Raw genomic sequence first — 454,304 nt, 5'->3', positions numbered from 1 at the left:
GCACCTGGCCGGCAACGCGCTCGCCGACCGCCTCAAGGCCGCCGCCACGGCGCTGCCGGTGCTGGTCGTCGCCGGCCTGATGAACAGCTCCGACATGGCCAAGTCGTTCACCGTCGCCACCTGCCTGGCGGCCCTGCTGCTGGCTGCCGGGGCCCACCGCCTGGCCCCCGCGGTGCCCACGGCCATGCCGCGTCGACTGTGGCTCGCCTGGTACCCGGGCCACTTCGCGGCGATGGCGCTGTGGCTGTGGCTTGCCGGCCAGCTCGGCTGATGGGCCGCGGGGAACCAGCCGGCGCCCGTCAGCGGAGCACCCGCCTGACCAGCAGCGGCCCGAGGATCTCGAAGACCACGGTCGAGGCCACCACCGCCGAGAGCAGCACCGGGCCATGCTCGGGAAAGCGTTCGGCGGCAAGCAGCGCCATGCCCATCGCCACCCCGGCCTGGGGGGTCAGCGCCAGGCCGAGGTTTGCCGGCAGTTCGGCCTGGCGCTGCCGGGCGAGTCGCACGCCGAGCATGCCGCCCAGGTAGCGCCCCGCCAGGCGCAGCAGGATGTAGGCCAGGGTCAGGCCGAGCGCCTCGTCCAGGCGGTAGAGGTCGATGCTCGCGCCCGAGAGCACGAAGAAGAACACCAGGAAGGGCCACTCGATGTGCTCGATCTCGTTGAACGAGCGGGTGTGGTGGCGGGAGAGGTTGGCCACCAGGGTCCCGGCGAGCATGGCCGCCAGCAGTGACGAGACCCCCAGCCAGGCCGAGGTCCCGGCCAGCAGCAGGATCAGCGCGACGGCCTCGACCTGGGTCGGCTCCCCCCGGCGCAGCCGGCCGGTCAGCCAGGCGGCCGGCAGCCCGATCGCGGTGCCCAGCAGTATCGCCCCGCCCAGCTCCCAGACCGCATGCAGCAGGGCCATGCCGCCATCTCCCGAGAGCCACCAGCCGAGCAGCGCCATGGCCAGGCCGAAGGCCAGGACGCCCCAGCCATCGTCGATGGCGACGATCCCCAGCAGCAGCCGGGCGCGCAGCCGGCTGTCACCACTCTCATGGATCGTCTCGCTGACCGCCGCCGGGTCGGTGGCCACGGAGATGGCCGCCAGCGACACCGCCACCGCCAGCGGGAATCCCAGTGCCAGCAGGCCGAGGCCGACGGACAGCACCCCGGCCAGGATCACCGACATGGAGACCATCAGGATCAGCGGACCGGTGCTGCGCAGCCGATCCAGGGTCAGCTCGCCGCCGAGCAGGAAGGCCACCATCACCAGTGCCACTTGGATCAGCGGTTCGGCCAGGCCATCCAGCGGCCGGGCACCGGGCTGGTCCAGGCCCCACTGCTGGATGAACGCCACCCCCACGCCCACCATCACCAGCAGCGAGATACGCGGCAGGCAGGTCCGGCTGGCCACCACGTCAGCCAGGATGCTGGTGGAGAGGATCACCCCCAGCAGCATCAGGCTGTTCGCGGCAAAGCTCGGGGCGACGGGCAGCCAGGCGAGTGTGTCAGGGAGCGTCACGGTGTCGTTTCCTTGATCGCGCGGGGCAGGTTGTCGAGCGTCCAGCCTAGCATGGCGACGCAACCGCCTAGTCGACCAGCCGGCCGATCCGGAAGCGCTCCAGCATGCCCTCGGCAAAGCTGCTGTGGGGCCGACCGGGGCGCTTGTTCTCCCAGGCCTCGCTGGCATCGCGGCCGCACCACTCGAGCATCACCGCCGCGGGGGTCGGATGGTCGGGAATGAAGCCGGTGACGTCATAGACCGTGCCATGGATGGCCTTCCAGCAGCTCTCGGCGCTGTCGTGGTGGGCCAGCTCCTCGCGGGTGATGGCGTCCGGGTCGCCGGGCACCGTCGCGTCCGGCGAGGAGAGCGCATGGATCGAGACCAGGGTCAGCACGCTGGAGAGAAAGGCGACGAAGGCAGTGTAGGCGACGGTGTTCACAGGAAATCGAGGACCTCGCTATGGATGCGTGAGCGTGGCACCCCCTGGCCGGCGAGCAGCCGCCTCAGGTGGGCGTTCATGGCCGGCGGGCCACAGAGGTGGATCTCCCGCTCGGCGACGTCGGGGCAGTGCGCGGCGAGGAAGGCCGCATCCAGGGCACCCCGCTCGAGGTAGTAGTGCGCCACCACCGAGAAGCCCGCCAGCCGCTCGGCAATTGCCTCGAGCTCCTCCAGGTAATAGGCCCGCTCCGGGCGGTTGGCCAGGTAGATCAGCAGCACCTGCCCCTCCACCGCCCCACGGGCCAGCAGGTCGCGGGCCCCGCCGATGAAGGGCGTGATGCCGATGCCCCCGCCGAGCCAGAGCCGGTGGCGCCCTGTGGGGTGGCGGCCGAAGAAGTCACCGTAGGGGCCCTCGACCTGCACCAGCGAGCCCGGCGTCACCGACTGCAGGGCATGGCTGGCATCGCCCAGGTCCTTGATGCCGATGCGCAGGCGCTCATCGGCCGGGGCCGAGGCAAGGGTATAGGGATGCTCCTCGCCGCGGCCGGCCGCCAGGGTCTCGTCCAGCGGGGCCAGGTAGACGAACTGCCCTGGCTCGTGAACCAGCCGCCGCCCCTCAGGGGCGAGCACCAGCTCCACCACCCCGCGGGCGAGGGGCTCCACCGACTCGATGCGATAGGCCAGCCGCGCCCGATGCGAGCCCAGCTTGCGCCAGGCGATGGCCGCCAGGCCGGCCAGCCCCAGCAGCCACCAGGGCCAGGCCTCCCCCGCCAGCGGCAGGGCGTGGGCCAGGGCCAGCAGCAGGGCCGCGGCCGACACCAGGTGAAGACGCTTCCAGGTCTGGTAGCGGGGCCGGCCGAAGAAGCCGAAGGTGGGGGCGAGGAACAGCAGCATCGCCAGCCAGGCCAGCCAGCCGAACCAGACGGGGCCTCGGGACAAGGGCGGGAAGAGCACGTCCACCGCCACCGGCACTCCCAGCGGCACCGCCGCCAGTGCCAGCGCCAGGGCGTGGGCCATCAGCAGCACGAAGGCGCCGAAGCCCAGGGCGTGGTGCAGGCGCCAGAGGCGGGCCAGTCCTCCGAAGGGACGGTCCCAGCCCGGCACCCGGATGCTGGTCGCCCCCGCCAGCAGCAGCATCGCGAGCCCAAGGATCCCCGTGGCATGGCCGGCCCAGGCCAGCCAGTCGCCGGCACCGGTGGCCGGCCAGCCCAACCGCGGCAGGGCCACCCCCAGCGGCAGCAGCACGGCCACCGCCAGGGCGAGATCGCCCGCTCTTGGATGGTGTCGCATCTTCCCTCCCCTGCCCCGGTGTCGTCCTCCCATTGTTCTCCTGACGGTGCCGGGATCAATGGAAAGCCTCTCAAGTCGACGCTTCCTTGATCCTGGTCAGCCGGGGCAGGCCAGATACGCCGAAGGCCCCGCCATCCACGGATGTGGCGCCTTGTCGCACCCGGCTTGACCTGTGTCACACGAAGTCACGAGCCAGGGTCCACACTGAAGGTCCGACACATCACCTTACTCCCTGATCCAGGAGATCACATGGCACGTCAAGACAAGGGCATCACCCCCTGGCTGGTCCTGGGGCTACCTGTCGCGCTGGGCCTCGCCTGGGTCACCCAGGGAACCGGGGTGGTCGAGGACGCCCCGGAGCGCAATATCTCGATCCCCGATGAGCTGACCATGCCGCTGCAGGTCCAGGCCGCCTATAACGCGGAGCAGATCTACTTCCGCTACCGCTGGCCCGCCGAGCAGGCCCATGTCTACCACGACATGCTGCGCTACACGGATGGGGAGTGGGTCCGCCACGGCAGCTCCCGGCCGGGTCCCGACCCTGACGGCACCTATGAGGACAGGGTCGCCATGCTGGTGGACGACGGCGGCGTCCCGGAGTTCGGGCGTTACGGCGGTTACATCACCGTGGGTGACCGGATGCGCTTCTTCAGCGACTCGGCCAGCCCGGCCGAGGTCTCGGAGCACCCCCACCTCGGGCAGCAGTTGGGGCAAAGCGATGTCCGCAAGTACCTGCCCGCCACCCGCACCGACCAGAATGACTGGCGCAGCGTCGCGGATGCCGACGTCCTCGCCGCCCAGCGCGAGGCCGGCTATTTCCTCGACCTCTGGCACTGGCGTGCCGGGCGCTCCAACCCCATCGGCGCCTCGGACGACCAGTGGGTCGGTGAATACCGCAACAGCGATGCCGGCTCCGGGCCCTATACCACCAACTGGGATGGCGACAACGACCAGCCTCTCTGGATGCTCGACCCCGAGCAGACCGGCCAGCGCGCCCTGCGCTGGGAGGACGTGGTATCCGGCGACGTCGACTTCGACGGCCTCTACTACCTGTCGGAACAGAACCGGACCGACTTCGACCCCGACCACGACTGGCAGGAGGGCGACGTCATCCCTCGCCGCCTGCTGCGCCAGCCCGAGGGGTCGCGGGGCAGCATCGCCGTGCACGGCCAGGCACGCTGGGAGGACGGCCACTGGGACGTGACCCTGGTCCGCGACCTGGACACCGGCAACCCGCTGGATGACAAGATCCTCGCCGAGCAGGGAATCTACGACATCGGCATCGCCGTCTACCGCAACGCTACCGGCAGCCGTTGGCACTATGTCTCCCATCCCTACTCCCTGGGGCTGGGGCGGGAGGCCGACCTCCAGGCCACGCGCTTCTCCGGCAGTTCGCCCACCTGGAGCGATGACTGGTTCGACATGACCCTCTTCTACCCCGGTCAGGTGGACTGGCCGCTGCTGATCAGCCGCGCCCACGCCGGTGCCGAGGACATCGCCGAGGGCACCCCGGTACGCGCGCGCCACAGCGAGGAGCAGCTGGCGCTCTACGGCGTGGAGATGGAGTTCAACGACGCCATCACCTCGCGCTGGTGGATGACCCTCATAGCGGGCCTGATCGCCATGCTCGGCGTGACCCTTGCCCTGCTGCCCGCCTTCCGCATGACTCGCCAAGGAGATCGCTCATGACCGGCATGCACCATATGCTCGTCCACTTCCCGTTGGGCTTCTGGGCACTCGCCACCCTGATGATCCTGGTCGGCGCCCTGCTGCCCGGCCGGATGGCCGAGCTCAGCCGCGCTGCCCTGCTGCCGGTGCTGGTGCTCAGCCTGCTCGGCGCGCTGGCCGCGATCGTCACGGGGTTCCTTATCTGGCCACTGGAGGCCAGCACCCACAGCCCCCTGGCGCGCAACCACATCCTGATGGCGTTCTGGTCGCTGGGTATCTTCGCCATGCTGACCGTGCTGGTCTGGCGGGCCGGCAGTGCGACCTTCGACGGCGCACGGCGCTGGGTACTGGTGCTCCTCGCGTTGATCGGCGGGCTCTTCTTCGCCGCCGCCGGCACCCTGGGGGGCCACCTCGTCGGTGCCCCGACGCTGTTCTCCGATGTCCTCGGCCTGATGGGCTGGGAGGTCTATACCACCTTCTACAGCCCCTTCTGGGTCAGCGCCGTGATGGTGCTGATCGGGGTCGCGTGTGCCCTGGTGGGACTCAGGGGGCGCCGCACGGCCAGCTGATCCCCCACCCTGCCTTGCCCCTTGTTTCATGCAGGCACGATGAAGAAGGCCCCGCATTGGCGGGGCCTTCTTCATGATGGGCGGGAGTTGAGCCCGGCCTACTCGAAGCTGAAGGCGGGCTCGGGGGCCTCGGGCAGCAGGGCGGCGCAGGCCCGCACCCGCTCCAGCAGTGCCTCGTGGGTGGGCGCCAGCAGGTTGACGTGGGCCAGCTTGCGGCCGGGGCGCTCGCTCTTGTCGTAGCGATGCAGGTGGGCATCCGGCAGGGCGAGGATCGCCGCCGGGTCGCCCTCTCGGCCGATCACGTTGACCATGCAGGTGGGCATCCGCGCCGAGGTATCGCCCAGGGGCAGACCCTGGATGGCGCGCAGGTGGTTCTCGAACTGGCTGGTCACCGCGCCGTCGATCGACCAGTGGCCGGAGTTGTGCACCCGGGGCGCCATCTCGTTGGCCAGCAGGCTGCCATCGGCGCACTGGAAGAGCTCCAGGGTCAGCACGCCCACGTAGTCGAGCTCATCGAGCAGGGCGCGGATGTAGCCATCGGCGATCTGCTCGACTCCCTCGTCCAGGTCCGGCAGGGGCGCGATGGAGTAGCGCAGGATGCCGTCCACATGCTGGTTCTCGGCCATGGGATAGAAGGCCACCTCGCCGTCACGACCGCGCACGGCGATGATCGACACCTCGCGCACGAAGTCGACGAAGGCCTCCACGACCAGCCGCGGATGGTTGATCGCGCGCCAGGCGTCATGGGCCTCGCTGGGGTCCTTGAGCACCGCCTGGCCCTTGCCGTCGTAGCCCTCGGTGACCGACTTGGCCACCACCGGACAGCCCAGCTCGCGGGCCGCGGCCTCCAGCTCGTCGGCGTGTTCCACCAGGCGGTAGGCCGGGGTGGGAATGCCCAGGCGGTCGAACAGCGCCTTCTCCTCGGCGCGGTTCTGGCAGACGCGGATCGCCTCGCTGGAGGGATAGACCGGCCGGACCTCCTCGATCGCCTGCACCAGCGAGACCGGCAGGTGCTCGAACTCGTAGGTGACCAGGTCGACCTTCTCCAGGAAGGCCTCGAGGTGCTTGCGGTCGGTATCGATGACCACCTCGCCGATGCCGGCGCTGGGGTGGCCGGTGGTGTCGAGGAAGGTGAAGCGGTTGGCCAGCGGGTAGCCGGCGAGGGCCAGCATGCGGCCGAGCTGGCCGGCACCCAGGACGCCGATATTCATGGTTCTCTCCTCACTCGTCGGGCCGGGGGTCGGGATGGTCGAGCACCGTCCGGGTCTGCTCGGCACGGAACGCCTCCACGGCGGAGCGCACCGTCGCATCCTGCAGGCCGACGATCTGCGCGGCCAGAAGGCCCGCATTGGTGGCGCCGGCCTTGCCGATGGCGAGCGTGCCCACGGCGATGCCGCCGGGCATCTGCACGATGGAGAGCAGGGAGTCCAGGCCCTTGAGCGCCTTGGACTCCACCGGCACGCCGAGCACCGGCAGTGCCGTCTGGGAAGCCACCATGCCCGGCAGGTGGGCCGCCCCGCCGGCACCGGCGATGATCACCGACAGGCCCCGCTCGGCCGCGCCCTTGGCGTAGTCGAAGAGCAGGTCCGGGGTGCGGTGGGCGGAGACCACCCGGGTCTCGCAGGGCACGCCAAGCCGCTCGAGCATCGCCACGGCATGCTCCATCACCGGCCAGTCGGACTTCGACCCCATGATCACGCCGACCTTCGGCGCCTGTGTATCGGACTGCATGGCCTGCTCCTCGGCGACTGCCTACCTGCGGAAAGGAAAGCCGGACATTCTAGCGCTGCGGGCCTGCACCGTCACCTTGACCATTCGGACAATCACTTGCTCCCTCCCTGCTGTCGCCGCATCGAGACACTCGCTTGCATGCTGGATGCGACTTTGCTTGCTAGGGTCATGGTGAGGGGGCAGCAAGGACAAGCCCACCTGGAAACCCTCAAGGAGACTGACCATGAAGCGTTCACTGATCTTCACCACGGCACTGGCCGGCTCGCTGCTGCTCGTCGGCTGCGACTCCGACAGCGAACCGGCCGACCAGGCCACGCAGCAGGAAGAGACGGTCGAACAGGAGGCCCAGCAGGCCGCCGAGTCGGCTGAAGAGACCGCCGAGGAAGCTGCCGAGGCCACCGGCGAGGCCGCCGATGCTGCGGAAGCGGAGGCCGAACAGGCCGCCGACGAGGCCGGCGACGCCCTGGACGAGGCCGCCACCGAGACGGAACAGGCGGCGGAGGAAGCCGGCGACAACCTGGAGGCCGCAGGTGACGAAGCCGTTCAGGAAACCAGCGAGGCCGCCGCGGAAGCTGGCGAGGCCCTGGACGAGGCCGCCGACGAGACGGAACAGGCGATGGAGGAAGCCGACGACGCCCTGGAGGCCGCGGATGACGAGGCTGCCGCAGAGGCCGAAGCCGAGGCCGATGTCGACGCCGAGACCGAAACGTCCACTTCCCAGTAAGCCGACAGGCCGAAATGCGCAGGACCCGCCCGGATAACCCGGGCGGGTCCTGCGCGTCTGGCCGCAACCCTCAGCCGGCTGTTGCCCCTGCCTCGCGGCGGCTGGCCAGCCAGTTGCCGGCCAGCCCCAACACCATCACCGCCACCCCGGCGACTTCCACCATCAGGTTGGGATAGAAGGCCGCGACGATCGCCGGCAGCAGCACCACGCGCACCGGCCAGGACATCCAGGTGAACAGGAACCCCTCCAGGGCCGCGGCGAAGGCCCCCAGGGCCAGGAAGCCGATGAACGCGGTCCATACCAGCAAGGGCAGCGGCCCGCCCATGATGATCTCCGGGTTGTAGACCATGAACAGCGGGATCAGGTAGAGCCCCTTGGCAAACTTCCAGGCCTGGAAGCCAGTGTCCATGGGCTTGGCCCCGGCGATCGCCGCGCCGGCGAAGCCTGCGAGCGCGATGGGCGGCGTGACGTTGGAATCCTGGGAGTACCAGAACACCACCAGGTGGGCGATCAGCAGCGGCACCCCGAACTCGGCGGTCAGTGCCGGACCCACCAGCACGATCAGCACGATGTAGCTGGCGGTGACCGGCAGCCCCATGCCCAGCACCAGGCTGGCCAGCAGCACCATCACCAGCGCCAGCAGCAGGTTGCCACCGGAGAAGGCCATCATCATCGAGGAGAACTTCAGCCCCAGCCCGGTCAGGCCCACCACGCCGACGATCACGCCGGCCACGGCGCAGGCCATGGAGACGGCCACGGCATTGCGCGCGCCCAGCTCCAGGCCGCCGACCAGCTTGACCAGCCCGGCCTTGAGCGCCTCGCGCAGCGTCTCCCCGGTCACCTTCTGTCCCTCACGCGGCGCGATGAACAGGAACCACACCGCGAAACGCAGCACCGCCACGGCCAGCATGGTGAGGATGGCGTAGTAGCCCACGCGCATCGGCGACATGTTCATCACCAGCAGCCACACCAGCACCAGCAGCGGCAGCAGGAAGTGCCAGCCGGCCCCCATCACGTCGCGCATCTGGGGCAGTTCCGAACGCGCCATGCCCTGCATGCCCTGCTTGATGGCGATGATGTGCACGAACAGGTAGACGGTGGCGAAGTACATGATCGCCGGCAGGATGCTGACCTTGACCACCTCGAGGTAGGGCATCCGGGTGTACTCGGCGATCAGGAAGGCCCCGGCGCCCATCAGCGGCGGCATGATCTGCCCGCCGGTGGAGGCCGCCGCCTCGATGCCGCCGGCCTGGTGGGGCTTGTAGCCCAGGCGCTTCATCAGCGGGATGGTGAAGGCCCCGGTGGTCACCACGTTGGCGATGGCGCTGCCGGAGATCGAGCCCATGCCCGCCGAGGCGATCACCGCCGCCTTGGCCGGGCCGCCGCGCTGGCGGCCGGTGGCGGCATAGGCCAGGTCGATGAAGAACTTGCCCGCGCCGGTGATCTCCAGGAAGGCACCGAACAGCACGAAGATGAAGATGTAGGTGGCCGCCACGCCCATGGGCAGGCCGAAGATGCCCTCCTGGCCCAGGTAGAGCTGGCCCACCAGGCGGTCCAGGTTGTAGCCGCGGTGCTCGAGGATGCCGGGCAGGAACTGGCCGAGCCATGGCAGCTCGCCGCGCGGGCCGGCGAAGGCGTAGAGGATCGCGACCACGCCGATGATGGTCATGCCCAGGCCTACCGCCCGGCGCGCCGCCTCGAGGACGGTGACGGTGGCGATGCAGCCGACCACGATGTCGGTCTGGCTCCAGAAGCCGGCGCGGTTGATGATCTCGTCGAGGTAGAGCACCAGGTAGCCACCGGTGACCAGCGCCCCGCCGAGGAAGACTGCGTCGATCAGGCCACTGATCGGGCCCCGATCATGCTTCGGCCCCAGCAGCGGGAACATCAGGAAGGCCAGCATCATGATCAGCATCAGGTGGATGCTGCGCTGGTAGAAGAGGCCCAGCGGCTGGATGCCGGCGGAGTAGAGCTGGAACAGTGACAGTCCCACCGCCACCAGGGAGATCAGCCACAGCACCGGGCGGGAATGGTTCGCCTGGCTGCCGGGAATGATGGGGGAGGTACCCGAATCGCTCATCGTGGTTCTCTCGAAGGGTTGTCGTTCAGTCAGGGGAAGCGGCAGCCGAGGTCAGGCGGATCGTCACTCGCCGGTTCGCGGCCAGTCCGCTCAGGCTGATGCGCTCGCCGTCCACCACCAGGCGGTGGTCGACGCGCATGGCGCCCACCCGCAGCCGATAGGCATTGCCGGGTACCGGCTCGTCGATCGCCTCGATCCAGTAGCCGCCCTCGCCGTCGGAAACCTGGCGACCGCGCCCGGGGATATGGTCGAGCCCCGCCGCGAAGTCGGGCAGGTGGCTGCGCTCAAGCACCATGCGCCCCTCACGGTGGCGATAGCAGTCCAGCACCGGGAACCCCTCGACCGAGTGGTTCCACTCCAGGCACCAGCCCTCCCCTTCGGGCATCGGCAGGCTCACCAGGCGCTCGCCCTCGGCGTCCAGCACCTCCAGCCGGACCAGGTCGGCCGCGACTGCCGGGCTACCGGCCGCCAGGCCCACACAAAGCAGCAGGGCGGGCAGCCAGGCCCGCCCTGCTTTCAGGCGCGAATCACGCATCGCCTCAGCGGCGCTGGTGGTCCTGGATCTCGGCGCCCACCTCCTCGTAGTAGCGCAGCGCCCCCGGATGGAAGGCAATCGGGGTCGACTCCACGCTGAACTCCACGGTGGTGTCGTTGGCCGCCGGGTGGATGGCGATCAGCTCGTCGGTCTGCTCGAAGAGCACCTTGGTGATCTGGTAGGCCAGTTCCTCGTCCATCTCGCTGCTCACCGCCAGCACGTTGGGGATGCCGATGCTCTGCACCGCCTCGTCCATGCCCTCGTAGAGGCCGGCCTTCAGCTTGTAGGCGGCGAAGACGGGCTCGGCCTCCTTGGCCTTGGCGATCTCCTCCTGGCTCAGGCCGACCAGGCGGATGTCGCGGGTGGTGGCCAGGTTCATGATCGAGCTGGTGGGCGGGCCCACGCTCCAGAAGCCGGCATCGATGTCGCCATCGCGGATGGCGTCGGCGGTCTCGTTGAAGTTCAGGCGCCGCGGGTCGAAGTCGTCGTAGCTGATGCCGTTGGCCTCGAGCAGTGCCTGGGCATTGACCTCGGTACCGCTGCCCGGCGCGCCCACGGAGACCGTCTTGCCCTCGAGGTCGGAAAGCGACTCGATGCCGGAATCGGCCAGGGTGACGATCTGCACGGCGTTGGGATAGATGGAGGCCAGCGCACGGATATTCTCCAGCTGGCGGCCCTCGAAGTCGCCGGTACCGTTGTAGGCCTGGTAGACGGTGTCGGCCAGCGCCAGGGCGAGGTCGGAGTCACCGCGCCACACCAGCCCCATGTTCTCCACGGAGGCGCCAGTGACCTCGGCAACGGCCTCGGCCCCCTCGATGTGGTTGCCGATCAGCTCGGCCAGGCCACCCCCGTAGGGATAGTAGGTACCGCCGGTACCGCCGGTGGCGATGGAGAGCTGCTGGGCGGCAGCCAGGGGGGCCGTGGCCAGCAGCGTGGCGGCGGCGGCGTACTTGAAGAAACGCATGGCAATCCTCCGGTCCTGGAACCAGGTTTATTGTGGAGTGTCTCGGCGCCGGCATCTCGTGGCGCCCCACCTCACGCTAGCACGGTCGCTGCGTGAGAACCCAATACCACTATTTCTACGTTCCTCGGGATTTTCGGCAATTCCCCCAAGGTCGAATCCTCGCCTCACGCCTCGACCAGCGCCTTCACCTTGTCGACGATATGGGCGCCGATAGGGATCGCCGAGGTGGCCGCCGGCGAGGGCGCATTGCCCACGTTGACGGTGCGCGGCGTGTTGACGAACAGGAAGTCGTCCACCAGCTTGCCGTCGCGGGACACCGCCTGGGCCCGCACCCCGGCCGGGTAGGGCCCCAGGTCCTCCAGGCCGAGGCTCGGGCAGTACTTGCGCACCAGCTCAAGGTAACCTCGCCTGTGCAGCGAGTTCTTCATTTCCGTGAGGCCCGGTTTCAGGTTGCGTCCCAGCACCTTGAGGATGCCCGGGTCGCTGAACATCCTCGCCATGTCACCGAGGGACACGTCGCGCCGGCGATAGCCCTCGCGCTTGAAGGCCAGCACCGCATTGGGGCCCACGGTGACCGAGCCGTCGATCATCCGCGTCAGGTGCACGCCCAGGAAGGGCATGGAGGGATCGGGGATCGGGTAGATCAGGTGGTTGACGATGTCGTTGTGCTTTTCCGGCAGCCGATAGTACTCGCCGCGGAAGGGACAGATGGTGAAGCCGGGATCCTGGCCCAGCATGCGCACCACCCGGTCGGCCATCAGCCCCGAGCAGGTCACGAGATAGCGCCCGGTGAACTCGCCGGCGCCGGTGGTCACCACCACTTCCTGGCGCCGCTCCTCCAGGGCGGTCACCTTCGCCCCGTAGCGGACCTCGCCGCCCATCCGCTCGAACTCGGCGGCCATGGCCCGGGTCACCGCGGCGTAGTCGACGATGCCGCTGGAGGGCACGAAGATGCCGCCGACCCCGGTGATGTTGGGCTCTCGCTCGGCGAGCGCCTCGGGGCCCAGCCACTCGCGCGTGAGGCCGTTGGCCTCGGTGCGCTCCCACAGCGCCTGCATGCGCTGCATCTCCAGGTCGTTGGTGGCCACCAGCAGCTTGCCGCAGCTGTCGTAGGGGATGGCGTGGGCCTCGCAGAAGGCCTTGGTGGCGCGGTTGCCCTCCAGGCAGAAGCGCGCCTTGAGACTGCCTGGCGTGTAGTAGACCCCGGCGTGGATCACGCCGCTGTTGTGGCCGGTCTGGTGGCACGCCGCCTCGCGCTCCTTCTCCACCACCAGCATGCGGCGATCCGGATAGGCCTGCTTGAGCTGCATGGCGGTGGACATGCCCAGGATGCCGCCGCCGATGATGATGAAATCGTACATGCCGTCCTCGCTCCTCCCATGAGACGGCCACGCCGTGGTCACGGCGTGGCCTCGTCAGTCTAACCCGTCGGTCGGGTCGCGGCGCCTCGGCTCGCTCTGCTCAAGCCTGGCGCGGGTTGCGCAGGGTCTTGGCATGGGTGAAGTAGCCCCGCTGGCGCATCAGCTCGCGGCGCAGCTCCGGGTGGGGCGTGAAGCGATCCCGGCCGTGTAGCCAGAAGTGGTTGTTGATCAGCAGGAAGCTGCCCACCGGGTTCGGCACCGAGAGGATCGCCGGGCTGTTCTCGAGCGAGTCGGAGAGGTCGGTCAGCCAGTTGCCCTCCTCGAAGTCCTTGGGCTGCACGAACTGGTCGATGTAGGACATGATCGGCAGGCCGCTGGCGTCCACGTCGAAGACCGCATGGTAGATGTCCTTGGCGACGTTCTTGCTGGGCGGCGCGGTCCAGCGCATCGCCCGACGCGCCAGCGGATGGTGGTAGAAGCGCTCCAGCCCCTCCCAGTCGTCCAGGTGCAGCAGCAGGGAGTTGCCGCCCTCCATGTGCTGCTCGTCGATCTTCATCATCAGCACGTAGTCGGTGTCCTGCTCGACGAAGGTGCCGTCGTTGTGCAGTTCCATCACGCGGTGTGGCTGGCGCAGGTAGGAGTCGGAGTCATCGACGTTCCTGACCACGAAGCGGGCATAGTACTGGCCGCTCATAGCGTCGTAGTTGGAACGCCCCATCAGGTGCGCCACGGCGGTGGCGAACTTGACCATCTCGTCGGCCTGCTCGACGGAGTCGAGCCCTTCGGGAACCACCTGGAAGCCACCGGTGGCGCGATCCACGAGGGTGTTGACCAGCACCGGCTGCAGGGTGTTGTCGCACAGGTCGTCGAGGATCTTCGCCACGCGGAAGCGCAGCATGGACTTGTACTCCAGGGCCTGCACCGGCCACTCGGCGACGGCCTCGAGGAAGGCCTCGACGACCTCGCGGCTGACGGTCAGCTGCAGCAGGCGCGGCGACTGGGCGGAGGGGGACAGCGTGAAGCCGCGGATGTCGGCAGGCAGGGGCATGGCGGTCTCGGGAAGCTGGGTCAGTACGGTCATGTCAGGGGCTCCATGGCGTTACGTGGACACAATCTAAAAATATCTATATTTTTTGTTTTTGTCAAAAATAAAGGACGGCCAGTGGCCATCCTTTACGTCCTGTCGTCGATGGCCGCCCCGGGACTCCCGGGGCGGCCGTCTGTCGCACCAGGGATCAGCGACCGGGATAGGGATCCGCGCCGGCCAGCTCGCGCTTCATCATGGTGTCGCTGTAGGCGACGCCATAGCGGTTACGCGACCAGGCATAGAGGACCAGGCCGATCGCCATCCAGCCGGCGAACATGAACCACTCGATGGTGGAGAGCGCCGAGGGGCTGCCCGGCAGGTACATGCCGATCAGCACCACCGACAGGATCACCGACAGGGCCCCCACGGTCTTGCCACGGCGGACCCGGAAGGGGCGCGTCATCTCCGGCTCGCGCCGGCGCAGCACCACGAAGGAGAGCGCCACGAAGAGGTAGGCGATGACGATGCCCAGGCCACCGGCCACCACCAGCCAGACCAGCGCCTGGCGGCCGAAGAAGGGCGCGAGGGAGGAGAGCGCCCCCATCACCAGGATGGCGTTGGTCGGGGTGCGATGCTTCGGGTGCAGCTTGGCCAGGAAGGCCGGCAGCATGCCGGAGTGCGCCAGGGCGTAGATGGCCCGCGAGCCGCCGATGTAGAAGGCGTTCCAGCTGGTGATGATGCCCGCGATACCGGCCAGGATCATCAGGTTGCCGGCCCAGGGCGCCTGGAAGGCCGCCTGCATGGCATCCGGCACCGCCAGGGAGCTCGCGCCCAGCGCCTCGGGATCGAGCATCAGCGCGGTGCCCAGGATGATGAAGGAGTACCAGAACACCGCCAGGATCACCGAGATCATCAGCACCCGGCCGATCTCGCGGAACGGCAGGTTGATCTCCTCGGCGGCCTGGGGGATGACGTCGAAGCCGACGAACATGAAGGGCACCATGATGATCACCATCATGATGCCGCCCATCACGCCCTCCTCGACGCTGAACAGCGGCTGCATGGTCTCGGTACTGCCCTGGAACAGGGCCCCGGTGATGAACAGGATGCCCACCGCCAGGATCAGCAGGGTCACCACCTTCTGCACCAGGGCGGCGGTACGCACGCCGATGTAGTTGATCCACATCATCAGCACCGACCCCGCCACGCCGACGGCGACCCAGGTGGCCTTCACGTCCCAGCCGGCGATGTTCCACATCTGGCCCACGGCGTAGTTCGGGAAGAGGTGCTCCACCACGGTGGGCAGCGCCACGGCCTCGAAGGCCACCACGCTCACGTAGCCCAGGGTGATGGCCCAGGTGCAGAGGAAGGAGGCGAAGTGCCCCATGGCCCGGTAGCTGTAGACGTGCTCGCCCCCGACCTGGGGCATCGCCGAGGCCAGCTCGGCATAGGTCAGGCCCACCAGCACGATGATCAGCCCGCCGATCAGGAAGGCGGTGATCGCCCCCAGGCTGCCGGCCGACTGGATCCAGCTGCCGGTCAGCACGATCCAGCCCCAGCCGATCATGGCGCCGAAGGCCAGGGCCAGCACGTCCTTGCGGGCAAGGACTCGCGTCAGGTGCGTCTCCGTGGACGTCTCGTTGTTCATGTCTGCCTCTTCTCGTCGGTTGTCGATTGTGATGATGTAAGATTTTTCCTAAAAACATCGACAAAAATAGTAAACGAAGGACAAACGTTCAAGGAATATTGAACACCCGGAGCCTAGACATTTGTCGCAACTGGCCCATGACAGTCGAGGAATCCCCGTCAGGTCAGGACGATGCAAGCCCCTTAATATGAGGATATGTGCATCAAGAATCTGCCGCTGGCGCCATATGCCGGCCCTCGGCCGGACCGCCCGGAAGGTTCGATATTCTGCACACCCTGCCCCGGGCAGCAACCCCGCGACAGTGCCTCTTCTCACACCAAAGAATCACCGAATCGATACTGGCAAAATCGTCGGATAGACCCCATAGTGTGGCTGTCGAAACCGCCCACTGGAGCATCATGAGCACGGCACGTCACACCGCCCACGCGGAACTCACCGACCCCCCGCGAAGCTGCCCTGACCTCGATGTCAGGGACCTGGAAAAACGTACACGCCTCATGCGCATCATCACGCGGCTGATCGCCGTGTCAGACCTGGGCAGCAAGGAAATCGCCCGCCGCGCAGGCCTGCCGATGCAGAAGATCAGCGACCTTCTCTCGGGGAAGCTGGAGCATCTCTCCGTGGACGAGCTCCGCCTCGTCTATCGCACCATCGACCCGAGCGGCTCACCGCCCTGATCGCCCCCTCCCGCGGGAGGCCGACACGATGACGAACAGCGAACGCTCCGCCTTCCCGGCGGGGCGTTTTTTCTTGCCTGCCAGGACGTCAGAAAGTCCCTTTTCCTCAATGACTTGAATGAACATTATGCCAGGATTAAGAGCTTGCTAACGATCTCTTGATCGGCGTCAAGTGCCTAGACCTTGGTAGCAGGTAGCCTTCCGGTATCAACCCTTGTCCCTCGGGCGGAGACTCCGCCCCACCCAGGCCACCGGAGGCGCCATGGACCCCATTCGCCGCACCCTGCTCGGCCAGCTGGCCCGCCTCAGCGCGGGCGCCGCGATGGTGCCGCTCTCGAGCATCGCCAGCGCCGGCATCAACCAGCAGCCGCCCCGTCGCGAAGGCGACCCCAGCAAGCGCTACGGGATGCTCATCGACCTGCGCCAGTGCATCGGCTGCCAGGCCTGCACCGTGTCGTGCCATATCGAGAACGCCGCCCCGCTGGGCAGTTTCCGCACCACCGTCTCCCAGTACGAGGTGGCGCACCAGGAGACCGGCGAGGTCGCCACCTTCATGCTGCCGCGACTGTGCAACCACTGCGAGAACCCGCCCTGCGTGCCGGTATGCCCGGTGGAGGCCACCTTCCAGCGCCAGGACGGCATCGTGGTGGTGGACAGCGACCGCTGCGTGGGTTGCGCCTACTGCGTCAACGCCTGCCCCTACGATGCCCGCTTCATCAACGAGCGCACCCAGACCGCCGACAAGTGCACCTTCTGCGCCCACCGCCTGGAGGCGGGCCTGCTGCCGGCCTGCGTGGAGAGCTGCGTGGGCGGCGCGCGGATCATCGGCGACATGCGCGACCCCGAGAGCCAGATCAGCCGCATGATCGACGAGCACCGGGACGAGCTGATGGTGCTGCAGCCCGAGAAGAACACCCTGCCCCAGGTCTTCTACCTCGGCATGGACGAGCGCTTCGTCACTCGCCCCGACGCCGAGCCGGTCGCCCTGGACGTCCTCGATCCCCACGGCAAGGAGATGGGCTATGAATTCCGCCATTGAGCTGCTCGCCCCGCGCTACGACATCGCCTGGTACCCCTGGGCGGTGCAGTACTTCTTCATGATTGCCCTCTCCTACGCCACCCTGTGGCTGGCCGCCCCGGCGCTGGTGTTCGGCAAGAAGGCCTGGTTGCCCACCGCGCGCCTGGCCCTGCTCGCCTGCCTCACCACCACCCTGGTGGCGCCGGTGGCGCTGCTCGCCGACCTGCACCAGCCGCTGCGCTTCTGGCACTTCTACGCCTACGCCAACAGCCACTCCTGGATGTCCGTCGGCAGCCTGGTGCTGCCCCTCTACGTGGTCGGCGTCATCGTGCTGGCCTGGCTCGCCTGGCGCCCGGCGCTGCAGGCCCATCGCCAGGCCCCCGGCATTGCCGGTTTCGTGGCCCGCTGGCTGTCGCTGGGCGACGCCCCCACGCCGCGCGCCCTGCTGGTGCTGGTGGGCCTCGGTACCCTCGCCCTCTCCACCGGTATCATGCTCTACACCGGCGCCGAGGTGGCCATCGTCAAGGCCCGCCCGCTTTGGCACACCGTGTGGCTGCCGCCGATGTTTGTGGCCACCGGCTTCATCGCCGCCACCGGCCTCATCCTGGTGCTCAACCGCGTGGCCGGTGAGCGCAGCACGGCGGTCAATCGGCAGATGCTCAAGGTGATGCTGGGCGCCTGCCTGGTCGCGGGACTCGTCGCCGGCAGCTGGTTCCTCGACGGCATCAACGCCAACGTCGGCTCGGTGGCCGCCGCCATGGAATCCGTGCGCGACAGCGCCGAGTGGCGCAGCACCGCGATCTGGGGCGGCCTCACCGGCCTGGTGCTGTTCGGCGCGGTGCTCACCCTGCTCACCCGCCCCGCCTCACGCCGCCCGGCGCTCCATGCCTGGGCCTGGGTGCTCGGCCTGGTGGCCCTGCACGTGGGCTGGATGTTCCGCTGGGTGGTGCTGATGGACGTGCAGACCGTGGCCCGCCACAGCGCCGGCTTCCACCACTACGGCATTCCCGCCGGCTCTTCCGGCATCCTCGGCATCGTCGGCACCTTCGGCCTGTGGCTCGCCGCCCTCCTGCTGATCGACCTCTTCGTGCCGTGGCGCCAGGCCATCCAGGGCGGCAGCGCCGCCGACGCCTCCCCTGCCGCACCCGACCACACTGACGTCGAAGGAGCCCTCCGTCATGGCTAAGTCACCCGACACCTCACGTCGCCGCTTCCTCAAGGGCGCCGTCGCTGCCGGCGGCGCCGCCACCTTCGCCGCCGGCTACTCCGACCCGCTGATCAAGATGGGCAAGGGCGTCACCGGCAGCGCCGGCGAGACGCCCGAGCACCGCATCCACGGCAACTCCCTGGCGCCGGAATACACCGTCGACCCCGCGAGCGGCGAGCTGACCCTCAACCCGGACCAGCGCGTGGCCTTCACCGTCTGCTACGGCTGCACCACCAAGTGCGGCGTGCGGGTACGCGTCGACAACGATACCGACCAGGTGCTGCGCGTGGCCGGCAACCCCTACCACCCGCTCTCCGCCGACGAGCACCTCCCCATGCGCACCCCGGTGGTCGAGGCGCTGCGCAGCGTCAGCGCCTTCGGCGACCAGGGCCAGCAGAACCGCTCCACCGCCTGCGCCCGGGGCAACGCCATGATGGCGCAGATCGACAGCCCCTTCCGCGTCACCCACTGCCTCAAGCGGGTGGGCAGGCGCGGCAGCCGTGAATGGGAGAAGGTACCCTTCGAGCAGGTCATCGAGGAGATCTGCGAGGGCGGCGACCTGTTCGGCGAGGGCCACGTGGACGGGCTGCGCGCCATCCACGACCTCGACACCCCCATCGACCCGGAGAACCCCGAGTACGGCCCAAAGGCCAACCAGCTGATGGTGATGGAGGCCACCGACTACGGCCGCTCGGCACTGCTCAAGCGCTTCGCCTTCAACGCCTTCGGCACCCGCAACTACGGCCACCATGGCTCCTACTGCGGCCTGGCCTATCGCATGGGTTCCGGCGCGGTGATGGATGACCTGGCCAAGAACGCCCACACCAAGCCGGACATCCAGAACGCCCACTTCATCCTCTACGTGGGCACCGCCCCCAGCCAGGCCGGCAACCCCTTCAAGCGCCAGGGGCGGCTGATCGCCCAGGCGCGCGCAGAGGGCAGCCTGGATTACGTGGTGGTGGATCCGGGCCTCAACGCCTCGGCCTCCCATGCCGCCGACCACAACCGCTGGGTGCCGATCCGCCCGGGCACCGACAGCGCCCTGGCCATGGCCATGATCCAGTGGCTGCTCGACCACGAGGGTTACGCGAAGGAGTTCCTGGCGCTGCCCGGCCAGCCCGCCGCGGACGCCGCCAATGAAGCGACCCACACCAACGCCACCCACCTGGTGATCACCGCCGAGGACCATCCGCGCCGCGGCCGCTTCCTGCGCGCCAGCGACCTGGGCCTGGCCGAGGCGGAAAGCGATGCCGACGTGCCCATGGTGGTGGCCGACGGCGAGCTGGCGAAGAGTACCGACGCCATGGCCGCAGAGCTTTTCGTCGACCGCGACGTCGAACTCGCTGGTCTTGAGGAAGGGCCTGGCGAGAACGTGCGGGTCAAGAGCAGCATGGTGCTGCTGCGAGAGTCCGCCAACGAGTACACCCTGGCCGAGTATGCCGAGCACTGCGGCATCCCCGAGGCCACCATCGTCGACCTGGCCACTCGCTTCGCCAGCCACGGCCGTCGCGCGGTGACCAACTCCCATGGCGGGATGATGTCCGGCAACGGCTTCTACGCCGCCTTCGGCATGCAGATGCTCAACGTGCTGGCCGGCAACCACAACCGCAAGGGCGGCAGCGCCCCGGGCGGCGGCCAGTTCAACGGCGTGGGCGAAGGCCCCCGCTATGACCTGGCGAACTTCCCGGGCAAGCGCGGCCCCCAGGGGGTCTTCCTCTCCCGCTCGCGCTTCCCCTACGAGAAGTCCTCTGAGTACCAGCGCAAGGTGGCAGCCGGGGAGAACCCCTACCCCGCCCGCGCCCCCTGGCGCTCGCTGGCACCGCCGACGCTGACCGAGCACCTGCCCTCGGCGCTGGATGGCTACCCCTACCCGATCAAGGCGGTGATCGGCTGCATGGCCAACCCCATCTACGGCCAGGCGGGCCTGGAGGCGCTGATCGCCGACAAGCTCAAGGACCCGAAGCGCCTGGGGCTCTACGTGGCCGTCGACGGCTTCCTCAACGAGACCAACCGCTACGCCGACTACATCGTGCCGGACTCGGTGATGTACGAGGTGTGGGGCTTCACCGGCGCCTGGAAGGGCGCCCTGGGCAGGATGACCACCGCCTGCTGGCCGGTGGTGGAGCCGCGCCAGCAGAAGACCGAGGAAGGCGAGCCGGTCTCCATGGAGAGCTTCTTCATCGCCACCGCCAAGCGCCTGGGGCTGCCCGGCTTCGGCGAGGGCGCGATCCCCGACGCCGACGGCAACCTGCACCCGCTGAACCGCGCCGAGGACTTCTTCCTGCGCGCCGCCGCCAACGTCGCCATGCAGGGCGAGCCGCTGCCCGACGCCGACGAGAGCGATATCGCCCATGGGGGGATCGCGCCCCTGCTGCCACGCCTCGAGCGCACCCTCAAGCCCGAGGAGCGCGGCCCGGTGGCCTACCTCTACGCCCGCGGCGGGCGCTTCGAGGACTTCAAGGACCACTTCAAGGGCGAGAACCTCACCAGCGCCTGGAAGCGCACCCTGTGCGTCTACAACGAGCAGGTGGGCACCAGCATCAACACCCAGACCGGCGAGCCCAACCGCGGCGTGCCCCGCCACGGCCTGCCGCCGCTGGCCGACGGCCGCGCCATGCGCGAGGTGTTCACCGAGGAGGAGTGGCCGCTGCTGGCGTTCTCGTTCAAGTCCAACCTGATGAACTCCTACGCCATCGGCCTCGAGCGGCTGCGCATGATCAAGCCCTACAACCCGGTGATGATGCACCGCCAGGACGCCGAGCGCTTCGGCATCACTCACGGTGATACCATCCGCATCGAGAGCCCCGGCGGCAGTGTGGTGGCCCTGGCACTGGTCGGCGAGGGGGTGATGCCGGGGGCCCTGGGCATCGAGCACGGCTATGGCCACCGCGACCTGGGGGCCACCCCCCACGTGATCGACGGCGAGTCCCAGCCCGACCTCGAGTGGCTGCGCGCCGGCATCAACATCAACGACCTGGGCTTCAAGGACCCGACTCGCAGCGTGGACGGCACCTGGCTCGAGCCCATCAGCGGCGCCGCCGTGCGCCAGGGCATGCCGATCCGGGTGACCCGGCTCGAGGCCTGACGGGCAGCGCTGCCCGGCCCAGCGAGCGGCCGGTCGCGCGACAGCTAGTTGCTCGAGGGCTGGTCGCTCGAGAGCTAGTCGCTTGAGAGATAGTGCACGCTGAACAGCGCCGCGTCATCGCACCACGCGGCGCGTGACCGGTAACCGGCACGCGCCGCCAGGGCCTGGAACCCCGCCACGCTGTACTTGCAGGAATTCTCGGTATGCAGCGTCTCGCCTTCCTCGAAGGCGAAGCGCTGCCCATCGAGGGTGATGGCCTGGCGCTGCTCGCTGACCAGGTGCATCTCGATGCGCGAGGCCGGCGCATTGAAGAAGGCGCGGTGGCGGAAGGCATCCATCTCGACCGCGGCCCCCAGCTCGCGGCGCATGCGCGCCAGCAGGTTGAGGTTGAAGGCCGCGGTGACACCCGCGGCATCGTTGTAGGCCGCCTCCAGGATGTCGTGGTCCTTGACCAGGTCGACCCCGATCAGCACCCCGCTGCCCGGCGGCATCGCCCGTCGCAGGCGGACCAGGAAGGCCTCGGCCTCGCGCGGCGTGAAGTTGCCGATGCTCGAGCCGGGAAAGAACGCCACCACCCGGCGGCCCTCGACGCCCGGGGGCAGCTCGAGGCGGCGCGAGAAATCCCCCCAGGCGGCATGCACCTCCAGCCAGGGGTAGTCCGCCGCCAGGCGACGGGTGCTCTGCAGCAGGAAGTCACGGGAGATGTCCATGCCGAGGTATCGGCGGGGGCGCATCGCCTCCAGCAGCAGCCGGACCTTGCGGCTGGCGCCGCTGCCCAGCTCGACCATCAGCGAGTCCGGGCCGACCCGCGCCGCGATCTCGTCGGCGGCCCGGGAGAGGATGCCCTCCTCGGTGCGGGTCAGGTAATACTCGGGCAGCTCGCAGATCGCCTCGAAGAGCCGCGAGCCCCGCTCGTCATAGAAGTGCTTGGGCGAGAGGGCCTTCGGCGTGGCGCCGAGCCCCTGGATCACCTCGTCGCGAAACGAGGGCCCCGCCTCGCCGGGATGCTGGTCATGGAACTGCACGGCAGTGGACATCAGGGCCCCTCGCTGGCGAACGGTTCTGGCGACTGGCTGCGGCATCACGGAGACCGCCGGGATGGCGTCGCCTCACCGATTTGCCTTTAGACTGTGGCGGCAGCACCTCACCAATCTAGAGCGAGCCTGACCATGCAGCAACCGCAGCAGCCCCCGGGGTTACCAGCATTACGGGATATCGTCCTCGTCGGCGGCGGGCACACCCACGTGGGGGTGCTGAAGCGCTTCGCCATGAAGCCCGAGCCGGGCGTCAGGCTCACCCTGATCTGCCGCGACACCCACACCCCCTACTCGGGCATGCTGCCGGGCTACGTCGCCGGGCACTACGGCTACGACGATGTGCATATCGACCTGCGCCGGCTGGCCGAATACGCCGGGGCACGCTTCTTCGCCGACGAGGCCGTGGGCATCGACCACGACGCGCGCAGGGTGCTCTGCCGCTCGCGCCCCCCGGTGCCCTATGACTGGCTGTCGATCAATATCGGTTCGACGCCGCGCGTGGATGCGCTCGGTGGTGCCGCCGGGCACGCCGTCCCGGTCAAGCCGATCCACCAGTTCAACGACCGCTGGCAGACGCTGCTCCGGCGCATCGAGGCGCATCCGGGCCGGACCCGCGTCGCGGTGGTCGGCGGCGGCGCCGGCGGCGTCGAGCTGCTGCTGGCCATGCAGTACCGGCTGGGCAGGGAGCTGGCCGCCCGCGGGCGCGACCCGGCCGAGCTCTCCTTTGCCCTCTTCACCCGCGGCGAGAGCATCCTGCCCACCCACAATGCCCGGGTACGGGCGCAGTTCCGCGACACCCTGGCCCGCCGCGGCATCGAGGTGCATACCGCCACCGAGGTCGTCGACGTCGAGGCGGGCCGCCTGCAGGCCGCCGACGGCACCTGGCATGGCGCCGACGAGATCGTCTGGGTGACCAACGCCGGCGGTGCCGAGTGGCTCAAGGACACCCGGCTCGAGCTCGATGACGACGGCTTCATCCAGGTCGACGACACCCTGCGCTCGCCGTCGGACCCGCGCGTCTTCGCCGCCGGCGACATCGCCCGCCAGGTCAACCATCCCCGCGAGAAGGCCGGGGTCTTCGCCGTGCGCCAGGGCCGACCGCTGGCCGACAACCTGCGCGCCGTCGTGACCGGCCGCCCCCTCACCCCCTACCGCCCCCAGGCGAGATGGCTGGCCCTGATCAGCACCGGCGACCGCCACGCCGTGGCCTCCCGGGGGCGCCTGTGCCTGGCCGGCGACTGGGTATGGCGCTGGAAGGACTTCATCGACCGGCGCTTCATGGCCCGCTTCAACGACCTGCCGCCCATGACGCAGGACACCATGAAGGCCACAGCCCCCAGCCGGGTGGTACTGGACGAGGAGGAGCACGACCAGGCGATCTCGGCCGTCGCCATGCGCTGCGGCGGCTGCGGGGCCAAGGTGGGCGCCTCGGTGCTCTCCCGGGCCCTCTCGACCCTGGAGCCGGTGGCACGCGAGGAGGTCCTGGTCGGCCTGCATGCCCCGGACGACGCCGCCGTGGTGCGGGTACCGCCGGGCAAGGACATGGTGCATACCATCGACTTCTTCCGCGCCTTCATCGACGACCCCTATGTCTTCGGCAGGATCGCCGCCAACCACGCCCTGGGCGACATCTTCGCCATGGGCGCCGAGGCGCAGACCGCCACCGCCGTGGCCACGGTGCCCCAGGGACTCGAGGCCAAGGTGGAGGACACCGTCTACCAGATGATGGCCGGCGCCGTGGAGGTGCTCAACGAGGCGGGCTGCGCCCTGGTCGGCGGGCACACCGGCGAGGGCAGCGAGCTGGCCCTGGGCTTTGCCGTCAATGGCCTGATCGATGCCGGCGGCGACAGCGCCCTGACGAAGGGCGGCCTGCGTCCCGGCCAGGCGCTGATCCTGACCAAGCCCATCGGCACCGGCACCCTGTTCGCCGCCCATGCGCGGCTCGCCGCCCGCGGGCGCTGGATCGATGCGGCACTCACGAGCATGGGCCAGTCCAGCCGCCAGGCGGCGAACTGCCTGCGCGAGCACGGCGCCACCGCCTGCACCGACCTCACCGGATTCGGCCTGCTGGGGCACCTGGTGGAGATGACCCGTCCCTCGGGCGTGGATGCCGAGCTCGACCTGGCCGCCCTGCCGCTGCTCGAGGGCGCGGAGGAGACCGTCGCCGCCGGGATCCTGAGCTCCCTGCAGCCCGCCAACGTGCGCCTGCGCCGCGCCATCCGCAACCAGGCCGCGTGGGTCGAGCATCCCCGCTACCCGCTGCTCTTCGACCCCCAGACCGCCGGTGGGCTGCTGGCCAGCGTGCCCGCCGAGCGTGCCGAGGCCTGCCTGGACGCCCTGCATGCCCTGGGCTACGCCCGGGCCGCCCTCATCGGCCGGGTCCTCGACCCCGGCGAGGCGCTGGAGCCCATCCATCTGACGGGCTGAGGATCGATGATAGTGTGCGGAGGGTGGCGAAGGCGGGACGGCATCAGGGGGTGAGCCCGCAGGCGGTGAGCACCCGCGCCAGCCCCTCGCGCTCGGCCTTGGGCCGGAACAGGGGCGCCCGCGCCAGCACCTGGCGGCGCATCCGGTCGATGAAGGCCGGCTCGGTCTCGGCGCGGCGCAGCAGGTCGCGCAGCACCGCGGTATCGGCCACCGGGAAGTAGCCGACATAGTCCTCGCCCAGCAGGCCGCGGTTGCCCGGGATATCGGAGGCCAGCACCGGCAGGCCGGCCACGCAGGCCTCGCTGACCACGTTGGCGCCCCCCTCCATGCGCGAGCTGATCACCATCAGCCGGGCCCGGGCCATCCACCGTCGCACCCGCCAGCGGGGCTGGTCACCCAGCCAGCGGTAGCGGGGGTTACCCGCCATCTCGTCACGGGCCGCCCTGGCCCAGGCCTCGTCCAGGGCGGCGCCCAGCTGGATGACCCGCAGCCGCGAGTCCGCCGGCAGGTCGCGCACCGCAAGCGCCGCGCGCAGCGGGTCCTTCTCCTCGCGCAGGTGGCCGGCGACCAGGACCTCGACATATCGCCCGCCCGGCCCCGGGGCATGCGGCGGCAAGGGTCGCGCCGACTGGTGGACGACCTGCAGCCGCGGCAGGAAACGCGGGGGAAGGTCCTCGGCCAGGCGGTCATGCAGGCCGACCAGGGCATCCGCCGCCGCCAGGCTCTCCTCGAACGCCTCGGGATGGCTGTGCTGGAAGCGATAGACATCGGTGCCCGTCAGCACCACCACCAGGGGGCAGCCCGGGAAGGCCTGGCGACAGGCGCGGATGGCCCCCTGGCTGCGCCAGGCATGCAGCGCCATCACCAGGTCGGGCGGCCGGCCGGCGATATGCCACTGGCCCGTGTCGTCCTCGGAACCGGCGATCCGCACCCGGCAGCCCAGTGCCCGCAGCAGCCCCGCCCAGCGGGTCGCCGTGGCACGGTTGCCGGCGCGGGAGCCTCGACCCGCCGGGCTGATCAGGGCTACCTTCAATGCCATGGTCTCTCCTCGAGGAAGTCAGCATGCCCTCTTCACCTCTCGGCACACCGCCGACGCCGCCGCGGGCCGCCGATGAGCTGGCGGCGATGCTCGTCGATGCCCGCACCCGCAGCCTGGCGCTGATGCAGGACATCCTCGAGGCCCGCGAGCTGGGCCCACGCCTGGCGATCGTCAACCCGCCGCTGTGGGAGCTCGGCCACCTGGGCTTCTTCCACGACCATTTCGCCCTGCGCGGCCTGTATGGCCTGCCCGACTACCGGCTCGCCGGCGCCGACCGGCTGTTCGATTCGAGCAGCATCGCCCACGACGACCGTTGGGCGCTACCGCTGCCCTCCCGCGACGAGACCCTGGACTACCTGTCGCGGGTACAGCAGGCGATGCTCGAGCGCCTGCCCGACGGCACCGCGAGCGCCGCCCAGAGCTATGTCTACCAGCTCACCACCCTGCACGAGGACATGCACGGCGAGGCCTTCCTCTATACCCGCCAGACGCTGGGCGACCCGGCCCCGGACCTGGGCACCCCACCGCCGGGCCAGCGCCCCGCTCCCGCCTCGCACGGGCCCCTGCCCGGCGATGTCGCCATCCCCGGCGGGCGCCACCGGCTAGGCTCCGACAAGGACGTGCCCTTCCGCTTCGACAACGAGAAGCCGCCCCTGGAGGTCGAGGTGGCGCCCTTCTCGATCGCCCGGGCGCCGGTCACCAACGCAGAGTACGCCGCCTTCATCGAAGATGGCGGCTACGCGCGGCGCGAGCTGTGGAGCGAGGCGGGCTGGCAGTGGCGCGAGCACCAGGCGCTGCAGGGGCCGATCTACTGGCGCCGCGACACCGATGGCCACTGGGAGGCGCGCTGCTTCGACCGCTGGCTGCCGCTGGCTCTCCACCAGCCGGTGGTGCACGTCGGCTGGCACGAGGCCGAGGCCTGGTGCCGCTGGGCCGGGCGACGCCTGCCGAGCGAGGCGGAGTGGGAAGTCGCCGCCAGCCGGGCGCCGTCGGCCGACGGGAGCGCACTCGCCCCCGGCAAGCGACGCTTCCCCTGGGGCGAGACGCCGCCGGATGCCGGTCGGGCCAACCTGGACGGCTGGCGCCTGTGCCGGCTCGACGTGGCGGCGCTGCCCGAGGGCGACAGCGCCTTCGGCTGCCGGCAGATGCTGGGCAACGTCTGGGAGTGGACGGCCTCGCCCTTCGCGCCCTTCCCGGGCTTCGAACCCGAGCTCTACCGCGACTACTCGGCCCCCTGGTTCCGGGAGGGGCGCTACGTGCTGCGCGGCGGCGCCTGGGCCACCCGCTCGCGGCTGGCCCACAACAGCTACCGCAACTTCTTCACGCCGGACCGCCAGGACATCCTGGCCGGCTTTCGCACCTGCGCCCGCTGAGCGCTGCAATTCTTGAACACCGCCCCCTGGGCTCAGGTCCCGCGGGACGCCCTGCGAGGAACGTCGCGAGAAGAGCTGCGAGAAGAGTTGCGCAGCGCCTCGAAGCCGATGATGACGTCCAGCAGCTCGGTGGTAATGTCATCCTGGCGCACCGATCTCAGCTGCCCCTTCACCTCGTCCAGGCGCTCGTCCACCGACTTCTCGGCCTGCTGCATCAGGGCAAGGCGTGCAGCATTCTCGGTGACCATGGCCTCCGCCGAGGCACGGAAGACGCTGGCGAAGATATGGCTGCGCAACAGGGCGGCAAACAGCTCGGCGCTGGGCATCGAATAGTCGGGCAGCGAGCGGGATTGCCATGGCCGGCCGGCGAGCTCCGAGAGCAACGCCTGCCCCAGGGGCAGCAGCGGCATCAGCACCGGCTCGTGCTGCCCGCGCCCGGCGCGCTGGGTGAAGGCCAGCGTGACCTTGCGATGGTGAGGCTCGCCGCCGCCGATGTCGTCCAGCCGGGTGACGATGCTGCCCGCCAGGCGCCCGATACCCTCCGCCGAGGCCGGGGGCAGCAGCACGCTCTCGGGGCTGAGGCCCTGCCCCGCCAGGGCGTCATGCATCTGGGCGCCGACACACAGCACCCGAAGGGCGGCGTGTCCGGCCGTCGCCGGCACGAGTTCCGCCGCTACCTTCTCGGCGAGCAGTTCGTTGTAGTTGCCGCACAGGCCATGGTCGGAGCCGAAGACCACCACGACGCTGTCGGCCAGCTCCACGGACGGCATGGCGATAGGGCCGGTTCTGGCGACGAACGCGTGCAGTCCGCTGCGCACGGTGCGGTGATAGGCCTCGATGGAGCGGGCGGCACGCTCATAGGGTACGGCATTGATGGCCGAGATCGTCTTCATGGTGTGCACGATCCCGCGGATGCTGGTCAGCGTATCAAAGCGGCGGGAGAGGGCTTCAAGTGTCTGCGTCACGGCCGTCCTCCTGCTTGCCGAGGGCGGACCGCGCCACCGAGAGGATGGCGGCGCGGTCCTCCTCCTCCAGGGGCTCGTTGCGGGCGATGCGCGCGGCGACCCCCGTCAGGGCGTCCCCCACCGAGGCCCGGATGGTCTCCATGGCGGCCACCACCTCGGTCTCCGACAGCCCGTCGAACAGGCCCTCCATCGCCGCCAGCAGCACCAGCAGCTGCTCCACGGCCGGTACCGGGTCCCGCTCGGGCTGGCGCAATGCCGCCCGGACCGCCGCGCCCCGGCTCAGGCGGGCCCGGGTGGCGTCATCCAGCCGGGTACCGAAGCGGGCAAAGTCCTCCAGCTCCTCGAACTGGGAGAGGGTGACGCGCAGGTTGCCGGCGACGTCCCGGAAGGCGCGGTGCTGGGCCTTGCCGCCCACCCGCGACACCGACACCCCGAGGTCCACGGCCGGGAACTGGTTCTTGCGCACCAGCCGCGGCGACAGGTAGATCTGGCCGTCGGTGATCGAGATGAGGTTGGTCGGGATGTAGGCCGAGAGGTTTTCTGCCTGGGTCTCCACCACGGGCAGGGCGGTGATGGAACCGCCCCCGGCCTCCTCGGTGAACTGGCCGGCCCGCTCGAGCAGCCTGGCATGCACGTAGAAGATGTCCCCGGGGAACGCCTCGCGCCCCGGCGGTCTCCGCAGCAGCAGCGAGAGCTCGCGATAGGAGCGGGCGTGGTGGGTGAGGTCATCGAAGACGACCAGCACGTCCCGGGCCTGGTCGGCGAAGTATTCCGCCATCGTCATCGCCGCATAGGGCGCGATATAGGCCAGTCCCGGCGCGTCCTCGTCGCCGGCGACGACCACGATGGTGTTGGCCAGCTGCCCGCTCTCCCGGAGCGCCTCGATGACCCTGGCCACCGCGTCCCCGCGCTGACCGATGGCGCAATAGATGCTCAGGACCTCCGAGCGGGCCTGGTTGAGGATGGTATCCAGGGCGATGGAGGTCTTGCCGGTCTGGCGGTCGCCGATGATCAGTTCCCGCTGCCCCAGGCCGACCGGCACCGCGGCATCGACCGCCTTGAGGCCCGTCGCCAGGGGGCGCTTGACGGCCCCGCGGCTGAGGATGTCCGGCGCCCGGGCCTCCACCGGCCGTTCGGCCACGGCGGTCACCCTGCCCTTGCCGTCCCGGGGCTGGCCGGTAGCGTCGACCACCCGACCGACCAGGCCCGGCCCGACCGGCACGCTGATCACCTTGTGGGTGCGCCAGACATCCTCACCGGCCCTCACTCGCTCCGAGGGGCCCAGCAGCACGACGCCCAGCCGGTCCGGCTCAAGGTCCAGCACCACGCCGCGAACCCCCGAGGCGAAGACCAGCAGCTCATCCGACAGGGCCCGCCCGAGCCCCGAGACCACGGCGATCCCGTCGCCCACCGTGGCGACCGTCCCCACCTCGGCCAGCACCGGCGAGGGAGCGGGGCTGTCCAGCAGGAGGTCGATGAAGTCCTGCACGTCGGGCCGGTGCGTTTCATCCGCCATGCGCGTTCACCCTGCCCGACTCGCCGCTGGCCAGGCGCTCCTTGAGCAGCTCGACCAGCTCGTCGGTGTAGCTCTCGACCGTCCAGGCGAGCTCGAGGCTGCCGATGCGCAGGACCAGGCCGGGGGACTGGCTGTCATCGGTGGCGAAGCGCAGGGGAAGGCCGGGCACCCGGGCCGCCAGGGCGGCCTCGACCTCGTGGCAGGCCCCCTCCGGCAACGGCGCATGGGTGGTGGCCACCGCCTCCTCGGCATGCTCGGCGGCCGAGGCCAGCTCGTCCGACAGCGGCGCCAGCTTGCCGATCACGTGCAGGGCGATGTGCTCATCCAGGCGCTCGTCGGCCAGGTCCTGCAGCGCCCGGCCGGCCAGCTGGTAGAGCGTCTCGGCACTCGCCTGATAGAGCTCCGACGTGAAGCGCTCCCGTTCGCGGGCCAGGTGCGCCAGGCTATCCTGGCGTTCCTGCTCCATCTTCTCGTGAGCCTCGGCCAGCAGGGCGTCCCGCTGCTGCTTCGCCTGCTCGCGCACCCGCTCCGCCAGGGCGTCCTGGTCGGCCTGCAGCTTCTGCTGGCGTGCCACGAAGTCCGCCTCCGCGGCAGCCGCCTTCTCCTTGGCCCGTTTGGCCTCCCCCATCCGTTCGGCAATCTCGGCCTCGCGGGAATCGATGCCCTTGAGGATCGGCTTGTAGAGGAAGCGCTTCAGCAGCCAGACCAGCACCAGGAAGTTGGCGATCTGGGCGAGGACCGTGACCCAGTCGATCGACATGGCTCAGCCTGCCGCCGGTTGGGTGGCTTGCAGGAAGGCATCCATGAACGGGTTGGCGAACAGCACGATCATCGCCACCACGAAGCAGTAGATCGCCGTGGACTCGATCATGGCCAGGCTCACGAACAGGGTGCGCGACAGGGTGGAGGCCGAGTCCGGCTGCTGGGCGATGGCGGCCAGGGCGGCAGCCGCGGCGCGCCCCTCCCCCAGCGCCGGGCCCAGCGCACCGAAAGCCACCGTCAGTCCCGCGGTGAAGATGGAGATGGCCGCAATCATGGCTGCATCAGTCATCGATCTTGCTCCTTATGTTCACGTTCGCTGTCGAGATCGTGGTCGGGCTTGTTGACGGTGGCCGTGGCCGACGAGATGTAGACGGTCGCCAGGATGGCGAAGATGTAGGCCTGGATCAGGCCGGTCAGCAGGCCCAGCACGTCCATCACCACGGGAAAGAAGAACGGCGCCACGCCCAGCAGGATGCCGGCGATGACCGCCCCGCTCATCACGTTGCCGTAGAGGCGAATGGCCAGCGAGATCCCCCGGGAGAACTCGCTGATGATGTTGAAGGGCAGCATGACGATGGAGGGCTGGATGTAGGTCTTCAGGTAGCCGACGATGCCCTGTCGGGTGATGCCGAACAGCGGGACGGCGATCAGCACCGACAGGGCCAGGGCCGCCGTGGTCGACAGCGAGGCCGTGGGCGGCGTGAAGCCCGGCACGACCAGCAGCAGGTTGGACAGCGCGATGAACAGGAACAGCGTCCCCGAGAAGTAGAGGACGTGGCGCGACGACTGCGGCGAGATGTCCTCGACCTGCCGCTGGATCCCGGTGACGATCACCTCCAGGGTCGTTCGCCAGCGATTCGGCGGCACGTCCGGCCGCAGCTTCCGGGTCACGAGCATCGAGGCAACGGTCAGCAGGGCCATGACGATCCAGGTATTGACCACGGTCTCGTTGATGCCGAGGCCCCAGAGGGTGAAGACCGTCGTCTCGTCGGGTGTCAGTTGCATCCGGCCTCCTTCACCCGGGGTAGCCGGGCCATCAGGGTGGCGATGAAGCGCACCAGGAAGAAGGCGAGTACATAGCCCACGAAGGCCCCGCCCAGGGTGCCCCCGTCGGTCACCCACCAGCCGGCTGCCAGCAGCCCCCCGATCCGCAGCGCGGCACTGGGCAGCAGGACCGGGACGGGCCGAGTCAGGCGCAGCGCCAGGCGGACGCTCAGCGCCAGGCCCAGGAAGTACAGGATACTGACGGCGACACCGGCGCCGAAGCCGGTGATCACGGCGTGCCAGTCAATCGTCATCATGCTCGCTCCCCTTGTCGTTGGCTTCCTTGCTGACCCAGGCCCAGGCAATGAAGCTGCCCAGCGCCACGCCCCCCAGGATCAGGGCAATGGTCCACTGAAACGCCTGCGGCATGTGGCGGTCGAGCCACAGCCCGAGAAAGGCGCCGCCCACGGTGGGCACCGCGATCGACCAGCCGATCATGCCGAAGACCCCGAGCCCCCGCAGCGGGCTCGAGCCCGGGTCGTTCCGGGCCCTCTCCCGGCGCCGGGCGCGACGGCCGATGTCCTCCACCGGAGACTTGCGCTTCCGGGTCATGGTGTCCTGGGCCGCTGCAGGTCGGCAAACCGCCGCACGATGCCCGCCTCCAGGCGAGACAGGGCGGAGCGGGCCACGCGCTCCTCTTCATCCACCTCGACGAAGCTCTCCTGCACGGTCTCCCTCAGCGAGGCCAGGTCGCTGCCCTGGACGCCGCGCCGAATGGCGATATCCACGTCGTGTCCCTTCTTCACCAGGATCCCCTCGTCGATGCCGAAGATCCGTTCCTCGCCGTCCGCCAGGGTCAGGATCAGCACGGAGGGCACCAGCGCGGTGACGAAGTCGATATGGTTCGGCAGCATCCCGAAGGCCCCGTTTTCCGCCTCCGCAAACAGCCGGGTCGCCGGGCCCTCGAACAGGGTCCGGGTCGGCAGCCGCAGGGTCACCTGCATCTCGGCTGACAGGCTCATGCCTCCTCCTCCAGGTCGGAAAGGGCCCCGATCATGTAGTAGTCGCCCTCGTCATGCGCGAAACGGGTCTGGTTCAGGATGGTGTCGCACCCCTCGAGGGTATCGTCGATGGACACGCGCTTGCCCTCGGTCCCGGTGAACGAGCCCGTGGTAAAGAAGGGCTGGGTCAGGAAGCGCTCCAGCCGGCGTGCGCGGGCCACGGTGGCCCGGTCGGCGGCCGACAGTTCCTCGATGCCCAGCATGGCGATGATATCGCGCAGTTCCTCGTATTCGGCCAGGGTGCGGCGCACCGCGCGGGCGATGTCGTAATGACGCTGCCCCACCACCGAGGGCGTGAGCATGACCGAGGAGGAGGCCAGGGGGTCGATGGCCGGGTACAGGCCCTCGCTGGCCCGCTTGCGCGACAGCACGACCGAGCCCGACAGGTGCGAGAAGATATGCGCGGCCGCGGGGTCGGTGAAGTCGTCGGCCGGCACGTAGACGGCCTGGACCGAGGTGATGGCGGCCTGGCGGGTGGAGGTGATGCGCTCCTCCAGCTCCGCCAGCTCGGTCGCCAGCGTCGGCTGGTAGCCCACCCGCGAGGGCATGCGGCCCAGCAGCCCGGAGACCTCCGAGCCGGCCTGCACGAAGCGGAAGATGTTGTCGATCAGCAGCAGCACATCGCGGTGCTGCTCGTCGCGGAAATGCTCGGCCATGGTCAGGGCGGTCTTGCCGACCAGGAAGCGCACACCGGGCGCTTCGTTCATCTGGCCGAACAGCATCACGGTGTTGTCGCGCACGCCGGCCTCGCCCATTTCCCGGTAGAGCTCTTCCGCCTCGCGTGAGCGCTCGCCGATGCCACAGAAGAGGCTCACGCCCTTGAGCTGCTGCACCGTGTTGTTGATCAGTTCGGTGATCAACACGGTCTTGCCCACGCCGGCGCCACCGAACAGGCCGGTCTTGCCGCCTCGCTCGATGGGCGACAGCAGGTCGATGGCCTTGATGCCGGTCTCCAGGATCCTGCTGCGCACGACACGGTCTTCCAGCCGGGGAGGCGCCTGGTGGATGGCGCGCCGTTCCGCGGTCACCGGCGCAGGCTTGCGGTCGATCGGCGCACCGAACATGTTCAGCATGCGGCCCAGCACGGCGTCGCCGACCGGCACGCTGATCGGCGCGCCGGTGGCCCGCACCGGCATGCCGAGCCCCAGCCCCCTGACCGGCCCCAGCGCCATGCAGCGCACCACCCCATCATCCGCCAGGCCGGCCACCTCCAGGCCGACCTTCCCGGCATGGAGCAGCTCCCGGATGCCGGGGACCTGCCCGGCAAACCTGACGTCCACGACGCCGCCGCGAATGGCGACGATGTAACCGGTGGCCTCCTCGGCCTCCAACTGGGCTTCATGCTGCGTCATCAGCGCATCCTATGCGTCGGCCGACACCCGCGTGCCCGCCGTTCCCTCCAGTATGGCGAGGGCATCGACCAGCCGGCCGATGCCGCTGATGCCCCCATCCTCCGCAAAGTCACAGGCGGCCGCCAGCTTCGGTCCCATGGAACCGGCCGGCAGGGCCATCTCCCGGGCCCTGGCCACCGTCAGGGCGCTTACCGGGGAAGCGGCGTCCGTGCCGTAATCCCGGTACACCGCCTCCACATCGGTCAGCAGCAGCAGGGCGTCGGCGCCCAGCTGGCGCGCCAGCAGCGCGCTGGCAGCGTCCTTGTCAATGACCGCCTCCACGCCGATCATGCTGCCATCCTCCCGGCGCAGGACCGGGATCCCGCCGCCCCCGGTGCAGACCACCTCCACGCCCTGGGCGAGCAGCAGCTGCAAGACCCGCAGGTCCGGAATCTCCAGCGGCGTCGGCGACGGCACGACCCGACGCCACTTGTCGCCGTCCCGGGCGATACGCCAGCCAGCCGCCGACGCCCGACGTTCCGCTTCGGCCTGCTCGTAGACCGGCCCGACAAACTTGGTGGGATGGGCAAAGGCGGGATCCCGGGGATCCACCACCACCTGGGTCAACAGGGTGGCCACCGGCCGATCATGGTCGAGCGCGTTCTCCAGTTCCTGCTCGATCATGTAGCCGATCATGCCCTCGGTCTCGGCACCCAGCACGTCCAGCGGATAGGCCTCGTCCGGCCGATAGGCCGCGCCCTGCAGCGCCAGCAGGCCCACCTGGGGGCCGTTGCCATGGGTGATCACCAAGCGATGCCCGGCCCGCACGATCTCGGCCAGCGCGCGGACCGCCACCTGCACGTTACCGCGTTGCGCCGCGGCCGTCAGCGGCTCGCCGCGCTTGAGGAGGGCGTTGCCGCCCAGTGCCGCCACCACCAGCATGTCAGCTTCTCCAGGTCGCGACGAGGATCACACCGGGGGCCGGATGCCGGCTCTCGAGACCATATGTCATGCGGCTTCCCTCCCCTCTCAGACAGGATCACGACGGGTCGGGCAGCTCATGCAGCGCCCCCCGCCGCGTCCCCTTCCCAGCTCGGCGCCGGGAATGGCCAGCACCTCGATACCCGCCGCCTCCAGAGCCGCATTGGTGTCATCGTTGCGGTCATAGCCGACGACGACGCCGGGGCTCAAGGCCAGCACGTTGTTGCCGTCGTTCCACTGCTCGCGCTCCCGTTCCTCCGGGCTGTCGCCGCCGGTGGGTACCACCTCCAGCGCCGGGTAGCCCAGGACGTCCGCGACCAGCTCGAACAGGGAGCGCGGATCCCGCCGGAACGCCAGGGGCCTCTCGCCCTCGCCGGGATGCAGGTCATAGCAGACCACCGCCTCCGCGACCTCCTTGAAGGCGGTCACCACGTTGCCGCCACAGAAGGTGAAGACCGTATCCAGGTGCATGGCCGAGCGGGACCGGGGGAGCTGACAGGCCACCACCCGCTCGGCCGTGCCGCCGTCGAACAGCGCCTTGGCCAGCTGGCCGATGGCCTGGGGCGAGGAGCGCTCGCCCATGCCCACCAGGACCGTGCCGTTTCCCACCGGCATGATGTCCCCGCCCTCGAGGGTTGCGAGGTTATGGTCGGCCAGGGGATCACCCCAGTGCACCTTCACCCGGCCGGCAAAGGCCGGATGGAAGCGATAGACCGCCGCCATCAGCAGGGTTTCCGGCTGGCGGGCGGCCCAGCGCATGGGATTGAGGGTGACGCCGCCATGGATCCAGGCGCTGCTGTCGCGGGTGAAGAGGAAGTTGGGCAGGGGCGGAAGCACGAAGCCGGAATGCCCCAGGTGGTTGCCGAACAGCCCCGCCGGCTCGAACGGCAGGTCCCTCACCCCCAGCCCGCCGACCAGGAACCGGGCCAGGGCCTCGCCCGGCAGCTCGTCCATCCAGGCGCGCAGGTCGGACACCATCCCCACCCCGATGTGGTTCCAGGTGATCCGCCGGTCCAGCACCCAGGCGCGGGCTTCCGTGATATCGAGGGTCTCGGCCAGCAGGTCGTTGAGGTCGAGCACCTCCACGCCCCTGTCCCGCATCACGCACGCAAGGACGTCATGGTCCTGCTGGGCCTGCTTGACCCAGAAGACGTCGTCGAACAGCAGGGCATGGCAGTTGGAGGGCGTCAGCCGCCGATGGGCGAGGCCCGGACGGCAGACGATCACCTGCCGCAGGGTGCCGGTCTCGGAATGCACGCCCAGTTCGGGCAGGACCCCGCGGATGGGCTCTGGCATGGTGGCCTCCTTGTCGCCTGGCATCGCGACAGGCACCGGTACCGGCCGGCGCCTGCCATGACGAAGGATAGCCCATGCCGCCGGGCGCGATGCCGGCGGTCGGGAAGGGTCACTCCGGCAGGTCGGTCACCGCCCCGGTGGAGGCCGAGCTCACCGTGCGCGCGTACTTCGACAGCACCCCGCGTGCGTAGCGCGGTTCGGGCTGGCGCCAGGCGGCGCGGCGGCGCATCAGCTCCTCGGCGGAGAGGTCGACGTCGATGGTATCGGCCTCGGCATCGATGGTGATCTGGTCGCCATCCTCCACCAGCGCCAGGGGGCCGCCGTCGAAGGCCTCGGGCGTCACGTGGCCCACCACGAAGCCGTGGCTGCCGCCGGAGAAGCGCCCGTCGGTGATCAGCGCCACCTCGCTGCCGAGCCCCCGGCCCATGATGGCCGAGGTCGGCGTGAGCATCTCGCGCATGCCGGGCCCGCCCCGGGGCCCCTCGTAGCGGATCACCACCACGTCGCCGGCCACCACGGTGCCGTCGTTGATGCGCGCCTGGGCCTCCTCCTCGGAGCCGAACACCCGCGCGGAGCCTGCGAAGCGCGTGCCCTCCTTGCCGGTGATCTTGGCCACCGCCCCTTCCGGCGCCAGGTTGCCGTGCAGGATGCGCAGGTGGCTCTCGGCCTTCACGGGACGATCCAGCGGCGCAATGATCTGCTGGTCATCGGGATAGGGGGCGACGTCGGCCAGGTTCTCGGCAAGCGTCTGGCCGGTCACCGTCAGGCAGTCGCCGTGGAGCAGGCCGGCCTCGAGCAGGGTCTTCATCAGCGGCTGGATGCCGCCGATCGCCACCAGCTCGCTCATCATGTAGTGGCCGCTGGGGCGCAGGTCGGCGACCACCGGCACGCGGCGGCCGATCTCGGTGAAGTCGGCGAGCGAGAGCTCCACGCCGATGGTGCTGGCCATGGCGACCAGGTGCAGCACCGCATTGGTGGAGCCACCCAGGGCGATCACCACGGTGATGGCGTTCTCGAAGGCCTGGCGGGTCATGATGTCGGAGGGCTTGATGTCGCGCTCGAGCAGCTCGAGCACCGCCGCGCCGGCTGCCTTGCAGTCGTCGCGTTTCGCCTGGGATACCGCGTTCTGCGCCGAGCTGCCGGGCAGGCTCATGCCCAGCGCCTCGATGGCCGAGGCCATGGTGTTGGCGGTGTACATGCCGCCGCAGGAGCCGGGGCCGGGGATCGCCGTCTCCTCGATCTGCTTCACCTCGATCAGGTCCAGGTCGCCGCGGCTGTAGGCGCCCATGGCCTCGAACACCGAGACGATGTCGGTATGGCCGGTGCCGGGCAGAATGGTCCCGCCGTAGACGAAGACGCTCGGCCGGTCGAGGCGCGCCAGCCCCATCAGGCAGCCCGGCATGTTCTTGTCGCAGCCGCCGATGGCCACCAGGCCGTCGAAGCCCTCGCAGCCGGCCACCGTCTCGATGGAGTCGGCGATCACCTCCCGCGACACCAGCGAGTACTTCATGCCCTCGGTGCCGTTGGCGATGCCGTCGGAGATGGTGATGGTGTTGAAGATCACCCCCTTGCCGCCAGCCCCGTCAGCCCCGTCGCTGGCCCGGCGGGCCAGCTCGTCGATATGGCTGTTGCAGGGGGTGAGGTTGCTCCAGGTGGAGGCGATGCCCACCTGGGGCTTGGCGAAGTCCTCGTCGGTGAAGCCCACCGCTCGCAGCATGGCACGGCTGGCGGACTTGCCGACCCCGTCCACTACCTCGGCGGAATGGCGGCGGCGGGGATCGTCAGGTGTGTCACTCATGGTCGGGCGTCCTCTTGCGGTGTCGGGGATTCCCCCGGAGGGTGGTCGTCAGGGTACGGCATCTTGGCTTGTCGCTGCGAGAGCGGAGGCCGGCCGCTCGAAGGCTGCCTCGAACAGCCGGGGGTCGTCGAAGTGGCGCCGGCCGACGAAAACCGTGGCATGGGTCCCCCACTGACGCATGGCGCCGGGGCTCAGGATGCCCGATGGCCACAGCAGGAAGCGCTCGAGGCGCTCGGTATGCGGTACCAGGCCATCGGGGCCATAGAGGCTGCGCCGTCCGCCACCGGGCAGCGCCAGGGAACGCCGGCCATGGTCAGGTGGCACCGACACCGCCTCGAGCGCGTAGCGGCGCGTCTCGGCCACGTCGACGTGGGAATCCGCAACGCCGAGGTTCTCCACATAATGGCTGACCGCGGCGAGGCGTACCGCGAGCCGCTGTCCCGCCACCAGGCGTGGTGCCTCGCTGGGCGTCAGCGGCGCCTCGCGCAGGTCCGCATCCGCGGCCACCTCGACGCGTTCGAGGGGCGGTACCGGAAAGAAGAGGTGGTAGCAGCCACAGGGATGGATGCTGTCGTGGATCAAAGGCCGTCCCCGCTCGTCGAGGGTGACCCGCCATACCAGGCCATCGAGGCGCCCGCCGAGCAGGTCCAGCGCACCCTGCCTGGAGCGGGCCGGGAACCACAGGGTATAGACCAGCTGCGGCAACAGCTCGCCCTCGAAGCGGGTATGGCTCAACCGCACGTCGGCTACCGGACGGGTGGTGTCCACCCGCGGCAGCGGGCCTTCGGGGCCAGCAAACCAGTAGGGGGCGCCGAAACGGTCGTCGTGACTGCGGGTCTCGACGAGAAACACCGGGGCATGGTGCGCCGCCAGGCGCAACAGCGCCTCGCGCTCGAGCTCGACGAAGCCGAGCGGGCTGCGCGGCGCCTCGCGAAGCCACCGAGCGGCGGCTTCGGCATCCCGAGGCTGGCCGCCGGGCGGCGCATAGCGAACCAGGGGGGCCTCGGCCGGCATCGTCGCGAAAGGTGCCTCGAAGGTGTCAAGGTGGCTTTCCTTCCAGCGGTTGTAGCCGATCGCCAGGCCGAGGCGGGTCAGGGGATAGAGCCCCAGCGCCCGGCGCCAGGTCCGGTAGTGGTCGGGAGCCTCGACCGCCGCCCGCAACTGCTCGCGGGCCGGCCCGGTTCCCACCCCGGCCAGCAGCTCACGCTGCATCAGGCGCTCGGCGCAGGCATGGACGACCTCGGCCTGCTCGGCGCCGGAAGGCGCCGGGAGCGCGTCCCGTCCGGCAGCCGGCAGGTTGGCGGCCTCGATGGCGCGTGCCTCGGCATCCAGCTCGCGCATCCGGGTCACCCAGTCGGCGAAGGCCGCGGTGCTGTCCAGTTCGTCACCCAGGCTCGCGAGCAGGCGGTCGGTCCGCAGGTAGGGAAAGCCCGCCACCCGGGACGCCCCGGCATCGGTCACCCCGGCGTCTGCCACCGCCGCGTCGAACGCGGCCAGCCGCTCCAGGCAGCGGGCGTCCCGCGGGTCGCGGTCGGCAACATCCGAGCGCCAGTCGGGACTGGCAGCACAGCCCGCCAGCAGCCCGAGCAGGACAAGCACCCCGGGGCGCACCGGTGACCAGACCTGCATGGGGCGATTCCTCGAGAACACGGATGGACCCTCTCAGCGTGGCCGCCCGCCACCGAACTGGCAACGTCTCAGGCCGGACGCGCCCTCCCCGCCGGCCGGAGCCCGGCCACCAGCAGGCTGACCAGGGTGGAGGCGAGAAGCGCGCCCAGGAACGGCGGCAGGGTCGGGATGCTGCCGGGGAAGCTCGCCGCCAGCACGCCCGCCGCGAGGCTGCCCTGGGCCACCCAGCCCGGCAGGATGGCGCCGACCATGCCTGCCACGCCGCCGGCCACCGCGGCCAGGGGGCTCATCCGCGACCAGAGGCCCAGCAGCACCGGCACCACGATGGCCGCACAGAGCAGGTCGGCGATCAGGAAAAGCCGCAGCACCGAGAGCCCCTGCAGCGCTATGCCCACCACCGGCACCATCAGCGCCACCGTGACCCAGCGTGCCGCGCCGAGGGAGAGCCCGCGCCGGCCGGAACCTGCCACCACCAGCGAGGCGAGGCCGTTCTGCAGGGTATCCACGCTGGAGGCGACCAGGGTCACCGCCAGCACCAGCGCCGGCAGGGCCAGCCAGCCCGGCGCCTCGGCGAGCAGCGCGAAGAAGGGGATCGGCGGCTCGCCCAGCGCCACGCCGGCCATGGCCGCCAGCATGCCGAGGCCGCCGACCACCATGACCACCAGCACGGTGATGCCGCCGCCCAGCCAGGCGCCGCGACCCAGGGCGCGGTCGTCGCGCGCCGCCCAGACGCGCTGCCAGTAGCCCTGATGGAAGAGGTTGGCCGCGGTGACCGCGATCACCAGGGTCAGCGCCACGGCGAGGGCGCTGCCGGTGGGGATCGACGGCAGTGCGGCGTCCACCGGCATCGCGGGCAGGCGCATCAGCGCCACGCTACCGACCAGGGCCAGCAGCGCGATCAGTAGCCAGGCCTGCCAGCGGTCGGTGGCGAGGCTCGCCCTCAGGCCGCCCACCGCCGTGTAGAGCAGCGTGGAGACCGCCACGCCGATGACCACCAGCGCCGGCGGCACCTCCGAGAGCAGCGCGGTGATGGCACCGATGGCCGTCAACTCCGCCGCCAGGAAGCAGGCCATATACAGCACCGAGACCAGCGACACCCAGCGCCGTACCCCGGCGCCATAGCAGGCCTCGGCGAACTCGCCGATGCTGCGCCCTCGGGCAGGTGGCGGCGGATCGCCGGGCCATAGAGCCCGAGCACGATGAACGGCAGCGCCGAGCCGATGGCATAGCCGGCCAGCGCCAGCGGGCCGACGAAGGCCCCGATCTCGGGGGGCGCGAAGAGGATCCAGGCCCCCATCCCGGAGGCCAGGAAGGAGAGGCCCAGCGACTGGGCCCCCTGGGAGTTGCGCGCGGTGACATAGTCGTCGAGGGGGCCATCGGCCCGGCGGGCCCGGAGGCCCAGGAAGGCAAAGCACAGCAGCGCCGCGCCGAGCACGGCAGACGTCAGGTAGGGCATGTCGCACTTCCTCCGCCGGTATGAACCGGATCAGGTTCCAGGGTCAGCGCCATGCGCTCTCTCAGCCTCGGCCGACGCTCTCGGCAACGGGACTCCCCTGGCGACAAGTGAATGGATTGTGGGATCGCGCCTCGCATCGTGGCCTGGCGGGCCGATAGCGGCGGGATCGAGGGACATCATAGCGCCGCCCTCCCCTGGCGACCACCCGGGCCCGATTCCCGTGGGCATGCCGGCGGCACCGGGCAAGCGGCCCCGGAGGTCTCGCGCGAGGGACGCCTCTCGGCGATGACGGAACTCCGTTTCCTCGATGACGGTCGCAGGGCGAGTCCATGGATCATGGACGCATTGCCATTCGCATCACCGACATCATCCACGTGTAGTCAGGGAGGAAACGCATGCACAGATCGATCCGAGGAACACTGCTGGCCTTGCTCGGCGCCGGGCTGCTGGGGAGTGCCGCCCAGGCAGCCGAACCCGACACCTATGGCTGGGTCGAGAAGGGCACCATCGAGCCCTGGGGCACGGAGGTCAAGGTGAAGCTGGACACCGGTGCCCTGACGTCGTCGATGCAGGCCGAGGAGATCGAGGCCTTCGAGCGCGACGGCGAGGACTGGGTGCGATTCACTACCGAGCTGGAGGACGAGGCGACGAACGAAGTCGTCTCGAAGACCTTCGAGCGGCCGGTGTTTCGCGACCTGCGGGTGAGAGGTGCCGGCGGGGTGGAGAGCCGGCCCGTGGTGCTGATGACGCTCTGCATGGGGGAGACGCTTCGCGAGGAGCAGTTCAGCCTGGAGGATCGCGACGACATGAATTACCCGGTATTGCTCGGGCGACGCACGATCCAGGACCTGGGCAGTGTCGAGACGACCGGCACCTTCATGCATGAGCCCGAATGCAACGATGATTCGCCCCTCAAGTCACACTCCGGGAAGGAATATGACGAGGATATCGGCGTATGACGGGCCCCGCCGGGGCTATCGCCGCCGATCATGACGCCAGACACCCGATGCCACACAGGAGCCCATCGTGAAAGTCAAGACACGCACGCTTTCCTGGCTAATGCTGCTGGGACTTCTCCTTGTCGCTTCACAGCCCGCGCTGGCGCAACAGCGCCTGCCGGACTTCACCCAACTGGTGGAGGACGCCGCCCCGTCGGTGGTCAATATCTCGACATCCCGGACGGTCGAGCGACAGGCACCCCCCACCGGCCAGTTCGGTGGCCAGGAGATACCCGAGATCTTTCGGCACTTCTTCGGTGACCGCATCCCCATGCCCCCCGGCGGCGGCCGTGGCCAGGGCAACCAGGAGCGCCGCTCGCTGGGCTCGGGGTTCATCTTCGATGAAGACGGCTACATCATGACCAATGCCCATGTGGTCAAGGAGGCCGACGAGATCCTGGTGCGCCTCAACGACCGGCGCGAACTCGAGGCCGAACTGGTGGGTAGCGATGACAAGACCGATGTCGCCGTGCTCAAGGTCGATGCCGACGACCTTCCCACCCTCGACATGGGCGAATCGGGAGACCTTGAAGTGGGCCAGTGGGTCGCCGCCATCGGCTCCCCCTTCGGCTTCGATCACTCCGTGACGGCCGGCATCATCAGTGCCATCAACCGCACCCTGCCCCAGGACGTGTATGTGCCCTTCATCCAGACCGACGTGGCCATCAACCCGGGCAACTCCGGTGGGCCGCTGTTCAACCTGGAAGGGGAGGTGATCGGCGTCAACTCCCAGATCCTGACGCGCAGCGGCGGGTACATGGGGCTCTCCTTCGCCATCCCGATCGATGTGGCCATGGATGTCGCCGACCAACTGCGCAACGAGGGGTACGTCAGCCGCGGCTGGCTCGGCGTCCGGATCCAGCCGGTTTCCCGAGACCTGGCAAGCTCCTTCGGACTGGAACAGGCCGAAGGCGCCCTGATCGCGGACCTGGCCCCCGACGGCCCGGCGGCCGAAGGCGGGCTCCAGGCGGGCGACATCATCCTGGAAGCCAATGGCCAGGAGGTCGACCACTCCACCACGCTGCCCAGGCTGATCGGCGGCGTGGCCCCCGGCGAGGAGGTCGAGCTGCTGGTGCTGCGTGAAGGCGAGCGGCAATCGATCACCGTGGCGGTTGGCGAGTGGCCGGACGCGGGTGCCGACCAGGCCGGCAACGAGAGCGAACCGGCACGCCTCGGCATTGCGGCACAGCCCTTGAGCGACGCCGAGCGCCAACAGCTCGGACTCGACCATGGCGTGCGCATCGCCGATATCGATCCCGCCGGACGCGCGGCAGCCGCCGGGATCCGCCCGGGCGATGTGCTGGTGAGCATCGGGCAGCAGCAGGTGGAAAGCCCGGAACAGCTGGCCGATATCGTCGCCGAGCTGCCGGAAGGCCAGGCCATCCCGGTGCGGCTCTACCGTGACGGCAACTCCTACTTCGTGGCCTTGAGTCTCGGGGGTAACTGACCCCAGAGCTCACTCATCGCCATGACTCAGCGCCCCGGTGGTAATGCCGCCGGGGCGCTTTACTGTGCAAGTCGAGTACGACATGCGCATGTCTTCCACGGATCCACCCGGGCCAGGAGTCCGTGGATCTGGCAGGTCTTCTGCATCAACAGATGGGCCAGTGCTTCCCTTTGGCAGGCATCGGCGAACTCGCTAATGCTACCCCCGGCCAGGTGGCGGCGGATCATAGACCCCCAGCACGATGAAAGGCAGCGCCGAGTCGATGCCACAGCCGGCCAGCGCCAGCGGGACTCCCCTGGCAACAAGTGAATGAATTGAGGGATCGCGCCTCAATCCTGGGCTGGAATGGCCGATAGAGATGAGATCAAGGGGCATCAGAGCGTCGCCCCATCCCGAGGAACACCGCCGAGCCGGAGCGCCCCATGCCCTTCACCGAAGCCAAGGAACACGCCCCCGGTCGACTTCACGAGATCTTCGTCGACCCCTACAGCGCCTTCGACAACGCCGCCACCGAGCGCCTGCTCCACCTGCGCGTGGGCATCGAGGCGCTGGTAATGGCGCCGATGCGGGAAGGCCAGCTGCGGCTGAGGGTCATCCACGGCTGGGAGAACGGCGGCTTCGAGCCCGCTGACCTGAAACACAGCGAACATGCTCTCGCCTCGCCCGAGGACCTGGAGCGAGTCGTCGAGGTCTACCGGCGCGCAATGCAGGCGCTCGAGCCCCTGCCCTCGGCCGACGCCTCGCTGCTCGCCGAGCCCCTGGCGCAGGCCATCGCCGCCGCCGAGGCCAGTGGCCAGGCGCTCGATGAGGAGACCCGCACCATCCCCGCCCGGTGGCCTGCCTTCCCTCGCGGCCTCGAGCTCTACACCTTCTTCAAGGTCTACCACCGCCTCGTCTACGGCGAGGACGACCCCTACCGCTCGATCCGCTGCAGTACCCCGCAGGGCAAGTGCGAGATCCACGAGTTCCATCTGGAGGAGGCCGAATTCGCCGTCATCGCCCCCGCCGGGGGCGAGCCGGGAGACAGCCTCCTCGTGCTGCACGAGAGCCAGTTGGAGCCGATGCTCAAGTTGCTGGAAGACAGCGGCGACGGTTAACGGCGGAAACACTCCCGATAGTGCCAGGCAAGATACTCGCGATTCGGAAAGGCAAGCTCACCCAGGCTCAAGCGCTGGCCGTTGAGGTCATGAAGCTGCGACTTGAGCTGGCCGTTGGGAGCCACATCAGCCAACTCAGGCGAGATGCGTATCCGATCCCTGGCATCGATCGCCAGCAACCCCTTATCGAAGGCACGATCATGTAGCGCATTGAGGCAGAGCCCATTGGCAGGGTCGAGCCGGGCATCTGGGCACGCCTGCCAGGGCACAATATGGCTAGCGATCAGCAGGTCTTCATGACGAAGCCCAGTGATTACGCAGCGTGTGTCGTAGCGAACCATCACCGCCTTGCGGAATAGCGACTGCCCGATTCGCCGCTTCTGCCAGCCCACTGAGTCATGACCGGTGAAGTCGTCGGTTTCTTCGTCTTGCTCACCCCTTTGGCCGAGTAGCGACCAAGCCGACTCACACTCTTGCGCCACAACTTCCGGCTCATCGATGAAGCGCTCCCAAAGCAAGCGGTCTTGACGGGACGCCCCAGATAGCCCCTTTTTTCCCAGCGCCAGCACTTCGGGGTCGAGACTTGCATAGTTGGAAAGCTTCATGGCCACCGAATTGGCAGACCGCCCCATATGCTCGGCGAGACGAATGACTTCCGGGCGATGCCTGTGTAGCTGGCCGAATGTCAGGCGGCAGTACAGGGCGAGCGCCTGCAATCGATCCTGGTCCGTCCACAGCTTTCTTTCGGCTGCCATGTCGCCTCCTCCTTGCGCCTAACTCGAGCCTACGCTTGAGCGGTCACAGAGGCCAACGTGATTCATTTCTCCCGCGGCACACGCCCCATCAGGTAGAACTCCTCGTTGGGGGGCGTGCCGGTCAGGGTGACCAGGCGGTTGGAGAGGCCGAAGAAGGCGGCGATGGCACCGATGTCCCAGATGTCGTCGTGGGTGAAGCCTGCCGTCTTCAGGCGGGCCTCCCACTCGTCGGTGAGCTCACCCACCTCCAGGCCGCAGTAGAGGGCGAAGTCGAGCATCACGCGGTGGCGCTCGCTGATCGGCGCGGTGCGATGGTTGGTCGCCACCTGGTCGGCGAGCAGCGGGTCCTTGCTGTAGATCCGCACCAGGGCGCCGTGGGCCACCACGCAGTAGAGGCAGCGGTTGCGGGCGCTGGTGACCACCACGATCATCTCCTTCTCGGCCTTGGTGAGCGTATCGGACTCTCGCTCCATCAAGGCATCGTGGTAGGCGAAGAAGGCGCGGAACTCGGCCGGGCGGTGGGCCAGCATCAGGAAGACGTTGGGCACGAAGCCGGCCTTCTCCTGCACCGCCAGCATGGCGTCGCGGGCGTCGTCGGGCAGGTCGTGGATCGATTCGGGAACGGGGAAGCGGCTGATCGGGGCGGACATGATAGCTCCTTGGCTTATGGTTATTCTCACGACAACCAAGATAGCAGTTAACGTTAACGTCAACATACCTGCGATGGTCGAACATCCCGATCCCGCGAAACAGTCGCGGGCGAGTACCGCAGAGGCATCCTTGGCCTTTGGAAACGCAGACGGCCCCGCCTCTCTCGAGACGGGGCCGCCGATAGCCTCGCAACGGGCCGGGGTCAGCTCAGCGAGATAGTGCTGTTGATGCCGCTGGAAACGTTCTCCGGCTCGAACCAGCGCGCGGTGACGGTCTTGGTCTGGGTCCAGAAGGCGATGGCCTGCTTGCCGTTGGGGCCCAGGTCACCGAGCTTGGAGGCGCGGGAGCCGGTGAAGCTGAAGTAGGCGACCGGCACCGGGATCGGCACGTTGATGCCCACCTGGCCGACGTCGATGTCGCTCTCGAAGCGGCGCGCCACCCAGCCGGAGTTGGTGAAGATCGAGGTGCCGTTGCCGTTGGGGTTGGCGTTGATGAAGGCGATCGCCTCGTCCAGGGTCTCGACGCTCACCACGCAGAGCACCGGGCCGAAGATCTCCTCGCGGTAGATGGTCATCTCGGGGGTCACGTCGGCGAACAGGGTCGGGCCGACGAAGTTGCCGTCCGGGTAGCCCTCCACCTGGCAGCCGCGGCCGTCGACCAGCAGCTTCGCGCCCTCCTTCTCGCCGGCGGCGATCAGCCGCTCCACGCGCTCCTTGGCCTGGGGAGAGACCAGCGGGCCGAGGTCGGCGTCGGTCTGGGTGCCGGGGCCGACCTTCATGCTGCGGGTGCCCTCGACGATGTCGTCCAGCCACTCGCGGGCCTCACCCACCAGCACCACCACGGAGTTGGCCATGCAGCGCTGGCCGGCGGCACCGTAGGCGGAGCCCAGCAGGTTGTTGATCGCCTGGCTGCGGTTGGCGTCGGGCATGACCACGCAGTGGTTCTTGGCGCCCATCATCGACTGCATGCGCTTGCCGGCGGCCGCGGCGCGGTTGTAGAGCAGCGAGCCCACATGGGTGGAGCCGATGAAGGAGAGCGCCTTGATGTCGGTATGGTCGGCGATCTGGTTGGCCACGTCCGGGCCGCCGTGGACCACGTTGAGCACGCCAGCCGGGACGCCCGCCTCGTGGGCCAGCTCGACCAGGCGCATGGTGGAGCTCGGGTCCTGCTCGGAGGGCTTGAGCACGAAGGTGTTGCCGGTGGCGATGGCCAGCGGGAACATGAAGCAGGGCAGCATGATCGGGAAGTTGAAGGCGGTGATGCCGGCGCCCACGCCCAGCGGCTGGTTGAGGGTGTAGACGTCCACCTCGCTGGCGGCGTTCTCGGCCAGCTCGCCCAGCTGCAGGGAGGTGATCGAGCAGGCGTGCTCCACCACCTCCAGGCCGCGGCCCACCTCGCCGGCGGCGTCGGGCAGGGTCTTGCCGTGCTCCTCGGTGATCAGCGCGGCCAGCTCGTCGGTGTTGTCGCGGATCAGCGCCTGCAGCTTGAGCATGATGCGCATGCGCTTGGCCAGCGGCACCTTGCGCCACGTCTTGAAGGCCTCCTTGGCGCTGGCCACGGCCTGCTCGACCTCCTCGGCGGTGCAGAACGGCACCCGCGCCACCACTTCCTGGGTGGCCGGGTTGACCACGTCGCGCCACTCCTGGCTCTGGGACTGGACGGGCTGGCCGTCGATGTACATGGGAATTTCGCGAACGGACATGGTGGCATGCTCCTCTGTGCTGTTCCTGCCCCGGCCGCGCCCTGGCTTGTCGTTGTTCGGCCATCGTCAGGCACCGCGGCGGCGGGGATATTAGACTTTATGTGTATCTATACACGAACCGTGGTGACATCGAGTCTATACAGACGTCGGATGGCGTGACAACGGGCACTCGGGCACATTGCTTGTGCACCCATGCACAACCACACGGCCGCGGGAGACGCTCATGCTCGACTGGCAGGATATCCAGATCTTCCTCGAGGTGGCGCGCAGCGAGCGGCTCACCGACGCCGCCCGCCGGCTGGGGCTGGACCACTCCACCCTGTCGCGGCGCACCCGGCGCTTCGAGCAGGCGCTCAACACCCAGCTGTTCGAGCGCAGCACCCATGGCTACCACCTCACCGAGGCCGGCCAGCAGCTGCTCGCCCACGCCGAGGAGATGGCCCGCCACGCCTTCGAGGCCGGCGAGAGCCTCACCGACAAGAACCACCAGATCAGCGGCCAGATCCGCCTCGGCGTGACCGAGGGCTTCGGCACCTGGGTGATCGCCCCGCTGCTCTCGGCCTTCTGCGAACGCCATCCGGGGGTCACCCTGGACCTGCTCGCCCTGCCCCGGGTGGTCAACCTGAGCCGCCACGAGGCGGACCTGGCCATCACCGTGGAGCGCCCGGTGAGCCCGGGCCTGGTGATCTCCCGGCTCTGCGACTACCGGCTGCGCCTCTACGGCAGCGAGGGCTACCTCGCCCGCCACGGCAGCCCACAGCGGCTCACCGAGCTGGGCGCGCACCGCCTGGTGGGCTACGTGGACGACCTGATCTTCAGCGAGCAGCTCAGCTACCTGGAGCCGCTGCTCGACCCCGCGGTGGTGGGCCATCCCGGGCCACACTTCGCCATGCGCAGTACCAGCGTCACCACCCAGCACGCCGCCTGCCTGCATGGGGCGGGCCTGGCCGTGCTGCCCTGCTTCATGGCCAGCGCCTCGCCGGCGCTGGTGAACGTGCTGGAAGACGAGGTGGCGATCGACCGCCAGTTCTGGATCACCGCCCGCCAGGAGCAGCGCCGCCTGGCCCGGGTGCGCCTGCTGTGGGACTTCCTGCGCGAGGCGCTGGAGACCAACCGCGCCTTCCTGATGGGCGAGGCGAAGGCGATGGTGCTCCCCGAGGTCGGCCCCTCCTGAGGGCACGCCTCCGGGACTCCGACGCACGAACGATCGAAGGCTCTCGACACGAGGTCCCGGCGGCTTGCCTCAGGGCGAGTCCGCCTGGACGGGACTATAGTGAAGGATGCCGGTGGGGAGCGCCTGGTCGGCAGTCGTCAGTCGTCCCCGACCATGGCTCCCTGTGACGGCACCCCCGTATCCGACTACCACCCCAGGTGGAAGGAGGACATCATGAATCCACACCGGACAGCCATAGGTACCGCCTCGGCCCTGGTTGCCGCCCTGGCCTTCATGCCCCTGTTCGCCACCGGCGAGACGACCTCGATCCTGAAATCGACCCTCGAGGGCCAGGAAGAGATGGAGGCCAACATCGTGCGCTTCGATGTGGGCGAGGAGTGGGTGACGGACCGCCATATCCATCCGGGACACGTCTTCGTCTACGTGATCGAGGGGACCATCGAGGTCGATGTCGAGGGAGAGGGCCCCAGGCGCATCGCCGCCGGCGAGGGCTTCCAGGAACCCCCCGATCGCCCGATGGTCGCCAGGACCATGAGCAGCGATGGCGCCAGCTTCGTCGTCTTCCAGGTGGGCCCCAAGGGCGAGCCCATCATGGTATCCCAGCCCGAATGAGCTGACGCCCTGGCATCGCGACGACAGAGGGACCGATCGGGGCAGGCCTCGATCGGTCCCTTTCTTCCGCCACCCCGGACCGAGTGCCCTTGTCAGGCGAGACAGCGCCGGAGGGACGGCACGATAAAGATTCGCTATCGCCATGGTCGGCAATGTCACATTGAGCTAATGGACTGCCGGGGCGTAACTTGAACTCACAGGACAAGGAGACCCGTCCATCAGGCCTGCTGGAGGCCGATGGTTGACCGGCCTCATTGTCCCGCAGGACTGCCATCGTCTATACACAGGTAGCAGTTCACACAACGAAGCCAGATTGGAGAGCGACATGGGTGATCAGCAGAACGCAGGCAAGTGTCCGGTGATGCACGGAGGCCAGACCGCCAGCGGTCATTCCAACACCGACTGGTGGCCGGAGTCCCTGAACCTGGACATCCTTCACCAGCACGATCGCAAGACCGATCCGATGGGCGAGGACTTCGACTATCGCGAGGAGGTCAGGAAGCTCGACTTCGATGCGCTGATGAAGGACATGCACGCCCTGATGACCGACAGCCAGGAGTGGTGGCCGGCCGACTGGGGGCACTACGGCGGCCTGATGATCCGGATGGCCTGGCACGCGGCTGGCACCTACCGCATCGCCGACGGACGCGGCGGCGGTGGCACGGGCAACCAGCGCTTCGCGCCCATCAACTCCTGGCCGGACAACGCCAGCCTCGACAAGGCGCGCCGCCTGCTGTGGCCGATCAAGAAGAAGTACGGCAACAAGATCAGCTGGGCCGACCTGATCATCCTGGCCGGCAACGTCGCCTACGAGTCCATGGGCTTCAAGACCTTCGGCTTCTCCTTCGGCCGCGAAGACATCTGGCACCCCGAGAAGGACATCTACTGGGGGGCCGAGAAGGAGTGGCTGGCCCCCTCAGACGAGCGCTACGGCAACGTCGAGAAGCCCGACACCATGGAGAATCCGCTGGCCGCGGTGCAGATGGGCCTCATCTACGTGAACCCGGAGGGCGTCAACGGCCAGCCGGATCCCATGAAGACCGCCGAGCAGGTCCGCGAGACCTTCGCCCGGATGGCCATGAACGACGAGGAGACCGCGGCACTGACCGTCGGCGGGCATACCGTCGGCAAGTGTCACGGCAACGGTGACGCCGAAGCACTCGGCCCGGAGCCCGAGGCCGCGGACGTCGAGGCCCAGGGCTTCGGCTGGCACAACCCCAACATGGGCGGCAAGGCCGCCAACGCCGTGACCTCCGGCATCGAGGGCGCCTGGACCAAGAACCCCCTCGAGTTCGACATGGGCTACTTCGACGCCCTGCTCGACCACGAGTGGGAGCTCAGGAAGAGTCCGGCCGGCGCCAACCAGTGGGAGCCGGTGGACATGAAGGAGGAGGACAAGCCGGTCGACGCCAGCGACCCGTCCATCCGCCACAACCCCATCATGACCGACGCGGACATGGGCATGAAGGTCCATCCTGACTACCGCAGGATCCTTGAGGACTTCCGCAAGGATCCCGAGTACTTCAAGGACTGCTTTGCCCGCGCCTGGTTCAAGCTGATCCACCGCGACATGGGGCCCAAGTCTCGCTATATCGGTCCGGACGCACCGGAAGAGGACCTGATCTGGCAGGATCCGGTTCCGGCCGGCAGCACCGACTACTCCATCGAGGCGGTCAAGAAGCAGATCGCCGAGAGCGGGCTCTCCATCGGCGAGATGGTCAGCACCGCCTGGGACAGCGCCCGTACCTTCCGCGGCTCCGACATGCGCGGTGGCGCCAACGGTGCGCGCATCCGCCTGGCCCCGCAGAAGGACTGGGAAGGCAACGAGCCGGACCGCCTGGCCAAGGTGCTGAAGGTCTACGAGAAGATCGCCGCCGACAGCGGTGCCAGCGTGGCCGACGTCATCGTGCTGGGCGGCAGCGTGGGCATCGAGCAGGCGGCGAAGGCCGCCGGCCACGACATCCTGGTGCCCTTCGCGCCGGGTCGCGGCGACGCCAGCGACGAGATGACCGACGTCGATTCGTTCGAGCCGCTGGAGCCGCTGGCCGATGGCTTCCGCAACTGGCAGAAGAAGGACTATGTGGTCAAGCCGGAGGAGATGCTGCTCGACCGGGCCCAACTGATGGGGCTGACCGGCCCGGAGATGACCGTGCTGGTCGGCGGCATGCGCATGCTCGGCACCAACCACGGCGGCACCAAGCATGGCGTGTTCACCGACCGCGAAGGTCAGCTGACCAATGACTTCTTCGTCAACCTGACCGACATGGCCAACGCCTGGAAGCCGACCGGCAACGGCGCCTACGAGATCCGCGACCGCAAGAGCGACCAGGTGAAGTGGACCGCCAGCCGCATCGACCTGGTGTTCGGCTCCAACTCCATCCTGCGCTCCTACGCCGAGGTCTACGCCCAGGACGACAACCAGGAGAAGTTCGTCAAGGACTTCGTCAAGGCCTGGACCAAGGTGATGAACGCCGACCGCTTCGACCTGGAGAAGCTCCAGGCCTGATAGTGGGCCAAGCCGGGCACGCAGCCCGGCCTATACTGAGACGCCCGGGTGCTGCACCCGGGCGTCTTCTTTTTGGTTCATCTCACTTTGCTCCTCTGCGTGACCTCTCGCCCGGCCAGCAAGATCGCTCGGATAGCCCGGGAGTGTCAGTGGGTTGTCACCCCGGGCACAAAGGTGCGTCGCTCCAGGAGCCCCAGCAGGCTCGCCACCGTGGAGGTGAGCACCAGGTAGATCAGCCCTGCCCACAGGAAGACCAGGAAGAAGTCCAGGGTGCGCGACCCGATATCCGAGGCAATGGACGTGATCTCCACCACGCCGATGGTGTAGGCGATGGAGGTGAACTTGAGCTCGATGATCGCCTCGTTGGACCACTGGGGGATCACCCGGCGAAGCGCCTGGGGCAGCATGATATGGCGGATCGCCTGCCATTGGCTCATCCCGCATGCCCTGGCCGCCACAAGCTGTCCCTTGGGCACCGACAGCACCGAGCCGCGGAAGTACTCGGCCTGGTACGCCGCACTGTTGAGGGTGATCGCGATCACCGCGGCGGTGAAGGCGTCGAAGACAATCCCCACGTGGGGCAGCCCCAGGTAGATGAAGAACATCTGTACCAGCATCGGCGTGCCGCGAAACAGCTCCACGTAGACGGTGCTGATCCAGTAGAAGAGCCGGTTGCCGTAGACCCTGGCCCAGCACAGCACCAACCCCAGGAAAAAGCCCAGGGTGATGGCGATCACCCACAGCGACAGGGTGACCGGTACACCCTTGAGAAGCTCAGGCAGCCACTCGATGCCAAACTCGATGAATTCCCGCATGGCTCACCCGTGCTCCGCGATGACGTTGAGGAAGGCCCGGGTCCGCTCGTGGGTGGAGTTGTTGAACATGGTCTCGGGTGGCCCCTGCTCGACGATGACGCCGTTCTCCATGAAGATGATCTCGTCGGCGGCCTGCCGTGCGAAACTCATCTCGTGGGTGACCACCACCATGGTCATGCCCTCGATGGCCAACTGCTGCATCACCCTCACCACCTCGCCGGTCAACTCCGGGTCCAGCGCCGAGGTAGGCTCGTCGAACAGCAACACGTCGGGGTCCATCGCCAGGGCCCGGGCAATGGAGACGCGCTGCTGCTGGCCACCGGAGAGCTCGGCCGGATAGGCGGCGGCCTTGTCACCCAGGCCGACCCGCTCCAGTTCACGATGCGCCCGCTGGGTAGCGGTTTCCTTGTCCGTACCATTGACCTTGATCTGGCAGATGCGCACGTTGTCGAGCACCGTCAGGTGAGAGAAGAGGTTGAAGTCCTGGAAGACGAACCCCATCCGTGCCCGCATGGCGTCGATATTGGAATCCAGCACCTCATCGCCATTGAGGTAGATGCGCCCGGCATCCGGCACCGTGAGATGATTGATACAGCGCAGCAGGGTGCTCTTGCCAGAGCCGGAGGGGCCGATCAGCACCTTGGTCTCACCCTTTTTCAGACTGAAGCCGATGCCCTTGAGCACCTCGAGGCCGTCGTAAGCCTTCTTCACATCCTGCACGTCCAGAATCAGATCGTCGGCCATTATCGGCGTTCCTCTCGCATCATTTTTCGAAGCCCGGCACGGCCAGCTTGCGTTCAAGGGCATACAGCAGGCTGTTGCCTGTCCGATTGAGGATGAAATACAGCAACGCCACCACGGCAAATACCGTCAACACGTTGCCCTGGGTACTGGTAATGATGTAATGCGCCTGCCGGGTCAGCTCGACCACCCCGATGACATAGGCCAGAGAGGTCTCCTTGATCTCCGAGGAGAACTCGTTGGTCCAGGGACCGATGGCATGCCGCGCCGCCTGGGGAAAGACGATGTGGCGAATCGCCTTGATCTTGGACATGCCCATGGCTCGGGCGGCCATCATCTGCCCGGCTGGCACCGACTGGAAGGCACTGCGGAATATCTGCGACTGGTAGGCCGCCGAACGTAGCCCCATGGCCAGTATGGCGGCGCCGAAGGCCGAGATGTCGATAACACCCGAGATGCCATAGAAGAAGATGAACAGCATGATGATGATCGGCACCCCCCTGAACACACGTTCATAAAGGGTCAATGGCCACTGTACCAGCCGGGTCCTTGGGCCATAGAGCTGAACAAGGCAGATAGCCATGCCCAGCACGAAGCCGATCGTCAACAGGGCGGCCAACAGCACGATGGCCACCCCCAGCCCCTTCAACAGGAAGGGGAAATCTCGTAGCAGTACGTCGTAGATATCCATGCCGACTTCCCATACGTGACGGGCGCCCTTCCTGGTGGGAGGGCGCCCATGTCACGGCGACTTATTCGTTACCCAGCTCGGGAAGACCGGCCACCGGTTTCTGGTAGGTGTCGACGAAATCGGGCATGTGCCCCGGAATGGCAGGAACGGTGACACCGGGGATGTACTCGTCGACGATCTCGCCCCACTCGCCGGACTCATAGATGGCCAGGATCCCCTGGTTCAGATCACCGAGTATCTCCTGGGGGTCGTCCTTGGATACCGCCAGCGCCAGCGGTGCGCGGATATAGATCTTGCCCGCCATCTTCACCGGCTTACCGGAATTGATGTACTCCTGAGCAGAAGTGTCATCAACGATGACCGAAGAGATACGACCGATCGCCATGTCATCCACGGCGGTGACATAGTTATCGTACTTGGCCAGCTCGACGTCGATATCGCTGGAATTCACCACGTTCTCTTCCATCCAGGCCTGCTGGGAAGAGCCGCCCTGCACACCGACACGGGCCCCACAGCATACGGCGGTAAAGACGTTCAGGTCGGAGTCTTCGGGCACCAGTACCACGTCGTTGGTTTCCCACCAGGGAATGGTGAAGTCGATGTTTTCGCTACGCTCTTCGGTGACGGTGAGGCCGGTGGCGAGGATATCGATCTTCTCCGCCGCCAGTGCCGGAATCAGAGACGGGAAAGGCATGTCCTGGAACTCGATCTCGATGCCGACTTCCTCGGCAATCGCCTCCATGGCGTCGATGGCAATGCCCTTGAATTCTCCCCCCTCGACATAGGCCCAGGGCGGGAAGGAGGCCTCCACACCAACCGTGTAGGGATCCTGCGCAGAGGCGGTCGTGGCCAGTCCGCTGCCGATGACCATGGTTCCCATCAGGGCGGCAGGCAGAAGCGATGCTTTTATTCCTTTCATGACATTCTCGCGTGTTGGTGAGTTTTATTATTCCGCCACGTCAATATGAGTGCGCCGTTTCACGACTGTCAAATCACCAAAGGGATGCCCCTGCGCAGCAATCCAGCATGACGACTGCTCCCGCCACGTCCAGAGCCCCACCGGGGATGGTAATCGGACGGCCCATACAGAGACGCCCGGGTGCTGAACCCGGGCGTCTTGTTGCCTGCCAGCCGAATGGCGGCATTCAGGTTCCGCAGAAGGTCCGGAAGACGGCCTCCGTGGGCGGCGCCGGCTGGGCGTACGCCTCGCGGCCGGGCTGTTCGGTGAAGGGGTCGGCCAGCACCTCGCGCAGGGTCTCGAAGGGCGCGAAGTCGTCTTCGGCGGCGGCGGCCAGGGCCTCCTCCACCCGGTGGTTGCGGGGGATGTAGAGCGGGTTGACCGCGCGCATCCGCTCGGCGATCGCCGCCGGGCCGGCATCCTCCCGGGCCAGCCGCTCGCGCCAGCGCGGCAGCCAGGCGCGCAGCCCCTCGTCGCTCTCGAACCGTTCGAGCAGCGCGGGAGCGTCCTCCTCCACCGCCTCGCCCAGGCGGCGGAACGCCAGGGTGAAGTCGGCACGACCGGCCTGCATGGCCTCGAGGAAGGCGTCCACCAGGGCGCGGTCGCCCTCCTCTTCCGTCGCCAGCCCCAGCTTCTCGCGCATCACCGCCAGCCACTCGGCCTCGTAGAGCGGCTCATAGCGCTTGATCAGCTCGGTGGCGCGCGCCACCGCACGCTCCTGGTCGTCATCGATCAGCGGGATCAGCGTCTCGGCAAGGCGCGCCAGGTTCCACTGGGCGATCCACGGCTGGTTGCGATAGGCATAGCGGCCGCCCTCGTCGATGGAACTGAACACCGTGGCCGGGTCATAGGCCTCCATGAAGGCGCAGGGGCCGTAGTCGATGGTCTCGCCGGCGATGCTGCAGTTGTCGGTGTTCATCACCCCGTGGATGAAGCCCAGTCCCATCCACCTGGCCACCAGCCTCGCCTGGCGCGCGGCCACCGCCTCCACCAGGGCCAGGTAACGCTCGCCCTCGTCCACCTCGGCGAGCTCGGGATAGTGGCGCTCGATGGCCATCTCGGCCAGGGTGCGCACCGCCTCCACGTCGTCCCGGGCGGCAAAGTACTGGAAGGTGCCCACGCGAAGGTGGCTGGTGGCGACGCGGGTCAGCACGGCGCCGGGTTCCGGCACGCGCCGGAACACGCGCTCGCCGGTGGTCACCGCGGCCAGGGCCCGGGTGGTAGGCACCCCCATCACATGCATCGCCTCGCTGACCAGGTACTCGCGCAGCACCGGGCCCAGGGGCGCGCGGCCATCGGCGCCCCGGGAGAAGGGGGTCATGCCGGCCCCCTTGAGCTGGATATCGCGCAGCCGACCCGCGCGGTCGACCACCTCGCCGAGCAGCACCGCGCGACCGTCGCCGAGGCGCGGGTTGAAGTGGCCGAACTGGTGGCCGGCATAGGCCTGGGCAACGGGCTCGGCGCCTTGTGGCACGGCGTTGCCGGAGAACCACTCGGCGGCCTGGTCCGCGTCGAAGGCATCCAGGTCGAAGCCCAGCTCCTCGGCCAGCGGCCGATTGAAGGCCACCAGCCGGGGGGCCTTCACCGGCACGGGATCGAAGCGCAGGAAGAAGTGCTCGGGCAGGCGCGCGTAGCGAAGGGTGAACTCGGGAAACATGGCGACTCCGGTCGACGGCCGAGGCGGGGCCTGGGATTTAATACCCGAGTATAACGCTCGGGATTGTGGCTTTCGACCTATCGTGCCCATAGCCGGCCGGAGCGCTCAATCCGCGTTTTCCACCGGCGAGAGCTGCTCGCGGATCAGCTCGGCCAGGCGCCGGGCCGGCTCGGTGGGCCGCCGTGCGGCCCGGTGCAGGGCCAGCTCCACGGCGGGTAGCGGCGGCAGGCCGCTCGACTCGTCCAGGGCACGCAGCTGCGGCGTCAGCATGCTGCGGGTCACCACCACGATGGCCAGCCCCGCCTGCACCACCGGCCCCAGGCCGACCATGGACTGGCTCATATAGGCCACCCGCCAGTCGCGACCGGCGGCGGCCAGGGCGTCCTCGGCCACCTCGCGGAAGAGGTCGGCCCCGGGGGAGTAGAGCCCCAGGGGCAGCGGGTCGGAGAGCGCGGGCTGACGTTCCAGCCCCACCGCCCAGACCAGCGGCTCGCGGCGGATCATCTCGCCACCGGGCGAATTTCGCTGGCGGGTGACCAGCGCCAGGTCCAGCTCGTCGGCGCGCACCCGCTCCATCAGGTGGGCGCTGGTGCCGCAGGTCACCTGGAGGCGCACCTCGGGGTAGAGCTGGTGGAACCAGGAGAACACCGAGGTGAGCAGGCTGGCGTAGTCCTCGGGAATCCCCAGGTTCAGCTCGCCGGTGACGCGCCGCGCCCGCATGTCGGCCAGCGCCTCGTCATTGAGCGCCAGCAGGCGGCGGGCGTGGCCCAGCAGGCGGTCCCCCTCGGCGGTGAAGCGCAGGCGGCGACCCTCCCGCTCGTGCAGGGCGACGCCCAGCGCGCTCTCGAGCCGCTGCAGCTGCATGCTGACGGTGGACTGGGTATAGGCCAGGCGCCGCGCGGCAGCGGTGACGCTGCCGGTGTCGGCGACGGCCACCAGGGTACGCAGCAGGCCGAGGTCGAGGGTCGGGGCACGCATCGATACATCACCAGGCTTGATGAATTGGATCAACAAAGATCGTTATCGTGATGAATATGGCATGGATAGCATGGCGACACCATCCACCGCACCTGTCCACACGATAACGGAGGCCACGACCATGCAGCTCCATGCCTCACGGCTCATTCGCTCCCCCTGGCTCGGTGGCAGCGCCGCGGCGCTGGCGGTGGTGCTCTGGGCACTGGTGCCGCTGCTGGTTGCCGGGGCGGGAGAGCTTCCGCCGCTGCGCCTCGCGGCACTGGCGCTGCTCGCCGGGGCGCTGGGCACCCTGCCCATGGCGCGTGGCGGGAAGCGCCGCGGCGCGAGGCTCCCCAGGGGCCATGGCGTGATGGTCCATGCCGGGGTGCCGCTGCTGATGGCCGGCGCCGTGGGCGCCTGCTTCGCCAGCTTCTCCCTGGCGCCCCCTGCCGAGGCCGCGCTGATCACCTACACCTGGCCGGTGCTCTTCCTGCTGGCGAGCCGCTGGCGGGTGCTGGGACGCCTGCCGCTGGACACCCTCGGCGGGGCCCTGCTGGCGTTCTCGGGCGCCGCGCTGCTGGTCGCGCCCCAGGCCCTGGCGGGCGGCTTCTCCGGCGCCTGGGTTGGCTACGGCCTGGCGCTGGTGGCGGCGCTGTGCTGGGCGCTCTACTCCCTGGCCTGCCAGGTCCCGGGCTGGCGCCTCGGCGAGCGCATGCCGCACCTGCTGCTCACCGCCAGCATCATGACCGGCATCGCCAGCCTGCTGCTGGAGGGGGTCAGCGAACTGCCCTCGCCCCCGGCGCTGCTGGCCACCGCAGCCCTGGGCCTGGGCCCCTACGGCATCGCCATGCTCGCCTGGGACCGCGCCATGCGCGACCCGCAGGCCCAGCGGGTCGGCAACCTGGCCCACGCCGTGCCGGTACTCGCCACGCTGTTCCTGGTGCTGGCCGGGGTCACCGCGCCGGACTGGCGGCTGCCGGTGGCGGCGGTGCTGGTGCTCGCCGGCAGCATGACCGCTTCCCGCTGACAGCGCCGCAGGTTGCGATACACTCAAGGGAGAGCCGTTCTGCAAGCCCTGTCTGAGGCAGGGCCTTGCTCGCCACCCTGGAGGCCAGACCATGAGCCGCAATGTCTCTTCCGATCACTATCTGGACCACTACCACCCGCCGGGCAGCGACGCCCTGGGCCTGGTGCGCATCCATGCCAGCGCCAACGGCATCACCGGGATCGAGTTCGTCGAGAGGGCGGACGTCCCCGCCCGGCCGAACGCGTTGACCGAACGCGCCCGGGAGCAACTGGCCGACTACTTCGCCGGGGCCCGCCATGACTTCGACCTGCCGCTCTCGCCGACCGGCACCGACTTCCAGCAGCGGGTCTGGGCGGCACTCGCCACCATCCCCTTCGGCGAGACGCGCAACTACGCCGAGATCGCCGAGCAGCTGCGCTGCAAGGGCGGCCAGCGCGCGGTGGGCGCCGCCAACGCGAAGAACCCCCTCGCCATCGTGGTGCCCTGCCACCGGGTGATCGGCAGCGACGGCCGCCTGACCGGCTATGCCGGCGGCATCGGGCGCAAGCAGTGGCTGCTCGCCCACGAGGCGGGCGAGGTCCCGATGGGACTGCTCTGAAGGGAAGGAGTGCGTCCGCCCGGGGCGAACGACGCCGTCAGACGGCGTCGAGCTGGGCCCCGAAACGGCGCACGCTGGAGACGAAGTCGCTGAAGCGCTCGCCCTGGATCACCACGTGCTCGCGCAGCAGGCGCTCCGCCCGCTCGGCATCGCCGTGCTCGATGGCGGCGAAGATCTCGCGGTGCTCGTCCAGGGAGCGCCCCATGCGCTTGCGGACCTGCAGCTGCAGGCGCCGGTAGGGCTTGAGGCGCTGCTTGAGCTGGCTCGCCTCCTCGGCCAGGAAGCCGTTGTGGCTGGCCGCGTAGATGGCGTGGTGGAAGCCCTCGTTCTCGTAGTAGTACTCGTCGGTATCGCCGGCCTTGGCCGCGGCCTCGCAGCGCACCAGGGCCTCGCGCAGGGCACCGAGTTCCTCCTCGGTGATGCGCCGCGCGGCGAGGCGTCCGCACATGCCCTCCAGTTCCGCCATCACCTCGAACATCTCGACAAGCTGGTCGAGGCCCACCCGGGCCACGAAGGTGCCCTTCTTCGGCGTCACCGTGACCAGGCCGCTGGCCACCAGCTGCTGGATGGCCTCGCGCACCGGGGTGCGCGACACCTCGAAGTCGCGGCACAGGGCCTCGGGGTCGAGGCGCTCGCCGGGCGCCCGCCGGCCATTGATGATGTCGTCCTCCAGGGCATCACGGAGCCGCTGGACGTTGGAGCGTTTCATGCGGTTTCCCCCTCCTTCCCTGCGCCGTCTCGACGCTGAACGCGGCAGGGCTTCCACCTTTGTCTAGCCCGACCAAATTGACACTAGTATAGCCAGGGGTCTATTGATGTATACATCAGCGATGCTGATGGACATTTCATTTCACAACAACTCAATCCACAACAACTCAATCCACAACAACAATGTCTCTGGAGATGCCATGAAACCCTCACTCACCCCCGTCGTGGCCGGCGTGGCCCTGGCCGCCCTCGCCGCAAGCTCCGTCGCTTCCGCCCAGACCGTGCTGCGCGCCTCCCATCAGTTCCCCGGCGGACAAGGGGATGTACGCGACGAGATGGTGCAGATGATGGCCGAGAAGGTCGCCGAGGCCGACGTCGGCCTGGAGATCGAGGTCTATCCCGGTCAGTCGCTGTTCAAGGCCGACGAGCAGTGGGGCGCTCTGGTTCGCGGTCGCCTGGACATCACCGCCCTGCCGCTCGACTACGCCAGCGGCCGCCATCCCGAGTTCTCTGCCACCCTGATGCCTGGCCTGGTTCGCAACCACGAGCACGCCCAGCGCCTCAACGACTCCGAGTTCATGGGCATGATCAAGGACGTGATCAACGAGGGCGGCGCGCGGGTGCTGGCCGATGCCTGGCTCTCGGGGGCCTTTGCCTCCAGTGAGAACTGCATCACCTCGCCGGACACCGTGGAAGGACAGAACTTCCGCGCCGCCGGGCCCGCCTTCGAGCAGATGCTGGAGGCCGCCGGGGCCTCGATCGCCTCCATGCCCTCCTCGGAGATCTACACCGCCATGCAGACCGGGGTGCTGGATGCCGCCAACACCTCCTCCATGTCCTTCGTCTCCTACCGCCTCTACGAGCAGGTGGAGTGCCTCACCGAACCCGGCGAGCACGCCCTCTGGTTCATGTACGAGCCGATCCTGATCTCCGAGCAGGTCTGGCAAGATCTCGACGAGGCGCAGCAGGAGGCACTGACGGCCGCAGCAGACGAGGCCGAGGAATTCTTCGCCGCCGAGGCCGCTGCCATCGACCAGCAGATGGTCGACGTGTTCGAGGAGAACGGCGTCGAGGTGGTCAGCATGAGCGAGGAGGACTACAACGCCTGGCTGGAGATCGCCAAGCAGAGTTCCTACAAGAACTTCGCCGATAATGTCGAGAACGGCCAGGCCCTGATCGACGCCGCCCTCGCGGTGGAATGACGCCAACGCTCCGATCCACTCGGACCCGACCGGCCGCCCCAGCGAGGGCGGCCATCCCGTCATATCGGAGGGCCTCATGGAACACTCCCGCACCGACGCCACGACGCCTGGCGGCCTCGTCGGCGGCTATATACGCCTGATGGACAGGCTCTCTGGTGCCACTGCCTATCTCGCCGCGGCGCTATTCATCGCCGGGGTTGTTGTCGTGTGCCAGATGGTGTTCGTCCGCTACATCCTCGAACAGAGCACCAGCTGGCAGACCGAGTTCACCGTCTTCTCCGTCACCGCAGCCATGCTGCTGGGCAGCCCCTATGTGCTGATGACCGGCGGCCAAGTCGCCGTCACCGTGCTGCCCGACATGCTGTCAGGCTGGCCGCGCCGCCTCATGCGACTGACCGCCTCCCTGGTCGGCCTCGGCTTCTGTGCCGCCCTGGCCTACGCCTCCTGGGTCTATGTCGCCGAGGCCTGGCATGGCGAATGGACCACCGGCTCCGTATGGAACCCGCCCCTGTGGCCGGCCCTGCTGCCCATGGCCGTCGGCATCACCCTGCTGACACTGCAGTACGTCGCCGAAATCCTGCGTGGGGAGGAGTAAGCATGGATCCCGTAACTGCCGGCATTCTCGTCGCCATTGGCCTGATCGTGCTGATGGCCATCGGCACGCCGATCGCCTTCGCCCTCGGCGCCATCTCCTTGATCGCCCTGGTCGCCGACCGCGGCATGGCGGAACTGACCTATTTCGGCGAGACCTTCTTCGATCGCATTGCCGAGTTCGGCTTCGTCGCCATCCCGATGTTCATCATGATGGGCGCCGCGGTGGCATCGTCGCCCACCGGACGCGACCTCTATCGCTCGCTGGACCTCTGGCTCGGCAAGCTGCCCGGCGGCCTGGCGATCTCCAACATCGGCGCCTGCTCGATCTTCGCCGCCCTCTCCGGCTCGTCGCCCGCCACCTGCGCGGCCATCGGCAAGATGGGCATTCCCGAGATGCGCAAGCGTGGCTATCCCGACGGCGTCGCCGCCGGCTGTATCGCCGCGGGCGGCACCCTGGGCATCCTGATTCCGCCCTCGGTGACCATGATCATCTATGGCATCTCCACCGAGACCTCCATCGGCCGCCTGTTCATCGCCGGCGTGGTTCCCGGTTTCATGCTGGCCGGGCTGTTCATGGTCTGGACGCTGATCGCCTGCAAGCTGGCCGGGGGCTACGGCACTCCCATGGTCACGGCCACCGAGAGCATCAAGCGCAGCGTGCGCGAGAACGTTGACGCCAACCTCAAGGCGCTGGTGCGCGTGCTGCCCTTCCTGGCGGTGGTGATCGGCATCCTCTTCGCCCTCTACGGCGGGGTGGCCACGCCCTCGGAAGCCGCCGGCGTCGGCGCCTTCCTGTGCCTGGCGCTGGCCATCATCATCTACCGCATGTGGCAGGTGAAGCCCATCAAGCTGATCATGCGCGATTCGCTACGCGAGAGCGTGATGATCATGCTGATCATCGCCGCCGCTGAGGTCTTTGCCTATGCGCTGTCGTCGCTGTTCATCACCCAGACCGTGGCCGGTGCCATCGCCGATCTCGAGGTCAATCGCTGGGTGCTGATGGGGGTGATCAACGTCTTCCTGCTGGTGGCCGGCTTCTTCCTGCCGCCGGTGGCGGTAATCGTGATGACCGCGCCGATCCTGCTGCCGATCATCCTGTCGGCCAACTTCGATCCCTACTGGTTCGCGGTGATCCTGACCATCAACCTGGAGATCGGCCTGATCACGCCACCGGTGGGCCTCAACCTGTTCATCATCAACAGCATCGCGCCGGACATCTCGCTGCGTAACGTGCTGATGGGTAGCCTGCCCTATGCACTGTGCATGGTGCTGGGGATCCTGCTGCTCTGTCTGTTCCCGGGACTGGCCCTGTGGCTGCCCGACCTGCTCATGGGCTGAAGGAGTCGCCATCATGAACATGACCTTCCTCCAGGAGATGTTCCAGTCGATCACCCAGCGCGACGCCCTGCTGCGTCGCCGCCAGGGCGACGGGACGCCGCCGGACCATCGCCGCCTGGTGGAGGCCTGCCAGCGCCTGCTGGAAAGCGATGGCGAGGCCTCGAGCATCGCCCTGGCCAGCCGTGCCCTGGGCATGTACCAGCGCCTCGCGCCGGAGGAGCGGCAGCGCTTCTTCGAGCGGCTGGCCAGCGACTTCGCCGCCGAGCCGGAACAGATCGACGCGGCCTACGCGCGCTATGCCGAGCAGCGCGACAACGCGAGCCTGGAGGCGCTTTTCGAGGCCTGCGAGCCGCGCCGCCAGGAGCTGATCCGCCGCCTCAACCTGACCAGCGGCGGTACCGTCGAGCTGGTGCGGATGCGCGAGGACCTGCTCGGCCTGCTGCGTGAGCAGCCCGAGCTCTCGGCCATCGACGCCGACTTCGCCCACCTCTTCGGCTCCTGGTTCAACCGCGGCTTCCTGATGCTCAAGCGCATCGACTGGGACACCCCGGCCTCGATACTCGAGAAGATCATCCGCTACGAGGCGGTGCACGAGATCCGCGACTGGGATGACCTGCGCCGCCGGCTGGATGCCCGCGACCGGCGCTGCTTCGCCTTCTTCCACCCGGCGATCGGCGACGACCCGCTGATCTTCGTGGAGGTGGCCCTGCACAAGGGGCTGCCGGCCCGCATCCAGCCGATCCTGGCCGGCGAGGACGTCGGCATCGACGATCCCGAACTCGCCGACACCGCCGCCTTCTTCGGCATCAGCAACTGCCAGACCGGCCTGCGCGGCATCTCCTTCGGCAACTTCCTGATCAAGCAGGTGGTCCAGGAGCTCAAGCAGGAGCTGCCCCAGCTCAAGCACTTCGTCACCCTCTCGCCGGTGCCCGGCTTTGCCCAGTGGCTGGCCGAGCGGCGCGACGACGAGACCCTGCCCGAGGCGGTGCGCGAGTCCCTGGCCGAGCTGGAGGCGCCGGCCTGGCACGAGGACGCCGAGCAGGCAGAGCGCCTGAGGGCGGTGGTCAAGCCGCTGGCCGCCCGCTACCTGGTCGAGGAGAAGAACGCCCGCGGCCTGCCGCTCAACCCGGTGGCCCGCTTCCACCTGGGCAACGGCGCCGAGCTGCACCGCATCAACTGGCTGGGCGACGTCTCGGCCAAGGGCCTCAGGCAGGCCGCCGGCCTGATGGTCAACTACCTCTACGTGCTCGACGACATCGAGCGCAACCACGAGAACTACACGGCCAACGCCACCGTGGCCCGGTCGAGCGAGGTCAAGGACCTCGTCCGCAAGGCCAGGAAGCTGGTCAAGGGAGAAACCGCCAAATGAACCAGAACCTCTTCGCCACCTTCGCCCGGCGCATGCGCGAGCGCGGCGACGCCGACTTCATCACCACCCGCGAGGGCCGCGGCTACAGCCACGCCGAGGCACTGACCGCCACCGAGCGCCTGGCCGGCGCCCTGGTCGAGCTGGGCGTGACGCCGGGCGACCGGGTGGCGGTGCAGGTGGACAAGAGCCCCGAGGCGATACTGCTCTACCTGGCCACCCTGCGCGTGGGCGGGGTCTACCTGCCGCTCAACACCGGCTACACCGGGGAGGAGATCCACTACTTCCTCGCCGATGCCGAGCCGGCGCTGTTCGTCTGTCGCCCGCAGGATGCCGAGAACGCCCGCAGCATCGCCGCCGACACCGGCTGCCCGCAGGTCGCGACTCTCGGCACGGCGGCCGACGGCAGCCTGATGGAGGCGACCGAGAAGGCCTCGCCCCATGACGCCATCGTCGAGCGCGACGACAACGACCTGGCGGCGATCCTCTACACCTCGGGCACCACCGGCCGCTCCAAGGGGGCCATGCTTACCCACCGCAACCTGGGCTCCAACGCCGCCACCCTGGTCGAGACCTGGCACTTCAGCGAGGAGGACCGGCTGATCCATGCCCTGCCGATCTTCCACACCCACGGCCTCTTCGTGGCCTGCAACGTCACCCTGATGGCCGGCTCCAGCATGCTCTTCCTGCCGAAGTTCGATGCCGACGTGATATTCGAGGAGATGCCCCGCGGCACGGTGCTGATGGGCGTGCCCACCTTCTATACCCGCCTGGTGGCCGACGCGCGCCTGACGCCGGAGGTCACCGCCAACATGCGCCTGTTCGTCTCCGGCTCGGCGCCGCTGACCGCCGAGACCCACCAGGCGTTCGAGCAGAAGACCGGCCATGCCATCCTCGAGCGCTACGGCATGACCGAGACCAACATGAACATCTCCAACCCCTACGACGGCGAGCGCCGCGCCGGCACCGTGGGCATGCCGCTGCCCGGCGTGGAGTACCGCATCACCGACCGCGAGACCCACGAGCCGGTGCCGAAGGGCGAGATCGGCATGCTGGAGATCCGCGGGCCCAACGTCTTCGTCGGCTACTGGCGGATGCCCGAGAAGACCCGCGAGGAGCTCCTCGAGGACGGCTTCTTCGTTACCGGCGACCTGGCAATGGTCGACGAGCGCGGCTACGTGCACATCGTCGGCCGCGACAAGGACCTGGTGATCTCCGGCGGCTACAACGTCTATCCCAAGGAGGTGGAGCAGGTGATCGACGAGCTCGAGGGCGTCCACGAGTCCGCGGTGATCGGCCTGCCCCACCCCGACCTGGGCGAGGGGGTGACCGCCGTGGTGGTGCCCGAACCGGGGACAAGCCTCGACGAGGCGCGGGTGCTCGACCACCTGCAGGGCCAGCTGGCCAAGTACAAGCAGCCCAAGCGGGTCTTCTTCGCCGACAGCCTGCCGCGCAACACCATGGGCAAGGTACAGAAGAACCAGCTGCGCGAGCAGTACCAGGACACCTACCGTTGAGGGGCGCCCGTGCCGACCACGATCCGCTACTACTACACCCACGTCTCGCCGTGGAGCTACCTGGGCCACGCGCGCCTCGGCGAGATCGCCGCCCGCCACGGGGCCAGCATCGACTACGTGCCGATCACCCTCGGGGCGATCTTCCCCAGGACCGGCGGGCTGCCGCTGGCCAAGCGCGCCCCGGAGCGCCAGGCCTACCGCATGGCCGAGCTCAGGCGCTGGCCACAGCGGCTGGGCATTCCCCTCAACCGGGAGCCGGCGCATTTCCCGACGGATGACCGCCCGGCGGCCCGGCTGGCGCTGGCGGCCAAGGCCCGGGGGCATGACATCGCCGAGCTGTCGCTGGCACTGATGCGCGCCTGCTGGGCCGAGGAGCGGGATATCGCCGACCCCGGGACCCTGCGCGAGATCGCCGAGGCCTGCGGGCTGGACGGCGCGGCCCTGCTGGAGGACGCCGAGAGCGAGGCGGGCCAGCGCCGCCTGGACGAGGCCTGCCAGGCGGCGCTTGCCGATGGCTGCTTCGGGGCGCCCTGGTACCTGCTCGACGGCGAACCCTTCTGGGGCCAGGACCGCCTGGAACTGCTCGAGGAGGCCCTGGAGAACAGATGATGCCGCAACCGCCTGCCGCCCTGGCCGATGTCAGGGCCCTGACCTTCGATGTCTTCGGTACCGTGGTGGACTGGCGCAGCAGCGTCATCCGCGAGGGCGAGGCGCTGGGCGAACGCCTGGGCCTGACGGTGGACTGGGCGGCCTTCGCCGACGCCTGGCGCGGCGGCTATGCGCCGGCCATGGACCGGGTGCGCCACGGCGATCTGCCCTGGACGCGCCTGGATGACCTGCACCGCATGACGCTGGACCGCCTGCTGGAGGAGTTCGGCATCAGTGATGCCCTCGACGAGGCCGAGCGGGAGCACTTCAACCGGGTCTGGCACCGCCTGGATCCCTGGCCGGACAGCGTCGCCGGGCTGGCCCGCCTGCGCGAGCGCTACGTGCTGGCCACCCTCTCCAACGGCAACGTCTCGCTGCTGGTGAACATGGCGAAGCGCGCCGGCCTGCCCTGGGACTGCGTGCTCTCGGCGGAAATCGCCGGCCACTACAAGCGCGACCCCGAGGTCTACCAGATGGCCGCCCGCCTGCTCGACCAGCCACCCAAGCGGGTCCTGATGGTCGCCGCCCACCAGGACGACCTCCAGGCCGCCCACCGCGAGGGCTTTCGCACCGCCTTCGTCCGGCGCCCCCTGGAGCACGGCCCCAATGCCACGCCCGACCTCTCGGTGGATCCGATCTTCGACCTGGTGGCCGACGACTTCCACGACCTGGTCGACCGGCTCGGCCTCCCAGCCTCCCTCGATCCTTGAGGATCGCCCCTGACCTCGCCGCGCCGGTCAGCCGCCGCGCTGCTGGCGACTCATGGCGCTGCCCGAGGCGGGGCGCTCCACCTCGAAGAGGTCGGTGCAGCGGGCGTAGTCATTGCCGGCCATGCGCCCGATGGGCCTGAGCCCCTCGGCATCCACGTGGCGGCCGTCCCACAGGGCGTCGTCGACGTGGATCGAGACCACCTCGGCGAGTACCAGGTTGCCGGCCAGTGGCTGGTCGCCGAAGCGGATGATCTCGCGCAGCCGGCAGCCAAAGGCCACCGGGGCACCGGCCACCCGCGGCACCGAGACACCGGGCATGGCGACCTTCTCCAGGCCGGCGTGAACGAACTCGTCGTCGCCGTGCTCGAGCCCCGCGCTGGTGGCGTTCATCTCCTCGACCAGCCCCTCGCCGCTGATATGCACCACGCACTCGCCTATCTCGTCGAGGTTGCGGATGGTGTCCTTGGGACTGGCGTCGCCGTCGAGCAGCGGCGAGAAGCCCAGCACCGGCGGATTGACGCTCACCACGTTGAAGAACGAGAAGGGCGCCAGGTTGGTGTTGCCCGCCGCGTCCCGGGTCGAGACCCAGGCGATGGGTCGCGGGCAGATGCTGCCCGACAGCAGGCGGTAGATCTTGCCCGGGCTCAGCCCGTGCTCCTCCAGCAGGTAGTCGCTCATGGTGTGGTCTCGCGTCAGGGGTCGGGCCCGAGAGTGTCGCCCCCTCGGGGCTCGGTTGTCCAAGGGGGCGACGTCGAGGCCTCCTTTACTCGAAGCTGGTGCAGACGGGCGCCTGCTGGGCGGGGTCGTGGGCCACCTCGAGGCTGACCGCTTCGCTGACGTTGGTGAGGGGCGCGCGCCACTGGTGGTCGACGTTCACCGGGTCGCAGCTCCCTTCGCTGCCGCCGCCGAAGTTGGAGTCGATCCAGTAGTGGACGTCGTAGAGCCGGCCCTCCTCCAGTGCACCGGGGAAGGTGAAGGAGAAGGCCGGCGGCTCCTCCGCCGCCACGGTGCCCTGTTCGGTGGCCACGACCTCGCCGGCCGCCACGTCGTAGAGCGCCACCCGGATGGCCTGGCCGCCATGGGGCGCGATGAAGGTGCCGTCGCCGCTGAAGGTGAGGTCGTGGCCCTCACTGGCCAGGGCGGGCGCCGCCGCGAGCAGCAGGCCGATGGCCAGCGGGCACGAGACTGCCTTGGCGAGGGGGGTGAAGAGAGACGTGAAGCTTGTCATGACATGCCTCCTTTCGGGACTTCTGGGTTCGACCGGCGCATGCTCCGGCCCTCTTTCCAGCATAGTCCACGGCGCCATGGCCACGGGAGGCGCCGCCCACTGCCAGCCACCAGGCACTCATGAGGGGGTATCGTCCTGCCATGTCAGGAAGGTGCGATAGTCCTGGCGCACGCAGTCGGCATAGCTGACCGCCAGGGTGGTCACCATGTCCACGCAGCGCTCGAGCCGTCCCTCGACGCAGGCACCGACGGCGCGGGCGAAACATCCGGGATCGTCGGGGCTCAGGGCGTGGGCGCCGCGCAGGTGTTCCCGGGCGAGGATGCGCCCCCACTGCCTGACCAGCTGGCGATAGGGCTTGGCGCCGTCGAGCTTGTGGGTCGGGAAGTCCTCCTTGTAGGGCGAGCGTTCGCGCACCGAGAACACCGTGTCGCCCAGGTGCAGCCAGCCCAGGTAGGGGTCGGGGTGCTCGGCGATGGCGGTGAAGGCGGCCGCGTGGCGCAGCCCCTCGTGGGGAAAGGCGCGACGCCAGGCACGCTTCTCGGCGCTGTCCATCAGCCGCCACCCCTCCGGCGGGGTCTGCTGCTTGATATCGAGGATGACGTCGTCGTGCTCGTGGTCCTGCCCGCCCTCGATCAGCACATAGAAGCGCTCGAGGCCCAGCGAGCCGGTGCCGGCATCGAGGCGCCGCGCCATGTCCTTGACGCGGAAGTGCCCCTCCTCGGCCTCACGCCAGGCACCGCCCAGGGTCTGGCGGTACTCCTCCTCGACCGCCTTGCGCAGCTGGCTGGCCAGGTGCGCCGGCAGGGTCGCCAGTTTCTCGGGGCGCTCGGCGAAGTGCCGCCCGTCATCGCTCAGCACGGTCCACTTCTCGAGCATCTTCGCCCGGCTCTTCTTCCTGCCCACCTTCTTCATGAAGGGCCCGAGCGGCCCCCTGGCGGTGGCCAGGGTCACTGCGCCGGGCACCTCACCCTCCACGTGGCCGGCCAGCTCGTCGTGGTAGCTGGTGACCAGCGCCTTCAGCGCCTTGCGAACGGCCTTGCCGGACAGGCCCGTATTCTCCCGGGCATCCAGCACCAGGCTGATGGCCAGGCGCCACAGGTCGTACTGGTAGTCGGCGATCATGGCGTCGTCGAAGTCGTCCATGCCGTAGCGCACGGCGTCGTCATGGTGGCCATAGGCGCCGAAGTTGTAGGCATGGGCGTCGCCCTGCAGCCAGGTCTGGGTCTCCGGCAGGCCGCCGAACAGCGCGAAGCGCCAGTCGTGCCAGACGTCCCGCCAGTAGAGGTGGTTGGTGCCGCGGAAGAAGCGATAGGGCGACTCGGCGAGCTTGGCGTACTTGGCGGCCCGGTCCTGGTCGGTGAGCGAGGCATTGGCCGCACGGATCTCGTCGAGGACCTGGCGGGCGCGATGGTGGCGGGTCAGCGGTTGGGTCATGTCGGGATTCCCTTCGTCAGCGGGCGCGAGGGCCAGTCAAACAGGCCCCCGGGAAAGTGACAAGGACGCAGGGCAACCCGCGCCCCGCGAATATGGCACCATTGAGAAGACCGCTCCGGCACCCAGCGAAGGAACCGCGCCATGCCCGCCCTCGACGACGACGCCTCCCTGCAGCCCGGCTTCATGGTGATCCATGGCAATCGCCTGGAGGCCCTGCGCGGCCTGGCGGTGGAGTGGATGCGCCGCCACCCGCTGGGGCCGCTGGAGAACGAGACGATCCTGGTGCAGAGCAACGGCATCAGCCAGTGGCTCAAGCTGGCGCTGGCCGAGGACCGCGCCCACGGCGGTGCCGGCATCGCCGCCGCCCTGGACGTGACCCTGCCGGCGCGCTTCCTGTGGCAGGCCTACCGGGCCGTGCTCGGGGAGGCGCAGGTGCCGCCGGTCTCGCCCTTCGACAAGCCGCGCCTGGTGTGGCGACTGATGCGCCTGCTGCCCGCCCTGCTCGGCTCGCCGACCTTCGCGCCCCTGGCACGCTTCCTGGAAGACGACGACGACCTGCGCAAGCGCCACCAGCTGGCCGAGCGGCTGGCCGACCTCCTCGACCAGTACCAGGTCTACCGCGCCGACTGGCTGGCGGCCTGGGCGGCGGGCGAGGACGTGATCCTGACCGCCCGCGGCGAGGCGCGTCCGCTGGCCGAGGAGCAGCGCTGGCAGGCCGAGCTGTGGCGTGCACTGCGCGATGACATCGGCCCCGAAGGCCTGGCCTCCAGCCGTGCGGCGGTGCACGAGCGCTTCCTCGAGGCATGCCAGGCGCTGTCCCCAGAACGCCGGCCCCCGGGCCTGCCGCGCCGGGTGATCGTGTTCGGCATCTCCTCGCTGCCCGCCCAGACCCTGGAGGCGCTGGCCGCCATGGCGCGGGTCAGCCAGGTGCTGCTCTGCGTGCACAACCCCTGCCGCCACTACTGGGCGGACATCATCGAGCACAAGGAGCTTCTACGGGCCGAGCGTCGGCGCCAGCAGCGCCGACCCGGCATGCCGGCGGACCTCGCCGAGACCGAGCTGCACCTGCACGCCCAGCCGCTGCTGGCCGCCTGGGGCAAGCAGGGCCGCGACTACCTGCGCCTGCTGGACGGGTTCGACGAGCAGCAGGCCTACCGTGGCCTGTTCGAGGGCGAGGCGCTGCGCATCGATCTCTTCGACTCCCCACTCGGGGAAGCTCCACAAGAGGCCGAGCCCAGCCTGCTGCGCCAGCTGCAGGACGACATCCTGGAGCTGCGCCCGCTCGCCGAGACCCGCGAGGCCTGGCCCGCCGTGGACCCGGCCCGCGACCGCTCGCTGCGCTTCCAGGTCGCCCACAGCGCCCTGCGTGAGGTGGAGATCCTCCACGACCAGCTGCTCGACGCCTTCAGCGAGGACCCGACCCTCAAGCCCCGCGACATCCTGGTGATGGTGCCCGACGTCGACCAGTACGCCGCGGCGGTGCAGGCGGTGTTCGGTCGCCTCGATGCCGACGACCCGCGCCATATCCCCTTCACCCTCTCCGACCAGGCCAGCCGCCACCGCCTGCCGCTGCTGATCGCCCTGGAATCGCTGCTGCGCCTGCCGGAGCTGCGCCTCTCGGTGAGCGACCTGCTCGACCTGCTGGAGGTGCCGGCCATCCGCGCCCGCTTCGGCATCCCCGAGGGCGGCCTGCCCACCCTGCGCCGCTGGATCGAGGGCGCCGGCATCCGCTGGGGCCTCGACGCCCGCCAGCGCCAGAGCCTCGACCTGCCGGAAGGCCTCACCGCCAACACCTGGGCCTTCGGCCTGCGCCGGCTGCTGCTCGGCTATGCGGTGGGCGATGCCGCCGAGGGCCACTGGCAGGGCATCGAGCCCTATGACGACATCGGCGGTCTGGAGGCGGCGCTGGCCGGCCCCCTGGTGTCACTCATCGACACCCTGGAGGCCCAGTGGCGGCGGCTGGCCGAGCCCTGCGACGTGGCCAGCTGGGGCGAGCGGCTGCGCGAGATGCTTGCGGCCTGCTTCCTGGCCGAGGCCGACCAGGACCTGATGGCGCTGACCCGCCTGGAGCAGGCGCTGGAGGCCTGGCAGGAGAGTGCCGAGGAGGCCGGGCTCAGCGAGCCCCTGCCGCTCTCGGTGGTACGCGAGCACTGGCTTGCCCAGGTGGACGAGGCGAGCCTCTCCCAGCGCTTCCTGGCCGGGGCGGTGAATATCGCCACCCTGATGCCGATGCGGGCCATCCCCTTCCGCCATGTCTGCCTGCTGGGCATGAACGACGCCGACTACCCCAGGGTGCAGCGCCCGCTGGACATCGACCTGATGGCCCAGGATTACCGCCCCGGCGACCGCTCGCGCCGCGAGGACGACCGCTACCTCTTCCTCGAGGCGCTGCTCTCGGCCCGCGACCGGCTGAGCATCAGCTGGGTGGGGCGCAGCATCATCGACAACAGCGAGCAGCCGCCCTCGGTGCTGCTCGGCCAGCTGCGTGACCACCTGGCCCGGGGCTGGCGGCTGGCCGGAAAGGCAGACGATACCGACGGCAAGGCGCTGCTGGCGGCGCTGACCACCGAGCACCCGCTGCAGCCGTTCAGCGTCGAGTACTTCCGCGAAGGATCCCACCTTGCCACCTATGCCCACGAGTGGCGCGAGCTGCACCGCCCCGGTGCCGAGCCTGCGAAGGCCCCGGCGGCGGAGCCGCCGATGGCCCCCTTCCGGCAGGAGAGCCCGCTGACCCTGGCCCAGCTGGGCAACTTCCTCAAGGCCCCAGTGCAGGCCTTCTATACCACCCGGCTCAAAGTCTTCCTGGAGATTGATGCCATGGAGCGCCTCGACCATGAGCCCTTCACCCTGGACGGCCTCGACCACTGGCAGCTGCAGCATGCGCTGATCGAGGCGAGCCGCGCGGCGGTGGAGGCCGGCGAGCCCCATGAGCCCGCCATGCTGGCCACCCTGGAGCGCCTCGAGCGCCAGGGGCGGCTGGCCATGGGCGGCTTCGCCGAGCAGATGCGCGACAAGCTCGTCGAGCCCATGGACACCCTCTTCACCGACTACCGTCAGGTGCTCGAGGCGTGGCCCCACGCCATGGACGAGCCGCTCGGCGTCTCGCTGGACCTGCCGGGAGCGCTGGGCGAGGGCCTGGCCCTGGAGGACTGGCTGGGCGAGCTGCGCGTCAACGACGCCATGGAACGCTGCCGGGTGCTGCTCACCACCAGCAGCCTGGTCAAGAAGAGCAAGTACCAGTGGCGGCACTGGCTTACCCCCTGGGTGGCCCACCTGGCCGGCCAGCTGGAGGGGCCCATGACCACGCGGCTGCTCTCCCGCGCCGGCGGCGGCACCTTGGCCCCGCTCCCCGCCGAGCAGGCCCGCGCGCACCTGGCCGATATCGCCGCGGCCTGGCAGCACGGTATGGCCGCGCCCCTGCCGCTGGCCCGGGACACCGCCTTTGCCTGGCTGGAGAAGGGCGGCACGCCCCAGGCCATGCAACGCTGCCTCGCCGGCAAGGCCAGCGAGGAGGACGCCAAGGCCTGGAAGGCGCTGGACACCGCCTTCCACGGCAGCGGCTTCAATGGCGACCATGGCGAGCGCGGCCGCGACGCCTACCTGATGCGCCAGTGGCCGGAGCTCGAGGCGCTGGTCCAGTCGCCGGAAGGTGGCGGCTTAGCGGAGCTGGCCGAGCGGCTCTACGCCCCGCTATTGCAGGCGGTACGCAAGCCGAAGGAGAAGAAGGGCAATAGCGGCAAGGGCAAGGGAGGCAAGGCATGAGCGCACAGGACCGGACGCCCCCGACCCTCGACCCGATCCACATGCCGCTCACCGGCAGCCGGCTGATCGAGGCCAGCGCCGGCACCGGCAAGACCTTCACCATCGCCCTGCTCTACGTGCGACTGGTGCTGGGCCCGCGGGACGAGGCCGACGCCGAGAGCTTCCCCCGCGCCCTCACCCCGCCGGAGATCCTGGTGGTGACCTTCACCAACGCCGCCACCCGCGAGCTGCGCGACCGCATCCGCGCCCGGCTGGTGGAGGCTGCGGATGCCTTTCTGGCGGAAGAGAGCAAAGACGAAGCGCCGGGAAAAGGCCCATCCATGGGAGCCACATCAGAAGGCGAGATCGACGACCTCTTCGCCGAACCGCCAGTGGATAACTCAACGACGGTGGACAAGTCGGGCGGCGATCCGCCGGGCGGCGACCCGCTGCTCGCCCTGCGCGACAGCTACCCCCGCGAGCGCTGGCCCGCCTGCGCCCGCCGCCTGCAACTCGCCGCCGAGTGGATGGACGAGGCCGCGGTCTCCACTATCCACTCCTGGTGCCACCGCATGCTGCGCGAGCATGCCTTCGAGAGCGGCAGCCTCTTCTCCCTGGAGATGAACCTCGACCAGTCGGAGCTCGAGCTCGAGGTCGCCCGGGACTACTGGCGCAGCTTCTACTACGCCCTGGACGCCGAGGCCCTGGCGGTGGTCACCCGCTACTGGGAGACCCCGGACGCCCTGGCCGAGGACGTGCGCCGCCTGCAGGGCGATGCCGACCTGCTGCCCGATGCCCCGCCCCCTGCCGGGGCACTTGCCACCATGCAGGCCGAGCGCGCGCAGGTGCTCGCCGAGCTCAAGGCGCCCTGGCCCGCCTGGCTGGATGAGCTCGCCGAGCGGCTGGAGACGGCCGCCGCCGCCAAGGCCTTCGACCAGCGCAAGCTCAACAGCCGCAGCCGTGCCGACTGGCTGGCGAAGCTGCGCGATTGGGCCCAGGACCCCGAGCTCGCCACCCCGGCGCTGACCGATACCGCCTGGAAGCGCCTGACGCCGGAGGGCATGGCCGAGATCTGGCAGCAGGGCGAGCCGCTGGACCACCCGGCCCTGCATGCCCTGGCCGAGCTGCCGGCACGGCTCGAGGCCCTGCCCGACGCCCACGCCGACCTGCTGGCCCACGCCGTGCACTGGATGGCCGAGCGCCGTGAGCGCATGCAGCAGCGCCGCGCCGAGCTCGGCCCCGACGACCTGCTCGAGCGCCTCGACCGCGCCTTCGAGGGCCCCGCCGGCAAGGCGCTGGCGGCCCACGTGCGCCGCCAGTTCCCGGTGGCCCTGGTGGACGAGTTCCAGGACACCGACCCGGTGCAGTACCGGCTCTTCGACCACGTCTACCGGCTGGCCCAGGCGCCGGATCCCGAGGACCCCAGCGCCGTGCTGCTGATCGGCGATCCCAAGCAGGCGATCTACGCCTTCCGCGGCGCCGACATCCACACCTACCTGCAGGCGCGACGCGACACCGCCGGGCGCCACGTCACCCTGGGCACCAACTTCCGCTCGGCCACCGCCATGGTCGAGGCCGTCAACCGGGTGTTCCGCTTCGCCGAGGCCCACCCCGCCGGCCGCGGCGCCTTCCTGTTCCGCTCATCCGAGGGGGACAACCCGGTGCCCTTCCTGCCGGTGGCCGCGAAAGGGAGAAAGGACACCCTGACCCGCGACGGCGAGCCGCTGCCGGCCATGACGCTGTGGCACTTGACGGGCGGGCACCTTGAGTCCGGGAGCGACGCGGCTGAAGGCATGAGCAAGGGCGCCTACTTCAAGGAGATGGCCGCACGCTGCGCCACCCGGATGGCCGAGCTGCTGCGCGAGGGCCAGGCCGGGCGAACCGGCTTCGGCGAGCCTGGCGAGCCTTTCCGGCCCCTCAAGCCGTCTGATCTCGCCGTGCTGGTCAACAACGCGAACGAGGCCAGGGCGATCCGCGGCGCGCTGCTCGAGCGCGGCATCAAGAGCGTCTACCTCTCCGACAAGGAGGGGGTGTTCGAGACCCCGGCGGCCCTGGAGCTGGAAGTGTGGCTGGCCGCCTGCGCCGAGCCCGACAGCGAGCGGCGCCTGCATGCGGCGCTGGCCATGCCGAGCCTCGGCATGGGCCTCCACGACCTTGACGCCCTGCAGCACGACGAGCTGGCCTGGGAGGAGCGGGTGCTGCAGTTCCGGGCTTACCACCGCCAGTGGCAGCGCCAGGGCGTGCTGCCCATGCTGCACCGGCTGCTGGCCGACTTCGCCGTGCCCACCCGGCTGCTCAGGAGCGCCAGCGGGGAGCGTCACCTCACCGACCTGCTGCACCTGGGCGAGCTGCTGCAGCAGGCCAGCGCCGAGCTGGACGGCGAGCACGCCCTGCTGCGCCACCTCAGCGAGGCGCGCAGCCAACCGCCGGCGCAGGCCGATACCCACCGCCTGCGCCTGGAGAGCGATGCCGACCTGGTGCAGGTGATCACCATCCACAAGTCCAAGGGGCTGGAGTACCCGCTGGTCTTCCTACCCTTCATCTGCGCCTTCCGCGAGAAGAAGGCCACCGACCTGCCGCTCACCTGGCACGATGCGGCGGGCCGGCGCCACCTCTCGCTGGAGGCCGACGAGACGGTGCTGGCCCGCGCCGACGACGAGCGCCTCGGCGAGGACCTGCGCAAGCTCTATGTGGCCCTGACCCGCGCCCGCCACGCCACCTGGCTGGGCATCGCCCCGCTCAAGGGGCTGGAGCGCAGCGCCATCGGTCAGGTGCTCACCGCGGGCGCGCCGCTCACACCGGATGGCCTGCTGGATGCGCTCTTCCCCCTCGTCCAGGGGGCAGAAGAGACGGAGCTGGCGGTGGCGCCAGCGCCCGAGCCCGACGATCGGGTGGTGCCCATCGAGGCCAACGACGAGGCCCTACGCGAGGCGCTCACCCCCGCCCGCCGCGCCCGGGAGCACTGGTGGATCGCCAGCTACTCGGCGCTGCGGCCGGGCGTCGAGCGCATCGGCGGGGAGGAAGCGCCAGGAACGGCTCAATTGAGAGAGCCCGAGTCCGCGCTCTCCATGGACGAGCCCGGAACGGCGCTCTTGATGGAGCCCGAGACCGCGCTTTCCATGGAAGAGCCCCCCCTTCTGGAAGAACCTGAAAGCGCTCTTGAAGCCACCGCGCGGGAGATGCGCGACGAGCCCCAGGACCCGGCACAGCCTGTCCAGCAGGCGAGTGATGGTTCACTCCACCGCTTCCCCCGCGGCCCGGCGGCCGGCACCTTCCTGCACGGCCTGCTGGAATGGGCCGGGCACGAGGGCTTCGCGCGGCTGGCCGCCGAGCCCGAGCGCCTGGATGACACCCTGGCGCGGCGCGCCAACCTGCGCGGTTGGCGCGAGCGCATCCCGGCGCTGCAGGCCTGGCTGCGTGGCCTGCTGGAAAGCGAGCTGCCGGTGCCGAACGCCCCGGAAGGACCAGTGGCACCGCTGCGCCTCGACCGGCTGGAGAGCGCTCACTACCAGGTGGAGCTGGAGTTCTGGTTCGCCGCCCACCGGGTCGACACCGGCCGCCTGGACGCCCTCGTGAGCGCTCACACACTGGGCGGCGCCGCCCGCCCGGCGCTGGAGCGCGACCGGCTCAATGGCATGCTCAAGGGCTTCATCGACCTGGTGGTGGAGCACGAGGGGCGCTTCTACGTGCTCGACTGGAAGTCCAATCACCTGGGCCGCGACGACGAGGCCTACTCCGAGGCGGCCATGGCGGAGGGGGTCCGCGAGAAGCGCTACGACCTGCAGTACTGCCTCTACCTGCTGGCCCTGCACCGCCTGCTCCAGGCGCGGCTGCCGGACTACGACATCGACCGCCACCTGGGCGGCGCGCTCTACGTCTTCCTGCGCGGCCAGCACGCGCCCTCCCGTGGCGTGCACCGCGAGCGCCCACCCCGCCAACTGATCGAAGCACTGGACGCCCTGTTCCGCGACGCCCAGCACGTCACGACAAAGGAGCCCAGCCATGAGTGACCACCCACACACCGATGAGGCCGCCACCGCCGAGGCCCTGCACAAGACCGAGGCGCTGTTCACCCTGCTCGACCGCTGGGTGGCCCGCGGCTGGCTGCGCGCCCTGGACCGCGCCTTCGCCGCCTTCCTGGCCCGCGAGGTGCCGGACGCCCCCGCCCCGCTGCTGCTGGCCGCGGCGCTGGCCAGCCACCAGCTCGGCCGCGGCCATGTCTGCCTGGACCTCGAACGGACCCTGGCCGAGCCCGACCTGGCGCTCTCGCTGCCGCCGGAGGGTGACAGCCTGGAGGACCCGCCACCGCGGCCCAGCCAGCTGCTCGGCGAGCTGGCGCTGGCCGACTGGCAGGAAGCACTCACTCACCCGCTTGTCATCGGCCACGGCCCCGGCAATACCCCGCTGGTGCTAGACGGCACCCGGCTCTACCTGCGCCGCTACTGGCACCACGAGCGCTCGATCCAGCAGCATATCGCCGCCCGGCTGGAAAGCGGTTCCTACAGTAGGAACAAGGCTGAGTCAGGCGAAGGCGCCGACAGGCAGGCAATGGACCTCGACGCTCTCTCCCAGGCCCTGGCTGCCCTCTTCCCCTCGAGCGAGACCCTGGACTGGCAGAAGGCCGCCTGCGCACTGGCCGCCCGCTCGCCTTTCGCGGTGATCACCGGCGGTCCCGGCACCGGCAAGACCACCACCGTGGTCAAGCTGCTCGCCCTGCTGCAGACCCTGGCGCTGGGCAGCGGACATCGAGCGCTGCGCATCCGCCTGGCCGCCCCCACCGGCAAGGCCGCCGCGCGCCTCAACGAATCCATCGCCGGACAGGTCAGCTCCCTGCAACTGGATGGCCTGGCCACCCTGTGGGAGCGATGTTCACATCGCGATAGCGGTGTCGAGGCACTTCGCCAGGCGATTCCGACGGAAGTCACCACCTTGCACCGGCTGCTGGGCTCGCGCCCCGACACTCGCCACTTCCGCCACAACGCCCGCCACCCGCTGCCGCTGGACGTGCTGGTGGTGGACGAGGCCTCCATGGTCGACGTGGAGATGATGGCCGCCCTGCTCGATGCCCTGCCTCCCCGTGGGCGCCTGGTGCTGCTGGGCGACAAGGACCAGCTCGCCTCGGTGGAGGCCGGTTCCGTGCTGGGCGACCTGTGCGCGCGCGCCGAGGGCGGCCACTACACGCCCGAGACCGCCGACTGGCTCGCCGCGGCCACCGGCCAGGCGCTGCCCGCGGAGATGCTCGACGCCGAGGGTGCCCCGCTGGACCAGGCCATCGCCATGCTGCGCGTGAGCCACCGCTTCGATGCCGAGAGCGGCATCGGCCAACTGGCCGGCGCCGTCAACCGCGAGGCCCCGGGCAGGGAGAAGCGCGCCGCCATTCGGGAGGTGCTCGGCCACGGCTATGCCGACCTCTCGCACCTCAAGCTCGAGACCGACCACGACCGGAAGCTGGAGCGGCTGGTGGTCTCGGGCCACGCCGCGGGCTTCCCTGATCGAGGAAAGAGCCGCGGCGAGGGCCGCACGCTGCGCGGCCGGCCGCTGCCGCCACCGGTGGGCTATCGCCACTACCTGGAGGTCATGAAGGCCGCCGCGCCGCAGGCGGGAGCGGATGGCGAGATCGACCGCGAGGCCCTGGATGACTGGGCCCGCGCGGTGCTCGCCGCCCACGGCCAGTTCCAGCTGCTCTGCGCGCTGCGCCGCGGCCCCTGGGGCGTGGAGGGGCTCAACGAGCGCATCCGCGTCGCGCTGGAGAAGGAAGGACTGATCGACACCGGCGAGGGCCGCCGGCTCTGGTACCCCGGCCGCCCGGTGCTGGTGACGAGCAACGACTACGGGCTGGGGCTGATGAACGGCGATATCGGCATCACCCTGGCGCTGCCGCAGCCGGCAAGCCCAAGCGGTGACGCAAGACGCGGCCCCGCGCTGCGCGTGGCCTTCCCCGCCGGCGATGGCAGCGGCCAGATCAAGTGGGTGCTGCCCAGCCGCCTGCAGGCGGTGGAGACGGTCTACGCCATGACGGTACACAAGTCCCAGGGCTCGGAGTTCACCCACACCGCCCTGCTGCTCCCCGACGCCCCCAACCCGATCCTCACGCGGGAGCTGGTCTACACCGGCATCACCCGCGCCAGGCACTGGCTCACCCTGGTGGAGACCGGGCGCGGCCAACTGCTGGATGCCGTGGAGCGGCAAGTCATGCGGGTAAGCGGGCTCGGGGGGTCGTCAGCGCGGTGACCTCAGCCAGCGGCCGGTAGAGATCCGTGATGAAGCACTGATGCATCATCGCCAGGCGCTGCGGCACACCTGACCCGCGTTTGGAAAACGGGGTTGTCTCTGCCAGCATGATCCGCCCATACATCCTGTGCTCGGATGACGGCGCTGCCTTCCTGGCGCACCCTGCTGCACTGACGCTCTCGGCGGCGCGGTCATCCTTCTTGCAGCGAGCTGAACCACAGGAGGCCCGCATGAAACCCCGTCAATCGACGCTACCCCCCCTGGATCCGTCACGCGTTGCCACGATCGAGGCATTCGGTGGAACCATCACCCCGCTGGATCCCCTGGGGGCGCAGGTAGAGGGCATCGACTTGTCATCCAGGGACGCGCCGCCGCCCGAGGTTCTCAAAGCACTGGAGCACGAGATGGCGAACCGCGGGTTTCTTGTTTTCAAGAACGAGAAGCCATTGGATGCCGACGATTTTCTCCGGGCCAGCTGTTGGTGGGGCGGCAGGGAATTGCACAGCACTCATGGCGTCCATCCGGCGACGCCTGGCGGCAATCAACATATCTTCCGCCTGTCGAACGATCAGCGTCACGGCATCCCGGGTGTGGGACCGCAATGGCACAATGATGGCAGCTTCAACGCGGACACCTTTTCGCACTCGGGCTACCACATCATTCGACCGGCCGAAAAAGGCGGAGGGACCTACTTCGCCCATCAGGGTGCCGCCCATGATGCGCTCCCGGAGGATCGAAAGGAGTACTGGAGCCGTCTTTCCTCGGTGAACTCCGCGTCGGGCGTCGTTCACCCCGTGGTGCATGAGCATCCCATCTCCGGTCGCAAGTGCATCTGGTTGCATCTGGGCATGACAGGGGCGGTGATTGAAAAGCTGCCCGATGAAGATGCCTTTCGCCTGTTGAATGCCGACGAAATGAAACGGCTCTGTCATGAATACAACGACATCCTGAATGCCGGGCTGGAGGACGGATACGCCACCGCCTACGAGTACCAGGAAAACGACTGCGTATTCATCGACAACCTCGCCGTTGCGCATCGGGCGGCGCCCGAGGCCCATTTTCCCGTCGAGGAGCAGGGCTTGCGGATCATGCACCGCAGCACCGTTCGCGGCATGCAAGACCTGGCGCCGGGATTCGGGCTGCCGCAACACGTCGATATTCAGGGGCCCAATCCATTGGGCGAAGGGGTCTGGAAAGGCGGTGGTATCGGCTTTCGATGGGAAGATGGCATTCCCATGCAGAACTGAGCGACGCGGTGGCGCAACGGGTCGGCGGACCGGGAGCCGGATGAGCGTTGGCACCCGCCCATTTTACCGCCACCTTGTATCACTTATATTACATCAGGCCGGCAGGAGGGATGCTCACCCCAAACGCCAGAACGGTGAAGTCTTCTATAACTACTGGACGGGGAGAGTCGGCCTTTGTCGTCACCCATGACAAGCCAACGTTTGAACCGGCTGACCGGTCAGTTTCTCGAGCCAGGCAGGGAAGCGATATATCGCCAGGACATCGCGCCCAGGGTGCGGCTCGAGTCCGGCCTGGCGATCTGCGTGGCGGCCCTGGTCTTCGGCATGTTTGCCATTTCCGACTACCACTACACCGGCGTGAGCACGGAGCTCACCCTGCTGCTCGCCATGCGCCTGGTGGTGGTGGTCTCCTGCCTGGTGCTGGCGTTCCTGATCGGTCGCGCCGGCGACTATAGCCGCCGGGGGTGGCTGCACGCCCTGCCGCTCTGGATACTGGCGACGGGCATCATCCTGATCATTCCCTTGCGCCCCGAGAGCCTCTCCACCCAGGTCACCGCTGTGGTAGTCGCCACCATGGCCTTCTACCTGCTGATCCCCAACCTGCTGCCCGTGGTGGCCACCGCCAGCCTCTACCTGAGCCTGGGCTTCCTGGCCGCGGCGGTGGTGGTGGCGGACATTCCCGCCGTGGTGGCCCTGCGCATCTCGCTGCTGCTGATCATGACCAATGCCGTGGGCTTCTTCGCCCTGCTGCGCCTGGAAAAGCTACAGCGAAAGCAGTTCGCGCTGCTGCAGGAAGAGCGTGTCCAGAACCAGCAGATGGCCGAGGAAATCTCTCACCGCAAGTCGCTGGAAGCCCAGCTGCGCCGGGTCGCCGAACGGGATGGTCTGACGGGCCTGGACAGTCGCGGTCATTTCATGACGCGAGCCGAGGCGCTGCTGCGGCGCGCGCGGCATGAAAAGGCGCCCTTCAGCCTGTTCATGATCGACGTGGATCACTTCAAGGCCATCAACGATACCTGGGGGCACAGCCAGGGCGATCGGGTGCTGGCCGCGATCGCGGAGACCTGCAAGCGATCCCTCCGCCCCCAGGACGTGATCGGGCGTTTCGGCGGCGAGGAGTTCATCGTGGCCCTGCCGGAGACCCACCTGAAGGACGCACAAATGGTGGCGGAACGCCTGCAGCGGAAGGTCGCCGAGCTGCCGGCGAGGGAGGAGATGCCCGACCACCGACTCACCGTCACCATCGGCATCGCCGGGGTCCTCGACGAGCAAGCCGGCCTGGACGCCCTGATCAACCAGGCGGACCAGGCCCTCTATGCCGGCAAGCACGGCGGAAGGAACCGGGTCGTGATGAGTCACGAAGGGAGAACCGAGGCTTGATGGGGGAAGATGCTGCTCCTCGACGCCACCAACCTGATCCTCACACGGGAGCTGATCGTAACCGGCATCACTCACGCCCGCCACTGACTCACCTTTGTCGAAACAGGCCGAGGCCAGCTGCTGGATTAGGTGGAGAGAAAAATGATATAGATGAGTGAATTGGGGAGTGCATTGATAAATACTCAGGATTACATCTACTCTATAAAAGGACCTGAAGGAAGTGATGACTTTCCCTTCCTTGTTATAGGTAAGACTCCACAATCACCAGAGAAGAACCCTAAAAAACGGCGAAAAGCACTATTTAATCATAGGGACCCAAGGAGAGAGATATGTCAGCCAATCGCCATCCGCGAACGGACAAAATGTTACTGAAAAATTATTAAGCTATTGGCCTCTTTCCTTTCGTAACGGGAGACTTCACTTTCTCAAGGTATTGCACAAACTCGTCAATGCACGGATATATAGCAGCACCCCCTATTGCTTTCCTGAAATTTTTCAGTAAATATATATCCTTTTCTGGCGAAACAAGATCTCGAAATTGCTCTTCAAGCATTTCTTTATCAGCAATATTATTGTTCCATGCGCTTAAAATAACCTCAAGGGAATTTAAATAGTTTATCACCTCCCACCTTAATGCAGACGACTGCTCGACTGTTAGCTCATAATCTTTACTCTCATTATCAAAATCACCATTAAGCGCCGCTTTCAATAACGGAACATACTTACTTTTAACCGGGAATGGCTCTTGGGAAAACAACTGCTTAGCTTGCTCTTCAGTAAACTCATCAACCAGTTTCCTAGCAGCAGTTGAGTGCTGAGTTAAATTTTGAACCCAGCTTTCCAACAGAGTAATTGAAAGCTGCCTGCGTGAGCGCTCATGATCTCCTCTAAACTGCAAGTAACCCATAACAATCGTTCCAGCAGCAACTACGCTAGAAATCGCCACAACCCAATTTAAAAAAAGTGTCATCACGCCCCCTTAATATCAAAATTATAATTGGGAAAAGCCCTAGAGAAATCCCCACAAATGTAGGCCATCGGTAGCTTTATCCCTGCCCCCTGACTTCCTCCCAAAGGGTTAATTGAGGCTATTTCCAAGAAGAACAAGGGGCAGCCCTGGCACGATGAGACGAAGCCATTTCAGGCCCAAACGCCTACCCATAGCTCACTCCAGAGTCGAGAAATACTGCTCTGAGGTAAAAATCTTAAAAGCCTGGATCCAGCACCTCAATTTCCAGACTCCACATTATTTTTAGCAATTATGTCGAGAGACGATGCAATGCTAGCCAAGTTTCCATCCACCTTATGCAATGTTGTCACATTAACACCTCCCAAAGCATCGACAATAGCTTGCCCAGCGCTAGTTCTAGTCGGCATCTTCCCAAGATGAGAAACACTCAAGACACTTAACTCCTTGCGCCTCCTAACAAAACCAAATGGATTCGTGTAGGAATAACGAACTTCTACTTCTAATTTTTCTCCAACACGGCTAGACAACCCGCCGTATTGGCCTCCATCAAAAACGAACACCTGACCCGCAGCAATAGCAGGAAGGCCATCTCCTAACACCTCATCCCCATCATCATCGGCCTTTCCGATTCCGAAACACTTTATCGGCAATGGCTGAGAAAAAACCACATTCTTAGCCATACCGCCACCAACGTTCTCAACAACTAAATCAATAAAAGTCTGCAAGTCTTTGTTAGGGCGGTAGTAGACGAGAATATGCGGCCGCATTTGCCTCACAAGAGAAATATACGCAACAGAAACTGCCATTAAAGTAACTAGCGGACTAAGCACATAGAACAAAGTTTGAATCATCACCACTACCTCACTACTCACAAGCACCACCTAAACCAGCAATCAAAAAGACAAATTTGAGAATTTTGCCTAAGCCAACGGAAATTGGGTACAGTCCCTCAATAGTCGCCATAGAACACTACCCTCCTCTCGATCGCCTCAATCCCCTCCATCGGCCGCTGATAACTCCACGCCACATCTTCCCGTTCACCAAACGAGAAGTACGAGGCATCGCCCTTGAAGGGGCAGTGGGTCACGGTCTCGGAGGGGATCATCAGATCCATGCGCACATCGTCGCGGGGGAGGTACTGGCGCGGCGGGTAGCCGCGTTCGCGGAGCTCGAGGGCGCGGGTGGTGTCGGCGAGCAGGGTGCCGTCGATGACGACCCGCACCCGGCGTGAATGCGGGTGCAGCGTGACGCGCGCCGCAGGGGCATCAATCATGGTGGTTCCCTGTATGCTTTTTCTAATGTTTCGAGCAGGGTAGCAGCCAGCCTCTCCGCAGCCGATGGCCAATCGCTTACATCGAAGGTCTCGGTGGAGGTTCTGCGGCCTCACAGCGGCCTTGCGAGGCCCCCCGGCCGGTATGCCACCCTGAAAGCACTGCCCTCTCGGCCCGAGGACAGGCTATCTTCAAGGTTCCATGAACCGGAAAACGGAAAGGAGCGCCCCATGAGCAACAGGGAAGCCTACGAACAGAAGCTGCGCGCCAAGCTCGATGAGCTGCAGGCCGAGGTGGACAAGCTGAAGGCCCGCGCCCGAAGTGCCGAGGCCGATGCACGCATCGACCGGGAGGAGGAGATCGACCGGCTCGAGGCGCGGCGCGAGGAGATGCGCAAGAAGCTCGAGGAGCTGCGCCACTCCAGCGACGATGCCTGGGACGACATCCGGGCCGGCGCAGAGCGCGCCTGGGACTCGCTGAGCGAAGCGATCAAGTCCGCCCGCAATCGCTTCAAGTGACCGGGCACGCGCCGCGATGCCCAGGCCCCCTGCCCGTGACACCCGGGCCGATGCGTTCGGCGCGTCCAGGCTGACGACCCTGGGTGGCCGCGACGTCCTCTTCGTGATGGCGGCCGAGGCCGAATACGGCCCGCATCTCGAGGCGCGGTTCGCCCCCTTCATGACCGGCGTGGGCCCCGTCGAGGCGGCGGTCGAGCTCACGGCGGCGCTTTCCGCCCTCGCCCGGCACCGGCACCTGCCGCACCTGGTGGTGTCGCTGGGCTCGGCCGGCAGCCGGGTTCTCGAACAGACGGAGGTCTACCAGGCGACCTCCGTGACCTACCGCGACATGGACGCCACCCCGCTGGGCTTCGCCCGAGGCGCCACGCCCTTTCTCGACCTGCCGGCGAGCGTCCCGCTGCCCCTGCGCATTCCCGGCATTCGCGAGGCGTCGCTCTCGACCGGCGCCAATGTCGTCTCGGGCGCGGCCTATGACGCCATCGCCGCCGACATGGTGGACATGGAGAGCTATGCCTGCCTGCGCGCCTGCATGCGCTTCGCGATGCCGCTGGTCGTCCTGCGCGGCATCTCGGACGGCAGGTCGGAACTGCGCCACATCGACGACTGGACCGAGACGCTCCACGTCATCGACGAGAAGCTGGCCGCCGCCGTCGACCGCCTCGGCGAGGCCATCGCCGAAGGCCAGGTGACGCCCTGAGGCGTCGAGCCGTGGCAGGCCGGTGGAAAGCGTTCGGCGGGACGGCTTGCGCTGGCCTTGCCCAGCCTCGGTGAAGGTGCCATCGTCACCCCACCCTTCCCTGCCTGACGACAAGGAGCGAGCACCGTGTACATCGCCATGAACCGTTTCCGGGTCAATCCCGAGAGAACGCAGGAGTTCGAGCAGATCTGGCTGGAGCGGGAAACGCACCTGCAGGGCCTGCCCGGCTTCGTCGAGTTCCACATGCTGCGCGGCCCCGAGAAGGAGGACCACGTGCTCTACGCCTCCCACACGATCTGGCGCTCGCGCGAGGACTTCGAGGCCTGGACGCACTCCGAGGCCTTCCGCAAGGCGCACGCCAATGCCGGCCAGAGCAAGCGCGAAGGGCTCTATCTGGGCCCGCCGAGCTTCGAGGGCTTCGAGGTCATCCAGACCGTCGACAACCAGCAGAAAGACGCATGAGCCATCAAGTGGGCGCGCTCGCGCTTAAAGTGGCCCTGGCGGGAAGGGGCACGGCAGATAGGGTCCGGCTGACCGGCTGAGCGAGCGCCATGCTCATCCGCCTGTCGGCCGGACCGTCAGCCTCAGGGGGCCTCGGCTTCCACCGCCAGCCATTCAGCGACCAGGTCCCCATGGTTATCGATCCACTGCTGGGCGCCCTCGACGGGATCGCCGACTTCCTCGATGGTCGCCATCAGACCTCCGAGGCTGTCGTCGTCCATGTGCCAGGTGTTCAGTACCTCGGTCAGCCAGGGGTCATCGTTGGCGAAGCCGCCACGTGAGAACCAGTAGATGGTCTCGTTTTCGCCGTAGACGCCCTCGGGATCCTCGAGATACTTGAGGTCGTATTCGGCAAAGGCCCAATGCGGGCTCCACAGGGTCACGACAAGCGGTTCTTCACTGGCATAGGCACCATCCAGCGCCGCCATCATCGCGGGACCGGAGCTGTTGACCTGGGACAGCGGCAGGTCGTACGCCTCGATGGCATCATCGGTCAGGCCGGCGATCGCGGAGCCACTGTCGATGCCCAGGATCGAGGGGCTGCCCTGGTATTCGAACTCGTCCGCACGTGCCTTGAGTTCCGGAATGGTATCGATATCGACATAGCTGGGAACGACCAGCCCCAGCCCCGTGCCCTCGTACCAGGCGTCATGCACCTCAAGGTCGTCCTCGTAGGGCTCGAGAAAGGGCTTGTCGGTGATCGGCAGCCAGATCTCCAGGGAGAGGTCGATATCGTTCTGGGACATGGCCGCGTAGAGCGCATTCTTGCTGACATTGGAGAGATCGACATCGTAGCCGTACTCATCCTCCAGCAGAATCTTCCACATGTTGGCAACGGCAATGTTCTCGGCCCAGTTGTTGGTGCCAATCGTCAGGTTCTTGTCCTGGGCGACGAGGGTCTGGCTCGCCGGAATGAGGGTGAAAGCCAGTAGTGCAGATGACAGTTTCTTCATTGGGAAGGTCTCTCCGTTATCGCGTTATTTTGTCGGTGCTTGATAGTAACAAGGTCGTCGCCACCCCCCTCCCTTGGATTGAGAATACCTGTCATGAGAAAAGGGAATGGCAATGAGGTTAGCGCCTAGCCGATCAACCTGGTATCGAAGGGATAATCCGACAGCAGCTCGACCCGGCCATCGTCGCGAATGTAAAGTTGTTCTTCGAGCTTGACGCCCTCGCCGCCATCTTCGTGGCCGATATAGCTCTCCACGCATAGTGTCATGCCCGGGGCAAAGACGCCGTCGTAGCCTTTGTCGTCGATATCCTCGCGGTGAACGATGTAGGGGTACTCCCCGTTCATGCCCACCCCGTGCGCCAGGGCGAAATAGCGCCTTGCCCGGTAGGCGGGCGGAATGCGCCAGGCGCGCTCGGCGTATTCCTTGAAGCTGACCCCGGGCTTGAGGTTTTCCATGTTGGTACGGATCTGCTCGTAGGCCAGCGCGTAGAGATCCCGCTGGGCCGGGCTGGCCTCGCCATCACCACAAAGAAAGGTGCGCGAAAAGTCGGCGTAGTAGCCGTACCGCCCCACCACGTCGGTATCCAGGGCGACCAGCTCGCCGTCGCGAATGAGGCGGTCGGAACACTCCTGGAACCAGGGGTTGGTGCGCGGCCCGGAGTTCATCAGCCGTGTCTCGACGAAGTCGGCATCGGTGGCGATGATGTGCTCATGCAGCTTGGCCCAGACGGCATTCTCGCTGATGCCCGGCACGATGGCGGCCTCCAGCTTCCGTACGCCGTCTTCCACGGCGCGCAGCGATGAACGGATCATCTTGATCTCGTTGGGCACCTTGTAGGCACGCGCCTGCTCCAGGGGCTCCTGGGCGTCCAGCACCCGATAGCCGCGACGCTGCAATTCGAAGGCCGCCTGCGGCGTGGCACTCTCGATGGCGATACGCTCACCTCCGCCGCACTGGCGCACCAGCTCGGCGATCTCGTCGGCCCAGGCGCGGGTCACCGCCTCGGTGTTCTTCTCATTGAAGTAGTAGGAGATCGCCTTGGCCGGCCGGATCTCGTCCACCGTGGGCAGGTGGCTGGCCAGGTGCTCGCAGCCGGAGAACTCGAAGAGCACCACCGGGCCCTGGGCCGGCACGAAGGCATAGCGCGCGGGATTGCGCGAGCTATAGACCTGCATGTTGCGCGAGCCGGTAGCGTAGCGCACATGAGCGGGGTCGAACAGCACCGCGGCGGTGATGTCGCGCCTGGCCAACTCGGCGCGCACCCGCCCGAGCCGGTCCAGCAGGATGCGCGGAATCTCGTCGGCGGAGGGCTCGCATTCCGCCGGATCGTGAGTGGGCGGCAGGATGCCCATGGACGCCAGGTCCATTCTCATCGGTGTCTCCTCGTCATGGGGGCGTTATCGTTGGGGGCGGCTCAGTCGATCAGGCCATCGGCACGCTCCTCGCGGCGCTCCTCGGCCAGCATGTGCTGCTCCGAGACCCGGCCGTAGAGCTGGCGGGTGCGCTCCAGACGCCCCACCACGTCGGGCGCCTGGGAATAGGCAAAGATCGCCGTCAAGCGTGGCGTGTCGCCTTCCACGCGGGTCACTCGATGCAGGCTGAAGCGTCCCTTGAACAGCTGCAGATCGCCCGGGCGCAGGTCGAGCCGCTGGATGCGCTCCGTTCGCTCGCCACGAATCACCGCGCCGACCTCGTCGTAGTTCTCATCCCGGGGGTTGCGGATGTTGGGGCAGTATTCGAACACCCCGCCGCTCTGGGGCTGCTGGGTCATCATGGTGACGATGAATTCGTTGGTGTCGTAATGCCACGGTTGCTCGGTGCCGTCCGGCAGGACGTTGAGCACCAGCCCGGCATAGGGGTCGGCGTACTCGTAGATATGCGGCTCGCCCAGGCAGCGCTGCACCAGCGACTTCATGGCGCCGGAGACATAGAGGCGATGCATCAGGGTGTCGGCGGTGATCATGTCGCGAGTCACGAAGCCGCTGGTGCGGGTCATGAACAGCCGCCGGGGGTCCCCCTCGGGCAGCTCGGGGTCGTCGGCGGTGAAGTAGGCGTTGACCTCGCGGGTGTTGTAGAAGCTCTTCTCGGCCATCCGCGCACTCTCCTCGCGGATGCGTTCGAGGCGGTCGTGGCGCAGGAAGCCGCGCAACACGACGCAGCCCTCACGATCCAGATGGGTGCGGGCCGTCTCGATGGCCTCGAGCAGCGCCGGGTCATCGGGCCGGTGCAGGGGGTATCGCTCGGTGTCGACGATATCGGAGAGATCCAGGGCCTCGGCGTTGGCCAGGCCATGGTCGGTGGCGCTCATCGGTAGCCTCCTGGGTGTCGGTTGTCCTTGGCTGGCCTTATGCTGGACGCCCCACAGCCATTCATAAAACGAGTCATTCCGATGGATTCAATCGGCGATTCCGATCGATCGCGACTGCCCGCCCTCGACAGCGACCTGCTGCTGGCCTTCGTCACGGTAGCCGACAGCGGAGGCTTTACCGCGGCCGCGCGCTATCTGCACAGGACACAGTCGACCATTAGCCTGCGGGTGAGCACCCTGGAAGATCGCCTGGGCACGCGGCTGCTGAACCGAACCAGCCGCCATCTGGCACTGACGCCGGACGGCCAGACCTTCCTGGTCTACGCACGGCGCCTGCTGCAGCTCCAGCGCGAGGCGCTGGGGGCCTTGAGCGTCTCGCGCGAGCCGATCACGCTGCGCTTCGGCTTGCCCGAGGATTATGCCGATACCTGGCTGCCTGCCCTGCTCGAGCGTTTCTCGGCGGCTCATCCGGAAGTGCGTGTCCATATCCACTGCCGCATGTCCACCGAACTGCTCGACCAGCTCGATGGCGGCTCGCTGGACCTGGTGCTGGCGGTGCGCCACGCCGCCGACAGTGGCGGCGAGGTGGTCGGCGAGGAGGCCGTGGTGTGGGCCGCGCATCGCGACTTCCGTCACGACCCGGGGCGCCCGCTGCCGCTGGCGCTGTTCCCCGAGCAGTGCATCTATCGGCGTCGGGCTCTTCAGGCCCTCACCGATCGGGGATTGGCCTGGCAGATTGACTCGACCAGCCAGAGCCCCAGTGGCCTGCGCGTCATTGTCGATCAGGCCCGCGCGGTGACGCTCTGCGACCGGCGCTCGATTCCCGCGCACTGGCAGGTGCTTGGCGAAGCCGAAGGCCTGCCGCCCCTACCCGCCGCCGAACTGGAAATCCATCGCTCGCCCAGCCTGACGCACTCGGCCTTCGAGACCTTCGTGCAACGTCTCAAGGAGGTTATTGCAGAGGCGACGCCTGCAGCCCGCTGACACATGCCTGGTGACAGAGGCTGTCAGTCGCCATCGCTGGCCACGGCACCCAGCAACCAGTCGCGCAGCAGCCTCAAGGTCGGCTCCCCGCCCTGCCCCGGTCGGGTGACGAACCAGTAGGATTGATGCCCCGGCATCGCCGCCGCCAGCGGTTGCACCAGTGCCCCCTTGGCCAGCTCCCGGGTGACCATGGCGCGGTCGGCGATGGTGATGCCCAGTCCCTCCAGGGCGGCGCGAATCGCCAGGTCCAGCAGGTCGAACTCCAGCCCGCCCTCGGTATCGATGCCCTCGATCCCCGCCGCATCCAGCCAGTGCCGCCAGGTGGGAAAGCGATCCTCGTTGGTTCTCATCACGTGCAGCAGGGTCTGCTCGCGAAGGTCCAGCGGCTGGCCATCGCGTATCAGGCGAGGCGCACAGACCGCAATGTGGTGCTCCTGCATCAGGAAGTGCGGCTCGACGTCGTTCCAGTCGCCGTCGCCGAAGCGGATGGCGGCATCCAGGGCGCTGTCGGCGGCCAGGTCGTCGTCCTCGCGGGTGGTCAGGGTCAGCGACAGGAAGGGATAGCGCCGCCGCAGGTCGTCCAGGCGCGGCACCAGCCAGCGGCTGGCCAGGGTCGGCGGCACGTTGAGGCGCAACCGGGTGAGATCCGTCGGCGAGGCGAGATCGCGCACCGTGAGCGCGATGCGATCAAAGGAGGTACTCAGGGCCGGCAGCAGTCGCCGCCCCGCCTCGGTCAGCCGCAACTGTCCCGGCCGTCGCTCGAAGAGGCTCACCCCCAACTGCTCCTCCAGATGACGTACCTGGCGGCTGATCGCGCTCTGCGTCACATGCAGCCGCTGTGCCGCCAGGGTGAAGTTCTGGCATTGCGCGGCAGCCTCGAAGGCCTTGAGGGCATTCAGCGGTGGCAGGTAACGACTCATGGGCGACGGCCCCTTATGCGTTCTTGTCGGGAGGAGGCGTTCCGGTGCGCGAGGATTCCCGGCACGCCATGCGTTTTACTCATGCCGAGGGTACCAAATCCTCGTTTGTCGCCCCATTCGACGATGCCCAGACTGGCCCCGGAATCTTCATCCTTCAGCTCCGGAAACCGATCACCATGGCCGACGACACCGAGATCCTGACGCCCCGTAGCCGCGACCTGGAAGGCTGGCGCGAGCTGGCCGAGCGCCTGCCGCTGCCCCGCCAAGCCTATGTGGGGGGCGAGTGGCGCAATGCCGAGTCCGGGCGCACCTTCACCGCCCGCAATCCGGCCACCGGCGAGCCCCTCACCGAGGTGGCTGCCTGCGATGCCACCGATGTCGACGGGGCAGTGGCAATCGCCCGGCGTACCTTCGAAGGCGGCGAGTGGCGCGACCTGCCGCCCGCCGAGCGCAAGACACGCATGCTCGCCTGGGCCGATGCCATCACCGACCACGCCGACGAGGTCGCCCTGCTCGAGACCCTGGAGACCGGCAAGCCGATCGGCCAGACCACCAGCGTGGACGTGCCCGGCCTGGTCGGCGGCCTGCGCTGGTATGCCGAGGCACTCGACAAGCTGTATGGCGAGACCGCACCCAACGGTGCCTCCAGCGTCTGCCTGGTCGATCGCGAACCAGTCGGCGTGGTCGCTGCGGTGGTGCCCTGGAACTACCCGCTGATCATCGCCGGCTGGAAGCTCGGGCCGGCACTGGGTGCCGGCAACTCGGTGATTCTCAAGCCCGCGGAGCAATCGACGCTGGCCACCCTGCGTGTCACCGCACTGGCAGAGGAGGCCGGCATCCCCAGCGGCGCCCTCCAGGTGGTCACCGGTCTGGGCCACGAGGCCGGCCAGGCGCTCGGCCTGCACAACGATGTCGACGCCATCGGTTTCACCGGTTCCACCGAGGTCGGCAAGAAATTCCTGGCGTATTCGGCGCGCTCCAACATGAAGCGCATCGGCCTGGAGTGCGGCGGCAAGAGTCCGCACATCGTCACCCGCGACGTCGACGACCTCGACCGCATCGCCATGTATGTCGCCTACGGCGTCTGGTACAACCAGGGCGAGACCTGCCACGCCGGCACCCGGCTGATCGTCGACCGCACCATCAAGGACGAGCTGCTCGCCAAGGTGCGCCGATGGGCCGACGAACTCCAGCCCGGCGACCCTCTCGACCCCGACACCCAGATGGGCGCGATGATCGAGCCCCAGCACGCCGACAAGGTCATGGGCTATCTCCAGCAGGGCCGCGATGAGGGTGCCCGCCTGCTGTTCGGCGGCGAGCGCGTGCGCCGGGACAGCGGCGGCGACTTCATCACGCCGGCGATCTTCGACGAGGTCACCAACGACATGCGCATCGCCCGCGAGGAGATCTTCGGGCCGGTGCTGGTGGTGATCGGCGTCGATGGCCTCGACGAGGCCCTGTCAGTGGCCAACGACACCGACTATGGCCTGGGCGCGGCGATCTGGACCAACCGCCTGAGCGACGGCCACCGCGCCGCCCGGGCCCTGCGCGCCGGCACCGTCTGGGTCAACTGCTACGACCACACCTCCATCAATGCCCCCTTCGGCGGCTTCAAGCAGTCCGGACAGGGGCGCGACAAGTCGCTTCACGCCTTCGACAAGTACACCGAACTCAAGACCACCTGGATCGAGCTGGATGCCTGACATGCCGACGAACTTCATGACCGGCCGGCAGGTGCCCCTGGTGGTCGGTGCCGGCGCACTATCGCGACTGCCCGAGCTGTGCCGGGCCCATGGCGCCAGCAGCGCGCTGGTCGTCACCGACGCTGGTATCGCCGCCACCGGGCTGGTCGACCGCCTCGCCACGCTGCTGGGCGATACGCTGCCCGTGACGCGCTTCACCGCGCCTACCGGCGAACCGACCCTGGCCACGGTCGACGCCGGCGCCAAGGCCGCGCGCGAGCTCGCATCGCCGCTGGTCATCGGCCTGGGGGGCGGCACTGCCCTGGACATCGCCAAGCTGGTGGCCGCCCTGGCCGAGAGCCCCGGCGCCATGGCCGACTACCTGCTCGCCCGCAGCCCCTGGACGGGGCGCGCCCCCGCGGTGATGATCCCCACCACCTCGGGCACCGGCTCGGAGGTGACCCGCACCTCGATCGTCGCCGACGACCGCGGGCGCAAGCAGTGGGCCTGGGGCGACGAGCTGCTGCCCGAGGCGGTCCTGCTCGATCCCGAACTGACGCGCACCCTGCCGACGCCGCTGACTGCGGCCACCGGCCTGGACGCCTTCGTGCACGCCCTCGAGGCGACCAGTGGCCAGGGACGCCACGTCTTCATCGAGGCGAGCGCCCTGCAGGCGATGCGGCTGATCGGGCAGGCGCTGCCCCGAACCGTGTCCGTGCCCGACGACCTGGAGGCGCGCCAGCAGATGCAGGTCGCCGCCTGCCTCGCCGGTCAGGCGATCGACAACGGCGGCACGGGGCTGGGCCACAACATCGGCCATGCCCTCGGCTCGCTCTACCACCTGCCGCATGGCGTCGCCGTCACCCTCGGCGTGGAGGCTACCCTGGCCTGGACGATCGAGGGGCGCGAGGCGGTCTTCGCCCCGGCGGCCGAGGCCCTGGCGAAAGGCGACACGGCGCACGACCTGCCCGCGCGCTTCAGCGCCCTGGCGGATGCCGCCCGCTTCGATACGGCGCTGGCGCCTTTCGCCGATCTCGAGATGGATGCCGAGGCCCTTGCCGCGACCATGCAGGCCGAGGAGAACGCGCCCATGGCCGACAACGCCGCGCGTCGCCCGGGCCCAGACGACTGGCATGCGCTCGCCGAGGCCACGGTAGCGCTGTTCGAGCGCCGCCTGTCCTGCCGCGACGTCGTCCAGGAGGAGTCCTCATGAGTGTCATCGAACGCATCGAGATCACCCACCACCAGCAACCGCTCGAGCCGCCCTTCCCGGCGGCCTGGGATAGTCAGCCACGCCGGCTGTTTCCGGCCACCCTGGTCAGGGTCCTCGACAGCGAGGGGCGAGAAGGCATCGGCTCCGGTGACGCGATGTACGGCTTCGAGGACTTTCGCTCGTTGTTCGTCGGCCACGACCCGCTGGCGCTGGAACGGCATAGCGGCGTGATCGACAACATCGGTTTCCATGCCGGGCGATGCTGGCCGCTGGAGGTCGCGCTCTGGGATCTCGCCGGCAAGATCCGCGGCGAGCCGGTGTGGCGAATGCTCGGGGGCACTTCGAATCGTCTGCGCGCCTATGCGTCCAGCGGTACCCATCGCCCGATCGAGCAGCTGGTCGCCCTGGCCGAACAGGTACGCGATGCCGGCTTTCCGGCCATGAAGCTGCGCTTCGGCCGCCCCCGGCTCGATGACGATCTGGCGGCCCTGGCGGCGGTGCGCCAGGCGCTTGGCGAGGCATTCACCCTGATGGTGGACTGCAACCAGGGCTGGCGCATGCCCTGGGACATCCAGGCTCCCTGGGACCTGGCCAAGGCCACCGAGGTCGCCGAGGAGCTGATCCGCCATGACGTGCTGTGGATGGAGGAACCGCTCTACCGGGGCGACTATCCCGGCATGGCGGCGCTCAACGCCCACACCGGCAACCGGCTGAAGATCGCCGGCGGCGAGATGACCCGCGAGCCCTACGAGTTCCAGGAGATGCTGCGGCGCGACTGCCTGGACGTCTACCAGCCCGACGCGGTCTGCTCGATCGGCATGCTGGGGCTCTCCCGGCTGGCGCAGGAGGTGACCGCGCACGGCAAGTGGTTCACTCCGCATACCTGGGGCAACGGCATCGGCCTGATGGCCAACCTGCACCTGACCGCCGGCAGCGTGGGGCCCGAGGGCTGCCCCTACCTGGAATTCCCCTTCGACCCGCCGGAGTGGACACCCGAGGCCCGCGACTATCCGCTGGCCACCCCACTGACCACCGACGACGCAGGCTGGCTGACTCTCTCGGAAGCCCCCGGTCTGGGCATCACCCTCGACGAGCAGCGCCTGCGCAACACACGGGCCGATAAGGCCACCTACAGCTGATAGGCCCCCTCTTCCTTCCAGCTGAACCAGCTTCCGGCTTGACCGACACGCCCCCCGGTAGTGTGATGGCCCCTGGCGCAGTGGCGCCAGCCCCTGTATCCGGTGCCAGCCAAGAGGCCTCCATGAGAAAGATCCTGCTCGTCGACAACGGCTCCCTGCGCCCCCAGGCCACGCTCAACCTGCGCCGCCTGGCGCGGGCCTTGAGCCGGACCACCGGCCACGAGGTCGAGGCCGCCTCCCTGCTGCACTCCTACAAGATCCCCGCGGAGGAACTCGAGGGCCAGAAGGCCGTCTCGCTGGGGCCGCTGGCCGAGCAGCTGGCGGCAGGGGGCGCGACCGAGCTGGTGATCCTGCCCTTCTTCTTCGGCCCCAGCCAGGCGCTGACCCGCTACCTGCCGGAGCGGCTGGCCGAGGTGCAGGCCCGTTACCCCAAGCTCGGCATCAAGGTGGCGCTGCCGCTGGTCGACAGCCTGGCGCCGCCGGACCTGCGCCTGGCACAGCTGCTGGCCGACAACGTGCGCGAGCAGATGGATAGCCTTTCGCAGCCAAAGGTGGTGCTGGTCGACCACGGCAGCCCGATTCCCGAGGTCACGGCGGTGCGCAACTACCTGGCCGGCCAGCTCAGCGTGCTGCTCAGCGACGAGGCCAGCTGCGTGACCTTCGCCTCCATGGAGCGCCGCGAGGGCGAGGCCTACCGCTTCAACGAGCCGCTGCTGGTCGACCTGCTGGCCTCACCGGCCATGGCCGAGAGCGAGGTGATACTCGCCATGCTGTTCCTCTCGCCGGGGCGCCACGCCGGCGAGGGCGGCGACATCGCGGAGATCTGCGCGCAGGCGATGGCGAATTCGCCGGGCCTGCGCGTCACCACCACGCGCCTGGCGGGGGAGCATGATGGCATCCTGGAGGTGCTCACCACCCGCCTCTCCGAGGGCCTGGTCGGCTCGCCGCTGCTGCTCTCGCTGCCGGCGAGCGCGTGACCCGGCCGCTGACAACAGCGCTGTCCCCTATACCGCTCGGGGTTCCCGGTACGTCGCCGCCACATCACCGCAGGCACTCGATGGACTCGGGGAGCGGACCAACCTGACCGCCGGGCCGGCTGCCTTGCAAGGCGTGGGGCGTTCAACCATGATCCTGTCTCTGTTGGCTTCCCCCTTGTCCCCGGGCTACTCATCGAGGCTCCATGCTACTACTGGCTGCATTCGCCATTCTCTCCATCGGCGTGTCCTTCATCTGCTCGCTGCTCGAAGCGGCATTGCTCTCGATGACGCCGAGCTATGTCGCTCAGGTGCGCGACACGCGGCCGGCGCTCCACGAACGGCTCACGCGCCTGAAGCAGAACATCGACCAGCCTCTTGCCGCCATCCTGACCCTGAACACCATTGCCCATACCGTGGGGGCTACAGGGGTCGGGGCCCAGGTGACGGTGGTCTTCGGCGAGGCCTGGCTCGGCATCGCCTCGGCGGTGATGACCCTGCTGATCCTCTTCGTGTCGGAGATCATTCCCAAGACGATCGGGGCAACCTACTGGCGGCAACTCTCCTCGGTGATGGCCACCACGCTCGACGGCATGATCTGGATACTGAAGCCCTTCATCTGGATGTCCGAACGCATCACCAGGCGCATCGGCAAGGGTGCCCATGAGACGGACATGCGGGGCGAGATAAAGGCACTGGCGCAGATCGGCCTCGAGGAGAAGGCGCTGGACGCCGACGAGACACGGGTCATCACCAACATCCTCAACCTGCACGACATCCAGGTGAAGAGCGTGATGACGCCGCGCACCGTGGCGCTGACGGTGAAGCCGCAGATGACGGTGGACGAGTTCGACCAGGCCCTGGGCCGCTCGCCCTTCACCCGCTTTCCGGTGATGGACGGTGGCGAGCAGGCGCTGGGCTATGTCCACAAGGCCGACACCTACCATGCCGATGGGGAGGCGGACCTCAAGTCGCTGATGCATCCCGTCAAGTCGCTGTCGGCCGAGGAGAACGTCGAGCAGGTCTTCACGATGATGGTCCTGGATCGACAGCACCTCTGCGTGGTGTATGACGACCTCGGCACCTGGGTCGGGCTTGTCACCCTGGAAGACGTCATCGAGACCATCCTGGGACAGGACATCGTCGACGAGACCGACAACGTGGCCAACCTTCGCAAGTATGCCCGGCAGCGCTGGACCAAGACGCTCAAGAAGGAGCGGGGCTGAGGCTCGGCGATGCTCGTCCCGGGCCCGAGCGAGTGTCTGCCCGGGATACGCGACGGGCCCAGGCTCTCCCAGCAGCGCTTATAGTGACCCTTGACGGGGCACGTGATTGCGCAGTGCCCCACCGCCATTGCCGTGAGAGTTCGCCATGTCACGCCTCCCCCCCCTGATCGCCCTCTCCTATTTCGAGGTCGCCGCGCGCACCAGGAGTTTCGCCGCGGCCGCCAAAGAGCTCAATGTCACGCCGGCGGCGATCAGCCACCAGATAAAGTCGCTCGAGGAGTATCTCGGCGTCGACCTCTTCGTCCGCCACCACCGGCGGGTCAGCCTGACCCCGGCCGCGCGCGTGGCCCTGCCGGAGCTGCATGAGGGGTTTGATGCCCTGGGGCGTGCGGTGGACAAGATCCGCGCCTATGGCGAAGAGCGCCTGATCGTCACCGTGTGCGCCGAACCCCTGTTCGCCACCAAGTGGATCGTGCCACGCCTGCACCGTTTCTACGCCCGTTGCCCGGACGCCGAAGTGCGGCTGCAGGCAAGCCTGCATACGGTGGATCGCCGACGTGACAGCGACTTCGGTCCGGCCGATCTCAAGCGCGCGGGCATCGACGTTTCCGTGCGCCTCGGCTACGGCAACTACGCGGACCTGGCGCCCCAGCGGCTGATGAGCCTGGACCTGGTGCCGATCTGCGCACCGGAACTGGCTGCCACCTTGGAGGGTGTCGACGCACTGCGCGGAGTACCGTTGCTGTGTGACAGTACCCTCACCCGCATCAACGAGCCCTATGGTTGGAGAGAATGGTTCAAGCAGCAGGGATGTGACACCGGCACGCTACGGGAGCTGCGATTCGGCAACGGGCTGCTGGCGCTGGAGGCGGCCATCGCCGGCCAGGGCGTGCTGCTCGGCAGCCGGGAGCTCCTCCAGGCGGAACTGAGTGCCGGAAAGCTGGTGGTGCTGGCCGATGCTCCCCTGAACTCCGACCAGGCGTACTACGTGGTCAGTGCGGGCGAAGGCCTGGAACGGCCGATCGCCGGACAGTTTCGTGAATGGTTGCTGGAGGAGGCCGATATCCCCTCACCCGGTACCGCCGGTGACGCCGCGCAGGCCTAGGGAGGTGTAGTCCGGCGCCGTCCCGGCGCCGGTATCACGATCCATCAGGCTAGAGCGACAAGGCTTCCGGGGATTCGGGGTTGAGCGCCTTCGGGTCGTCGCGCCCCGGGTACCAGGGCACGCGGCCTTCGAGCACCCCCGTCTCCTCGATGATCTCCGCCACACTGTGCTCCTGGCGGTAGGCCATGATGTGCGCGCCGCTGACGCCCGGAATCTCGCGGATCTCGTTAAGCAGGTCCATGCAGAGCCGCTTGCCCTCCTCCTTCTGGTTCTTGGCCCCCTCGAGCCGCTCGATCACCGCGTCGGGGATATGCACCCCGGGGACATTCTCGCGGATCCAGCGGGCGCTGCGTGCCGACGCCAGGGGCCCGATCCCGGGCAGGATGAAGACGCGGTCGGGGCCTTCCAGCAGGCCGAGGTCGTTCACCTTGAGCATGAAGTCGCGCAACCGCTCGATATCGAAGCAGTACTGGGTCTGGATGAACTGGGCACCGGCCGCCACCTTCTTGGCCAGGCGAAGCGGCCGCCAGTCCAGCGGCGGCACGAAGGGGTTCTCGGCCGCACCCAGAAAGATCCGTGGGGGCGTCTCGATGCGTCGCCCGCTCTCGAAGCGCTGCTCGTCGCGCATGTTGCGGGCGACCTGCAGCAGCGAGATGGAGTCGAGATCGAAGACCGGCTTGGCCTGGGGATGGTCACCGGCCTGCACACCGTCACCGGTCAGACACAGCAGGTTGCAGGCGCCCATGGCCGCGCCACCGAGGATCTCGCCCTGCATGGCGATGCGGTTACGGTCACGGCACGATATCTGCAGGATGGTGGCATAGCCGACCCGGGTCAGCAGCGAGCAGACGCTGACGCTGGACATGTGGCAGTTGGCGCCGGAGCCATCCGTGGCGTTGATGGCATCGACATAGCCATCGAAGATGGCCGCCCGCTTGAGCACCTCGGCCGGGTCGGCAGAGTCCGGCGGGTCGATCTCGCTGGTGATGGCAAACTTGCCCGCCCGCAGCACCCTCTCCAGCCGCCCGGGGGAGACATGGCCGGGCAGGATCGGCAGGGAGTAGCCCGGAACGGGCTCGTCATCGAACTTCATCTTGTTGTCTCTCTGTTGGCGGTTGAAGAGGAGGTAGCTTCCTGCTGGCGAACCACGCGAAGCCAGGACGAGCTTCCCGTGAGGCGATGGTCGACCGGCAACTGGACCGCGTGGATGAGATCGCCCTGTTTCATCTGACGACTTCCTTCCCAGGCATCGACCCAGACACACATCATCTCTGGCTTCACCTCGCAATGCCCATCGGCACGCACTCCGCCACAGGGGCCGTTGCGCAGTGTCTTGGGGCAGTTCATGGGACAGGACATGCCGGTGGCAGAGAGAATGCACTGACCGCACATCTGACAATCGAAAAGCGCCCCCTTGGCGGCCTTTTCTACCACCCTCACCGGCGCCTCGACACGCTCGTGACCCAGTCGCCTCCACACGGGGGCGAGCTTGACCAGTACCGGCTCGAAACGCCGGTAGATCATCTCGAAGACTCTGGCATGGCGAACTACCCAGCGACGCACCTTGTACATGATATGTTCCTTCTCTCGTCGAGGAGCCGTGTCGTCGTTCCGCCAGCGCCGCTGCTCCAACCCTTCATCCTCGCCCAACTCAGGCTGACGGGCCGGTCTCGAGCTGCTTGCGCAACTGGAACTTCTGGATCTTCCCCGTGGGGGTGGTCGGCAAGGGTCCGAAGATCACCTTCTTGGGCGCCTTGAAGCGGCTGATATTCTCCCTGCAGAAGCGGATCAGCGCGTCTTCGCTGAGCTCGCTACCGGGGCGCAACTGGACGAAGGCCGCGGGGACTTCGCCCCACTTGGCATCCGCCATCGCCACGACCGCCGCGAGCTCGACATCTTCATGCCGCTGGATGATCTCCTCCACCTCCATCGAGGAGATGTTTTCCCCACCGGAGATGATCACGTCCTTCAGTCGGTCGCGAATCTTGATGTAGCCATCCGATTCCACCACACCCAAGTCACCAGAGTGAAACCAGCCGCCGGCAAAGGCTTCGCTGGTCGCGGCCTCGTTGCGCAGATACCCCTTCATGACGATGTTGCCCCGGAACATGATCTCGCCTACCGTCTCGCCGTCGGCGGGGACGGGCTCCAGCGTGGCCGGGTCGAGTACCGCGATGCCCTCCTGCAGGGGATAGGTGACCCCCTGACGTCCATTGAGCCGGACCCGCTCCTCCAGGGGGCGCTGGTCCCAGCCATCCTGCTTGGCGCACACAGAGGCGGGGCCGTAGGTCTCGGTGAGCCCGTAGACGTGGGTGAGCTCGACACCGAGCTTCTCCATCCGCTCCAGCACCGACGCCGGCGGTGCCGCACCGGCGATCAGCCCCGACACCTTGTGGTCGATCGCTTCCTGCTCGGCACCGGCAGCATCGGCGATCATCGAGTGGACGATGGGCGCACCGCAGTAGTGGCTGACCCGATGCTGCCTGATCAGGCGCAGGATCTCCTGCGGGTCGACCCGGCGCAGGCAGACGCTGGTCCCGCCGATCGCCGCCAGCGTCCAAGGGAAGCACCAGCCGTTGCAGTGAAACATCGGCAGGGTCCACAGGTAGACCACGCGGGAGGGCAGGGTCCAGGAGAGCACGTTGCTGACCGCATTCAGGTAGGCGCCCCGATGGTGGGTGACGACTCCCTTGGGGTTGCCGGTGGTACCGGAGGTGTACCCTAGGGCGATCGCATCCCACTCGTCGGCCGGCAGCTGCCAGTCGTCCCGTGCCGGCTGCTCGGCCAGCAGCGCCTCGTACTCCAGGTCGCCGATCAGACGCTCTTCGCCCTGGCTCGGGTCGGATACGTTGATCACCCTGGGCGCCGGCCCTTCCAGGCGGGCCAGGGCCTTCTCGACCACCTCCACGTACTCGGGGTCCACCAGCAGCAGGCGCGAGCGGCTATGTTCGAGGATAAAGGCCACCGCCTCCGGGTCCAGGCGAATGTTGATCGCGTTCAACACCGCGCCCACCATGGGAACCCCGAAATGGGCCTCGTACATGGCCGGGACGTTCGGCAACATGACGGCCACCGTATCACCCCTCTCGATGCCGAAATGCTTCAACAGGGAAGCCAGTCGACAACAGCGGTCATAGGTCTGCTGCCAGCTGTAACGCGTCTCGTGGTAGATCAGCGCCGTCCTGTCAGGATAAACGGCAGCAGCCCGCTTGATGAAGCTCAAGGGGGACAGCGGTACATGATTTGCCGCCGTTTTCTCGAGAGCCTCATTGAACTGGCAGACATCACTCATGGTGTAACCCCTGTTATTGTAAGGGAGGGTTCAAGACTCGGCGTTTCACCGGCCATGCCACTCTCGAATCCGCGGCCTGATCGGCATCAGGGTTTTCTGGCATACAGCGGCGCTAGCGGCCTGGCTGCTCCCAGACGGGTTTGCGCTTGGCGAGAAAGGCATCGATCCCCTCGCCTGCGTCAGGGCTCAACATGTTCTCGGCCATCACATCGCCGGCAAAGTCGTAGGCGTCTTCCAGGGCCATCTGACGCTGGTGGTGGAACATGGACTTTCCGAAACGCACCGCCGCAGGGCTCTTGCCCAGGATCTGTGCCACCTTTTCGTCAACGGCCGCGTCCAGGTCGGCATCGTCGGTGACGCCACTCAACAGCCCCCACTCCAGTGCCGTCTCCGCATCGATGAAGTGGCCTGATACCAGCATGTCGAACGCCCGCTTGGGGGGGATGTTGCGTGACAGCGCCACGGCGGGGGTCGAGCAGAACAGGCCCACGTTGATGCCCGATACCGCGAAGCTGGCCGATCGGGCAGCGATGGCCAGGTCACAGCTGGCCACCAGCTGGCACCCCGCTGCCGTGGCCATGCCCTGGACGTTGGCGATGACCGGCACCGGCAGCGCGACGATACTCTGCATCACTCGGCTGCAGCGACGGAACAGCGCCTGATAATAGGAGTGATCAGGATTGGCACGCATCTCCCGCAGGTCGTGACCGGCGCAAAAGCCCCGTCCCCTGGCACCGATCACCACACAGCGAACGGCAGGGTCGGCGGCAATCGCGTCCAGCTCCCGCTGCAACTCGGCCAGCATCGCCTCGGAAAGGGTGTTGAACTTGTCCGGCCGATTCAACGTGAGGGTGACAGCCCCGTCCCTATCCTCTCTGAGCAGGATACTTTCCGAAGTTTGGCTGTTATGCATATTTGACTCCCGCCAGGAATGGCTGACTAGCTATGGTTGATCGACACCTCGGCGGTGATCGAATTACGGATGAAACAGTTACGATGGGCGCCGGCGTGGATTCTGGATATTGCTTCCTGATTCGGCATGTTATCGCCGCCGAAGGTGATGCGCGGTGACAGCACGATACGCGTCACCTCCATCCCTTTCTTGTCGTTGCGTTCCAGATGGCCGACGGGATCGTCGTGATAGGATTCGACCTGATACCCCTGGAAATCGGCGATCGCCAGCAAGAACAGCATATGACAGCTGGACACCGCACTGACCAGCATCTGTTCCGGGTCGGCGCAGCTTGAATCACCCTTGAACTCAGCCGACGCGGAAACATTGAGCTGCTGGCCACCATTCAATGTAACCTGATGGTTGCGCGAGTAGGTGTTGGCATCGGCTTCATGAGGGTTTCGCTGCCAACGGATGGCGGACTGGTGGACTGACATGGTTAGGCTTCCTTTCTGCGAATCTCTGCGAATCGTATGTGATCCGGGAAACGCCCGGAAAGCGACGATTTCTAAGTAGTTGGATTAGCCTGGCTAACGTGAGGCCTTGCCAGCCCTGGGGAGGGGGCCCAGGTGCGCCACCATACCTCACCAAGGGCAGCTCTGGCCCACCAGGCCATCACCCTTGGGTTAGAAAAAATAAGCCAAACAGTGAGAATCTATCGCTTTACCGCCTGAAAGGCCCCGGATAGCCTGCCCTGGGCTGACGATATTTACTCTCTATCCCTTATAACAACACAAGCTTTTGAATATTACTTCGCCAGCCTTTCATCATTCAGCCGGGACTGAAGCCAATCGCTGAAACCCTCCACCTCCAAGTTCCGCCTTGAACAATAAGACACCCTGTACGATGAGGCGCCGCATGAGCGAACCTGCCATGAAGACCATGAATGTTGAATACGCCATCATCGGCGCCGGCACCGCCGGGCTGGGCGCCTACTCGAGGATCAGCCGCAAGACCGACAGCCTGGTGATGATCCAGGATGGTCCCTACGGCACCACCTGTGCGCGAGTCGGCTGCATGCCCAGCAAGCTGATGATCACCGCTGCCGATTATGCGCACCACTTGAATACCAGCGAGTTTTTCGGGGTGACAGCGACGGGTCGCGTGGATGGCCGCAAGGTCTTCGAACGGTTGCGCCGCGAGCGAGATAATCGCTTCGTCGCCAACAACCTCCGCTACGTCGACAAGATTCCGGCCCACCACAAGCTTGAGGGGCGCGCCAGGTTTATCGGACCGGGCCGGCTCAGGGTGGATGAATCGGTCGAGGTCAATGCGAAGAAGTTCATCCTCGCCTGCGGCTCCAGGCCGGCGGTCAGCGAGGTGTTCGAGCCCGTCATGGCCCGCGTGCTCACCAGCGACACGGTCTTCGAGCTGGAGGACCTGCCCCGCTCGATCGCCGTGATCGGTACGGGAGTGATTGCGCTGGAACTGGGGCAGGCACTCCATCGGCTGGGCGTCGAGACGACCATCTACGGCCGCTCCGGAAGGATCAACGCCCTCACCCATCCGGCCATGCAGCAGCAAGCGCTCGATCTGCTCGGCACCGAACTGGATATCTACCCCGTCGGCCAGGTGGTGAGCACCCGGGAGGACGCGGAAGGCGCCTGGCTCGAGTACGAGCAAGCGAACGGACAGCGGATCACCAGGGTGTTCGACAGGGTACTGGTGGCCACGGGGAGGATCCCCAACGTGGACCGACTGGGCATGGAGCATACGGGCGTGGAAATCACCGAGTCGGGCGCGGTGACATTCGACCCGCAGACGATGCGCTGCTCGGACCTTCCTATCTTTATCGCCGGCGACGTGACCGACCACCTGCCGTTGTGGCACGAGGCCTTCGATGAGGGACGTATCGCCGCCGATAATGCCTTGAACTACCCGACCCTGGTGCCTGCAAAGCGCCGACCGCCGCTGATGGTGGCCTTCACCGATCCGCAGATCGCCACCATCGGCCAGAGCTTCCGGCAACTCGAGGGCCAGGAGATCGTCATGGGCGACCTGCCGTTTACCAGCCCTCGCCATGTCGTGTGGAACAAGGTCGAAGGGCGCATCCAGGTCTACCTGGACGCGAAAACCGGTGTGATACTGGGCGCCGAGCTGCTCGGGTACAAGGCGGAACACCTGGCGCACCTGCTTGCCCTGGCCATCACGCACGGCATGACGGCAGAGCAGGTCCTGGAGATGCCGGTCTACCATCCCAGCGCCGAAGAGCTGTTGCGTGACGTCTTGATCAACGCTCGGGACAAGTGCCGGCGCTACGCCGCCGAGAGCATGAGCCATTGACCCGACTCCTTCATGGTGGCGTGGAATACGCAGCATCTCGATCAGTCCATGTGTCTACCGTAACGGGGCCAATGTCATCGCGACGATCTAGACTGTGAACTCAGGCCAGATCCACATGAAACGACGACGGCCCCGCCTGCGGCAATCAAACAGAGGCTGAGAGCACATGAGGAAAGTTACTCTTGATGCTGCCGACATGCGCATCCTGTCCGCCGTGCAGCAGCACGGGCAGCTCAGCAAGATCAGGCTATCGGAGCTGGTCAATCTTTCCCCGACGCCGTGCTGGATTCGTTTCAACCGATTGAAGGAAGCTGGCCTGATACGTGGGTATCATGCGGACATCTCGCTGGACAAGATCGTGGATGTCTCGAAAGTCATCGTGACCGTTTCGCTGAAGGGGCATCAAAAATCGGCTTTCGAGCGCTTCGAGGCCTATATCCGCCAGGTGGACGAGGTCGTCGAATGCATAGCGACGGGTGGCGGCATGGATTACGTCCTGAAGGTCGTCGCGCCCAGCCTTTCCGCCTTTCAGCAGGTCATGGACAGGCTTCTTTCAGAGGAGCTGGGAATCGAACGCTACATGACCTACATCGCAACCCGAGACATCAAATCGGCTCACCCCAAACTTTCCTGCTTGATGGCTGATTCAGGAAACTGAACCGGAAGCGCAGGCGTTCGGCAACTGGCTCCAATATCCGTTCGGCACTACTCCCCTACGGGGACCGACCTCTGGCAGATCGCCGATACGAGGTCCGAGCAGTCGCCGATACACTGTGTGATCGACAGGGGAAATGAGCCGGGTATCGGTCACCGGCTCATTTGTGCCCGGGCACCGCCTCAGGTGCCCGGATACCCCAGGGCCGCCGTCATGGGTTGACGGCGGGCTTTTCAGCGTCATCCGCATTTTCAGCCTCATCCACAACGGGCTCCAGTGGCTCGCCCTCCTCATTCTGGAGTTGGTGATCGTACGCCGCCTGGAGGCCGGAGTCCTCCTCGTCCTCCTCGGCCTGGGCGATGTGGCCCGGGTAGAAGGGCGACAGGATCGCCACCAGGATGCCGAGCGCGGCGAACATGGCAAAGGCATCGGCGTAGCCGAATGCATCCACCAGCCCACCAACGACAGGCGAGCCGGACGCCTGACCCAGCGATACCGCCATGAAGGGCAGTACCGGCCCCACCGAAAGTCTGCCCGGCAACAGGCGGATGCCGGTCATGAGGTAGAGCCCCGTCAGGCTCATGTAGGCCAGGCCGAAGACCAGTGCAGAGAAGGCCGCCAGCCATGACTGACCGGGGCTAGCGGCAAGCAGTGCCAGGCTCGCGGCCAGCATCATCAGCATCAGGGCCTGCGTGATGGGTGGGTTGTTGCGATCGGCCAGGTCGGCCACCACCGCCCCGCCGAGGCCGGCGATGCCCACCGAGAGCCAGAGCCATCCGGTGGCGCCGGGCGGCAGGCCGCCGAGGGTGACCACCAGGTCAGGCGCGAAGATCCAGTACGCGGAGGAGATGAAGCCCATCAGGAAGGCAAAGAGCGAGAGCCTGACAAGCCGTGACCAGGGCAGTTCACTGATCGGGGGCGGCGGCGCGGCGTTCCCCGGCGTGATCCGCGACACCGAGGGCAGGAAGAGCCAGGCGGCAATGACGCCGATGCCTGCCAGGACGGCAAAGGAGAGGTACGCCAAGCGCCAGGCACCGGCCAGGAACAGCACCGTCGGCACGGCCACGATCACGCCGATGCTGGTCCCCGCGTTCATGACCGAGCTGACGCGCCCATGCATCGAGCGTTTGACCACCGCCTGCATGGCGGCCGTGAGCGCCGGCATCATCAGGCCCGTGCAGATGCCGCATGCGAACACCCCCATGCCCAGCATCAGCGCGTCGGGGGGGGGGGGGGGGAGCGCCCCCCCCCCCCCCCCCCCCCCCCCCCCCCCCCCCCCCCCGGGGGGGGGGGGGGGGGGGGCTCCCCCCCCCCCCCCCCCCGACGCCGAACGTCCCGGAGAGCATCGCCGTGTTGCGGGCCCCGAAATAAGCGGTGATTAACGGGGCGATCGCCGTGGCCAACAGGAAACTGATGAGCGGCAGCGCGCCGATGATGCCGATCACATACGGCGTGAGTCCCAGTTCGTCCCGGATAGGGGGCACGAAAAGCCCGAAAGCGAAGCGCGCGAGCCCGTAACTGATCGCGACCAGCGCTGCGCCAAAGATCGCAAACCCTGTGCTTGATAGCGTCTTCATGGTGCCTCCACGAGACAGGCATCGACGATTCCGGCCCAAGCCGGTGCCAGACGCTCCCCCTGCCGCGGGATGCCTACCCGTTGATGCTCGATATCACGATGTTCCTTGCTCACCATGCATCCCCCCACAATCCGGACTCATAGAAGAACCGCCGCCTCCTGGAGCAGCAGGTAGAGGCGAGAGCACCAGCGCCGTGCCTTCTCGGCTCTGCAACGACAGTGCAGCAGGGCAGGCGATACCGACAGCAGCCCTAGCCTCAACGGTATCAGACTCACCCCTGCTTTGACTTCGGCATGAGCCAACGACGGATCGCCCGGCAGCTGGGGAAGGTGGTAAAGCCCACGCCCAGCGACGACAAGGCCCTTCACGGGCAAGCCAGACCAAATGGACTGCGCTACGTAAAAAACTGGTCTGTTCGAATCCAATTCGCAGTGATTTTAGACCGCTTCACACCGCCATGTGAGCCTATATTGAGCTGTGCCGAATCAGCCAGTTCGCGCTGCCCCTTGAACTTTATATCAGGAAAGGTAACTACAATGACAAATCTTACGTCAGCCAACATAGAAAAAGCCGATGACTTTGGATTCGGAACACAGATCCGGAAGTCTCCCTACTTTGACGCAACAGTCCGCTGGGGGGCAAAGGGTTTTTCAGTATACAACCACATGTATATCCCGCGTGACTTCGGGGATCCGGAACAGAATTTCTGGAACCTCGTGAATGAGGCCATCCTTTGTGACGTTGCCGGCGAGCGGCAGGTGGAAATCACCGGTCCGGATGCGGCGAAATTCGTGCAGAGCCTGACCCCGCGTGATCTCTCGGAAATGGCTGTCGGTCAGTGCAAGTATATCCTCATCACCAATGCGGACGGTGGCATTCTGAACGACCCGATCCTGCTACGGCTCGCAGAGAATCACTTCTGGATCTCTCTGGCTGACAGCGACATCCTCCTGTGGGCGCAAGGTGTTGCGGTTCATGCCGGGCTCGATGTCAGCATCCGCGAACCCGACGTTTCGCCTCTGCAACTCCAAGGCCCGAACTCGGGAGAGGTGATGAAGAGTCTCTTTGGCGAGAGCATCATGGACCTGCGCTACTACTGGTTGCGCGAGATCGAGCTTGATGGCATCCCGCTGATTGTCTCGCGCACGGGCTGGTCGAGCGAGCTGGGCTATGAACTCTATCTACGTGACGGTACGCGAGGTGACGAACTCTGGGAAAAGATCATGGCCGCAGGTGCGCCCTTTGGGCTGAAGCCTGGTCATACCTCCACGATTCGCCGCATCGAAGGTGGAATGCTCTCCTATCACGCTGATGCGGACAGTAACACCAATCCTTACGAACTCGGGATGGACCGTCTGGTGAACCCGGACATGGAGGCGGAGTTTATCGGCAAGGCCGCGTTGCAGCGCATCCGTAAGAAGGGCGTGAGTCGCAAGCAGGTCGGGCTGCGTATCGATATGTCGCCCCTCAAGAGACCCAACACCAGGTACTGGCCACTCAGCAAGGATGGCGAGACCGTCGGAAAGGTGACGTCTGCGGTCTACTCCCCGCGCCTTGAGCAGAACATTGCGCTGGCCATGGTGGCCGCTGAACATGCCGCGCCCGGCACTGAACTGGAAATTCCAACCGCCTCCGGCCCCGTGAAGGCTGTTGTGGTCGAAAAGCCCTTCTTCGACCCCAAGAAGAAGATCGCCACATCCGCTTGAAAAGCCGGTCTAGCGGTTGACTTGAAAATCCCCTGCATCCGTGAGTGCCATGAAACCTTGTAATACCAACCTCTTCGCCAGGAAAGGATTTACCTGGCAAGGCGAGAAGTTTCTTGTTGGTTATAAAGGGATCAAGCAGGCGTCTCACGGATCCAGGGATCCATGATCAGCTTCACAGTGGCGTTGCCGTTAAAGGAGAGACACATGTATCCAATTCGTCTTTGGGCCGTGCGGCACGCAAGATTCCTTGAGGGTGTATACCGAATATTCGAACCGGTCGTCGTCAAGTTGCAGCCGCTTTGGAACTCGGTAGGCTACCAGCGCGCAGAAAAGCCGGTGAGCAAGCTGGAAAAGATCAGCAAGGGATTACTGTTCGACTGCAAGATGTGTGGTCAGTGCATCCTCAGCTCTACCGGGATGTCATGTCCCATGAATTGCCCTAAGTCCTTGCGCAACGGTCCTTGTGGCGGGGTACGCGCCAACGGCAACTGTGAGGTCAATCCGGAGATGCGATGTGTCTGGGTCGAAGCCTGGGATGGAAGTCAGAAGATGAAAGGCGGCGACAAGATCCATGTGGTGCAACTGCCAGTTGATCATAGCCAGAAGGGAAGCTCGTCCTGGCTGCGTGTAGCACGTAACGCGTCGAACCCAGCAGAAGACCATGACGAGGCTTCAAGGTGAGCTTTAATGACATGAAGCTTGATCGCAACAACTAGCCACTCGCCAAGCAATCCACCCTGATGCCTGAATATTAAAATCTCAATACATCAAGTTGCTGCCAGCGAATCAACCAACAAACATCAATATATAAAGGTTTTCTGTCATGAGACAAGTCACGGACTACTCCAACCAGTACATCCTCACTGTCAGCTGCAGGACTGCGCCTGGAATCGTTGCCGGGATCGCATCGTATATCACAGAGCGCGGCGGCTATATCGCTGAACTATCTCAATTCGATGACAAGATCAGTGGTCAGTTCTTCTTGCGGACGCTATTCAACATTAGCCCGGATTCCCGCTACACCTTCGAAGACATCCGTACTGGATTCAATGCCTTGGCAGACAAGCATGGCATAGCCTGGGCGATGCATGAGGTCAGCCACCCGACCAAAGTCATGATCATGGTATCCAAGTTTGACCATTGCCTGGTCGACCTTCTTTATCGCTATCACAAGGGCGAACTGAACATCGATATCACCGCGGTCGTATCCAATCACCTGGATCTTCAACCGCTGGTCGAGCGTGAGGGCTTTCGCTTTGTTCACCTGCCAGTGACAGCGGAAACCAAGCTTGAGAAGGAAGCCGAGCTACTCGACATCATCAACGCGACAGGAACCGAGCTGGTGGTACTGGCGCGTTACATGCAGGTCCTGTCCGATAGCCTATGCAAGCAGCTGCATGGCCGTGCCATCAATATCCATCACTCCTTCCTGCCCGGCTTCAAGGGTGCCAAGCCTTATCACCAGGCATTCGAGCGGGGCGTCAAGCTGATCGGTGCCACAGCGCACTACGTGACCGCAGACCTGGATGAAGGCCCGATCATCGAACAGTCCGTGCTACCCGTCAATCATGCCTACTACCCGGAAGAACTCGTTGCGCTTGGCCGCGATACCGAAACGAAGGCACTGGCAAGCGCCGTCAAGCTGCACACCGAGAGCCGCGTTTTCCTTTCGGGCAACAAGACCGTCATTTTCAAATAGAAGCAGAGGGCATGATGACTCAACTCATAGACGGAAAGCAGCTCTCGGACCGGGTCATGCAAGAAGTCGCCGCTGAGGTCGAGCTACTCAAGGGCGAACATGACATGGTGCCGACGCTGGCTGTCGTGCTTGTGGGGGAGGATCCCGCTAGCCAGGTGTATGTGAGAAACAAGGTGAAGCGGGCGACAGAGGCGGGAATGGGTTCTATCGAGCACCGCCTTGATGCCGAAACTTCCCAGCACACCCTGAATGCGCTGATCGATGATCTGAACAATGATCCTGAGGTGCACGGCATTCTGGTGCAACTGCCACTCCCGTCACATCTCGATGAGGATGTGGTGATAGCGTCCATCCATCCGGCCAAGGATGTTGATGGCTTTCATCCACTGAACGTCGGGGCACTCGCTTCCGGGCGCCCATCGCTAGTCCCGTGCACGCCACAGGGTTGCATGATCATGCTGCGTCAGGTCCATCCGGATCTTAGCGGCAAGAATGTCGTGGTGGTGGGGCGCTCCAATATCGTGGGAAAGCCGATGGCTGCACTGCTCTTGCAGGCAAACTGTACGGTCACCATTGCCCATTCACGAACGAGGAACATCGAATCACTGTGCCGCAATGCCGATATCTTGGTAGCGGCGGTCGGCCGGGCGGAATTCATCAATGCTGACTGGATCAAGCCGGGTGCAACGGTCATCGATGTCGGCATCAACGCCATTGATGTCGATGGCAAGCGAAAGCTCGTGGGTGACGTGGATTTCGACTCGGTTGCCCAGGTCGCTGGCGCAATTACGCCGGTGCCCGGTGGCGTGGGCCCGATGACGATTGCCTGCCTGCTGTTGAATACGACACGTGCAGCAAGGCATCAGTTGGCCTGACCGTTAGATCTTCCGCCACTCGCACCCAGAATGTCCCGCGTCGCCCCAGGCGACGCAATAATAACAACCTGAGGAGCACGCATGAACTACAACGACGACCCCACCCTGGTCCCAGGCCATGATAACACGCTGATCAAGACGGTCGGGGACGTGGGCGCCGATCCAGTCGCCATGCCAACCCATCCACCTACTCACGCGAATGTCGTGATGCCTTCTCTCGGGGGTAAGGTGGCGACCCACACCCATGCCTCGACCTTTCTGGTCAGGCCCCGGTGCTAACTAATGCACGCACCCTCAACTACCGACAAACTGAAAGGGAAATAAAAAGTGTATATAAATCCCAACGAAGCGAGCGCCCCGCAACCGAAACACGCCGGCTCCCGGGGCATCCCGGCACCGGATGGGCCGGCGAACCTCATCGAAACCGATCACGTGATCGGACAGGACAACTTCGCGGCCTCCAAGTTCGGGATTTCAGTGGACCTGCACGGCAAGGTCTTCACCATCTCCTCACTGACGGTCCTGTTCTTCGTGATCATCACGCTGGCCCTGCAAGACCAGGTGGAACCGGTCTTCAATACCGCCTTCAACTTCCTGACCGTTAACCTGTCCTCGTTCTTCCTGCTGGCGGCCAACATCTTCCTGGTGCTCGCGTTCGTGCTGATCTTCACACCCATGGCTAGGGTCAGGATAGGCGGTGCCAATGCCCAGCCGGAATTCAGTTTTATCGGCTGGTTTTCCATGCTGTTCGCCGCGGGCATGGGCATCGGCCTGATGTTCTATGGGCTCTCCGAGCCACTGACCCACTACGGCAGCGCCATGGGGGGCATCACCGTGGAAAACGGGGTGCGCACCGACTGGGCACCTCTGGGCGCCGCCGCGGGTGACCCGGCCGCCGCCGCCTCGCTAAGCATATCCACCACCATCTTCCACTGGGGCCTGCATGCCTGGGGGACCTATGCCGTGGTAGCCCTGGCCCTGGCGCTGTTCGCCTACAACAAGGGCCTGCCGCTGACCATGCGCTCGGTTTTCTACCCGGTCCTTGGGGAGCGCATCTGGGGCTGGCCAGGCCACGCCATCGATATCCTGGCGGTGTTCGCCACGCTGTTCGGCCTGGCCACGTCACTCGGCCTCGGCGCCACTCAGGCCGCCGCAGGCTTGAATTACCTGTTCGGCATCCCCAACACCAACATCACCATGGTGGTGCTGATCATCAGCATCTCCCTGATCGCGTTGGTGTCGGTCGTCCTCGGCGTCGATAAGGGCGTGCAGCGACTCTCCCAGCTCAATATGGTGTTGGCCTTCCTGCTGGTGGTCTTCGTGATGGCCGTGGGCCCGACCCTGCTGATCGTCACCGGCTTCTTCGAGAACTTGGTCGCCTACCTGGTCAACCTGCCTGCGCTCTCCATGCCCTTCGGCCGTGAGGATGCCAATTTCAGCCAGGGCTGGACCACCTTCTACTGGGCCTGGTGGGTCTCCTGGGCACCGTTTGTCAGCATGTTCATCGCCCGGGTCAGCCGAGGTCGCACTGTTCGTGAATTCCTGATCGCCGTGCTGCTGGTGCCGTCGACTATCACGGTGCTGTGGGTGAGTACCTTAGGTGGCACAGCCGTCGACCAGGTGATCACCGACAACTTCCAGGGCGCCATGGACTCGGCCCTCGAACTGCAGATGTTCGTGGTGTTCAGCCAACTGCCGCTGTCCCAGATCACCTCCTTGATCGGCATCGTGCTGGTGGTCGTGTTCTTCATCACGTCCTCCGACTCCGGCTCGCTGGTGATCGACTCCATCACGGCCGGCGGCAAGGTCGATGCGCCCAAACCGCAGCGGATCTTCTGGGCCCTCATCCAGGGTGCCATCGCCATCGCCCTGCTGCTGGGTGGCGGCCTGAAAGCGCTGGCGGCGGCAGTGATCGTTACCGCCCTGCCCTTCACCTTCGTCTTGCTGGTGGCGTGCTATGGCATGGTCAATGGACTGATAAGCGAGCCTCGAGGTCCCAAAGGCTGAGGCGCTTCACACTATGCATGACCGAACAGGGCAGCCTACGGGCTGCCCTTATTACGCCTTAATTACGCCTTATTCACCGGATTGACGCAGAAAGGAAGATGCTGAGCCCGAGTTCGACACTTCCAACCCGATTTTGGCCTGATTTCGACACCTGTGGTCCGAGAATTCAGTTAGTTAGCCTATTCTGGCCGAATTCTTTGGAGTGACACGTTTTTCTCTTGGCTAGTTGCCGTCTATAGAATGGCCGGACTAGTGTGGTGACATGTTCGTCAACGTCACCAAATCCGGCCCGCGTCGCTACGTGAAGCTCGTCGAGTCTTTCCGCGACTAGGCCGGCAAGTCGCGCCAATGCGTAGTCGCGACGCGGGGCTGCCGACCAGAGCACCCTGTGAGCTCACCTCACTCTCTTCGCTTCATTCTGATCGCTCCGCCAGCACCTGCCGGAGCTCCTGCCGATAGGCCGCCGCGTGGCCTGCCGCGTCGGCGGGGAAGCGGCCGAGCGATACCGCCAGCTCGAAGAACCCCTGCCGGGGCAGGTCGCCGCGGCGGCTGACCACCAGGGCGGCGATCATCGGCCGGCCGGCGGCGACGTCCTCGCGCATCAGCGCCTCCAGCGCCAGGGCGACACGCTGGATGGTTCGTGGGGGCGCGAGGCCCAGCGCCTCAGCGGCCTGCTGGTAGGTGATCGGCAGCCGCTCGTCGGGCAGGCCCCTCAGCAGCTCGCGCAGGCGCAGGGCCAGATCGGGATCGGCTTGGCTCTCCATTCGGTCGACCTCCACGGGTTAGCGGAAAGACTCCGGTGCGCAGCCCGGATGCGTGGTGCCGAGTCTCCGCCGTGGCATACTCCCGAGCAAGTCCGCCGCCAGCCTATGGAGCGAGGAGACCGCCATGTTCACCGGCCTGAGTGCCTTTCCGTTGACGCCCATGAACGAGAACGCCATCGACGAGGCGGCCTTCGTCCGATTGGTCGAGAGGCTGGCCGCTGCGGGCGTGGACTCCATCGGGGCGCTCGGCTCGACGGGGAACTATGCCTACCTCACCCGCGCCGAGCGCGCCCGCATAGCCCGGCTGGCCGTGGAGCACGCCGGCGACGTGCCGGTGATCGTGGGCATCAGCGCCCTGCGCACCCGCGACGTCCTTGCCCTGGCCGAGGACGCCGAGGCCGCGGGCGCCAGCGCGGTGCTGCTGGCGCCGATGTCGTACCAGCCGCTGTCCGAGGAGGAGGCCTTCGGGCTCTATGAGGCCGTGACCGCTCGACTTTCGTTGCCGCTCTGCGTCTACGACAACCCCGGCACGACACACTTCACCTTCAGCGACGCGCTGCATGGGCGCATCGCGGCGCTGCCCAGGGTGGCCTCCATCAAGATTCCCGGGGTGCCCGCCGAGCCAGCGGCCGCCCGGGAGCGTGTCGCGCGGCTGCGCGGCCTGATCCCGCCGGATGTGACGATCGGGGGCAGCGGCGATGCCATGGCCGCCACGGGGCTGAATGCCGGCTGCGAGGCCTGGTATTCGGTGATCGGCGGCCTGTTCCCCGAGACCGCCCTGGCCATTACCCACGCGGCCCGGGCCGGCAAGGGGGACGAGGCCCTGCGGCTGAGCCAGCGTCTCGAGCCGCTATGGGCCCTGTTCCGCCGGCATGGAGGAAGCCTGCGCGTGGTGGCCACCGCGGCGGAGCTGCTGGGGCTCACCGAACCGCCCAGCCTGCCGCTGCCCCTGAAGACATTGGAGGGCCAGGACCGGCAGGCACTGGCCGCTTTGCTGCAGGAGCTGGAACTCTCCTGAGCGCCCCGGCGTGATGCCATCGGCTACCACAGATGTGCGGCGGGCCGGCATGCTAGCATTGCGCGGTTTTCCTCCTTCTCCACCCCGACAGCGGATATTCCATGGACGAGATCGGCCTGAGATGGCTGCTGGGCCAGGGCGTCAGCCTGGTGGCCCTGGCGCTCTGCCTCGTGGCATTCGCCAGCAAGCGGGACGACAGGCTGTTCGTGCTGCTGCTGTTCGCCAACGTCGCCTTCGCCGCACAGTTCGCGCTGTTCGAGAGCTGGGTGGCGGCCGGGATCTCGGCGCTGATCGTGCTGCGCATCGCCCTGGTGCGCCGCTTCCCGCGCCACCGCCTGCTCATGCTGGTGATGCTGGCCGCCACCCTGGCGGTGGCGGCGCTGACCTGGAGCGGCCCGCGGGACATCCCCGCCCTGGCGGCGGGCCTGCTCGGCACCTGGGGCATGTTCATGCTGCGCGGGATCGCCATGCGCGCCGCCCTGGCCGTGGCGGCGCTGTGCTGGGTGATCAGCAACCTGCTGGCCGGCTCGATCGGCGGCACCATCGCCGAGAGCCTGATCTTCCTGACCAACGTGATCACCATGCTGCGCCTGCGCCGCGATGCCCGCCTGCGCTACATCCACGGCTGAGCTACGGCTCACTTCATCTCGAAGCCGCGCTTGACCAGGAACTCGCGCATGTGGGGACGCAGCTTGGTATCGAACAGCGGGGTCAGGTTCTGGGACCAGGTGGAGTCCTTGGGGCCGCCCTTCCGCGACTGGTAGTAGGCGTGCATGGCGTCGTCGTAGGCCGCCACCTGCTCGCGGTCATCGGTGTAGGTGTCCTCCTTGAGGATCGCCGCCACCGGCAGGCGCGGCTTCTTGTCCGGGTCGTGGGCCGGGTAGCCGAGGCACATGCCGAACACCGGGAAGACGTGGTCCGGGATGCCCACCAGGTCGCTGATCTGCTGGGGGTTGTTGCGGATGCCGCCGATATAGCAGATGCCCAGCCCTTCCGATTCCGCTGCGATGGCCACATTCTGGGCCATCAAGGCGGTATCCACGCTGGCCACCAGCAGCTGCTCGGTCATGCCGCGAACCACCCGGGCGCCGGTGCGCTCGGCGGCCTCGGTGGGGCGCTTCATGTCGGCGCAGAACAGCAGGAAGGCGCCGCAGGTGGCCACGTAGGACTGGCCGCCGGCTAGCTCGGCGATCGCTTCGCGGTTCGCCGGATTCGTCACGTGGATCACAGAGTAGGCCTGGACGTGGCTGGAGGTGGCCGCGGCCTGGCCGGCCTCGATCAGCGTCTCCAGCAGCTCGCGGGAGACCGGCTGGTCGGTGAACTTGCGGATGGAGCGGTGGGACTTGAGCAGTTCGATGGTGGGGTTCATGGGGCCTCGTTGCATGGTGTCGGACAGCGTCGCCAGGGCGCGCGGCAACCATCAGGTAACGGCACATTCTCCATCACTCGGCGAGGCTTTGCATCGTCCAGGGGCCATGGCATCAGCAGCAAGATGGCGGGAGCAATGGAGGCATGGCAACACCGTACCTGATGAGTCTGGCGCCGCATTGGGCCATTGAGACCGTCGCCTGTCGCCCGACACAGGATGGTTTATAGTTACTACGCATTTGCTCTGGCGTGCCGCGGCACGATGGTCACCGGGACGGCAAGTACCAGCGTGAAGGCGAGCAGGAGCCCCACAGACGGGCTCCCCGAGGCAGAAGGATACTTGAAGAGGTTGAAGCAAGTACGACCGAGGCTACGCCGGTGACCGGTGTCGCCTGATGAATGAGGTGCCATGGCTGCAACGCTTCTTCTCTGGTCTATCCGAGTGCTGGCACTGCTGTTGCTGGCGGTAAGCTTGCTGCCGATGATCCCCAGCGGACAGTGGTGGGTGCAGTTGTGGGAGTTCCCACGGCTTCAGTTGAGTTTCGCGGCGATCGTGCCACTTGTGCTGCTGGCAGTTCACGCCTGGTGGAATCGGCCACGCTCTGAGCACGCCGTGTGGGCGGCAGTGATTGTCGCGACGGGCGCATGGCAGCTGTCACATATCCTGCCGTTCACGCCTGTCTGGCCGACCGAGGTTCCCATCGCCGAGACTCATGCCGACGGCGATCGCACGGCCCTGAAAGTCTTGACGGCGAATGTCACCTATACCAACGACAGATACGACGAATTTGTGGCAGTGGTCCAGCGTGAAAATCCCGACCTCCTGCTACTGATCGAGGTCGATCGCGCCTGGGCCGAGGGGGTGGCGTCCCTGAATGAGCATTATGCGCATCGGGTCGGGGAGGTTCGTGGCGAGGGGCTGGGAATCATGCTCTGGTCGCGGTTTCCTTTGCTGGAGCAGGAGATCAAGCACCTGATCTCTGATCGTCGGCCATCGATCTTCGTGACCCTGGATGTGCCGGATATCGAGCCGGTACGCTACATCGGCACTCACCCCGTCCCGCCAGGGCTGCGGGACCAGATCAGCCACAACGACGAGACGAGCGAGCGTCGGGACAGTCGGGTCCGCGATGCTGAGCTGATGCTCGTTGCCCGCCACGTTCAAGAGGACTCGGACAATCGCTGGATCGTCACCGGCGACTTCAATGATGTCGCATGGTCCGACACCACCCGGCTGTTCGCAGACCTGAGCGACCTGAAGGACCCGCGCCGTGGCCGACGGCTGCTGAGCTCCTACCCCGCGGAGCGACCCTTATTGCGATACCCGATCGACCACCTGTTCGTCTCAGACGGCTTCCACCTGATCGGCCTCGACCGGGTAAGGGTCCCCGGCTCCGACCATTTCGCCGTCACCGCGACCCTGGCCGTCGCGAACAAGGACCACGCGAAGCCGGGGGCCTCTGAGGAGGAGGAGAAGAAGGCCCAGGAGATGGTCGAGGAAGGTGCCGAAGATGCCGCCGAGCACGATGTCAGCTCGTCTCAGGCGGATTGAAGAAGGCCAGAATCAAGGGGGACGACTCCCTGGTTGCGACCGAAACTAGTGCCGACCGAAAACACCGGGTCAGAGAACAAGTGCCGCTACTGCGGTCAACGCCGACGGTACAGACGTCAGGAACCGCTTGGGATGAACCGTTGGATATTCGCACGCCACCGTTCTTCGCCCCCTTGTTGACCCAAGGGCGGCACGGGCCGTCCTTGTTCGCTACCGAACAGAGTGTCTCCATGCATCGCTTCCTTCGCCTCAACCTGAGCTGTACCGTGGAGATCATCGAATCGCAATCACAGGGATAAACGCCCCCATGCTGACGAGACACACCGCGCTTCCCGACCCTCGCGTCTGGCGATTTACCCTTGTGCTGATCATGGCGTTGCTGTTGACGGGCTGCGGCGTCAACAACATCCCCACCTATGACGAGCAGGTGAAGTCGGCCTGGGGCCAGGTGGAGAACCAGTATCAGCGCCGTGCGGACCTGGTGCCCAACCTGGTCGAGACGGTCAAGGGGTTTGCCCGGCAGGAGCAGGAGACCCTGACCGCCGTGGTCGAGGCGCGGGCCAAGGCCACCTCCATCCAGATCGATGCCGAGTCGCTGGACGACCCGGAAAAGATGCGCCAGTTCGAGCAGGCCCAGCAGCAGCTCACCGGGGCACTGAGCCGCCTGATGGCGGTGTCCGAGCGCTACCCCGACCTGAAGTCGAACCAGAACTTCCTGACCCTGCAATCGCAGCTCGAGGGCACCGAGAACCGCATCGCCGTGGCACGACGCGACTACATCACCGCGGTCGAGCGCTACAACACCGAGATCCGCACCTTCCCCGGTCGCCTGTGGCACAGCGTCCTCTACAGCGACATGCCGCTTCGCGAGACCTTCGAGGCCACGACCGAGAACGCGGACCAGGCCCCCCAGGTGGAGTTTGAATGAGCGACCTTCTGCGCATTCCGCTACTGGCATTGCTGCTCTCGACGGCCCTCGGCCTTCAGGCCCAGGAAAGTGAAGGCCAGGAACTCGACTTTCCCGAGCTGACCGGCCGCGTGGTGGACCAGGCCGAGCTGCTGGACCCGGCCACCGAATCACGCCTGAGCGAGCGGCTCGCGGCCCACGAGGAGGCCACCACCGAGCAACTGGTGGTGGCGACCCTGCCGGACCTGCAGGGCGTCCCCATCGAGCAGTATGGCTATCAGCTGGGGCGCCACTGGGGCATCGGCCAGGCAGAGGAGGACAACGGCGCCCTGCTGATCGTCGCGCCGAATGAGCGCAAGGTGCGCATCGAGGTCGGCTACGGCCTCGAGGGCCGACTGACCGACGCCCAGTCCTCGGTGATCATCAACCAGACCCTGACGCCGGCCTTCCGCGAGGGTGACTACGCCCGCGGCATCACCGAGGGCGTGGAGGCGATGATCCGGGTGCTGGGCGGCGAACCCATGGACACCAGCGCCACCTCCAACGCCCCGGCCGGAGAGCAGGGCCCCAGGGGACCGGCATCGATTCTCTTCTTCGTGATGTTCGTGATCGTCATGACCCTGGTACGGGGCGGTCGCGGCGGCCTGCTGGCCGGCATGCTGCTGGGCGGTGCGCTTGGCGGCAGGTCGCGCGGTGGCGGCGGCCTCGGCGGCGGGGGTGGTTTCGGCGGAGGTGGCGGCGGCTTCGGTGGCGGCGGCGCGTCCGGCGGCTGGTAACCCGGCCCTACGGCCGGTGGCGACACCGACATGACAATCAGGATTCGGAGATCACGACCCCCATGGCCTTATTGAGTGAAGACGAGCAGCGACAGGTAGCCGAGGCGATTCATCGGGTCGAGCGCGATACCGATGCCGAGCTGGTCACCGTGCTGGCGCCGCAAGCGGACAACTATGCCTATATCCCGCTGCTCTGGGCGGGCCTGCTGGCCCTGGTGGTGCCCGGTGCGGTCAATTACTTTCCCGGCTGGCTGACGGCCTGGGAGCTGACGCTGGCGCAGTGGGCGACCTTCATCGTGCTGGGACTGCTGTTCCGCCTTCCCGCCGTCACCACCCGGCTGATCCCGCGCTCGGTTCGCCACTGGCGAGCGGCCAACCTCGCCCGGCGGCAGTTCCTGGAACAGGAGTTGCACCATACCGAGGGGGGGACGGGGATGCTGATCTTCGTCTCCGAGGCCGAGCGCTATGTCGAGATCCTGGTCGACCGTGGCATCTCGGCGCGCATCAGCGACGAGACCTGGGAGTCCATCGTGGCGGCGTTCACCCGCCAGGTGAGGGCCGGCGAGACCCTGCGGGGTTTCCTGGAGTGCATCGAGGCCTGCGGCGAACACCTCAAGGAGCAGGTACCGGCCACCCACGAGCGCAACGAGCTGCCCAATCACCTGATCGTGCTGGATTGATCCCCTTCTGCCCATGCCTCGGGGCATGACGGGCGCTTATCCCCGACCGAGGGGCTACCCTTCGACATGGGCCGACCGACGCGAGGAAGCGGCATGACACCTGACCCCAAGACATCGGGACACCGAGGCACGGGCGTGGCCTTCAAGGTGGCACTGGCGGGGGGCATCCTGGCCATCCTGGCAGCCCTCTCCATGGCCCTCGCGGGGCCGGCCTATCGCACCGGGCTGCTCGCGCTGGGGGATGCCTTCAGCATGCTGCGCTACGGCGCCTTCGTCGCCCTCGGCGCCGCCGGGCTGGGCCTGGTGGGGTTGGTCATGGCCGCCTTCACCCGCCGCGCCCTGCCGGCGCTGCTCGGTGGGCTGGTGATCCTGGCCGGCCTGGTGCTGGTCGCGGTGCCCTGGATGCAGCTGCAGCAGGCCCAGAGGGTGCCGCCCATCCACGACATCACCACCGACCTGCAGGACCCGCCCGCCTTCGAGGCCCTGGTCGCGGCCCGGGAGGCCGCTCCCAACGCCGTGGACTACCCCGGCGAGGCGACCGCCCGCCAGCAGCGCGAGGCCTACCCGGAGATCCAGCCGCGGATCCTCGACGCCCCCCTCGACGCGGTGCTGGCCGCCGTCGAGGCCGAGGCGCGCGACGCCGGCTGGGAGATCGCCACGGTGGGCGACGCCCGGCTGGAAGCCACCGCCACCACCACCTGGTTCGGCTTCAAGGACGACGTGGTGATCCGCCTGACCGAGACGCCGGATGGCGTGCGGGTCGACATGCGCTCGGCCTCGCGACTCGGCGCCAGCGACGTGGGCACCAACGCGGCGCGCATCCGGGCCTTCCTGGCAGACCTGGAGCAACACCTGGAGTAAGGGGACTGGTCGGATCAGCCGGCCGCTGGCCGCGCTATGCCAGCGCCTCGCCGATCTCCCGCTCGCCGTCGAGCAGCACGAACTCGCGATCGACCAGTTCCCGGGCCTTGAGCAGGTGCAGCAGGGCATGGGCGACATTGGCCCGCGAGACCCGGTTCTCGCCGCCGGTCTCGTCGAGGGAGGTGGCCACGCGCTCGGTGGCGGGCTCGTCGGTGAGCCGGCCAGGCTTCAGGATCACGTGGGGCACCCCGGCCAGGCGCAGGTGGGCATCGGCGGCGAACTTGGCGGCCATGTAGGGACGCAGCTTCTCCGGCGCCTCCTGGGGATTCTCGGCGCGCATCGCGCTGACCATCAGGAAGCGCCCGATGCCCTGCTCGCGGGCGATATCCACGGCGCGGATGGCCCCGTAGAGGTCGATCAGCAGGGTCTTGTCGGGGCCGGTGTGCGGGCCCGAGCCGGCGGTGAAGACCACCTGGTCGCAGCCGTCGAAGGCGGCGCGGAAGTCGCCCTCCAGGTCGGCGATCACCGTCTCGATGCCGCGCTCCTCGAACCAGGGCTGCTGGGCCGCGTCGCGGATCATCGCCTTGATGGGCTCGCCGGCGGCCTGCGCCAGCGCGCAGAACTGGCGGCCGATCTGGCCGTTGGCACCGATCACCAGGGTCGTCATGGGCTCTCCTCGGGTTGGGTCGGAAGGTTCACCCCTCCTGCATGCGGGCGGGGGGGGCGCCGGATCAAGGCGTGGCGCGTCACAGCGGCAGGTGAAGAATCGCCCCGCGCAGGCCGCGCGCGTCCGCCCACAGCTTGCCCAGGGTGATGGGCAGCCGGAAGCGACGCTTGCCGGCGGCGCCCGGGTTGAACAGCAGCCGTTCGCCCCGCCATTCGTTGCGCGGCTTGTGGGAGTGGCCGTGGAGCACGGCGTCGCAGGCGATGCTCGCGTCGAGGTCGGCGATGTCGTGCACCAGGTGCAGCCGCCAGCCGTTGACCCGCAGGTCCAGGGTGTGCGGCAGCCCCTCGGCCCAGGCCGCGGTGTCGATATTGCCGCGCACGGCATGCAGCGGCGCCAGCTCGGCGAGGCGCTCGAGGAGGGCGGCGTCCTCGTCCTTGCTGCCGACGTCGCCGAGATGCAGGATCAGCCCGCAGCCCTCGAGCATCGCCAGCGCCTCGGGGCGCAGCAGCCCGTGGGTATCGGCGATCACCCCGATGGGCCCTTCGAGCGTCACACCCGGCATGGTAAGGTCGCCTCTGTCCGTCATGGAGCCAGCATAGTGAATCCCGAAGACCTTGAGAAACTGGTCACCCTGCGCATGCCCTTCGGCAAGCACGCGGGCTGCCTGATCGCCGACCTGCCCGGCCCCTACCTCAACTGGTTCGCCCGCGAGGGCTTTCCCGAGGGGCAGATCGGACGGCTGCTGCACCTGATGCACGAGATCGACCACAACGGCCTGAGCGAGCTGCTCGACCCGCTGCGCACCAACGCCGGGAGCAGAGGGTGAAACGGCCCGTCGGCCTGGCCCTGGAACGCCTGCACATCGCCTGGGACCTGCTGATCCTGGTCCTGGTGGTGGCCAACCTGGCGCTGCTGCTGTTCGACTCCCTCTACCTGCTGCCACCGCTCAACGCGGCCTTCGAGGCCGTGGCCCCGGGCTGGCACGCCGCCTACGACCGACACGTCCATGCCAACTTCATTGCCATCGACCTGGCCTTCGTCAGTCTCTTCCTGCTCGATGTGCTGCTGGGCTGGGCCGTGGCCATCGCCGAGCGGCGCTACCATCGCTGGTTCTTCTACCCGTTCGTGCACTGGTACGACGTGCTGGGCTGCATTCCCCTGGGCGGCTTCCGCCTGCTGCGGGTGCTGCGCGTCATCTCGCTGCTGCATCGCCTGCAGCGGGTGGGCATGATCGATATCCGCCGCTGGCGCCTGTACGGCGTCTATGCCAAGTACTATGACATCCTGCTGGAGGAGCTCTCCGACCGCATCGCCATCCGCCTGCTCGACAATGTGCAGCAGCAGGTGCGCGCCAGCGACTCGCTCTCCCGCCGCATCGTCGGCGACGTGATCCAGCCGCGCAAGCACCAGCTGATCGCCGAGGTGTCCCGGCGCCTGGAGGAGATGGCCGACACCGCCTATGTCGCGAACCGCGACGAGCTGATGCGCTACGTCGGCGCCCTGGTGGGCCGCACCCTGGCCGAGAGCCCGGAGATTCGCCGCCTGAAGCGCCTGCCCATGGGCAGCCAGGTGGCCATGGGGCTGGACGAGACGCTCCGCGACCTGGCCTGCCGGCTGCTCGACGAGGCCGTGAGGGGCATGCGCTCGCCGGAGTTCGGCCATCTGGTAGAGCACATGACGGAGAGCGGCTTCGATGCCTGGCTGCAGGTCGACAAGCACACCGATCAGGTAACCGAGCAGGTGCTGATCGACATGCTCGAGATGCTCAAGGAACAGGTCGCCGTCCAGCAGTGGCGGGAGCGCTATGAGTGATGCATTCGTAGCTCGCCGCTCCCCCTGCGTGAAGCGCTGCCGCCTCACGCAGGAAGGCACGCACTGCGAGGGGTGCGGGCGCACCCTGGACGAAATCACCGGCTGGAGCCGAATGAGCGAGCCCGAGCGCGTGGCCGTCTGGCAGCGGCTGGCACGCGAGGGCAAGGCCGAGCCCACCCAGGCCTGACCGGCAGCGAGGCGCGGCCGACTGCAGAAGGCGCAGGCCGGCAGCCGATGCCGCGACAGAGGCAGGGAGGAGTCACCGGGGCGGGAAAGATGGCACAATCGCGCCCTTTGCCGCCTGCCAAGGAGGGGACATGCCGGCCTCGACGCCCCATGCCCGCCGGGTCACCCACCGCTACTTCCTGGTCATGCTGGCCGTGGGCATGAGCGGCGGCCTGCTCGGTCCCGCGCTGCCGCACCTGGCGGCGATGACCGGCTCGACCATGGGCCAGATCTCGGTGCTGTTCACCGCCCGGGCACTGGGCAACATGCTCGGCTCGCTGCTCTCGGGGCGGCTGGTGGACCGCTTCCCGGGCCACCGGGTAGTGGCCGCCATGCTGCTGCTGATGGCGGCGGGGCTCATGCTGGTGCCCTTCAGCCAGGGGCTGGCGATGCTGACCGGTGTCGTCTTCCTGCTGGGCCTGGCCGAGGTCTCGGCCAACGCCGGCTCCAATACCCTGCTGCTGTGGGCCCACGGCAAGGATTCGCCGCCCTGGATCAGCGCCCTGCACTTCTGCTTCGGCCTGGGCAACACCCTGGTGCCGCTGGTGCTGGTGGCGGTGCTGGCACTGACCGGCCACTTCGCCTGGGCCTTCTGGGCGGTGGCGCTCTATGCGCTGCTGCTGCTCTGGCCGCTGGTCCGCCTGGAGAGCCCCCGGGCACCAGTCGCCCGCGAGGACGACGCTCCCGTGCCGCCCGCCGATGCCTGGCGGCTGGGGCTGTTCCTGTTCATGTTCGGCCTCTATGTGGGCATGGAGATCACCTTCGCCGGCTGGGTCACCGCCTACGCCACCCTGCGTGGCATGCCCGGCGAGGAGGCCGCCATGCTGGCCACCCTGTTCTGGCTGGCGCTCTCGGTGGGACGCCTGCTGGCGATCCCGCTGCTGCGCCGCTTCTCGCCCTGGTGGGTGCTGCGCGGCTGCCTGGCCCTGGGGCTCGCCAGCGCCCTGGGGCTGCAGCTGGACTGGCTGCCGCTGGGGGCCGTCTCGTTGCTCTTCGGGCTGTCCGCCTCGGCGATCTTTCCCACCCTGTTCGGGCTGAGCAACCAGCTGATGGCGATGAGCGGACGCACCACCGGAATGATCTTTCTGGCCGCCGGCAGCGGCGCCATGGCGGTGCCCTCGCTGGCCGGCCCGCTGCTCGAAGGGCTCGGGACGCGCAGCTTCCCGCTGCTGCTGATGGCGCTGGTGGGCCTGCTGGCCATGGCGCTGTTCGCCCTGCGAGCCAGGGTGGCACGCAGCTCGGGCGGAAGCGCCGCGTCGAGTCCGGCAGGCTCCTAGCCTCCCTCCAGGCGCCGGGCCATCAGCAGCCAGTCGCCGCCATGCGGGCCGCCTGGCCAGGGAACCACCGGGAGGGACGCCACCTCGCGATAGCCCAGCCGACGGTAGAACGCGCGGGCAACGCCATTCTCCGAGGCCACGATCAGGCTGATCTCGTCGCAGCCGGCGGCAATCGCCGAGGCCTCGGCCTGTGCCATCAGCAGGCGGCCGATGCCCTTGCGGCGTGCCGACGGCAGAGTGGCGATGGCGTTGATATACCAGCTCCCCGGGACCCTGGCCTCGAGACGCAACAGCGGCTCGACCACGGCGGGACAGTCGTCCAGTTCCTCGGGATCGCCGGCATCCGACAGCCGATAGGCAAGGATCATCCCCACCAGCCGCCCCCGGTCGATGCACACCCTGGCGTGGCGGTAGCTGAAGCCGCCCTCCTGCCTGGCAGCGCGTTGCATGCCGACCTCCAGCGGGGATTCGCCGCCCTCTGCCATCAGCCCCCAGAGGTACTCTGGCAACCCCTCCCCCGCCAGATTGATCAGGTAGGCCAGGTCCCGGGCATCGGCCCGGACCGCATCACGTAGCCGCATGGTCACCTCCCGAAGGGGTGCAGGTGAGGGACAGGCCCGGAGGGGCCTGTCCTCAGCATAGCGCCAACCTCCTGCCCCTGCCGGGATCGAGCCCCCTCTCGTCAGTGATTCTTGACGCGCTGGATCCGCCAGGCCAGCAGGCCGATGATCCCCAACCCCAACGGCCCCAGCACGGCGGCGGCAACGCTGGGCTCGATCGCCACGCCCAGGGCGCCGAGGCTCTGCAGCCCCAGCTTGAACAGGCTGAAGAGGTAGTAGCTGATGACGATGATCGACAGCCCCTCGACGGCCTTCTGGATCTTCAGCTGGCTGCTGGTGCGCTCGTTGAGGCTCTGCAGGATCTCGGAGTTCTGCTCCTCGATCTCCACCTGGGCACGGGTCCTGAGCAGGTCATTGAGCCGTGCCACGCTCTCCGCCAGGCTCTCCTGGCGCTGGTTGATCGCGGCGCAGTAGTGCACCGTCGGCCGGAAGCGGCGCAGGATGAAGGTCCCCAGCCGGGGGCGGTCGCCGAGGCGCTCCTCGCGCAACTCCTCGATGCGGTTGAAGACGATCCGCGCATAGGCCTCGGTGGCACTGAAGCGCTGGCGCGAGCGGGCACCGGAGCGCTCGAGCCGGGCCGAGAGCGCGGAAATGGCCGCCAGCAGCGGCCGGGAGCTCTCCTCCTCGTCCTCGGTATTGCGCTCCGAGAGCTCGCCGAGCTCGAGCTCGTGGTCGCGCAGCTCGAGGCTCATCTCCTTGGCCACCGGCAGCGCCAGCGAGGCCATCATGCGGTAGGTCTCGATCTCCAGCAGCCGCCGGGTCATGCGGCCCAGGCGAAAGGCGTTGAGGCCACGGTTGACCAGCAGCAGGCGATTGACGCCGGCCGCCGTGAGCCGGAAGTCGCTCCACACGGTGGCGTCGCCATCGCCCACGCTGGAACCGGCGGGGTCGCGAAAGCCGTAGGCCTCGGCGTCGCCGCCCCAGGCGGTTTCGGCCTCCACCAGGATCAGGCTGGCATTGATCAGCGCCCGGCTGTGTTCGGCGGCGATCTCCGCCAGCAGCGGCGGGGGCGAGGGCCAGGGCTCGCCCTGCGCGGGCTTCGGTACCAGCAGGGTCAGGGTGAAGAACTCGGTGTGGCGCTCCCACTTCAAGGTCTGGTCGCCGAGGTCGAGGATCTCCTGGGCCGCCTCGATGTCGGGTGTCTTGCCGACCACCTCGGCGACCCGGCCGAGGATGTCCGCGGCGATGTCGTCGCCGTCGAGGAAGGCGTAGTGGTGGAGGTGCGCCGGCTCCTCGAAGTAGATCGAGGGCCGGGCGTGGAGCTCGTTGTGCAGACGGGCGCGTTGTGGGTGCATGTCAGGGCCAGGCAAGGGGGAAAGACCCTCGAGACTAGAGGCTGGCCCCCTCCGGGCCAAGTGCGCCGCGTCAACGTGCCGCGACGGTGGCCGGGCTCACAGCCAATTCCTGCGCCGGAACAGCCACAGCAGGCCGAGGCCGATGGCGAGCATCACCCCCAGTACCACGAAGTAGCCCCAGCGATAGGCGAGTTCCGGCATGTGTGCGAAGTTCATGCCGTAGATGCCGGCGATGAAGGTGAGCGGCACGAAGATCGCGGTGATCACCGTGAGCACCCGCATGGTGATGTTGAGCTGGTGCGAGGAGAGCGAGATATAGCCATCGATCAGGTCGCCGCAGATGTCGTAGTACATCTGGGTCAGGCTGTGCAGGCGCTCGAAGCGCTCGTGGACGTCGTTGATGGCGTGCAGGGTGTCCTCGTTGTCACGGGGCAGGTGCTCGTAGTCGTAGGCGGTGAGCTCCTGGGTGATGCCGACGTGGTAGCGGAACACCCGACGCATCTTCACCAGCCGCGAGCGGTAGGCGATGACCCGGCGCATCAGGGCATCGCTGCCGTCCTCCATCAGCTCGTCCTCCAGGTCGCTGAGGGCATTCTCGAACTCGAGCAGGCTGTCCAGGTAGTAACCGGCGGAGACGTACATGACCCGCAGCGCCACATGCTCGGGGGAGCGGCGCAGCAGTGTCTCGCCCTCGTGGGCCAGCAGGCGGTCGATGCTCAGCGCCAGGCCGGGGTGCAGGCTGATCAGGAAGCGCTCGCCGAGGAAGAAGGCGATCTGCTGGGGCACGAAGTTGAGCTCGGCGTCGAAGGAGGAGATGCCGCGATAGAGGACCAGGGTATGGGTCTCGAACTCCTCGATCTTGGGCGGGTGGCGCTCGCGATGGGCGTCGTCGATGGCCAGGGGGTGGCAGTCGAAGGCCTCGAGCAGCTCTCGCTCGCGCGCCTGTCCCTCGCCCTGCAGGTCGATCCAGATACGGCTTCCAGCCTCGTCGTGCCAGCGTGCAATCAGCTCCTCCCCGCCCCTCGTCACACGGCCATCGGCCTCCAGCAGCAGCGTACGCATCATCGGGTCGTCATCCTTCGGCGAAACAGTTCCTGAACCTTAGGGTACGGCCTCCCCCCTTGCCCAGCAGGGGGCCGAGATGATGGCACTCTACCGACAACTGCCTGGCGGGCCTACCGCTGGGTACCGGCAGTCGATTACAGTGCCAGCATGTCCGGCGTTCAGGTAACGGGGAGGAGATGTCGATGGACGAGCAGATCTCGCTGGTGATCGTGCCCGTGGATGGGTCCCCATCGGCGCAGGCAGCGGTGCGCCACGCCAGCCTGCTGGCCAGGCTGCTGGAGACACCGCTGCAGCTGTTGCACGTGATGCCGCTCAACCCGGCCGAGCTCAGCGATATCCCCGCCAACCGCCAGGTGGAGGCCGACCACGACAGGGCACGACGCCAGGACATCGCCGCCGAGGCCTTTGCCCGGGCGCGGCAGGCGCTCGATCCTGGCCTGGTGCAGGCGCCCAGCGAGGTGCTGCTCGAGGGTGCCAGCTTCATCCGCCATCCCGACCGCACCATCCTCGAGCATGCGGCCCGGCATGACGGATGCCTGCTGGTGCTGGGGGCCCGCCAGCTGAGCGATGTCGGCAAGTTCATGCAGGGCAGCATCAGCAACGAGGTGGTTCACCGGGCCCGCTGCCCGGTCACCATCGTGCATGCCGCGGCCGGCCTGTCCGACGCGGCACGCCTGGGGCAGGTGCTGGTGCCGGTGGATGGCTCCGCCCACTGCCTGAAGGCGACCGCCCTGGCAGGTGAGCTGGCCCGCCGGGCCGATGTGCCGGTGGAACTGGTCTTCTGCCGGCCGGATGGCCGCGCGGCAGTCGCCGGGAGCACGGACGACGGCCCGTCCGAGGAGGCCTTCCGGCGGGCGAGGGAAGCCCTGGGCGAGGTGCCGCGTGGCATCGAGGCGGTGGTGAGCGAGGGGAAGCGCGTCCCCGAGGCCATCGTCGCCCGGGCCCGGCACCACGCCAAGGCGGCGCCGATGGTCATCATGGGCCGCCGCGGCCTGGGCAAGTGGCAGTCATCCCTGCTCGGCAGCGTCAGTCACCGGGTCATCGACCTGGCGCCCTGCCCGGTCACCGTGGTGGCCTGAGCCCCGGGCTGGACGCGCACCGGCGGTGGCGTCTCAGGCCTCGGCCTCGTGGGCGGCCTTGAGGCGGTAGAACTCGGCGACCACCTCGTCCATGGCCTCGGCGTCGTAGTCGCAGAGCCCGCTGACCACCAGCTTCTTGGAGCCGGTGCCGATCGCCTCGCCGCCGGCCAGGATGCGGAACTCCAGCAGCGCATCGCCGCGCTTGCCGGTCACCTCCAGCGAGGAGTCCACGAACTCCAGGCCCGGCGCGGGCGCATCCAGGCGCTCCAGGCAGAAGCCCATGCTGTCGTAGATCACCAGCGGACGCCGCGGGTTGAACATCACCCCCTTCTCCTCCATCAGCGGCTTGAGGTAGTGGGGGAAGTTCTTGCCCGAGAAGGCCACGTAGCTGCGGGTGAAGGCCTCGACCACCGACTCGTCGCGGGTCGCCTCGCCGCTGCGCTCGACTTCCAGGTAGCACTTGCCGTTCTCGTCGCAGACGCGGATCCGGCCATCGTCCTGCTCGCTGAAACACAACGGCGTGCCGCCCCCGACCATGCTCAGGAAGCGGAAGGACATGCGCTGGGAGAGGCCGAAGCGCGCCAGCACCAGGGCAAAGAGCAGGTCACCGGGCACACAGAAGCGGCGTGCATCCGGGTTATGGATGGGGTTGTAGTCGCCGGCAATGCGCTTGGCGAACTGGCTGGCCTGCTGTGCGGAAATGCGGATACGCCCATCCGTAAGCGTATGGAAATCATCGAGAAACATGCACTGTATGCCTGCGTCGTTGGCGGTCTGGACCCTGCCGGCGGTTGCCGGGAAGGCAGATGATGCCACAAAACCCCGCGACAACGCAGGCCGACGCCTCCCGCCGCCGATAGCGGGCCGGGCTGATGGCCCCGACCGGCCTTGATCGTTCCTGCCGGAATGCCGACCGATCATCCTCCTACCAAAGAATCGGGGGGTAATAAATAAGTGGCATACTGCATCGCAACACACTGTGATAAGATTCTGCCGCTTTCCAACCCTTCCCCCACCTCCTGCCTCAGGATGATCGCAGCCATGCTGACAACCTGTCGTATATCCCCCAGGCCACGGCAATCCGCCCGTTGGCCGGGCATGTTCGTGCTCGCCTTGCTCTCGCTGCTGGCCAGCGGCCCCGTGTTTGCCGCCACCGGCGAACTCGACCTGACCGGCTCCTTCGTGGGCATGCTCGCCGTCGCCGTCTTCGTGCTGGCCTACGCCCTGGTCATGGCCGAAGAGAAGATCCACATGCGCAAGTCGAAGCCGGTGCTGGTCGCGGCCGGCATCATCTGGGCGCTGATCGGCTGGGTCTATGTCAAGGCGGGCATGCCCGCCGAGTCGGAGCACGCCTTTCGCGTGACCCTGCTCGAATTCACCGAGCTGATGCTGTTCCTGCTGGTGGCGATGACCTACATCAACGCCATGGACGAGCGCCGGGTGTTCGACGCGCTGCGCTCCTGGATGGTCCGCAAGGGCTTCAGCTACCGCTCGCTGTTCTGGATCACCGGCGTGCTGGCCTTCATGATCTCGCCGATCGCCGACAACCTGACCACCGCCCTGTTGATGTGTGCGGTGGTAACCAAGGTCGCCGAGGGCGACAAGCGCTTCATCAACCTGGCTTGCGTCAATATCGTGGTGGCGGCCAATGCCGGCGGTGCCTTCAGCCCCTTCGGCGACATCACCACCCTGATGGTCTGGCAGGCCGGCCTGATCGAGTTCCAGGAGTTCTTCGAGCTGCTGGTGCCGTCGCTGATCAACTTCCTGATCCCGGCCGTGGTAATGAGCGCCTTCATCAAGAACCGCAAGCCGGCCAGCATGGAAGAGGATGTCTGGCTCAAGCGCGGCGCGCGGCGCATCATCGCCCTCTTCCTGCTCACCGTGGCCACCGCCGTGGCCTGCCACACCCTGCTGCACCTGCCGCCGGTGCTGGGCATGATGACGGGCCTAGGCTACCTGCAGTTCTTCGGTTATTTCCTGCGTCGTACCCTGCCCCGCTCCCTGGAGCGCAAGCGCACCCGCTACAGCCAGCGCGGCGACTGGAAGAAGCTCGAGAGCCTGGGCAGCGTGGTGCCCTTCGATGTCTTCAACCGTGTGGCACGGGCCGAGTGGGACACCCTGCTGTTCTTCTACGGCGTGGTGATGTGCGTGGGTGGCCTCGGCTTCATGGGCTACCTGGGCATGCTCTCGGAGGCCCTCTATACCGGCTGGAACGCCACTGGCGCCAACATTGCCCTGGGGGTGATCTCGGCAGTGGTCGACAACATCCCGGTGATGTTCGCGGTGCTGACCATGGAGCCGGACATGTCCCATGGCCACTGGCTGCTGATCACCCTCACCGCCGGCGTGGGCGGCAGCCTGCTGTCGATCGGCTCGGCGGCCGGCGTTGCCCTGATGGGCCAGGCCCGCGGCAACTACACCTTCATGGGACACCTGCGCTGGACCCCGGTGATCGCCCTGGGCTACATCGCCAGCGTGATGGCCCACCTGTGGCTCAATGCCGAGAGCTTCCACATCTTCAACTGACTCCTCGCCCCGGCGGCCATCCGCCGCCGGGGATCTATCACCGCGTTGATACGCCGGCCTGTAAATTTCCTTAAAGTGATGTAGCGTATAAGAATGACCCGTGCCGGAACGGCATGATGGTCTTCCTGATGCCTGTCGTGGGAAACAGCTGATGCGCATCGGGCATAAAAAACGATAATGCCCTCAGGGGCAGCAGGGAGAAGGCGTCATCGACTCATACACACGTGAAGTACAGGCCACGCCTGCATGGTGCATGAACCTGGCGTTCATCAGACAACGGGAACCCGACCCCCGATGCCATCATTCGTCCTGATCCGCTCCTTGGCAGCGGGCGGCGTTGCCGTTGCCAGCCGGCCGGAGAGGCGCACTTCATGCGGCGCCTGAGCCTGCTGGCCCTGGCCACCGTGATGCTGCTGGCCGGCCTGCCGCTGGCCGGCAGAGTGGCCAATGCCCAAGAAACACCGATCCTGCTGGTGGCACACCCCGATGTGAACATCCGCCAGCTCAAGCGCGATACCACCCGCGCCATCTTCGCCATGAGGCAGCGCACCTGGCCCAACGGCCAGGCCGTGCGGGTCTTCGTGCTCGACAACAACCACCCCGTGCATGCGCGTTTTGCCAAGGAGCAGCTGGCCGTCTATCCCCACCAGCTGCAGCTGGCCTGGGATCGCATGGTGTTCTCGGGGACCGGCCAGGCGCCCGACCGTGTTCGCGACCAGGAAGAGATGCGCGAGCGCATCGCCACCACGCCCGGCGCCCTGGGATATCTTGAAAGGGAGTACCTGGATGATCGTGTCCAAGTCATTTCGATGGAGTGATGCCCGCTCCATCACCGCCATGGCCGCCGCCCTGGCCCTGGGCCTGTCCGGCCAGGTACACAGCGACGAGGGCGTGCTGGACACCCTCCAGGTGCATGGCTTCCTGAGCCAGGCGCTGATCATCACCGACGACAACAACTTCTTCGGCCCCAGCAGCGAGGACGAGGGCAGCTTCAAGTTCACCGAGATTGGTGCCAATGTCTCGCTGCGGCCCCACGAGGACGTGTTGCTGGCCGCCCAGGTACTGAGCCGCCGAGCAGGGGGAGACGGAAGTGATGCCCGCCCGGTCCTCGACTATGGCGTAGTCGACTACCAGATGCTCTCCGACCAGCAACGCACCTTCGGCATCCAACTGGGCCGCTTCAAGAACCCCTTCGGCTTCTACAACCAGACCCGCGATGTGGCCTTTACCCGCCCCAGCATCCTCTTGCCACAGTCCATCTACTTCGACCGAACACGGTCCCTGGGGCTTTCCGGCGATGGCATCAGCCTCTATCACGAGGAAAGGCTGTCGAACGGGGTGATAAGAACCCAGGTTGGTATTGGACAAGCGCAGGCAGGGGATGACCTACGGCGCACCCTCCGCCTGGAGAATGTTCCTGGGTCTCTTGACCCAAAGCAATCAGCCATCGGCCAGATTCGCTATGAGCATGATGGCGGTCGCATCGTTGCAGCTCTGAGTGCCGCACAGGCCAAGGCGAAATTCGACTCGAATACGCCTCTGCAATCCGATATTGCCTTTCGTTTTCGCCCCGTGATCCTGTCGTTACAGTACAACGAGGAGCTCTGGAGCCTGACCGGTGAGTTTGCGCTAAGGCCGACCGAGCTGGAAGGCATCGACAACCCCTGGCTCAACGATGTGACTGGCGAAAGCTGGTATATCCAGTATACCCGACGATTTCTTGATGACTGGCAGTGGCTGGTTCGGTACGACAGCCTGACCAGCAACAGGGATGACCGTTCGGGACAGAGCCTTGAAGATTTTACCGATGGCGCGGTGCCTGCCCATTCGCAGTTTGCCGATGATATCACCCTGGGGCTTCAGTGGACCCCACACCCCAGACTGCTGCTGGCCGGCGAGTATCACCACGTCGATGGTACCGGCTGGCTGCCTGTCCAGGACAACCCGGACCCATCAGAGACCAGTCGCCGCTGGAACATGCTGCTGTTCCAGCTCTCGTTGCGCTTCTAACGTCTCAATGCTCCTGGCCAGGAACCCGCAGAGATGACCCTCCCCGCATCCCTCCGGTCTCGTCATCGACTCAGCCTGACCTGGCGTGTCATCGCCTTGAGCAGCCTGCTGCTGGTCGGGCTGGTGGCACTGTTCACCTGGCTGGGCCACGACAACCTGACCCGCCAGTTCCAGGAAAGCCGAAACCAGCACCATGAGCGCCAGCAAAGGGAGATCCGCCTGGCCCTGCAGCGTTCGGCCGAGAACCTTCGCCAGCTGGCGGGCCTGGCTGCGGCCTCGCCGCGTCTGGGCCCCCCTCTCGAGGCGGGCGATGCGGTCGAGGTCGAGGAGGCACTGGCGTCGCAATGGCCGACCCTGCAGCTCGAGGCCGGCATCGACGAGATACTGGTGGTGGACACCCGGGGGCAGACCCTGGGCCGTTGGGGCGCCGGCCAGTCGGAGGGCAGCTTGCCGATACAGGCCTGGGTGCAACGGATCATGGAGACCGAGATGCCCATCACGGCACTGCGCTGTGCGGCGGACTGCCAGCAGTATGCCGCCGTTCCGGTGCTGGTGAATGGCGAAAGCGTCGGCCTGGTCGTGCTCTCCCGCTCGCTGGCCGATGTGACCCGACAGGCCCGGGAGGTCTCCAACGCCGAGGTGGCCCTGCTGGTGACGGGCCCGATGGAGAGCCGCGAGCTTTCCCAGGAACGCCATCTCGCCCCCTGGAATGGCTATCTGGTGGCCCTGACACGCCAGGAGGAGAGCCTGCCCGTCCTGCAACGGGCTGCCGAACTCGGCCAGATCGGCGACCTGCTGCAAGCCCCTCTGCAGCTGCAGTACCGGGGCCAGTACCTGGAACTCAGCGCGGTCCGTATGGACGAGGACGCGGACCGACGCAGCACCGGCTACTTCCTGCTGGTCTCCGATATCTCCACCCAGATCAGGGCCATCAACGAGGACACTCGCATCCTGCTGGGGGTTGGCCTGGCAGGCTGGATCGCCGCGGAATTGGTGCTGCTGCTGATCCTGCTGCGCCCCATGGCGCGCCTGCGCCGGATTGCCGGCCTGCTGCCGACACTGGCCAGCGGGGGATTCGACGATGTGCGGGCCGCGATCCCGGCCGCCCGCCACCGCCTGCCGGACGAGATTGACGTGCTGGAAGGCACCACGCTGGAGCTCTCGCAACAACTCGAGATGCTGGAACAAGAAGTCCAGGAACGCGGTGACCAGCTGGCGGAGCGCGTCGAGGAGCTGGCCCAGGAAAGGGACTTCGTGAACAGTCTGCTGGATACCGCCCGGGTCTTCATCATCGCCCAGGACAGCAGGGGACGGATCAGCCTTATCAACGACTATACGCGCGCGATGCTGGACCTTGACGAGCCCTCCCTGCTGGGCCGCCACTTCGTGGACGTGTTCGAGGCGGGCAGCCCTTCCCTGGTCGGCGCCTTCGACACGCCGCAGCAGGAGGAGCGGACCCTTCAGACCCCGGACCAGCGCATCCATACCATCGCCTGGTACCATGCCCCGCTGCCCTCCAGCACTGACGGGAGCATGTCGCGGATATCGGTGGGGCTCGACATCACCGAGCGCAAGGCCGCGGAGGCCCGCCTGACCTGGCTGGCCGAGCGTGATCCCCTGACCGAGCTCTACAACAGGCGCTTCTTCCAGGATGCCCTGCAGAAGGCATTGTGGCGGGAATCACGCGGCGCCGTGCTGCTGCTGGACCTGGACCAGTTCAAGGAGGTCAACGAGCTCAGCGGCCACCATGTCGGCGACCGGCTGCTGCGCGAGGTGGCCGAGACCCTGCTGCTGAACCTGGGCCATCGTGGCGTCATCGCGCGCCTGGGTGGCGACGAGTTCTCTCTGCTGCTGGAGCATGCCGACGAGGACCAGGCGGTCCAGGTTGCCCAGTATATCGACCAGTTGCTCGACAGCCTGGGGTTCACGGCCGCGGGGCGGCGCCACCGGGTCACTGCGAGCATCGGCATCGCCCTGTTCCCGGTCCACGGCGCGACGCCGGCCGACCTGATGGCCAGTGCCGACGTGGCCATGTACAAGGCCAAGGAGGGTGGCATCCAGCACTGGCACCTGCTCTCCAGGACCGAGAATGCCAAGGACGAGCTGCAGGAGCGGGTCTACTGGGTCGAGCGCGTGCGCAGCGCCCTGGAAGAGGACAGCTTCGAGCTGATGGTGCAGCCGATCATGCGGCTGGAGGATCGCGACGTGAAGCACTACGAGGTGCTGCTGCGCATGCGTGACGCCGATGGCAGCCTGGTGTCCCCCTCCTACTTCATCCCGGTAGCGGAGCGCAGCGGCCAGATCGTGCAGGTCGACCGCTGGGTGCTGCGCCATAGCCTGCGGCTGCTCAGTCGACTGCAGGAGCAAGGCATCAGCCTGGCGGTCAACCTGTCCGGCCAGTCCCTGCACGATGAAGGCCTGAAGCAGTACCTGGCTGACGAAATCGCGGCCAGCGGTGCCGATCCCCACCATCTCATCCTGGAGGTGACCGAGACCGCCGCCGTGACCGACTTCTCCACGGCACGCGGCGTGCTGCAGGCGGTCCGCGATCTCGGCTGCCGCACCGCCCTGGACGACTTCGGCGTGGGCTTCAGCAGCTTCCACTACCTGGGTCAGCTGCCGGTGGACTACATCAAGATCGATGGTTCCTTCATCCGCAGCCTGCCGATCAGCCCCGAGAGCCGTGTCATCGTCCAGGCTATCGCCGATATCGCCGCCGGCTTCGGCAAGCAGGCCATCGCCGAGTTCGTCGACCAGGAAGCACTGCTGCCGATGCTTAATTCCTATGGGATCACCTATGGCCAAGGCTTTTATCTAGGTCGTCCAGTTCCGGTTCAAATGGCCTTTGGAGATGACACTTGAAGATTTCACGCTTAGACCTTTCAGCGTTCACCTCATCCTCCAGGTTACGGCTTAAAAAGGAAGGCTCAAGATGACAGCATCCGAAAAAATGACGCACATCCGCAGCTCGACTGCCGAGCTGTTCGAGTCCTTCCTTGAAGACTTCACCTTCAACGTTGCCGTAAGCGATGAAGAAAAAAACAGAATTTACAGACTTCGCCATGAGGTGTATTGCCAGGAAATCGGCTACCACCCTCCCGGGATGGAGACGAAAAATATCGAGATCGATGCTCATGACTCGCATTCCATTCACTGCCTAATTGAGCATCGGAGATCAGGGCTCGCAGCTGGCTGCCTCAGGTTAGTACTGCCGGCCCCGATAGTCGCCGGAAAGCACCATAGACTTCCTCTTCAGGAGTATGGTGAGAGAAGCTTTACGCACGAAACGCTCCACCCTGCCAAGCTTCCTTATGACAGCATTTGTGAAATATCGCGATTTGCCATCGCCAGGGCGTTCCGACACAAACCAATAAAACATGAAACCCTTGACATGGAAAAAAACAGCTATGCATTCACACCCGAAGAGAAAAAGACATTCCCCTTGATAATCGTTGCATTGTTCCTTGCAACCTATGCACTCGTTGGCCTCATGAACAAGCGCCATGTGTTCGCCATGATGGAGCCAAGGCTTCCGAGACTCCTCTCGATGTCAGGCTTCCACTTCACAAAGGTCGGTGAGCGCATCGAGATGCATGGCTCTCGAAACGCTTTCTACATCGATCACCGGAAAGCTGAAAAGGAAATGCATGAAGACCTGATGCCACTCTACCTGCATATCCGCAAGGAGCTTTCCTGCCAATTGGAAGATGTACCGGTGCAGAAAGCCAAGATCTCCTGCTCATGAAACGGGGAAAGAATCGGCCCCTGATAGAGCCTCTCCGGCCAGTCCAGCAGCATGATGGCCAGCACGTTGCGGTGCTCGCCATAGGCCAGGTCGGTGCCTCCCTGCTCTGACGGCACCATTCTCGCCTCGGGGTCATAGGCCTCGAGCAGTGCATCCTGCAGGCGCGATACGGCCGGATGCTCCTCCTCCCCGGCCAGCAGGAAACTGATGCCCACCTCCGTATAGATGTCCTCCTTGGTATCCGCGAGGATCCGCCCCAGGCTGGCGGCGAACTCGTCCAGCAACCAGCGGAACTCCTCGGCCGACACCGGCTGCTGATAGTAGTCGCTGGCGGCAATCACGAAGTGGGTCATGCCGTAGATCTTGTTGCGGTACTCGGCCGTGGAGAGCCCCGGGTCACGCCGCGGCGGGTACTGGTGGCGGAAGGCCGTGATGACCTCCTCGCGCAGGTCGGTGACACCCAGGTCCTCGAGGTAATAGACCAGGTTGGCTACCTGGGCGGCATAGATCGCCATCACGTCGGGATCGAGAAGGAAGGTGCGAAAGTCGACGCTTGCCAGGTAGTCCAGTGCCCGGTGATAGCCGGGAAGGTCGGCCTCGTTCAACAGGCCATGGTATTTGGCCTGGGTCAGGTCGAAGGCCAGGCTCTTGGCATAGGCGATCTCTCCCCACTCGGCGAGCATCCGCTTGCGGCGACGTTGCTTCTCGGTGCGCGTCGGGTAGGCCGCCACCTTCTCCCGGGCCCGTCGTTCGGCATGGCCCGGCGTGTCCAGCGCCTCGATCTCCTCGCGAATCTGGCTCACCAGGCGCCGGCCGTAGTCACGGTTGAGGGGCAGGTAACGGGCGTCCCCGGTGATCCGGTAGAGCCGCTGGGCATAGTGGCGCTGCTTGCTCTGGGGCAGGTCGGGCAGTGCCGCCTCGTAGCGATCACGGATCGCCGCGGCCACTGCCGCCCGGTCCAGTTCCTGCGCCCGTTGCTCGAGGTCCCGCTGCGGGACGGCACAGCCGGCCAGCGACAGGAGCACCGCCATCAACCAGGTTGCGAGCACGGCAGGCGTGCGGGACCTTGCCATCAGGGTCATGCTCATTTCGCCCTCCTCCCTTGTCTGGCACGCCCCGGCGGGATCAGCTTGACCCTGGCCTTGGCGCGACCTTGGGGCATTGCCTGCTTCTGTCCGTCGCCCTCAGAGCCTTGGGAGGTCGATGGCGGCTGCATCACCACCCAGGCAAACACCGGCAGGGAGAGGTGCCAGTGGATCGCCGAGAGCCGCAGCCCCAGGGTGACCACCAGCCCCGTGGCGATGGAGACGGCCAGCGGCACGGCGATGGCCTCCAGGGCCACGAAGACCACGCCACCGGCAATCGAGGCGGTGGCGTAGACCTCCTGCCGGAGCACCATGGGAACCCGACGCGCCAGCACGTCGCGGACCATGCCGCCGGCCACCCCGGTCAGCAGCCCCATCAGCACCGCCACCACGCCGGGCGCCTCCAGCATCAGGGCCTTGTGGGCCCCGATCACAGTGAAGAGTGCCAGGCCGAAGGCGTCCGCCACCGGCAGGAAGCCCCGCGAGAGGCGATGGATGTAATGGAAGCCGAGGATCGACAGGCCCACGGTGACGAGTATCACCCAGAGGTAGGTCGGGTCCGTCACCCAGAACACCGGGCGCACGCCCAGCACCAGGTCTCGCAGGGTGCCACCACCGATCCCGGTCACCGCCGCCAGCACCAGCATGCCGAAGGGGTCCATCCGCGAACGGCAGGCCAGTATCACGCCCGAGAGGGCAAAGACGATTACCCCCGCCATGTCCAGCCAGTAGACCACGCCCGTCACATCGCCTCTCCCTTGTCTGCTGGCCGGCAGCATAGCGCATCCGGCCGCCTTCCCGCTGCAATGATCCCGCGGCTCAGGCGGGCGGCGGGATCAGCCGTCGGGTCATGAGGGTCACGGTCTCGCCGTGGTGGAGAAGGATCTCGTGATCCGCCCAGCCGAGGCGACGATAGAGGGCCTGCCGGTCCGGCGTGAAGAGATGGAGCCGCTCGATGCCGTTGCCCGAGGCTTCCGTCTCCACGCGACGGACCAGCGACGAGGCGATGCCCCGCCCGCGCCATTCGGGCCGCACATAGACCGAGGCCAGCCAGGGCGTGAGGTCGGGCCGGGAGTCCAGGTCGTGGGCCACCAGGCTGGCGGTCCCCACCGGCCGGCCCGCCGCGATCGCCACGAACACCGAGGGCACGCCGGCCCGGCCGCACTCCCCGCGCAGGGCAGCAAGGCGTGAGGCCTGCGTCTCGCCGGGGCTCAGGTGCGACCACTCGGCATGCTGCCAGGCTGCAACCCGTTCCAGGTGCGGCGAGTCGGCGCTCAGTCGCACGATCTCAACGTGCTCCGCCATGCCTTCCCTCCTCCTGACGCTGGCGACCGAAGCGTTCCAGCTGCATCTCCTGCAGGCGACTCACTACCCGCCGGAACGGGAAGGAGAGGTAGCCGTGGGGGTAGAGCTCGCCCAGCGCCACCTCCGCCTCCAGGTAGAGAGGGATGCGCCGGTCATAGCACTCGTCGACCAGGGCGATGAAGCGACGCACGCCGTCGTCTTGCCGGGTCAGCTCGGGAAAGTCCCGCTCGCCCGCCTCGACGCGTGCCACCCCGTCCTCGGTACCCCGCGCAATGCGGCCTGCGTGCTGTCCGCCGCCCAGGCGAGGCACGTCGCTCAGCAGGACATGCGTGAAGCGATCCCCCAGGGCGATGAAGTCCAGCGCGGCAAGGGGCTGCTCGCAGAGGTCGGCATAGCGGCACCACAGCACGCTCTCGCTGCGACGCACCACCGGAATCGCACGATGCCCGAGCTCCACGGGGTCATCGGAGACACGCTCCCCCTGGCGCAGTCGCTCGAACACCTCGACCAGCACGCTCGGCTCCCCCGGCCGGGCGACCCAGTAACGAGGGTGGGCCTGGCCGGGATGCAGCCGGTGGTCCTGGCCGCCGTCGAGCTCGACCACCCGCATGTGCCGCTCGATGGCCGCGATGGCGGGCAGGAAGCGCTCGCGGTTGAAGCCATCGGCATAGAGCTGGCCGGGGGCCTGGTTCGAGGTGCAGACCAGCGTCACCCCGTGATCGAACAGGGCGCTCAACAGGCGTCCGAGGATCATCGCATCGGCGATATCGCCGACGAACAGCTCGTCGAGGCACAGCACCCGAATCTCGTCGCCCAGTTCCCTGGCCAGGGCCGTCAAGGGATCGTCGGTGCCACTCAACTGGAACTGGCGCCGGTGCACCCAGCGCATGAAGTGGTGGAAATGCAGGCGACGCGAGGGCATCCGGAGGTGCCGCTGGAAGCCATCCATCAGCCAGGTCTTGCCACGCCCGACCGGCCCCCAGAGGTAGACCCCCGGGATGGCCGCGGCCGTGTTGCCGCCCTCCGCCTCCTGCAGCGCGTGAAAGCACGCCTCGAGATGGCCGACCGCCCGCCACTGGGCCTCGTCCGAGGCGAAGCCGGCCTGCTCGACCGCCTGGCGATAGGTGTCCCTCGGCGACGATGCCGTCCTCATCGCCTGCGGCTCCCCGTCCATGTCCGCCTCCTCCTGGCCTGCGCCAACGGATCTTGCCGCGGGACTCACCCTCGCTGGAAGGGGTAGACGGCGCCGATGGCCAGGATCCCCGTCAGCTCGTCCAGCGCCGCCAGGGTCTCCTTGGCCAGCTGCGGGTCGGCCAGGTCCTTGGGGGCCAAGCGGTCGCGGTAGTGGCGCTCGACCCAGGCGGTGAGCTCGCCGTGCAGGGCGTCGTCCAGCAGCACCCGACCGGAGAGGGCCGCGCGCTCGGCCGCCGAGAGCACCACCCGCAGGCGCAGGCAGGCAGGCCCGCCGCCGTTGCGCATGCTCTGCTTGACGTCCTTGACCACGACCTCGCTGATGGGATTGTGGCCGGCCAGCAGGAGATCCTGGATGGTGCGCCAGACACTCTCGCGTTCCTGGCACTCCCCGGGCACCACCAGCGTCATGGTGCCGTCCGGGTTGGAGAGCAGCTGGGAATTGAAGAGGTAGGAGGCCACCGCGTCCTCGAGGCTGACCGCCTCCTCGGGGACCCGTATCGGGACCAGTGGCGTGGCCATCTTGGCCCTCAGCTCGTCCAGGGTGGCCTGCTCGTCGAGGAAGGCCCGCTCGTGGTAGAGCAGCACCGGGCCGTTACCCACGCTGATCACGTCGTTGTGGAAGACACCCGCGTCGATGGCCTCGGGGTGCTGCTGGGCGAACACCACCCGGGTCTCCGTGAGCCCATGCTGGCGGGCAATCGCCTGGCTCGCCTCCAGGGTCTGGCGCGCCGGGTAGCGCCGCGGCGCGACGCCCTCCTCGGCCCCCCAGCCGAAGGCCGCGCGGCCATAGACGAAGAGGTGCACCCCGGGCTCGCCGTGGTCGGCGGCGAGGCGGGTATGGTTGGCCGCACCCTCGTCGGAGAAGGCGGGGGTGGCCGGCAGCACCGGGTGGTGGGCGAAGCGCGCCTCGTCGCGGAAGATCGCCGCCAGTACCCGGGCGGTGGTGGCGGGCTCCAGATAGCGGTGGAAGCTCGACTGCAGGTTGGCCGGGGTGAAGTGCACCCGGCCGTCCGGCGCATCCACGGAGGGCGTCACCGTGGCGGCATTGGCGGTCCACATGCTCGAGGCCGAGCAGACCGCGCGCAGGATCTGCGGGGCCTCGCCCGCCGCCCGGGCCAGCACCCGCTCATCGCTGCCGGAGAAGCCGAGCTGGCGAAGCGCCCCCAGGTCGGGGCGCTGCTGGGGCGGCAGCACGCCCTGAGCATAGCCGGCCTCCATCAGCGCCTTCATCTTGCCCAGGCCCTGCAGGGCGGCCTCCCGGGGATTGGCCTCCAGGCCACCGTGGGTCATGGAGGCGACGTTGCCCAGGGCGAGGCCGGCATAGTTGTGGGTCGGCCCGACCAGGCCGTCGAAGTTGACCTCGCGCACGTCCGGGGTCGGCTGGCTCATAGCGTCACCCCCGGCGGCAGCGTCTCGGGCAGGACCAGCGCCTCGCTCTCCATGGAAGCGACCGGGTAGGCGCAGTAGTCGGCGGCGTAGTAGGCGCTGGGGCGGTGGTTGCCGCTCTCGCCGACGCCGCCGAAGGGCGCGTCGCCTGAGGCGCCGGTGGTCTGGCGGTTCCAGTTGACGATGCCGGCGCGGATGCGCAGCAGGAAGTCGTCCCAGTCGGCGCGCTCGCCGCCGATCAGCCCGGCGGAGAGGCCGTAGCGGGTATCGTTGGCCAGGCGCAGCGCCTCGTCCCAGTCGCGGTAGCGATGCACCTTGAGCAGCGGGCCGAAGTGCTCCTCGTCGGGCACCGCCAGCCCGGTGACGTCGATCAGCGCCGGGCTGAGCAGGCTGGTGCCGGTCTCGACGCGGGCCATGCGGGCGAGCACCGTGCCCCCCTGCGCCTCCAGGTCGTCCTGGGCCTTGAGCAGGCCATCGGCGGCCGCCACGCTCACCAGGCCGGCGTAGAAGGGCGCGGGGTCGCTGAACTGGCCGGCCACCCGCAGCCGCGAGATGGCGTCACTGAGGGCATCCAGCAGGTGGTCCCCCACCTGGCCCTCGGGCACGATCAGCCGCCGGGCGCAGGTGCAGCGCTGGCCGCCGGAGAGGAAGGCCGACTGCAGGATGGTCAGCACGGCCGCCTCCTGGTCGGGGACGTCCTTCACCACAAGCGGGTTGTTGCCGCCGAGCTCCAGGGCCAGGATCTTGTCCAGCTGGTCGGCGAACTGGCGATGCAGGAGTCCCCCCACCCGGGCGCTGCCGGTGAACAGCAGGCCATCGATGCCGGGGTTTGCCGAGAGCGCCTGGCCGGTGGCGGCCGCCCCCTGCACCAGGTTGATCACGCCGTCCGGCAGCCCCGCCTCCTGCCAGCACTGCAGGGTGAGATCGGCGGTCAGCGGGGTCTGCTCACTGGGCTTGAAGACCACGGTGTTGCCGGCCAGCAGCGCCGGCACGATATGACCGTTGGGCAGGTGGCCGGGGAAGTTGTAGGGGCCATAGACCGCCATCACCCCGTGCGGGCGATGGCGCAGCACGGCGGTGGCGTCTCCCAGGTCACGGCTGCGCTCGCCGGTGCGCTCCTGATAGGCGCGGACCGAGATCGCCACCTTGCCGATCATGGCGCCCACCTCGGTGCGGGCCTCCCAGAGCGGCTTGCCGGTCTCCTGGGCGATGGCGGTGGCCAGCTCCTCGCGGTGCCGCTCCAGCACCTCGCGGAAGCGCTCCACCAGCGCCTGGCGCTCGTCAAAGGCGGTGCGCGCCCAGCCCGGAAAGGCGGTGCGGGCGGCCGTCACCGCGGCGTCCACCTGGGCCTCGGTGGCGGCACCGCCCTCCCAGAGGCGTTCGTCGGATACCGGGTCGTGCTTGGTGAAGGCCTCGCCCTCGCCTGCCTGCCAGGTGCCGCCGACCAGCAGCTCTCGTCTTGCCTTCATCACGCCTCCTCCTCGGTGTCCAGTATGCGCAGGGTGTCGCCGGAGGCGACCTCCAGCCGACGTGCCTCGGCCTCGTCGAGCGTCACCACGCCCTCGGCGTCGGGCCCGCGTCCCAGCCAGGCGGCGCGGAAGCCGGCCATCCCGGTGGTGGCGGCCAGCCAGCGCGGCCGCGGCGAGTGCTCCGGCGTGCCGGCCTTGACCTCCACCCGGCAGCGCCGCGACAGCCGCACGCCCCGCACGTCGTCGATGTAGGCCTCCACGGTGGGGCCGCCGTCGAAGATGTCGATGTAGCCCTCCCAGCGCAGGCCCTCCTTCTTGAGCATGGCCAGCGCCGGGCGGGTGTGCTCGTGGACCTGGCCGATGCAGGCCCGGGCCGCCTCGCTGAGGAAGGGGGTGTAGATCGGGAACTTGGGCATAAGCTCGCCGATGAAGCTCTTCTGGCCAAGCCCCGTGAGCTTGTCCGCCTCGTCGAAGTCAAGCGGGAAGAAGTGGCTGCCCAGGCACTCCCAGAAGGGGCTCCTGCCCTGCTCATCGAAGACGCCGCGCATCTCGGCGAGCACCTTGTCGGGGAAGCGGTCGCGGAACTCGGCCATGAACAGCCAGCGCATCATCGACAGCAGCGCGCCGTTGCGCTCGTGGCGCCGGTCGGCGCCGCGGTACTCGGGGCGCAGGAACAGCGAGGCCACCTCGGCGTCGCCGGTGTGGTCGGAGCTGAGGAAGAGGGTGTCGATGGTGCGGTGCAGGTCGAGCTGCACCGAGGAGTGGGCCAGGGTCCCCAGCCGGTAGTGGTAGAAGGGGATCTCGCGCCCCACCTGGCCCTCGATGGCGCAGCAGCCGGCCAGCCGGCCGGTTGCCTCGTCCTCCAGCACGAAGAAGTAGAGCCGCTGGTCCTGGGGCGTGCGCTCCTCGAAGGCGGCCACCGTGGAGGCGATCCGGGACGCCAGGAAGTCGCGGTTGTCGGGAAGCGAGGTGAAGCCCACCCCGGTCTCCCGGGCCAGGGCCTGGAGCTCGTCCAGGTCGCCCTCGGCGATCGGTCGCATACGCATCACAGCTCTCCCTCGTCATAGCCCGGATCATGCGCGTCGAGACACTCGTCCCCCATCCCCGGCAGCGCCAGGGGGGCGGCCAGCACGGCGCGCCCCTCCTCCACGCCCAGCCGCTCGGCATGCGCCGGCGACAGAATCAGCTGGCCGGTCGGCGACAGGGCGTAGCGCGCCACCACGCAGCGGAAGTCGCCGAGGCGCTGGTTGGCGACCATGGCCGGCTCGGCGTCGGGCAGCGCGTGGGCGGGGCGGATGCGCACCGGATGCCAGGCGGCCTGACGGAAGCTGGCCAGGCGCTCCCGCTCGCCCTTGATCACCGGGCCGGCATCGAAGATATCCACGTGGCGCGAGCGCAGGAAGCCCTCGGCCAGCATCTCGGCGAGGGCCGGCTCGTGGTCGGGGTGCTCGCGGCCGATGGCGGCTCGGGCCTGGGGCGTGAGCAACGCCAGGTAGAGCGGGAACTGCGGCATGACCTCGGCGATGAAGCTCTTCGAACGCACGCCGGCCAGGTAGTTGATCTCCTGGTAGTCGCGCACGAAGAAGTGGCGACCCACGCTGTTCCAGAACGGCGACTCGCCCTGCTCGTCCAGGTAGCCGGGAAAGGCCATCGCCAGGATCCCGGCGAAGCGCTCCGGGTACTGGGCGATGAACATCAGCCGCGCCCGGCGCAGCAGGCTCTCGGCGCTGGTGCACTTGTAGCGGGCATCCAGCGACAGGGCGCAGAGCAGGGTCGCCTCGGAGACCTCGTGGGAGAGCGCCAGGGTCGGCACCTCGCGACGCACGTCGAGCTGCTGGGAGGCGTGGATCAGCGTCTCCTGGCGATAGGTGTAGTAGGCCTCGCGGGCGCCGGCCTGGGCACGGATGGTGGCGGTCCCCGCCACCTCGCCGCGCTCCAGGTCCTCGAGCACGAAGGTGTAGTGCTCGTCGCCGGGCACCTCGACCTCGGCAGCGAAGGCGCGCTGGGAGCGGGCGATGCGCTCCTCCAGGCGGTCGCGGTGGGCCGGCAGGTTGGTCAGCCGCGGCGTCGCGCTGCCGGCCAGCCGCTCCAGGGCCGGCAGGTCCGCCGGGCGGACGGGGCGTATGACCAGCATGGCAGGGTCTCCGGAAGGGGATGAGTCGTCACGCATCGCGGAACCGGGCCTCACTGCCCCGCCACCAGGCGCGCCACCGCCCGCTCGAGACGCGCCATGCCCTCGGCGATATCGGCCTCGGGGATCACCAGCGAGGGGGCCATGCGCAGCACGTTAGGGCCGGCGATCAGCGCCATCAGCCCCTCCTCGAGGGCCAGCGGCAGGATGTCCTTGGCCCGCCCCTCGTACTCCGGCGCCATCTCGGCCCCGATCAGCAGGCCCATGCCGCGGATCTCGCGGAACACGCCATGCTGGCGGTTGATCGCCTCGAGGTGCTCGCGAAAGAGGTCATGGCGCCGCTTGACGCCCTCGAGCACCTCCGGGGTATCGATGAACTCCACGGCGGCCAGGGCCACGGCCGAGGCCAGCGGGTTGCCGCCGTAGGTGGAGCCGTGGGTGCCGATGGCCATGGCCGGGGCCACCCGGTCGGTGGTCAGCATGGCGCCCACCGGGAAGCCGCCGCCCAGCGACTTGGCGCTGGTCAGGATGTCCGGGGTCACGCCGTACTGCTGGTAGGCATAGAGCGAGCCGGTGCGCCCCGCCCCGGTCTGCACCTCGTCGAAGATCAGCAGCGCGTCGAAGGCGTCGCACAGGTCGCGCAGCCCCTGCAGGAAGGCGGGGTCGGCGGGGATGATGCCGCCCTCCCCCTGCATCGGCTCGACCATCACCGCGCAGGTGTCGTCGTCGATCAGGTTGCGCACGCTGTCCAGGTCGTTGTACTGGCCATGGACGATCCCCCCCGGCACCGGGCCGAAGCCCTGGGAGTACTTGGGCTGCCCGCCGACGCTGACGGTGAAGAAGGTGCGGCCATGGAAGGACTGCGAGAAGGAGACGATGCGGTGCTTGTGCTCGCCATGGTGGTCATGGGCCCAGCGCCGTGCCAGCTTGAGGGCCGCCTCGTTGGCCTCGCCACCTGAGGAGCAGAGATAGACCTTGTCGGCGAAGGTGCGCTCGACCAGGCTGCGCGCCAGCTTGAGGGCCGGCTCGTTAGTGTAGACGTTGGAGAGGTGCCAGAGCCTGTTCGCCTGGGCCGTGAGGGCCTCCACCAGCACCGGATGGCAGTGCCCGAGGCCGTTGACGGCGATGCCGCCGGCGAAGTCGATGTACTCGTGGCCCTCCTGGTCCCACAGGCGACTCCCCTCGCCGCGCACCGGGACCGCCCTCTGTGGGGCGTAGTTGGGCACCATGTAGTGGTCGAAGTCGGCGCGGGTCGGGGTCTGGCTCATGTCGCTCTCCATTCCTGGCATGACGGATCAACTATCATTCGGGTCAACTAACCCTCGAGTATAGGGAGCGGCGGCGCGGGAGGCTTTCAGCAATGGGACGGCGAGTTGTGTAATAAGGGAGCCTGCTTGCCGCCCCCGGCGCGCCGCAGGACACCCCCACCGACGAGGAGCCCGAGATGTTCAACACCACGGCCTGGAACCGGATCCGCTACGGGCTCTATGCCCCGGTCTACGACCTGGTGGCCGAGCGCGCCTTCCGCGCGGCCCGCCGCACGGCGCTCGGCCAGGTGACCTGGCAACCCGGCATGCGGGTGTTGCTGGTCGGCGCCGGTACCGGGCTCGACCTGCCCTGGCTGCCGCGGGACGTCGAGCTGCACGCCACCGACCTCTCCCCGGCCATGGTCAGGCGCCTCGGGCAGCGCGCCGAGGTGCTGGGCCGGGACGTCCAGGCCGAGGTCATGGACGCCGAGCGCCTCGACTACCCCGACGACCACTTCGATGTGGTGGTGATGCACCTGATCCTCGCGGTGATGCCCGACCCCGCCAAGGGGCTCGCCGAGGCCCGGCGGGTGCTGAAGCCGGAGGGCCAGCTCTGCGTGATGGACAAGTTCCAGGCCGATGACCGGCCGGCCGGCCTGGCTCGACGCGGCCTCAACGCCCTCACCTCGGCCATCGCCACCGATATCACCCGCCAGGCCCGGTCGCTGCTGGAGGCGGCCGACTTCGTCATCGAGCAGGACACGCCGGTGATGATGGGCTCGCTGTTCCGCGCCCTGCTGGCCCGCCCCGCCTGATCAGCCGGGACGCGCGACCCGCTGCCGGGGCGGCGCGATGGTGCACCAGACGCCGGTGATCACCACCAGGCTGCCGGCCACCTGCACCGGCAGGATGTGGTCTCCCAGCCACCACCAGGCCCCCAGCATGGTGACCACCGGCAGCAGGTTGAGGTAGACCGCGGCCCGTGTCGGGCCGATGTCGGCCAGGGCGCTGTTGTAGAGCAGCAGCGCCACCACCGAGGGGAAGATGCCGAGATAGCCAAGCCCGGCCAGCTCGGCGCTGGAGAGCCGCGGCACCACCTGCCAGGCCCCTTCCAGCAGGGCGATGGGTGCCAGCGCCAGGTTGGCGATCACCAGCATGACCAGCAGCCCGCCGTAGCGCGGGAAGCGCGCCATGTGCTCCTTGACCAGCAGCGAGTAGCCCACCCAGACCAGCACCGCCAGCAGCATGATCAGGTCGCCGGGGTTGACCCCGCCGGGCACCAGCTCGGCGCCCTCCCCGGCGGTGATGACCACCACCGCCCCGCCCAGGGAGAGCACCACGCCGAACCACTGCAGGGGCCTGAAGCGCTCGCCGAGCAGCAGCACGCTGAGCAGCAGGGTCGCCACCGGGATCAGGCTCTCGAGGATGGCGACGTTGGTCGCCGAGGTGAACTTCAGCGCCGCATAGATCAGCGCATTGAAGAAGGCCACCCCGGAGAGCGCCAGCCCCAGCAGCGGTCGCCAGTGGCGCCGGAAGACCGGCCAGCCGTGCCGGGCCTGATGCCAGCCGAGCGGCAGCATGACCACCAGCGCGATGGCCACCCGGCCCAGCGAGATGGTGAAGGGCGGCAGGTCCGCCAGGGCCTTGCCGACCAGGATGTTGCCGGAAAAGATCGTCACCACCAGCAGCAGGAAGAGGTGGGGCCGCAGCGCGCTCATCGGGCCTCCAGGGCGTGAGAGGGTCAGGCCAGCCGCTCCTCGCGGGGCGTGATGCCGAAGTGGTTGCGGTAGGCGGTGGAGAAGTGCGCCGCCGAGGAGAAGCCGGTCTGCAGGGCGATCTCGCCGGCGGGGCGGTCGCTCTCGCGCAGCAGGCGACGCGCCTGCTGCAGGCGCAGGTCCAGGTAGTAGCGGCTGGGCACCGCCTGCAGGTACTTCTTGAACAGTCGCTCGAGCTGGCGACGGGAGATGCCCAGGTGCTCGGCCAGCTCGTGGGTGGTCAGGGGCTCCTCGATATTGGCCTCCATCAGCGCCACCGCCTCGGCCAGGCTCTCGGGGGCATGGCCGAGCCGCGAGCGCAACGGCACCTGCTGGGGCTCGTCCCCCATGCGGATGCGCTCCAGCACGAAGTGCTCGGAGATGCGTTCGGCCAACCGGGGACCATGCTGGCTGCCCACCAGGGTCATCATCATGTCCATGGCGGCAGTGCCGCCGCCGCAGGTCAGGCGGTCGCGGTCGATCTCGAAGAGTTGGCGCGAGAGGCGCACGCGGGGGAAGGCCTCGGAGAAGGCATCGAAGCGCTGCCAGGGCAGTGTCGCCCGGTAGCCATCCAGCACCCCGGCCCGAGCCAGCACCTCGGTGCCACCGCCGATGCCGCCCAGCAGCACGCCCGCCCCGGCCAGCCGCTGCAGCCACTCGATCAGGGGCGCGGGGACGCTGCCGGAGAGCGGGCCCGGCGCGCATACCAGCAGCAGGTCGAGGGGCTCATCCACCTCGTTGATGCCCGCCTGGGGCATCAGCGCCTGCTGGGAGGCGCTGGCCACCGGGCCGGCGGCGCAGGCGAAGGTGGTGAGGCGATAGAGGGTACGCCCCTCGAGGCGGTTGGCCACCGCCAGCGGCTCCGTGGCACAGGCCTGGGCCAGTAGGGAGAAGCCGGGCAGCACCACGACACCGACATGCCGCGTCGGTGACGCCGGACGAAGGGAAGCGAGAGGCTCGGGCATGCGAATCTGGCCTTGGGTGGGTGCCGGGGCTGGGCAAAGCCCCCATCTTACCCAAGGCCGGGAAGATCCACAGCCCCGCCGCGAGGAGAGGCCCGCGGCGACTGCCGCCTACTGGGCGTTGCCGCTCAGCAGCAGCATGGCCGCCGCGAGGATCCCGATCAACACGATGACGATGGGCAACACCCGGTGCAGCCCATGGGGGGACTCCTTCGCCTCGGGCTGGTCTTCATCCGGCTCGGGATGCTCGAAGTCCTCGGGCTGGCTGACCTCCTTGAAATGCTGCAGTTCCTCTTCCGGCGTCTTGCTCTCCCGGGTATCCATGGCACACCTCCATTGGCTGGGATCCGCGTCCCGCGCCCCTGGCAGTGGCCAGAAACGTGGGCTCCTACAGATTCACGACATCGAAGTCCGCCACCGGGTTCACATCGGCGTCGTAGTCGACGTCGTCGCGCTCGAAGCCGAACAGCTTCAGGAAGTCGTGCTTGTACCCGGCGTAGTCGGTGATCTCGAAGAGGTTCTCGGTGGTCACCTTCGGCCAGAGGTCCTTGCACGCCTGCTGGACGTCATCGCGCAGTTCCCAGTCGTCCAGGCGCAGGCGGCCGGCCTCGTCGGTCTCGGCGCTGCCCTGCCCTTCACCAAGGTACAGGCGCTCGCCGAAGAGGCGGTTGAGCTGGTCGATGGTACCCTCGTGCAGGCCCTTCTCCTTCATCACCCGGTAGACCATGGCAATGTAGAGCGGCATCACGGGGATGGCCGCGCTGGCCTGGGTCACCACCGACTTGAGCACCGCCACGTTGGCGCCGCCGCCGGTCGCGGAGAGGCGCCTGTCGATCTCGCCGGCGGCGCGGTCCAGGTCCTCCTTGGCCTTGCCCAGGGCCCCGTGCCAGTAGATCGGCCAGGTGATCTCGGTGCCGATGTAGCTGAAGGCCACGCTGCGCGCGCCCGGCGCCAGCACGCCGGCGCGGTCCAGGGCCTCGATCCACAGCTCCCAGTCCTCGCCACCCATCACCGCCTTGGTGTCCTCGATCTCCTGCTCGGTGGCGGGCTCCACCTCGGCCTCGATGATGGCATCCTTGTTGGTGTCGATGGCGGTGGCGCGATAGGTCTCGCCGATCGGCTTGAGGCTGGAGCGCTTGAGCTCGCCGCTGTCGGGCAGCTTGCGCACCGGCGAGGCCAGCGAGTAGACCACCAGGTCGACCTGGCCCAGGTCCTGCTGGATCAGCTCGATGGCCTTCTCACGGGCCTCGTGGGAGAAGGCGTCGCCATTGATCGACTTGCTGTAGAGCCCCTCGGCCTTGGCGAACCGGTCGAAGGCGGCACTGTTGTACCAGCCCGCCGTGCCCGGCTTCTTCTCGGTGCCCGGCTTCTCGAAGAACACGCCCAGGGTGTCGGCGCCGTAGCCGAAGGCGGCGGTGATGCGCGCCGCCAGGCCATAGCCGCTCGAGGCGCCGATCACCAGCACCTTCTTCGGCCGCTGTTCCTCGTCACCCCGGGCCTTGTCCAGGCCGCGGGCACGAGTCGCCTCGATCTGCTCGAGCACGTTCTTCTCGCAGCCGACGGGGTGGGTGGTGGTGCAGATGAAACCGCGTACCTTGGGCTTGATGATCACGTCAGACCTCGTTGTTTTCCGGCGGGCGGGACAACCGCTCCCGTCCGCATGGGGGAATATGAATGCGCCGGATGGCTGGATCGAAGGGACAGTGGGCGACATTCTAGCGGCCCCGGCGGCGGCTGTCCGCCCTTGAGGCCGTCGCATGGCTGGTGCAGGATGCTCGTCCCGGGCAACGAGTGTGGCAGGAGGGTAGCGATGGATGCACAGACGCTGGTCGACGAGCGCGGCGAGCTGTGGCTGGCACTGGCCCCGCTCTGGCTGGAGCGCGAGCCCCGCGAGACCGACTATGCGCGCATGGTCGCGGTCATCCAGCGCCACGACCTGACCGTGCGCGAGTTGGAGTGGGTCTTCCGCCTGGAGCTTGCCCCGGTGCTGGCGCGCCACCAGATGTCGGTGGCCGGCGAGTGGCGCTCGTTCGACGACTACAAGCTGATGAAGCAGCTGGTGGCCCACAACCTGCGGCTCAACGGCTGGCGGCGCAAGAGCTGGGCGCTGTTCTCGGGGCTGACCACCATGATGACCCGGCATCGCTGGAACGAGCTGATGGGACGGGTGCTGGTCGAGCGCGGCGAGACGCCCTGACGGCGCAGGATGACCCGGCCATAGGCTCGTCCCTTCAGGGCTCGTCCAGGGCCTTCTCCAGTGCCTCGCGCAACGCCACCTCGCCATCGCGGGGGGAGAAGCGGCGGATGACCCGGCCATCGCGGCCGACCAGGAACTTGGTGAAGTTCCACTTGACCATGCCGGTCCCCAGCACGCCCGGCGCCTGGCGCTTCAGCTCGACGAACAGCGGATGGGCGCCGCTGCCATTGACCCTGACCTTCTCCATCAGCGGGAAGGAGACCCCATACTCGTGCTCGGCAAAGTGACAGAAGTCCAGCGCCGACTCCGGCGACTGGCGGGCGAACTGGTTGCACGGAAAGCCCAGCACGGTGAAGCCCCGGTCGCGATAGCGGCAGTAGAGGCGCTCGAGGTCACGCAGCTGGGGCGTGAAGCCGCACTGGCTGGCCACGTTGACGATCAGCAGCACCTGGCCACGCAGGGCGCGGAGGTTGAAGGGCTCGCCGCTCTGGGTGCGGCATTCGTGGTCATGGATGGACATGGATCGGGCTCGCTCTCTGACCCACTACGATGACACGCCGGCCCTTCACGCGCCAGCCCCGCCAGGGCCACGCCGCCGCCTCGGCAGCAGGCGGCGCACCTCGGCCACCCGCTGCGCCAGCCGGCGCTGACGCTGGCGCCGCTCGGCCGCCTCGAGGGGCGCATAGGCCAGCCGCTCGAGGTCCCGGGCACACTCCTCGAGCGCTCGCCCTGCCGGCCCGGCCCGGGGCGCGATGCGCCGCAGGTGGGCGGCGGGGGACTCCCCGGCGTGGGCCGCCAGGCCGTGCCGGGCCAGCCAGGCCTGCAGCTGGCCCACCAGCCACCGCTCGTCGCGCCGGCGCCTGTGCCGATGCCAGCCTCGCTGGACCAGCAGGGCAAGGCCCGCCGCCACGACCAGCACCCCCACCAGGACCAGCGCGGTGGTCACGGCACCGCGACCGGGCAGCAGCGCATCCAGCCGGGCCCAGGCCTCGCGCCACCACCCCGCCAGCCTTGCCATCAGCGAGCGGCGCGACTCGCGCTGGTAGCCGACCACCCCGCGCTGCCAGCGGTACTCCAGGCGCTCCCACTCCAGGCGCAGGCGGTTCACCCAGCCCACCTCGCGCATGCGCAGCGGCGAGAAGCGGGCATCCGCCAGGAAGGCCTCGGCGCCGTCATCGACCGCCTGGGCGCCCTGCTCGATGCGCTCCGGGGCGATGACCGCGGTGGGGTCCAGGCGCCGCCAGGCACCGTCGCGCCACACCTCCACCCAGGCGTGGGCATCATAGTCTCTGACCGTGAAGTGGCCATCCGGGTGCCGCTCGCCGCCCAGGAAGCCAGCCACCACCCGCGCCGGGATGCCCGCCATGCGCGCCATCACCGCAGCCGCCGAGGCGTAGTGGGTGCAGTAGCCGGCCTGGCTGTCGAACAGGAAGTCATCGACACGGTGCTCGCCGACCAGCCGGGGCGGCGAGAGCGTATAGCGATAGGGGGCCTCGCCGAAGCGCGCCATCATCGCCGCCAGGTAGGCGTCGGGGTCGCCGTCGCTCTCGCGCCACAGCCGCCCCGCCAGGGCCCGGGTACGGGGGTTGGCGCCGTCGGGCAGCAGGCGGTGCCAGCGCGACCCGGCGGGGTCCGGGTAGAGGGGCGGCGCCCCGCTGCTGGCGAGCCTCAGCAGGCTGCGCGAGCTCAGCGGCGTCAGCCCCTCCAGGGTACCGTCGGCCAGGAAGCGCTGGCGGCTGTCGCTTGCCAGCGGCGTGCCCAGCGAGGGGCGCCAGGGTCGGCTGTCGGGCTCGAGCAGCAGCTCGGCGCTGAAGCGCGCGCTCTCCTGTGCCTGCCAGGGGGAGCGCGCCGCCTCGCGGACGAAGGCATCGGCCGGGCGCTCCAGGGCGACGGCCAGCTGGTCGGGGGTGGCTCGCGACCAGCGGATGCCGTCGAAGTGCGACAGGGTGTAGACCCGCCAGTAGCGCTCGTCGGGGGCAGGCTGGCGCCCCGCGAAGCGGGCCCGGAAGGCCCGCGCGTCGCTGCGCGACAGCTCGGCGATGTCGCCCGGGGAGATCTCGTCGGTGAGGCCGGTGGCGGCCCGGTCCATCTGGGGCATGCTCCACAGCGGCCCCAGGCGCGGGAAGGTGACGAACAGCAGCGCCATCAGCGGGGCCGAGAGCACCAGCAGCCAGGCCGTCTCCCGCCAGGCCTGGCGCAGCCCGGTGGCACCGGAGAGCCAGACCAGCGACTGCAGCAGCCAGGCCACCGCCAGCAGGGCACCCGCGGCCATGGGAATCCCCTGGTCATGCAGGAAGGCCACGGCCGTGGTCACCAGGCCGATCACCACCACCACCCGGGCGTCGCGCCGGTCATGGGTCTCGAGCAGCTTGAGCAGGTAGACGCCGAGCAGCAGGCCGACCAGCCCGTCCATGCTGCCCAGGGTGCCGAACTGCAGCCACAGCGCCAGCACCAGCCCGCCCACGGCGGCCAGTCGCAGCAGGATGCCGGCACGCGGCAGGCCGCGACGCAGCTGCACGAGCCGATAGCCGGCCACCGCCAGGGCCAGTGCCACCAGCCAGGCCGGCATCCAGGCCAGGTGCAGGGCCAGCACCAGGCACTGGCCGATGAACAGCTGGCGCAGCATCCCCCCGCTCAGCCCCCGGCCATCCGCCAGCACGGCCGGGACCGCCGGCCTGGCGGGACGCGGGGCGCTCATGCCCCACCCTCCGGCCGGGTCGCCGGGAAGCGCGCCAGGGCATCCAGCGCCCGTCGCCGCTGGGCCTCCCCCTCACCCTGGGGCAGGGTGAAGCCCGGCAGCCTCAGACCATAGCGATCGCCGGCACGGTGGTGGGCCAGCACCCGGGCACAGAGCACCGAGAGGCGCCGCTCCGGGTCACCGCGACAGGCGGCGTAGTCCAGCCACAGCTGGCGGCGCGGCGGGGCGCTGAACGCCTTGGTGGCGAGCACCCCGGTGCGACTCCACTGCTTCCAGGCCACCCGCCCCGGGCTGTCGCCGGGCTGGAAGCGGCGCAGCCCCGCGAAGTCGCTGGCCTCCAGGCCGGCCCCGACGTGGCGCACGACCGGCTCATCCTCTTCCACCGGGTGCGGCCACACCAGCAGCTCGGCATCGTGGCGCACCCAGGCCACCACCCGGACCAGCCCCAGCGGCCAGCGGGTCTCGAGGCGCAGCCAGGGCAACGCCTGGACCCCGCGCCGGGGCGTCGGCAGGGCCAGCTCGGCCTCGCCGAGGCCGCCGACGATATCCACCTGCCCCCGGGCGCCGTCGCAGCGAAGCTCGAGGGCCGTGCGGTCGCGGCGCGTCCTCAGCACCACCCCCAGGCGCGCCTCGCCGCCGGCGAAGGCCTCGCGGGGCAGGCGCAGCCCCGGGATGACGCCGAGCAGGTTGAGCCAGCCGCGCAGCAGCACCACCACGCCGACGCTGAACAGCCAGAAGGCCAGCCCGTAGGCCAGGCTGTTCTGGTAGTTGATGCCGAACAGCAGCAGCACCACCACCAGCACCGCCCAGCCCAGGCCGAAGCGGGTGGGGATCAGGAACAGCCGTCGCTGGGGCAGGGGGTGATCCATCGAGGCGGCCAGGCGACGCAGCCACCAGTGGCGCAACCGCCCGACAGGGCGGGGGCCGGGGGGCGTCGCGGTGGCCATCTTCACCCCATCACCGCCACGCGGGTCAGCAGGTGGCGGGCCAGCGCCTCGCCCTCCTCCCGGGGGCCACTGCTCAGCCGGTGGCCCGTCACCGGCACCCAGACCGCCTGGACATCCTCGGGGAGCACGTGATCGCGCCCCTCGAGCAGCGCCCAGCCCCGGGCCGCCTGGAGCAGGGCCAGCACCCCCCGGGTGGAGAGCCCCCAGGCGAGCTCCGGATGCTCGCGGCTGGCCGCGGCCAGAGCCTGGACGTAGTCGAGCAGGGCATCGGCCACATGGACCCCGTCCAGCCGCGCCTGCCAGCCGCGCAGGCGCTCGGCGTCGAGCAGCGACATCAGCGCCTCGAGCTTCACTCGCCCGGCCCGGCCGCGCAGGATCTCGCGCTCGGCCCGGGGGTCCGGATAGCCCAGCGAGAGGCGCATCAGGAAGCGGTCGAGCTGCGACTCCGGTAGCGGGAAGGTCCCCGCCTGCTCCTGGGGGTTCTGGGTGGCGATCACGAAGAAGGGATCGGGAAGCGCCCGGGTCTCGCCCTCCACGGTCACCCGCCCCTCCTCCATCGCCTCGAGCAGCGCGCTCTGGGTCTTGGGGGTGGCGCGGTTGATCTCGTCGGCCAGCACCAGGCCATGGAAGACCGGCCCGGGATGGAAGCAAAAGCGCGCCTCGCGCGGGTCGAACACCGAGACCCCCAGCACGTCGGCGGGCAAGAGGTCACTGGTGAACTGCAGGCGCTGCATGTCCAGGCCCACGACCCGCGCCAGCGCCTGGGCCAGGGTGGTCTTGCCGAGCCCCGGCAGGTCCTCGATCAGCAGGTGGCCGCGAGCCAGCAGGCAGCAGAGCGCCAGCCGCACCTCCCGCGACTTGCCGAGCACCACCCCCTCCAGGGCGGCGAGCACGGCCTCCAGGTCTGAGAGTCGCTCCGGCCGGTTCATCGCCCCGCCTCCAGCTCGCCGCCGGCCAGCAGGGCCTCCACCGCCTGGCGGGTATCCGGGGTGACGCCCTCCAGGGCCAGGGCCTCGTGGGGCGGCAGCCAGAAGGCATCGGCCACCTCCTCGGCCTGCAGCGTCAGCGGGCCGTCGTGGTCGACCAGGAAGAGACTGCCAAAGATGTGGTTGCCGCCCGCGTCATGGACGAAGCCGCCCAGGTGACGCAGCGGCGCCCCCCGGATGCCGAGCTCCTCGGCGAGCTCGCGGCGGGCCGCCACGTGGACCGCCTCGCCGGCCCCCACCACCCCGCCGGCGGCGAGGTCCAGCCCGCCCGGGAAGACCTCCTTGGTCAGGGTGCGACGCTGCACGCAGAGCTCGCCGCGGCGGTTGCGCACCACCACATAGGTGGCCCGGTGCCAGAACCGGAAGCGGCGCATGGCGGCCCGTGGGGCGCTGCCGCAGGGGCGGTTGCGCGCATCCACCAGCTGGATCTGCTCGTCAGCGATAAGCGGCTCGGCCGGCGGTTCGGGTAGGGAAGCATCGGCGCTCATGGGGGACTCCCGGGGAAATGCCTTCAGCCTACCCAGTCACGGCGACAGCGTCACGCCGTGCGTTGACCACTCCCGGGGCGACGACCATGCTCATGACAGGCCTCTATCGCGGAGCCCGACCATGCCCGACCCCGCCCCCCGCACCCGGCTGGCCACCCACGAGGTGACCAACCAGCCCTCGCCACCGAGCGACCGCGACCTGCTCGCCGGGGATGCCCCGCTGCAGGAGGCCCTGGCCCGGGAGGCCCCGGAGTGGGTCGCCAGGCGCCTCGCCCCGCTGGGGCGGGAGGCCGGCAGTGCCCGGGTCCAGGAACTCGGGGAGACTGCCAACCGCCATCCCCCGGAACTGCGCCTCTTCGACCGTCATGGGCGGCGCCTGGACGAGGTGGCCTACCACCCCGCCTACCACGAGCTGATGCACCTGGCCATTGACCATGGCTGGCACGCGGTGGCCTGGCAGGAGGAGGGGGCCGGCGGCCACCAGGCGCATGTGGCCGCCCTCTACCTGCTGACCCAGGCCGAGCCCGGCTTCTGCTGCCCCGTCACCATGACCCATGCCGCCCTGCCGGTGTTGCGCCAGACGCCTGCCGTCGAGGCGCACTGGGCGCCGGGGCTGCTGGCCTGGGACTACGACCCGCGCCTGCTGCCCGCAGGCGAGAAGAGCGGGCTGACCTTCGGCATGGCGATGACCGAGAAGCAGGGCGGCAGCGACGTGCGCGCCAATTCCACGCGAGCCGAACCCCTCGCCACCACCCGCGCCGAGCCTTCGGCGGACGGCTGGCGTCTGACCGGTCACAAGTGGTTCTGCAGCGCCCCCATGTCCGATGCCTTCCTGACCCTGGCCCGCACCGACGAGGGGCTCTCCTGCTTCCTGGTGCCCCGCGTCACCGCGGAGGGCGAGCGCAACGCCATCGAACTGCAGCGCCTCAAGGAGAAGTGCGGCAACCGCGCCAATGCCTCGGCGGAGATCGAGTACCGCGGCGCCCGGGCCGAGCCGGTGGGCGAGCCCGGTCGCGGCATCGCCACCATCCTCGAGATGGTCCAGCAGACGCGGCTGGATGCCGCCACCGCCCCGGTGGGCATGATGCGCCAGGCACTCGTGGAGGCCTGGCGGCATGTCCGGGAGCGCCACGCCTTCGGCCGGGCGCTGGCCGAGCAGCCGCTGATGCGGGTGCTGCTGGCCGACATGGCGCTCGAGGTGGAGGCCGGCCTGGCGCTGGTGATGCGGACCGCCCGGGCCTTCGATGGCGCCGCGCGTGGCGACCCCGGGGAGCGGGCCCTGTCACGGCTGCTGCCGACCCTGGCCAAGTACTGGCACAACAAGCGCACACCCGGCTTCATGGCCGAGGCCATGGAGTGCCTGGGGGGGATCGGCTATGTGGAGGAGGCACCGCTGGCCCGGCTCTACCGCGAGGCGCCGGTCAACTCGATCTGGGAGGGGTCGGGCAACGTGATCTGCCTGGACCTGCTGCGGGTGCTGGACCGCCACCCGGAAGCCCTGGCGGCGCTGCAGGCCGAGTTCGCCGCGGTGCGCGGCCAGCAGGTCGAGCTCGACCGCGCCCTGGCCGGGCTGGACGCCGAGCTGGCCGCCCCGCCCGCCTCGCTGGAGCCACGCGCCCGCTGGCTCGCCCAGCGGCTGGCCCAGTGCCTGCAGGCCGCCCTGCTGCTGCGCCATGCTCCCTCGGAGGTGGCCGAGACCTTCTGCCGCTCGCGGCTGGGTGACGAGGCCGGACCGGCCTACGGGGTGCTGCCCGGCGACGCACCGCTGGCGGCGCTGCTGGCGCGCATCGGCGACTGAGCGCCGGCCAGCGCCAGGATCTCCGCGGCGGGCATGGGCCGCGCCAGGCCGAAGCCCTGCACATGGGTGCAGCCGTAGCGCTCCAGGTGGCCCAGGCAGGCGAGGTCCTCGACCCCCTCGGCCACCACCCGGATGCCCAGCCGGCGCCCCAGCAGGGCCACCGCCTCGACGATGGCCGCATCCTGGGCATCCTCGAGCAGGCGGCTGACGAAGCTGCGATCGACCTTGAGTTCGCTGATCGGCAGCAGCTGCAGCCGGGCCAGCGACGAGAAGCCCACCCCGAAGTCATCCACCGAGACCTCCAGCCCCCCCAGGTGCAGCCGGGCCGCGACCTCGCTGCCGAGCAGTTCGTCCTCCATGGCGGCGGTCTCGGTGATCTCCAGCACCACGGGGGCATCACCCGCCGAGCAGCGGGCCTCGCTGACCAGGGAGAGCAGCTCCGGGCACATCAGGTCATCGGCGGTGACGTTGACCGACAGCGACAGGGAGAGGCCGGCCCGGCGCCAGCCGGCGGCATCCTCCAGCGCCAGCTGCAGCACGCGGCGGGTCAGGTGACGGTTCTGGTCGGGCGTCAGCAGCGGCAGGAAGCGGCCGGGCACCAGCAGGCCCGCCTCGGGGTGGGCCCAGCGCACCAGCGCCTCGACGCCGCTCAGCCGGCCACTGGCGAGCTCGAACTGGGGCTGGTAGTGGAGGGTGATCTCCTGGCGAGCGAAGGCCTGGTCCAGCTCCTCGATGCGACAGGGGGGCGTGGCGGCGGGGGCATCCCCCGGGGGATGGACCCTTCCCAGGGCCTCGAGGCACTCGCGCAGCTCCATGAGCCGCATCGGCTTGTCGAGCGAGGCCAGCATCTGCAGCCCCAGGGCCTGGCCGAGCCGCTCGGCGATACGCACGATCTTGCGCTCGACCCCGCTGAGCAGCAGCACCCGGCCACGGTAGCCACACTCGGCCAGCCGGCGCAGCATGGAGATGCCATCCTGCTGGCCGAACTCCAGGGCCATGATCACGAGCTGCGGGCGCCGCGCCATGACCTCGCCGATCAGGTGCTGGCCGTGCCGGCAGTAGCGGGACTCCATGCCCAAGGTGCGCAGCTGCAGCGACAGGGTGGCGGCGGCATCGGGATCCTCCTCGAGCACCACCGCCAGCCGCTGTGCCTGCATCGTCAGATCATTCATCCAGGAAATTCCCACCAGGGCACTAAGCTTCAGCGTATCAGCAAAACGCCTGGGTCACCGGGACAGGAGCATGACGCACATCAACGCAATAGCTCAGGCGATGGGCCCGGCCACCACCCGCAGCGCCAGCGCCAGCAGCAGCACGCCGGTGATGCGGTTGAGCCAGTGGGCCCGGGCCTGCAGCCAGGGCAGCACCCGCGAGTGGGACAGGCCCACCGCTACCAGCACGTACCAGCCGCCGTCGATGATCATCGCCGTGAGCACCACCAGCGCCTTGGCCGCGAGGCTCATCTCGGGGGTCACGAACTGGCTGAGCAGGGCGATGAAGAAGAGAATCAGCTTGGGGTTGCCCAGCGCCACCAGCACGCCCTCGCGGGCTGCCTGGCGACCGCTGGTGGCCATGGCTTCGGCATCCATGGCGCCGGCCCGCCCCGCGCGCAGGGCCTTGATCCCCAGCCACGCCAGGTAGGCTGCCCCGCCCCAAGTGATCGCCTGGAACAGCAGCGGGAAGCGCACGATCAGCGCCCCCAGGCCCCACACCGTGAGCAACGCATAGAAACCCACGCCCAGGGCATGGGCGAGGCCCGCCGCGACGCCGGGCAGGCGCCCGCCGCCCAGGGTATGGCGCAACACCAGGGCCAGGCTGGGCCCGGGCGACATGGCCCCCATGGCGCAGACTGCGGCCAGCGAGAGCCAGAGCGAGAAAGGCATGCAGGAACCTCCAGTGTCAGGATGGATCGGGGCTCAGCGGTGGAACTGGCCTTCCCGCTCGGGCTGCCAGAGGATGGCATCGATGCGCAGCTGCACTTCGCGACCGCCCGGCAGGGGCCAGTCGATGGTATCGCCGATGCGCAGGCCGAGCAGGGCCGCGCCCACGGGGGCCATCACCGAGATGCCGTCCTCGGTGGTGGCCAGCGCATGGGGATAGACCAGGGTGCGGATGATCTGCCGATCGCGGTCGAGATCGGTGAACTGCACCTGGCTGCACATGCTGACCACATCCTCGGGAATCTGCTGCGGGTCGACCACCTCGCCGCGCGCCAGCTCCTCTTCCAGGGAGCGGGCCACCGCCAGGTCCTTGTCGTCGGCCTCGTCAATGAGCCGCTGCAGGCGCTCGGCATCGAGCCGGTTGATGATGATGGGGGGACGCGTCGCCATGAGACCTCCTGGGCACCGTCAACGCTGATTGCACGTTTTCCGGGGTAACCAACGAAAACAGCCCTCCACCCGAGGACGGGCGAAGGACTGTGTTGCCACTACCTTACGCCATCCCGGGGCAAGGCGACAGTCCCGCGGGGCTGCAGAGCCCTCGCTCGCGACGCTACACTGTCGACACACCTCGACAGAGACGCTGCCCATGACGGTCCGGACCCTAGCCATCGCCCTGCTGATCCTCGGCGCCATCCTGCCCATCGTCGGCTGGTGGGCCTCCAGCCCGGTCGCCTTCGTGGGGCCGGCGCTGCTGCTGCTCGGCGTCCTGCTGCTCTGGACCGGGAGGCGGCACCATGGCCGGTGAGACCTGCGACGCCCCCGAGCAGGTGCCCCCGACCAACCTGGCCGGCGTGCTGGAGAGGGTCCAGCACGCCGGCCAGCGCCAGGAGAGCGTGAGCCTAGGCGCGATCCTCGACAGCGTGGGCCGGCGCTCCTTCGCCCCCTTCCTGCTGGTCGCCGGACTGATCACCCTGGCGCCGCTGGTCGGCGACATCCCCGGGGTGCCGACCCTGATGGCCATCCTGGTGGTGCTCTCCTCCGTCCAGCTGCTGGTCGGCCGGGACCACATCTGGCTGCCCGCCTGGCTGCTGGAGCGCCGTGTCTCGCGGGCGCGCTTCACCGAGGCCACCCGCTGGATGGAGCGCCCGGCCCGCTGGGTCGACCGCCTGCTCAAGCAGCGACTCGTCCAGCTCACACGGCCACCGGCCCACCTCGCCGTGGCGCTGACCTGCCTGCTGATTGCCCTGGCCATGCCGCCCATGGAGGTGGTGCCCTTCACCGCCAACGGGGCGGGCCTGGCCCTGACGCTCTTCGCCCTGGCCCTGCTCGCCAACGACGGCCTGATGGCCCTGCTGGGCTACGCCCTGACCGGCGGCACCCTGGCACTGGTGATCCTCAACCTGGCCTGAACGGCGACAGACCCCCTACTCCAGGAGCCGCCATGCCACGCCCCGAGACACGCCTCAAGCACGGCCTCGCCCTGGCGGCGCGCGCCGGCTACGTCGCCAAGGGCATCGTCTACCTGCTGATCGGCGGCCTCGCCTCGCTGGCGGCGGCCGGGCTGGGCGGGGAGAACGTCGGCTCCAAGGAAGCGATCAACCAGCTGGTCGCCCGCCCCTTCGGCGACGTCATGCTGGGCCTGCTCGGCGCCGGGCTCTTCGCCTATGCCATTTGGCGCCTGCTGCAGGCCCTGCTGGATACCGAGGACGTGGGGCTCGGCCTCAAGGGCGTCGGGACCCGGCTGGGCTTTTTCGTCAGCAGCCTCACCCACGGCAGCCTGGGGGTCTACTGCTTCGACCTGCTGCGCAACGTGGCGATGTCCTCGGGGGAGGCCGCCGCCCAGGATCGCACCGCCCTGCTGATGAGCCACCGGGGCGGCGTGATCCTGGTCTTCGCGGTCGGCCTGGTGTTCCTGGGCGTCGGCCTGCGCCAGCTGTGGCGGGCCATCACCCGCTCCTACCTCAAGAACTGGCACCACCAGGAGATGGCCACGACCCAGCGCCGCTTCTTCGAGGGCATCACCCGCTGGGGCCTCTCGGCCCGCGGGGTGGTCTTCGTGATCATCGGGCTCTTCCTGTGCCTGGCGGCATGGCGAACCGACCCCAGCCAGGCCCAGGGGCTCGGCGGCGCGCTGAACGTGCTCGCACGACAGCCCTTCGGCCCCTGGCTGCTGGGCGTGGTGGCCCTCGGCCTGTTCGGTTACGGGATCTACTGCCTGATCAATGCCGGCTTCCGGGACACCAGCGTCGATTGAGCATGGTCATTGCGGAAAGCACGGCCAGGCAAGCAGGTACCGGTGAGCCAACAAGATGTAGGGGCAGAAATGCAAACAGCCGCCCCAAGGCGGCTGTTTCAGATCTGGCGTCAGGCTGGTACCGGCGGTCGGACTCGAACCGACAAGGGCTTGCACCCGGCGGATTTTGAATCCTTCGGTCTCGCCTTTGACTGCCTTTGACTGAGCCCACTATAACCACCACATCCTTGATGAATCATGCTTTTAGCGCCATACTGAATCCGACGGTCCTAGATAGAGTTTGACGGAAAGCGGTTATTCTCCGGTTATTCTCTCGCCCGGCGGATTCAGGAGGCAGGCATGAAGATCAAGATATCGAAGACGACGGTGGAGCGGCTGACGCCCCCGGAAACGGGCGAGCGGCTGGTGTGGGATTCGGCACTTCCCGGCTTTGGCGTGCGCGTGGTCCCCAGCGGCACCCGTTCCTACATCGTGCAACGCCGTGTCAACGGCAAACAGCGTCGGCTGACCCTGGGCCGCCATGGCGTCCTCACGGCCGAGCTGGCCAGGAAACGGGCGCAGATCCGTCTCGGCGAGATGGCCGATGGCACCGACCCGGTCCACGAGCGGAAGCGCGAGCAGGCCCTGGCGGTCACGCTGCGCCAAGTGGTCGAGAGCTACATCAGGGATCGTCGCGACCTGAAGCCGCGCAGCATTCGAGATATTCGCCGGCACCTGGATCACAATTTTCCGGCCTGGGCGGACCGCCCGGTGGTGGAGATCACTCGAGACAAGGTGCTCAAGCGCTTTCGCGATGTCAGCGACAGTTCCCACGCGCAGGCCAACCAAGCATTCCGCGTGCTACGCGCCCTGCTCAACTATGCCCGCGCGGCCTACCGCACGCCGGACGATCACCCTGTGCTGCCGGAGAACCCGGTTGACGTGCTGGCGGAATCCAAGATGTGGCATAGGCCGAGAGCCCGGAACACCTATGTGCCACTGGAGAAGGTGGGCGCCTGGTGGTCGGCCGTGTGCGCCCTGCGCGAAGATCCCGCCCTGTCCGCTGCCAGCCGCGCATCTGCCGACCTGGTGGCCCTGCTGGCGCTCACCGGGCTAAGGCTGGGCGAGGCATCGGCATTGCGATGGGAGCAAGTCGACCTGGAAGACGACTCAATCTGGCTGGCCGACACCAAGAACCGCACGGACATCACGCTACCGCTGTCCAGCGAGGCCCTGGCGGTGCTGGAGGGCCGCTGCCCTATCGACGCAGGCTACGTTTTCCCCTCTCGCAGCGGAAAAAGCCATATCAAGGAGGTGCGCGGCCCGCTGGCGAAGCTGGAAGATGCGACGGGCGTCAAAGTCAGCGCGCACGACTTGCGACGCACCTTCCGGGCTGTGGCGGGCGCCTGCCACGTCGAACTGTGGCGCTGCAAAGCGCTGATGAATCACGCGCAGAATCAGGACGTCACGCTGGCGAACTACAGCGATCTTGAGGACGTGCGCTACCTGCGACCAGATGCACAGAAGATTGCTGATTATCTCGAAAAGAAAAGGCAGGAATTCGAGGCGGGTAATGTCGTGCCACTGGAGGCCGTTCTCCATGGCTGACGACACCTATCAGGCTGCCGTAGAAGAGGCGAAGCAAATGGTGCCGCTCTTCATGCGCGCGGCGACCAGCCAGGACCATGAGGCGTTCACGCTGCGCCTGTACCGGCAATGGGCAGATCCCCAAGGCCGACCAGATCAACGCGTCGCACTGGTCCGGCAGGCCGAAAAAGGCAGCCGTATCGCCCAGCAGGCCATCAATGAGCGCCTTGATGCATGTCTAGAACAAGGGCGAAAAGCGCCTGACGAGTTTGTTGAATATTCCCGTCGAGTGCGGAAAAGCGGCTTAAGAACTCGGCGGGGCCGGCCGCCATCGAATCACTCTTTCAAGAGAAAAGCCATTGCCACTATGGTGGATCATCTGTGCCAGAAATTCGGACTACCGGCATCCCGGAATGATGCCAATATCCACCACTCCGCTTGCGATGCCGTCGCCGACGCATTGAAACTATCCAGCGACTCGATGGGATACGATTCCGTCAAAAAAATCTACTTCCAGGTCACTACCTTTCCTAAGGAATTCAGATAATTCCTTGTGGGAAAAAACTCGTAGCAGATTAATTTCCACGCTTTATCCATCCTGCCCAATCAAGCTCGTGCCTGAACCATACTAAAGCATAGGCCGAGCCATGACTTTCGAAGAACTCTTCAATACCCCCGAAGCGGCTGACTTTCTCCGCGCCAAACCGCAAACACTTGAGGCTTGGAGAACACGAGGCGGCGGCCCCCGTTACGTTCGCATTGGGCGAAATATTCGCTACCGCAAAGCAGATCTTCTCGAATACATCGAGTCCCGCCTGGAGCGTTCCACGAGCGAGAGGGGAATTAGGCCATGATCCCTCTTCGAAAAAACTTCAAACTCGCTGATCCGCTAAAACGCGCCGTTAATGATGATGCCGAACGCGAGGAACTATCACGCATTTTAGAGGAACTTGTTTTATCACCAGGTGAGGAATCGTCGAAAGCCGCCAGAAAGTATCTCAAGCGACTTCACGAGAATTACGAGTGCGCGGAGGTATGACATGGCGACCAACAAAAAACCGCCCACGGGAGGCAGTCCGTGGGCGGTCTATCAGGCTCTGGCGGGCCAACTCGACGTGCAATCAAAATTGGCTGACGACATTTTCGCCCATACCGGCGCGCATGTCCAGATCATTGCCAATGGCGTGATCCACCGCCACGACCACCCCGACGGCAAGCGCGGCAACAAGCGGCTGTGGTACGTCTGCCGCCACGATTTCGCGTGCTGGGGCGACTGGAGAACAGGCGAGCACCGCAACGTCTTCGCCGACGCCAACCCTGACCCCGAGACGGCCCGCAAGGCCCGCCAGGAGGCCGAGCGCCGAAGGCAGGACCGTCGTCTAGCCGAGGCCCGCAAGCACGCTCAGGCCGCCACACAGGCTCAGGAGGCCCTGCTTCGGCTACCCGAGGCCGACCCGCTGCATTCCTACCTGGTGAAGAAGCAGATAGCGCCCTTCACGCTTCGCCAAGACGGCCAGGACCTGGTGGCGTTCCTGACAGATGGCCATGGGGTTGTGGGCTATCAAACCATCAGTCCTGACGAGGAAAAGTGCTTTCTCGCCGGCACCGCCAAGGTGGGCGCGTACTGGCCACTTGGCCACGTGAAAGACGGCATCGCCGTCTGTGAAGGCGTGGCCACGGCTATCGCGATCCATATGGGCTATGGCTGCGCCGTAGCGGCTGCGATGGACTGCGGCAACCTGAAGCCCGTGGCATTGAGCCTAAGGGCGCGCCATCCCGACATTCCAATCATCATCATGGCCGATAACGATCACCACCGAGACAACAACCCTGGCGTCACGCACGGAAAAGCCGCTGCAGAAGCGGTTGACGGAAAATGCATCTATCCCACGCCGATCCCTGGAAGAGAAGACAAAGGAAGCGACTTCAATGACCTATTTCTCGAAAACGGGGGCTGGCTGCCATGACTCAATTGGACAAAGCGACGAAATACGCGAAAATTGAACTCGCTGAATCTCACAGGAAAAACGCGGCTGCTGAAACAGGTGAGATTTCAGCCAAGAGCCACGCCAACAAGACGGCGCCGGTAGCCGAACTGACCGAAGTCGGCAATGCCGAGCGCTTCGTATCCCAGCAAGGCGGAGACGTCCGTTACGTTCCCGAATGGGGATGGATGGCATGGACGGGATCGCACTGGGCCATGGATGAACTGAGAGTGCGCCGCCTGATGATGGAAACGGTGCGAAGGATTCATAGCGAGGCAGCGAAAATCCACGACAAAGCCGAACAGAAGAAAGTGGGCGACTGGGCCGTGAAGTCGCAACAAAGCTCTTCGATCAAAGGAGCCTTGTGGTGCGCTCAGCCTGCGCTTGCTGCGAAGGTAGACGACTTCGATAGCGAACCGATGCTGCTGCCCGTGCTGAACGGAACTGTCGACCTGAGGACCGGCGACCTCCACGAGCACCGACGCGAGCACATGCTGACGAAGATGGCGCCCGTGTACTTCGATACGTCGGCCACCTGCCCCACTTGGGAAGCGTTTCTCGAGCGCGTGTTGCCCGACTATGACGTGCGAGTGTTCGTCCAACGGCTAGTAGGCTACTCGCTAACAGGGTCGACCTCAGAGCAGATCCTGGCGTTCCTGTATGGCGGTGGTCGCAATGGGAAGAGCGTCTTCATTGAAACGCTGGCCTCGCTGATGGGCGATTTCCACTCCGCCACGCGGATCGAGACGGTATCGATGACTCGCGGGGCCGGGATTCCCAACGATGTCGCTGCACTGGCGGGTTCTCGCATGGTGACCGTCTCCGAAACACCGGAGGGCTCGCGCCTAAACGAATCGCTCGTCAAAGATCTGACAGGCGGGGACACCATCTCCGCACGGTTCCTTCGCCACGAGTTCTTCGCCTTCCGCCCGCAGTTCAAGCTCTGGATTCGTGGCAATCACAAGCCGCAAATCCGTGGCACGGATGATGGCATTTGGCGACGCATCCTGTTGGTGCCGTTTACAGTGCAAATACCGGCAAAGGACGTTGACCCGAAATTAGCCGAAAAGCTTCGCGACGAGTTACCCGGCATTCTGGCATGGGCGGTGCGCGGCTGCATCGAGTGGCAACGTATCGGGCTGTGCCCACCGAATAGCGTCAAGACGGCTGTCGACGAGTATCGCGCAGAGATGGACACGCTTGGTGAGTTCATCACCGACTGCTGCTTGACGAGGGTAGGAGCACAGGCGAAAGCCAAGGACCTGTACGCCGGGTACCAAGCATGGTGCGGATCGAACGGCTATTCACCAGTAAGCGCGAAGCTATTCGGAACCTCCCTCTCTGGGCGGGGGTATCCAAAGAAGCGAACCTCCAGCGGGAACGCCTATCAAGGGATTGGCCTGGCCGCCAAAGTCTGCCAACGATGTGATGGTGAAGGGTGCGGGTATTGTCAGCCATGAAATATATTAGCCCGCTAACGAGAATGTAGGGTCGTGTATACACTCCCTAGTTCGCTCCCCTACGCGCGCGTGTAACTGCGATGCCGAAATACCATACACAACCCTACATCCATACACTGACGTTAGCACGCTAACGTTCCGACCTGTTTCGAGCCCAGCCCCTTTCTTCTCTGGCGAATCACCCCTTCGGACAGACAGTCCGCCGTCCAATACTCGTTATACTCCATAAAGAATCATAAATATCAGCAGCTTACTTACAGTGTGGTTTGTGGCTCATATTCAGAAATAAGCGTAAAATAACCAGCATGGCATGCAAACCACCCCGCCGATGGGGCAGCAACAGGCAAAGTTTATGGCCGTAAAACAGGCAGATGTCCCTGACACCTACTCGCCCGACTGGCTAACCAAGCTGGACGGTCGCACCCGTGTGGCCCAGATCGTCAATGAGCGGCTCTATGCGCTTGAACAGGATCTAGGCGGTCACGAGCGGTTGAGTTATCAGCGCCGTTCACTGGCGAAGCGTGCGGTCTGGATGGAGGCCATTATTGAGAAACAGGAAGCAGCGCTTGCAAGAGATCAGGAAGTCGATCTTGGAAAACTCGCTCAAGCCGTCAACACGCTTATGGGGATTCTGAGGACACTGGGCTTAGACCGACAAACACTCGATGTTTCGTTGGCAGATTATCTGCACCAGAAGGATTCAGCACCGTGAATATCCGCCAGGCCATGCGCGACACGAACCTATTCGGCCAGCTATTCGCCGGCGAGAGCTGGTTGGCTTGGCGCGCGTTACTGGCTGGCTTCTATGGGCTTCCCCTGGACGCTGGCGAGGTCGAGCACTGGAAGACGCTCACAGAACGCGAGAAGGCGCCTACAAGCGCTGCTGATGAGCTGTGGCTAGTTGTGGGCAGGCGTGGTGGGAAGAGCCAGATAGCAGCCTTGCTGGCCGTTTTTGAGGCCGCGTTTCACGACTACCGCGACCGCCTTGCCCCTGGCGAAGTGGCGACCGTCATGGTGCTAGCCGCAGATCGAAAGCAGGCCAGAGCCGTGTTCCGGTACGTCGGCGGCCTCCTGCATTCCAATGCCATGCTCGAGCGCCTGATCGTTCGCGAGGATCGCGAGGCCATCGAGCTGTCCAATCGCACGATGATCGAAGTGCATACCGCCTCGTTTCGAGCGGTGCGCGGCTACACGGTCGCCTGCTGTATCGCGGATGAAATCGCCTACTGGCGAAGCGATGAAAGCGCGAACCCAGATTACGAGATCCTCAATGCCATTCGCCCGGCCATGGCCACGCTGGGCGGTCGGCTGGTCGCACTCTCGAGCCCATATGCGCGTCGCGGTGAGTTGTGGGACGCCTATCGACAGCACTACGGCGAAGACGGCTCGATTCTGGTTGCCAAGGCGCCGAGCCAGGTGATGAACCCAACGCTCCCCACACGCGTGATCGAGCGGGCATACGAGCGTGACGCGGCCGTAGCATCTGCCGAATATGGTGCCGAGTTCCGTCGCGATCTGGAAGCGTTCGTCAGCCGTGAGGCATTAGAGCAATGCACGGCCCCCGGCCTCCTGGAACTGCCGCCTGTATCCATGCTCCCCGAGGGCAGGGCTCCGGCCTATGTCGCCTTCGTCGATCCGTCTGGTGGCTCAAGGGACAGCATGACGCTGGCCGTTGCACACGAGGAAAACGGTATCGCGGTGCTCGACTGCGTGCGGGAGTGGAGGCCGCCATTCAATCCCGACGACGTCACCCGAGAGGCTGCGGCTGTCGTGAAGGCATACGGCCTGGCTTCGGTGACGGGTGATGCCTACGGCGGCGAGTGGCCGCGCGAGCGTTTCAGCGCCCATGGCATTGGCTATCGGGTAGGCAGCAAGCCCCGGTCCCAGCTCTACCTAGAACTGCTCCCCCGGCTTAACGCGGGGACGTGCCAGCTACTCGACCAGTCCAGGCTGCTGGCCCAGCTAGCGGCCCTGGAACGCCGCACAAGCCGCGCTGGGCGCGATACCATTGATCACCCTCCCCGAGCCCATGACGATGTAGCAAATTCCGCGGCGGGAGCTCTAGTGGGCTTGGGGGTAATTGCCCCGCTGGGTGATGTGGTTTTGGTACAGTCCATGGTTTCTCGTGAATATGAAGATGCTGTTGGACAGCCTTTCTACGCTACTTTCGACGACTACTGAAAATCACATGCGCTTCTACAACCCCTACAAACCACTCATATAAATTAAGCTTATAGCACCAAGACTCGCCTACCAGCTACAATAGAGATTAAGCCGTAAGAGATATATCCTGAGCTGGAGGGAGCAAATGATAATAAAAAAGAGCGAGATAGAGAGCTATTTATATGGTTTTTTTGGAAGACTGTTTGCATTAATAACCATCATCCTTGTCGTCGTAGGCATTATTGTACATATTGGCATATTTGTTTCTTTTATTGCCAGCTTGTTCTTTGCTTTCTCATACTGGAACTTTCTTTGGTGGGTTTTAGCACATATTGCTTGGGAGCTGCTTGTAGACGCAATCATCCTTGCTTTGCTATTTTTGCTAAGACTTTTTCAGTGGCTTTTCTCTGGCGAGTGAAAATAATTAAAGAAAAGACAGCTATCCCAAACCATAACTTTGTCTAGTACTGCTATCTCGGCTGAGTGCTTACGCTAAATAGTGAGTATGTCTTGCACGGTTATTGGGTCTTTAACCAACCCTGAGAAAAGTCTGAAGCATCGAGTTTTGAGCCCGCTACCGTTCTGGCCGGTTGACGCATTTTCCGTGCACACAACGTCAGGCATTTCAGCGGGAGTAGTGGGAAAATCACGTTAATTGAGGAAGACATTATGTACACATACAGAGAACGAATGCACTTTGCGAAAACACCCGCCGACGAACTTCATGACCGTGTGCAGGCGCGACTGAGTCGCGAGGGTATCAGCAACCCAACGTCACTGGACTTCGAGCGGGCCCAAGTGGCCGAGATGCGGGCCGATCCTGACTTGGCAGAGCGCTATCACGGTCGGGCACCCGCGAATCCCTTGGCGGAGTTGGGGCAGGAACTCGACGACGCGGTAGACGACGTGATCGTCACTCGTGCGCACAAGATCGCGCGGGAACACGGCATCACTTTCAAAGCTGCGGTCGATGCAGTGATGCGGGAAGACCCAGACTTGCAGCAGAAACACGCTGCGCGATTCAGCCGATAGGAGAACGACCATGGCACTGAAACCAGCAAGCACCGATCCGAACCGGAAAGACGAGTTGAAGAAATATCAGCAATGGCTTGATGATGGAATGCCGAGCAAGAGCGGCCCGCAAGGGCCCCCGACGTTTGGCGTGGTCACGCGCGAGCCGCCTGCCGACTGGGAGCCGACGCCCCTGCCTGGCCTGAAGATGGGTGCGGTCGAGTATCTCCATCGGCGAGTGCCGGCGCTTAAGCTCGAGAGAAAGGACCCCACGGCCGCTGCGATACAGGCCGTGCGGGAAGCCGACGCCAAGGTGAAGGCCGGCGAACTCATCGAGGACCGGCCGGAAGAATAGGAGGTAGCCATGGCAGGGATGCCGGGGATCAGTCGTGAGTGCCCCGTTCAAAACCGCGACAGCCTGCGGCCCTCCCTCACGCAGAGGGCGCGGCAGGCACTCTTATTCTCTTATAAGCCCGCTCTTTACCGCCTCAAAGTCTTCAATGTAGTACGCCTTACCAGCACAATAATAATTGTATTCGTTCTTCAAAGACTTGGCTCTTATTGCGATTTGATTATACTCTCTTAACAAAGTGTTGTTATAGTTATCTATACGTTTTGAATGATTTTCGACAAGCCTGTTGAAGCTGTCTACAGAGTCTTGACTATATAAGTCAACACGAGATCTAGCATTTTCGACTTCCTCTTCCTCCCTGTTTATGGCTTTAAGCTCCGCCTCGACTAGCTTCTCTTTTTCCGAAAGTGAAGCTTCAAACTTCTCAAGTTGATACTCCTTTTTGAAACAGCTTCTAAGCTCATCTCGACTAAGAGTCTCAGATTCTGATCCGCTGTTTTCACCAGAGCGAATCCCCTTTCCTAACCCGCGAAGACTCACCCCTTTTGCGTATAGGTTTGCGCTAAAGAAAAAGGCCATGGTTCCACAGCAAGCAAGCAAAAACGAACGGCGTCCAATCAAAACCAACCTCCAGACATAATCAAGACTCCAGCTTAGGTCAATTCTTGGCTATCAACATAAACCAAGAAAACGAAAAGCATGGAACATGGTGGACATCACCATTAACCCCAATACTGGTAGTTAAAGCCCTCTACCTTTAAAACCACAAATCGGTAACAGCGGTTCCCTTTCATAGAAAGCCACGCATGCGATTGTTATTTATTCTCTCTCGCCTGAAAAACAAAGAGGACACGAATATCCTCTTTTCTAAAAAGGCAATTTCCATAAAAAAAACAAACAGCATCGAAAATTTGCTCATAGAAAAAAATGTATCGTTCTCTACAATATTACTCCCTTCTGGGGAAGACATTAATATAGCTATTGTCATAGACAATGATACGAAATAAATGGCAAATGAAGTCAAAAAAACTGCCAGCAATGCTGCGCTTTTAGAAGCCTCATAAGAAACTTTAACGTCGTCCCATCTAAGCTTCTTTATCTTTTTTAACCGCCTCGCCCTTAATTTTCGAACAGGCTTTATTACAAACACTTTCCCAAGAAACGGAACAACCTTCAAAGACAAAAATGGAATGACAGCTCCGACGATAATAAAGAAAAGCCCGTTAAACCACCACTCTGGGTTTGATAAATTTTTATATATTTCTTCCATGAAACACCTTTTTTACTCGAAGGTGACTACCAATTATTCGAATATTACAGCATACCAGCCACTTTAGCGCGAGCCTTGCTCGGCGGTCGCGAACTGTTAGCCGATACAATATTACATGCGATTCGCTCTAGGCAGGCTGCATCAGTGCGCCTTCGCTAGCGCTGATAGTACGGTTATTTTCTACAAACAGGAGGGGGTGCTTCATGGAGGGCAGCTATATGTAACCAGCTGATTTTATGGTGGTACCGGCGGTCGGACTCGAACCGACAAGGGCTTGCACCCGGCGGATTTTGAATCCGCTGCGTCTACCAATTCCGCCACGCCGGCAACGCGCAGGCATTATACGTGCGCACCGGGGCAGGTCAATCGGCCGGCTGACTTCCCTGCCGCGAGACGGTATCCTGTCGGGCTTTGCGCGGCTCGTGAAGCCGCCCGACACGCCCCCTGAGCCGGATCAGAACGCCCCCATGCAGCGCGCCGACTTCCACTACGAGCTCCCCGAGGAGCTGATTGCCCGCTACCCCTCCGAGCAGCGCAGCGACTGCCGCCTGCTGTGCGTCGATGGCGCCACCGGCGCGCTCGCCCACCGCCGCTTCCCCGACCTGGTCGAGCTGCTCGCCCCCGGGGACCTGCTGGTGTTCAACGACACCCGGGTGATTCCCGCGCGCCTGCACGGCCACAAGGCCAGCGGCGGCAAGGTGGAGATGCTGCTCGAGCGCCCCCTGGACGCGCATCGCGGCCTCGCCCACCTGCGCTCGAGCAAGTCGCCCAAGCCTGGCACCGAGCTGGTCTTCGAGGGGGGCATCCGCGCCGTGGTGGAGGGGCGCCGCGAGGCGCTGTTCGAGCTGCGCTTTTTAGGCGAGACGCCGCTGATCGCGCTGCTGGAACAGCACGGCCACATGCCGCTGCCCCCCTACATCACCCGCGAGGACGAGCTGGCCGACCGCGAGCGCTACCAGACCGTCTATGCGCGCCGCGACGGGGCCGTGGCCGCCCCCACCGCCGGGCTGCACTTCGACGAGCCGCTGCTCGAGGCGCTGGCCGCCAGGGGCGTCGAGAGCGCCTACGTCACCCTTCACGTGGGGGCCGGCACCTTCCAGCCGGTACGCGCCGACGACATCCGCGAGCACCAGATGCACAGCGAGTGGATCGAGGTCACCGAGGCCGCCTGCGAGCAGGTGCGCGCCGCCCGTGCCCGGGGCAACCGGGTGGTCGCCGTGGGCACCACCAGCGTGCGCTGCCTGGAGTCGGCCTGCCTGAAGAGTGCGAATGGCGAGATCGCCCCCTTCAGCGGCGAGACCGACATCTTCATCTACCCGGGCTACGGCTGGCGCTGCGTCGATGCCTTGATTACCAACTTCCACCTGCCGGAGTCGACCCTGCTGATGCTGGTGTCGTCCTTTGCCGGCTACGAGACGACGATGGCGGCCTACCGCGAGGCGGTGGCCGAGCGCTACGCCTTCTTCAGCTATGGCGATGCCATGTTCCTGACGCGCAAGCCCTGACACCCGAGCCCTGACACGCCGACGCCCGGCCCAGCCCCGATGCGCCACGAGAGTTCCCATGCGTAAAGACAGCTTCATGACATTCGAGCGCCTGGCCAGCGATGGCCGGGCGCGCCGCGGCCGCCTCACCTTCCCCCGGGGGACGGTGGAGACGCCCGCCTTCATGCCGGTGGGCACCTACGGCACCGTCAAGGGCATGACCCCGGCCTCCGTGGAGGAGATCGGCGCCGAGATCATCCTCGGCAACACCTTCCACCTCTGGCTGCGTCCCGGCACCGAGGTGATCGAGGCCCACGGCGACCTGCACGACTTCGCCCAGTGGGAGAGGCCGATCCTCACCGACTCCGGCGGCTTCCAGGTCTTCTCGCTGGGCGCCATGCGCAAGATCACCGAGCAGGGCGTGCACTTCCGCTCGCCGGTGGATGGCGCCAAGGTGTTCATGGGCCCCGAGGAGTCCATGGCGGTGCAGCGCTCGCTGGGCTCCGACGTGGTGATGATCTTCGACGAGTGCACCCCCTACCCCGCCACCGAGGCGGAGGCCGCCTTCTCCATGGAGCGCTCGCTGCGCTGGGCGCAGCGCTCCCGGGAGGCCCATGGCGACTCGCCTTCGGCGTTGTTCGGCATCATCCAGGGCGGCATGTACCCCGGGCTGCGCGAGCGCTCGCTCGAGGGCCTGCTCGAGATCGGCTTCGACGGCCTGGCCATCGGCGGCCTCTCGGTGGGCGAGCCCAAGGAGGAGATGATCCGGGTGCTCGACTACCTGCCGACCTGGATGCCCGACGACACCCCGCGCTACCTGATGGGCGTGGGCAAGCCCGAGGACCTGGTGGAGGGCGTGCGCCGCGGGGTCGACATGTTCGACTGCGTGATGCCCACCCGCAACGGGCGCAACGGCCACCTCTTCACCGCCGAGGGCACGGTCAAGATCCGCAACGCCAAGCACCGCTTCGACACCCGGCCGCTCGAGGCGGGCTGCGACTGCTACACCTGCCGGCACTTCTCCCGCGCCTACCTGCACCACCTCGATCGCTGCGGGGAGATGCTCGGCTCGATGCTCAATACCATCCATAACCTGCGCCACTATCAGCGCCTGATGGCCGGTTTGCGCGGTGCCATCGAAGCGGGTACATTGGCGAACTTCGTGGAAGGCTTCTATGCGCAGCGCGGCCTGCCGGTTCCTCCCGCACCGAATTGACCCACGGCCGGCCCCAGGGCCGGCCGTCGAACATCCCGCTTTCATCACCCAGGAGATCGTCATACATGCTGGACTTCTTCATTTCCCCGGCCATGGCCCAGGATGCCGGCGCCGCCGGTGGCGGCATCGCCCAGATCGTCATGCTGGTCGGCTTCGTGGCCATCTTCTACTTCCTGCTGTGGCGCCCCCAGGCCAAGCGTGCCAAGCAGCACAAGCAGCTGATCGGCAACCTCTCCAAGGGTGACGAGATCGTCATCGGCGGCGGCATGCTGGGCCGCATCACCAAGGTCAGCGACGACAGCGAGTTCCTGAGCATGGAGATCGCCGAAGGCACCGAGGTCAACGTGCAGAAGAATGCCGTGGCCGCCGTCCTGCCCAAGGGCACGCTCAAGTCCATCTGACCCGGGCGCCTTCCCGCCCCGCCGCGCCCCTCCCGGGCGCGCGGCGGGGGCCGCCCTGCGGCCGGTGCGGCAGGAGCCGCGCGACCGGCTCCCGCCCTCACCGGTCGCCTCGTCAGCCTCCAACGTCCGCAACCTGAGGGCAGGGCCCCCATGCTCAATCGTTATCCCCTGTGGAAGTATCTGCTGATACTCGTCGTGCTCCTCGCCGGCCTGGTCTATTCCCTTCCCAACCTCTTCCCCGAGGACCCGGCGGTCCAGATCAGCAGCGAACGGGGCGACGCCACCATCGACGAGCGCCAGCTGGAGCGCATCCGTGCCTCCCTCAACGAGGCCGGCATCGACATCCAGGCCGTGGAGGAGGATCCCAGCAGCGTGCTGATCCGCCTCTCCGATGCCGACGACCAGCTCAGGGCCCGCGACCGCATCAGCGACCTGCTGGGTGACGAGTACGTGGTGGCGCTGAATCTGGCCGAGTCCACCCCCGCCTGGCTGCAGTCGCTCTCCGCCTCGCCCATGACCCTGGGCCTAGACCTGCGCGGCGGCGTGCACTTCCTGCTGGAAGTCGACATGGACGCCGCCCTGGAGCAGCGCCTCGAGGTCAATGCCAGCGCCATGCGCGAGCAATTGCGCAGCGAACGGATCCGCTACCGCGATACCCAGATCGAGGAGCGCACCATCTCCATGGCCTTCGCCAACGCCGAGGACCGTGACGAGGCTCGGAGCCTGATCGCCCGCGAGTTCCCCGACTTCAACTATCAGAGCGAGGGTGACGACCGCGGCGCCCGGCTGGTCATGACCATGACCGACCAGGCCGTCCAGGAACTTCAGGACTACGCCATCAACCAGAACCTCACCACCCTGCGCAACCGGGTCAACGAGCTGGGCGTGGCCGAACCACTGGTGCAGCGCCAGGGACCGGATCGCATCGTGGTCGAGCTGCCCGGCGTCCAGGACACGGTCGAAGCCAAGCGCATCGTCGGCGCCACCGCCAACCTCGAGTTCCGCCTCGAGGCCCGCCCCGACACCCCCGAGAGCGAGACCGAGTCCTTCCCGTTCCGCAACAACGAGTCTCGCCGTGCCGACCTGATGCGCGACGTGATCATCACCGGCGACAGCGTCTCCAACGCCAACCACAGCTTCGACGAGAACGGCCGGCCGCAGGTCAACATCGACCTGGATGGCACCGGCGGCACCCTGATGAACCGCGCCACCCGCACCAACATCGGCCGCAACATGGCGGTGCTGTTCATCGAGCACAAGACCCGCGAGCGCACGGTGATCGAGGACGGCGAGGAGGTCGTGGAGCGCGAGCCCTACACCGAACGCGGCATCATCAGCCTGGCCACCATCCAGAGCGCGCTGGGCAACAGCTTCCGCATCACCGGGCTCGACTCGCCCACCGAGGCGGCCGAACTCGCCCTGCTGCTGCGCTCCGGCTCGCTGGCCGCGCCCATCTACTTCGTGCAGGAGCGCACCATCGGGCCGAGCCTGGGCGCCGAGAACATCGAGCGCGGCATCATGTCGGTGCAGATCGGCCTGCTGCTGGTGGTGCTGTTCATGCTGGTGCGCTACAAGGTGTTCGGCGTCTTCGCCAACGTCGCCCTGGCGCTCAACCTGACCCTGCTGGTGGCGGCCATGTCGCTGCTGGGTGCCACCCTGACGCTGCCCGGCATCGCCGGCATCGTGCTGACGCTGGGCATGGCGGTGGACGCCAACGTACTGATCTTCGAGCGCATACGCGAGGAGCTGCGCACGGGGCTGTCGGTGCAGCAGGCCATCACGGCCGGCTACGAGCGCGCCTTCACCTCGATCATCGATGCCAACATCACCACCCTGCTGGTGGCGGTAATCCTGTTCTCCATCGGCACCGGGCCGGTCAAGGGCTTCGCCGTGACCCTCTCGCTGGGGATCATCACCTCGCTGTTCACCGCCCTGATGGTGACGCGGGCGATGGTCAACCTGACCTACGGCGGCAAGCCGGTCAAGAAGCTCTGGATATAAGAGGTGGCAATGAAATCCCTCGTCAATCGACAGCTCGACTTCATGGGCAAGCGCCGGGTCGCCTTCGCGATCTCGGGGCTGATGCTGCTGGTGTCGATCGCCTCGCTGCTGTTCCAGCAGCTCAACCTGGGGCTGGACTTCACCGGTGGCACCCTGGTGGAGGTCCGCTACGCGGTGGCGCCCTCCCTAGACGCCGTGCGTCAGGTCCTGGAGGACACCGGGTTCCGTGACGTCTCGGTGCAGACCTTCGGCGCCTCCACCGAGGTGCTGATCCGCCTGCAGCAGGCCTTCGACCCCGATGTCGGCGAGCAGGTGGTGGACCTGCTGCGTAACGCCGGCAACGAGGTGGAGCTGGTGCGTGCCGAGTTCGTCGGTGCCCAGGTGGGCGACCAGCTGCGCGACCAGAGCGGCATGGGCCTGCTGGTGGCGCTGGGCATCGTGATGCTCTACGTGGCAGCTCGCTTCCAGTACAAGTTCGCCATCGGCGCCCTGCTGGCGCTGATGCACGACGTGATCATCGTCGTCGGCCTCTTCTCGCTGTTCCAGTGGGAATTCGACCTCACCGTGCTCGCCGCCCTGCTGGCGGTGATCGGCTACTCGCTCAACGACACCATCGTGGTCTATGACCGCATCCGCGAAACCATCCGCAAGTCACGCATCGATGACATGCCGGCGATCTTCAACGAGGCGATCAACCAGACCCTGTCGCGCACCCTGGCGACCTCCGGCACCACCCTGCTGGTGCTGCTGGCCCTGCTGCTGCTGGGCGGGGACATGATCCACTTCTTCTCCATCGCCCTGATCGCCGGTGTGGTGGTCGGGACCTTCTCCTCCATCTACGTGGCGGCGGCCCTGCTGCTGGCGGTGAAGCTGGATCGCGAGGACCTGATCCCGGCGAAGAAGGAGGACCCCGAGGCCGAGGAGCTGCCCTGACAGCGCCAGGCGGCACCCCCGCCGCTTCGCCGAGGTAGAAACAGAAAACCCCCGCCGGTGATACCGACGGGGGTTTTCCTTTTCGCCTGGCGCTTGTGGCTCGGCGCTTGGCGCTAGGGTCAGAAATGCGGCTTGAGCTGCTGCACCAGGGCCTTGTAGAGGCGCGGTCCGGCGGCCATCAGTCGCCCCTCGATATCGACGCTGGGCTGGCCGTCGGGGGTGCCCATCAGCGCGCCGCTCTCCTTGAGCAGCAGCGAGCCGACGTGCAGGTCCTGCTCCTCCAGGCCCAGCACGAAGGCGGCGTCGGCACGCCCCGCCGCCAGTTCGGCGATATCGAGCAGGCCGCTGCCGGAGGCGCGCTGCTGCTCGATCTGCGGGCCGAGCTGCTGCACCAGGGTCAGGTAGGAGGGCAGGAAGCGCGAGCGCAGCCAGGTCTCGGGCAGGCTCATGGCGATGCGGGTGCCGGCCACGGCGGTGTTCTTGGACACGCGCAGGCGCTTGCCGTTGAGCTGGGCTCCGCGCCCGCGACTGGCCAGGTACTCGTCATCGCTGAAGGGACAGATCACCACCGCATGCTCCGGGCGGCCCTTGACGAGACAGACCACCGACAGCGCGAAGCCGGGGGAGGCAACGCTGAGGTTGGAGTAGCCGTGAAAGGGTTCGATCTTCCACAGGGTATCGGCACCCTCGCCCTCACCGGCGCGGTGAGGCGTGAAGCGCCCCTGTACGCCGTGCTGGGGGTAGCCGCGCGAGAGCTGACGGACGATCAGCGTCTCGGCATTGCGGGCGGCATCCTCGAGCAGGCGGTCGAGGTTGTGCTCCTGGTGGGAGTTCTCGATTCGCTCGCGGATGCGCAGGAACTGTTCGCCGGCGCTGCGTGCCGCACGCAGCGCGAATTGGACCATCGGATGCATGATCGGGCCTTGGGGAGTCGGTGGTGTTAAAGAACGGGTCGGCGCGCATCCTAGCAGAAGCACGCGGGGCGCGCCATTCGACGCGCCGGGCCGGCGTGATAGAATCGCCCGCCTCTCCCCCAGCATCCACAGGCCCACCATGCTCGAGCGCATCCGCATCGTCCTGATCGGCACCAGCCACCCCGGCAACATCGGCGGCACCGCCCGCGCCATGCACAACATGGGCCTGTCCGACCTGGCCCTGGTGGCGCCGCGCTGCGAGCCGCTCACCGCCGATACCGTCTCACGCGCCTCGGGGGCCGACCATATCGTCCACGGCGCCCGCACGGTGGAGTCCCTGGAGCAGGCGGTGGGCGACGCCACCCTGGTCGTCGGGGCCAGCGCCCGCTCGCGCACCCTGCCCTGGCCGATGATCACGCCTCGCGCACTCGGCGAGCGCCTCCCGACGGAGCTGGCCAGCCCCGAGGCGCGCGTCGCCCTGGTCTTCGGCCGCGAGGACAGCGGCCTGACCAACGCCGAGCTGCAGCGCTGCCATGCCCATGTGCATATCCCCACCAACCCCGACTTCAGCTCCCTGAACCTGGCTGCCGCGGTGCAGGTGCTGGCCTACGAGTGCCGGCAGGCCTGGCTGGGCCAGCAGGAACCGACGGCCCAGGCCGAGGTACCACCGACCCAGCCGCTGGCCAGCCACCAGGAACTCGAGCGCTACTTCGCGCATCTGGAGCGCACCCTGGTCACCATCGGCTTCCACGACCCGGCCACCCCACGACAGCTGATGGCCCGGCTGCGCCGCTTCACCCTGCGGGCCCGCCCCGAGCGCATGGAGCTCAACATCCTGCGCGGCATCCTCACCGCCACCGAGCAGCAGGCCGAGCGCCGCGAGTAGATGGCGGGCGCGGCTTGAAGCCGGCCCGCCGCGCCCCCACTATGAAGGCCATCCCCCATCGCCCTGCCACCCAAGGACCGCTGCATGCTTGAACGTCTGCGCGAGGACATCAACAGCGTATTCGCCCGCGACCCGGCGGCACGCAACTTCCTGGAAGTGCTGACCAACTACCCGGGCCTGCATGCCCTGCTCATCCACCGCCTCAGCCACTGGCTGTGGCGGAAGAACCTCAAGTGGCTGGCACGCAGCCTCTCCACCTTCTCGCGCTGGCTCACCGGCGTCGAGATCCACCCCGGGGCGACCATCGGCCGACGCTTCTTCATCGACCACGGCATGGGCGTGGTGATCGGCGAGACCGCCGAGGTGGGCGACGACGTCACCCTCTATCAGGGCGTGACCCTGGGCGGCACCAGCTGGAACAAGGGCAAGCGCCACCCGACCCTGGAGGACGGCGTGATCGTCGGCGCCGGCGCCAAGATACTGGGCCCCTTCAGCGTGGGCACCGGCGCCAAGATCGGCTCCAACGCCGTGGTCACCAAGGAGGTGCCCGCCGGCGCCACCGTGGTCGGCATCCCCGGCAAGGTCGTGCAGCGCGTCGATCCCGACCAGGCCGAGGAGCTGGAAGTGGACCCCGCGCGTCGCGAGGCGATGCGCCGCAAGTTCGGCTTCGACGCCTACGGCGTCAGCCAGGACATGCCCGACCCGGTGGCGCGCTCCATCCAGGCGATGCTCGATCACATGCACGCCGTCGACGAGCGCATCGAGCGCATGTGCACGACCCTGCGCAAGGTCGACGCCAGCTACCGCGACGGCCGCCTGCCGGAGCTGCGCGACGAGGACTTCGCCGACATCCTCGCCGACGTCGACAGCTGCTGCCCGCCCCGGGAAGAGCAGCATACGGAGGACGCGGCACAGGACGAGCGGGCGGCCGACGCCGGGCCTCGACGGCGCAATGGTTGACCAGGATACTCGGTCTTTACCATAATGGCGGATCACGTTCATTGACTGCCGACCCGCGTGTCGGTGCCGAGGTGAGTTCCTCATGCGCCTGACCACCAAGGGACGCTACGCCGTCACCGCCATGCTCGACCTGGCCATGAATGCCGACACCGGCCCCATCTGCCTCGCCGACATCTCGAAGCGCCAGGAGATCTCGCTCTCCTACCTGGAGCAGCTGTTCGCTCGGCTGCGGCGCGCCAAGCTGGTGGACAGCGTGCGAGGGCCGGGCGGCGGCTACCTGCTGGCCCAGGCGCCGGAGGGCATCACCGTGGCCCAGGTCATCGAGGCGGTGAACGAGTCCGTGGACACCACCCGCTGCGGCGGCCTCTCGGATTGCCAGCAGGGCGACACCTGCCTGACCCACCATCTGTGGTGCGAGCTCTCCGAGCACATCCATGACTTCCTCCAGGACGTCACCCTGGCCCAGCTGGCCGGGCGCGGGGAGATCCAGGCCATCGCCAGCCGCCAGCGCGGCCGGCGGGACGACGGCATCCTGGCCTCCACCACCTGAACCGCCGCTCTTGGCACCCGCTAGCATAGCCCCGACCCCACAGTCCCGATTCGACAACCAGAACAGCGAGCCCATGAGCGCACCCGTCTACCTCGATTATGCCGCCACCACCCCGGTCGACCCGCGGGTTGCGGAGGTCATGAGCCACTACCTGACCCTCGACGGCATCTTCGCCAACCCCGCCTCGCGCAGCCACATGCTCGGCTGGCAGGCGGAGCAGGCCGTGGAGAGCGCCCGCCGCCAGGTCGCCGACCTGATCGCGGCCGACCCCCGCGAGATCGTCTGGACCAGCGGCGCCACCGAGGCCGACAACCTGGCGCTGATCGGCTTCATGCGCGCCAACCGGGCCCGTGGCCGCCACCTGGTGACCTCCATCATCGAGCACAAGGCAGTGGTCGACACCGCCAAGGCGCTGGAGGCCGAGGGCTTCGAGGTGACCTGGCTGACGCCGGACCGTGACGGGCGGATCAGCCCGGCGCAGCTGCGCGAGGCGATGCGCGACGACACCGTGCTGGTCTCGCTGATGGCCGTGAACAACGAGCTGGGCGTGATCCACGACCTGGCGGCACTGGCCGAGGTGGCCCATGCCTCCGGGGCCACCTTCCACGTGGATGCCGCCCAGGCGGTGGGCCGCCTGCCGCTGGACGTCGGCCGGCTCGGCATCGACCTGATGTCGCTCTCGGGGCACAAGGCCTACGGCCCCAAGGGCATCGGCGCCCTCTACGTGCGGCGCAGCCCCGACCTCCGGCTGGAGGCGCTGATCCACGGCGGCGGCCACGAGCGCGGCATGCGCTCGGGCACCCTCGCCACCCACCAGATCGCCGGCATGGGCGAGGCCTTCGCCATCGCCGCCGCCGAAGGCGAGGCCGACCAGGCCCGCATCACCGCGCTGCGCGACCGCCTGCTCGAGGGCCTCGGCGATCTCGACGGTATCCACCGCAACACCGCGGTCGAGGTGGCGGTCCCCAACATCCTCAACCTGGCCTTCGCGGGGGTCGAGGGCGAGTCGCTGCTGATGGCGCTGCGTGATATCGCGCTCTCCACCGGCTCGGCCTGCAACTCGGCGAGCGTCGAGCCCTCCTATGTACTGAAGGGCATCGGCCTGCCGCGCCCCCTGGCGCTGGCCTCGCTGCGCTTCAGCTTCGGCCGCTTCACCACCGAGGCCGATATCGATCGCACACTGGATGCCCTGCGACACGCCCTTGACGGGCTGCGTCGCCGGGCGGTCTGACCCTACCACGTTCAGGAGAGAGACCATGGCGCACCTTTCGATCACCACTGCCGCCGCCGAGCAGATCCACCGGGTGCTCGACGAGCGGGGCCACGGCCTTGGCCTGCGGGTCTCGGTCAAGCCCAGCGGCTGCTCCGGCTACAGCTACGTGCTCGACTTCGCCGACGAGGCGGCCAACGACGACGTGACCTTCGAGGAGCACGGCGTGACGGTCTTCGTCGCCCCCGAGGCCCTGGAAATGCTCGATGGCAGCGAAGTCGACTACGTCTCGGAGGGGCTCAACCGCTTCTTCCGCTTCAACAACCCCAACGTCAAGGACCAGTGCGGCTGCGGCGAGAGCTTCAGCGTCTGAACGATTGTTCAACGCCGTCCGGGGGCGTTATACTCCCCGCCCAGTCGGCGCACGCTGCCGAACCGCCGCCCGCCGGCCCATGATCCGATCCGCCGCGCCGCCCTCTCCCCCGGGGAGCCAGGGGCGGCGCGGCGCTATCCATCAAAGCTGCATCCATCGCACTTCATTGTCCAACCAACCGGAGACATGCCCCCATGGCCAACCAGCGCACCCTGTCCATCATCAAGCCCGATGCCGTCGCCAAGAACGTGATCGGCGAGATCGAGAGCCGCTTCGAGAAGGGCGGCCTGAAGATCGTGGCCGCCAAGATGCTCCAGCTCTCCGAGGAGAAGGCCGGTGGCTTCTATGCCGAGCACAAGGAGCGCCCCTTCTTCAAGGACCTGGTCGGCTTCATGACCTCCGGACCGGTGATCGTGCAGGTGCTCGAGGGCGAGGACGCCATCGCCAAGAACCGTGACCTGATGGGTGCCACCAACCCCAAGGAAGCGGCGCCGGGCACCATCCGTGCCGACTTCGCCGAGACCATCGACGCCAACGCCGTGCATGGCTCCGACTCCCCCGAGTCCGCCGAGCGCGAGATTGCCTATTTCTTCGAGGCGGACGAGATCTGCCCGCGCGGCTGATCACGCCTCTCCCGCGGGGGTGGCCTCACCCCCGCCCCTGCCCCAACGACTCGCTGACCGCCATGACTGCCACCACTGCTCCCCGTCTCACCAACCTGCTCGGCATGACCCGCGAGGAGATGGAAGCCTTCTTCCTCTCCATCGGCGAGAAGAAGTTCCGTGCCGCCCAGGTGATGAAGTGGATCCACATCGAGGGCTGCGATGACTTCGCCGCCATGACCAACCTCTCCAAGGCGCTGCGCTCGCGCCTGGCCGAGGTCGCCGAGATCCGCGGCCCGGGCGTGGTCTACGAGGGCACCTCCAGCGACGGCACCCGCAAGTGGGTGCTTGAAGTGGAGGACGGCAGCTACGTGGAGACGGTGCTGATCCCCGCCGACAACGGCAAGCGGCGCACCCTGTGCGTCTCCTCCCAGGTCGGCTGCTCGCTGGACTGCAGCTTCTGCTCCACCGGCAAGCAGGGCTTCCAGCGCAACCTCACCGCCGCCGAGATCATCGGCCAGGTGTGGGTGGCCCAGCGCTCCGTGGGGCCACGCCGCGACACCGCGCATCGCCCCGTCACCAACGTGGTGATGATGGGCATGGGCGAGCCGCTGCTGAACTATGACAACGTCGTCCCGGCGATGAAGCTGATGCTCGACGACGACGGCTACGGCCTCTCCAAGCGCCGCGTCACGCTCTCCACCTCCGGGGTGGTGCCGATGCTCGACAGGCTCGGCGACGAGCTCGACGTGAGCCTGGCCATCTCGCTGCATGCCGCCAACGACGAGCTGCGCAACGAGCTGGTACCGCTGAACCGCAAGTACAACATCCGCACCCTGCTCGACGCCTGCCACCGCTACCTGGCCAAGTGCCACGACACGCGGATGGTGACCATCGAGTACACGGTGATCAAGGACGTCAACGACCAGCAGGAACACGCCGAGCAGCTCGCCGCCCTGCTCGAGGAGCTGCCGTGCAAGATCAACCTGATCCCGTTCAACCCCTTCCCGCACTCGGGCTACGAGAAGCCGTCGCGCAACCAGGTGGTGCGCTTCCAGCAGTGGCTCTATGAGCTGGGCTACACGGCGCCGATCCGCACCACCCGCGGCGACGACATCGATGCCGCCTGCGGCCAGCTGGTGGGCAGGGTGAAGGATCGCACCAAGCGCCACGCGCGCTATATCCAGTCCATCCAGATCGACGCCGACTGAGCGGGGGTCACCTTGACTTCAACAGGGCTCGGCGCTTTGATGGACGGGCCTTTTTTCACCCTCGGCCGCGTGTCGCCAGCCACCCGCGGTCACCGGTTCCGTGCCCACCTGGAGAGGATGCCATGACCCGTCGCCCGCGCATGATCGGCCTGAGGCAGATACCCGCCGCCACCATGCTGCTGGGCTCGCTGTGGCTGGCCGGTTGCGCCACCCAGACCAACCTGCCCGGGGGCAGCGACAACGAGGCCTCCGATGCCTATACCCGTCTGGGCGTCGCCTACCTCGAGCGCGACAACCTCCCCCGCGCCATGAATGCCCTGGACCGCGCCCTGGAGATCGATCCCCGGGATGCCGAGGCCCTGCAGGCCATGGCCATGGTCCACCAGCGCCAGGGCGAGGCCGGGCTTGCCGACGAGACCTTCCGGCGCGCCCTCGAGGCCGACCCCTCGTTCACCCGGGCACGCAACAACTACGCCGCATTCCTGTATGATCGTGGCCGCCTCGATGAGGCCTGCGAGCAGCTCGAGCAGGCCTCCCGCGATACCCAGTACGACAACCGGGCGCAGCTGTTCGCCAACCTCGGGCAGTGCCGGCTCGAGATGGGCGACGTCGCGGCCGCCCGCGAGAGCCTGGCCCGCGCCCAGGCCATCGCGCCGCGCCGCCCGCGCAGCTACCTGCTGACGGCCGAGCTCGAGTACGCCCAGGGCAACCTCGAGCGCGCCGAGCAGCAGCTCGAGACCTACATGCGCCTGGCCGGCCCCCGGGCCGAGGCCCTGCGCCTGGCCCGCGACATCGCCCGGGATCGCGGCGACCCGGCCACCGCCAGCTTCTATGCCGACCAGCTGGAGTGATCCCGTGCCGGGCCCTGACCACCGTTTTCTGACGAAGGATGCTCAGCCATGAGCGACATTCACACCGATGATGCCGCCGAGACCGCGCCACGCCAGGCCTCCCCGGGCGAGATGCTGCGCCGCGAGCGCGAGGCCCAGGGCCTCGACCGCGAGGAGGTCGCCGCCGCCCTGAACCTGCGTCCGGCGGTGATCCAGGGGCTTGAGGGCGACAGCTACGAGGAAGTGCCGGTGGCCGCCTATCGCCGCGGCTACCTGCGCAGCTATGCTCACCTGCTCGGCATCGACGACCGCCCCGTCCTCGAGGCCTACAAGGCACGCTTCGGCAGCCAGGAGACCGAGCACCGCATCACCCCGGTGCAGGTCACCCGGCCGCCCTCGAAGCTCGGCGCCTGGCTGTTCCGCCTGGTCACCGTGCTGGTGGTCGCCGGCCTGATCGGCCTGACGCTGATGTGGTGGCAGAGCCGCGGCGGCAGCCAGCCACCCGCCCCCGGCGACAGTGGGCCGGTGTCGGTGGATAGCCTGGATGGCAGCACCACTATCACCGAGGACGATACCCGCGGCGACGCCTCCCTGCCGCCACTGCCCGAGGAGGAGAGCGACCTCGGCCTGGTCGAGGACGCCCCCGCCGTGGACGCGCCGGACGATGCCGAAACACCGGCGCCGGCCGCCGACGAGGCCGCCGAAGCGCCGGCACCGACCGAGGACGAGAGCGCTGCCGACGACACCGCCGCCAGCGATGACGAGGCGGCCACGGAGGCCGAGCCAGACACCACCGCCGAGGCGGCCCCCGAGAACGGGAGCCCCGCCGAGGCGACAGCCGCCGACAGGCGGGTGCTGGAGCTGACCTTCAACGAGCAGTCCTGGACCGAGATCTTCGACGCCAGCAACGAGCGCGTCTTCGTTGGCCTCCAGGAACCCGGCACCACGGCACGCGTCGAAGGCGAACCGCCGTTCCGCCTGACCGTGGGCAACGCCACCGGCGTCGAGCTGGTCTGGCAAGGCGAGCCCGTGGACCTCGCGGCCCGCGCCGGTGCCAACAACGTCGCCCGCTTCACCCTGGGAGAATGATTCCGTCACCATGCACGCACAATCCCCCATCGTTCGTCGCAAGTCGCGCCAGATCCATGTCGGCAAGGTGCCGGTCGGGGGCGATGCCCCCATCTCCGTCCAGAGCATGACCAACACCGATACCCTGGACGTGGCCGCCACCGTGGCGCAGATCCGCCAGCTCGAGGCCGCCGGCGCCGACATCGTGCGCGTCTCGGTCCCCGACATGGACGCCGCGGAGGCCTTCGGCCGCATCAAGCGTGAGGTCGAGGTCCCGCTGGTCGCCGATATCCACTTCGACTACAAGATCGCCCTGCGCGTCGCCGAACTCGGCGTCGACTGCCTGCGCATCAACCCCGGCAACATCGGCAGGGAAGAGCGCGTGCGCGCCGTGGTCTCGGCCGCCCGCGACAACGGCATCCCGATCCGCATCGGCGTCAACGCCGGCTCCCTGGAGAAGGACCTGCAGAAGAAGTACGGCGAGCCCACCCCCGCGGCCCTGGTCGAGTCGGCGATGCGCCATATCGACCACCTGGATCGCCTCGACTTTCCCGACTTCAAGGTCAGCGTCAAGGCCTCCGACGTCTTCATGGCGGTGGCCGCCTACCGCGACCTGGCCACACGCATCGAGCAGCCGCTGCACCTCGGCATCACCGAGGCCGGCGGGCTGCGCTCGGGGACCGTCAAGTCCTCCATCGGGCTGGGCATGCTGCTGATGGACGGCATCGGCGACACCATCCGCGTGTCGCTTGCCGCCGACCCGGTCGAGGAGATCAAGGTCGGCTACGACATGCTCAAGAGCCTGCGCCTGCGCAGCAAGGGCATCAACTTCATCGCCTGCCCGAGCTGCTCGCGCCAGAACTTCGACGTCATCGGCACCATGAATGCCCTCGAGGAGCGCCTCGAGGACGTCATGACCCCGCTGGACGTCTCGGTGATTGGCTGCGTGGTCAACGGCCCCGGCGAGGCGAAGGAGAGCGATATCGGCCTCACCGGCGGCAGCCCCGCCAACCTCGTCTACATCGACGGCAAGCCGGCGAGCAAGCTGCGCAACGACCACCTGGTGGACGACCTGGAGCGCCTGATCCGCGACAAGGTGCGCGAGAAGCAACAGGCCGAACAGGATGTCATCGCCCGGGACGCCTGAGCCTTCGGATGGCGTCCGGCGAGCAGACAAGGAGCAAGCATTGAGCAAGTCCCAAGCCAGCAAGAACGAGCCAAGCAAGAAGAAGATCCAGGCCATCCGTGGCATGAACGACCTGCTGCCGGACCAGTCGGCGCTGTGGCAGTACGTCGAGGGCCAGGTCCAGGCGCTGATGCGGCGCTACGGCTACGCCGAGATCCGCACGCCCATCGTCGAGCAGACCGCGCTGTTCAAGCGCTCCATCGGCGAGGTCACCGACATCGTCGAGAAGGAGATGTACACCTTCGACGACCGCAACGGCGACAGCCTGACCCTGCGCCCCGAGGGCACGGCGAGCTGCGTGCGCGCCGCCATGGAGCACGGCCTGCTGCACAACCAGACCCAGCGCCTCTGGTACCAGGGCCCCATGTTCCGCCACGAGCGTCCCCAGAAGGGCCGCTACCGCCAGTTCCACCAGGTAGGTGTGGAGGCCTTCGGCCTCGAGGGGCCGGACATCGATGCCGAGACGATCCTGCTCTCGGCCCGCCTGTGGAAGGCCCTGGGGCTCTACGAGCACGTCACCCTGGAGCTCAACTCCCTGGGCTCCTCCGAGGCGCGTGCCGCCTACCGCGACACCCTGGTGGCTTACTTCGAGCAGCACCACGCCCTGCTCGACGAGGACTCCCGCCGGCGCCTGACCAGCAACCCGATGCGCATCCTCGACTCCAAGAACCCCGACATGGCCGAGATGCTCGATGGCGCGCCGCGGCTGATGGACCACCTGGACGACGCCTCCCGCGTGCACTTCGAGGAGCTCTGCGCGCTGCTCGACTCTGCCGGCATCGACTACGTGATCAACCCGCGGCTGGTACGCGGCCTGGACTACTACGGCCGCACCGTCTTCGAGTGGACCACCACGGCGCTGGGCAGCCAGGGCACGGTGTGCGCCGGCGGCCGCTACGACGGCCTGGTGGAGCAGCTTGGCGGCAAGCCGACCCCGGCGGTGGGCTTCGCCATGGGCCTCGAGCGGCTGGTGTTGCTGCTCGACACCCTGGAACTGCTGCCCGACACCGCCCGCGACGAGCTGGACGTCTACCTGCTGCCCATGGGCGAGGCGGCCACCTCCGCCGCCCTGCTGCTCGGCGAGCGCCTGCGCGAGGCGCTGCCCGAGCTGCGCCTGCAGCTGCACTGCGGGGGCGGCAGCTTCAAGAGCCGCATCAAGAAGGCCGACCGCAGCGGCGCCCGCCTGGCCCTGCTGCTCGGCGAGGACGAGCTGGCCGAGGGCAGCGTGACCCTGAAGTTCCTGCGCGAGGAGCGCGAACAGCAGCGCCTCCCCCAGGCCGGGCTCGCCGAGACCCTGACAACCCTGCTGGAAGGCGAATCCTTCGCCTGACGGCCACCTGCATCAGAGGAGACCGCCCGTGGCGGAGCTGAGAACCGAGGAAGAACAGCTTGAGGCCATCAAGCGCTGGTGGAAGGAGAACGGTACCTCGCTGATCGCCGGCGTGGTCATTGCCGCGGCCGGCGTGTTCGGCTGGAACGCCTGGCAGGACTACCAGGCGGGCAAGGCCGAGGCCGCCTCCATGCGCTACCAGCAGCTGCTCGACCTCACCGGCCGGGACGACCTGGACGACGATGCCCGACAGCGGGCCGACGAGCTGGTCGGCGAGATCACCGACGAGCACGGCAAGACCCTCTATGCCGACCTGGCGCGGCTGCTCGACGCCCGCCTGGCCGTCGATGCGGGTGACCGGGAGCGTGCCCGGGCCGCCCTCGCGGCGGTGATCGAGAACAGCGAACGCGACTACCTCGAGGGCCTGGCGCGCCTGCGCCTGGCCCGCCTGCAGCTCGCCGAGGGCAGTGCCGAGACGGCCCTGACCACCCTCGAGGGCGTGCCCGAGGCCCTGGCGGCCCAGCGCGCCGAGGTGCGCGGCGATGCCCAGCATGCCCTGGGACGCGCCGACCGGGCCCGTGAGGCCTGGCGCGAGGCCCTGACCCTCGCCGAGCAACGTGACCAGCCGCTGTATGGCGTCCAGCTCAAGCTGGACGACCTCGGCGCCGAGGAGGCCACCCTATGAGACCGACCCTGCTGATTGCCGCCACCGCCGCCCTGGCCCTGCTGGCCGGCTGTGCCGGCAAGGCCGAGCCCGAGTACGCCCCACGGGAGCTCACCTCCCTGGAGGCCACCACCGAGCTGGAGACCCTGTGGCGCGAGCGCGTTGGCGACGGCCTGGGCGACGCCGGCTACCCGGTGGCGCCAACCCAGGACGGTGACACCCTGTTCGCCGCCGATGGCCGTGGCCTGGTGGAGGCGCTCGATGCCGACAGCGGCGAGACCCGCTGGGAGGTGGAGCTCGATACGCCGGTCTCCAGCGGCCTGACCGCCGTGGCCGGCAGCCTCTTCCTGGCCACCCGCAACGGCGAGGTGCTCTCCCTGGACCAGGCCGACGGCGAGATCCAGTGGCGTGCGCGGGTCACCAGCGAGGTGCTGGCCGCGCCCCAGGCCAACCAGCAGCTGCTGGTGGTGCAGGCCGTCGATGGCCGCGTCACCGCCCTGGACCGCCAGAGCGGCGACGAACGCTGGGTCTACAGCGGCCCGCGTCCCTCGCTGACCCTGCGCGGCACCGGCACCCCCACGGTGATCGACCCGGTCACCTTCGCCGGCTTCGCCAACGGCCGGCTGGTGACGCTGGACAACCGCAGCGGCCAGCCGCTCTGGGAGCGCCGCATCGCCATTCCCCAGGGGCGCAGCGAGATCGACCGGCTGGTCGACCTGGCCGGCCAGCCGGTCCTCACCCAGGACGGCCGGCTCTTCGTGACCAGCTACAACGGCCGCCTGGCCGCCCTCGATGCCCCCTCCGGCGAGGTGCAGTGGTCGCGGGAGCTCTCCAGCTATCACACCCCGATCCTGGTGGGCGACTTCCTGTTCGTGGTCGACGAGGCCAGCCACGTCATTGCCGTGGACGCCGGCACCGGCAACGAGATCTGGCGCAACGAGGCCCTCGAGGGACGCTCGCTCACCGCGCCGGCCTATGCCACCGACCACCTGGTGGTGGGCGACGTCGAGGGCTACCTGCACCTGATCGATGCCCGCGAGGGCGAGATCGTCGGCCGCGCCCGCGTCGACGGCTCGGGGATCGGCGTGCGCCCGCTCACCGACCGCCGGCGCATCTATGCGCTGGCCAACGACGGCACCCTGGAAGCCCTGGAGCTTCGCCCATGACGCCGGTGATCGCCCTGGTCGGCCGCCCCAATGTCGGCAAGTCGACGCTCTTCAACCGCCTGACCCGCTCGCGGGACGCCCTGGTGGCGGACTTCCCGGGGCTGACCCGCGACCGCAAGTACGGCAACGGCATGCTCGGCGACAAGGCCTACACGGTGATCGATACCGGCGGCATCAGCGGTGACGAGGAGGGCATCGATGCGGCCATGGCCGAGCAGTCGCTGGTGGCCATCGACGAGGCCGACATCGTGCTCTTCCTGGTCGACGCCCGCGCCGGCCTCAACGTCGCCGACGAGGCCATCGCCAACCACCTGCGGGTCAACCAGAAGAAGACCTGGCTGGTGGTCAACAAGGTCGACGGCCTGGAGGAGCACAGCGCCATGGCCGACTTCTGGCAGCTGGGGCTCGGCGACCCGCACCCCATCGCCGCCTCCCATGGCCGCAACGTCACCGCCCTGATCGAGGAGGTGCTCGAGCCCTTTCCCGCGCGGGACGAGAGCATCCCCGCAGACACCGGCACCAAGGGCATCCGCATCGGCGTGATCGGCCGCCCCAACGTGGGCAAGTCGACCCTGGTCAACCGCCTGCTCGGCGAGGAACGGGTGGTGGTCTTCGACGAGGCCGGCACCACCCGCGACGCCATCGAGATCCCCTTCGAGCGTCGCGGCAAGCCCTACGTGCTGGTCGACACCGCCGGGGTCAGGCGCCGCAAGAACGTCCGCGAGGTGGCCGAGAAGTTCTCGATCATCAAGACCCTGGAGGCGATCAAGGAGTGTCACGTGGCCATCGTGGTGCTCGACGCCCGCACCGGCCTCGTCGAACAGGACCTCCACCTGCTGGACTACGTACTGACCAGCGGGCGCGCCCTGGTGCTGGCGGTCAACAAGTGGGACGGCCTGGAGCACGAGGCCAAGGAGTCGATGCGCGCCGAGATCAAGCGTCGCCTGGGCTTCGCCGACTATGCCGACCTGCACTTCATCTCTGCGCTGCACGGCACCGGGGTGGGGGACCTCTACCCGTCGCTGGAGCGCGCCTTCGCCTCGGCCAACGCCCACTGGTCCACCAATCGCCTGACCACCATCCTCCAGGATGCCGTGGAGGCCCACCAGCCGCCCCTGGTGCGCGGGCGACGCATCAAGCTGCGCATGGCCCACCAGGGCGGCAGCAACCCGCCGATCATCGTCGTCCATGGCAACCAGACCGGCTCGCTACCCGAGGCCTACAAGCGCTACCTGACCAACACCTTCCGCAAGGTGCTCAAGGTGCGCGGCACCCCCATGCGCTTCGAGTTCCGGTCCGGGGAAAACCCCTACGACCAGCTCGCCGGGGCCAGCGACCGGGAGAAGGCCAAGAAGCGTGAGCTGGGGCGCACCAAGGAGGCCCGGCGGAGTCGCCGCTGAGCCATTCTCCCCTCCCCCTTCATGCCCCCGCGCCCGGCCGGTCATCATGACCCGCCGGGCGCTGTCGTCGAGCGCCGACAGTCTTGCTTCTGCCGCGGGCCGGTAGGGGCCCCGACGGCTTGACGTGGAGCGCCGCTGGCCCTGAAATACGCGCTTCGCTGCGATGCAGCATCGCTACCCTCCCGGAGGTTTCCACACCATGCTCTTCCGCCGCCTGACGCGCCGCTGGCGCCTGCTCGCCCCCTTCTGCCTGGCTGCCCTGCTCGGCGGCTGCCTGGCGATTCCCCAGACCGGCCTCTTCGCCTTCCGCCTGGCCGTGACCTCGCTGGGGGTGGAGGAGGTGCGCATCGGCCCCTATGCCGTGGATGCCCGCCTCGACACCAGCGACCTCATGTCCCTGGCGATGTCGAGCCTCGGCGCCGGCAGCCTGCCCCTGCAGGCGACCCTGGCCATGGGCCTGGGGTTGCCCACCGGGATGCCCCCCGTGGAGATGGCCGGCTTCCGCTGGACCCTGGACATGCCCGGCGTGGAGCCGGTCAGTGGCGACTACGAGCAGGACGTGACCCTGACCTCGGGCGACGATGCCCGGCTGCGCCTGCCGGTAGCCTTCGACCTGCTGGGCGGGGGCCGCGAGCAGCTGGCTCCCATGGTGGAGCTTGCCAGCCAGCTGGCCCGCCAGGGCGAGCTGCCCGCCGGCAGCGAACTGGCGATCACCCCCGGGGACCTGCGCGGCCTGGGCATGACCCTGCCCGCCGGCCTGCTCACCCCCACCATCCGCCTGGGCGTAGGCGAGGACGGCAGCCTGATTCCAAAGGGTTAGTCGCCAGAGCACAAGCGGGGCCCCGGGGACAGGTCGTAGGGAAGTGGTAGGGCCAGCCGCCGGATCAGCCCCGCTGCCGGGATCTTGCTGAAGTTTTCTCCTACTTACCGTGCAGGCGCCGGCGGCCCACCCACTGGGTGGCGAACTGCCAGGCGCCGCGGCCGCTGCGTCCGCCGCGCAGGGTGGCGAAGCGGATCGCCTCGGCGCGGGCCTCGGCGTTCCAGTCCTCGCGGTGCCCCAGCTGGGTGACCCAGTGACAGCACGCCTCCAGGTAGACGTCCTGGTTGAAGGGGTGGAAGCCCAGCCACAGGCCGAAGCGGTCGGAGAGCGAGATCTTCTCCTCCGCGGCATCGCCGTGGTGGAGCTCGTCGCCCACCAGTCGCGAGCCCTCGTTGTCGCTCATCGACTCCGGCAGCAGGTGGCGGCGGTTGGAGGTGGCATAGAGCAGCACGTTGGGCGGCGGTCCGGTCAGGGCCCCGTCCAGCACGCTCTTCAGTGCCTTGTAGGCATCGTCGTGGCCCTCGAAGGAGAGGTCGTCGCAGTAGACGACGAAGCGCTGGCGCTGGTGGCGCAGCTGCTCCACCAGCATCGGCAGCGCCGAGAGGTCATGGCGGTCCACCTGCACCAGGCGCAGCCCCTCACCGGACAGGCTGTTGAGCAGGGCACGGATCAGCGACGACTTGCCGCTGCCTCGCGAGCCCCACAGCAGGGCGTGGTTGGCAGGATGGCCCTGCAGGAAGGCGCGGGTGTTGTCGACCAGCGCCAGCTTCTGGCGCTCGATGCCCAGCAGGTCGTCGAGTGCCAGGGCGTCGCGGGGCGGCACCGGCAGCAGCCGGCCCCCCAGGGCATGGCGCTGCCAGAGGGCGGCGACATCCCGCTCCCAGTCCACCTCCAGCGGGGCTGGCGGCAGCCAGTGTTCGACGTGATCCAGCAGCTTGAGCAAACGACGCGACAGCTCGGCGTCCATGGGCTTCCTCCGGGTGTGCATGTTTCGCGGTTGACCTCACCGGCGTTCGGGGTATCTTGTGGCGAACCTCGACGCCCCGTCCAGAGTCTCAGTGATCTGGAACCGACAGGAGCTCTCCATGCGCTGGACCCGTTTGCTTGCCGTAGGCGCCCTGAGCGTCAGCCTCGCCGCCTGCACCACCTCGCCCACCGGACGCTCGCAGCTGACCCTGATGTCCGACGAGCAGCTTGACCAGATGGGGGCCCAGGCCTTCGCCCAGTATCAGCAGGAGCTGCCGACGGTCGGCGGTGCGCCGCTGCGCTACGTGCAGTGCGTGACCGAGGCCGTGGTTCGTGCCCTGCCCGAGCGGGAGCGCAACCAGAACTGGCAGGTCAAGGTCTTTGAGTCCGAGGACGCCAACGCCTTCGCCCTCCCCGGCGGCTATGTGGGCATCAACACCGGCCTGCTCCAGGTCGCCCGGAACCAGGACCAGCTCGCCGCGGTGATCGGCCACGAGATCGCCCATGTGCTGGCCCGCCATGCCAACGAGCGCGCCTCCACCCAGACCGCCACCCAGCTCGGCCTCTCGGTGATCTCCTCCGCCTCCGGCATGCAGGGCGCCGGGGGCGAGACCATGATGGCGGCGCTGGGCATGGGGGCCCAGTACGGCATCCTGCTGCCCTTCTCGCGGCGCCACGAGAGCGAGGCCGACACCCTGGGCCTGACCCTGATGGCCGACGCCGGCTTTGACCCGCGGGCCAGCATCGCGCTGTGGAACAACATGGGGGCCGCCGGGGGCGGTGCCCGGCCACCGGCCTGGATGTCCACCCACCCCAGCCACGGCCAGCGCATCGGCGGCCTGGAGGCGGCCATGGGCGAGGCCATGGCCCGCTACGAGCGGGCGCGCAACGCCGGCCGCACGCCCAACTGCCCGCGCCCCTGACGGAAGACTCGACACCTATGCTGAAGCTCGGATTGCTGCTGCTGGTGGCGCCCATCCTGGTGTTGATGGGCGCCTACTTCATGGAACTGGGCGACGTGCGCGACTGCCTGCTCGTCCAGGAGGGACACTGGGACTACCGGTCGGGCGTCTGCCGCGACACCGCCCAGCCCTTCGTGCCCTGGATCGACCGCCATCCCTGGCTGGTCAACGGCGGCATGCTGACCTCGGTGGCCGGTGTGGCGCTGTGCATGGTGGGGCTCTACGTCAAGAGACGCTGAAGGCTCCACGTCAAGAGAGGCTGAGCGACTGCCTTAGGCTCTCCAGCACCGGGGCGGTATCGGGGCGACTGCCGCGCCACTGGAAGAAGGACTCCGCCGCCTGCTCCACCAGCATGCCCAGGCCATCCACAGTGCGGGCGCCCCGCTCGGCGGCCCAGTGCAGGAAGACCGTGGGCCCTGCGCCGTACATCATGTCGTGGGCGGTGGCGTCCGGCGCGAAAAGGTCGTCAGGCAGCGGCGGCAGGTCACCCGCCAGGCTCGCGCTGGTACCGTTGACCACCAGGTCATAGGGCCCTTCCACCACCTCGAAGCCGCCACCGGCGATCTCGCCCAGGTCGCGAAAGTCAGCGGCCAGGGCCTCGGCCTTCGCCGCCGTGCGATTGGCCACGAAGAGGCTCGCCGGCCCCTCGGCCAGCAGCGGCTCCAGCACGCCGCGCACCGCGCCACCGGCGCCCAGCACCAGGATCCGTGCCCCGGCCAGCGCCACGCCATGGCGCTCGAGGTCGCGCACCAGGCCGACCCCGTCGGTGGTATCGCCGTATGTCAGGCCGTTGCCCCCCAGGATCAGGGTGTTGACCGCCCCGGACCGGCGGGCGCGTTCGCTGAGGGTATCGCAGAGGCGGAAGGCCGCCTCCTTGAAGGGCACGGTGACGTTGGCCCCGCGGCCGCCCTCGGCCACGAAGCGCCGCCAGGCACCGGCGAAGTCATCCAGCGGTGCCTCGATCGCGACGTACTCGATGTCATCACCGGTCTGGTCGGCGAAAGCGGCGTGGATGGCCGGCGACTTCGAGTGGCCGACCGGGTGGCCGAAGACGCAGTAGCGATCGGTCATGCTTCGTTCTCCTCGTGCGGCTCGCCGAGCCAGTCGCGGGGCCGCAGGTAGTCGCGGTAGAGGGCCTCCTCGGGGCTGCCCGGCTCGGGGTGCCAGTCATACTCCCAGCGCGCCAGGGGCGGCAGCGACATCAGGATCGATTCGGTGCGCCCGCCGCTCTGCAACCCGAACAGGGTGCCGCGGTCCCACACCAGGTTGAACTCCACGTAGCGCCCGCGGCGATAGAGCTGGAAGTCGCGCTCCCGCTCGCCGAAGGGCGTGTCGCGACGGCGACGCACGATGGGCAGGTAGGCATCGAGGAAGGCGTCGCCCACGGCGCGCTGGAAGGCGAAGCACTGCGCGAAGCCGCCCTCGTTGAGGTCGTCGAAGAAGAGCCCGCCGACGCCGCGAGTCTCGTCGCGATGCTTCAGGTAGAAGTAGTCATCGCACCAGGCCTTGTAGCGGGGGTAGACCTCCTCGCCAAAGGGGGCGCAGGCATCGCGCGCCACCCGGTGCCAGTGCACCACGTCCTCATGCACCGGGTAGTAGGGGGTCAGGTCGAAGCCGCCGCCGAACCACCAGACGGGGGCTTCCCCCGCCTTCTCGGCGATGATGAAGCGCACGTTGCCATGGCTGGTGGGCACATGGGGGTTCTCCGGGTGCAGCACCCAGGAGACCCCCACCGCATGGAAGCTGCGCCCGACGAGCTCCGGCCGTGCCGCAGTGGCCGAGGGCGGCAGGCGCTCGCCGAACACGTGGGAGAAGTTCACGCCGCCCTTCTCGAAGAGCCGGCCGTGCTCGATCACCCGTGAGCGGCCGCCACCACCCTCGGGCCGGTCCCAGGCATCCTCGCGGAAGCGGCCGCCATCCTCGGCGGCCAGGCCCGCACAGAGGCGCTCCTGGAGGTCGAGCAGGTAGGTCTTGACGTCATCGAGATTGGCGTGGGCCAACGGGGCCTCCTGGGCTGGAAGAGGATGGGCGGGAACAGGGAGCGCGTCAGGAACGCAGCACCCGGCCGGTGACCAGGTCGCGGATGGTACTGGGGCGCGCGAGGCCGCCCAGCGGGCCGTCCAGGACGGCATCGAGCTCATCGCCGAAGACGGCCCTGACCTGCTGGGCACTCATCGCCGGCGGCTCGCCGGCCCGGTTGGCGGACGTCGAGACCACCGGCCCGCCGAAGGCCTCGCACAGCGCCACGACCAGCGGATGGTCACTGACCCGCAGCGCCACCCGCTCATGGTTGCCGCGCACCAGGGGGCGGGCGCGGCCGTTGTCCGGCACCAGCCAGGTCGCGGGCCCCGGCCAGCTCGACGCCAGCGTCGCCCGTTGCTCCTCCGACACGCCCTCGAGCCAGGGGGCGGCCTGGTCGATACTCGCCGCCACCAGGATCACGCCCTTGGCCGGGTCGCGCGCCTTGAGGCGCAGCAGGCGGTCCAGGGCCTGGTCGTCATCGGGGTCACACCCCAGCCCCCAGACGGCCTCGGTGGGGTAGGCGATCACGCCTCCGGCCCGCAGGGCCGCCACGGCCTGCTCAAGTTCTCTGGCCTCGATCATGGGTCTCCTCGCCTGAGCTCGACATGCCGGATGACCGGCGTCAGGGGGCATATCCTATCACGCCCCCGGCCGGGTCGGCAGGCGCACCCAGCCGCCGGCGGCCTGGGTCACGGCGCCCTCGAGCTCCAGTTCGAGCAGGCCGCGCTGGCAGTCGGCGACGCCCCGGCCGGTCAGGGCCACCAGGGCATCCACCGGCGTGGGCGTGTCGCTCAACCAGCGCAGCAGCGAATCCTCCCCCGCCTCGGCCGGCTCGGGCCCGGGGGTCGATATGGGCGCGGCGGCCGCGGCCCACTGGCTGAGCTCGGCGAGGATGTCATCCAGGTCGCGGACCAGCACGGCACCATCGCGGATGAGCTGCAGGCAGCCCCGGGCCATGGGGTTGTGGATCGAGCCGGGCAGGGCGAAGACCTCGCGATTCTGCTCGAGGGCCAGCCGGGCACTGACCAGCGAGCCGCTGCGCTCGGCGGCCTCCACCACCAGCACGCCCAGCGAGAGGCCGGTGACGATGCGGTTACGTCGCGGGAAGAAGCCGGCCCGTGCCGGGGTGCCCGGCGGATGCTCGGAGAGCAGCAGGCCGCCACCCTCCTGCAGGCGCCGGTGAAGGCGATGGTGGCGCGGCGGATAGATCACGTCCACCCCGCAACCGAGCACCGCCACGCTCGCGCCGCCGGCGTCGAGTGCCGCCTGCTGGGCGGCGGCATCGATGCCCAGTGCCATGCCGCTGACCACGCACCAGCCCCGTCCGGCCAGTTCCCGGGCGAAGCCGGCGGCATTGGTGAGCCCCTCGCGGGTCGGCCGCCGCGAGCCAACCATGGCCAGCCGCGGCGGGCCGAGGGCCCAGAGGTCGCCCAGCGCCCAGAGCACCGGCGGGGGGTCGGCAATCTGCCCGAGCAGCCTCGGCCAGGAAGGATGGTCGGGATGGAGCAGGTGCCGGCCGGGCTCGGCCGCGAGCCACGCCTCGTCGGCGGTGAGCGCGGCGGAGAGCGGACTGCGGGCAGGGTGGTCGAGCCACAGCCGCAGGGCCATGGCCGCCTCGCGCGGCAGCACCGCCAGCCAGCCGTCCGGCCAGTCGGGCCGCGCCGCCACCAGTGCGGCCAGGCGCGCGGCGCCCATGCCGGGCAGCCGGGCGAGGGCCAGCCATTCCCGCGCCTGCACCGTCGTGTCTCGCCCTAGCGCAGCGCCGTATCCAGCAGGCGCTGCGGGCTGTGGATGCGATCGCCCACGGAGAGGGTGCGACTGGCCTGCATCACCAGGCCGTAGCTCATCTTCTCGTAGGGCCGGAAGACCATCACCAGGCCGGCATCCTCGCCAGGGAGGCGCAGCGCCTCGCCGGTGCGCGGGTCACTGACCAGCTCGCCGCGCTGCTCGACCATCAGCACATGGCCTGCCTCCAGGCCGTCGCGCCGGCCGCGGTCCAGCGCCACCACCTGCAGGCGGCCGATGAAGCGCACGCCACCGGGGACCGCCAGGATGCGCCCCTCGACCTCCCGGTCAGGGGCGCGGGGCAGGAACTCGGTCACCAGCCGGCGATCCTCCAGCGGCAGCACGATATCGTCGTTGCGCACCTCCTGGCTGGAAGAGGTTACCTCCAGTACCGCGATGTCCTCCTCCTGGCGCAGGCGTCGCGCCTGGCCGACGCTCTCCAGCTCGAGGCCGAGCGGCTCGCCGCTGGCACTGTCGACGTAGCGCTCGCCCACGCGGTAGATGCCGAAGCGGCCGCCGCCCTCGACCCGGCCCCGGGCATAGAGGCGGTCGCCGCCACCGCTGACCAGGCGGCCATCGTCCCCGGCGACCACATAGGCCAGCTCGTCCAGCGCCTCGGGATCGTCGATGACGCGGTGGTCGCGCAGGAAGTGGCGCACGGCATCCAGGGGAATCGGCTCGATGGCCTCGCGGTGCGGGGTGGTGCGGACCTCCGGCGACAGCCTGACCATGCCCTGGCCACGCTCGAGGCCGAGACAGGGGCGCCCGTTGCAGTCATAGAGATAGACGACGTCGCCGGGATAGATCAGGTGCGGGTTCTCGATCTGCGGATTGACCTGCCACACCTCGGGCCACTGCCAGGGGTGCTGCAGGAAACGGCCGGAGATGTCCCACAGGGTGTCCCCCCTCACCACCGTATAGCGATCCGGTGCATCGCCTCTGAGACCATCCTCCCAGGAGAGTCCCTGGGCCTGGGCCAGCGTGGCGGCGAGGCCCAGGGCCCCACCCACCAGCAGGGTACCGAGCCCCCCCTTCAGCCGCTGGCGCCACCCCGCTGCGCATCCTGTCTGTCTCATCCCTGCTCTCCCCCGCGTTGCTGGCCTCACGCCTGGCGCCATGGAACGACGACGACGTGGTATAGTCAGATACTATCGATGTGATGCACGCTCGACGGTTTCGCCCCCGGGCGCGTACTTCTAGAATAGTGTCATCTTGTAAATGACAGCATAACGGTGATTCCAACGCCATGGCCAAATTACCTATCCTCGAATTTCCCGACGAGCGGCTGCGCACCATCGCGACGCCGGTCGAGACGGTAGACGACGAGGTGCGCCGGCTGGTCGACGACATGCTCGAGACCATGTACGACGCGCGCGGCATCGGACTGGCCGCTACCCAGGTGGACGTGCATCGCCGGGTCATCGTCATGGACGTCAGCGACGACCAGTCGCAGCCGCTGGTGCTGATCAACCCGGAATTCACGCCCATCGGCGACGAACGCGAGCCGATGCAGGAGGGCTGCCTGTCGATCCCGGAGTACTACGCCGAGGTCCCCCGCGCCCTGAAGGTACACCTCAAGGCGCTGGGTCGTGACGGCCAGCCCTACGAGATGGAGGCCGATGGCCTGCTCGCCCACTGTATCCAGCACGAGTACGATCACCTGGAGGGGGTGCTGTTCGTCGACTACCTCTCCGCGCTCAAGCGCGACCGGGTGATGAAGAAGATGCAGAAGCGCCACCGGCTGATGCAGCCCGCCTGACACCTGACGAACCGGACCTCCCGGAGAAGGCCGGCGCCGTTGCGTCGGCCTTCGTCGTTTCCGGCCAGCTCCGTTATCATGAGGGGCATCGCCCACTGGCAAGGCCCTGATCATGTCCCGACCCCTGCGCGTCATCTTCGCCGGCACCCCCGACTTCGCCGCCGAGAGCCTGGCGACGCTGCTGGCGAGCCGCCACGACGTCGTTGCCGTCTATACCCAGCCCGACCGCCCGGCCGGCCGCGGCCGCAGGCTGACCCCGAGCCCCGTGAAGGCCCTCGCGCAGGCGCATGGCCTGCCGGTCTTCCAGCCGTCGTCCCTGAAGACGCCCGAGGCACAGGCCGAACTGGCGGGCCTTGAGGCCGACATCATGGTGGTGGTGGCCTACGGTCTGATCCTGCCCCGGGCCGTGCTCGAGATCCCGCCGCTGGGCTGCCTCAACGTCCACGCCTCGCTGCTGCCGCGCTGGCGCGGGGCCGCCCCCATCCAGCGGGCCATCGAGGCCGGCGACCAGGAGAGCGGGGTGACCATCATGCAGATGGATGCGGGCCTCGACACCGGCGACATGCTGCTGGTCAGGCGCACCCCGATCACCGCCACCACCACCGGCGGCGAGCTACACGACACCCTGGCCGCGCTGGGCGGCCAGGCGCTCGTCGAGGCGCTGGATGCGCTGGCCGGTCCGGGACTCGACGCCACGCCCCAGCCCGAGGCGGGGGTCACCTATGCCGCCAAGCTCTCCAAGCCCGAGGCGGAGCTCGACTTCCGCCGCCCGGCCGTCGAGCTCGCCGCCCGGATTCGCGCCTTCAACCCCTGGCCGGTGGCCTGGTGCGCCCTGGGGGACGACCGGCTACGGCTGCTGATGGCGCGGGCCGCCTCTCCCGACCCGGGCGAGGCCCCGATGCCACCCGGCACCCTTCGCGACCACGGCCCCGATACCCTGCGCATCGCCTGCGGCGAGGCCGGCGACCAGCTGCTCGAGGTGACCCGCGCCCAGTTGCCCGGCGGCAAGCCCCTGGCGGTGAGCGAACTGCTCAAGGCCCGCGCCGAGCGCCTCGCGCCTGGTACCCGGCTGGGACACACCGATGAGGAGACCACCCCATGAGTCAGGCACCCCCTGCGCCCCGCGACCGGGAAGGCAGTCGCGACAACGGCCTGGCCGTGCGGGCCGCCGCCGCCCGCGCCCTGGCTCCGGTGATCACCGGCAAGGGCTCCCTCACCGGCCTCGATGACCATCAGGTGGTGGCCCGCGACCGCGCCCTGTTCAAGGCGCTCTGCTTCGGCACCTGCCGCACCCTGCCACGCCTCGAGGCGTTGGCCGGCAAGCTGCTGGCCAAGCCGTTCAAGGCCCGCGACGCCGACGTCCAGGCCCTGCTGCTGCTCGGCATCCACCAGCTGCTCTACCTGCGCATTCCGGCCCACGCCGCCGTGGGCGAGACCGCCGGCGCCGCGCGCCTGCTCGGCAAGGAGTGGGCCACCCGGGTACTCAACGGCTGCCTGCGTCGCCTGCAGCGCGAGAGCGCCGAGCTCCAGGCCGAGGTCGACCGCGACCCGGCCGTGGCGCTGCTGCATCCCCGCTGGTGGCTCAAGGCCCTGCGCCAGGCCTGGCCCGACGACTGGCGCGCCATCTGCGAGGCCAACAACACCCCGGGACCCATGACGCTGCGGATCAACCGCCGTCATGGCGACCGCGAGATGTACCTGGACCGCCTCGCCGCCGCCGGCATACAGGCTCGCCTCTGTGCGCATGCCCCGGACGGCCTGACCCTCGAGACACCCCGCGACGTCGAGACGCTGCCCGGCTTCACCGCGGGCCATGTCAGCGTCCAGGACGAGTCGGCCCAACTCGCCGCCGTGCTGCTCGGCCCGTCGCTGGCCCCGCGGCCCGGCGCCCGGGTGCTCGACGCCTGCTGCGCCCCAGGCGGCAAGACCGCCCACCTGCTGGAACTCTTCGACATCGACCTGCAGGCCGTCGACAGCGATGCCGCCCGCCTGGCCCGGGTCGAGGATACCCTGGCGCGCCTGGGGCTCGCCGCGACCCTGGCCGAGGGCGACGCTACCGCCCGCGACTGGTGGGACGGCACCCCCTTCGACGCCATCCTGCTCGATGCCCCCTGCTCCGGCAGCGGCGTGATCCGCCGCCACCCCGACATCAAGCGGCTTCGCCGCCCTTCGGACATCCCCAGGCTGGCCGAGCTCCAGGCCCGGCTGCTCGACAACCTCTGGCCGCTGCTGCGCCCCGGCGGCACCCTCCTCTACGCCACCTGCTCGGTGCTGCCCGAGGAGAACGCCGAGCAGATCGACGCCTTCCTGGCCCGCACCCCGGAGGCGGTGGCGACCACCCCGTCCGACATGGCCTGGGGCCGCGCCTCGGGTGCCGGGCGGCAATTGCTGCCAGAGCCCGACAGCCACGACGGCTTCTTCTATGCCAGACTGGAGAGGCACCCCGCCTGAGGGCGGGCAGTCCGTTCCCTGACACTGGAGGTCCCATGAGCCACCACACCTACAAGCACATCGAGCTGACGGGCTCCTCGGAGAAAAGCATCGAGGATGCCATCCAGAGTGCGCTGACCAAGGCGGCCGAGAGCCTGCATGGCATGCGCTGGTTCGAGGTCGTGGACACCCGCGGCCATATCGAGCAAGGGCGGGTCGCCCACTGGCAGGTCACCATCAAGGTCGGCTTCACCCTTGACTGAGCCACGACGCGACCTGTTCTTCTCACGGCGGCTGGTTTAGGCTTGCCTCGTCATGTTGCGGCGCACAAGGTGCGCCGCGCTCGGTACCCCTCGGCCTGACCGGAGCGAACGGCAACGACCATGAAGATCATCATCCTCGGCGCCGGCCAGGTCGGCGGCACCCTGGCCGAGCACCTGGCCCGGGAGGAGAACGACATCACGGTGGTGGACACCGACGGTGAGCGCCTGCGCGAGCTGCACACCCGCCTGGACATCCGCACGGTGTCCGGGGCCGGCTCCTACCCCATGGTGCTTCGCCAGGCGGGCTGCGAGGATGCCGACATGTTGATCGCGGTGACCAACTCCGACGAGGTCAACATGATCGCCTGCCAGGTGGCCCACACCCTGTTCCGCACGCCGACCAAGATCGCCCGGGTACGCGCCACCGCCTACCTGACCCGCAAGGGGCTGTTCGCCCACGAGGCGGTGCCCATCGACGTGCTGATCAGCCCCGAGCAGGTGGTCACCGATCATATCCGCCGGCTGATCGAGCATCCCGGCGCCCTGCAGGTGCTGGAATTCGCCGGCGGCCTGGTGCAGCTGGTGGCGGTGAAGGCCATCTACGGCGGGCCGCTGGTGGGCCAGGAGCTGGGCTTCCTGCGCCGCCACATGCCCAGCGTGGACACCCGGGTGGCGGCCATCTACCGCCAGAACCGGCCGATCATCCCCCGCGGCGACACCGTGATCGAGGCCGATGACGAGGTCTTCTTCATCGCCGCCCGCCGCGACATCCGCGCGGTGATGAGCGAGCTGCGCCGCCTCGACCGCGACTTCCGCCGGGTGATGATCGCCGGCGGCGGCAACATCGGCGAGCGCCTCGCCGAACACCTGGAGCACAGCCACCAGGTCAAGATCATCGAGCACAACCTCGAGCGCTGCACCCAGCTCTCCGAACGGCTCGACCGCACCGTGGTGCTGCACGGCAGCGCCACCGCCAAGCGGTTGCTGGAGGAGGAGAACATCGAGGACTGCGACATCTTCTGCGCGCTGACCAACGACGACGAGGTCAACATCATGTCGTCGATGCTGGCCAAGCGCATGGGCGCCAAGAAGGTGCTGACGCTGATCAACAACGCCGCCTATGTGGACCTGGTGCAGGGCGGCGAGATCGACATCGCCATCTCGCCCCAGCAGGCCACCATCGGCAGCCTGCTGACCCACGTGCGGCGCGGCGACATCGTCAACGTCCACTCGCTGCGCCGCGGCGCGGCCGAGGCCATCGAGGCCATCGCCCACGGCGACACCCAGTCATCCCGGGTGGTGGGACGCGCCATCGGCGAGATCGACCTGCCCCAGGGCACCACCATCGGCGCCGTGGTGCGTGGCAAGGAAGTGTTGATCGCCCATGACGACGTGGTGGTGGAATCCGGCGACCACGTCATCCTGTTCGTGATCGACAAGCGCCGGCTGCGCGACGTGGAGCGGCTCTTCCAGGTCGGGCTGACGTTCTTCTGATGGCAAGGTCCATCCCCCACGGCGACCCGAGGAGAGCCGCCCGATGAGCCTGCGCATGATCCTGCGCATCCTGGGCCTGCTGCTGATGATGTTCAGCCTGACCATGGTGCCGCCGATCCTGATCTCGCTGCTGTTCGCCGACGGCATGTGGGAGGCCTTCGCGGTGGCCATCGGCATCACCGTGGCCACCGGGGCGGTGATGTACCTGCCCAACCGCCACGCCCGCAAGGAGCTGCGCACCCGCGACGGCTTCCTGATCGCGGCGCTGTTCTGGAGCGTGCTGGGGCTGTTCGGCGCGCTGCCGCTGATGCTCACCGGCGACACGGCCCTGACCCCCACCGACGCCGTCTTCGAGTCCTTCTCGGGCCTGACCACCACCGGCGCCACGGTGATCACCGGCATCGACTTCCTGCCCAAGGCGGTCCTCTACTACCGCCAGCAACTGCAGTGGCTGGGCGGCATGGGGATCGTGGTGCTGGCCGTGGCCATCCTGCCGACCCTAGGGGTCGGCGGCATGGCCCTCTACCGCACCGAGATCCCGGGCCCGCTGAAGGACTCCAAGCTCACTCCACGCATCACCGAGACGGCCAAGGCGCTGTGGTACATCTACGCCACCCTGACCCTGACCTGCATGCTGGCCTACATGGCAGCCGGCATGGACTGGTTCGACGCCCTGGGCCACAGCTTCTCCACCGTGGCCATCGGCGGCTTCTCCACCTACGACGCCAGCATCGGCCACTTCGACAGCGCGCTGATCGAGATGATCTGCGTGTTCTTCCTGATCGTCTCCGCGGTGAGCTTCAGCCTGCACTTCCTGGCCTGGCGCCAGCGCAGCGTGACGCACTACTTCCAGGACCCGGAAGCGCGCTTCCTGATGCTCTTCCTGCTCGGCCTGACCGTGATCACGGTGGTCTCGCTGTGGCTGACCGACACCTACGGCACCGAGCGGGGGCTGCGTCACGGCCTGTTCGAGGTGGTCTCGGTGGCCACCACCGCCGGCTTCGCCGTGGCGGACTTCTCCACCTGGCCCGGCGCCCTGCCCTTCCTGCTGTTCGTCGCGGCCTTCGTCGGCGGCTGCTCGGGCTCCACCGGCGGCGGCATGAAGGTGATCCGCATCATCCTGATCCTCAAGCAGGGCATGCGCGAAGTGATGCGCCTGATCCACCCCAATGCGGTGATCACGGTGAAGATCGGCAAGGTCAGCGTGCCGGACGGCATCGCCCAGGCGGTGTGGGGCTTCTTCTCCGCCTACGTGATGCTCTTCTTCCTGATGCTGGTGGGCGTGATGGCCACCGGGGTCGACCAGGTCACCGCCTGGTCCACGGTGGGCTCGGCGCTCAACAACCTGGGCCCGGCGCTGGGCGAGGCGTCCGCCCACTACGGCGAGCTGCCGGACCTGGCCAAGTGGATCCTGGTCGTGGCCATGCTGCTCGGCCGCCTGGAGATCTTCACCGTGCTGGTGCTGTTCACCCCGGCCTTCTGGCGCAAGTAACCAAGCCGATGAAAGCGTCGCGGCGGGTTTGGCCCGCCGGCGGGCTTCGTGGATAATCGCCCTTTCACTCCTTCAGCCCGAGCGTCCATGACCGACTCCCAGGACTCCGTGACCACCGCCCGCCCGAACGACACCACCAGCGGCCCGCGCCGGGAGCTCGTGGTGGGCGAGACCCGCTACACCCTGCTGGGCACGGCCCATGTCTCCGCCGAGAGCGCCGCGGATGTGCGCGCGCTGATCCGCTCCGGCGAGTTCGACGCCGTGGCCATCGAGCTGTGCGATTCGCGCCACCACAGCCTGACAAACCCCGATGCCCTCGGCGAGCAGGACCTGTTCCAGATCTTCCGCCAGGGCAAGGCCGGCATGGTGGCCGCCAGCCTGGCGCTGGGGGCCTTCCAGCAGCGCGTGGCCGAGCAGTCAGGCATCGAGCCCGGTGCCGAGATGCGGGCCGCCCTGGAGGAGAGCCGTGACGCCGGCCTGCCGCTGCTGCTGATCGACCGCGACGTGGGCATCACCCTCAAGCGCATCTACCACAACGTGCCCTGGTGGCAGCGCCTCTCGCTGTTCTCGGGCCTGCTCGGCAGCGTGCTGTCGCGCCAGCAGGTCTCCGCCGAGGAGATCGAGCGGCTCAAGGAAGGCGACGTCCTGGAGTCCACCTTCAGCGAGTTCGCCGCCGAGTCGGCATCCCTCTACACGCCGCTGATCAGCGAACGTGACCGCTACATGGTGCTGCGCCTGACGGAGGATGCCGGCCCCGGACGCTATCGCCACGTGCTGGTGGTGATCGGCGCCGGCCACATGAAGGGCATGGCCGAGCAGCTGGAGCAGCCGCTGCCCGCCGACCCCGCCCCGGAGCGCGCACGCCTCGAGGCCACCCCGCCGCCGTCGCGCCTGTGGCGGGCGCTGCCCTGGCTGGTCACGCTGCTGGTGCTGACCGGCTTCGCCATCGGCTTCTCGCGCAACACCGAGCTGGGCTGGCAACTGGTGGGGGAGTGGTTCCTGATCAACGGCGTGCTCTCCGGGGCGGCCACCCTGGCGGCCCTCGCCCACCCGGTCACGGTGGCGGCGACCTTCTTCGCCGCACCGCTCACCTCACTCAACCCCACCATCGGCGCCGGCTTCGTCGCCGCCGGGGTGGAGCTGTGGATGCGCAAGCCCAAGGTGCGGGACTTCTCGACCCTGCGCCACGATGTCACCGAGCTCAAGGGCTGGTGGCGCAACCGGGTCTCGCGCACCCTGCTGGTGTTCCTCACCGCCACCCTCGGCTCCGCCGCCGGCACCTGGATCGCCGGCTTCCGCATCGCCGGGGCGCTGTTCGGCGGCTGACCGCCCCGCAGTGACGAATGCCATGACGGTGCCCGCCACCGCCCCCGAGCAATCGCGACCGGGGCAATGGCGGACATCGGCATGAGACATGCTGAGCCTTGGCATGAGAGAAAGCATATCCCGCGTCCTGTCCCTCTGACCTATGTTCAAGGCAGCTGCAAGGGCGGCGGCCCCATGGGCGCCATCGTTGCAGTCCTGTACGACCACCAAATACGGCAAGCATCCGGAGAAAGGCATCCGGATGAACAGGGGGAGCGAGAAGATGAAAACGGCCATTGCATCCATGGCGCTGACCGGCCTGTTGCTGGGCGCCTTTCCTGTCTCTGCGGACATGCATGGCGATATGCAGCAGCTGGCAGAGGAGAAGCAGTGCCTGAGCTGTCACGCCCGGGACGATGACACCCCGCGGGCGCCAGGCTTCAAGAGCATCGCCGCCAAGTACGCGGATGGCGAGATGAGAGGCTACCTGGTCGAGGTCGTGATGACGGGGGGCGAGGATCACTGGGGGTCCGCGACCATGCCGGACGCCGGCGAGCGTGTTGAGGTGAGCGAGGAGGAGGCCGAAAAGCTGGTCGACTGGATCCTGAGCAAGCACGAGGAGTAAGGCCCCCGCACGGTGGGGAAAGGACGCAGGCTCAGCGACGCGCCCGTTCCAGCAGGCGCCGCATCGACGCCGTCGGCGCCTCGAGTTTCTCGTGGCGCCGACTGGCGGCGTAGCTGTCGTTGAAGGCATCGAAATAGTCGTCGAGCACCTCGGCCGCCTGGGCGTCTCCGGCCTGGCGCAGCAGTTCGATGGCCACCTCGGCGGTACAGAGGTGGGCGGCAGAGGCCGGCTTGCGCAGCCGATAGCGGGTCAGCCGCTCGGTAGCCAGGGGCAGCACCGGCAGCCTGTCGAGGTAGGGGCTCTTGCGGAAGATCCGCCGCGCCTGCCGCCAGGTCCCGTCGAGAATGATAAAGACCGGTATCCGCCCCCCTTGCTGATGCTCGGTCACACTCTCCATGCCCACCACCCGGTCGGCATAGTCCGGCTGGTCGTCGGGGAAGATCACGAAGGGCGCATAGCGCCTGTCCTCGAGCAGCGCCAGCAGCCGCTCGTCGGGCGCCGTGCGGTACCAGGTGAAGAGCTCGGTGTCGGGCAGGACATCGCCGATCAGCCGCCCGGTGTTGGTGGGCTTGTGGTGCTCCAGGGGGTGGGTGAGCAGCCACACCCTCGCTTCGCTGGTGGCGGTGACGCGGTAGGGACAGAGGCAGTTGAGTGCCGGCAGGTTGCAGCCCTCGCAGCGGGTGACGAAGCTACCCCGCGCCTTGAACTCGCGGCGCGGCGGCCGCGGATGACCGGTGGCGGGGTCACGAGATAGGCCGGTCGCGGGGTCACGGGAGAGGCCGGTCGCGGGGTCACGGGAGAGGCCGGTCGCGGGGTCACGGGAGAGACCGGTTTCGGGGTCACTGGAAGGAGCGGTCGCGGGGTCGCGTTCGGTGGTGGCGTCGTGGAAGGTGTCGTCCTGCATGGTGGCGTGGTCCCGGAGCCGGAGGGGGCGGCATTCTAGCATGGGCCTCGCGCGCCTTGCTGCTTGCCCCCTCTACTCGACTACCGTCTCCGGCATCCAGAGCCGCCCCTCACGCCACCAGTGCCGTACCAGTGCCGGCACTCCCCTGCCGGCGGTCTGGCCGAGGCGGGCCACGCCCGGCGGGGCCAGGGCATCGGCCTCGGGGTCGACCAGCACGCAGGGGGCGTCCAGGGGGGCATGCTCGAGCAGCGAGGCCGCCGGCATCACGGCGAGCGAAGTCCCCACCACCAGCAGCAGGTCGGCCTGGGCGGCGATCTCGCAGGCGTCCGCGAAGTGCGGCACGCTCTCGCCGAACCACACCACGTCCGGGCGCAGCTGGCTGCCCTTGTCACAGATGTCCCCCAGGCGTATGCCCCCGCGGGGCAAGGGGTAGTGCATGCGCGGGTCCACCGAGGAGCGCGCCTTGAGGATCTCGCCATGCAGGTGCAGCACGTGGCGCGAGCCAGCACGCTCGTGGAGGTCATCGATGTTCTGGGTGATGATGCTGACCCGGAAGCCGTGCTTCTCCAGCGCCGCCAGGGCCTTGTGGGCGGCGTTGGGACGGGCACGGCGCACCTGGTCGCGGCGCTGGTCGTAGAAGCGCAGCACCCGCCCGGGGTCCCGCTGCCAGGCCTGGGGCGTGGCGACCTCCTCGACGGGATGGTCCGCCCACAGGCCGTCGCTGGCGCGGAAGGTCTGGATGCCGCTCTCGGCACTGATCCCGGCCCCGGTGAAGACCACCAGGTGGGGGCGTCTCGGGTCACCCATGGGTCGCCTCGTGCTTGCTGTGCCTGTCGCGCCTCGCTCAGTAGGTCAGGCCATTGTCGTCGCCACCGGCGAAGCGCTGCTTGTTGCGATAGGGATAGACGTCGATCACCCGGCCGTCGAGGATCGCCTGTTGCACCCCCCTCCAGTAGTCGGCATCGAACAACTCCGGGTGGAGCTGGTAGCAGAGCTTGCGAAGCCGCACGTCGGCGAACAGGAAGGGGCCGAACTCCTCGGGGAAAATATCACCGGGCCCCACCGAGTACCAGGGCTCGTCGGCCAGCTCCTGCTCGGGGTACATGGGCTCGGGAATATGCCGGAAGTTGCACTCGGTGAGGTAGCAGATCTCGTCGTAGTCGTAGAACACCACCCGGCCGTGACGGGTCACCCCGAAGTTCTTGAGCAGCATGTCGCCGGGAAAGATATTGGCCGCGGCCATCTGCTTGATGGCATTGCCGTAGTCCTTGAGCACCGCGAGCGTCTCCGCCTCGTCGCACTGCTCGAGGTAGAGGTTGAGCGGGGTCATCATGCGCTCGGTGTAGCAGTGCTTGATGATCACCTTGTCGCCGCGCAGGTAGACGGTGGAGGGTGCCACCTCCAGCAGGTGCGCCAGGCAATCGGGGTCGAAGTGGTCCTGGCGGGCGATGAAGTTGGAGAACTCCTGGGTATCGGCCATGCGCCCCACCCGGTCGTGGCGCTTGACGAGGCGGTACTTCTCGCGGACGTTCTCGCGGGTCATCTCCTTGCTCGGGTCGAAGCGGTCCTTGATGATCTTGAACACGGTGCGGAACGAGGGCAGCACGAAGACCGCCATGACCATGCCACGCACCCCCGGGGCAATGACGAACTGATCCTCGCGCTTGGCCACCTGGCGGTTCAGGGCGCGAAAGAACTCGGTCTTGCCGTGCTTGAAGAAGCCGATGGCGGCATAGAGCTCGCCCTGGGGCTTGTCGGGCATCAGCTCCTGCAGGTAGTGCACGAACTCGCTGGGCACCACCACCTTCACCTGGAAGTAGGCGCGGGTGAAGGAGAAGATGATCGACACCTCGTCGGACTCGATCAGCACCGTATCCAGGTGCAGCCCCTCGCCCTCCTCATGCAGCACCGGCAGCACCAGCGGCACCTGCTGGCCGCCGCCCAGTATCCGGCCGACCAGGTAGGCCCCCTTGTTGCGGTAGAAGACGCTCTTGATCAGTTCGATCTCGGCCTCGGGGTCGTCCCGGATCGCCTCCGGCAGCAGCTGCTGGAGCACCTCGCTGCCCAGGACCGCATCCCGCTCCAGGTCGACGAAGGGCGTCTCGAAGCGTGCCTCGCCCAGCGCCCAGCGCAATCCGGCTGCCCAGTCGCCGCTCACCCTGTGTCGCCGGCACAGCGTGAGGCCGGAGTGGTGCGCCGCGCGCTCCCGGGAGCTGTAGACGAACATCCAGTCGTTGCGGATGTGGCGGTGGTGGAAGAGCGAGCAGAACATCGAGTTGAAGTAGGTCTCGGCCAGCTCGTAGTCCAGCCGCTGGCTGATCAGCTCGGCGTAGTGGCGCCGGGCCTCCCCCCAGCACTCGCAGTGGGTCAGCAGGTCATCGTCGAAGGTGCGCCGCAGCCGTGCCAGCGTCTCCTGGACCTTCTCGTCGTAGAGGTCGATGCGCTCCGCCGAGGCCTGCTGGGCCTCGCGCCAGGCGGCATCCCGGAAGCGACGGCTGGCATCGTCGGTGATCTGCTTGAAGCGCGAGCGGTACTCGTCGAAGCCATGCAGCACGGTGGCGGCGAGGTGGTAGGCAGGCGAATGCTTCATGTTCCGGGCTCCGGGCAGCTATCTGCCCAGCATGACGAATTGTGCAGCGCAAGGCGAGCCGACCATGGTGGCGCCCGTCAGCACGGCCAGCGGCCTCATTCGCCCTCCCCCAGGGCCAGCACATGTACCAGCGCGCGCCACAGGCCCCAGCCGTCCCGCCACCCGGGCGAGACCGCCACGTGCTGCAGCGCCCCGGCCTCGAAGAGGCGCGCCTGCCCCGGCGGCAAGGCATCACGCAGGCGCCGGCTGTGGCTGACCGGGATCACCCGGTCCTGCGAGCCGTGGATCAGCACCAACCGGGCCTGCAGGCTGTCGAGCGAGCGACGCGAGGGGTCCAGGGCCTCGAGCTCCCTCACCAGCGAGGGCGGCAGCCTGGCGATCAGGGCCTCCACGCGGCCCGGGTCCTGGTTGGTCACCAGCTCGAAGAGCGCCCGGCCCGATGCCCCCAGCCGGCGGGCCTCCCCGGCCACCGGCGCCTCGGGGTCCACCAGCCGGCGCCGGGCGATGGTCTCGAGCAGCGCCCGGTCCTGCTCGTCCTCCAGCCAGTGCAGCTGGCTCAGCAGCACGGCCCAGCGCGCCTCACGCTGCGGTGGCGGCGCCGCCCGGCCGGCCCCCCCGCGATCCTCCCCGGTGGTCACGTAGCGCAGCATGTCCGTCATGTCGTAGTAGCCGCCCACGGCCACCACGAAGCTCACCCGAGGGGCCACCGCCTCGTCCATGGCGGCGATCAAGGCCGGTCCCACCGCGAAGCTCACCGCCGCCACCGCCGTGCGCGACGGCGCCTCGGGCGCCGCCCGGGTGGCATGCCGGATGGCATCGACGATGGCTTCCACCTCCCGGGTACTGATGGAGTAGTCACGCAACCCCTCGAGTTCCGGCACCATCACCCTGAACCCGACCCGGCCGAGGGTCATCGCCAGCGCCACCAGGCGCGGGTCGCGACGGCCCTGCTCGGTGAAGCCGTGCACCAGGATCAGCGACCCCCGTCTTGGCACCTTGGGATGGTAGACATCCGCCTGGTAGGCATGGCCCTGGCGTACATAGTGGACCGCCTCCCGGCGGGGCGACTCGGTGCGACGCTTCAGCCGGCTCTCCCCGCTGCCCGCCGAGAGGTCGCCCAGCACCAGCAGGGCCTGGTACTGCCGGTTCAGGCTGGCACAGCCCATCAGCAAGGCAGGGAGCAGGCTCAGCGCCATCAGCAGGGCCCCCAGGCGTAGACGCGTTCTCATGTCGACCAGACTAGTGGCCATGCCGACCTCCCGCCGGACTTTCGGACACGCGACGGGGCAAGGATGGGATGACAGCACGCCCCCGGACGGCGACAATGGCGCCCCCTTGACCCGTGACGGTGCTCCGATGACACCCGCGCTGAGCCTTCTCCATCAGGATGACCACCTGGTCGCCGTGCACAAGCCGGCCGGCCTGCTGGTGCATCGCAGCGCTCTTGCCCGCGGTGAGCGCGAGTTCCTGCTGCAACGGCTGCGGGACCAGCTCGGCCGTCGAGTCTATCCGGTCCACCGCCTCGACCGCCCGACCTCCGGGGTGATCGTCTTCGCGCTCGACCCCGAGACCGCGGCGGCCCTCCAGGCGGCCTTCGCCGCCCGCCGGGTGGCGAAGCGCTACCTGGCGGTGGTGCGGGGCATCGGCCCGCACCAGGAGCGACTGGACTACCCGCTGCGAGAGGAGGAGGGGCGCCGCCCCAAGGCCGAGATGCCGGCCATGGAGGCGGTGACCGAGATCCGCCGGCTCGACAGCGTCGAGCTGCCGGTGCAGGTGGATCGCTATCCCCAGAGCCGCTACTCGCTGATGGAGGCACGGCCGCAGACCGGTCGCCGTCACCAGATCCGCCGCCATCTCTCCCGGCGTGGCTACCCGATCATCGGCGATGCCAAGCACGGCAAGGGCAACCATAACCGCTTCTTCGCCGAGCACCTGGAATGCCCGCGCCTGCTGCTGGCGGCGGTGGGCCTGGCCTTCGACCACCCGGTGAGCGGAGAACGCCTCGATCTCTGCTGCCCCCTGGACGCCTGCATGACGGCGCTCTTCGAGCGCTTCGGCTGGTCGGGCCATTTGCCGGCGCCGCCCCGACACCGCCACCACCCGAGCGTGATGCCATGACAGATTCCGCTGCCTTCACCGCCTCCACCGCTGCCATGGACGACTACGACGCTCGCTTTGGCGGCATCCGACGGCTCTATGGCCGACGCGCCGCCGAGCGCTTCCGCAGCGCCCACGTGGTGGTGGTGGGCGTGGGGGGCGTGGGCAGCTGGACGGTGGAGGCCCTGGCGCGTTCCGGCATCGGCAAGCTGACGCTGATCGACCTCGATGATGTCTGCGTCTCCAACGTCAACCGTCAGCTGCACGCCCTGGACGGCACCATCGGCCGCCCCAAGGTGGAGGTGCTGGCCGAGCGCTGCCGGGCCATCCAGCCGGGCATCGAGGTGGTGGCCGACAGCGCCTTCGTGACCCCCGCCAACCTGGCCAGGCGCATCCCCGACGATGCCGACCAGCTGGTGGACGCCATCGACAGCGTGGTTGCCAAGGCGGCGCTGATCGCCTGGTGCAGGCGTCGCAAGCTGCCGATCGTGGTCACCGGCGCCGCGGGCGGCCAGACCGACCCCACCCGCATCCGGGTGGCCGATCTGTCCCGCACCGAGCACGACCCGCTGCTCGCCAAGGTGCGCGCCCGGCTGCGCCGCGACTTCGGCTTCTCGCGCAACCCGAAGCGACGCTTCTCGGTGGAGTGCGTCTACTCGGACGAGCAGCTGGTCTACCCCGGTGCTGATGGCGAGGTGTGCTTCCAGAAGCCCGCCGAGGGCGAGGCCACCCGGCTCGACTGCGCCTCGGGTTTCGGGGCGGCGAGCTTCGTCACCGGCAGCTTCGGCTTCACCGCCGCCGCCAGGGTGCTGGCCCGGCTGGCGAAACAGGCCCGCGCCACCCCCTGACAGCGCGCTCCAGCCCACGCCCTCGCGACCCTGACCTTGAGACCTGCCCTTGAGACCCTGCCGTTAAGACCAAAGGAGCCGCCCCATGGAACACCACTGCCCTCGCCCCGGGATCTACCGTCACTACAAGGGCCCGCTCTACGAGGTGCTGAGCGTCGCCCGGCACAGCGAGACCGAGGAGCCGCTGGTGGTCTATCGCGCCCTCTACGGCGACTATGGCCTCTGGACCCGCCCCCTGGACATGTTCCTGGAGAGCGTCGAGGTCCAGGGCGAGCCGGTCCCCCGCTTTGCCCTGGAGAAGGCGTTCCCTTGACGCAGGAGCGCCCCGTGGCCACAGGCCGCGGGGCGCTCGTCGGGGCTCAGCAATGACAGTCGCTTTGCGCGTTACTCCTCGCCGGCTTCCTGCATCTGCTTCTGCAGGTAATTCTCGATGCCGACCTTGTCGATCAGGCCGAGCTCGGTCTCGATATGGTCGATGTGGTCTTCCTCGTCGGCGAGGATGTCTCGGAAGAGGTCACGGCTGACGTAGTCCTTGACCTGCTCACAGTAGGTGATCGCCTCGATGTAGTCGTTGCGCCCCTCATGTTCGATCTTCAGGTCGCACTCGAGCATCTCGCGCACGTTCTCGCCGATGTTCAGCTTGCCGAGATCCTGGAGGTTGGGCACCCCCTCGAGGAAGAGGATGCGCTCGATCAGCTTGTCGGCGTGATTCATCTCCTCGATGGACTCGTCGTACTCCCACTTGGCCAGCGCCTTCAGGCCCCAGTCCTTGTACATCTTGGCATGCAGGAAGTACTGGTTGATGGCCACCAGCTCGTTGCCGAGCGCGGTGTTCAGATGTTCGATGACCTTGCTGTCGCCTTTCATCTCATTACCTCGATCAGGGTTGTCAGGGAGCTGGGTGTCAGCTTGGCACGACCACCGAAGCCTGGCCAGCCCGCACCTACCCCAGTCTAGGCAATATCACATATAACTCAATAAAATCATGGGCTTGTTAAGGCGAAGAAGAACAATAGCGATTGCCATCAGACGGCGTAGGCGAGTCCCTCGGCCGCGGCACTGAGTTCGGCCTGGATTGCCTCGCGGGTGATGTCCTTGCCGGTGCAGGCGCACTTGCCGCACTGAGTCCCGCACCCCGTCACCTGCTGGACCTCGCGCCAGCTGCGCGCCCCGTCCTCGACGACGTCCCGGATGCGGTGGTCGGTCACGTTCTTGCAAATACACACGTACATCACATCACCTCACGCTGGCCATGAAGTAAATGTAAATGATTCGCATGGGTAATCGCAAGCGGCATCCCGCAAAAACCTGACCGAGGTCAGGACAGGCGCGTCGCGCGCTCCTCAAGGGCGCTTGGGAAGGACCACCACCCGGGTGCCGGAGGCGATGTCCGGCCAGCTACGCTTCTCGCCGTCGACCAGGATCCACAGGTATCCCAGGCCGAAGGCGGCCAGCGAGATGCCAGCCACCAGGAAGCGCTGCAGCGCCTGGAAGCCGGTGATCGAGCAGCCATCGAGGGTCTGTACCCGCAGCCGCCAGGCCTGCATGCCCAGTGTCATGCCGCCACGGGTCCAGAAGAAGGCGAAGAAGACGAAGGCAGTGACCGCCAGCAGCAGGCGCAGCGACAGCACCTGGACAAGCCCCGTGCCCACCTGCTCCGCCGGCACCTCCAGCACCAGCCGCACCACGGCCAGGTGCGCCGAGACCATGACGATCCAGATCGCCAGCACCAGCAGGCCATCATAGAGCATGGCGCCCAGCCGCCGGCCGAGGCCGGCCGGCCAGACAGCGTCGAGTTGGTCGAAACGTCGTTGCATGAATCCCCCGGCTCAGCCCGTACGGCGTAACAGATAGAACCCCACCCCGGCACATAGCAGGGTCGGCGCCAGCACCGCCCAGGCCGGCGAGAAGCCGAATACCGTGGAGGCCGGCCCCAGCAGGTCCTGCAGGTACTTGAAGACCAGGCCGGTGATCACCCCGTAGAAGACCCGCGTGCCGGCGGCCACGGTGCGCAGCGGTCCGAACACGAAGGAGGCAGCCACCAGAACCAGCGACGCCATGGTCAGCGGCATCAGCATCTTCTGCCAGAAATAGAGCAGCGGCTGGGTCGCCTGCTGGCCCTGGTCGCGCAGGTAGCGGGCATAGGCCCACAGCTCGCTGGGCGCCTGGCTCTCCACGTCACGCAGCAGCCGGTCGAGCTGGGCCGGCGTCATGGCGGTTTCCCAGCCCAGGGTCTCATGGCGCTCGACCTCGGTGCGCGCCTCGAGAAAGCGGGTCACCGCCACGTCCTCCAGCTCCCAGCGGTCATCGCGCCACACCGCCCGGCGGGCGCTCGTCGCCTCGCGCAGGGTCTTGCCCTCGAAGCGGTAGCGGGTCAGGTCGAGCACGGTATCGTCGGCGCGGATGGCACCGAAGCGATAGAAGCTGTCGCCCTCGCGCTGCCAGCCGCCGCGCTCGGTTAACACCGCGCCCTCGCCCTGCATCTGCTCGAGGCGCCAGGCGCTGGCGAACTGCTCGGTACGCGGGCTGACGAACTCGGCGATGGCGAGCACCACCACGATCACCAGGATGATGGGCTTCATCACGCCCCAGAGGATGCGGACCAGCGAGCGTCCGGCGGCGCGCATCACCGTCAGCTCGTTGCTCGAGGCCATGCTGCCAAGTCCGATCAGCGCCCCGATCAGCACCCCCACCGGCGCATACTGGTAGAAGCGCCAGGGCAGGCGCATCAGCAGGTAGAGCAGTACCTGGAAGGCGCCATAGTCGCCTTCCACGTCGCCGAGGTCGTTGATGTAGGTGATCACCAGGTCCAGGCCCAGCAGCACCACCTGCACCACGATGATGGCGCCCAGCACGTTGCGGGCGATGTAGCGGTCGAGCCGGTCGATGATCATCCGCTCATCCCCTTGTGCTGGGCCCGGGCCATCATCGCCAGGCCGATGGCCAGGAAGCCGCCATGGATCGGCCACATCCCCACCGCCACCGGCCAGCTGCCACGGCCGATGGCGTCCAGCGCCGCCAGCAGCAGGCTGAGGTAGGCCACGTAGAGGAAGATCGCCGGCAGCAGCTTGGCGAAGCGTCCCTGGCGGGGGTTGACCCGGGAGAGCGGCATGGCCAGCAGGGTCAGGATGAAGACCATCAACGGCAGGCCCAGCCGCCACTGCAGCTGGGCCCGCGCCGGCCGGGCGTCATCGGCGAACAGCGCGGCGGTGGTGGCGTATTCGGGCGCATCGAGCTCGGCCTTCTCGGCGGCCCCCGAGAGGCGCACCGCATAGGTGCCGAATTCCAGCCGCTCGGCCTCGGCCCGCCCGGGATCGACGCTGTAGCGCTCGCCGTCGGCGAGCACCAGGTAGCGGCTGCCGGTCTCGGGATCGGTGGTCTGGTAGCCGGTTTCGGCTCGGGTCACCACGCTCTCGGGGGTGCCGTCGCCGCGCGACTGGCGCTCGCTGATGAACACCTCCTGCATGCGGCTCTGGTCCTCGTTCATGGCCTCGGTATAGGCCGTGCGCCCGCCGCCGAAGTCCTGGAAGCGCCCCGGCGCCAGGGCGGAGAAGTCGAGCTGGCTGCGCTGCTCCTCGAGCAGCACCTCGTTGTGCAGGGCCCCGGTCGGGGTCAGCCAGAGGCTGCACATCCCCACCAGGATCGCCACCAGGGCGGCGGGCACCAGGCTGACCTGCAACAGGCGGTTGGGGCTTGTGCCGCAGGCCACCAGCACGGTGATCTCGCTATTGAGGTAGAGCTGGCCATAGGCCAGCAGGATCCCTAGGAAGAACGCCAGCGGCAGGATCAGCTCGAGGAACCCCGGCAGGTGGAAGAGCATCAGGGTGCCGAGGATGCTCGCCGGGATCTCCCCCTCGGCGGCATTGGAGAAGTAGCGGATGAAGCGGCTGCCCATGATCACCAGCAGCAGGACGCCGGCCACGGCGGCCATCGTCAGCAGGATCTCGCGGGTCAGGTAACGGAATATGATCAACGCTGTCTCCCGGCCCGGGCCCCGCGGGGCCCGGCCATCTTCCATGCAATGACGCCTTGCCTTGGGTACACTGGGATGACTCGGCAACGTGCCGGCATTATCCAGAATCCCCCATCGCTTGTCTTGTGGAGACACCATGGAATTCCCCGTTCAGACGGCCAATCCCGCCAAGGCCGAGACGGCCTGTCTCGTGGTACCGGTGTTCAAGGATGGCGCGCTGCTGCCCGCTGCCGCCAAGCTCGACGACGTCAGCGAGCGGCTGATCGGCCAGCTGATCGAGCGCGGTGACTTCGATGCCAGGCTGGGCAATGTGTTGATGGTCCCGTTCGCCCCGGGCCTCAATGCCGATCGTCTGATGCTGGTGGGCCTCGGCGAACGCGACAAGTGCCGGGAAGGCGCCTTCCGCAAGGCGCTGGATGCCGCCTTCACCGCCCTGGCGGCGCTGCCCGTCGAGGACGTCGCCGTGGCCTTCAACGACGTGCCGGTGCCCGACCGGGCCTGTGACTGGAAGGCCCGCATGGTGGCCGAGGCCGCCCATCGCGCCGTCTACCGCTTCGACGAGTTCAAGTCCGAGAAGGCCCCCGCGCCGCAGCTCGCCCGCGTCACCCTGCTGATCAGCGAGCAGGGCGATGCCGAGGCGGCCCGCCAGGGCGGTCGCATCGGCGACGCCATCGGCCAGGGCATGGCCACCACCCGCACCCTGGGCAACCTGCCGGGCAACGTCTGTACCCCCAGCTACCTGGCGGAGCAGGCCGAGGCGCTGGGCCAGGGCTCCGGCGGGGCGCTCTCCGTCGAGGTCCTCGACGAGGAGGCCCTGGAGCGCCTGGGCGCCCACAGCCTGCTCTCCGTGGGCCGCGGCAGCGAGCAGCCCTCGCGGCTGATCGTCATGAAATACCAGGGTGCCGAGAACCCCGACGAGGCGCCCCACGTGCTGGTGGGCAAGGGCATCACCTTCGACACCGGCGGCATCTCGCTCAAGCCCGGCGAGGCGATGGACGAGATGAAGTTCGACATGTGCGGGGCGGCCAGCGTGTTCGGCACCGTGACCGCGGTGCTGGCCATCAAGCCGAGGATCAACCTGGTGGCCATCGTCGCCGCCGCCGAGAACATGCCCGACGGCCGTGCCACCAAGCCCGGCGACATCATCAAGACGCTCAAGGGCCTCTCCGTGGAGGTGCTCAACACCGACGCCGAGGGCCGCCTGGTGCTGTGCGATGCCCTGACCTACGCCGAGCGCTTCGAGCCGGCAAGCGTGGTGGACATCGCCACCCTGACCGGGGCCGCCATCATCGCCCTGGGCCACCATGCCACCGGCCTGCTCGCCAACGACGACGACCTGGCGCTGGACCTGCTGGATGCCGGCGAGACCGCCTGGGACCGGGCCTGGCACCTGCCGCTGTGGGACGAGTACCAGGAGCAGCTCGACTCCAACTTCGCCGACCTGGCGAACATCGGCGGCCGCCCGGCGGGCACCATCACCGCCGCCTGCTTCCTCTCGCGCTTCGCCGACAAGTTCCCGTGGGCGCACCTGGACATCGCCGGCACGGCCTGGACCTCCGGCAAGGAGAAGGGGGCCAGCGGCCGCCCGGTGGGGCTGCTGACCCAGTACCTGCTGGACCGCGAGACCGACCATGAGGTCGAGATCACCGACGACTGATTTCGCGCCCGGCAGGGTTGCCTTTTTGCGGTGGTGACCTTTTCATGTGGGATGTCGACTTCCATGCACCGGGCCCTCGCCGGCCCGGTATCCTGTTTCGTGCCGCGGGCGCCCGGATGCGCCCCGCCAGTAGCGGAGACCTCTTGCCGTGTCCCTTGAACGCTTTTCCGTGAGCCCCTCCACCCGTCCCACCGCGGAAACGATCCGCAACGACATCCTCGACAACCCGGGCTTCGGTCGCTACTTCACCGACCATATGGCCCATGTCCGCTGGACCCTCGATGCCGGCTGGCACGGCCATGAGGTGCGCCCCTACGGCCCGCTGACACTGGACCCCGCCGCCGCGGTGCTGCACTACGGCCAGGAGATCTTCGAGGGCATCAAGGCCTACCGCCACGCCGACGGCTCGGTCTGGACCTTCCGCCCGGAGAAGAACGCCGAGCGCTTCCGCCGCAGCGCCCGCCGCCTGGCCCTGCCGGAGCTCTCCGACGAGGACTTCGTCGACTCGCTCAAGGCACTGCTCGCCCAGGACCAGGCCTGGGTGCCGACCCCGGCCAGCGAGGCCGACGAGTCGAGCCTCTACCTGCGTCCCTTCATGATCGCCAGCGAGACCTTCCTCGGGGTGCGCCCGTCCCATGAGGTCGACTACTACGTCATCGCCTCGCCGGCGGCCGCCTACTTCCAGGGCGGCGTGAAGCCGGTCTCCATCTGGCTCTCCTCGCACTACAAGCGCGCCGCCCCCGGCGGCACCGGCTACGCCAAGTGCGGCGGCAACTACGCCGCCTCGCTGGCCGCCCAGAAGGAGGCCGCGGCCCATGAGTGCAGCCAGGTCGCCTTCCTCGACGCCGCCGAGAACATGTGGATCGAGGAACTCGGGGGCATGAACCTCTTCTTCGTGTTCCGCGACGGCCGCATCGTCACCCCGCGCCTCACCGACACCATCCTCGAGGGCGTGACCCGCGACTCGGTGCTGACCCTGGCCAAGGACGAGGGCCTGACCCCGGAGGAGCGCCCGATCAGCATCGAGGAGTGGCGCGAGGGCGCCGCCTCCGGCGAGATCACCGAGATCTTCGCCTGCGGTACCGCCGCGGTGATCACCCCGGTGGGCGAACTGGTCACCGAGAGCGACCGTATCCGCCTCTCCGCCCAGGGCGACAACGAGGTGGCCAAGCGCCTGCGCACCCGCCTGCTCGACCTGCAGTACGGCCGCCGCGAGGACACCCGCGGCTGGCTGACGCGCCTGGCCTAAGCCAACCGAGCTTACGCCTTCTTTCGCTCAAGGGGCGCCAGGGACAGGGCAAAGAGGGGGGCCTATGCCAGGGAAGGCATCGGTAGCGCCCAGGGTAGGGTTCACAGCGCCCCTTCGCGCCCTGTCGCCGGATCAGCCCCGCGACGAGTTGCTCTGCGATAACCCATGACCCAAGTCGACTTCTATATCCTCCCCGATACCACGCTCGAGGCCCGCCTGCTCTTCGCCTGCCGGCTGGCCGAGACGATCTATCGCAAGGGCTACCGGCTGCACCTGCATGCCGAGAACGAAGCCATGGCCCGGGAGCTGGACGACCGGCTCTGGACCTTCCGGGCCGATGCCTACGTGCCGCACGCCCTGTCGGGGGACGAGGCGGCCGAGGACGTGCCGGTAACCATCGGCTGGCAGGACCTGCCGATGGACGGCGAGCCGCCCCAGGCGCTGCTCAACCTGCATCCCGGGATCCCCGAGTGGTTCTCGCGCTTCGAGCGGGTCGCCGAGATCATCAACCAGCACCAGGACGTGCTCACCGCCAAGCGCGAGTGCTGGCAGACCTACAAGAAGCGCGGCTACCCGGTCACCCCCCACCAGCTCAAGGGCCAGGCGGGCTGACGCCTCCCCCGGCATCACGCTATAATCGGGCCCATTTTTCAGCATCCCCGGCACCCTGGCAGCCCCCGCGAGGCGCGCTGCCATGGGTCGGTGCCACCTCCTCGACCCGGAATGCCCATGGACAAGACCTACCAACCCGAGCAGATCGAATCCCGCTGGTACGAGCGCTGGGAAGCCGACAACCGCTTCGCCCCCTCGGGCGAGGGCACGCCCTACGCGATCATGATCCCGCCGCCCAACGTGACCGGCAGCCTTCACATGGGCCACGCCTTCCAGGACACCATCATGGACACCCTGATCCGCTGGCGGCGGATGCAGGGGCGCAACACCCTCTGGCAGGTGGGCACCGATCACGCCGGCATCGCCACCCAGATGCTGGTCGAGCGCAAGGTCGCCGCCGAGGAGGGCAAGACCCGCTTCGACCTGGGCCGCGAGGCCTTCATCGACAGGGTATGGGAGTGGAAGCAGGAGTCCGGCGGTCATATCACCCGCCAGCTGCGCCGCATGGGCGCCAGCGTCGACTGGTCGCGCGAGCGCTTCACCATGGACGACGGCTTCTACCGGGCGGTGCAGGAGGTCTTTGTGCGCCTCCATGAGGAGGAGCTGATCTACCGCGGCAAGCGGCTGGTCAACTGGGACCCCACCCTGCACACCGCCATCTCGGACCTCGAGGTCGAGAACCGCGACCAGCAGGGCAGCTTCTGGCACTTCCGCTACCCGCTGGCCGACGGCGTCACCACCGACGACGGCCGCGACCACCTGGTGGTCGCCACCACCCGCCCCGAGACCCTGCTCGGCGACACCGGCGTGGCGGTCAACCCCGACGACCCGCGCTACGCGTCGCTGGTGGGCAAGTTCGTCGAGCTCCCGCTTGTCGGCCGTCGGATCCCCATCGTCGCCGACGAGCACGCCGACATGGAGAAGGGCTCGGGCTGCGTGAAGATCACCCCGGCCCACGACTTCAACGACTACGAGGTGGGCCGCCGCCAGGGCCTGCCGCTGATCAACGTCTTCACCCAGGACGCCGCCATCCTTGCCCGCGCCGAGGCCTTCGACATCCAGGGCCGGCCGCTGCCCGATGTCGACCCGACCCTGCCCGAGGCCTATGCCGGCCTGGACCGCTTCGCGGCGCGGGCGCGCATCGTCGCCGACATGGAGGCCGCCGGCCTGCTCGAGCAGGTGGAGACCGTCAGCAACACCCTGCCCTACGGCGACCGCTCCGGCGACGTCATCGAGCCGCTGCTCACCGACCAGTGGTTCGTGGCCGTCGAAGAGCTGGCCAGGCCCGCCATCGAGGCCGTGGAGAAAGGCGACATCCAGTTCGTGCCGAAGAACTACGAGAACATGTACTTCGCCTGGATGCGCGACCTCCAGGACTGGTGCATCTCCCGCCAGCTGTGGTGGGGCCACCGCATCCCCGCCTGGTACGACGCCGACGGCAACGTCTACGTGGCGAGAAGCGAGCAGGAGGCCCGAGAGAAGCATGGTCTTTCCGCCGAGGTCGAGCTGACCCAGGACGAGGACGTTCTCGACACCTGGTTCAGCTCCGGGCTCTGGACCTTCGGCACCCTGGGCTGGCCGGAAGAGACCCCGGAGCTGGCGACCTTCCACCCCTCCAGCGTGCTGGTCACCGGCTTCGACATCATCTTCTTCTGGGTCGCGCGGATGATCATGCTGACCGGCAAGTTCATGGGCGAGGTGCCCTTCCAGCAGGTCTATGTGCATGGCCTGGTGCGCGACGGCCAGGGCCAGAAGATGTCCAAGTCCAAGGGCAACGTGCTCGACCCCATCGACCTGATCGACGGCATCGACCTGGAGAGCCTCGTCCAGAAACGCACCGGCAACATGATGCAGCCGCAGAAGGCCCGAGCAATCGAGAAGGCCACCCGCGCCGAGTTCCCCGAGGGCATCGAGCCCCACGGCACCGACGCCCTGCGCTTCACCTTCCTCTCCCAGGCCACCACCGGGCGCGACATCAAGTTCGACATGGGTCGCCTGGAGGGCTACCGCAACTTCTGCAACAAGCTGTGGAACGCCTCGCGCTACGTGCTGATGAACGCCGAGGGCGAGGACACCGGGCTGGGCGGTGAGCCGGTCGAGCTGTCGCTGGCCGACCGCTGGATCGTCTCGCGCCTGCAGCAGACCGAGGCCCAGGTGACCAGGGCCCTGGAGGAGTTCCGCTTCGACCATGCCTCCCAGGCGCTCTACGACTTCGTCTGGAACGAGTACTGCGACTGGTACCTGGAGCTCTCCAAGCCGGTGCTGTGGGACGAGGCCGCCTCCGCGGAGGCCAAGCGCGGCACCCGCCGCACCCTGGTGCGCGTGCTGGAGGCGATCCTGCGCCTGGCCCACCCGATGATGCCCTTCATCTCCGAGGAGATCTGGCAGCGCGTCGCCCCGCTGGCCGGCACCTGCCAGGCCGAGGGGGACTCCCTGATGGTGCAGCCCTGGCCGCAGGCCGGTGACAGCCAGGTCGACGAGTCGGCGACCCGCGATATCGAATGGCTCAAGGGGGTGATCGTCGCGGTGCGCAACATCCGCGCCGAGATGAACATCGCCCCGGGCAAGCCGCTGGAGGTACTGCTTACCAAGGGCAGCGCCGCCGACCGTGAGCGCCTGGCGGCCAACCGGCCCTTCCTCGCCAAGCTGGCCAAGCTGGAGCGCGTCGAGTGGCTCGACGATCCTGCGCAGGCGCCGCTGTCGGCCACCCAGCTGGTGGGCGAGATGGAGGTACTGGTGCCCATGGCCGACCTGATCGACAAGGAGGCCGAGCTCGCCCGCCTGGCCAAGGAGATCGACAAGCAGGACAAGCTGATCGGCGGCATCGAGAAGAAGCTCTCCAACGAGAGCTTCGTCGCCAAGGCGCCGGAGGCGGTGGTCGAGAAGGAACGCGGCAAGCTCGCGGACTTCCAAGCGGCTCGTCGCCTGCTGGTGGAACAGCACGACAAGATCGCCGCGCTCTGATCGGAGTCACTCCCCCAGCCACAAGGGCCCGCCAATGGCGGGCCCTTTTCTTTGGTTCATCGCGTTTTGGTGTGAAAGAGGTGAAGTACCCCCTGTGGGAGCGCAATTCATTGCGCGAATGGCGCCGACAGGCGCCCCCGGGGCTGAGTGCTTATAGCCGGGAAGGCCTCCGGCCTTCTTTCGCGATCTGAAGATCGCTCCTACAGGACGGCATCACGCCAGTTTGCGATGGCCCTTTTCTTTGCCTGGTCACTGGTGGCGGTGTCAGTCGACGCGTCGCCAGCCGCCCAGCACTCGCTGGTCGGGGCCGAAGAACACCAGCCGGTCGTGGTCGATCAGGTAGCGGTAGGCGTTCTCCAGCATGCCGGTCACCCGGGCGGCGTCCTCGGCCCGGGGGCAGGCGCGTCGGGTGGTGGCCAGGTCCGAAAACGCGATGCGGTTGTTGTCGCCCAGCGCGGCCCGGCCGGTCAGCCGATTGCAGCCGTCGCTGCCGCTCACCCTGCCATCGCGGTCGATCACGAAGTGGGGGCGCTCCGGCATCTCGAGGCGCTCGTCGGTGCCCACCAGCAGCAGGTTCCAGCGCTGGTCGACCACCGGCCCCTCGAGCCGCGCCGTGGGCTCGTCGGCGACCTGGGGCGCCGGCCCACCCCCGCAGGCGGCCAGCAGCAGGGCGCCGGCCGCGAGCATCAGTGTATTGCGTAACGGTTTGATCATCATGGTATCTTCCTTGAGGCACGAGGCGATTGCCCAGGCACCAAGCTTGCCCCAGCCGGGGCATCGAGACAATTCCCCCGCTCCACCGTTCATTGCTCCCCATGAGGCCCCGCATGCTTCACGCGCTCCACAACGATGCCCTCGGCAAGCTGATCCTGCGACTCACCGTGGCCGGCCTGCTGCTGCCCCACGGGCTGACCAAGCTGCTCAACCCGGGCAACCTGACCTGGATCGGCAACACCCTGGCCGGCCAGGGGCTACCCACCGTGCTCGCCTACGGCGTGCTGGTCGGCGAGGTGGTGGCGCCGCTGATGGCGCTGGTCGGCTGGCGAAGCCGCGTGGCGGGACTGCTGATGGCCGCCAACATGGTGGTGGCCATCTTCCTGGTGCACATGGGGGAGGTCACCGCCTTCAAGGACAACGGCGGCTGGGCCCTGGAGCTGCAGGGCTTCTTCCTGTTCGGCGCCCTGGCGCTGGTCTTCCTGGGCAGCGGACGGATGGCCTGGCGCCCCGACTGATACAATATCCAGCGAGAAAGCGCAGCGAGCGACGGCCAGACAAGGCGGAAATCGGCGAAAAAGCGCAGTTTACAAGCTGCTAAATGAGCATTTTGATCGGACTCGCGCACGAGCCGGTTTTCAACGCCGTATGGGCGAGCGCAGCCAGCTTTCGCCTGGATATCACCAGGTCCCGGTATTCTCCATGGAGACCCAGGGCTCCTTGGGCGGCAGCGCCTCGCCCGCCTGCAGCAGCTCCACTGAGATGCCGTCGGGGCTCCTGACGAAGGCCATGTGGCCGTCCCGGGGCGGACGGTTGATGGTCACGCCATTCGCCTGCAGGTGCTCGCAGAGGGCATAGATGTCGTCCACCCGGTAGGCCAGGTGGCCGAAGTTGCGCCCGCCGGAGTACTCCTCGGGATCCCAGTTCCAGGTCAGCTCCAGCTCCGGCGCCTTGAGCTCGGCGGAGCGGGCCTCGTCCTCCGGGGCGGCCAGGAAGACCAGGGTGAAGCGGCCCTTCTCGCTCTCCTTGCGACGCACCTCGGTCAGGCCGAGCAGGTCACAGTAGAAGTGCAGCGAGGCGTCGAGGTCGCTGACCCGGACCATGGTGTGCAGGTACTGCATGGGAAACTCCTGTCGCGTCAGTCGTGGGTGTATTCGGAGAAGATCGCCGGCGTGCGATCGTCATGGCGCCAGCCCAGCACCGCGTAGTCGTCCTGGCGGCCGGTCTCCATGCCCGGGGAGCCATGGGGCATGCCCGGCACCGCCAGGCCCGCCAGGTCGGGCCGCTCGTCCAGCAGGCGGCGGATGTCGGCCGCCGGGACATGGCCCTCGATCACGTAGCCGTCCACCACGGCGGTGTGGCAGGAGGCGAGCTCGGGCGAGACGCCATGCTCGATCTTCACCGCCCGCATGTCGCGGGTTTCGTGCTGTGTGACCTCGAAGCCCTCGGCCTCCAGGTGCTCGGCCCAGGCGGTGCAACAGCCGCAGTTCGGGTCCTTGTGCATCTCCACCACGGGTTCGGCCCAGGCGGGTATGGTGGTGACGGCCAGCAGGGCGCCGGCGAGGGTCAGGCGTAGCGGTGATGTCATGACGGGCACTCCCCGGTATAAGGTATCGGCACGATTGTCGGTCATTTCCCGGCCCCACTGCCACCCGGAGCGACAGCATGAGCCACTACTGCGACCTGGCCCCCGGGCATCCGTTCCACGGCCCCTATCACGACCACGAATACGGCTTCCCGGTGGACGACGACGGCACCCTCTTCGAACGTCTGGTACTGGAGATCAACCAGGCGGGACTCTCCTGGCTCACCGTGCTGAAGAAGCGCGAGGCCTTCCGGGAGGCCTTCGAGGGCTTCGATATCGACCGCATCGCCAACTATGGCGAGGCCGAACGGGCGCGGCTGCTGGCGGATGCGGGCATCATCCGTAACCGCCTCAAGGTCGATGCCGTGATTCACAACGCCGCGGTGGTGCAGGTGCTGCAGGCCGAGCACGGCAGCCTGCGCGCCTGGCTCGACCACCACCATCCGCTGGATCATGCCGCCTGGGTGCGCCTCTTCCGGCGCACCTTCCGCTTCACCGGGCCGGAGATCGTGGGCGAGTTGCTGATGAGCACCGGCTACCTGCCGGGCGCCCACCGCGACGACTGCCCGGTGCAGGCGCGCATCCTCGCCGCCTCACCGCCCTGGGCACGGCCCGACTGAGCCAAGCCCGGGGGAACCCCCGGCATGCCGGGGCGTCACAGGAAAGGCTTACCGCTGACCAAGGACCTCCTGATGGACTCGATTACCCAGGCCGCGCTGGGCGCGGCAATCGGCGGCGCCGTGCTCGGCCGGCGGCTGGGCCGCAAGGCGGTCCTGGTGGGCGCGGCCCTCGGCACCCTGCCCGACCTGGACGTGGTCATCGACTACGGTGATGCCGTGGCCAATGTCACCGAGCACCGCGGCTTCTCCCACTCGCTGTTCGTGCTGGCGGGACTGGCCACCGCCCTGGCACTGCTCGCGACGCGATTCGCCCCGGCCCGAGACATCTCCCTGCGCCGCTGGGGGCTCTTCTTCGGACTCATCCTGCTGACCCACCCGCTGCTCGACGCCCTGACCACCTACGGCACCCAGCTCTGGTGGCCGCTGGAGGTGCGCCCCGCGGCCTGGCCCATCGTTTTCATCATCGACCCGCTCTATAGCCTGCCGCTGCTGGTGGGCGTGGGGGTGGCACTGGCCACCGGCAGGGCGCAGCGGGCCCCGCGCTGGGGACTGGCCCTCTCCTGTGCCTACCTGGTGTTCGCGGTCGGGGCCAAGCAGCTGGTCGAGGCGCGCATCGCCCCGGTGCTGGCCGAGCAGGGCCTGGAACAGGCGCCACGGCTCGTCCAGCCCACCCCCTTCAATACCCTGCTGTGGCGGGTCACGGTGGCCGACGACGCGCACCACCACGAGGCCCTGGTGGGGGTGCTCGATGGCGACCGCCGACCGTCGCTGGAGACCTATGCCCGGGGCGACGACCTGGAGGCGACGGCGCTCGACAGCGCACGCGGCCGTCGCCTCGACTGGTTCGCCGGCCCCTTCCTGCGCTACGAGACCCGCCACCTCGACGGCCGCGAGACCCTGGTGGCCACCGACCTGCGGCTCGGCTTTCCGGGCTTCCACCCCTTCGCCTTCACCCTGGCCACCCGCGACGACGGCGGCTGGCAGCCGGTCGGGGTTTCCGAGCAGCTCCCCTCCCCCTCCCGCGGCAACCGTGACGCCCTCTCCCGGCTGGGTTCCCGCATCCTCAGCCCGGAACCCGGGCTCTGCACCAGCGACTTCGTGTCCCGCCAGTGGCTGGTCGGCACGCCCGGTTCGTGCTGACGACCGGCACCGACGCGGGCGGGGGTGGCCATCCGGCCACCCCCGCGCATTTTCGGCAAGTGTCGACAGTGACGGTCAGAGGCGTGCCACCAGGGCGTCGATGGCCTGACGCGCCTCCTCGATGGCCGAGTCACGCTTGCCCATGTTGAGCCCCTCGGCGAACACCACATCCACCTCGGTGATGCCGATCAGCCCCAGCATGCCCTTGAGGTGCGGGGTCTGGCTGTCCAGCTCGGTGCCGGCATACTGGCCGCCACGGGCCGCCAGGATCACCGCCCGCTTGCCCTCGACCAGTCCCTTGGGGCCGTTCTCGGTGTAGCGGAAGGTCTCGCCGGCCCGCAGCACCCGATCGAACCAGGCCTTGAGCTGGGAGGGGATGCCCAGGTTGTAGAGGGGCACCGCCAGCACCAGGACGTCGTGGTCGAGAAGCTCGTGGATCAGGGCGTCGGAGCGCTCGGCCAGCGCCCGCTGCTCGGCCGAACGCTCCTCGGCCGGCACCTGCCAGGCGCCGAGCTCACTAGCCTCGAGGTGCGGCAGCGCCTCGGCGACCAGGTCGCGGTGGGTCACCGCCAGCCCCCCGCGCTCGGCGGCGCGGGTCCGGAAATGCTCGGCCAGGGCGATGGACTGGCCCTTCTCGCCGAGGATGGAGGCGGTGAGGACGAGGGCACGGGTGGTCATGGCGATCTCCTTGGATGCGGTATCGGGACATTGATCGCCATTTTACGTGCACGAATTGCAACGGAAAGCGCAAAGATCCGCCGCTTTCATTCGATTAAACCGAAAACTCACCCCGTTCCAGCAGCCGGGGCTCGGCGAAAGGTCGTCGAGCGATGGCCAGACTAGGCAACAATCGGCGCCAGGATCGAGTTTACTTGCTGCTAAATGAGGTCCTTAAGCCGATTTTTAACGACGTATGGCCGAGCGCAGACAGTTTTCGCCAGCTCCGCTCAGGGCGCGATGCCCTGACCACAGCCCCGATACTGCTCGCCGTCGATGCTCAGGGTGACCCGTGCCGGGAAGGGCTGACCGCTCATGCTGTCGAAGCAGGCCCGCGCCTCGAGGCGCAGCTCGAAGGGCGTGTCGGCCCGGCCACTGGCCAGGATCATGCGCCCCTCGCCGTTGTCCAGGGTGGTCACCCGGTAGGGCAGGGTCATCTCGCGCTGCCCGTAGTCCAGCACCAGGGTCGCCTCGGGCCGGTCGCTGGCCAGGTTGACCACCCAGCCTGGCTCGTTGCCGCGGGCGTGGAACATCGTCCCCGGCCGCTGGCGACGGGTGAGCACCTCCTGGGTCAGGTCGCGGGTGCAGTCGAGCCGCCCCGTGGCGCTCTCCACCAACGCCTCGTCGCCCTTGTTCCAGAAGCTGAGCTCGCCCTGCTGGTAGCGGGCGCCGCTGGCCACCACCGCCGGCGGCAGCCGGTAGGCCCCGTGGGCGGACCAGAGCCTCAGCTCCTCCTCGGTCGCCGCGGTGACCAGGTCCTGGGCCGGCATGCAGCGCCAGGCGGTCAGCGTCCCGGCATCGCCGGGGAAGAAGAGCGAGGGCATCAGCGGCGCGATGGGCGATGCCGCGGGACCCGCATCCTCGCGGGACGCCCCGCGATCGCTGACCTCGGGGCGTGTCGCCGCGCCGTCGGGGGTGGCGGCGCAGCCGGCAAGCCACAGGACCGCCCCCAGCAGGACGAGGGGACGGGCGGCGGAAACGGTGTGACGAGACATGGCGGCTCCTTGCGTGTCGGCGATGTTCCCTGAGGCCGCAGCATACCAGCCACTCCGCCCTCGCGCGCCGGCTTCGGGCTCAACGCTGCGCGTCAGCCATGGCGACGCCTCAGTTCCCGTGCCGCCTCGACCATGTTGGCCAGGGCCGGCTCCACCTCTTCCCAGCCGCGGGTCTTGAGGCCGCAGTCCGGGTTCACCCAGAGCCGCTCGACCGGGATGCGCTCGGCGGCCTTCTCCATCAGCGCCACCATCCAGGCCACCTCGGGGATGTTGGGCGAGTGGATGTCGTAGACCCCCGGCCCGATGGCGTTGGGGTAGGCAAAGTCCTGGAAGGCGTCGAGCAGCTCCATCGCCGAGCGCGAGGTCTCGATGGTGATCACATCGGCGTCCAGGGCGGCAATCGACTCGATGATGTCGTTGAACTCCGCATAGCACATGTGGGTGTGGATCTGGGTCTCGTCGCGCACCCCCGAGGCGGCCAGCCGGAAGCAGGCCACCGCCCAGTCGAGGTAGCCCTGCCACTCGGCGCGGCGCAGCGGCAGCCCCTCGCGCAGCGCCGGCTCGTCGATCTGGATGGCGCGGATGCCCGCCGCCTCGAGGTCGAGGACCTCGTCGCGCAGCGCCAGGGCGAGCTGCCGGCAGGTGGTCTCGCGGGGCTGGTCGTCGCGCACGAAGGACCACTGCAGCAGGGTCACCGGCCCCGTGAGCATCCCCTTCATCGGCCGCTCGGTGAGCGACTGGGCATATTCGCTCCAGCGCACCGTCATCGCCGCCGGGCGGACCACGTCACCGAAGAGGATCGGTGGCTTGACGCAGCGCGTCCCGTAGCTCTGCACCCAGCCGAAGCGCGTGAAGGCGTAGCCGTCGAGCTGCTCGCCGAAGTATTCGACCATGTCGTTGCGCTCGGGCTCGCCGTGCACCGGCATGTCGATGCCCAGCGCCTCCTGGCGGGCCACCACCCGGGCGATCTCCTCACGCATCCGGGCCTCATAGGCCTCGCGAGAGAGCTCGCCGGCCTTGAAGGCGCGCCGGTCGGCGCGGATCTGAGCCGTCTGGGGGAAGGAGCCGATCGTCGTGGTGGGGAACAGCGGCAGCGCGAGATGGCGCTGCTGGGCCACGGCACGATCGGCGAAGGGGCGCGCGCGCCGGGTATCGGCCGCCGTGACCCCGGCCAGCCGCTCGGCCACCTCGGGGCGATGCAGGCGAGGCGCCTCGCGGCGCGACTGCAGGGCCCGGCTGGCGGCCTCCACGCGATCCCGGTCGGCGGCGCCGGCGCGGCCATCCAGCAGGCGTGCCAGGGTGGCTGTCTCGTCGAGCTTCTGCCGGGCGAAGGCCAGCCAGCTCCTGAGCTCGGCATCCAGCGTGGTCTCCGCGGCCAGGTCCACCGGCACGTGCAGCAGCGAGCAGCTCGTGGCAATCCACAGCCGCTCGCCCAGGCGCATGCGCGCCGTGGCCAGGCGCTCGCGCCACAGGGCCAGGTCGGCTCGCCAGACGTTGCGCCCGTCGATGGCCCCCACCGAGAGCACCTTGTGGGGCAGCAGGCGATCCAGCACCGCGTCGAGCTGCGCCGGGGCACGCACCACGTCGATGTGCAGGCCATCCACCGGCAGGCCCACCGCCAGGGAGAGGTTGTCGCCCAGGCCACCGAAGGGGCTTGCCAGCAGCAGCCTGACCGGGGTGGCCTGCAGCCGATGGTAGGCGCGCTCGTAGGCCTGCCGCCAGGCCAGGGGCAGGTCCTGCACCAGCGCCGGCTCGTCGAGCTGGACCCACTCGACGCCCTGCCCGGCCAGCCGCTCCAGCACCTCGGCATAGACATCGAGGACGCCGTCGAGCAGCGAAAGCCGGTCAAAATCGTCGCCGGCCTCGCCGCGCCCCTTGCCCAGCCACAGCCAGGTCAGGGGACCGGTCAGGGCCACCTTGACCGGGTGGCCGGCGGCCCGGGCCTCCTCCACCTGGTCGAACAGCCGGGTACTGGAGAGCCGGAAGCGCTGGCCGGGATGCAGCTCCGGGACCAGGTAGTGATAGTTGGTATCGAAGTACTTGGTCATCTCGCAGGCCGCAGCCGGCTCGCCGCCGGGGGCCCGCCCCCGGGCCATGCGGAAGGCGGTGTCCAGCGACACCTCGCCGCGCGCCACCTCCGCCTCGGCCCCGAAGCGCCGCGGCACCGCCCCCAGCAGCACCGAGACATCGAGCACCTGGTCGTAGAAGGCGAAGTCCCCCACCGTCACCAGGTCGAGTCCGGCCTCGAGCTGGGCCGCCCAGTTCGCCAGGCGTAGGGCACGTCCGGTGGCCTCCAGGGCCTCGCGGTCGATGTCGCCCTGCCAGTAGGCCTCGGTGGCACGCTTCAATTCACGGTCCGCGCCGATGCGCGGATAGCCGATGACATGAGCCAGCGTCATGATGATGTCTCTTCTGCATGAGTGATGCCGGGAAGTCTCGCTGGCCAGCGGATGTGAATCAAACTAAACTTCTTAATCTTTAAGATGAATCAGGCTCACTCTAATGCTCGAACTCCGTCACCTGCGCACCCTGGTCGCCCTCCGCGATGCCGGCTCCCTGGTGGAAGCCGCCGAACGTGTGCACCTGACCCAGTCGGCCCTCTCCCACCAGGTCAAGGACCTCGAGGAGCGCCTGGGCAGCCCGCTGTTCCTGCGCAAGACCCGGCCGGTGGAGTTCACCCGGGCCGGCACGCGCCTGCTGACCCTGGCCGAGCAGGTCCTGCCGCTGGTGCGCATGGCCGAGCGCGACCTGGCCCGGCTGGCCGGCAACGAGCAGGGAAGGCTGCACATGGCCATCGAGTGCCACAGCTGCTTCCAGTGGCTGATGCCCACCATCGACCACTTCCGCAACCACTGGCCGGAGGTGGAGATCGACATCCCCGGCGGCCACCACTTCGACCCCCTGCCGGCACTGGCCCGCGAACAGCTCGACCTGGTGATCACCGCCGACCCCCAGCCGCTGCCCGGGATCCACTACGAGCCGCTGTTCCGCTACGAGGGCCTGCTGGCGGTGGCCCGGCAGCACCCCATGGCGGGACGCCCCTTTGTCACGCCCGAGGAGCTGGCCGAGGAGACCCTGATCACCTATCCGGTGGAACACTCCCGGCTCGACGTCTTCACCCAGTTCCTCGACCCCGCCGGGGTGCGGCCGAAGGAAGTGCGTACCGCCGAGCTGACGATCATGATGATGCAGCTGGTGGCCAGCGGACGCGGCGTCTGCGCCCTGCCCAACTGGGCGCTGACCGAGTACCTGGAGCGCGACTACGTCAAGGCCGTGGCCCTGGGCGAGAAGGGGGTGTGGAGCACGCTGTTCGCGGCCATCCGCGAGGAGACCCGCGGCGCGCCCTGGATGGAGGACTTCCTGCGCACCGCCCGGGAGACCTCCTTCGCGGTGCTGGAGGGGATCAGGCCGGCGTAGCGTTGCGCCGCGGCAGCAGCAGGGTGAAGCGCGCCCCGCCCAGTGTGGCGCTGGCATCCACCATCACGCTGCCGCCGTGCCAGGCCATGACCTTCTGCACGATGGAGAGCCCCAGCCCGTAGCCGCCGGAGCGGCGAGTGCGGCTGTCGTCCAGGCGCGCGAAGGGCTTGAAGACCTCGCTGCGCGCCGCCGCGGGAATGCCGGGACCATCGTCCTCCACGTCCAGGCGCACCAGCCGGGGTTCGCTCTGCAGGCGGATCACCACCCGGGAACGGGCGTGACGGCAGGCATTGGCCACCAGGTTCTGCAGCGCCCGCTGCAGGTAGCGGGGCTCTGCCTGGACCTCGACTTCCGGCCCCGCCTCGAGCTCGATGCGGATAGTGCGATGCAGCGGCCGCAACGCCTCGATGACCCGCTCGGCCATGGCGCGACAGTCGACCAGCGAGGTCTCGAGCTCGGCGCCATTGGCCGTCTCGCTGCCCAGCCGGGCATAGGTGAGGATCTCGTCGATCAGCTCGTCGAGTTCGGTGATGTCGCCATCGACGCCCTCCAGCTGCCGACGGATCGCCGGATCATCGGTCATGTCCTCGACCATCTGCACCGCGAACCGGATGCGTGCCACCGGGGTACGCAGCTCGTGGGAGACGGCGCGGATCATGTCCTGCTGGGCGCGCAGCAGCGACTGCACCTGGGCGGCCATGCCGTTGAAGGCCATCCCCAGGCGCCCCAGGAAGTCGCCGCTCTCGACCTTGACCCGGGTATCCAGCCGTCCCCCGGCGATGCGGGTCGCCGCCAGCTCCAGGCGCGCCATGCGGGCCTCCACCCCGCGCACGATCAGGTAGATGATCGCCGCCAGCACGCCGAGCAGCAGCACCAGCAGCAGCAGCTGCAGCGAGACCGGCAGCGGCTCGAAGGCCTTCACCGGGCCGATGGCCAGCCAGCGGGTCTGGGGGTCGCTGCCGGGCAGCAGGCGGTACATCGCCATGGACCAGCGCCCTGGCAGCAGCCGGATCACCACCTCCCCCTCGGCCAGGCGCGCCAGCTGGCGGGTATCCAGCCCCTCGGGCGGGGACTCGCTCAGCTGCAGGGGGATACCGTCCCCCGCGACCCGCTCCAGCTGGGCCCGGCGCGCCTCGCCCGAGGCCTGGGCGAGCCACTCGGCGAGCAGCTCGGTGAGCCCGCGCAACTGCTGCTCGCTGAGGCTCGCCACGTCGACCTCCAGCAGCTGCTCGCCACCGGGGAGCAGGCGCTGCAGGCGCCAGCCATGCTCGCCCCGGGGCATGACCAGCACGCGGCCGCGCTCGAGGCGCGAGCGGGAGAAGTAGTTCAGCGAGAGGTCGTCGACCGACACCAGCCGAAGGGTCATGTCGAGCTGTTCGGCGCGACTCGCCAGCCACGCCTCGCGCCCCGTCTCGGGCAGGGAATCGACCCAGGCGGTCAGCACCCGCATGGGCGGCTCGACCAGCTGCTCGCGATAGTGTTCGCGGCGCACCTGGTCGACCATGGCCAGCCCCAGCAGGGCCAGGCCGAAGGTCAGCAGCAGCGCCAGCGCCAGCAGGACATAGACGCGCAGGAAGGTGCTGTCGGCCAGGGTCCGACGCATGCTTCAGCCATCCCTGACGAAGAGGTAGCCCTTGCTGCGCACCGTCTTGATGCGGTGCGGCTGGTTGGGATCGTCGCCGATCTTGGGGCGAATGCGCGAGACACGCACGTCGATGGAGCGATCCTGGCCGTCGTACTTGATGCCGCGCAGGCGGTCGAAGATCTCCTCGCGGGTCAACACCCGGCCGGCATTGCTGGCCAGCAGCCACAGCAGGTCGAACTCGGCACTGGTGAGGTCGATGCGCTCGCCGTCCAGCCAGGCCTCGCGGGTGGCGTTGTCGATCACCAGGTCGGCGAAGGTCAGGCGGGTCTCCTCGCCGGCCTCGGCCGGCTCGGCGCGCCGCAGCAGGGCGCGCATGCGCGCCAGCAGCACCCGCGGCTGCACCGGCTTGGGCACGTAGTCGTCGGCGCCCATCTCCAGGCCCAGCACCTGGTCCATGTCGTCGGTGCGGGCGGTGAGCATCATGATCGGGCCGGGATACTCGCTGCGCACCCGGCGGCAGATCGACAGGCCATCCTCGCCCGGCAGCATCAGGTCGAGGATCACCAGGTCCGGCTGCAGGGAGAGGATCCGCTCGACGCCGCGGGCACCGTCGGCCTCCACCGTGACCCGGAAGCCGTTGGCCTCCAGGTAGTCGCGGGTCAGGCCGGCCAGCCGCTCGTCATCCTCGATGATCAGCACATGATCCTGTTCCTGGGCTTGCAAGCTGTCGTCCATCCTCTGTTCCATCCTGGCGGGCAGGTGAGCGGTCACGGGGCTCCCGCTCTCGGGAGCCAACGCCAATGGCTAAAGGATACCCGAAATCCGACATTCCGCCTTCCCGTCTCCACATGGCGACAGGGAGTGTCTCCGAGGCCCAACGACGGGGCCTGGCGACGGGGGCCATTCTGCCCCCCGGATGGCCACAGCCGATCCACAGGTTATCCACTTGATGGGACCAGGAAAGCACACTATCTTGTGTCTCGATCCGACAGGAACACTACATCATGTGCCTTAGCAACCGGCACCATGCCTGTCAACCGTCGCCCGCGCGGCGGCCTTCGACCATCCGACTCACCAGTCAGGGACCCCCGGCGCCATGGATACCATTGTCACACCGGACGAGCCGTCCGTTTCCGTCACCGCACCCAAGGCCCTGCGCGTCATCAAGCGCAACGGCGACGTCGTGGCCTTCGATGCCGACAAGATCGCCGTCGCCATGAGCAAGGCCTTCATCGCCGTGGAGGGCGACAACGCCGCCACCTCCTCGCGGGTGCGCGACTTCGTCCGCCAGTCCACCGAGAGCATCGAGAAGGCCTTCCTGCGCCGCATGCCCGACGGCGGCACCCTGCACATCGAGGACATCCAGGACCAGGTCGAGCTGGCGCTGATGCGCGCCGGCGAGCAGCGGGTCGCCCGCGCCTACGTGCTCTACCGCGAGGCACACGCCCGGGCGCGGGCCGCGGCCGGCGGCGACATCGTCAAGCCGCACCCCAGCCTCAACGTGACCCTCACCGACGGCACCACCCGCCCGCTGGACCTGGGCCGCATCGAGACCCTGGTGGCGGACGCCTGCGAGGGGCTGGCCAACGTCGAGGCCCAGAAGATCGTCGACGACTCGCTGAAGAACCTCTACGACGGGGTCACCGTGGACGGCGTCTCCCAGGCGCTGATGATGACCGCCCGCACCCTGGTGGAGAAGGATCCCGACTACACCTACGTCACCGCCCGCCTGCTGCAGGACAACCTGCGCCGCGAGGCGCTCTCCTTCCTGGGCATCGCCGACGAGGCCACCTACGGGGAGATGGCCGAGCTCTACGCGCCGGCCTTCAAGGCCTATATCGCCAAGGGCATCGAGTTCGAGCAGCTCGACCCGGCACTGGCCGATTTCGACCTCGACCGCCTGGGCGAGGCGCTGGACCACCATCGCGACAACGCCTTCACCTACCTGGGCCTGCAGACCCTCTACGACCGCTACTTCATTCACCGCGACGAGGTGCGCTACGAGCTGCCCCAGGTGATGTTCATGCGGGTCGCCATGGGCCTGTCCCTCAACGAGGACGACCGCGAGGCGCGGGCCATCGAGTTCTACGAGCTGCTCTCGAGCTTCGACTACATGGCCTCCACGCCGACCCTGTTCAACGCCGGCACCGTGCGCAGCCAGCTCTCCAGCTGTTACCTGACCACCGTGCCCGACGAGCTGGACGGCATCTACAGCGCCATCCGCGACAACGCCCTGCTCTCCAAGTGGGCCGGGGGCCTGGGCAACGACTGGACGCCGGTGCGCGCGCTCGGCTCCTGGATCAAGGGCACCAACGGCAAGTCCCAGGGCGTCGTCCCCTTCCTCAAGGTGGTCAACGACACCGCCGTGGCGGTCAACCAGGGCGGCAAGCGCAAGGGGGCGGTCTGCGCCTACCTCGAGACCTGGCACCTCGATATCGAGGAGTTCCTGGAACTGCGCAAGAACACCGGCGACGACCGCCGCCGCACCCACGACATGAACACCGCCAACTGGGTGCCCGACCTGTTCATGAAGCGGGTCTTCGATGACGGCGAGTGGACGCTCTTCTCCCCCTCCACCTGCCCGGACCTCCACGACCTCTACGGCGCGGCCTTCGAGCAGCGCTACGAGGAGTACGAGGCGATGACCCGCACGGGGGAGCTCAAGCTCTACAAGCGCGTCCGCGCCAAGGACCTGTGGCGCAGGATGCTCTCGATGCTGTTCGAGACCGGCCATCCCTGGATCACCTTCAAGGACCCGTGCAACCTGCGCAGCCCGCAGCAGCACGCCGGCGTGGTGCACAGCTCCAACCTCTGCACCGAGATCACCCTCAACACCTCGGCCGACGAGATCGCGGTGTGCAACCTGGGCTCGGTCAACCTGGCCCAGCACGTGGTGGACGGCAGGCTCGACGGCGAGAAGCTGAGAAAGACCGTGCGCACCGCCGTGCGCATGCTCGATAACGTCATCGACATCAACTACTACGCGGTGCCCCAGGCGAAGAACTCCAACGCCAAGCACCGCCCGGTGGGGCTCGGCATCATGGGCTTCCAGGACGCCCTCTACGCCCAGGACATCGCCTACGCCAGTGACGCGGCCGTCGAGTTTGCCGACCGCTCCATGGAGCTGGTCAGCTATCACGCCATCGAGGCCTCCTCTGATCTCGCCACCGAGCGCGGCCGCTACGAGAGCTTCGAGGGCTCGCTGTGGAGCCAGGGCATCCTGCCCATCGACTCCATCCAGAAGCTCAAGACCGAGCGCGGCGAGAAGTACATCGAGGTCGACGAGAGCGCCACCCAGGACTGGGACCGCCTGCGCGACAAGATCGCCGGCCAGGGCATGCGCAACTCCAACGTGATGGCCATCGCCCCGACCGCCACCATCTCCAACATCTGTGGCGTGACCCAGTCCATCGAGCCGACCTACCAGAACCTCTACGTGAAGTCGAACCTCTCCGGCGAGTTCACGGTGGTCAACGCGCCCATGGTCAACGACCTCAAGGCGCGCGGGCTGTGGGACGAGGTGATGATCAACGACCTCAAGTACTACGACGGCTCGGCCCAGCCCATCGACCGCATCCCGGACGACCTCAAGGCCAAGTACGCCACCGCCTTCGAGGTGGAGCCCAAGTGGCTGGTGGAGGCCGCCGCGCGGCGCCAGAAGTGGATCGACCAGGCCCAGTCGCTGAACCTCTACATCAAGGGGGTCTCCGGCAAGAAGCTCGACGTGACCTACCGCATGGCCTGGTTCCGCGGCCTGAAGACCACCTACTACCTGCGCGCCCTGGGCGCCACCTCGGTGGAGAAGTCCACCGTCGACCGCGGCACCCTCAATGCCGTGAGCAACGCCGCCCCAGGGCAGGCACCGGCGCCAGAGCCCTCTGCCGGGTCGAGCCGCGAGCCGCGCGGCATCGACGACTTCCTGCAGGGCAAGGGCGGCCAGCGGGCACCGAGTGCCGGCGAGATCGACGAGCTGGGCTGCGAGGCCTGCCAGTAAGCGCCAAGCGCAAGCAAGAGGGAAGGCCCTGCCCTCCCTCTTGCCAACCATGAACCCTGGCCGAGGCGCCGACCGCGCCCGCCACATCATCCGGAATGCCACCGGGAGAGAGACGATGCTGAACTGGGACGAGTTCCACGAGGACGAGACAACCGTCGCCGAGCAACCCAAGCCGGCGCCCGCTCCGCAGCCCGCTGCCGAGCCCCAGGTCGACAACGCGGCCGTTGCCGAGAGCCGAGGCAGCTACCGGGCCGCCGAGGGCGACCGCCTGGCGCGTGCCCGTGCCTCGCTGGAGGCCCTCGACGTGGCCGCCGGCCTCGAGGAGCTGGAGATGGGCGCGGCGCGCATCGAGGTCGACGACAAGCAGATGATCAATGCCCGCGCCGACCTCAACCAGCTGGTGCCCTTCAAGTACGAGTGGGCCTGGCAGAAGTACCTGGACGGCAGCGCCAACCACTGGATGCCCCAGGAAGTGAACATGAACGCCGACATCGCGCTGTGGAAGAGTGCCGAGGGCCTCACCGCGGACGAGCGGCGCATCGTCGAGCGCAGCCTGGGCTACTTCTCCACGGCGGACTCGCTGGTGGCCAACAACCTGGTGCTGGCGCTCTACCGCCTGATCACCAACCCCGAGTGCCGCCAGTACCTGCTGCGCCAGGCCTTCGAGGAGGCGATCCACACCCACGCCTACCAGTACTGCGTGGAATCGCTGGGCATGGACGAGGGCGAGGTCTTCAACATGTACCGCGAGGTCCCCTCGGTGGCCGCCAAGTCCGCCTGGAGCCTCAAGCATACCCAGTCGCTGGCGCGCCCGGACTTCAACACCGGCACCCCGGAGACCGACCAGGAGCTGCTGCGCAACCTGATCGCCTTCTACTGCGTCACCGAGGGCATCTTCTTCTACTGCGGCTTCAGCCAGATCCTCTCCATGGGCCGGCGCAACAAGATGACCGGCGTGGCCGAGCAGTTCCAGTACATCCTGCGTGACGAGTCCATGCACCTGAACTTCGGCGTGGACATGATCAACCAGATCAAGATCGAGAACCCGCACCTCTGGACGGCCGAGTTCCAGGACGAGGTCACCCAGATGATCCTCGAGGGCACCGAGCTCGAGATCGCCTATGCCCGGGACACCATGCCCCGCGGCGTGCTGGGCATGAACGCGGCGATCATGGAGGAGTACCTGCACTTCATCTGCAATCGCCGCCTGGCGCAGATCGGCCTGAAGGAGCAGTTCCCCGGCGCGCAGAACCCCTTCCCGTGGATGAGCGAGATCATCGACCTGCGCAAGGAGAAGAACTTCTTCGAGACTCGCGTCACCGAATACCAGGTGGGCGGCGCACTGAGCTGGGACTGATCCCGTAGACGCAAGGCCGGGGCCATCCGCCCCGGCAGGATGGAGGGAGGCCTCGTCATGATGGAGATGCCCATCGCGACCCGTGAGACGCGACGCGCCCGCGTCCGCCGGCCTGCCGCCACCCCAGATGATGACGCCCTGTCCGGCCCTGCCGGGCGGGGCGTTTTTCATGGCCCGGCAACAGGCACAACAACGGAGGGCAATCCGATGCAAGCAACCCAAGCCGTAGCACGTCGCGAGTCCCGGGCGTGGCAGTCCGCGCTGGACCGGGCGCTCAGCGCCCATGACAGCGAAGACGCCCTGGCCCGCTATCCCCATGTGGCCTTCGCCTTCCCGTCGCCATCCCCCAACCCCTACTCGCGGGACTACCCGCTGCTCGACTACCGGGAGCTCAAGGAGTGGGCGACCTCGCGGGGCTGGCGGGTTCGTCCGGCCCCCGAGCGCGCGCCCGCCAACGAGAAGTACAGCCCGCCGGTGCGCTTCACCCGGCTGCCCCGGGGCGGCGCGCGCCCCGCTTCCGGGCCGGGGCGCCCTTGAGCCGCGCCCGGGGCTGCTGGCCCCGGGCAGCATTGATTCCCGGTGGCCGCGAGCGCTAACGTGGAGGCACGACGTCCCGGGATGACACGGAGGGCTCACCCATGAAAGAGCGCAAGGCCAGAAGCGTGATCACGCGGGTCTTCGTGCCCGCCCATGTCCGCGACCTGCCCAACGGCGAACGCGTGAGGGTACCCGGCCACTACAAGGCCCCGCCGCGGCGATAGCCTCCCCCCATGCAGCAGCCCATCATCGGCTACCACCTCGACGAGGAGAGCCACTGGGTCGCGGAACTCGCCTGCGGCCATAACCAGCACGTGCGCCATCAGCCCCCCTGGACCGAGCGCCCTTGGGTGACCAGCGAGGCCGGGCGGCGCTCGCGGCTCGGCCTCGCCCTGGAGTGTGTCAAGTGTGATCGTGGCGAGCCGCGGGACAACCCCGTCAGCGACTAGACTGGGGGTAGCCACCGCCCGGAGATGCCCCATGGCCGCATCCCGCGACACCCTGACACGCTACCGCGAGAAGCGCGACTCACGCCGTACCCCCGAGCCCATGGAAAACGGTCGACAGGGCGACCGGCCGCGCTTCGTCATCCAGCAGCACGCCGCCTCCACAATGCACTACGACGTCCGCCTCGAGGTCGATGGCGTGCTGAAGTCCTGGGCGGTGCCCAAGGGCCCCTCCACCGACCCGCGGGTCAAGCGCCTGGCGATCCCCACCGAGGATCATCCCCTGGCCTATGCCGACTTCGAGGGTGTGATTCCCGAGGGCGAATACGGCGCCGGCACCGTGCTGATCTGGGATCGCGGCCACTACCGCAACCTCAAGGAGGGCGACGACCGGCCCTCGATCGCCGAACAGCTCAAGGAGGGCCATGCCACCGTCTGGCTGGAGGGGGAGAAGCTGCGCGGGGGCTATGCGCTGATCCGCACGCACCTGGAGCAGGGGGAGGGCTGGCTGCTGGTGAAGATGGAGGACGAGGCCGCCGATGCGAGGCGCAATCCCACCTCGACCGAACCCGAATCCGTGGTGTCGGGGCGCACCCTGGAGGAGATCAACCGCGAGGCGGGCAAGAACCAGGCCTGAGCCCGGCGAGTCCGGCTCACGCCACGCAACACCCGCGGCCCGGATGGGCCGCGAGGCGCCCGCCGATGCGGCGAGTGGAAGGCCGGGGAATCGCTATCCCTTGGGCCCGAACAGGAGCCAGACGATCAGCCCGATCAGCGGGAAGAACAGCAGGACCAGGATCCAGATCAGCTTGGACAGCCCGCCGGCCGGGCTCTTGGCCACCTTGACGATGGCCCAGATGACGATGATCAGCCAGATAAGGCCCAGCAGGCCGCCTACTTCGATACCCATGCGACGTCTCCTTGTCGATTTCCATTCGGCGAAGTGCCGCCCTTAGAGGTAGCACAGCGGTCGCGAAACGCACAATCGCGGCCGGTAGCGAATTGTCAGCACGCGTAACGGGGGCGCCGCTCACTCGGGCAGCAGGTGCCCGACCTTGACGTAGATCAGCGCGCCATCCTCGCCCGTGAAGGGCGTATGCTGGCTGCGATGGGGGCTGCGCAGCCAGCTGCCGGCGGGATAGGCCCCATGCTCGTCGTGGAAGGTGCCCTCGAGGACCAGGATCTCCTCGCCGCCCCAGTGGGCATGGGTCTGGAAGCGGGTGTTGGGCGCCCAGCGCACCAGCGCCACGTGCTCGCCCTCGAAGTCGTGGAGCGGCAGCACCTCGAGACCCTCGACGAGCCCGGGGCGCCAGCCACCGGCGCGGGTGTCGATGACCTTCTGTTCGGTGTCGTCCGGCGAGAACTGGTGCAGCTTGACGAAGATCAGCGCCCCCTCTTCGCCCACCCGCGGGGCGTGAGACGTGCCGATGGGGTTGCGCAAATAGTGGCCCGCGGGATAGCGGCCATGCTCGTCGGCGAACTCGCCCTCCAGCACCAGGATCTCCTCGCCGCCACCGTGCTCGTGGGTCGGGAAGGTGCTGTCGGGCGCATAGCGTACCAGGGAGGTGGCCCGGGCCACCTCGTCGCCGACCCGGTCCAGCATCATCCGCTCCACCCCCGGGGTGGGGGAGTCCACCCAGCGGTACTGGTCGGGGGTGACCACCGCACGGCGGCTGAAATCGGCATTGTGTCGCATGACGCTCTCCTTCTGACAGGGCCCCAGAGACTGGGGCCTCTCGTTGCCGAGCCCGCTCACCTGGCCCGACACTTGCATGACCACGGCATGGCCTTCATCGGTTAGGATGGGGCTCCCCACCGCCAATCGCAAGGAGGCCCCTTGGCCATCGACCTGCTGCTCAATGCGCTGATCTTCCTCGCGGCGGCGGTGCTGATCGTGCCGGTCTTCAAGCGCCTGGGGCTGGGCGAGGTACTGGGCTACCTGGCCGCGGGGGTGGTCATCGGCCCCTCGGCCCTGGCCCTGGTGGCGGACGCCGAGGCGGTGCTGCAGTTCTCCCAGGTCGGCATCGTCTTCCTGCTGTTCGTGATCGGCCTGGAACTCAAGCCCTCGCGACTGCGCGTGATGCGCAAGGCGGTGTTCGGCTTCGGCAGCCTGCAGGTGACCATCACCACGGCCCTGCTCGCGCTTGCCGCCTGGTGGCTGGGGCTCTCCCCCGCCGCGGCCCTGGTCGTGGGCTTCAGCCTGGGGCTCTGCTCCACGCCGCTGGTGCTGCAGCTGCTCGGCGAGCGTAAGGAGCTGCAGACCCGCCACGGCCGCAATGCCTTCGCCCTGCTGCTGTTCCAGGACCTGGCGGCGATCCCGGTGCTGGCGATCATTCCCATGCTGGCCGCCGACGCCCTGATGGCGGACGGCCTCATGCCCCTGCTCAAGGGCGTGCTGGTGGCCATCGGTGCCTTCCTCGGGCTGATCGTCGGCGGCCGCTACCTGCTGCGCCCGCTGTTTCACTATGCCGCGGCCACCCGCAGCCGTGAGATGTTCGCCGGCACCGTCCTGCTGGTTGTGATCGGCGCCGCCCTGCTGATGGAACTGGCCGGGCTCTCCATGGCCCTGGGGGCCTTCATCGCCGGCGTGCTGCTCGCCGACTCCAAGTACCGCCACAACATCGAGGCCGATATCGAACCCTATCGCGGCCTGCTGCTGGGGCTGTTCTTCATGGCGGTGGGCATGACGGCCGATATCCGCCTGCTCGGCGAGATGCCGCTGGTCGTGCTCGGCCTGACCCTGGGGCTGGTGCTGCTCAAGGCGATGGCCATGCTGGTCGCCGCGAGGGTCCACGGCACCGGCTGGAAGGAGGGGCTCAACCTGGGGGTGTTGCTCTCCCAGGGCGGCGAATTCGGCTTCGTGCTGCTCTCCGCGGCGGCGACCGCCGCCCTGCTCGACCCGTCGCTGGTCAGCCTGCTGATCCTGGTGATCTCGCTCTCCATGGTGACCACCCCGCTGCTCTTCCAGCTGCATGTGCACGGCCTTCGCCGCCTCTTCACCCGCCGCCGGCCCAAGCACGCCTACGATACCCTGCCCGACGACGCCCCGCAGATCATCATCGCCGGATTCGGCCGCTTCGGGCAGATCATGGGGCGTGCCCTGCAGGGGCTGAAGATCCCCTACACGGTGCTCGACATCAACGCCGACCAGGTCGAGGTGGTGCGCCACTACGGGAACCAGGTCTACTACGGGGATGCCTCGCGCATCGACCTGCTCAAGGCCGCCGGGGCCGACCGGGCCCGGGTGATGGTGGTGGCAGTGGGAGACCCCGAGGCCTCGATGCGCATCGTCGGCCAGGTGCGCCGCCAGTTTCCCCACCTTCAGCTCTATGCCCGGGCACGCAACCGCCACCACGCCCACCTGCTGATGCGGGCCGGGGTCACCCATATCGTGCGCGAGCTGCTGCCCGCCAGCCTCGAGCTGACCCGTGATGCCCTGATCGGCCTGGGCATTCCCCGGGAGCAGGCCCAGCACACCATCGATACCTTCCGCCCCCACGACGAGCAGGCACTGCTGCGCCAGCTCGAGGTGTTCGGCAACGAGACGCAGCAGATCCAGACCATCCAGGACGCCGCCCGGGAGCTCGAGGCGCTATACGAGGCGGACGAGGACATCACCACCCGGATGGAGGAGATTCCGCGCTGGCAGCGCTGAGGCGCGATCACTCGACCGCCCACCACCCCGGCAGCCGCTCTCGCACGTCGCGGCGGGCAAAGCGGTCGTCCATCAGCACCACCGTGCCCTCGTCGCCCGGGCCGCGGATCACCCGCCCCGCCGCCTGCACCACCTTGATCAGCCCGGGGATGCGGTAGGCGTAGTCGTCGCCACGCCCGAAGCGCGCCGCCAGGCGCGCCTTGAGGGCCTCGTTGAAGGGGCCGAAGGGCGGCAGCCCCAGGGTGGCGATGAAGGCGCCGATCAGCCGATCGCCCGGCAGGTCGATACCCTCGCCGAAGGCGCCACCCAGCACCGCGAAGCCGATCCCCTGACCGCCCGGCGCGAAGCCGGCCAGGAAGGCGTCCCGTGCCTCCTCGCGCATGCCGCGGGTCTGGGCGCGCACGGGAATCTCCGGATGGGCCTCCTGCAGCCGTGCCAGGGCCGCCTCCAGGTAGGCGAAGCTGCTGAAGAAGGCCAGGTAGTGGCCCGGCCGGCGGCGGTACTGCCCGGCCAGTTCGGCGATGATGGGCGAAAGCGACGCCTCCCGGTCGCGCAGCCGGGTGGAGATGTCGGCGCGGATGCGCACCTCGAGCTGCTTGGCGGCGAACGGCGAGGCGACCTCCTGCCACACCGTGGCGGCCGGCAGGCCCAGCAGGTCCCGGTGGTAGTGGGCGGGGCTCAGGGTCGCCGAGAAGAGCACGGCAGACTGCGCCGCCGCGAAGCGCGGCGCCAGGAAGTCCGCCGGCACCAGGTTGCGCAGCCCCAGCACGGCCCGGCCGCGGCCGTGACGGGCCAGGTCGCACAGCGAATGCTCGCCGAAGGACTCCGCCAGGCGGGTGAAGGCCAGCGCCTCGAAGAGCAGCTCCTGGAGCGCAAGGGAGGCCTGGTCGGGGTGTTCGCCAAGGTGCTCGGTGATGGCGCTGGCGACCCCCTGCAGGGCCGCGACCATCCCCTCGGGCAGGCCGTCGAGCACGCGGTAGGTCGGCCGGCCCGGCTCGCCGGCCTCGCCCATCCCCGCCGCCTTGACCACTGCCTGCCACTGCCGGGCCAGTCGCCCCAGGGGGCGCGCCAGGGCCCCGGGAGCCTCACGGCGCAGCCGGGCGAGGCGGCGCTGGTCCAGCTCGGCGCTGTACATGCCCCGGGCCCGTTCCACCAGGTTGTGGGCCTCGTCCACCAGCAGGCCCAGGCGCCAGCCGTTGGCCCGGGCGAGGCCATGCAGCAGGGCGTTGGCATCGAACCAGTGGTTGACGTCGCCGACGACCACGTCGCACCAGCGCGCCAGCTCCTGCCCCAGGTAGTAGGGACAGACGCCGTGGTCGAGGGCCACCTCGCGCAGCGCCTCGCGGTCCAGCCAGCCACGCGCCACGGCGGCCTCTCGCGCCGCCGGCAGCCGGTCGTAGAAGCCCGCCGCCAGCGGGCAGGCCTCGCCGTGGCAGGCCCGGTCCGGATACTCGCAGGCCTTGTCCCGGGCGGTGAGCTCCAGCACCCGCAGCGGCCGGGCCTCGGCCGCCCCGCCACCGAGCACGGCCAGGGCATCCAGCGCCAGCCGGCGCCCCGGCGTCTTCATGGTCAGGAAGGCCAGGCGGTCGAGCCCCTGGCGGGGCATGGCCTTGAGCAGCGGAAAGAGGGTGCCGAGGGTCTTGCCGATGCCGGTGGGCGCCTGGACCAGCAGGCAGCGGCCGGTACTGGCGGCCTTGTAGACGCTCTCCGCCAGGTCGCGCTGACCGGGACGGAAGTGGTCGTGGGGAAAGGCGAGTTCGCCAAGGGCAGCATCACGCCGCTCGCGATGCCGGGCCTCCTGCGCCGCCCAGTCCAGGAATCGCCGGCACTGGGTCGCGAAGAAGGCCTGCAGTTCGGTGGCGCTCGCCTCGCGGGTCAGCACGGTCTCGCGGCCAGTGGTGATGTCCAGGTAGACCAGCGCCAGGGTCAGCGAGGCGAGGCCGCGCTCGGCACACAGCAGCGCGCCGTAGACGCTGACCTGCGCCCAGTGCAGGGCCCGCTGATTGTCGGCCATGCGCTCCAGGCGCCCGCGGTGGGTCTTGACCTCCTCCAGGCGGTTGGCCGCCGGGTCGAAGCCGTCGGCGCGGCCGCCCACCGTCAGCCCCTCGAAGGTGCCGGAGAGGGGCAGCTCGGCCTCGTATCCCCCGCCACGCCGCCTCGCCACCAGGGCATGGCCCGCGATGCCCTCCCGGGCGCTGGGGGCCGGGGTGAAGCGATGGTCCAGGTCCCCCTCCCGGGCGGTGAAGTCGCACAGTGCGCGCACCGCCACGCGATAGCCCGCCTCCCCGCTCATTCGCCGTCCACCGCCCAGCGCACATGGCAGACCGCGGCGGGGATCGCCCGGGCATGGAAGAAGGCCAGCCAGCGCCGCTGGTTGTCCTGCAGCCGGTCGCCGGGCCCCTTCACCTCGATCAGCCGATAGCGCGGCTCGCCCTGCGGGGCCTCGGGAAGGAACTGGATCAGGTCAGGAAGGCCGGCCCGGTTGGCCTTGAGGTCGCCGAGCAGCCGCTCGAAGCAGACGCGCAGGTGGGCGGCCGGCAGGCAGGCCAGCGCCCGCTCGAGCAGTTCCGCGTCGAGTGCCCCCCAATGCACGAAGGGCGAGGCCAGCCCCTGCTTTGCATGCCAGGTGGCGCGGATCGCCTCGCGATACTCGCCGGTCTCGAGCCGGGCCAGGCAGGCATCGAAGCGGTCGCGGCGGCGGGCCAAGAAGTCCTCGCGGTAGAGGTCCGCCGGACCGTGGTGAAAGGGATGGAAGAAGGCGCCGGGCAGCGGCGCGAAGAGCGCCTCCCAGCAGAGCAGGCCGAAGAGCCCGATGAACAGGCTGTTCTCCACGTAGTGCACCGGCGCCGCATCATCGTGCAGGTGGTCGCGCACCGCGGCCTCCACCGGACCGGGCGGCAGGGTCAGGGTCCACTGCCGGGGGGCCGGCTCTCGCGGGAAGGTCCGCGGGGCAAGCCCCAGCCGGCGACGCAGCCTCGGCACCAGCCGTCCCAGCGCCTGGGCCTCCTCCTCGCTGGCCGGGGACTCGGCCAGGGGCTCGGCCAGGGCCAGGGCCGCGGCGGACTCCCCACGGCGCTCCAGCAGGCGCAGGTGGCGGATGCGCCCCTCGACGCTGCCGGTATGGCCCGCCTCCGGCCAGCCGGCCCGGGCATAGAGGGCAAGGGCCGGCTCGCCCTGCCCCTGCCGCTCCGCCTGGCGACCCAGCGCCACGCAGAGCCGCCGATGCCGCGCCGCCAGCCAGGCGTTGTCGGCCAGCGGCGCGGGCAGTTCGGCCCAGAGTGCCGAGACCGCCTCACCGGCCTCGAGCCGCTCGCGCAGGCGGTGCAGGGCCAGGTAGGCATCCACCTCGGCACGGCGCCGGAAGGCCCGGGAGTCGGGAGTGATCGCCACCGGCTCGAAGCGCTGCAGGCCGAGTTCGGTGAGCACGAACTCGGCCCAGTCCTGGCGCAGGTTGCCGAAGAACATCAGCCGCAGCCGGTCGCAGGTCGCCATCACGGCGAGGCGCACGACACGGTCCGGCGCCTCGGGCCACCAGTCGGCGAGCGGGCGAGGCTCGGCAAGCCGCGGCGCCAGTGCCTCGAACAGCACGGCCTTGCCGGTGGCAGCGGGCAACCCCGCGGCGGCGATCTCGCCGGCCAGGGCACGGCGCAGCTCAGGCAGGCGCAGCTGACGGAAGAGCTCCGCCAGGTCGAGCGCGGGGGCGGCCTCGACCAGGCCCGCCTCGACCAGGGGCGCGAGCGCCGCCTCGGTGTCGCCGATCTCGGGATAGCGCAGGCGCGAGGTGCGAAAGTGCTCACCCTTGCGCATCACCATGCGCACCAGCAGCGTCTGCGAGGCCTCGGGCAGGGCGGCGAACGCCGCCAGGAAGCCGTGCTCGGCCGCGTCCAGCAGGTCACCGTGACGCTCGGCCACCCACGCCAGCACGAAGCGGAAGTTCGCCAGGTAGTAGCGCGGGTCGTCCAAGGGCGCGGTGACCGGGGCGGCGGCAGGAATACTGTTCATGCATCCATGGTATCAGGGCCGAGGAGGCAGCGTCAGCGCGGCAGGTCCCGGGCCAGTTCGCGCACCACTTCGGCGGCGGGAACCTCGCGGCAGCGGCTGGCGTTCTGCCCGGCCCACAGCGGTGAGAAATCGCCACGCCCTTGCGCCTCGGCGGCGGCCCGCAGCGGGGCGATGGCCGCGGTGGCCAGCGGGAAGGCCGGCGCCGCGTCACTGATCGGCCCCAGCTCGCGCATCAGCCGGGTGACGATGCCCCGGGCCGGGCGGCCGCTGTAGAGGTTGGTCAGGGCCGTATGGCGGGCCGCCTCGCTCATCAGCGCCCGGCGGTGGGTGGCCGAGGCGCGGGACTCCGGACAGCAGAGGAAGGCGGTGCCCACCTGGACGGCCTCGGCGCCCAGCGCCAGTGCCGCCGCCACGCCCCGGGCATCGGCGATGCCGCCGGCGGCGATCACCGGCACCGCCACCGCCTGGCGGACCTGGGGCAGCAGCGCCAGGGTCCCCATCTGGGTGGTCAGGTCCTCGGTCAGGAAGAGCCCGCGATGGCCGCCGGCCTCGAGCCCCTGGGCGATCACCGCATCGGCACCGTGCGCCTCGAGCCAGCGCGCCTCCTCCACCGTGGTGGCCGTGGAGAGCACCGTCGCGCCCCAGGCCTTGACCCGTGCCAGCAGATCAGGCGCCGGCAGGCCGAAGTGGAAGCTCACCACCTCCGGACGGAAGGGCTCGAGGGCGTCGCAGGCCGCATGGTCGAAGGGACGCCGCCCGGCCCCGGCCGGCACCGCCTCGATATCGAGGCCGAACTCGGCATACCAGGGCGCCAGGGCCGCCTGCCAGCGCGCCAGCCGCTCGGGGGCGGGTGCGGGCGGCGTGTGGCAGAAGAAGTTGACGTTGACCGGCCCCGCGGTCGCGGCGCGCAGGGTCTCGAGTTCCTCCGCCATGGCCTCGGGCGAGAGCATCGCGCAGGGCAGGGCCCCGAGGCCGCCGGCCTGGGAGACGGCGATGGCCAGCTCGCTGCCCTGCGCGCCCGCCATGGGTGCCTGGAGGATGGGATGGTCGATCTGAAGGCGTTGCCGCAATGTCATCATGGGGTCTGGGCCTCGGGCTCGGCGGAGGGAGATCGCCCCATTTGCACATTGATCAGGGCGCCGAACAAGACGACGAAGGCCGACAGCCAGAACCACAGCATCAGTACCACCACCGCGCCGAGGGAGCCGTAGAGCTGGCCGAGGTTGGCGACGTGACGTGCATAGAGGGACAGCCCGCCGGAGCCCAGCAGCCACAGCAGGGTGGCGCCCAGGGTACCCACGCGGATCCACTCCCAGCGCGGGGTCTGCCGGTAGGGGCCGTAGCGGTAGAAGACGGCGATCACCGCCATCATCGCCAGCAGCAGCACCGGCCAGCGCAGCAGGCCGATGAGGGTGAAGAGCGGCCCCTCCAGGCCCATCATCTCGATGGCCAGGGGGAAGAGCGCGACGAAGGCGATCGCCACCTGGGTGGTAACGATCAGCCCCAGGGTCAGGGCCAGGATCATCAGGCCGCGCTGCCAGAGGGCGCGACGCTCGGTCTCGCCATGCACCACCGCCAGGCCGACCAGCAGTCCGCGCACCCCCTTGGAGGCGACGAACATGGCTATCGTCAGGCCGCCCAGGGCCGTGGCACTGAGCCCGGCCTGGGTATGTTCACCGATCTCCCGGGCCTGGTCCTGCACCAGCCGCGCTGCGCCGGGGGGCATCAGGCGGCTCACCTCGCCGATCTGGCGGGCCATGTCCTGGGGGTCGAGCACCAGCGCCCAGAGGGAGATGATGGCGGCGATCGCCGGGAACAGCGCCAGCATCGCGTAGAAGGCCACCCCCGCCGCCAGCATGGTGACCCGGTAGGCGACCAGGGCACGCTTCACCCGCCAGGCCATGAGCACCCAGCCGTGCAGGACCGGGGGCAGGCGTCGCAGGATCGCACGGACCGCCATGGCCACCTCAGGGCCGCTCCGCCGGGCGCAGCACCATGCGCGCATCACGGATCTCGATATCGAAGCGGTCGAGGAAGCTCATGCCCAGCAGGGCCGCCTCGCCGGTGAGGCCCGGGCTGATCGAGCCGCGCACGTCGTGGGCCTCGTAGCCGCCCAGGCTCACCGTCTCGAGGATAGCCAGCTCGCCGCGCACCCGGCCGTTGGCGGTGTTGAACCAGGCGCTGCCGGTGCTCTGGAGCCCCAGCCGCTCGGCGATCCCGGCGGGCACCGCGACATAGGTGGCGCCGGTGTCGAGCAGGAACTCCACCGGCTGCCCGTTGATGCGCCCGGTGGCCACGAAGTGGCCGGCGCGGTTGCGCTCCAGCACCACCGGCTCGCCCTCCCCCGCCGCGACATTGGCGAGATGGGCATTGGGGTTGCGCTGCGCCTCCAGGTAGCCGTGGAACCACCAGGCCCCGCCGCCCAGGAAGAGCACCCAGAACAGCAGCATCATGCCCAGCCCCGCACGGCGCGTGGCGCGCTCCTCGCTCATGACCTTCCCTCCCGGCATCTGCCCCTTGAGACCATCATGCCACAGCGACATTCCGCATCCGTTGAGCTAGCGCCCGTTGCGCGCCTCCCAGTCGCGAGCCGCCTGCTGGCCGCGGGCCTGGTCGACGAAGAGGCAGACCAGGATGGCGATGACGAAGAGCACCGCGCAGAGCAGGATCGACGCCTTGAGCCCCACCAGCGACTGCAGCAGCCCCAGGCCGATGATGCCGATCACCCCGGCGAGCTTGTTGGCCAGGCCCCAGAAGCCGAAGAACTCGGCGGCCTTGCGGCTCGGCGAGAACAGCCCCACCAGGGCGCGGCTGGCGGACTGGCTGGAGCCCAGGGAGAGCCCCGCCAGGCAACCCACCACCAGGAAGAGGTGCTGGGCCTCCCAGTCGAGCCCGAACCGGGCATGCAGGAAGGCAGTGACCTCCGGCGTGGCCCAGATGGCCAGTATCGCCGCCACCCAGAGCCCCAGGGTGAAGAGGTAGGTGACCCGGGTGCCGATGCGGTCCTGGATGAAGCCGAAGCCCAGGGCGCCTGCCGCCGCGGTGATCTGCACGATGATGAACATGATGTTGCGCACCGACTCGTCCCAGCCGATCACCTGGGCGCCGTAGATGAAGGCGAAGGCGATGATGATGTAGACGCCGGCCATGGAGAACAGCAGCGAGACCAGGAAGATGCCCAGGTCGCGGAAGCGCCTGAGCTCGTGCAGGGTCGTCGAGACGCGCTCCAGAGCAATCTCGCGGTAGGGCTTGCCGGGCGGCTGGGGCGTGCCGCGCTCCTTCACCCACAGGAAGGTGGGGATGGCGGTCACCAGGAAGAAGCCCGCCGCGAAGGGTCCCACCCAGCGGATGCGCTCGAAGTTCTCCGCCGTGGCCTCGCCTAGCGCCACCAGCGTGAAGCCCGCGGCGAAGAGCCCGCCCACATAGCCCAGCGCCCAGCCGAAGCCGGAGATCTTGCCCAGGTCCTCTGGCGGGCCGAGGTCCGGCAGGAAGGCGGCGATGAAGGACTCGCCCATGGAGTAGGCGTAGTTGGAGACGATGATCAGCAGCAGGCCGAGCACCACGTAGCCCGGCGCCACGAAGTAGAGCATGGCGGTGGTGGCCACCGTGGCCAGGTAGCTGACGAACAGGAAGCCCTTCTTCTCGGCCCGGTAGTCCATCACCGCCCCGCACAGCGGGCCGGTCACCACCACCAGCAGGTAGCTGACCGCCAGCGCCAGGCTCCACAGGAAGTTGGCCAGGCGATAGCCGTCGCCACGGTCGCCGACGATCACCGTGGTGAACAGCTCGCCGAACACCACGGTGATGATCAGCAGCGTGTAGGCCTGGTTGGCGAAGTCGAACATCGCCCAGCCGAGGATCTCCTTGCGCGAGGCGCGGGGAGTCGTCGGCACGGCGGCGGGGATCGGGCTCATGCGGGACGTCCCTGTGGCATCAGGACGTCACCATAGCAGCCCCTCCTGCCCTAGACGAGATCGCGGGGAATGGTCTCATCCCAGGTGCGTGCAAAGATCCGGGTATCCCCCTCCCAGGCGTCCAGCGTGGCCCGAATACGGAAGTTATCGGCATCAGAGGTCAGCAGGGTGCGGGTCAGGGTGCTGACCTCCCAGTCACCGCGCTTGAAGCTGCGCTGCCACTCCGTCCAGCCGCTGACGCTGTCGTAGCTGCCGTAGGCGTAGGCATAACGCTCGGTGACCCGAGCGGCGATCTCCAGGTCGATATCATCGATCCGGTAGCGCCCTTCGTCGTTGATCACCTCCAGGGTGGTCCTGTCGTTGGCCAGGTCGCGGATCACCTGCCAGGTCTCCTGGGTCGGCTGCAGCAGCGTCTTGGCCAGGGGCGGCGCGCCCTCCGGCTCGGCGAAGGCGGGCAGTGCGGCCTCCTCCGAGGGACGTGGCTCGCGCCTCGGCAGCAGCAGCCGGCTGGCGCCGGGCCAGAGGGTGATGCGTGCCGGCTGCGGCGCCGGCCAGGCCAGCGGCCAGTAGCTGGTGGAGAGGGCCAGGCGGATGGCGTGGCCTGCGGCGAACTGCTGGGCGATGTGCTTGAGCGGGATCCTGACCCGGTAGCGCCGCCCCGGCTCCAGCGGCTCGGGGTGCTCATCGCTGTCGCGGTGGGTCAGGTTGAGGAGCCCATAGGAGACCCGGGTGGCCTTGTCGTCTTCGGCGATGTCGGAGAGGCGCAGGGCCACCATGGCCACTGGCTGGTCGGCGGAGAGCTCGAGCTCGACCATCGGCGACCCGCAGATCTCCAGTGGCGCCTCGAGGCGCGCCGTCTGGAAGATCAGCGAGCCACCATCCTCGTCGCGCTGGTCGTGGGGGAGGTCCGGCGGGGCATTGTAGGAGCACCACTTGCCGGCATAGAGACCGACCGACAAGGGCGAGCGGATATCCAGAACCGCCTCGTCGTCCTCGCCCCCCTCGCCTTCCGGCACCAGGTCGTGCCCTTCGGTGAGCCGGAAGGCCTCGGCCACGATGTTCGGCGAGGGCCAGTCGGGCTCGGCGACCCAGCGCCCGGGGCGCTCGTCATAGCGGGCCGAGGGCGGCACCGACTCCTGCATCCAGACGCGCAGCATGGGCTCGTCCATGATCCCGGTGTCGATGCCCTTGAGCCACTGGTCCCACCAGCGCAGCGACTCCTGCAGGAAGCCGATGGCCGGTCCCGGCACGCCCAGGTGCGGGTACTTGTGGGCCCAGGGGCCGACCAGCCCCTTGCGCGGCACCTCGAGTCCCTCCAGCACCCGGAAGACGGCGTTGCAGTAGCCGTCGGCCCAGCCGCTGACGGCATAGACCGGACACTGGATGCGCGAGTAGTCCTCGCACACCGAGCCGTGCTTCCAGTAGTCGTCGCGGCGCTGGTGCTCGAGCCACTGGGCCAGCCACAGGCCGCTGCCGTCCAGGCGCTCTAGCCACATCTCCCGCCAGCGCTCCCCCACCAGCTCGGGGTCGGGGGGACAGGCGTTGCCGTCGAACATGGTCGAGGCCCAGGAGAGGTTGTCGGCGAGCAGGCAGCCGCCCATATGGTGGATGTCGTCGGCGTAGCGGTCGTCGGTGAAGCAGAGGGTGATCACCGCCTTGAGCTGTGGCGGGCGCAGGGCGGCGATCTGCAGGCCGTTGAAGCCGCCCCAGGAGATGCCGATCATGCCGACGTCGCCGGTGCACCAGGGCTGGGCCTCCAGCCACTTGAGAATCACCAGGCCATCCTCGAGCTCGCTGGGCAGGTACTCGTCAGTGAGCACGCCGTCGGACTCGCCGGTGCCGCGAATGTCGACCCGCACCCCGGCATAGCCATGGCCCGCCCAGTAGGGATGGCTCTGGACGTCGCGCTCGGCGGTGAGGTCGCGCTTGCGGTAGGGCAGGTACTCGAGGATCGCCGGCACGGGATGGAGCTCGGCATCCACCGGCCGCCAGATGCGCGCCGCCAGCCGGCTGCCGTCGGGCAACGGGATCCAGGTCTCCTCCTCCAGGATCCGCCGGGGAAAGTCGTTAACGATACGCATGGTCCTGCTCTCCTAAGTCCCTTGAATAAATCCCTTGAAACCTGCTCCAGGCCGGCCGTGCTCAGCCCTGGATGTTGTCGTACTCGAACACCAGGCGGGCCGCCAGCCGGTCGTAGTCGGCGAGCAGCTGTTCGGACGATGACGCCCCCATCCAGACATAGGCCAGGGCATAGCTGTAGCTGTCCTGTTCGGGCAGCGCGGAGAGCCACTGCCCCTCCTCCACCTGGACAGCGATCATGGCGCCCGGGAAGTCGGCCTCGAGCGCGGCGAGCTCGTCCGGGGTGGGCACCCGGGTCACCCGGGCATCGGCGAAGAACACCCGGTAGAAGAACTTGGCGGCGATGGGGAAGGCCCCTTCGCGATGCGGCATGTCGGGGCGGTTTCCCAGCCCCAGGTCGATGGTGACCTGCTGGTGGCTGATGCCGTCGACCTTCTCGAAGAGGTCGCAGTGCGACTGGGAGATGCGCGTGTTGATCTCCAGCAGCCAGATGCGTCCCTGCACCTCGTCCCAGAAGTACTCGACGTTGAAGGCGGCATTGTCGTAGCCGATATGGCTCATGACGGTGCGGGTCAGCTCGACCATCTCGGCCTGGATCTCGTCGGGCAGCCCCGAGGGGTAGCGGTAGTGGAAGAAGCTCAGCACCTGAGGATAGCGCAGCGAGTCGACGATGCCGTAGCTCACCACCTCGCCCTGGAAGACGTACCCCTCCACCGTGCACTGCCAGCCGCCGATGATCTCTTCGGCCATGCAGAAGTGCCCGTCCACCGCGGCCACCTCCGGCGGCAGCTGCGCCTGCTCCAGCACCGTGTTGAAGGGGTCGGCGATCAGGCCGATGGCGTCGCGCAGCTGCTCGATGGCGTGGTAGAAGTCCTCGGGGGTGTCGATGCGAAAGCCTAGCCGCGAGCCCGAGGACTTGATCGGCTTGACGAAGAAGGGGAAGTAGAGCCCCGCCTCGCTGATCCGGTTCATCGCCTCGTCGTCGAAGGGGTCGAAGGCGGCGAAGGCCGGGATGTGGCCGGGAATCACCTCGCGCTGCACCCGGCGGCTCCAGTACTTGTGCTCGCACTTGAGCAGGCTCGTAAGCGAAGTGGTGCAGGTACCGAAGCGCTCGCAGAGGATCGGCAGCATGGTCGAGACCGGGAAGTCCATGTAGCCGACGATGGCGTCGATGGAGCCCTCGAAGGCCTCGAGCTGTGCCGTGGCTTCCGCCAGCATGGCGGCGATGTCGAACTCCTCGGTGTCGTAGACCGCCTCCGGGGCGATCACCCCGTGGAAGCGCCATCGTCCGGCACCGCGCAGCGTCTCGAGTCGCTGGCGATTGAAGTCGTTGAGCCCTACCACGAAGATGTTCTTTTCCTCGGCCATCACCCTGCCCCCTCTGTCGCGCGCCGGACCCGGCGCCTTCGAGCAGCATAGTCCAGTGCGGGCGGGATGCCGGGTCAGTCGTGCCGGTCGGAGCCGATGGCGTCCTCTCCCTCGCGGCCGCGCTGCAGGCGGTCGATGGCCTCGCCGCCCCGGCCGGCCAGGGCCGCCAGCCGATCGATCTGGTCGTCCAGCCGCGGCAGGGCCTCACGGCGATAGCGGGAGAGGTCGTCGATGGCCCCCATCACCTCGCCGAAGGCCTGCTCCAGGGCCTGCATGTCGAGCATTGCCGACGAGGCCCGCTGCTGGATGTCCACGCCCTGCTGGCGCAGCGCCCGTGCGGTGCCCCCGATCATCTCCGAGGTGGTGGCATTGATCGCCTCGACGCGATCCAGCACCAGCCGCTGGTTGGCGATGGCCAGGGCGACCGTGACCGCCACGGTCAGCGCCGAGACGGTGACGTTGATGGCACGGTCGACGCCACGCATCAGCTCGCGGTTGTTGCGGATGATCACCTCCAGCGCCAGCACGCCCTGCTGGCTGACTGCCAGCTGCTGCTGGAGGTCGACGATGCGCTGGCGCAGCGGGAACAGCAGCTCCTCCTCGAGGAAGCGCCGCTGGAGGTCTTCCTCGTCGCGGCGGGCGATGGCGGCCTGCAGCCGCTCGTCGATCAGCCGTCCCAGGGCGACCTGGCGCTGCAGCTGGATGTGGCTCTCGTGCAGCGACTGCTGGTCGTCGCCGAGGGTGAGGTTGTCGCGATGCAGCATGTCGCGCCCCCCTTCCAGGTCGGCGATGATCGCATCCAGCGCCTGCTGGGCCGTCTCGAACTTGCGGAAGTAGCGCTGCAGGCGACTGCCGGCCCCCGGCAGCAAGGCCAGCACGCGATCCAGCGGCCCGGGCGACAGGCGGTGCCGGGCCGGGTCCAGCTCCTGCATGCGGCCGCGCAGGTCAACCAGGGCCCTGGCCACGGGGCCGCCCTCGTCCCCGTGGTGGGCCAGCTGGCGCAGCGGCGTCTGCAGCATGGTGCTCTGGTGAGCGGCCTGCTGCTGCAGCTCCAGCCCCAGCTCGTCGATGGCGCGTCGCTGGCGCGCCATGGCCTCGGCATCGCCGCCGGCGACCAGCTCGTCGACGAAGGCATCGGCCTCGGCCGCCAGCGACGGGTCCTCTGTGCCGGCGTCCGGGCCGCTGTCGTCCAGCTGGTGGGCGATCTCCTCCACCGGTGGCAGCGACAGGCGGGACTCGCGTTCGGGTTGCTGGGTCATGGGCACCTCTCGAAGAATCGGGTCAGGGCGTGGGACGGGCCGGCCTCAGGACCGGCCACGCCCGTAGCGGTCGGCACGGGAGACGAAGCGGCGCAGCTCCTCCAGCGCCTGCTCGGTGGTGACCGAGGCCTGCGGGCGCCCGGTCTCGATGCGCGCCAGGGAGACGGCCGTGTCGTCGAGGACGGTCAGCGCCGATTCGTTGCGCGCGGCCAGCTCGCGCAGCCCCTTCTCGGTCTCCTCGAGCAGTTCCAGCCGCCGCACCAGGGCGGCACGCTCCTGCCCCCCCAGCGCCCGGCCCTCGCGACTCAGGCGGCGGCGCACGAAGTCACCGTCGACGTTCGCCACCCCACTGGCCCGGGAGGCCATGGCGTCGAGGGTATCCACCGCGGTACGGCAGACCTCGACCACCAGGCCCCGGGCGCGGGCGAAGGCCAGCTCGCCGCTGTCGAAGCGGCTCCCCAGCACCTCCAGCACATGGCGGTAGCGGCTATAGACGCGGTCGGCCTGCACCGCCAGGTCGGGACGGCGAGCGTCGACCAGCCCCTGCTTGGCCCGGCACAGGGCCAGCACCAGGTCGTCGGCATCCGCCGGTGGCCGTGCCGGGTCGAGGACCGCCAGGTCGGCCTCGTGGGCGTCACGCTGCTGCTGCGCCCGGCGTCGCGCCTCCTCGGACGCACGCACCGCCTGCCGGCGCTTCTCGCGCCGCCGAGCGAGCCAGCCGCGCAGACGGCGCTCCAGCGGCAGCGCCACCGGCACCGCCACCAGCCCGGCGAGCCAGCCCGCCAGGGTCGGCCCGAAACCGCCCCACAGCGAGGTCAGCCACAGCAGCAGGCTGATGAAGGGCACCACCAGGGCGTAGCGCAGGATGACCTGCAGGCGGCCGGGCGGCTCGACCGGCACGGCCAGGCGGGGATTGACCAGCCCCACCAGCAGCCACGGCAGGCAGGTCAGGAAGAGGCCATAGGAAAAACCCTGCAGGAATCCCAGCATGGGGATGACCATCCTTTATCCGTCGGAGGGAAGCTAGAGTAGCAGCGTGAGGACCAGGGCCACGACGCCCACCAGCAGGGCGATGCTCACTGCCACGACCACCACCCGGTCGAGCCAGCGATCAAAGCAGGCCCAGTCGAGCCGGCGCCGCTGGCGTCGACGGGTGGCACCGCGACGTGGCGCGCCGCGGCCGGTGCGGATGAGGGTCATGGTCGAAGTCCGATTTCACCATTGTTCCCTGAGCTTACGGCCTGCCGCGGCGGCTGGCCACTGCCATCGGCGGTGATCGCCACCAACGGCCCGGTTCAGCGCTTGACACGCCGGTTGACCACGCTGGGGGCCCGGCGCAGGCGTTCCTCCTCGCCCAGGGACTCGGCCTCGAAGGCATCCGCCCCCACCGGGGTCTCGCCATGGCGGCGATAGAGCTGAGTGAGCATCGCCTTGCGATCGCTGCGCAGCTCGCGAACCAGCACCACCACCATCATGTAGAGGATGAAGGTGAAGGGCAGCGCCGAGAGTACCGAGGCCGACTGCAGCCCGGTCAGGCCGCCGGCGGCGATCAGCGTCAGGCAGATGGCGGCGATCAGCACGCCCCACGCCAACCGCTTGAAGAGCGGCGGGTTGATGGAGCCGGCGTCGGTCATCTGCGCGACGATATAGGAGGCGGAGTCCGCGGAGGTGACCAGGAAGATGAAGATCAGCAGCATCGCCACCACCGACAGCGCCCCGGAGAAGGGCATCAACTCGAACATCTCGAACAGCGCCACGGTGATGTTGTCCTGGGTGGCCGCGGCCAGGCCCACGTCGGCACCGAGTTCCATGTTGATGGCGGCACCGCCGAACACGCCGATCCACAGGCAGGCCAGCAGCGGCGGGATCAGCAGCACGCCGAGCACGTACTCCTTGATGGTGCGCCCGCGCGAGACCCGCGCCACGAAGGTGCCGACGAAGGGCGACCAGGCGATCACCCAGGCCCAGTAGAAGATCGTCCAGCTGCTCGCCCAGGTGCTGTCGCCGTAGGGCGAGATGCGCAGGCTCATGCCGATGAAGTTCTGCAGGTAGTCGCCGAGGCCCAGGGTGATCGTCTCGAGGATGGCCACCGTGGGGCCGGTGACCAGCACGTAAAGCATCAGGCCGATGCACAGGATCATGTTGAGGTTGGAGAGGCGCTTGATGCCCTTGTCCAGGCCCGACCAGGTCGAGGCCATATAGGCCAGGAACATCACGAACAGGATGATGAACTGCCACAGGGCGTTCTCGGGCAGGCCGAAGACGGCATTGAGCCCGCCGTTCATCTGCAGCACGCCCAGCCCAAGGGAGGTGGCCACCCCCATCACCGTGGCCACCACCGCGAAGATATCCAGCCAGGAGGCATAGGGACGCACCCTGGGATGCCTGGCGGTCACCGAGGAGAGCACCGAGGAGACCAGACCGGCCTGCCCCTTGCGGAACTGGAAGTAGGCGATGATCAGCCCCACCACCGAGAAGGCCGCCCACTGGTGGATGCCCCAGTTGAAGTAGCTGTACTGGATGGCATAGCGCGCCGACTCGACAGTCTCGGCCGGCACGTCGCCGTAGGGCGGCTCGATATAGTGGGTCATGGGCTCGGCCATGCCGTAGAACACCAGCCCGACGCCGAAGCCCGCGGCCAGCAGCATGCTGATCCAGGAGAAGAAGCTGAAGCTCGGCGAGCTGTCCTGGGGTCCCAGGCGGATCTTGCCGTACTTGCTGAAGGCCAGGCCGAGCAGGAAGAGCACGAAACCGAACACCGAGAAGAGATAGAACCAGCCGAACAGCCGGGTGGTGGTCGAGAGCGCGGCGCTGGCGGCGGCGCCGAAGCCGTCGGGAAAGGCGGCGCCCACCGCCACCAGTGCCAGGATGATCAGCGCCGAGACGGCGAAGACCCGCTGTCCTCCGTGATTCGCCATGAAGACGCGTCCTTTGTCGAGGATTTGTACAAGAATCATGCTACCAGAGAGCCCGGACGCTATCATGCCGACCCGCGGCCGGCCCAGCCCGCCAGGCAGCCTGCCCCCTCGGCGGCGCGGGCATTGCATTCCGCCCCGGCCGCCCCGATGCTAGGAGAAACTCAGCAGGCTAATCGTTTCCGGAGCGCTCCACGACATGTCCCGACTCGCCGACACGCCCCTATCCGTGCTCGACCTGGCCCCGATCCGCGAGGGCGGCAGCGCCGCCGACAGCTTCCGGGAGAGCGTGGCGCTGGCCCGGCTCACCGAGCGGCTCGGCTTCACGCGCTACTGGCTGGCCGAGCACCACAGCATCGAGGGCATCGCCAGCGCCGCCACCGCGGTGCTGATCGGGCATATCGCCGGCGCTACCCAGCGCATCCGGGTGGGCAGCGGCGGCATCATGCTGCCCAACCACCCGCCGCTGGTGGTCGCCGAGCAGTTCGGCACCCTGGAGACCCTCTATCCCGGGCGCATCGACCTGGGCCTGGGGCGCGCGCCAGGTTCCGACGGCCCCACCATGGCCGCCATGCGCCGCGACCCCTATGCCGGCGTCGATGACTTCCCCCAACGACTGGCCGAGCTCCAGGGCTTCCTCGACGACGAGCGGCCGGGCCAGCGGGTGCGGGCGGTGCCCGGCCAGGGCACCCGGGTGCCGCTCTGGCTGCTCGGCTCCAGCGACTTCAGCGCGCGCCTGGCGGCCCGGGAGGGGCTGCCCTTCGCCTTCGCCGCCCAGTTCGCCCCGGCCCAGCTGTTCGAGGCGCTCAGGCTCTATCGCGACAACTTCCGGCCCTCGGCGGTATTGGGCCGGCCCCACGCCATGGTCGGGCTGCCGGTGATCGCCGCCGAGAGCGACCTCCAGGCGGACTACCTCGCCTCCACCGCCCGCCGCAAGTTCCTGGGCATGATCCGCGGCCAGCGCACCAGGGCCCTGCCGCCGGTGGAGACGCTGGACTGGTCGCCCCGTGAGCAGGCCCAGGTGGAGCAGTTCCTGGGCGCCGCGGTAATCGGCGGGCCCGAGACCGTGCGCGAGGGCCTGGAGCGCTTCCTGGAGCTGACCGGCGCCGACGAGCTGATGCTCAATACCGATGTCTACGCCGCCGAGGACCGGCTGCGAAGCTACCAGATCGTCGCCGACGTGTGGCGCTCATGACCCGGACCGACGCCTCGCGACCGACCCTTGGCCATCTCGTCGACGGCTTCCGGCGCATGGCGCCGCTGTCGCTGTTCGTGATCGTCTTCGGGCTGGCCTTCGGGGTGGCGGCCCTGCAGCAGGGGCTCTCCGCGGCCGAGACCCTGCTGATGAGCGGCCTGGTGTTCGCGGGGGCGGCCCAGTTCGCGACCCTGGAGCTGTGGGGCGATACCATCCCGCTGCTGCCGCTGGTGGCCATCACCCTGGCGATCAATGCCCGTCACCTGCTGATGGGCGCCGCCTTCTACCCCCACCTGCGCGACCTCTCCAGCGGGCGTCGCTACGCCAGCCTGATCCTGCTCAGCGACGCCAACTGGGCCATGGCCATGACCGGGGGCTCCCCGGCGTCGCGCCTGGGCATCCTGGTCGGCGGGGGCCTGGCGCTGTGGTCCACCTGGATGCTCGGCACCGGCCTCGGCGTGGCCTTCGGCAGCGGCATCAGCGAACCCGAGCGCTTCGGGCTGGATGCCATCATGGGCTGCTTCCTGCTGGCCATGCTGGTGGGCGACAAGCGCGACCTCGGCGTGCTGCTGCCCTGGGGCGCCGCGGCCCTGGCGGCCCTGGCGGCGATGGCCTGGCTGCCACCCCACGCCCACGTGATCGTGGGGGCGCTGGCGGGCGGCGTGGTGGGCCTGCTGCTGCCCCCCGCGGGCAAGGAGACGGCGCCATGACCCTGTCGGCCGCCAACGGCGGCGTGCTGCTGGCCATCGTGATCATGGCGCTGGTCACCTACCTGACCCGCGCCGGCGGGGTCTTCGTGATGGCCCGGGTGCCCATCGGCCCGCGGGTCGAGCGCTTCATCAACGCCATGGCCGGCTCGGTGCTGGTGGCGGTGATCACCCCCATGGCGGTGAACGGCGACGGCGGGGCCCGGATGGCCCTGGTCGCCACGGCGGGAGTGATGCTGGTGGTGCGCAAGCCGCTGCCGGCCATCGCCGCCGGAATCCTGACCGCCGCCCTGTGGCGGCTGGTCGCCTCCTGAGCCCGCCTCGGAACGAAGCGCCCGCCGCGCTTTCCAAGGGGCAGTCATTCACGGGGCGCCGGCCGTGCCGACGCCCCTCACAGACACTGGAGTCCCGCATGCCCGATCCCCATGACCCGCGCCGCGATGCACAGCAGAATGCCGCCTGGCGCGCCGCCCGAGAGTGGCAGGCACGCGCCCGCCAGACCCGCGCCGACGGCCCCCTGGGCGGCCTGAAGCTGCTGCTCACCTGGCTGCTGTTCGGCGCCATGATGATCGTCGCCATGGTGCTGGGGCTGTTCTTCCTGCTCATCGGCTGGGCGATGATGCCCTTCCTGCGCCACCGCATGAAGAAGCGGATGGAGCAGATGCGCGCCGACCGGGCCGAGGACGTGGACGGCAGCGTCCACTACCGCGAGACCCGCTATCGCGAGGGACGCGACGCGGGCGGCCGCTACCGCGAACAGCAGGTGCTGGAGGGCGACTATGAAGTCAGGGAGGAGGAGACCCGCGACGAGGCGCGCAAGGACCGCAACCGCCCCTAACGACTAACGTTACCGACAGGGCCCGCCGGGAGGCAGGCCCTGTCGGATTATAGAGGCGCTCAATGGCTTGCCAGCGCCTCGAGGGTGGCGGCATTGGGACAGAAGTCACACGCCTCGGGCGCCGGTTCCTCGCTGAGCACCCGCGCACAGCGCGCCTTGAAGGGGCACCCGGTACAGACCCGCTCGAGGTCGCGCTTCACCCCGTTGCCGACCACCAGGGGTGTCATCTCGTCGACCCCGTAGACCGCCATCATGCGGGGCAGCTGGTCGTCGGCAGAGCCGCCATCGGACCAGAACAGCGAAGCGTCGACCCGGGCCAGACCCAGGTCACGCAACCGTGACTCACGGCTGGCCTCATCGAGACTCAGCCATTCCCGGTACTGGCGTCCGCGCCGCCAGGCACCGGCCATCGAGTGGGCCAGGCGCCCGGCCGTGGCGTGGATACCGTCGCGAAGACCATCACGTAGTGTGCTCATGGGGCAATCCTCCGATAGGGCAGATCCATGAGCTCACCCTAGGTCAGTCCGTGCCGCCCAACCTTGACCTGCATCAGCCAAGGGACGTGTCAGCGGCTCAGCCGATATCGGCCGGGCGCAGCACAGCCACCGGACAGCGCGCCTCATGCAGCACCTCGTGGCTAACGCTGCCGGCCACCACCTGGGAGAGCCCGCTGCGCCCGTGGGTGGTCATGGCCAGCATGGTGTCCTGGCAGTCCGCCAGGTAGCTGACGATGGAATCCGCCGGGTCACCGTGCAGCACCTCCCAGTCCAGGTTCATGGCATGCTCGCTGCGCAGGCGTCGCGCCAGACCATGCACATAGCCGGACTCCATCACGTCGGCATGGCCGCCATCGAGGGGCACCGCCGCGGCGGCCGCGGTGTCGATGACCTGCAGCAGCTGCAGGCGGGCGTCCAGCCGCTTGGAGAGTGCCACCGCATGGGGCAGGATCGCCTCGGAGAGCTTCGAGCCATCCACGCAGACCATCAGCACTTTTACCTGTTGATGCGCCTTCGCATCGAAGCGCGGCCCGCACAGGTAGACCGGCCGGTCCGCACGCCGCACGACGCCGGCGGTGACGCTGCCGATCAGCATCTCGGGTACCGGCCGCCGGCCGTGGGCCATCATGCACAGCCCCACCTCCTCCCGGCCGGCCAGCTGGCCCAGGTAGTCCTTGGCACTCGCGTGGACGGCCACCTCGATGCTGGCGTCCTCCGCCTGCTGGTCCGCCAGGCGCGACTGCAGTGCCGCGCGCCGGGCCTCCACCCGCTCCTCGCTGGCCACCACCGAGGTCACGCAGAGCGGTACCGCCAGCTGCCGAGCCAGTTGCTGGCCGAGCACCAGGGCCCGCTGCGAGGCGTCGCTCTCGTCCATCGCCACATGAATCTTGTCCATCGTCAGGCTCCTCTGGATAACGTTGTTCTTGAAATTGCGGTAGTGGAGATCAGGGTGACTTGCGGGCCGGATCCCGCGCGGCTCGGCGCCTTAGGCCGGGCAGTGGCCGGTGCAGCAGGGCATAGGCCAGCGCGCCGACCACCACCCCCCAGAAGGCCGAGCCCAATCCCAGGAAGCTCATGCCCGAGGCCGTGGCGATGAAGGTGATCACCGAGGCCTCCAGGTGGTCCTTGTGGGCGGCGAAGGCGCTGAGGTTGCTGGTGATGGCGCCGATCAGCGCCAGGCCCGCCAACACCGCGACGAACTCGCCGGGCAGCGAGGTGAAGAGCAGCACGATGGTGCCGGCGAAGGTGCCGCCGATCAGGTAGAAGACCCCATTGGCGACCCCGGCCACGTAGCGCTTGTCGGGATCCTCATGGGCCTCCTTGCTGGTGCAGATCGCCGCCGTGATTGCCGCGATCACCGTGGTGATGCCGCCGAAGAAGGCGGTAACGAAGGAGGTCAGGCTGGTCACGGTGACGATCGGCTTGGCCGCGGTGTTGTAGCCGGCGCTGCGCATGATCGCCATGCCCGGCAGAAACTGGCCGGTCAGGCTGACCAGCACCAGCGGGATGGCCAGGCTCAGGGTGGCGTTCCATGTCCACTCGGGACGGATGAACTGCGGGTCGGCCAGGCTCAGCGTCACGCCCTTGAGGCTGGCATCCTCGAACACCACCGCCAGCATGACGCCGACCACCAGCAGCGCCACCAGGCTGTAGCGCGGTGTCAGCCGCTTGAACACCAGGTAGGTCAGGATCATGCCCAGGGTCAGCGCCGGCACCGCTTCCAGGGAGACGAAGACCCCGACCCCGAACTGGAACAGGATGCCCGCCATCATGGCGCTGGCGATGCCCGGCGGGATCGCCTGGATGATGCGGTCGAAGGAGCCGGTGATGCCGATCACGAAGATCACCGCCGCCGCCGTGAGGTAGGCCCCCACCGCCTCGTTCAGTGACAGGCCGGGGAACAGCGTAACCAGCAGCGCCGTACCCGGTGCCGACCAGGCGGTGACCACGGGCACCTTCAGCCACAGGCTGAGCGCGATCCCCGAGACGGCGGCGCCGATGGAGATCGCCCACACCCAGGAGGTCATCATGGCCGTCGAGATCTCGGCGCTCTGGGCTGCCTGGAAGAAGATCGCCAGGGGGCCGGAGTAGGAGACCAGCACCGCCACGAAGCCGGCAGTGATCGCGGGTATCGACCAATCCTTGTGAAGTCGCATGCAACGTCTCTCCGTCACACCTCAGGCGACGCCGAGGTGGGTGTCGAGGATGGTGGGATCGTCCTTCAGGCCACGGGAGTCGCCGCTGTAGACCACTTCGCCCTTGACCAGCAGGATGTGCTTCTCGGCCACGTCGAGCAGGTTGTCGATGTTCTTGTCGACGATGATGGTGGCGATGCCCGAGGCCTTGATCTCGTGGATGATCTTCCAGATCTCGTCACGGATCAGCGGTGCGAGACCCTCGGTGGCCTCGTCGAGGATCATCAGGTCCGGGTTGAGGGTCAGGGCCCGGCCGATGGAGAGCATCTGCTGCTCGCCCCCGGAGAGGAAGGAGCCGTCATGGTTGATGCGCTGGCCGAGTCGCGGGAAGGTGTCCAGCACCCGCTCCAGGGTCCAGGGCGACTCACCCCGCTCGTTGGGCCGAGCGGCCATGATCAGGTGCTCGCGCACGCTGATGCCCGGGAAGATGCCGCGCCCTTCCGGCACATAGCCGATGCCCTGGCGGATCACCTGCCAGGGGCGCCGCTTCGCCGCGGATACACCCTTGATGAACACCTCGCCGCGGCGCGGTGGCACGAAGCCCAGGATCGACTTCAGGGTGGTGGTCTTGCCCATGCCGTTGCGCCCCATCAGGCTCAGCGTTTCGCCGGGCATCAGGGTGAGGTCGACGCCGTGCAGGATGTGGCTCTCGCCATAGTAGGTATGCAGCCCGCGGGCATCGATCAGCGGGGTGATCTGTTGTTGTGCCGTCATGCCGAAGCCTCCTCGTGGTGGCGCCCGAGATAGACGTCACGCACCTTCTCGCTGGCGCGGATCTGCTCGGTGGGCCCGCTCTCCAGCACGCAGCCGTCGACCATCACGGTGATGCGATCGGCCAGGCGGAAGACGCTGTCCATGTCGTGCTCGATCAGTACCAGGGTGTAGCGGTCAGTGAGGCTCTCGAGCAGTTCCGTGACCTGCACGGTCTCCTCACGGCCCATGCCGGCCATGGGCTCGTCGAGCAACATCAGGGTGGGGGCCGTGGCCAGCACCATGGCGATCTGCAGTTGGCGCTGCTCGCCATAGCTCATGTCGGCGGCCGGCGTATAGGCACGATGGACCAGGTGGCAGGTCTCGAGTACCTCCAGCGCCCGCTCGCCGACCTCCCGGGCCCGCTTCCGGGAACGCCAGCTGCCGAACACACCGCCCATATGGATGCGGGCGGCCAGCTCGCAATTCTGCAGGCAGTTGAGACGCGGGAAGATGTTGGTCTTCTGGTGGCTCCGGCCGATGCCCATGCGGGCGATCTGACGCATGCTCTTGCCCTGGATCGGCTTGCCGTGGAACAGCACCTGGCCCTCCGAGGGGGGGATCTCCCCCGACAGCAGGTTAATCAGGGTGCTCTTGCCGGCGCCGTTGGGCCCAAGGATGGCGTGGATCTCGCCCGGCCGGACGTCAAAGTCCACGTCGTTGACCGCTACCAGGCCGCCAAAGCGGCGGGTCAGCCCCTGGGTGAGGAGTATCGGTTCCTGGCTCATGGCTTAGCCCTCCTTGCTCTGGGTAGCGGACCGGCCCGTGATGACGCCTTCGGGGGTCTCCTCGTCATCGACCGGGGTGGCCTTGCGTCGCCAGGGCGGCGCGATGATCAGGCCGGCGATGCCACGCGGCAGCACCAGCACGGCAGCGATGATGGTCAGGCCCATCAGGATCGGCCAGTGCATGGTCAGGTGCTCATAGACGTAGAGCAGGATCTCGTAGGCGAAGGCACCGAGGATGGGGCCGAAGATGGTGCCCATGCCGCCGAGGATCAGCATCATCAGCACCTCGCCGGAGGTGTGCCAGCCGAGCTGTGCCGGGTTGGCGAAGCCGTACTGCATGGCGGCCAGCATGCCGGCGATGGCGGCGAGGACGCCGGCGATCACGAAGGCGACCAGCTTGTAGCCGTTGGTGGCATAGCCGAGCGCCTGCATGCGGTGCTCGTTGTCGTGGATGCCGTCGAGCACCTGGCCGAAGTAGGAGCGGGTCAGCCAGCGCAGGAACAGGAAGCCCGCGACCAGCATCCCCAGGCAGAAGTAGAAGAAGGTGTGGGGGTCGCTGATGTCCAGCAAGGTCGTCTCGCCGACCGTCAGGTCGGGGCGGAACATGATGAAGACCCCGTCCGTGCCGCCGGCGAACGGCGCGGTACTGACCAGGTAGTAGAGCATCTGGCCGAAGGCCAGGGTGGTCATGATGAAGTAGATGCCCTTGGTGCGGATCACTAGCAGGCCTACCACCAAGGCGGCGACGGCCGACACCAGCATGACCAGCGGCAGCATCCACCACATGGAGGCCGCATCGAAATCGGGGCTGGCCAGCGCCAGGGTATAGGCGCCGAGACCGAAGAACAGCGCGTGGCCCAGGCTGACCAGGCCGACGATGCCGACCAGCAGGTCCAGGCTCATGGCGAACAGCGCCAGGATCACCATCAGGGTCAGCTTCTCGAGGATGAAGTCCGACTGGCTGCCGAACAGCGCCGGCCCCCAGAGCGGGTAGATCGCGACGATGGCCAGCAGTACCAGCATGATGACCGCGACGCGCTTGGGATATCTATGCAACATGTCTCAGTCTCCTCAAGCGAACAGGCCGCGGGGCTTGACCAGCAGCACGGCAGCCATGATCAGGTAGATCACCATGCTGGCGATGCTCGGGATCAGCACCGAACCGAAGGTCTCGGCCATGCCGATCAGGATGGCGCCCCAGAAGGCCCCCTTGATCGAGCCGATCCCGCCGATGACCACCACCACGAAACAGGTGATCAGGATGCTGTCGCCCATGCCCGGGGTGATGGAGGTCAGCGGAGCGGCGATCATGCCGGCGAAGGCGGTCAGGGCCACGCCGACGCTGAAGATCAGGGTGAACAGGGTGCGCACATTGATGCCCAGGCCCTCCACCATGTCACGGTTCACGGCACCGGCACGGATGATGATGCCGAGGCGCGTGTGGCGGATCACCCAGTAGATGACCCCGGCCAGCGCCAGGCAGACGCCCATCACGAACAGCCGGTAGACCGAGTACTGCAGGTTGTCGGTCAGCTGCAGGCTGGCGTCGAAGGGCGCCGGGATTGCCACGCTGTGGACGTCGCCGCCCCAGATGATGCGTTGCGCCTCGTTGATCACCAGGATCAGGCCGAAGGTCAACAGCACCTGGTAGAGGTGGTCGCGCTTGTAGAGCGTATCCAGGAACAGCCGCTCGATGATCAGCCCCAGGGCGACGGCGATAGGAATGGCGATGACGATCGCCAGCCAGAAGTTGCCCAGCCGCGTGGTCAGGTCCCAGACAAGGTAGGCGCCGATCATGTACATGGCCCCGTGGGCCAGGTTGATGATGCCCATGATGCCGAAGATCAGGGTCAGGCCACTGGCGATCAGGAACAGCAGCAGTCCGTACTGCAGCCCGTTGAGGAGCTGCACACCAAAGAATGCGAGATCCATGAGATCTCCTCCGCGATGGAAGGGGCGAGCCTGGCTCGCCCCGGGAAGTCAGACGGTTACCGGTTCACATCTGGCAGGCGTCGTCCGGCACCTCGAGTTGCTCGGCGGCGACGCCGACCACCTCATGCTTGCCATCGCGGATCTCGCGCAGGTAGACGTTCTGGATCGGGTGGTGGGAATCGGAGAAGCTCATCAGGCCCCGCGGGCTCTCCAGCTCGACGCTGGCCAGGGCCTCGATCAGCGCGTCCCGGTCCTCGGTGTTGCCGCCGACCGCGTCGAGCGCCTGGACCATCATGGCGCCGGTGTCATAGCCCTGCACCGAGTAGGTGTCCGGGGTCACGTCGTAGGCGTCCTCGTAGGCCGACACGAAGGCCTGGTTCTCCTCGCTGTCCAGGGTCTCGGCATAGTGCATGGTGGTCAGCACGCCCTCGCCGGCACCGTCCATGGCCGCGATGTTGCCCTCGGTGAGGAAGCCCGAGCCCATCAGCGGGATGCTCTCCTTGAGGCCGGCGGCGGCATAGTCGCGCACGAAGCTGACCCCGCCGCCGCCGGCGAAGAAGGTGTAGACGGCATCCGGGGCGATGCTGGCGATCTGGGTGAGGTAGCTCTGGAACTCGGTGCTCGGGAAGGGCACCAGGATCTCCTCGACGATCTCGCCGCCCTCCGCCTCGAAGGCCTCCTTGAAGCCGGCCACGTCCTCCTTGCCGCCGGCGTAATCCCAGGTGATGGTCACGACCTCGCGGTGCCCCCGGTCATGGGCGACCTTGCCCATAGGGAAGCTGTTCTGCCACATACTGAACGAGGTGCGGAACACGTTGGGCATGCATAGCTGGTTGGTGGCAGCCTCCAGGCCGGCATTGGGGATGATGGTGATGGCGCCGGTCTGCTTGGCCACCCGCAGCATGCCCATGGCCACGCCGGAGTGGACCGGGCCGATCACGAAGTCGACGCCATCGCCCTTGACCAGGCGACTCATGTTCTGGGGCGCCTTAGAGGGATTGGCCTCGGAATCGAGCTGCACGTACTCGACCTCACGGCCGCCGAGCTGGCCGCCGTTCTGCTCGATGGCAAGCTTGAGGCCGTTGGTGATGGCCTCGCCCAGCGCCGTGTAGGTGCCGGAGTAGGGCAGCATCAGGCCAACCTTGACCGGATGATTGTCCGCCATGGCGGCAGAAGCTGACATCAGGGTAGCGGTGCCCAGTAGGGTAGCGAGGGCGGTCTTCTTGAGGTTTTTCATGGTGACTCTCAGGGGTTGCTTGTTATTGGGCTTGCTGTCGTGTGGGGGCGTCCCTGTCCCGGTGCTTTCCATCACATTCAGACGTGATAGACGTCGATGACCTGGTGGATATAGTCGTTGTTCAGCACCACTGTCTTCTTCGTGATCAGCGGCGTCTCCTCCGACACGTCCAGGGTGTAGAAACAGGCACCAAAGAAGCTGTCGGTCTTCTTGTAGCGGTGGACGAGCGTGTGCCAGTTGAAGCGCAGCTCCACCGTATCGCCCTCCTCCTTGAGCACCTCGAGGTTGGTGATCTGGTGGGTGGTCCGCGGCTCCGGCGTGCTCGCCCCGCTGCGTTCGGTCTTGATCCGGTAGACCCGGTCCTCGAGCCCTTCGCGGTTCGGGTAATAGATCAGCGAGATCTCGGCGTTCGGATCCCGGGTCAGCTGGTCGTCGTCGTCCCAGGCCGGCATCCAGAACACCGCGTCCTTGCTGTAGCACTCGAGCCACTCGTCCCACTGGCGGTCGTCGAGCAGGCGCGCCTCGCGGTACAGGAAGGCCTGGATGTCGTGATAGCTGATGCTCATGGTCTCTCTCCCTTGACAGGTCGCGGGTCGCTTAGGCGGACGCGGTGGCGATAAACTGGCTGCGTTCCTTGTCGATGGCGCGCAGCATCTCGTCGACCCAGTGCTTGTGGTGCAGCACGTAGAGGCCCTCGTCTTCCGGGGAGGCCCCGCTGAGCAGCGGCTTCATGCCGATCGCCTGGGCGTTCTCGTCGGCGCCCTCGATCCACTGCTTGGCGCCGCGCGACAGGTCGCTCCACTCGGAAAGCGCGCCGTTGTAGCCCTCCTGGCAGGCACGGAACTCCTCGAGGTCGTCCGGCGTGCCCATGCCCGAGACGTTGAAGAAGTCCTCGTACTGGCGAATGCGCACCCGGCGGTTCTCCGCGGACTCGCCCTTGGGCGCGAAGCAGTAGATGGTGACCTCGGTCTTGTCCACGGCGAGCGGACGCAGCACGCGGATCTGCGTGGAGAACTGGTCCATCAGGTAGACGTTGGGGTAGAGGCAGAGGTTGCGGGTCTGGTTGACGATGGAGTCGGCCCGCGCCTCGCCCAGCTCCTTCTCGATCCACTCCTTGTTGCTGTAGACCGGGCGCACCTCGGGGTTGAGCAGCCGGGTCCACAGCATCATGTGGCCGTTCTCGTAGGAGTAGAAGCCGCCCTGGCTCTTCGACCAGCCGTCGGCGTCCACCGCCTTGGTACCGCCGGCGTCGTAGTTGCGCCGCTCCATGGTCGAGGCGTAGTTCCAGTGCACCGAGCTCACGTGGTAGCCGTCGGCGCCGTTCTCGGCCTGCAGCTTCCAGTTGCCGGTGTAGGTGTACGACGAGGTGCCGCGCAGGATCTCCAGGCCTTCCGGCGCCTGGTCGACGATGTTGTCGATGATCTTGGTGGTCTCGCCCAGGTAGTCTTCCAGCAGCTGAACGTCGTCGCTTAGGCTGCCGAACAAGAAGCCCTTGTAGTTCTCGAAGCGTGGCAGGCGTGTGAGGTCGTGGGAGCCCTCCTGCTTGAAGCTATCCGGGTAGGCGCCGTTCTTCTCGTTCTTGGCCTTGAGCAGCGTGCCGTCGTTCTTGAAGGTCCAGCCGTGGAAGGGGCAGGTGAAGGTGCCCTTGTTGCCCTGCTTGCGACGGCACAGGGTGGCGCCGCGGTGGGCGCAGGCGTTGATCAGGCCGTGCAGCTCGCCCTGCTTGTCGCGGGTGATCACCACCGGTTGGCGGCCCATGGTCACGGTGACGTAGTCGCCCGGCTCGCTGACCTGGCTCTCGTGGGCCAGGAACAGCCAGTTGCCCTCGAAGATGTGCTTCATCTCCAGGTCGAAGAAGTCGCGGTCGGTGAACATGCTGCGGTGGCAGCGGAAGATGCCGTTGTCGGCGTCGTCGACGACGGCGCCGCGGACGCGCTCTTCGAGTTGGTCAAGCTTGCTGGTCATGATCCGATACCTCTTATTGTCTGGGCGTGGCTGCCTTCAGCGGGGCCCACCGCCTTGGCGGCGAGCTTGCTCCGTGAAGATCGTCGGGAGTCGGCAAAGAAAGGGAAGACGCTCAGACCTTGGCGGTGCCGGCCAGCTGGCTGGCCTGGTCCTGCTCGTCTTCCTTGGCCCGCGGGCGCGCATGGCGGTGTTGCAGCTCGGGCTTGTCGGTCTTGGACAGCTCGACGTCGAACACCACCTCGGAGAAGGGACCGTCCATCTCGCGCTTGGCGATCTCGCCCTGCTCTTCGATGCGCTTGGCCGGCACCACCAGCTCCTCGCGGGTGGCGAAGGCGAAGTCATCGAAGGTGTAGGGGTCGCCGGCCAGGTTGATCTGGGTGGTCAGGTGCTGATGGCTCGGCGCGGAGACGAAGTAGTGGATATGCGCCGGACGCTCGCCGTGACGACCCAGGGACTTGAGCACCACGTCGGTGGGGGCACCTTCCGGCACGCCGTAGCCGGAGGGGATGATGCTGCGCGCGGTGTAGCGGCCTTCGCTGTCGGTGTAGATGGTGCGGCGCAGGTTGTACTCGCTCTGGGTCGTGTCGAAGAACGAGTAGCCGCCCTTGGAGTTGGCGTGCCAGATCTCGACCTTGGCGCCGGGAATCGGGGTGCCATCGACGTCACGCACCTGGCCGGTCAGCCACATGGCCTCGCCGTCCGTGTCCTGGCCGTCGTCCATGCGCGCGAAGCCCTCGGCTTCCGGGGCGCCGGCCACGTAGAGCGGGCCCTCGATGGTGCGCGGGGTGCCGCCGGTGCGCTGGGCCTCGGCGTCGGCCGCGTCCTGACGCATGTCGAGGAAGTGGTCGAAGCCCAGGCCCGGCGAGAGCAGGCCGAACTGGGTCTGGCTGCCCAGGGCGTTGAGCAGGTTGACGGCGGACCAGTACTCCTCCTCGCTGACGTCGAAGTCATCGATCAGCTTGAACAGGTCGGAGAGCAGGCGATGCATGATCTGCTTGGCGCGCTCGTTGCCGCCTTCCTGGTCGAAGCCGGCGACGGTCTTCAGAAAGTCCTGCACTTCGGGGGTGTCGAAAATCTTCACGGTCATGGTCATGCTCTCGTCGTTGTCGTTGTGCCCTGCGGTCACGTCAGGGGGTGCAAGGCCAGTGGTCGGGAGTCTCCGGATGCCTGACAGGCCACATCTCGAGGGAGGCGTTCTTGTTGTGGTAACTGGATTCTGGCCAGACGGCAGGATCCCCACCAATATCGTTTGAGTTCTCCTTCATACCTCAGAGGTATGGGCAGGGCAGCCGACATCTTCCCTTTTCTCGCCGGCGCTGCGATAACAATCTTAATAAAATCAGTTAATTGAAAGACATCCCTGAACTTGCTCCGCGATGACCGGGCGTTCTGACTTCGGCATGTCGGCCGTCCGCACCGGGAATGCGCCACCGCCGACGGTGCCTGCCGCGGCCGGTGCGGCTTGCTTAACGCCGGTTCAAGCTTCCAGGGGAGCGAAGGTTGAGACAAAAGGATAAGAGGTCGGCACGCTGGGGGCGGGAGGCGACCGGGCAAAAAAGGCCCGCGCTGCAGAAGCAGTCACGGACCAAGGAGGAAACAGCAGCAGCCTGGCGAGGGATCAGGGGGCGCAGGCCCCCCGACCGTCACGCCGAAGGTTCATGCGCGATCTGCTTGATGAACTCGAAGTCCTTGGTCTCGAAGATCAGCGAGATCGCCACGCCCAGCACCAGCGCCCAGAAGGAGGCGCCGATCTCGAGGATCTGCAGGCCAGACGTGGCGATGAGGAAGGAAAAGAGTGCCCCCATGGTGTGCTTCCTGCCCGCGAAGGCCATCGACAGGGCCGACGTCAGGACCCGCATCAGCGCCAAACCGGCGACGATGGCGATGAAGTAGCCCGGCATGGCCTTGATCAGGTCGAAGAAGTAGCCATAGAAGGGGCCGCAGATCACGAAGATCGCCCCGGCGATCACCGCCGCCACCCAGCGCCGATCCTGGTGGCCGGCTTCCGGCGAAGCGCAGATGCCGGTCATCGGCGCCGCGATGCAGGTGCTGTGGAGATTGAAGAAGGCCGAGATCATGGTGGCAAAGCCGTTCACCGCGGTGATGCCGTTAGCAGGCACCTCCTTGTAGCCCATGCCCTTGACCAGCCCCACGCCGGCGGGAGTCTCCATGCCGACCAGGATCAGGGCCAGGGGCAGCCCGTAGGCCAGGAAGGCTCCCATGGTGAACTCGGGCAAGACGAACGCCGGGAAGGTGATCGAGAACTCGATTCCCGACAGGTCGACGCCGGTCGCCATCAGGTAGAGGATGCCGGCCGCCATGGAGACGATGAGTGGCGGAATTCGCCGGAACAAGCGTGCCGAGAAGAAGAAGGTCAGGATCATGATCGACGCCGGCAGAATGGCGTTCTCCAGCGGCGAGACCATGTTGGTGCCGAACTTGAGCAGAATACCGGCGACCATGCCCATGACGATAGGCATCGGAATCAGCCGCATGACCATGCTCATCATCCCGGCCAGGCCGGCGACCAGCGAGATCGCACCGGCGATCAGCGTCGCCCCCAGGGCCGGCCCCAGCCCCACCTGGGGAATCACCGCCGCGAAGAGCAGCGCCCCCGGGATCGAGTTGGCCATCGGCAGGGGCAGCCGATAGTAGGCGGGCACCAGCAGGCCGAAGATGCCGTTGATCACGAAGTAGCTGATCACCCAGACCATGATGAAGGATGGGTCGAGGCCCGCGGCCGTGCCGGCGCTGATGTGGATGACCCCGGCGCTGAGGCCGAAGATCCCGGCGACCAGGCCGGCGCTGACATTGTCAGGCGACAGGTCGCGGATGAAGTCCGTGGGGAGGTGCTTGAAGCCCACCCCCTTCTCGATGTGTTTCACGATGTGCTCCAGGGGATTGTTGTCGTTGACATGGGAAGAGCGCTACGCCGGAGCCCCCTGGAAATGCCAGGGGGCGACGAGGTTCGGGCCCGGACGCTCCACGGAGGGAGCCACCTGGAAAAGAGGCAGCTAGCCGAGGTCACCGCCGGCCACGGGCAGGACGCTGCCGGTGATGTAGCTGGCGTCACTGGAGGCCATGAACAGGATCGGCGCGGCCATCTCGTCCAGGGTGCCGTAGCGGCCCATCAGGCAGCTCTGCTTGGTCTGGTCGATATGCGCCTGGAACCAGGCCTGCTCCTGCTCGTTGCGCGGCTCCGGCGTGCCCCGGGAGATCTTGCGCGGCGGTGCCTCGGTGCCACCGGGGGCGGTGGCCACGACCCGGATGCCATGCTCGGCATATTCGAAGGCCAGGGACGCCGTCATGGCGTTGACGCCACCCTTGGCCGCCGAGTAGGGAATCCGGTGGATACCGCGGGTCGCCGCCGAGGAGACGTTGACGATGACGCCACCGCCCTGCTCCACCATGGTCGGCAACACCGCACGACAGCACCACAGCGTCGGCATCAGCGAGCGGGTGATCTCAGCGGCGATCTCGGTCTCGCTGAACTCGGTGAACGGTTTGAAGTTAATCGCACCGCCCACGTTGTTGATCAGGATATCGATCCGGCCGAAGTGCTCAAGCGAGCGGTTCATCACCTCCTCGGCCCCTTCCCAGGTCTCCAGGTCGGCCTGCAGGGCGATGGCGTCCACGCCCTGTTCGCCAAGCTCGGCCACCACGTCATGGATCAGGTCGGAACGATCCACCAGAGCCAGGCGGGCGCACTCGGCACCGGCCCGCTCGGCGACTCGCCGCCCGATCCCCTGGGCGGCACCGGTGATTACCATGACCTTATCGGTGAAGCGACTCATGCCTTGCCCCCCGCCTCGTTGGGTGTGAACTTCTCGTAGTGGAAGCTCTGCGGCACAATGCCCTCCTTGTCGAAGTGCTTGAGCACGGCATCGACCATGGGCGGCGGGCCGCACAGGTAGACGTCGATATCGCCGTCATGCATCACCTCGGCATCCATGTGGTGGGTCACGTAGCCCTTGCGTGAATGGTCGCTTCCCTCATCCACCACCACGGTGGAGTAAGTGAAGTTCGGCAACTCCTTCGCGAAGTGCTCCAGGGCATCGACCTTGACCAGGTGGTCGTCCTTGTTGACGCCGTAGATCAGGTGGATCGGCTGCTCATGCTCACTGGACGTCCCTTCCGCCTTCTTCTGCACCAACAGCTCGAGCATGGAGAGGAAGGGCGCCAGGCCCGTGCCGCCGGCCAGCATCAGCACCGGACGCGTGACCTCGCGCAGGTAGAAGCTGCCCATCGGGCCGGTCAGGGCTAGCCGGTCCCCGACCTTGGCGCGCTCGGTCAGGTAGCCGCTCATCACCCCGTTGGGGATGTTGCGGATCAGGAAGGTCGCACGCCGATCCCCCGGCTTGGAGCTGAAGGAGTAGGAGCGATGCGCCTCGGTCCCGGGCACATCGATGTGGATGTACTGCCCCGGCAGGAAGGCCAGCGCGGCCTCGTCGTCCAGGTCCACCCCCAGTTCGATGCTGTCCTCGGAGAGCTGTTCGACCACGGCCAGGGTCCCTTCGAGCTTTCCCACCGCGGTCTTGCACAGGGCGGAGGCGACGGGTACCTGGATCACGCAGTCGGAGGACGGCACCATCTGGCAGGTCAGCACCTGGCCTTCGGCGGCCTCCTCGTCGGAGAGCGCCTCTTCCAGGTACTCATCCCCCATGTCGAATTCGCCCTGCTCACAGTGTCCCTTGCAGGTGCCGCAGACGCCGTCGGAGCAGTCCATGGGCAGGTTGACCTTCTGTCGATAGGCGGCGTCGAGGACCGTCTCCCCTTCCTTGCAGCCGATGAAGCGGGTGACGCCGTCCTCGAAGTTGAGGGCAATGGTGTAGCTCATGGTCGAATCTCCTCCCGCACCGGGTCAGATGTGATAGATGTCGATGACCTGGTGGATATAGTCGTTGTTCAGCACCACCGTCTTCTTCGTGATCAGCGGCGTCTCCCCCGATACGTCCAGGGTGTAGAAACAGGCACCAAAGAAGCTGTCGGTCTTCTTGTAGCGGTGGACGAGCGTGTGCCAGTTGAAGCGCAGTTCCACCCGGTCACCGTCCTCCTCGAGCACCTCGAGGTTGGTGATCTGGTGGGTGGTTCGCGGCTCCGGCGTGCTCGCCCCGCTGCGCTCGGTCTTGATCCGGTAGACCCGGTCCTCGAGCCCTTCGCGGTTCGGGTAGTAGATCAGCGAGATCTCGGCGTTCGGATCCCGGGTCAGCTGGTCGTCGTCGTCCCAGGCCGGCATCCAGAACACCGCGTCCTTGCTGTAGCACTCGAGCCACTCGTCCCACTGGCGGTCGTCGAGCAGGCGCGCCTCGCGGTACAGGAAGGCCTGGATGTCGTGATAGCTGATGCTCATGGTCTCTCTCCCTTGACAGGTCGCGGGTCGCTTAGGCGGACGCGGTGGCGATAAACTGGCTGCGTTCCTTGTCGATGGCGCGCAGCATCTCGTCGACCCAGTGCTTGTGGTGCAGCACGTAGAGGCCCTCGTCTTCCGGGGAGGCCCCGCTGAGCAGCGGCTTCATGCCGATCGCCTGGGCGTTCTCGTCGGCGCCCTCGATCCACTGCTTGGCGCCGCGCGACAGGTCGCTCCACTCGGAAAGCGCGCCGTTGTAGCCCTCCTGGCAGGCACGGAACTCCTCGAGGTCGTCCGGCGTGCCCATGCCCGAGACGTTGAAGAAGTCCTCGTACTGGCGAATGCGCACCCGGCGGTTCTCCGCGGACTCGCCCTTGGGCGCGAAGCAGTAGATGGTGACCTCGGTCTTGTCCACGGCGAGCGGACGCAGCACGCGGATCTGCGTGGAGAACTGGTCCATCAGGTAGACGTTGGGGTAGAGGCAGAGGTTGCGGGTCTGGTTGACGATGGAGTCGGCCCGCGCCTCGCCCAGCTCCTTCTCGATCCACTCCTTGTTGCTGTAGACCGGGCGCACCTCGGGGTTGAGCAGCCGGGTCCACAGCATCATGTGGCCGTTCTCGTAGGAGTAGAAGCCGCCCTGGCTCTTCGACCAGCCGTCGGCGTCCACCGCCTTGGTACCGCCGGCGTCGTAGTTGCGCCGCTCCATGGTCGAGGCGTAGTTCCAGTGCACCGAGCTCACGTGGTAGCCGTCGGCGCCGTTCTCGGCCTGCAGCTTCCAGTTGCCGGTGTAGGTGTACGACGAGGTGCCGCGCAGGATCTCCAGGCCTTCCGGCGCCTGGTCGACGATGTTGTCGATGATCTTGGTGGTCTCGCCCAGGTAGTCTTCCAGCAGCTGAACGTCGTCGCTTAGGCTGCCGAACAAGAAGCCCTTGTAGTTCTCGAAGCGTGGCAGGCGTGTGAGGTCGTGGGAGCCCTCCTGCTTGAAGCTATCCGGGTAGGCGCCGTTCTTCTCGTTCTTGGCCTTGAGCAGCGTGCCGTCGTTCTTGAAGGTCCAGCCGTGGAAGGGGCAGGTGAAGGTGCCCTTGTTGCCCTGCTTGCGACGGCACAGGGTGGCGCCGCGGTGGGCGCAGGCGTTGATCAGGCCGTGCAGCTCGCCCTGCTTGTCGCGGGTGATCACCACCGGTTGGCGGCCCATGGTCACGGTGACGTAGTCGCCCGGCTCGCTGACCTGGCTCTCGTGGGCCAGGAACAGCCAGTTGCCCTCGAAGATGTGCTTCATCTCCAGGTCGAAGAAGTCGCGGTCGGTGAACATGCTGCGGTGGCAGCGGAAGATGCCGTTGTCGGCGTCGTCGACGACGGCGCCGCGGACGCGCTCTTCGAGTTGGTCAAGCTTGCTGGTCATGATCCAGATCCTCGGTATCTTGTCGTATTGGTCCGGTGGGTCCAGGGGGCTCACCGAAGTCAAGGGAGTGTGTGCCGATTTAGACCTTGGCGGTGCCGGCCAGCTGGCTGGCCTGGTCCTGCTCGTCTTCCTTGGCCCGCGGGCGCGCATGGCGGTGCTGCAGCTCGGGCTTGTCGGTCTTGGACAGCTCGACGTCGAACACCACCTCGGAGAAGGGACCGTCCATCTCGCGCTTGGCGATCTCGCCCTGCTCTTCGATGCGCTTGGCCGGCACCACCAGCTCCTCGCGGGTGGCGAAGGCGAAGTCATCGAAGGTGTAGGGGTCGCCGGCCAGGTTGATCTGGGTGGTCAGGTGCTGATGGCCCGGCGCGGAGACGAAGTAGTGGATATGCGCCGGACGCTCGCCGTGACGACCCAGGGACTTGAGCACCACGTCGGTGGGGGCACCTTCCGGCACGCCGTAGCCGGAGGGGATGATGCTGCGCGCGGTGTAGCGGCCTTCGCTGTCGGTGTAGATGGTGCGGCGCAGGTTGTACTCGCTCTGGGTCGTGTCGAAGAACGAGTAGCCGCCCTTGGAGTTGGCGTGCCAGATCTCGACCTTGGCGCCGGGAATCGGGGTGCCATCGACGTCACGCACCTGGCCGGTCAGCCACATGGCCTCGCCGTCCGTGTCCTGGCCGTCGTCCATGCGCGCGAAGCCCTCGGCTTCCGGGGCGCCGGCCACGTAGAGCGGGCCCTCGATGGTGCGCGGGGTGCCGCCGGTGCGCTGGGCCTCGGCGTCGGCCGCGTCCTGACGCATGTCGAGGAAGTGGTCGAAGCCCAGGCCCGGCGAGAGCAGGCCGAACTGGGTCTGGCTGCCCAGGGCGTTGAGCAGGTTGACGGCGGACCAGTACTCCTCCTCGCTGACGTCGAAGTCATCGATCAGCTTGAACAGGTCGGAGAGCAGGCGATGCATGATCTGCTTGGCGCGCTCGTTGCCGCCTTCCTGGTCGAAGCCGGCGACGGTCTTCAGAAAGTCCTGCACTTCGGGGGTGTCGAAAATCTTCACGGTCATGGTCGGTTATCCTCGATCGTTATCTGCTGCTGACCCGCTGGCGGGAACTGGCGTGTTTCTACCGCGACTCAGGTGTCGTCATCACGGATGGAGGACGGGTGGCGGCACAGCGGCTTGACGCTGATCTCCATGTAGGGAAAGAGCGGCAGATTGCTGACCAGCTCCTGCAACTCGGCGTTGTCCTCGACGTCGAAGATGCTGACGTTCGAGTAGCTGCCGGCCACGCGCCACAGATGACGCCACTTGCCGGAGCGCTGCAGCTCCTGGGAGTAGGCCTTCTCGGTCGCCTTGATCTCGGCGGCCTGCTCGGCCGGCATGGACGGCGGCAGCTTGACGGTCATTTCCACCTGAAACAGCATGATGTTCTCCTCCTCTCTTCGGGACTGGCCCGATAACGATTGATGGCGACCCCGGTCCGGGCGAAATGCCGGCGGACCTACGGGCGCGCGTAGTGGGCCAGCTTGTCTTCGTCCAGGGTGATGCCGAGCCCCGCGCCCAGGGGCAGGTCGACACCGAACTCGCGGTAGTTGAGCGGCTCGGCGACGATGTCGTCCTTGAGCAGCAGCGGGCCGAACATCTCGGTGCCCCAGGCCATCTCGTCCTGTGTCGCCCAGGCGTGCAGCGAGGCGGCGGTGCCGATGGTGCCCTCGAGCAGGGTGCCGCCGTAGAGGCCGATGCCGGCGGCCTGGGCCACATGGGCCAGCTCCAGCACGCCGTGCAGCCCGCCGGACTTGGCGATCTTGAGGGCGAAGGCGCCGCTGAAGCCGCCCGCCACCAGGTCGAGCCCGTCGCGGGCGTCCTGCACCGCCTCGTCGGCCAGCATCGGCACGTTGAAGCGGTTGGCCAGGCGAATCAGGCCGGCATGCTCGCGGGCGGGAATGGCCTGCTCGATCAGCTCGATGCCCGCGTCCTGCAGCGCCTGGATGCCGCGCACCGCGGTGGGCTCGTCCCAGGCCTGGTTGACGTCGACCCGCACGCTTGCCCGGTCACCCAGGGCCTCCTTGATGGCGGCCACGTGGCGCACGTCCTGGTCCACCGGGTTGGCGCCGATCTTCAGCTTGAAGTCGCAGTGGCGACGCTGCTCGAGGCGCAACAGGGCCTCGTCGATGTCCTTGCGGGTATCGCCACTGGCCAGGGTCCAGAGCACCGGCAGGTGGGTCTGGCGGGCGCCGCCCAGCAGATCGGCCACGGAGAGGCCCAGGCGCTTGCCCTGGGCGTCGAGCAGCGCGGTCTCCAGCGCCGATTTGGCGATGGCGTTGCCGCGGGCATGGCGGTTCAGCCGGGCACGCAATGCATGGACGTTGCCCGAGGGCTGGCCGACCAGCAGCGGCGCCAGGTAGGTGTCGATGTTGGTCTTGATGCTTTCGGGACTCTCGGGGCCATAGGCCAGCCCGCCGATGGTGGTGCCCTCGCCGAGGCCCTCGATGCCATCGCTGTGACGCATCCGCACGATGACCATGGTCTGGCAGGCCATGGTGGTCATGGAGAGCTTGTGCGGGCGGATGGTCGGCAGGTCGACCAGCAGCGTCTCGATGCTTTGAATCACGGGTGACATGGGGGGGCTCCGAAGTCCGGGAATCTGGTGATTGCATGGCAGTTTGATTGCAGCGGGAAGACCGAACCAATATTGTTTGGGTGCCCTGCCATACCCAGGAGGTATCATGGAACTGCGCCACCTCAGGTACTTCTGCGTGGTCGCCGAGGAGCTGAACCTCACCTGTGCCGCCGAGCGGCTGCACATGTCACAGCCGCCTTTATCCCGTCAGATCAAGCAGTTGGAGAAGGAGGTCGGGGCCGAACTGTTCGAGCGCGGCTCCCGTGGTCTGCGCCTGACCACCACCGGGCAGTTCTTCCGGCAGCACGCCATCCAGATACTCGAGAAGGTGGACGCCACCCTGGAGGCCACCCGGCGCATGGCCCGCAGCAAGCGCGTCATGTTCGGCATCGGCTTCGTGCCGTCGGTGTTCTATGGCCAGCTGCCGCTGCTGGTCCGCGACTTACGACAAAAGGATAATGTCGAACTGAGCCTGGCCGAGCTGACCACGGTGCAGCAGATCCAGGCCCTGAAGGCGGGTCGTATCGACATGGGCTTCGGTCGCCTCAGGATCGACGACCCGGACGTGGAACAGGAGGTGCTGTTCGACGAGCCACTGATGGCGGTGGTGCCGACCGGCCACCCGCTGGAAGGCACCACCCCGACCCTCGAGCAGCTCGCCCGCTACCCGCTGATCCTGTTTCCCGCCAAGCCACGCCCCAGCATGGCCGACATGGTACTCGGGCTCTTCCGCCGCCAGGCGCTGAAGGTGGAGGTGGTGCAGGAGGCCAACGAGCTGCAGACGGCGCTGGGCCTGGTGGCCTCGGATATCGGCATCAGCCTGGTGCCGGAGCAGGTGCGCCGCGTGCAGCGCGACGGCATCAGCTATGTCTACCTCGCCGACAGCAGCATCACCACGCCCGTCATCTGCAGCCGCCGCCGCGGGGAAGCCCCCTCCCCGGTGATGCAGGAGGCCAACGCCATCCTCGAGGTACTGGTGGAGAACCGCCGCAGCGGCCGCTATCCCTGAGGCGCCGGCACCATGCCGGCGAGGCCCGGCCGCCGGTGACCGCCCACGAAAGGACCCGGGCCACCGGGCCCGGGTCTCGAGGTGATGCTGGCGAAGGGTCGCGCTACTCCAGCGACTCGTAGGGCAGCCCCACGTAGTTCTCGGCGATGGTGGTCAGCCCCGCCTCGGAGCTGGTCACGTAGTCCAGTTCGGCCTGCTGCATGCGGGTGGCGAAGTCCTCCTCCTCGGAGAACTTGTGCAGCATGGAGGTCATCCACCAGGAGAAGCGCTCGGCCTTCCAGATGCGCTTGAGGCAGGTCTCGGAGTAGTTGGGGATCAGGTCGGTGCGTCCCTCCTGGTAGACCTTGACCATCAGCCGGTAGAGGGTGTTAACGTCGCTGGCGGCCAGGTTGAGCCCCTTGGCGCCGGTGGGCGGCACGATATGCGCGGCGTCCCCCACCAGGAAGAGGCGCCCGTACTGCATGGGCTCGACCACGAAGCTGCGCAGCGGCGCGATGCTCTTCTCGATGGAGGGCCCGGTCACTAGCTTCTCGGCTACCTCATCGGGGATGCGGCGCTTGAGCTCCTCCCAGAAGCGCTCGTCGGACCACTCTTCCACCTTCTCGTCCAGGCCCACCTGGATGTAATAGCGGCTGCGGGTCGAGGAACGCATGCTGCACAGGGCGAAGCCACGCTCGTGACGGGCATAGATCAGCTCCTCGGCCACCGGCGGGGTGTCGGCGAGCAGGCCCAGCCAGCCGAAGGGGTAGACCTTCTCGAACTCCTTGATGCGCCCCTCGGGGATCGACTTGCGCGAGATGCCGTGGAAGCCATCACAGCCGGCTACGTAGTCGCACTCCAGGCGATGGGTCTCGCCATCCCTCTCGAAGGTGACATAGGGGCGGTCGGTCTCGAGGTCATGGGGCTGGACGTTATCCGCCTCGTAGAGGGTCGTGCCCCCTGCGGCCTCGCGAGCCTCCATCAGGTCGCGGGTCACCTCGGTCTGGCCGTAGACCATCACCGTCTTGCCGCCGGTGAGCCCGGCCAGGTCGACGCGCACGCGGCGATTGTCCAGGGCCAGCTCGACGCCGTCGTGGACTTCGCCCTCCTCGTCCATGCGCTTGTCGACACCCGCCTCGCGCAGCAGGTCGACCATGCCCTGCTCCAGCACGCCGGCACGGATACGGCTCAGCACGTACTCGCCGGACTTGCGCTCGAGGATGACGTTGTCGATGCCCTGGCGGCTGAGCAGCTGGCCGAGCAGCAGGCCCGAGGGGCCGGCGCCGATGATCGCGACCTGTGTCTTCATGGGGAGACTCCGTTGTCAGGCAATGGTGAACATCTGTTCGCTATGTGGATTGTATTTTTCACTGAAATCCACGCCCATATAAGGCAATATCGGCAGAGTTAATTGGACAATCTCAATACCCATGGCCGACTTTAGTCGTAAAGCGCTGACCGGAGGCCCCATGTCCACCACTGCCGTTCCCGTCTTCAAGCTGTATGGCGAGACGCGCCACTGGCCGACGCCGGACCTGCTCCACTGGGAATCGATTCCCGAACGCAGCCGGCTGCACGACTGGAAGATCCACCCCCATCGCCATACCGACCTGCTTCACCTGCTCCACCTCTCCTCGGGTCGCGTCAGCCTGGAGCTGGAGGGGAGCCTGCACGCCCATGATGCCCCCCTGGTCATCGTGGTGCCTGCCATGAGCATTCATGGCTTCCATTTCTCGCCGGATACCCAGGGGCATATCATCACGCTGGCAAGCCCCTTGGCCGAGCGGCTGGAGGAGCGCCTGGGCGGCCAGGCCGAGGTGCTGTCACGGGCCACCGCACACCCTCTCGAGGGAACCCGGCAGGCCGGGCGTATCGCCACCCTGGTGGATCAGCTCGGGGAGGAGTATCGCCACCCTGCCCCCGGCCGCGAGCGGTTGCTGGAGGCGTTCGCCGAGGCACTGTTCATCGAGATCTCGCGCCTCGCGGAGCGGCCGACTGCCGTCGGCAGCGCCCGACTCCCCCAGCCCAGGCAGCGAGGGCTGGCCCATCTGCAGAACTACCAGGCGTTGATCGAGAAGCAGTTTCGCCAGCAGCCCAGCATCGAGCGGTTCGCCGAGCAGCTGGGCATGACCAGCGCCCACCTCAACCTGCTGTGCCGGCGACTGGCCGACCGCAGCGCCCTGCAGCTGCTCCATGAGCGCCTGCTGCTCGAGGCCAAGCGCCAGCTCACCTACACCAACATGACCATCGGCCAGGTCGCCGACAGCCTGGGCTTCTCGGAACCCGCCTACTTCACCCGCTTCTTCAAGCGACTCACCGGCCTCTCGCCCCGGGACTTCCGCCGGCGCCAGCCGGAGGCCTACCCTTGATACGACGGCGCCTCCGAACGCCATGGCGTCGGGGGCACCGTCAAGGCAGCCGGCGGATGCCGCTCAGAGCAGGAACAGGGTGGTCAGCACCGGGAAGGCGATCAGCAGCGCCAGGCGCAGGAAGTCCGAGACGATGAAGGGCGCGACGCCCCTGAAGATCTCGCCTAGCCCCACGTGGGGCGCCATGGCCTTGATCACGAAGACGTTCATGCCCACCGGCGGGGTGATCAGCCCCAATTCCACGGTCAGCACGGTGATGATGCCGAACCATACCGGGTCGATGCCCAGCGACTGGATGATCGGGAACACCACCGGCACCGTGATCACCAGCATGGCGATCGCGTCCATGAACATCCCCAGCACGAAGTAGAGCAGCAGGATGCACAGCACCACCACGATCGGCGCCAGCTCCATACCGTAGAGGAAGTCGGTGATCGAGAAGGAGATCCGCGATACCGAGATGAAGTAGCCCAGGGTCTCGGCCCCCACCAGCATGAAGAACACCACCGCGGAGAGCGCCAGGGTCTCCTGCACGCTGCGCCACAGCTCGGCCCCGCGCATGCCCTTGGCGAGGGCGTAGAGCAGGGTGGCGAAGGCGCCGACGCTGGCCCCCTCGGTGGGGGTGAAGGCGCCGAAGTAGATGCCCAGGATCATCACCAGGAAGACCGCGAAGAAGGGCACCAGGCCGGTCATCGAGGCCAGCTTCTCTCGCCATGACGTCGGCTCGCCGGCCACCGCCAGCGAGGGCTTGAGGCGCATCACCACGGTCACCGTGAGCGCATACATCACCAGTCCCATCAGCCCCGGCACCAGGCCGGCCATGAACATGTCGCCCACCGACTGTTCGGTGAGGATGGCGTAGATCAGCAGCGCGATGGAGGGCGGGATCATGATCCCCAGGGTGCCGCCGGCCGCCAATGCGCCGGTGGCCAGGCCGCGGTTATAGCCGTAGCGCTCCATCTCCGGCAGGGCGACCCGGGTCATGGTGCTGGCAGTGGCCAGCGACGAGCCGGAGATCGCCGAGAAGATCCCGCAAGAGCCCACGGCCGCGATAGCCAACCCGCCCTTCCAGCCACCACAGATGGTGCGTGCCGAGAGGAACAGCTTGCCGGCCATGCCGGAGTGCGCCGCCAGCACCCCCATCAGGATGAACATCGGCACGGCGCTGAAGCTGTAGTTGGAGAGCACCTCCACCGGCACGGTCTTGAGCTGGGCGATGGCCGCGCTCCAGCTGATCACCTGGGCGAAGCCCACCACCCCGACGATCAGCATGGTCAGCGCCACCGGTACCCGCAGCACCATCAGCACCAGCAGCAGGCCCAGGCCGATGGCCCCGATCATCTCACTCGACAGATCAATCCCCACTGGAGACCTCCCCCTCGGCACCGAAGACGGCACTCAGCACGGCATGGACCAGGCTGCGCAGTCCCAGCAGCAGGCTGAGCACGGCGGCCGCATGGTAGATGGGCCCCATGGGAATCCGCAGGTCCTGGGTCACCTCGCCATGGCGGGCCGCCGCACTGGCGGAGTCCAGCAGGCCGAGGAAGAGAATCAGGCCGAGTGCCGTGAACCCCAGCAGGTAGACGCCATGCAGGCGGTTCTTGATACCGGGCGACAGGCCATGGGAGAAGGCCTCCACCACCACCTGGCTCCTCTCCACGTTGGCGGCCATGGCCGCCAGCAGGGAGAAGAGCATCAGATAGCTGACCAGCTCCACGCTGCCGGAGACGCGCAGGGCGATGGCCCCCTCGGTGACCCGGTAGAGATAGCGGGTGCCGACGTCGGCGATGGTCACCCCCAGCAGCGCCACCAGGGCGATGCCCGCGACGAGCTTGCACAATAGGGCCAGCCACTGGCTGGCCCGTTCCAGGGTGGACTGCATGCCCCCTTACCCCTGCTCGGTGGCACATGACTCGCTGGCGGCGAGCGCCGCCTCGTAGACCTCTCGACCCGGCAGGCCGCGCTCCTCGAGCCGGGTCAGGTAGCTCTCGATGCCGTCCTGAAGCGGCTTCTGCCAGTCCTGATGCGAAAGCGGTTCCTCGATCTCGCGGATGGTGTGGCCGGCGTCCCTGGCCTCCTGCTTGCCTTCCACGTCCAGGCGGTCGAACACCTCGCCGGCATTCCCGGCCCACTTCATGCCGGCGTTGGCGTCGATCACCGCCTGCTGTTCGGGGCTCAGGTTGTCATAGGCGCGCTGGTTCATGGTGGCCACGAAGATCAGGGTGTAGAACGGCACCTCGGTGTGGTACTCGACCAGCTCGTTGATGCGGAAGCCCTTCAGCCCCTCCCAGGGAAAGCTCAGGCCATCGATCACGCCGCGTTGCATGGCGGTATAGATGTCCGGGGCCGGCATGCCCACGGGGCTCGCCCCCATGTTCTCGAGCATTTCCCCCGCCACCGCGGTGGGGCGACGGATGCGCAACCCCTCGAGGTCGGACGGCACCTGCACATCGGTGTCGATGGTATGGATGCCCCCGGGGCCGGTGGTAAAGAAGAACAGTGGACGGGTGTCCTCATATTCGCTCTCCAGGTGCCCCTCGTCATACAGGGTCTGCAGCACGCAGGCACCCTGGGTCGCCGTGGTCGCCACCCCGGGAAGTTCGACGATCTGCGACAGCGGGAAGCGCCCGGCGGTATAGCCCTGGGCGGTGGCCCCGATATCGGCGATGCCGTTGGCCGCCGCCTCGTAGATGGAGTCGGGCTTGGCCAGGGTGCCGGAGGGGAACATCTCGACCCGGAGCTCACCATCGGACTCCTCCTCGAGGGTGGCCGCCCACGCCTCGAAGATCTCCTGGTTGACGCCCGAGGCGCCCGGCCAGAAGTGGGCCATGCGCAGGGTGGTGGCCGACTGGGCAGAAGCGGCGCCCAGGCCGGCGATGGACGCGGCCAGCAGGCAGGCGGTGAACTTGGTCTTCATCGTGATCCTCCGGTGTTCTTAGTCGTTTTTGTACCGATGTTCGCATAGTGAACATGGGTTCGCGCCATAGGTGGAAGGTAAACCACCCCGGCGATAACGTAAAACGACTTTGGTCTTAGCTGGGCGCCTGCCTGCCGGCCGCTGCCCCCTCGCCTGGGTTTTACTTCCGCGGCCTATCCCGACAGGGAGGGAACCCCACGTCGAGACCGCCGCTGCCCCTATGCCAAGTACAGGGGCCAGCCCATCCCGCCCCCGCCTAGCCACATCGGTCTCTTCTTCTGGTACTCACGACTCGCATACTGACGCCCTCCTGACGCCACAGAGCATTCAGGGAAGATGATGTCGAGCGCACCTTACACACAAAAGTGCACGATAATGCATTATCGGAACCCTACCGGACTGGCTAGACGCCTCCAAGCAGAGCACTGTTTTCTTTGATTTTAACAATGATCTTCTACTAAAGGCGTACCCATGCTCGGCTTGCCACTCCACAGATATGCATTATAGTGCATTTCTGTCAGCACGATGATGCCCACCGCAGCCGGGCATCACAAGCCTCCGCATCCACGACACCACAATAATCCTTCGGCGAGACCATCCCTCGTCACACCGGAGCCAGCCCTATGCAAGACACACCGGTGCAGTCCCCTTTCCACTATCGGCGCCCCATCCGCTGGGGTGACACCGATGCCGCCGGCATCGTGTACACGGCGCACTATTTCGATATCTGCATGGAATCTATCGAGGGCTGGTTCCTCGAGGTCTTCGAGTTCGACTGGTTCTCCATGAGCCAGGATCAAGGCATCGGCTCCCCCTTCGTGCATGCTGAAGTGGACTTCCATGCCCCTCTGACCCCCCGCGACACGCTGCTTGTCCGCGTAGATGTGGAGCGGTTGGGCAACAGCTCCTTGAGCCTCAGGCTTACGGGTCTTCGTGAGCATGAGCATCAGCGCACTTTTACGGGTCACTTCACATGCTGCTTCAACGACCTGAATTCCTTCACCAAGATCTCGATCCCTCAAGAACTACGACACCGGATCGAAACGTACCAGCGTCGTTGCACCGACTGAGTCCCTGTCCCTGACGACCAGCACATCAAAAACAAGGCAACCACAGGAGTCACCATGAACGGTTTCACCGCCTCCGCCAACAAGCCGATGTTCGCCGAGCCGCGTGTCCTCATGGACAAGCGGGACGATGGCAGCATCCTGCTACAGTCCGCCATCTCGCTGGACGATCACTACGCCCGCTGCGTCGGCGAGTGGCTCGAGCACTGGGCCCGAGAGGCCCCCGAGCGCACCTGGCTCGCCCAGCGCGGTGCCGACGATGAGTGGCAGAGGATCACCTACGGCGAGGCCCGCCAACGCGTGATCGCCATCGCCAGCTGGCTGCTGACCCAGGAGCTGTCGACTGAGCGACCGGTAATGATCCTGTCGGACAACAGCATCGATCATGCGCTACTGATGGTTGCCGCGATGCATATCGGCGTGCCCGCCAGCTCCATCTCGCCGGGCAACTCCCTGATGTCGACAGACTACGCCAAGCTCAGGGGAAATATCGAGCTGCTGCGTCCCGGCGTGATCTACGCCGATCCCATCGAGAAGTTCCGCCCGGCGCTGGAAGCCGTGGCCGACCTGCATGACGCCACCCTGGTGGCAGGCAGTAAGAGCAGCGATCTCATGGCAGGCAGCGTGGCGTTCGCCGACACCGAGGCCAGGAGCGACGAGGCGGCGGTGATGGCAGCCTTCCATGCGATCACCCCGGACACCATCGCCAAGTTCCTGTTCACCTCAGGCTCGGTAGGCGTGCCCAAGGCGGTCCCGAACACTCATCGCATGCTGTGCTCCAACCAGAAGGCCAAGGAGCAGGTCTGGCCAATGCTCGCCGAGGAGCCGCCGGTGCTGCTCGACTGGCTGCCCTGGAGCCATACCTTCGGTGGCAACCACAACTTCAACCTGATCCTGCGCTGGGGCGGGTCCCTCTATCTTGATGACGGCAAGCCGACACCCGCGTTGATCGAGAAGACCGCGCGCAACCTCAGGGAGGTCTCACCGACCCTCTATTTCAGCGTGCCACGTGCCTACGACATGCTGGTGCCGCTACTCCGCGAGGACGACACCCTGCGCGAGGGGTTCTTCAGCCGTCTCAAGCTGGTGTTCTATGCCGCCGCCGCCCTGCCCCACCACCTGTGGACGGCGCTGGAGGAGATGGCCCACGCCACCACCGGCCAGGAGATCATGGTGGTCTCGTCCTGGGGCTCCACCGAGACCGCCCCGATCTGCACCGACTGCCATTTCAACGCCACCCGTTCAGGAGTGATCGGCGTGCCGATCCCGGGTACCACGCTCAAGCTGGTGCCCGGTGCCGACAAGCTGGAGGTTCGCGTTAAGGGCCCCAACGTCTTCTCCGGTTACTGGAAGCAAGCGGAGCTCTCTGCCGGCGCCTTCGACGACGAGGGCTACTACATGATCGGCGACGCCGTGGAGTTCGTGGATCCCGCACGCCCCGAGCTGGGGCTGCTGTTTGACGGCCGAGTCGGCGAGGACTTCAAGTTACTGACCGGCACCTGGGTCCATGTGGGAAGCCTGCGCATGGCCGGCCTCGAGGCCATCGCCCCGGTCGGTCAGGACATCGTGGTGACCGGCCACGACCGCGACGAGATCGGTTTACTGATCTTCCCCCACCCCGAAGAATGGCGCCGCCTCTGCCCGGACCTGCCGGCTGACACCCCACTGGAGACACTGGTGGAACGCCCGGAAATCATCGAGCACGTGCGTGAGGGGCTCGCGGCCCTCAAGGCCCAGGGCGGCGGCAGCTCCACCTATGCCACACGCGCCCTGCTGATGAGCGAGCCCCCCTCCGCGGAGGCCGGCGAGATCACCGACAAGGGTTATATCAATCAGCGCATGGTGCTGAACCGCCGCGCCGAGCTGGTCGAGGCGCTATATGCCGAGACGCCGGACCCGCGCGTCATCACCCTGCCCCAATGACATGCCGAGGACACCATGAGCGAGACACTGGTCAAGACGTCGCTGGATGACAGCATCTACACCATCACCCTGGCGCGCCCCCAGAAGCGCAACGCCGTCAGCGACCGCTTGCTGGCGGCCCTGGAGGAGGCGCTGGTGGCCACCCCGGACGGCACCCGGGTGATCATCCTCGCCGCCGAGGGCAAACATTTCTGTGCCGGCCTGGACCTCTCCGAGCACCAGCATCGCGAACCCTTCGGGGTGATGCAGCACTCACGTAACTGGCACCGCATCTTCGACCGCCTGCAGAACGGCGGCATCCCGGTGGTCGCGGCGATGCAGGGTGCGGTGATCGGCGGTGGCCTGGAGCTTGCCAGCGCCACCCATGTGCGCGTCGCCGAGCCGAACACGATCTACCAGTTGCCCGAGGGCCGTCACGGCATCTTCGTCGGCGGTGGCGCCTCGGTACGGGTGGCCAACCTGATCGGTCCCGACCGCATGTGCGAGATGATGCTCACCGGGCGGATCATCGAGGCCGAGGAGGGCCAGCGCCTGGGGCTATCGCACTATGTGGTCAACGAGGGAGAGAGCCTCGACAAGGCCCGCCAGTTGGCCGAGCGCATCGCCGAGAACGCCCCCATGGCCAACTGGGCGATGGTCTCTGCCATCTCGCGGATCGACGACATGTCCAGCGAGGACGGACTGTTCGTCGAGTCGTTGACCGCCGCCCTGACCCAGACCAGCCCCGAGGTCGTCGCCCGTATCGGCGAGTTTCTGGAGCGCAAGGGCCAGGGCCCGCGGCGCTGATCTGCCACTCACAAGGAGCACTTGCCATGAAATTCCAGGACAACACCTTCATCATCACCGGCGGCGCCTCCGGCCTGGGCGAGGCCACGGTGCGCGAACTGCACGGCGCCGGCGCCCGGGTAGTGATCGCCGACCTCAATGCCGAACGCGGCGAGGCCCTGGCCGCCGAGCTGAATACACAGGGCTCGGGTGAGCGCGCCGCCTTCCAGCGCACCAACGTCACCGACGAGACCGACGCCCAGGCCGCGGTGGACCTTGCCGTGTCGCGCTTCGGCGGCCTGCAGGGGCTGGTCAACTGCGCCGGCATCGGCGACCCCGCCAAGGTACTGGGCAAGCAGGGGCCGCAGCCGCTGGCCACCTTCTCGCGGGCGGTTCAGATCAACCTGATCGGCACCTTCAACATGATCCGCCTGGCCAGCGCCGCCATGTCCGAGGGCGAGCCCCAGGCCGACGGCGAGCGCGGCGTGATCGTCAACACCGCCTCGGTGGCCGCCTTCGATGGCCAGATCGGCCAGGCCGGCTATGCCGCGTCCAAGGGCGGCATCGTCGCCATGACGCTGCCCATCGCCCGCGAGCTGGCGCGCCACGGCATCCGCGTGATGACCATCGCCCCGGGGCTCTTCCAGACACCGCTGATGGAGACGCTGCCCGAGGAGGTCCAGCAGTCGCTGGCCGCGTCGATCCCCTTCCCCAATCGCCTGGGCCGGCCCGACGAGTTCGCGCGCCTGGCCTGCCAGATCGTCGACAACGTGATGATGAATGGCGAGACCATTCGACTCGACGGCGCGATTCGCATGGCACCGCGCTAAGCCGCCCACTCTCCGTTTGAGGATGCCCCATGATCGATTACCAGGCGCCATTGCGCGACATGCAGTTCATTCTCGGCGAGCTCGCCGGCCTCGATGATGTGGCCGCGCTGCCCGACTGCGAGGACGCTTCCCCCGACCTGGTGGCGGCCATCCTCGAGGAGGCCGGCAAGTTCGCCAGTGGGGTGATGGCCCCGACCAACCACCAGGGCGACCTGGAGGGATGCCGCCTGGAGGGCGAGCGGGTTATCGTCCCCCAAGCCTGGCAGGCCACCTACGACCAGTTCCGCGAGGCGGGCTGGCTGGGGCTGTCGCTGCCGCCGGAGTTCGGCGGCCAGGGCCTGCCCAAGCTGGTCTCCACCCCGGTGTGGGAGATGTGGTTCTCCAGCAACATGGCCTTCACCATGCTGCCGCAGCTCAACGTCGGCCAGGCCGAGGCCCTGCTGATCGCCGCCAATGAGGAGCAAAAGGCCACCTGGCTTGCAAAGATCGTCAGCGGCGAATGGGCGGCCACCATGAACCTCACCGAGCCCCAGGCCGGCTCGGACCTGGCTGCCACTCGCATGCGCGCCGAACCCGCCGAGGACGGCGCCTACCGCCTCTTCGGGCAGAAGATCTACATCTCCTACGGCGAGCACGAGCTCACGCCCAACATCGTGCACCTGGTGCTGGCCCGGCTGCCCGATGCCCCCGAGGGGGTCAAGGGCCTGTCGCTGTTCCTGGTGCCCAAGTACCGCCTGGATGCGGACGGAAATCCCGGCGAGAAGAATGACGTACGCTGCATCTCTATCGAGCACAAGATGGGCATCCACGGCAGCCCTACCTGCACGCTGAGCTTCGGTGACACCGAGGGCGCCGTCGGCTACCTGATCGGCGAGCCCCACCAGGGCCTCAAGACCATGTTCATCATGATGAACGAGGCCCGTTTCGGGGTCGGCGTGCAGGGCGTGGCGCTGGGTGAGCGGGCCTACCAGTCGGCGCTGGACTACGCCCGGGAGCGCGTTCAGGGCCGCAATATCGTCAGCGGCGAGGCGGGACAGCCGATCCTTTACCACCCGGACGTCAAGCGCATGCTGGTGGGCATGCGCGCGCGGCTGCTGGCCATGCGTACCTTCCTCTACTCCGCCGCCGGCTGGTTCGACATCGCCCACCACCACCCGGACGCCGAGGTGGCCGACAAGCACCGCCGCTTCGTCGACCTCTTGATGCCGGTGGCCAAGGGCTGGTGCACCGAGGTCGGCAACGAGCTGTGCGACGAGGCCATTCAGGTGTTTGGCGGCATGGGCTTCGTCGAGGAGACCGGTGTCGCCCAGCTGTTCCGCGACGCCCGCATCATCACCATCTACGAGGGCACCACCGGCATCCAGGCCAACGACCTGCTGGGCCGCAAGATCCTGCGCGAGAAGGGCGCGACGCTGCGCGAACTGCTGGACGACATGCGCGCCATTGCCCGAGCGGCCCGAGAGGACTCGCGCCTGGCGGAGTTGGCAGAGGGCCTGGAGGAAATGCTCGAGGGGCTGGCCGCGACCACCGACTGGCTACTCGCCCAGGGCAAGGAGCAGACCGCCGCCCTCTACGGCGGTGCGGTCCCCCTGCTCTATCAGCTGGGCACGGTCGTCGGCGGCTGGCAGCTGGTGCGCGCCGCCCAGGCCGCACAACGCCAGCGCGATGCCGGCGAAGGCGACCCCGACTACCTGGACAGCGTCATCGCCCTCGCCCGCTTCTATATGGCCAGCGTGGCGCCTGAAGCGGCGTCCCACGCCCGAGCCGTGCGTGACGGTGGCCGGGTGCTGGCCCACTTCCCCGAGGCCGGGCTCTGAGCCACCTTTTCCCCCTTCACAGGAGACGCCCATGAAAGTCCTCGTCGCGGTCAAACGCGTCATCGATTACAACGTCAAGATCCGGGTCAAGCCGGACAATAGCGACGTCGACCTGACCAACGTCAAGATGGCCATGAACCCCTTCTGCGAGATCGCCGTGGAAGAGGCGGTGCGCCTGAAGGAAAAGGGCGTGGCCACCGAGGTGGTCGCCGTGACCGTCGGCCCCAAGGCCGCCCAGGAGCAGCTGCGTACCGCCCTGGCGCTGGGCGCCGACCGCGCCATCCACGTCGAGACCGACGAGCGCGTCGAGTCGCTGGGGGCCGCCAAGGCGCTGGCCAAGCTGGTCGAGGAGGAGCAGCCGGGTCTGGTGATCCTCGGCAAGCAGGCCATCGACACCGACAACAACCAGACCGGCCAGATGCTCGCCGCCCTGACCGGGCTGCCCCAGGGCACCTTCGCCTCGGAGGTCGTCATCGACAACGACAAGGCCCAGGTGACCCGCGAGATCGACGGCGGCCTGCAGACCATCGAGCTTTCGCTGCCGGCAATCGTGACGACGGATTTGCGCCTCAACGAGCCGCGCTACGCCAAGCTGCCCGACATCATGAAGGCCAAGAAGAAGCCGATGGACGTCAAGACCCCGGCGGAGCTCGGCATCGAGGTGGCCTCGAAGGTCAAGCTGCTCAAGGTCGAGCCGCCGGCCGAGCGCCAGGGCGGCGTCAAGGTGGGCTCGGTGGACGAGCTGGTCGACAAACTCAAGAACGAGGCGAAGGTGATTTCATGAGCATTCTGGTTCTGGCCGAACATCACGACGGCGCCCTGGCCGGCGCCACCGCCCATGTGGTCGCCGCGGCCAAGGCCATCGGCGGCGATATGGATGTGCTGGTGGCAGGTGAGGGTGTCTCCGCCATCGCCGAGGCCGCGGCCAAGCTCGACGGCGTCAGCCGGGTCCGCGTGGCCGACAACGCCGCCTACGCCCACCTGCTCGCCGAGCCCACCGCGGCGCTGATCGCAGAACTCGCCGCCGACTACAGTCACGTGCTGGCGGTGGCCTCCACCACCGGCAAGAACGTGCTGCCGCGGGTCGCCGCGCTCAAGGACGTGGCGCAGATCTCCGAGGTCACCGCCGTCGAGTCCGCGGATACCTTCAAGCGCCCGATCTACGCCGGCAACGCCATCGCCACGGTGCAGAGCGAGGACGCGCTGAAGGTGATCACCGTGCGCACCACCGGCTTCGATGCCGTGGGCGAGGGGGGGAGCGCCAGCGTGGAGGCCGTGGACGTCGTCGCCGACAACACCCAGTCCACCTTTATCAAGGAGGCGCTGGCCCAGTCCGACCGCCCCGAACTGGGCGCCGCCAAGGTGGTGATCTCCGGTGGCCGCGGCATGGGCAACGGCGACAACTTCAAGCTCCTCGACGGCATCGCCGACAAGCTGGGCGCGGCCATCGGTGCCTCCCGCGCCGCGGTGGACGCCGGCTTCGTGCCCAACGACATGCAGGTGGGCCAGACCGGCAAGATCGTCGCCCCGGACCTCTATATCGCCGTGGGCATCTCGGGTGCCATCCAGCACCTGGCCGGCATGAAGGACTCCAAGGTGATCGTCGCCATCAACAAGGACGAGGAGGCGCCGATCTTTCAGGTGGCCGATTACGGCCTGGTGGCGGATCTCTTCGAGGCCCTGCCGGAGCTCGATAGCAAGCTGTGAGGAAGGTCGGGGTCTTCCAGGTCGCGCTCTCGACAGTCAGCGGCCTGGTGGCGGATCTCTTCCAGACCCTGCCGGAGCTCGAGAGCAAGGTGTAACGCCGATCTTTATCGGGTCGCCCTCACCTCTCTCCATTTAGATGTCCCGGTTGTCGGTTTATCCAAGGTGGCGGTCAAGGGAATTCCCTTGACCGCCATTTCCATATTGACAGGAGGTAGGACATGACAGAACAAGTCGAACGCGAATCCATGGAATTCGATGTCGTCATCGTCGGCGCGGGCCCTTCCGGGCTGGCCTCGGCGTGCCGGCTGATGCAGCAGGCGAGCGAGGCGCAACAGGAGCTTTCCGTGTGCGTGGTGGAGAAGGGCTCCGAGGTCGGCGCCCATATCCTCTCCGGTGCCATCTTCGAACCCCGCGCCCTGCAGGAGCTGTTCCCCGACTGGGAGGAGCGTGGCGCACCGCTGACCACCCCGGCCAGCCGCGACGAGGTCTACCTGTTCAAGGACGCCGAGAAGGGCCAGAAGCTGCCCAACGCCCTGGTGCCCCCCTCCATGCACAACACCGGCGGGGACATGCCCCGCTACGTGATCAGCGCCGGCAACCTGTGCCGCTGGCTGGCCGAGCAGGCCGAGGGGCTGGGCGTGGAGATCTTCCCGGGCTTCGCCGCCCAGGAGGCGATCGTCGAGGAGGGCGTGGTCAAGGGCATCCTGATCGGCGACATGGGCGTGGGCGCCGATGGTCAGCCCAAGGACGGCCATATGCCGGGCATGGAGCTGCGGGCGAAGTACACCCTGTTCGCCGAGGGCGCCCGGGGGCATATCGGCAAGCGCCTGATCGAGGAGTATCGCCTCGACGCGGGTAAGGACCCGCAGCACTACGGCATCGGCCTCAAGGAGCTGTGGGACGTGCCCGCCGAGAAGCACGAGCCCGGCCTGGTGCTGCACGGCTCCGGCTGGCCGCTGGACAAGCACACCCATGGCGGCTGGTTCCTCTACCACGGCGACAACCAGCAGGTGGTGGTGGGCCTGATCATGGACCTCTCCTACCAGAATCCCTGGCTCTCGCCCTTCGACGAGTTCCAGCGCATGAAGCACCACCCGGTGCTGGCCAAGCACCTCGAGGGCGGCAAGCGGGTCGCCTACGGCGCCCGGGCCATCGCCAAGGGCGGGCTGAACTGCCTGCCGAAGATGACCTTCCCCGGGGGCCTGCTGATCGGCTGCGACGCCGGCACCCTCAACTTCGCCAAGATCAAGGGCCTGCACACCGCCATGAAGTCCGGCCTGGTGGCCGCCGAGGCGGTCTTCGAGGCGCTAAACGATCGTGAAGCAAGCGCCGCAGGCGATGAAGGGGGCCAGGAACTCACCGCCTTCACCGAGAAGTGGGAGGCGAGCTGGGCCTATGCCGAGCTCAAGAAGAGCTCAAGCTTCGGCCCGGCGATCCACAAGTATGGCACCGTCATGGGCGGCGCCTACAACTTCGCCGACCAGCTGTTGCGGGGCAAGCTGCCCACCGTCCACGACACCACCCCGGACCACGCGGCGCTCAAGCCGGCCAGCGAGTTCGAGAAGATCGACTACCCCAGGCCCGACGGCAAGCTCTCCTTCGACAAGCCCTCCTCGGTATTCCTCTCCAACACCAACCACGAGGAGGACCAGCCCTGTCACCTGAAGCTGGCCGACCCGGAGCTGCCGATCCGCGACAACCTGCCGGAGTACGCCGAGCCGGCAAGCCGCTACTGCCCGGCCGGGGTCTACGAGGTGGTCGAGGATGACGCAGGAAACCCCAAGTTCCAGATCAACTTCCAGAACTGCGTGCACTGCAAGACCTGCGATATCAAGGACCCGGCCCAGAACATCACCTGGGTGGCGCCGGAGGGCGGCGGCGGGCCGAACTATCCGAATATGTAGAACATGGGCCAACTCATTGGTTGGTTCTTCGTCGTAGCAGGGTGATGAACCGTCGCGAGATTCTCAGAGCCTATCCTTGCCGACAGCTTGCGCGGGAGATGCCAGCCCCCTCCTGCGCGAGCTGATCAGTCCCACATAGGCCGCAAGCGACACGAGCCCCCCTAGTGCGATGGCGATGGCCATGGTACGTGAGGTACCGTCGTGGAACTGGCCGACCAGGGCGCCGCCCAGGGCGGCGATGGTCATCTGCAGGAAGCCGAACAGCGACGACGCCGAGCCGGCGCACTGTGGGTTGGGTGCCAGGGCGCCGGCCATGCTCTGCGGCATCACGATGCCGAAGCCGAACAGGAACAGGATATGCGGGCCGATCACGGCCAATGGTTGGTGAATGCCGCCTATTGCGAGGAGCGCCATGGTGGTGCCGGCCAGAGCACACAGCATTGTGGCCAGCATCAGCAGGCGGTCGCGTCCCAGCCGGTGGCTGTAGCGGCCGCTGAACAATGTGCCGGAGAAGAACCCCAACACGATGAAGATGAAGCCGGAGCCGTATTGGAACGGCGATAGTCCCATGTACTCGATCAGCACGAAGGAGGAGCCAGAGAGGAAGGCGAAGAGGCCGGCGAAGCCGCTGGCGTTGATCAGGGTGTAGCCGACGAAGCGGCGCTGGGTCAGCAGCATGCGGTAGTTGGCCAGTATCACTCTGGGGGCCACTGACTGCCGGCGCTCCGGAGACAGCGGTTCCGGCATCAGCAGCGCCAGGATCAGCAGCATGATGGCGGCATATACCGCCAGCAGCAGGAAGACCGACTCCCAGCCGAAGAACAGCAGCAGCCCCGCTCCCACTACTGGAGCCAAGGCAGGGGCCATCGCCATGGTGCTGGCCATGTAGGAGAGGACGCGGCCGGCCTCCACCGGGCCGTAGATGTCGCGCACCGCGGCGCGCCCCAGAACCGGGCCGGTGGCACCCCCGAAGGCCTGCAGAAAGCGACCGGCCAGCAGCCATTCAATGCTGGGGGCGAAGGCGCACAGCAGACTGGCGGCCAGAAAGAGGGTAAAGCCGGCGATCATCACCGGGCGCCTCCCGAAGCGATCGGAGATCGGTCCGCAGAATAGCTGCGCCATGGCAAACCCCGCCATGTAGAGGCTCAGTGTCAGCTGAATCTGGTCGGGCCCAGTGGAAAGGGCTTCTGCCATGACCGGCATTGCTGGCAGGTACATGTCGGTAGCCAGGGGCCCCAGGGCCGTCAGTGCGGCCAGGACGATGATGGTGGCAGGGGAAGTCAGCCCGAGCACTCGGTCCTCCTTGATCTTGTTATGTTTGGCAACATGAAAGCGAGCACGGTACTGCGTCATGCCGTATACCGTGCCCGCTTCGTCGGGTAAGCCGAGAGATCAAACTCGCAGCGTTCGGCGCTGTGAACCTATGGTGCCAGGAAAATGTTCACAACGTTCAGATCGCCATGGCAGAAATCACAAGTTTCCTTATACATACATCCCGCCATTGACGTTCAGGGTCTGACCATTCACGTAGGCGGCATCGTCGGAGGCCAGGAAAGCCACCACACCGGCCACCTCCTCCGGCTGGCCACCGCGGCCCTGGGGCACTCGCCCGATCAGCTTGTCGCGGATCTTTTCGGGAATCTGCGCGGTCATCTCGGACTCGATAAAGCCGGGTGACACGGCGTTGATCAACACCCCCTTGCGCGCGAGCTCCTTGCTCAGGCTCTTGACGAAGCCGATGACTCCCGCCTTGGCGGCCGAGTAGTTGGCCTGGCCGAAGTTCCCCTCGTTGCCGGAGAGCGAACTGATGCAGATGACCCGTCCCGACTGCTGCTCCACCATGTGACGTGCGGCTTCCTGGGTGCAGATGAACATCGAGGTCAGGTTGACATCGAGCACCGTGCGCCACTGCTCATCGGTCATCTTGAAGAACGAAGCATCTCGCGTAATACCGGCATTGTTGACCAGGATATCCAGTCGCCCGAATCGCTCTTTGACGCGTTGCATCACCTCGGCGACCTGCTGCCGGCTGGTGACATCACAAGCTTCCGCCACAGCCTCATGGCCATCCTGAACGAGTCCCGCTGCCGCATGCTCGGCGTCCTCGCCATTGATGTCCACGATCACCACCCGGGCACCATCCTCCGCCAGGCGTCTGGCCATGGCCGCCCCCAGGCCGCGTCCCGCACCAGTCACCACAGCTACGCGTTCAAGTAACTTCATAGACTCACCTCAACGACCAAAGGGGGTGCAAATCGGCTCTGCGTCACGCCACCACAATCCATTTATCACTTTAGCATTAGCTTAACGTGCATTACCCAGCATAAAAAGGCGAATCATCGAACGTCTTACCGGTCGGTGACTCGCCTTTAAACGATCAAAAAAAGGGTGATGATTTACCCAAATTTCATCCTATCAGAACTTATACATGGCCATCAGTTCGACTTGCTGACCACCGGGACGCAGCGGCATTGTCCCTGAATTACGATCTCGCCACTCAATACCGAAGTCGAGGCCAGGCAGATACGTATAGATCAGGTTAATATTCGTGAACTGAAGCGTATCGTCCTCGACCGTCGCCGCCACCTCATCGGCCTTCACCTGCCCATAGCGAATGTTGGCACGAAGGCTCTTTGTGAATCGGTGGCTGACACCAGCGATCAAGCCTGTGGTGCTGACCAGCTCACCGGACGCATCAACCTCACCTCTTCTCTCAAAGGAAGAGTCGGGGGCCGGAGCTGCCGCGCCGTTATAGCCCCACCCGGAATACACATTGTTGCCCTCCCCCGTATAGCCACTCAGGGCAAGCGCGGTATCACCAAAGTTCAGCTTACCGGCCAGGGAGACAGCAGCCCCAAACTCTGAATCATCGAGACCCGTTTGCACTTCGCGACCGGTAGCAGCAACATTGAACGCATGCCCGGCCTCGGTACGGTATGTGTAAGACGCCACTAAGTCAGGCATGTCGGCATCACTGTAGATCGGGTCCTGGAAGGTAAATCGAAAACCACCGGGCGTATAATGCAGGACAAGATCCGGCCGGACGACGGCCCCACTTCCGGCGACGCTACCGATCCCCGTTCCATAGAAGTCCAGAATTTCGACATCGAATGGCGCATTGGCGAAGAACTGACCGTTCCACGTCTGGCCAAGCGTCAGGTTGTCGACCTTTATGAAGGCATGACGCAAACGCATGGCGTAACTGCTGTCGGCTGTGTCGGTGGCATTATCCCAGAAGTCCCCCTCCACGAAGGCCGTCACATCGTGGCCCTCTACCGTGCTATCGACCTCGAAATTGAGCCGCGACTGGCGAGCACTTCCATCAAAGGAGCGATCCCCACCGTCAGGATCATTAAAAATGCCCTCCGCCTTGACGTAGCCACCGACGCTGAAGGTCGTACCGTCGACTTCTGCGACCTCAAAAGCATGAAGCTGCGAGGACATGGAGGCCATGGCTACGGCAAGTGCGAGTTTGTTCTTGAGTTGCATCTTTTCTTTTCTCCGTACTGTTGTGTTTTGAAAGGCTCCATCCCAGAAGCCATGTCAAGGGGTAGCCCCTTGTAGTACTTGCGTTCCCTTGCCAAGGGCAGGCACCCCGGCCTGCCCACTGCTCGTAGGCACCCGCTGAATCACCCCACCTTGACGATCAGCGCCGCCGCAGAGTCACCTGCGGCACAGCCGGTAATCAGGGCATAGCCACCTCCCTTGAGGGCGGTCTCCTCGATCGCCTCGATCAGCAGTCGTCCCAGGGTCGGCCCCTGGGGATGGCCAAACACCAGCGAGGTGCCGTAGTTGTTGAACTGGCCAGCATCGAGGCCCATCGCCTTGGCCAAGTGCAGGTCATTGACGATGAACGGGCTGTGGTTCTTGATAGTGGTGATCTGGTCGATGCTCAGGCCCGCCTGGTCGAGGGCACGCTGAGCCGCCGAGGCCGGCGCCATCGGCATATGGGCTGGCTTGGTACGCGCGTGGCCGTAGGACAGCACCTGCACCACCAGGCCAGCATCGGTGCTCAGCTCGGCCGCCCGCTCGCGAGTGGTGACGATGATCCCGGCATTACCATCCGCCGGATGGGTCTGGGAGCCGAAGGTATGGATACCCTCGGGCTGCACGGTACGCAGCTTGGCCAGCCCTTCGGCCGTGGTCTGTGTCACGCCCTCATCGGCCTCGACCAACCTGGTTTCCTTGCGTGAAACCGGGACCTCGACCGGGAACATGTAGCGCTTCTGAAAGGCCCGCTCATCGACCAGGGCGTCGGCATACTGCTCGTAGCGCCGCAGGGTCAGCTCATCGGCCTGCTCACGGGTGAAGCCATGCTCGCGCGCGACGTTCTCGGCCGTGGTCAACATGTCCTTGCCGGTAGCCGGGTCGGCGGCGATGTTGTCCATGTTCCAGTTCTCGGCGATCACCTCACCCCCGGGCCCCATCGGGTTGGGCCAGATGGTATGGGGGGCATTGGATGTGCGGTCGGAAAGCAGGCAGTAGGTGGTCTCGAAGCTGCCGGTCTCGACGGCTGACGCCGCATTGAACACCGCGGTGGTCGAGGTGGCGCAGGCCTGGGTCACGTTTTGCCCGGGAATTCCCTCCGCCCCGATGAGTGACGCCGCCCAGGGCGCCCCATAGAAGATGGCCTTCTGGCCCACCGATACGCCGAGGTAGAGGTAGCCGAACAAGGCGGGATCAATATCCCGGCTGGCCAGCCAGCGCTTGCTGGTCGCCGCCCCCAGCTCGATCGAATTGGTGTTGGCGAAACTTCCCTGCCACTTGCAGAAGGGACTGCTGTAATAGCCGCCATAGGGGATAAAGGCATTCTTGAACATTGTTGACTCCTGTTTTGTCGGCCGGGTGTCGCTCGCCAGGGATTGAGGCGAGCGGCGAGTCAGGGGTTACCTGTCCAGCAGGGTGTCACGCAGCCCACCCCACTGCTCCTTGAACAGTTCCGTGGGCATTTCCTTGAGATCCGGCGAGACCTTCGGAGTGAACTCCATCGCACTGAAGATATCGCGCTGGATATCGATGCCGGGGGCGACCTCAGTAAGGGTGATCTCGCCATCGATCAGCTCGAACACGCAGCGTTCGGTGACATACAGCACCGGCTTGCCGACCTGCTGGGCATAACGCCCACTGAAGGTGATCTGGTCGACGCGCTCGACAAACTTCTGGCGGCTGCCTTCCTCGCGGATATTGATCCTGTTATCGACAATCTCGATCTTGCTGCCGTTGGTGAAGGTGCCGCAGAACACCACCTTGCGCGCATTCTGGCTGATATTGATGAAGCCGCCGGGCCCCACCACCTTCTTGCCGAACTTGCTGACGTTGAGATTGCCTTCATGGTCGGTTTGAGCCAGCCCCAGGAAGCAGACGTCCAGGCCGCCGCCGTCGTAGAAGTCGAACTGGTAGCCGTGGTCGATGATCGCTTCGGCGTTGTAGGCCGTGGCGAAGTCACCACCACTGGCCGGCACACCACCGTAGGTGCCCAGCTCGGTGGTCAGGGTCATCAGATCACTGACCCCCTCCTCCGCCGCCACGCTGGCGACACCCTCGGGCATGCCGATGCCCAGGTTGACCACTCCACCCGGCACCAGCTCCATGGCCGCCCGGCGGGCGATCACCTTGCGGGGATCCAGCGGCATTGGCTTGATGCCGCCGAGCGGCATCTTGAGGTCGCCCGAGAGGGCCGGGTTGAAGTAGGTCGCCATGGTCTGGGTATGGTTCTCGGGTTTGGCCACCACCACGTAGTCGACCAGGTCGGCCGGGATCTTGACCTTCTGCGGGTGCAGGGTGCCGGCACAGGCCAGGTACTCCACCTGGGCGATGACGATGCCACCGCTGTTCCTGGCCGCCTGGGCCATCGACAGCTGCTCGAGGAAGATCGCTTCCCGCTCGAGGGTCAGGTTGCCCCTCTCATCCGCGGTGGTCGCTCGAATCACCGCCACATTCACCGGGAAGGTGCGATACATCAGCCACTCTTCATCTTCCAGCTCGATGAGCTTGACCAGGTCCTCGGTGGTGACGGTGTTGGCCTTGGCCCCCTCCAGGCGGGGGTCGACGAAGGTGCCCAGGCCGACCTTGCTGATTACCCCCGGGGTCTTGCCGGCGATGTGCCGCCAGAGGTGCGCCATCACGCCCTGCGGCAACAGGTAGGCCTCGATCTTGTTTTCGAGGACCAACTCTCCCATCCGCGGGGCCTGGCCGGTGTGGCCACTGACCAGGCGCTTGACCAGGCCCTCATGGCCCAGATGGCTCATGCCCTTGTCCTTGCCATCGCCACATCCGCAGCTATGTGCCACGGTCAGGTTGCGAGGCGCGCCCGTTTCCAGGAACCGGGTTTCGAGGGCCGCCGCCACCTCCTCTGCGAACCCGGCCAGGCCCGCTGTGGACCAGACCACCGTATCATCATGCTTGATGTGCCCTACCGCGGTATGGACATCTACTACCTTGCTCACAATGCTTACCCCATCATTATCTGTCGGCGTTCTGGATACGCCGTTCAGGGCCGGCAGGTCCCGCAACCCTAGCGACAGCAGGAACCGTTCAAGTCATCAGTACTGTGACTTTATCGGGGGTACCTACACGATCAGCCCATCTCGCAGCGATATCTTCTCGATCGGAAAACCCAGTCGGCACTACGCCTGCTTGTGATGCCCAAAGGCATTACCAGCATCAACTTCCAGTAAGAAACAGCACGATCTGCGGAAAGAAGGTCACCAGTGCGACCACGACGATATCCGCCACCAGGAAGGTCGTAACCCCCTTGAAGATATCCATCAAGGAGGCGTACTGACCCGCCACGCCCTTGATGACAAAGATATTCATGCCTACCGGCGGTGTGATCATGCCGATCTCGAGTAGTTTGACCAGCAACACCCCGAACCAGATGAGGCTGACATCGTAGAGCTCGAACACCGGCAGCAGCACCGGCAGAGTCACCAGCATGGCGCCGAAGGGTTCCATGAACAGCCCGAGGAAGAGATAGATCACCACCACAACCAGCATCAGCTGGAGGTAGCTCGGGTCCCAGCCGGTCACCGCACTGGTGATATAGCCCGCCAGGCCGCTCAGACTGAGAAACAGGGTGAACATGCTCGCCCCCACCCCGATGATCAGCAGTGCCGAGGTGGTCGAGAGCGTCTCGAGCAGCGCGGCCTTCATCACCTTGCCATTCAGCCGGCGCAGGACCAGCCCGATTAGTATCGCGCCGGCCGCTCCCACGGCCCCGGCTTCGGTGGCCGTGAAGAAGCCTGAAAACAGCCCACCAAAGACCAGGAAGCCCAGCACCAGAACTGGCCAGATCTCTACCAGTGCCTCTTTGGCGCCGATATCACGTGTATCAACCGCCTGGCGAGGCACGATGTCCGGGCGACGCCAGCTGACCAGCAGAATCACGATGCTATAGCTGATCGCGGTCAGCAGGCCGATGGTAATCCCCCCGAGGAAGACTTGGGTGATCGACACCTGGGCAAAGACCCCGTACACGATCATGAGTATGCTCGGCGGAATCAGCGCCCCGATGGTGCCTCCCGCGGCGATGGTGCCGCAGGCAAAGCTGGGCTTGTAACCACCACTGACCATCTCGGGAATGGCAATGCGTCCCATGGCAGCAGCACAGGCCACGCTCGAGCCACTGACTGCGGCGAACCCCGAACTGGCAAAGATGCTCGAGATCGCCACACCACCCGGCAACCAACGAAAGACCACCTTGGCCGCATTGAACAGGCCACTGGTGAGCCCTGTATGGAAGCAGACGAAACCCATCAGCAGAAACATCGGCACGGCGCTGAGGGTCCACTTGGCGATGAATTCGTAGGGCGTCGACGACAGCATGCCGATGGCAGTGTTCCAGCCGAACATCACGCTGATGCCAACCATCGAGACGGTGATCAGCGACAACGCCACGGGGACGCGTAATGCCAGCAACGCCAGGAGTGCCGCGAGCCCGTAGAAACCGATTTCAACAGACATGGAGTTACCCTTCTTGCGAGTCGGCGGGATAGGCCGTGCCGCTGGCCAGCAGCGGAAGGCGAATGAGACAGACGATAGCGGCCAAGCCGAACGCCAGTGGCAACACGAAGTAGGTGGGCCAGACTGGCATGGGGAAGTTCAGCGACATGACATAGGAGCCGATCTGGAACTGCTCCATGGCCTTCCCCCAGGTCGCGACCATCAAGACGCCGTAGACTCCTGCCGAAAGCAGTGAGACCAGCACATCGGAGGCCCGAATCAGCATGGGGCTCATCAGGCTTTCCAGGGCCTCGACGGCAATCATCTCCTTGCGCCACTCCACCCAGGCCAGGGGAAGCAGGGCCAGGGTGATCAGGTAGTAGCGGGTGACCATCTCCAGCGTGGCCGGGACCGATGTAGACAGCGTGGAGCGTAGGATGACATCCAGCGTCACGTGCACCACCATCAGCAGGATGGAGATGGTGCCGAGCAACCCCAGCCCCATGGATACATGGTTTACCAGACGATATAACCAGGCCATGAAATAACCTCCTGACTCGAGGAAAAAGCCCGGGACCACCGCGGTGGCCCCGGGAAGCAGCAAGTTCAGGTGCCGTAGCTGGTGAAGTCCACCTGGTCCCAGACTTCTCGGTTGATGGCGTCGGCAACGGCCTGGGGATCTTCACCGATTTCCTCGATGATGCCGTTCCACTTCTCGACCAGCTCTTGGAAGCGCTCGAGCTTGGCGGTCGCATCGCTGACGCCGTAGCGGCTTTCGGCCTGCTCGGCGGCATAGACCAGATCCTCTTTGGCGAAACGAGCCGTCGCTTCGTGCAGCGACTCATCGGCCTCGAGGATCTCGATACCGCTATCCTTCGCGACCTGCTCTGCTTCAGCCGGCATCTCGTAGGCCCAGCGCTGGGTCGCCAGCGCGCTGGCCCGGGTCGAGGCACGAGCGATGGCCTCGCGATCCTCCGGCGACAGCGAACTCCAGACCTGTTGTCCGGTGGCGTGTGAAATCGTGCTGTGGAAGGTACCCAGCCCGATATAGGTCAGGTAGTCGATGGCATCCTCGAGGCGGAACGAGATGATATCGGCCGAGGAGGCGATCGAGCCCTCGATCACACCCTGGGACAGCGCCTCGAAGGTCTCGCCGACCGGAGTACTGGCCGGCGTGCCGCCCATGGCTTCCAGCCAGCGGGAGTACTGTGGGCCGCCTACGCGCAGGCGCATGCCCTGCAGGTCCTCGACGGTGGTCACCGGCTTGTTCGTCAGCAGGTGATAGACATCGGTCGTGTGGGTGCTGGTATAGACGATGCCCAGCTGATTGAGCTCGGCCTGGCAGTCGTCACAGGTGGCGATGTACTCGGTCACGGCGCCGTTCATGGCGAAGGAGTTCGTCCCCAGCAGCGCCATATCGCCGATCAGGTTGAAGTTGGGCAGGTCCGCGGGAAAGTAGGCCGGCAGCAGCAGGCCGGCTTCCACCAGGCCACTGCGCAACGCCGTGCGCATGTTGCCCAGCGAGGCAATCTCGGTCCCCATGATCTTTCCACTGAGGCGGCCCTCGGACTCTTCTTCCAGGGCGGTCACGAACTCGGTATACAGGGGGGTATGCGCCGGGTGAGCCGGGGGAACCCCGGGTGCCAGGCGCAGGTCACGGGCATGCGCGGTCTGGGCCATCACGCCCCCGGCCATGGCCACCACGGCCAGGCCCTTCACTACTGATTTGATCTTCATCATGGCACTCGCTTCATTGATCTTGTTGGTGATGCACTCCCGACAGCAATGAGGGTATTCCTTGGGGGAGCCCCATTCTGCTTCGATGGCGCTGCCATACCAGTCATGTCCCTTTGCTCTCGGCGTCCGTTCACGACCACATCGCAGCCGATGCCCGCGGGCATACAGAAAGGCACTTTCGGCCCACCCGCTTTGCCGTCACCATATGGAGCACCCCTCGCTGTATCGCCTCACCCCTGGGGCTGACGCCGCTCCCGGAGTGGGCAGGCTCTTATGGCTAATACCAGTGCTGAAAAGAGCTGGCTGCTAGAGGCATGGGGAACTCCAGTGCAGCGGCATGCATTATAGTTCCTTTCCGCCACCCGCCCGAAACCCGACTTTAGTCTCAATGGGAGGAGCAGGAGGTGTTCTGGTGGGGGCAAGCCGAGCTTGCTTGGTCGGAAAGCCGCCAAATGGCGACATCTCCGTCTATCAGCCTGGTAAGAGGAGGCCTGGCGTCCTCAGCCCTGGCCTGGAAGGTCGATGGGAGGCCGACAGGACGCGAAGAGTTAGAGGGATATTGCTCACCGGCTAACGTGCATTATAATGCTTATATCATACCGATTCAGGGTGAGGGATGACGAGAGAGTCCCCCCGCGCCGTGAACAGGCACCTGTTGCCAGACGCCATCGAGGGCTTTCATGGAACCAGAAGAAAAGGGCGCCAGCGACGCCGAAGAGGCCCAGCCCAGCTTCGCCTTATCCATCGGCGCGCGTGTGCGTGCCTATCGCGCTCGTCGCGGTATTGCACGCAAACACCTCTCGGCTCAATCGGGTATCTCGGAGCGCTACCTGGCCCAGATCGAGACCGGCAAGGCCAATATCTCGATCGAGCTACTGCAGCGGCTGGCCCAGGCCATGGTCGTGCCGCTCCACGGGCTGCTGCCTGCCTCCGACCAGCAGACGCTTCCTTCCTCGCTCAACGACCTGCTGCAACGCCTTTCCCCTGCCCAGCTCGAGGAGGCCTACCAGCTGCTTGCGGAACACTTCGCCCCCCCTCGTACCCGGCAGTCCGGTATCGCCTTGATCGGCATCCGGTTTGTCGGCAAGACGACGCTCGGCGAGTTGCTGGCGGCTGAACTTGACCTGCCCTTCATCCGCCTCAGCCAGATCATCGAGGCGCAGGGCGGCATGAAGGTAGGCGAAGTCCTGGAACTGGGGGGGCAGCGTACCTATCGTCGCCTGGAGCGCCAGGCCCTGGAGCATGTGGTCGAAACCTACCCGCAGTCGATATTAGAGGTAGGTGGTGGGTTGGTCACCGAACCCGAGACCTTCCAGAGATTGCTCAGCCGCTTCTACACGGTCTGGTTGAAGGCCTCTCCCGACGAGTTGATGCACCGACTGATGGCAGCAGGTGACATGCGGCCCCTGGAGGGCAACAACTTTAAGATGGCCAAGGAAGACCTCACCCGGATCCTGACGGAGCGCGACGCCGAGTATCGCCAGGCCGACCACATCCTCGAGACTACAGGGCGGACCGTCGAGGAGTGCTTCCAGGAGTTGGCCAGCCTCAGTCGCTCCGTGATGGCGCCACGCGTTGCCGTGGCGGCACCCAAGTACAGCGGTTGACACCCTGTTTCCGACAGGGTGAGCCCCCTCTTCCCAGGCACCGACCCATCGGCCCCCTTGCTCGAGCCTGACCGTCGCTGGCGTCAAGCCAGCACGGTCAGGTATGCCACAAAAAAGGGGTGGACCAGCACCCGCAGATGCCGGTCCACCCCTCCTTATCGCGGGTGAAGCGCGATTACCTCAGTCTCGGCTCGGCTCCACCATGAAGCGGGAGAAGAAGGCGTCGAGTTCATCGAAGCCATCGAGCGGGAGCACCAGGGAGACATACTGGTCCGGGCGTACCACCACCAGCGCGCCGGTGCCGCGGTCGATGCCCCGCAGGTCGAAGATGTCCTGGTCGGTACCCAGCACCGGCGCGTGGGCCTTCTGGTAGTCCTGCAGGCCGAGGGCTCCCTTGTGCGGCTTGAGCAGATCGTGCATCTCGGCCCAGTCCACCTCGAGGTGCGACTGCTGGATGATGCCGTGGACATCGAAAATCGCGTCCGGATCGGCCCCCTGCGGGGTGAAGCGGCGGATCGGCGAGACGTCGCTGGCCAGGTAGTCCATCAGGGCGCTGAAGCGTGAGCCCGGGCTTCGCGGGTCGACCATGTCGGCGAAGGCGTAGAGCCGCCAGCGGCCATCGGCGCGATGGACGTGGCCCAGGTGGACCTGCTTGGCATCGCCGAGTCGGATCACCTCGGCCGAGTGGAAGCGGCGCCCGGGCGGGAAGCCGGTGGCCAGGTGCAGGTGGCGATCGTCGCCGGTAAGCAGGTCCGGCGTGTAGTGGGTGGCGAAGCCCGCGGTGAACTCGCTGTTGGTGACGAACTGGCGCTGCACCTCGGCCAGCCCCTTCATCGCGGCCTGGGGGTCGTCGGCGTCCTGGGCGGCACCGATCGCCCGCGACCAGCGGGTATCCATCTCGATGAGGTTCTCGGCGATGACGTGACGCTCGGCGTTGTAGGTGTGCAAGAGGCTTTCCGGGCTGCGTCCCTCGAGCACCGAGATCAGCTTCCAGCCGAGGTTGAAGGTGTCCTGCATCGACACGTTCATGCCCTGGCCGGCCTTGGCGGTATGGGTGTGGCAGGCATCGCCGGCGATGAAGACCCGCGGCGTGCGGCTTTCCAGCTGGTCATCATCGACATCATCGAACTTGTCGGTGACCCGGTGGCCGACGCGGTAGACAGAGAACCAGGCGGTCTCCTTGACCTCGAACGTGTAGGGCGCCAGCACCGCCTGGGCCTTCTCCAGCACCTGCTCCTTGGTCAGCCAAGCGTCAGGGGCGATGTTGCCCATGTCGACGTAGAGGCGAACCATGTAGCCGCCCTCGCGGGGAATCAGCAGGATGTTGCCCGCCTCGGCGGACTGGATGGTGCACTTGAAGCGGATGTCCGGGAAGTCGGTCACCGCCAGCACGTCCATCACGCCCCATGCCTTGTCCTCGCCATGGCCCTGAGGCACACGACCGATGGACTCGCGCACCACGCTGTGCGCGCCGTCGCAGCCGACCACGTACCTGGCGCGGACGCTCTTCTCACCGTCCGGCGAGTTGAGCCGCACCGTGACCCGCTCGTCGGGCCCCTCGGGCACCTCCACCTCGAGGGTCTCATGGCGGTAGTCGACCTGCAGGCGGCTGGGGGAGTTGTGCATGTACTCCAGCAGGAAGTCGAGCAGGCGGGCCTGGTTGACGATCACGTGGGGGAACTCGGAGAGGCCGTCACGCACGTCCTGCACGCGGCCGAGCCGGGCGATCCGCGACTTGTCCTCGGGGGCCGGTCCCCAGAAGTGGGTCTCGTTGATCCAGTAGGCCTCGGTGGTCATCCGCTCGGCCAGGCCGAAGGCCTCGAACATCTCGACCGTGCGGCAGGCGACACCGTCGGCACGTCCCACCTCGAGGGGCCCGTCGGCCTTCTCCACCACGCGGGTGACGATCTCCGGGAAGGTCGAGAGCTGGGCGGCCAGCAGCAGACCGGCCGGGCCGGTGCCGACGATCAGCACGTCCACCTCCTCAGGCAGCGGCCCCTGCGCCTCGCTGCGTCCTTCGGCCAGGGGCTGGATCCGCGGGTCGCCACTGCGGTAACCGTCGAGGAAGTACTGCATCTGTTCGCTCCATCCCGCTTGTCACGGGTCATTGTTGATAAGCCATCAGGGGGTGGGTCCGCTGCGGCAATCCGCCACGGCAATAGTAATCAGTATTGTGATCATTATCGCGACGAACAATACGACTTTCCGCCAATACCCGGCGCCCTGTGCCGTCTTCTAGGCGGCTCACTGCGACCTCGACACCCTGGTGGGACTCTTGCCCACGCCGGCCCAGCGGTCCTGTCACGGGCTGACCGAACGGGTCTGTCTGGCGATCATCTTCAACCCCTGGCTGGTCAGCGTCTTCCGCTAGCCCCGCCCGGCCCCGGGATCGCCATCGGATGCCCGGGCCCGTGCACTCTGCTAAGTTAGTCCACCATGCCGGGCCGACTGCCTGCCCGGCCAGCCACCCGCCCTCGAGATGACGAGACGATGACCGGAATTCCGCTTACCCAGGCCAGTGTGCTGCCCGGCAACCTGCTTCGGCGCTGCCACCAGATCAGCGTCGCGATCTTCCTGCGCAAGTGCGAGGCCTACCACCTGACCCAGCTGCAGTACATCCTCCTCTGTGCGCTCGAGGAGAAGGGGGCGATCGACCAGATCACCCTGGGCGGCCATACGGCGCTGGATCGCAATACCGTGGCCGTGGTGGTGCGCAAGCTGGAGGAGCGCGGCCTGGTGACCCGGCACCGCAACCCCGAGGATCGCCGCTCCATGCTGGTTACCCTGACCGCGGAGGGCGAACGTCTTCGCCACGACGCCGAGCCGCAGGTGGCCGAGGTGCAGGAGGAGATCCTCGCCCCCCTGAGCGAGGAGGAGCGGGAGACTCTGTGCCGGCTGCTGACTCGCGTCGCCGACGAGAACAATCACCTGAGTCGCGTGCCGGTGCGCCAGGCGGGGTAAGCCCACCGGGAGATGCCAGGCTGGCGTGGCACACGAAAATGCGGCGGGCCAAAGGGCCCGCCGCATTTTCGTGCTGGCAAGGCGGGGCCCTCACATCTGGCAGTCGCCGTCCGGCGCCTCCAGCTGTTCATGGGCGACGTCGACGACCTCGTGCCTGCCGTCCTGGATTTCGCGCAGGTAGATGTTCTGGATAGGGTGGTGGGACGCCGAGAAGCGCAGCGGTCCCCGCGGGCTCTGCAGCTCCACCTCGGCCAGCGCCTGGATCAGGGCGTCGCGGTCCGCGGTGTCACCTCCCACCGCCTCGAGAGCCTGGGCCAGCATGGCGCCGGTATCGAAGCCATGCACCGCATAGGCGTCGGGCGTTTCGCCGTAGGCCGCTTCATAGGCCGAGACAAAGGCCCGGTTCTCGTCGCTGTCCAGCGTCTCGGCATAGTGCAGGGTGGTCAGCACCCCCTCCCCGGCGTCACCCAGTGCCGCGAGATTGCCCTCGGTCATGAAGCCCGAGCCCAGCAGCGGGATGCTCTCCTTGAGGCCGGCGGCGGCGTAGTCGCGCACGAAGCTCACACCGCCGCCGCCGGCGAAGAAGGTGTAGACGGCATCCGGCTTGAGGCTGGCGATCTGCGTCAGGTAGCTCTGGAACTCGGTGCTCGGGAAGGGCACCAGGATCTGCTCGACGATCTCGCCGCCCTCCTCGCTGAAGGCGTTCTCGAAGGCGGCCAGGTCCTCCTTGCCACCGGCGTAGTCCCAGGTGATGGTCACCACCCGGCGGTGGCCGCGCGCGAAGGCCACCTTGCCCATGGGATAGCTGTCCTGCCACATGTTGTGGGAGGTACGAAAGACATTGGGCATGCACAGCTGGTTGGTGGCCGCTTCCAGGCCGGCATTGGGGATGATGGTGATGGCGCCGGTCTGCCTGGCGACCCGCAGCATGCCCATGGCGACGCCGGAATGCACCGGGCCGATGACGACGTCGACACCATCGCCCTTGACCAGGCGGCTCATGTTCTGGGGCGCCTTGGAGGGATTGGCCTCAGAGTCGAGTTCCACGTACTCGACGTCGCGGCCGCCGATCTGGCCGCCGTTCTGCTCGATGGCGAGCTTCAGGCCATTGGTGATGGCCTCGCCCAGGGCCGCATAGGTGCCGGTATAGGGCAGCATCAGGCCGAGCGTCACGGGCTCGACATCCTCGGCCAGGGCTGACTGCCCGGCCAGCAGCAGGCCGGCCCCCAGCAGTGAGGTCATGAGCGTATTGCGGGTCTTCATCATGGTGCCTTCGTCTCTCGTCGGGAGTGTTGTCGTTATGGGGGTATCTCGCTGCCTACAGGGCCGTTCAGGCCCGCCGTGCTTCCGGCACTCTCGAGCCGGCATGCTCCTCCCAGCCCAGCCGGCGGCGTGCCTCGGCCACGTCGTCCTGCGGGTGGTGGTGCCACAGCCAGTCGTAGCGGGTCTCCAGGTTCTCGATCAGCCGGGTTTCATCGGCACCGATGCCGACACCGGCGAACTCGTACACCTCTCCTGCCTCATGGGAGGTGCGCTGCACCTTGCAGGTACGCGTGTGGCGGACCGCCTCGAAGGCCGCCAGCGCCTGCTCGGCGCTGTGCCGGTCGCAGGCCGCATCGCTCAGCAGGCCGGCCAGCACGTAGGCATCCTCCAGCGCCTGGCCGGCGCCCGCGCCCTGGTGGGGCACCATGGCATGGGCGGCATCGCCCACGACCAGCACCCGGCCGCGACGGTAGCGCGGCAGCTCGGGAAGCTCGTGCAGGACCCAGCGCGTGGGCTCGGGGATGCACGCCAGGATGGCCTGGGTGGCCGCCCCCCAGCCGTCGAAGACGCCTTGCATCTCCTCCTGGGTCACGGCATTGACCCACGCCTCGCCCTCGGGCAGTCGGGGAGCCGGGGTGGAGCGGTCGGTGAAGAAGGCCACCACGTTGACCAGCTCGGACTGCTTCACCGGGAATGTCAGGAGGTGGCGGTCCGGCCCCAGGTACATCTGCGGCACTCGCGCCAGGTGCGTGTCGGCGCCTCTGGCTTCCATGGCGGCCTCGAGCTGCGCGGTGGGAATCATGCCGCGATAGGCGTAGGTGCCGCTCCAGAAGGGGCCGAGGCCCTCATGCTGCTCAGGCGGCAGCACATGGTCACGCACCGCCGACTTGATGCCGTCGAAGCCGATCAGGATATCGCCGGTGAAGGTGCTGCCGTCGGCGAAGTGCGCGGTGGCGCCCTCGCCATCCTGCTCGACCGCCACGCAGCGCTTGCCGAAGCGGGCGATTCCCTCGGGCAGGTTCTCGACGATCGCCTCCAGGAAGTCGGCCCGGTGGACCGAGGACTGGCCGCAGCCGGGTGCCAGGGTGGCGGTCAGGTAGGCGTCGTCATGCCAGCGGCGCCATTCGAACCAGACATCCTCGAAGGGCGCGGGAGAGGCGTCGGCGATGCGCCGGTAGGAGGCCTCCAGGCCGAGCAGCGTGATCGCCCGGACTGCATTGGGCCCGAAGGAGACGCCGGCGCCGATTTCCGAGAACTGCTCCGCGGCCTCGAACAACCGTACCTCGAGGCCCGGTGCGCGCGAGAGGGCAACGGCCAGGGCAACGCCGCCGATGCCACCGCCGACGATGCCGATGAAAAGGCGCGTGTCGTGGTTGTCGGATACCATGTGTGTCTCCAGCCAGGGGGTGTCGTGGGGGTTGCCTCACGCTATGCCCCGGGCCGGACAGCGGCCACACAGCCGCCTTCATTCACCGCATAAGCGACGCGAATAAGCAGATGGATCAATCACTTGCCAGTCTCCCCGGGCAGCAGCATAGACCTTTGTCCCATGCCGCGCGACGCGGCCTGCCCGCGCGCCGGGGGCACGGAAAGCGCCCATGATCCGGCTCTCGGAGATCGACACGAACTTGCTGGTGGTCTTCGACCTGCTCTACCAGGAGCAGAACACCCAGCGGGTGGCCCTGCGCCTGGGCATTACCCAGCCGGCGGTGAGCCATGCCCTGAAACGGCTACGCAAGCTGCTGGGCGACGAGCTCTTCGAGCGCACCTCGCGGGGCCTGATGCCGACGCCGCTGGCCAGCCGGCTGCACCCGCCGGTGGCCCAGGCCCTGGCCCATCTGCAGGAAGCCCTCAACCGGCCGGACGACTTCGATCCCGCCGTCAGCGAGCGCACCTTCAACATCGCCATGACCGACATCGGCGAGATCGTCTTCCTGCCCCGCCTGCTGCAGCGCCTGGCCGAGCAGGCGCCCGGCATCCGGCTGAGCACCGTACGCAGCCAGAACGAGGACCTTAAGCGGGAGATGGAGGATGGCCGGATCGACCTGGCGGTTGGCCTGATCCCCCAACTCGGCGCTGGCTTCTACCAGCAGGGACTCTTCGTTCAGCGCTATGTCTGCCTGATGCGCCGCGACCACCCCCTGGCGAGCGGCGACTTCGGCCTGGACCCCTTCGTCGCGGCCCGCCATGCCGTGGTGGTGGCCCGCGGCACCGGGCACGGCATCGTCGAGGAGTCGCTGGCCAGGGCCGGGGTCACCCGGCCGGTCCGCCTCGAGCTGCCCCACTTCGCCGCCGTGCCCTATATCATCAGCGATACCGACCTGGTGGTGACGGTCACCGACAAGTTGGCCGAGGTGACCCGCCAGCGCTTCGCGCTGACGATGCGCGAGCATCCCCTGCCCTTCCCCGAGATCCCCATCAAGGTCTTCTGGCACCGCCGCTTCCATCAGGATGCCGGCAATCGCTGGCTGCGCAGCCTGCTGTTCGAGATGTTCGTGGAATAGCAGGACGGCTGAAGCGCCAACCAGATAGCACTCCTGCCGCAAAGGGGACAGCCAGACTATTGCGGTTTCGCCCAAGCTGCCCGACTGCTGTGGACGGCGCTCTTGTGGGTGATCTTCCAGGTGCCGCCAAGCTTGAGTAGCGCCAGCACATCCACCCAAGAGTCGGCCAACTCTTCCGTGTTGTCGAAGCCGAGCAGTACGCTGGCGACTTGGCCGGCCTGGGTCACCTGAATGACGCGCCCCCTGACCGGCCTGCGGCTGGCTGCCCAACGCTCGAAACGGTCGCTGACCAGGCCTTTGCCAAGCTCCCCTTCCGCATCGATGGCAAAAATCCAGGCGTCCTCATGGAAGGCTTCCTCAAGCTTGTTGATGCCCCCTTGAAAGCCATCCACATACAGCTGAACGACGCGGACGATCTCATCGTAGTCAGGGGTGGTCTCAGCAGACATTGCAGTGTTCAAGGCGTCTCTCCTCGTGGTATCCAGAAGGTTTATACGAACACATCGGCCATCATTCCCGCCAGGATCATCGGCAAGATCCTGCTCCGGCTACCCTTAGCAGTCCGCCGGGGTGGCAACCCGATAGGTCACCATGGCTTCCTCCATGGCCTGTTGCAGCGCCTCGATGCGCGAGCCGTGGGCCGGATGGGTGGAGAGGAATTCGGGCGGCTGGCCACCGCCGGCTTCCGCCATGTTGCGCCACAGCGCCACGCTCGCTTGCGGGTCGAAGCCCGCGCGCGACATGATCGCCAGGCCCATCAGGTCAGCCTCCTCCTCGTGGGTGCGGCTGAACGGCAGGCTGATGCCGAGCCGGGCGCCGAGGCCCAGGGCCTGCATCAGTTGCTGCTGGCCCAGCTCACCCTCGCCGAAGAGACCCACCAGCAACAGCACGGCCTTGATGCCGAGCTGCTGGGTGAGGCGCTCATTGCCGTGGTCGGCCAGCACATGCCCCACCTCGTGCCCGATCACCGCCGCCAGCTGGGCCGGGGTCTCGGCCACCCGCAAGAGGCCGGTATGCACGCCGATGCGCCCACCCGGCAGGGCGAAGGCGTTGGGGGACGGGTCCTCGAAGACCACCACCTCCCAGGCCTCGGGCCGGTCGGCGGCCGGGTAGCGCGCCTCGGCGGCGGCTACCACCGCCCGGGCCACGCACTGCACCCGGCGGTTGACGGCCGCGTCGCGTGACACCGGCTGGCGCTGACGCAGCTGGTCGAAGGCATCCCCACCCATCCTGGCCATCAAGGTATCCGGCACCAGGGCCAACTGGGAGCGGCCGGTCGGGGTCTCCTCGCAGCCGGCCAGCAGCACCAGGGACAGCAGGAACGGAATCAAACATAAAAGGCGAAACCGGCAGCGCAGGCGCATCACCTCATCCTTCTCGTCAGTCGTGCCAGGCAGGCCAGCCTAGCCCGCCAGGCCAGGGGAGGAAACGCCCTCCTCCCCGAACAGCTCCTCGACGAGGCCGACCAGGTTGTGGAGGGCCGGCGCGTCGTTGTTCGACCGCCAAGCCATCCACAGCGGCATGTCGCAGGCAGTGAGCTCTGCCAGATGCAGGAAACGGATGCCGGGCATGGGATGGGCGCTGCTCGCCGAGGGCACGATGGCCACGCCCAGCCCTGCCGCCACCATGCTGAGGATGGTGATGTTGTCGGCGCCGTACTGGACCACCCGCGGCTCGAAGTCGAGGCGGGCGAAGTGGGCCATCACGCGGTCGTAGTAGACCGGCGAGACGCTGCGAAAGCCCCATACGAAGTCGGCTTCCTTCAGTTCGCTCAGACGGCTCGGCGGCGAGGACGACCAGCGCGAGGCCTCGGGTACGGCCAGCATCAGGTGGTCGTGCTGCAGCAGGCGGGTCTCCAGGCCCGGCTGGTCGGCGCTGTCCAGGTAGAGGATGCCGGCGTCCAGGGTGCCGTCCCGCAGCCGCTCAAGCTGGGGCCCCGAGAGCAGCGGGAAGACCTCGAAGGCGACCCTGGGGTAGCGATCGCGATAGTGTCTCAACAGCGCTGCCACTTCCGGCACCCAGAGATGGGTCACCGTGACCCCCAGGCTGACCTTGCCGATCAGCCCCTGGCCCAGCGAGGTGAGTCGCGTCCGGATCTGGGTGCGCCGGTCGAGCAGCTGGACGGCCTCCTCAAAGAGCGCCTGGCCGGCCACCGTCAGGCTGACCCCGCGGGCATGGCGCTCCAGCAGCCGGATGCCCAGGTCCTCCTCCAATAGTCGAACCTGCCGGGTCAGTGCCGGCTGGGCGACGTGCACCCGGCGGCTGGCCGCGGAGATGGAACCGGTCTCCGCAACGGCAATGAAATAGCTGAGTTGTCGGAATTCCACGGGGCCTCTCGCCTCATCCGAGTGGGGGTTATCTCACTCTAGCCATATCATCACGGCATACCAGCAATGCCAAACCTATATTTTTTCTATCGAGCAAGGCGCTCCATAGTCCAGGGACAACCCACAACAAGACTCGCCCCCGGCGAGCTGGACTCTCCCATGACCAAGACCTACCACCTGCTGACGGGGTTGCACTTTGCGGTGTGCACCCTGGCCATGATCTGGCCCGGCGCCCTGATCGCCAACCGTATCGAGCCCATCGTGCTGGGCCTGCCCTTCCTGTTGTTCTGGTACGCCCTGTGGATGCTGGTGCTCTTCGCCGGCATGTGGATCGCCTTCGTCGTTCGTCACGGAGGTGGCCGCCATGAGTGATTCCGTGATCATCATCGGCATTACGCTCGTCTACCTGATCATGGTGCTGGTAGTGGGCCTGCGCGCCCGCGGCCAGTCGAGCTCCAGCCTGGAAGGGTATGTCGCTGGCGGCCGCCACGTGGGCGTAGTGATCCTGTTCTTCATCCTGGGCGCCGAGATCTTCTCCGCCTTCGCCTTCCTCGGCACGCCGGGCTGGGCCTACCAGCACGGCGCGCCGGCCTTCTATATCCTCGCCTACCTGTCGCTGGTGCCGATCACCATCTGGGCGTTGGGCCCGCGGGTGGCCAAGCTGGGCCGCGAGCGGGGCTACCTGACCCAGGGCGACATGATCGCCGACCATTACCGCAGCAAGCCGCTCGGCATGCTGGCCGGCATCATCGGCGTGGTCGCCCTAGTGCCCTACCTGACCATCCAGATCGCCGGCGCCGGCCTGCTGTTCCAGGCCGCGACCGACGGCATGGTGCCCTTCTGGCTGGGTGGGCTGCTGGCCTTCGTGGTGGTGGCCGCCTACGTGTTCTGCAGCGGCCTGAGCGGGATCGGCTGGACCAACCTGGTACAAGGCGTGATGATGATCGCCATCGCCTGGTTCCTGGGACTGGCCATCTCCGAGCGCCTCTACGGCGGCGTGGGGGAGATGTTCACCCAGCTCCAGCAGCAGGCACCGGAGTACCTGACCATGCCCGGGGCCACCGGCATGGGCTGGGGCTACTTCAGCACCGCCGTGCTGGTCAGCGCCTTCGGCGGCGCCATGTGGCCGCACCTGTTCATGAAGTTTTACTCGGCGGACAGCGGCAAGACCCTGCGCAAGGTCAGCGTCTTCTACCCCCTCTACGCCTACCTGCTGGTGCCACTGCTGTTCATCGGCTTTGCCGGCATCCTGGCCTTCGCCGATTCGCCGCTGGAGCGCGCCGATACCGTGCTGCTGAAGATGGTGATGGAGGTGGCCAACTTCTCGCCCTGGGTCATCGGCCTGATGCTCTCCGGCGCCCTGGCAGCCGCCATGTCCACCGGGGCCAACCTCGCCCACACCGCCGCCATCGTGCTGGTGCGTGACGTGATGGGCCCCACCGTGATGAAGGGTGCCAGCGAGAAGACCACGGTCAGCGTGACGCGCTGGAGCGTGCTGGGGCTGTCGCTGGCGGCCTACCTGATCGCGCTGCTCAACCCCGGCTCGCTGGTGATGATCCTGCTCACCGCCTACGGCGTGATCATCCAGCTGTTCCCGATGGTGATCGGCGCGCTGTTCCTGCCACGGCTGCGCCGCGCCAGTGTGATGGCGGGTGCACTGATCGGCAGCCTGGCCTTCCTGCTGATGGAGTTCGTCTGGAGCTCGCCGCTGGGTTGGCACGCCGGGGTCTGGGCCATGCTGCTCAACGTGGCGGCGGTCGCCGCCTGGCAGCAACTGAGCCATGCCTCGCACAACGGCCTTCGCGTGCCCGACACCTCGAGCCACTGAATCGCCATGGAGACCACAATGACGACGCAAACCAATATGCCGGATCTCAAGGGCGCCATTGGCGCCCAGGTGGAGGCGACCCTCGAGCAAGTTCAGGCGCTGTACCGCCAGATTCACCAGCATCCCGAGCTGCCCTTTCAGGAGCATGAGACCAGCGCCCGCCTCGCCGACGCCCTGGAAACGCTGGGCTATGAGGTGACCCGCGGCGTGGGCGGCACCGGCGTGGTGGCCCTGCTCGAGAACGGCGACGGCCCCACGGTGATGCTGCGCGGCGACATGGACGCCCTGCCCATCAAGGAGGACACCGGGCTTGAGTTTGCCAGCACCCGCACGGCCGAGACCGAGAGCGGCACCGTGCCGCTGATGCATGCCTGCGGCCATGACCTGCACAGCAGCTGCGTGGTGGGGGCCGCCGCGGTGATGGCCGGACTTCGGGAACACTGGTCCGGCACCCTGATGCTGATCTGCCAGCCTGCCGAGGAGATCTTCGGCGGGGCCAGGGCCATGCTCGATGACGGCCTCTACACCCGCTTCGCCCGGCCCGATGTCATCCTCGGCCAGCACAACATGCCGGCGCTGGCCGGCACCGTTGGCCATCGCCCCGGCAGTGCCATGGCCGCCTGCACCAACCTGGCCGTGACGATCCACGGCGCCGGCGGTCACGGCTCCATGCCGGCCCAGACGGTGGACCCGGTGGTGATCGCCGCCCATGTGGTCACCCGCCTGCAGACCATCGTCTCCCGCGAGGTGCCGCCGGATGAGACCGTGGTGGTGACCGTCGGCAAGCTGCACGCCGGCACCCAGGCCAACGTCATCCCCCACTCGGCCGAGCTCGAGATCAATATCCGCAGCTTCGACAACGCCCTGCACCGCCAGGTGGTGGAAGGTATCGAGCGTATCATTCGCGCCGAGTGCGAGGCCGGCCGCTCCCCGACGCCGCCGGAATTCCGCGTGCTCAACGAGACCCTCGCCCTGCACAACGACCCGGCAACGGTCGAGCGGGTGCGCCGGGCCCACATCGAGCACTTCGGCGAGGCCAACCTCTACGCCATGCCGCGCCTCAACGGCAGCGAGGACTTCCCGTTCTTCGGCAGCGCCGAGGCGGGCGGCTTCGGCGGCGAGGACATCCCCTATGTCTACTGGTTTATCGGCGCGACGCCAGAATCACGCTGGGTGGAGACGCCGGGGACGAGCGTGGCGGAGAAGATGCGCCACCTGGAGATGCCCCACTCGCCCTACTACTTCCCGGGCAACGAGATCACGCTGCGCACCGGGATCGAGGCCATGGCCGCCGGGGTACTCGCCTACCTGGGGTAGCCTCGCTCGGACGGCGACGTCCTGCAGAACGGAAAGGGGGCGGCATCCCGGGATGCCGCCCCCTTCATTGCGGGTGGGCTGTCGGGCGCCGGCCGTGGGGGGCCCCGATGCACCTGCCACCCGGTCTCGATACGGGTCAGTCGATCTTCAGCACCGGCTTGACGGTGGTGCCGTTCTTCGAGTCCTCGAAGGCCTGGTTGATCTGCTCCGGCGCATAGAACTTCACCAGCCTGTCGAAGGGGAAGCGCCCCGCCTTGTAGTAGGCCACCAGCTGCGGGATGAAGACCCGCGGCACGGAGTCGCCCTCGATCACCCCGATCATCGACTTGCCCTCGGCCATCAGGTCGTGGTGCACGTCCAGGGTCACCTCGGGGGTGACGCCGACGATCGCCGAGACACCCAGCGGGCGCAGCGCCTGCAGCGACTGGCGCACCACTGCCGGTACCCCGGTGGTCTCCACCGCGAACTCGCTGCCGCCGCCGGTGATCTCCCGGATACGTTCGACCACGGCTTCGTGCTTGCCGTTGAGGGCATGGGTGGCACCCAGCTCCCGGGCCAGCGCGAGGCGGCTGTCGTGGACATCGACCGCGATGATGTGCCGGCAGCCGGCGATGCTGGCCGCCATGATGGCGGAGAGCCCCACCGCGCCGCAGCCGTAGACCACCAGGCTCGACCCGAAGTCCGGCTTGAGCCGGTTGAGCACGGTCCCCGCGCCGGTCTGGATGCCACAGCCCAGCGGGCCGAGCAGCGCAAGGTCCACCTCGGGGTCCACCTTTACCGCGTTGCGCGCGCTGACCACGACGTGGCTGGCAAACGACGACTGGCCGAAGAAGGTCGCCAGCGCCTCGCCGTCAAGTGCCAGGCGGTGGCCGCCGTCGTCCATGGCGCCGCCGAAGTTGAGCTCGTTGAAGGTGTCGCAGACGGTGGGATGGCCGGTCAGGCAGTGGCCACAGCTGCCGCAGTGGGCAAACGACAGTACCACATGGTCGCCCACCTCGAGTCCCGTCACACCCTCACCGAGGGCCTCGACCACCCCGGCGCCCTCGTGACCCAGCACGATGGGAAAGGGCGCGATGCCGAGGTCCCTGGCCACGGCATCGGTATGGCACACCCCAGTGGCCAAGATGCGCACGCGGATCTCGCCCAGGGCGGGCTCGGCAAGCTCCACCGCCTGCCACGCGAAGTCACTCCCCTGCGCCGGGGTCACGGCCGCTTGAATCTGCATGGATACTCTCCTTCCTCGAAGGCCCCCGCCCGGCCAATGGCCGAGCGGGGACGGTAGAACGCCTGTTTTCCTTCCGGCAGGCCATACCGCAGCCGCCGGGAGCGGTCACAGGAACTTGGTGAACTGCAGGCGGAAGGTATCGCCCTCGCTCTCGAGCCCCTTCAGTCCTCCCGCCTCGGCATCGTACTCGTGGTAGACGGCGCCCTTGAGCATCACCCCGGCCGTGGGCCAGAGGTAGCCCGCCTCGACGCCGATGGCGTGGCGTTCGGCCTTGGCGCTGGTCGCCGCGCCGTCATCGGCCTCGAGCTGCCAGGCGTCATAGCCCACCAGGCCCAGCTCCAGGCCGTTTTCCAGGCGGTGGCCGAGGCCCCACTCCAGCAGCCAGCTGTCCCCCGGCGTGATGCGGGTGTCGTCCTGCTCGGTCTTGATCTCGTAGCGCGACAGCGCCGAGACGTTCCAGCGCCGCTCGGCATCGAGGTGCCACATGCCGCCCAGGGTGAGCATGGTGGTGCCATAGCCCTTGCCCACCGAGGCCGGGTTGTCGGCCTCGAAGTCGGCGGTGTCGAACCAGTGGCCGGCGGCGAAGGTGGCGTCCCACTGTTCGCCGTGCCAGCCGAGGATCACCGGGCCGACGAAGACGTCGCCGAGGCCGTCGTCCTCGAAGCGCTGGCCGCCGGCGACATCGAGGTCGAGCTCGGTATCGAGCATGGGCACGATCGCCTCGACCCCGTAGTCGGCCCCCAGGAACTGCTGACCGGTCATCCAGATGACGCGATGGGCCCAGGCGTTGACCGACCCAGTGTTACGCCCGGGTGCGGCGTCGCCTCTGGCATCGCGGAAGCTGTCGATGTCGTAGTGCATCAGGTAGCCCCGGTAGTAGAGGCCTTCGGGTGGGGCGGCGGCAGCGCTCAGCCCCTCGATGCCTGGAACGTAATGGCCGTTGATGGCGAGTGCGGGCGTGGCGGCGAGGCTGGCGCCCAGGGCGGCCAGCCAGGCAGTTGTCGGAGTCTTCATCGGGTGTTGTCTCTCTTGTTGTCTCGCCCTGCCATCCCATGGCGAGGGGTGGCAGGGCCGTCGGTCGTGCTTAGAACGGGTAGGCGCGCGGCGAATGCTGGACGCTGATCCACTGGTCGGTGGTGAACTCCTCGATGGCCCAGTCGCCGTTGAAGCGGCCGAGGCCGGAGTTTTTCTCGCCGCCGAAGGGCACGTGGGCCTCGTCGTTGACCGGCATGTCGTTCACATGGGTCATGCCCGCCTTGATGCCCTGGGCGAAGCGTGCGCCTCGCGCCAGGTCGGCGGTAAACACCGCGCTGGAGAGGCCATACTCGCTGGCATTGGCAAGCGTCAGGGCATGGGCCTCGTCGCGGGCCTTCTGGATGCCGACCAGCGGGCCAAAGATCTCCTCGCGACTGATCTCCATCTCCGGGGTGACGTCGCCGAATACGTGCGGCGGCACCAACTGACCCTGGATCTCGCCGTCGAGCAGCACGGTTGCGCCCTCCTGCCGGGCCGTGGCGATCTTGGCCTCCAGACCCTCGCGCTGCCTGGCGTTGATAATCGGCCCGACCACCGTTTCCATGTCGTTCGGGTTGCCGACACGGAGCCCCTTGACCTTCTCCACGAAGCGCGCAACGAAGTCGTCATAGCTGCGTTCGTCGACGATGATGCGGTTGATGGCCATGCAGATCTGGCCCTGGTGCAGGAACTTGCCCATTGCCGCGGCGTTTACCGCCTGGTCGAGGTCGGCATCGTCGAGCACCACGAAGGGGCTGTTGCCGCCCAGTTCCAGGGCCACCTTCTTGATATGCTCGCCGCCACTGCAGATCCCGCCGATGCGCCGCCCCACCGGGGTCGAGCCGGTGAAGGAGACCATCCGCGGCACGCGGTGCTCCACGAAGGCGTCGCCTATCTCGCTGCCGGCACCCACCACCACGCTGAGCAGCCCCTTGGGCAGCCCGGCCTCCTCGAAGACCTTGGCCAGCAGCAGGCCGCCGGTGACCGGGGTGTCGCTGGCCGGCTTGACCACCACGGCGTTGCCCAGCGCCAGCGCCGGGGCGATGGAGCGCTGGGAGAGGTGCAGCGGGAAGTTCCAGGGGCTGATCACCCCCACCACCCCCAGCGGCTTGCGGTAGACGCGGTTCTCCTTGCCCGGCACGTTGGAAGCCAGGGTCATGCCATGGACGCGGCCCGGCATGCTGGCGGCCTCCTGGGTGATGCCGCGGGCCGCACCCCACTCGACGTTGGCCTTGAGGCGGGTGCTGCCCGACTCGCGGATCAGCCAGTCGATGATCTCCTCCTTGCGGGCGTCGAAGATCTCCACCACCCGCTGCAGCAGGGCGCTGCGCTCGGCCGGCGGGGTCGCCGCCCACTCGGCCTGGGCCTTCTCGGCCGCCAGGAAGGCGGCGTCCAGGTCGCTGCGATCCGCCAAGCGGATATCGAGCAGTGCACTGCCATCAAAGGGGTTGGTCACCTTGGCACGGCGTTCGCTGCCGCCCTCGCGCCACTCGCCGGCGATGGGCTGGAGGTGGAAATCGCGGTATGCAGTACTCATGGGTCACTCTCCTCTGGGATATCGCGGACCGAGGGTTACTGGCGAATGCCGGACTTGCCGGGCGACAGGATGCCATTGGGGTCCAGGGCATTCTTCAGGGTCTTGTGCACCTCGCGCAGTGGCTCGCCGAAGGTGCCGGCGACCTGTTCCATGAACTCGGTGTTGGTGCGGTAGAGCCCGTAGCCGCGCTTGGCGAACTCGTCGATCAGCTCGGCGAAGCAGTCATGGGCCCGCTGGGTCTCCTCCGGGTCCTGGCGGTTGTAGAGCAGGTCGATGACGTGGTGCATGTCGCGCCAGCCGACGATGTACTCGGCGACATAGTCGAAGCCGTACTTGCCGAGGATCTGCTGGGCCAGTTCGGTCTGGTCCCTGGTCTCGCTGCCCTTGGCCTGGGAGACCGGCGCGAACCACATGGAGCCACCGCCCCCGCGCCAGTTGTAGAGGCCGAACTCCTGCAGGTTCATGTCGCCCTTCATCAGCGCCGAGCGATACTCGAAGCCACCGCCCCGCTTCTCGGCCTCCTCGCCATACATGATCTTCGCCTTGCCGCTCGCCCCGAAGGCCTGCTCGACGATCTTCCAGTTAACCTCGATCTGCTCCGGGGTGCCGTAGAGCGCCGCATAGACGTTCCACTCGCCGATGCCTTCATCGGCCTTGATGCGCTCGATGGCCTCTCGCGGGATGGAGTCGCTACCGTCGTAGTACTCCTTGCGTACCACGTGGGTGCCGGCATCCCAGAGGGTATGCACGATCACCACGGCGTTGGGGATGATCTGGGCGATGCGCAGCGGGCGCAGCACGTCGACGATCTCCTCGATGTCCTCGGGATCCTGGTACTGGATCAGGAAGGGACGATAGGCGGGCGGCTCCGGCATCAGCCAGAGGCCCATCTTGGTGACGATGCCGTAGTTGGACTGGGTGAAGAGGCCATCGATGTAGGGGCCATAGCCCCACTTGAACACTTGCCAGGAGCTGGAGTTCTCGATGCCCCCCATGCCGGTGCGCACCACTTCGCCGTTGGCCAGCACCACCTCCATGCCGCACTGGAACATGAAGTGCTCGCCGTAGGGGGTGTAACCGACGCCGCGGTCCAGGGTGTTGCCCACCGGTCCTGCGATCGCCGAGGGCGCGGGGGGGTCGAGCCACAGCTTGAGGTCGTGCTCCTTGATGTAGTCGTAGAGCTGCTGGTAGGTCACGCCGGGCTCGAGCAGCGCCGTGCAGACCTCGGCATCCACGTCGAGGATCCGGTTCATGCGGTGCATGTCGAGCATTACCTGGCCGGTCTCCCCCGGGGCGGCGGAGCCGTAGCCCAGGTTCTTGCCGGTGGAGATGGTCCAGATCGGCACCTTGTACTCGTTGCAGGTGCGCACGATCCCCTGCACCTGCTCGGTGGTGGTGGGCAGCAGTGCCGCCGAGGGGATGTAGTCCGCGTCGTCGCCGGCCATCATGATCTTGGTATAGGGCGCGAGTTGGTCGCTCTCGGTCAGGACACTGTCGGCGCCGAGGATCTCGCGAAAACGGGCCAGGGCGGCATCGAAGTCCGCCTCACTCACGCCCTTGGGAAGAATGCGCTGTGTCGTGCTCATGGATGGGTCTCTCGATTGTTGTGATCAGGGGCTCAGAGCCGAACCAGGAAGCTCAGCTCGGTGGCACTCGTGGCCTCTCCGGCGGGGCGCCTGGCCTCCCGGGAGTGGCGACCATGGCCATCCGCCAGCGCCAGTCGGGCATATTCGCGCCCCAGCGCGGCCTGCCAGCTGCCGGTCTCCACCGCCAGCGGCGCCGCCAGCGGGCCGCGATGGCTCAGCAACTGGTGGCGTCCCGCCTCGTGGCGGCCCAGGGCCAGCACGCGGCCGCGCCCGGCCAGCAGGCTGGTGAGCAGCACCAGGCCCGCCTCGTCGGTAAAGCCGGTCGCCAGGGTGCCGGCAGGCAGAGCGTTGAGCGCCAGCGGGTCGAGGCGGCCCTCGTAGCGCGGTGCCCAGCCCTGCTGGCGCAGCCCCAGCCCCAGCTCGGTGGTCGAGCGGTCGGCCCCGTAGAGGCGGATCGGGCCATGCACCGGGGCATCGGCGAGGCCGCGCTCCGCGGCCCAGGCGGCCCCCAGGGAGAGCGGCACCGCGGAGCCCAGCAGCAGGCCGTTCTTCAGCAGTTGTCGACGTGTCAGGTTCATGGCGTCACTCCTCGCCGCCCTGGGCGGGCGCGTCGTCCAGCTCTCCGCTGACCAGGGCCTGGATCAGCGCCTCCAGCTCGGGGTCACTGATCTTGGCCGCACGGAAGGCCGGCATGGCGGCCCGGCCGTTGCGCACGGTCATGCGGATGTAGTTGCCACGGGCCTCCCAGGCCGCCTCGGGGAAGGCGATGGTGATCTCGGGGCCGACGGCCTTGTCCGGGGCGTGGCAGTGGGCACAGACCTGGCGGTACATCTCGGCGGGGTCGCGAACGTCCGGCGCGCTGTCGGGGGCTGCCGAGGCCGCCGCCGGGAGCAGCAGGGCCCCGAGCAGGGCAAGGGGCTTGAGCCTGAGCGAGGGGAGGTGCCGGCAAGGCACCCTTGTTGTGTTGTGCATGTCAGTGTCACCCGTCTGTTCGTCAAGGGCATGTCGCCTTCGGAGCACACCAACACCAACGCCTTGGACTTTGGTATAAATCAAGAAGTTAGCATCGTGCTCCACGTCATTTAACTGTCAAGAACCATGCCGTTATCGGAAAAAACCTTGTCATCAAGGCACTAGGCGAGTTCCCGGCACCGGATTGTCCGGATTTCGGACACCTGTTCGATACTATGGCTCAACCATTTGGTGACCCCCTGCGCAAATGGTGAAGCCCTGCCGTCACCCTGACGGGGGTCCTTGCCCCTCTCCTCCGGACGGGGTGATATCCTCTGGCCTTGATCCGCGACAGCTGGAAGACGTCATGTCCGCCTCACCCCCCGACTACCCCAGTGCCCGCGACCTCATGGATGCCCTGCGCTTCCTGCCGGAGGAGGGCCAGATCTGGCTCGGCGAGCAACGCATGCTGCTGATGCCGCTGGCGGCCTCGTCCTTCTTCCGCAACGAGCTGGTGACCACCCTGGGCATGGAACGTGCCCGCGGGCTCTTCATGCGACTGGGATACCATTCGGGACTGATGGATGCGGAGCTCGGCAGGTCACTCAGGGGAGACGACGAGGCACTGGAGGAGAGCTACCTGGCGGGCCCCCAGCTGCATGCCCTGCAGGGCCATGTCCAGGCGGTCCCGGTGCATCTGGAGATGGACCTGAAGAACGACTGGTTCTATAGCGAGTTCATCTGGAAGGGCTCCTTCGAGGTCGATGTCTGGCGCCCGCGAGGCCCCCAGGCCGAGCCCGTCTGCTGGACCCTGCTGGGGTACGCCTGCGCCTATGCCAGCCACCTGCTGGGCCGCGAGGTTCAGTTCCGCGAGGTCAGCTGTCGCGGCTGCGGGGAGGCCGAGTGCCGCATCGTCGGCAAGCTGGCCGAGGAGTGGCCGGACCATGAGGCCTTCGCCGAGCACTTCCGCGAGGAGCCGCTGATCGATGAGCTCTACGAGCTGCAGGCACGCATCGCCACCCTGGAGGGGGACCTGGCCCGCACCCGCGGCCAGGAGGACTGGGCGCCCATCGGCTCGACGCCGGCCTTCCAGGAGATGCTCGCCATGCTCGACAGCGCGGCGCCCTCCGAGGTCCCCGTGCTGCTGCTGGGCGAGACCGGTACCGGCAAGGAGATCCTGGCCCGGCGCCTGCACGACCAGAGCCACCGTGCCGAGGGCCCCTTCATCGCCGTCAACTGTGCGGCCATCCCGCCGGAGCTGATCGAATCGGAACTGTTCGGCGTCGAGAAGGGGGCCTACACGGGCGCCGTGCAGTCGCGGATGGGACGCTTCGAGCGGGCCGACGGCGGTACCCTGTTCCTGGACGAGCTCGCGGAGCTCTCGCCGCGTGCCCAGGCCGCCCTGCTGCGGGTGCTGCAGGAGCAGCAGATCGAGCGGGTCGGCGCCCAGGCGGTGCAGGACGTGGACGTGCGCATCGTGGCCGCCACCCATACCGACCTGCTGCGACGCGTCGAGGAGGGCAGCTTCCGACAGGACCTCTTCTACCGCCTGAACGCCTTCACCCTGACCGTGCCGCCCCTTCGCGAGCGACGCGAGGACATCGCCACCCTGGCGGAACACTTCCTGTCACGCTTCGAGCACCACTACCAGCGCCGCACCCTGGGCTTCTCCGACCAGGCCCGCTCGGCCTTGAGCCAGTACCGCTGGCCGGGCAACATCCGCGAGCTCAAGAACAGCGTCGAGCGGGGGGTCATCCTCACCGCCGACCACAAGCGCATCACCGAGAAGGCGCTGTTTGGCGACTATCGGGTCCCCACCCTGGCGCGCGAGAAGGGCCAGGGCCTCGATGCCTCGGGCATGCTCACCGCCTCGCCGGGTGGCGCACCCGACGAGGCGTCACCGCGGGAGCGGGTCCGTGCGCTGATCGAGGCCGGCATGACCCTAGAGGAGGTCGAGCGCACCATGCTCGAGACCGCCCAGGCCGACAGCGACGGCAACATCACCGCTGCCGCCCGCCGCCTGGGCATGACCCGCGCCGCCTACGCCTACCGGCTCAAGAAGCACGGCATGCGGTAGGGCCAGGCCGTATGGCAGCGAGGGGATCACCCCAGGCAACGCAGAATGCCCCGCCATCCCCCTCGGGATGGCGGGGCCTCGCACTGGAGTGAGCGCTGGTCAGACCTCGAAGCGTCTAGAAATCAAAGAAGACCGTCTCGCCCTCGCCCTGCAGGCGGATATCGAAGCGATAGCGCACCTTGCCGTCGGCCTCCTCGCGCCGGGCGATCAGGGTCTCTCGGCGGGCCGGTGACTCGATGCGCGAGAGCACCGGGCACTCGGCATTCGCCTCGGCCTCGTCCTCGAAGTAGAGGCGGGTCTGGAGGTGGATATTGATGCCGCGGGCGAAGAGGGTCAGGTTGATATGCGGGGCCATCAGCAGGGCGCTGCGGGCACTCGCCAGGTCGTTCTCCTTGTCATCGATGGCACCGTGCGCCTCGTCGATGCCATCCACCCGCACGCGACCCGGCTTGACGGTCTTGAGGGTCCACTCGCTGCCGTGCTCGAAGGTGGTGGCGGTGCGCCCGAAGCTGTTGAACGGCTTCTCGAGGTCGTACTCGCGCTGGTAGCCCCCCTTGCTGTCCGCCTGCCAGGCCTCGAGGAAGGCGTCGCGCACCAGGTCGCCGTTGCCGTCGATCACGGTACCGACGATCTCGATGTGCTCGCCCTCGGCCTCGGGACGGGCCATCTCGTTCCAGATCTCCTCGTCGCGGGTCGGGTTGCCGGCGGCGGCCAGGGCCAGGCCGATGTGCACGTAGGGCCCGGCGGTCTGGGAGGCGGTCTCGCGCAGCATCAGCTCGCTGGCGGGCTGGGAATTGGGCTGTTTCATGGTCTGGTTACCCCGTCCTGTCACTGGTTCTCGAACCGATCACTGGTTCTCGAACCGATCACTGGTTTTCAAACCGGTTACTGGTTTTCGAAATAGGTCTGCAGTTCGCCGCGCACGACCAGGTCGAAGCGGTAGGCCAGGCAGTCCATGGGCCGGCTGCGCGCCATGTCCAGGCGACCGATCATGGTCTCGACGGCGTCGGGATCCTTGAGGGTGTTGACGATGGGGCACAGCGGGATCAGCGGATCGCCCTCGAAGTACATCTGGGTGATCAGGCGGGTGGAGATCGCCGGGCCCATCACCGAGACGTGGATGTGCGAGGGACGCCAGCTGTTCACGTCGTTGGGCCAGGGATAGGGACCCGGCTTGATGGTGCGAAAGCGGTACCAGCCCGCCTCGTCGGTCAGGCAACGCCCCACACCGCCGAAGTTGGGATCCAGCGGCGCCAGGTAGTTGTCGTTGCGGTGGCGATAGCGGCCGCCGGCGTTGGCCTGCCACATCTCCACCAGGGTGTGGGGCACCGGCTTGCCGAACTGGTCGACCACGCGACCGAACATGATGATGCGCTCCCCCACCGGCAGCCCCTGCTCCTGGCTCGGATCCTGGCGAAAGTTGAGCAGCAGGTCGTTGTCGTGGGGGCCCATGCGCAGGCCGCGGAACGCCGGGCCAGTGAGCTCGGAGGCGGTGGCATGCTGCATGCTGACCAGCGCCTGGCGCGGGGAGCGGGCCACGGAGGTCTTGTAGCCGGGCGCATAGGCCGGCGGATGCCAGTTGCGGTCGCGCTCCACGAAGCGCTTGCTCTCGTCCTGCATGTCGATTCGTCTCCCGGGGGTATGGATCCCGGCTAGTGTGGCGCCCTACCGATGGCCTGCCAATTGACGTCTTCATCGCCTCGCATAACCCAGGGGTTATGCCTTACCTGCCACCCACCAGATTCGCCGCCACCTCCCTCAGCGTCTCGCAGAACCCCTCCAGGGCCAGCGACGGCGCCAGGCTGGCGTTGGTGCAGAGCCCCACCGAGCCACCCTGCTGCTCAAGCGGCAGGGCCAGCTCGACCAGCCGGCCCTCGAGCAGGGCGTCGCGCACCGCCTCTTCCGGCGCCACCCAGACGGCGTCGCTCTCCAGGGTGTAGCGCTGGCTCAACGGCAGCGACAGGGTCTCCAGCTGACGCCCCGGCAGGCGCAGCGAGTGGCGCACGCAGAAGCTGTCGACCTGCTGGCGCAGCGTGGTCCGGGGCGGTGGCAGCACCCAGGGGTAGTCCCCCAGACGGTGGGGCTCGAGGGGCTCGACCCCGGCCAGCGGGTGCCCTGCCCTCACCACCAGGACAAGGCGCTCGTAGTAGAGGTGCTCGAAGGCCAGGTCGCGGATCTCACGGGCCTCGGTCATGCGCCCCACCACCAGGTCCAGCTCCCCCCGGCGCAGTCGGGAGAGCAGGAAGGCACTGGGCCCGGTCACCACGTTGACACCGGCCTCGCCGGCCTCGGCCTGCTGCCAGCGCCGGATCGCCTCGGGCAGCAGGTGGCTCTCCACCGTGGAGAGCGCCCCTACCCTGAGCCAGCGCACCGCGGCATGGGCCTCGCCCAGGGCGCTGACGCCCTCCTCCAGGGCGCGGATCGCCGGGCCGGCGTGGCGCAGCAGGGTCAGGCCGGCCTGGGTGAGCGCCACCCCTCGGGAGGTCCGCTCGAAGAGCGCGGTGCCGAGGATATCCTCGAGCTCCTTGATGGTCTTGGACATGCCCGGCTGGGTGATCGCCAGGCGCTCGGCGGCACGCGCGAAGCTGCGCTGGCGGGCTACCTCCAGGAAGGCCTGGAGGTGGCGCAGCTTGATACGAGCATTGAGCATTCGGACCTCCCGTTGGCGCGGGGCGAACCGCCGCCGACTCGCCATAGCCAAAAAGACGAAGCCGGCCCTTCGGCCGGCTTCGTATCTTGCCATAGTGGCGTGGGCTTCAGCGCCCTCGCCAACGTCCGCGGCAGGATCAGGCCTCGCCGGATCCCCAGCCCAGCTCCTTGGCCAGCGAGAAGGCATGGTTGGCCGCCGGCACGCCGCCATAGATGGCCACATGCATCAGGACCTGGCGCAGCTCCGCCTCGGAGAGCCCGATGCGCCTGGCGGTCTTGAGGTGCAGGGTCAGCTCCTCGCGCCCCAGGGCGGCGAGGATGCCGGTGGTGATCATGCTGCGCTCGCGACGGGTCAGGTCGTCATTGCTCCACAGCTCGCCCCAGGCCAGGCGGGTGATCATCTGCTGGAAGGGCGCATCCAGGCGGGTGGCCTTCGCGGTGGAACGCGCCACGTGCTCCTCGCCCAGCACCTGCTGGCGGGTCTCGAGGCCGGTGGCGTAGGCCACGCCCTGGTTGGCCACGTCGCCCAGGTCCACCGCCATCACCGCCAGCAGCTTCTCGGCGAACAGGCCCGGCACCTCCATGGAGGGCACGTGGCCGACGCCCTCGAGGATCTCCAGAGGGGCACCGTCGAGTTCGGCGGCCAGGGCCTCCAGGGTCGCCGGCGGGGTCGCCAGGTCCTCGCTGCCGCCGAAGAGCTGCACCTTGACGCCCTTCCCCGAGAGTTTCCCCGTGAAGGTATCGCGACCCAGCATCTCGCACAGCAGCGCATAGGCGTCATCGTCGCCCCGGCCCATCTGGGTGCACCAGCCCGCCTTCAGGGCCGGCTCGGCCTCGAAGCAGGCGGGGGCGAACCAGCGCGGCACGATCTCCTCGGACATCGCCACCAGGCCCTCCTGGCGCACGCGGCCGGCGCGGGTGTTCCACAACTCGGCGTTGCCGATCACCGCCCCGGTGTTGGTCAGGGTGGCGCTGAGCAGCCGCTCGCCGTGCTCGCTGACCAGTTGCTGGCCCACGACGCCACCGATGGAGGTACCGGCGAAGTGGAAGCGGCCGGCGCCGGCGTGGTCGGCCAGGGCGAGGGCTTCGCTTGCCAGGTCGGCCGGGGTGATCGCCCCCTCGCCCCAGGCCTGGCTGGCGCCGTGGCCGGGCAGGTCCCAGGTCAGTACGCGGTAACGCGGCAGCAGCGCCGGCAGCACGTCGTCCCACACCGCCTGGCTCATGCCCAGCGGGTGCGCCAGCACCACCAGGGGGTTGGCCTCGGCGCCGAGCAGGCGATAGGCGACGCTGCGTCCGTTGATGTTCAGAAATGCCATGGAAGTCTCTCCTGACTCCGTACGTCAAAATTCAATGTTGCCCCCTCGACGGCGGTCCATATCGCCCGTCAGTGGCCCCGACATGGACCCGATGGCGAGCCGTCAGACAGCCTCGAGCCCCAGGATCTGGCGGGCCTGTTGCCAGCTGGCCACCGGGCGCTCGTACTTCTCGCACAGCTGGGCGACACGCTCGACCAGGGCGGCGTTGGAGGGGGCCAGGCTATCCTTGTCCCAGCGGACGTTGTCTTCGAGGCCGGTGCGCGTATGGCCTCCGGCGGCGATCGACCACTCATTGAGCTTGAGCTGGTTGGCGCCGACACCAGCCCCGCACCACTGGGAACCCGGCGCCAGGCGTTCGAGGGTCTCGATGTAGAAGTCAAAGGTCGGCTTGTCGGCCGGCATGGCGTTCTTCACGCCCATCACGAACTGGACGTAGAGCGGCGCCTTGATCTTGCCCTGCTTCATCAGGTTCACCGCCTGATGGATATGCGACAGGTCGAAGGCCTCGATCTCGGGCTTGATGTCATAGGTCAGCATCTCGGAGGCGAGCCAGTCCACCAGGTCGGGGGAATTCTCGTAGACGCGCGTGGGGAAGTTGTTGGACCCCACCGACAGGCTGGCCATGTCGGGCTTCAGCGGTAGCATGCCGCCGCGCTCACGGTCGGCGCCGGAGCGGCCGCCGGTGGAGAGCTGGACGATCATCCCCGGACAGTGCTTGCGCAGTCCCTCGAGCAGACGGGCGAACTTCTCGGGATCCGAGGTCGGGGTCTGGTCGTCGTTGCGGACATGGCAGTGCGCAATGGTCGCGCCGGCCTCGAAGGCCGCCTGGGTGCTCTCGATCTGCTCCTCGATGGTGATCGGAACCGCCGGGTTGTTCTCTTTGCGTGGCAGGCTGCCGGTGATGGCAACGCAGATAATGCAGGGATTTGACATGGGAACCTCGCGTTATGCCCAGGGGCTGTTGTGGAGGGTATGAAGGAATCTCAAGGTCGGTGCCGCAGGCGCCTAGGCCCGCTCGATCAGGGTGGCGATGCCCTGCCCCACGCCCACGCACATGGTGCACAGGGCGTAGCGCTTGCCGCTCTTGTGCAGCTCATGGGCGGCGGTCAGCAGCAGGCGGGCGCCGGACATGCCCAGCGGATGGCCCAGGGCGATGGCGCCGCCGTTGGGGTTGACCCGCGGGTCGTCATCCTCGAGGCCGAGGTCGCGCATGCAGGCGAGTGCCTGGGCGGCGAAGGCCTCGTTGAGTTCGATGACGTCGATCTCGTCGAGCGACACGCCGGTACGCGCGAGCAGCTTGTTCACTGCCGGCACCGGGCCAACCCCCATGATGCGCGGCTCGACCCCGGCGGTGGCCATGCCGAGGATCTTCGCCATGGGTGTCAGGCCGTGCTTATCGACCGCTTCTCGACTTGCCACCAGCATGGCGGCGGCGCCGTCGTTGACCCCCGAGGCATTGCCGGCGGTGACGCTGCCGCCCTCGCGGAAGGGGGTGGGCAGGCCGGCGAGCTTCTCGAGGGTGGTCTCGCGCAGGTGCTCGTCCTGGTCGAAGATCAGCGGTTCCTGCTTGCGGCGCGGGATCTCGATGGCGGTGATCTCCTCGGCAAAGCGGCCGGCCTGCTGGGCGGCGGCGGCCTTCTGCTGGGAGCGCAGGGCGAAGGCGTCCTGGTCCTCGCGGGAGATCGAGAACTGCTCGGCCACGTTCTCGGCGGTCTCGGGCATCGACTCGACGCCGTAGGCCTTCTTCATCAGCGGGTTGATGAAGCGCCAGCCGATGGTGGTGTCCTCGATCTTCTGGCCGCGTGAGAAGGCGCTGTCGGCCTTGCCCATCACGTAGGGCGCACGGGACATGGACTCCACGCCGCCGGCCAGGGCCAGTTCCATCTCGCCGGCCTTGATGGCACGGAAGGCGGTGCCCACCGCGTCCATCCCGGAGCCGCACAGGCGGTTCAGCGTGGTGCCGGGCACGGAGGTCGGCAGGCCGGCGAGCAGCAGCGACATGCGCGCCACGCTGCGGTTGTCCTCGCCGGCCTGATTGGCGCAGCCCATGAAGACATCGTCGATGGCCGCCGGGTCGAGCCCCGGGGCATCATTCAGCACTGCCTTGAAGATGCTGGCGGCGAGATCGTCGGGGCGCACGCTTGCCAGGGTGCCGCCGAAGCGGCCCACGGCGCTGCGCCGCGGATGACAGAGGAATACGTCGCTCATGGGGGTCTCCTGTTACTCGCCGGCGTGCTGGCGTTCGGTGCGTTCTTTAAGCTCGCGCAGGATCTCGAGCTCATGTGAGGAGGGCTCGGGGGTGCTCTCGAGGTCGCCGGCGAAGCGGATCTCCCAGCCGGTGGCATCACACACCTCCTCGCGGCTCACGCCCGGATGCAGGGAGACCACGGTGAGCTCCTTGCTCTCGGGGTCGGGCTTCATCACGCAGAGGTCGGTGATGACGCGCGTGGGCCCCTTGCCGATGTTCGGCACGCCGTCGCGGCCCTTGCCGTCGCGGCCGAAGCCCAGGGTGGTGACGAAATCGACGTCCTTCACGAAGGCGCGCTTGGAATGCTTCAGGGTGACAAAGACCTCCCCCGCATTCGTCGCAATTTCGGGAGCACCACCACCGCCCGGCAGGCGCACCTTGGGATCATGGTAGTCGCCGATCAGGGTGGTGTTGAGGTTGGCGTAGCGGTCGATCTGGGCGGTGCCCAGGAAGCCCACACTGATCTTGCCGCCCTGCAGCCAGTATCGGAACATCTCCGGCACCGCAACGGTGGTCAGAGCCGACTCGGCGAGCTCACCGTCGCCGATGGAGAGCGGCAGCACCTCCGGCTTGGTCTGCAGGGTACCGGACTCGTAGATCAGCACCACGTCGGGGGCATGGGTCAGGCGCGCCAGGTTGGCGGCCTCGGAGGGCAGGCCGATGCCGACGAAGCAGGTCATGCCGTTTTCCAGGGCGCGGGCGGCGGTGACGGTCATCATCTCCGAAGACGTGTACTCGATGCTCATCAGGCGTTCCCCCCTGCGTTCATGACATTCTCTTCGATCCAGGCCGTGAAGGCGTCGCGATCCCGGGCGATGGCATCCCACTCCTTGTAGAAGCGGTTGTTACGCGGGTAGTAGCCATGGGCATAGGAGGGCAAGGCGCCCTTCTCGGCCACGGCGATGGCATCGATGGCCCAGCCCGGGATGATGCAGGCGTTGGGGTGGTAATCCGGCTCGGCGGTCAGGTCCTCGACGACCTCCTCGACGGTGACGATGCTCTTGGCAGCCGCCAGCACGGCCTCCTTCTGCACGCCGACGATGCCCTCCACCAGCACATTGCCCTTACGGTCCGCCTTCTGGGCGTGGACGATGGAGACATCGGGTCGCACCGCCGGCACCGCGGCCAGGCGCTCGCCGGTGAAGGGGCACTCGATGAACCTGATCTGGTCGTTGACGTTGGGCAGCTCGCTGCCGACATAGCCGCGCAGCACGGCCAGCGGCAGGCCGGCGGCCCCGGCCTCGAAGGCGCAGGCCATCGCGGCGTGGCTGTGCTCGAGGATCTCGATCTTGCGCGGCCAGCCCTTCTCCACGGCGTCGCGCAGGCGGTGCAGGGAGCCCACGCCGGGGTTCCCGCCCCACGAGAAGATGACCTTCTTCGCACAGCCCGCGCCGATCAGCTGATCGTAGATCAGGTCGGGGGTCATGCGGATCAGGGTGAGGTCGCGCTTCTTCTGGCGGATCACCTCGTGCCCCGCGGCGAAGGGAATCAGGTGGGTAAAGCCTTCCATGGCCACGGTGGCGCCGTCCTCGACGTAGCGCGCCACCGCGTCATGCAGGCTCAGGAACTCGGCCATGGGATCTCCTCCTGGCGGTGTCTCTCTCGACAAGTTCGAATAACGAACATTGATTTGTGATGCGAACAAACTACCCCCGTCGCGATCGGCCGTCAAATCCCGCCGTGCGCGCACGAAAAAGGGGAGGCCTGGCCTCCCCTTGCGATCACTCCGCGCAAATGTCGAACTTTCAGTCGATTACTTGCCCTCCAGCCAGGCGATGGCACGCTGCACCTGGGCACGACTACTACCAAGGTATAAGGCCGGGTCACTGGCCCGCTCGAGATCGTCACGCTCGACGCGCCCCGCCAGCTCCTCGTGCCCCGCCAGCAGCTGTTCGTGCAGTACCTGGGCATAGGGGCGCCCTGTCAGGCGCGCCGACTCGGCGGCCTCGGCGCTGATACGCCTGGCGGCATCCTGGCCCACCACCGGGGCCAGCAGGCGCGAGACCGGTTCGGCCATGATGCCACCGCCCGTCGCCGCCAGGTTGCGCCGCATCGCCTCGGGGTGGACCTCCAGGCCCTCGAGCAGCACCGCGGCCTGTTCCAGTGCGCCTTCCAGCAGCAGGGCACTGTCGAGCAGCGGCGCCCACTCGGCGTGCCACTCCCCCAGCCCCCGCTCCAGGGGCTGGGCCGCGGCGTTGAGGATCACCGTGGCATGGCCGTGCACCTGGCGGGCGGCGCCGCGGATCAGCGCGCAGCGCACCGGATTGCGCTTGTGCGGCATCGAGGAGGACTCCCCCATGCCGGGAGCCCCCGGTTCGGCCACCTCGCCGAGCTCCGTCTGGGTCAGCAGCGACACGTCCAGGGCCAGCTTCTCGGCAGCACCGGCGGCGGCATCCAGCCCCGTGGCCAGGGCATGGATCGGTTGGCGATCGGTGTGCCAGGGCAGCACGGCGGTCGCGAGGCCCAGCCGCTCGGCCAGGGCGTCCATGAACGCAAGGCCCAGGTTGTCCCGGCCCGGCCCGTCCAGACCAGAGTGCACCGCCACGGCGCCGCCGAACTGCACCGGCAGTTCAAGCCCGGCCAGGCGGCGACGGGCCTGCTCCAGGCCGATGGCCCAGTGGGCCACCTTGACGCCGAAGGTGATCGGCAGCGCCTGCTGCATCAGGGTGCGGCCCACCATCACGGTCTGGTCATGGGCCTGCATCAGGCTAAGGGCCGCGGTGCGACAGCGCACCAGCAGGGCATCGAGGGACGCCAGCCGAGGCGCCAGCAGCAGCATCAGGGCCGTGTCGACCACGTCCTGGCTGGTGGCGCCCTGGTGCCAGTAGCGCTTGAGCGCCTCCGGCAAGGCCGCGCGTCCCTGCTTGACGAAGGGGATGGCCGCATTGCCGCCGCTGGCGATGCCGGCGGCGATCGCCTCCAGGTCGAAGTCATGCGCCTCGAGGGTCCTGCGCATGGCCTGGCTGGCGCCCTCGGGGACCGCCCCACGGGCCTCCTGGACCTCGGCCAGGGCCAGCTCGAAGGCCAGCATGGCGTCGACCATGGCCCGGGCATTGCACTCGGCCAGCGCCTGCTGGCTCATGAAGGGGTGCTGGATGAAGGCGGCAGGCATGGCGGTCTCTCCGGTGGTGGCGTGGGGCATCAACCCGGGGGCTCCCCCTATGGTCGCACACATGTTCGCATTTCGAACAAATATGCTAGATTAGACCAAGGTTCTCCGGCAACACGACCAAGGATAACGACGGATGGAAACGTCTCTGCAGGATGAGGCCCTGAGCCCCGACGATCGTGACTTCGTGACCGCACTGGCCAGTGGCCTCGAGGTCATCCTGGCCTTCGACGAGGCCCACCCGCGCATGACGCTCAGCGAGGTGGCGTCGCGCACCGGCATGAACCGTGCCCGGGCGCGACGCTTCCTGCTGACCCTGCATGCCCTGGGCTATGTCCGCAAGCAGCAGCGCCACTTCGAGCTGGCCCCCAAGGTGCTGAACCTCGGCTATGCGTTCCTCTCCGCCAACAACTATCGCAGCGTGATCCAGCAGATCCTCGAGGACATCACCAACGAGTGTGGCGAGTCCTCGTCGCTGGGCGTGCTGGACGGCGATGACGTCACCTATGTGGCGCGCTCCTCGTCGCGCCGCCGGCTGATGGCCATCACCCTCTCGGTGGGTACGCGCCTGCCGGCGGCCCACACCTCCATGGGGCGGGTGCTGCTGGCCCAGCTGCCGGACGCCGAGCTCGACGCCTTCCTGGCACGGGTGGTCCTCGAGCCGCATACCGACAAGACCATCACCGACAAGGCCGAGCTCAGGCGCTGCATCCTCGAGGTGCGCCAGCAGGGCTACGCCATCGCCGACCAGGAACTCGACTCCGGGTTGCGCTCGGTGGCCGTGCCGGCCTTCGATGCCAACGGCCGGCTGCTCGGCGCGATCAACATCAGCACCAATGCCGCCCGGGTCGACTTCGACACCCTGATGCGCCAGTACCTGCCGCTGCTGCAGGAGAAGGCCCGACAGATCCGCGCCAGCGTCAGCTGATCCATCTGCCACCCCAAGGACGGCGAAGTGCTAGAGATACTGGCGATCACGCTGCCGATCTTCCTGCTGATCGGCGCCGGCTTCACCGCGGCTCGCACCGGCCTGCTGAGTCGCGACAACATGCAGGGCGTGGGCACCTTCGTCATGTACCTGGCCCTGCCCTCGCTGATCATCCGCGCCCTGACCGAGCACCCGCTGGCGGAGGTCTTCAACCCGACCTACCTGCTGGCCTACGGCCTGGGGTCGCTGGCGACCTTCCTGCTGGGGCTGGCGCTCTCCATGGGGCTGCGCGGCAAGCGCCTGGATGCCGGTGCCATCCACGCCCTGGGCATGTCGGCCTCCAACAGCGGCTTCATCGGCTACCCGGTCGCCCTGATGGCGATCGGCCCGCCGGCGGCCATCTTCATGGCGCTGAACATGGTGGTGGAGACGCTGTTCATCATACCCACGGCGCTGATACTGGCCGAGGCCAGCCGCCAGAACGGCAACGGCGTCGGCCAGGTGGCGCGTCAGACCCTCGCTCGCCTGACACGCAACCCGGTCCTGATCGGGCTGTTGATCGGCATGCTCCTTGCCCTGACCGGGCTGAGGCTTCCGGGCCCAGTGGCCCGGGCCGTCGGCATGCTGGCCGACGCGGCGGGCCCCGCGGCCCTGTTCACCATCGGCGGCATGCTGCATGGCCTCAAGGTGCGGGGCATGGCCATGGATGTCGGACAGGTGGTACTGGGCAAGCTGCTGCTGCACCCGCTGGTCGTGCTGGGCGCCTTCCTGCTGCTGCCCGATCCGGACCCGATGCTGATCGCCGGCGCCATGCTGTTCGCCTGCGCACCGATGATCAGCGTCTACCCGCTGTTCGGCAAGCAGTACGGCCAGGGCGACACCAGTGCCGCGGGGCTGATGGTCAGCACCCTCGCCTCCTTCGTGACCATCAGCCTGGTGATCTGGCTGCTGACGCAGTTCGGCCTGCTGCCGGTCTGAGCGCCAGCCGTCAGCAGCCTGCCCCCTCGCCGGCGGCCATCACCGCCTCCAGCGCGCTGACATAGCCGCGGCTCCCCAGGCCCGCGATCACCGCGTCGGCCCGCAGCGAGACATAGGAGTGGTGGCGGAAGCTCTCGCGCTTGTGCACGTTGGAGAGGTGCACCTCGATCACCCTGCCCTCGAAGGCGTTGAGCGCATCCAGGATCGCGACGGAGGTGTGGGTATAGGCCGCCGGGTTGATGATGATCGCCGCGGTGCCATCCAGGCGGCTCGCCTGGATGAGGTCGATCAGCTCGCCCTCGTGATTGCTCTGCCGACAGGTGACCTCCCAGCCTCCCATCGCCGCCTGCTCATAGAGGGCGTTGTTGATGTCCTCCAGGGTCTCATGGCCATAGATCTCCGGCTGCCGGGTGCCCAGCAGGTTGAGATTGGGGCCATGGAGCACCAGTACCTTGCGCTGGCTCATCCGGCAGTCTCCCTTGATTGTTTGTCCGTGGAGGTTAAAGAGATCAGCCAGCGATGTCCCTGGCAGCCCGGCAATTGTCAGTGCCACCCCCCAGGGTTGCAAGGCAGAGGCCATCCCCTCGACGAACTGACGGTAAAAGACGCCGCCCCTCGGAAACATCCAATCTGGTCAGATTGGCCCTGAGGGCAACTGTCATTGCCAGGCTGGCCTGCAGACAATACGGATCAACAAGGAAGCACGACGCATCGTTGACGCGAACGCACACGTGACAGGATTCCTTGTCGACCCAGGCTCCATGCGCCCAGACAACAGGCCATCAGGTCGGCGGTGGTATGGAGAGACCCACAACAAGACCCCGAGGTGACACCATGGACAAGACCCGTCTTGAAGGAAAGAACTGCCTGATTACCGGTGCCGCGCGTGGCATGGGTGCCGCCGTTGCCGAACACTATGCCGCACAGGGCGCCAATGTGTGCGTGGCCGACCTCAACCTCGAAGGCTGTGAGGAGGTCGTGGCACGCATCAAGGAAAAGGGTGGCAATGCCATCGCCGTGAAGCTCAACGTGACCGAGCGTGACCAGATGAAGGCAGCCGTCAAGGCCACCGTCGATGCCTTCGGCAGCCTCAACGTCATGGTCAACAACGCCGGCATCAACAAGCCGCTGATGTTCATGGACATCACGGAAGAGAACTGGCACCAGATCATGGACGTCAATGCGCTGGGTTGCCTGATCGGGATGCAGGAAGCCGCCAGGCAGATGATCGACCAGGGCAAGGAGAACGGTCCCTACAAGATCATCAATGTCGGCTCCATCCTGTCCCGCCAGGCCTTCGATGACGTGGTGCCCTACTCCTGCAGCAAGCATGCCGTGCTGGCCATGATCAACGGTGGTGCCAAGGCACTGGTCGACCACAACATCACCGTCAACGGCTATGGCCCCGGCGTCGTGCGTACCGAGCTGTGGGAGCAGCTCGACAAGGACCTGGTCAGCATCGGCAAGTTCGACAAGCAGGGCCAGTCCATGGACGAGCTCGCCGAGAAGATGATCCTGATGAAGCGCTACTCCTACCCGGAAGATGTGGTCGGCACGGCCTCCTTCCTGGCCAGCCCCGAGTCGGACTACATGACCGGCCAGCTGCTGATGATCGACGGCGGCATGATCATGCAGTGACGCCACCGCCAACCCGGCTGGTGGCTCAATAGTATCCCCTGTCGCGCATCACCCGATCGGCCCTGTCCTGTGCCAAGGACAGGGCCTTCTTGATGGAGCGCCGTCCGTCCAGCACCTCGAAGATCTCGTGCCCGGCAATACTGATCACGTCCATGATGCCCGGCACCGGGGGGCGCGGCCAGGCCTGCAGGATGTCCTTCCTCGCCATGTCATCCACGATCTCGATCAGCGGCGACAGCGCCGAGACCTCCGGGTCCTGGCTGACGCTGAAGCGTGGGGTCACCAGGCTGCCGTTGAGGATGTAGAGCTTGGACATGTTGGCCGAGGTGAGGTGACGAAGTGCCGTCCAGACACTCTCGACCCGTTCCTCCGAGAGGTTGGCCGGAATGGCCAGGGCATAGCCTCCGATCGGGGTGATCGCACGCCCATGGTTGCCGACGGGATGCGGCAGATAGCCGGTCTTCCCCCAGGCAGGGGACGCTTGATCGAACTCGATGAGCGGGGCCAGCAGCGTATAGCAGTAGGCCATGCAGGCTTCACCGCTCGCATAGGACTGGGCTCGCTCATACCAGGCCATGTTGAGGATGTTGGGCGGTGAATATTTCAGGATATCGAGCATGTATTCGCAGGCGCGGTAGGCCGCATCCGACTGGAACATCGGTCGCAGCGCCTCCCCGGATGCCTGCTGGAAGTCATAGCCACCCTCACAGCGGCGAAGGTTGATGATCGGCTGGCCGAACTTGGCCATCAGGAAACTGAAGGTGTGGCCCAGCGGCGTGCCTCGCGCGGCGTTCCAGGCGATGCCATAGCGTCCCCTGGCGGGATCATGCAAGCGCCGGGCTACCTTGACCAGTGCTTCGGTCGTGGTCGGGGGCTCGAGTTGCGCCTCCTCGAGGATATCCTTCCGGTAACAGAGCAGTTCCGGCGTGGTCTGCAGGGGAATACCGTACTGCTGCCTGGCGTATCGCGTGCTCTGAATAGCGACCGGATGGAAGTCGGACAGGTCGTAGGCATCGCGACGAATGAAGCGGTCGAGGGGCAGCAGGATTCCCTTCGACGCCAGTTCGCCGAACCAGGGGAGGTCACAGGCGACGAGGTCGTAGCGAGACTTCGCGCGACCGGCATTGGCCAGGATCGCCTCGAGCAGGTCGTCGATCGAGCGGGCCGAGTTGTGGATCTCGAGGCCGAAGATCGATTCCAGTTGCTGCTTGAGGTTATGCATCGCCATGAAGGTGGGATCGGCGTGGATGAGCCCACGCAGCCCGCCCTTCAGCTCGAGCCGTGCCGACAGCACCGCCGGCGGCGAGATCACGCGATCCGTCGCGGCCGCGTCGAGGAAGATGCGCCGGCCGGTGTCCGATGCCGGATCCACGCCGAACAGGGGTCCCAGGAGGCCCTTGATCCGGTGCGCATAGTTCTCCCACTCATCGATCATCATGGGTGAGGGGTGCAACGAGACGGTCTTGCCCGATTTCGTCCTGGGGCGTGACAGGATCAGCCCGCGCTGGATGATGCTCTCGATCCCGCGCTTGGCGGTGCCGTAGGAGAGCCCGGACGCATCCGCCAGCGAGGTGGGCGTCGTCAGTCGGCCGGCGAGGTGGTTGCGCATGAGATGGAGCATCATGCGCATCTCCCGGTAGCCGTGGCTCAGGGAGAGCGAGTGTTCGGTCTCCTCCTCGAACTTCTCGATGAAGTCGATGAAGCGCGAGAGCTCCGTGTTGGAGAGCTTCGGCCTCGGCGTCTGGGACAGCCTGTCGTAGGGCCCCTCAGGATGGCTCTCGTCGGGGAGGTCGCTCATGGTCGCCTCGAGGCAAGAAGAAGGGAGTGCCACAAGATAGCGCCACCTCGCGCCTGGCGGCAATCGAGACGCCGACGCGGCTATCCCCAGCCGTCAACGATCAGCCGAATGCCAAGCAGGATCAGCAGGCTCAGGATGATCCGGAAGAAGAGCTCACCGCTCAGCCGTTTCTGTATGACCAGCCCCAGACGCACGCCCAGCCAGGCCACCGGGATAAGCAGCAGCGCGATGGTGAGGTTTTCGACATTCAGCAGGCCGAGCATGCCGTAGGGCACCAGCTTGACCAGGTTGGTGGCGGCCAGGAAGACCACGGCGGTACCCAGGAACTGCTCCTTGGAGAGCCGGCACTGCAGCAGGTAGAAGTTGAGCGGCGGGCCCCCGGCATGGGCGATGAAGCTGGTGAAGCCGGCGATGCCGCCGCTCACCCCACCGACCCAGACCGGCATGACGCGGCCGCGGAAGGGCTTGAGCAGTCCCCACAGGCCGAACAGGATCGAGAACACCCCCAGCAGCACCTTGAGCAGGGCCTCATCGAAGAGGCCATAGGTCAGGTAGCCGACCGCCACGCCCAGCACCGCCGGGGGAAACATCAGCCACAGAACGGCCCCCACTCGGTGGCGCCACCAGGCCCGCAGGCTGAAGACATCCATGACGATCAGCAGCGGCAGCATGACGGCCACGGCGAAGGCCGGGCTGGCCTTCAGCGAGATCAGCGGCACCGCCACGACCCCGACGCCCCCGGCGAAGCCCGATTTCGATATGCCGGTAATCAGCACGGCGATGATGATCAATACAATGAACTGCAAGTCATACGCCATATGACGCCTCGTGATTTCCGGAAGAGAATAAAAAAGGGCCGTGCTAACACGGCCCAAATCGGAGGAACCTGCAGTGTCCCGTGCCTGCCTCGGCGTACCGAAGCGGCAGCCTCTCGGCCCTGTCAGAGGAACTGGCAGACCTCGTCGAACTCGAACCGATCCTGGCGCGGGAAGAGCGCCGAGGCATCGCCGTAGCCCAGATTGCAGAGGAAGTTGCTCTTTACCTGGCCATCGGGGAAGAACTCCTCATCCACGGCCGCATTGTTGAAGCCGGACATCGGCCCGGCATTCAACCCCAGGGCGCGGGCGGCCAGGATGAAGTAGCCCCCCTGGATGGAGCTGTTGCGGAAGGCCGTGGAGTTGATGAAGTCCGTCTTGCCCTCGAACAGCGACTTGGCATCCTTGTTGTGGGAGAACATTCGCGGCAGGTGCTGGTAGAACTCGGTGTCATAGCCCAGCACGGCCACCACCGGCGCCTTCATGGTCTTCTCCTGGTTACCGGGAAGCAGTGCCGGCTTGAGCCTCTCCTTGGCTTCCTGGCTCTTCAGGAAGAGCACGCGAAGGGGCTGGCAATTCATGGAGGTCGGACCGAAATGCATCAGGTGATACAGCTCGCGCAGCTTCTCCTCGCTGACCTCCTGATCCGTCCACACGTTATGGGTACGCGCCTCGGTGAACAGGGTCTCGACCGCATGGTTATCGATGACAGTCATGTCGCTTTCCTCTTGCTGGATGGTGGTTTCTGGGTGGTTTCGTCTTGCGATGCGACTAGCGGCTCGCCTTCAGGCCGAAGTCGTATGTCAGATGGCGGAAGGGGACTTCCATCGACCGTCCATCCGGTGCTCTTCCCGGCGGCAGCAGTTCATACGCCCTGACCAGGGAATCCTTGACGCCGAAGACGGCATCCGAATCAAGGTAGGGATCGTCCTCGGCAAAGACCTGGGTCACCAGGGTCTCGTAGCCCTCGGCCATCAGCATGAAGTGCACATGCGCCGGCCGGTAGGGATGACGACCGGTGATCTCCAGCATCTGGCCGACCGGGCCGTCGGTGGGGATCGGATAGGGTGAGGGGGTCACCGTCCAGAAGGCATAGCGTCCCTGGTCGTCGGTGGTGAACCTGGCCCGCAGCGAGGCACTCTCGAGCTCCTTCTGGACGTCGTAGAACCCTTCGCTGTCCGATTGCCAGACATCGACCACGACATTGGCCAGTGGCTCGCCGCGCCCGTCATGCACCCGCCCCTCCACGAAGAAGGGCTCTCCCTCGACGTTCCAGTCGATCGACTCGCCCTGGGCAGCCTGGGGCGGGTCGGCCACGTAGAAGGGACCCAGCACCGTGCTTTCCGACACCATGGGGTCGGACGTCTGGTGGTTGATGGCATCGACCAGCATCGTCACGCCCAGGGTATCGGAGAGCAGGATGAACTCCTGGCGCTTGTCGTCGCACATCTGGCCGGTGCGGGTCAGGAAGTCGATGGCCTGGGTCCACTCCTGCTCGGTGGGCTCCACCTCACGGATGAAGGCGTGCAGGTGGGTGACCAGGCTGTTCAGTATGCTCTTCAGCCGCTCGTCACTGCAGCCGGCGAACTGCTCGATCACGGCATCCGTGATGTTCTCGGCATTCAGGTTTCGCATGGGGTCATTTCCTCTCGATGGCCGGCAGCCCGGAGAGGCGCTCGGTATGGTGGATCGTGGCGATGTAGTCATCCTCACCATGCCCCGTGCCGATCAGCGAGCTGTAGGCCTCGCGCATCTGGGCGGCCAGGGGTACGGCGACACCGTCCCCATGGGCACAGCCGAGGATCAGGTCCAGGTCCTTGGCCATCTGGGCAGCCGAGAAGGTGGAGGTGAAGTCGCGGTCCTTCAGCGGCTGGGTCTTGTACTTGACCATCGGCGAGCCCACGGCGCTGTCGGCCATCAGGTCCAGCATCGCCTCCCAGCCGATGTTGCCCTTGCGGGCCATCGCCAGGGCCTCGCCCATCATCCCGGCGCTCACCGCGATCATCAGGTTGATCGCCAGCTTGGCGTAGCGAGCCTGCTCATCGTCACCGAGCCAGTACTGGGCCTTGGTGAAGGTGGCCATCACCGGCACGGCCTCATCCAGAGCCTCGCGCGGCCCGGAGACCATGGCCGACAGGGTGCCGGACTCGGCGGCGACCGGGTTGCCCGACACCGGACTGCGCAGGTAGGCGATGCCCCGCTCCTCGGCGGCGGCGGCCACCCTGGCGGAGGCCTCGATGCTGACGGTGCTGGTCTCGACCAGCACGCTGCCCGGGGCCAGCTTCGCCAGCAACTGGCCGCTCTCCAGCGTCAGGCCGAGCAGCGCCCGGTCATCGGGAATCGAGACGAAGACCAGGCGGCAGCCCTCGACGGCAGAGGCCAGGTCATCGTGTGCCGTGATGCCGACCTGTTCGGCCAGCGCCATCCGCTCGGCGCTGAGGTCGAATCCCTGGACGGGATAGCCGGCCGCGGCGATCCGCGTTGCCATGGGCAAGCCCAGCTTGCCAAGGCCAACCCAGGCTACCTTGGTGGTGGTTGTCATTGTGACGCCCCCTCTTGTTGGCGTGACTGAAGCTCGGCGTAGATGCGGTGACCGGAGGCTGCCAGGTGGCTGATCCCCTCCTCGACGTCCGCCAGCAGCTTGCCGTGTCGCTTGTGGAACTCTCCCGCCACCATGACGCTGTCGACATTGGCGAGACTCGCCTGCATGACCACGGTCGAGACCGGATCGCTGACCGGCTGCATGTTCAGCCGACCGCTGTCCAGCAGCACGATGTCGGCCTGCTTGCCCGGCGTCAGGCTGCCGATGCGGTCCTCGAGCCCGAGGGCGCGGGCACCGTCGACGGTGATCCACTGAAGCGCCTCGCGGGTGCGGATGGTCGAGGTGTCGGGAATGCTGCCCTGCTCGCGCCGCGAGGCATCGTTGTCCAGCGAACGCTGCATGCCCAGCGCCATCCGGGCCACCGTGAACATGTCCCCGGAGATCACCGATTCGAGATCCACCCCCAGGGAGACAACGCCACCGTGCCGGCGAACGTGGCCGGTGATCGGGAAGCCATGCCCCTGGGTCATCTCGTTCTCGGGGGCGATGGAGAAGGTCACGCCCTTCTCGCAGAACCGCGCCAGTTGCCCGTCGGTGAGACTCTGCCCGTGCACGATATTGATGTCCGGCCCCAGCAGCCCCTTCTCCTCGATCACGTCCCAGCCACCGGGGGTGACCGCCTTGCCGCCGCCCTGGTGCATGGAGGCCACCAGGCCGAACTCCTTGGCCAGTTCGAAATCGTGCAGGGTGACATCGAGGGTGGAGTAGTGCGGCCCGAGGATGGCCAGGCCCAGGGTCACGCGCCCCTCGCGATCGCCCAACGGGCCGGCGAGCAGCCGCTCGACCTCGCTGCGCGGATGGGGAATCTCGCTGAAGTGCGGCTGACCCGGCTTGGGGTCCGGCTTGGGCGAGCCATGGAAGAACAGCGCCCGGATACCGGACTCCTCGAGCCCGCGAATCGCCGCATCGGTATGCTCGGGCGTGGGGTTGTTGTGGCACCAGTCACCCAGGGTGGTGATTCCGCAGTTGAGCTGATTGAGCGCCCCCATGCGAGTGGCGATATGGATATCATCAGGACTGAACAGGGTCGCCAGGCCGCGATGCACGTGGCCGAAGTACTCGAGCAGCGTCCAGTTGGCGGCGACGCCGCGCAGGGCCGTCTGCCAGGTATGCATATGGGCATTGACCAGCCCGGGGATCAGGATGCCTCCCCGGCAGTCGATGATCTCGGCGCCCTCGGCGGGAAGGTCCTGGCCCACGGCCAGGATACGATCGTTCTCCACCAGCACCTGGCCATCGGCCAGATCGCCGATCTCGGGGTCCATGGTCACCACGGTGGCATTGGTCAGCAGGGTCTTCATGCGTCGGTAACCTCCCTTGACGTCGGTCGACGGCCGGCATGGGCATCGCTCAACAGGCGGTGGATGCCCTCGGCCTCGATCTCGCGTGGGTTCCAGTAGGGATTGCTCGTGGCGATCTGGGTCGCCCGGTCGATATCGCTCTCCTGCAGGCCGATGTCGGCCAGGGCCAGGGGCGCCCCCACGGCGCGCGCCAGGTCATGGAGCCCGCCGGCCGCATCGTCGCTGCCCAGCGCCCGGGCGATGCGGGACATCGCCTCCGGGGCGGCCCCGGCGTTGTAGGCGACGGCGTGGGGCAACACGATGGTATGGGTCTCGGCATGGGGCAGGTCGAAGGAGCCGCCCAGGGTGTGGCAGAGCTTGTGATGCAGCGACATCCCGACGGAGCCCAGGCAGGCACCGCACAGCCAGGCGCCATAGAGGGCATCCGAACGTGCGGTCTGGTTGGCCGGCTCCTTGGCGATCAATGGCAGGCTGCGCGCCAGGGCCGCAATGCCCTCCTCCGCCATCAGCGAGACCACCGGGTTGCGGTCCTTGGCGTAGAGCGCCTCCACCGCATGGGCGATGGCATTGATGCCGCTGGTACCGGACATGCCAACCGGCAGACCCAGCGTCAGGTCGACGTCGTAGATCACCACCTCGGGCAGTACCTCGAGGGTGCGCTGGGTCGTCTTGAGGCCGTCCCGGGTTTCCCCGAGGATCGGCGTCATCTCGGAGCCTGCATAGGTCGTGGGGATCGCCACCTGGGGCAGGCCGGTCCGCAGGGCGATGGCCTTGCCGAGCCCGATGGTGGAGCCGCCCCCGATGGCCACGGTGCAGTCCGCCTCGAGTTCCTCCAGGTGGCGCATCGCCGCGTCGGTGACCTCGACCGGGGTGTGCATCCTGGCCTCGGCGAAGAGGCCGCCCCCGAGCTCGCCCAGCTGGGCGAGCACCTCGCGGGCCTGGCCTGCCTGCTCGGGCGTTGCCAGGACGAGTGCCCGGTGGCAGCCCAGCTCACGGACCTCGTCGGCGAGCCGGGACAGGGTTCCCTGGCCGAAGATGACGCGTGACGGCAGGCCGTTGTAGATGAAGGGCATCATGGTGGTGTCCTCGTGATTGCGTGGGAAAGTCGGGCGCGGGGCGCGTGGGCACATCAGGCCGAGGCCGCGGGAGCAGGCCCGCGGGCGTCCGCGACGTACTGCCCGGTGATGGCCTGCACCAGCTTGTCCTCGGAGACCGCATCGCCGTCGAATTCCGCCGTCACCCGGCCGTCATACATCGCGATGATTCGGTTACTGACGCCCAGTACCTCGGGCATTTCCGACGAGATCACCAGCACCGCATAGCCCGACCGGGCCAGCTCCTTGATCAGCGCATGGATCTCGGCCTTGGAGCCCACGTCGATGCCGCGGGTCGGCTCATCCAGGATCAGCAGCTTGGGATGGGTATGCAGCCACTTGCCGATGACGATCTTCTGCTGGTTGCCGCCACTGAGGTTGCCGACCTTCTGGCGCCAGCTGGGCGTCTTGATCTTCATCGCCTGCTGGTACTTGTCGTAGACGACCTTCTCTTCCCCGGTCTTCATGAACCCCATGGAGGAGACACTGCCAAGCGCCGAGAGGGTCATGTTGTCGCGACAGTTCATGCCGAGGATCAGGCCCTGATCCTTGCGATCCTCGGGGACCAGGGCGATGCCCTTGACCACCGCATCGTGGCTGGAATGGATCGTCTCGGCCTTGCCTTCGAGCAGGATCTCGCCGGCCGATGGCTGGCGCAGACCGAAGATCGTCTCGGCGACCTCGGAGCGGCCCGCCCCGACCAGGCCGTACATGCCGACGATCTCACCCTTGCGGACGTTGAAGCTGATGTCCTCGAACACCCCATTCACGGTGAGGTGACGCAGTTCCAGCATCTTCTCGCCGAACTCGCTGGGCTTGCTGGCATGATCGAGTTCGAGGGTCCTGCCGATCATCAGCTTGGTGACCTCATCCTCGCTGGTCTCGGCCGTGTTCAGGGTCCCGTTGTACTCGCCGTCACGCAGCACCGAGATGCGCTGGGAGAGGTGGAAGATCTCGTCCATGCGGTGCGAGATGTAGACGATGCCGACCCCCTGCTCCTGGAGGTTGCGGATGATGTCGTAGAGCACCGGTTTCTCGTGATCGGTCAGTGATGCCGTCGGCTCGTCGAAGACCACGATCCGGGGCGTGAAGACCAGGGCGCGGGCGATCTCCACCATCTGCTTCTTGGCGATGGAGAGGTTGCTGACCATGTCGCGGGAGCTGAAGGTGCACTTGAGGCGCTTGAGTATCTCGGTGCTGTCGGCATGCAGCTTCTTCCAGTCGACGCGGTTCCCCCATTTCAGCGGCAGGCTGCCCAGGAAGATGTTCTCTGCCACCGACATCTCGGGGACCAGCGACTGTTCCTGGTGAATCAGCACGATGCCGCTCTTCTTGGCCTGCTTGGGGTTCTCGAAGGACTTCTCCTCGCCCGCCAGGATGATCTGGCCTCCGTTGGGCTGGTGCTTGCCGGCCAGCACCTTCATCAGGGTGGACTTGCCGGCGCCGTTCTCGCCCAGCAGGGCATGGACCTCGCCCGCCCTGACGTCGAAGCTGACCTTGTTCAGGGCCACCACGCCGGGAAACTTCTTGGTGATGTCGATCAATGACAGGACGGGGTTCGAGGAACTCGCACGGCGATCGGCGTTCTGGCTCATGGCTGCAGTGCTCATATGCTGACTCCCTTGCTGGCATGGACGTTGAGCCGCTGGTCGATGATCAGCACCGAGATCAGGATGGCGCCGAGAATGACCAGCACGTAGAAGGCCGGCACCTGCATCAGGTTCATGCCGTTGCGCAGGATGCCGATGGCCAGCACGCCGCCCAGGGTGCCGGTGATGCTGCCGTATCCGCCCGTCAGCTTGGTGCCGCCGAGCACCACGGCCGTGATGGTCCACAACTCATAGTCACGGCCCAGGTTCGGCGTGGCGGCGCCCATCTGGGTCGCCAGGAGCACCCCGGCGAGGGCAGCGAAGAACCCCACGATGATGAAGTTGATCATCATGTGGCGGCCGATGCGGATGCCCGCATCCAGGGCGGCCTCGGGATTGCCGCCCACGGCAAAGGTATTGCGACCATGGCCGGTCTTCTTCAGCACCAGGTGCATCACCAGGGTGCAGATGAGGAAGATGATGGCGAGCACGGGAAACGGCCCGATCGAGGCGGTCCCGAAGTCGGAGAAGGCGAAATTGGTGGCGTAGAAGGACTGCTCTTCGGTGTAGACGAAGATGAGGCCACGGACACCGATCATGGCCCCCAGCGTCACGATGAAGGCGTTGACGCCGGTCTTCCAGACGATCAGGCCATTGATGGCACCCAGTACCAGGCCCGATGCCAGAGCGGCGATGACCGCGATGGTGATGCCATAGTCCTGAAGGCCGACCGACAATGATGCCGCCAGCCCCAGGACGGCCCCCACCGAGAGATCGATGTTGCCGTTGATCATCACGTAGGTCATGCCCAGGGCGATCAGCCCGATGGTCGAGGTCTGGACCAGGATATTGCTCAGGTTTCCGACGGAGAGGAAGTACTCCGACATGAAGCTGAAGAAGACGGTAATGGCGATGACAAACACCCAGATCGGCTGGATGAAGCCACTGCCCTTGAGAAAATCCTTCATGTTAATCATGTTGATCACCAGGTTCAGGAGTGAGTCGTGAACAGACGCTTGCGCTTGTTGGCAAGGTCCAGCCACACCGCCAGGATGATGATCACCCAGGTGACGAGCCATTGGGTGTAATAGGGATACCCCAGCAGCAGCAGGCCATTCTGGATGAAGCCCAGGATCAATACCCCGATGATCGTCTTCCAGACACTCCCTGCCCCGCCCAGCAGGCTGGTTCCCCCGAGAATGATCCCGGCCAGCACCAGCAGTTCGTAGCCCTGCCCGACGTTGTTCTGTGACCCCATGACCCGCGATCCCAGCACCAGCGCAGCACAGGCCACGCAGAAGGCCGAGATCAGATAGGTACTGAATACGCACCAGTTCTTGCGGATACCGGAATAGACGGCAGCAGCCGGGTTACCGCCGACGGCGAAGATGCGACGACCATAGCTGGTATAGGACATGACGACCTGCACGATGATCGCCAGCACGGCGAAGAGGATCACCGGGACCGCAATACCCAGCACATAGCCTCGTCCGAAGAAGGCGAACCAGGTGTCGCTCTGGTTGGCGATATCGACGTTCTTCCCGCCACTGTAGATCAGCACCAGTCCCTGGATCGCCGACAGCATCGCCAGGGTGACGATCAGCGAATTCAGCCTCATGAAGCCGATAAGGAAGCCATTGACGGCCCCGATCAGCAGCGTGAGGACGAACATCAGGATGATGGCACCGGCCGGCCCGATCTTGTCATGCAGGTCGACGACCAGCACCGTGGAGAAGGAGAGCATCGACCCGACGGAGAGATCTAGGTTACCGCCGATGATGACCACCGTGACACCCACGGCAATGATGCCGATAATCGAGGCCTGGCGGACCACTGTCATGATATTTGACTGGGAGAGAAACTGTTCGGAGAACAGCGAGAAAGCAAACATGCAGATAAGGAAGAAGACCAGGATGCCCTGAGCGGAAAGAAAGTTCAGGAGACCTGCCTTATACTTCTTATTCAGCATGATGGCTTGTTTACCTTGTTCTACAGAAGCCATGGTACTCACCTATATTGGCGCTACTGACTGAAGGCCAGGATGTTTCCGTTGCAGTCGACGCCCCGTTGGCATGCCCGGAGGCATGCCACCGATTCGAGTGACATTCTGACCATTCGTCATGGCCAACGGAGTGTGGTTATCGGTATTCCGCAAGGGACTTCATCGACCGTTGCGGAGCCATTGGCCAGGGATACGCGGGATGGCACGAGTTCCCTTCGTGCCCCGAGACTAGCGATATTCAGAACACGGGCTTGTCGAACTCGGCCAGGTTGTCGGCGGTGATCTTGGGCGTCTCGAAGAAGTTCATCTTCGGCACCTCTTCACCTGCCAGGACATCGAGGGCGGTCTGGAGCGCCGCTTCCGCGTCATCGACCGGGGACTGGTAGATGGAGCCGTAGTACTCGCCACGCTCGATGGCCTCGTAACCCACGGCGAAATTGGTGGCACCGATGAACACGATCTCATCGGCACGGCCGGCACTCTTGGCGGCATTCAGGGCACCGACACCCATGTTGTCATCGCCGGCATAGACGCCGTCGATGTCGTCATACTTGGTGAGGAAGTTCTCCATGACCCGCTGGGCCTTCTCGCGGTTCCAGTCCGCGGGCTGGGTCTCCACGAGCTCGACTCCGGGGCACGCCTCGGCCAGCTTGTCCTCGAACCCCTTCGAGCGCTCCATGGCGGTGGTATACCCCGGCTGGCCGGCGATCTGAACGATCTGCCCCTCGCCATCGAGGGCCTCGCACATCATCTCGGCAGAGGAGGCCCCCTGCTGGACATTGTCGGGGCCCGAGAAGGCCGCAATATAGTCAAGGCCCGCCTCGGCGATCTTGGAGTTGGTCACCACGACGGGGATGCCGGCCTTGTGGGCCTGGCGGATGGCCGGGATCACCGCCTGGCCGTTGGTCGGCCAGATGATGATGGCATCGACACGCTGCTGGATGAGGTTGCGCACCTGGCCGATCTGGCGGGCCACATCGCCGCCGGCATCGAGCACGACGACATCGACATTGCCATGCTCGGCGGCCGCTTTCTCGAAGGCGCTTTCATAGGTCGTCTGGTAGCTGTCGACACCGACATTGTTCTGGGTGATGCCGATGCGGTAGGACTCCTCGGCCTGGGCAAGGCCCGCGGAGAGAATCATGACACTGGTCGCTAGCGCTGTTTTGTAGAACATGTTGTCACCTGCTTTGTTTTAGTTTGCTCTCGCCGACATGCCGGAGGGGCTTGTCAGGGTCAGGTGAGCTTAGGGCCGCGGCTTGATTCACCGCAACGCGGCCATCCCGGCGAAATGACCAATCTGGATACTTTTCCGACCCGCTCCGCCTTAGGAAGGGACCATGGCAGGGAGAAGGCGGCACGGCGACCTCTTAACCCGCTGTAATGGCTGGGAGAAGCAGCAAGGCAACGGTTACTGAGGAATTCCGTGATCGCAGCACCGCGATGGTGCTAATTCAAGGCGACCCGTCTGCGGCTCACAGGCGGGGCGCCTTGCTTTCACTCCCCGAGGGGCCGGGGAGAGATAAGGCCGGTGGGGATATCAGGCCACCGGCATCAGCCAGTTGGACGGCTTGCCGCGCACCGTATCGAGCGCGGCGCGCTCAGTGACCTTGCGGTTCCAGCAGCCGCTGCCAGGCCTCGATCACCACCTGGCGGTGCTCCTGGAACGCCTCGTCGCGTCCACGAACGGGCTCGCGGGTCAGCGAGGCGCGATGGGCAGCGCTGCGCAGGGCCAGGTAGGCCTCGCGCAGCCGCTGGCATGTCTCGGCCGGCAGGCGCTCGGTGGCCTCCAGGGTCTCGAGGATGCGCATGTTGTCGCTGTAGGCCAGCAGCTCCGGTGTCTCATGGCCCATGGCCAGCACGGCGTACTGGCAGAGGAACTCGAGGTCGACCATCCCGCCGGGGTCGTGCTTGAGGTCGAACTCGCCCTCCCCGCTCTTGCCGCCCAGGTGGTCACGCATCTTGTGGCGCATCTTGACCACCTCCTCGCGCAGTGCCTCCAGGTCGCGCTTTCGGCCGAGGATCTCGCCGCGAATCGTATCGAAGCGCTCGGCCAGGCGCGGATGGCCGGCTACCACCCGGGCCCGTACCAGGGCCTGGTGCTCCCAGGTCCAGGCCTGCTCGCGCTGGTAGTCGGCGAAGGCCGAGAGCGTCGCGACCAGCAGCCCCGAGTTGCCCGAGGGGCGCAGGCGCATGTCCACCTCGTAGAGGCTGCCCGCCGGCGTCACCGCGGTGAGCAGGTGGATGATGCGCTGGCCCAGCCGGGTGAAGAAGACGGCATTGTCGATGGGTCGCTTGCCGTCGGTACTCCCCTGGGTGGCGCCGTCGTGGAGGAACACCAGGTCCAGGTCGGAACCGTAGCCGAGCTCGATGCCGCCGAGCTTGCCATAGCCGACCACCAGAAACTCGGGCTCGCTTTCGCAGCGCCCGCCCTCGCGGCGCTCCGGGAAGCCGTGCTTGCGGGTCAGGTGCTTCCAGGCCATGGCCAGCACCGCCTCCAGGACCACCTCGGCGATGTAGGTGAGATAGTCGCTGACCTTCATCAGGTGGCGGGTGCCGGCGATGTCGGAGGCCGCCACGTGCAGTACCTGGGCATGCTTGAAGACCCGCAGCGCTTCGAGCTGGGCCTCCTCGTCCTCCTCGGGAAGCCGCCCCAGGGCCTGGCGCAGCTCGTCGGCCAGGCGCTCCTTGTCGGCCGGCGTGTAGAGGGTCTCCGGGGTCAGCAGCTCGTCGAGCAGGATGGGATGGCGGGCGAGCTGGGCGGCGATCCAGGGGCTGGCGCTGCACAGCTTCATCAGGTGCCCCAGGGCATCCGGGTTCTCGCGCAGCAGCGCCAGGTAGGCGGTACGTCGCAACACCGCCTCGACCAGCGGCAGCACCCGCTCCAGGGCCAGGTCCGGAGTCTCGCTTCCCGCCACGGCATCGAGCAGCAGGGGCAGCAGGGCTTCGAGCCGCTCGAAGCCGATGCGCTGCATGGCCTGCACCTGGCGGGACTGGCGCAGCGCCCGCAGCCGCCGCAGGGCGGCATCCGGCTCCGCCAGGCCGGCCTCCTCCAGCAGCTCCCGGGCCTCGTCCTCCTCCAGCTCGCCACGCCACATCGCGCGCCACTCCTCCAGGCCGACGGCACCGGTAGGCTGGTCGGCGTCATCGGCCTCCTCCACCTCCTCCTCCGGCTCGGCGATCACCGCATCGAAGTGCCGGCGCACCCGCTCCCGAACCTCGTCGAGGCGAGCCATCACCGCGGGCCAGTCCTCCATGTCCAGCGCCAGGGCGACCCGCTCGCGGTCGAGGTCGTCATTGGGCAGGGTCTGGGTCTGGCGATCCTCCAGGGCCTGCAGCACATGCTCCAGGTCGCGCAGGAAGACGTAGTCGGGCAGCAGCTCGTCGACGACCTCCCGGGGCAGCAGGCCAAGCTCGGGCAGGCGCTCTAGGGCGGTCTTCAGCGAGGTGACCTGCAGTTCGGTATCGCGGCCACCGCGGATCAGCTGGAAGGCCTGGACCACGAACTCCACCTCGCGGATCCCCCCGGGACCGAGCTTGATGTTGCCCTGCATGCCCTTGCGACGCACCTCGCGGTTGATCATCGACTTGAGCTCACGCAGCGACTCGATGGCGCCGAAGTCCAGATACTTGCGATAGACGAAGGGGCGCAGGCTGGAGAGCAGCTCGGCTCCCGCGCCCAGGTCGCCGGCCACCGGTCGCGCCTTGAGCATGGCGTAGCGCTCCCACTCGCGCCCCTGGTCCTGGTAGTAGCCGGCCAGCGAGGAGAAGCTGCCCACCAGGGGGCCGCCATCCCCTAGCGGACGCAGGCGCATGTCGACGCGAAAGGCGAAGCCGTCGGCGGTCACCGCGTCCAGGGCAGTGATCAGCCGCTGGCCGAGCTTGGTGAAATACTCCTGGTGCTCCAGGGACTTGCGCCCGCCCTCGGTCTCGCCCTTCTCGGGGAAGGCGAAGATCAGGTCGATGTCGGAGGAGAGGTTCAGCTCGCCGGCGCCGAGCTTGCCCATGCCCAGTACCACCAGCCGCTGCTCGCTGCCGTCGCGACGCGGGGCAGGGTGCCCCCAGCGCGGCGCGAAATGGACCTCGAGCCAGGCCAGGGCGCCCTCCAGGCAGGTCTCGGCGAGGCGCGACACCGCGCCGCTGGTGGCCCACATGTCGATGCCCGCGGGGCGGGTCAGGTCACGCCAGACGATGCCCAGCATGCGGGCACGGCGGAAGCGGCGGATGGCACCATGCAGGGCCGCCTCGTCCTCGACGGCCTCCAGCCGCTCGTCGAGCCAGTCGCGCAGGGCCTCCGCGGTGGGCGTCGCATCCAGCTCGCCGCTGGCATCCAGGTGCAACAGCCACTCCGGATAGCGCACCAGGGTCTCGGCGGCGAAGGTCGAGATGGCCAGCACTTTCGCCAGTTCACCGCGCCGCGAATCAGACAGCGCCAGCCAGTCCTCCAGCGGGGAGTCGCTGCCGTTCATGTCGGCCAGGTTGTCGGCCTGCTGCAGCGAGCTCGCCAGCCGGTCACGGGCATGCGCCAGGGGAGCCCTCAGGGGCTCGGGAATGTCATCCAGCGGCAGGAAGTCATCGGGCAGGGCCATGGGCATCTCGCATCCGGTTCACGAATGCCTCCAGCATAGCGAAGCCTGCCCCGCCCCATAACCCGGCCTAGCCGAGGAATTTCTCCCAGGCCAGCAACCCCCAGGTCAGGCCGGCGGTGAAGAGCGACAGCATCACGGCTGCCGAACCGATGTCCTTGGCGCGCCCCGAGAGCTCGTGGAGCTCGGTGCCGATGCGATCCACCACGTTCTCGATGGCACTGTTGAGCAGCTCCACGATCAGTACCAGCAGGCAGCTGCCGACCAGCAGGACCCACTCCACCGGCCCCTGACCGATCCACCAGGCCAGCGGCAGCAGGACCCCGCAGACCCCGAGCTCCTGGCGGAAGGCGGCCTCGTTGCGAAAGGCCGCCCTGAGTCCCTTGAGGGAGTAGCGAGTGGAGTGCACCAGGTGCCGCCAGCCGGTGTGCCCTGGCTTCATGTCGCGCGCTCCGGGGGTTCAGTGGGCATCGATCATCGCCTCGAGATCGGCGGCGAGCGGGTCGAGCACCTGCTGCCAGTTGAGCCAGGGGGTGTTGGAGGTGCCGTTGACGATCGCCGCGAACACGCCCCACTGCCCGCTGCGGGTGCGGAAGTAACCGCCCACGGCGCGAACCGCCACCGGCTGGTTGAGGGTGCCGGTCTTGAGCATGACGTGCTGCTGGAAGGTCATCGAGCCGCGGCGCAGGAAACGCATCACGCCGTTGGCCGGCGACTGCAGGGCCGCGACGAAGCTGGGGAAGAGCGCCGGCCGGCGGTACATGCTCTCCAGCAGGGCGGTGATGCCCGCCGCCGAGGTGCGGTTCTCCGGGGTCAGGCCGCTGCCGCTGCGCAGGGTCACGGGCCCGTGGTCGGGCAGCCCGGTCACGAAGGCCTCCAGCGCCCCGCCGGCCTGCACCAGGCCGGCGCGGGGAGACTCCACCAGGTTCAGCGCCAGCTGGTCGGCCATGAAGTTGTTGGAGTGGTTGAGGGTGCGCAGCAGCAGCTCCTGCAGCGGCTCGCTCTCCACGTAGGCCAGGGCGCGCGCCTCGGCCGGCGGCTCGGTGGAGGCCACGCCGGCACCGTCGCGCACGCCGATCCCGGCCTGTTCCAGCATCGCCAGCAGGGTGGCCGCGCTCTGGCGCGCCGGGTCGGAGCTGGCGCGGTAGATGGTGCGGGGACGGGCATTGGTGGAGATCTGTCCGCTCACCACCATGACGTCGCCGCTGTCGCGCAGCACACGCTCGGCATTGAGCCGGGTGCCGCTGTCGTCGGGCTGGGTCTCGACGCGGTTGTCGATCCCGACGATCGGCGCCGGGCTGTCGCAGCTGGTGATGCGGGCGGGGTCGCCGGGCACGGCGGCGGGTGCCACGCTGACGCACCAGCTGCCGTGGTTCACCCCGGCCGAGGAGAGCAGCGCACTGTAGGCGTTGGCCACCCGGGAGTGGGCCTGGCAGCGGTCGGTGGTGATGCACTCCACCGGACCATAGCGCCACTGGCTGACCACCAGGCGCCCCTCTACCCGACGCACGCCGGCCTGGTGCAGTCGCTGGGTGAGGCGCCACAGGTCCTCGCTGGTCAGCATCGGGTCGCCGCCGCCGTCGAGCACCAGGTCACCGTGCAGGACCCCGTCCGCATCGGGCTCGGCCAGGCTCACCAGCCGGGTGGAGAAGCGGTGCTGGGGGCCCCAGCGATCCAGCGCCGCCGCCGCCAGGTAGACCTTGGAGACCGAGGCCGGTGACAGCTGGCGTTCGGGCTCGATGGCGCCCAGGAGCTCGCCGCTGTCCAGCAGGCGGGCTTCGGCACCGAGCAGGAAGCCCTTGTCGGCGAGCTCGGCCAGGCGGGTGAAGCCGCTCGCCTGGGCGAACAGCGGAAGCAGCATCAGCAGGACACAGAGCAGCGGGCGACGGCGCATGGGACCTCCAGGCAGCATGAGAGGCCTCAGCTTAATGGGACGAGACGGAAGAGAACACCTGGATCACCACCACGCCACCAACGATCATGGCGAGGCCCAGCAGTGCCGGCAGGTCCGGCTTCTCGCCATAGACCAGGATGCCCACCAGGGTCACCAGCACGATGCCGAGCCCCGCCCAGAAGGCGTAGGCGATGCCCACCGGCATGGTGCGCAGCACCAGGGCGAGCAGGTAGAAGGCCAGCCCGTAACCGACCACCACCGTGACGCTGGGCCACAACCGGCTGAAGCCCTCGGAGGCCTTCAACGCACTGGTGGCGACCACCTCGGCGACGATCGCCAGGGCCAGGAACAGGAACGCCATCATTCTTCCTCCCCGGCGGCCGCGAGCGCGCCCCCGGGCACCAGCCCGGGGGCGTGAGGCAGCTCGACCACCAGCCGCCAGAGCGACTGCCCGCTGGCATGGTATTTCTGCTCGAAGGGCGTCAGGCAGGCCTCGCCCGGCACATAGGGTTGCGCCTCGGCCGCCACCCCGGTCACCTGGGTCACCGCCAGGGCGAACTCCTCCACGTAGAGCCGCCAGTTGGAGCGCAGCTCCAGCCGGCCGCCCAGCGCCAGGATCACGGGCAGCACCGGATGCCCCTGCCAGCGCATCTTCAGGTGGGCGGCCTTGGGATAGGGGTTGGGATAGAGCAGGTAGTGGCGCGCCGGCCGCCAGCCCTCGGCCAGGGCCAGGCGCCAGAAGTCCACCAGGTCGGCCCGCACCAGCAGGGCATTGTCCGGCAGCCGGCCATGGTCGCGGGACAGGCGGTCGGCGCTGCGGTCGACGCCGATCACCGCGGCGGCCGGGGTTTGCTCGGCCAGCCGGCGCGTCGAGAGCCCCACGCCGCATCCCGCATCCAGGATCAACGGCGCCCCGTCGCGGCGTTCGCGCCAGTCCCGGGCCCGGCCAAAGGCCTCGCGGGTGTGCGCGGCGAGTGGCCTGCGCAGGGGGTGCGCCAGGGCCCGCGCCACGCGGCGGGCCAGGTCCTGGTGCGGGCCGGTCTGGCGGCTGACGATGGATCGCGAACGGGCAGTCATGGCAGCGGGCTCGGCGGAAATGGAAAGGGCAGGCATTCTACCAGCCGCAAGCCCGCCGCGCAGGGGCGCCAGCATGACGCCGCCACTGGCCGGGTGCTATGATCCATGGCCTGACAGCGACACATGCAGCCACGATATCAACCGCACAACGAGGAACCCGGCTTGCCACACTTACCGGTGATCGTCGGCATGGGCGGCGTGAATCCCGCCGGCCGAACCTCGGGCCACCAGGCGTTTCGCCGTACCGTGCTCGACGCCCTGCCCGACGACGACCAGGCCCGCACCCTGCTGGGCTTGGCGGCGATGATGCGCCTGGCCGACTGCCAGGCAGATGGTGCCTGGCATGACGCCGAGGGACGGCCGCTGGACGCCGCTGGGATCGTCGAGCAGACCCGCCAGCAGGTGCTCGACCACACCCTGATCCGGCGCATCGAGGATCCCCGCTTCAACGAGGAGGGCCTGCCGGCCAACCGCAAGGCGAGCCTCGCGCTGGACACCCCACTCACCTTCCGCATCCGTCGCCGGCAACTGCCCGACGACCTGCCCCCCACCTGGCAGGTCCAGGAACTGGACCGCCAGAGCCTCGAGGTCACCGTCCCGGCTGGCAACATGGAGGTGATGCTGCCCGAGACGCGCCCGGCCCAGGTGCGCGCCGCCGGCCAGCTGCCCACGGGCTTCGAGCCCAGCCGGCTCTACCGCAGCGTGCACCACCCGCGCGGCCTTTCCATGACCGTCTTCGCCGCCAGCGACTGCCTGGGCGACAGCGGCCTCGAGTGGGACGGGCTGCGTGACCGCCTGGACCCCGACGAGGTCGCCGTCTACGCCGGCAACTCCATCGGCCAGCTCGACGACGAGGGCTGGGGCGGCCTGCTCAAGAGCTTCGTCTCCGGCAAGCGCGCCACCTCCAAGCAGATGCCGCTGGGCTATGGCCAGATGCCCGCCGACTTCATCAATGCCTACGTGCTGGGCAGCGTGGGCGGCACCGGGGCGGCACTCGGCGCCTGCGCCAGCTTCCTCTACAACCTGCGCCTGGGCGTGGACGACATCCGTGCCGGCCGCCGCCGGGTCGTGCTGGTGGGGACCGCCGATGCCCCGATCACGCCCGAGGTCATCGAGGGCTTCCGCACCATGGGCGCACTGGCCGATGACGACGGCCTCAAGGCGCTGGATGCCCTGGAGCTGCTCACCGACGCCGACTACCAGCGGGCCTGCCGGCCCTTTGCCCGCAACTGCGGCTTCACCATGGGCGAGTCCAGCCAGTTCATCATGCTGATGGACGACGCCCTGGCCCTGGAGACCGGCGCCGAGGTCCTCGGCAGCGTGCCGGGCGTGTTCGTCAATGCCGACGGCTGGAAGCGCTCGATCTCCGCCCCCGGCATCGGCAACTACATCTCTCTGGCCAAGGCAGCCGCGCTGGTGCGCGACATGCTCGGCGAGAAGGCCCTGCGCGAGCGCACCTTCCTCCATGCCCATGGCACCAGCACGCCCAAGAACCGCATTACCGAGTCCCACGTCTTCGACCAGGTGGCCCGCGCCCACGGCATCACGGCGTGGCCGGTGGTGGCGGTGAAGGCCTTCGTCGGCCACTCCCAGGGCAGTGCCGCCGGCGACCAGCTGACCAGCGCCCTGGGCAGCTTCGCCCTCGGGCTGCTGCCGGGCATCTTCACCCTGGATGCCGTGGCCGACGACGTCCATGCCGAGCGCCTGAGGCTGTTCCGCGACCCGCTGCCCTTCGTCGCCGATGCCGCCTTCATCAACGCCAAGGGCTTCGGTGGCAACAATGCCACCGGCGTGGTGCTCTCCCCCGCGGTGACCGAACGGCTGATGGTGCAGCGTCACGGCGAGAGCGCCGTGGCCGCCTGGCAGGCGCGCCGCGAGGGCACCCGGGAAGTCGCCGCGGCCTATCATCAGGCCGCCGACCGAGGCCGCTTCGAGGCCCGCTACCGCTTCGGCGAGGGCGTGCTGGAGGGGCCCGAGCTCGAGGTCGGCCGCGACGCCATCCGCATCCCCGGCTATGCGCGGGAAGTCTCGCTGGCCGTGGACAACCCCTTCGGACGACTCGACGACGGAGACGCGTGATGAACACCGCCGTCTATCCCGGCACCTTCGACCCCATCACCAACGGCCACCTCGACCTGATCGAGCGCGCCGCCCGGCTGTTCGACAAGGTGGTGGTGGCCATCGCCACCAGCCCCGGCAAGGGGCCTGCCCTGGACCTCGATACCCGCATCGCCCTGACCCGGGAGGTGGTGGCCGGCCTCGACAACGTCGAGGTGGTCGGCTTCTCGGGGCTGATGACCGAGTTCATGAAGCAGCAGCAGGCCCGCGTGCTGCTGCGCGGCCTGAGGGCGGTGTCGGACTTCGAGTACGAGCTGCAGTTGGCCAACATGAACCGCGCCCAGATGCCGGAGCTGGAGACGGTCTTCCTGACGCCGGAGGTGGAGAACTCCTACATCTCCTCCACCCTGGTGCGCGAGATCGCCCGGCTCGGCGGCGATGTCTCCAAGCACGTGCATCCCAGGGTCGCCGAGACGCTGAAGAGCCATTACAATACCTGACCAGGAAACTCGGGATTACTCCTTTCCCGGGACCGCTTGCCGGCCAGCGACATCCGTGAGGTACCCCATGGCCCTGATGATCACCGACGAGTGCATCAACTGCGACGTCTGCGAACCCGAATGCCCCAACGGCGCCATCTCGCCGGGGGAAGAGATCTACGTCATCGACCCCGGCCTGTGCACCGAGTGCGTCGGCCACTACGACGAGCCCCAGTGCCAGCAGGTCTGCCCGGTGGACTGCATTCCGCTGGACCCGGCGCACAAGGAGAGCCGTGACGAGCTGATGGAGAAGTACCACCTCATCACCGCAGCCTGACCCCGCTCCACGCAGCACGACCAACGGCGCCCCGCTCGATGAGCGGGGCGCCGTCGTCTGATACCGCAGCTGATCGGCCCGGATCGCCGGTCGAGGGAGTGGCCGTCGCCGGCAGAGGGCCTACATCTCGTCGGCGCGCCGGCTCACCTTGCACCCCAGGCAGCGCCGGAAGGCCGCCTCGGCCGGGGTCTTGATCAGGGTCTCCGCCGCCCCGTCCACGTTGCCCCCCAGGGCGGTGAACGGCAGCGAGACCAGGAAGATCGCCGCACCGCCTACCGTGGCCGCGGCCAGCAGCGGCCGGGCGACGAGCGCATCGGCGATCATCGCCCCGCCGCTGGGCTGGACCTCCATGCGCTCTCCCTGCGCCACGGCCGGCAGGCTGCCAACCAGCATCACCAGCGCCAGCATGGCGAACATCGTGCTCTTGCCCAGTTGCTTCATCATCCTCGCTCCCTGCCCTGTCGCCTGGAATGTCGCCCTGCCGGCCGCCGCCGGACCATGGCATTCATTCAAATTAGCACCTAGAATCTTCAAAGTTACATCCTTTCACAGGATCTTACATCAGGGTAGCCGGCTTTTGCCGCTTGCCCAACTGCAGGCCCGCCTGCCCCCGCATGCAAAGGAGCGCATGATGAAACGCCTGATCGCCACCGCCGCCCTGGCCGGCCTGGTCGCCTCGCCCGCCTTCGCCCAGAGCTACCAGTACAGCCCCGCCGAGGGGCCCTATGTGGGGGCCGGCTTGGGGTATTCGAAGCTGGATAACAACACTTTCGATAGACTTGACTCAGCCGGGGCTAACACCGATGACAGCGATACCGGCTATAAGCTGTTTGCGGGGTACCAGTTCAACCCCAATTTCGCCGTCGAGGCCAGCTATCTTGACTTTGGTGACTTCGAAGCTAATGCCGGCTCTGAGAAGTTAGAGGCTAGCGCTGATGGTTTTGGGTTTGCCTTGCTAGGTAAACTCCCGATTCAGAGTGGCTTTAGTGTCCATGGCAAATTAGGCATGGTGGCTTGGGATGGCGATTTGAACTATCGCGACAGTGCTAGGGGAGTATCGGCCTCTTTGGGCGAAGACGGCACCGATCCCTACTATGGTATCGGCGCCGAGTATGAGATCGACCGGATCATGATGCGCGCCGAGTACGAGCGCTACGATATCAGCGACAGCGGCGAGGACTTCGAGGTCGACCTCTTCTCCGCCAGCCTGGGCTACCGCTTCTAGCCCCTGTCTCACCCCACTCGACGGCCCCGCCAACCGGCGGGGCCGTTGCGTTCCGGGGCGAGAGGCGCCACCCTGCCCCGTTTCACCGCCAAGGGACTCGCCGTGACGTCGCCCACGACCACCGCCGGCACGCGACAGCGCATCCTGGCGCTTGCCTGGCCAATCATCCTCTCCAACATCACCGTGCCGCTGCTCGGGCTGGTGGATACCGCCGTGGTCGGCCACCTGCCCGACTCGCGCTATCTCGCCGGGGTGACCCTGGGGGCGACGCTGTTCAGCTTCCTCTACTGGGGCTTCGGCTTCCTGCGCATGGGCACCACCGGCCTCACCTCCCAGGCGGTGGGCCGCGAGGCGGACGGCGAGGTACGCAACCTGCTCGGCCAATCGCTGCTGCTCGCCCTGGTGATCGGCCTGGGACTGATCCTCGCCGGGGGGCCGCTGGTGACGCTGGGACTGTGGCTGCTCGACGGCAGCGAGGTGGCCACGGAACTGGCCGCGGAGTACGCCCGAATCCGGCTGCTCTCCGCCCCGGCGGTGCTGGCCAACTACGCCATCCTCGGCTGGTTCCTCGGCCAGCAGAACTCGCGGGTGACGCTGTCCATCCTGGTGCTGACCAACGGCGTCAATATCGTCCTCGACCTGCTGTTCGTGGTGGGGCTGGGGATGACCAGCGACGGCGTGGCCTGGGCCACGGTGCTCGCCGACTACACGGCACTGGCCTTCGGCCTGTGGCTGGTCTCGCGCCAGCTCAGGTGGCTGTCGGGGCACTTCCTGCGCGAGCGACTGCTGCGCCTGGCCGCCTATGGCGAACTCTTCCGGGTCAACGCCAACCTCTTCGTGCGCACCCTGGGCCTGCTGTTCGCCATGGCCTTCTTCACCTCCCGGGGCGCCGCCCAGGGCGACACCGTGCTGGCGGCCAACGCCGTGCTGCTGCAGTTCATCATGCTGACCAGCTACGCCCTGGATGGCTTCGCCCATGCCGCCGAGGCGCTGGCCGGCCGTGCCGTGGGCCGCCGGCGCTTCGACGAGTTCGGCCGGGTGGTCCGCAGTGCCGCCCGCTTCTCGCTGGTCACGGCGGGTCTGGCCGCGCTGGCCTTCGCCCTGGGGGGCGAGTGGCTGATCGCGCTGCTCACCGGCCTGCCGGAGGTGCGCGCCACCGCCGGCGACTACCTGCCCTGGATGGTCGTCATGCCGCTGGTGGCGGTATGGAGCTACCTGCTGGACGGGGTCTTCATCGGCGCCACGGCGATCCGCGAGATGCGCAACAGCATCTATGCGGGGCTCGCCGTCTACCTGCCGCTCTGGTGGCTGACCACGCCACTGGGCAACCACGGCCTGTGGCTGGCCTTCCTGGCCTTTGCCGTGGTGCGCTCGGGGGTGCTGGTGGCCTACTACCGGCACCATCGACGCAGCCGCTGGCGCGATCCCACCACGGCCGGCGGCGTTGATGGAGTCCATCCTGCCGGGTAGCGCAACCCTCTGAGGTTGCGCTACTTTCTGTCAGGCACGCGACAATTCGACAACAGAAGAAGGGAACCCTCATGCTCAAGGCCCTATCGAGACCGGCCGTCAAGCTGGTCGAACGCTACCTGCCCGACCCCTACATCTTCGTCCTGCTGCTGACGATCATCGCCGCCGCCGCGGCCATCGCCGTGGAGCGCCAGACGCCGCTGGCGGTGATGCGCTTCTGGGGCGACGGCTTCTGGGGCCTGCTGACCTTCTCGATGCAGATGCTGCTGGTGCTGGTCACCGGCTACATGCTGGCCAGCTCCCCGCCCGTGAAGCGCCTGCTGCAGAAGCTTGCCGGCCTGGCGAAGAACGCCGGCAGCGCCATCATCCTGGTCACCCTGGTGTCGCTGGTCGCCAGCTGGATCAACTGGGGCTTCGGCCTGGTGGTCGGTGCCCTGTTCGCCAAGGAGCTGGCCCGCCTGGTGCGCGTGGACTACCGCCTGCTGGTGGCCAGCGCCTACTCCGGCTTTATCGTCTGGCACGGCGGCCTGGCCGGCTCGATCCCGCTGACCATCGCCACCGACGGCCATTTCACCGCCGAGCAGATCGGCGTGATCGGCACCAGCGACACCATTTTCTCGCTGTTCAACCTGGCCATCGTGGGCTGCCTGTTCATCGCCGTGCCGCTGGTCAACCGGCTGATGCTCCCCAACGAGAACGAGAGCGTCTACATCGACCCCAAGCTGCTGGGTGACGACGAGGAAAGGCGCGTGCGCATCACGCGTCCCGCCGAGCGCCTGGAGAACAGCACGACCCTGGCCTGGCTGGTAGGCATCCCCGGGGTGCTCTTCCTGCTCGACCACTTCGTCTTCCGCAACGGCGGCCTGAACCTCAACGTGGTCAACTTCCTCTTCCTGTCGCTGGCCATCGTGCTGCACCGCACGCCGCGCAGCCTGCTCGAGAGCCTCCAGGAGGCGATCAAGGGCGGTGCCGGCATCGTCATCCAGTTCCCCTTCTATGCCGGCATCATGGCGATCATGGTGCAGTCGGGGCTGGCGGAGAGCATGTCGGAGACCCTCATCTCCTTTGCCACCGAGACCACCCTGCCCTTCTGGTCCTTCATCAGTGCCGGCATCGTCAACATCTTCGTGCCCTCCGGTGGCGGCCAGTGGGCCGTGCAGGCGCCGGTGATGCTGCCCGCCGCCCAGGCCCTGGGCGTGGACATTCCCCGGGTGGCCATGGCCGTGGCCTGGGGAGACGCCTGGACCAACCTGCTGCAGCCCTTCTGGGCCCTGCCGGTGCTCGGCATCGCCGGCCTCAAGGCCAAGGACATCATGGGCTTCTGTCTAATCCAGCTGTTCATCACCGGCATCATCATCGCCGTGGGCCTGACCTGGTTCTGATCCCGGGTCCGAACCCGCGACACCGAACGCCTTGCTCCCCCTGCGGGGGCAAGGCGTTATGCTGTAGGAAACCTCAAGGGAGCATGACGATGGACGACCAACCGCTGAACGGCCAGCACGAGCTGTCGATGACCGTGCTGATGACCCCGGACATGGCCAACTTCAGTGGCAAGGTGCATGGCGGCGCCATCCTCAAGAAGCTCGACGAGGTGGCCTATGCCTGTGCCAGCCGCTATGCCGGCCACTACGTGGTGACGCTCTCCGTCGACCAGGTGCTGTTCAAGCAGCCGATCCATGTCGGCGAACTGGTCACCTTCCTGGCCTGCGTCAACCATGTCGGCAGTTCCTCCATGGAGATCGGCATCAAGGTCGTGGCCGAGGACATCCGCCAGAAGGTGATCCGCCACACCAACAGCTGCTACCTGACCATGGTGGCCGTGGACGAGAGCGGCAAGCCGGCGCGGGTCCCGCCGTTGAAGCTGGAGACCCGCCTGCAGAAGCTGCGTTTCGAGAAGGCGGCCCTGCGCAAGAAGCTGCGCAAGCAGGCCGAGGAGGAGGAACGGCGCACCCAGGCCGAGCACGGCGACCCCTGACAGGGGCGTCAGCCGCACTCCAGGGCGATGATCCGGTCTTGCTCGTCCAGGCGGACATTGAGGCGTTCGGCCCGGTAATCGAGGGTATGGGCCTCGCCGGGGCGCATCACGCGCAGGGCATCGGCACCGCTCGCCTCACGCAGGGACGCCTCCAGCGCCGCGTCGAAGTGGCGCCCCACCCGGTCCTGGACGCGAGCGGCGCCGCAGGCATCCTGGCCATCGGTGACACGAGGAGGCGCCGGCGCCGGCTCGCGAGGAACCGCGGGCCCGTTCGTGGCACTGCAGGCGGTGATCAGCGACAGGCCAGCGGCGGCCAGCCAGGGTTTCCAGGCGAGCAACATGCGGCAGTTCCAGCCAGTGAACAAGAGTCTTGTCAAAGGGTTACATCAAGACGGGCACGCCGAGGGGCGTGCCCGTGTCAGCCTGGGCAAGCGTGCCATGCAGGGTGACCCGCTCAGCTGGCGGCATCCTGCACGGCCTCGCCACCCTCTTCGACGTCCTGGCCGGCGCCTTCCAGGGTATTGCATCCGGCGAGCAGGCCAGCGGTCATCAGCAGCATGAAACTCATGGCGATCGCTTTCTTCATGGCATGTTCTCCTTAACGGTTTCAGGGGATCCATTCCTTGCCGTGAAGCAATGGCATCTTCAGCCTAGCAGCCCACTCACCGACCTGCACAGGGGCGACAACGTCAGGAGCTGGAGCGCTGGATCGCCTCGCCGCCCTCCTCGATGTCCTCGCCGGCACCGCGGATGGTATTGCAGCCAGCGAGCAGCGAAAGGGTGAAGAGTGAGACCAGGATCAGCGATATTGTACGTTTCATGATGGCGTCCTCGTTGCCGTTCCCGATGTGGAACACAAGGGGTGTCCCCTTCAATCTAGCAGGTTCGGCGAAAGTGCCCAGTGGGCTCACCCCAGCAGCAGCCGCAGGATGATCGCGAGGATCACCGCGATGGTCAGCCACTTGACGACGAAGGCCCCGCGCGGACTCATGTTGACCTTCACCGCCAGCCAGGCACCCAGCATGCTGCCGGCCGCCAGCACCAGGCCGTAGCCCCAGCGCACCTGGTCGTTGGCCAGGAAGATGGCCAGGGCCGGCAGGGTGTAGACCAGTATGATCAGCACCTTGAAGACGTTCACCTGGGCCAGGTCGATCTTCAGCATGCGGTAGAGCACCACGATGAACAGGATGCCCACCCCGACCTGGATGAAGCCGCCATAGAGGCCGATGGCGAACATGGACAGGTAGACCGCCGGCGTGAGGCGCTCCGGGGTCAGCGTCCGGGTCTCCAGGCGCGGCTGGGGGAGCAGCATCAGCACTGCCGAGCACGCCATCACCGTGATCAGGATCGCCTCGAAGAGGGCATCCCCGGTCTGCAGGGCCAGCCAGGCACCGAGCATGGAGCCGACCACCGCCGGCACCGAGAGCCGAAGCGACAGCCCCAGGTAGCGGGCACCGGCACGGAAGAAGCTGGTCACCGCGGAGATGCTCTGCAGCGCGATCGATACCCGATTGGTGCCGTTGGCCGCCTGGGGCGGCAGCCCCAGGAACATCAGCAGTGGCAGGGTCAGCATCGAGCCCCCGGCGGAGAGCACGTTGATGAAGCCGGCCAGGGTCCCGATGGCCAGCAGGGCAAGCGCCTCGAGCAGCGTCATGAGAGCGTCCGTTGTTGGCGGGTCGGAGATAGGCCGCCCAGCATACCGGGGCCGCCCTGCCGGGGGAATCTGTCCCCCGATGCGGGAGGGGGTGTGCCATGATGACGGAGACAGGGACAGCCGACGCGAAAGGAGACCCGTGATGTCGGAGTTCGAACCCGATGCCCGCCTGGTGAACGACAGCTACCCGGTCACCGAGCTGCCGCTATGCCAGCTGCGGCTGATGGACGACGCCCGCTTCCCCTGGCTGGTGCTGATACCGCGCCGCCTCGAGGTCAGCGAGGTGTTCCAGCTCGACGCCCCGACCCAGCAGCAGCTGTGGCGGGAGGCCAGCACGGTCGGCAGGGCCATGCTCGAGGCCCTGGGCGGCGACAAGCTCAACATCGCCAGCCTGGGCAATGTCGTCGCACAGCTGCATGTGCACGTCATCGTTCGACGCCGCGAGGACGCCGCCTGGCCTGCGCCGGTGTGGGGCCATGGACAGGCCGAGGCCTACGACCTGGACCGCCTAGCCGACCTGCGTGCCCGCATCCTGGCCGAGGTGGAGGGGCTCGACCTGACGCCCTCCGAGGGCTAACCGCCGAAGAGGGGCGCAGTCGACGGCGGCTCGCCCAGCAGCGGCGCGCTGGCCGGCTGGCCGACGCCGGTCGCGGTCAGCGAGACCCCCAGGGCCATGATGCCCAGCCCGCCCGCCAGGGCGGCCCAGCCCAGCAGCCTGCCGATGCGGTGGCCCGTGACCCGGGCCGCCAGCCGCTGCTCTGCCCAACCTCTAGCGAACACGCTGGCCAGCGCGAGTGCCGAGACGGTAAGTGCCGTGCCCAGCGCCATCACCAGCACCGCCGCCACCCCGACCATGAAGTTGTCCAGCAGGGTGGCCGCTCCCAGCAGCAGTACGCCACCGCTGCAGGGGCGGATGCCGATGGCCACCACCGTGATCAGGGCCGTGCGCCAGTCCCCGGCACGCTGCGGATCCACGTGGTGATGCCCCCCGCAGCAAGCGTGGTCGACGTCATGGTCATGGGGACGATGATGCCCTCCTGCCGGCGCGACCGCCGGTACGGCCGCACTGCCTCGCAGCTGGCGGATGGCCCGCCAGCAGAGCCAGGCACCCAGCAGGGTCACCATGATGAAGCTCGCCTGCTCCACCCAGGCCACGCTTCCCATGGCCTGGCGCGTCAGCCAGCCCAGGCCATGCACCAGCCCCAGCACCAGGCCGATGGCCACCAGCCCCTGCAGCAGGGAGGCGGCGAAGGAGAGGGCCAGGGCCCGACGGCGGGCACCGCCCTGGGAGAGCAGATAGGTGGTCAACACCGCCTTGCCATGGCCGGGACCGGCGGCATGGAAGACGCCGTAGCCGAAGCTGATGCCGAGCAGGGTCGCCCAGGTGGCCGGCGAGGGGGTGCCGGAGAGCCCCGTGATGGCAAGTGTCAGCGCCCGGTGGAAGTCGCGCTGCCAGGCCACCAGCTGCAGGCTGAGCTCCTGAAGGGCCCCCTGAAACACCCCTTGCCAGGCCAGCAGGGCGAGCAACAGCCCACCGCCCAGCCACACCAGTCGCTTGATGGCTAACGGCACGTCACCTCCCCGGTCTCGGCGAAGTGGCGCCCCAGGCCAGGCTCGGCCTCGTCATCGACGTCGAGCATCGCGGCTGCCATGACCCGCTCGGGATCGGGCTCGGCCGCCCGGATACGCGTCTCGCAAGCGAGCTCGCCACCCACCACCAGGGCATCATCGAGCGGCGTGTCACCCTCGGCTTCGTGGACCACCTCGATATAGTAGCTGGGGTCGAACACCCGGTAGCGCAGCGTCTCTCCCGCCATGTCCAGCGGCTCAGCCAGCGGCAGCAGAAAGACGAACTCGATCCGTCCATCCCGTTCCAGCACGGTGTAGTCGGCGACCTCGCCGAGCTCGACCCTGTCCCCCTCGAGGGTCAGCTCGGTGAAATAGCCCTGCGGTGACAGGGTCTCCCGCATATCGCTGCCCAGCTGGTCGAGGGCGGCATCGAGGCCACCACCTCCCGCTTCCCGGCCGAGCTCCTCGAGCAGCACCAGGCTGTAGAAGGGATCCAGGCGCCAGGACTGCTGAAGGGCTTGCAGCCGTCCCTCGCCATCGATCACCAGGCGCATGCGCAGGTCGATCCAGCCATGGGGGTGCGCCGCGGCCGCAAGCGGCATCAGAAGGCCAGCGGCGAGGCAGAGCACACCGATCAGGCGAGGGGACACCAGGTAAGAAATCATCGGCGGCCCTGTCGTCATCTGGGACCCATCAGGGTAACAGCCCCAGCCGCGACTGCAGGTCGGTCAGCAAGGGGTCCAGTACGGTGGGTGGCAGGGGCCGCCCACCGCGGGTGGCGATGAAGCTGACCCGGCTGCCATCTCCCTGGCCGGCCACGCGCAGTGACGCGCCGTAACCCGGCATCCGGCCGAGCACCGCCTCCAGGCGACCCAGGTCGCCGTCGGCATGGCGGATCACGTAGCCGCGCTCCATCAGCAGCTCCATGGCCTCGCGCAGGGTGGCCTCGGGTGTCGCCGCCAGGTGGATCTCGCGGGGCTCAGGCGGTGCGGGCGTGGCACAGCCGGCCAGCCAGGCGACCAGCAGGATGACGAGGGGGGCACGCATCATGGGGCCTCCTGTGGCGGTACGGCCTCGATGGCATCGCGCAGGTCGCGGCAGAAGTCGGCATCGCTGGCACTGCGGGACTCGCGCAGTGCCCCTCGCCAGTCGATGATGCGGATATCCCGGGACACCTGCACCTGCTGCTCCCCCACCACCACCGAGACCCTCTCGACACGCGTGGCCTCGTCGACGCCCACTCCGAAGCCCGTGCCGAGCCCGATCATCACGCCGGAGGACACATGACCGCCGCTGCCGCCCAGCACGAAGCCGCCGAAGCGGGGCAGGCGCTCGACGCCGTTGTCATGATAGATGGTGTTTCGGGCGCGTTCGGCACTGACAAGCCCCAGCGACGCATCGGTGTGACGCACCAGGAAGCCCTCCGCCTCCAGGGCCGTGACGGCCCTGGCCAGGCTGTCGCCGGACCCGGCGGGCCAGCGACACTCGGCAGCCGGGGCAGGCTCGGCCACGGGCAGGGTCGTCGGCGTCACCTGGCAGCCGGCCAGCACCGCCGACAGCAGTAGCAAGAGCCATTTACGCATCGGATGCTCTCCGCGAAGGGTCAGGAGCAGTCTACGCCGGAAGTCGGCAGGGATGAAGCGCCCGGGGTTCTGTCCCGCGCCGGCCGGCGCTAAGCTGGAAACTCCTTCCACAAGACGAGAGCGGCCATGAAGATCCTCATCTGCCCGGACAGCTTCAAGGATGCCCTGCCCGCCGCCGATGCCGCGCGGGCCATCGCCGTGGGGGCGAAGCGTGCCGGCGGCGACATCGAGGCCCTGGAATGCCCGCTGGCCGATGGCGGCGAGGGAAGCCTCGATGCCCTGCTGGCCGCCACCGGGGCCGAGCGCCGCTCGGCTGAGGTCCACGACGCCCTGGGTCGCCCGGCCCGGGCCGACTGGGGCTGGCACGCCGCGAGCCGCACCGCCTACGTGGAACTGGCCGAGGCCAGTGGCCTGCAGTCGCTGGCGCCCGACGAGCGCACCGCCCTGCACAGCACCACCTTCGGGGTCGGCGAGCTGATCCGCGAGGCACTGGATGCCGGTGCCGAGCAGCTGCTGCTTACCCTCGGCGGCAGCGCCACCAATGACGGCGGGGCGGGGATGCTGGCCGCCCTGGGGGCGCGACTGCGTGACGGCGAGGGCCGCGACCTGGCCCCGGGCGGCGCCGCCCTCGCCGACCTGGCCGAGCTCGACCTCGACGGTCTCGACCCGCGCCTCGCCGGCCTGCGGGTCGAGACCGCGGTGGACGTGGACAACCCGCTGCTGGGCGAGCGTGGCGCCAGTGCGGTCTTCGGCCCCCAGAAGGGCGCCTCGCCGGACGAGGTGTCACGCCTCGATGCCGCCCTCGCCCGCTTCGCCGACGTCAGCGCCGCGACCCTGGGCCAGGATTACCGCGAGCTGTCCGGCGCCGGCGCCGCCGGCGGCATGGGCTTCGCCGCCCGGGCCTTCCTCGGTGCCGAGCTGCGCCCCGGCATCGAGCTGGTGATGGCCCAGGCCGGCGTCGAGACCCTGCTGGCGGACGCCGACCTGGTGATCACCGGCGAGGGCCAGCTCGATGGCCAGAGCCTGGCCGGCAAGACCCCGGTGGGCGTGGCGCGACTGGCCCGGCGTCACGGGGTGCCGGTGGTGGTGCTGGCCGGGCGCCTGGCACCGGGCTGGCAGGCCGCCTTCGACGAGGGCGTCACCGCGGCCTTCGCCCTGGCCGATGGCCCCATGGCGCTCGACGAGGCCCTCGCGCGCTGCGCCGAGCTGCTGGCCGACCGCACCGAGGGCCTGGTGCGACTCTGGGTCGCACTGGCCGGCCGTCGGCCTTGAAGAGCGCGCCCGACACCCGCATGTCATCGACATCGGCTATGGTGGCCATGGCGACAATTGACTTATCCACCGCCGGCAGACGCATTACACTTTCCGCATCGCGATCAAGGAGGCATTGCATGAGCGAGACCAATACCATCGGCCTGCACGAGGCCAGTGCCAGCCAGCTGGCCGAGAAGCTCAACGAGCTGCTGGCCAACTACCAGATCTTCTACATGAACGTGCGCGGCTACCACTGGAACGTGAAGGGCCGCCAGTTCTTCCAGCTCCACGAGAAGTTCGAGGAGTTCTACACCGACCTGCTGACCAAGGTCGACGAGGTCGCCGAGCGCATCCTCACCCTGGGCCACCAGCCGGTTCACGCCTACAGCGACTACGTGAAGCTCGCCAGGATCCAGGAGGACAAGAACGTCCATGACGGCGAGGCCTGCGTGCGCGGCGTGCTCCAGGGCTACCAGACCCTCATCGAGCTGCAGCGCGAGCTGCTCTCCCTGGCCTCGGATGCCGACGACGAGGGCACCGCCGCCCAGGCCGGCGACTATATCCGCGAGCAGGAAAAGACCGTGTGGATGCTGGGCGCCTACCTCGGCTGATCACCGGCACCGCAGAACCGACGCACCACGACGCCGCCCCGAGGGGCGGCGTCGTCGTTACCGGGCTGTTCGTCCGGTGCCGGGCTCAGGAGGACCCCGTCGCCTCGTCGTCCGGCTCGCCCTCTTCCCCGGCGGCACGTACCAGTTCCGTCGGCAACGGTTTCTTCATGCGCACCCCCAGGCGCTGCAACTCGGTGGCCTGGGCCACCAGGCTGCCCTGCCCGCTGGAGAGCCGCCCCATGGCACGGCGATGGCTGTCGCCCGCCCGCTCCAGGTGGCGGCCGACCTCCTCGAGGCTCTCGACGAAGCCGGAGAACTTGGCCAGCAGTTTCTCGGCCCGGTCGCCGATCAGGCGCGCATTCTCGTTCTGGCGCTCAAGGCTCCACAGGCCGGCCACGGTGCGCAGGCTGGCCAGCAGGGTGGTCGGGGTGACCACCACCACCTGGCGGTCGAAGGCCTCCTGGAAGAGCGTGGGGTCGCGCTCGAAGGCGGCGGCGAACGCAGGCTCCACCGGCACGAAGAGGAACACGAAGTCCGGCGAGTTGAGCCCCGGCAGCGCCGGATAGTCCTTGCCCGAGAGCCCGGCGACATGGCCGCGCAGCGACTGCAGGTGGGCCCTCATGGCCGCCTCTCGCTCGGCCTCGTCCTCGGCGTTGACCACCCGGGTCCAGGCCACCAGCGACACCTTGGCATCGACGATCAGGTGGCGGTCGTCGGGCAGGTAGATCACCGCATCGGGGCGCTGGCGCCCCTGCTCCCCCTGCAGCGAGACCTCGCGGCGGTACTCGATGTCGCGGCGCAGGCCGCTGCGCTCCAGCACGGTCTCGAGCATCAGCTCGCCCCAGTGGCCCTGGGCCTTCTGGTCGCCCTTGAGGGCGCGGGCGAGGCCCGCGGCCTCCTCGCCGAGGCGGGCATTGAGCCCGGCGAGCTGTTCGAGCTGGGCCTTGAGGGAGCCGCTGTCGCGACTCTGCTGGCCGTGGAGCTCCTCGACCCGACGGCGGAACTGGTCGACCTGTTCGCGGAAGGGGCGCAGCAGGGCCTCCAGGCTGTCGCGGCTCTGCACCGAAAAGGCCTGCTGGCGCTCCTCGAAGATGCGCCCGGCGAGCTGGCGGAACTCCTCCTTGAGCCGCTCCCGGGCCTCCTCCAGCAGGGCCAGCTGCTCACGGTGTCGCAGCGCCATCTGCTCGCGCTCGGCCTCCAGCCGGGCGGCATGCTCGCGTCGCTCGGCCAACCGGTCGCGCGTCGCGGCCAGTTCGGCCTCCAGCGCGGCCAGGCGCTCGCGGCTGCCATCCAGCTGCGCATCGCTCTGGGCCAACTCCTGCTCCAGCCGCCGCACACTGGTCTCGCCCTCGGCAAGCGCCTGCTCCCGGACGAGGAGGCGTGCCTCGGCGGCGACCAGGCGCCTGCGCCAGGACAGCCCCACCCAGGCCATTGCCAGAAGCAGCCCGGCCAGCCCCCAGGCCAGCCAGGCCGGTACGGCCTCCTGCAGCAGTTCATTCATCTCGGTCACTCCTGAGCCTTGCACCATGGTGTCGACCGCGATTGCCGAGGGGCAGCCCCTAGCCCCTGGCCAGGTCCTCGACCAGGGCACGCAGCAGCCCCCAGAACTCCGCCACGGAAGTAAGCTCCACCCGCTCGTCGGGGGAGTGGGCGCCACGGATCAGCGGGCCGAAGGAGATCATGTCCAGCTGCGGGTACTTGCCGCCGAGGATGCCGCATTCGAGCCCGGCGTGGATCACCTTGACCTCGGGCTCACTGCCCAGCCGCTCACGGTGCAGGCAACAGAAGCGCGCCAGCAGGGGGCTATCCGGATTCGGTGTCCAGCCCGGATAGGCATTCTCGACCCGGGTGCGCGCCCCGATCAGCTCGAACAGCGCCCGGAAGCGGTCGGCGAGGTCCCGGGTGGCAGTGTCGCGCAGCGAACGCACCAGGGCGCAGAGGTGGAAGCGCCCGCCCTCCAGGCTGACCACGCCCAGGTTGTTGGAGGTCTCCACCACCCCCGGCACCGCGACGCTCATGCGCTCGACGCCGCAGGGGGCCACGTGCAGGGCGCGCACCAGCAGCTGGCTGGCCTGCTCCGTCAGCGCCTCGGCCGGCCGCATCTCCTGTGATGACAGCCCCAGGGTGAGCCCCTCGTCGACCCCTGCCAGCTCGGCGAGAAGCTCCTCCTGCAGCACGGCCAGTCGCTCACTGGCGGACGCCTGCTCGTCGTCGGGCAGGACCAGGGTGGCGAAGGCCTCCCGCGGCAGGGCATTACGCAGCGTGCCACCATGGTAGTCGACCAGCCGCGCCCCGAAGGGCTCGAGGGCACGCAGCACCCGCACCAGCAGCCGGTTGGCGTTGCCACGCCCCTTGTGGATGTCGATCCCGGAGTGGCCCCCCGAGAGACCGGTCAGCGACAGTCGCAGCGCGACCTCGTGGTCGCCCAGCGGCGCGGTGGGCAGCTGGGCCTCGACGATGACATCGGCGCCGCCGGCGCAGCCGATGTAGACCTGACCACGATCCTCGGAGTCGAGGTTGAGCAGCAGGCTTCCCTCGAGCCACCCCTCGGCCAGGTTGAGGGCCCCGCCCATGGAGGACTCCTCCTCCAGGGTGAAGAGCGCCTCCAGCGGGCCATGCACCAGGGCCTCGTCCTCGAGGATCGCCAGCGCCGCCGCTACCCCCAGGCCATTGTCCGCCCCCAGGGTGGTGTGGCGGGCGTGCAGCCAGCCATCGTCGCCCACCCGGGTCTCGATGGCATCCCGGGTGAAGTCGTGGGGATGGTCGGCATTGGCCTGGGCCACCATGTCCAGGTGGCCTTGCAGGATCACCCCCGGCGCCGATTCGAAGCCGGGGGTGGCGGCCTTGCGGATGCGCAGGTTGCCGAAGGCGTCGCGGTCGTGGGCCAGCCCCAGGCCCTCGGCCCAGCGCTCGAGGATGGCCACCAGGGCGGCCTCGTGGCCGGAGGGGCGCGGCGTGTTGCACAGGGTGCGGAAGTGGCGCCACAGGGGCCGGGGGGAGAGCTGCTCGAGATGTGCGTTCATGGCGGTTCTGTCTCGCGATTGACCCGGGAACTCTACCGGCCGGCCTCGCCGGGGGAAAGCCCGCGGTCACCGTGGCGGAGCCGTGCCACGGCCTCGCGCAGCCAGGCCTGAACGCCGCGCTTGCCCGATACCCCCAGCTGCGCTGCCAGCCAGGGCGTCGCTCGCCCCTGGAAGGCCCAGGCGGCGAGCAGCGCCAGCGCCTCGTCCTGGCATCGCACCGAACTCGCCGCCCGGTATCTCACCAGGGCCTGGATCGCCGGGCGGGCCAGGCCGGGCTCGCGATGGCCGAAGGCCACGTCATCGAGGTCGCGACGATCCTGGTCGCCCAGGGGGCCGGCGGGCGCCTCGGCGAGCAGGGCCATCACCACCGCCGGCGCCAGCTCGGCCAGCTCGAAGGCCAGCAATCCCGGCAGCTGGCGATGGAAGCGCGCCTGGAGGCGTTCGGCGAGTCGCTGCCCCGCGGGACCGGTGGGCCGCACGACCATCAGCGCATGCTCGCCGGTGGCCGTCTCCCGGGTCAGTCCCAGGCGCACCGCCCGGAAGCCCGCCGCCTGCCAGAAGGCCTGCAGCCCCGGCTCGGCGCCGAAGCTCGCCCCCAGCAGGTCGATGCCGTCGCGACGGGCCCGCGCCACCTCGGCCTCGACCAGCTGCCGTCCCGTCCCGTGACGGCGCCGCTCGGCCGGCACGGCAATGCGCAGCACCCGCCGCAGGCGCGCGGTGAGCGCCTCGCGCTCGCCGGCATGGGCGGCCAGCGACTGGGCCAGCAGGTGGCCGCGCGGTCGCCGCTCGCCCCGCGCCACCTGCTCGGCGAGTGCGGCCGGAAAGCCCCCCTCGTCGCCGCTCACCACGACCCCCTGCAGGGCCGGGCCGGCCTCGAGAACGGTGAGGGCGACTCCCGGACCATCCAGCAGCCGGCGCAGGTCGGCGGGCGTGGTGCGGTAGTGGGCCTGCACCAGCAGGCCGAACAGCGCCCGCAGCCGCGGCTCGTCGCGGGCCAGGGCATCGCGGTCCAGGCGCCGCAGGGTCGCGGCGACCCCGGCCTCCGGACACGCTGCCGGCTCGGCATCCAGCAGCAGCAGGATCGCAGTCAGCGCCTCCAGCGGGTCGCCCTCGGCCCAGCGGATCGGCTCGGCCAGGTGGCAGGCCCGCCAGTCGGGAGTCTGGCGCGCGAGCCGTTCGCGGAAGCGCAGTGCGAAGCCACGCCCCGACCCCTCGTAGCCATGCACCGTGGTAGCGAAGGCGATGCGCGGGAAGGCGGCGAGCCAGCGCCCCAGCAGCGGCGCGGGAATCGCCGCCGCCTCGTCGACCAGCAGCAGCCGGCCAGGGCCACCGACCTCGCCCTGCTCGGCCAGGGCATCGGGGGGCAGGAAGGCGACCCGGCCGTGGCCCGCCTCGAAGGTGTTGGCGTGCCGTTGCCCCTCGGGACAGAGGACCGCCAGGCGCTCGAAGAGCCCGGCCACGGCCGATGGGCGCGGCGCCGTGACCAGGATCTCCGTCTCCCCTGCCGCCAGCAGCCGTGCACAGGCGATGCCCAGGGCCGACGTCTTGCCGCGCCCGCGGTCGGCGGTCAGCACCAGCGGCCGACGGCGACGCAGGCGGGTGAGTCGCGCCACCACTTCCGCCTGATCGCGGGTCAGACAGTCTCCGTCCAGGTCAGGCGACGACGCCGCTGCCGGCGCTGCCTCGGGCAGACAGGGTCGCGGCGGGGCCTCTCCCGCCGTCCACGCGATCACTCGCGCGTCGGCGCGCAGCAGCCGGGCAAGCCGGGCCAGGTAGCGGGCGCTGAGCTGCTCGGCGCGCCAGGGGTACTCGGCCAGGCGGCGGTAGTCGGCATCGGGACGCGCCCCCCAGTCGGGCGGGGTCATCAGCACCAGCAGCCCACCGGCGCGCAGGGTGCCGGCCAGGGCACCGAAGGCCTCTGGGTCGAAGCCGCTCTCGGCCGAGACGGCATCCATCACCACCAGGTCCTGCTCGCCCCCCAGTCGCGTGCGGGCCTTGGCCGCCGGCAGCCAGCATGCTACCTCGATGCCGTCCACAGGCTCGGCGGCGACCCACAGCGGCGAGGCCCAGCCGCCCTGCTGCCACAGGGCCAGCGCCTCCTGATGGCAGGCATCGGCCGCCCCGGTGAGCCAGACCAGGCCGCGCCAGCGCTGCCGGCCCAGGCGGCGTCGGGTCTCGTGCAGGGGGGCGAGGCGGTCCTGGGTCATCCGGGGCTCCTTGATGGGCTCAACTTTGGTCTAAGGGGGCGTGACCTTTCAACGTTACCGGGCATTTCGGCACTGCAACACCGCTGTCATACATACGTTTCAACCCGTTGATTGAAAAGACATTCATGGCCTCCAATTGGAGGCCTTGCGGGGCCCGCCCGAGGCGTCGCGGCCGCCCGGGTCCCGGTCGAACATGTCCGTCGTCCCATGCTAGCTTGTTTGCTGTTGCCGAGTTGCCCGGACGGTCAGGCCCGCCTGCACCCCAGGTGGCCGCTTCCCGGCACCGACGGCCGTTCCATCGACTTCTCGACAAGCAGAACAACCCACAAGGGAGCACCTCAATGAAGAAGATGAGCAAGTTCGCCCTCACCGGGCTGGCCGCGGGCGTCGCCCTCGCCGCCATGAGCTCCACCGCCCAGGCCCAGGAAACGTGGACCATGACCACCACCTGGCCGGACAACCTGGACCTGATCCAGATCGATCGCCACTGGGCGGAGCTGGTCAACACGCTCGCCGGTGACGAAGTGAAGATCAACTTCCGCGCCGGCGGCACCCTGATGCCCGGCACCGAGGTCTTCGACGCCACCCAGACCGGTGCCATCCAGGCTGCAGGCGACTGGCCCGGCTACTGGGCCGGCCTCAGCCCGGCCTTCTCGCCACTGGCCACCACCACCAGCCTGTTCAACGGCGTCGACTACCTGAACTGGATCATGGAGTGGGGCGGCTGGGAGCTCTATCAGGAGGTCTACGGCGAATACAACATGGTCTACCTGCCCTACGGCATCACCAACAACGAGTCCGGCTTCCGTGGCGGCACGCCCATCGAGAGCATCGCCGACCTGGAGGGCAAGCGCCTGCGCCTCTCCGGCCGCGACCAGGGCCGCGTGCTCGAGCAGCTCGGCGGCTCCCAGGTCACCCTGGCTGGCGGCGAGATCTACCAGGCCATCGAGCGTGGCGTGGTCGATGGCGCCGAGTTCTCCACACCGGGCGTGGACTACAAGGCCGGCTTCTCCGAGGTCGCCGACTACTGGTCCGTGCCCGGCTGGCACCAGTCCGCCAGCGTGTTCGGGGTGATGATCAACAAGGATGCCTGGGACGCCCTCTCCGAAGAGACCCAGGAGAAGCTGAAGATCGCCGCCGAGGCTACCATGGCCTGGTCCCTGGCCTGGTCCGAGCGCGAGTCCACCGAGGGCACGGTGAAGTTCCTCGAGGACGGCACCGAGATCAACCAGCTCTCCGAGGAGGACCTGGCCGAGATCCAGCGCATCACCAACGAGGTGATCGTGCAGGGGGCCTGCGAGGACCCGATGCACGCCAAGGTCTACCACTCCATGATCAGCTACCTGGAGCACTACGCCAACTGGCGTGACGTTTCGGTGCCCTATAACATGAGCCGCGTCACCGACGACCTGCCCTCGCTCGAGGAGATCGAGGCCTGCATGAACCAGTAACCGGTTCGGGCCGGCCCTCGTCGGGGGCCGGCCCTGGTGCCAAGTGCCCCGCTGACCTTCCTACCCAACGATTTGCCCGATTCCGAGAGCTCCCATCATGAACGCCATTGCCAGGGTCATAGACGCCCTCAACGAGGGGTTCGGACGCCTGATCGCTCCGCTGCTCGCCGTGATCACGCTGATCGTGATCTATGACATCGCCATGCGCTTCTTCATCGGACGCCCCAGCGACTGGGCCTTCGACGTGACGAAGATGCTGTTCGGCGCCCACTTCATGCTGATGGCCGCATACGGGCTGCGCCATCACGCCCATGTCGAGGTCGACGTCCTCAAGCGGCTGCTCTCGCGCCGCAAGCAGGCGGCCCTCGAACTCCTCGGCTACCTGGTCTTCTTCGTGCCCTTCATCTGGATGCTGTTGACCTTCGGCTGGGCCTTCTTCGAACGCTCCTTCAGCCGTGGCGAGACCACCTATGGCATGGTGGCCATCCCCGTCTATCCGGTGAAGGGCGTGATCGTGGTCGCCGCGGGACTGCTGCTGCTGCAGGCCATCGCCATCGTCATCCGCGCCGTGCAGGCGCTGGGCAAGGAGGAACCAGCATGAGCGCCGAGATGCTCACCCTGTTCATGTTCGGCGGCCTGCTGGTCGGCCTGTTCATGGGTCATCCGCTGGCCTTCGTGCTCGGCGGCGTCGCGGTACTCGGTGCCTGGCTCGGGCCCGGCGCCAATACGCTGGGCATCCTGATCAACAACATCTTCGGCAACGCCATGGACAACTACGTCCTGGTGGCCATCCCGCTGTTCATCCTGATGGCGCGCTTCCTCAACGACTCGGGCGTCACCGAGAAGATGTTCGAGTCGATGCGCCTGCTGCTGGCCAACCTGCGCGGGGGCCTGGCCCTGACCGTCGTCGTGGTATCGGTACTGCTGGCCGCCACCACCGGCATCGTCGGCGCCTCCATCGCGGTGATGGGCATGATCGCCCTGGTGCCGATGCTGAACTACGGCTACAACAAGCAGCTCAGCACCGGGGTGATCATGGCCAGCGGCTGCCTGGGCATCCTGATCCCGCCGAGCATCATGCTGATCCTGATGGCCAGCTATTCGCCGGTATCGGTGGGCGCGCTGTTCGCCGGCGCCCTGATCCCCGGGCTCATGCTGGGGGTCCTGTATGCCCTTTACGTGCTGGTGATCTGCCACCTCAAGCCCGAGTACGGGCCTCGCGTGCCCGCTGAGGAGCGCGCCCAGGTCTCCACCGGTGAACTGCTGGTGATGCTGGGCAAGTACGTGCTGCCGCCGATGTCGCTGATCCTCGGCGTGCTGGGGTCGCTGTTCACCGGCATCGCCACCGCCACCGAGGCCTCGGCCATCGGCGTTGCCATCGCCTTCCTGCTGTTCCTGATCTTCGGCGACCGCAAGGCCTCCACCTGCTACCGCACCCTGATCGAGGCCAGCAAGACCACCACCATGGTGATGCTGGTGCTGGTGGGCGCCACCGCCTTCACCGGGGTGTTCTCCATCGGCGGCGGCATGGAGGTCATCCACGAGGTGGTGATGGCGATGCCCGGCGGCACCACCGGCGCACTGATCCTGATGCTCTTCCTGGTGTTCATCCTGGGCATGTTCCTCGACTGGACGGGCATCGTGCTGCTGAGCTTCCCGATCATGCTGCCGATCGTCGAGAGCATGGGCATCGACGTGCTGTGGTTCGTGGTGATGGTCGCCGTGGTGCTGCAGACCTCCTTCCTCACCCCGCCCTTCGGCTATGCGCTCTTCTATCTCAAGGGGGTGGCGCCCAAGGGGGTCGAGACCCTCGACCTCTACAAGGCAGTGATCCCCTTCGTGACGCTGATCGTGCTGGCCTGTGTGCTGATGGCGGTCTTCCCGGCGCTGATCACCGGCCTGCCGTCGATGCTGGTCGGCTACTGAGCCTCTCCTGCCGGTAACCCCATGACGCCCGCCGCTCGATGAGCGGCGGGCGTCTGTCTTGATCCGGGTCAGCCGCAATGGCTGCAGCCTCGGGGGGCAGCTGATACAATTCTCACGCGCAAATGCCTCGCATCCACACCGCCTCCAGACGCCGCTGGAAGGAGACCTCGTTGACCAGACCGGCCAGTTCCCGTGCCCCCGTCCCCTCCCGCCTGTCGCTGCCCTTCAATGTCTGGAACGCCCTGACCATCGGGATCGCCCTGATCGTGGCCCTGCCGGTCATCGTGGTACTGGCGCACCTCTTCCTGCCCACCGAGGGCATCTGGCAGCACCTGGGCAGCACCGTGCTACCCAGGTATCTCGCCAACACCCTCTTCCTGGTGGTGACGGTGGGCCTCGGCACCTTCGTGATCGGTACCGGGACCGCCTGGCTGGTGGTGATGTGCCGCTTCCCGGGACGCCGGCTGTTCGAGTGGGGTTTGCTGCTGCCGCTGGCGGTACCGACCTACGTGATCGCCTATGCCTACACGGACTTCCTGCAGTTCGCCGGCCCCGTCCAGACCTGGCTGCGGGAGAGCTTCGGCTGGTCGGCCGGCGACTACCTCTTCCCCGACATCCGCTCGCTGTGGGGCGCCGCGACCCTGATCACCCTGGTGCTCTACCCCTATGTCTACATGCTGGCGCGGGCGGCCTTCCTGGAGCAGTCGGTCTGCGTGCTGGACGTGGGGCGGACCCTGGGACGGGGGCCCTGGCGGCTGTTCACCAGCGTGGCGCTGCCGCTGGCGCGGCCGGCCATCGTCGGTGGCGTCTCGCTGGCGCTGATGGAGACCCTCAACGAGTTCGGGGCCGTGCAGTACTTCGGGGTCGACACCTTCACCACCGGCATCTATCGCACCTGGTTCGGGATGGGCGAGCAGGTGGCCGCGGCCCAGCTCGCCGCCTGCCTGCTGGCCTTCGTCATCGCCCTGGTGCTGCTCGAGCGCGCCTCGCGCGGCAAGCGCCGCTATTTCCATACCACCGGTCGCTACCAGCACCTGCCGGAATTCGCGCTCCACGGCTGGCGAGCCTGGGCCGCCACCCTGGCCTGCCTGGCGCCGGTGCTGCTGGGCTTCCTGATTCCCAGCGGCCTGCTGGGCTACCTCTCGATCCAGGGCGGGGATTCCCTGTTCGGCTCGGCCTTCCTGGGCTTTGCCGGCAACAGCCTGCTGCTGGCATCGCTCGCCGCGGTGGTCGCGGTGAGCCTGGCGCTGCTGCTCAGCTACGGCGCCCGCCTGCACCCCGGCAAGGTAACGCGGGTCGCGACGCGGGTGGCCGCCATGGGCTATGCGGTCCCCGGCTCGGTGGTGGCGGTAGGCATCCTGATCCCCTTCGTGTGGATGGACCACCAGATCAACGACTTCATGAAGGGGCAGTTCGGGGTCGTGGTGGGGCTGCTGCTCAGCGGGTCGGCCTTCATCCTGGTGTATGCCTACCTGGTGCGCTTCCTCGCCGTCTCCTTCAATGCCATCGAGGCGAGCCTCGGCAAGGTGACGCCCAGCATGGATGCGGCCTCCCGGACCCTGGGTCAGACGGCGGGCGGCACCCTGCGCAAGGTGCATACCCCGATCATGCGCGGCAGCCTGATCGCCGCCGGCATCCTGGTCTTCGTGGACGTGATGAAGGAGCTGCCGGCCACGGTGATCCTGCGCCCCTTCAACTTCGACACCCTGGCGATCCGCGCCCACAGCCTGGCCGCTGACGAGCGACTGGCCGAGGCCTCGACCTCGTCACTGGCCATCGTGGCAGTAGGCATCCTCCCGGTGATCCTGCTCAGCATCGCCATGCGCCGCTCCCGCCCCGGCAGTCGCTGAGGCCTCGAGGGGGAAGACGAAGACCTGGGAGGCGTCCAGGCCGATCATCACCGGCTGGCCCTCCCGAGGGAGGAAGACCCCCGGGGACCGGGCATGCAGGTGGGTCTCGCAGCCATCGGGGGCGTGGGCGCAGATATGCAGCAGGCTGGTGCGTCCCAGCAGCTTGGCCATGATGACATGGCTGTGGTGATGCTCCGGCGGCTCGTCCAGCGGCACCACCCGCAACGCCTCGGGACGGATCATCACCCGCACCCGGCTTCCCTCGGGCAGTCCGCCGCCAGAGACGTCGCCCACCGGCGTCGCCACCTTGCCGTCCACCACGCGCCCCTCGAGCTCGTTCACCTCGCCGAAGAAGGTGACCACGAAGGGATCGGTGGGGGCGCAGTAGAGGTCCAGCGGCGTCCCAGCCTGCACCACCCGCCCCTCGCGCATCAGCACGATGCGGTCGGCCATGAACATGGCCTCCTCGGGATCGTGGGTCACCAGCAGCACCCCGGCGCCCACCTTCTTCAGCACGTGAAGGGTATCGTCGCGGATGCGGTCGCGCAGGCGGGCATCGAGGCTGGAGAAGGGCTCGTCGAGCAGCATCAGCTGCGGCGCCGGCGCCAGCGCCCGGGCCAGGGCGATGCGCTGCTGCTGCCCGCCCGAGAGCATGTGCGGGAAGACCCGAGCATAGCGCTCCATGCCGAGCAGCTCGAGAAGCTCGTAGGCGCGGCGACGTCGCTGCTGGGCGGGCTGCGACTCGAGCCCGAAGGCCACGTTGTCGAGCACCGAGAGGTGCGGGAACAGTGCCGAATCCTGGAAGGCCAGGCCGACGTTGCGCTTCTCGGGCGGCACATGGGAACGCCCGGTACTCCCCATCGACTCGCCGCCCAACTCCACATGTCCCTGCTGCACCACCTCGAGCCCCGCGGCGATCCGCAGCAGGGTGGACTTGCCGCAACCCGAGGGCCCCAGCAGGCAGACGATCTCTCCGGGCTTGACCTCGAGGGAGACGTCCTCCACGGCCAGGTGCTGCTGGTAGGCATGGCGGATCTGGTGCATGGCGAGAACGGGTGCCACGGCAGCGTTCTCGTCGATCGGGAGCGTCGGTTGGCTAGTCATGGGATCTGAGCGGCCATTGGGAGAGAGGATATTATCTGCATGGTAACGCGAAAGCCTCCTGAATGCGTTGTACTATCGCTCGCATTTCGCGCCGGCGGCTGTCAAGGCACGGCGATCCCTGACCTGGATCAGGTTGCCCGCCGGCGGGTCTTGACGCCGGCAGCGGGAGGCGCTTCAATGACGTAAGTGTAATGCAAAGCATTATCATTCGAAACCGCAACTCCGTACCACGAGGTGTCTCCATGCTGCTGAACCGCCGTCTCGCCATGCCCCTCGCCGCCCTGGTGGCCGGCTCCGCCATGGCCTCCCAGGCCGCTGCCGCCGAGGAGCTCAATGTCTACTCCGCTCGCCACTACGACTCCGACGAAGCGCTCTATGCCGCCTTCACCGAGCAGACCGGCATCGAGGTCAACGTCCTCGAGGGCGACTCCGACCAGCTGATCCAGCGCCTCAAGCTGGAGGGCGAGGCCAGCCCCGCCGACGTGATGATCACCGTGGACGCCGGCCGCCTGTGGCGCGGCGAGCAGGAGGACATCTTCGCCAGCGTGGAATCCGAGGTGCTCGACGAGCGGCTGCCCGACTACATGCGCCACCCGGAAGGCAAGTGGTTCGGCTTCAGCCAGCGCGTCCGGGCGATCTTCATCGACCCGACCGAGGTCGATGCCGCCGAGATCACGAGCTACGAGGACCTGGCGGACCCGAAGTTCGCGGGCCAGGTCTGCATCCGCTCCTCGAACAACATCTACAACCAGTCGCTGCTGGCCTCGCTGATCGCCCACCACGGCGAAGAAGAGGCGGAAGCCTGGGCCAAGGGCGTGGTCGACAACTTCGCGCGTGACCCCGAGGGCGGCGACACCGACCAGATCCGCGGCGTCGCCAGCGGCGAGTGCAACATCGCCCTGGCCAACCACTACTACTACGTGCGTCTGGTCAACTCCGACCAGGAAGCCGACCGCGAAGTGGCCGAGAAGGTCGAGATCGTCTTCCCCAACCAGGACGGTCGCGGCGCGCACGTCAACGTGGGCGGGGCCGGCATGGTGAAGGGTGCGCCGAACGAGGAGAACGCCGTGCGCTTCCTCGAGTTCCTCGCCTCCGACGAGGCCCAGGCCCTCTTCGCCACCGGCAACTACGAGTTCCCCGCCGTGGAGTCCGCGGAGACCGATGGCGTCATCGCCTCCTGGGGCGACTTCAAGAAGGATGACCTGAACGTCAGCGTGCTGGGCGAGAACAACCCCGAGGCCGTGCGCATCTTCGATCGCGCCGGCTGGCGCTGATCCAGCGCTCGGAGCTGATACACAAAGACAAAAGCCAAGGCCCGCGGCATCCGCCGCGGGCCTTGGCGTTGTTGGACAGGACTCGCGTCAGTGGGCCTCGTCCCAGTTGGCCCCGCTCTCGGCCTCGACGGTCAGCGCCACATCGAGCTTCGCGGCCCCCTCCATGCGCGCCTTCACTTCCGCGATGAAATCCTCGACCTGCTCCTCGGCCACCTCGAAGACCAGTTCGTCGTGGACCTGCATCACCATCACCGCATCGAATGACTCGCCTGCGAGCCAGGCATCGACGTCGATCATCGCCCGCTTGATGATGTCGGCGGCGGTGCCCTGCATGGGGGCATTGATGGCGGTGCGCTCGGCCCCCTGGCGACGCGCGCGGTTCTGCGAACGGATCTCCGGCAGGTGGAGGCGCCGGCCGAAGACCGTTTCCACGTAGCCATCCTCGGCCGCCTGGGCGCGGATGCGCTCCATGTAGCGCGCCACCCCGGGGTAGCGGTCGAAGTAGCGGTCGATGTAGGTCTGCGCCTGGCCGCGCTCGATGTGCAGCTGTCGGCCCAGGCCCCAGGCGCTCATGCCATAGATCAGCCCGAAGTTGATCGCCTTGGCGCTGCGCCGCTGGTCACCCGAGACCTTGTCGAGCGCCACCCCGAACACCTCGGCGGCGGTGGCGGCGTGGATGTCTCGCCCCTCGGCGAAGGCCTCGAGCAGCCCCTTGTCACCGGAGAGATGGGCCATGATGCGCAGCTCGATCTGCGAGTAGTCGGCGGCGACGATCCGGTAGCCGGGCCGGGCGATGAAGGCCTGCCGGATCTTGCGCCCCTCCTCGGTCCTGATGGGGATGTTCTGCAGATTGGGGTCGCTGGAGGAGAGCCGGCCGGTGGCGGTGACCGCCTGGTGGTAGCTGGTGTGCAGCCGCCCGGTGGCCCTGTTGACCAGCCGCGGCAGCTTGTCGGTGTAGGTGGACTTGAGCTTGGCGAGCCCGCGGTGCTCCATGATCACCTTGGGCAGCGGGTAGTCCAGCGCCAGCTCCTCGAGCACCGCCTCCGCGGTGGAGGGCGCCCCCTTGGGGGTCTTCTTGATCACCGGGATCTTCTGCTCCTCGAAGAGGATCTGCCCGAGCTGCTTGGGAGAGCCGAGGTTGAACTCGCGGCCGGCGAGCTCGAAGGCACTGGCCTCAAGCTCGCGGATGCGCGTCTCGAGCTCCCGGCTCTGGGCATGCAGCCGCTCGGGGGCCAGCGCCACCCCGGTGCGCTCCATGCGCGAGAGCACCGGGATCAGCGGCAGCTCGATCTCCTCGAGCACCTCGGCGAGCCGCCCCTCGGCCTCGACGCGGGGGCGCAGCTCCCGGTGCAGGCGCAGAGTGATGTCGACGTCCTCGCAGGCGTAGGGCGCTGCCTGCTCCAGGGCCACCTGGTTGAAGGTGAGCTGCTTGGCGCCCTTGCCGGCGACCTCCTCGAAGGAGATGGTCTTCTCCCCCAGGTACTTGAGCGCCAGGGAATCCATGTCGTGGCGGGTCGCCGTGGAGTCGAGCACATAGGACTCCAGCATGGTGTCTTCCAGGGGCCCGGCCACCGCGATGCCGACGTTGGCCAGCACCGAGATGTCGTACTTGAGGTTCTGACCGACCTTGGTCCGGCCGTCGCCCTCCCAGAGCGGGCGCAGGGCCTCGAGCACCGCCTCGCGGTCAAGCTGCTCGGGGGCATCGAGGTAGTCATGGGCCAACGGGATATAGGCCGCCTCGCCAGGTTCCAGCGACAGCCCCACGCCCACCACCTGCGCCTCCATATAATTCAGGCTGGTGGTCTCCAGGTCGAAGCAGAAGGTATCGCTCGCCTCGAGCCGCTCGAGCCAGGCGTCGAGGTCGGCCTGGGCCAGGATGACATGGTCCTCGCGGGCAGAACGACGCTCCGAGCCGGCCGCCCCCTCGCCCTCGTCCTCGGCCGGCAATGGCGTGCCGCCCGCCGCGTCGTCGACCCCCTCGTCCTTACCCTCGAGCAGCTCGGAGAGCCAGGCCCGGAACTCCAGCCGGCGATAGAGCTCGAGCAGCGCCTCGCGGTCGGGGTGGGCGATGTCCAGGTCGTCGAGCCCCACCGGCAGCTCGCAGTCGGTCTTGATGGTCGCGAGCCGGTAGGAGAGGAAGGCCTGGTCGCGGTGCTCCTCGAGCTTCTTCGGCAGCGTCTTGGCGCCGCGAAAGCCCAGTGCCTTGACCTTCTCCAGGTCGGCATAGAGGGTCTCGAGCCCGCCGTCCATGCCCTGCAGCAGCCCCAGCGCGGTCTTCTCGCCGACCCCCGGCACGCCGGGGATGTTGTCGACCTTGTCGCCCATCAAAGCCAGGAAGTCGATGATCAGCGCCGGCGGCAGGCCGAACTTCTCCTTCACGCCCTCGACGTCCAGCGTCTCGTCCTTCATGGTATTGACCAGCGTGATGTGCTCGTTGACCAGCTGGGCCATGTCCTTGTCGCCGGTGGAGATCACCGCGTCGCGGCCGGCCTCGGTGGCCCGTCGGGCCAGGGTGCCGATGACGTCGTCGGCCTCCACCCCCTCGATGCACAGCAGCGGCAGGCCCAGGGCCCTGACGCAGTCGTGCAGCGGCTGCACCTGGGAGCGCAGGTCATCGGGCATCGGCGGCCGGTGGGACTTGTACTGCTCGAACAGCTCGTCGCGGAAGGTCTTGCCCGGGGCATCGAAGACCACTGCCATGGGGCTGTCGGGGTAGTCCTTGATCAGCCGCTTGAGCATGTTGAGCACCCCCTTGATCGCCCCGGTGGGCTGGCCGTCGGAGGTGGTCAGGGGCGGCAGGGCGTGGAAGGCGCGGTACAGATAGGAGGAACCGTCGACGAGAACGATGGGCGTATCGGCCATGAAGGGCATCCATTGAAGCGTGGCGTGAGGTGATCCTGATCATCCATGATACGCATTGCCGCCGCCTTTTGCCGCGGGTGGTAGGCCGGGCGCCCGCTAGCCCCTACACTGGGGGTATCCCTGCTTCCCCGCCTCGCGCGGCCCTGGAGGTCATCATGAAGAAGTTCCCGAGACGCTCGATCACTGCCCTGCCGCTGGCCCTCGCCCTGGTCCTGGCCAGCGGTGGCAGTGCCCTGGCGCAGTCCTCCGCCGACCTCGAGCCGGACATCACCGTCCGCCAGGAGGAGGAGCGCACCATCCGCGAGTACCGCGTCAACGGCGAGCTCTATGCCATCGAGATCCGCCCCTCCTCCGGCCCCTCCTACTATCTCGTCGACCATGACGGGGACGGCGACTTCGAGCGCCAGGAGGGCGACCGCATCGCCGTCCCCCAGTGGGTACTGAAGACCTTCTGAGCCCGCGGTCACCCCGCTTCCGACTCCCGGCCCCGGCAGGGCACCCGCCGCGACCGGGCCACGTGCATCGGTGTGCCAAGTCGCTACAATAGGCGGCTTGGCATTTCCCGGGCGAGAGACACATGGCTGTATTCACACCGCTTACCGAACCTCAGGTCGCCGAGTTCCTCAGCCGCTTCGATGCCGGCTCGCTCGTCTCCCTAGAAGGCGTGCCTGCCGGCACCGAGAACACCACCTTCTTCGTCACCACCGACCGGCGCGAGCTGGTGCTGACCCTCTTCGAGCAGGGCGAGCACGAGGAGCTGCCGTTCTTCGTCGAGCTGCTCGACTACCTGGACGAGCACCGCCTGCCGGTGCCGGGCCCGCTGCACGACCGCGACGGCGTCGCCCTGCACACCCTGGCCGGCAAGCCCGCCCTGCTGTTCCCGAAGCTGCCCGGCCGGCACCCGAAGGACCCGAACCTGGTGCAGTGCCGCGAGCTCGGCGACACCCTCGGGCGCATGCACGTGGTCTCCCGTCACTTCCCGGGGAACCGCCCCAACCCGCGGGACCTGCACTGGCTGCTGCCCATGCACCACAAGGTGCTGGTCTACCTCTCGCCGCAGGACCAGGCGCTGATGAAGGACGAGGTGGAGATCTACCAGGGATTCTTCGGCGACGCCCCGGCACTGCCCCAGGGCGCGCTGCACGGCGACCTGTTCCGCGACAACACCCTCTTCGACGGCGACCGCCTGGGCGGGCTGATCGACTTCTACAACGGCTGCACCGGTGACCTGCTGTTCGACCTGGCCATCGTCATCAACGACTGGGCCACCGGGCCAGATGGCCGCCTGGATGCCGCGCGCCACGATGCCATCCTCGCCGCCTACCTGGCGCGCCGGCCGCTGAGCCCCGCCGAGCGCGACGCCTGGCCGATGATGCTGCGCCTGACCGCCCTCCGCTACTGGCTGTCGCGGCTGCTGGTGGTCTACGTGGACCCGCCGGCCCACGACCTCACGCCACACGACCCCGACCAGTTCCGTACCATCCTCAAGGCGCGCCTGGAAGATGGCGCCCTGCCGCTGCCCGAGGTGAGCGAATGAGCCTGTCCAAGAGCAGTGCCGCAGGACCGGCACAGCGCGCGCGTCGCACCTGGAACATCGACCAGTGGGGCAGCGGCTACTTCGACGTCGACGACAGCGGCCACGCCCTGGTGCGCCCGCTGGGCAGCGAGGCCGAGGGCCCGGCCCTGCCGCTGGACGACCTGGTGGCCGAGCTGCGCCAGGCCGGGCTGCGCCTGCCGGTGCTGGTGCGCTTCACCGATATCCTCCACGACCGGGTCGAGCAGCTCTGCGCCGCCTTCGATACCGCCATGCAGGAGGAGGAGTTCGGCGGTGGCTACACCGCGGTCTACCCGATCAAGGTCAACCAGCAACGCCGGGTGGTGGAGGAGATCCTCGGCACCCAGGAGCGCGGCCATGGCCGGGTGGGGCTCGAGGCCGGCAGCAAGCCGGAGCTGCTCGCCGTGCTGGCACTCTCCGGCGACGGCCCCTCGCTGATCGTCTGCAACGGCTACAAGGACCGCGAGTACGTGCGCCTGGCGCTGATGGGCGAGAAGCTCGGCCATCGGGTCTACCTGGTGGTGGAGAAGCTCTCGGAGCTGCCGCTGATCCTCGAGGAGGCCGAACGCATCGGCGTCACGCCACGCATCGGCCTGCGCGCCCGCCTGGCCACCGTGGGGCGCGGCCGCTGGCAGAACACCGGCGGCGAGAAGTCCAAGTTCGGCCTCACCGCCAGCCAGGTGCTGGCGGTGGTGGATCAGCTGCGCGAGGCCGATGCCCTGGCCAGCCTGCAGCTGGTGCACTTCCACCTGGGCTCGCAGATCGCCAACATCCGCGATATCCAGCGTGGCCTGCGCGAGTGCGCGCGCTTCTACCAGAGCCTGGTGGCGCTGGGTGCGCCGGTGGACACGGTGGACGTGGGCGGCGGCCTCGGCGTCGACTACGAGGGCACCCGCTCGCGCAGCTTCTGCTCCGCCAACTACTCCATGCTCGAGTACGCCCGCAACGTGGTCTACGCCTTCCGCCTGGCCTGTCAGGAGTTCGAGCTGCCCCAGCCCCACCTGATCAGCGAGTCGGGTCGCGCGCTCACCGCCCACCATGCGGTGCTGATCACCAACGTGATCGGCGAGGAGCGCATCGGTGACGAGGCGCCCCCGCGCCGGGTCGAGGGCGACCCCCAGGTCGACGAGCTGTGGCGCGTCCACGACCTGCTCCACGACCAGGCCGAGCCACGCGGCCTGGTGGAGGCCTGGCATGACCTGGTGCAGGCCATGGGCGAGCTCCATGAGCGCTTCGTGATGGGCCTCACCGATATCACCGCCCGGGCCGAGGGCGAGGGCGTCTACTTCGCCGCCTGCGCGCGGCTGCGGGCGCGGCTCGATACCCGCAACCGCGCCCACCGCGAGATCGACGACGAGCTGGCCGAGAAGCTCGCCGACAAGCTGTTCGTCAACTTCTCGCTGTTCCAGTCGGTGCCCGACGTCTGGGGCATCCAGCAGATCTTCCCGGTGCTGCCGCTGACCGGCCTGGACCACGAGCCGGTTCGCCGCGGGGTGATCCAGGACATCACCTGCGACTCGGACGGGCGCATCGACGGCTACGTGGATGGCCAGGGCGTGGAGACCACCCTGCCGCTGCCGGAATGGCAGGAGGGCGACGAGAAGCTCCTGGGCTTCTTCATGGTGGGGGCCTATCAGGAGATCCTCGGCGACCTGCACAACCTGTTCGGCGACACCGACTCGGCGGATGCCGCCCTGGACGTCAACGGCCGCTGGTCGATCAGCCAGATCCAGCAGGGGGACCGGGTCGCCGATGTGCTCGGCTACGTCAACTTCGACGTCGCCGCCCTGCGCGAGCGGCTGGCCGAGCAGCTCGCGCGCAGCGGGCTGGAACGGGCCGAGCAACAGGCCTTCCTCGACGACCTCTCGGATGGCCTCGACGGCTATACCTACCTGGAGTGAGGGCACCCTGCCCGGAACGCGACGACGCCCCGCAGCCTTGCACTGCGGGGCGTCTCGTTGGGGCTGGCGCGGTGTCCCCTACTCCACCACGCGGGTGGTGATCTCCAGCCCGCCGGTGAGGGTGAAGTGCAGCGTCGCGCCTCGCTCCAGCGGCCCCACCCCGGCCGGGGTGCCGGTCAATACCACGTCGCCCGGCTGCAGGGTGAAGTGGCGGCTCATCTCCGCCACCAGGGTCGCCACCGGGAAGAGCATGTCCGCCCCCTCGCCGTGCTGGCGCGGCTCGCCGTTCACCGCCAGGGTGAAGGCGAGCCCGCTCCAGTTGGGTACCTGGGAGAGCGGCAGGAAGGACGACAGCGGGCAGGCGCCGTCGAAGGCCTTGGCGATCTCCCAGGGGTGCCCCTTCTCCTTGAGGCGCGACTGGACGTCACGCAGGGTCAGGTCCAGGGCCAGCCCGATGCCGACGATGCCACGCTCGGCCTCGTCGGCGGTGACGTGGGAGAGCTCCTCGCCGATCAGCAGCGCCAGCTCCGTCTCGTAGTGCACCTCGCCCCGCGCAAAGGGGGCGTCGACCGGCTGTTCCAGTGGGACGGCGGCCGTCGCCGGCTTGATGAAGAGCAGCGGCTCGCTGGGCACCGGGTTGTCCAGCTCCCGGGCATGGTCGGCATAGTTGCGGCCGACGCAGACGATCTTGCCCAGCGGCTCGGGGAACGGCTGGCCATCGGTGAAACGGGGCACGAAACGCATGGCGGTTCTTCTCCTTCTGGTGGTCGCCGCCGCGGTCAGGCGACAAGCCCTTCAGTCTACCCCGGCGACACCCTGGGTCCAGCGTGCCGGCGCGGTCCGCCGCTCACGATGGCGCTTCGGGCGACCAGCGCTCGCCCGGCTCGTGGGCCAGGAAGCGCGGGCGCCGGCGGCTCGCCCCGAAGGGGGCCACGCAGCGGTTGTCGAGGCGATTGTAGACGAAGAAGGCGTTGCTGCGCGGGTCCGGCGACATGTTGGCATTGGAGCCGTGCAGCACGTTGCAGTCGAACAGCAGCAGGCCACCCGCCGCGCCGGTCGGTGCCTCGATGCCATGCCGGTCGATCAGCGCGCGCAGCGCTTCGCGGCCCGGCACCCCGACCTCCTGCTGCTTGAGCGACTGCCTGTGGTTATCGTCCGGGGTCTCGCCGAGGCAGGGCACGAAGACCCGGTGGGAGCCCGGCACCAGCATCAGCGGCCCGTTGAAGTGGTGGTTGTCGGTGAGCACGATGGAGGCGCTCACCGCATGCATGGCCGGCATGCCGTCCTCGGCGTGCCAGGTCTCGAAGTCGGAGTGCCAGCTGAAGCCCTTGCCCTCGAAGCCCGGCTTGTAGTTGATGCGCGACTGGTGGACATAGGCCTCCCCGCCGAGGATCTGGCGGGCACGGCCCATCAGGCGCTCGTCCCGGGCCAGGCGCGAGAAGACCCGCGAGAGGAAATGCACGGCGAACAGCGAGCGGATCTCGTTGCCCTGGGGCTCGGTGATGCTGAAGTCGCGGCCGCGGAAGTCGTCGTTGTCGAGCAGGGCCCTGAGTTCCCGGCGCAGCTCGGCGAGCTCGTCGCCGCTGATGAAACCGGGCTCGAAGAGGAACCCCTGGCGCTCGAACGCATCGAGCTGCGCCTGGCTCAGTGGCCCTTCCTCGGCACGCCCCTTGACCACGCCCTCGTGGCGGCTGAGCCACGGCATGTCCAACGGCTCGGCCAGCCGGGTGGGATAGGGATCCTGGCCCGGGCGCGGCGCGCTCTTCACGCGGCTCTGGGGGTCGGGCGAATCGACGACAGCGTTGAGGTCAGCCTGTTCCAGCGTGCGATAGGACGATGTCTGCACTGACATCCAATCACCTCCTGTGACTCCGTGATCAGTCTCAGTTCGAACACGTTCCGACGGCAGGACAGCCGCGGGCGACCCCAGTGAAGGAGCCGCACGATGCCATATGGTGACGCCCTCGGGGGTTTCAAGGGCAACGAAAAAAGCCACCTCGACGGGTGGCCTCTTCTATGCTGCGACTCTTGGTTTTCCTGGCGAGGGGCCAGGGACTTCCCGGTACTTGATGGTGCCGGCAGCAGGAGTCGAACCCGCGACCTACTGATTACAAGTCAGTTGCTCTACCAACTGAGCTATGCCGGCTCGGGAACCGACTCGAGTCACAGAATCGGAAACAGGGTTGGCGTGGCTGGGGTACCAGGATTCGAACCTGGGAATGCCGATACCAAAAACCGGTGCCTTACCACTTGGCTATACCCCAGCAGATTGGTGGCCAGAGACGGAATCGAACCGCCGACACGGGGATTTTCAATCCCCTGCTCTACCGACTGAGCTATCTGGCCGCTGCCAACGGTGCGTATTAAACCCCAGCGGGCCGTTTCCGTCAACCCCTTCCGTTTCAGAAAGATGGCCGGGGATCGGCGACACGGACGGGCTACTCGCCCCGGGGAACATAGCCCTCGGCCTGGTCGGTCTCGCGGTTGTCGAGGAAGCGCTCCATCTGCTCCATCAGGTACTCCCGGGAGGCGGGATCGAGCATGTTGAGGTGCTTCTCGTTGATCAGGCGGGTCTGCAGCGCCTGCCACTCCTCCCAGGCCTGGCGGGAAACGCTGGCCTGGATCTCCTGGCCCTTCTTGCCGGGCAACGGCGGGAACGGCAGGGCATCCATTTCCTTCTGGTACTTGCGACAGAAGACGGTCTGGCTCATCGGGTCTCTCCTCGTGCGGGTGTCAGGGCCCGGCGGTGGTGGTCAGCGCGAAGGGCGCCAGGGACGCCAGCAGCGCCTTGACCGGCGCCGCCAGGCCGATGCTGGCGGGGTCAGAGGGATCGTACCAGCAACGCGCCTCGTCCACCGCGTCCAGCCGGCCGATCCGTGCCGGCTGCGGGGTGATCTCGAGGCGGAAGTGGCTGAAGACATGGGTGAAGGGCGTCCAGGCGGGCTCGAGTTCGCTGCCCGGCGCCCGGGCGTCCAGCCAGGCCCGCAGCGCCTCGGCATCGTCGAACTGCGGCAGGCTCCAGAGCCCGCCCCACAGGCCGCTGGAGGGGCGCTGCTCGAGCAGCACGCGCCCCTCCCGGTCCTGCAGGAGCAGCATCACGGTGGTGCGCGTGGGCAGGGCCTTGCGCGGCTTGGATTCGGGGAAGCGCTTCTCCTCGCCGCGGGCGTGGGCCTCGCAGACATCGGCGAAGGGGCAGCGAGCGCAGTCGGGGGTGCTGCGCCGGCAGAGGGTCGCGCCCAGGTCCATCATTGCCTGAGTGAAGTCGACCAGGCGCTCATCGGGCGTGTAGTGCTCGGCCAGGGCCCACAGCCGGCGCTCCACCGCCGGCCGTCCCGGCCAGCCCGCCACGGCGTGCAGGCGCGTGAGGACCCGCTTGACGTTGCCGTCGAGGATAACCGCACGCCGCCCGGTGCTCTGGGCGATGATCGCCCCGGCCGTGGAGCGGCCGATGCCGGGCAGCGCCGCCATCTCGTCGAGGCTGTGGACGGGAAAGGCCCCGCCATGCTCATCGACCACCACCCGGGCGGCCTTGTGGAGGTTGCGCCCCCGGGCGTAGTAGCCGAGCCCGGTCCACAGGTGCAGCACCTCGTCCTGGTCGGCCGCCGCCAGCGACGCCACGTCGGGAAAGCGCACCATGAAGCGCTCGAAGTAGGGGATCACCGTGGCCACCTGGGTCTGCTGCAGCATGATCTCCGAGACCCACACCCGGTAGGGGCTGCGCTGGTGCTGCCAGGGCAGGTCGTGGCGGCCGTGGGCGTCGAACCAGGCGAGCAGGCGCTGCTGGAAGCGCTCCGGCGGCAGGATGGTGGGCGGCATGTCCGTCATGGGGCTCTCACTGCGAACAAAAAAGCGCCGACTGGGGAAGTCGGCGCAGGGACTGGTCGTACGTGTTGCTCAATCGAATAGACCCTTCAGGGCATCGCGAAGTTCCTTGCCGGCCTCCTCGCCCAGGCGCTCGTCGATCTTCTCGGCGGCGCCCTCGAGGCGCTTCTCGACCTCCTCGCCGGCACGCTGCGAGGCCTCGTCGCGCAGCAGCTCGGCCAGGGTGCCCTGGAAGGCCTGGCGGTCGAGGCGACACCATTCGGCACGGTCGCCGTCAAGCTGTCCCTCGCAGCGCACCGGCAACGGCACCCGCTCCAGGCGCCGGTTGACCTCGCAGGGGGCGTTCTCGGCATTGACCAGGCGCAGCGCGGCGCGCAGGTCGAACTGCTCGCTGACCAGGTCCAGCTGACCCTTGCCGCCCACTTCCATGCCGGGCAGCGTGACCAGCAGGTCGTCACTCCTGGCGGTGCCCTCGTCCAGTGTCAGGGTGGCGCGGATGCGCTCGAAGCGGGTCTCGTCGCGCCACTCGCGGTCGAGCTGCTCACCCTCCAGGGCGGCGGCCGTGGTGCACAGCTCCCGGGAAACGTTGACACCGGGAATTGCCCCCTCCTCGATGCGGGTGGCGAGGTTGCCGCCCAGGTGGCGCCTGAGCTCCACCAGGGTGTTGCCGCGGGTGGCGAGCTCGCCCTCGCCGCTGAAGCGCCCGCTCAGGGGCGCCGGCTCGTTGCCGAGGGCCTCGAGCAGCGACTCCAGGCGCACCCGCTCGACCTTCGGCGCCAGCTGCCAGCGTGGCGGCGTCTCGCGCAGGTCGAGGGCGCCGTCGGCGGACAGGCGGCCATCGTGGAAGCGCGACTCGAAGGCGACCAGGCGATGGCGTCCGTCGCGCCCCTCAAGGGTCAGGTCGACGTCCTGGAAGTCCAGTCCCGCCATGCGCAGCTCACCCAGGGCCAGATGGGCATCGAGCGTGAGGGCGGACAGCCACTCCGTCGGCACCAGCCCCTCCGACTCGGCGGCATGGGCCCGGCGGATGCCCGGCAGGCGCCACAGCGAGGCTCCATCGTCCTCCATCCCCGGGGGCGGCAGGTAGCCGTCCAAGTCGAGCTTGTCGCCCTGCAGGTCGGCGGCGAGCTGCTCGCCGTCATATTGTCCCGCCAGGCGGCCGGTGAAGGTGCTGCCATCCAGCACCAGGGTCAGGCCGGCGAGTTCGAAGCGTTCGAGGTCGCCGCTGACAGGGCTGGTCAGCGCGACGTCGGATAGCGCCTCGCCATTGGCCATCTCGGGCATCATGTCGAGCCGCGTCAGCCAGGGCCGCAGCGACAGCGGCGCCAGGCGCAGCTGGCCGGTGTAGGCCGGCGCCTCGGCGAGCTGGCTCAGGTTGAGGTTGCCGCTGAGCGCCAGGCTATCGGGCCCGGTGAGCGCCAGGTCGCGCAGGCGGGCGCTCTGCTCGTCGAGGTCGGCGTCCAGGGTGAAGGCCAGCGACAGCGGCACCACCTTCTCGCCCAGGCGCGGATGCTGGAGGCTGGCGTCGAGCTGCCCCTCCTCCAGCTGCAGGCTGCCCTCGCCGACGTTCACCACCAACTGGGCCCCCTTGAGGTTGACCTTCTGCTCACTCTCCAGGCCGGCGAGGCGATTGACCGTCTCCAGGCTCAGGCCCTCCAGCACGTGCCGGCCCTCTGCCAGGCCCAGGGCCACCCGGCCCTTCAGGGAGACCTCGCTGACCAGGCGCGCCTCACGCTCCTGCTCCCGCCAGTCGAGGCCCTCGTGCTCCGTCAGCCGGAAGGAGGCCGCGACCGGGAAGGCCCGCCCGGGATTGACGTTGCTGCCGCTGACCTGGACGTTCTCGAAGAGCAGCTCGCGGTCGCTCAGGGCATCGCGGAAGCGCACCTCACCGTCCCGGACCTGCACGCTGGCAACGTTGAGCGCTACCGAGAGGCCGGTGTCGATGTCCGGGTCGGGCCCGGCGCTGGCCGGCGCCAGGGCAGCCTCGGCCTCCTCGCCGCTCTCGCCCAACCGCTCCAGCAACACTTCCCAGTTGCCCTCCCCCTGCGCGTCGCGCTTGAGGTCGAGGTAGAGGCCGTCGAGGGTCAGGCCGTCGATGGCGATCTCACCGCGCAGCAGCGGCGTGAAGGCCAGGCTGACCTCGGCGTGGGAGAAGGCGGCGAAGGGCGTCGAGTCCTCCGCCTGGTCCGGCAGACGGGCCTCGGCCTTCTCCACGCCTACCCCCAGGCGGGGATAGAAGGACCAGGAGAGGGCGCCATCCAGGCTCAGCTCCAGACCGCTGTGCTCGCGCACCACCTCGACGAGCCGCGGCTTGAGGTCATCGGGATCGAAGAAGGTGGTGACGTAGACCACGGCGCCGACCATCACCAGACCGAGTACGCCGATGGCGGCGAGCAGCGTCCGCAACAGGCGCTTCATTGCTGGCCTCCCCGGGGTGACAGGTCGAGCTCGAAGTAGTCGCCGTCCTGGGTGAGCCGGTAGCCCAGCCGGGCGAGCAGCATCTGGTCGGCCACCGGCAGATGGGCGGAATCGGCATAGAGGCGGCGCCCCTCGGCATGGGCGCTCTCGCTGACCAGCGCCAGCAGCCGTGAACCGACGCCGCGACGCCGGGTCGTCCTGCGCACGCAGAGGTTCGACAGCCACCAGGCATCCTGGTAGGGCTTTACCGCCACGGCACCCAGCAGCCGGTCGTTGAATCGGGCACAGCTGAAGAGGTGGCCACTCGTGAGGTGGTCACGGATGAACTCATCGACGGGCAGGGGCAGGCGCTCGGCGGGAGCGTCGGCATAGATGCGCGCGAGGTCGAGGCGTACCTGGGCATCCGCTTCCCAGGCGGCCTGGTCGACCTGTTGAAGGGTCACCGGCATGGGTGGATCTCCTTGAGCCGGGGCGGCGGGGTCGCCACCACTGTCATGGCCCGCATTGTAGCGGATGGGGCAGGCGATTCACTATAATGGCAGGCTCGCGGCGCCAGGCACAGCAACCGGCGCCCTTCCGCCTTGCCGGCCGGTGGCCATCACCGGCCCCTCTCGACACGCGCCCCGGCGCTGGAGATCCGACATGTCCGAGCGTATCGCCACGGTCACCCGGAACACCCGGGAAACCCAGATCACGGTGACCATCAATCTCGACGGCGAGGGACGCCTGGCCTGCGAGACCGGCGTGCCCTTCCTCGACCACATGCTCGACCAGGTGGCCCGCCACGGCCTGATCGACCTCGATATCGAGGCGGTGGGCGACCTGCACATCGATGACCACCATACCGTCGAGGACCTCGGCATCACCCTGGGCCAGGCCTTCCACCAGGCGATCGGCGACAAGCGCGGCATCTACCGCTACGGCCATGCCTACGTGCCCCTGGACGAGGCCCTGTCGCGGGTGGTGGTGGACTTCTCCGGCCGACCGGGGCTGTTCATGGACGTCGAGTTCACCCGCGCCAGCATCGGCCGCCTCGATACCCAGCTGTTCTGGGAGTTCTTCCAGGGCTTCGTCAACCATGCCCGGGTGACCCTGCACATCGACAACCTGAAGGGCTTCAACGCCCACCACCAGGCGGAAACCATCTTCAAGGCCTTCGGCCGCGCGCTGCGCATGGCCGTGGCGCCGGACCCGCGCATGGCCGGCCAGATGCCGTCCACCAAGGGCAGCCTCTAAGGCCGCCGAACGATCACACGAGGAGCGCTCCATGACCATTGCCGTCATCGACTACGGGATGGGCAACCTGCATTCCGTCGCCAAGGCACTGGAACACGTCACCCACGAGAACGTGATCGTGACGCGGGATGCCCGTCGCATCCGCGGCGCCACCCGCCTGGTGCTGCCCGGCCAGGGCGCCATCCGCGACTGCATGGGCGAGCTCGAGAAGACCGAGCTGCGTGGCCTGGTCGAGGAGCTGCTCGCCCGGCAGGCCAAGCCGCTGCTGGGCATCTGCGTCGGCCAGCAGATGCTGCTCGATCACAGCGAGGAGAACGGCGGCATCGGCTGCCTGGGGTTCCTGCGCGGCGAGGTGAGGAAGTTCCCGACCGACATGCGCGATGACCGGGGCAACCGCCTCAAGGTGCCCCACATGGGCTGGAACCTGGTGCACCAGCACCACGACCACCCGCTGTGGGCGGGCATCGACCAGGACGAGCACTTCTACTTCGTGCACAGCTACTATGTCGACGCCGCGGACGACGCCACGGTCTTCGGCACCACCGACTACGGGCGGGTGAGCGCCCACGTGGCCATCGGCCGCGATGCCACCTTCGCCGTGCAGTTCCACCCGGAGAAGAGCTCCCGGGCCGGCCTCAAGCTGCTGGAAAACTTCGTTCAATGGACGCCCTGAGCGGCGCCACACTCCACAGGCGCCCGTGGCCGCGCCCTGCAGGCGCCCGCGGCTGGGCCAACCGAGGACACTGACATGCTGGTAATTCCCGCCATCGACCTCAAGGACGGCACGTGCGTTCGCCTCAAGCAGGGCCGCATGGACGATGCCACCACCTACGGTGACGACCCGGTGGCCATGGCCGCCCGCTGGGTCGAGGCCGGCGCCCGGCGCCTGCACCTGGTCGACCTCAACGGCGCCTTCGAGGGTGCGCCGGTCAACGGCGAGGCGGTCACCGCCATCGCCCGCGCCTGGCCCGACCTGCCGATCCAGATCGGCGGCGGCATCCGCAGTGCCGAGACCATCGAGCACTACCTCGAGGCCGGGGTCTCCTACGTGATCATCGGCACCAAGGCGGTCAAGGAGCCGGCCTTCGTCGGCGAGATGTGCCGCGCCTTTCCCGGCCATGTGATCGTTGGCCTGGACGCCCGGGATGGCTTCGTGGCCACCGACGGCTGGGCCGAGGTCTCCGAGATCAAGGCCGTGGACCTGGCGAAGCGCTTCGCCGACGATGGCGTCTCCAGCATCGTCTACACCGACATCGCCCGCGACGGCATGATGCAGGGCGTCAACGTCGAGGCCACCGCGGCGCTGGCCCGGGACGGCGGCCTGCCGGTGATCGCCTCCGGCGGGGTGACCGACCTCGACGACCTGCGTGCCCTGATCGCGGCCGGCGAACCGGGGATCCTGGGCGCCATCACCGGGCGCGCCATCTACGAGGGCAGCCTCGACGTCGCCGAGGCGCAGCGGCTCTGCGACGCACTCAGCCAGAAGGGGAGCTGATCCATGGGACTCGCCAAGCGCATCATTCCGTGCCTGGACGTCGACGCCGGCCGCGTGGTCAAGGGCGTCAACTTCATCGGCATCCGCGACGCCGGTGACCCGGTGGAGATCGCCCAGCGCTACAACCAGCAGGGCGCCGACGAGATCACCTTCCTGGACATCACGGCGAGCCACGAGGACCGCGACACCACGGTGGAGATGGTCGAGCGCATCGCCGGCGAGGTATTCATCCCGCTCACCGTGGGCGGCGGCATCCGCACCTGCGACGACATCCGCACCATGCTCAACGCCGGCGCCGACAAGGTTTCGATCAACACCGCCGCGGTGACCAATCCCGACTTCGTGCACGAGGCCGCCGAGCGTTTCGGCAGCCAGTGCATCGTGGTGGCCATCGATGCCAAGAAGGTCTCCGGGGAAGGCGAGCCGGAGCGCTGGGAGATCTTCACCCACGGCGGACGCCGCCCCACCGGGCTGGATGCCGTGGAGTGGGCGAAGAAGATGGTGGCCTACGGTGCCGGCGAGCTGCTGCTGACCAGCATGGACCGCGACGGCACCAAGGCCGGCTTCGACCTGGGCGTGACCCGCGCCATTGCCGACGCGGTGAGCGTGCCGGTGATCGCCTCCGGCGGGGTCGGCACCCTCGGCCACCTGGTCGAGGGCGTCATCGAGGGCGGTGCCGACGCGGTGCTGGCGGCCAGCATCTTCCACTTCGGCGAGTACACCATCCCCGAGGCCAAGCGCTACATGGCGGAGCATGGAATCGAGATGCGCCTGTAAGCAAATGAGGGGCTCACCATTTGGCGAGCCCCTTGCATTCCGGCCGGCGTGGGCCTACTCCTCGACGGAGAGCCCCAGGTTGCTGACGCCATCGTTGCGCCCCAGCCGGCGCAACGCCTTGAGCGCCTCGCGATCCAGCGCTCCCGCCTCCACGCCCTCGAGCACCGCATCCTGGAAGTCGTTCTCGTCCGCCATCAGCGGATGGTCGCGCATCAGGGCGGCCAGCCGCGTGGCGTCCTCCTCGCCCTCGGTGAGCTCGATGTAGGCGCGCACCCCGCTGCGCGACGTACGGCTGACCTCCAGCACGGCCTCCGGGGCCTCGCCGCGCAGGGTGTCGAGCAGCGCCGAGAGGGCCACCACCGCCTCCAGGGCACGCCGCGCCCCGAAGCTGTCATCCTCGGCGGGGGGCTCCAGCTCGGCGAGCTTCTCGGCCTGGCGGTCGAAGTCGATGCGCGCCTCCCTCACCGCCAGCTGCTCCCAGACCAGATCCAGGATCACCCTGATGCCATGCGGGTCGCCCTGGCCGGTGGTCTCGGCATAGAGGCGGTAGTTGGGCAGCAGCCGCTCGCAAAGCGCCGCCATGAAGGCCTGCTGGCGTCGCGGGTCGAGCTGCTGCAGGCGGTGGAAGAAGCCGCTCATGGAGTCTCCTTGGCGTTGGGGTTGTCTCAGGGCCAGAGGCGATCTTTCGCTACCCGCCCATGGGGATCGAAGAGCACGCCTTCGGCGACCAGCCGCCGGCGCTGCTCCTCGGCCCCGCCGTGATCGGCCAGCTTGCGGGAAGCGGTGATGACCCGGAACCAGGGCAGGCCGTGGCCAGCGGGCAGCTCGCGCAGGGCCCGTGCCACCAGGCGCGGCGTGGCGCCGTCGGTCATCGCCGCGATGCGCCCGTAGCTGGTCACCCGGCCGGGCGGGATCTCGGCCAGGATGGTCAGTATCTGTTCCCGCAGCTCCGGCTTCATGTACCCTTGCGCTCCGTCCCGTCCGTCACCCGGCATTCCATCAAGGCGAGGCCCGCATGCACGTTCACCTTCTCCAGCACAGCCCCCACCAGGGACCGGCCCGCATCGCCGACTGGCTTGCCAGCATGGGCCACAGCCACACCGTCTTCCACCTCGATGAGGGGGAGCTGCCGCCGCGACTGGCCGATGGCGATGCGCTGATCGTGCTCGACGGCCCCGAGGGCAGCCTCGAGGAGGGCCAATGCCCCTGGCTCAGGGGCGAGCGCAAGCTGATCCACCAGGCGCTGAACGCCAACAAGCCGCTGCTGGGAATCGGCTTCGGCGCCCGCCTGATCGCCGAGGCGCTGGGGGCGGTGGTGGCCCGTGGCACCGTGGCCGAGACCGGCTGGCACCGGGTGGATCTCGCCCCGCTGAGCCCCGTCGACCTGCCCGACACCTTCGAGGCCTTCATGTGGCACCGCGAGGTCTTCGCGCTGCCCGACTATGCCCTGGCGCTGGGCCGCAGCGAGGCCAGCCCGCTGCAGGGCTTCACCTGGGACGATGGCCGGGTGGTGGCCCTGCTCTGCCACCTGGAGGCCACCGCCGCCAGCGTCACCGCCCTGCTCGACCACCAGGCGGCGCCCGAGGGCAGCGAGACCAGCCCCCATGCCCAGGACCGGGCGGCCATGCTCGACGACCCGAAGCGCTTCGACCGGCTGGCCCCGCTGCTCGACCGCCTGCTCAGCCAGTGGCTGGGCAGCACCGCTCAGGGATGATGGCTCAGGCCGACTGAGGCTGAAGCAGGCCGTTCCGGCGCGCCTCGGCGGACCACTCCCTGGCGACCTGCAGGCAGCTCTCCCAGTCGCCGACGTGGAGAAAGTGGCGTTCGGGGTGCTTCTCCAGCTGGTGGCGATAGAGCGGGTCGTAGTATTCGGTCAGCAGCGGGGCCAGCCAGGCCTCATGGGCCTGGCGATTGCCCCGTTCATGCTCGCGGAAGGCGAGCGCCTGCAGGCGCTGCAGGCGTGCCAGGCGCTCGCTGCCCAGGCGCTTGCGCAGCCGGCCCAGGGCGGTGGCGAGCTGCTTGCGCATCAGCGCCCAGCCCAGCCAGTCGCCGAACTGACGACGATGGACCTCCCAGAGGTCGTCGATGTAGTCCTTGCGGATCTGCGCCAGCCGCCAGTCCAGGGGCATCTCGATGCGGATGCGCGGCGCCGGCAGCATGCCTTCCCAGAAGCGCAGCGGAATGTTGGCCGCCCCGATGCGCCGGGACTCGTCCTCCACCACCAGCGGCCCGGGCAACTCCAGCAGGCGCAGCCCCATGGCATGTTCGAAGTCGATCTGGCTGGGCGCCGGCAACGGGTGGCGCCCGAAGGCCGAGCCCTTGTGACGGGCACAGCCCTCCAGGTCGAGGCCATTGTCCAGCGCCAGGATCAGCGGCGTCTTGGCACAGCCGGTGAGCCCCCCCACCACCAGCAGCGGCTGCTCGGCCGCGGCGTCGATGCGCGCACAGAGGGCCTGGCGCATCGCCTTCCAGCCGCCGCGGATACGCGGGCGCAGGATGCCGGCATCCGCCAGCCACTGCTGGGCGACCTGGGAGCGCAGCCCGCCGCGGAAGCAGTAGATGATGGCGTCGGGGTGCGCCGCGAGGAGCCGCTGCCAGGCGGCGACACGCGCCGCCTTGAGGCCGCCGCTGACCAGCCGCTCGCCCAGGGCGATGGCGGCGTCCTGGCCATGCGCCTTGTAGGCGATGCCCACGAGGTGGCGCTCCTCGTCGTCCATCAGCGGCAGGTTCACCGCCCCGGGCAGGGCGCCCTGGGCGAACTCCACCGGCGCACGGACATCGATCAGTACGCGCCCTTCCCGCAGCAGCGCGAGGTCAGGCTCGACCAGCGGCAGGCTCATCCACGCACCTCGATCAGCGCCGGCCCGCTGGCCTTGACGATCTCGCCGAAGGGCACGAGCTCGATACCGTGCTGGCGGCCGATGCGCTCCACATCGTCCTCCCAGGAGGGGTGCACCGAGAGCAGCAGGCCACCGGAGGTCTGCGGGTCGCAGAGCCACTGCCAGTGGGCCTCGTCCATCTGCGGCAGGCTCTCACCCAGTGCCTCGCGATTGCGCTTGGTGCCGCCGGGTACCGCGCCCTTACGGCGATAGGCCTCGGCCTCGGCGAGGCGCGGCAGGCGTCGGAAGTTGACCCGGGCGGCCACGCCACTGGCCGTGCAGATCTCGGCGAGGTGGCCCGCCAGGCCGAAGCCGGTGACGTCGGTCATGGCATGCACGCCCTTGACCTTGGCCAGCTCCATGCCGATGGCATTGGACTTGAGCATGGTCTCCCGCGCCACACCCTGGTGGCCGGGCTCGATCAGCCCCTGTTTCTCGGCCGTGGTCAGCAGGCCCACCCCCAGCGGCTTGGTAAGAAACAGCAGGTCGCCGGGCTTGGCGCCCTTGTTGAGCTTGAGGTGTTCGAGGTCGACGAGGCCATTGACCGCCAGGCCGAAGATCGGCTCGGGGGCGTCGATGGAGTGACCGCCGGCAAGCGCCAGGCCCAGCTCGCGGCACACCGCCTGGGCACCGGCCACCACGTCGCCGGCGACCTCGGCACCGAGCGTGTCCAGCGGCCAGCCGAGGATGCCCAGCGCCAGCACCGGCTTGCCGCCCATGGCATAGACGTCGCTGATGGCATTGATCGCCGCGATGCGGCCGAAGTCGAAGGGGTCGTCGACGATGGGCATGAAGAAGTCGGTGGTGGCGATCATGCCGCGGCCGTCGCCCAGGTCGTAGACGGCGGCGTCCTCGCGCCCCTGGTTGCCGACGATCAGCCGCGAGTGGCTGGCCCCGGGGCCCGCCTTGGCGAGGATGCCGTCGAGCACGTCGGGGGCGATCTTGCAGCCGCAGCCGGCGCCGTGGCTGTACTGGGTCAGGCGGATGGCGCTCATCTCGTTCTCCTTGGCATTCACTACCCGCATTCTACATCAGAGTGGGGGGCCTAGAGGGCGTCCAGGGCCTCGGCGAGCTTGTCCACGGCGACCACCTCCATGCCCTCGGGCGAGCGCTTGGGGGCATTGCCGCGGGGCACGATGGCCCGCGTGAAGCCGTGCTTGGCCGCCTCGACGATGCGCTCCTGGCCACTGGGTACCGGGCGGATCTCGCCGGAGAGCCCCACCTCGCCGAACACCACCAGCTCCCGGGGGAGCGGCCGGTTCTGCAGGCTGGAGACCACCGCCAGCAGCACCGCCAGGTCGGCGCTGGTCTCCAGCACCTTGACCCCGCCGACCACGTTGAGGAAGACATCCTGGTCCCCGGTGAACAGCCCGCCGTGGCGATGCAGCACCGCCAGCAGCATGGCCAGGCGGTTCTGGTCGAGGCCCACGGCGACGCGGCGCGGGTTGCCCAGCGCCGACTCGTCGAGCAGCGCCTGGACCTCCACGAGGATCGGCCGGGTGCCCTCCCAGACCACCATCACCAGGCTGCCGGCACTCTGCTCCTCGTTGCGCGAGAGGAAGATGGCACTGGGGTTCTTTACCTCCTTTAGGCCGTGCTCGAGCATGGCGAACACGCCGAGCTCGTTGACCGCGCCGAAGCGGTTCTTCTGCCCGCGCAGGGTACGAAAGCGGGAATCCGCCCCGCCCTCGAGCAGCAGCGAGGCATCGATCATGTGCTCCAGCACCTTGGGGCCAGCGAGGCTGCCGTCCTTGGTGACGTGTCCCACCAGCATCAGCACAGTATTGCTCTGCTTGGCGAAGCGGGTCAGGGCCGCGGCGGACTCGCGCACCTGGGCGACGCCTCCGGGGGCCGAGGCGATATCCTCCAGGTGCATGGTCTGGATGGAGTCGATGATCAGGATCTCGGGACGCTCGCGCTCGGCCACGGCAAGGATGGTCTCGATGCTGGTCTCGGCCAGCATCTTCAGGCCCTGTACCGGCAGCTGCAGGCGATGGGCGCGCATTGCCACCTGGGAGAGCGACTCCTCGCCGGTGACGTAGACCACCCGGCGGGACTGGGCCAGCTTGCAGGCGGTCTGCAGCAGCAGAGTCGACTTGCCGGCCCCGGGGTGCCCCCCGAGCAGCACCGCCGACCCCGGCACCAGGCCTCCGCCCAGCACCCGGTCGAACTCCGCGAAGGTGGAGGAGAGCCTGGGCACCTCGCTGAGGTCGACGCTGGCCAGGTCGACCACCTCGCGGGACAGGCCACCGGCGTAGCCGCCGCGCGCGGTCGAGGCAGCGCCCGTGGCGGCACCGGGCCGCGCCGCCGAGAGGCGGACCTCGCTCAGGGTATTCCATTCCTGGCAGCTGCTGCACTGCCCCTGCCACTTGCGGTACTCGGCACCACACTCGGTGCAGACGAAGGCGCTCTTCGCTTTGGCCATGCGGCTCTCTCTCTCCCACGGTCGGGGCCATCATTCCATCCGCCACGGCCCGATGGCATGCACGCAACGACAAGGGGCGACCCTGAGGGCCGCCCCGGTACTGCGCATTCAGACGGTTACAGGCGCTTGAGCTGCAGCATCTCGCTGTTCTGGAAGCGGCGCAGGTTGGGGTCGATCAGCTCGAGGGTCTGCTCATCGACACGCAGGAAGTAGTAGGTCTGCCCTTCGCCATCGGGCGTCAGCTCGTAGACGGTGGCGGTGGGATCCTGCTCCGTTCCCTCGAGGACCTCCCAGTTACCCGCGTAGTTCTCGTCCGGCGGGTTCTGGGGGTGCGCCCGATAGGAGGCCTCGAGGTCGAAGGTGCGCTCCTCGGTGGCACCCTGCTCCTCGCCGTTCAGGGTCACGTTCAGGTCGATGCCGTCGCAGTTGCGACACGGCAGGGTTCCCTGGTAGGTCGCCGTGGTCGCTTCCATCTCCGGGGCGGCGGCCTGGTCGGTGGGTCCGGCGGCGCAGCCGGCCAACAGGGCGGCCAGGGCGGTGCCGGCCAGCAAGGTCCTGATTTGCATTTGTGTCCTCCTAACCAATGGGCATGACGCCGTGATACACGGCAGCCTGAATGACAGCATAACCTCTCGTGTCCTCAGCGGACAGCCTCCCCGCCCTGCATCAGGCCAGCGGATAGACATGGGTGAAGATCAGTGCCAGCACCAGCGGCATGACGACCAGGCTGCCCAGGTTGCCGATCAGCACCAGCGAGGCCACCTTGTGGGGCTCCTGGCGATACTGCTCGGCCACCAGGTAGTTCAACACGGCCGGCGGCAGGGCGGCAAACACCCAGAGGGCCGCCGCCTGCAGGCCCGAGAGGCCGAGCCACCAGATCAGCGGCACGGCCAGTACCAGTCCCGAGAGCGGGCAGAGCACCGCCCCGAGCAGGCCGGTCTTCCAGTCGCCGAAGTCGATGTCCAGCATCCTCACGCCCAGGGCGAAGAGCATCAGCGGGATGCAGACTCCGCCCAGCATGTGCAGCGCCTCCAGGAACCAGCCCGGCAGGAGCACGCCGCCCAGGTTGACGGCGAGGCCCGCCAGGCTTGCCAGCACGATGGGCATGCGCAGCAGCCGCCACAGGGGAGTGTGCGGGCTGAGCATGTAGAGCCCCACCGAGAAGTGCAGCAGCATCTCGATGATGAACAGCACCACCGCCGCCGGCAGGGCCTTCTCGCCGAAGGCCAGCACCAGCAGGGGGATCCCCATGTTGCCGGAGTTGTTGAACATCATCGGCGGCAGGAAGGTCTTGGTCTCGAGCTTCAGCCACTTCGCCACCGGCCAGAGCACGAGCCCCGACCCCAGCACCACCACGGCCCCCGCCAGTGCCAGGCTCGCATAGTCCGCCAGGGGCGCCTGGCGGTCGGCGAGCACGGCGAACACCAGCATCGGCACGAAGAGCTCCATGTTGAGGGTGTTCAGGCCACGGATGTCCGGCGTACGGAAGCGGCCGTAAAGAGTCCCGCAGCCGGCGATCAGGAAGACGGGCAGCAGGGTGGCGAGGATCTGGGCGGTCATTACACGGGTCCGTAGGCAGCGAATGATCGATGGCGGCCCCCGAGACTAGCATGGCCGCGGCTTGCGCGGTCACGCCGCTCGGGTCACCATGACCAAAGTCCAATCCCCGAGCGAGTGACCATGAGCAAGTTCTGGAGCCCCGCCGTTCGTGAGCTGACCCCCTATGTCCCGGGTGAGCAGCCCCGCGAGCGCCTGATCAAGCTGAACACCAACGAGAACCCCTATCCGCCGGCCCCCGGCGTCGAGGCCGCCCTGCGCGACTTCCCCGCCGACCACCTGCGGCGCTATCCGGACCCGGAGTCCCGCGCCCTGCGCGCGGCCCTGGCGGAGGAGCTCGGGGTGGCGATGGAGCAGGTGTTCGTCGGCAACGGCTCCGACGAGGTGCTCGCCCTGGCCTTCCAGGCCTTCTTCCGCCAGGCACGCCCGCTGGAGATGCCGAGCATCTCCTACAGCTTCTATCCGGTCTACTGCCGCCTCTATGGCGTCGAGCGCCGCACCCACCCCCTTGACGCCCAGTGGCGCGTCGACCTCGATGCCTTCGGCCAGGATGCCGGCGGGGTGATCTTCGCCAACCCCAACGCCCCCACCGGCCATGGCCATGGACGCGAGGCGATCGCCGGGCTGCTGGAGCGGGTCTCCGAGGCGGTGGTGCTGGTCGACGAGGCCTACGTGGACTTCGGCGGCGAGAGTGCCGTGCCGCTGGTCGAGCGCTTCCCCAACCTGCTGGTCACCGGCACCTTCTCCAAGTCACGCAGCCTGGCCGGCCTGCGGCTCGGCTATGCGGTGGGCTCCCGCGAGCTGATCGAGGGGCTGGAGCGGGTCAAGGACTCCTTCAACTCCTACCCCGTGGACAGCCTGGCCAGCGCCCTGGGCATCGCCTCCCTGGCGGACCGCAAGCACTTCGAGGCCTGCCGCGAGGCGGTGATCACCACCCGCGAGCGTACCCGGGTGCGACTCGAGGCCCTGGGCTTCCAGGTGCTGCCCTCGCAGACCAACTTCGTGCTGGTCAGCCACCCGGAGTTCGATGCCGCCCAGCTCTTCGTGGGCCTGCGCGAACGCGGCGTGCTGGTGCGACACTTCAACACCGAGGTGCTGCGCGATCACCTGCGGATCTCCATCGGTACCGATGACGAGATGGACAGTCTTATCGAGGCGCTCGAGAGCCAGTGTCGCCAGGGCCACCCATGACCAGGGAACGTCCTCGACTGCCGCTTGCCAGCGTCCATCACGTGGCACTGATCACCGCCGACTATGACCGCGCCCGGCGCTTCTATCTCGAGGTGATGGATGCCGAGATCATCCAGGAGACCTGGCGAGCCGAACGGGAAAGCCACAAGCTGGACCTGCGCCTGCCCGGGGGTATCCAGCTGGAGCTGTTCTCCTTCCCCTCGCCGCCGCCACGTCCCAGCTACCCCGAAGCCTGCGGCCTTCGCCATCTCGCCCTGGCAACTCCGGACCTCGAGGCATGCATCGACCTGCTGAGGGCTCGGGGTGCCCAGCCGGAACCCATCCGGGTCGACGAGCTGACCGGCGCACGCTTCACCTTCCTGGCCGACCCCGATGGCACCCCGATCGAGCTGTACGAAGAACCCACGCCGTAACGGCGGCCATAAACGAGGAACCCCCAGCCTCAAACGAAGCCGGGGTTCCTGGAATGAAAAGACCCCGTGCTCTTTCGAACACGGGGTCTTCTCGAGATAGGTGCCTGACGATGACTCGGGCGGCGCTCCGCTACTCTCCAGGGGGAGGCCCTGACATCACGTCCGTTTGGCCGACGCACATGAAAAAACCCCGTGCTCGTTCGAACACGGGGTTTTCTCGGGATAGGTGCCTGACGATGATTGCGCCGGGCTCCGGCGGGCGGCGCTCCGCTACGCTTCATGGGGAGGCCCCCGGAACGACGAAACCCCGACCAATGGCCGGGGTTTCTGAATAAGTGCCTGACGATGACCTACTCTCGCATGGGGAGGCCCCACACTACCATCGGCGCTGAGCGGTTTCACTGCTGAGTTCGGCATGGGATCAGGTGGTTCCCGCACGCTATGGTCGTCAGGCGAAAAACGGTGAATCATGCTGACGATACGTCTCGTCGTATCCGTCATGTCGGTCGCCATCGGCAGACCGCTTGGGTGTTATATGGTCAAGCCTCACGGGCCATTAGTACCGGTTAGCTCAACGCCTTGCAGCGCTTCCACATCCGGCCTATCAACCAGCTGGTCTCGCTGGGCCCTTCAGGAGGCTCAAGGCCTCGGGGATGTCTCATCTTGAAGGGGGCTTCCCGCTTAGATGCTTTCAGCGGTTATCCCGTCCGCACATAGCTACCCGGCAATGCCACTGGCGTGACAACCGGAACACCAGAGGTGCGTCCACTCCGGTCCTCTCGTACTAGGAGCAGCACTTCTCAAACATCCAACGCCCACGGCAGATAGGGACCGAACTGTCTCACGACGTTCTAAACCCAGCTCGCGTACCACTTTAAATGGCGAACAGCCATACCCTTGGGACCGACTTCAGCCCCAGGATGTGATGAGCCGACATCGAGGTGCCAAACACCGCCGTCGATGTGAACTCTTGGGCGGTATCAGCCTGTTATCCCCGGAGTACCTTTTATCCGTTGAGCGATGGCCCTTCCATACAGAACCACCGGATCACTAGAACCTACTTTCGTACCTGCTCGACGTGTCTGTCTCGCAGTTAAGCACCCTTATGCTCTTGCACTCAATGCACGATTTCCAACCGTGCTGAGGGTACCTTCGTGCTCCTCCGTTACGCTTTGGGAGGAGACCGCCCCAGTCAAACTACCCACCACACACGGTCCTCGATCCGGATCACGGACCTGAGTTAGAACGCCAATGATGCCAGGCTGGTATTTCAAGGTTGGCTCCACCGTGGCTGGCGCCACGGTTTCCAAGCCTCCCAGCTATCCTACACAAGCAACATCAGCGTCCAGTGTGAAGCTATAGTAAAGGTTCACGGGGTCTTTCCGTCTAGCCGCGGGTACACAGCATCTTCACTGCGATTTCAATTTCACTGAGTCTCGGGTGGAGACAGCGTGGCCATCATTACGCCATTCGTGCAGGTCGGAACTTACCCGACAAGGAATTTCGCTACCTTAGGACCGTTATAGTTACGGCCGCCGTTTACCGGGGCTTCGATCAGGAGCTTCGCTTGCGCTAACACCATCACTTAACCTTCCGGCACCGGGCAGGCGTCACACCCTATACGTCCGCTTGCGCGTTTGCAGAGTGCTGTGTTTTTAATAAACAGTTGCAGCCACCTGGTATCTTCGACCGGTTCAGGCTCAGGGAGCAAGTCCCGTCACCCTAGTCCGGCGTGCCTTCTCCCGAAGTTACGGCACCATTTTGCCTAGTTCCTTCACCCGAGTTCTCTCAAGCGCCTGGGTATTCTCTACCTGACCACCTGTGTCGGTTTGGGGTACGGTCCCACTGTATCTGAAGCTTAGAGGCTTTTCCTGGAAGCGTGGCATCGATGACTTCCAGACCGTAGTCTGTTCGTCTCGTCTCTCGGCCTTGGGGAACCGGATTTGCCTGATTCCCCAGCCTACTGACTTTCACCAGGACAACCAACGCCTGGCTCACCTAGCCTTCTTCGTCCCCCCATCGCAATACAGTGAGGTACGGGAATATTGACCCGTTTCCCATCGACTACGCCTTTCGGCCTCGCCTTAGGGGCCGACTCACTCTGCTCCGATTAGCGTCGAACAGAAACCCTTGGTCTTCCGGCGGGGGAGTTTTTCACTCCCCTTGTCGTTACTCATGTCAGCATTCGCACTCGTGATACCTCCAGCAGACCTCTCGATCCACCTTCATCGGCTTACACGACGCTCCTCTACCGCTCGTCATTCGACGAACCCGTAGCTTCGGTACCTGGTTTGAGCCCCGTTACATCTTCCGCGCAGGCCGACTCGACTAGTGAGCTATTACGCTTTCTTTAAAGGATGGCTGCTTCTAAGCCAACCTCCTAGCTGTCTGAGCCTTCCCACATCGTTTCCCACTTAACCAGGATTTCGGGACCTTAGCTGACGGTCTGGGTTGTTTCCCTTTTCACAACGGACGTTAGCACCCGCTGTGTGTCTCCCACGCGTCACTCACCGGTATTCGGAGTTTGCCTCGGGTTGGTAAGTCGGGATGACCCCCTAGCCGAAACAGTGCTCTACCCCCGGCGGTGCTACGTGAGGCGCTACCTAAATAGCTTTCGAGGAGAACCAGCTATCTCCGGGCTTGATTAGCCTTTCACTCCGATCCACAAGTCATCCAAATCTTTTTCAACAGATCCTGGTTCGGTCCTCCAGTTGATGTTACTCAACCTTCAACCTGCTCATGGATAGATCGCCCGGTTTCGGGTCTATTCCCAGCGACTGGTCGCCCAGTTAAGACTCGCTTTCGCTACGCCTCCCCTATACGGTTAAGCTCGCCACTGAAAATAAGTCGCTGACCCATTATACAAAAGGTACGCGGTCACATGACATGCATGCTCCCACTGCTTGTACGCATACGGTTTCAGGATCTATTTCACTCCCCTCTCCGGGGTTCTTTTCGCCTTTCCCTCACGGTACTGGTTCACTATCGGTCAGCCAGGAGTATTTAGCCTTGGAGGATGGTCCCCCCGTCTTCAGTCAAGGTTTCTCGTGCCCCGACCTACTCGATTTCACGACACTCAGATTTCGGCTACGGGACTATCACCCGCTATGGTCAGGCTTCCCAGCCTGTTCGCCTATCAGTCGTGCCGCTTAAGGGCTACTCCCCGTTCGCTCGCCGCTACTGGGGGAATCTCGGTTGATTTCTTTTCCTCGGGGTACTGAGATGTTTCAGTTCCCCCGGTTCGCCTCCCAACACCTATGGATTCAGTGTGGGATACCCACGTTACCGTGGGTGGGTTTCCCCATTCAGAAATGCCCGGGTCACAGGTTGTTTGCCACCTCGCCGAGCCTTATCGCAGGCTTCCACGTCTTTCATCGCCTCTGGCTGCCTAGGCATCCACCGTATGCGCTTCATCGCTTGACCATATAACCCCAAGAGGTCTGGTCCGCGATGACGATCGACAATTGCCGGATACGCTTGAGACGTATCTCGTGTCTCTTCCTCTCGGAAGAAACGTTTGTCAGCATGATTCACATTGTTAAAGAGCAGACTGTCAATCGACAGTCACAAACCTGTCATCACTCAATGTGACGATGGCTTGTGACTGCAGACTCGATCAGGTCACGGACTGTTGGATGGTGGAGCCTAGCGGGATCGAACCGCTGACCTCCTGCGTGCAAGGCAGGCGCTCTCCCAGCTGAGCTAAGGCCCCTGATGCAATTTGGGTCAGACAAGGCGCTTTTCGCCGACGTGTAGCCTGCTACACGAGGTGGAAAGCAACGACGTATGACACAAATTTGGTGGGTCTGGGCAGACTTGAAATAAACCCCGCGACCTCACCCTTCTCTTTACAGAACGTCCGGGGGTGCGCTCTAACCAACTGAGCTACCCGGCCGTTCAGAGAATGGTGGGTCTGGGCAGACTTGAACTGCCGACCTCACCCTTATCAGGGGTGCGCTCTAACCAACTGAGCTACAGACCCATTGGTCACGCTGGGCCTATACCCAAACAGTCTTTTGCTCTGGCCGATCAGGTAATTCATTGTGGACACTTGCCGGGTGCCGGGACTGGTCGTTTAAGGAGGTGATCCAGCCGCAGGTTCCCCTACGGCTACCTTGTTACGACTTCACCCCAGTCATGAACCACACCGTGGTGATCGCCCTCCGAAGTTAGGCTAACCACTTCTGGTGCAGTCCACTCCCATGGTGTGACGGGCGGTGTGTACAAGGCCCGGGAACGTATTCACCGTGACATTCTGATTCACGATTACTAGCGATTCCGACTTCACGGAGTCGAGTTGCAGACTCCGATCCGGACTGAGACCGGCTTTTCGGGATTAGCTCCACCTCGCGGCTTCGCAACCCTTTGTACCGGCCATTGTAGCACGTGTGTAGCCCTACCCGTAAGGGCCATGATGACTTGACGTCGTCCCCACCTTCCTCCGGTTTGTCACCGGCAGTCTCCCTAGAGTTCCCGACCGAATCGCTGGCAAATAGGGACAAGGGTTGCGCTCGTTACGGGACTTAACCCAACATTTCACAACACGAGCTGACGACAGCCATGCAGCACCTGTCTGTGCGTTCCCGAAGGCACCAATCCATCTCTGGAAAGTTCGCACGATGTCAAGGGTAGGTAAGGTTCTTCGCGTTGCATCGAATTAAACCACATGCTCCACCGCTTGTGCGGGCCCCCGTCAATTCATTTGAGTTTTAACCTTGCGGCCGTACTCCCCAGGCGGTCGACTTATCGCGTTAACTGCGCCACAAAGGTCTCAAGGACCCCAACGGCTAGTCGACATCGTTTACGGCGTGGACTACCAGGGTATCTAATCCTGTTTGCTACCCACGCTTTCGCACCTCAGCGTCAGTGTCAGTCCAGAAGGCCGCCTTCGCCACTGGTATTCCTCCCGATCTCTACGCATTTCACCGCTACACCGGGAATTCTACCTTCCTCTCCTGCACTCTAGCCTGACAGTTCCGGATGCCGTTCCCAGGTTGAGCCCGGGGCTTTCACAACCGGCTTATCACGCCGCCTACGCGCGCTTTACGCCCAGTAATTCCGATTAACGCTCGCACCCTCCGTATTACCGCGGCTGCTGGCACGGAGTTAGCCGGTGCTTCTTCTGTGAGTGATGTCCTTCCTCGGGGGTATTAGCCCCAAGGCCTTCTTCCTCACTGAAAGTGCTTTACAACCCGAAAGCCTTCTTCACACACGCGGCATGGCTGGATCAGGCTTTCGCCCATTGTCCAATATTCCCCACTGCTGCCTCCCGTAGGAGTTCGGGCCGTGTCTCAGTCCCGATGTGGCTGATCATCCTCTCAGACCAGCTACGGATCGTCGCCTTGGTGAGCCATTACCTCACCAACAAGCTAATCCGACATAGGCTCATCCGATAGCGCAAGGTCCGAAGATCCCCTGCTTTCTCCCGTAGGACGTATGCGGTATTAGCCTGGGTTTCCCCAGGTTATCCCCCACTACCGGGCAGATTCCTATGCATTACTCACCCGTCCGCCGCTCGACGCCTGGAGCAAGCTCCATCGTTTCCGCTCGACTTGCATGTGTTAGGCCTGCCGCCAGCGTTCAATCTGAGCCATGATCAAACTCTTCAGTTTAAAGTCTGACAGTTCCTAAGGTGGAACCAAACCTGGCTCAAGGTTCAAACGTCTCTTTGACGAGTCGCTTGCCTTGAATGTTTCAGTGACTGGTCACCGACATCCCGACAAGCGCCCACATGAATTACCTGATCGATTGTTAAAGAGCGGCTCCGAGCTCTCATTCGAGCGGGGAGCATCTCGCTGTTGCCGTCGTGCCCGGCTTCTGCTGAAGCGGCGGTCTCGCCGGCGCCCTGCGAGGAAGGCGTATTCTACGTGACCGGCTGTCGTTGTCAACCCTGCGAGGCGTTCCGAAGAAGCGAAGCGGGTGGCCAACTCTCGTACCGCCGGAGCGATGCGAGTGCCGATAAAGCCCTTGGCGGGTCTCTGTCACGAGTGGCGTGCATTCTACCGAATGCGGCGAGTTCGTCAAGCGGGAATTTTTCGGAACTTCTCGAAAAACCCAAATGGAAACAAGCACTTCTGCCACTTTCCACCGCCTGCAACGTGTGCCCGTCGCCGGCAGCGGATGCGTACTTTACGGATTTCCCCGGGACCGCGCAAGGCCCTCGCGAAGAAAAATGTCACGGCGATGACGCCCCCGTGAACCGGTGATGACGATCGGGCGGCTGGCAGGCCGTCCACAGCCCCGTCACGCCGACCGCCTGTGGATGACATGGCCCGCCGGCGGAGACGACGACGCCCGCGCGGGGCGGGCGTCGTGGGGATACTTGCCGACAGGTGTCAGGCAATGGTCACCCGGGCATAGCGCTTCTTGCCCGCCTGGATCACATAGCTCTTCCCGGTCTCCAGCATATGGTCACGCTGGACCACGTCGCCATCCACCTTGACCCGCCCGTTACCGAGCATGTCCTTGGCCTGGGCACTGTTCTTGGTCAGCCCGGCACGATTCAGTACCGCGGCAATGGGCGCCTGGGCGCTGCCCTCGAAGTCGACCTCGACCTCGGGCAGGTCCTCGGGCAACTCACCCTCGGCCAGCTGGTTACCGGCAGAGCGGTGGGCGTTGGCCGCCGCCGCCTCGCCGTGGTAGCGGCCGATCAGCTCGCGGGCGAGGATCATCTTGATGTCACGGGGATTGGCACCGGCCTCGGCATCGCGCTTGAGCGCCTCGATCTCCTCGTTGGGCTTGAGCGAGAGCAGCTCGAAGTAGCGCCACATCAGGCTGTCGGGCATGGAGACCAGCTTGTTGAACATCGCCCCCGGCGCCTCGTCGACCCCGACGTAGTTGCCCAGGGACTTGGACATCTTCTGCACGCCGTCCAGTCCCTCGAGCAGCGGCATGGTGATCACGACCTGGGGCGCCTGGCCGAAATGCTTCTGGATCTCGCGTCCCATCAACAGGTTGAACTTCTGGTCGGTACCGCCGAGTTCCACGTCGGCCTCCAGCGCCACGGAGTCATAGCCCTGCACCAGCGGATAGAGGAACTCGTGGATGGAGATCGGCTGACCCGCGCTGTAGCGCTTGTCGAAGTCGTCGCGCTCGAGCATGCGCGCCACGGTGCTCTGCCCCGCCAGCTCGATCATGTCGGCCGCGCTCATGGCGGAGAACCACTCGGCATTGAAGCGCACCTCGGTCTTCTCGGGGTCGAGGATCTTGAATACCTGCTCCTTGTAGGTCTGGGCGTTGGCCTTGACCTCCTCCTCGGTGAGCGGCTTGCGCGTCACGTTCTTGCCGGTGGGGTCCCCGATGCGGCCGGTGAAGTCGCCGATCAGGAAGATGACCTCATGGCCCAGGTCCTGGAACTGGCGCATCTTGGTCAGCAGCACGCTGTGCCCCAGATGCAGGTCAGGCGCGGTGGGGTCGAAGCCCGCCTTGATGCGCAGCTTGCGCCCGGACTCCAGCTTCTTGACCAGCTCCTCCTCGAGCAGAATCTCGTGGGTGCCGCGCTTCAGCAGCGCCAGGGCGCCAGCAACATCGGTCATTGTCTCCTCTCCACTCAGCAGGCGGCCCGCGGCCCCGCGGGCACTCGGTAGTCGAATGGTCGGGGATGTTACCATGTCCGGCCATCCACGGTTGAGCCCGCCCGGGAGTCCCCATGAGCCTCTTCATCGGCCTGATGTCAGGCACCAGCCTCGACGGCATCGATGCCGCCCTCGTCGAGATCCGCGAGGACGGTGCACCCCGCCTGGTCGCCACCCATGAGACGCCGATGCCCGAGGTGCCGCGCGACCTGCTGTGGCGGCTCTGCCATGCCGACCGGGTGGCATTCAGCGAACTGGCGGCCGCCGAGGACGCCTTCTCCCGCCTGCAGGCTACGGCCGTCGAGGCACTGCTTGCCTCGAGCGGGGTGGAGAGAGAGGCCATCACGGCCATCGGCAGCCACGGGCAGACCATCGAGCACGCCCCCGGGGGCCACGGCGGCGGCCCGGCCTATACGCTGCAGCTCGACAACCCCAGCCTGCTCGCCGAACTCACCGGTCGCCCGGTGGTGGCCGACTTCCGGCGTCGTGACCTGGCCGCAGGCGGCCAGGCCGCGCCCCTGGCGCCGGCCTTCCATGAGGCGCTGTTCAGGGCACCGGGTGAATGGCGACTGGTACTCAACCTCGGCGGCTTCGCCAACCTCACCCTGCTGCCACCCGCGGAGGATGAACGAGCGCCGCTCGGCTTCGACACCGGCCCGGCCAATGCCCTGCTGGATGCCTGGCATGCCCGACATCGCGGGGGACGCTTCGACGCCGGGGGGGCCTGGGCGGCCTCGGGGCGGGTCGACGAGGCGCTGCTGGAACGGCTGCTGGCGGAGCCCTTCTTCCACCTGCCACCGCCGCGCAGCACGGGCCGGGAGCTCTTCCACCTGGACTGGCTGCAGGGACACCTGCAGGGCGAGGAAGCCCCGCAGGACGTCCAGGCCACCCTGGCCGAGCTGACTGCGGCCAGCGTGGCCCTCGGCGTGGGGATGGCCAGGGAGCGCCTCGACGCCCCGCCGGCCGCGGTGCTGGTACCCTGCGGCGGCGGCGCCCGCAATCCTGACCTGCTCTCCCGCCTGGCCCGCCAGCTGCCGGAGACGCCGCTGCTCCCCGGGGAGGACTGGGGCTGGCCCGCCGAGTGGCTCGAGGCCGGCGCCTTCGCCTGGCTGGCGTGGCGGCGGCTCGCCGGGCTGCCCGGCAACCTGCCCTCGGTGACCGGCGCCGCGGGCCCCCGGGTGCTGGGCGGGGTCTACGCCTCCTGATCCACCGGGCGCACTAGAAGTCGTCCTCGCCGCGCAGCGACAGGTGGGTGGCCGCCTCCCTGGCCCCGGCCACGCCCTCGCTGCTCTCGTCGCCGTACTTGATCATCATGCGCAGGTCATTGGCCGAGTCGGCGTGCACCAGCGCCACCTCCTCGGTGATCTTGCCGGCCTTGAAGAGGTCGAAGAGCGCCTGGTCGAAGGTCTGCATGCCGAGATCCCGCGAGCGGGCCATGACGTTCTTGATCTCGGAGACCTCCCCCTTGCGCACCAGGTCGCCGATCAGCGGCGACTTGAGCATGATCTCGATGGCCGGGCAGCGCCCGCCATCCACCGTGGGCAGCAATTGCTGGGCGACGATGGCCCGCAGGTTGAGCGAGAGGTCGAGCCACACCTGGGAGTGTCGCTCGATAGGAAAGAAGTTGATGATCCGGTCCAGCGCCTGGTTGGCGTTGTTGGCGTGCAAGGTCGCCAGGCAGAGGTGGCCGGTCTCGGCGAAGGTCAGGGCGTGTTCCATGGTCTCCCGGGTGCGCACCTCGCCGATCAGGATCACGTCCGGTGCCTGGCGCAGGGTATTCTTCAGCGCCACCTCGAAGGATTCGGTGTCGATACCGACCTCGCGCTGGTTGACGATCGCCTTGCGGTGCGGGTGCACGTACTCGATGGGATCCTCGACGCTGATGATGTGGCCGCCGAGGGTCTCGTTGCGCTGCTGGATCATCGACGCCAGGGTGGTCGACTTGCCGGTCCCGGTCCCCCCGACCACGAACACCAGGCCACGCTTGTTGTTGGCCAGCTCGCCGAGCGTGGAAGGCAGCGACAGCTCCTCCAGGTGGGGAATCTCGAAGCCGATGCGCCGGATCACCATGGCCATCTGGTTGCGCTGCTGGAAGGCACTGACGCGGAAGCGCCCCTTGTCCTTGAGGCTCAGTGCGAAGTTGGCCTCGTGCTCGACACGGAAGCGTTCCAGCACCGCATCGGGGATCGAGGCACCGACCAGTTCGGTGACCTGCGCCACGCTGAGCCCCTGGTCCCCCAGGGGGGTGAGCTGGCCGGCCATCTTCAGGGTCGGCGGCGCGTTCACCGAGATCAGCAGATCCGACGCCTCCTTCTGCACCATGATGTCCAGCAGCTGGTAGAGCCATTCTTTTGCCGTCATGTCCCTGCTCCTTGTTATCGTTGTCGCGTCCTCAGCTCGCCAGCACGCCCTTGGCCTTCGCCTGGGCCTCCTCGCGCGCCACCATGTTGTCCGCCACCAGGCGCGCCAGCGAGGCATCCAGGGTCTGCATGCCCAGGTTGCCGCCGGTCTGGATCGCCGAGTAGATCTGCGCCACCTTGTCCTCGCGGATCAGGTTGCGCACCGCCGCGGTGGCCACCAGGATCTCGTGGGCCGCCACCCGGCCGCCGCCCTGGCGCTTGAGCAGGGCCTGGGAGATCACCGCCTGCAGTGACTCGGAGAGCATCGAGCGCACCATGGACTTCTCCTCGCCGGGAAAGACGTCGATGATCCGGTCGATGGTCTTGGCCGCGGAAGTGGTATGCAGGGTGCCGAACACCAGGTGGCCGGTCTCGGCCGCGGTCAGCGCCAGCCGGATCGTCTCCAGGTCGCGCAGCTCGCCGACCAGGATGATGTCCGGGTCCTCGCGCAGGGCGCTGCGCAGCGCCGGGGCGAAGCCATGGGTATCGCGGTGCACCTCACGCTGGTTGACCAGGCAGCGCTTGCTGCGGTGCACGAACTCTACTGGGTCCTCGATGGTGAGGATGTGCTCGAAGCGGTTGTCGTTGATGTAGTCGATCATCGCCGCCAGGGTGGTGCTCTTGCCCGAGCCGGTGGGGCCGGTGACCAGCACCAGGCCGCGGGGCAGCATGGAGAGCTGGCGGAAGACCGGCCCCATGCCCAGGTCCTCCAGGGTCAGCACCTCGGTGGGGATGGTCCGGAACACCGCCCCGGCTCCGCGGGCCTGGTTGAAGACGTTGACACGGAAGCGCGAGACGCCCGGCACCTCGAAGGAGAAGTCGGTCTCGAAGAACTCCTCGTAGTCGCGGCGCTGGCGGTCCGCCATGATGTCGTAGATCAGCTTGCGGACCTCGCGGTCCTCCATGGCCGGCACGTTGAGCCGGCGGATGTCGCCATCGACGCGGATCATCGGCGGCAGGCCCGCCGAGAGATGGAGGTCCGAGGCGTTCTGCTTTGCCGAGAATGCCAGCAGTTCGGTAATATCCATGCGTTTCCCCTGCTCCCGGGATAAGGTTCCCTTCAGTATGACCAGTATGACAGACACTCAGACATGACGGACCTGGTACTTTCCGAGTCCCTGGCCGCGGCCCGCACCCGGCTCGCCGACGCGCTGAACGCCGCGGGCCGGCCCGCCGATGCCGCCCGGCTGCTGGCCGTCAGCAAGACCAAGCCGGCCGCCATGATCCGCGAGGCCTGGCATCTGGGCCAGCGCGAGTTCGGCGAGAACTATGTCCAGGAAGCCCTGGACAAGCAGGCCGAGCTGGCGGACCTGGAATCCATCGTCTGGCATTTCATCGGTCCGCTGCAATCCAACAAGACCCGCGAGGTGGCCGGGCACTTCGCCTGGGTGCATAGCGTAGACCGTGAGAAGATCGCCCGGCGTCTGAATGATCAACGCCCCGAGGCGCTGGGCCCGCTGGACATCTGCCTGCAGGTCAACATCAGCGACGAGGCGAGCAAGTCCGGCGTCTCGCTCGAGGCGCTGCCCGCCCTGGCCGAGGCGGTCCAGGCATTGCCACGCCTGCGCCTGCGCGGGCTGATGGCGATCCCCGCGCCGGCCGAGGGGCTGGAGGCCCAGCGCGTGCCCTTCGCCCGCCTCCGCGAGGCCCTCGAGGCACTCCGCGAGCGCCTCCCCGAGGCACCGCTGGATACCCTCTCGATGGGCATGACCGCCGACCTGGAGGCCGCCGTGCTCGAGGGCGCCACCCTGGTCCGCCTGGGCACCGCGATCTTCGGGGAGCGAAGCGCACGCGAGTGACAACCACCCTTCGCCGGTGCACCACGCCGGCCACATTCGTCGACCGACACAGGACAGATCCCATGGCCAGCAGAGTCACCTTCATCGGCGCCGGCAACATGGCCGGCGCCATCATCGGCGGGATGATCGAGAGCGGCTTCGCGCCCGACGACATCACGGCCACCTCGCCCAGCGACGACATCCTTGCCCCGCTGCGCGAGCGGCTGGGCATCCAGACCGCGACCGACAACGCGGCGGCCGTCGCCGAGTCGGACGTGGTGGTGCTGGCGGTCAAGCCGCAGATCATGCGCGAGGTCTGCGAGAAGATGCGCGATGCCGTCCAGGTACGCCGCCCGCTGATCGTCTCGGTGGCGGCGGGCCTGCCCGCCGAGACCCTGGAGCACTGGCTCGGCGGCGACCTGCCGCTGGTGCGCTGCATGCCCAACACCCCCGCACTGGTCGGTGCCGGGGCCGCCGGTCTCTATGCCAACGCCAGGGTCGACGAGGCCCAGCGCCGGCTCGCCACCGAACTGATGGAGGCCGTGGGCCTGGTGGAGTGGGTCGACGACGAGGCCCTGCTCGATGCGGTCACCGCCGTCTCGGGCAGCGCCCCGGCCTACTTCTTCCTGATGTTCGAGGCCATGGAGAAGGCCGGCGCATCGCTGGGCCTGCCCGCCGATACCGCCCGGCGGCTGGCCATGCAGACCGCCCTGGGCGCGGCGAAGATGGCGCTCGCGAGCGACAAGCCACCCGCCGAGCTCAAGCGCAACGTGATGTCGCCCGGCGGCACCACCGAGCGCGCCATCGAGCACCTCGAACAGGCCGGCCTGCGCCGCATCATGGCCGAGGCGATGACCGCCTGTGCCGACCGCGCCGGCGAGATGGCCGACGAGCTCGGCAAGCGCTGACCCGACAGCCCGCCCCAGGCGGGCTGACACGACGACGTTTCAAGGACATGGAGGGGGCCCGATGGGCAGCCAACTGGGAAGTGCCGGCCTGCTGCTGGTGAACACCCTGATCAACATCTACATCTTCCTGCTGATGCTGCGCTTCCTGCTGCAGGCATCCCGGGCCGACTACTACAACCCCATCAGCCAGTCGGTGGTGAAGGTCACCCAGCCGGCGGTGCGCCCCTTCCAGGGCTTCCTGGGACCGGTGATGGGACGCTTCGACCTGGCCACCCTGGCCACGGCCTTCGTCATCAAGGCGGTCGCCATCATCGTGATCCTGCAGATCGCCGGCTTCGGCATGGCACCCATCGCCGGCGTGGCGATCGGTTCCGTGGCCGCCATCGCCAACGCCATCCTCAAGATCTACTTCTTCGCCCTGATCGTGATGATCATCCTCAGCTGGGTGGCCCCCCAGGCCAGCCACCCGGGGGCGCTGCTGGTGATGCAGCTGGTGGAGCCGATCATGGCGCCGGTGCGCAAGGTGATCCCGCCGCTGGGCATGATCGACCTCTCGCCCATCGTGGTGTTCATCGCCATCAGCCTGATCGATGGTATCGTGGTGGGCTCGCTGACCCGTGCCGCCGGCATCGCCGGTGCCCTGGTCGGCCTGTGAGGCCGGCCGACACCCACGACTGGACACGACACGACTGATGCCCGAGTTCCCCCGCGATTCGGTCGGCCTGGTGACGCCCGAGACGGCGCACTTCGACGACCCCCTGGCCCTGGCCTGCGGCAGGACGCTGCCGGCCTATGACCTGGTGTACGAGACCTACGGCACCCTCAACGCCGAGCGCTCCAATGCCATCCTGATCTGCCACGCCCTCTCCGGCCACCACCACGCGGCCGGCTACCACGCGACGGACGAGCGCAAGCCGGGCTGGTGGGATGCGCATATCGGCCCCGGCAAGTCGATCGACACCGAGCGCTTCTTCGTGGTCTCGCTGAACAACCTCGGCGGCTGCCACGGCAGCACCGGCCCCACCAGCGAGAACCCGGACACGGGGCACCAGTGGGGGCCCGAGTTCCCGATCATGACCGTGGAAGACTGGGTCCACAGCCAGGCGCGGCTGGCCGACCGGCTGGGCATCGAGCGCTTCGCCGCGGTGATCGGCGGCAGCCTGGGGGGCATGCAGGTGCTGCAGTGGACCCTCGCCTACCCCGAGCGCATCGCCAATGCGGTGGTCATCGCGGCGACGCCGAAGCTGTCGGCACAGAACATCGCCTTCAACGAGGTCGCCCGCCAGGCGATCCGCTCCGACCGCGACTTCTTTGAGGGCTGGTACGCCGACCATGACACGGCGCCGCGCCGCGGCCTCAAGCTCGCCCGCATGGTGGGCCACATCACCTACCTCTCCGAAGATGCCATGGGCAGCAAGTTCGGCCGCGACCTGCGCAGCAACGACCTCAACTTCGGCTACGACGTGGAGTTCCAGGTGGAGTCCTACCTGCGCTACCAGGGCGATACCTTCTCCACCTCCTTCGACGCCAATACCTACCTGCTGATGACCAAGGCGCTGGACTACTTCGACCCGGCCGCGGCCCACGACGGCGACCTGGCCCGGGCCCTGGCACCCGCCGCCTGCCCCTTCCTGGTGGTCAGCTTCTCCACCGACTGGCGCTTCCCGCCGTCGCGCTCCAAGGAGCTGGTCAATGCCCTGATCCGCGCCGACAAGTCGGTCAGCTACGCCAACATCGACTCGCCCCACGGCCACGACGCCTTCCTGATGCCCGAGCCGCGCTACCAGGCGGTCTTCGCCGCCTTCATGAACCGCGTCGCCCGCGACCAGGGCCTGGAGGACCGCCCATGATGCGCGCCGACCTCAAGCTGATTCACGACTGGGTCCCGCGGGGCGCGAGGGTCCTCGACCTGGGCTGCGGCGAGGGCACCCTGCTGGCGGCGCTGGCCCGCGACAAGCAGGTCACGGGCTATGGCCTGGAGATCGACCCCGACGGCATCACCGCCTGCCTGGCCAAGGGCGTCAACGTCATCGAGCAGAACCTCGACGAGGGGCTCGCCAACTTCGAGGACGACGCCTGCGACCTGGTGGTCATGACCCAGGCACTCCAGGCGCTGCGCCGCCCGGACCTGATGCTCGACGAGATGCTGCGCGTCGCCGGGGAGTGCATCATCACCTTCCCCAACTTCGCCTACTGGCGCCACCGCGCCTACCTGGGCTTCAAGGGCTACATGCCGGTGTCCCGGTCGCTGCCCCATGCCTGGTACGACACCCCCAACATCCACCTCTCGACCTTCAACGACTTTGAACGCCTGTGCCGCGACAAGGGTCTGAGCATTGTCGACCGGGCGGTGGGCATCGGTGACCACGAGGGACACTGGACCTCGCGGTGGTGGCCCAACCTGTTCGGCGAGATCGCCATCTTCCGGGTCGCCCGCCGCAAGGCGTGACGCCGGGGAGGCGCAGGCAAGACACCGGAGGAGGGAGAACCGACGATGATCCGACACAGCCTGGCGGCCCTGGCCATGGGCCTGGCGCTGCTGCTGACCCTGCCGGCCCAGGCCCAGCAGTACGAGCAGGTAGGGGACTACCAGATCCACTACAGCGCCGTGAACACCAGCTTCCTGCCGGAGGAGGTGGCCCGGGAGCACGGCATCCAGCGCAGCCAGGTGATGGCGCTGCTCAACGTCAGCGTGGTGGAGGAACTCGAGGATGGCTCGACCCGCCCGGTCACGGCCTCGGTCGACGGGCGCATCGGCGGGCTCGAGGGGGGCGACGCCACGCCGCTTTCGTTCCGCCCCCTGCGCATCGGCGACACGCCCTCCCAGGTGGCGGTGTTCCGCATCCACGAGGACGAGCCGATGCGCTTCGACCTTCGCGTGCGCTACGACCGCAATGCGGCGCCCGCCGAGGTCAGCTTCATCCAGCGCTTCTATATCGACCGCTGAACCTGGCGGCCTCTCGGCTCAGTCGATGACCACGGCCGGGCCCACCTCGCGGGTGAGCGAGACCGGCAGCGCCGGCCCCAGGCGGATCGCCAGCGGCACGCCGGCCTCGCGGATCACCTCGCAGCGCCGCGCCAGCACCTCCACGCCAAGCCCCGCCACCTCGCGCAGGGTAGCGGCATAGGCCGGGTCCAGGTGGGCCGCGGGGGCCACGTCCTCGATGCCCTCGTGGGCCACGCAGAAGAGCAGCACGGCGCGGTGCCCCCGGGCCGCCAGGGCGGCCAGCGCCTCGAGGTGCCGGCGACCCCGCACGCTCACCGCGTCGGGGAAGTAGCCATGGCCATCGGCCTCCCTGAGGGTCACCTGCTTGACCTCGACGAAGGTGCTGCCGCGCTCGGGGTCGTCGAGGCGAAAATCGAGCCTCGCCCCCTCCACCGCCGCCTCGCGCCGGATAGTCGCATGGCCGGCCAGTTCCGTGACCCCCTCCTCGCGCAACGCCTCCTCGACGATGCGGTTGGCCCGTCCGGTATGCACCGAGGCTGCCGCCGTGGTGCCATCGGGCTGGGGCAGCTCGATCAGTTCCCAGGTCCAGGCCAGCTTGCGGGCCGGGTTGTCGCTGGGCGATAGCCAGACCCGGCAGCCCGGCACGTTCACCGCCCGCATGGAGCCGGTATTGGGGCAGTGGGCCACCACCTCGCGGCCGTCATCGAGGCGCACGTCGGCCAGGAAGCGCTTGTAGCGACGCAGCAGGGTCCCGGGGGCCAGGGTCGGATACTCCATCAGCGGCGCGCCAGGAAGCGCTCGAGGCGGCTCACGGCCTCCTCCAGCCGCGCCTCGCCGGTGGTGAAGGCGATGCGCACATGGTGCTCGCCGCCGTGCAGGGCGAAGTCCGTCCCCGGGGTGATGGCGACGTTCTCCTCCTCGAGCAGCGCCCGGCAGAAGGCCTCGCTGTCTTCGCTGTAGCGCGAGATGTCGAGCCACAGGTAGAAGGCCCCCTGGGGCGGCAGCGACGGCGCCAGCCCCAGGCGGGAGAGTCCCGCCAGCAGGGCATCGCGGCGCCGGCCCAGTTCGCTGCGTCGGGCCTCGAGGATGCCGCGGCACTCGGGCGTGAAGGCGGCCAGGGCGGCATGCTGGGCCGGCGTTGAGGCCGCCAGGAAGACATTCTGGGCCAGCCGGGCCAGCGGCTCCACCGCCGCCTCGGGCGCCAGCAGCCAGCCCAGGCGCCAGCCGGTCATGCCGAAGTACTTGGAGAAGCTATTGACCACGAAGGCATCGGCGCTGAGCGAGGCCACCGAGAGGGGCTCGAGATCAAAACAGAGTCCCTGGTAGATCTCGTCCACCAGCAGGTGGCCGCCACGCGCCGCTACCGTCTCGGCCACCGCCGCGAGCTGCCCCGCATCGAGCATATGGCCGGTGGGGTTAGAGGGCGTGGCGAGCATGGCCAGGCGAGTAGCGTCGCGCCAGTGGGCCTCGACGAGCCCGGCATCCAGCTGCCAGCCACTAGCCGGGCCCACCGGGACGGCGTCCAACTCGGCGCCGGCCAGGGCCATGAAGTGGCGGTTGCAGGGGTAGTTGGGATCCGCCATCAGCACCCGGTCACCGGGGCCTGCCAGCAGCTGGCTGGCCAGCAGCAGCGCCCCGGAGGCACCGGGCGTGACCAGGATGCGCCTGGGATCGACGGCAGCACCGAAGTGCTCGGCATAGTGGCCGGCGATCGCCTCGCGCAGTGCCGGCAGCCCCGCCGCCGGGGTATAGCGGGTGTGGCCGGCCGACAGCGCAGCACGGCCGGCCTCGACCACCGGCTCGGGGGTCGGGAAATCGGGCTCGCCCACCTCCAGGTGGATGACATCGTGCCCGGCGGCCTCGCGGGCCTGGGCCGTCTCCAGCAGGCTCATCACGCGGAAGGGGGCGATGCGCTCGACGCGCGGGTTCCAGGCCATGCACGGCTCCTCTCGACATGTCGCGGCACGACGGGCATCTTTCCCGCGGCCGGGAGTCAAAACCGGCATCTTACGACTTTTGGCGTGCCGGCGCAGTCCCGGCGGCGGAAGAGGTTGCACGGCCGCTCTTTTTACGCTAAACAAGCACCCCTTTGGCGTGAGATACCATGCATCACGGCGGGTATTGATCAGTAGTCACTCAAGTAACGAGGCAGTCCCATGCCAGTAGCAGAAAAGAAGATGGATGCTCCCAAGAAATTCACTCCGTATGAGCCGGCGCCGGGTGAAGAGTATATGAACGACAAGCAGCTGGAGCACTTCCGACAGATCCTGCTGGGCTGGAAACAGGAGCTCATGGAAGAGGTCGACCGCACCGTGCGCCATCTGCAGGAGGAGGCGAACAACTACGCCGACCCCGCCGACCGCGCCACCCAGGAAGAGGGCTTCAACCTGGAGCTGCGGACCCGCGATCGCGAGCGCAAGCTGCTCAAGAAGATCAACGAGACCCTCGAGAAGATCGACGAGGACGACTACGGCTTCTGCGAGGCCTGTGGCGTCGAGATCGGTATCCGCCGGCTCGAGGCACGGCCCACCGCCACCCTGTGCGTGGACTGCAAGACCCTGGCCGAGCTCAAGGAAAAGCAGCTGGGCGGCTGAGGTGGCCATGCCGGTCTCCGCTGTCCCACCTCGCGACGGGCACCCCAGGGTGCCCGTTTGCATGTCGGCCCGGCGCGACGGGGGGAGCCGGTGAGCGCCTACCGTGGACGCTTCGCGCCGACCCCCTCGGGGCCCCTGCACTTCGGCTCCCTGGTGGCGGCCCTGGCCAGCTTCCTGGATGCCCGCCGGGCAGGCGGCGAGTGGCGGCTGCGCATCGAGGACATCGACCCGCCGCGCTGCCCCGCCGGGGCCGCCGATACAATCCTGCGCCAGCTCGAGGCCTTCGGCCTGCACTGGGATGGCCCGGTCAGCTGGCAGCACGACCACGATGACGCCTACGGCGCCGCGCTGGAGCGACTCCAGGGCCTGGGGCTCGCCTATCCCTGCAGCTGCTCGCGACGGCAGTGGCGCGAGTATCGAATCTACCCCGGCTGGTGTCGGGACGGAGTGCGCGAACCCGGCAAGCCGGTGGCCTGGCGACTGCGCAGCGACCTGGGCCTGCGCCCGGTGGTCTGGCAGGACCGGCTATTCGGCGAGCAGCGCTTCGACCCGGCCGAGCTCGGCGACGTGGTGCTCCAGCGCAAGGACGGCCTCTGGGCCTACCAGCTCGCCGTGGTGGTCGACGACGCCGACCAGGGCATCAGCGACGTGGTGCGCGGCTTCGACCTGCTCGACAACACCCCCTGGCAGCGCCAGCTGCAGCACGCCCTGGGCTACCCCGAACCGCGCTACCTGCACCTGCCGTTGATCATCGGCGAGGACGGCCAGAAGCTCTCCAAGCAGAACCTCGCGCCGGCCCTGCCGGTGCAGGACGATGCCGTGCGCCCGCTGCTGCACGCGGCCCTGGCGGCACTGGACCAGGCCCCGCCCCGCCCCCTTGCCACGGCACCGGTGGCGGAGCAGCTGCGCTGGGCGGTCGAGCACTGGGAGATCGCCCGACTGCGCGCCGAGGCCCACCGTCAGGCCGGCAGCCTCGCGCCCTGAGAGGAGCCCGCCATGTACGTCTATCGCATCATGCTGTTCCTGGTCTTCGGCGGCTACCTGCTCTCGCCGCTGCTGATGAGCGGCTGGGCCAGCCCCGAGGTGGCCTGGTATCGCCCCTTCGTCATCTGGGGGGTGCTGATCGCCCTGACCCTGTGGCTGGAGCAGAAGAGGAAGCTCGATGAACGCTAGCCTCGGCGGCCTGCTGGCCCTCGGCAGCGGCTACCTGCTGCTGCTGTTCCTCGTTGCCCTGGCGGTGGAGCGGCACTGGATTCCCACGCGCATCGCCCGCCACCCGGCGGTCTACACCCTGGCGCTGGGGGTCTACGCCAGCGCCTGGGCGATCTACGGCAGCCTGGAGCTGGCCGGCAATGCCGGCTACGGCTACCTCGCCTACTACCTGGGGGTGGCGGGCGCCTTCCTGCTCGCCCCGGTCCTGCTGGTGCCGATCCAGCGCATGACCCGCACCTACCAGCTGGCCTCACTGGCCGACCTCTTCGCCTTCCGCTTCCGCTCGCGCTGGGTCGGCACCCTGATCACCCTGGTCAGCCTGCTGGCCGTGCTGCCGCTGCTGGCCCTCCAGGTGCAGACCCTGGGCGACACCATCTACCTGATGACCGGCACCGCCTCACCGGCCCTGCTGGCCCTGCTGTTCAGCGCGCTGATCGCGCTGTTCGCCATCCTCTTCGGCGCCCGCCATACCCGGCTCCACGCCCGCCATGACACCCTGCTCGCGGTCATCGCCCTGGAGTCGCTGGTCAAGCTCGTCGCCATGCTGGCCCTGGGCGCCTTCGCACTGTTCGTGGTCTTCGATGGCCCCACGGACCTCCAGGCCTGGCTGGACGGCCCCGGGCGCGCGGCCCAGGCACGGGTCGCCCACCTCGACCCGGCCCAGTGGCGCACCCTGCTGCTGCTGTTCTTCGCGGCGGCCTTCCTGATGCCGCACATGTTCCACATCACCTTCGCCGAGACCCTCTCGCGGCGCACCCTCCTCCAGGCCGCCTGGACGCTGCCGCTGTTCCTGCTGCTGATGGCGCTGCCGGTGCCGCTGATCCTGTGGGCCGCCCAGCGCCTGGGGGTCGATGCCGGCGGGCTCGGCACCGCCTACCTGGCCTATGGGCTCTCCGAGTCGCTGTGGCTCCAGGGGCTGGTGTTCATCGCCGGCCTGGCCGCCACCAGCGGCACCATGGTCATCATCTCCCTGGCGCTGTCGGGGATGATCCTCAACCACCTGGTACTGGTCGCCCACCCCCCGGTGGACCAGCCGGACCTCTATCGCTGGCTGCGCTGGCTGCGTCGCGCCCTGATCGTGGCGGTGATCCTCGGCGGCTGGCTCTTCTACCGCTTGGTGGGGGTGAACCACGACCTCACCACCCTGGGGCTGGCCGCCTTCATCGGCATGGCCCAGTGCCTGCCGGGCATGCTGGCGCTGCTCTACTGGCCGGGCGCCAACCGCAAGGGCATGGTCAGCGGGCTGACGGCGGGCGTGCTGGTGTGGCTCGCGGGCACCTGGGTGCCCCTGCTGAGCGACGTTCCGGCCCTGGTGCTGCTGCCGCCGGGCCTCGAGGCACTGGCCGGCGAGCCGGTCTGGTACGTGGTGACCCTGGTCTCGCTGGCGGCCAACATCCTGACCCTCATCCTGGTCTCGCTGCTCACGCCCACCTCCGCCGGGGAGCGGGCCGCGGCCGAGGCCTGCTCGGTGGATGCGGTGATCCGTCCCAAGCGCCTGCCGCTGGTGGCCGGCAACGGCGAGGAGTTCAAGCACCACCTGGCCCGCGCCCTGGGCGAGGAGGTCGCCGGTCGCGAGGTCGACCGCGCCCTGACCGACCTGGGCCTGTCACCGCTGGATGGCCGCCCCTATGCCCTGCGCCGGCTGCGCGACCGCATCCAGGCCAACCTCTCGGGGCTGATGGGTCCCTCAGTGGCCCAGGACATCGTCGACCGCCACCTGCCCTATCGCCGCGGCGGCCTGGAGCCCAATGACGACATCCACTTCGTCGAGAGCCGCCTGGAGGCCTATCGCACCCGGCTGACCGGCCTCGCCCGGGAGCTCGACGGCCTGCGCCGCTACCACCGCCGCATCCTCACCCGGCTGCCGGTGGGCCTGTGCGCCTTCGGCGTCGACGACGAGCTGCTGATGTGGAACGACGCCCTCGCCGAGCTCTCCGGGATCGATGGCAGCAGCGTGGTCGGTTCGCGCCGCGACGGCCTGCCGCCCCCCTGGGGGGACCTGCTGGGACGCGTGCTCCTCGAGCATCACGACCATCTCTACAAGCAGCCTGTGACGCTTTCCGGCACCACCCGCTACCTGAGCCTGCACAAGGCCGAGCTAGAGGCCGACGAGGAGATGCGCGGCGGTACCGTGGTGCTGGTGGAGGACCACAGCGAGATGAAGTGGCTGGAGGACGAGCTGGTGCATGCCGCCCGGCTGGCCTCCATCGGCCAGCTGGCGGCGGGCGTGGCCCACGAGATCGGCAACCCCGTCACCGGCATCTCCTCGCTGGCCCAGAACCTGCGCTACGACACCGACGACCCGGAGGTGCTGGAGACCGCCAGCCAGATCCAGCAGCTCACCGACCGCATCTCGCGCATCGTCGAGTCGCTGGTGGGCTTTGCCCACGGCGGCCGCCACGTGACCGGCCACCCCTTCGCCCCGGTGTCGCTGGCCACGCTGACCAACGAGGCCCTGCACTTGATCCACCTGGCCCGCTCGGGGGAGGATATCCGCTACCACAACCGCTGCCCGGCGGGCCTCGAGGTCAAGGGCGATGCCCAGCGGCTGCTGCAGGTGATGGTCAACCTGCTCGGCAATGCCCGCGACGCCAGCACCCCGGGCGGCGAGGTGGTCATCGATGCCGCCCCCGAGGGCGAATGGCTTCACGTCACCGTCACCGACCAGGGCCACGGCATCGACGAGCGGGTGCGCGATCACCTGTTCGAGCCCTTCACCACCACCAAGCCCCCCGGCGAAGGCACGGGACTCGGCCTGCCGCTGGTCTACAGCATCATTGCCGAGCACGGCGGCCAGATCGATATCGACTCCCCGCCCCCCGGGCAGGCCAAGGGCACCCGTATCCACCTGTGGCTGCCCCTCAACCCAGAGCATGGTGAACGCACCGATGAGCCGGATCCTGATCGTTGAAGACGAAGCCATCATCCGCAGCGCCCTGAAGCGGCTGCTGGAGCGCCACGACCACCGGGTCAGCGAGGCCGGTTCGGTGGCCGAGGCCCTGGCGCTCGAGCCCCAGGGCTTCGACCTGGTGATCAGCGACCTGCGCCTGCCCGGTGAGCCCGGCACCGAGCTGATTGCCCGCGCCGCCCCGGTGCCGGTGCTGATCATGACCAGCTATGCCAGCATGCGCTCCGCGGTGGAGGCGCTGAAGCTCGGGGCCGTGGACTATGTGGCCAAGCCCTTCGACCACGACGAGCTGCTCGAGACCGTGGCCCGGGTCCTGCACCGCCAGGCCTCGCAGCAGGGCGAGCCGCCCGACATCGCCGAGCCCGGCGGTACCCGGCAGCCGATGATCGGCAACTGCCCCGCCATGCAGGTGGTCTACACGCGCATCCGCAAGGCGGCGCCGGCCGACGTCACCGTGCTGATCCAGGGCGAGTCGGGCACCGGCAAGGAGCTGGTCGCCCGCGCCCTGCACCAGCAGAGCCGCCGCGCCCATGCGCCGCTGGTCTGCGTCAACTGCGCCGCCATCCCCGAGACGCTGATCGAGTCGGAGCTGTTCGGGCACGAGAAGGGCGCCTTCACGGGGGCCAGTGCCGCGCGTACCGGCCTGGTCGAGGCCGCCGATGGCGGCACCCTCTTCCTCGACGAGATCGGCGAGCTCCCGCTCGACGCCCAGGCGCGCCTGCTGCGGGTGCTGCAGGAGGGCGAGATCCGCAAGATCGGCTCGGTGGAGACCCGGCATGTCGACGTACGCCTGATCGCCGCCACCCACCGCGACCTGCAGAGCCTGTCGAAGACCGGCGAGTTCCGCCTCGATCTCTACTATCGCCTCAACGTGATGCAGATCGACCTGCCGGCCCTGCGCGAGCGCGAGGACGACATCCTCGAGATCGCCGACGTCCTGCTCGACAAGGCCTGCCGGCGCCACGAGCGCGACGGACTGCGCCTCTCGCGGGCTGCCCGGCGCACCATCCGCGACTACCCCTGGCCCGGCAACGTGCGCGAGCTGGAGAATGCCCTGGAGCGCGGCGTGATCCTCGCCGAGGGCCACCTCATCCATCCCGATGACCTGGGGCTCGCGCCGGCGACCCCGCTGCCGAGCAAGCCTGCACCACCCGCGCCGGCCCTCGCCGGCCAGGCAGAACCGGAGACCGGCGACGAGGAGGACCTCTCCCTGGAGGACTACTTCCAGCACTTCGTGCTGGAGCACCAGGACCAGATGAGCGAGACCGAACTCGCCCAGAAGCTCGGCATCAGCCGCAAGTGCCTGTGGGAGCGTCGCCAGCGCCTGGGCATCCCCCGCAAGAAGAGCCCACGCCGCAGCACGGGCTGAGGCGGCTGGCCATGCGACCATGGTACAAGGCCTCGCGGCATCGTCCGCGGGCCTGCCTTCCCTCCTTACCGACACCCCTTCCGCACCATTTGTTACCTTCCCACACAGCCCGTGCCCCACAACGGGGCCGATCGGGTAACACTCTCTGCTCTTGCCCGGGCGTGAACTTTTCCTGAAGCCATTAACCATCTGTTTTTTAAAAATTTATTCGCCGATGGCACGCCGCCTGCTACATCTAGGGCAAGAAAAACAAATCCGGATGTCACCCGCTGCCAACAACAACAGGACAGCCAGGCGTGACAGGGCCCGACCCGACAACAACAACAAGACACCCGGGCCCCTACGACTTCGGCGCTTGCCGACAACAAGAACAGCATCGGCACGGCGCGAGGCCTTCGGGCCCCAACAAGAACAAGCTGCTCGAAGCACCGGAGCCATCAGGACGCGACGCACCCGGGTACGGCCGACCAACAATGACAACGGGCCGTCGAGGTGCACTCCCGGCAACAACATCAACAAGCCGGGAGGAGGCATGCTTCCATGCCGTCGTGGTTGGACTATTGTTTTGAATACGAGACGGTCGCCGTCAGGAGCATCAACAAACACAACAACACCGCTTGCCTGAACACTCCTTGGTGACTGTGGTGCGTATTCAGGGCGATGCGCCATCACGAAGAAGAATCAGCAGCAGGGATGCTGCATCCTGCTTACAGGGGAGGCCATTGGCCTCCCCTTTCTGCTTCCTGGCCGCCCTCGGCACCGTGCCGCGCTTTGCAAGGTGTCAGTGGTCGGCTACACTCAACGCTTTCCGCGTCCCGCGAGTCGATATCGCCGCATGATCAAAGGTTTTACCCGCTTTCTGCAGAGTCCGGGCGAGCGCATCAAGTCGCTTTTCGGCCCTCAGGATGCGCCGGCCGGCAGCACCGGGCCGCGCATCATTCCCCGCCAGGAACACCCTGTCTCGCGTCAGCACTTCAGCGACGCCGCCCTCAAGGTGCTCTACCGGCTTCACAATGCCGGCTTCCAGGCCTTCCTGGTGGGCGGGTGTATCCGCGATGCGCTGCTCGGCCACATGCCCAAGGACTTCGATGTCGCCACAGATGCCACCCCGGAGCAGGTCAAGGACCTGTTTCGCAACTCGCGCATCATCGGCCGGCGCTTCCGCATCGTGCATGTCCGCTTCGGGCGCGAGGTGATCGAGGTCACCACCTTCCGCGGCAAGCCCAACGATGACCACGCCGACCATATCTCCCAGCAATCGGACGATGGGCTGCTGCTGCGCGACAATGTCTGGGGCAACATCGAGGAAGACGCCCTGCGCCGCGACTTCACCGTCAATGCCCTCTACTACAACATCGCCGACTTCTCGATCCACGACTTCGCCGATGGCGTAAAGGACATCGAGGCCCGCACCCTGCGGCTGATCGGCGACCCGGCGACCCGCTATCGCGAGGACCCGGTGAGGATGCTCAGGGCGGTGCGCTTCGCCGCCAAGCTCGACTTCCACCTCGACCCGGCCACCGAGGCCCCTATCCACGACGCCGCGCCGCTGCTGCTGCAGATTCCCCCGGCGCGGCTGTTCGACGAAGTGCTCAAGCTGTTCATGGCCGGCCAGGGTGTGGCCACCTTCCATCTGCTGCGCGACTACGGGCTCTTCGCGATGCTCTTCCCCGAGGCCGACGAGGCCATGGAGGAGCTGCCCTGGGCCGAGCGCCTGGTCGAGCTGGCGCTGGAGAGCACCGACCGGCGCATCGCCGAGGACCGCCCGGTGACCCCGGCCTTCCTGTTCGCCGCCCTGCTCTGGGCCCCCGTCCAGCAACGCCAGGCGATCCTCGAGGCCGATGGCATGCCGCCCATCCCCGCACTCCAGGCGGCGTCCCAGCAGGTGGTCTCGCGCCAGCTCCAGCACATCTCGATCCCCAAGCGCTTCAGCCTGCCGATGCGCGACATCTGGGACCTGCAGCAGCGGCTGCCGCTGCGCCGCGGCAAGCGCGTCTTCCAGACCCGCGAGCACCCGCGCTTCCGGGCCGCCTACGATTTCCTGCTGCTGCGCGAAGGCGCCGGCGAGATCACACCCGGCCTGGGCGACTGGTGGACCGCCTTCCAGCAGGCCGACGAGCACGAACAGCGCCGCCTGCTGGGCAAGGTCGGCGCCGACCCGGCGGGCAGCGGCCAGCCACGCAAGCGTCGCCGTCGCCGCCGCAAGCCGCGGGGCCCCGCGAGCGACACATGAGCCCGCCACGGCACGCTGCCTGGATCGGCCTGGGCAGCAACCTCGACGGCCCGCGAGCGCATGTCGAACGCGCCCTTGGCGAGCTCGACCGCCTGCCCCTGACCCGCCGCGTCGCCGCCTCGCGGCTCTATGCCAGCGCGCCGGTGGGGCCCGCCGACCAGCCGGACTACATCAATGCCGTGGCCCAGCTGGAGACGCGGCTCTCGCCGCTCGCCCTGCTCGACCAGTTGCAGGCCCTGGAACAGCGCCACGGCCGCGTACGCGGCCGGCACTGGGGCCCCCGGACCCTGGACCTCGACCTGCTACTCTTCGATGACCAGCGGATCACCCTGCCACGGCTGACCCTGCCCCATCCGGAGATGGCCCGGCGCGCCTTCGTGCTGGTGCCACTGGCCGAGCTGGCCCCGCACCTGGTACTCGACGGTCGCCCCCTGGCAGACCTGGCCGCCGGGCTCGACGCCCGGGACCTGCGGCCGGTGTTACCGCAAAACTCGTTACCCCAGGACTGAAAAACACCCCAGACTGTTACCTATCGACACTTCGGCATGATTCGGGTAACAATCTCGGGTTACACCGAGGCAGGTCCGCCGAAGGCCTCCCACGACCCGACGATGAGAGCACGCCATGAAAACCGTCACCCTGAGCACGCTGCAGGCCTTCAAGCGCGCCGGTGAGCCGTTCAGCTGCCTGACCGCCTATGATGCCTCCTTCGCCCGTGCAGCCGGGGAGGCCGGCATCGAGGTGCTGCTGGTGGGCGACTCCCTGGGCATGGTCCTGCAGGGCCATGCCAGCACCCTGCCGGTGACCCTCGACGAGGTCTGCTACCACACCCGCTGCGTGGCCCGCGGCAAGGGCGCCAGCCTGCTGATGGTCGACCTGCCCTTCATGAGCAACTCGAGTACCGAGCGCCTGCTCCAGGATGCCGGCGCGCTGATGCGCGCCGGGGCCGAGCTGGTCAAGGTCGAGGGCGAGGCCTGGATGGCCGACAGCATCCGCGAGCTGACCCGGCGCGGCGTGCCGGTCTGCGCCCACCTCGGCCTGACCCCCCAGTCGGTCTACCAACTGGGCGGCTACAAGGTGCAGGGGCGTGAGGCCGAGCAGGCGACCCGGATCCTCGAGGATGCCCGCGCGCTGGTCGAGGCCGGCGCCTCGGTGATCCTGCTCGAGTGCGTGCCGGCGAGCCTGGGCCGGGCGGTGAGCGAGGCGCTGGAGGTGCCGGTGATCGGCATCGGCGCCGGCCCCGACACCGACGGCCAGATCCTGGTGATGCACGATGTGCTGGGGGTGACCCACGGGCGCACGCCGCGTTTCGTGAAGAACTTCATGGTCGATGCCGACGACATCCCGGGCGCCTTCCGCCGCTACCACGAGGACGTCAAGGCTCGCCGCTTCCCTGCCCCAGAGCACTGTTTCTAAGCCGCGTTTCGAGGAGCTCGCCGCGATGCGTACCCTGCGAGAGATTCCGCCCCTGCGCGAGGCCCTGGACGAATTCCGTCGCCGCGGCCAGCGCATTGCCCTGGTGCCGACCATGGGCAACCTGCACGACGGCCACCTGGCCCTGGTGGCGGAGGCACGTCGCCGGGGCGACGTGGTGGTGGCGACCATCTTCGTCAACCCGCTGCAGTTCGGGGCCGGCGAGGACCTGGACGCCTACCCACGGACCCTCGCCGAGGACCAGGCGAAGCTCGAGGAGGCCGGCTGCGACCTGCTGTTCGCCCCCGAGACGACGACCCTCTACCCGCGCGGCCTTGCGGCCCAGACCCGGGTCTGCGTCCCCGAGGTGAGCGAGGGGCTCTGCGGTGGCGACCGGCCCGGGCACTTCGACGGTGTCGCCACCGTGGTCACCATGCTCTTCAACCTGGTGCACCCCGATGTGGCCTGCTTCGGCGAGAAGGACTACCAGCAGTTGGCGGTGATCCGCCGCCTGGTCACCGACCTGCACCTCCCCGTGGAGGTCGTCGGCGTGCCCATCGTGCGCGCCGCGGACGGCCTGGCCCTCTCCTCGCGCAACGGCTACCTGGACGCCGAGCAGCGTGCCACCGCCCCGGCGCTCTATCGCACCCTGTGCGCGCTGCGCGACGCCCTGGAGGCCGGCGGCGAGGTCGCGCCGGCCCTGGATGACGGCCTCGCCCGGCTGAGGGAGGTCGGCTTCGCGCCGGACTACCTCGAGCTTCGCGACGCCGACCTGGGGCCGGTGACGACGACCACCCGCGACGCCGTCCTGCTCACCGCGGCGCGCCTGGGCCCGACCCGCCTGATCGATAACCTGAGCCTGACCCTGCCACGCTGAGGGCGTGGCGTCGTCACACAGAGGAACCTAAGCTCCATGCAGACCATCATGCTCAAGGCCAAGCTGCACATGGCCCGCGTCACCCACGCCGTGCTCAACTACGAGGGCTCCTGCGCCATCGATGGCGAACTGCTCGACATGTCCGGTATCCGCGAGAACGAGCAGATCCAGATCTACAACGTCGAGAATGGCCAGCGCTTCACCACCTACGCCATCCGCGCGGAAGAGGGCTCGAGGATCATCTCGGTGAACGGTGCCGCGGCCCACCTGGCGAGTGAAGGACAACGCGTGATCATCTGCAGCTACGCCCACTACAGCGACGCCGAACTGGACAACCACCATCCGGCCCTGGTCTACCTCCAGGAGGGCAATGTCGTCAGCCACACCAGCAACGCCATCCCCGTCCAGCTGGCCTGACGCCCGCCCGCCACGGCACCCTGCGGGGTGCCGCACCTCCCGCTCACCTCTCCCCCCGCCGTCTCCCCGCGCATTCGGCCATGGAAGCATTGCCGCGACGCACAAACGTCCCCTATGCTGGAAGACCCGGCTCTGTCTGAGACGTGTTCGAGCTCAGGTTGTCCTCCAGACACGGCCGCAAGCCCGCTAGTCATTCTTCAGGAGTATCTCCCATGCAAGACGTGGTGATTGTTGCCGCTCGCCGCACCGCCGTCGGCACCTTCGGTGGCTCCCTGGCCGGCATTCCGGCCAGCGACCTGGGTGCCCATGTCATCAAGGACATCCTGTCCTCCACCGGCGTCGCCGGGGACCAGGTCGACGAGGTACTGCTCGGCCAGGTGCTCACTGCCGGCGTCGGCCAGAACCCCGCCCGCCAGGCCTCCATCAAGGCTGGCCTGCCGGATGCCGTGCCGGCCATGACCATCAACAAGGTCTGCGGGTCGGGCCTCAAGGCCCTGCACCTGGGTGCCCAGGCCATCATGCTCGGCGACGCCGAGCTGATCCTCGCCGGCGGCCAGGAGAACATGTCCGCCTCGCCCCACGTGCTGCCCAACTCCCGTACCGGCCAGCGCATGGGCGACTGGAAGGCCATCGACACCATGGTCCACGACGGCCTGTGGGACGCCTTCAACAACTACCACATGGGCATCACCGCCGAGAACCTGGCGGAGAAATACGGGATCACCCGCGAAGAGATGGACGAGTTCGCCGCCGGCTCCCAGCAGAAGGCCGCGGCCGCCATCCGCGAGGGCAAGTTCAAGGGGCAGATCGTCCCGGTGGAGATCCCCCAGCGCAAGGGCGACCCGGTGGTCTTCGACACCGACGAGGGCCCGCGTGACGTGACCGCCGAGAAGCTCGCCGGGATGCGCCCGGCCTTCAAGAAGGACGGCACCGTCACCGCCGGCAACGCCTCCTCCATCAACGATGGCGCCGCCGTGGTGATGCTCTGCTCCGCCGAGAAGGCCAAGGCGCTGGGCCTGGAGCCGCTGGCCCGCATCAAGGCCTACAGCAACGCCGGCGTCGACCCCTCCATCATGGGTATCGGCCCGGCGCCGGCCACCCGCCGCTGCCTCGAGAAGGCCGGCTGGAGCCTGGATGACCTGGACCTGATCGAGGCCAACGAGGCCTTCGCCGCCCAGGCCCTTTCCGTCAACAAGGAGCTCGGCTGGGATGCGTCCAAGATCAACGTCAACGGCGGCGCCATCGCCATCGGCCACCCCATCGGCGCCTCCGGCTGCCGCATCCTGGTGACCCTGGTCCACGAGATGATCGCCCGCGACGCCAAGAAGGGCCTGGCGACGCTGTGCATCGGCGGCGGGCAGGGCGTGGCACTGGCCATCGAGCGCTAAAAGCGCCAAGCAGACAGCATGCCCCGGGATTCGTCCCGGGGCATGTTTTTATCGGCCCCATACAAGAAACCGCCGCCGGGGATAGCCCCGGCGGCGGTTTTCCTTGCGCCTTGGCGCTTGCCGCTCACCAAAGGCGGCTTACAGCTGGGGCTCGGCGGCCTCCTCGGCCTCGAACGCCGCCTTCTCTTCCGGGGTGATCTCCTTGATGGTGAGCTTCACCCGGTTGCGGTTGTCGATGTCGAGCACCTTGACCACGATCTCGTCACCCTCGTTGAGGAAGTCGCGCACGTCGTTGACCCGCTCCGGCACGATCTGCGAGATGTGCACCAGGCCGTCGGTGCCCGGCATGATGTTGACGAAGGCGCCGAAGTCGGCGATGCGCACCACCTTGCCGCGGTAGAGCTTGCCGATCTCGGGCTCGGCGGTGATCGCCAGCACGGTGTCGATGGCCGCCTTGGCCGCCGACTTGTCCTCGGCATAGATGCGCACGGTGCCGTCGTCGTCCAGGTCGATGGAGGCGCCGGTATCCTCGCAGATCTTGCGGATGGTGGCGCCGCCCTTGCCGATGACGTCGCGGATCTTCTCCGGGTCGATCTTGATGGTCGCCATGGAGGGGGCGTTCTCGGAGACCTCGGCACGGCTCTGGGCGATCACCGCGTTCATCTGCTCGAGGATCTGCTGGCGGGCGTCATAGGCCTGCTGCAGGGCCACCTCCATGATCTCCTCGTTGATGCCCTCGATCTTGATGTCCATCTGGAGGGCGGTGACGCCCTCGGCGCTGCCGGCCACCTTGAAGTCCATGTCGCCGAGGTGGTCCTCGTCACCCAGGATGTCGGTGAGCACGGCGAAGCCGTCCTCGTCCTTGACCAGGCCCATGGCGATGCCGGCCACCGGGGCCTTCATCGGTACGCCGGCATCCATCAGCGCCAGCGACGAACCGCACACCGAGGCCATGGAGCTCGAGCCGTTGGACTCGGTGATCTCGGAGACCACACGGATGGTGTAGGGGAACTCCGCCTCGTCGGGCAGCATCGCCTGCACGCCGCGACGCGCCAGGCGACCGTGGCCGATCTCGCGACGCTTGGGCCCGCCCATGAAGCCGGCCTCGCCCACGCTGTAGGGGGGGAAGTTGTAGTGCAGCAGGAAGCGGTCCTTGCGCTCGCCCTCCAGCGACTCGATCAGCTGGGAGTCGCGCAGGGTGCCCAGCGTCGCCACCACGATCGCCTGGGTCTCGCCGCGGGTGAAGATCGCCGAGCCATGGGTCTTGGGCAGGGTGCCGACCTCGATGGAGAGCGGACGCACGGTCTTGTGGTCACGGCCGTCGATGCGCGGCTCGCCCTTGACCACGCGCGAACGCACCACGCGCTTCTCCAGCCCGGCGAAGGCGCCCTTGACCTCATCGGCGTCGTACTTGCCCTCTTCCTCGCCGGCGAACTGCTCCACCGCCTGGTCCTTGAGGGCAGCCAGGGCGTCCTGGCGGGCCATCTTGTCGGTGATGCGATAGGCCTCTCCGACCTTCTGCTCGAAGGCATCGGCCATGGCACCCTTGAGGGCAACGTTTTCGGCGGCCGGTTGCCACTCCCACTTGGGCTTGCCGGCCTCGGCGGTCAGCTCGTTGATGGCCTGGATGGCCACCTGCATCTCCTGGTGGGCGTAGAGCACGGCGCCGAGCATCTCGTCCTCGAGCAGCTCGTTGGCCTCGGACTCGACCATCAGCACCGCCTTCTCGGTCCCGGCGACCACCATGTTGAGCTCGGAGCCGGTCAGCTCCTCGACGGTGGGGTTGAGGAAGTAGCCGTTGTCCTCGGTGAAGCCCACCCGCGCGGCGCCAATCGGGCCGTTGAAGGGCACGCCGGAGATGGCCAGGGCGGCGGAGGTGCCGAGCATCGCGGCGATGTCCGGGTCATGGTTGCGGTCGGTGGAGAGCACCGAGCAGACCACCTGCACCTCGTTCATGAAGCCCTTGGGGAAGAGCGGACGGATCGGGCGGTCGATCAGCCGCGAGGTGAGGGTCTCCTTCTCGGTGGGACGCCCCTCGCGCTTGAAGAAGCCGCCGGGGATCTTGCCGACCGCGTAGGTCTTCTCCTGGTAGAACACCCCCAGCGGGAAGAAGGGCTGGGCAGGGTTGGCCTCCTTCTTGGCCACCACGGTGCACAGCACCACGGTGTCGTCCATGGTGACCATCACGGCACCGGTAGCCTGGCGGGCGATGCGCCCGGTTTCCAGGGTGACGGTGCTGCGACCGTACTGAAACGTTTTCTTGACCGGGTTCACGGCGACTTCCTTCAACTTTTCTGTGTTTGGGTCGTTTTGACTCGGCGACCATTTTAGGGGTTGACGCCCGCGGCGGCCACCGGCTAGTGACATTTCCTGGGTATCGCATCAGCATGCATCGCTCAGGCCTGATCTGGCGGCAAGCCTTCGAGGAGGCGCTGTGAATACTTCCCTGTACGCTACCGACGCCCTGCTTCGCTCTCGCATCCTGCTCCGCTTGCAGGACCGGTGCTGGCCATCCATGGCCAGCCCGTTCGGAGCAGTGCTCCTCACCCCTGGCGCAGGACCTCCTCTTCGGCTTCCCCCCAGCGCCCCTCGCTCTTCAAGAGCCCGTTAACTACTTGAAATCAAATAATTACCAATACAAAACGGGCAGCCCGAAGGCTGCCCGTTTCGTTACCGCGTGGGATGCGTCGCTTAGCGGCGCAGGCCCAGACGCTGGATCAGCGACTGATAGCGCTCGAAATCCTTGCGCTTCAGGTAGTCCAGCAGCTTGCGGCGCTGGTTGACCATGCGGATCAGGCCACGACGGGAGTGGTGATCCTGCTTGTTGGTCTTGAAGTGGTCCTGCAGGCCATCGATGTTGGCGCTCAGCAGGGCCACCTGCACTTCGGGGGAACCGGTGTCGTTCTCGCCACGACCGTACTCGTTGACGATTGCGGACTTCTGCTCGGCTGTCAGTGCCATCTGTCTCTCCAGTAAGCAATATGCCTGAATGATGAGTGTGTGAGACCACGCATATTTGCAGTCTCGGGCGTCTCTCTCCCTTCACTCGGCTGCGCTGCTCAGCAGCCGTTTCGGCGCCACCTCCTGTGGCCCCGCCACCACGCCGAGGCCCAGGAAGGCCCCGTCGCAGTAGAGTCTTGCCGTCTCGTCCCCGGCCAGCTCGCCGGTCTCGACCCGGGCCGCCTGGCCATGGGTCAGCCGGCTGGCTGCCGCGGCATCGACCTCGAGCCGCGGAAGGTGGTCGACCAGCACGTCGACGTGCAGCAGCACCGCCTCGCGCTCGGCCTGGCCGGGCAGGGCCTCCAGCGCGTCGAGGGTCAGCATGCCCTCGCCCGTGAAGGGGCCCGTCTCCAGGCGGCGCAGCGCGCTGATGTGCGCTCCGCAGCCCAGGGCCTGGCCGATGTCCTCGGCCAGGGTACGGATATAGGTCCCCTTGCTGACGCGCACCTCGAGCTCGAAGGCGGTGTCGGCAAGGGAAAGAAGGCGCGCATCATACACCCTCACGCGCCTGGCTGCACGCTCGATCGACTTGCCCTCGCGGGCCAGCTCGTAGAGCTTGCGCCCCTGATGCTTGAGCGCCGAATACATCGGCGGCACCTGGTCGATCTCGCCGCGAAAGCGCTCGAGCACCCCCTCGACGTCGGCCTCGGTCAGCCGGGGCACCGTGCGGCGCTCGACCACCTCGCCCTCGGCATCACCGGTGTCGGTGATCGCGCCGAGCTCCACCCGGGTGCGGTAGACCTTGTCGGCCTCCAGCAGGTGGGCGGAGAACTTGGTCGCCTCGCCGAAGCATACCGGCAGCAGACCGGTGGCCATGGGATCCAGGGTTCCCGTGTGGCCGGCCTTCTGGGCCTGGAACAGGCGCCGCGCACGCTGCAGCGCATGGTTGCTGGACAGGCCCGCGGGCTTGTCCAGCAGCAGCACGCCGTTCACCGGCAACCCGCGACGACGCCGTGCCATCAGTCGCGCTCGTCCCTGTCTGTCGAACGATCGTCGAACGAACCATCGGCCAGGCCGCGGTCGTCATCCGCCGCCTCGTCGTGCTGGGCCTGGTCGCTGGCCACGGCCTCGTCGATCAGCGACGACAGCCGCTGGCCGCGCACCACGCTCTCGTCGTAGTGGAAGCGCAGTTCCGGCACATGGCGCAGCTTGATGCGACGGGCGATCTGGCTGCGCAGGAAACCGGCGGCCCGCTTGAGCACCGCCAGGTTCTCCTTGATGCGCTCCGGGGTCTGCTCGCCCAGCAGGGTCACGTGAACGTCGGCATAGCCGAGGTCACGACTGACCTCGACGCCGCTGACGGTGACCATGCCCAGGCGCGGGTCCTTGACCTCGCGCTGGATGAGCACCGCCAGCTCCTTCTGGAGCTGGTCGGCCACCCGGTCGGTACGCTTGAACTCGCGCATGTACGACTCCTCGAGCCCTTAGAGGGTCCGCTCGACCTTGACCTGATCGAAGACCTCGATCTTGTCGCCGACCTGGACATCGTTGTAGTTCTTCACGCCGATGCCGCACTCCATGCCGTTGCGCACTTCCTGGACGTCGTCCTTGAAGCGGCGCAGGGACTCGAGCTCGCCCTCGTAGATCACCACGTTGTCGCGCAGCACGCGGATCTTCTTGTTACGGAAGACGCTGCCCTCGACCACCATGCAGCCGGCCACGGCGCCGATCTTGGGTGCGCGGAAGACGTCGCGAACCTCGGCCACGCCGACGATCTCTTCCTTCCACTCCGGCGCCAGCATGCCGCTCATGGCCTGCTTGACCTCGTCGATCAGCTGGTAGATGACGCTGTAGTAGCGCAGGTCCAGGCCTTCACGCTCGATGATCTCGCGGGCCGCGGCGTCGGCACGCACGTTGAAGCCGACCACGATGGCGTCACTGGCCAGCGCCAGGTTGGCGTCGGTACCGGTGATGCCGCCCACGCCGGAGGAGACCACGGCCACTTCCACCTCGTCGGTGGAGAGCTCTTCCAGGGCGCCCTTGATCGCCTCCAGGGAACCCTGGACGTCGGCCTTGAGCACGATGTTGAGCTTGGCGGCCACGTCCTGGCCCATCTGGCTGAACATGTTCTCCAGCTTGGCCTTCTGCTGGCGCGCCAGGCGCACCTCGCGGTACTTGCCCTGACGGAAGTTGGCGACCTCGCGGGCCTTCTTCTCGTCGGCCAGCACCATGAAGTCGTCACCCGCCTCGGGGGTGCCGTCCAGGCCCTGGATCTCCACCGGCATGGACGGGCCAACCTCGTCGACCTGCTTGCCCAGCTCGTTGGTCAGGGCGCGCACTCGGCCGTAGTGCAGGCCGGCGAGCACGATGTCGCCCTTCTTCAGGGTACCGTTCTGGACCAGCACCGTGGCCACCGGGCCGCGGCCCTTGTCGAGACGCGACTCGACGACGACGCCCTTGCCGGGCGCCTCGGGGACGGCCTTGAGCTCGAGCACCTCGGAGACCAGCAGGATGGACTCCAGCAGGTCGTCGATGCCCTCGCCGGTGTGGGCGGAGACATACACGAACTGGGTGTCACCGCCCCACTCCTCGGAGATCACGCCGTGCTGGGAGAGCTCGTTCTTGATCCGGTCCAGGTCGATGCCCGGCTTGTCGATCTTGTTGACCGCGACCACCATCGGTACCTCAGCGGCCCGCGAATGCTCGATCGCCTCGATGGTCTGGGGCATGACGCCGTCATCGGCGGCCACCACCAGCACGACCACGTCGGTGGCCTTGGCACCGCGGGCACGCATGGCGGTGAACGCCGCGTGGCCCGGGGTATCCAGGAAGGTCACGCCACCGTGGGCGTCCTCCACGTGATAGGCACCGATATGCTGGGTGATGCCGCCGGCTTCGCCGGTCGCCACCTTGGCCTTGCGGATATAGTCGAGCAGCGAGGTCTTGCCGTGGTCGACGTGACCCATGACCGTGACCACCGGCGAACGGGTGATCTCCTCGCCCTCGTAGGAGATGCCCTCGAGGACCTCGGTCTCCAGCGCATCGTCCTTGACCAGCTTGGGCTTGTGGCCCATCTCCTCGACCACGATGGCCGCGGTGTCCTGGTCAATGGTCTGGTTGATGGTCACCGCCGCGCCCATGGTGAACATGGCCTTGATGACCTCGTTCGCCTTGATCGACATCTTGTCGGCCAGGTCGGCGACGCTGATCGACTCGGGGATGGAGACCTCGCGGACGATCGGCTGGGTCGGCTTCTGGAAGCCGTGCTTGCCGCCACCGCCCTGGCCGGCGCCACCGCGGCGGCCACCACGACGCTCGGCGCGCTTGGCCTTCTTGCCGCCACGGCGACGCTCCTCGCGGTCACCGCGATCGTCGTCGTCGCGCTCGCCACGGCCCTTTTTGCCGGCGCCGGCCTTGGTGGTCGCCTTCTTGACGGCGGCGCGGCGCGGCTCGGGGCGTCCCTCCTTGGGCGGCGCCGGGGGCTCCTCCGCGGGCTGGGAGGTGTCGAGTTCCGGCACCGGAATCTCGGGCTCGGTGGCGGCCTTCTCGGCCTCGAGCTTGGCCGCGGCCTCGCGGGCGGACTCCTCGGCGGCACGCGCCTTGGCTTCCTCGGCCTCGCGGGCATCCTTGGCGGCCTGGGCCTGCTGGGAATCGGCCATGTCGCCCACCAGCTGGCGCGGCCCGGCGTCTTCCGTCGGCTCCGGCTTGGTCTCTTCCTCGGCACGCTTGACGTAGGTGCGCTTCTTGCGCACCTGCACCTCGATGCTCTTGCCGCGCTCGCCGGTCTTGATGCGGCTGCGCGTCTTGCGCGTCAGGGTGATGCGGTTCTTCGCCCCAGCGCCGCTGCCGCCGTGGCTCTTGGTGAGATAGTCGAGCAGCTGACGCTTGTCCTCCTCGGACACGGCATCACTCTCGGACTTCTGACCGAGCCCGGCTTCCTTCATCTGCTCCAGCAGGCGGGGAACGTCGCGCCCCACCTTCGCTGCAAAATCCTTAACGGTCATTTCTGACATTACGACCCTCCTCAGCCCGTGACCCGTTTACTGTTCGTTCTCGAACCATGGCGCACGGGCAGTCATGATCAGTGCCGCGGCGCGCTCCTCGTCGATTCCCTCGATGTCCAGCAGGTCATCGACGGACTGCTCGGCCAGGTCCTCCATGGTGACAATGTCTCGACTGGCCAGGATGAAGGCCAGATGGCGCTCCATACCGTCCATCTCCAGCAGGTCGTCGGCCGGCTGGGCGCCATCGAGTTCCTCCTCGGAGGCGATGGCCAGGTTCAGCAGTTCATCCTTGGCGCGAGCGCGCAGCTCCTCGATGAGCTCCTCGTCGAACTCCTCGATCTCCAGCATCTCCTCGACCGGCACGTAGGCGACCTCCTCCAGGGAGGTGAAACCCTCCTCCACCAGCAGGCGCGCCACGTCCTCGTCGATGTCCAGGTGCTGGATGAAATGCTCGACCAGGCTGTCGATCTCCTGGTCGCGCTTGTCCTCGGCCTCCTCCTCGGTCATGACGTTGAGACGCCATCCGGTGAGCTCGGAGGCCAGACGCACGTTCTGGCCACTGCGGCCGATGGCCTGGGCCAGGTTGTCCTCGGCGACGGCCACGTCCATGGCGTGGGCCTCCTCGTCGACGAGGATCGAGGCGACATCCGCGGGCGCCATGGCGTTGATCACCAGCTGGGCCGGATTGTCGTCCCACAGCACGATGTCCACGCGCTCATTCTGCAGCTCCGAGGAGACCGCCTGCACCCGCGAGCCGCGCATGCCCACGCAGGCCCCCACGGGGTCGATGCGCCGGTCGTTGGTCTTGACCGCGATCTTGGCCCGCGAGCCCGGGTC

At 67.6% G+C, this 454,304-nt stretch carries 423 protein-coding genes, 6 tRNA genes, 3 rRNA genes, 1 pseudogene and 1 riboswitch (2 of these 434 only partly in view); of the genes and pseudogenes, 195 read left to right on the top strand and 238 right to left on the bottom strand.

Features of this window, described 5'->3' with window-relative positions; translation table 11 throughout:
* Positions 1-271: the 3' portion of a TraX family protein gene (locus tag P8934_RS02980; protein WP_278032858.1), read on the top strand. Its footprint begins 554 nt before the window's first position; the window shows 271 of its 825 coding nt (coding positions 555-825); the start codon falls outside the window, past its left edge; it ends in the stop codon at positions 269-271.
* A gap of 28 nt (positions 272-299) precedes the next feature.
* Here P8934_RS02980 and P8934_RS02975 read toward each other — a convergent pair whose 3' ends face one another.
* The 3 genes from P8934_RS02975 to P8934_RS02965 form a co-directional block, all read right to left on the bottom strand.
* Positions 300-1,502, bottom strand: a complete 1,203-nt coding sequence (locus P8934_RS02975) for a cation:proton antiporter (protein WP_278032857.1) — start codon at positions 1,500-1,502, stop codon at positions 300-302.
* 67 nt (positions 1,503-1,569) lie between these two features.
* Positions 1,570-1,923: a cytochrome b5-like heme/steroid binding domain-containing protein gene (locus tag P8934_RS02970; protein WP_278032856.1), complete on the bottom strand. Its 354-nt coding sequence runs from the start codon at positions 1,921-1,923 to the stop codon at positions 1,570-1,572.
* A complete protein-coding gene (locus P8934_RS02965; RefSeq protein WP_278032855.1) occupies positions 1,920-3,212 on the bottom strand; it encodes a ferric reductase-like transmembrane domain-containing protein in 1,293 nt (430 codons plus the stop codon). The genes P8934_RS02970 and P8934_RS02965 overlap by 4 nt, the downstream gene beginning before the upstream one ends.
* A 249-nt stretch (positions 3,213-3,461) precedes the next feature.
* Between P8934_RS02965 and P8934_RS02960 the strand changes: the two genes are divergently transcribed.
* The gene (locus P8934_RS02960; RefSeq protein ID WP_278032854.1) at positions 3,462-4,901 is read left to right on the top strand and encodes an ethylbenzene dehydrogenase-related protein; all 1,440 of its coding nucleotides are present in this window, start codon (positions 3,462-3,464) and stop codon (positions 4,899-4,901) included.
* Positions 4,898-5,449 (top strand): DUF2231 domain-containing protein, encoded by a 552-nt coding sequence (locus P8934_RS02955; RefSeq protein WP_278032853.1) that lies wholly within the window; start codon positions 4,898-4,900, stop codon positions 5,447-5,449. Before P8934_RS02960 ends, P8934_RS02955 begins: the two co-directional genes overlap by 4 nt.
* Positions 5,450-5,547: 98 nt before the next feature.
* Here the strand turns inward: P8934_RS02955 and P8934_RS02950 are convergent, their stop codons facing one another.
* Entirely contained in the window at positions 5,548-6,660 is a 1,113-nt protein-coding gene (locus P8934_RS02950; protein WP_278032852.1) for a 5-(carboxyamino)imidazole ribonucleotide synthase, read from the bottom strand.
* Positions 6,661-6,670: 10 nt separating this feature from the next.
* Positions 6,671-7,180 carry a 5-(carboxyamino)imidazole ribonucleotide mutase gene (purE, locus tag P8934_RS02945; protein WP_278032851.1) on the bottom strand — a complete coding sequence of 170 codons (510 nt, stop codon included), beginning with the start codon at positions 7,178-7,180 and terminating at the stop codon, positions 6,671-6,673.
* Between the two features lie 223 nt (positions 7,181-7,403).
* Here purE and P8934_RS02940 point away from each other — a divergent pair, with 223 nt between their 5' ends.
* Positions 7,404-7,904, top strand: coding sequence for a hypothetical protein (locus tag P8934_RS02940; RefSeq protein WP_278032850.1), 501 nt, complete (start codon positions 7,404-7,406; stop codon positions 7,902-7,904).
* A gap of 70 nt (positions 7,905-7,974) precedes the next feature.
* Here the strand turns inward: P8934_RS02940 and P8934_RS02935 are convergent, their stop codons facing one another.
* The 6 genes from P8934_RS02935 to P8934_RS02910 all read right to left on the bottom strand — a co-directional run bounded on the left by P8934_RS02935 (position 7,975) and on the right by P8934_RS02910 (position 15,519).
* The gene (locus P8934_RS02935) at positions 7,975-9,984 is read right to left on the bottom strand and encodes a TRAP transporter fused permease subunit (RefSeq protein WP_278032849.1); all 2,010 of its coding nucleotides are present in this window, start codon (positions 9,982-9,984) and stop codon (positions 7,975-7,977) included.
* A 25-nt stretch (positions 9,985-10,009) separates the two neighbouring features.
* Positions 10,010-10,519, bottom strand: a complete 510-nt coding sequence (locus P8934_RS02930; RefSeq protein WP_278032848.1) for a DUF1850 domain-containing protein — start codon at positions 10,517-10,519, stop codon at positions 10,010-10,012.
* A gap of 4 nt (positions 10,520-10,523) precedes the next feature.
* Complete coding sequence (locus P8934_RS02925) at positions 10,524-11,483, bottom strand: TAXI family TRAP transporter solute-binding subunit (RefSeq protein ID WP_278032847.1); 960 nt, start codon at positions 11,481-11,483, stop codon at positions 10,524-10,526.
* 164 nt (positions 11,484-11,647) lie between these two features.
* A complete protein-coding gene (gene lhgO, locus P8934_RS02920; RefSeq protein ID WP_278032846.1) occupies positions 11,648-12,844 on the bottom strand; it encodes an L-2-hydroxyglutarate oxidase in 1,197 nt (398 codons plus the stop codon).
* A gap of 100 nt (positions 12,845-12,944) precedes the next feature.
* Positions 12,945-13,925 carry a glutarate dioxygenase GlaH gene (glaH, locus tag P8934_RS02915; RefSeq protein ID WP_278032845.1) on the bottom strand — a complete coding sequence of 327 codons (981 nt, stop codon included), beginning with the start codon at positions 13,923-13,925 and terminating at the stop codon, positions 12,945-12,947.
* A 154-nt stretch (positions 13,926-14,079) separates the two neighbouring features.
* Entirely contained in the window at positions 14,080-15,519 is a 1,440-nt protein-coding gene (locus P8934_RS02910; protein ID WP_278032844.1) for an APC family permease, read from the bottom strand.
* A gap of 398 nt (positions 15,520-15,917) precedes the next feature.
* Here P8934_RS02910 and P8934_RS02905 point away from each other — a divergent pair, with 398 nt between their 5' ends.
* The 4 genes from P8934_RS02905 to P8934_RS02890 all read left to right on the top strand — a co-directional run bounded on the left by P8934_RS02905 (position 15,918) and on the right by P8934_RS02890 (position 21,506).
* Entirely contained in the window at positions 15,918-16,196 is a 279-nt protein-coding gene (locus tag P8934_RS02905) for an XRE family transcriptional regulator (protein ID WP_106230791.1), read from the top strand.
* A 262-nt stretch (positions 16,197-16,458) separates the two neighbouring features.
* Complete coding sequence (dsrO, locus tag P8934_RS02900; protein ID WP_278032843.1) at positions 16,459-17,235, top strand: sulfate reduction electron transfer complex DsrMKJOP subunit DsrO; 777 nt, start codon at positions 16,459-16,461, stop codon at positions 17,233-17,235.
* Positions 17,219-18,400: an NrfD/PsrC family molybdoenzyme membrane anchor subunit gene (gene nrfD / locus P8934_RS02895; RefSeq protein ID WP_278032842.1), complete on the top strand. Its 1,182-nt coding sequence runs from the start codon at positions 17,219-17,221 to the stop codon at positions 18,398-18,400. The genes dsrO and nrfD overlap by 17 nt, the downstream gene beginning before the upstream one ends.
* A complete protein-coding gene (locus P8934_RS02890) occupies positions 18,393-21,506 on the top strand; it encodes a molybdopterin dinucleotide binding domain-containing protein (RefSeq protein ID WP_278032841.1) in 3,114 nt (1,037 codons plus the stop codon). The genes nrfD and P8934_RS02890 overlap by 8 nt, the downstream gene beginning before the upstream one ends.
* A gap of 74 nt (positions 21,507-21,580) precedes the next feature.
* On the opposite strand, the gene egtD is transcribed toward P8934_RS02890, so the two are convergent.
* Complete coding sequence (gene egtD / locus P8934_RS02885; RefSeq protein WP_278032840.1) at positions 21,581-22,543, bottom strand: L-histidine N(alpha)-methyltransferase; 963 nt, start codon at positions 22,541-22,543, stop codon at positions 21,581-21,583.
* A 132-nt stretch (positions 22,544-22,675) separates the two neighbouring features.
* Between egtD and selD (P8934_RS02880) the strand changes: the two genes are divergently transcribed.
* Positions 22,676-24,970 (top strand): selenide, water dikinase SelD, encoded by a 2,295-nt coding sequence (gene selD, locus P8934_RS02880; RefSeq protein WP_278032839.1) that lies wholly within the window; start codon positions 22,676-22,678, stop codon positions 24,968-24,970.
* 43 nt (positions 24,971-25,013) lie between these two features.
* Here the strand turns inward: selD (P8934_RS02880) and senB are convergent, their stop codons facing one another.
* Positions 25,014-26,009: a selenoneine biosynthesis selenosugar synthase SenB gene (gene senB / locus P8934_RS02875; protein WP_278032838.1), complete on the bottom strand. Its 996-nt coding sequence runs from the start codon at positions 26,007-26,009 to the stop codon at positions 25,014-25,016.
* Between the two features lie 23 nt (positions 26,010-26,032).
* On the opposite strand from senB, the gene senA reads away from it, so the two are divergent.
* The gene (gene senA, locus P8934_RS02870) at positions 26,033-27,382 is read left to right on the top strand and encodes a selenoneine synthase SenA (RefSeq protein WP_278032837.1); all 1,350 of its coding nucleotides are present in this window, start codon (positions 26,033-26,035) and stop codon (positions 27,380-27,382) included.
* Between the two features lie 32 nt (positions 27,383-27,414).
* Here senA and P8934_RS02865 read toward each other — a convergent pair whose 3' ends face one another.
* From P8934_RS02865 to P8934_RS02800, 14 genes and pseudogenes are all read right to left on the bottom strand, one after another.
* Entirely contained in the window at positions 27,415-28,347 is a 933-nt protein-coding gene (locus tag P8934_RS02865; protein WP_278032836.1) for a FoF1 ATP synthase subunit gamma, read from the bottom strand.
* On the bottom strand, positions 28,331-29,863 hold the full coding sequence (locus P8934_RS02860) for a F0F1 ATP synthase subunit alpha (protein WP_278032835.1): 1,533 nt from the start codon (positions 29,861-29,863) through the stop codon (positions 28,331-28,333). Before P8934_RS02860 ends, P8934_RS02865 begins: the two co-directional genes overlap by 17 nt.
* Entirely contained in the window at positions 29,853-30,623 is a 771-nt protein-coding gene (locus P8934_RS02855) for a hypothetical protein (RefSeq protein ID WP_278032834.1), read from the bottom strand. The genes P8934_RS02860 and P8934_RS02855 overlap by 11 nt, the downstream gene beginning before the upstream one ends.
* A gap of 3 nt (positions 30,624-30,626) precedes the next feature.
* Positions 30,627-30,914: a F0F1 ATP synthase subunit C gene (locus P8934_RS02850; protein ID WP_278032833.1), complete on the bottom strand. Its 288-nt coding sequence runs from the start codon at positions 30,912-30,914 to the stop codon at positions 30,627-30,629.
* Positions 30,911-31,630 carry a F0F1 ATP synthase subunit A gene (locus P8934_RS02845; RefSeq protein WP_278032832.1) on the bottom strand — a complete coding sequence of 240 codons (720 nt, stop codon included), beginning with the start codon at positions 31,628-31,630 and terminating at the stop codon, positions 30,911-30,913. Before P8934_RS02845 ends, P8934_RS02850 begins: the two co-directional genes overlap by 4 nt.
* Positions 31,621-31,926 carry a hypothetical protein gene (locus P8934_RS02840; RefSeq protein ID WP_278032831.1) on the bottom strand — a complete coding sequence of 102 codons (306 nt, stop codon included), beginning with the start codon at positions 31,924-31,926 and terminating at the stop codon, positions 31,621-31,623. Before P8934_RS02840 ends, P8934_RS02845 begins: the two co-directional genes overlap by 10 nt.
* On the bottom strand, positions 31,913-32,221 hold the full coding sequence (locus P8934_RS02835; RefSeq protein WP_278032830.1) for an AtpZ/AtpI family protein: 309 nt from the start codon (positions 32,219-32,221) through the stop codon (positions 31,913-31,915). The genes P8934_RS02840 and P8934_RS02835 overlap by 14 nt, the downstream gene beginning before the upstream one ends.
* Positions 32,218-32,631, bottom strand: a complete 414-nt coding sequence (locus P8934_RS02830) for a F0F1 ATP synthase subunit epsilon (protein ID WP_278032829.1) — start codon at positions 32,629-32,631, stop codon at positions 32,218-32,220. Before P8934_RS02830 ends, P8934_RS02835 begins: the two co-directional genes overlap by 4 nt.
* Positions 32,628-34,022 (bottom strand): F0F1 ATP synthase subunit beta, encoded by a 1,395-nt coding sequence (gene atpD / locus P8934_RS02825; RefSeq protein WP_278032828.1) that lies wholly within the window; start codon positions 34,020-34,022, stop codon positions 32,628-32,630. The genes P8934_RS02830 and atpD overlap by 4 nt, the downstream gene beginning before the upstream one ends.
* Positions 34,023-34,031: 9 nt before the next feature.
* Positions 34,032-34,943, bottom strand: a complete 912-nt coding sequence (gene arcC / locus P8934_RS02820) for a carbamate kinase (RefSeq protein ID WP_278032827.1) — start codon at positions 34,941-34,943, stop codon at positions 34,032-34,034.
* 87 nt (positions 34,944-35,030) lie between these two features.
* Positions 35,031-36,278: an arginine deiminase gene (locus tag P8934_RS02815; RefSeq protein ID WP_278032826.1), complete on the bottom strand. Its 1,248-nt coding sequence runs from the start codon at positions 36,276-36,278 to the stop codon at positions 35,031-35,033.
* 109 nt (positions 36,279-36,387) lie between these two features.
* Positions 36,388-38,076, bottom strand: coding sequence for a dihydroxy-acid dehydratase (ilvD, locus tag P8934_RS02810; protein WP_278032825.1), 1,689 nt, complete (start codon positions 38,074-38,076; stop codon positions 36,388-36,390).
* A 48-nt stretch (positions 38,077-38,124) separates the two neighbouring features.
* A complete protein-coding gene (locus P8934_RS02805) occupies positions 38,125-39,705 on the bottom strand; it encodes a hypothetical protein (RefSeq protein ID WP_278032824.1) in 1,581 nt (526 codons plus the stop codon).
* Between the two features lie 68 nt (positions 39,706-39,773).
* Positions 39,774-41,161, bottom strand: a pseudogene (locus P8934_RS02800) (sodium:solute symporter).
* A riboswitch (TPP riboswitch) is annotated at positions 41,151-41,270 on the bottom strand. It overlaps the preceding pseudogene by 11 nt.
* Before the next feature lie 286 nt (positions 41,271-41,556).
* Here P8934_RS02800 and P8934_RS02795 point away from each other — a divergent pair.
* The 3 genes from P8934_RS02795 to P8934_RS02785 all read left to right on the top strand — a co-directional run bounded on the left by P8934_RS02795 (position 41,557) and on the right by P8934_RS02785 (position 44,703).
* The gene (locus tag P8934_RS02795) at positions 41,557-42,120 is read left to right on the top strand and encodes an ATP-dependent zinc protease (protein ID WP_278032823.1); all 564 of its coding nucleotides are present in this window, start codon (positions 41,557-41,559) and stop codon (positions 42,118-42,120) included.
* Between the two features lie 67 nt (positions 42,121-42,187).
* A complete protein-coding gene (locus P8934_RS02790) occupies positions 42,188-43,606 on the top strand; it encodes a DegQ family serine endoprotease (RefSeq protein ID WP_278032822.1) in 1,419 nt (472 codons plus the stop codon).
* Between the two features lie 422 nt (positions 43,607-44,028).
* Positions 44,029-44,703, top strand: a complete 675-nt coding sequence (locus P8934_RS02785; protein ID WP_278032821.1) for a hypothetical protein — start codon at positions 44,029-44,031, stop codon at positions 44,701-44,703.
* Here P8934_RS02785 and P8934_RS02780 read toward each other — a convergent pair.
* The 3 genes from P8934_RS02780 to P8934_RS02770 all read right to left on the bottom strand — a co-directional run bounded on the left by P8934_RS02780 (position 44,700) and on the right by P8934_RS02770 (position 47,811).
* Entirely contained in the window at positions 44,700-45,458 is a 759-nt protein-coding gene (locus P8934_RS02780; RefSeq protein WP_278032820.1) for an HNH endonuclease, read from the bottom strand. The two genes, P8934_RS02785 and P8934_RS02780, sit on opposite strands and share 4 nt — an antisense overlap.
* A 62-nt stretch (positions 45,459-45,520) precedes the next feature.
* Positions 45,521-46,108, bottom strand: a complete 588-nt coding sequence (locus P8934_RS02775; protein ID WP_278032819.1) for a peroxidase-related enzyme — start codon at positions 46,106-46,108, stop codon at positions 45,521-45,523.
* A gap of 203 nt (positions 46,109-46,311) precedes the next feature.
* Complete coding sequence (locus P8934_RS02770) at positions 46,312-47,811, bottom strand: CoA-acylating methylmalonate-semialdehyde dehydrogenase (RefSeq protein ID WP_278032818.1); 1,500 nt, start codon at positions 47,809-47,811, stop codon at positions 46,312-46,314.
* 223 nt (positions 47,812-48,034) lie between these two features.
* Between P8934_RS02770 and P8934_RS02765 the strand changes: the two genes are divergently transcribed.
* The 3 genes from P8934_RS02765 (at position 48,035) to katG (ending at position 52,103) form a co-directional block, all read left to right on the top strand.
* Positions 48,035-48,985 carry a LysR family transcriptional regulator gene (locus tag P8934_RS02765; protein WP_278032817.1) on the top strand — a complete coding sequence of 317 codons (951 nt, stop codon included), beginning with the start codon at positions 48,035-48,037 and terminating at the stop codon, positions 48,983-48,985.
* Positions 48,986-49,198: 213 nt separating this feature from the next.
* Complete coding sequence (locus tag P8934_RS02760) at positions 49,199-49,597, top strand: cupin domain-containing protein (protein ID WP_278032816.1); 399 nt, start codon at positions 49,199-49,201, stop codon at positions 49,595-49,597.
* A 325-nt stretch (positions 49,598-49,922) separates the two neighbouring features.
* Positions 49,923-52,103, top strand: coding sequence for a catalase/peroxidase HPI (gene katG, locus P8934_RS02755; RefSeq protein ID WP_278032815.1), 2,181 nt, complete (start codon positions 49,923-49,925; stop codon positions 52,101-52,103).
* 146 nt (positions 52,104-52,249) lie between these two features.
* On the opposite strand, the gene P8934_RS02750 is transcribed toward katG, so the two are convergent.
* The 6 genes from P8934_RS02750 to P8934_RS02725 form a co-directional block, all read right to left on the bottom strand.
* Positions 52,250-52,918 carry an amino acid ABC transporter permease gene (locus P8934_RS02750; protein WP_106230754.1) on the bottom strand — a complete coding sequence of 223 codons (669 nt, stop codon included), beginning with the start codon at positions 52,916-52,918 and terminating at the stop codon, positions 52,250-52,252.
* 3 nt (positions 52,919-52,921) lie between these two features.
* Positions 52,922-53,662, bottom strand: a complete 741-nt coding sequence (locus tag P8934_RS02745) for an amino acid ABC transporter ATP-binding protein (protein ID WP_278032814.1) — start codon at positions 53,660-53,662, stop codon at positions 52,922-52,924.
* A 19-nt stretch (positions 53,663-53,681) separates the two neighbouring features.
* Positions 53,682-54,350, bottom strand: a complete 669-nt coding sequence (locus P8934_RS02740; RefSeq protein ID WP_133636016.1) for an amino acid ABC transporter permease — start codon at positions 54,348-54,350, stop codon at positions 53,682-53,684.
* 61 nt (positions 54,351-54,411) lie between these two features.
* On the bottom strand, positions 54,412-55,269 hold the full coding sequence (locus P8934_RS02735) for an ABC transporter substrate-binding protein (protein WP_133636015.1): 858 nt from the start codon (positions 55,267-55,269) through the stop codon (positions 54,412-54,414).
* 226 nt (positions 55,270-55,495) lie between these two features.
* Positions 55,496-56,965, bottom strand: coding sequence for a protein adenylyltransferase SelO (locus P8934_RS02730; RefSeq protein ID WP_278032813.1), 1,470 nt, complete (start codon positions 56,963-56,965; stop codon positions 55,496-55,498).
* A gap of 105 nt (positions 56,966-57,070) precedes the next feature.
* Positions 57,071-57,943, bottom strand: coding sequence for a LysR substrate-binding domain-containing protein (locus P8934_RS02725; protein ID WP_278032812.1), 873 nt, complete (start codon positions 57,941-57,943; stop codon positions 57,071-57,073).
* Positions 57,944-58,064: 121 nt separating this feature from the next.
* Between P8934_RS02725 and P8934_RS02720 the strand changes: the two genes are divergently transcribed.
* Both P8934_RS02720 and P8934_RS02715 read left to right on the top strand, forming a co-directional pair.
* A complete protein-coding gene (locus P8934_RS02720) occupies positions 58,065-58,949 on the top strand; it encodes a DMT family transporter (protein WP_278032811.1) in 885 nt (294 codons plus the stop codon).
* Positions 58,950-59,040: 91 nt separating this feature from the next.
* Entirely contained in the window at positions 59,041-59,547 is a 507-nt protein-coding gene (locus tag P8934_RS02715; protein ID WP_278032810.1) for a methylated-DNA--[protein]-cysteine S-methyltransferase, read from the top strand.
* Positions 59,548-59,584: 37 nt separating this feature from the next.
* Here P8934_RS02715 and P8934_RS02710 read toward each other — a convergent pair whose 3' ends face one another.
* Entirely contained in the window at positions 59,585-60,256 is a 672-nt protein-coding gene (locus P8934_RS02710) for a GntR family transcriptional regulator (RefSeq protein WP_278032809.1), read from the bottom strand.
* Between the two features lie 199 nt (positions 60,257-60,455).
* Between P8934_RS02710 and dctP (P8934_RS02705) the strand changes: the two genes are divergently transcribed.
* From dctP (P8934_RS02705) to P8934_RS02675, 7 genes are all read left to right on the top strand, one after another.
* Positions 60,456-61,457 carry a TRAP transporter substrate-binding protein DctP gene (gene dctP / locus P8934_RS02705; protein ID WP_278032808.1) on the top strand — a complete coding sequence of 334 codons (1,002 nt, stop codon included), beginning with the start codon at positions 60,456-60,458 and terminating at the stop codon, positions 61,455-61,457.
* Between the two features lie 76 nt (positions 61,458-61,533).
* Entirely contained in the window at positions 61,534-62,052 is a 519-nt protein-coding gene (locus P8934_RS02700; RefSeq protein WP_278032807.1) for a TRAP transporter small permease subunit, read from the top strand.
* A gap of 2 nt (positions 62,053-62,054) precedes the next feature.
* A complete protein-coding gene (locus tag P8934_RS02695; RefSeq protein ID WP_278032806.1) occupies positions 62,055-63,389 on the top strand; it encodes a TRAP transporter large permease in 1,335 nt (444 codons plus the stop codon).
* A gap of 13 nt (positions 63,390-63,402) precedes the next feature.
* Positions 63,403-64,758, top strand: a complete 1,356-nt coding sequence (locus P8934_RS02690; RefSeq protein ID WP_278032805.1) for a malonyl-CoA decarboxylase — start codon at positions 63,403-63,405, stop codon at positions 64,756-64,758.
* The gene (locus tag P8934_RS02685) at positions 64,755-66,272 is read left to right on the top strand and encodes a malonyl-CoA synthase (RefSeq protein WP_278032804.1); all 1,518 of its coding nucleotides are present in this window, start codon (positions 64,755-64,757) and stop codon (positions 66,270-66,272) included. Before P8934_RS02690 ends, P8934_RS02685 begins: the two co-directional genes overlap by 4 nt.
* Positions 66,273-66,281: 9 nt before the next feature.
* Entirely contained in the window at positions 66,282-66,881 is a 600-nt protein-coding gene (locus P8934_RS02680) for a 2-hydroxychromene-2-carboxylate isomerase (RefSeq protein ID WP_278032803.1), read from the top strand.
* The gene (locus P8934_RS02675) at positions 66,878-67,630 is read left to right on the top strand and encodes a haloacid dehalogenase type II (protein WP_278032802.1); all 753 of its coding nucleotides are present in this window, start codon (positions 66,878-66,880) and stop codon (positions 67,628-67,630) included. The genes P8934_RS02680 and P8934_RS02675 overlap by 4 nt, the downstream gene beginning before the upstream one ends.
* Before the next feature lie 27 nt (positions 67,631-67,657).
* Here the strand turns inward: P8934_RS02675 and P8934_RS02670 are convergent, their stop codons facing one another.
* From P8934_RS02670 to P8934_RS02660, 3 genes are all read right to left on the bottom strand, one after another.
* Positions 67,658-68,308, bottom strand: a complete 651-nt coding sequence (locus tag P8934_RS02670) for a flavin reductase family protein (RefSeq protein WP_133635998.1) — start codon at positions 68,306-68,308, stop codon at positions 67,658-67,660.
* A gap of 85 nt (positions 68,309-68,393) precedes the next feature.
* The gene (locus P8934_RS02665; protein WP_278032801.1) at positions 68,394-68,858 is read right to left on the bottom strand and encodes a hypothetical protein; all 465 of its coding nucleotides are present in this window, start codon (positions 68,856-68,858) and stop codon (positions 68,394-68,396) included.
* 117 nt (positions 68,859-68,975) lie between these two features.
* Positions 68,976-70,292, bottom strand: coding sequence for a DUF2252 family protein (locus P8934_RS02660; protein ID WP_278032800.1), 1,317 nt, complete (start codon positions 70,290-70,292; stop codon positions 68,976-68,978).
* A gap of 141 nt (positions 70,293-70,433) precedes the next feature.
* Here P8934_RS02660 and recC point away from each other — a divergent pair, with 141 nt between their 5' ends.
* The 5 genes from recC to P8934_RS02635 all read left to right on the top strand — a co-directional run bounded on the left by recC (position 70,434) and on the right by P8934_RS02635 (position 82,891).
* Entirely contained in the window at positions 70,434-74,054 is a 3,621-nt protein-coding gene (gene recC, locus P8934_RS02655) for an exodeoxyribonuclease V subunit gamma (protein ID WP_278032799.1), read from the top strand.
* Positions 74,051-78,043: an exodeoxyribonuclease V subunit beta gene (recB, locus tag P8934_RS02650; protein ID WP_278032798.1), complete on the top strand. Its 3,993-nt coding sequence runs from the start codon at positions 74,051-74,053 to the stop codon at positions 78,041-78,043. Before recC ends, recB begins: the two co-directional genes overlap by 4 nt.
* Positions 78,036-80,264: an exodeoxyribonuclease V subunit alpha gene (gene recD / locus P8934_RS02645; RefSeq protein ID WP_278032797.1), complete on the top strand. Its 2,229-nt coding sequence runs from the start codon at positions 78,036-78,038 to the stop codon at positions 80,262-80,264. Before recB ends, recD begins: the two co-directional genes overlap by 8 nt.
* A 230-nt stretch (positions 80,265-80,494) precedes the next feature.
* On the top strand, positions 80,495-81,511 hold the full coding sequence (locus tag P8934_RS02640; protein WP_278032796.1) for a TauD/TfdA family dioxygenase: 1,017 nt from the start codon (positions 80,495-80,497) through the stop codon (positions 81,509-81,511).
* Positions 81,512-81,697: 186 nt separating this feature from the next.
* Positions 81,698-82,891, top strand: coding sequence for a GGDEF domain-containing protein (locus P8934_RS02635; RefSeq protein ID WP_278032795.1), 1,194 nt, complete (start codon positions 81,698-81,700; stop codon positions 82,889-82,891).
* 379 nt (positions 82,892-83,270) lie between these two features.
* Here P8934_RS02635 and P8934_RS02630 read toward each other — a convergent pair whose 3' ends face one another.
* The 3 genes from P8934_RS02630 to P8934_RS02620 all read right to left on the bottom strand — a co-directional run bounded on the left by P8934_RS02630 (position 83,271) and on the right by P8934_RS02620 (position 85,134).
* A complete protein-coding gene (locus P8934_RS02630; RefSeq protein WP_278032794.1) occupies positions 83,271-83,861 on the bottom strand; it encodes a hypothetical protein in 591 nt (196 codons plus the stop codon).
* Positions 83,862-84,118: 257 nt separating this feature from the next.
* Positions 84,119-84,733 (bottom strand): hypothetical protein, encoded by a 615-nt coding sequence (locus tag P8934_RS02625; RefSeq protein ID WP_278032793.1) that lies wholly within the window; start codon positions 84,731-84,733, stop codon positions 84,119-84,121.
* A 77-nt stretch (positions 84,734-84,810) separates the two neighbouring features.
* Positions 84,811-85,134, bottom strand: coding sequence for a DUF427 domain-containing protein (locus P8934_RS02620; RefSeq protein WP_278032792.1), 324 nt, complete (start codon positions 85,132-85,134; stop codon positions 84,811-84,813).
* A 228-nt stretch (positions 85,135-85,362) separates the two neighbouring features.
* Between P8934_RS02620 and P8934_RS02615 the strand changes: the two genes are divergently transcribed.
* The 3 genes from P8934_RS02615 (at position 85,363) to P8934_RS02605 (ending at position 86,809) form a co-directional block, all read left to right on the top strand.
* Positions 85,363-85,650 carry a coiled coil domain-containing protein gene (locus tag P8934_RS02615; RefSeq protein WP_106230728.1) on the top strand — a complete coding sequence of 96 codons (288 nt, stop codon included), beginning with the start codon at positions 85,363-85,365 and terminating at the stop codon, positions 85,648-85,650.
* 16 nt (positions 85,651-85,666) lie between these two features.
* Positions 85,667-86,347, top strand: a complete 681-nt coding sequence (locus tag P8934_RS02610) for a 5'-methylthioadenosine/S-adenosylhomocysteine nucleosidase (protein ID WP_278032791.1) — start codon at positions 85,667-85,669, stop codon at positions 86,345-86,347.
* A gap of 126 nt (positions 86,348-86,473) precedes the next feature.
* Positions 86,474-86,809: an antibiotic biosynthesis monooxygenase gene (locus P8934_RS02605; protein ID WP_278032790.1), complete on the top strand. Its 336-nt coding sequence runs from the start codon at positions 86,474-86,476 to the stop codon at positions 86,807-86,809.
* Positions 86,810-86,931: 122 nt separating this feature from the next.
* Here the strand turns inward: P8934_RS02605 and P8934_RS02600 are convergent, their stop codons facing one another.
* From P8934_RS02600 to P8934_RS02590, 3 genes are all read right to left on the bottom strand, one after another.
* Complete coding sequence (locus P8934_RS02600) at positions 86,932-87,801, bottom strand: glycine betaine ABC transporter substrate-binding protein (RefSeq protein ID WP_278032789.1); 870 nt, start codon at positions 87,799-87,801, stop codon at positions 86,932-86,934.
* A 125-nt stretch (positions 87,802-87,926) separates the two neighbouring features.
* A complete protein-coding gene (locus P8934_RS02595) occupies positions 87,927-89,174 on the bottom strand; it encodes a Xaa-Pro peptidase family protein (protein ID WP_278032788.1) in 1,248 nt (415 codons plus the stop codon).
* A 41-nt stretch (positions 89,175-89,215) separates the two neighbouring features.
* Positions 89,216-90,109, bottom strand: a complete 894-nt coding sequence (locus P8934_RS02590; RefSeq protein WP_278032787.1) for a hypothetical protein — start codon at positions 90,107-90,109, stop codon at positions 89,216-89,218.
* Between the two features lie 81 nt (positions 90,110-90,190).
* Here P8934_RS02590 and P8934_RS02585 point away from each other — a divergent pair, with 81 nt between their 5' ends.
* Positions 90,191-91,093, top strand: a complete 903-nt coding sequence (locus tag P8934_RS02585) for a LysR substrate-binding domain-containing protein (protein WP_278032786.1) — start codon at positions 90,191-90,193, stop codon at positions 91,091-91,093.
* Positions 91,094-91,116: 23 nt separating this feature from the next.
* On the opposite strand, the gene P8934_RS02580 is transcribed toward P8934_RS02585, so the two are convergent.
* A complete protein-coding gene (locus tag P8934_RS02580) occupies positions 91,117-92,013 on the bottom strand; it encodes a LysR substrate-binding domain-containing protein (protein WP_278032785.1) in 897 nt (298 codons plus the stop codon).
* Positions 92,014-92,189: 176 nt separating this feature from the next.
* Here P8934_RS02580 and P8934_RS02575 point away from each other — a divergent pair, with 176 nt between their 5' ends.
* The 6 genes from P8934_RS02575 (at position 92,190) to P8934_RS02550 (ending at position 99,352) form a co-directional block, all read left to right on the top strand.
* Positions 92,190-93,716, top strand: a complete 1,527-nt coding sequence (locus P8934_RS02575) for an aldehyde dehydrogenase (RefSeq protein ID WP_278032784.1) — start codon at positions 92,190-92,192, stop codon at positions 93,714-93,716.
* 1 nt (position 93,717) lies between these two features.
* Positions 93,718-94,908 (top strand): iron-containing alcohol dehydrogenase, encoded by a 1,191-nt coding sequence (locus tag P8934_RS02570; RefSeq protein WP_278032783.1) that lies wholly within the window; start codon positions 93,718-93,720, stop codon positions 94,906-94,908.
* Positions 94,905-96,047 carry a mandelate racemase/muconate lactonizing enzyme family protein gene (locus tag P8934_RS02565; protein WP_278032782.1) on the top strand — a complete coding sequence of 381 codons (1,143 nt, stop codon included), beginning with the start codon at positions 94,905-94,907 and terminating at the stop codon, positions 96,045-96,047. Before P8934_RS02570 ends, P8934_RS02565 begins: the two co-directional genes overlap by 4 nt.
* Before the next feature lie 122 nt (positions 96,048-96,169).
* A complete protein-coding gene (locus tag P8934_RS02560; protein ID WP_278032781.1) occupies positions 96,170-97,024 on the top strand; it encodes a CbiX/SirB N-terminal domain-containing protein in 855 nt (284 codons plus the stop codon).
* A 203-nt stretch (positions 97,025-97,227) separates the two neighbouring features.
* Complete coding sequence (locus P8934_RS02555; RefSeq protein WP_278032780.1) at positions 97,228-98,247, top strand: CNNM domain-containing protein; 1,020 nt, start codon at positions 97,228-97,230, stop codon at positions 98,245-98,247.
* Between the two features lie 145 nt (positions 98,248-98,392).
* Positions 98,393-99,352, top strand: a complete 960-nt coding sequence (locus P8934_RS02550) for a LysR family transcriptional regulator (protein WP_278032779.1) — start codon at positions 98,393-98,395, stop codon at positions 99,350-99,352.
* Positions 99,353-99,401: 49 nt separating this feature from the next.
* Here P8934_RS02550 and P8934_RS02545 read toward each other — a convergent pair whose 3' ends face one another.
* The 5 genes from P8934_RS02545 to P8934_RS02525 all read right to left on the bottom strand — a co-directional run bounded on the left by P8934_RS02545 (position 99,402) and on the right by P8934_RS02525 (position 104,033).
* On the bottom strand, positions 99,402-100,445 hold the full coding sequence (locus P8934_RS02545; protein WP_278032778.1) for a methylenetetrahydrofolate reductase: 1,044 nt from the start codon (positions 100,443-100,445) through the stop codon (positions 99,402-99,404).
* A complete protein-coding gene (locus P8934_RS02540; protein ID WP_278032777.1) occupies positions 100,442-100,924 on the bottom strand; it encodes a methylenetetrahydrofolate reductase C-terminal domain-containing protein in 483 nt (160 codons plus the stop codon). The genes P8934_RS02545 and P8934_RS02540 overlap by 4 nt, the downstream gene beginning before the upstream one ends.
* A 79-nt stretch (positions 100,925-101,003) precedes the next feature.
* Complete coding sequence (locus P8934_RS02535; RefSeq protein ID WP_278032776.1) at positions 101,004-102,644, bottom strand: acyl-CoA synthetase; 1,641 nt, start codon at positions 102,642-102,644, stop codon at positions 101,004-101,006.
* A gap of 112 nt (positions 102,645-102,756) precedes the next feature.
* The gene (locus tag P8934_RS02530; protein ID WP_278032775.1) at positions 102,757-103,557 is read right to left on the bottom strand and encodes an enoyl-CoA hydratase; all 801 of its coding nucleotides are present in this window, start codon (positions 103,555-103,557) and stop codon (positions 102,757-102,759) included.
* A gap of 26 nt (positions 103,558-103,583) precedes the next feature.
* Positions 103,584-104,033, bottom strand: a complete 450-nt coding sequence (locus tag P8934_RS02525; RefSeq protein ID WP_278032774.1) for an OsmC family protein — start codon at positions 104,031-104,033, stop codon at positions 103,584-103,586.
* 421 nt (positions 104,034-104,454) lie between these two features.
* Between P8934_RS02525 and P8934_RS02520 the strand changes: the two genes are divergently transcribed.
* Positions 104,455-105,879 carry a dihydrolipoyl dehydrogenase gene (locus P8934_RS02520; protein ID WP_278032773.1) on the top strand — a complete coding sequence of 475 codons (1,425 nt, stop codon included), beginning with the start codon at positions 104,455-104,457 and terminating at the stop codon, positions 105,877-105,879.
* A gap of 166 nt (positions 105,880-106,045) precedes the next feature.
* Positions 106,046-106,537 carry an Lrp/AsnC family transcriptional regulator gene (locus P8934_RS02515; protein WP_278032772.1) on the top strand — a complete coding sequence of 164 codons (492 nt, stop codon included), beginning with the start codon at positions 106,046-106,048 and terminating at the stop codon, positions 106,535-106,537.
* 208 nt (positions 106,538-106,745) lie between these two features.
* On the opposite strand, the gene P8934_RS02510 is transcribed toward P8934_RS02515, so the two are convergent.
* The gene (locus P8934_RS02510) at positions 106,746-107,738 is read right to left on the bottom strand and encodes an MFS transporter (protein WP_347403447.1); all 993 of its coding nucleotides are present in this window, start codon (positions 107,736-107,738) and stop codon (positions 106,746-106,748) included.
* Between the two features lie 1,038 nt (positions 107,739-108,776).
* Here P8934_RS02510 and P8934_RS02505 point away from each other — a divergent pair.
* From P8934_RS02505 to P8934_RS02485, 5 genes are all read left to right on the top strand, one after another.
* A complete protein-coding gene (locus tag P8934_RS02505; protein WP_278032771.1) occupies positions 108,777-109,817 on the top strand; it encodes a glycine cleavage T C-terminal barrel domain-containing protein in 1,041 nt (346 codons plus the stop codon).
* A 204-nt stretch (positions 109,818-110,021) separates the two neighbouring features.
* Complete coding sequence (locus P8934_RS02500) at positions 110,022-110,498, top strand: methylenetetrahydrofolate reductase C-terminal domain-containing protein (RefSeq protein ID WP_278032770.1); 477 nt, start codon at positions 110,022-110,024, stop codon at positions 110,496-110,498.
* 142 nt (positions 110,499-110,640) lie between these two features.
* Positions 110,641-111,516, top strand: a complete 876-nt coding sequence (gene purU, locus P8934_RS02495) for a formyltetrahydrofolate deformylase (RefSeq protein WP_278032769.1) — start codon at positions 110,641-110,643, stop codon at positions 111,514-111,516.
* A 14-nt stretch (positions 111,517-111,530) separates the two neighbouring features.
* Positions 111,531-112,391, top strand: coding sequence for a bifunctional methylenetetrahydrofolate dehydrogenase/methenyltetrahydrofolate cyclohydrolase FolD (folD, locus tag P8934_RS02490; RefSeq protein ID WP_278033987.1), 861 nt, complete (start codon positions 111,531-111,533; stop codon positions 112,389-112,391).
* A gap of 432 nt (positions 112,392-112,823) precedes the next feature.
* Entirely contained in the window at positions 112,824-114,398 is a 1,575-nt protein-coding gene (locus P8934_RS02485; RefSeq protein ID WP_278032768.1) for a BCCT family transporter, read from the top strand.
* Positions 114,399-114,811: 413 nt separating this feature from the next.
* On the opposite strand, the gene P8934_RS02480 is transcribed toward P8934_RS02485, so the two are convergent.
* The gene (locus P8934_RS02480) at positions 114,812-115,162 is read right to left on the bottom strand and encodes a hypothetical protein (RefSeq protein WP_278032767.1); all 351 of its coding nucleotides are present in this window, start codon (positions 115,160-115,162) and stop codon (positions 114,812-114,814) included.
* A gap of 124 nt (positions 115,163-115,286) precedes the next feature.
* Between P8934_RS02480 and P8934_RS02475 the strand changes: the two genes are divergently transcribed.
* Both P8934_RS02475 and P8934_RS02470 read left to right on the top strand, forming a co-directional pair.
* On the top strand, positions 115,287-116,180 hold the full coding sequence (locus tag P8934_RS02475; RefSeq protein ID WP_278032766.1) for a dihydrodipicolinate synthase family protein: 894 nt from the start codon (positions 115,287-115,289) through the stop codon (positions 116,178-116,180).
* Positions 116,181-116,281: 101 nt separating this feature from the next.
* Positions 116,282-116,809 carry a YgjV family protein gene (locus P8934_RS02470; RefSeq protein WP_278032765.1) on the top strand — a complete coding sequence of 176 codons (528 nt, stop codon included), beginning with the start codon at positions 116,282-116,284 and terminating at the stop codon, positions 116,807-116,809.
* An 8-nt stretch (positions 116,810-116,817) separates the two neighbouring features.
* Here the strand turns inward: P8934_RS02470 and nfsA are convergent, their stop codons facing one another.
* Positions 116,818-117,549, bottom strand: a complete 732-nt coding sequence (gene nfsA, locus P8934_RS02465) for an oxygen-insensitive NADPH nitroreductase (protein ID WP_278032764.1) — start codon at positions 117,547-117,549, stop codon at positions 116,818-116,820.
* Positions 117,550-117,957: 408 nt separating this feature from the next.
* Here nfsA and P8934_RS02460 point away from each other — a divergent pair, with 408 nt between their 5' ends.
* The 5 genes from P8934_RS02460 (at position 117,958) to P8934_RS02440 (ending at position 122,324) form a co-directional block, all read left to right on the top strand.
* Positions 117,958-119,100: an endonuclease/exonuclease/phosphatase family protein gene (locus P8934_RS02460; protein WP_278032763.1), complete on the top strand. Its 1,143-nt coding sequence runs from the start codon at positions 117,958-117,960 to the stop codon at positions 119,098-119,100.
* A gap of 307 nt (positions 119,101-119,407) precedes the next feature.
* The gene (locus P8934_RS02455) at positions 119,408-120,028 is read left to right on the top strand and encodes a LemA family protein (protein ID WP_278032762.1); all 621 of its coding nucleotides are present in this window, start codon (positions 119,408-119,410) and stop codon (positions 120,026-120,028) included.
* Positions 120,025-120,783, top strand: a complete 759-nt coding sequence (locus P8934_RS02450; RefSeq protein ID WP_278032761.1) for a TPM domain-containing protein — start codon at positions 120,025-120,027, stop codon at positions 120,781-120,783. The genes P8934_RS02455 and P8934_RS02450 overlap by 4 nt, the downstream gene beginning before the upstream one ends.
* 62 nt (positions 120,784-120,845) lie before the next feature.
* Entirely contained in the window at positions 120,846-121,463 is a 618-nt protein-coding gene (locus P8934_RS02445) for a TPM domain-containing protein (RefSeq protein WP_278032760.1), read from the top strand.
* Positions 121,464-121,556: 93 nt separating this feature from the next.
* Positions 121,557-122,324 carry a DUF1499 domain-containing protein gene (locus P8934_RS02440; protein WP_278032759.1) on the top strand — a complete coding sequence of 256 codons (768 nt, stop codon included), beginning with the start codon at positions 121,557-121,559 and terminating at the stop codon, positions 122,322-122,324.
* A 34-nt stretch (positions 122,325-122,358) separates the two neighbouring features.
* On the opposite strand, the gene P8934_RS02435 is transcribed toward P8934_RS02440, so the two are convergent.
* Together P8934_RS02435 and P8934_RS02430 are read right to left on the bottom strand one after the other, a co-directional pair.
* A complete protein-coding gene (locus tag P8934_RS02435) occupies positions 122,359-122,991 on the bottom strand; it encodes an SDR family oxidoreductase (RefSeq protein WP_278032758.1) in 633 nt (210 codons plus the stop codon).
* A 79-nt stretch (positions 122,992-123,070) separates the two neighbouring features.
* Positions 123,071-123,553 (bottom strand): metallophosphoesterase family protein, encoded by a 483-nt coding sequence (locus tag P8934_RS02430; protein WP_278032757.1) that lies wholly within the window; start codon positions 123,551-123,553, stop codon positions 123,071-123,073.
* Between the two features lie 36 nt (positions 123,554-123,589).
* On the opposite strand from P8934_RS02430, the gene P8934_RS02425 reads away from it, so the two are divergent.
* From P8934_RS02425 to P8934_RS02410, 4 genes are all read left to right on the top strand, one after another.
* Positions 123,590-123,817: a DUF3820 family protein gene (locus P8934_RS02425; protein ID WP_278032756.1), complete on the top strand. Its 228-nt coding sequence runs from the start codon at positions 123,590-123,592 to the stop codon at positions 123,815-123,817.
* A complete protein-coding gene (locus P8934_RS02420) occupies positions 123,814-124,803 on the top strand; it encodes an ion transporter (protein WP_278032755.1) in 990 nt (329 codons plus the stop codon). The genes P8934_RS02425 and P8934_RS02420 overlap by 4 nt, the downstream gene beginning before the upstream one ends.
* On the top strand, positions 124,796-124,990 hold the full coding sequence (locus P8934_RS02415; RefSeq protein ID WP_278032754.1) for a DUF1289 domain-containing protein: 195 nt from the start codon (positions 124,796-124,798) through the stop codon (positions 124,988-124,990). The genes P8934_RS02420 and P8934_RS02415 overlap by 8 nt, the downstream gene beginning before the upstream one ends.
* 130 nt (positions 124,991-125,120) lie before the next feature.
* Positions 125,121-126,305, top strand: a complete 1,185-nt coding sequence (locus P8934_RS02410; protein WP_278032753.1) for an MFS transporter — start codon at positions 125,121-125,123, stop codon at positions 126,303-126,305.
* On the opposite strand, the gene P8934_RS02405 is transcribed toward P8934_RS02410, so the two are convergent.
* From P8934_RS02405 to P8934_RS02395, 3 genes are all read right to left on the bottom strand, one after another.
* Positions 126,302-126,886 (bottom strand): GNAT family N-acetyltransferase, encoded by a 585-nt coding sequence (locus tag P8934_RS02405; RefSeq protein ID WP_278032752.1) that lies wholly within the window; start codon positions 126,884-126,886, stop codon positions 126,302-126,304. The two genes, P8934_RS02410 and P8934_RS02405, sit on opposite strands and share 4 nt — an antisense overlap.
* Before the next feature lie 101 nt (positions 126,887-126,987).
* The gene (locus tag P8934_RS02400) at positions 126,988-128,220 is read right to left on the bottom strand and encodes a DUF3422 domain-containing protein (RefSeq protein WP_278032751.1); all 1,233 of its coding nucleotides are present in this window, start codon (positions 128,218-128,220) and stop codon (positions 126,988-126,990) included.
* A gap of 96 nt (positions 128,221-128,316) precedes the next feature.
* Positions 128,317-129,285: a magnesium transporter CorA family protein gene (locus P8934_RS02395; RefSeq protein ID WP_278032750.1), complete on the bottom strand. Its 969-nt coding sequence runs from the start codon at positions 129,283-129,285 to the stop codon at positions 128,317-128,319.
* A gap of 182 nt (positions 129,286-129,467) precedes the next feature.
* Between P8934_RS02395 and P8934_RS02390 the strand changes: the two genes are divergently transcribed.
* A complete protein-coding gene (locus P8934_RS02390; RefSeq protein ID WP_278032749.1) occupies positions 129,468-130,364 on the top strand; it encodes a universal stress protein in 897 nt (298 codons plus the stop codon).
* A gap of 33 nt (positions 130,365-130,397) precedes the next feature.
* Here P8934_RS02390 and P8934_RS02385 read toward each other — a convergent pair whose 3' ends face one another.
* Positions 130,398-131,111: a DUF3581 domain-containing protein gene (locus P8934_RS02385; RefSeq protein ID WP_278032748.1), complete on the bottom strand. Its 714-nt coding sequence runs from the start codon at positions 131,109-131,111 to the stop codon at positions 130,398-130,400.
* A gap of 351 nt (positions 131,112-131,462) precedes the next feature.
* Between P8934_RS02385 and nhaD the strand changes: the two genes are divergently transcribed.
* The 5 genes from nhaD (at position 131,463) to P8934_RS02360 (ending at position 138,645) form a co-directional block, all read left to right on the top strand.
* Positions 131,463-132,890, top strand: coding sequence for a sodium:proton antiporter NhaD (nhaD, locus tag P8934_RS02380; RefSeq protein WP_278032747.1), 1,428 nt, complete (start codon positions 131,463-131,465; stop codon positions 132,888-132,890).
* 371 nt (positions 132,891-133,261) lie between these two features.
* Positions 133,262-133,708, top strand: a complete 447-nt coding sequence (locus P8934_RS02375; protein WP_278032746.1) for a hypothetical protein — start codon at positions 133,262-133,264, stop codon at positions 133,706-133,708.
* Complete coding sequence (locus P8934_RS02370) at positions 133,677-134,900, top strand: hypothetical protein (protein ID WP_278032745.1); 1,224 nt, start codon at positions 133,677-133,679, stop codon at positions 134,898-134,900. Before P8934_RS02375 ends, P8934_RS02370 begins: the two co-directional genes overlap by 32 nt.
* A gap of 33 nt (positions 134,901-134,933) precedes the next feature.
* Entirely contained in the window at positions 134,934-137,762 is a 2,829-nt protein-coding gene (locus P8934_RS02365; RefSeq protein ID WP_278032744.1) for an EAL domain-containing protein, read from the top strand.
* 70 nt (positions 137,763-137,832) lie between these two features.
* Positions 137,833-138,645, top strand: coding sequence for a PEP-CTERM/exosortase system-associated acyltransferase (locus P8934_RS02360; protein WP_278032743.1), 813 nt, complete (start codon positions 137,833-137,835; stop codon positions 138,643-138,645).
* On the opposite strand, the gene P8934_RS02355 is transcribed toward P8934_RS02360, so the two are convergent.
* The 9 genes from P8934_RS02355 to P8934_RS02315 all read right to left on the bottom strand — a co-directional run bounded on the left by P8934_RS02355 (position 138,567) and on the right by P8934_RS02315 (position 148,483).
* Positions 138,567-139,733, bottom strand: a complete 1,167-nt coding sequence (locus tag P8934_RS02355; RefSeq protein WP_278032742.1) for a DUF3541 domain-containing protein — start codon at positions 139,731-139,733, stop codon at positions 138,567-138,569. The genes P8934_RS02360 and P8934_RS02355 overlap by 79 nt on opposite strands.
* A complete protein-coding gene (locus tag P8934_RS02350; protein WP_278032741.1) occupies positions 139,730-140,476 on the bottom strand; it encodes a trimeric intracellular cation channel family protein in 747 nt (248 codons plus the stop codon). The genes P8934_RS02355 and P8934_RS02350 overlap by 4 nt, the downstream gene beginning before the upstream one ends.
* Before the next feature lie 73 nt (positions 140,477-140,549).
* Positions 140,550-141,035, bottom strand: coding sequence for a GNAT family N-acetyltransferase (locus P8934_RS02345; RefSeq protein ID WP_278032740.1), 486 nt, complete (start codon positions 141,033-141,035; stop codon positions 140,550-140,552).
* Positions 141,019-142,209, bottom strand: coding sequence for a cell division protein ZapE (zapE, locus tag P8934_RS02340; RefSeq protein WP_278032739.1), 1,191 nt, complete (start codon positions 142,207-142,209; stop codon positions 141,019-141,021). The genes P8934_RS02345 and zapE overlap by 17 nt, the downstream gene beginning before the upstream one ends.
* A 44-nt stretch (positions 142,210-142,253) precedes the next feature.
* A complete protein-coding gene (gene astB, locus P8934_RS02335; protein WP_278032738.1) occupies positions 142,254-143,618 on the bottom strand; it encodes an N-succinylarginine dihydrolase in 1,365 nt (454 codons plus the stop codon).
* Entirely contained in the window at positions 143,615-145,084 is a 1,470-nt protein-coding gene (gene astD / locus P8934_RS02330) for a succinylglutamate-semialdehyde dehydrogenase (RefSeq protein WP_278032737.1), read from the bottom strand. The genes astB and astD overlap by 4 nt, the downstream gene beginning before the upstream one ends.
* Positions 145,084-146,130 carry an arginine N-succinyltransferase gene (astA, locus tag P8934_RS02325; protein ID WP_278032736.1) on the bottom strand — a complete coding sequence of 349 codons (1,047 nt, stop codon included), beginning with the start codon at positions 146,128-146,130 and terminating at the stop codon, positions 145,084-145,086. The genes astD and astA overlap by 1 nt, the downstream gene beginning before the upstream one ends.
* A complete protein-coding gene (locus P8934_RS02320; protein WP_278032735.1) occupies positions 146,130-147,218 on the bottom strand; it encodes an arginine N-succinyltransferase in 1,089 nt (362 codons plus the stop codon). The genes astA and P8934_RS02320 overlap by 1 nt, the downstream gene beginning before the upstream one ends.
* A gap of 50 nt (positions 147,219-147,268) precedes the next feature.
* The gene (locus P8934_RS02315; RefSeq protein WP_278032734.1) at positions 147,269-148,483 is read right to left on the bottom strand and encodes an aspartate aminotransferase family protein; all 1,215 of its coding nucleotides are present in this window, start codon (positions 148,481-148,483) and stop codon (positions 147,269-147,271) included.
* Positions 148,484-148,659: 176 nt separating this feature from the next.
* On the opposite strand from P8934_RS02315, the gene P8934_RS02310 reads away from it, so the two are divergent.
* Positions 148,660-149,277 carry a class I SAM-dependent methyltransferase gene (locus P8934_RS02310; RefSeq protein ID WP_278032733.1) on the top strand — a complete coding sequence of 206 codons (618 nt, stop codon included), beginning with the start codon at positions 148,660-148,662 and terminating at the stop codon, positions 149,275-149,277.
* On the opposite strand, the gene P8934_RS02305 is transcribed toward P8934_RS02310, so the two are convergent.
* The 4 genes from P8934_RS02305 to fabV all read right to left on the bottom strand — a co-directional run bounded on the left by P8934_RS02305 (position 149,278) and on the right by fabV (position 152,790).
* Positions 149,278-150,180 carry a DMT family transporter gene (locus P8934_RS02305; RefSeq protein WP_278032732.1) on the bottom strand — a complete coding sequence of 301 codons (903 nt, stop codon included), beginning with the start codon at positions 150,178-150,180 and terminating at the stop codon, positions 149,278-149,280.
* Between the two features lie 23 nt (positions 150,181-150,203).
* The gene (locus tag P8934_RS02300) at positions 150,204-151,181 is read right to left on the bottom strand and encodes a GlxA family transcriptional regulator (protein ID WP_278032731.1); all 978 of its coding nucleotides are present in this window, start codon (positions 151,179-151,181) and stop codon (positions 150,204-150,206) included.
* A gap of 108 nt (positions 151,182-151,289) precedes the next feature.
* Positions 151,290-151,502 carry a hypothetical protein gene (locus P8934_RS02295; protein ID WP_133637443.1) on the bottom strand — a complete coding sequence of 71 codons (213 nt, stop codon included), beginning with the start codon at positions 151,500-151,502 and terminating at the stop codon, positions 151,290-151,292.
* Positions 151,503-151,566: 64 nt separating this feature from the next.
* A complete protein-coding gene (fabV, locus tag P8934_RS02290; RefSeq protein WP_278032730.1) occupies positions 151,567-152,790 on the bottom strand; it encodes an enoyl-ACP reductase FabV in 1,224 nt (407 codons plus the stop codon).
* A 198-nt stretch (positions 152,791-152,988) separates the two neighbouring features.
* On the opposite strand from fabV, the gene P8934_RS02285 reads away from it, so the two are divergent.
* On the top strand, positions 152,989-153,375 hold the full coding sequence (locus P8934_RS02285; protein WP_278032729.1) for a hypothetical protein: 387 nt from the start codon (positions 152,989-152,991) through the stop codon (positions 153,373-153,375).
* Positions 153,376-153,409: 34 nt separating this feature from the next.
* Here the strand turns inward: P8934_RS02285 and P8934_RS02280 are convergent, their stop codons facing one another.
* The 5 genes from P8934_RS02280 to P8934_RS02260 are packed head-to-tail and all read right to left on the bottom strand — an operon-like array spanning position 153,410 to position 158,494.
* Positions 153,410-153,895, bottom strand: coding sequence for a glutathione peroxidase (locus tag P8934_RS02280; protein WP_278032728.1), 486 nt, complete (start codon positions 153,893-153,895; stop codon positions 153,410-153,412).
* Between the two features lie 45 nt (positions 153,896-153,940).
* On the bottom strand, positions 153,941-156,073 hold the full coding sequence (locus tag P8934_RS02275; protein WP_278032727.1) for a DUF3488 and transglutaminase-like domain-containing protein: 2,133 nt from the start codon (positions 156,071-156,073) through the stop codon (positions 153,941-153,943).
* Positions 156,070-157,020 carry a DUF58 domain-containing protein gene (locus P8934_RS02270; RefSeq protein ID WP_278033986.1) on the bottom strand — a complete coding sequence of 317 codons (951 nt, stop codon included), beginning with the start codon at positions 157,018-157,020 and terminating at the stop codon, positions 156,070-156,072. The genes P8934_RS02275 and P8934_RS02270 overlap by 4 nt, the downstream gene beginning before the upstream one ends.
* Before the next feature lie 2 nt (positions 157,021-157,022).
* On the bottom strand, positions 157,023-157,949 hold the full coding sequence (locus P8934_RS02265; protein ID WP_278032726.1) for a MoxR family ATPase: 927 nt from the start codon (positions 157,947-157,949) through the stop codon (positions 157,023-157,025).
* Positions 157,946-158,494 (bottom strand): NUDIX domain-containing protein, encoded by a 549-nt coding sequence (locus tag P8934_RS02260; RefSeq protein WP_278032725.1) that lies wholly within the window; start codon positions 158,492-158,494, stop codon positions 157,946-157,948. The genes P8934_RS02265 and P8934_RS02260 overlap by 4 nt, the downstream gene beginning before the upstream one ends.
* 121 nt (positions 158,495-158,615) lie before the next feature.
* Here P8934_RS02260 and P8934_RS02255 point away from each other — a divergent pair, with 121 nt between their 5' ends.
* Positions 158,616-160,292 carry an acyl-CoA dehydrogenase family protein gene (locus P8934_RS02255; protein ID WP_278032724.1) on the top strand — a complete coding sequence of 559 codons (1,677 nt, stop codon included), beginning with the start codon at positions 158,616-158,618 and terminating at the stop codon, positions 160,290-160,292.
* Here the strand turns inward: P8934_RS02255 and P8934_RS02250 are convergent.
* From P8934_RS02250 to rnk, 3 genes are all read right to left on the bottom strand, one after another.
* On the bottom strand, positions 160,232-161,464 hold the full coding sequence (locus P8934_RS02250; RefSeq protein ID WP_278032723.1) for an EAL domain-containing response regulator: 1,233 nt from the start codon (positions 161,462-161,464) through the stop codon (positions 160,232-160,234). The genes P8934_RS02255 and P8934_RS02250 overlap by 61 nt on opposite strands.
* A gap of 93 nt (positions 161,465-161,557) precedes the next feature.
* Entirely contained in the window at positions 161,558-162,175 is a 618-nt protein-coding gene (locus P8934_RS02245) for a LysE family transporter (protein ID WP_278032722.1), read from the bottom strand.
* Between the two features lie 33 nt (positions 162,176-162,208).
* The gene (gene rnk / locus P8934_RS02240) at positions 162,209-162,622 is read right to left on the bottom strand and encodes a nucleoside diphosphate kinase regulator (protein ID WP_278032721.1); all 414 of its coding nucleotides are present in this window, start codon (positions 162,620-162,622) and stop codon (positions 162,209-162,211) included.
* A gap of 199 nt (positions 162,623-162,821) precedes the next feature.
* On the opposite strand from rnk, the gene P8934_RS02235 reads away from it, so the two are divergent.
* The 13 genes from P8934_RS02235 (at position 162,822) to P8934_RS02175 (ending at position 172,969) form a co-directional block, all read left to right on the top strand.
* Complete coding sequence (locus P8934_RS02235; protein WP_166644645.1) at positions 162,822-162,980, top strand: hypothetical protein; 159 nt, start codon at positions 162,822-162,824, stop codon at positions 162,978-162,980.
* A complete protein-coding gene (locus P8934_RS02230; protein WP_278032720.1) occupies positions 162,970-163,584 on the top strand; it encodes an exopolysaccharide biosynthesis protein in 615 nt (204 codons plus the stop codon). Before P8934_RS02235 ends, P8934_RS02230 begins: the two co-directional genes overlap by 11 nt.
* A 32-nt stretch (positions 163,585-163,616) precedes the next feature.
* Positions 163,617-164,429: a DUF1206 domain-containing protein gene (locus P8934_RS02225; RefSeq protein ID WP_278032719.1), complete on the top strand. Its 813-nt coding sequence runs from the start codon at positions 163,617-163,619 to the stop codon at positions 164,427-164,429.
* A 339-nt stretch (positions 164,430-164,768) separates the two neighbouring features.
* Positions 164,769-166,016, top strand: a complete 1,248-nt coding sequence (locus P8934_RS02220) for an integrase family protein (protein ID WP_278032718.1) — start codon at positions 164,769-164,771, stop codon at positions 166,014-166,016.
* On the top strand, positions 166,009-166,542 hold the full coding sequence (locus tag P8934_RS02215; RefSeq protein WP_278032717.1) for a hypothetical protein: 534 nt from the start codon (positions 166,009-166,011) through the stop codon (positions 166,540-166,542). Before P8934_RS02220 ends, P8934_RS02215 begins: the two co-directional genes overlap by 8 nt.
* Positions 166,543-166,845: 303 nt before the next feature.
* A complete protein-coding gene (locus P8934_RS02210; RefSeq protein WP_278032716.1) occupies positions 166,846-167,034 on the top strand; it encodes a hypothetical protein in 189 nt (62 codons plus the stop codon).
* Position 167,035: 1 nt separating this feature from the next.
* A complete protein-coding gene (locus P8934_RS02205) occupies positions 167,036-167,962 on the top strand; it encodes a toprim domain-containing protein (RefSeq protein WP_278032715.1) in 927 nt (308 codons plus the stop codon).
* Positions 167,959-169,440 carry a phage/plasmid primase, P4 family gene (locus tag P8934_RS02200; protein ID WP_278032714.1) on the top strand — a complete coding sequence of 494 codons (1,482 nt, stop codon included), beginning with the start codon at positions 167,959-167,961 and terminating at the stop codon, positions 169,438-169,440. Before P8934_RS02205 ends, P8934_RS02200 begins: the two co-directional genes overlap by 4 nt.
* A 310-nt stretch (positions 169,441-169,750) precedes the next feature.
* A complete protein-coding gene (locus P8934_RS02195; protein WP_278032713.1) occupies positions 169,751-170,152 on the top strand; it encodes a hypothetical protein in 402 nt (133 codons plus the stop codon).
* The gene (locus P8934_RS02190) at positions 170,149-171,621 is read left to right on the top strand and encodes a hypothetical protein (protein WP_278032712.1); all 1,473 of its coding nucleotides are present in this window, start codon (positions 170,149-170,151) and stop codon (positions 171,619-171,621) included. The genes P8934_RS02195 and P8934_RS02190 overlap by 4 nt, the downstream gene beginning before the upstream one ends.
* A gap of 127 nt (positions 171,622-171,748) precedes the next feature.
* Entirely contained in the window at positions 171,749-172,021 is a 273-nt protein-coding gene (locus tag P8934_RS02185; protein ID WP_278032711.1) for a hypothetical protein, read from the top strand.
* Positions 172,022-172,293: 272 nt separating this feature from the next.
* The gene (locus P8934_RS02180) at positions 172,294-172,635 is read left to right on the top strand and encodes a hypothetical protein (protein ID WP_278032710.1); all 342 of its coding nucleotides are present in this window, start codon (positions 172,294-172,296) and stop codon (positions 172,633-172,635) included.
* 10 nt (positions 172,636-172,645) lie between these two features.
* On the top strand, positions 172,646-172,969 hold the full coding sequence (locus P8934_RS02175) for a hypothetical protein (RefSeq protein WP_278032709.1): 324 nt from the start codon (positions 172,646-172,648) through the stop codon (positions 172,967-172,969).
* 102 nt (positions 172,970-173,071) lie between these two features.
* Here P8934_RS02175 and P8934_RS02170 read toward each other — a convergent pair whose 3' ends face one another.
* The 3 genes from P8934_RS02170 to P8934_RS02160 all read right to left on the bottom strand — a co-directional run bounded on the left by P8934_RS02170 (position 173,072) and on the right by P8934_RS02160 (position 174,563).
* Positions 173,072-173,545 carry a hypothetical protein gene (locus P8934_RS02170; RefSeq protein WP_278032708.1) on the bottom strand — a complete coding sequence of 158 codons (474 nt, stop codon included), beginning with the start codon at positions 173,543-173,545 and terminating at the stop codon, positions 173,072-173,074.
* A 211-nt stretch (positions 173,546-173,756) separates the two neighbouring features.
* Positions 173,757-174,236: a hypothetical protein gene (locus P8934_RS02165; RefSeq protein WP_278032707.1), complete on the bottom strand. Its 480-nt coding sequence runs from the start codon at positions 174,234-174,236 to the stop codon at positions 173,757-173,759.
* 240 nt (positions 174,237-174,476) lie between these two features.
* Positions 174,477-174,563 (bottom strand) — tRNA-Leu (locus tag P8934_RS02160).
* Positions 174,564-174,703: 140 nt separating this feature from the next.
* Between P8934_RS02160 and queA the strand changes: the two genes are divergently transcribed.
* The 5 genes from queA to secF all read left to right on the top strand — a co-directional run bounded on the left by queA (position 174,704) and on the right by secF (position 180,271).
* On the top strand, positions 174,704-175,741 hold the full coding sequence (queA, locus tag P8934_RS02155) for a tRNA preQ1(34) S-adenosylmethionine ribosyltransferase-isomerase QueA (RefSeq protein WP_278032706.1): 1,038 nt from the start codon (positions 174,704-174,706) through the stop codon (positions 175,739-175,741).
* A 76-nt stretch (positions 175,742-175,817) separates the two neighbouring features.
* Positions 175,818-176,936 (top strand): tRNA guanosine(34) transglycosylase Tgt, encoded by a 1,119-nt coding sequence (gene tgt / locus P8934_RS02150; protein WP_278033985.1) that lies wholly within the window; start codon positions 175,818-175,820, stop codon positions 176,934-176,936.
* Positions 176,937-177,001: 65 nt separating this feature from the next.
* Positions 177,002-177,337, top strand: coding sequence for a preprotein translocase subunit YajC (yajC, locus tag P8934_RS02145; RefSeq protein ID WP_089713395.1), 336 nt, complete (start codon positions 177,002-177,004; stop codon positions 177,335-177,337).
* A 150-nt stretch (positions 177,338-177,487) separates the two neighbouring features.
* Positions 177,488-179,338 (top strand): protein translocase subunit SecD, encoded by a 1,851-nt coding sequence (secD, locus tag P8934_RS02140; RefSeq protein ID WP_278032705.1) that lies wholly within the window; start codon positions 177,488-177,490, stop codon positions 179,336-179,338.
* 9 nt (positions 179,339-179,347) lie between these two features.
* Positions 179,348-180,271: a protein translocase subunit SecF gene (gene secF / locus P8934_RS02135; RefSeq protein ID WP_278032704.1), complete on the top strand. Its 924-nt coding sequence runs from the start codon at positions 179,348-179,350 to the stop codon at positions 180,269-180,271.
* A 119-nt stretch (positions 180,272-180,390) separates the two neighbouring features.
* On the opposite strand, the gene P8934_RS02130 is transcribed toward secF, so the two are convergent.
* The gene (locus tag P8934_RS02130) at positions 180,391-181,185 is read right to left on the bottom strand and encodes an inositol monophosphatase family protein (protein WP_278032703.1); all 795 of its coding nucleotides are present in this window, start codon (positions 181,183-181,185) and stop codon (positions 180,391-180,393) included.
* Positions 181,186-181,324: 139 nt separating this feature from the next.
* Here P8934_RS02130 and trmJ point away from each other — a divergent pair, with 139 nt between their 5' ends.
* The 15 genes from trmJ to P8934_RS02055 all read left to right on the top strand — a co-directional run bounded on the left by trmJ (position 181,325) and on the right by P8934_RS02055 (position 195,441).
* Positions 181,325-182,071, top strand: coding sequence for a tRNA (cytosine(32)/uridine(32)-2'-O)-methyltransferase TrmJ (trmJ, locus tag P8934_RS02125; RefSeq protein ID WP_278032702.1), 747 nt, complete (start codon positions 181,325-181,327; stop codon positions 182,069-182,071).
* Positions 182,072-182,155: 84 nt separating this feature from the next.
* The gene (gene cysE, locus P8934_RS02120; RefSeq protein WP_106231897.1) at positions 182,156-183,031 is read left to right on the top strand and encodes a serine O-acetyltransferase; all 876 of its coding nucleotides are present in this window, start codon (positions 182,156-182,158) and stop codon (positions 183,029-183,031) included.
* Positions 183,032-183,113: 82 nt separating this feature from the next.
* The gene (gene iscR / locus P8934_RS02115) at positions 183,114-183,581 is read left to right on the top strand and encodes a Fe-S cluster assembly transcriptional regulator IscR (RefSeq protein WP_278032701.1); all 468 of its coding nucleotides are present in this window, start codon (positions 183,114-183,116) and stop codon (positions 183,579-183,581) included.
* 73 nt (positions 183,582-183,654) lie between these two features.
* A complete protein-coding gene (locus P8934_RS02110) occupies positions 183,655-184,812 on the top strand; it encodes an IscS subfamily cysteine desulfurase (RefSeq protein ID WP_278032700.1) in 1,158 nt (385 codons plus the stop codon).
* Positions 184,813-184,837: 25 nt separating this feature from the next.
* Positions 184,838-185,164: an iron-sulfur cluster assembly accessory protein gene (locus P8934_RS02105; RefSeq protein ID WP_106231851.1), complete on the top strand. Its 327-nt coding sequence runs from the start codon at positions 184,838-184,840 to the stop codon at positions 185,162-185,164.
* A gap of 194 nt (positions 185,165-185,358) precedes the next feature.
* Positions 185,359-185,787, top strand: coding sequence for a nucleoside-diphosphate kinase (gene ndk, locus P8934_RS02100; protein ID WP_133636974.1), 429 nt, complete (start codon positions 185,359-185,361; stop codon positions 185,785-185,787).
* Between the two features lie 62 nt (positions 185,788-185,849).
* On the top strand, positions 185,850-186,977 hold the full coding sequence (gene rlmN / locus P8934_RS02095) for a 23S rRNA (adenine(2503)-C(2))-methyltransferase RlmN (protein WP_106231846.1): 1,128 nt from the start codon (positions 185,850-185,852) through the stop codon (positions 186,975-186,977).
* Positions 186,978-187,099: 122 nt separating this feature from the next.
* A complete protein-coding gene (gene pilW, locus P8934_RS02090) occupies positions 187,100-187,828 on the top strand; it encodes a type IV pilus biogenesis/stability protein PilW (RefSeq protein WP_278032699.1) in 729 nt (242 codons plus the stop codon).
* Positions 187,829-187,876: 48 nt separating this feature from the next.
* On the top strand, positions 187,877-188,896 hold the full coding sequence (locus P8934_RS02085) for a RodZ domain-containing protein (protein WP_278032698.1): 1,020 nt from the start codon (positions 187,877-187,879) through the stop codon (positions 188,894-188,896).
* Between the two features lie 10 nt (positions 188,897-188,906).
* On the top strand, positions 188,907-190,022 hold the full coding sequence (gene ispG, locus P8934_RS02080; protein ID WP_133636982.1) for a flavodoxin-dependent (E)-4-hydroxy-3-methylbut-2-enyl-diphosphate synthase: 1,116 nt from the start codon (positions 188,907-188,909) through the stop codon (positions 190,020-190,022).
* Between the two features lie 40 nt (positions 190,023-190,062).
* On the top strand, positions 190,063-191,391 hold the full coding sequence (hisS, locus tag P8934_RS02075; protein ID WP_278032697.1) for a histidine--tRNA ligase: 1,329 nt from the start codon (positions 190,063-190,065) through the stop codon (positions 191,389-191,391).
* A gap of 28 nt (positions 191,392-191,419) precedes the next feature.
* Positions 191,420-192,076, top strand: a complete 657-nt coding sequence (locus P8934_RS02070) for a tetratricopeptide repeat protein (RefSeq protein WP_278032696.1) — start codon at positions 191,420-191,422, stop codon at positions 192,074-192,076.
* On the top strand, positions 192,073-193,221 hold the full coding sequence (gene bamB / locus P8934_RS02065) for an outer membrane protein assembly factor BamB (protein ID WP_278032695.1): 1,149 nt from the start codon (positions 192,073-192,075) through the stop codon (positions 193,219-193,221). Before P8934_RS02070 ends, bamB begins: the two co-directional genes overlap by 4 nt.
* A complete protein-coding gene (gene der / locus P8934_RS02060; RefSeq protein ID WP_278032694.1) occupies positions 193,218-194,621 on the top strand; it encodes a ribosome biogenesis GTPase Der in 1,404 nt (467 codons plus the stop codon). Before bamB ends, der begins: the two co-directional genes overlap by 4 nt.
* A gap of 199 nt (positions 194,622-194,820) precedes the next feature.
* A complete protein-coding gene (locus P8934_RS02055) occupies positions 194,821-195,441 on the top strand; it encodes a hypothetical protein (RefSeq protein ID WP_278032693.1) in 621 nt (206 codons plus the stop codon).
* Positions 195,442-195,541: 100 nt separating this feature from the next.
* On the opposite strand, the gene P8934_RS02050 is transcribed toward P8934_RS02055, so the two are convergent.
* Positions 195,542-196,408 (bottom strand): ATP-binding protein, encoded by an 867-nt coding sequence (locus P8934_RS02050; protein ID WP_278032692.1) that lies wholly within the window; start codon positions 196,406-196,408, stop codon positions 195,542-195,544.
* A gap of 118 nt (positions 196,409-196,526) precedes the next feature.
* Between P8934_RS02050 and P8934_RS02045 the strand changes: the two genes are divergently transcribed.
* Positions 196,527-197,330 (top strand): M48 family metallopeptidase, encoded by an 804-nt coding sequence (locus tag P8934_RS02045; RefSeq protein WP_278032691.1) that lies wholly within the window; start codon positions 196,527-196,529, stop codon positions 197,328-197,330.
* Between the two features lie 17 nt (positions 197,331-197,347).
* Positions 197,348-197,608, top strand: a complete 261-nt coding sequence (locus P8934_RS02040; protein WP_133637000.1) for a hypothetical protein — start codon at positions 197,348-197,350, stop codon at positions 197,606-197,608.
* Positions 197,609-197,618: 10 nt separating this feature from the next.
* On the opposite strand, the gene aroE is transcribed toward P8934_RS02040, so the two are convergent.
* The 5 genes from aroE to P8934_RS02015 are packed head-to-tail and all read right to left on the bottom strand — an operon-like array spanning position 197,619 to position 202,252.
* Entirely contained in the window at positions 197,619-198,440 is an 822-nt protein-coding gene (gene aroE / locus P8934_RS02035; RefSeq protein ID WP_278032690.1) for a shikimate dehydrogenase, read from the bottom strand.
* On the bottom strand, positions 198,437-199,369 hold the full coding sequence (gene hemF, locus P8934_RS02030; RefSeq protein WP_278032689.1) for an oxygen-dependent coproporphyrinogen oxidase: 933 nt from the start codon (positions 199,367-199,369) through the stop codon (positions 198,437-198,439). The genes aroE and hemF overlap by 4 nt, the downstream gene beginning before the upstream one ends.
* Before the next feature lie 46 nt (positions 199,370-199,415).
* Positions 199,416-199,973 (bottom strand): L-threonylcarbamoyladenylate synthase, encoded by a 558-nt coding sequence (locus P8934_RS02025; protein WP_278032688.1) that lies wholly within the window; start codon positions 199,971-199,973, stop codon positions 199,416-199,418.
* A 57-nt stretch (positions 199,974-200,030) separates the two neighbouring features.
* Positions 200,031-201,128, bottom strand: coding sequence for a DNA-processing protein DprA (gene dprA / locus P8934_RS02020; protein ID WP_278032687.1), 1,098 nt, complete (start codon positions 201,126-201,128; stop codon positions 200,031-200,033).
* A 14-nt stretch (positions 201,129-201,142) separates the two neighbouring features.
* Positions 201,143-202,252, bottom strand: a complete 1,110-nt coding sequence (locus tag P8934_RS02015; protein ID WP_278032686.1) for a LysM domain-containing protein — start codon at positions 202,250-202,252, stop codon at positions 201,143-201,145.
* A gap of 170 nt (positions 202,253-202,422) precedes the next feature.
* On the opposite strand from P8934_RS02015, the gene def reads away from it, so the two are divergent.
* From def to P8934_RS01975, 8 genes are all read left to right on the top strand, one after another.
* The gene (def, locus tag P8934_RS02010) at positions 202,423-202,935 is read left to right on the top strand and encodes a peptide deformylase (RefSeq protein ID WP_133637010.1); all 513 of its coding nucleotides are present in this window, start codon (positions 202,423-202,425) and stop codon (positions 202,933-202,935) included.
* Between the two features lie 112 nt (positions 202,936-203,047).
* On the top strand, positions 203,048-204,037 hold the full coding sequence (gene fmt, locus P8934_RS02005) for a methionyl-tRNA formyltransferase (RefSeq protein ID WP_278032685.1): 990 nt from the start codon (positions 203,048-203,050) through the stop codon (positions 204,035-204,037).
* Positions 204,034-205,386 carry a 16S rRNA (cytosine(967)-C(5))-methyltransferase RsmB gene (gene rsmB, locus P8934_RS02000; RefSeq protein ID WP_278032684.1) on the top strand — a complete coding sequence of 451 codons (1,353 nt, stop codon included), beginning with the start codon at positions 204,034-204,036 and terminating at the stop codon, positions 205,384-205,386. Before fmt ends, rsmB begins: the two co-directional genes overlap by 4 nt.
* A gap of 35 nt (positions 205,387-205,421) precedes the next feature.
* Complete coding sequence (locus tag P8934_RS01995) at positions 205,422-205,628, top strand: dodecin (protein WP_278032683.1); 207 nt, start codon at positions 205,422-205,424, stop codon at positions 205,626-205,628.
* Positions 205,629-205,748: 120 nt separating this feature from the next.
* Positions 205,749-207,122 (top strand): Trk system potassium transporter TrkA, encoded by a 1,374-nt coding sequence (gene trkA, locus P8934_RS01990; RefSeq protein WP_133637018.1) that lies wholly within the window; start codon positions 205,749-205,751, stop codon positions 207,120-207,122.
* 43 nt (positions 207,123-207,165) lie between these two features.
* Positions 207,166-208,614: a TrkH family potassium uptake protein gene (locus tag P8934_RS01985; RefSeq protein WP_278032682.1), complete on the top strand. Its 1,449-nt coding sequence runs from the start codon at positions 207,166-207,168 to the stop codon at positions 208,612-208,614.
* A gap of 87 nt (positions 208,615-208,701) precedes the next feature.
* Entirely contained in the window at positions 208,702-209,940 is a 1,239-nt protein-coding gene (locus P8934_RS01980) for a TraB/GumN family protein (protein WP_278032681.1), read from the top strand.
* Positions 209,941-210,202: 262 nt separating this feature from the next.
* Positions 210,203-210,544, top strand: coding sequence for a c-type cytochrome (locus P8934_RS01975; RefSeq protein WP_278032680.1), 342 nt, complete (start codon positions 210,203-210,205; stop codon positions 210,542-210,544).
* A 31-nt stretch (positions 210,545-210,575) separates the two neighbouring features.
* Here P8934_RS01975 and P8934_RS01970 read toward each other — a convergent pair whose 3' ends face one another.
* The 4 genes from P8934_RS01970 to P8934_RS01955 form a co-directional block, all read right to left on the bottom strand.
* Complete coding sequence (locus tag P8934_RS01970) at positions 210,576-211,448, bottom strand: DTW domain-containing protein (protein WP_278032679.1); 873 nt, start codon at positions 211,446-211,448, stop codon at positions 210,576-210,578.
* A 72-nt stretch (positions 211,449-211,520) separates the two neighbouring features.
* Positions 211,521-212,255, bottom strand: coding sequence for a Sir2 family NAD-dependent protein deacetylase (locus tag P8934_RS01965; RefSeq protein ID WP_278032678.1), 735 nt, complete (start codon positions 212,253-212,255; stop codon positions 211,521-211,523).
* A 37-nt stretch (positions 212,256-212,292) separates the two neighbouring features.
* A complete protein-coding gene (gene aceK / locus P8934_RS01960; RefSeq protein ID WP_278032677.1) occupies positions 212,293-214,038 on the bottom strand; it encodes a bifunctional isocitrate dehydrogenase kinase/phosphatase in 1,746 nt (581 codons plus the stop codon).
* 95 nt (positions 214,039-214,133) lie between these two features.
* Positions 214,134-215,288, bottom strand: a complete 1,155-nt coding sequence (locus tag P8934_RS01955) for a hypothetical protein (RefSeq protein ID WP_278032676.1) — start codon at positions 215,286-215,288, stop codon at positions 214,134-214,136.
* Between the two features lie 106 nt (positions 215,289-215,394).
* On the opposite strand from P8934_RS01955, the gene P8934_RS01950 reads away from it, so the two are divergent.
* The 3 genes from P8934_RS01950 to P8934_RS01940 all read left to right on the top strand — a co-directional run bounded on the left by P8934_RS01950 (position 215,395) and on the right by P8934_RS01940 (position 217,296).
* Positions 215,395-216,156 (top strand): pseudouridine synthase, encoded by a 762-nt coding sequence (locus P8934_RS01950; RefSeq protein WP_278032675.1) that lies wholly within the window; start codon positions 215,395-215,397, stop codon positions 216,154-216,156.
* Complete coding sequence (tcdA, locus tag P8934_RS01945; protein WP_278032674.1) at positions 216,153-216,983, top strand: tRNA cyclic N6-threonylcarbamoyladenosine(37) synthase TcdA; 831 nt, start codon at positions 216,153-216,155, stop codon at positions 216,981-216,983. The genes P8934_RS01950 and tcdA overlap by 4 nt, the downstream gene beginning before the upstream one ends.
* 85 nt (positions 216,984-217,068) lie before the next feature.
* Positions 217,069-217,296, top strand: coding sequence for a DUF1653 domain-containing protein (locus P8934_RS01940; protein WP_278032673.1), 228 nt, complete (start codon positions 217,069-217,071; stop codon positions 217,294-217,296).
* A gap of 71 nt (positions 217,297-217,367) precedes the next feature.
* Here P8934_RS01940 and bfr read toward each other — a convergent pair whose 3' ends face one another.
* From bfr to lptF, 5 genes are all read right to left on the bottom strand, one after another.
* Positions 217,368-217,850 carry a bacterioferritin gene (gene bfr, locus P8934_RS01935; RefSeq protein ID WP_133637036.1) on the bottom strand — a complete coding sequence of 161 codons (483 nt, stop codon included), beginning with the start codon at positions 217,848-217,850 and terminating at the stop codon, positions 217,368-217,370.
* Positions 217,851-218,008: 158 nt separating this feature from the next.
* Positions 218,009-218,215 (bottom strand): (2Fe-2S)-binding protein, encoded by a 207-nt coding sequence (locus P8934_RS01930; RefSeq protein WP_133637038.1) that lies wholly within the window; start codon positions 218,213-218,215, stop codon positions 218,009-218,011.
* Positions 218,216-218,326: 111 nt separating this feature from the next.
* Positions 218,327-218,800, bottom strand: a complete 474-nt coding sequence (locus P8934_RS01925; protein ID WP_278032672.1) for an RDD family protein — start codon at positions 218,798-218,800, stop codon at positions 218,327-218,329.
* 12 nt (positions 218,801-218,812) lie between these two features.
* Positions 218,813-219,877 (bottom strand): LPS export ABC transporter permease LptG, encoded by a 1,065-nt coding sequence (gene lptG / locus P8934_RS01920; protein ID WP_278032671.1) that lies wholly within the window; start codon positions 219,875-219,877, stop codon positions 218,813-218,815.
* The gene (gene lptF / locus P8934_RS01915) at positions 219,874-220,956 is read right to left on the bottom strand and encodes an LPS export ABC transporter permease LptF (RefSeq protein WP_278032670.1); all 1,083 of its coding nucleotides are present in this window, start codon (positions 220,954-220,956) and stop codon (positions 219,874-219,876) included. Before lptF ends, lptG begins: the two co-directional genes overlap by 4 nt.
* Before the next feature lie 136 nt (positions 220,957-221,092).
* On the opposite strand from lptF, the gene P8934_RS01910 reads away from it, so the two are divergent.
* The 4 genes from P8934_RS01910 to P8934_RS01895 all read left to right on the top strand — a co-directional run bounded on the left by P8934_RS01910 (position 221,093) and on the right by P8934_RS01895 (position 227,438).
* On the top strand, positions 221,093-222,613 hold the full coding sequence (locus tag P8934_RS01910; RefSeq protein ID WP_278032669.1) for a leucyl aminopeptidase: 1,521 nt from the start codon (positions 221,093-221,095) through the stop codon (positions 222,611-222,613).
* 148 nt (positions 222,614-222,761) lie between these two features.
* The gene (locus P8934_RS01905; protein WP_278032668.1) at positions 222,762-223,862 is read left to right on the top strand and encodes a branched-chain amino acid aminotransferase; all 1,101 of its coding nucleotides are present in this window, start codon (positions 222,762-222,764) and stop codon (positions 223,860-223,862) included.
* 165 nt (positions 223,863-224,027) lie between these two features.
* The gene (locus P8934_RS01900; protein ID WP_278032667.1) at positions 224,028-224,474 is read left to right on the top strand and encodes a DNA polymerase III subunit chi; all 447 of its coding nucleotides are present in this window, start codon (positions 224,028-224,030) and stop codon (positions 224,472-224,474) included.
* A 117-nt stretch (positions 224,475-224,591) separates the two neighbouring features.
* Positions 224,592-227,438: a valine--tRNA ligase gene (locus P8934_RS01895; RefSeq protein ID WP_278032666.1), complete on the top strand. Its 2,847-nt coding sequence runs from the start codon at positions 224,592-224,594 to the stop codon at positions 227,436-227,438.
* Between the two features lie 264 nt (positions 227,439-227,702).
* Here P8934_RS01895 and P8934_RS01890 read toward each other — a convergent pair whose 3' ends face one another.
* A complete protein-coding gene (locus P8934_RS01890) occupies positions 227,703-228,155 on the bottom strand; it encodes an META domain-containing protein (RefSeq protein WP_106231765.1) in 453 nt (150 codons plus the stop codon).
* Between the two features lie 110 nt (positions 228,156-228,265).
* Here P8934_RS01890 and P8934_RS01885 point away from each other — a divergent pair, with 110 nt between their 5' ends.
* A complete protein-coding gene (locus P8934_RS01885) occupies positions 228,266-228,670 on the top strand; it encodes a DoxX family protein (RefSeq protein ID WP_278032665.1) in 405 nt (134 codons plus the stop codon).
* Positions 228,671-228,832: 162 nt separating this feature from the next.
* Here the strand turns inward: P8934_RS01885 and P8934_RS01880 are convergent, their stop codons facing one another.
* Both P8934_RS01880 and P8934_RS01875 read right to left on the bottom strand, forming a co-directional pair.
* Positions 228,833-229,273 (bottom strand): VOC family protein, encoded by a 441-nt coding sequence (locus P8934_RS01880; RefSeq protein WP_278032664.1) that lies wholly within the window; start codon positions 229,271-229,273, stop codon positions 228,833-228,835.
* Between the two features lie 17 nt (positions 229,274-229,290).
* Positions 229,291-229,740 (bottom strand): DUF411 domain-containing protein, encoded by a 450-nt coding sequence (locus P8934_RS01875; RefSeq protein WP_278032663.1) that lies wholly within the window; start codon positions 229,738-229,740, stop codon positions 229,291-229,293.
* Positions 229,741-229,817: 77 nt separating this feature from the next.
* On the opposite strand from P8934_RS01875, the gene P8934_RS01870 reads away from it, so the two are divergent.
* Together P8934_RS01870 and P8934_RS01865 are read left to right on the top strand one after the other, a co-directional pair.
* Complete coding sequence (locus P8934_RS01870; protein WP_278032662.1) at positions 229,818-230,357, top strand: DNA-3-methyladenine glycosylase I; 540 nt, start codon at positions 229,818-229,820, stop codon at positions 230,355-230,357.
* A 72-nt stretch (positions 230,358-230,429) separates the two neighbouring features.
* A complete protein-coding gene (locus P8934_RS01865) occupies positions 230,430-231,497 on the top strand; it encodes a metal-dependent hydrolase (RefSeq protein WP_278032661.1) in 1,068 nt (355 codons plus the stop codon).
* 75 nt (positions 231,498-231,572) lie between these two features.
* Here P8934_RS01865 and P8934_RS01860 read toward each other — a convergent pair whose 3' ends face one another.
* From P8934_RS01860 to metE, 3 genes are all read right to left on the bottom strand, one after another.
* Positions 231,573-232,175, bottom strand: a complete 603-nt coding sequence (locus tag P8934_RS01860) for an NAD(P)H-dependent oxidoreductase (RefSeq protein WP_278032660.1) — start codon at positions 232,173-232,175, stop codon at positions 231,573-231,575.
* A 269-nt stretch (positions 232,176-232,444) separates the two neighbouring features.
* On the bottom strand, positions 232,445-233,209 hold the full coding sequence (locus P8934_RS01855) for an MliC family protein (protein ID WP_278032659.1): 765 nt from the start codon (positions 233,207-233,209) through the stop codon (positions 232,445-232,447).
* A 92-nt stretch (positions 233,210-233,301) separates the two neighbouring features.
* Positions 233,302-235,608: a 5-methyltetrahydropteroyltriglutamate--homocysteine S-methyltransferase gene (metE, locus tag P8934_RS01850; protein WP_278032658.1), complete on the bottom strand. Its 2,307-nt coding sequence runs from the start codon at positions 235,606-235,608 to the stop codon at positions 233,302-233,304.
* A 103-nt stretch (positions 235,609-235,711) separates the two neighbouring features.
* Between metE and P8934_RS01845 the strand changes: the two genes are divergently transcribed.
* On the top strand, positions 235,712-236,626 hold the full coding sequence (locus P8934_RS01845; protein WP_278032657.1) for a LysR family transcriptional regulator: 915 nt from the start codon (positions 235,712-235,714) through the stop codon (positions 236,624-236,626).
* Here the strand turns inward: P8934_RS01845 and P8934_RS01840 are convergent.
* Together P8934_RS01840 and P8934_RS01835 are read right to left on the bottom strand one after the other, a co-directional pair.
* Entirely contained in the window at positions 236,613-238,229 is a 1,617-nt protein-coding gene (locus P8934_RS01840; protein WP_278032656.1) for an ATP-binding protein, read from the bottom strand. The two genes, P8934_RS01845 and P8934_RS01840, sit on opposite strands and share 14 nt — an antisense overlap.
* Before the next feature lie 3 nt (positions 238,230-238,232).
* Positions 238,233-238,946, bottom strand: coding sequence for a winged helix-turn-helix domain-containing protein (locus P8934_RS01835; RefSeq protein WP_278032655.1), 714 nt, complete (start codon positions 238,944-238,946; stop codon positions 238,233-238,235).
* A 361-nt stretch (positions 238,947-239,307) separates the two neighbouring features.
* Between P8934_RS01835 and P8934_RS01830 the strand changes: the two genes are divergently transcribed.
* The 6 genes from P8934_RS01830 (at position 239,308) to P8934_RS01805 (ending at position 245,182) form a co-directional block, all read left to right on the top strand.
* A complete protein-coding gene (locus tag P8934_RS01830) occupies positions 239,308-242,205 on the top strand; it encodes a ribonucleoside-diphosphate reductase subunit alpha (RefSeq protein WP_278032654.1) in 2,898 nt (965 codons plus the stop codon).
* A gap of 115 nt (positions 242,206-242,320) precedes the next feature.
* Positions 242,321-243,562, top strand: coding sequence for a ribonucleotide-diphosphate reductase subunit beta (locus P8934_RS01825; protein ID WP_278032653.1), 1,242 nt, complete (start codon positions 242,321-242,323; stop codon positions 243,560-243,562).
* A 207-nt stretch (positions 243,563-243,769) separates the two neighbouring features.
* Entirely contained in the window at positions 243,770-244,099 is a 330-nt protein-coding gene (locus P8934_RS01820; RefSeq protein WP_278032652.1) for a hypothetical protein, read from the top strand.
* A gap of 101 nt (positions 244,100-244,200) precedes the next feature.
* On the top strand, positions 244,201-244,323 hold the full coding sequence (locus P8934_RS01815) for a hypothetical protein (protein ID WP_278032651.1): 123 nt from the start codon (positions 244,201-244,203) through the stop codon (positions 244,321-244,323).
* Positions 244,324-244,332: 9 nt separating this feature from the next.
* Positions 244,333-244,548, top strand: a complete 216-nt coding sequence (locus tag P8934_RS01810; protein WP_278032650.1) for a DUF3565 domain-containing protein — start codon at positions 244,333-244,335, stop codon at positions 244,546-244,548.
* A 31-nt stretch (positions 244,549-244,579) separates the two neighbouring features.
* Positions 244,580-245,182, top strand: a complete 603-nt coding sequence (locus tag P8934_RS01805; RefSeq protein ID WP_278032649.1) for a DNA polymerase ligase N-terminal domain-containing protein — start codon at positions 244,580-244,582, stop codon at positions 245,180-245,182.
* Between the two features lie 93 nt (positions 245,183-245,275).
* Here P8934_RS01805 and P8934_RS01800 read toward each other — a convergent pair whose 3' ends face one another.
* Positions 245,276-245,455, bottom strand: a complete 180-nt coding sequence (locus P8934_RS01800; protein WP_133637084.1) for a PLDc N-terminal domain-containing protein — start codon at positions 245,453-245,455, stop codon at positions 245,276-245,278.
* Positions 245,456-245,575: 120 nt separating this feature from the next.
* Complete coding sequence (locus P8934_RS01795; protein ID WP_278032648.1) at positions 245,576-246,241, bottom strand: cupin domain-containing protein; 666 nt, start codon at positions 246,239-246,241, stop codon at positions 245,576-245,578.
* Between the two features lie 141 nt (positions 246,242-246,382).
* Here P8934_RS01795 and P8934_RS01790 point away from each other — a divergent pair, with 141 nt between their 5' ends.
* The gene (locus tag P8934_RS01790; protein WP_278032647.1) at positions 246,383-248,200 is read left to right on the top strand and encodes a monovalent cation:proton antiporter-2 (CPA2) family protein; all 1,818 of its coding nucleotides are present in this window, start codon (positions 246,383-246,385) and stop codon (positions 248,198-248,200) included.
* Between the two features lie 7 nt (positions 248,201-248,207).
* On the opposite strand, the gene P8934_RS01785 is transcribed toward P8934_RS01790, so the two are convergent.
* The 12 genes from P8934_RS01785 to P8934_RS01730 all read right to left on the bottom strand — a co-directional run bounded on the left by P8934_RS01785 (position 248,208) and on the right by P8934_RS01730 (position 263,740).
* Positions 248,208-250,493 carry an ATP-dependent DNA helicase gene (locus P8934_RS01785; RefSeq protein WP_278032646.1) on the bottom strand — a complete coding sequence of 762 codons (2,286 nt, stop codon included), beginning with the start codon at positions 250,491-250,493 and terminating at the stop codon, positions 248,208-248,210.
* Positions 250,490-252,202: a VRR-NUC domain-containing protein gene (locus P8934_RS01780; RefSeq protein ID WP_278032645.1), complete on the bottom strand. Its 1,713-nt coding sequence runs from the start codon at positions 252,200-252,202 to the stop codon at positions 250,490-250,492. Before P8934_RS01780 ends, P8934_RS01785 begins: the two co-directional genes overlap by 4 nt.
* 32 nt (positions 252,203-252,234) lie before the next feature.
* A complete protein-coding gene (locus P8934_RS01775; protein ID WP_278032644.1) occupies positions 252,235-253,281 on the bottom strand; it encodes a nitronate monooxygenase in 1,047 nt (348 codons plus the stop codon).
* A complete protein-coding gene (locus tag P8934_RS01770) occupies positions 253,278-254,162 on the bottom strand; it encodes a YihY/virulence factor BrkB family protein (protein ID WP_278032643.1) in 885 nt (294 codons plus the stop codon). The genes P8934_RS01775 and P8934_RS01770 overlap by 4 nt, the downstream gene beginning before the upstream one ends.
* A 7-nt stretch (positions 254,163-254,169) precedes the next feature.
* Entirely contained in the window at positions 254,170-254,694 is a 525-nt protein-coding gene (locus tag P8934_RS01765; RefSeq protein WP_278032642.1) for a retropepsin-like aspartic protease, read from the bottom strand.
* A gap of 66 nt (positions 254,695-254,760) precedes the next feature.
* Positions 254,761-256,116, bottom strand: a complete 1,356-nt coding sequence (locus P8934_RS01760; RefSeq protein ID WP_278032641.1) for an MFS transporter — start codon at positions 256,114-256,116, stop codon at positions 254,761-254,763.
* Between the two features lie 50 nt (positions 256,117-256,166).
* Positions 256,167-258,197, bottom strand: coding sequence for a CocE/NonD family hydrolase (locus P8934_RS01755; protein WP_278032640.1), 2,031 nt, complete (start codon positions 258,195-258,197; stop codon positions 256,167-256,169).
* Positions 258,198-258,258: 61 nt separating this feature from the next.
* The gene (locus P8934_RS01750; RefSeq protein ID WP_278032639.1) at positions 258,259-259,563 is read right to left on the bottom strand and encodes an ATP-grasp domain-containing protein; all 1,305 of its coding nucleotides are present in this window, start codon (positions 259,561-259,563) and stop codon (positions 258,259-258,261) included.
* Between the two features lie 74 nt (positions 259,564-259,637).
* Positions 259,638-260,822 (bottom strand): toxic anion resistance protein, encoded by a 1,185-nt coding sequence (locus P8934_RS01745; RefSeq protein WP_278032638.1) that lies wholly within the window; start codon positions 260,820-260,822, stop codon positions 259,638-259,640.
* A 45-nt stretch (positions 260,823-260,867) separates the two neighbouring features.
* The gene (locus tag P8934_RS01740) at positions 260,868-261,812 is read right to left on the bottom strand and encodes a cobyrinic acid a,c-diamide synthase (RefSeq protein WP_278032637.1); all 945 of its coding nucleotides are present in this window, start codon (positions 261,810-261,812) and stop codon (positions 260,868-260,870) included.
* 33 nt (positions 261,813-261,845) lie between these two features.
* Entirely contained in the window at positions 261,846-262,022 is a 177-nt protein-coding gene (locus P8934_RS01735; protein ID WP_278032636.1) for a hypothetical protein, read from the bottom strand.
* Positions 262,023-262,117: 95 nt separating this feature from the next.
* Positions 262,118-263,740 carry a BCCT family transporter gene (locus P8934_RS01730; RefSeq protein ID WP_278032635.1) on the bottom strand — a complete coding sequence of 541 codons (1,623 nt, stop codon included), beginning with the start codon at positions 263,738-263,740 and terminating at the stop codon, positions 262,118-262,120.
* 196 nt (positions 263,741-263,936) lie between these two features.
* Here P8934_RS01730 and P8934_RS01725 point away from each other — a divergent pair, with 196 nt between their 5' ends.
* The 4 genes from P8934_RS01725 (at position 263,937) to P8934_RS01710 (ending at position 266,477) form a co-directional block, all read left to right on the top strand.
* The gene (locus P8934_RS01725; protein ID WP_278032634.1) at positions 263,937-264,932 is read left to right on the top strand and encodes an LLM class flavin-dependent oxidoreductase; all 996 of its coding nucleotides are present in this window, start codon (positions 263,937-263,939) and stop codon (positions 264,930-264,932) included.
* A complete protein-coding gene (locus tag P8934_RS01720) occupies positions 264,929-265,642 on the top strand; it encodes an AzlC family ABC transporter permease (RefSeq protein ID WP_278032633.1) in 714 nt (237 codons plus the stop codon). The genes P8934_RS01725 and P8934_RS01720 overlap by 4 nt, the downstream gene beginning before the upstream one ends.
* Positions 265,639-265,953 carry an AzlD domain-containing protein gene (locus tag P8934_RS01715; protein ID WP_278032632.1) on the top strand — a complete coding sequence of 105 codons (315 nt, stop codon included), beginning with the start codon at positions 265,639-265,641 and terminating at the stop codon, positions 265,951-265,953. The genes P8934_RS01720 and P8934_RS01715 overlap by 4 nt, the downstream gene beginning before the upstream one ends.
* A gap of 98 nt (positions 265,954-266,051) precedes the next feature.
* Complete coding sequence (locus tag P8934_RS01710) at positions 266,052-266,477, top strand: hypothetical protein (RefSeq protein WP_278032631.1); 426 nt, start codon at positions 266,052-266,054, stop codon at positions 266,475-266,477.
* 59 nt (positions 266,478-266,536) lie between these two features.
* On the opposite strand, the gene P8934_RS01705 is transcribed toward P8934_RS01710, so the two are convergent.
* The 19 genes from P8934_RS01705 to P8934_RS01615 form a co-directional block, all read right to left on the bottom strand.
* Positions 266,537-266,953, bottom strand: coding sequence for a DUF6455 family protein (locus tag P8934_RS01705; RefSeq protein ID WP_278032630.1), 417 nt, complete (start codon positions 266,951-266,953; stop codon positions 266,537-266,539).
* A gap of 97 nt (positions 266,954-267,050) precedes the next feature.
* On the bottom strand, positions 267,051-267,869 hold the full coding sequence (locus tag P8934_RS01700) for a universal stress protein (RefSeq protein ID WP_278032629.1): 819 nt from the start codon (positions 267,867-267,869) through the stop codon (positions 267,051-267,053).
* 49 nt (positions 267,870-267,918) lie between these two features.
* Positions 267,919-269,130: a benzoate/H(+) symporter BenE family transporter gene (locus P8934_RS01695; RefSeq protein ID WP_278032628.1), complete on the bottom strand. Its 1,212-nt coding sequence runs from the start codon at positions 269,128-269,130 to the stop codon at positions 267,919-267,921.
* A 21-nt stretch (positions 269,131-269,151) separates the two neighbouring features.
* Positions 269,152-269,883 (bottom strand): ABC transporter ATP-binding protein, encoded by a 732-nt coding sequence (locus P8934_RS01690; RefSeq protein ID WP_278032627.1) that lies wholly within the window; start codon positions 269,881-269,883, stop codon positions 269,152-269,154.
* Positions 269,880-270,647, bottom strand: coding sequence for an ABC transporter ATP-binding protein (locus P8934_RS01685; RefSeq protein WP_278032626.1), 768 nt, complete (start codon positions 270,645-270,647; stop codon positions 269,880-269,882). Before P8934_RS01685 ends, P8934_RS01690 begins: the two co-directional genes overlap by 4 nt.
* A gap of 3 nt (positions 270,648-270,650) precedes the next feature.
* The gene (locus P8934_RS01680; protein ID WP_278032625.1) at positions 270,651-271,706 is read right to left on the bottom strand and encodes a branched-chain amino acid ABC transporter permease; all 1,056 of its coding nucleotides are present in this window, start codon (positions 271,704-271,706) and stop codon (positions 270,651-270,653) included.
* A 12-nt stretch (positions 271,707-271,718) separates the two neighbouring features.
* The gene (locus P8934_RS01675; RefSeq protein WP_278032624.1) at positions 271,719-272,579 is read right to left on the bottom strand and encodes a branched-chain amino acid ABC transporter permease; all 861 of its coding nucleotides are present in this window, start codon (positions 272,577-272,579) and stop codon (positions 271,719-271,721) included.
* A 64-nt stretch (positions 272,580-272,643) separates the two neighbouring features.
* Positions 272,644-273,816 (bottom strand): ABC transporter substrate-binding protein, encoded by a 1,173-nt coding sequence (locus tag P8934_RS01670; protein WP_278032623.1) that lies wholly within the window; start codon positions 273,814-273,816, stop codon positions 272,644-272,646.
* Positions 273,817-273,893: 77 nt separating this feature from the next.
* Positions 273,894-274,382, bottom strand: coding sequence for a benzoate 1,2-dioxygenase small subunit (gene benB / locus P8934_RS01665; RefSeq protein ID WP_278032622.1), 489 nt, complete (start codon positions 274,380-274,382; stop codon positions 273,894-273,896).
* Positions 274,383-274,413: 31 nt separating this feature from the next.
* Positions 274,414-275,781: a Rieske 2Fe-2S domain-containing protein gene (locus P8934_RS01660; RefSeq protein ID WP_278032616.1), complete on the bottom strand. Its 1,368-nt coding sequence runs from the start codon at positions 275,779-275,781 to the stop codon at positions 274,414-274,416.
* Positions 275,782-275,893: 112 nt separating this feature from the next.
* The gene (gene catA, locus P8934_RS01655) at positions 275,894-276,868 is read right to left on the bottom strand and encodes a catechol 1,2-dioxygenase (protein WP_278032621.1); all 975 of its coding nucleotides are present in this window, start codon (positions 276,866-276,868) and stop codon (positions 275,894-275,896) included.
* A gap of 556 nt (positions 276,869-277,424) precedes the next feature.
* A complete protein-coding gene (locus P8934_RS01650; protein WP_278032620.1) occupies positions 277,425-278,666 on the bottom strand; it encodes a benzoate/H(+) symporter BenE family transporter in 1,242 nt (413 codons plus the stop codon).
* 129 nt (positions 278,667-278,795) lie between these two features.
* On the bottom strand, positions 278,796-279,575 hold the full coding sequence (gene benD, locus P8934_RS01645; protein ID WP_278032619.1) for a benzoate diol dehydrogenase BenD: 780 nt from the start codon (positions 279,573-279,575) through the stop codon (positions 278,796-278,798).
* A complete protein-coding gene (gene benC, locus P8934_RS01640; protein ID WP_278032618.1) occupies positions 279,572-280,618 on the bottom strand; it encodes a benzoate 1,2-dioxygenase electron transfer component BenC in 1,047 nt (348 codons plus the stop codon). The genes benD and benC overlap by 4 nt, the downstream gene beginning before the upstream one ends.
* Before the next feature lie 24 nt (positions 280,619-280,642).
* Complete coding sequence (gene benB / locus P8934_RS01635; protein ID WP_278032617.1) at positions 280,643-281,131, bottom strand: benzoate 1,2-dioxygenase small subunit; 489 nt, start codon at positions 281,129-281,131, stop codon at positions 280,643-280,645.
* 31 nt (positions 281,132-281,162) lie between these two features.
* Positions 281,163-282,530 (bottom strand): Rieske 2Fe-2S domain-containing protein, encoded by a 1,368-nt coding sequence (locus P8934_RS01630; protein WP_278032616.1) that lies wholly within the window; start codon positions 282,528-282,530, stop codon positions 281,163-281,165.
* Between the two features lie 79 nt (positions 282,531-282,609).
* On the bottom strand, positions 282,610-283,584 hold the full coding sequence (catA, locus tag P8934_RS01625) for a catechol 1,2-dioxygenase (protein ID WP_278032615.1): 975 nt from the start codon (positions 283,582-283,584) through the stop codon (positions 282,610-282,612).
* A gap of 68 nt (positions 283,585-283,652) precedes the next feature.
* On the bottom strand, positions 283,653-283,943 hold the full coding sequence (gene catC / locus P8934_RS01620; protein WP_278032614.1) for a muconolactone Delta-isomerase: 291 nt from the start codon (positions 283,941-283,943) through the stop codon (positions 283,653-283,655).
* A 77-nt stretch (positions 283,944-284,020) separates the two neighbouring features.
* Positions 284,021-285,139, bottom strand: a complete 1,119-nt coding sequence (locus tag P8934_RS01615) for a muconate/chloromuconate family cycloisomerase (RefSeq protein ID WP_278032613.1) — start codon at positions 285,137-285,139, stop codon at positions 284,021-284,023.
* Positions 285,140-285,245: 106 nt separating this feature from the next.
* On the opposite strand from P8934_RS01615, the gene P8934_RS01610 reads away from it, so the two are divergent.
* Complete coding sequence (locus P8934_RS01610) at positions 285,246-286,148, top strand: LysR family transcriptional regulator (protein ID WP_278032612.1); 903 nt, start codon at positions 285,246-285,248, stop codon at positions 286,146-286,148.
* A gap of 103 nt (positions 286,149-286,251) precedes the next feature.
* Here the strand turns inward: P8934_RS01610 and pobA are convergent, their stop codons facing one another.
* Complete coding sequence (gene pobA / locus P8934_RS01605; protein WP_278032611.1) at positions 286,252-287,436, bottom strand: 4-hydroxybenzoate 3-monooxygenase; 1,185 nt, start codon at positions 287,434-287,436, stop codon at positions 286,252-286,254.
* Positions 287,437-287,596: 160 nt separating this feature from the next.
* Between pobA and P8934_RS01600 the strand changes: the two genes are divergently transcribed.
* A complete protein-coding gene (locus P8934_RS01600) occupies positions 287,597-288,496 on the top strand; it encodes a helix-turn-helix domain-containing protein (protein ID WP_278032610.1) in 900 nt (299 codons plus the stop codon).
* Positions 288,497-288,559: 63 nt separating this feature from the next.
* On the opposite strand, the gene P8934_RS01595 is transcribed toward P8934_RS01600, so the two are convergent.
* The 3 genes from P8934_RS01595 to P8934_RS01585 are packed head-to-tail and all read right to left on the bottom strand — an operon-like array spanning position 288,560 to position 291,413.
* On the bottom strand, positions 288,560-289,849 hold the full coding sequence (locus P8934_RS01595; RefSeq protein WP_278033984.1) for a TRAP transporter large permease: 1,290 nt from the start codon (positions 289,847-289,849) through the stop codon (positions 288,560-288,562).
* A gap of 1 nt (position 289,850) precedes the next feature.
* Entirely contained in the window at positions 289,851-290,378 is a 528-nt protein-coding gene (locus P8934_RS01590; protein WP_278032609.1) for a TRAP transporter small permease subunit, read from the bottom strand.
* Positions 290,379-290,384: 6 nt separating this feature from the next.
* Entirely contained in the window at positions 290,385-291,413 is a 1,029-nt protein-coding gene (locus P8934_RS01585; RefSeq protein ID WP_278032608.1) for a TRAP transporter substrate-binding protein, read from the bottom strand.
* 623 nt (positions 291,414-292,036) lie between these two features.
* Between P8934_RS01585 and P8934_RS01580 the strand changes: the two genes are divergently transcribed.
* The 8 genes from P8934_RS01580 to P8934_RS01545 all read left to right on the top strand — a co-directional run bounded on the left by P8934_RS01580 (position 292,037) and on the right by P8934_RS01545 (position 301,426).
* Positions 292,037-292,483: a thioesterase family protein gene (locus tag P8934_RS01580; protein ID WP_278032607.1), complete on the top strand. Its 447-nt coding sequence runs from the start codon at positions 292,037-292,039 to the stop codon at positions 292,481-292,483.
* Positions 292,484-292,537: 54 nt separating this feature from the next.
* Entirely contained in the window at positions 292,538-294,403 is a 1,866-nt protein-coding gene (locus P8934_RS01575) for a feruloyl-CoA synthase (protein ID WP_278032606.1), read from the top strand.
* A 15-nt stretch (positions 294,404-294,418) separates the two neighbouring features.
* Positions 294,419-295,189: a crotonase/enoyl-CoA hydratase family protein gene (locus P8934_RS01570; RefSeq protein ID WP_278032605.1), complete on the top strand. Its 771-nt coding sequence runs from the start codon at positions 294,419-294,421 to the stop codon at positions 295,187-295,189.
* Positions 295,190-295,215: 26 nt separating this feature from the next.
* Positions 295,216-295,998 carry a 3-hydroxyacyl-CoA dehydrogenase gene (locus tag P8934_RS01565; RefSeq protein WP_278032604.1) on the top strand — a complete coding sequence of 261 codons (783 nt, stop codon included), beginning with the start codon at positions 295,216-295,218 and terminating at the stop codon, positions 295,996-295,998.
* A gap of 29 nt (positions 295,999-296,027) precedes the next feature.
* Positions 296,028-297,815: an acyl-CoA dehydrogenase gene (locus P8934_RS01560; protein WP_278032603.1), complete on the top strand. Its 1,788-nt coding sequence runs from the start codon at positions 296,028-296,030 to the stop codon at positions 297,813-297,815.
* A 31-nt stretch (positions 297,816-297,846) separates the two neighbouring features.
* The gene (locus P8934_RS01555) at positions 297,847-298,599 is read left to right on the top strand and encodes an electron transfer flavoprotein subunit beta/FixA family protein (RefSeq protein ID WP_278032602.1); all 753 of its coding nucleotides are present in this window, start codon (positions 297,847-297,849) and stop codon (positions 298,597-298,599) included.
* Positions 298,596-299,522 (top strand): FAD-binding protein, encoded by a 927-nt coding sequence (locus tag P8934_RS01550; RefSeq protein WP_278032601.1) that lies wholly within the window; start codon positions 298,596-298,598, stop codon positions 299,520-299,522. Before P8934_RS01555 ends, P8934_RS01550 begins: the two co-directional genes overlap by 4 nt.
* A 218-nt stretch (positions 299,523-299,740) precedes the next feature.
* Positions 299,741-301,426: an electron transfer flavoprotein-ubiquinone oxidoreductase gene (locus P8934_RS01545; RefSeq protein ID WP_278032600.1), complete on the top strand. Its 1,686-nt coding sequence runs from the start codon at positions 299,741-299,743 to the stop codon at positions 301,424-301,426.
* A gap of 63 nt (positions 301,427-301,489) precedes the next feature.
* On the opposite strand, the gene P8934_RS01540 is transcribed toward P8934_RS01545, so the two are convergent.
* The 8 genes from P8934_RS01540 to P8934_RS01505 all read right to left on the bottom strand — a co-directional run bounded on the left by P8934_RS01540 (position 301,490) and on the right by P8934_RS01505 (position 311,107).
* Positions 301,490-302,779, bottom strand: coding sequence for a multidrug effflux MFS transporter (locus P8934_RS01540; RefSeq protein ID WP_278032599.1), 1,290 nt, complete (start codon positions 302,777-302,779; stop codon positions 301,490-301,492).
* 129 nt (positions 302,780-302,908) lie between these two features.
* Positions 302,909-303,649, bottom strand: a complete 741-nt coding sequence (gene fabG / locus P8934_RS01535) for a 3-oxoacyl-ACP reductase FabG (RefSeq protein ID WP_278032598.1) — start codon at positions 303,647-303,649, stop codon at positions 302,909-302,911.
* A gap of 192 nt (positions 303,650-303,841) precedes the next feature.
* Positions 303,842-304,915, bottom strand: coding sequence for a hypothetical protein (locus tag P8934_RS01530; protein WP_278032597.1), 1,074 nt, complete (start codon positions 304,913-304,915; stop codon positions 303,842-303,844).
* Between the two features lie 140 nt (positions 304,916-305,055).
* Positions 305,056-306,246 carry a thiolase family protein gene (locus P8934_RS01525; RefSeq protein WP_278032596.1) on the bottom strand — a complete coding sequence of 397 codons (1,191 nt, stop codon included), beginning with the start codon at positions 306,244-306,246 and terminating at the stop codon, positions 305,056-305,058.
* Positions 306,247-306,312: 66 nt separating this feature from the next.
* Positions 306,313-307,872, bottom strand: coding sequence for an acyl CoA:acetate/3-ketoacid CoA transferase (locus tag P8934_RS01520; protein WP_278032595.1), 1,560 nt, complete (start codon positions 307,870-307,872; stop codon positions 306,313-306,315).
* 217 nt (positions 307,873-308,089) lie between these two features.
* Positions 308,090-309,388: a TRAP transporter large permease gene (locus P8934_RS01515; protein WP_278032594.1), complete on the bottom strand. Its 1,299-nt coding sequence runs from the start codon at positions 309,386-309,388 to the stop codon at positions 308,090-308,092.
* 4 nt (positions 309,389-309,392) lie between these two features.
* Positions 309,393-309,908 (bottom strand): TRAP transporter small permease, encoded by a 516-nt coding sequence (locus P8934_RS01510; protein WP_278032593.1) that lies wholly within the window; start codon positions 309,906-309,908, stop codon positions 309,393-309,395.
* Positions 309,909-309,973: 65 nt separating this feature from the next.
* Complete coding sequence (locus P8934_RS01505; RefSeq protein WP_278032592.1) at positions 309,974-311,107, bottom strand: C4-dicarboxylate TRAP transporter substrate-binding protein; 1,134 nt, start codon at positions 311,105-311,107, stop codon at positions 309,974-309,976.
* 677 nt (positions 311,108-311,784) lie between these two features.
* Between P8934_RS01505 and P8934_RS01500 the strand changes: the two genes are divergently transcribed.
* Complete coding sequence (locus tag P8934_RS01500; RefSeq protein ID WP_278032591.1) at positions 311,785-312,711, top strand: helix-turn-helix transcriptional regulator; 927 nt, start codon at positions 311,785-311,787, stop codon at positions 312,709-312,711.
* 180 nt (positions 312,712-312,891) lie between these two features.
* Here P8934_RS01500 and P8934_RS01495 read toward each other — a convergent pair whose 3' ends face one another.
* The gene (locus tag P8934_RS01495; RefSeq protein ID WP_278032590.1) at positions 312,892-314,787 is read right to left on the bottom strand and encodes an FAD-dependent monooxygenase; all 1,896 of its coding nucleotides are present in this window, start codon (positions 314,785-314,787) and stop codon (positions 312,892-312,894) included.
* A 414-nt stretch (positions 314,788-315,201) separates the two neighbouring features.
* On the opposite strand from P8934_RS01495, the gene P8934_RS01490 reads away from it, so the two are divergent.
* Entirely contained in the window at positions 315,202-315,672 is a 471-nt protein-coding gene (locus P8934_RS01490; RefSeq protein ID WP_278032589.1) for a MarR family transcriptional regulator, read from the top strand.
* 90 nt (positions 315,673-315,762) lie between these two features.
* Here the strand turns inward: P8934_RS01490 and P8934_RS01485 are convergent, their stop codons facing one another.
* Together P8934_RS01485 and salA are read right to left on the bottom strand one after the other, a co-directional pair.
* Positions 315,763-316,938: an ABC transporter substrate-binding protein gene (locus P8934_RS01485; protein WP_278032588.1), complete on the bottom strand. Its 1,176-nt coding sequence runs from the start codon at positions 316,936-316,938 to the stop codon at positions 315,763-315,765.
* A gap of 64 nt (positions 316,939-317,002) precedes the next feature.
* Positions 317,003-318,322, bottom strand: coding sequence for a salicylate 1-monooxygenase (gene salA, locus P8934_RS01480; RefSeq protein ID WP_278032587.1), 1,320 nt, complete (start codon positions 318,320-318,322; stop codon positions 317,003-317,005).
* A gap of 211 nt (positions 318,323-318,533) precedes the next feature.
* Here salA and P8934_RS01475 point away from each other — a divergent pair, with 211 nt between their 5' ends.
* Positions 318,534-319,439, top strand: a complete 906-nt coding sequence (locus P8934_RS01475; protein ID WP_278032586.1) for a LysR family transcriptional regulator — start codon at positions 318,534-318,536, stop codon at positions 319,437-319,439.
* 56 nt (positions 319,440-319,495) lie between these two features.
* On the opposite strand, the gene P8934_RS01470 is transcribed toward P8934_RS01475, so the two are convergent.
* From P8934_RS01470 to P8934_RS01460, 3 genes are all read right to left on the bottom strand, one after another.
* The gene (locus P8934_RS01470) at positions 319,496-319,900 is read right to left on the bottom strand and encodes a nuclear transport factor 2 family protein (protein WP_278032585.1); all 405 of its coding nucleotides are present in this window, start codon (positions 319,898-319,900) and stop codon (positions 319,496-319,498) included.
* A gap of 93 nt (positions 319,901-319,993) precedes the next feature.
* Positions 319,994-320,803 (bottom strand): M48 family metallopeptidase, encoded by an 810-nt coding sequence (locus P8934_RS01465; protein ID WP_278032584.1) that lies wholly within the window; start codon positions 320,801-320,803, stop codon positions 319,994-319,996.
* A 39-nt stretch (positions 320,804-320,842) separates the two neighbouring features.
* Positions 320,843-321,766 carry a LysR family transcriptional regulator gene (locus P8934_RS01460; protein WP_278032583.1) on the bottom strand — a complete coding sequence of 308 codons (924 nt, stop codon included), beginning with the start codon at positions 321,764-321,766 and terminating at the stop codon, positions 320,843-320,845.
* Between the two features lie 159 nt (positions 321,767-321,925).
* Between P8934_RS01460 and P8934_RS01455 the strand changes: the two genes are divergently transcribed.
* The 3 genes from P8934_RS01455 to P8934_RS01445 are packed head-to-tail and all read left to right on the top strand — an operon-like array spanning position 321,926 to position 324,911.
* Complete coding sequence (locus tag P8934_RS01455; protein WP_278032582.1) at positions 321,926-322,138, top strand: hypothetical protein; 213 nt, start codon at positions 321,926-321,928, stop codon at positions 322,136-322,138.
* A complete protein-coding gene (locus P8934_RS01450) occupies positions 322,131-323,594 on the top strand; it encodes a sodium:solute symporter family protein (protein ID WP_278032581.1) in 1,464 nt (487 codons plus the stop codon). The genes P8934_RS01455 and P8934_RS01450 overlap by 8 nt, the downstream gene beginning before the upstream one ends.
* 18 nt (positions 323,595-323,612) lie before the next feature.
* Complete coding sequence (locus P8934_RS01445) at positions 323,613-324,911, top strand: amidohydrolase (protein WP_278032580.1); 1,299 nt, start codon at positions 323,613-323,615, stop codon at positions 324,909-324,911.
* A 136-nt stretch (positions 324,912-325,047) separates the two neighbouring features.
* On the opposite strand, the gene P8934_RS01440 is transcribed toward P8934_RS01445, so the two are convergent.
* The 6 genes from P8934_RS01440 to P8934_RS01415 form a co-directional block, all read right to left on the bottom strand.
* Positions 325,048-326,136, bottom strand: coding sequence for an NAD(P)-dependent alcohol dehydrogenase (locus P8934_RS01440; protein WP_278032579.1), 1,089 nt, complete (start codon positions 326,134-326,136; stop codon positions 325,048-325,050).
* 105 nt (positions 326,137-326,241) lie between these two features.
* Positions 326,242-327,150, bottom strand: a complete 909-nt coding sequence (locus tag P8934_RS01435) for a transporter (RefSeq protein ID WP_278032578.1) — start codon at positions 327,148-327,150, stop codon at positions 326,242-326,244.
* Positions 327,151-327,220: 70 nt separating this feature from the next.
* Positions 327,221-328,687, bottom strand: a complete 1,467-nt coding sequence (locus P8934_RS01430) for an aldehyde dehydrogenase family protein (RefSeq protein WP_278032577.1) — start codon at positions 328,685-328,687, stop codon at positions 327,221-327,223.
* 35 nt (positions 328,688-328,722) lie between these two features.
* Complete coding sequence (locus P8934_RS01425; RefSeq protein WP_278032576.1) at positions 328,723-330,273, bottom strand: FAD-binding oxidoreductase; 1,551 nt, start codon at positions 330,271-330,273, stop codon at positions 328,723-328,725.
* Between the two features lie 32 nt (positions 330,274-330,305).
* Positions 330,306-330,851, bottom strand: coding sequence for a hypothetical protein (locus P8934_RS01420; protein ID WP_278032575.1), 546 nt, complete (start codon positions 330,849-330,851; stop codon positions 330,306-330,308).
* 4 nt (positions 330,852-330,855) lie between these two features.
* The gene (locus tag P8934_RS01415) at positions 330,856-331,245 is read right to left on the bottom strand and encodes a cytochrome c (RefSeq protein ID WP_278032574.1); all 390 of its coding nucleotides are present in this window, start codon (positions 331,243-331,245) and stop codon (positions 330,856-330,858) included.
* Positions 331,246-331,591: 346 nt separating this feature from the next.
* Between P8934_RS01415 and P8934_RS01410 the strand changes: the two genes are divergently transcribed.
* Positions 331,592-333,301 carry a sigma-54-dependent Fis family transcriptional regulator gene (locus tag P8934_RS01410; protein WP_278032573.1) on the top strand — a complete coding sequence of 570 codons (1,710 nt, stop codon included), beginning with the start codon at positions 331,592-331,594 and terminating at the stop codon, positions 333,299-333,301.
* A gap of 115 nt (positions 333,302-333,416) precedes the next feature.
* On the opposite strand, the gene P8934_RS01405 is transcribed toward P8934_RS01410, so the two are convergent.
* From P8934_RS01405 to P8934_RS01365, 9 genes are all read right to left on the bottom strand, one after another.
* A complete protein-coding gene (locus P8934_RS01405; protein WP_278032572.1) occupies positions 333,417-334,109 on the bottom strand; it encodes a protocatechuate 3,4-dioxygenase subunit alpha in 693 nt (230 codons plus the stop codon).
* 77 nt (positions 334,110-334,186) lie between these two features.
* Positions 334,187-334,927: a protocatechuate 3,4-dioxygenase subunit beta gene (gene pcaH, locus P8934_RS01400; protein ID WP_347403457.1), complete on the bottom strand. Its 741-nt coding sequence runs from the start codon at positions 334,925-334,927 to the stop codon at positions 334,187-334,189.
* A 97-nt stretch (positions 334,928-335,024) separates the two neighbouring features.
* Positions 335,025-335,951 (bottom strand): pca operon transcription factor PcaQ, encoded by a 927-nt coding sequence (gene pcaQ, locus P8934_RS01395; RefSeq protein WP_278032570.1) that lies wholly within the window; start codon positions 335,949-335,951, stop codon positions 335,025-335,027.
* Between the two features lie 136 nt (positions 335,952-336,087).
* Positions 336,088-337,266 carry an alpha/beta fold hydrolase gene (locus tag P8934_RS01390; protein ID WP_278032569.1) on the bottom strand — a complete coding sequence of 393 codons (1,179 nt, stop codon included), beginning with the start codon at positions 337,264-337,266 and terminating at the stop codon, positions 336,088-336,090.
* A gap of 102 nt (positions 337,267-337,368) precedes the next feature.
* A complete protein-coding gene (locus P8934_RS01385) occupies positions 337,369-338,199 on the bottom strand; it encodes a 3-keto-5-aminohexanoate cleavage protein (RefSeq protein WP_278032568.1) in 831 nt (276 codons plus the stop codon).
* Positions 338,200-338,271: 72 nt separating this feature from the next.
* Positions 338,272-339,474, bottom strand: a complete 1,203-nt coding sequence (pcaF, locus tag P8934_RS01380) for a 3-oxoadipyl-CoA thiolase (protein WP_278032567.1) — start codon at positions 339,472-339,474, stop codon at positions 338,272-338,274.
* A gap of 12 nt (positions 339,475-339,486) precedes the next feature.
* Positions 339,487-340,254 carry a CoA-transferase subunit beta gene (locus tag P8934_RS01375; protein WP_347403456.1) on the bottom strand — a complete coding sequence of 256 codons (768 nt, stop codon included), beginning with the start codon at positions 340,252-340,254 and terminating at the stop codon, positions 339,487-339,489.
* Between the two features lie 5 nt (positions 340,255-340,259).
* Positions 340,260-341,090 carry a CoA-transferase gene (locus P8934_RS01370; protein ID WP_278032565.1) on the bottom strand — a complete coding sequence of 277 codons (831 nt, stop codon included), beginning with the start codon at positions 341,088-341,090 and terminating at the stop codon, positions 340,260-340,262.
* Between the two features lie 177 nt (positions 341,091-341,267).
* Positions 341,268-342,656 carry an adenylosuccinate lyase family protein gene (locus P8934_RS01365; RefSeq protein ID WP_347403446.1) on the bottom strand — a complete coding sequence of 463 codons (1,389 nt, stop codon included), beginning with the start codon at positions 342,654-342,656 and terminating at the stop codon, positions 341,268-341,270.
* A 103-nt stretch (positions 342,657-342,759) separates the two neighbouring features.
* Here P8934_RS01365 and P8934_RS01360 point away from each other — a divergent pair, with 103 nt between their 5' ends.
* Together P8934_RS01360 and P8934_RS01355 are read left to right on the top strand one after the other, a co-directional pair.
* Positions 342,760-343,551: an IclR family transcriptional regulator C-terminal domain-containing protein gene (locus P8934_RS01360; protein WP_278032564.1), complete on the top strand. Its 792-nt coding sequence runs from the start codon at positions 342,760-342,762 to the stop codon at positions 343,549-343,551.
* A 27-nt stretch (positions 343,552-343,578) separates the two neighbouring features.
* The gene (locus tag P8934_RS01355; RefSeq protein ID WP_278032563.1) at positions 343,579-344,529 is read left to right on the top strand and encodes an AEC family transporter; all 951 of its coding nucleotides are present in this window, start codon (positions 343,579-343,581) and stop codon (positions 344,527-344,529) included.
* A 10-nt stretch (positions 344,530-344,539) separates the two neighbouring features.
* Here P8934_RS01355 and aroQ read toward each other — a convergent pair whose 3' ends face one another.
* Positions 344,540-344,995 (bottom strand): type II 3-dehydroquinate dehydratase, encoded by a 456-nt coding sequence (aroQ, locus tag P8934_RS01350; protein ID WP_278032562.1) that lies wholly within the window; start codon positions 344,993-344,995, stop codon positions 344,540-344,542.
* A gap of 368 nt (positions 344,996-345,363) precedes the next feature.
* Between aroQ and P8934_RS01345 the strand changes: the two genes are divergently transcribed.
* Entirely contained in the window at positions 345,364-346,167 is an 804-nt protein-coding gene (locus tag P8934_RS01345) for an SDR family oxidoreductase (RefSeq protein ID WP_133637232.1), read from the top strand.
* Positions 346,168-346,192: 25 nt separating this feature from the next.
* Here the strand turns inward: P8934_RS01345 and P8934_RS01340 are convergent, their stop codons facing one another.
* The 16 genes from P8934_RS01340 to P8934_RS01265 all read right to left on the bottom strand — a co-directional run bounded on the left by P8934_RS01340 (position 346,193) and on the right by P8934_RS01265 (position 364,925).
* Complete coding sequence (locus P8934_RS01340; protein WP_278032561.1) at positions 346,193-347,965, bottom strand: extracellular solute-binding protein; 1,773 nt, start codon at positions 347,963-347,965, stop codon at positions 346,193-346,195.
* Positions 347,966-348,045: 80 nt separating this feature from the next.
* Positions 348,046-348,783, bottom strand: coding sequence for a sulfite exporter TauE/SafE family protein (locus P8934_RS01335; protein WP_278032560.1), 738 nt, complete (start codon positions 348,781-348,783; stop codon positions 348,046-348,048).
* Between the two features lie 122 nt (positions 348,784-348,905).
* Positions 348,906-349,496 carry a malonic semialdehyde reductase gene (locus P8934_RS01330; RefSeq protein ID WP_278032559.1) on the bottom strand — a complete coding sequence of 197 codons (591 nt, stop codon included), beginning with the start codon at positions 349,494-349,496 and terminating at the stop codon, positions 348,906-348,908.
* Positions 349,497-349,551: 55 nt separating this feature from the next.
* Positions 349,552-350,415, bottom strand: a complete 864-nt coding sequence (locus P8934_RS01325) for an intradiol ring-cleavage dioxygenase (protein WP_133637236.1) — start codon at positions 350,413-350,415, stop codon at positions 349,552-349,554.
* A gap of 4 nt (positions 350,416-350,419) precedes the next feature.
* The gene (locus P8934_RS01320) at positions 350,420-351,322 is read right to left on the bottom strand and encodes an NAD(P)-dependent oxidoreductase (protein WP_278032558.1); all 903 of its coding nucleotides are present in this window, start codon (positions 351,320-351,322) and stop codon (positions 350,420-350,422) included.
* The gene (locus P8934_RS01315) at positions 351,319-352,683 is read right to left on the bottom strand and encodes an amidohydrolase family protein (protein WP_278032557.1); all 1,365 of its coding nucleotides are present in this window, start codon (positions 352,681-352,683) and stop codon (positions 351,319-351,321) included. Before P8934_RS01315 ends, P8934_RS01320 begins: the two co-directional genes overlap by 4 nt.
* Entirely contained in the window at positions 352,680-353,756 is a 1,077-nt protein-coding gene (locus tag P8934_RS01310; protein ID WP_278033982.1) for a maleylacetate reductase, read from the bottom strand. The genes P8934_RS01315 and P8934_RS01310 overlap by 4 nt, the downstream gene beginning before the upstream one ends.
* A 56-nt stretch (positions 353,757-353,812) precedes the next feature.
* A complete protein-coding gene (locus P8934_RS01305) occupies positions 353,813-355,387 on the bottom strand; it encodes a sugar ABC transporter ATP-binding protein (protein ID WP_278032556.1) in 1,575 nt (524 codons plus the stop codon).
* Positions 355,384-356,343, bottom strand: coding sequence for an ABC transporter permease (locus tag P8934_RS01300; protein ID WP_278032555.1), 960 nt, complete (start codon positions 356,341-356,343; stop codon positions 355,384-355,386). The genes P8934_RS01305 and P8934_RS01300 overlap by 4 nt, the downstream gene beginning before the upstream one ends.
* A 14-nt stretch (positions 356,344-356,357) precedes the next feature.
* On the bottom strand, positions 356,358-357,368 hold the full coding sequence (locus P8934_RS01295) for an ABC transporter permease (protein WP_278032554.1): 1,011 nt from the start codon (positions 357,366-357,368) through the stop codon (positions 356,358-356,360).
* Positions 357,369-357,606: 238 nt separating this feature from the next.
* On the bottom strand, positions 357,607-358,545 hold the full coding sequence (locus tag P8934_RS01290) for a sugar ABC transporter substrate-binding protein (protein WP_278032553.1): 939 nt from the start codon (positions 358,543-358,545) through the stop codon (positions 357,607-357,609).
* A 424-nt stretch (positions 358,546-358,969) separates the two neighbouring features.
* Complete coding sequence (gene glnE, locus P8934_RS01285) at positions 358,970-361,957, bottom strand: bifunctional [glutamate--ammonia ligase]-adenylyl-L-tyrosine phosphorylase/[glutamate--ammonia-ligase] adenylyltransferase (protein ID WP_278032552.1); 2,988 nt, start codon at positions 361,955-361,957, stop codon at positions 358,970-358,972.
* Between the two features lie 67 nt (positions 361,958-362,024).
* Positions 362,025-362,396 (bottom strand): diacylglycerol kinase, encoded by a 372-nt coding sequence (locus P8934_RS01280; RefSeq protein ID WP_278032551.1) that lies wholly within the window; start codon positions 362,394-362,396, stop codon positions 362,025-362,027.
* 18 nt (positions 362,397-362,414) lie between these two features.
* On the bottom strand, positions 362,415-363,848 hold the full coding sequence (gene dacB, locus P8934_RS01275; protein WP_278032550.1) for a D-alanyl-D-alanine carboxypeptidase/D-alanyl-D-alanine-endopeptidase: 1,434 nt from the start codon (positions 363,846-363,848) through the stop codon (positions 362,415-362,417).
* A gap of 31 nt (positions 363,849-363,879) precedes the next feature.
* The gene (locus P8934_RS01270; RefSeq protein ID WP_106232468.1) at positions 363,880-364,209 is read right to left on the bottom strand and encodes an SMR family transporter; all 330 of its coding nucleotides are present in this window, start codon (positions 364,207-364,209) and stop codon (positions 363,880-363,882) included.
* Entirely contained in the window at positions 364,209-364,925 is a 717-nt protein-coding gene (locus tag P8934_RS01265) for a methyltransferase domain-containing protein (protein ID WP_278032549.1), read from the bottom strand. The genes P8934_RS01270 and P8934_RS01265 overlap by 1 nt, the downstream gene beginning before the upstream one ends.
* Before the next feature lie 189 nt (positions 364,926-365,114).
* Between P8934_RS01265 and P8934_RS01260 the strand changes: the two genes are divergently transcribed.
* From P8934_RS01260 to P8934_RS01250, 3 genes are all read left to right on the top strand, one after another.
* A complete protein-coding gene (locus P8934_RS01260; protein ID WP_278033981.1) occupies positions 365,115-367,004 on the top strand; it encodes a beta-ketoacyl synthase in 1,890 nt (629 codons plus the stop codon).
* Positions 367,004-367,483, top strand: coding sequence for a pantetheine-phosphate adenylyltransferase (gene coaD, locus P8934_RS01255; protein ID WP_106232470.1), 480 nt, complete (start codon positions 367,004-367,006; stop codon positions 367,481-367,483). The genes P8934_RS01260 and coaD overlap by 1 nt, the downstream gene beginning before the upstream one ends.
* A 67-nt stretch (positions 367,484-367,550) precedes the next feature.
* On the top strand, positions 367,551-367,799 hold the full coding sequence (locus P8934_RS01250; protein ID WP_106232471.1) for a YfhL family 4Fe-4S dicluster ferredoxin: 249 nt from the start codon (positions 367,551-367,553) through the stop codon (positions 367,797-367,799).
* A gap of 120 nt (positions 367,800-367,919) precedes the next feature.
* Here P8934_RS01250 and P8934_RS01245 read toward each other — a convergent pair whose 3' ends face one another.
* Positions 367,920-368,243: a hypothetical protein gene (locus P8934_RS01245; RefSeq protein ID WP_278032548.1), complete on the bottom strand. Its 324-nt coding sequence runs from the start codon at positions 368,241-368,243 to the stop codon at positions 367,920-367,922.
* Positions 368,244-368,430: 187 nt separating this feature from the next.
* Between P8934_RS01245 and P8934_RS01240 the strand changes: the two genes are divergently transcribed.
* From P8934_RS01240 to P8934_RS01225, 4 genes are all read left to right on the top strand, one after another.
* Positions 368,431-369,024 carry a porin family protein gene (locus P8934_RS01240; RefSeq protein WP_278032547.1) on the top strand — a complete coding sequence of 198 codons (594 nt, stop codon included), beginning with the start codon at positions 368,431-368,433 and terminating at the stop codon, positions 369,022-369,024.
* Between the two features lie 102 nt (positions 369,025-369,126).
* Entirely contained in the window at positions 369,127-370,494 is a 1,368-nt protein-coding gene (locus tag P8934_RS01235) for an MATE family efflux transporter (RefSeq protein ID WP_278032546.1), read from the top strand.
* A 71-nt stretch (positions 370,495-370,565) separates the two neighbouring features.
* Positions 370,566-371,876 (top strand): short-chain fatty acid transporter, encoded by a 1,311-nt coding sequence (locus P8934_RS01230; RefSeq protein ID WP_278032545.1) that lies wholly within the window; start codon positions 370,566-370,568, stop codon positions 371,874-371,876.
* An 83-nt stretch (positions 371,877-371,959) separates the two neighbouring features.
* A complete protein-coding gene (locus P8934_RS01225; RefSeq protein ID WP_278032544.1) occupies positions 371,960-372,469 on the top strand; it encodes an acyl-CoA thioesterase in 510 nt (169 codons plus the stop codon).
* Between the two features lie 8 nt (positions 372,470-372,477).
* On the opposite strand, the gene P8934_RS01220 is transcribed toward P8934_RS01225, so the two are convergent.
* The 4 genes from P8934_RS01220 to P8934_RS01205 all read right to left on the bottom strand — a co-directional run bounded on the left by P8934_RS01220 (position 372,478) and on the right by P8934_RS01205 (position 374,123).
* Positions 372,478-372,810 (bottom strand): I78 family peptidase inhibitor, encoded by a 333-nt coding sequence (locus P8934_RS01220; protein WP_278032543.1) that lies wholly within the window; start codon positions 372,808-372,810, stop codon positions 372,478-372,480.
* A 113-nt stretch (positions 372,811-372,923) separates the two neighbouring features.
* Positions 372,924-373,055, bottom strand: coding sequence for an entericidin A/B family lipoprotein (locus P8934_RS01215; RefSeq protein WP_278032542.1), 132 nt, complete (start codon positions 373,053-373,055; stop codon positions 372,924-372,926).
* Between the two features lie 103 nt (positions 373,056-373,158).
* Positions 373,159-373,290: an entericidin A/B family lipoprotein gene (locus tag P8934_RS01210; RefSeq protein WP_278032541.1), complete on the bottom strand. Its 132-nt coding sequence runs from the start codon at positions 373,288-373,290 to the stop codon at positions 373,159-373,161.
* Positions 373,291-373,376: 86 nt separating this feature from the next.
* Complete coding sequence (locus tag P8934_RS01205; RefSeq protein ID WP_278032540.1) at positions 373,377-374,123, bottom strand: sulfite exporter TauE/SafE family protein; 747 nt, start codon at positions 374,121-374,123, stop codon at positions 373,377-373,379.
* Between the two features lie 142 nt (positions 374,124-374,265).
* Between P8934_RS01205 and P8934_RS01200 the strand changes: the two genes are divergently transcribed.
* Positions 374,266-374,700 (top strand): HIT family protein, encoded by a 435-nt coding sequence (locus P8934_RS01200; RefSeq protein WP_278032539.1) that lies wholly within the window; start codon positions 374,266-374,268, stop codon positions 374,698-374,700.
* Here P8934_RS01200 and P8934_RS01195 read toward each other — a convergent pair.
* Genes P8934_RS01195 through P8934_RS01180 form a run of 4 tightly spaced genes read right to left on the bottom strand, consistent with a single transcriptional unit; the run spans position 374,697 to position 377,275 of the window.
* Positions 374,697-375,695: a nickel/cobalt transporter gene (locus tag P8934_RS01195; protein ID WP_278032538.1), complete on the bottom strand. Its 999-nt coding sequence runs from the start codon at positions 375,693-375,695 to the stop codon at positions 374,697-374,699. The genes P8934_RS01200 and P8934_RS01195 overlap by 4 nt on opposite strands.
* Positions 375,686-376,357 (bottom strand): DUF1007 family protein, encoded by a 672-nt coding sequence (locus P8934_RS01190; protein ID WP_278032537.1) that lies wholly within the window; start codon positions 376,355-376,357, stop codon positions 375,686-375,688. The genes P8934_RS01195 and P8934_RS01190 overlap by 10 nt, the downstream gene beginning before the upstream one ends.
* Positions 376,358-376,385: 28 nt before the next feature.
* Positions 376,386-376,742, bottom strand: a complete 357-nt coding sequence (locus tag P8934_RS01185; RefSeq protein WP_278032536.1) for a hypothetical protein — start codon at positions 376,740-376,742, stop codon at positions 376,386-376,388.
* The gene (locus P8934_RS01180; protein ID WP_278032535.1) at positions 376,739-377,275 is read right to left on the bottom strand and encodes a hypothetical protein; all 537 of its coding nucleotides are present in this window, start codon (positions 377,273-377,275) and stop codon (positions 376,739-376,741) included. The genes P8934_RS01185 and P8934_RS01180 overlap by 4 nt, the downstream gene beginning before the upstream one ends.
* 126 nt (positions 377,276-377,401) lie before the next feature.
* On the opposite strand from P8934_RS01180, the gene P8934_RS01175 reads away from it, so the two are divergent.
* Positions 377,402-378,547, top strand: coding sequence for a glycerate kinase (locus P8934_RS01175; RefSeq protein WP_278032534.1), 1,146 nt, complete (start codon positions 377,402-377,404; stop codon positions 378,545-378,547).
* A 119-nt stretch (positions 378,548-378,666) separates the two neighbouring features.
* A complete protein-coding gene (locus P8934_RS01170; protein WP_278032533.1) occupies positions 378,667-379,140 on the top strand; it encodes a Dps family protein in 474 nt (157 codons plus the stop codon).
* A gap of 85 nt (positions 379,141-379,225) precedes the next feature.
* On the opposite strand, the gene rmuC is transcribed toward P8934_RS01170, so the two are convergent.
* The 3 genes from rmuC to P8934_RS01155 are packed head-to-tail and all read right to left on the bottom strand — an operon-like array spanning position 379,226 to position 384,370.
* On the bottom strand, positions 379,226-380,641 hold the full coding sequence (gene rmuC, locus P8934_RS01165) for a DNA recombination protein RmuC (RefSeq protein WP_278032532.1): 1,416 nt from the start codon (positions 380,639-380,641) through the stop codon (positions 379,226-379,228).
* 58 nt (positions 380,642-380,699) lie between these two features.
* Positions 380,700-382,163 (bottom strand): aminoacyl-histidine dipeptidase, encoded by a 1,464-nt coding sequence (locus P8934_RS01160; protein ID WP_278032531.1) that lies wholly within the window; start codon positions 382,161-382,163, stop codon positions 380,700-380,702.
* Positions 382,164-382,195: 32 nt separating this feature from the next.
* The gene (locus tag P8934_RS01155; RefSeq protein WP_278032530.1) at positions 382,196-384,370 is read right to left on the bottom strand and encodes a GNAT family N-acetyltransferase; all 2,175 of its coding nucleotides are present in this window, start codon (positions 384,368-384,370) and stop codon (positions 382,196-382,198) included.
* A gap of 341 nt (positions 384,371-384,711) precedes the next feature.
* On the opposite strand from P8934_RS01155, the gene dctP (P8934_RS01150) reads away from it, so the two are divergent.
* The 4 genes from dctP (P8934_RS01150) to P8934_RS01135 all read left to right on the top strand — a co-directional run bounded on the left by dctP (P8934_RS01150) (position 384,712) and on the right by P8934_RS01135 (position 389,597).
* On the top strand, positions 384,712-385,821 hold the full coding sequence (gene dctP, locus P8934_RS01150; RefSeq protein ID WP_278032529.1) for a TRAP transporter substrate-binding protein DctP: 1,110 nt from the start codon (positions 384,712-384,714) through the stop codon (positions 385,819-385,821).
* Positions 385,822-385,918: 97 nt separating this feature from the next.
* Entirely contained in the window at positions 385,919-386,422 is a 504-nt protein-coding gene (locus tag P8934_RS01145; RefSeq protein ID WP_278032528.1) for a TRAP transporter small permease subunit, read from the top strand.
* Positions 386,419-387,747, top strand: a complete 1,329-nt coding sequence (locus P8934_RS01140; protein WP_278032527.1) for a TRAP transporter large permease subunit — start codon at positions 386,419-386,421, stop codon at positions 387,745-387,747. The genes P8934_RS01145 and P8934_RS01140 overlap by 4 nt, the downstream gene beginning before the upstream one ends.
* 212 nt (positions 387,748-387,959) lie before the next feature.
* Entirely contained in the window at positions 387,960-389,597 is a 1,638-nt protein-coding gene (locus P8934_RS01135) for an iron ABC transporter permease (RefSeq protein WP_278033980.1), read from the top strand.
* On the opposite strand, the gene P8934_RS01130 is transcribed toward P8934_RS01135, so the two are convergent.
* Positions 389,514-390,701, bottom strand: coding sequence for an ABC transporter ATP-binding protein (locus tag P8934_RS01130; protein WP_278032526.1), 1,188 nt, complete (start codon positions 390,699-390,701; stop codon positions 389,514-389,516). The genes P8934_RS01135 and P8934_RS01130 overlap by 84 nt on opposite strands.
* A gap of 242 nt (positions 390,702-390,943) precedes the next feature.
* On the opposite strand from P8934_RS01130, the gene P8934_RS01125 reads away from it, so the two are divergent.
* A complete protein-coding gene (locus P8934_RS01125) occupies positions 390,944-391,975 on the top strand; it encodes a Fe(3+) ABC transporter substrate-binding protein (protein ID WP_278032525.1) in 1,032 nt (343 codons plus the stop codon).
* 87 nt (positions 391,976-392,062) lie between these two features.
* On the opposite strand, the gene polA is transcribed toward P8934_RS01125, so the two are convergent.
* On the bottom strand, positions 392,063-394,837 hold the full coding sequence (gene polA, locus P8934_RS01120; protein WP_278032524.1) for a DNA polymerase I: 2,775 nt from the start codon (positions 394,835-394,837) through the stop codon (positions 392,063-392,065).
* Between the two features lie 155 nt (positions 394,838-394,992).
* Between polA and P8934_RS01115 the strand changes: the two genes are divergently transcribed.
* From P8934_RS01115 to speA, 3 genes are all read left to right on the top strand, one after another.
* Positions 394,993-395,292, top strand: a complete 300-nt coding sequence (locus P8934_RS01115; protein WP_278032523.1) for a DUF2782 domain-containing protein — start codon at positions 394,993-394,995, stop codon at positions 395,290-395,292.
* 122 nt (positions 395,293-395,414) lie between these two features.
* A complete protein-coding gene (locus P8934_RS01110) occupies positions 395,415-396,374 on the top strand; it encodes a homoserine kinase (protein ID WP_278032522.1) in 960 nt (319 codons plus the stop codon).
* Positions 396,371-398,293, top strand: coding sequence for a biosynthetic arginine decarboxylase (speA, locus tag P8934_RS01105; protein ID WP_278032521.1), 1,923 nt, complete (start codon positions 396,371-396,373; stop codon positions 398,291-398,293). The genes P8934_RS01110 and speA overlap by 4 nt, the downstream gene beginning before the upstream one ends.
* 78 nt (positions 398,294-398,371) lie before the next feature.
* Here the strand turns inward: speA and P8934_RS01100 are convergent, their stop codons facing one another.
* The 9 genes from P8934_RS01100 to P8934_RS01060 all read right to left on the bottom strand — a co-directional run bounded on the left by P8934_RS01100 (position 398,372) and on the right by P8934_RS01060 (position 404,982).
* The gene (locus P8934_RS01100) at positions 398,372-399,037 is read right to left on the bottom strand and encodes a fumarylacetoacetate hydrolase family protein (protein WP_278032520.1); all 666 of its coding nucleotides are present in this window, start codon (positions 399,035-399,037) and stop codon (positions 398,372-398,374) included.
* A 103-nt stretch (positions 399,038-399,140) separates the two neighbouring features.
* A complete protein-coding gene (thpD, locus tag P8934_RS01095) occupies positions 399,141-400,145 on the bottom strand; it encodes an ectoine hydroxylase (protein WP_278032519.1) in 1,005 nt (334 codons plus the stop codon).
* A 218-nt stretch (positions 400,146-400,363) separates the two neighbouring features.
* A tRNA-Thr gene (locus P8934_RS01090) sits at positions 400,364-400,439 on the bottom strand.
* 43 nt (positions 400,440-400,482) lie between these two features.
* Positions 400,483-400,557, bottom strand: a tRNA-Gln gene (locus P8934_RS01085).
* 6 nt (positions 400,558-400,563) lie between these two features.
* Positions 400,564-400,639, bottom strand: a tRNA-Phe gene (locus P8934_RS01080).
* Between the two features lie 92 nt (positions 400,640-400,731).
* Positions 400,732-401,004: an oxidative damage protection protein gene (locus P8934_RS01075; protein WP_106230250.1), complete on the bottom strand. Its 273-nt coding sequence runs from the start codon at positions 401,002-401,004 to the stop codon at positions 400,732-400,734.
* Positions 401,005-401,026: 22 nt separating this feature from the next.
* Positions 401,027-402,118: an A/G-specific adenine glycosylase gene (gene mutY / locus P8934_RS01070; protein ID WP_278032518.1), complete on the bottom strand. Its 1,092-nt coding sequence runs from the start codon at positions 402,116-402,118 to the stop codon at positions 401,027-401,029.
* Between the two features lie 69 nt (positions 402,119-402,187).
* Positions 402,188-404,533, bottom strand: coding sequence for an AsmA family protein (locus P8934_RS01065; RefSeq protein WP_278032517.1), 2,346 nt, complete (start codon positions 404,531-404,533; stop codon positions 402,188-402,190).
* Positions 404,530-404,982 carry an acetyl-CoA sensor PanZ family protein gene (locus P8934_RS01060; protein WP_278032516.1) on the bottom strand — a complete coding sequence of 151 codons (453 nt, stop codon included), beginning with the start codon at positions 404,980-404,982 and terminating at the stop codon, positions 404,530-404,532. Before P8934_RS01060 ends, P8934_RS01065 begins: the two co-directional genes overlap by 4 nt.
* A gap of 193 nt (positions 404,983-405,175) precedes the next feature.
* Here P8934_RS01060 and hisB point away from each other — a divergent pair, with 193 nt between their 5' ends.
* From hisB to hisF, 4 genes are all read left to right on the top strand, one after another.
* Entirely contained in the window at positions 405,176-405,769 is a 594-nt protein-coding gene (gene hisB / locus P8934_RS01055; RefSeq protein WP_133637818.1) for an imidazoleglycerol-phosphate dehydratase HisB, read from the top strand.
* Positions 405,770-405,800: 31 nt separating this feature from the next.
* On the top strand, positions 405,801-406,442 hold the full coding sequence (gene hisH, locus P8934_RS01050) for an imidazole glycerol phosphate synthase subunit HisH (RefSeq protein WP_278032515.1): 642 nt from the start codon (positions 405,801-405,803) through the stop codon (positions 406,440-406,442).
* A gap of 75 nt (positions 406,443-406,517) precedes the next feature.
* Positions 406,518-407,264: a 1-(5-phosphoribosyl)-5-[(5-phosphoribosylamino)methylideneamino]imidazole-4-carboxamide isomerase gene (hisA, locus tag P8934_RS01045; RefSeq protein ID WP_278032514.1), complete on the top strand. Its 747-nt coding sequence runs from the start codon at positions 406,518-406,520 to the stop codon at positions 407,262-407,264.
* 3 nt (positions 407,265-407,267) lie between these two features.
* A complete protein-coding gene (hisF, locus tag P8934_RS01040) occupies positions 407,268-408,041 on the top strand; it encodes an imidazole glycerol phosphate synthase subunit HisF (RefSeq protein WP_278032513.1) in 774 nt (257 codons plus the stop codon).
* Between the two features lie 54 nt (positions 408,042-408,095).
* Here the strand turns inward: hisF and P8934_RS01035 are convergent, their stop codons facing one another.
* Together P8934_RS01035 and P8934_RS01030 are read right to left on the bottom strand one after the other, a co-directional pair.
* Positions 408,096-408,680 carry a YjaG family protein gene (locus P8934_RS01035; protein WP_278032512.1) on the bottom strand — a complete coding sequence of 195 codons (585 nt, stop codon included), beginning with the start codon at positions 408,678-408,680 and terminating at the stop codon, positions 408,096-408,098.
* A gap of 26 nt (positions 408,681-408,706) precedes the next feature.
* On the bottom strand, positions 408,707-409,000 hold the full coding sequence (locus P8934_RS01030; protein ID WP_278032511.1) for an MGMT family protein: 294 nt from the start codon (positions 408,998-409,000) through the stop codon (positions 408,707-408,709).
* 56 nt (positions 409,001-409,056) lie between these two features.
* Here P8934_RS01030 and P8934_RS01025 point away from each other — a divergent pair, with 56 nt between their 5' ends.
* On the top strand, positions 409,057-409,755 hold the full coding sequence (locus P8934_RS01025; protein ID WP_278032510.1) for a type 1 glutamine amidotransferase: 699 nt from the start codon (positions 409,057-409,059) through the stop codon (positions 409,753-409,755).
* A 4-nt stretch (positions 409,756-409,759) separates the two neighbouring features.
* On the opposite strand, the gene mnmH is transcribed toward P8934_RS01025, so the two are convergent.
* The 5 genes from mnmH to P8934_RS01000 form a co-directional block, all read right to left on the bottom strand.
* A complete protein-coding gene (gene mnmH / locus P8934_RS01020) occupies positions 409,760-410,881 on the bottom strand; it encodes a tRNA 2-selenouridine(34) synthase MnmH (RefSeq protein WP_278032509.1) in 1,122 nt (373 codons plus the stop codon).
* Positions 410,878-411,915 (bottom strand): selenide, water dikinase SelD, encoded by a 1,038-nt coding sequence (gene selD, locus P8934_RS01015; protein ID WP_278032508.1) that lies wholly within the window; start codon positions 411,913-411,915, stop codon positions 410,878-410,880. The genes mnmH and selD (P8934_RS01015) overlap by 4 nt, the downstream gene beginning before the upstream one ends.
* Positions 411,916-411,965: 50 nt before the next feature.
* Positions 411,966-413,345: a DNA repair protein RadA gene (gene radA, locus P8934_RS01010; RefSeq protein ID WP_278032507.1), complete on the bottom strand. Its 1,380-nt coding sequence runs from the start codon at positions 413,343-413,345 to the stop codon at positions 411,966-411,968.
* Positions 413,346-413,461: 116 nt separating this feature from the next.
* Entirely contained in the window at positions 413,462-413,911 is a 450-nt protein-coding gene (locus tag P8934_RS01005; RefSeq protein WP_278032506.1) for a copper resistance protein NlpE N-terminal domain-containing protein, read from the bottom strand.
* Between the two features lie 100 nt (positions 413,912-414,011).
* Entirely contained in the window at positions 414,012-414,905 is an 894-nt protein-coding gene (locus P8934_RS01000) for an AEC family transporter (RefSeq protein ID WP_278032505.1), read from the bottom strand.
* Between the two features lie 120 nt (positions 414,906-415,025).
* On the opposite strand from P8934_RS01000, the gene hisC reads away from it, so the two are divergent.
* A complete protein-coding gene (hisC, locus tag P8934_RS00995; RefSeq protein WP_278032504.1) occupies positions 415,026-416,093 on the top strand; it encodes a histidinol-phosphate transaminase in 1,068 nt (355 codons plus the stop codon).
* A complete protein-coding gene (locus tag P8934_RS00990; protein ID WP_278032503.1) occupies positions 416,090-416,506 on the top strand; it encodes a VOC family protein in 417 nt (138 codons plus the stop codon). The genes hisC and P8934_RS00990 overlap by 4 nt, the downstream gene beginning before the upstream one ends.
* Positions 416,507-416,843: 337 nt before the next feature.
* On the opposite strand, the gene rrf is transcribed toward P8934_RS00990, so the two are convergent.
* The 6 genes from rrf to tyrS form a co-directional block, all read right to left on the bottom strand.
* A 5S ribosomal RNA gene (rrf, locus tag P8934_RS00985) occupies positions 416,844-416,959 on the bottom strand.
* Between the two features lie 82 nt (positions 416,960-417,041).
* A 23S ribosomal RNA gene (locus P8934_RS00980) occupies positions 417,042-419,929 on the bottom strand.
* A 213-nt stretch (positions 419,930-420,142) separates the two neighbouring features.
* A tRNA-Ala gene (locus P8934_RS00975) sits at positions 420,143-420,218 on the bottom strand.
* 193 nt (positions 420,219-420,411) lie between these two features.
* Positions 420,412-420,488, bottom strand: a tRNA-Ile gene (locus P8934_RS00970).
* Positions 420,489-420,582: 94 nt separating this feature from the next.
* Positions 420,583-422,118: ribosomal RNA gene (locus P8934_RS00965) — 16S ribosomal RNA — on the bottom strand.
* Together the 16S, 23S and 5S rRNA genes with 2 tRNA genes alongside form the textbook arrangement of a ribosomal RNA operon.
* Positions 422,119-422,841: 723 nt before the next feature.
* Positions 422,842-424,041 (bottom strand): tyrosine--tRNA ligase, encoded by a 1,200-nt coding sequence (gene tyrS / locus P8934_RS00960; protein WP_278032502.1) that lies wholly within the window; start codon positions 424,039-424,041, stop codon positions 422,842-422,844.
* Positions 424,042-424,154: 113 nt separating this feature from the next.
* Here tyrS and P8934_RS00955 point away from each other — a divergent pair, with 113 nt between their 5' ends.
* Complete coding sequence (locus tag P8934_RS00955; protein WP_278032501.1) at positions 424,155-425,285, top strand: anhydro-N-acetylmuramic acid kinase; 1,131 nt, start codon at positions 424,155-424,157, stop codon at positions 425,283-425,285.
* A 13-nt stretch (positions 425,286-425,298) separates the two neighbouring features.
* Here P8934_RS00955 and P8934_RS00950 read toward each other — a convergent pair whose 3' ends face one another.
* Both P8934_RS00950 and P8934_RS00945 read right to left on the bottom strand, forming a co-directional pair.
* Entirely contained in the window at positions 425,299-426,441 is a 1,143-nt protein-coding gene (locus P8934_RS00950; RefSeq protein WP_278032500.1) for a PilT/PilU family type 4a pilus ATPase, read from the bottom strand.
* A 31-nt stretch (positions 426,442-426,472) separates the two neighbouring features.
* Entirely contained in the window at positions 426,473-427,507 is a 1,035-nt protein-coding gene (locus P8934_RS00945) for a type IV pilus twitching motility protein PilT (RefSeq protein WP_106232253.1), read from the bottom strand.
* 63 nt (positions 427,508-427,570) lie between these two features.
* On the opposite strand from P8934_RS00945, the gene P8934_RS00940 reads away from it, so the two are divergent.
* From P8934_RS00940 to P8934_RS00915, 6 genes are all read left to right on the top strand, one after another.
* On the top strand, positions 427,571-428,278 hold the full coding sequence (locus tag P8934_RS00940; RefSeq protein WP_278032499.1) for a YggS family pyridoxal phosphate-dependent enzyme: 708 nt from the start codon (positions 427,571-427,573) through the stop codon (positions 428,276-428,278).
* 62 nt (positions 428,279-428,340) lie between these two features.
* The gene (gene proC, locus P8934_RS00935) at positions 428,341-429,165 is read left to right on the top strand and encodes a pyrroline-5-carboxylate reductase (protein WP_278032498.1); all 825 of its coding nucleotides are present in this window, start codon (positions 428,341-428,343) and stop codon (positions 429,163-429,165) included.
* A gap of 61 nt (positions 429,166-429,226) precedes the next feature.
* The gene (locus P8934_RS00930; protein WP_133637676.1) at positions 429,227-429,820 is read left to right on the top strand and encodes a YggT family protein; all 594 of its coding nucleotides are present in this window, start codon (positions 429,227-429,229) and stop codon (positions 429,818-429,820) included.
* Between the two features lie 37 nt (positions 429,821-429,857).
* The gene (locus P8934_RS00925) at positions 429,858-431,015 is read left to right on the top strand and encodes a homoserine O-acetyltransferase (protein WP_278032497.1); all 1,158 of its coding nucleotides are present in this window, start codon (positions 429,858-429,860) and stop codon (positions 431,013-431,015) included.
* Entirely contained in the window at positions 431,015-431,614 is a 600-nt protein-coding gene (metW, locus tag P8934_RS00920) for a methionine biosynthesis protein MetW (protein WP_278033979.1), read from the top strand. The genes P8934_RS00925 and metW overlap by 1 nt, the downstream gene beginning before the upstream one ends.
* 45 nt (positions 431,615-431,659) lie before the next feature.
* Positions 431,660-432,112 carry a DUF4426 domain-containing protein gene (locus P8934_RS00915; RefSeq protein ID WP_278032496.1) on the top strand — a complete coding sequence of 151 codons (453 nt, stop codon included), beginning with the start codon at positions 431,660-431,662 and terminating at the stop codon, positions 432,110-432,112.
* Between the two features lie 18 nt (positions 432,113-432,130).
* Here P8934_RS00915 and sfsA read toward each other — a convergent pair whose 3' ends face one another.
* Positions 432,131-432,889 (bottom strand): DNA/RNA nuclease SfsA, encoded by a 759-nt coding sequence (sfsA, locus tag P8934_RS00910; RefSeq protein WP_278032495.1) that lies wholly within the window; start codon positions 432,887-432,889, stop codon positions 432,131-432,133.
* Positions 432,889-434,049, bottom strand: coding sequence for a pyridoxal phosphate-dependent aminotransferase (locus P8934_RS00905; protein ID WP_278032494.1), 1,161 nt, complete (start codon positions 434,047-434,049; stop codon positions 432,889-432,891). Before P8934_RS00905 ends, sfsA begins: the two co-directional genes overlap by 1 nt.
* A gap of 219 nt (positions 434,050-434,268) precedes the next feature.
* Between P8934_RS00905 and dksA the strand changes: the two genes are divergently transcribed.
* The 11 genes from dksA to P8934_RS00850 all read left to right on the top strand — a co-directional run bounded on the left by dksA (position 434,269) and on the right by P8934_RS00850 (position 446,523).
* Entirely contained in the window at positions 434,269-434,706 is a 438-nt protein-coding gene (gene dksA / locus P8934_RS00900) for an RNA polymerase-binding protein DksA (RefSeq protein WP_106232261.1), read from the top strand.
* Positions 434,707-434,796: 90 nt separating this feature from the next.
* The gene (gene gluQRS, locus P8934_RS00895) at positions 434,797-435,690 is read left to right on the top strand and encodes a tRNA glutamyl-Q(34) synthetase GluQRS (protein ID WP_278032493.1); all 894 of its coding nucleotides are present in this window, start codon (positions 434,797-434,799) and stop codon (positions 435,688-435,690) included.
* A gap of 12 nt (positions 435,691-435,702) precedes the next feature.
* A complete protein-coding gene (locus P8934_RS00890; protein WP_166644658.1) occupies positions 435,703-435,879 on the top strand; it encodes a hypothetical protein in 177 nt (58 codons plus the stop codon).
* Entirely contained in the window at positions 435,869-438,829 is a 2,961-nt protein-coding gene (locus P8934_RS00885; protein WP_278032492.1) for an ATP-binding protein, read from the top strand. Before P8934_RS00890 ends, P8934_RS00885 begins: the two co-directional genes overlap by 11 nt.
* A complete protein-coding gene (locus P8934_RS00880) occupies positions 438,807-440,195 on the top strand; it encodes a sigma-54 dependent transcriptional regulator (RefSeq protein ID WP_278032491.1) in 1,389 nt (462 codons plus the stop codon). The genes P8934_RS00885 and P8934_RS00880 overlap by 23 nt, the downstream gene beginning before the upstream one ends.
* A gap of 835 nt (positions 440,196-441,030) precedes the next feature.
* Positions 441,031-442,428, top strand: a complete 1,398-nt coding sequence (pcnB, locus tag P8934_RS00875; RefSeq protein ID WP_278032490.1) for a polynucleotide adenylyltransferase PcnB — start codon at positions 441,031-441,033, stop codon at positions 442,426-442,428.
* Positions 442,425-442,937 carry a 2-amino-4-hydroxy-6-hydroxymethyldihydropteridine diphosphokinase gene (folK, locus tag P8934_RS00870; protein ID WP_278032489.1) on the top strand — a complete coding sequence of 171 codons (513 nt, stop codon included), beginning with the start codon at positions 442,425-442,427 and terminating at the stop codon, positions 442,935-442,937. The genes pcnB and folK overlap by 4 nt, the downstream gene beginning before the upstream one ends.
* A gap of 115 nt (positions 442,938-443,052) precedes the next feature.
* On the top strand, positions 443,053-443,844 hold the full coding sequence (gene panB, locus P8934_RS00865; protein WP_278032488.1) for a 3-methyl-2-oxobutanoate hydroxymethyltransferase: 792 nt from the start codon (positions 443,053-443,055) through the stop codon (positions 443,842-443,844).
* Between the two features lie 25 nt (positions 443,845-443,869).
* Entirely contained in the window at positions 443,870-444,718 is an 849-nt protein-coding gene (gene panC, locus P8934_RS00860) for a pantoate--beta-alanine ligase (RefSeq protein ID WP_278032487.1), read from the top strand.
* 36 nt (positions 444,719-444,754) lie between these two features.
* Positions 444,755-445,135 carry an aspartate 1-decarboxylase gene (gene panD, locus P8934_RS00855; RefSeq protein WP_278032486.1) on the top strand — a complete coding sequence of 127 codons (381 nt, stop codon included), beginning with the start codon at positions 444,755-444,757 and terminating at the stop codon, positions 445,133-445,135.
* A gap of 212 nt (positions 445,136-445,347) precedes the next feature.
* The gene (locus P8934_RS00850) at positions 445,348-446,523 is read left to right on the top strand and encodes an acetyl-CoA C-acetyltransferase (protein ID WP_278032485.1); all 1,176 of its coding nucleotides are present in this window, start codon (positions 445,348-445,350) and stop codon (positions 446,521-446,523) included.
* Between the two features lie 138 nt (positions 446,524-446,661).
* On the opposite strand, the gene pnp is transcribed toward P8934_RS00850, so the two are convergent.
* The 6 genes from pnp to nusA all read right to left on the bottom strand — a co-directional run.
* Positions 446,662-448,797 (bottom strand): polyribonucleotide nucleotidyltransferase, encoded by a 2,136-nt coding sequence (gene pnp, locus P8934_RS00845; RefSeq protein WP_278032484.1) that lies wholly within the window; start codon positions 448,795-448,797, stop codon positions 446,662-446,664.
* A gap of 417 nt (positions 448,798-449,214) precedes the next feature.
* Complete coding sequence (gene rpsO, locus P8934_RS00840) at positions 449,215-449,484, bottom strand: 30S ribosomal protein S15 (protein ID WP_250062010.1); 270 nt, start codon at positions 449,482-449,484, stop codon at positions 449,215-449,217.
* 81 nt (positions 449,485-449,565) lie between these two features.
* The gene (gene truB / locus P8934_RS00835; RefSeq protein ID WP_278032483.1) at positions 449,566-450,483 is read right to left on the bottom strand and encodes a tRNA pseudouridine(55) synthase TruB; all 918 of its coding nucleotides are present in this window, start codon (positions 450,481-450,483) and stop codon (positions 449,566-449,568) included.
* Positions 450,483-450,929 carry a 30S ribosome-binding factor RbfA gene (rbfA, locus tag P8934_RS00830; protein WP_278032482.1) on the bottom strand — a complete coding sequence of 149 codons (447 nt, stop codon included), beginning with the start codon at positions 450,927-450,929 and terminating at the stop codon, positions 450,483-450,485. Before rbfA ends, truB begins: the two co-directional genes overlap by 1 nt.
* A gap of 18 nt (positions 450,930-450,947) precedes the next feature.
* Positions 450,948-453,476, bottom strand: a complete 2,529-nt coding sequence (infB, locus tag P8934_RS00825; protein ID WP_278032481.1) for a translation initiation factor IF-2 — start codon at positions 453,474-453,476, stop codon at positions 450,948-450,950.
* A 27-nt stretch (positions 453,477-453,503) separates the two neighbouring features.
* On the bottom strand, positions 453,504-454,304 hold the 3' portion of the coding sequence (nusA, locus tag P8934_RS00820) for a transcription termination factor NusA (protein WP_133637657.1). The gene runs 693 nt beyond the window's last position; the window shows 801 of its 1,494 coding nt (coding positions 694-1,494); its start codon lies beyond the right edge, outside the window — the gene reads right to left on this strand; the stop codon is at positions 453,504-453,506.

It is taken from the genome of Halomonas sp. CKK8 (genome assembly GCF_029625235.1).
Lineage (GTDB): Bacteria > Pseudomonadota > Gammaproteobacteria > Pseudomonadales > Halomonadaceae > Halomonas > Halomonas ventosae.
Note: the sequence above shows the minus strand (reverse complement) of the source record. Positions and strands in the feature narration are given on the sequence as shown.

Coding starts and splice junctions, on each gene's coding strand:
- P8934_RS02965 (WP_278032855.1), bottom strand. CDS start 3,212: ATGCGACACCATCCAAGAGCGGGCGATCTCGCCCTGGCGGTGGCCGTG.
- P8934_RS02960 (WP_278032854.1), top strand. CDS start 3,462: ATGGCACGTCAAGACAAGGGCATCACCCCCTGGCTGGTCCTGGGGCTA.
- P8934_RS02955 (WP_278032853.1), top strand. CDS start 4,898: ATGACCGGCATGCACCATATGCTCGTCCACTTCCCGTTGGGCTTCTGG.
- P8934_RS02950 (WP_278032852.1), bottom strand. CDS start 6,660: ATGAATATCGGCGTCCTGGGTGCCGGCCAGCTCGGCCGCATGCTGGCC.
- purE (WP_278032851.1), bottom strand. CDS start 7,180: ATGCAGTCCGATACACAGGCGCCGAAGGTCGGCGTGATCATGGGGTCG.
- P8934_RS02940 (WP_278032850.1), top strand. CDS start 7,404: ATGAAGCGTTCACTGATCTTCACCACGGCACTGGCCGGCTCGCTGCTG.
- P8934_RS02935 (WP_278032849.1), bottom strand. CDS start 9,984: ATGAGCGATTCGGGTACCTCCCCCATCATTCCCGGCAGCCAGGCGAAC.
- P8934_RS02930 (WP_278032848.1), bottom strand. CDS start 10,519: ATGCGTGATTCGCGCCTGAAAGCAGGGCGGGCCTGGCTGCCCGCCCTG.
- P8934_RS02925 (WP_278032847.1), bottom strand. CDS start 11,483: ATGCGTTTCTTCAAGTACGCCGCCGCCGCCACGCTGCTGGCCACGGCC.
- lhgO (WP_278032846.1), bottom strand. CDS start 12,844: ATGTACGATTTCATCATCATCGGCGGCGGCATCCTGGGCATGTCCACC.
- glaH (WP_278032845.1), bottom strand. CDS start 13,925: ATGACCGTACTGACCCAGCTTCCCGAGACCGCCATGCCCCTGCCTGCC.
- P8934_RS02910 (WP_278032844.1), bottom strand. CDS start 15,519: ATGAACAACGAGACGTCCACGGAGACGCACCTGACGCGAGTCCTTGCC.
- P8934_RS02905 (WP_106230791.1), top strand. CDS start 15,918: ATGAGCACGGCACGTCACACCGCCCACGCGGAACTCACCGACCCCCCG.
- dsrO (WP_278032843.1), top strand. CDS start 16,459: ATGGACCCCATTCGCCGCACCCTGCTCGGCCAGCTGGCCCGCCTCAGC.
- nrfD (WP_278032842.1), top strand. CDS start 17,219: ATGAATTCCGCCATTGAGCTGCTCGCCCCGCGCTACGACATCGCCTGG.
- P8934_RS02890 (WP_278032841.1), top strand. CDS start 18,393: ATGGCTAAGTCACCCGACACCTCACGTCGCCGCTTCCTCAAGGGCGCC.
- egtD (WP_278032840.1), bottom strand. CDS start 22,543: ATGTCCACTGCCGTGCAGTTCCATGACCAGCATCCCGGCGAGGCGGGG.
- selD (WP_278032839.1), top strand. CDS start 22,676: ATGCAGCAACCGCAGCAGCCCCCGGGGTTACCAGCATTACGGGATATC.
- senB (WP_278032838.1), bottom strand. CDS start 26,009: ATGGCATTGAAGGTAGCCCTGATCAGCCCGGCGGGTCGAGGCTCCCGC.
- senA (WP_278032837.1), top strand. CDS start 26,033: ATGCCCTCTTCACCTCTCGGCACACCGCCGACGCCGCCGCGGGCCGCC.
- P8934_RS02860 (WP_278032835.1), bottom strand. CDS start 29,863: ATGGCGGATGAAACGCACCGGCCCGACGTGCAGGACTTCATCGACCTC.
- P8934_RS02855 (WP_278032834.1), bottom strand. CDS start 30,623: ATGTCGATCGACTGGGTCACGGTCCTCGCCCAGATCGCCAACTTCCTG.
- P8934_RS02850 (WP_278032833.1), bottom strand. CDS start 30,914: ATGACTGATGCAGCCATGATTGCGGCCATCTCCATCTTCACCGCGGGA.
- P8934_RS02845 (WP_278032832.1), bottom strand. CDS start 31,630: ATGCAACTGACACCCGACGAGACGACGGTCTTCACCCTCTGGGGCCTC.
- P8934_RS02840 (WP_278032831.1), bottom strand. CDS start 31,926: ATGATGACGATTGACTGGCACGCCGTGATCACCGGCTTCGGCGCCGGT.
- P8934_RS02835 (WP_278032830.1), bottom strand. CDS start 32,221: ATGACCCGGAAGCGCAAGTCTCCGGTGGAGGACATCGGCCGTCGCGCC.
- P8934_RS02830 (WP_278032829.1), bottom strand. CDS start 32,631: ATGAGCCTGTCAGCCGAGATGCAGGTGACCCTGCGGCTGCCGACCCGG.
- atpD (WP_278032828.1), bottom strand. CDS start 34,022: ATGACGCAGCATGAAGCCCAGTTGGAGGCCGAGGAGGCCACCGGTTAC.
- arcC (WP_278032827.1), bottom strand. CDS start 34,943: ATGCTGGTGGTGGCGGCACTGGGCGGCAACGCCCTCCTCAAGCGCGGC.
- P8934_RS02815 (WP_278032826.1), bottom strand. CDS start 36,278: ATGCCAGAGCCCATCCGCGGGGTCCTGCCCGAACTGGGCGTGCATTCC.
- ilvD (WP_278032825.1), bottom strand. CDS start 38,076: ATGAGTGACACACCTGACGATCCCCGCCGCCGCCATTCCGCCGAGGTA.
- P8934_RS02805 (WP_278032824.1), bottom strand. CDS start 39,705: ATGCAGGTCTGGTCACCGGTGCGCCCCGGGGTGCTTGTCCTGCTCGGG.
- P8934_RS02795 (WP_278032823.1), top strand. CDS start 41,557: ATGCACAGATCGATCCGAGGAACACTGCTGGCCTTGCTCGGCGCCGGG.
- P8934_RS02785 (WP_278032821.1), top strand. CDS start 44,029: ATGCCCTTCACCGAAGCCAAGGAACACGCCCCCGGTCGACTTCACGAG.
- P8934_RS02780 (WP_278032820.1), bottom strand. CDS start 45,458: ATGGCAGCCGAAAGAAAGCTGTGGACGGACCAGGATCGATTGCAGGCG.
- P8934_RS02775 (WP_278032819.1), bottom strand. CDS start 46,108: ATGTCCGCCCCGATCAGCCGCTTCCCCGTTCCCGAATCGATCCACGAC.
- P8934_RS02770 (WP_278032818.1), bottom strand. CDS start 47,811: ATGTCCGTTCGCGAAATTCCCATGTACATCGACGGCCAGCCCGTCCAG.
- P8934_RS02765 (WP_278032817.1), top strand. CDS start 48,035: ATGCTCGACTGGCAGGATATCCAGATCTTCCTCGAGGTGGCGCGCAGC.
- P8934_RS02760 (WP_278032816.1), top strand. CDS start 49,199: ATGAATCCACACCGGACAGCCATAGGTACCGCCTCGGCCCTGGTTGCC.
- katG (WP_278032815.1), top strand. CDS start 49,923: ATGGGTGATCAGCAGAACGCAGGCAAGTGTCCGGTGATGCACGGAGGC.
- P8934_RS02750 (WP_106230754.1), bottom strand. CDS start 52,918: ATGCGGGAATTCATCGAGTTTGGCATCGAGTGGCTGCCTGAGCTTCTC.
- P8934_RS02745 (WP_278032814.1), bottom strand. CDS start 53,662: ATGGCCGACGATCTGATTCTGGACGTGCAGGATGTGAAGAAGGCTTAC.
- P8934_RS02740 (WP_133636016.1), bottom strand. CDS start 54,350: ATGGATATCTACGACGTACTGCTACGAGATTTCCCCTTCCTGTTGAAG.
- P8934_RS02735 (WP_133636015.1), bottom strand. CDS start 55,269: ATGAAAGGAATAAAAGCATCGCTTCTGCCTGCCGCCCTGATGGGAACC.
- P8934_RS02730 (WP_278032813.1), bottom strand. CDS start 56,965: ATGTTTCCCGAGTTCACCCTTCGCTACGCGCGCCTGCCCGAGCACTTC.
- P8934_RS02725 (WP_278032812.1), bottom strand. CDS start 57,943: ATGCGTGCCCCGACCCTCGACCTCGGCCTGCTGCGTACCCTGGTGGCC.
- P8934_RS02720 (WP_278032811.1), top strand. CDS start 58,065: ATGCAGCTCCATGCCTCACGGCTCATTCGCTCCCCCTGGCTCGGTGGC.
- P8934_RS02715 (WP_278032810.1), top strand. CDS start 59,041: ATGAGCCGCAATGTCTCTTCCGATCACTATCTGGACCACTACCACCCG.
- P8934_RS02710 (WP_278032809.1), bottom strand. CDS start 60,256: ATGAAACGCTCCAACGTCCAGCGGCTCCGTGATGCCCTGGAGGACGAC.
- dctP (WP_278032808.1), top strand. CDS start 60,456: ATGAAACCCTCACTCACCCCCGTCGTGGCCGGCGTGGCCCTGGCCGCC.
- P8934_RS02700 (WP_278032807.1), top strand. CDS start 61,534: ATGGAACACTCCCGCACCGACGCCACGACGCCTGGCGGCCTCGTCGGC.
- P8934_RS02695 (WP_278032806.1), top strand. CDS start 62,055: ATGGATCCCGTAACTGCCGGCATTCTCGTCGCCATTGGCCTGATCGTG.
- P8934_RS02690 (WP_278032805.1), top strand. CDS start 63,403: ATGAACATGACCTTCCTCCAGGAGATGTTCCAGTCGATCACCCAGCGC.
- P8934_RS02685 (WP_278032804.1), top strand. CDS start 64,755: ATGAACCAGAACCTCTTCGCCACCTTCGCCCGGCGCATGCGCGAGCGC.
- P8934_RS02675 (WP_278032802.1), top strand. CDS start 66,878: ATGATGCCGCAACCGCCTGCCGCCCTGGCCGATGTCAGGGCCCTGACC.
- P8934_RS02670 (WP_133635998.1), bottom strand. CDS start 68,308: ATGAGCGACTACCTGCTGGAGGAGCACGGGCTGAGCCCGGGCAAGATC.
- P8934_RS02665 (WP_278032801.1), bottom strand. CDS start 68,858: ATGACAAGCTTCACGTCTCTCTTCACCCCCCTCGCCAAGGCAGTCTCG.
- P8934_RS02660 (WP_278032800.1), bottom strand. CDS start 70,292: ATGACCCAACCGCTGACCCGCCACCATCGCGCCCGCCAGGTCCTCGAC.
- recC (WP_278032799.1), top strand. CDS start 70,434: ATGCCCGCCCTCGACGACGACGCCTCCCTGCAGCCCGGCTTCATGGTG.
- recB (WP_278032798.1), top strand. CDS start 74,051: ATGAGCGCACAGGACCGGACGCCCCCGACCCTCGACCCGATCCACATG.
- recD (WP_278032797.1), top strand. CDS start 78,036: ATGAGTGACCACCCACACACCGATGAGGCCGCCACCGCCGAGGCCCTG.
- P8934_RS02640 (WP_278032796.1), top strand. CDS start 80,495: ATGAAACCCCGTCAATCGACGCTACCCCCCCTGGATCCGTCACGCGTT.
- P8934_RS02635 (WP_278032795.1), top strand. CDS start 81,698: ATGACAAGCCAACGTTTGAACCGGCTGACCGGTCAGTTTCTCGAGCCA.
- P8934_RS02630 (WP_278032794.1), bottom strand. CDS start 83,861: ATGACACTTTTTTTAAATTGGGTTGTGGCGATTTCTAGCGTAGTTGCT.
- P8934_RS02620 (WP_278032792.1), bottom strand. CDS start 85,134: ATGATTGATGCCCCTGCGGCGCGCGTCACGCTGCACCCGCATTCACGC.
- P8934_RS02615 (WP_106230728.1), top strand. CDS start 85,363: ATGAGCAACAGGGAAGCCTACGAACAGAAGCTGCGCGCCAAGCTCGAT.
- P8934_RS02610 (WP_278032791.1), top strand. CDS start 85,667: ATGCCCAGGCCCCCTGCCCGTGACACCCGGGCCGATGCGTTCGGCGCG.
- P8934_RS02600 (WP_278032789.1), bottom strand. CDS start 87,801: ATGAAGAAACTGTCATCTGCACTACTGGCTTTCACCCTCATTCCGGCG.
- P8934_RS02595 (WP_278032788.1), bottom strand. CDS start 89,174: ATGAGAATGGACCTGGCGTCCATGGGCATCCTGCCGCCCACTCACGAT.
- P8934_RS02590 (WP_278032787.1), bottom strand. CDS start 90,109: ATGAGCGCCACCGACCATGGCCTGGCCAACGCCGAGGCCCTGGATCTC.
- P8934_RS02585 (WP_278032786.1), top strand. CDS start 90,191: ATGGATTCAATCGGCGATTCCGATCGATCGCGACTGCCCGCCCTCGAC.
- P8934_RS02580 (WP_278032785.1), bottom strand. CDS start 92,013: ATGAGTCGTTACCTGCCACCGCTGAATGCCCTCAAGGCCTTCGAGGCT.
- P8934_RS02575 (WP_278032784.1), top strand. CDS start 92,190: ATGGCCGACGACACCGAGATCCTGACGCCCCGTAGCCGCGACCTGGAA.
- P8934_RS02570 (WP_278032783.1), top strand. CDS start 93,718: ATGCCGACGAACTTCATGACCGGCCGGCAGGTGCCCCTGGTGGTCGGT.
- P8934_RS02565 (WP_278032782.1), top strand. CDS start 94,905: ATGAGTGTCATCGAACGCATCGAGATCACCCACCACCAGCAACCGCTC.
- P8934_RS02560 (WP_278032781.1), top strand. CDS start 96,170: ATGAGAAAGATCCTGCTCGTCGACAACGGCTCCCTGCGCCCCCAGGCC.
- P8934_RS02555 (WP_278032780.1), top strand. CDS start 97,228: ATGCTACTACTGGCTGCATTCGCCATTCTCTCCATCGGCGTGTCCTTC.
- P8934_RS02550 (WP_278032779.1), top strand. CDS start 98,393: ATGTCACGCCTCCCCCCCCTGATCGCCCTCTCCTATTTCGAGGTCGCC.
- P8934_RS02545 (WP_278032778.1), bottom strand. CDS start 100,445: ATGAAGTTCGATGACGAGCCCGTTCCGGGCTACTCCCTGCCGATCCTG.
- P8934_RS02540 (WP_278032777.1), bottom strand. CDS start 100,924: ATGTACAAGGTGCGTCGCTGGGTAGTTCGCCATGCCAGAGTCTTCGAG.
- P8934_RS02535 (WP_278032776.1), bottom strand. CDS start 102,644: ATGAGTGATGTCTGCCAGTTCAATGAGGCTCTCGAGAAAACGGCGGCA.
- P8934_RS02530 (WP_278032775.1), bottom strand. CDS start 103,557: ATGCATAACAGCCAAACTTCGGAAAGTATCCTGCTCAGAGAGGATAGG.
- P8934_RS02525 (WP_278032774.1), bottom strand. CDS start 104,033: ATGTCAGTCCACCAGTCCGCCATCCGTTGGCAGCGAAACCCTCATGAA.
- P8934_RS02520 (WP_278032773.1), top strand. CDS start 104,455: ATGAGCGAACCTGCCATGAAGACCATGAATGTTGAATACGCCATCATC.
- P8934_RS02515 (WP_278032772.1), top strand. CDS start 106,046: ATGAGGAAAGTTACTCTTGATGCTGCCGACATGCGCATCCTGTCCGCC.
- P8934_RS02510 (WP_347403447.1), bottom strand. CDS start 107,738: ATGGGGGTGTTCGCATGCGGCATCTGCACGGGCCTGATGATGCCGGCG.
- P8934_RS02505 (WP_278032771.1), top strand. CDS start 108,777: ATGTATATCCCGCGTGACTTCGGGGATCCGGAACAGAATTTCTGGAAC.
- P8934_RS02500 (WP_278032770.1), top strand. CDS start 110,022: ATGTATCCAATTCGTCTTTGGGCCGTGCGGCACGCAAGATTCCTTGAG.
- purU (WP_278032769.1), top strand. CDS start 110,641: ATGAGACAAGTCACGGACTACTCCAACCAGTACATCCTCACTGTCAGC.
- folD (WP_278033987.1), top strand. CDS start 111,531: ATGACTCAACTCATAGACGGAAAGCAGCTCTCGGACCGGGTCATGCAA.
- P8934_RS02480 (WP_278032767.1), bottom strand. CDS start 115,162: ATGGAGAGCCAAGCCGATCCCGATCTGGCCCTGCGCCTGCGCGAGCTG.
- P8934_RS02475 (WP_278032766.1), top strand. CDS start 115,287: ATGTTCACCGGCCTGAGTGCCTTTCCGTTGACGCCCATGAACGAGAAC.
- P8934_RS02470 (WP_278032765.1), top strand. CDS start 116,282: ATGGACGAGATCGGCCTGAGATGGCTGCTGGGCCAGGGCGTCAGCCTG.
- nfsA (WP_278032764.1), bottom strand. CDS start 117,549: ATGAACCCCACCATCGAACTGCTCAAGTCCCACCGCTCCATCCGCAAG.
- P8934_RS02460 (WP_278032763.1), top strand. CDS start 117,958: ATGGCTGCAACGCTTCTTCTCTGGTCTATCCGAGTGCTGGCACTGCTG.
- P8934_RS02455 (WP_278032762.1), top strand. CDS start 119,408: ATGCTGACGAGACACACCGCGCTTCCCGACCCTCGCGTCTGGCGATTT.
- P8934_RS02450 (WP_278032761.1), top strand. CDS start 120,025: ATGAGCGACCTTCTGCGCATTCCGCTACTGGCATTGCTGCTCTCGACG.
- P8934_RS02445 (WP_278032760.1), top strand. CDS start 120,846: ATGGCCTTATTGAGTGAAGACGAGCAGCGACAGGTAGCCGAGGCGATT.
- P8934_RS02440 (WP_278032759.1), top strand. CDS start 121,557: ATGACACCTGACCCCAAGACATCGGGACACCGAGGCACGGGCGTGGCC.
- P8934_RS02435 (WP_278032758.1), bottom strand. CDS start 122,991: ATGACGACCCTGGTGATCGGTGCCAACGGCCAGATCGGCCGCCAGTTC.
- P8934_RS02430 (WP_278032757.1), bottom strand. CDS start 123,553: ATGCCGGGTGTGACGCTCGAAGGGCCCATCGGGGTGATCGCCGATACC.
- P8934_RS02415 (WP_278032754.1), top strand. CDS start 124,796: ATGAGTGATGCATTCGTAGCTCGCCGCTCCCCCTGCGTGAAGCGCTGC.
- P8934_RS02410 (WP_278032753.1), top strand. CDS start 125,121: ATGCCGGCCTCGACGCCCCATGCCCGCCGGGTCACCCACCGCTACTTC.
- P8934_RS02405 (WP_278032752.1), bottom strand. CDS start 126,886: ATGCGGCTACGTGATGCGGTCCGGGCCGATGCCCGGGACCTGGCCTAC.
- P8934_RS02400 (WP_278032751.1), bottom strand. CDS start 128,220: ATGCACCCACAACGCGCCCGTCTGCACAACGAGCTCCACGCCCGGCCC.
- P8934_RS02395 (WP_278032750.1), bottom strand. CDS start 129,285: ATGATGCGTACGCTGCTGCTGGAGGCCGATGGCCGTGTGACGAGGGGC.
- P8934_RS02390 (WP_278032749.1), top strand. CDS start 129,468: ATGGACGAGCAGATCTCGCTGGTGATCGTGCCCGTGGATGGGTCCCCA.
- P8934_RS02385 (WP_278032748.1), bottom strand. CDS start 131,111: ATGTTTCTCGATGATTTCCATACGCTTACGGATGGGCGTATCCGCATT.
- nhaD (WP_278032747.1), top strand. CDS start 131,463: ATGTTCGTGCTCGCCTTGCTCTCGCTGCTGGCCAGCGGCCCCGTGTTT.
- P8934_RS02375 (WP_278032746.1), top strand. CDS start 133,262: ATGCGGCGCCTGAGCCTGCTGGCCCTGGCCACCGTGATGCTGCTGGCC.
- P8934_RS02370 (WP_278032745.1), top strand. CDS start 133,677: ATGATCGTGTCCAAGTCATTTCGATGGAGTGATGCCCGCTCCATCACC.
- P8934_RS02365 (WP_278032744.1), top strand. CDS start 134,934: ATGACCCTCCCCGCATCCCTCCGGTCTCGTCATCGACTCAGCCTGACC.
- P8934_RS02360 (WP_278032743.1), top strand. CDS start 137,833: ATGACAGCATCCGAAAAAATGACGCACATCCGCAGCTCGACTGCCGAG.
- P8934_RS02355 (WP_278032742.1), bottom strand. CDS start 139,733: ATGAGCATGACCCTGATGGCAAGGTCCCGCACGCCTGCCGTGCTCGCA.
- P8934_RS02345 (WP_278032740.1), bottom strand. CDS start 141,035: ATGGCGGAGCACGTTGAGATCGTGCGACTGAGCGCCGACTCGCCGCAC.
- zapE (WP_278032739.1), bottom strand. CDS start 142,209: ATGGACGGGGAGCCGCAGGCGATGAGGACGGCATCGTCGCCGAGGGAC.
- astB (WP_278032738.1), bottom strand. CDS start 143,618: ATGAGCCAGCCGACCCCGGACGTGCGCGAGGTCAACTTCGACGGCCTG.
- astD (WP_278032737.1), bottom strand. CDS start 145,084: ATGAAGGCAAGACGAGAGCTGCTGGTCGGCGGCACCTGGCAGGCAGGC.
- astA (WP_278032736.1), bottom strand. CDS start 146,130: ATGCGTATGCGACCGATCGCCGAGGGCGACCTGGACGAGCTCCAGGCC.
- P8934_RS02320 (WP_278032735.1), bottom strand. CDS start 147,218: ATGCTGGTCATACGCCCCGTCCGCCCGGCGGACCTGCCGGCCCTGGAG.
- P8934_RS02315 (WP_278032734.1), bottom strand. CDS start 148,483: ATGAGCCAGACCCCGACCCGCGCCGACTTCGACCACTACATGGTGCCC.
- P8934_RS02310 (WP_278032733.1), top strand. CDS start 148,660: ATGTTCAACACCACGGCCTGGAACCGGATCCGCTACGGGCTCTATGCC.
- P8934_RS02305 (WP_278032732.1), bottom strand. CDS start 150,180: ATGAGCGCGCTGCGGCCCCACCTCTTCCTGCTGCTGGTGGTGACGATC.
- P8934_RS02300 (WP_278032731.1), bottom strand. CDS start 151,181: ATGCCCGAGCCTCTCGCTTCCCTTCGTCCGGCGTCACCGACGCGGCAT.
- P8934_RS02295 (WP_133637443.1), bottom strand. CDS start 151,502: ATGGATACCCGGGAGAGCAAGACGCCGGAAGAGGAACTGCAGCATTTC.
- P8934_RS02285 (WP_278032729.1), top strand. CDS start 152,989: ATGGATGCACAGACGCTGGTCGACGAGCGCGGCGAGCTGTGGCTGGCA.
- P8934_RS02280 (WP_278032728.1), bottom strand. CDS start 153,895: ATGTCCATCCATGACCACGAATGCCGCACCCAGAGCGGCGAGCCCTTC.
- P8934_RS02275 (WP_278032727.1), bottom strand. CDS start 156,073: ATGAGCGCCCCGCGTCCCGCCAGGCCGGCGGTCCCGGCCGTGCTGGCG.
- P8934_RS02270 (WP_278033986.1), bottom strand. CDS start 157,020: ATGGCCACCGCGACGCCCCCCGGCCCCCGCCCTGTCGGGCGGTTGCGC.
- P8934_RS02265 (WP_278032726.1), bottom strand. CDS start 157,949: ATGAACCGGCCGGAGCGACTCTCAGACCTGGAGGCCGTGCTCGCCGCC.
- P8934_RS02260 (WP_278032725.1), bottom strand. CDS start 158,494: ATGAGCGCCGATGCTTCCCTACCCGAACCGCCGGCCGAGCCGCTTATC.
- P8934_RS02255 (WP_278032724.1), top strand. CDS start 158,616: ATGCCCGACCCCGCCCCCCGCACCCGGCTGGCCACCCACGAGGTGACC.
- P8934_RS02250 (WP_278032723.1), bottom strand. CDS start 161,464: ATGAATGATCTGACGATGCAGGCACAGCGGCTGGCGGTGGTGCTCGAG.
- P8934_RS02245 (WP_278032722.1), bottom strand. CDS start 162,175: ATGCCTTTCTCGCTCTGGCTCTCGCTGGCCGCAGTCTGCGCCATGGGG.
- rnk (WP_278032721.1), bottom strand. CDS start 162,622: ATGGCGACGCGTCCCCCCATCATCATCAACCGGCTCGATGCCGAGCGC.
- P8934_RS02235 (WP_166644645.1), top strand. CDS start 162,822: ATGACGGTCCGGACCCTAGCCATCGCCCTGCTGATCCTCGGCGCCATC.
- P8934_RS02230 (WP_278032720.1), top strand. CDS start 162,970: ATGGCCGGTGAGACCTGCGACGCCCCCGAGCAGGTGCCCCCGACCAAC.
- P8934_RS02225 (WP_278032719.1), top strand. CDS start 163,617: ATGCCACGCCCCGAGACACGCCTCAAGCACGGCCTCGCCCTGGCGGCG.
- P8934_RS02220 (WP_278032718.1), top strand. CDS start 164,769: ATGAAGATCAAGATATCGAAGACGACGGTGGAGCGGCTGACGCCCCCG.
- P8934_RS02215 (WP_278032717.1), top strand. CDS start 166,009: ATGGCTGACGACACCTATCAGGCTGCCGTAGAAGAGGCGAAGCAAATG.
- P8934_RS02210 (WP_278032716.1), top strand. CDS start 166,846: ATGATCCCTCTTCGAAAAAACTTCAAACTCGCTGATCCGCTAAAACGC.
- P8934_RS02205 (WP_278032715.1), top strand. CDS start 167,036: ATGGCGACCAACAAAAAACCGCCCACGGGAGGCAGTCCGTGGGCGGTC.
- P8934_RS02200 (WP_278032714.1), top strand. CDS start 167,959: ATGACTCAATTGGACAAAGCGACGAAATACGCGAAAATTGAACTCGCT.
- P8934_RS02195 (WP_278032713.1), top strand. CDS start 169,751: ATGCAAACCACCCCGCCGATGGGGCAGCAACAGGCAAAGTTTATGGCC.
- P8934_RS02185 (WP_278032711.1), top strand. CDS start 171,749: ATGATAATAAAAAAGAGCGAGATAGAGAGCTATTTATATGGTTTTTTT.
- P8934_RS02180 (WP_278032710.1), top strand. CDS start 172,294: ATGCACTTTGCGAAAACACCCGCCGACGAACTTCATGACCGTGTGCAG.
- P8934_RS02175 (WP_278032709.1), top strand. CDS start 172,646: ATGGCACTGAAACCAGCAAGCACCGATCCGAACCGGAAAGACGAGTTG.
- P8934_RS02170 (WP_278032708.1), bottom strand. CDS start 173,545: ATGGCCTTTTTCTTTAGCGCAAACCTATACGCAAAAGGGGTGAGTCTT.
- P8934_RS02165 (WP_278032707.1), bottom strand. CDS start 174,236: ATGGAAGAAATATATAAAAATTTATCAAACCCAGAGTGGTGGTTTAAC.
- queA (WP_278032706.1), top strand. CDS start 174,704: ATGCAGCGCGCCGACTTCCACTACGAGCTCCCCGAGGAGCTGATTGCC.
- tgt (WP_278033985.1), top strand. CDS start 175,818: ATGACATTCGAGCGCCTGGCCAGCGATGGCCGGGCGCGCCGCGGCCGC.
- yajC (WP_089713395.1), top strand. CDS start 177,002: ATGCTGGACTTCTTCATTTCCCCGGCCATGGCCCAGGATGCCGGCGCC.
- secD (WP_278032705.1), top strand. CDS start 177,488: ATGCTCAATCGTTATCCCCTGTGGAAGTATCTGCTGATACTCGTCGTG.
- secF (WP_278032704.1), top strand. CDS start 179,348: ATGAAATCCCTCGTCAATCGACAGCTCGACTTCATGGGCAAGCGCCGG.
- P8934_RS02130 (WP_278032703.1), bottom strand. CDS start 181,185: ATGCATCCGATGGTCCAATTCGCGCTGCGTGCGGCACGCAGCGCCGGC.
- trmJ (WP_278032702.1), top strand. CDS start 181,325: ATGCTCGAGCGCATCCGCATCGTCCTGATCGGCACCAGCCACCCCGGC.
- cysE (WP_106231897.1), top strand. CDS start 182,156: ATGCTTGAACGTCTGCGCGAGGACATCAACAGCGTATTCGCCCGCGAC.
- iscR (WP_278032701.1), top strand. CDS start 183,114: ATGCGCCTGACCACCAAGGGACGCTACGCCGTCACCGCCATGCTCGAC.
- P8934_RS02110 (WP_278032700.1), top strand. CDS start 183,655: ATGAGCGCACCCGTCTACCTCGATTATGCCGCCACCACCCCGGTCGAC.
- P8934_RS02105 (WP_106231851.1), top strand. CDS start 184,838: ATGGCGCACCTTTCGATCACCACTGCCGCCGCCGAGCAGATCCACCGG.
- ndk (WP_133636974.1), top strand. CDS start 185,359: ATGGCCAACCAGCGCACCCTGTCCATCATCAAGCCCGATGCCGTCGCC.
- rlmN (WP_106231846.1), top strand. CDS start 185,850: ATGACTGCCACCACTGCTCCCCGTCTCACCAACCTGCTCGGCATGACC.
- pilW (WP_278032699.1), top strand. CDS start 187,100: ATGACCCGTCGCCCGCGCATGATCGGCCTGAGGCAGATACCCGCCGCC.
- P8934_RS02085 (WP_278032698.1), top strand. CDS start 187,877: ATGAGCGACATTCACACCGATGATGCCGCCGAGACCGCGCCACGCCAG.
- ispG (WP_133636982.1), top strand. CDS start 188,907: ATGCACGCACAATCCCCCATCGTTCGTCGCAAGTCGCGCCAGATCCAT.
- bamB (WP_278032695.1), top strand. CDS start 192,073: ATGAGACCGACCCTGCTGATTGCCGCCACCGCCGCCCTGGCCCTGCTG.
- der (WP_278032694.1), top strand. CDS start 193,218: ATGACGCCGGTGATCGCCCTGGTCGGCCGCCCCAATGTCGGCAAGTCG.
- P8934_RS02055 (WP_278032693.1), top strand. CDS start 194,821: ATGCTCTTCCGCCGCCTGACGCGCCGCTGGCGCCTGCTCGCCCCCTTC.
- P8934_RS02050 (WP_278032692.1), bottom strand. CDS start 196,408: ATGGACGCCGAGCTGTCGCGTCGTTTGCTCAAGCTGCTGGATCACGTC.
- P8934_RS02045 (WP_278032691.1), top strand. CDS start 196,527: ATGCGCTGGACCCGTTTGCTTGCCGTAGGCGCCCTGAGCGTCAGCCTC.
- P8934_RS02040 (WP_133637000.1), top strand. CDS start 197,348: ATGCTGAAGCTCGGATTGCTGCTGCTGGTGGCGCCCATCCTGGTGTTG.
- aroE (WP_278032690.1), bottom strand. CDS start 198,440: ATGACCGATCGCTACTGCGTCTTCGGCCACCCGGTCGGCCACTCGAAG.
- P8934_RS02025 (WP_278032688.1), bottom strand. CDS start 199,973: ATGATCGAGGCCAGAGAACTTGAGCAGGCCGTGGCGGCCCTGCGGGCC.
- P8934_RS02015 (WP_278032686.1), bottom strand. CDS start 202,252: ATGAGACAGACAGGATGCGCAGCGGGGTGGCGCCAGCGGCTGAAGGGG.
- def (WP_133637010.1), top strand. CDS start 202,423: ATGGCCAAATTACCTATCCTCGAATTTCCCGACGAGCGGCTGCGCACC.
- fmt (WP_278032685.1), top strand. CDS start 203,048: ATGTCCCGACCCCTGCGCGTCATCTTCGCCGGCACCCCCGACTTCGCC.
- rsmB (WP_278032684.1), top strand. CDS start 204,034: ATGAGTCAGGCACCCCCTGCGCCCCGCGACCGGGAAGGCAGTCGCGAC.
- P8934_RS01995 (WP_278032683.1), top strand. CDS start 205,422: ATGAGCCACCACACCTACAAGCACATCGAGCTGACGGGCTCCTCGGAG.
- trkA (WP_133637018.1), top strand. CDS start 205,749: ATGAAGATCATCATCCTCGGCGCCGGCCAGGTCGGCGGCACCCTGGCC.
- P8934_RS01985 (WP_278032682.1), top strand. CDS start 207,166: ATGAGCCTGCGCATGATCCTGCGCATCCTGGGCCTGCTGCTGATGATG.
- P8934_RS01980 (WP_278032681.1), top strand. CDS start 208,702: ATGACCGACTCCCAGGACTCCGTGACCACCGCCCGCCCGAACGACACC.
- P8934_RS01975 (WP_278032680.1), top strand. CDS start 210,203: ATGAAAACGGCCATTGCATCCATGGCGCTGACCGGCCTGTTGCTGGGC.
- P8934_RS01970 (WP_278032679.1), bottom strand. CDS start 211,448: ATGCAGGACGACACCTTCCACGACGCCACCACCGAACGCGACCCCGCG.
- P8934_RS01965 (WP_278032678.1), bottom strand. CDS start 212,255: ATGGGTGACCCGAGACGCCCCCACCTGGTGGTCTTCACCGGGGCCGGG.
- aceK (WP_278032677.1), bottom strand. CDS start 214,038: ATGAAGCATTCGCCTGCCTACCACCTCGCCGCCACCGTGCTGCATGGC.
- P8934_RS01955 (WP_278032676.1), bottom strand. CDS start 215,288: ATGGCCACTAGTCTGGTCGACATGAGAACGCGTCTACGCCTGGGGGCC.
- P8934_RS01950 (WP_278032675.1), top strand. CDS start 215,395: ATGACACCCGCGCTGAGCCTTCTCCATCAGGATGACCACCTGGTCGCC.
- tcdA (WP_278032674.1), top strand. CDS start 216,153: ATGACAGATTCCGCTGCCTTCACCGCCTCCACCGCTGCCATGGACGAC.
- P8934_RS01940 (WP_278032673.1), top strand. CDS start 217,069: ATGGAACACCACTGCCCTCGCCCCGGGATCTACCGTCACTACAAGGGC.
- bfr (WP_133637036.1), bottom strand. CDS start 217,850: ATGAAAGGCGACAGCAAGGTCATCGAACATCTGAACACCGCGCTCGGC.
- P8934_RS01930 (WP_133637038.1), bottom strand. CDS start 218,215: ATGTACGTGTGTATTTGCAAGAACGTGACCGACCACCGCATCCGGGAC.
- P8934_RS01925 (WP_278032672.1), bottom strand. CDS start 218,800: ATGCAACGACGTTTCGACCAACTCGACGCTGTCTGGCCGGCCGGCCTC.
- lptG (WP_278032671.1), bottom strand. CDS start 219,877: ATGATCATCGACCGGCTCGACCGCTACATCGCCCGCAACGTGCTGGGC.
- P8934_RS01910 (WP_278032669.1), top strand. CDS start 221,093: ATGGAATTCCCCGTTCAGACGGCCAATCCCGCCAAGGCCGAGACGGCC.
- P8934_RS01900 (WP_278032667.1), top strand. CDS start 224,028: ATGACCCAAGTCGACTTCTATATCCTCCCCGATACCACGCTCGAGGCC.
- P8934_RS01895 (WP_278032666.1), top strand. CDS start 224,592: ATGGACAAGACCTACCAACCCGAGCAGATCGAATCCCGCTGGTACGAG.
- P8934_RS01890 (WP_106231765.1), bottom strand. CDS start 228,155: ATGATGATCAAACCGTTACGCAATACACTGATGCTCGCGGCCGGCGCC.
- P8934_RS01885 (WP_278032665.1), top strand. CDS start 228,266: ATGCTTCACGCGCTCCACAACGATGCCCTCGGCAAGCTGATCCTGCGA.
- P8934_RS01880 (WP_278032664.1), bottom strand. CDS start 229,273: ATGCAGTACCTGCACACCATGGTCCGGGTCAGCGACCTCGACGCCTCG.
- P8934_RS01875 (WP_278032663.1), bottom strand. CDS start 229,740: ATGACATCACCGCTACGCCTGACCCTCGCCGGCGCCCTGCTGGCCGTC.
- P8934_RS01870 (WP_278032662.1), top strand. CDS start 229,818: ATGAGCCACTACTGCGACCTGGCCCCCGGGCATCCGTTCCACGGCCCC.
- P8934_RS01865 (WP_278032661.1), top strand. CDS start 230,430: ATGGACTCGATTACCCAGGCCGCGCTGGGCGCGGCAATCGGCGGCGCC.
- P8934_RS01860 (WP_278032660.1), bottom strand. CDS start 232,175: ATGACCACCCGTGCCCTCGTCCTCACCGCCTCCATCCTCGGCGAGAAG.
- P8934_RS01855 (WP_278032659.1), bottom strand. CDS start 233,209: ATGTCTCGTCACACCGTTTCCGCCGCCCGTCCCCTCGTCCTGCTGGGG.
- metE (WP_278032658.1), bottom strand. CDS start 235,608: ATGACGCTGGCTCATGTCATCGGCTATCCGCGCATCGGCGCGGACCGT.
- P8934_RS01845 (WP_278032657.1), top strand. CDS start 235,712: ATGCTCGAACTCCGTCACCTGCGCACCCTGGTCGCCCTCCGCGATGCC.
- P8934_RS01840 (WP_278032656.1), bottom strand. CDS start 238,229: ATGCGTCGGACCCTGGCCGACAGCACCTTCCTGCGCGTCTATGTCCTG.
- P8934_RS01835 (WP_278032655.1), bottom strand. CDS start 238,946: ATGGACGACAGCTTGCAAGCCCAGGAACAGGATCATGTGCTGATCATC.
- P8934_RS01830 (WP_278032654.1), top strand. CDS start 239,308: ATGGATACCATTGTCACACCGGACGAGCCGTCCGTTTCCGTCACCGCA.
- P8934_RS01825 (WP_278032653.1), top strand. CDS start 242,321: ATGCTGAACTGGGACGAGTTCCACGAGGACGAGACAACCGTCGCCGAG.
- P8934_RS01820 (WP_278032652.1), top strand. CDS start 243,770: ATGCAAGCAACCCAAGCCGTAGCACGTCGCGAGTCCCGGGCGTGGCAG.
- P8934_RS01815 (WP_278032651.1), top strand. CDS start 244,201: ATGAAAGAGCGCAAGGCCAGAAGCGTGATCACGCGGGTCTTCGTGCCC.
- P8934_RS01810 (WP_278032650.1), top strand. CDS start 244,333: ATGCAGCAGCCCATCATCGGCTACCACCTCGACGAGGAGAGCCACTGG.
- P8934_RS01805 (WP_278032649.1), top strand. CDS start 244,580: ATGGCCGCATCCCGCGACACCCTGACACGCTACCGCGAGAAGCGCGAC.
- P8934_RS01800 (WP_133637084.1), bottom strand. CDS start 245,455: ATGGGTATCGAAGTAGGCGGCCTGCTGGGCCTTATCTGGCTGATCATC.
- P8934_RS01795 (WP_278032648.1), bottom strand. CDS start 246,241: ATGCGACACAATGCCGATTTCAGCCGCCGTGCGGTGGTCACCCCCGAC.
- P8934_RS01785 (WP_278032646.1), bottom strand. CDS start 250,493: ATGAGCGGGGAGGCGGGCTATCGCGTGGCGGTGCGCGCACTGTGCGAC.
- P8934_RS01780 (WP_278032645.1), bottom strand. CDS start 252,202: ATGAACAGTATTCCTGCCGCCGCCCCGGTCACCGCGCCCTTGGACGAC.
- P8934_RS01775 (WP_278032644.1), bottom strand. CDS start 253,281: ATGATGACATTGCGGCAACGCCTTCAGATCGACCATCCCATCCTCCAG.
- P8934_RS01770 (WP_278032643.1), bottom strand. CDS start 254,162: ATGGCGGTCCGTGCGATCCTGCGACGCCTGCCCCCGGTCCTGCACGGC.
- P8934_RS01765 (WP_278032642.1), bottom strand. CDS start 254,694: ATGAGCGAGGAGCGCGCCACGCGCCGTGCGGGGCTGGGCATGATGCTG.
- P8934_RS01760 (WP_278032641.1), bottom strand. CDS start 256,116: ATGAGCCCGATCCCCGCCGCCGTGCCGACGACTCCCCGCGCCTCGCGC.
- P8934_RS01755 (WP_278032640.1), bottom strand. CDS start 258,197: ATGCGTATCGTTAACGACTTTCCCCGGCGGATCCTGGAGGAGGAGACC.
- P8934_RS01750 (WP_278032639.1), bottom strand. CDS start 259,563: ATGGCCGAGGAAAAGAACATCTTCGTGGTAGGGCTCAACGACTTCAAT.
- P8934_RS01745 (WP_278032638.1), bottom strand. CDS start 260,822: ATGACCCAGCAACCCGAACGCGAGTCCCGCCTGTCGCTGCCACCGGTG.
- P8934_RS01740 (WP_278032637.1), bottom strand. CDS start 261,812: ATGCTGGGATTCCTGCAGGGTTTTTCCTATGGCCTCTTCCTGACCTGC.
- P8934_RS01735 (WP_278032636.1), bottom strand. CDS start 262,022: ATGACCCTCATCCGCACCGGCCGCGGCGCGCCACGTCGCGGTGCCACC.
- P8934_RS01730 (WP_278032635.1), bottom strand. CDS start 263,740: ATGGCGAATCACGGAGGACAGCGGGTCTTCGCCGTCTCGGCGCTGATC.
- P8934_RS01725 (WP_278032634.1), top strand. CDS start 263,937: ATGTCCCGACTCGCCGACACGCCCCTATCCGTGCTCGACCTGGCCCCG.
- P8934_RS01720 (WP_278032633.1), top strand. CDS start 264,929: ATGACCCGGACCGACGCCTCGCGACCGACCCTTGGCCATCTCGTCGAC.
- P8934_RS01715 (WP_278032632.1), top strand. CDS start 265,639: ATGACCCTGTCGGCCGCCAACGGCGGCGTGCTGCTGGCCATCGTGATC.
- P8934_RS01710 (WP_278032631.1), top strand. CDS start 266,052: ATGCCCGATCCCCATGACCCGCGCCGCGATGCACAGCAGAATGCCGCC.
- P8934_RS01705 (WP_278032630.1), bottom strand. CDS start 266,953: ATGAGCACACTACGTGATGGTCTTCGCGACGGTATCCACGCCACGGCC.
- P8934_RS01700 (WP_278032629.1), bottom strand. CDS start 267,869: ATGGACAAGATTCATGTGGCGATGGACGAGAGCGACGCCTCGCAGCGG.
- P8934_RS01695 (WP_278032628.1), bottom strand. CDS start 269,130: ATGCGACTTCACAAGGATTGGTCGATACCCGCGATCACTGCCGGCTTC.
- P8934_RS01690 (WP_278032627.1), bottom strand. CDS start 269,883: ATGACGGCACAACAACAGATCACCCCGCTGATCGATGCCCGCGGGCTG.
- P8934_RS01685 (WP_278032626.1), bottom strand. CDS start 270,647: ATGAGCCAGGAACCGATACTCCTCACCCAGGGGCTGACCCGCCGCTTT.
- P8934_RS01680 (WP_278032625.1), bottom strand. CDS start 271,706: ATGTTGCATAGATATCCCAAGCGCGTCGCGGTCATCATGCTGGTACTG.
- P8934_RS01675 (WP_278032624.1), bottom strand. CDS start 272,579: ATGGATCTCGCATTCTTTGGTGTGCAGCTCCTCAACGGGCTGCAGTAC.
- P8934_RS01670 (WP_278032623.1), bottom strand. CDS start 273,816: ATGAAAAACCTCAAGAAGACCGCCCTCGCTACCCTACTGGGCACCGCT.
- benB (WP_278032622.1), bottom strand. CDS start 274,382: ATGAGCATCAGCTATCACGACATCCAGGCCTTCCTGTACCGCGAGGCG.
- P8934_RS01660 (WP_278032616.1), bottom strand. CDS start 275,781: ATGACCAGCAAGCTTGACCAACTCGAAGAGCGCGTCCGCGGCGCCGTC.
- catA (WP_278032621.1), bottom strand. CDS start 276,868: ATGACCGTGAAGATTTTCGACACCCCCGAAGTGCAGGACTTTCTGAAG.
- benD (WP_278032619.1), bottom strand. CDS start 279,575: ATGAGTCGCTTCACCGATAAGGTCATGGTAATCACCGGTGCCGCCCAG.
- benC (WP_278032618.1), bottom strand. CDS start 280,618: ATGAGCTACACCATTGCCCTCAACTTCGAGGACGGCGTCACCCGCTTC.
- benB (WP_278032617.1), bottom strand. CDS start 281,131: ATGAGCATCAGCTATCACGACATCCAGGCCTTCCTGTACCGCGAGGCG.
- P8934_RS01630 (WP_278032616.1), bottom strand. CDS start 282,530: ATGACCAGCAAGCTTGACCAACTCGAAGAGCGCGTCCGCGGCGCCGTC.
- catA (WP_278032615.1), bottom strand. CDS start 283,584: ATGACCGTGAAGATTTTCGACACCCCCGAAGTGCAGGACTTTCTGAAG.
- catC (WP_278032614.1), bottom strand. CDS start 283,943: ATGCTGTTTCAGGTGGAAATGACCGTCAAGCTGCCGCCGTCCATGCCG.
- P8934_RS01615 (WP_278032613.1), bottom strand. CDS start 285,139: ATGTCACCCGTGATTCAAAGCATCGAGACGCTGCTGGTCGACCTGCCG.
- P8934_RS01610 (WP_278032612.1), top strand. CDS start 285,246: ATGGAACTGCGCCACCTCAGGTACTTCTGCGTGGTCGCCGAGGAGCTG.
- pobA (WP_278032611.1), bottom strand. CDS start 287,436: ATGAAGACACAGGTCGCGATCATCGGCGCCGGCCCCTCGGGCCTGCTG.
- P8934_RS01600 (WP_278032610.1), top strand. CDS start 287,597: ATGTCCACCACTGCCGTTCCCGTCTTCAAGCTGTATGGCGAGACGCGC.
- P8934_RS01590 (WP_278032609.1), bottom strand. CDS start 290,378: ATGCAGTCCACCCTGGAACGGGCCAGCCAGTGGCTGGCCCTATTGTGC.
- P8934_RS01585 (WP_278032608.1), bottom strand. CDS start 291,413: ATGAAGACCAAGTTCACCGCCTGCCTGCTGGCCGCGTCCATCGCCGGC.
- P8934_RS01580 (WP_278032607.1), top strand. CDS start 292,037: ATGCAAGACACACCGGTGCAGTCCCCTTTCCACTATCGGCGCCCCATC.
- P8934_RS01575 (WP_278032606.1), top strand. CDS start 292,538: ATGAACGGTTTCACCGCCTCCGCCAACAAGCCGATGTTCGCCGAGCCG.
- P8934_RS01570 (WP_278032605.1), top strand. CDS start 294,419: ATGAGCGAGACACTGGTCAAGACGTCGCTGGATGACAGCATCTACACC.
- P8934_RS01565 (WP_278032604.1), top strand. CDS start 295,216: ATGAAATTCCAGGACAACACCTTCATCATCACCGGCGGCGCCTCCGGC.
- P8934_RS01560 (WP_278032603.1), top strand. CDS start 296,028: ATGATCGATTACCAGGCGCCATTGCGCGACATGCAGTTCATTCTCGGC.
- P8934_RS01555 (WP_278032602.1), top strand. CDS start 297,847: ATGAAAGTCCTCGTCGCGGTCAAACGCGTCATCGATTACAACGTCAAG.
- P8934_RS01550 (WP_278032601.1), top strand. CDS start 298,596: ATGAGCATTCTGGTTCTGGCCGAACATCACGACGGCGCCCTGGCCGGC.
- P8934_RS01545 (WP_278032600.1), top strand. CDS start 299,741: ATGACAGAACAAGTCGAACGCGAATCCATGGAATTCGATGTCGTCATC.
- P8934_RS01540 (WP_278032599.1), bottom strand. CDS start 302,779: ATGACGCAGTACCGTGCTCGCTTTCATGTTGCCAAACATAACAAGATC.
- fabG (WP_278032598.1), bottom strand. CDS start 303,649: ATGAAGTTACTTGAACGCGTAGCTGTGGTGACTGGTGCGGGACGCGGC.
- P8934_RS01530 (WP_278032597.1), bottom strand. CDS start 304,915: ATGCAACTCAAGAACAAACTCGCACTTGCCGTAGCCATGGCCTCCATG.
- P8934_RS01525 (WP_278032596.1), bottom strand. CDS start 306,246: ATGTTCAAGAATGCCTTTATCCCCTATGGCGGCTATTACAGCAGTCCC.
- P8934_RS01515 (WP_278032594.1), bottom strand. CDS start 309,388: ATGTCTGTTGAAATCGGTTTCTACGGGCTCGCGGCACTCCTGGCGTTG.
- P8934_RS01510 (WP_278032593.1), bottom strand. CDS start 309,908: ATGGCCTGGTTATATCGTCTGGTAAACCATGTATCCATGGGGCTGGGG.
- P8934_RS01505 (WP_278032592.1), bottom strand. CDS start 311,107: ATGATGAAGATCAAATCAGTAGTGAAGGGCCTGGCCGTGGTGGCCATG.
- P8934_RS01500 (WP_278032591.1), top strand. CDS start 311,785: ATGGAACCAGAAGAAAAGGGCGCCAGCGACGCCGAAGAGGCCCAGCCC.
- P8934_RS01495 (WP_278032590.1), bottom strand. CDS start 314,787: ATGCAGTACTTCCTCGACGGTTACCGCAGTGGCGACCCGCGGATCCAG.
- P8934_RS01490 (WP_278032589.1), top strand. CDS start 315,202: ATGACCGGAATTCCGCTTACCCAGGCCAGTGTGCTGCCCGGCAACCTG.
- P8934_RS01485 (WP_278032588.1), bottom strand. CDS start 316,938: ATGATGAAGACCCGCAATACGCTCATGACCTCACTGCTGGGGGCCGGC.
- salA (WP_278032587.1), bottom strand. CDS start 318,322: ATGGTATCCGACAACCACGACACGCGCCTTTTCATCGGCATCGTCGGC.
- P8934_RS01475 (WP_278032586.1), top strand. CDS start 318,534: ATGATCCGGCTCTCGGAGATCGACACGAACTTGCTGGTGGTCTTCGAC.
- P8934_RS01465 (WP_278032584.1), bottom strand. CDS start 320,803: ATGCGCCTGCGCTGCCGGTTTCGCCTTTTATGTTTGATTCCGTTCCTG.
- P8934_RS01455 (WP_278032582.1), top strand. CDS start 321,926: ATGACCAAGACCTACCACCTGCTGACGGGGTTGCACTTTGCGGTGTGC.
- P8934_RS01450 (WP_278032581.1), top strand. CDS start 322,131: ATGAGTGATTCCGTGATCATCATCGGCATTACGCTCGTCTACCTGATC.
- P8934_RS01445 (WP_278032580.1), top strand. CDS start 323,613: ATGACGACGCAAACCAATATGCCGGATCTCAAGGGCGCCATTGGCGCC.
- P8934_RS01440 (WP_278032579.1), bottom strand. CDS start 326,136: ATGCAGATTCAAGCGGCCGTGACCCCGGCGCAGGGGAGTGACTTCGCG.
- P8934_RS01435 (WP_278032578.1), bottom strand. CDS start 327,150: ATGAAGACTCCGACAACTGCCTGGCTGGCCGCCCTGGGCGCCAGCCTC.
- P8934_RS01430 (WP_278032577.1), bottom strand. CDS start 328,687: ATGAGTACTGCATACCGCGATTTCCACCTCCAGCCCATCGCCGGCGAG.
- P8934_RS01425 (WP_278032576.1), bottom strand. CDS start 330,273: ATGAGCACGACACAGCGCATTCTTCCCAAGGGCGTGAGTGAGGCGGAC.
- P8934_RS01420 (WP_278032575.1), bottom strand. CDS start 330,851: ATGAACCTGACACGTCGACAACTGCTGAAGAACGGCCTGCTGCTGGGC.
- P8934_RS01415 (WP_278032574.1), bottom strand. CDS start 331,245: ATGCACAACACAACAAGGGTGCCTTGCCGGCACCTCCCCTCGCTCAGG.
- P8934_RS01410 (WP_278032573.1), top strand. CDS start 331,592: ATGTCCGCCTCACCCCCCGACTACCCCAGTGCCCGCGACCTCATGGAT.
- P8934_RS01405 (WP_278032572.1), bottom strand. CDS start 334,109: ATGAAACAGCCCAATTCCCAGCCCGCCAGCGAGCTGATGCTGCGCGAG.
- pcaQ (WP_278032570.1), bottom strand. CDS start 335,951: ATGCTCAATGCTCGTATCAAGCTGCGCCACCTCCAGGCCTTCCTGGAG.
- P8934_RS01390 (WP_278032569.1), bottom strand. CDS start 337,266: ATGGCATTTCTGAACATCAACGGACGCAGCGTCGCCTATCGCCTGCTC.
- P8934_RS01385 (WP_278032568.1), bottom strand. CDS start 338,199: ATGTCAAATCCCTGCATTATCTGCGTTGCCATCACCGGCAGCCTGCCA.
- pcaF (WP_278032567.1), bottom strand. CDS start 339,474: ATGAGCGACGTATTCCTCTGTCATCCGCGGCGCAGCGCCGTGGGCCGC.
- P8934_RS01370 (WP_278032565.1), bottom strand. CDS start 341,090: ATGGCCGAGTTCCTGAGCCTGCATGACGCGGTGGCGCGCTACGTCGAG.
- P8934_RS01365 (WP_347403446.1), bottom strand. CDS start 342,656: ATGCCCCACGCCACCACCGGAGAGACCGCCATGCCTGCCGCCTTCATC.
- P8934_RS01360 (WP_278032564.1), top strand. CDS start 342,760: ATGGAAACGTCTCTGCAGGATGAGGCCCTGAGCCCCGACGATCGTGAC.
- aroQ (WP_278032562.1), bottom strand. CDS start 344,995: ATGAGCCAGCGCAAGGTACTGGTGCTCCATGGCCCCAATCTCAACCTG.
- P8934_RS01345 (WP_133637232.1), top strand. CDS start 345,364: ATGGACAAGACCCGTCTTGAAGGAAAGAACTGCCTGATTACCGGTGCC.
- P8934_RS01340 (WP_278032561.1), bottom strand. CDS start 347,965: ATGAGCGACCTCCCCGACGAGAGCCATCCTGAGGGGCCCTACGACAGG.
- P8934_RS01335 (WP_278032560.1), bottom strand. CDS start 348,783: ATGGCGTATGACTTGCAGTTCATTGTATTGATCATCATCGCCGTGCTG.
- P8934_RS01330 (WP_278032559.1), bottom strand. CDS start 349,496: ATGACTGTCATCGATAACCATGCGGTCGAGACCCTGTTCACCGAGGCG.
- P8934_RS01325 (WP_133637236.1), bottom strand. CDS start 350,415: ATGCGAAACCTGAATGCCGAGAACATCACGGATGCCGTGATCGAGCAG.
- P8934_RS01320 (WP_278032558.1), bottom strand. CDS start 351,322: ATGACAACCACCACCAAGGTAGCCTGGGTTGGCCTTGGCAAGCTGGGC.
- P8934_RS01315 (WP_278032557.1), bottom strand. CDS start 352,683: ATGAAGACCCTGCTGACCAATGCCACCGTGGTGACCATGGACCCCGAG.
- P8934_RS01310 (WP_278033982.1), bottom strand. CDS start 353,756: ATGCCCTTCATCTACAACGGCCTGCCGTCACGCGTCATCTTCGGCCAG.
- P8934_RS01305 (WP_278032556.1), bottom strand. CDS start 355,387: ATGAGCACTGCAGCCATGAGCCAGAACGCCGATCGCCGTGCGAGTTCC.
- P8934_RS01300 (WP_278032555.1), bottom strand. CDS start 356,343: ATGATTAACATGAAGGATTTTCTCAAGGGCAGTGGCTTCATCCAGCCG.
- P8934_RS01295 (WP_278032554.1), bottom strand. CDS start 357,368: ATGGCTTCTGTAGAACAAGGTAAACAAGCCATCATGCTGAATAAGAAG.
- P8934_RS01290 (WP_278032553.1), bottom strand. CDS start 358,545: ATGTTCTACAAAACAGCGCTAGCGACCAGTGTCATGATTCTCTCCGCG.
- glnE (WP_278032552.1), bottom strand. CDS start 361,957: ATGGCCCTGCCCGATGACTTCCTGCCGCTGGATGACATTCCCGAGCCC.
- P8934_RS01280 (WP_278032551.1), bottom strand. CDS start 362,396: ATGAAGCCAGGGCACACCGGCTGGCGGCACCTGGTGCACTCCACTCGC.
- dacB (WP_278032550.1), bottom strand. CDS start 363,848: ATGCGCCGTCGCCCGCTGCTCTGTGTCCTGCTGATGCTGCTTCCGCTG.
- P8934_RS01270 (WP_106232468.1), bottom strand. CDS start 364,209: ATGGCGTTCCTGTTCCTGGCCCTGGCGATCGTCGCCGAGGTGGTCGCC.
- P8934_RS01265 (WP_278032549.1), bottom strand. CDS start 364,925: ATGACTGCCCGTTCGCGATCCATCGTCAGCCGCCAGACCGGCCCGCAC.
- P8934_RS01260 (WP_278033981.1), top strand. CDS start 365,115: ATGGGCGGCGTGAATCCCGCCGGCCGAACCTCGGGCCACCAGGCGTTT.
- coaD (WP_106232470.1), top strand. CDS start 367,004: ATGAACACCGCCGTCTATCCCGGCACCTTCGACCCCATCACCAACGGC.
- P8934_RS01250 (WP_106232471.1), top strand. CDS start 367,551: ATGGCCCTGATGATCACCGACGAGTGCATCAACTGCGACGTCTGCGAA.
- P8934_RS01245 (WP_278032548.1), bottom strand. CDS start 368,243: ATGATGAAGCAACTGGGCAAGAGCACGATGTTCGCCATGCTGGCGCTG.
- P8934_RS01240 (WP_278032547.1), top strand. CDS start 368,431: ATGAAACGCCTGATCGCCACCGCCGCCCTGGCCGGCCTGGTCGCCTCG.
- P8934_RS01230 (WP_278032545.1), top strand. CDS start 370,566: ATGCTCAAGGCCCTATCGAGACCGGCCGTCAAGCTGGTCGAACGCTAC.
- P8934_RS01225 (WP_278032544.1), top strand. CDS start 371,960: ATGACGATGGACGACCAACCGCTGAACGGCCAGCACGAGCTGTCGATG.
- P8934_RS01220 (WP_278032543.1), bottom strand. CDS start 372,810: ATGTTGCTCGCCTGGAAACCCTGGCTGGCCGCCGCTGGCCTGTCGCTG.
- P8934_RS01215 (WP_278032542.1), bottom strand. CDS start 373,055: ATGAAGAAAGCGATCGCCATGAGTTTCATGCTGCTGATGACCGCTGGC.
- P8934_RS01210 (WP_278032541.1), bottom strand. CDS start 373,290: ATGAAACGTACAATATCGCTGATCCTGGTCTCACTCTTCACCCTTTCG.
- P8934_RS01205 (WP_278032540.1), bottom strand. CDS start 374,123: ATGACGCTGCTCGAGGCGCTTGCCCTGCTGGCCATCGGGACCCTGGCC.
- P8934_RS01200 (WP_278032539.1), top strand. CDS start 374,266: ATGTCGGAGTTCGAACCCGATGCCCGCCTGGTGAACGACAGCTACCCG.
- P8934_RS01190 (WP_278032537.1), bottom strand. CDS start 376,357: ATGATTTCTTACCTGGTGTCCCCTCGCCTGATCGGTGTGCTCTGCCTC.
- P8934_RS01185 (WP_278032536.1), bottom strand. CDS start 376,742: ATGATGCGTGCCCCCCTCGTCATCCTGCTGGTCGCCTGGCTGGCCGGC.
- P8934_RS01180 (WP_278032535.1), bottom strand. CDS start 377,275: ATGCGTAAATGGCTCTTGCTACTGCTGTCGGCGGTGCTGGCCGGCTGC.
- P8934_RS01175 (WP_278032534.1), top strand. CDS start 377,402: ATGAAGATCCTCATCTGCCCGGACAGCTTCAAGGATGCCCTGCCCGCC.
- P8934_RS01170 (WP_278032533.1), top strand. CDS start 378,667: ATGAGCGAGACCAATACCATCGGCCTGCACGAGGCCAGTGCCAGCCAG.
- rmuC (WP_278032532.1), bottom strand. CDS start 380,641: ATGAATGAACTGCTGCAGGAGGCCGTACCGGCCTGGCTGGCCTGGGGG.
- P8934_RS01160 (WP_278032531.1), bottom strand. CDS start 382,163: ATGAACGCACATCTCGAGCAGCTCTCCCCCCGGCCCCTGTGGCGCCAC.
- P8934_RS01155 (WP_278032530.1), bottom strand. CDS start 384,370: ATGACCCAGGACCGCCTCGCCCCCCTGCACGAGACCCGACGCCGCCTG.
- dctP (WP_278032529.1), top strand. CDS start 384,712: ATGAAGAAGATGAGCAAGTTCGCCCTCACCGGGCTGGCCGCGGGCGTC.
- P8934_RS01145 (WP_278032528.1), top strand. CDS start 385,919: ATGAACGCCATTGCCAGGGTCATAGACGCCCTCAACGAGGGGTTCGGA.
- P8934_RS01140 (WP_278032527.1), top strand. CDS start 386,419: ATGAGCGCCGAGATGCTCACCCTGTTCATGTTCGGCGGCCTGCTGGTC.
- P8934_RS01130 (WP_278032526.1), bottom strand. CDS start 390,701: ATGACTAGCCAACCGACGCTCCCGATCGACGAGAACGCTGCCGTGGCA.
- P8934_RS01125 (WP_278032525.1), top strand. CDS start 390,944: ATGCTGCTGAACCGCCGTCTCGCCATGCCCCTCGCCGCCCTGGTGGCC.
- polA (WP_278032524.1), bottom strand. CDS start 394,837: ATGGCCGATACGCCCATCGTTCTCGTCGACGGTTCCTCCTATCTGTAC.
- P8934_RS01115 (WP_278032523.1), top strand. CDS start 394,993: ATGAAGAAGTTCCCGAGACGCTCGATCACTGCCCTGCCGCTGGCCCTC.
- P8934_RS01110 (WP_278032522.1), top strand. CDS start 395,415: ATGGCTGTATTCACACCGCTTACCGAACCTCAGGTCGCCGAGTTCCTC.
- speA (WP_278032521.1), top strand. CDS start 396,371: ATGAGCCTGTCCAAGAGCAGTGCCGCAGGACCGGCACAGCGCGCGCGT.
- P8934_RS01100 (WP_278032520.1), bottom strand. CDS start 399,037: ATGCGTTTCGTGCCCCGTTTCACCGATGGCCAGCCGTTCCCCGAGCCG.
- thpD (WP_278032519.1), bottom strand. CDS start 400,145: ATGTCAGTGCAGACATCGTCCTATCGCACGCTGGAACAGGCTGACCTC.
- P8934_RS01075 (WP_106230250.1), bottom strand. CDS start 401,004: ATGAGCCAGACCGTCTTCTGTCGCAAGTACCAGAAGGAAATGGATGCC.
- mutY (WP_278032518.1), bottom strand. CDS start 402,118: ATGACGGACATGCCGCCCACCATCCTGCCGCCGGAGCGCTTCCAGCAG.
- P8934_RS01065 (WP_278032517.1), bottom strand. CDS start 404,533: ATGAAGCGCCTGTTGCGGACGCTGCTCGCCGCCATCGGCGTACTCGGT.
- P8934_RS01060 (WP_278032516.1), bottom strand. CDS start 404,982: ATGCCGGTGACCCTTCAACAGGTCGACCAGGCCGCCTGGGAAGCGGAT.
- hisB (WP_133637818.1), top strand. CDS start 405,176: ATGTCCGAGCGTATCGCCACGGTCACCCGGAACACCCGGGAAACCCAG.
- hisH (WP_278032515.1), top strand. CDS start 405,801: ATGACCATTGCCGTCATCGACTACGGGATGGGCAACCTGCATTCCGTC.
- hisA (WP_278032514.1), top strand. CDS start 406,518: ATGCTGGTAATTCCCGCCATCGACCTCAAGGACGGCACGTGCGTTCGC.
- hisF (WP_278032513.1), top strand. CDS start 407,268: ATGGGACTCGCCAAGCGCATCATTCCGTGCCTGGACGTCGACGCCGGC.
- P8934_RS01035 (WP_278032512.1), bottom strand. CDS start 408,680: ATGAGCGGCTTCTTCCACCGCCTGCAGCAGCTCGACCCGCGACGCCAG.
- P8934_RS01030 (WP_278032511.1), bottom strand. CDS start 409,000: ATGAAGCCGGAGCTGCGGGAACAGATACTGACCATCCTGGCCGAGATC.
- P8934_RS01025 (WP_278032510.1), top strand. CDS start 409,057: ATGCACGTTCACCTTCTCCAGCACAGCCCCCACCAGGGACCGGCCCGC.
- mnmH (WP_278032509.1), bottom strand. CDS start 410,881: ATGAGCCTGCCGCTGGTCGAGCCTGACCTCGCGCTGCTGCGGGAAGGG.
- selD (WP_278032508.1), bottom strand. CDS start 411,915: ATGAGCGCCATCCGCCTGACCCAGTACAGCCACGGCGCCGGCTGCGGC.
- radA (WP_278032507.1), bottom strand. CDS start 413,345: ATGGCCAAAGCGAAGAGCGCCTTCGTCTGCACCGAGTGTGGTGCCGAG.
- P8934_RS01005 (WP_278032506.1), bottom strand. CDS start 413,911: ATGCAAATCAGGACCTTGCTGGCCGGCACCGCCCTGGCCGCCCTGTTG.
- P8934_RS01000 (WP_278032505.1), bottom strand. CDS start 414,905: ATGACCGCCCAGATCCTCGCCACCCTGCTGCCCGTCTTCCTGATCGCC.
- hisC (WP_278032504.1), top strand. CDS start 415,026: ATGAGCAAGTTCTGGAGCCCCGCCGTTCGTGAGCTGACCCCCTATGTC.
- P8934_RS00990 (WP_278032503.1), top strand. CDS start 416,090: ATGACCAGGGAACGTCCTCGACTGCCGCTTGCCAGCGTCCATCACGTG.
- tyrS (WP_278032502.1), bottom strand. CDS start 424,041: ATGACCGATGTTGCTGGCGCCCTGGCGCTGCTGAAGCGCGGCACCCAC.
- P8934_RS00955 (WP_278032501.1), top strand. CDS start 424,155: ATGAGCCTCTTCATCGGCCTGATGTCAGGCACCAGCCTCGACGGCATC.
- P8934_RS00950 (WP_278032500.1), bottom strand. CDS start 426,441: ATGACGGCAAAAGAATGGCTCTACCAGCTGCTGGACATCATGGTGCAG.
- P8934_RS00945 (WP_106232253.1), bottom strand. CDS start 427,507: ATGGATATTACCGAACTGCTGGCATTCTCGGCAAAGCAGAACGCCTCG.
- P8934_RS00940 (WP_278032499.1), top strand. CDS start 427,571: ATGACGGACCTGGTACTTTCCGAGTCCCTGGCCGCGGCCCGCACCCGG.
- proC (WP_278032498.1), top strand. CDS start 428,341: ATGGCCAGCAGAGTCACCTTCATCGGCGCCGGCAACATGGCCGGCGCC.
- P8934_RS00930 (WP_133637676.1), top strand. CDS start 429,227: ATGGGCAGCCAACTGGGAAGTGCCGGCCTGCTGCTGGTGAACACCCTG.
- P8934_RS00925 (WP_278032497.1), top strand. CDS start 429,858: ATGCCCGAGTTCCCCCGCGATTCGGTCGGCCTGGTGACGCCCGAGACG.
- metW (WP_278033979.1), top strand. CDS start 431,015: ATGCGCGCCGACCTCAAGCTGATTCACGACTGGGTCCCGCGGGGCGCG.
- P8934_RS00915 (WP_278032496.1), top strand. CDS start 431,660: ATGATCCGACACAGCCTGGCGGCCCTGGCCATGGGCCTGGCGCTGCTG.
- sfsA (WP_278032495.1), bottom strand. CDS start 432,889: ATGGAGTATCCGACCCTGGCCCCCGGGACCCTGCTGCGTCGCTACAAG.
- P8934_RS00905 (WP_278032494.1), bottom strand. CDS start 434,049: ATGGCCTGGAACCCGCGCGTCGAGCGCATCGCCCCCTTCCGCGTGATG.
- dksA (WP_106232261.1), top strand. CDS start 434,269: ATGCCAGTAGCAGAAAAGAAGATGGATGCTCCCAAGAAATTCACTCCG.
- P8934_RS00890 (WP_166644658.1), top strand. CDS start 435,703: ATGTACGTCTATCGCATCATGCTGTTCCTGGTCTTCGGCGGCTACCTG.
- P8934_RS00885 (WP_278032492.1), top strand. CDS start 435,869: ATGAACGCTAGCCTCGGCGGCCTGCTGGCCCTCGGCAGCGGCTACCTG.
- P8934_RS00880 (WP_278032491.1), top strand. CDS start 438,807: ATGAGCCGGATCCTGATCGTTGAAGACGAAGCCATCATCCGCAGCGCC.
- pcnB (WP_278032490.1), top strand. CDS start 441,031: ATGATCAAAGGTTTTACCCGCTTTCTGCAGAGTCCGGGCGAGCGCATC.
- folK (WP_278032489.1), top strand. CDS start 442,425: ATGAGCCCGCCACGGCACGCTGCCTGGATCGGCCTGGGCAGCAACCTC.
- panB (WP_278032488.1), top strand. CDS start 443,053: ATGAAAACCGTCACCCTGAGCACGCTGCAGGCCTTCAAGCGCGCCGGT.
- panC (WP_278032487.1), top strand. CDS start 443,870: ATGCGTACCCTGCGAGAGATTCCGCCCCTGCGCGAGGCCCTGGACGAA.
- panD (WP_278032486.1), top strand. CDS start 444,755: ATGCAGACCATCATGCTCAAGGCCAAGCTGCACATGGCCCGCGTCACC.
- P8934_RS00850 (WP_278032485.1), top strand. CDS start 445,348: ATGCAAGACGTGGTGATTGTTGCCGCTCGCCGCACCGCCGTCGGCACC.
- rpsO (WP_250062010.1), bottom strand. CDS start 449,484: ATGGCACTGACAGCCGAGCAGAAGTCCGCAATCGTCAACGAGTACGGT.
- truB (WP_278032483.1), bottom strand. CDS start 450,483: ATGGCACGGCGTCGTCGCGGGTTGCCGGTGAACGGCGTGCTGCTGCTG.
- rbfA (WP_278032482.1), bottom strand. CDS start 450,929: ATGCGCGAGTTCAAGCGTACCGACCGGGTGGCCGACCAGCTCCAGAAG.
- infB (WP_278032481.1), bottom strand. CDS start 453,476: ATGTCAGAAATGACCGTTAAGGATTTTGCAGCGAAGGTGGGGCGCGAC.